The following is a 454042-nucleotide window of genomic DNA, read 5'->3' as shown; positions in this document are numbered from 1 at the left end:
TGGCCCGCAGCACGTCGCGGTAGTCGCGATCGGACATCCACCGGTCGCTGGGCAGCACCCGGTTGAACCACGCGGAAAGTCGTCCGGGCAGCCGCGCGGTCGGGAACGCCGCCGCCAGCACCACGCCGGCCAGCTCGGCGCCGTCGGCCTGGAGCCGCTGCGCCAGCGCGACCGCCGTCGCGGTGCCGACACAGTGCCCGTACACCACCACCGGCCCGGTGACCCGCTCTGCGACCTCGGCGGCCACCCGGTCGACGAGCCGCGGCAGCGGCAGCAGCGGCTCGTCGGGGCGGGCCGGGTCGTGCCCGGGCAGCTCGATCGCGTACGTCGCCACGCGCGGGCCGAGCGCCATCGCCAGCGGCCGGTACGCCGCCGCCGACCCGCCGCCGTACGGGACGCACACGACGGTGACCTCGGCCGCGCCGGCCGTTGCGCCGAGCCGGTGCAGCAGCCCGGCCGGTTCGCCGGACCGCCGGTCGAGGAACGCCGCGAGGTCGCGCACCGTCGGGTGGTTGAACAGGTCGATGACCCGCAGGTCCGGATCGGCCGCGCGGGCGGCCTGCACCGCCTGGAAGGAGTCGCCGCCGAGGGCGAAGAAGTCGTCGGTGGCACCGACCCGCTCGACGTCGAGCACCTGCGCGTAGGCGGCGGCGACCCGGTGCTCGGTCGCCGTGGCCGGCTCGACGTAGGCGGCCGGCGCCGCCTCGGCCGGTGCGGGCAGCCGCGCGCGGTCGACCTTGCCGTTGGCGGTCAGCGGCAGGGCGTCCAGGCCGGTGATGGTGGTCGGCACCGCGTACTCGGGCAGGTCCTGCCGCAGGCGCCGGCGCACCTGGTCCACGTCGGCCGTCCCGGTGATCCAGGCGGCGAGCCTGCGCTGGTGGCCCTCGCCGACCGGGAGCACGACGGCCTCCCGGACGCCGGGCAGGCGGCGCAGCACCGCGACGATCTCACCGGGCTCGACCCGGTACCCCCGGATCTTGACCTGGTCGTCGGCCCGGCCCCGGAACTCGAGCTGGCCGTCGGGCCGCAGGCGCACCAGGTCGCCGGAGCGGTAGCAGCGGCGGGTGGGGTCCAGCGGGTCGGCCGGGAAGCGTTCGGCGGTCAGGTCGGGACGGCCGAGGTAGCCCCGGCTGACCGTCGGGCCGCCGATCCACAGCTCGCCGGGGATGCCGGCCGGCTGCGGCCGCCCGGCGGCGTCGGTGACGTAGAAGTCCACATCGGACAGTGGCGGGCCCAGCGGCACCGTGGACCCGGTGCGCGGCACCGCGTCCACGTCGCACATCGACACCGCGACGGTGGTCTCCGACGGCCCGTACGAGTTGAGGACCGTGAGGTCGGGCCGTGCCGCGCGGACGCGGTCGACGAGGTCCCACAGCAGCGGTTCACCGGCCAGGATCAGCACCCGGCGGGGCAGCACCCGGCCCAGGTCGCCGTGCGCGGCCAGCAGTTCCAGGTGGCTCGGCACGCACTTGAGGACGTCGACCCGCTCGCGCTCCTGGTACGCGGCGAACGCCTCCGGGTCGGTGGCGGTCTGCCGGTCGACCAGGTGCAGCGTGGCACCGGTTGTCAGCGCGCCGAACAGGTTCGTCATGCCCAGGTCGGCCGCGTGGGTGGAGACCAGCGCGTAGCTCGCGCGGGGGGCCGCGCCGAGGTACGCGAGCGCCGCCGCCAGGTAGTGGGTGATGTGCCGGTGCTCCACGGCCACGCCCTTGGGCGCGCCGGTGGAGCCTGACGTGAAGATGACGTAGGCCAGCCGGTCCGGGCGTACCCCGGCGTCGGGCCGGTGGGTGGGCAGGCCGGCCCAGGTGGCGTCGTCGTCGAGGATCGCGACGGTCCCCTCGGCGTGGCCGGTGAACTCGCGTTCGGCGAGCGTGGCGACCGCGCCGGCGCCGCGCAGCACCGTCCGCACCCGCTCCGGCGGGTAGCCCGCGTCGACGGGCAGGTACGCCGCGCCGGCCTTGAGGACGCCGAGCAGCGCGACCGCGAGGTGGCTCGTGCGCTCGGTGAGCACCGCGACCGGCTGGTCGGCGCGCACCCCGCGGTCGAGGAGCCAGTGTGCGACGCGGTTGGCCCGCCGGTCGAGTTCGGCGTAGGTGAGCGTCGCGTCGGCGGCCACCACCGCCGGCGCGTCGGGGGTGGCGTCGGCCCACCGCTCGATGAGCGGATGCAGAACGCCGTCCTCGTGCGGCAGGGGCGGGCCGGCCAGCGCCGGGCCGTCGACGGGCGCCAGCGGGATCGCGCCCAGCGCAACGTCCGCAGTGGACAGCAGGCCGTCGAGCAGCGTGATGTACCAGGAGACCAGCCGCCGCGCGGTCGGCTCGTAGAACAGCGCCGACCGGTACGTCAGGCTGCCGCGCAGTGCCGTGCCGTCGACGGCGACGTGCCACGACAGGTCGGACTTCGCCTCGGTCTCCGGCACCGGCACGACCGTCGCCGGCAACCCGGGGCCGAACTCCACCACCGCTGGGCCGGCATCGTGCACGTTGAGGCTCACCTGGAACAGCGGGCCGGTGCCGTCCTCGCGGTCCGGGCGCAGCCGCTGCACCACCCGGTCGAACGGCACGTCGGCGTGGGCGAACGCGGCGAGCGCCGCCGCCCGGGCCGCGTCGAGCAGGTGCCCCGCGGTCGCCGCCGCGTCGACCTCAGCGCGGACGACCAGCGTGTTGACGAAGCAGCCGACGACATCCTCGGTGCCCGGGCCGTGCCGGCCGCTCTCCGGCACGCCGACCGCGATGTCGCTCGCACCGGTGAGCCGGGCGAGCAGCGCCTGGAGGCCGGCCAGCAGCACCATGAACGGCGTCATGCCGCGGCTGCCGGCCAGCGCCCGGATCCGGCCGGCCAGCGCGTCGGGCACCTCGAACGGCACGGCGGCGCCGGCGGTGCCCGCGGCGAACGCCCCGCCCGCGGCGGGCGGCCGGTCCGTCGGCAGGTCGAGCCGGGACAGCCCGGCCAGCTGCCGCTCCCACCAGTCCAGCGCCGGACCGTCCGGTTCGGCGCGCAGCGCGGTCGCGTGGTCGGCGTACTGCGGCGCGGGCGGGGGCAGCAGACCGACGCCGGTGCGGTACCGGTACAGCGCCACGAGGTCGGCCAGGATCAGCCCGCGGCTCCAGGCGTCGGTCGCCACGTGGTGCAAGACGATCGCCAGGTGGTCGGCCCCGTCGGCGACCCGCAGCAGCACGGCGCGCATCGCCGGGCGCCGCTGGAGGTCGAACGGGTGCGCCACCTCGGCGGCCAGCACGCGGTCGAGGTCGGCGGCGGGCACCGACCGCTCGCGGACCGGCACGTCGGCGGCCCGGCCGATCCGGCCGCACGGCTGCCCGTCGACCGTGGTCACGGTGGTGCGCAGGACCTCGTGCCGGTCGGCGAGCAACCGGACCGCGTCCAGCAGCGCCGTGCCGTCGATGCCGGCCGGCAGGCGCAGGACGATCGGCACGTGGTAGGTCGGGCTGGCCGGGTCGAGGCTGGCCAGGAACCACAGCCGGGCCTGGGCCGCCGACAACGGCACCACGGTCCCGGGCCCGCGTCGGCCGGCCGCCGACGCCACGCCGTTCGCGGGTGGTGCGGTGCGGTCCAGGGCGGCGGCGAAGTCGCGCAGCACCGGGTGGCGGAACGTGAGCCGGGCGGGCACGTCATGGCCGGTGGTCGTGCGCAGCAGCGCCGCGACCCGGGTGGCGGCGAAGGAATGCCCGCCGAGGGCGAAGAAGTCGTCGTCCGGGCGGATGGTACCGGTGGCCGGCGCGCCGGGCCGGCCGTCCAGGACCTGGCGCCACGCCGCGGCGACCGCCTCCTCGGTGGGGCTCAACGACACCGGGCCGGTATCGACGGCCGTCACCGGTTCGGGCAGCCGGGCCCGGTCGACCTTGCCGTTCGGGGTCAGCGGCAGGGCGTCGAGCCGCACGATCGACGCCGGGACCATCCAGCGCGGAAGCCGCCGGCGCAGTTCGTCGCGCAGCCGTGTCTCGTCGGGTCCGCCACCCTCGGTGCCGGTGAACCACGCCACCAGCCGGCGCCCGCCGGGCGGCCCCACCGGCAGCACGACCGCCGCGTCCACGCCGCCGAGCCGGCGCAGCGCCGCGGCCACCTCGCCGGGCTCCACCCGGTACCCCTGAATCTTGACCTGGTCGTCGGTGCGGCCGAGGAAGTCGAGGTGGCCGTCGGCGCGGAGGCGGACCCGGTCACCGGTGCGGTACCAGCGGACCCTGGACTCCGTGACGAACCGCCGCGCGGTCAGCCGGTCGTCGTGCAGGTAGCCGCGGGCGAGGCTCGGGCCGGCCAGCCACAGCTCACCCGGCAGGCCGGCGGGCAGCGGCGCGCCGGCGCGGTCGGCCACCCGGCACCGCACGCCCGGCAGCGGCCCGCCCAGCGGCACCACGTCGGCGCCGGCCCGGTCGGTCACCGTCGACACGTCGAGGGCCAGGACGGCGACGGTCGTCTCGGTCGGGCCGTAGTGCACCTGGACGGCGAGGTCGGGCCGGGCGGCCCGGACCCGGTCGACCAGCTCCCACGGGCACGCCTCGCCGGCCAGGATCAGCAGCCGGCGCGGAAGCACGTCGGCGAGGTCCGCGCCGGTCTCCGCGGCCAGCAGGTGCAGGTGGCTGGGGACGAGTTTGAGCACGTCGACCGGGTGGCGGGCCAGGTAGCCGGCGAACGCGGCGGCGTCGGTGGCCGTTGCGACGTCGACGAGGTGAGCGGCCGCGCCGGTGGTCAGCGCGCCGAGCAACATGGTCAGCCCGAGGTCGGCTGCCTGCGTCGAGACCAGGGCGAACGACGCGGCACCGGCCGGCAGCCGGTCGCCGATCCCGCAGAGGTAGCGGGTGATCGCCCGGTGCTCCACCGCCACACCCTTCGGCGTGCCGGTGGACCCCGAGGTGAAGATGACGTACGCCAGCCGGCCGGGGTCGCACTCCACGCCCGGGTCCCCGTCCGGGCCCACCGGGAAGGTCTCCGGATCGTCCAAGTGGCGCACGGCGACCGGCAGGTCGGCGTCGGCGAGTCCGTCGGCCAGCGCCTCGTCCAGCCCGTCGGCGACGAGCACCGTGGCGGCGCCCGCGGCCCGCAGGAGGGCGGCCAGCCGCGCGGGCGGGTACGTCGGGTCGACGGGCAGGTACGCCGCTGCGGCCTTGAGGATGCCGAGCAGCGCCACCGGCAGGTGGGTGCTGCGTTCGGTGAGCACCGCCACCGGCTCGTCCGGCGCCACGCCGTCGGCCAGCAGGCGCCGGGCGACCCGGTTCGCCCGGCGGTCCAGTTCGGCGTAGGTGAGGGTGCCGTCGGCGGCGACCACGGCCGTCGCGTCCGGGGTGGCCGCCGCCCACCGGGTGACCATCGGGTGCAGGGTGCCGGTCGGCGCGTCCACCGGTGCACCGGCCACGGCCGGGTCCACGGTGCCCGGCAGCGGCACCGTCCGAATGAGACCGTCCACATCGGATACCAGGCTGGCGAGCTGCGTCAGGAACCACCCGGCGATCCGGTGCGCGGCCGCCGCGTCGCAGTCGCGCAGCCGGTACTCCACCACGCCGTCGAGCGGGCCGTCGCCGGCGTCGGCGAGCCGCACCGTCAGGTCGGCCCGGACCCGGTCGGTGCCGCCGACGGTGACCGTCGCGGCCAGCCCCGGGAACGTGGCCGGGTGCGGGTCGGCGGGGACCACGTTGAGCAGGACCCGGAACAGCGGCGTCGAGCCGTCGTCGCGGCGCGGGTTGACGCGCTCGACGATCCGGGGGAGCGGCACGTCGGCGTGGCTCAGCGCGTCGAGGGCCGCCTCGCGGGCGCGGGAGAGCACGTCGCGTCCGGTGGGATCGCCGGACAGGTCGGTGCGGACCACGACGGTGTTGACGAAGCAGCCGATCGCCGACCCGCTGCCGGGCTCCCGGCGCCCCGCCTCGGGAACGCCGACGGCGACGTCGGGGTCGTCGCCGGTGCGCGCCAGCATCGCCTGGAGCGCCGCCAGCAGGACCATGAACGGCGTCATGCCGTGCGCGGCCGCGACGGCGCGGACCCGGTCGGCGAGCGCGGCCGGCACGGTCAACGGCACCTGTGCCCCGGCATCGTCGGGCGTGCGGTCGGGCTCGCCGGCGGGCGCGTTCACCCGGCCGACCGGCAACGGCGCGGGCGTGAGCCCGGCCAGCCGCCTTGTCCACCACCGCAGATCCTCCTCGTCGGGCTCCGGCGCCCGCCGGCGCCCCCGAACCGGCCAGACCGGCGCGGGCGGGCCGTCGCCCGCGTGGTGGCCGGCGTAGCGCTGCGCCAGCTCGGCGACCAGCAGCGTGATCGACGCGTCGTCCATGGCGACGTGGTGCGCGGTCAGCGCCAGGTGGTGCTCGCCGGTGCCGACCGCGAACAGCGTCACGCGCAGCGGCGGCTCCGCGGCGAGCCGGAACGGCCGCCGGGCGTGGTCGGACAGTGCGGCGGCGAGCGTGTCCGGGGTGACCGCACGCTCGTCGACGGGCACCGCGTCGGCCGGCCCGGCCACGGCGACGGGCGTGCCGTCGTCGACCGTGATCGTGCTGCGCAGGGCCGGATGCCGCCCGATCACGTCGCGCACGGCGGCGAGCAGCGCCGGCCGATCGAGCGGGCCGACGAGCCGCACGACGATCGGGACGTGGTAGGCCGGGCTGTCCGGGTCGAGCTGGGAGGCGAGCCACATCGCCCGCTCCGCGCCGGTGAGCGGCAACGTCGACTGTGGATGGTCGTCGGGATCCGCCGCCGGCTCGGCGGGTGTGAACGCGGCGAGCCGCGCCTCCAGGAGCGCGCGCAGCGCAGCCCGATCCTGCATCTGTTCCGTCATCGATCCGCCCCCCGTGGACGTTGCCCGGGCCCGGTCAGGCCTCGCGGGCGAGTTCTGTCAGCGCCAGCTCCTCGACCGCCGCGGCGAAGTCGGCCAGCACCGGATGGTCGAACAGCAGGCGGACCGGCACGGCGAAGCCCAGGGCCGGCCGCAGCAGCGCCACGACGCGGGCCGCCGTCAGCGACTGCCCGCCCAGCCGGATGAACTGATCGTCGACGCCGATCGTCTCCGCAGCGACGCCGAGCGCGGCGGCCCAGACGCCGGCCATGAACCGCTCGACGGGCGTGCGCGGCGGCGTCGGGACCCGGGCGGGGTCGGCCGGCACCGGCAGCGCCGACCGGTCGACCTTGCCGGTCGGCCCGAGCGGGAACTCGTCGAGCACCACGATCCGGCTCGGCACCAGGTGGGCCGGTAGCCGGCGGCTCAGGTCGTCGTGCAACCGGTTCGCGTCGATCGGCTCCGGGCCGGTGCCCTGGACGTACCCGACCAGCCGCCGGTCACCGCCGGCGTCGGCCGGCGCGGTCACCACCGCGTGCTGGACGCCCGGGCAGGTGGCCAGGAACGCCTCGACCTCGCCGAGCTCGACCCGGATGCCGCGGATCTTGACCTGGTGGTCGCTGCGGCCGAGGTAGTGGTAGACGCCGTCGACCCGGCGCACCAGGTCGCCCGTGCGGTACGCCCGCCGGGCCGGGTCGTCGGGATCGGGCGGGAACCGTAGCGCGGTCAGCTCGGGGCGGTGGAGATATCCGGAGCTCACGACGGGCCCGGCGATCCACAGCTCACCGATCGCGCCGTCGGGCACCGGCCGCCCCTCCTCGTCGCGCACGCTCGCCACCGCCCCGGCGATGGGTGCGCCGATCGGCGGCTCGTGCGCGGCGTCCAGGTCGGCGCGCGTCACCTCGGCGACGAGGCAGTAGGTGGTGCACTCGGTCGGGCCGTAGCAGTTGACCAGCCGGGTGACGCCGGGGTTGGCGTAGATCCGCCGGGCCAGCGCCCGGGTCAGCGCCTCGCCGGCCGGGCTCACCGTGCGTACGGACGGCGGCAGCGGCGAGCTCAGCAGGACGGCGAGCACCGACGGCACCCCGTTGAGGAACGTGACCTCGTCGCGGGCGGGCAGGTCGCCGAGGGCGAGCAGCGAGTCGGCGAGGATGACCGTGCCGCCGCTGAGCAACGGCGCGAACATTTCCACGACCGACACGTCGAAGCACACCGACGTGGAGGCGAGCGTGCCGCGCAGCTCGTCGGCCGAGTACGTCTGCACCGCCCACCGGACGAGGTTGAGCGTCTGCCCGTGGTCGATGACGACGCCCTTGGGCTTTCCGGTCGACCCCGAGGTGTAGATCAGGTAGGCCGGGCCGTCCCCGCCGGCCGGGTCGCCGGCGTCGGCGTCGTGCGGCGAGGCGACCGGGCCGTCGCCCGGCACCATCGGGCGGGCGCCACCCAGCCACGCCGCATCGACCTGCCGCTTGTCCACCAGGACGTGCCGCAGCCGCGCGTCGCCGATGACGAAGGCCTGTCGTTCGGCGGGATGGGCCGGGTCCATCGGCACGTAGGCCGCGCCCGCCCGGAGCACGCCGAGCAGCGCCGGGATCAGCCACTCCTCGCGGTCGAGGCAGACGCCCACGTACTCGTTGCGGCCCACGCCCTGGCTGCGCAGCTGGACGGCGACCGCGTCGGCGCGCGCATCGACGTCGCGGTAGGTGAACCGGCGGGTACCGACCACCAGCGCGTCGGCGTCCGGCGTCCGGCGCACCTGCCGGGCGAACGCCACCTCGATGCGGTCGGGCATGCGGAGTCTCCCTTCCCAGGGCCCGGATCCGCGTCACACGTCCGTAGGCGCAGCGAGCCGAGACCGTCAAGCGGCCGCCAACCTACCGAACACCGCTAACCGAACCCTACGTTTCGCCTACTCCAAACCTCTCTGCCGAGGTCACGCGGATGGTGGTCCGGCCGGGCTGAGCACGGGGATGCCGCTGCTTGCGGTGGTCGCAGGCAGCGGCATCCCGGGCGGCTCATCCGACGTTGAGCCATACCCTGGTAGCACCGGTGCGGGGGTCGACGTCGAGGTACTCGTCTCGTCCGTCGGCATTGAGGTCGGCGAACTGGATCTGGCTGCCGGGAGCGCCGACACCGCTGGCCACTTCACCGCCGGGGAACCAGAGGTAACCGCTGGTGCCGGGTCCGCCGTTCTGCCAGACCTTGACCGAGCCGTTGTCGCCCAGGACCAGGAAGTCGGCGCTCGCGGTGCCGTACAGGTGGGCGAACCGGATCTGGCTGCCGGGAACACCCACACCTGTGGCTACGGTGTCCTGAGGGAACCACAGCCAGTTCGCGCCGCCGGGTCCACCGTTCAGCCAGGCTTTGACGGAGCTGTCCGGGTTCACCGCCAGGTAGTCGTCCCGCATGTCGCCGTTGATGTCGGCGAACCGGATCTGACTGCCCGGGACACCGACGCCGGTGGCCACTGTGCCTTGCGGATACCAGAGCCAGTTCGCCCCGCCGGGTCCGCCGTTGATCCAAGCCTGGACGGAACTGTCCGGGTTCACGACGAGGTAATCGTCCCGGGAGTCGCCGTTGATGTCCGCGAACCGGACGTCGACGCCGGGCTTGCCGACGCCACTCGCGACGGTTCCCCGCGGATACCACGGCCAGGTGGTCGGGTTCTGGCCGCCATTCGTCCAGGCCTGGACGGAGCCGTCCGCGTTCACCTGCAGGTAGTCCGCCCGGTGGTCGCCGTCGAGATCGGCGTAGACGACGCGGTCAGGATTTCCCGTGGTGATCGAGCCTTGCGGGAGCCACATGTAGCCGCTGCCGCCCGGGCCGCCGTTGCGCCACATCTGAGTATCGCCAGTTGCCGGGTCGACGACGAGATAGTCGGCTCTCCGGTCACCGTCGACGTCGGCGAACCTGATCAGGCTGCCGGCGGAGCCGATGCCGGTGGCGATCACGCCGAGCGGCTGCCAGAGATAACCGCTGCCGCCAGGCCCGCCGTTGAGCCAGGCCTTCACCGAGCTGTCCGGGTTGACGACGAGGTAGTCGGCGCGACGATCGCCGTTGATGTCGGCGAACCGGATCTGGCTGCCCGGGACACCGACGCCGGTGGCCACCAGCTTGCGCGGCGCGAACTCACGTCCGGCGTTCTCGTTCGACTCGAACTGCACCGAACTGTCGTCGGCCACGTCAAGGAGGTCGGCGTCGCCGTCGCCGTCGAGGTCGGCCCAGTTCATGTTCCGTCCCATCCGGTCGTACGACCCGAAGAAGACGAACTCGCCGTCGCCGTCGTAGCCCCGCACGATCCCGAAGGCCGGGTCGGCGTCGGGATCCTGCTGGAGCAGCTCGGCCCGGCCGTCGCCGGTCACGTCGGCGAACTCCCAGTCGTCATCGTGGGCGGGGAGGGCGATCGTGCGGTGCCCCACCCAGGTGACCGGGTCCGTGCCGGCGTTGTTCCAGACATCGACCTTGCCGCTCGTGTGCGTGACCAGGTAGTCGGCCCGGCCGTCCCCGGTGATGTCGGTCAGTTGCACCTGGTCGCCGCTGCCCAGCGAAAGGCCGCCGGGGTAGGAGCCCGCGCCCATCGTTCCGGAGGCAACGACACCTTGCGGCGCCCAGCCTCGCACGGGACCGCCGGCCGAGGCACCGCCGGAAGGAGCCGGCGCCACCCAGCCGGCGTCGCGCGCCTTGAGGATTCCTTGGTAGAAGTTCGCCGCCATCTTCTGGTAGCCGCGATCGTTCGGGTGCAGCCAGTCCGCCAGATCCGGCGGTGTCACGGCGTTCATGCTGACCAGCTGCACGTGCTTGCCGGCCGAGCGGCGGCTGGCCACCACCTCGGGGATCGCCGCGTTGAAGGCGCTGATCCGCGCCTGCGTGGCCGCGATGGTCGCCGGGACGATGGTCGAGACCACGACCGTGACCCCGGGCTGGTCGCGGAAGATCCGGTCGATCAGGCTGCCGAGCCGCCCTGGGGCACCCGCCGGGTCGACGTTGTTGTTCATGTCATTGGTGCCGAGGTGCAGCAGCACCACGTTCGGTTTGTAGGTGGACAGCGCGCCGTCGATGATGTTGGCAACGTCGTTGATCAACCAGCCGGGATGGCCCTCATGGGCGTCGGGCGACGGCCCGGAGTGCAGGGAGCCGACCAACTCGACGCCGGCGCCGTGCTGCGTCAACAAGCCGTAGAGCGCCTGCCGATAGCCCGCGCTGTTGGAGCTCCCCGTACCGTAGGTGATCGAGTCGCCCAGGGGCATGATCTTCAGGCGCACGTCGGCCGTCGAGACGCCGCGGGCCAAGCGTTCGAGGTAGTTGTAGACCAACACGCCCCAACCGTCGTTGCTCCACACGCCCGCGATGAGGGGGAGCGGGTTCGACCAGGAGCCCCACCGGGTGATGATGTTGCGCATGCTCTGCTGGGCAGCACCGATCGAGGTGTTCAACCCGTTGGCGGCGAACTCGACCAGCTTGCCGACGGCGGCCCCGGCCACGCCGCTGAGCAACGCGATGGCGACCGCTTCGGCCCAGACGTCGCCGTCACCCAGGGACCTGCCGTCGAAATAGGCGTTCATCAGCTCGCCGACCAGGCCCGACAAGGCCCCGCTGACGGCACCGCAGATGGGTGCGGCCAGGGGTGCACCGACATTGAACGCGACCATGCAGAGCGCCGCGGACACGACGAGCACGGCGGTGCCGACGATGAAGGCCAGTGACTTCTGCCACCAGTTGGCGGTGGCGCTGACCTCTCCCGCCGGGATGACCATGACGAGGCTGTTGCCGACGACCTGGATGCTGCCGTTGAACCGGACGCCGGCCTCCTGCTGGTAGATGCCCACCGCGTTGCGCCGCGCCTGCTGGGCGAGGGACTCGCTGAGCGTCAGTCCCCGCCCCTGGTCGGCATGGGTGGTGTCGACCACCCCGCGCATCAGCTGCTGCCACTGGTCAGGTCGCTCCGTGATGTTGAAGTCGACAACACTCACCATGTCGTTGTCGCCGGCGGCCAGCGACCGCAGGCTGCCGGCGTCCCTGGCGCAGCCCATGCGCAGCGCGGCAGTGTTCGGCGCGATGGGCTGTGGGGCGAAGTTCGAGCCGGCCGTGCCGCAGGCCGCGTCAGCGGCGACGGCCGGTTCCGCGGAGCCGGCCACGACCAACACCACGCAAAGTGCGGCCGCGATCAGAGCGCCGACGATCGTCCGTGGTCTTCCGGTGATCGCCCTTTCGGATAGGGTCCTGTCCACGTCTCGCCTCTCCCGATGTGCCGCCGGTCCGGGCGCCGGCCGACTGTCACGGATGCAGATTATAGACATAGATGAATTATTCTCATCTATCGGGACGGGTTCCTCGAGACATCGCTGTGCGACAACTGCCCCAGCACGCACGCTCAGGCGGCGGCGCGGTCGCCGGTACGGCGGCGGCGCAGGTCGGTCTGGGCGAGTGCGGGCGGCGTGCAGGCGATGTCGAGGGTGGTGCCGTCACCCGTGCACCTCGCGCAAGTTCGGCGGCAACGGCGACCTGGCCGGGTACCGCAACGACGACGGCCCGGTGCCGGAGGAGACCGGCGAGCACTATGCCCGGCAGCTGCACGACCTGGCCGCCGCGTTCGCCGCGTGGGACGACCCGGCCGTGGTCACCCTCACCGACGACGCCAAGCGGGTGCGGCCCGAGGCGGCGAACCGGATCGAGCGGCAGCTACGGCCCGGCGAGGCTGCGGGGAGAAGCGGGCGAATGGTCCTCGGCCCCCACGGCGGTCAGGACCCGCGGGCGACCACCTGATCGCCACGTCGCCGGCGTCTCGGCCGGTTTCGGCGCCCATCGCCGGCCGGTGTCCGGTAGGCGCACGAGAGGCTGCGTAGGCGGCGGGATAGGCGATGTTCACCGACGCGGGCGGTAGGCCGGCCCTGGGAGCGTAGCGGCACCGGGCGACATGGACGGCCCGTTCGGGAGGAGGCCGCTCGTGACGACGATCCAGCCCATGCGTGACCGCGTCGCCGATAGCCGTGCGCCGGGCGGTGCGCTCATCGTGCTGGCGACCGCCCAGTTTCTGGTGGTGCTGACCACGTCGATCGTCAACGTGGCGCTGCCCGCGATCGGGGCCGGGCTCGGCCTGTCGTCGGCGGGTCTGGCCTGGACGGTCAACGCCTACGTGCTGGCGTTCGGGTCGTTGCTGCTGCTCGGCGGGCGGCTCGGCGACGTATTCGGCCGGCGGCGGATGTTCCTGGCCGGCACGGCGGTGTTCGCGGCCGGCTCGGCGGCGGCCGCGGCCGCCACGACCCCGCCGTTGCTCATCGCGGCCCGCGCGGTGCAGGGCGTCGGCGCCGCGTTGCTGGCCCCGGCGGCGCTCGGCCTGGTGTTTGCGCTGTTCCCGCCAGGTGCCGGCCGAGCCCGCGCGCTCGGCGTCTGGGGGGCTGTCACCGGCGCGGGCGGGGCGGCCGGCGTGCTGCTCAGCGGCGTGCTCACCGACGTGTTCGGCTGGCGGGCGGTGTTCGCCGCCGGGGTCGTGGTGGCGGTACCCATCATGGTCGCCACCCGGCCGCTGGTGCCCCAGGACCGGCCGGGCGGTGGCCGGATTGACGTCGTCGGTGCGGTCTCGGTGACCGGGGGCCTGATCGCCGTGACGCTGGCGCTGTCCGGCGCGGGGCAGCACGGCTGGTCGTCGCCGCGGACCGTCGGCGTGCTGGCGCTCGGGATCGGTCTGCTCGCCGCCTTCGTCGCCGCGCAGCGCAGGGTCGCGCAGCCGCTGGTGCGGCTCGGCGTGCTGCGCACCGGCGCGGTCGGGCCGGCCAACCTGCTGATGGCGCTGCTCGGCGCCGCCTGGCTGGCGCTGTTCTTCTTCCTGCCGCTGTACCAGCAGCGGGTGCTGGGCTACTCGCCGGTGCGGGCCGGGCTCACCCAGCTGCCACTCGCCTTCGCCGTGACGGCGGCCTCAACGGCCACGCCACCCCTGGCCCGTCGAGCGAGCCGCCGCCTGCTGCTGCCCGCGGCGCTGGCCGCCGTGGCGGGAGGGCTCGCCTGGCTGGCGCGCACACCGCTCCACGGCGCGTTCCTGACCGCCGTCGCCGGCCCGTCGGTGCTCATCGGTCTGGGCCTCGGCACGGCATTCGTGTTGCTGACCGACCTGTCCGCCGACGGCGTGCCAGCCGCCGACGCCGGCCTGGCCGGCGGGCTGATCAACACCACCCGGCAGATCGGCGGCGCCGTCGGCCTGGCGGTGCTGAGCACCCTCGCCGCATCGGCCGGCTCGGCCGACCCCGCCGCACCCCCGGCGGTGCTTGCCGCCGGCTACCGCGCGGCACTGATCGGCGCGGCGGCGCTGACGGCCGCCACCGCCGTGCTCTCCCTCGTGCTGCACCCGCAGCCGCCCACCCGAAAGGACGCCTCGTGAACCCCTTGCCCAAGCCGTACCTCAGCGGTCACTACACGCCCGTCACGGACGAGGCGTCGGCGACCGACCTGCCGGTACGCGGCACGATCCCGCCGGAGCTGGAGGGCCGATACATCCGCAACGGCCACAACCCGAAGCCGGGCGTCGTTCCCACCCACTGGTTCCGCGGCAGCGGCATGCTCCACGGCGTGCGGCTGAGCGGCGGCCGGGCCGAGTGGTACCGCAACCGCTGGGTCCACACGCCGGCCTTCACCGACGACGCCCCGCTGTTCCGGGCCGACGGGTCGATGGACCTGGCCGCGAGCGCCGCGGCCACGCACATCATCGAGTTCGGCGGCCGGCTGCTGGCCCTGCAGGAGGTGAACCTGCCCTGGCAGGTCACCCCGGAGCTCGACACCGTCGGGGCGTTCGACTTCCACGGCGGCCTCAAGACGCCGATGACGGCGCACACCAAGGAGGACCCGATCACCGGCGAGCTGCACTTCCTGTGCTACTCGCCGTTCCCGCCGCACCTGATCTACTACACGGCCTCGCCGGCCGGGCACATCACCCGGGCCGAGGTCGTCAACGGCGCCGGCCCGTCGCTCATGCACGACTTCGCGATCACCACCGACCACGTCATCTTCTTCGACCTGCCGGTGACGTTCAACCCGGCCGAGCAGTCCGGCATCCCGTACCGGTGGAACGACGACTACCCCGCGCGGATGGGTGTCATGCCGCGCACCGGGCCCGCCGAGGTCCAGTGGTTCGACGTCGAGCCCGGCGCGCTGCTGCACAGCACGAACGCGCACATCGACGCCGGCGGCCGCGTCGTCGTGGACGGCCCCCGCTACGACCGCACCGCGTGGGAGTCCACCTGGAAGTGGTGGGTCGGCGCGCCCGGCTACGCCACGGTTCCGGGCACCGGCATGACGGCCTACCGCTGGACCCTCGATCCCGCCACCGGCAAGGCGTCCGAGGAAATCACCGACGACCTCGTCACCGAGTTCCCGACGATCGACAACCGGCTCGTCGGGCTGCCCAACCGGCACGCCTACGCGCTGGCGTTCCCGGGCAGCGGCCGCGCCGACTGGGGCATCGTCAAGTACGACAACGGCACCGGCGCCCGGAAGGTCTTCGACCTGGGCCGCGACCGGCTGCCCGGCGAGCCGTACTTCGTGCCCGCCGAGGGCGGCACCGCCGACGATCACGGCTACCTCATGTCCGTCGTGAGTGACCTCGGCTCCGACTCCTCCGAGCTGCTCATCCTCGACGCCTCCGAACTGCGGGAGGTGGCCGCGGTGCAGCTGCCGCGGCGGGTGCCGGCCGGCATCCACGGCTCCTGGATCCCCGACGCCGACCTCGCCTGAACGAATGGAGTACGCAATGACCCACCCCACCGGCATCGACGAGCACGCCACCGTCGTCGTCCACCGCGACATAGTCATCGACGCCCCGGCCGACGTGGTCTGGCGGCTGCACGCCGACGTCGACGGCTGGCCGCGCTGGCAGACCGACATCGACACCGCCCACGCCGACGGGCCCTTGCACGTCGGCGACACCTTCCACTGGAGCACCGCCGGGCTGTCCATCGCATCGACCGTCTACGCGCTCGATGCGCCGCACCGCATCCTCTGGGGCGGCCCGGCACACGGCATCACCGGCGTGCACGAGTGGACCTTCACCGCGGACGGCGACCGCACGCTCGTGCGGACCGCGGAGTCCTGGGAAGGCGACCCCGTGCGGGCCGACGCGGACAACCTGCGCGCGGCGCTGGACGCCTCGCTCGCCGGATGGCTCGACCGCCTCCGCGGCGCCGCCGAGGCCGCCGCCCGGACCGAATAGGAGATCGCCATGACCGACACCCACACCGCGCCGCCGGTGCCCGAAGCGCCGCCGCACGGCCGCAAACCGCGCCGGCGGACCCAGCGGCGCATCGCCAAGGCACTGCTGTGGTTCGCGCTGCTCTTCGCCGCGGTCGCGGTGCTGGCCGAGCCGTGGCTGCTCGTGCCGGTCGTCGCGGTCGCCGCGGCGCTGATCCTCTGGGACTGACCCGACCCGCCCGGGGCTGGCGGCCACCCGGCCTTACCCGCCCCGGGCAACCCCGGGCGCTCACCCCCGGCCGCCGGCGCCGTCCAGGCCACCCGCGAACAGGAGCGACACGCCATGCACCTGCAGCTCGATCAGCTCGTCGACACCGTCGGCACCCTGCTGGACCTCGCCGGGGTCGCCGTGATCGCCGTGGGAGTCCTGCTCGGGGCCGCACCGGCCCTGCTCGCCGCGCGTCGCGGCGGTCAGCGCGAGACCTACGACCGCCTCCGCCGCACCATCGGCCGGTCCACCCTGCTCGGCCTGGAGATTCTGGTCGCCGCGGACATCGTGGAGACCGTCGCGGTCCTGCCCACCCTGCCCCGCATCGCGCTGCTCGCCGCCGTCGTCGCGGTGCGGACCCTGCTGAGCCTGTCGCTGCAGGTCGAGCTCGACGGTCGATGGCCGTGGCGCCCGGCGCCGCCGGTGGTGCCCGGCGCGGCGGGAGCAACCCGATGACGCCGACACCGGCCGACGGGGCACCGCGCGAGCACTTCGACACCGTCGTGGTCGGCAGCGGCTTCGGCGGCGCCGTCGCCGCCTGCCGCCTGGCCCAGGCCGGCGTCGACGTCGCCGTCCTCGAGCGCGGCCGGCGATGGCCGGCCGGCAGCTTCCCGCGCGAGCTCAGCGACCCCGACCAGGGCTGGCTGTGGGCGCACGAACAGGGCCTGTACGACATCCGGCCGTACCCGCACATGCTGACGGTCACCGCGGCGGGCTACGGCGGCGGATCGCTCGTCTACGCCAACGTGGCCATGCGCGCACCCGCCGAGGTGTTCACCGAGCACTGGCCCGCGCCTTACCGTCGCGACACGCTTGACCCGTACTACGACCTCGCCGCCGACATGCTCGCGATCCGGCCGGTGCCGCCGGACCCGCGCACCGGTCAGCTGCCGCCGAAGACCCGGCTGCTCGCCGCGGGCGGCGCCGACCACGGCGTGTTCCTGCCAAACCTCGCCGTCACCTTCGGGCCGCCGGGCCTGCCGGTGCGCAACCGGTTCGGCGCCACCCAGGCCGGCTGCGTGTACTGCGGGGAGTGCGACATCGGCTGCAATGTCGGCGCCAAGAACTCCCTCGACCTGACCTACCTCTCGCTCGCCGAGCTGCACGGCGCCACGGTGTCGACCCGCTGCGAGGTCGTCCACCTGGAACACTCGCCTGGCGGCCGGTACCGCATCCACCTGCGCGACCACGGGCGCCGCGCCAGGCGCACCATCACGGCGGAGCGGGTCGTGCTGGCCGCCGGCGCGCTGGGCAGCACCGCGATCCTGCTTCGCAGCCGCGACCAGTACCGCACCCTGCCCGACCTGCCGCCGATGCTGGGCCACGGCTACTCGGGCAACGGCGACTTCCTGGCCTTCGGCCATGGGACCACCGTGCCCGTGTACCCCGACCGTGGCCCGACGATCACCACCGCCCGGCTTGTCGACGCCGGGCCGAGGGCCGATCGGCCAGCGTGGTTTCTCGTCGAGGACGGCGGCTACTCCGCGCACCTGGCCCGGCTCATCCTGGCGCTGTCGCCGGGACGGCTGGCCGCGCTCGGACTGACGACCGTCGCCCGCGCGCTGCGCGAGGGGCGCCACCCCGGGCCGGTCGTCGCGGCCGCCGCGCGGGAGGCCACCGACCACACCGTGGTGCTGCTGTCCATGGGGCGCGACCACGCCGAGGGCCGCCTCAGCCTGCGCGGCGGCCACCTGCACGTCGACTGGGACGCCGCCGGTGACCGGCTCCTGTACGCGGCCGAGAACGACATGGCGGCCGATATCGCACGCTCGTTGGGCGGGCGGCTGGCGCTGCCGCCGACCTGGCGGTACCTCGGTCAGCCCGTCTCCGTCCACAGCCTCGGCGGCTGCCGGATCGGTACCGGACCGCACGACGGTGTGGTCGACGTGGACGGCGAGGTGTTCGGCCACCCGGGCCTGTACGTGTTCGACGGCGCCATCCTGCCGGCCGCCACCGGGGCCAACCCCTCCCACACCATCACCGCGGTCGCCGAGCGGTGCGTCGAGATCCTCATCCGCCGGATCACCGGCGACGCGGCCTGGACCGCGCCGGGCAAGGCCACGGTGGTGCGGCCGCCCCTGCCGGAGGACACCGTCGTCGCGGTGCGCCCCGTCCCGCCCCGGCCCGCGGTCCAGTTCACCGAGGCGATGCGTGGCACCGTGTCGTTCGACGGCGCGGCCCACGCGGTCACGGCCACGGTCACGGTCGCCGTCGCCGACATGGACGCGTTCCTGCGCGACCCCCGCCACCCCGCTCAGGCCGTCGGGCGCGTGCGCGTGGCCGGCCTGACCGGCTCGTCCGGCGTCGCCGTCGAGCGCGGCACCGTGCGCATGCTGACCCGCACCGGGGCCGGCGCCGGCCGGGCGCGGCGGATGGAGTACGAGCTGTCGTTGCTCATCGCGGGCCGGCGATGGGAGCTGCGCGGCCGCAAGGTCGTCCAGCCCGGCGACCTGTGGCGGCTGTGGGCGGCGACCACCACCCTGCACGTCGTCGTCGCCGGGCCCGGCGGCGGTGGAGCGGGCGTGTTACGCCTGAGCGCAGCCGGTTTTCTGAGCCAACTGGGCACCTTCCGTGGCTCGCCTCGCGCGCTGGCCCGCTACGCCTCGTTCTTCGCCCGGCGCGTCACCGCGGCGGCCTGGCCGATCCGCCCTGCGGCGGCCCCCCACCGAGAGGAGTTCCCATGACCGAATCCGAGCTGCACGCCTGGAGCGAGTTCGCCCTCGCCCAGGCCGGCGCGGCCGCCGTCCTCACCGGCCTGGTGTTCGTCGCCGTCAGTATCAACATCACCGCCATCCTGCGCCACCACGAGCTGCCCGGCCGCGCCGGTGAGGGTGTCGTCATCTTCGTCAGCGTCCTGTGCCAGTCGGTGGTCCTGCTCGTCCCGCACCAGGGTCCCCGCGCTGCCGGGGCCCAGCTGCTGCTCATCGCCGGCGGCACGCTGGCGCTGCTGCTCGGCATCTTCCTGCCCGGCCTGGGCCGGCCCAGCCGGCAGCCGATCACCTGGCGGGTGACCCGGCTGCTGCTCATCCTCACCAGCACCGGGCCCTCCCTCGCCGCCGGTGCCGGGCTGCTCGGGTGGGTCGGGGCCGACCTGCGCTGGTATGCCTTCGGCACCGTCTGGGCCATGGTCGCGGCCATGACCAACGCCTGGGTCCTGCTCGTCGAAGTGGTCAGAGACCAGCGGTATGCGCCGGTCGCAACCACCGACCCGGGCGACGACGACCCGGCGGCGCGCCCATGACGGCCAGGCGCCCGACCCGGCCGCGACGGGCGGCCGCCCGGGCGCACGCGGAGTTCCGTGAGACGCTCACCGCTGCGCAGCGCTCGGCCCTGGTCGCCTGCGTGACCTTCGCGCTGACCGAGGTCGTCACCAGGGCCGTGACCGGCAGCATCCGGTGCCGCCGCGGCGAGCCCGCAGCGCGCCGACCGGCCGTGCTGCGCGACGTCACCGTGGCCGGCGTCCACATCCACCATTACGTCCCCGGCGTGGTACTGCTCGCCGCGACCGGTGCGCTCGCCGTGCGCGGCACCGACCGCGTCGGCGTGCACTGCCTGATCGGCGCCGGCTACGGCGCCGGCACCGCGCTCGTCGTCGACGAGGCGCCGCTGCTGCTCAACCTCCGCGACGTCTACTGGAGCCCCGAGGGCCGCTGGGCCACCGGGCTCGCGTTCGCCATCACCGCAGCAGCCGGCGCCTACTTCACCGCCCTGCCGCTCTGGCACGCCATCGCCGCCGAGCTGCGCGACCACGGAGATCCCCATGGCTGAACCACTTTTCATCATCGACCTGTTACTGGCCGCGTGCGCCGCCGCCTGCTCGCCGTCCGGGCCGCCCGCTCCAGCACCGAAGCACGCCGGCTACGCCGGCCCCTCGCGGTGACGGGAGGGTTCGTCGCCGCTCGCGTCGCCGTCGCCGCGCTGCTGTGACCGGTGGCTGGGCGCTCGTCGACGACCGCGTCACGATCGGCCTGCCGGTCGCGGTTGGCCCGCTCACCCTCGCCGCCCTGACCGCTGTGCGCGGCCGGGCCGGCGCGGTCGCCGGCCAACTCGCCGCGGCCGGAGTGCTCACCTCAGCGTGGCTGGCGTGGGTGCCGCAGCATCCGTCCGACGCCCCGGCCGTCGCCGCGGCCGTCACCGTCGCCCTCGCCACGGTCGCCGCCTGGGCAGCCCTGCGCCGGCGCGGGCACCGCACCGGCACGCCGGCGCTGGTCGTTGTCGGTGCCCTGCTCATCGTGCCGGCCGCCGCCGTGCTCTTCCTGCCCGGACGCCCCACACAGCCGGCCGACTGGGGCGGTGGTCCACGCACTGCCCGCGCGCCGCACGCCGCCGACATCGACCGGCTCACCGGGGCCCGCTGCGCGTGCGCACCGGGCAGCTCGTCGACGTGGTACGACATCACCTTCCGCGCCGACAACCCCGGCGTGTGGATGGACCACTGCCACAACTTCGAACACGCCGCCGAAGGCATGACCTGGCACCTGGCCTGCATCGGCGTGACGGCACCGCACCACCACACCGGCGCGGCCACCGAATGACGACCGGTCGTCAACCGGTGTGGGACGACGGACCGTCCAGCCGTACCGTGCGCAGCTCCCGGCGCGACCTGATGCCGAGCTTGCGGAAAATGTTCCGCAGATGAGCGTCGACGGTGCGAGGGCTCAGGAACACCGCGGCGGCCGTCTCCTTCGTCGTCATGCCCTCGGCGACCATGCGGGCGATGCGCAACTCCTGCGCGGTCAGCTGGTCCGCCGAGGAGCCGGCGTGCCGGGCGGCGCGTTCGCCGGTGGCCAGCAGCTCCGCCGCCGTCCGGGCCGCGAACCCCTCGGCACCCATGGTCACGAACGCATTATGGGCCCGACGCAGCTCGGCGCGGGCGTCCATCCGCCGGCCCTCGCGGCGCAGCCACTGCCCGTACAGCAGCCGCATCCGTGCCGTATCGCAGTCTGTGCCGGCCGCGGTCAGGCTGTCGATCGCCGCCCGGTACTCCTCGTCCGCCGCGGCGCCCGTGGCAACGAGCGCCGCGCAGCCCAGTTCGATGCCGCGCGCCCACGCGGTGCCGGACCTACCTGTGCGCTCCCGCAGCGCGGCGAGGGCATCGACGGCGGTGTCGAGGTCACCCAGGTGGACCGCCGCCTCGACGAGCTCTCGCAGAGCCAAGCCGACGAACACCATGTCGAGGCGGTCGACGGCCTCCCGCGCGGCGGCGCGCGCGCCGGCGTAGTCGGCCAGACCGTTGCGCAGCAGCGCCCGTGTAAATGACGCGTACGCCACCAGGAGCCCCTCCCCGCGAACGGTGGCGTCGGCGGTCACCTGATCGATGAGCCGGTCGGCGGTATCCGCGTCGCCGCGTACCGCCAGCACGTGCAGCCGGGGATAGACCAGCGGCGCGGTGCCGGCGGCCTCGGCCAGCCGATCGCCCTCGTCGAGCAGCATCTCCGCGGTGCGCAGATCGCCGTACGGAATGAAGGCGCCGGCCAGGGTGCCCAAGGCCTGCGGCAGGGCGGTCAGCGCGCCGATCTGCCGCGCATCCCGCACGACCTTCTGCAGGATCTCCCGGTACGCCTCGAGGTCCCACAGCTCCAGGCAGGCCGCGACCAGCGACGGCCGGCGTGCCCACACCTCGTCCGTGCGATCAGCCACGGCGCGGTCGAGCAACGCCGCCCCGTCGGCGGACTGGCCCAGCAGCATCGAGGCCATACCGTCCAGCAGCAGGTCTGCCGTCTCCGCGGACCGCTCGGCCCGACGGCGAGCCAGGGCGTCGGTGGCCACGACGCGCAGATCCCCGCCGAGGAAGCCGACGATGAGCGACGCGTGCAATGCGTCGATGTAGGCGTCGCGGGCCGCGCGGGCATCCAGTGTCTCCAGCCGCCGGGCAGCCCGACGGAGGAGGGCCGGCGCGTCCACACCCCGCTGTAGCGCGAACGCGATCTCGCCCCGCAACAGGTCCGCGGTTGCCTGCTCCCGCGCCGTCAGGCCCGCCGGGTCTGCCGCCCCCAGCACGTCCAGGGCTTGCTGAGGCGATCCGGCGCGCAGTGTCAGCGCGGCCGCCTGCAGTGTGCGCACGTTGCGACGGCTCGGGTCCGGGGTCAGCTCGGCCGCCCGAGTCAGAAACGCCGCCGCTGCGGCGAGGCCACCCCTGGCCCGCGCCTGCTCGGCCGAGGCCACGAGCGCCCCCGCGACGTTCTCGTCGAGCGCGACCGTCGCCTGCGCGCGGTGCCACACCTGCCGGTCCGGGTCGCGGGCTGTGTCAGTGACCGCCGCCAGCGCCGCGTGGGCCATACGCCGGACCGCCGGCTCGGCCGCACCGTGCACCGCCGAGCGGACCAGCGGATGCCGGAACCGGACCCGCGCGTCCACGCTGATCAGTCCGGCCGTCACCGCCGGATCGAGCGCATTGGGGGCCACGCCCAGATGCTGCGCCGCCCGCCACAGCATGCCGGGGTCGCCCAGCGGTTCGGCGGCGGCGACGGCCAGCAAGGTCCGGGTCGCCTCCGGCAGCGTCGCGAGCCGCTCGACGTACAGCGCCTCGGTGGCATGACCCGACAGGGCCGGCACAGCGAAGCCACCGGCGTGCTGGGTCGGCGCGGCCGTCCTGGCCAGCTCGACGATCGCCAGCGGGTTCCCGCGCGCCTCGGCCAGCACGCGTTCCCGCACCCGAGCGTCGACCGGCGCCCGGAGCACCTGCCCGAGCAGCTCGCGGGCCTGGCGGCCGGGCAGCGGGCCGACCGCCACCGCAGGCAACCCCTCCAGGTCCGGCGACGGCATCTGGTCGCGGACGGCGAACAGCAGCGCGAGCCCTTCCTCGCCCACCCGGCGGGCGACGAACGCGAGGGCCTGCGCCGAGGCCCGGTCCAGCCATTGCGCGTCGTCGACCACGCACACCAGTGGATCCGCCTCGGCGGACTGTGACAGCAGGGTCAGTACCGCCATGCCGACGAGGAAGCGGTCCGGCGCCACGGCCCCTCCCTCGATTCCGAACGCCACCCGGAGTGCGGCGCGCTGCCCATCCGGCAGCCGCGAGACGTCGTCCAGCAGCGGCGCGATGAGCTGATGCAGCCCCGCGAACGGCAGCTCCGACTCGAATTGGACGCCCGTTGAGCGCAGTGCCCGGACCTGCGGCACCCGGGCGAGAGCCTGCTCGAGCAGCCACGTCTTGCCGATCCCGGCCGCACCGCGGACCACCAAGGCACCACCGCCACCCTGCCGGGTGCGCCCCAGCAGGTCCATCAGGACGGCCAATTCGGCCCGATCAGACGTCACCGCAGCAGTATCGCGCCTGCTCAGCGTCGTATGACTGTTAGGTCAGCCACGCCGTGACGCTCCGTACGGGCGCTTGGACCCTCTGCCGCATACCGCCGCAACGGCATTGCAAGGCATGGTCCGGCGGGTGGAGCAGGCTCCGTGGCTCCCGACCGACGTGGCAGCCTCCGGGAGGGCCCTGCGTGACGGGAGCGCTGCCCACAGAATCTCGGACGCCCCGTGCGGCCGGCCTGAACGGGACGCCATTGTTGCCCTTCACCGGATTCGTTGGGCGATCCTCAGCTCAGTCAGGTAGCGCTTGACAATTTGACCCCCGTAGTCCACGTCGATCAGCCGCGCGATGGAGTTCAGCAGCGCGCTCCGCTGCACCTCCGGCAAGGCGCGGTGTCCGGAGTAGGTCAACAGCAGATCCAGGTAGTCAGCTGTCGAGTACGGCAGCTCCCACTCGTACCGGTAGAACTTCGCAGGCCCGAATCGCCCCGACGAGGTGAGCTCCCGATCGTCTTCGGCGATGTCACGAGCGGTCTCGAGACGCAGGCCCGGTGGGGTCGACGGATCGAAGCGCTCGTAGCACTGCTGGATCTCGGCGAAGAATGCCTCGGTCCAGGTGCCGCCAGCGATGTGGCGGGTTCCCACGGTGGCCAGCAGGCCACCGAGACGCAAAGCGTCAGCGGACTTCGACACCCGCACCGCGGGGTCGATCCAGTGAAACGCGGTAGCGGAGAACACCACGTCGAACGGTTCACCGGGCAAGGGCCATTCCTCGAACGCCGCCGTAACGACCTCCACCGCGTCGAACGCGGCAAGATTTCGCCGAGCCACAGCCGCCATGTCCGCGCCCAACTCGACAGCCACGATGCGGTAGCCCCGCTCGGCCAACGGCACGGTCGCCTGCCCAGTGCCACAGCCGATTTCCAGCACGCTTGCCCCGGGCGCTACCCCGGCCGCGGCGAGATCATCAAACATCCGCACCGGGTATCGGGGGCGGGCACGGTCATACCGTGCGGCGTCTTCATTGAAGGTCTCTCGCAGCCTCACGTAGTCATTGCTCTCGCTCACCAACAAAGAGTACGAGCGCAGCTCTCACGGCAGGCACCCGATTCTCGATGCCGGGCACGGCAGGGGCCAGTCGCTCGTTCGATGGCAAAGAACAGCCGGCAGCGTCGGAGCGGCCCAGGCGTCCGTCATGTCAGACGATCGGCCTGGCCCTCGCGCGCCGGGGGCAATCGCTACCGCGACTACCGGCGGATGAGTCGGAGTGCTCGCCGTCGTCGTCGCCGTACGCATGTCATCTCCGCTGAGCCTGTCTCCGCAAGTCGAGCTGGATGGCCACTGGCCATGGCAGCCGCCGGTGGGCCGCTCTCAGGAACCGCCGAATCTCCGCCGAGGAAGCGCACCTACCTATCCGCGCTCGCGCCGCACGTGTAGGTGACTTCTACCGACGCGCCGTCGCGCCGTCCGCTGGGACTGTGAGGTCGGCGAGCAGACCGGTGCGGCTGCTCGTCACCGATTGCTTCGCAGACCCATCACTTCGAAATGAGGAACTCGCCATGGAAGTCACCACGCGACGACGGTGGACTATCGGCTCGACTGCCCTGTCCGCAGTGATCGCCGGACTGCTCGGCACGCAGCAGGCCGCGGACGCGGCACCTGCCGCTCGGCATGGCGGCCACATGGTGCAGCGAACCCCGGACGTTGGCATCGATCCGAACGCGCCCGTCATCACCCGGGAAGACATCGTGATCAAAGCCCCGCTGAGCCGGATCTGGCAGATCCAGACAGACATCGACAACTGGCCGTCCTGGCAGCCCGGCGTCGTCTCGGCCACCGTGCAAACGCCGGGCTGCCTGCGCGTCGGATCGGTGTTCCATTGGCTGGTCGAGGGCCTCGACGTGACCTCCACGGTCAAGCAGATCCGTCCCCTGCGCCGCATCGTGTGGGGAGGACCGGGCAACGGCATCACCGCCACGCACGTCTGGACGTTCACACCGGGACCTGATGGCATCCACGTGCACACCGAAGAGTCGTGGGCCGGAGCACCCGTCGACGCAAACGTCGAATACGCGCAGGCGGCGCTGGACGCGTCCCTCGACGCCTGGGTGCATAACCTCAAGAAGGCGGCCGAACAGCCGGCCGTGCGCAAGGCAAAGGGCCATTGAACCGAACTTCTGATGGGCTTGGACAATCAATGTAAATCTAGGAATGGCGCAAACTTCGGTGGTGCCGCCCGTGGGATGCTTGGCCGCCACCGGGGCGCCGGTGTGGCAGCGGACCGGCTACGTGCCGGTGGTCCACGGCTGCGCGGACGGGGTCGTGGTCTCCGAGCTGTACCCACGGGGCGGCGAAGCGGAGTCTGAGCGGCAGCGGTCGACCCCGTACCTGGCCGGCATCGACCTGCGCACCGGCGCCGTGCGCTGGTCGCTGGTCACGGCGCCCGGCGGCATCAGTACGGTCGTGTTCCGGTCCGACCGGCGCGTCCAGGTCGCGGCACTCGACGCCGACGGCACGTTGCGGCTGCACAGCGGCGAGACCGCCGAGGTGGTGCGGACCGTCAGGCTGGAGGACCCCGGCACGGTCGACGGGCTCGAACTGTCCGGCAACCGGCTGCTGGCCTACCGGGCCGAGCAGCGGAACATCCTCGAGGGCGCGGTCTGGCGGCCCGGCTCCTGAGCCGCTGAACTGGGGCCCGTGGGCAACCGCTCTACCGCCGCTTTCGGCGATCCTCGACCGGGTTCCGTGATCCTTACCTGCGCACCGCCTCGACACCCGCACGGAGGGGGAGCGATGCGAGCACCTCCACAGGAGCAGCATCCGGCGCGCGGTCGCTCAGGAGCGTTCGAGGCGGCGCGCCAGATGGCGTCCGGTCGCGCTGTCCCCGGCCTCGGCGATCGTGGCGGGAGGGCCGGTCGCGACGACCCGGCCGCCCGCGTCCCCACCGCCCGGGCCGAGGTCGATGACCCAGTCGGCGCCGGCGATCGTGTCCAGGTCGTGCTCGACCAGGACGACGGTGTTGCCGGCGTCGACCAGCCGGTGCAGTTGCCGCAGCAGCAGCGCGATGTCCGCGGGGTGCAGCCCCGCGGTCGGCTCGTCGAGCAGGTAGAGGGCGTGGCCGCGGCGGGCCCGCTGCAACTCGGTGGCGAGCTTGATGCGCTGGGCCTCGCCACCGCTGAGCTCGGTCGCCGGCTGGCCCAGCCGTAGGTAGCCCAGCCCCACCTCCCGGAGCGTCTCGAGGCTCCGGGAGACGGCCGGGACGTCGGCGAGGAACTTGGCGGCGTCGTCGACGGACATCGCCAGCACGTCCGCGATGTTCTTGCCGCGGTATGTCACCTCCAGCGTCTCCGGGCGGTACCGCGCGCCATGGCAGGTCGGGCACGGCGCGTAGGTCCCGGGCAGGAACAGCAGTTCGACCGCGACGAACCCCTCGCCCTGGCAGGTCTCGCACCGCCCCTCCGCGACATTGAAGGAGAACCGCCCGGCCGTGTACCCGCGCGCCTGCGCCTCGTCCGTCGCCGCGTACAGCTTGCGCACCGCGTCGAACATCCCGGTGTAGGTGGCCAGATTGGACCGGGGCGTGCGGCCGATGGGCCGCTGGTCGACCCGGACCAGCCGGTCGAACGATTCGAGCCCCGCCGCGTCCCGCACGTCGACGTCGAGTTCCGCTTCGTCGGGCTCGTCGCTCGCCAGCCCGAGGTGGCCGCGCACGACCTCGGCGAGCACCTGCGTGATCAGCGTCGACTTCCCGGAACCGGACACCCCGGTCACCGCGGTCAACACCCGCAGCGGTATGTCGACGGACACACCGTGCAGGTTGTGGCGGGAGACGCCGCGCAGGTGCAGCCAGCCCTGGGGCGTACGCGGGCGATGGTCGAGCGGCTCGGCACGGCCGAACAGGTACCGGCTGGTGGCCGACTCCTTGACCTGTTCGAGGCCGGGGACCGGACCGCTGTACAGCACGCGTCCGCCGCTCTCGCCCGCGCCGGGGCCGATGTCGACCACCCAGTCCGCCCGCCGGACCACGTCCAGGTCGTGCTCCACGACGAACAGCGAGTTGCCCGCGGCCTTCAGCCGGTCCAGCACCTCCAGCAGCGGCTCCGCGTCGGCCGGGTGCAGGCCCGCGGAGGGCTCGTCGAGCACGTAGACGACCCCGAACAGCCCCGAACGCAACTGGGTGGCGATGCGCAGGCGCTGCGCCTCGCCGGCCGACAGCGTCGTCGAGCGGCGCCCGAGGCTGAGGTACCCCAGGCCGAGGTCGAGCAGCACCTCGATGCGCGCGACCAGGTCGGCGCAGAGCCGGACCGCGACCTCGGTCGTCTCCCCGGACCGGGCGGTCGGCGTGGCAGCCCCGGCCCCGGACAACCCCGCGGCGGGCCGCAGGAGTGCCACGACGGCGGCGAGGGGCATCGCGTTGACGTCGGCGATGGTACGTCCGGCGAAGGTCACCGCGAGCGCCTCCGCGCGCAGGCCGCTGCCGTGGCACACCGGGCAGGGCACGCTCCGGACGAACCGCATCGCCCGCTCGCGCATCCGGTCACTCTTGGAGTCGGCGAGCACGTGCATGACGTGCCGACGGGCGCTCCAGAACTTCCCGTAGTAGCCGCTGTCGATGCGGTCACGCTCGGGCGCGACGAGGACGGACGGCTGCTCGTCGGTGTAGAGCAGCCAATCTCGGTCCTTCTTCCTGAGCTTGCGCCACGGTTTGTCGATGTCGATCCCCAGGCCGCTCACGACGCTGCGTAGGTTGGCGCCCTGCCAGGCGCCCGGCCAGGCCGCGATGGCGCCGTCGCGGATGCTCAGCGACGGGTCCGGGACGAGCAGGTCCTCGGCGACGTCGTGCACGACGCCCAGTCCGTGACACCGTGGGCAGGCGCCGGCCGCGGTGTTGGGGGAGAACGCCTCGGCCTCCAATCGAGGGGCGTTCGGCGGGTAGGTCCCGGCGCGCGAGTAGAGCATCCGCAGCAGGTTGGACAGCGTGGTGATGGTGCCGACCGTTGACCGCGAACTGGGTGCTCCGCGACGCTGTTGCAGGGCCACGGCCGGGGGCAGGCCGGTGATCTCCTGCACGTGCGGCGCACCGACCTGCTGCAACAGCCGGCGGGCGTACGGCGCGACGGACTCGAAATAACGACGCTGCGCCTCGGCGTAGAGCGTGCCGAAGGCCAGCGAGGACTTGCCCGAGCCGGAAACGCCGGTGAAGGCGACCATGGCATCGCGGGGAATGTCGACGTCGACGTTCCGAAGGTTGTGCTCGGCGGCGCCCCGGACTCGCACGAACCGGTCAGTAACGTCGTTTTTCACCAGTTCTGCTTACCCTGTTCGGCGGCGCCGAATCACCGCCAGGAACGCTCCCACCACCTCGGCGCCGGATTTGCGGCATGAAGATCCGGTCCTGCGGGACCTTGGACCACCGGCCCGATCAGCTTGTAGGCGAGCGGTCGGACCGCGCTCATTTCGGCATTGTGCGGGTAATCAAAGAATGCGGGTAATCAAAGATTACGTGTGCCCTGGCGGACCGCATCATCGGGGGCATGCGTCCGGATCTCCGGTCCGGGCTCGAGTTGGCCGTCGCTGCGGTCGAGCGTGTTGGGGATGACAGCGCGGAGCTGGAGGAAGTCGTCGAGGAGCACCGCTGTACCGGCCCTGGCACAGGCCGCCGCACCTGCGGCCGAGGACCCGCGCGCCGCGCCCGGCCGGCATCGTGGTGCGGCCCGGGACACGCTCTGGGGCCTGGCGCACCGCAACGGCACGACCGTCGCGGACCTGCCGGAGCAGCGTGAGCGCTGAACCGCTTGGTGGCGCCCGGCAGCCGACGGGCTGCGCCGGCTGTCACCGCCGCTGCGCCGGCTCGCCGGAATGGCCGCCGCCGGGGAGTATCTCGGGCTGGTGGCCGGCCGTGACCCGGAGCAATGGCCGGCCGCATCGATGAAGTGTGACCGATCGGCCGGTCCGTGCCGCCGCGGCCGTCGCCGTCGCTCAGTGCGGCCCCGAGATCGGCGCCGTGAAGCAGCCGCCGACCCGGGCGGTCGTGTGTCGCCGGATCAGCCGCAGCCGGATCAGGGTCTGCCAGGTGCGGGCGATGTCCGTGGTGGCGAGGACCCAGGCGCGGGCGCGGGCCTCGGCCAGCGTCGTGGGCTCGGAGAAGAGGTTGAGGTACAACTTCGTGCTCTTCGGCAGCAGGAAGATCGGCCCGTCGTCGCGGCGGAACGCGAGACGGCCCGCGGGGAAGGCGCTGCGCGGGACGGCGTACAGGTCGCAGTACCGGGAAAGGACCGCCGGATCCGGCTGCGGGATGAACCGGCCGTTGACGACGAACGGGGTGTCCTCGTCCTCGGGGCCCATCTCACGGTCGCGCTCGAGGCGCCTGCGCACCGCGGTGCCGTAGCGGTCGTGGTAGAAGAACGTGTGCGGGGTGTCGACGGCGCCGAGCCACGGCCGGTCGTAGTGCCCGGCGCCGAGGCGCCGCTTGGCCTCGGTGACGTCGTCCTTCGCGGCCTCGGAGATCGGCTCGTCGTACATGAGCGCCGGGGCGATGTCGCCGCCGGGCGGCCGGCGGATGTTGGTGATGCCGAAGCGCTCCGGCTGCTTGGCGACGATCGCGCCGGGGGTGAGCACGAAGTCGCCGAGGCCGCCGAAGGTCCAGAGGTCGCGGTGCTCCAGAAGGAAGTCGATGGAGTCCATCGCCTCCTCGCGGGTCTCCGTCGGGAAGCCCGTGAAGCCCATCATCTGCACGCCGATGCCCGCCCCCGACACGAAGGTGACGCGTAACCGTGTGGGATGGCTTGTCGTCATCGCAGAGCATACGGCCTGGCTGGAAGCCGATAAGCGGTGGCGCAAGATGCGGGGCGCTGGGAAGACTGAAGCGCGGTGGGCTCGTGAAGCTCGCCCGCTCGAACAGGGTCCTGCCCACCTCGCGGAGGCCAACAGCTGGGACCAATGGCCGCGTGACGTGACGATCAACGGTCGGCGGATCTAGCCAGTGCCTTGACCGCGAACGTTCACCGGCTCGACGACACACCGGGCCGCGTCCGCTGGTAGTCGCCGGTGCAGGGGGCATTGCCTGGCACAAGAGCGCTGGGAGGGCCATCAAATCCCGTCCTCCGGCCTGATGGAACCGGTTTGGAGGCTGTCCGGGTTGAGGATGCGGTCGAGGAGGCGAAGCCGGAACGCGGCGGTGAGCGCCGCGAACCATACGACCAGTGCCGGGATCACTGTGGTGAAGACGGCAGGGCCCGGTCCGGTCAGTCCGAAGTAGCTCGACAGTGCCGGCACGAACAGCACGGCGGCGAAGACGACGAGGAGTACGGCGACCAGCAGCGTCGGGCGACGGTCCGGGGTGGGCGGGGTCCAAGCGGCGAAGAACCGGGCGGGCGGGGCAAGGAACAGCAGGAGGACGAATGAGGCCAGGCAGAAGAACGTGGACAGGCCGGTCTGCGCCCCGATCGCCGCTGACGCCGCGACGAAGTCGGCGCCTTGGCCGGCGGCCAGACCGGTGTAGGTCTCGAAGTCGGTGACGACATCGGCCGGTGCGCGGCCTGAGGTGAGGAACTTGGTGAGCGACTCGTAGAGGATCGCGTAGACGGCGGTGCCGATGCCGGCCGTGGTCAGGGCGGCCGGGATGACGAAACGGGCGAGGTTGGTCAGCGGGCGTGGGTCGGGTGGCGTGGCCGGTGCCCAGCGGGTCAGGAAGTACGTGGGCACGCCGACCGTGAGCAGTGTCAGGCCCACTTGCGCGGGGGCGTAGGGGAAGCCGAGGCCGAGCATGGTCACGGCGAGGATCACCAGCGCCTGCGAGGCGACCCGGGCTAGGAAGACGTACATCGAGGTGGTGATGCCGTTGACGATGCGGCGGCCTTCGTGCTGGGCGGGCAGCAGGGCGGCGAAGGAGTCCTCGAGCAGGACGATGTCGGCGACGTCGCGGGTGACCGCGCTGCCGCTGCGCATCGCCACGCCGACCTGGGCGCTTTTGAGGGCGCGGGCGTCGTTGACGCCGTCGCCGATCATGGCGACGTAGTGGCCCTGCCGGCGCAGTGACCGCACGATGCGTTCCTTCTGCTCGGGGGCGACCCGGCCGAACACCGAGGTGGCGGCTACGACCCGGTCGAGGGCGGCGTCGTCGAGCCCGTCCAGGGTCGGGCCGGCCATCGACGCGCCGCCGTCGAGGCCGGCTTGCGCCGCAAGGGCGGCGACGGTGCGCGGGTTGTCGCCGGAGAGGACTTTCAGCGCCACGCCGTCGGCGTGGAAGCGGCTGACGCTTTCGGTGACCTCGGGGCGCAGCTCGTCGGCGAGGGCGACCAAGCCGGCCGGCGTCAGCGGCGGCAGGGCGGGCCGTCCGTCCGCGTCGCGGAGTGCGGCGTGCGGATCGATGGGACGGGCCAGCAGTAACACCCGCAGACCACCGGCCGTGTGCTCGGCGACGACGGCTTGGGGCGGCGGCGTGTCGAGGTGGGCGGCGAGGGCGTCGGGGGCGCCGAGGACCCAGGTGCCGCCGTCGCCGGCGACGGCGGACCAGCGCAGCGAGGAGGTGAACGGCACCTCGTCGCGGACGGTCCAGGCCGTGCCGGGCAGGCTCGCCGCGAGCGCGGCGGTGGTGAGATTGGGGGTCGTGGCGCTGCGGGCCAGCCGGCCTAGCGTCGCCTCGACGTCGCCGGTGTCGTGCCCGGCGAGCGGCACGACGTGGGCGACGGTGAGCCGTCCGGTGGTCAGCGTGCCGGTCTTGTCGGTGCAGACCACGTCGACGTTGCTGACCGACTCGACAGCGTTGACCTGCTGGACCAATGCCCCCCGCTTGGCGATCGCGGCGGCGCCGCCGGTGTAGGCGACGGCGATGAGCAGGAACAGCCCGTACGGGATCAGCCCGGACAGCACGGCGGTGATCTGCACGGTGCGCAGCAGGCTCAGGCCCGCGATGGCGGCTTGGCCGAGGATGGCACCGCTCATCAGCACGGTCAGGGCGATGACCAGGCGGACGATGAACTCGATCCGCCGCTGCAGCGGAGTCTTGTCCGTGCTGGACCGCCGGGCCTGAGCGGTCAGCCGCCCGGCGTAGCTGCGCGCGCCGACATCGCGGGCGAGCTGATGGCATTCGCCGGCCACGCAGAAACTCCCCGAGCGCAGGTCGTCGCCGGGCTCTTTCGCCACCGGCTCCGACTCGCCGGTGAGCAGCGACTCGTCCGCCTCCGCCCGGCCGCCGTCGAGCACCGGGCCGTCGACGACGATCTGGTCGCCGGCCCGCACCCGCACCACGTCCCCGCGAACGACGGCGTCCGGTGCAACCTCGACCTCGCGACCGTCACGGACGACTCGCACCGCCGCCCGGTCGAGCAGTTGCAGCCGGTCGAGCTTGCGCTTTGCGCGGATCTCCTGCACCGCGCTGATGACGGCGTTGATCAGGCCGAGACCGACGCTGATCAGCGCGTCGCTGTAGCGGCCAAGCGCGAGCAATGCCACGCCGATGACGAACAGGACCGTGTTGAAGAAGGAGAAGACGTTGGCTCGCAGGATGGCCGCATAGCTGCGGGTCGCGGCGCCGGCGGCGGTGTTGGCCTCGCCGCTCCTGCGGCGTGCCTCGGCCTCCCGGCTCGTCAGACCGAGCCGGGCCTGGTCGGGTCGTACGTCCACCTGCGATGCCACCTTTGCACGTTGAGTAGCGCAAAGGTGACCCTACGTCATCTTCTCGGGCGGGGCGGCTCGGCACGCGCTGGGAAGGCCCAGCCCGCACCGTCGGAGCGGGACGGGTGGCGACGCCCTGGCGGAGCGGGAGCGTGCACGGCGTTCATCGGCGGCCGAAGCCCGTGCCGGCCGGGGCCTGACCTGCGGTGACGGTGGCGACTGCCGCGCCCGAGCCAAGGGTGCCGGACTGCGCGAGGCCGCCGATGCTGGTACCGGTGGCGGTGCCGCCGGTGTAGATCTTGTACTGGCTGCCGGTGGTGATGTTCGGGCCGGAGTAGACGATGTTCTGGACGGTCTTGGTGGTGACGAAGGTGGCCAGGACGGTGCCGTCGGCGGCGGTGATGTGGATGGTGGTGCCGGCGGCGACGGTGCTGGTGAGGGTCGCGGACAGCCAGCCCTGGGCGGAGTCGGTGCCGGGGGCGACGGCCATGCCGGCGCTGCCGGCGGCGAGCAGGACGCCACCGCTGATGGTGAAGCTGCCGTTGACGTCGAGGGCGCCGTTGCCGCGCGTGACGGGGCCGTTGACGACGACGGTGCCGCCGGTGATCTCGGCGGTGCCGTTGGAGTCGAAGCCGTCGCCCTCGGCGTTGATGGTCAGGGTGCCGCCGGAGATGGTCGCCTTGTACGGGCCGACCTGCTCGCCGCCGCCACCGCCGCCGCGCTGGTTCTGCCCGCCGGTGTTCGCGGTGGTGCTGCCGGAGGCGTTGAGGCCGTCGTCGCTGGACACGATGCTTGTCGTGCCGCCGGCGATGGTGATGTTCGCCGACTCGATGCCCTCGTTGGAGCGGGTGACGTCGACCGTACCGGCGTCGATGAGCAGGGCGGTCTCGGCGTGCACGCCGTCGTCGCCGGCGGCGATGGCGCCGGTCAGCGCGTTCCCGGCGGCGCCCGCCGGCGTCCGGCCCGGGCCGGCCGCCGCCGCGCCCCGTCCCTCCGTGATCATCGGGCCCGGTGTGACGATCCAGGGCAACGTGGCCATCTACGGCGACGACTCCCTCATGCCGCGCGACGATCCGGAGCACGACGATCCGGCCCCGGCACCGCCGCGGTCCGCCCGGCCGCGCCGGCGGGGCGGGTTCGGGCTGCTGCGGCGCCTGCGGTTCGCGGCGCTGCCGCTGCTGCCCGTGGCGCTCGTCATGGTCCTGACCCCGTGGGGCCGCGGCCTGCTCGCCGACGGCCGGGCCAGGGCCGAGTCGCTGTTCGGTGCCGGGCCGAGCCCGAGCGCCTCGTCCCCGGCGAGCGAACCCGCCCCGCCGGCTTCGGCGTCCTCGGCGCCGGCCACCGCGCCCGCGACCGTGCAGCTCCAGCCGAGCTCGGGCAAGGCCGGAGTGGCGGTGCAGCTGACCGCACACGGATTCGCGGCGGGGGAGAAGATCGAGGCCCGGGCCGGCACGAAGCTGCTCACGACCCTCACCGCGGACGCCGGGGGCACGGCGGAGGCGAGCGTGACGGCGGCCCGGGCGGGCACGAAGGCCGGGGCGGTCGTCGTCCAGCTCGTGGGCCGGACGAGCCGGAAGTCCGCCAAGGCCACATACCGCGTCGCCTGACCGGCCGGGTGCGCGGGGCCGCTCCCGCGAGCAGCCCGGCGCTCCTGCCGAGGCGTCCGGCAGTCCTGCCGGGCGGCGGCGGCGCACGGCCGAGCGGCGGCGCTCCTGCCGGGGCGTCCGGCACTTTGCCGAGCGGCGGCGGCGCTCTTGCCGGGCGGCGGCGCATTGCCGAGTGGCTCGGCGCCACTGGCGAGCGTCGCGGCGCTACTGTCGAGCGGCCCGGCACGAACGGCGGACGATGTCGGGCGATGCGCCGATGGCATCCGCACACGACGTACGGTTCGCTCTGACTACATGTGGCAGTGTGCGGTCTGCGGCATCAGCAACGGTGCCGACGTTGCGGCCTGCGGGTCGTGCGGTGCCCGGCGCCCGGCTTCGAGCGCACCCAGCGGCCCGGTCCCGAGCGGACCCGGCCCGGTTCCGAGCGTGTTCGGTCCGGCTTCGAGCGTGGCCGGCCCGGTTCCGAGTGTGTCCGGTCCGGCTCCGAGTGCGCCCGGCCCGGCCGCCGAGGGGCTCGGGGCGTGGCCGCCGCCCGGCACGCTGGCCGCCGATCCGCCCGTCGCGTGGCCCGCATCCGCGTCGGCCGACGCGTTCGGGTCGTGGTCGCCCGCGAGCGCGCCGCCGAGCGCCGGTGGCGAAGGAGCCCCGGCCTCGGGGCCGCCCGCGCCGAACTGGCCGGCCTCGGGGCAGCCCGCGCCTGACTGGTCTTCCGCAGGGCAGCCGGCGACGAACTGGCCTGGCTCCGGCGCGCCGGTGGAGTCTGGCGATCTCGCGGCGGAGAACTGGCCCGGCGCCGGGCCAGGGCTCGGGCAGACGCCCCCGCCGTGGGTCACCAGCGCGCAGCCTCAGCCGCCGTGGGCCGCCGGGACGCAGCCTCAGCCGCCGGGGGCGGATGGCGCGCCGCCTCAGCCGTGGGCCGCCGGGACGCAGCCTCAGCCGCCGGGGGCGGATGGCGCGCCGCCTCAGCCGTGGGCCGCCAGGACGCAGCCTCAGCCGCCTCAGCCGCCGTGGGCCGTCAGCGCGCCGCCTCAGCCGTGGGCCGATGGGACGCAGGCTCAGCCGCCTCAGCCGCCTCAGCCGCCTCAGCCGCCGTGGGTGACCAGCGCGCCGCCTCAGCCGTGGGCCGATGGGACGCAGCCTCAGCCGCCGTGGGGCGCCGGGGGGCCGGCCCGGAGCCGGCCGATCTGGATCTTCCCGGCGATCGTGGCGGTGGTGTTGCTGCTGGCGGGCGGTACCGTCGCGTTCGTCCTGCGTGACCGCTGGCTCCCCGGCTCCGGGGGCGGGGCGAGCCCGACCACGGGTCCGACGGGCACCGCGAACCCGATCGTCCCGACGGCGACCGGCACCGCCGGGCCCACGACGGCGGCGCCGACCACCGCCGCACCCACGACCGCGGGGCCGACGCTGCCGGCGAGCGTGGGCGCGGTACGGCTGGATCCGAGTCTCGACCCCGCGCAGGCGCCGGCCGTGGCCGCGGTCTTCGACAAGTACTTCGCCGCCGTGAACGCCCGCGACGCGAGCGCCGCGCTCGCCGTCATGGACCCCGGCGGCTCGATCAAGCAGGGTGACGCGAGCGCCGTGCAGCGCTTCACCGACGGCATCTCCACGAGCACCGACGACGACATCCTGCTGCTGAGCCTCGGCTCGGACCCGACCGGCAAGGGCATCCTGCAGGCCCATGTCACGTTCCGCAGCCGGCAGCAGGCCGGCAAGGGCCCGAAGGGCCGCGAGTCGGAGACGTGCACGCGCTGGGACGTGACGTACTCGATCACCCAGCCCGGCGGCGAGTACCGCATCTGGGGCAGCACCAACGCGGGCAGCCGCCCCTGCTGAGGCCGCCGCGGGCGTGAGCCGTGCCGCGGGGCGGCCGCGGCCGGGCCGTGCGGGATAGCATCCGCGGCGTGCTGGAGTCGACCCGAGCCGTGCGCGTCGCCGCCGTCCTGACCGTCGTCCTCGCGATCGGCGTGGCCTTCGGCATCCGGGCACTCGCCGGCGGCACGCTGTTGAGCAACGGCCCGCTGCAGCAGAACACCGGCACGGCGCTCTACGCGTCGGCCGTCTACGCCGGCGTGGTCTTCCTCGCCCCGAGATGTAGCCCGCTGACCGCCGGTGCGTACGCACTGGCCTGGTGCTGGGGCACCGAGACGTTCCAGCTGACGGGGATTCCGCACGAGATGAGCCGGTACAGTCTCGCGTTGCGTCTGATCTTCGGCGATGCCTTCGACTGGCTCGACATCGCCTGGTATCCCGCGGGAATCGTGCCCCTCGTCCTGCTGGAGCTCCTGGTGAGGCCGCGGCGCCGGGCCGTGTGACCGGGCGCCGCGGGGGCGGGATCAGGTGGCGGTGATCGCGCCGGTCGCCAGCAGGGCGACGAGGATGCCGCCGACGGCGACGCGGTAGTACACGAACGCGGCGAAGGTGTGCCCGGCGACGTACTTGAGCAGCCACGCGATGCTGATGTAGGCCACGATGAAGCTGATCACCGTGCCGACGCCGGTCTGCACCCAGCCGACCGTGGCGGCGATCTCGTCGGCCCGGGTGACGGCCTCGAGCAGGCCGCCGCCGGCCAGCGCCGGGATGCCCAGGAAGAACGACAGGCGGGTCGCGGTCACCCGGTCGAGCCCGCGGAACAGCGACGCGCTGATGGTGGCGCCGGAGCGCGAGACGCCCGGGACGACCGCGATGCACTGCGCGAGGCCGATGATGAGCGAGTCCTTCCACGTCACGTCGCCCTCGGCGCGCTTCTGCTTGCCCAGGTGGTCACCGAGCGTCATGACGACGCTCCACACCACCAGGCCCGCGGCCACGAACCACATGCTGCGCAGGACGCCCTCGATGGCGTCCTTGAACAGCAGGCCGACGATGACGATCGGGATCGAGCCGACGATGACGTTGATCGCCATCCGCCAGTCCTCGTGCCGGCGCGCCTCGGCGTTGAACAGGCCCCGGAACAGCCCGGTGACGAACCGGATGATGTCCTTGCGGAAGTAGATGACCGCCGCGAGGATCGCGCCGACCTGGATGACCGCGGTGAACGCCGTGACGCCCTTGTCGTCGATCGGGATGCCCATCAGCTTCTCGGTGATGGTCAGGTGTCCGGTCGAGGACACCGGGAGGAACTCCGTCACGCCCTCCACGACGCCCAGCACGATCGCTTCCCAGATCTGCAACGCCGTTTCCTCCTCGCCGCGCCGACTCGCCGCAGAGGAACTTACCGGACGCGGCTGAGAAGACTTTCAGTCGCGGTGGTGCTGGTTGGCGTGCCCGGCGGCGAGCTCCTCCCGCAGCTCGCTCAGGTGCTCGGTGTCCTGCGGCAGGTCGAGCCGCTCGAGCAGCTCGAGCGCGGGCGCGATCTCCAGCGAGCCATAGACGTCATGGAAGCTGTACAGCACGCCGCTGAACACGGCCCGCCGCAGCCGCTCGTGTTCGGCGGCCGCGGTGTAGACCGGATACTTGAGCTTCCACGGAACCGGGCCGCTCACCTTCAGCACCGCGCCGGCGCGCCGCTGCAACCCCTCGTCGTCCTCGCCGAGCCGGTTCACGTCGCGGGCCAGCACCTCGGTGAACGCGCGCTCGACGGTCTCGATGTCCTCGAACCAGTCGACCCACAGCGAGTACAGCACCGCCTCGCTGGGCCGCGGCTGTTCGAGGTGCTCGCGGATCGCCTGCCAGTGCGTGGCCCAGAGCTGCTCGTCGTCGGCGGCGTTGACGAACCAGCGCAGCTCGACGGTCACCCAGTAGGCGTCGAGGATCTCGAGCAGCCCGAGGCCGATCTCCAGCTTCTCGGCGTTCGAGAGCGCCTCGTCGCCGCGGATCTCCGGCATCAGATCACGAGCGGCATCGTTGGGGTCACCGTCCGTGTCGAGCTCGTGCGCGGCCAGCCAGGCGCGTGTGCGGTTGCTGCGTGCAGTCTCCACGATCGACAAGTATCACCGGTCGAGCGCGTTCCCGCGCTACCGCGGATCCGGACCGTGACCTGCGCCCCACAAGATCGACCGATCGCGACGGCGGCCCGCCCGGCTCCGCGGGCGTCAGGCGGCGGATCCGAGGTTCCGGTCGAGTTCTCCCATCGCCCGCAGGGCGGTGCGCAGTTCGCGGCGCGCGGCCTCGAGGTCGATGTGCACCGCGGCCGCGAGGGCAGCGTTGCGGATGTAGGTCGACAGCGGCTGCCCGGCCGCGGCCGCCGCCGCGGCGATGGAGTCGAGCTCGCCGCGGCTGAACCGGACCGACACCACCGAGCGGATCTCCGGGGCGGGCTCGCTCGCGACCTCCTCGCCCGCCGCCAGGTCGCGGTGCTCGTACAGGTCATCGGCCGCGGCCTGCATCTCGGCCACACTCAGTCCGGTGACCCCGTCGATCTCGTCGCTCATGACTGCTCCCATGCGGTGATCGGGTATGCCGTGTTCGTCTCCGCGAGGTAGATGAACGCCACCGCCAGCTTCCGGCCCGCGTCGGTCACCCCGAACGCGAGGTGCGTCGCCACCCGGCCGCGCAGGTTGCGCCGGACGATCGGCCGACCGGCGAACACCTCTTCGATCTCGGTGCGCGTCGCACGCTTGGTGGCGTAGGTGGTGTTGATGTCCCACTGGACCAGCAGGACCTTCACCGGAGGCATGCGTCGACCCCTCCTCAGGGTAATACACGGCGACGGCCGAGGTAATACGCGGCAGGCAAATGGCCACATGGCCATATCAGAGCGGGAGGACGCCGAGGGGGAGGGGGCGGTTCGCCACGTGGTCGAGCAGGGTCGCGCGCAGGGCCTGGGCCGCGTGGGGCAGCACCGACCCGCGCCGCTGGGCCAGGGCGATCGTGCGGTGCACGCCCGGCGCGACCAGCGGCGCCGCGTGCAGCAGCGGCCGGTTCACCAGCGCCATGCTCGGCACCAGCGCCACCCCGAGCCCGGCCTCGACGAAGGCCAGCACCGCGTCCATCTCGCCGCCCTCCACGGCGTACCGCGGCGTGAACCCCGCCCGCCGGCACGCCTCGAGCGTCGTGTCGCGCAGGTCGTACCCGGTGCGGAACATGACCAGCGGGGTGTCGCGCAGCTCGGTGAGCGCGATGCGCGGCGCGGACAGGGGCGCGACCGAGGCGACGACGAGGCTCTCGCGCAGCACCGGCACGGTCGACAGGGCCGGGTCGGTGCCGCGCGCGGGCTCGACGATCAGGGCCAGGTCCAAGCCGTGCGCGACGAGCGCGGCGACGAGGTCCTGGGAGCCGCCCTCGTCGACGTGCAGCTCGATGTCCGGGTACCGCTCGTGGAACTCGCGCAGCACCAGCGGTACCAGTGACGTGCACAGACTCGGCGTCGCGCCCAGCCGCACCCGTCCGCGCCGCAGGCCGACCACCTCCTGCACGGCGTCCCGGGCGCCGTCGGCGTCGGCGACGACCCGGCGCGCGAGCGGCAGCAGGGTCTCGCCCGCGGTCGTGAGGGCCACGCCGCCCCGCGAGCGTTCGAACAGCGGGGCGCCCAGCGCCGACTCCAGGGTGTGAATTTGTTTACTCAGTGTCGGCTGGCTCACACCGAGTTGCTCCGCCGCGCGGGTGAAATGTCGTACTTCGGCGACGGTCACGAAGTATCGGAGCTGCTGCAGCTGCACCTTCATAGCGTACGGCTATCGTGACTGCGACCGTCATGCATTGGACGAATCGCGAAGCCCGCCCCTAGCGTCGGCGGAGTGGCGGTAATGACGGCAGAACGGACGAACCGGGTCAAGCCCCGGCGCAAGACCTCGTCCGTCGCGCTGAAGATCCTGATGGCGGGCACGGGCCTGCTGCTCGTGCTGTTCCTGTTCGCGCACATGGCCGGCAACCTGAAGATCTTCGTCGGGGCCGAGGCGTTCGACCACTACGCGCACTGGCTGCGCGACCTGGGCGCCCCGCTGCTGCCGCACACCGGGTTCCTGTGGCTGCAGCGCGCCGGGCTCACCGTCGCCGTGCTCGCCCACATCGCCGCGGCCGTCGTGCTGGCCCGCCGGGCCCGCGCCGCCCGCCCGGTCCGCTACGCCCACCGGCCCAAGGTGCAGGGCAGCTACGCGGCCCGGACCATGCGCTGGGGCGGCGTGATCATCCTGCTGTTCGTGGTCTTCCACATCCTGGACCTGACCACCGGCACCGTGAACCCCGTCGGCGACCACGACCACCCGCACGCCAACGTGGTCGCGGACTTCGCGCCCGGCCGCTGGTACGTGACGCTGTTCTACACGCTCGCGATCGTCGCGGTCGGCTTCCACCTGCGCCACGGGATCTTCTCCGCGCTGCGCACCCTCGGCCAGCGCTCCGCGCGCGGGGAGCGCATCACCCGGGCGATCGCCCTGGTGGTGTCGCTCGTGCTGGTCGTGGGCTACCTCTGCGTACCGTTTGCCGTTCTGACCGGGCTGGTGAAATGAGCATGAACCTCTGGAGCGAGGGCGACCCGATCGCCGACGCGGCCGCCCCCGACGGGCCGATCGAGACCCGCTGGGAGCGGCGGCAGTTCGCCGCGAAGCTCGTCAACCCGGCCAACAAGCGCAAGCTCACGATCATCGTGGTCGGCACCGGGCTGGCCGGCGGCTCCGCGGCGGCGACCCTGGCCGAGGCCGGATACAAGGTCCGCTCGTACTGCTACCAGGACAGCCCCCGCCGCGCGCACTCGATCGCGGCCCAGGGCGGGATCAACGCCGCCAAGAACTACCGCAACGACGGCGACTCCGTGTACCGGCTGTTCTACGACACGGTCAAGGGCGGCGACTTCCGGGCGCGGGAGTCCAACGTGTACCGCCTCGCCCAGGTCTCGGTGAACATCATCGACCAGTGCGTGGCCCAGGGCGTGCCCTTCGCCCGCGAGTACGGCGGCCTGCTCGACAACCGCTCCTTCGGCGGCACCCAGGTCTCGCGCACCTTCTACGCCCGCGGCCAGACCGGCCAGCAGCTGCTGCTCGGCGCCTACCAGGCCCTGGAGCGCCAGATCGCGGCCGGCAACGTCGAGATGCACGCGCGCCACGAGATGCTCGAGCTCGTCGTGGTCGACGGCCGGGCCCGGGGCATCGTCGTGCGCGACCTCGTGACCGGCGAGATCACCACCGACCTCGCCGACGCCGTGGTGCTCGCCTCGGGCGGCTACGGCAACGTGTTCTTCCTGTCCACGAACGCGAAGGGCTGCAACGTCACCGCGTCGTGGCGCGCGCACCGGCAGGGCGCCCTGTTCGCCAACCCGTGCTACACGCAGATCCACCCGACGTGCATCCCCGAGTCCGGCACGCACCAGAGCAAGCTCACGCTGATGAGCGAGTCGCTGCGCAACGACGGCCGCGTCTGGGTGCCGGTGCGGGGCGGCGACGACCGCGCCCCGGCCGACATCCCCGAGGACGAGCGCGACTACTACCTGGAGCGGATCTACCCGTCGTTCGGCAACCTGGTGCCGCGGGACATCGCCTCCCGGGCCGCCAAGAACGTCTGCGACGAGGGCCGGGGCGTCGGCCCCGGTGGGCTCGGGGTGTACCTCGACTTCGCCGACGCCATCGCCCGGCTGGGCCGGCCCGCGGTCGAGGCCAAGTACGGCAACCTCTTCGAGATGTACGAGCGCATCACCGGCGACGACCCGTACGTCACCCCGATGCGCATCTACCCGGCCGTGCACTACACGATGGGCGGGCTCTGGGTCGACTACGACCTGCAGTCCAACCTCCCGGGCCTGTTCGTGGTGGGCGAGGCGAACTTCTCCGACCACGGCGCCAACCGCCTCGGCGCGTCCGCGCTGATGCAGGGGCTGGCCGACGGGTACTTCGTGCTGCCCAACACCATCAACGACTACCTCGCCGCCGGCCCCTTCCCCAAGGTCGCCGAGTCCGACGCGGCCGTGGTCGCGGCCCGGGCCGCCGTGCAGGAGCGCATCGCGAGGCTCCTGGCCGTCGACGGGGACCGCACCGTGGACTCGTTCCACCGCGAGCTCGGCCACATCATGTGGGAGTACTGCGGCATGGAACGCACCGAGGAGGGCCTGACGAAGGCGATCAGCCTGATCCGGGCCCTGCGCGAGGAGTTCTGGACCCGCGTCAAGGTGCCCGGCACCGGCGAGCAGCTCAACCAGAACCTCGAGCGCGCCGGGCGCGTCGCGGACTTCTTCGAGCTCGCCGAGCTGATGTGCGTCGACGCCCTGCACCGCGCCGAGTCGTGCGGCGGGCACTTCCGCGCCGAGAGCCAGACCCCGGACGGGGAGGCCATGCGCCACGACGAGCAGTTCTCCTACGTCGCCGCCTGGGAGTTCGCCGGTACCGGTGAGCCGCCCGTGCTGCACAAGGAGGCGCTCGACTTCGAGTACGTCCACCCGAGCCAGCGGAGCTACAAGTAATGGACATCAAGCTGCGTGTGTGGCGCCAGAGCGGGCCCCAGGACCGGGGCCGCATGGTGACGTACGAGGTGCGGGACATCTCGCCGGACGCCTCCTTCCTGGAGATGCTCGACGTGCTCAACGAGCGGCTCATCGTCGAGGGCGAGGAGCCGATCGCCTTCGACCACGACTGCCGCGAGGGCATCTGCGGCATGTGCGGCATGATGATCAACGGCGTCGCGCACGGCCCGCTCAAGGCCACGACGACGTGCCAGCTGCACATGCGCCACTTCAAGGACGGCGAGACGATCGACGTGGAGCCGTGGCGGGCGGCGGCCTTCCCGGTCGTGCGCGACCTCGTCGTGGACCGCAGCGCGTTCGACTCGATCATCCAGGCGGGCGGATACATCACCGCCCCGACCGGCGCCGCCCCCGACGCCCACGCCACCCCGGTGCCCAAGGCCGACGCCGACGCCGCGTTCGAGGCGGCCACGTGCATCGGCTGCGGCGCCTGCGTGGCCGCGTGCCCGAACGGCTCGGCGATGCTCTTCACCGCGGCCAAGGTCGGCCACCTCGGCCTCCTGCCGCAGGGCCAGCCGGAGCGCGACACCCGCGTGCTGGGCATGGTCGCCGCGCAGGACGAGGCCGGCTTCGGCGGCTGCACCAACGCGGGGGAGTGCACCACCGTGTGCCCCAAGGGCATCCCGCTCACCCTGATCGGCCGGCTCAACAGCGACTACCGCAAGGCGGCCACCGGACGGCGCGGATAAGCTTCCGACTCATGCAGTTGTCGGAGCTCGCCGGGCGGCGGGTGGCGGTCTGGGGCACCGGCCGGGAGGGCATCGCCGCGATCGAGGCGATCGCCCCGGTCGGGCCCGCGTCCCTCGTCGCCGTGCAGGACAAGACCACGTTCCTGGCCGCCTCGCGGTGGGACGGGGCCGTGCCGCTGTTCGAGGGTGAGGCGATGGGCCCGGCCCTGGACGGGGTCGAGGTCCTCGTGCGGTCCCCGGGCGTCGGCGAGTCCAACCCGTGGATCCAGCGGCTGCGCCGGCGCGGGGTCGTCATCACCGGCGGTACCGCCCTGTGGATGGCCGGGCACGCCGGGCAGACGATCGGCGTGACCGGCTCCAAGGGCAAGAGCACCACCACCACGCTGATCTCGCACCTGCTCACCGCGACCGGCCGCCCGAACGAGCTGGGCGGCAACATCGGCGTCGCGGTGCTGTCGCTGCCGCCGGCCGAGCGGTACGTGCTGGAGCTGTCGATGTACCAGTGCGCGGATCTTCAGGACTCGCCCCGCGTCTCGGTGATCACGTCGCTGTTCGAGGAGCACCTGGACTGGACCCGCGACGGGCTGCCGTCGCAGTACTACGCGCACAAGCTCAACATCGCCATGCACGGGCCGGAGGCGGTCGTCTACAACGCGACCGACCCGACGCTGCGCGCCGAGCTGGCCGCGCGCCCCGGGCTGCCGCTGGTCCCCGTCGAGCCATGGGAGGCCGACGGCTGGATCGTGCGCCACGGCGAGCGGCTCTTCCCGCGCGACGCCTTCCCCCTGCGCGGGACCCACAACACCGGCAACCTCAGCGTGGCCCTCGCCGCGCTGGAGGCCGCCGGCGTCGACGTCGCCGGTGAGCGGGCCGCGATCGAGGCGGGGCTGCGCTCGTACACCCCGCTGCCGCACCGCCTCACCCCGATCGCGGACCCCTCCGGCGTCGAGTTCGTCAACGACTCGCTGTCCACCGCGCCGCAGACGACGATCCACGCCATCGAGGCGTACGCCGGGCGCCCGCTCGTGGTGCTCGTCGGCGGCCAGGACCGCGGCATCGACTACACGCCGCTGCGCGACTACCTGCGCGACAAGGCCGTACCGCTGACGCTGGTGGCGATCCCGGACAGCGGCGAGCACATCCTCGACGTCGTCGGCGAGCTGCCGAACGTCCGCCGGGAGGTGGCCGAGGACCTGCCCGCCGCCGTCGCGCTGGCCCGCGGGCTGGTCCCGGCGGGCGGCGTGGTGCTGCTGTCCCCGGCCGCCCCCAGCTACGGCCGCTACGACAACTACGAGGCGCGGGCGAAGGCGTTCATCGCCGCGATCGAGTCGACCCGGGGCGTGTAGCGGCGGGACGGTTGCCCGCCGTGGGAGCCCGGGCCACGACGCTCGCGTTCTTCGGCGGGGATCTGCCCGTGCCGCGGACGCCGAAGGGCCGGGAAGCGGTATCCCCGGCCCCGGTGCGCGGCACGAAGCGTCAGAGGCCACGGCGAGCGCGAGGCCCGGCAGGGTCGTCGCGGTGACCCCGGCGGTCGCGCACGGCTCAGCCCAGCCAGGACGCCTCGGCCAGGGCCCGGGCCGCGGCGTCGGCGTAGGTCGCGGCGGCCAGCCAGGCCTGCGCGAACGCGGTGCCGTCGTCGTCGCCGAGGCGGCCGAACGCGTTGCGCGGGCGGTCGTTCGCGGCATCGAGGAGCCGGTCGAGCAGCGCCGCGCCGGCGTCGAGCCGGGCCCGCCGCAGCCGGCTCGCGTCCGACGGGCCCCGGCCCGCCGGGAACGTGAGCATGACCCGGCCGCCGTTGACCGTGCGCTCGACCTGCGCGCTCAGCAGCTGCAGCGCCGGATCGCGCACGGCCGGGCGCCACACCTCCTCGGCGGCGGCCCCGGCCGCGGCCGGGCGGGCCGCCGGCACCTCCTCGCGCAGGTGCTCCTGCGGCAGCTGGCTGCCGTGGAGCCGGTCGAACGCGAGGTCGGCGTGGCCGTCGACCCGCCACCGCTCGCCCTCGACCGGCGCGACGGCCAGCGGGAGCACCGTGCCGGGCCGCCCGGGGTCGGGCCGCGCGATCAGCAGCATCCGCAGGCCGGGCGCCCGGCCGAGCACCCGCAGGTTCTCCCGGTAGCCGAGGGCCGGATGGTCCACGGCGACCCGCAGCGTGAGCGGGGTGCCGTCGGCGTGCTCGGCCTGGATCGCGTCCCCGTCCGTACCGCGGATCGTCACCGTCAGGAACAGCAGATCGGCCCCCGCGACCCGCTCGGTGACCGGCACCGCGAGCGCCGCGAACGCCCGGTGCACCTGCGCGGCGACCGGCTCCGCCCACAGCCCGGCCAGCGGCTCCTCGTGCCAGGCGGCCCCGGAGGCGGTGACCGCCCGCACCCCCCGCCCGGCCCCGAGCCGGCCGCCGCCGGCCGCGGTCGCGCCGGTGACCACGAGCCCCGCCCGGGTGAACCCGCGGTGCGTCAGCGCCGTCTCGCCCATCGCCAGGGTCGCGTCCCCGCCGCGGGCCGCGCGCCTCGCGTCGCCGGGCATCACGTCGGCGACCATCCACAGGCGGCCGTCGCGATCCGCCGCGTACGTCACGACCCCCGCGTGCCCCGTCCCGGCCAGCACCGCCGTGGAGCACAGGCCGTACAGGCGCAGGCTCCCCTCGACGTGGTACTGCCGCCGCGCCGTGCCCAGCTCGGTGCTCGCCCCGGTCCGCAGCGCGTGCGTGACGAGCAGCAGCTCCCGCATCGCCTCGCTGAGATCCGCGAGCCGGTAGTGCGGGTCGTCGCCGCGGGCCGCCTGCAGCAGCGTGGCCACGACCCGGGCCGCGGCCGCCGGCTTGTAGACCTTCGTCGCCTGCGCCTCGTGGGCCGCCCGCAGCAGCGCCGCCCGCGCCACGGTCCCCGACCCGCTGACCCCGTCGCCGAGCACCGCCACGGCCGCCCGCCAGACATGCTCGACGGCCGCCCGCTGGGCCACCCCGAGCTCGTCACCCGGCTCCTCGGCCGCCTTGGCCTCGACCGCGGCACCGGGCTCGACCGCGGCACCGGGCTCGACCGCGGCACCGGGCTCGACCTCGGCCCCGGGCTCGACCTCGGCCCCGGCTTCGGTCTCGGCCCCGGTCGTCGCTTCCGGCGCCGCGGCGGCGTCCCAGACCGGCGCGTTGGACAGCACGCCCGCGCGGTGCAGGCAGTTCGGCGCCAGCAGGCAGGTGCACGTCACCTCCGCGGCCGTGCGCACCACGCCGCCCGGCGCCAGCAGCGTGACGGTCGTGGCGTCGTCGATCGCCACCGTGTACCGCTCCCCGTCGGCCACCACCGCCAGCCCCGCGAACCGCCCCGCGGCGTCGTCGAGCTTCTTGCGCAGCCGGGCCGGCAGCCCGTCGACCGCCTCCACCAGGACCGGCGGGTCGATCGGGGGCAGCGATGCGTTCACGGTTTCACCTTCTCCGCGACCCAGCGGGCCAGCTCCAGGGGGCTCAGCGCGGCCACCGGCATCCCGGCCGCGACGAGCTGTGCGGCGACGGACACCGAGTACCGCGGGCGCCCCGCGTCGTCCAGGCTCGCGCAGCCGAGCACGGTGACGCCCGACTCGGCGAGCGCCCGCGTCTCGGCCAGCAGCCCGCCCAGCGGGTAGCCCTCCTCGAAGTCGCTGACGAGGACCACGAGGGTCCGCGACGGTACGGTCACGAGGCTCCGCGCGTGCCGCAGCCCCTTCGCGATGTGCGTCCCGCCGCCGACCCGCACCTCCAGCAGCAGGCCGAGCGGATCGCTGACCCGCTCGGTCAGGTCCACGACCTCGGTGGAGAAGGCGACGAAGTGCGTCGTGAGCGCCGGCACCCCGGCCAGGATCGCCCCGGTCAGCGCCGACCAGATGATCGAGGCCTCCATCGACCCGGACACGTCCACGACGAGCACGAGCCGCCAGTCGACCCCGCGGCGCGCCCGGGTCCTGAACACCGGCCGCTGCGGGATGACCCGCACGCGCCCGTCCTCGCCACGCCGGGTGGTGGCCAGGTTCGCCCGCAGCGTGCGCGGCAGGTCCAGCGGCCCGCCCGGCCGGTACGTCGGCCGCGGTGTGCTGATCCCCGCGAGCGCCGGCCGCAGCCGGGTCGCGAGCCGCCGCGTGAGCTCGTCGACGATCCGGGCCACGAGCGGCCGCAGCCGGGCCAGGGAGCTCTCGGGCATGCCGCCGGCGAGCGACAGCACGGTCTGCAGCAGCTCGACCGAGGGGTTGACGGCCTCGGGTTCGAGCAGCATGACGGCGTCGCGCCGCCCGCCCTCGGCCGCCCGGGCGAGCACCTCCTCGCGGATGCCGGGCCCGAACAGCGCCGAGAGCTCCTCGGCCCATTCCCGCACGCCGGGGAACGGCGCCTCCCGCCCGGCCCGTCCGGCCGCGTCGGCCGCGGAGCCCTCGCCGCGGCCCCGCCCGTACAGCTCGTCGAGCGCGGTGGCGTATCGCCGGGCGGAGGCACCCAGCTGCTGGTCCTCCCGCCCGAGCAGCAGCCGCCACCGGTCGACGACGGCCAGGCTCCGCCCGGCCCGGTCGGCTGTGGTCGCGGCGGGTTCGGTCGTGTCCGTTGTGGTCGCGGCGGGTTCGGTGGTGTTCGGTGTGGTTGCGGCGGGCTGGGTGGTGTTCGGTGTGGTTGCGGCGGGCTGGGTGGTGTCCGGTGTGGTCGCGGCGGACGGGGCGGGGTCCGGTGCCGTCGCGGGTGGCATCAGGCCCAGCGACTCCACGGCGGCGCGTCCCGCCCGGTCCGCGAGCAGGCGCCGCAGCAGGGCCGACGGGTCCACGTCGGCGACGTCGGCCGGGGTGGTGTCGCCGAGGCGGTCGCGCACGACCGTCAGCAGCCGGTCCCGCCCCGCCGGGCTCACCGCCTGGAACCCGCCCCGCAGCGCCGGCAGCCGGGCCAGGAACGCGTCGTCGGGCAGCGTCGCGACCCGGTCGAGCAGCCCGTCCAGCGCATCGGGGCCGGACTGCAGCAGCGGTTCCGCGGCGGCCAGCAGCCCCCGCAGGTGCCCGAGCAGCCGCCGCCGGGCGTCGTCACCGGCCGCCGCGTCCACCCAGGACGCGACGCGCGCGCCGAGCACGGCCGGCTCCGCGAGCCCGAGCAGCACCTCGACCGCGCCGGCCGCGGCCGCCATGGTCGGCGTGCCGTTAGCGGCCAGCCGGCGCAGCGCGTCGGCGAGCCGCAGCCCCACCCCGGCGGCGTCGGCGCGCCGGCCCAGCGCCACGAGCGCGTGCACGTCGGCGAGGTCGTCGGAGCCGGTGAGGCCGTCGACCTGCCGTACCGCCGCCGCCTCCAGCGCATCGCCCAGCGCCCCGAGGTCGGCCAGACCCGCCGCGACCGCGGCCGGCATCCCCGGGACGTGCCCGTGGCGCAGCCGGTCGAGCAGGCCCAGGGCGGCCATCAGCTCCTCGAGGGTGGCGCTCGCCGGGACGTGCTCGGCGACCTCGGCGAGCCGCTCGGCCGCCAGCCCCGCCAGCCCGCACTCGGCCGCCGCCGCCAGCCCGCCGATGATCTGCGCCGCGGTCGCGCCCTCCGCGCCCTCCTCGCGCCGCCGCCGCTCCCGCAGCGCCCCCTCGGCGGCCTGGGCCAGCGTCACCCCGCGCACCCCGGCGACGTCGAGCATCGCCTCGGTCCCCGGCGTCCACTCCACGCTCCACCGCGTGGTGAGCGCGTCGACCCCGGCCGTGCCCTCCACCCCGGTGGGCTCGGCGTAGGGGATCCGGCACGCCGCGAGCTGGCGCAGGGCCACGTCCCGGCGCCGGTCGAGCTCGGAGCGCAGCGGGTCGAGCCGCAGATCCTTCACCGCCGCACCGGCCACGGGCAGCCGCAGCTGTTCGAGCAGCGCGGTCACCGCCGGGCGCAGTCCCGACCGCGGCGCCCCCGCCGCCAGCGAGCCGCGCACGTCGCCGACGAGCACCGCCTCCATCGCGTTCGCGACGACGCGCCCGCGCCCGAGCACCTCCCCGTGCGCGAGCACGCTCTGCAGCGCCTCGACGAGCTCCCCCCGCCCGGGCGCGGGCAGCCCGCGCAGGCGGGCGAGATCGCCGGCCAGCCGCACGACCTCCCGGGCCTCGGCGGGCCCGGCGGGGTGCCCGCCGGCCCGCACCCGCGCACAGACCTCGACGACGGAGGCGAGCGCGGCCGCTTCCACGCCGTCGGCCCGCCCGGCGGCGTCGAGCACGGCCTGCTGCCACCGCGGGTCCCGAATCCCGGCCGGGTACCCGGACCGCGAGTCGAGCAGCGCGAAGCTGTACGGCACCAGCGACGTGACCACGTCCGGCTCCGCCGCGCCCCGCTCGCTCGCGAACGCCTCTTTCGACCCGGGCCCGGCGACCTTCGCGCCGGGTCCCGTGTCCTTCGAGCCGGGTTCGGTGTTCTTCGCGCCGGGTTCGGTGTTCTTCGCGCCAGGTTCGGTGTTCTTCGAGCCGGAGCCGGAGCCGGCATCGGAGGCGGCGCTGGCGTCGGCGTCGGGGGCGGTCGGGTCGGTGAGCAGCGCGGCGGCGTGGAACGAGCCGACGACGGCCGCCACCCGCCGGTCCCCGGCCGCGGCCAGGCACCGGCGCATCCAGGCCTCGCGGCGCAGGTCCAGCTCGGACACGCCCGGCCCGGTGGCCGCGTCGGTCCGCATGGCCCACCCGACGAGCAGCGCCGCCCGCCGCACCGCCTCGGGGTCCGACCCGGGCGCGCGGGCCTCGACGACCCGGTCCCACATGTCCTCGTCGGGCCGCCCGCTGGCCGCCCGCCGCAGCGCGTCGCCGAACGCCGAACCCGGTCCCGACCCCGGCGCCGAACCCGGCGTCGGCCCCGGCCCCGGCGCCGAACCCGGCCCCGGCGAGTCCACGACCGGGGGCGACGCCGACGCGGGATCGTGCCAGACGCGGGACGCGAGCGGCAGATCGCACGGTACGACCTCGACCCCGTGCTTCGCCGCCCACCGCACGGCCACGAGCTCCGGCGAGAAGTCCGCGAACGGGTAGAACGCCGGGCTCCCGTCGGCCCCGCGCACCCCCGCGAGCGCGACCGGCGCGGCGGTGCCCGGGTCGGCCAGCCAGGGCAGCCAGGAGGCGAACTCGGCCGGCAGCTCGAGCAGCAGCACCTCGGGCCGGAACCGGTCGAGTAGCTCCGCGATCACCACCGACAGCGCGGGGGAGTGGTGCCGCACCCCGATGAGGAACGGCGCCGTGGCCCCCGCCAGGGTCGCGAGCGCCTCGTCCGGATCGACCCCGGCGAGCCCGGGGAGCCCGCCCTCGCCGACCGCACCCCCGGCCCCGCTCACGCGCGGCGGAGGTGCGCCGTGCCCGTGGGGCGGAGGTGCGCTGTCTCCGTGGGGCGGAGGTGCGCTGTCTCCGTGGGGCGGAGGTGCGCTGTCTCCGTGGGGCGACGGCGCGCTGCCCGCAAGCGGCGTGCCGTCGCCGGCTGCGTCACGGCTTGAGGACATCGCGCAGTTCCCACAGCCGGCTCCACAGGCGGGCGCCCTCCTCGGCGCGGCGGCGCACCGCGCCGTCCCAGTAGCCCAGCAGCTTCGCGCCGTCGGCCGGGTCGTCCTTGCACACGACGCCCTGCAGGTGGGCGGGGAGCAGGGACAGGACGTCGCGGTCGCCCGGGAAGTAGGCGGCGGCGAGGCCCAGCGAGGTCGCCACCGCGACCGCCTCCGCCGTGCTCATCACCGTCGACGGGCGCTCGACCTCCCAGCCCTCGACCGACCGCCCGGCCCGCAGGTCGCGGAACGCGGTCACCAACGCCTCGAGGACCGCCTCGTCCACCTCGAACGGCGTGCGGACCCGGTCCAGGGCCGCCCGCGCCTGCCGGCCGACCAGCGCCGTCTCCTGCGCCAGGTCGGGGATCGGGCCCACGGTCTCGAAGTTGAAGCGGCGCTTGAGGGCCGCCGACATCTCCGACACGCCCCGGTCGCGCAGGTTCGCGGTGGCGATGAGCGTGAAGCCCGGCGCGGCGTGCACGGTCGCGCCGGCGGTGCCGGACAGCTCCGGCACCGCGATGCGCCGGTCGGACAGGATCGACACCATCGCGTCCTGCACCTCCGGCAGGCACCGCGTGATCTCCTCGATCCGCGCCACCTGCCCGGCCCGCATCGCGGTCAGCACCGGCGACGGCACGAGCGCCTCCGGGCTGGGGCCGTGCGCGAGCAGCAGCGCGTAGTTCCAGCCGTATCGCAGCTGGTCCTCCGTCGTGCCGGCGGTGCCCTGCACCACCAGCTCGCTCGTGCCGCACACGGCCGCCGCCAGCAGCTCCGACAGCATCGACTTGGCGGTGCCGGGCTCGCCGACGAGCAGCAGCCCGCGCTCCCCGGCGAGGGTGACCACACACCGCTCGACGAGGGCGCGGTCGCCGACGAACTTCCGGGCGATCTCCAGCTTCGCCGGCACGCCCTCGGGCCGCGTGCCCTTGGGCAGGGCCAGCTCCCCGTCGCTGCCGACGATGAACGTGACGACGGCGCGCGGGGTCAGCCGCCACCCGGGCGGGCGCGCCCCGCCGTCGAACGCGGCGAGGAACGCGAGCTCGGTCGCGTGCGCGTGCTCGGCGGGATCGACCTGCCGGGGAGCGGTCACAGTGGCGGTCATGAACGGCCCTTCCAGACTGACGCGGACAACGAAACAGCAATCATCGACGGCCCCGCGTCTGCAGCTGCTCGAAGCGCGGCGTGTCGCCGGACGTGATCCGCTCCCACGCGATCGCGAACAGCTGCGGCGCCGGCGCGACCGGGACCACGGCCCCGAGCGCGGTGCCGTCCTCGCCCGCCCCGATGAGCAGCGGCAGCTTCCACCGCTCCAGCGGCGGCAGCGGCGCCTTCCACGCCATCCACCCGCCGGGCAGGAACAGCGACCGGCCCGCGCGCGGCCGCTTGGCCTCCACGACGAGGTCGGTGCCGAGCAGCTCGGCGCGGGCGGCCTTGAGCCGGGCCGGCTTCCACCCGGTCCACCCGGCCACGTTGCGGTCGGTGGGGTCGGGCAGGGCCAGCAGCTGCAGGTAGAGCGTGGCGGCGTCGGCGCCGAGCCCGTGGCGGGCGGCGACCTCGGCGACGAGCTGCGGCGCGGAGCGCGACGGGTCGTGCGGCGCCTCGACGTCGGGCGCGTCGAGCCAGCGCGCGATGTCGTCGCCGAGGATCGCCCGCAGCGCCACGATGCCCTGCGGCGCGCCGTCGAGGGCCGCGATGAACGCGTCGACCCGCCGGTCGCCGGGGCCGTCCATGCGGGCCGTGCGGACCCGGGCCCGCCGCCAGTAGCCCTGGGCGGAGATCACGAACAGCCCGGCGTCGAGCTCGTGCTCGCCGCGCTCGACGTCCAGCCCCAGCTGGGCGAGGGCCTTCTCCATCGCGGTCTCGTCGGCGCCGGCGACGGCCACCTCGAAGGCCGGGTCCCGGGTGAGCCGGCGCACGGACTCCAGCACGCCGGGCAGGTTGGCCCGGATCGGGTCGCCGGCCGGGAGGCGGCGCACCAGCCAGGGCAGGCCGCGGGCGACGGAGAGGAGCAGCTCGGCGCCGTCGACGCCCTGGCCGGGCGCCTGCAGCCACCTGCACGTGCCCGGGTTGGCCACGCCGTGCAGGAACGACGACGGGCTCAGGGCGGACTGGCTGGCGGCCCGGCGGAGCTCGGTGATGAGCTCGTCGCTCACCGGGGTGCGGGCGCCGACCTGCCCGGTCCGCCAGGCGCCGAACCGCGCCGGGTCGGGCCCGGTGGTCCACAGCCGTGCCGGGTCGGCGGGGATCAGCGCCGCGTGGGCGCCGCTGATCGTCGGGGCCAGCGTCGGGTCCCGCCGCAGGTGCTCGATCGCGGTCTCGATGGCGTAGGCGGTGACCGTCGGGTCGGCGGGCTCCCAGCCCTCCTTGACGGCCGACCACTGCCGCGCGTCGGCCGCGCCGGACAGCAGCACCGTGGCCTCGGCGAGGCTGATCCCGCCCGCGGCCGACAGCGCCCGGACCGTGTCCGGGTGCAGCAGCGCCGTGGACCCGCCGCCACCGCCGGCGGCGAAGGCGCGGCCGGCCGCGACGAACCGCAGCACGCCGTCGCGGTCGAGGCCGTGGCGGTCGTAGTCGCGCGCGAAGCGGATCTCGTGTCCCTGCACCGCCCCGAACCGGCCGTCGGCCGAGTGCTCAACGCCGATGGCCGTGCCGTCGTGCGGCGAGACCTGGAACGGCAGGAACGTGCGGCCGGGGCCGGACTCGTAGGGCTGCCCGACCGTCGTCGCGGGCCGCCCGTTGTCCGGGGCGATCCCGACCCGGCGGGTGCGCCCGGCGCCGTCGAGCAGCCCGGAGCCGGCGATCACCTCGAGCGCGTCCAGCAGCGCGGCGCGGTGCTCCGGCTTCGTGGCCGGGGACGCCGCCCGCAGGACGACCGAGGGCAGCACGCCGAGCGTGTCCCACCAGTCGAGGTCGCCGCTGCGGCACCAGGCATCGAGCGGGGTGCGGGGCTCGCCGCCGGTGAGCGCGGCGCCGCCGTCCATGAAGTGCCTGACCCACTCGCGGCCGTGGTCGTAGCAGCTGGGGATGAGGCCCGAGAGGGCGTCGTTGAGCACGCCGTCCGCGGCCAGATGGGCGTCGGGGTCCCGCAGCGCGGCGGCCGCGGGGCCGCCGGCCAGGATCTCCTCGGTGACGCCGGTGAGCCGGGCCAGCCGCAGCGCCGAGCGGGCCGCGTGCCGCACCACCCCGCCGACGCCGGCGAGCAGCGCCGGGTGGCTCAGCTGCGGCAGCGCCGCCCGGACCGCGTCGCGGACGGCCTCGTCGGTGATGGTGGCCCGGTCGGCCTCGGCGCCGGCCAGCGCCGCGACCGCCTGCATCAGCGCGCCGGCCGCGTCGTCGCCGAACGCCCGCAGCGCGCGCGAACCGGCCTCGTCGCGGGGGCGCAGCTGGTGCCAGAACGCCACGTGCGGCACCAGCGCGGTGGCCTCCGCGAACGGGCCGCTCTCGCCGGTGGTGCTGGTCCGGGCGAAGCAGAACCCGTCGGGCGTGTAGAGCTGCACGACCACGGCCCGCCAGGCGCGCTCGACGTAGAGGCCGTGCACCGTGTCGGAGCCGGGGAAGCGGATGCCGCCGCTGAGCACGCCGACGTTGCCCGAGCGGGACGCGGGCGGGTCGGCCATCGCGAACGCGCGGCCGTCGACGCCCTCGCCGGCCTGTCCGCCGCCGGTGCGCCGCACCCGCCAGCCGACGAGCCCGTCGTGGGCGCCGAGCGGGCTCTGCGCCATGCGCGGCGAGGCCGGCCGGATGCCGCAGTTGGCGGCGTCGAGCTGCTGGCCGTCCCTCGCGCCGTCCTCGAAGAAGCGCGGCAGCGAGGCGCGGCCGCGTTCGCCGGTGGCGGCGTCGTACTCGTACCACCGCGACGCGGCGTCGGGCTCGTGCCGCAGCACCCAGTGGTGCCGCCCGTCGCTCACGACCGCGCCGAGCTCCTGCGCCTTGCGGTCACCCGCCCGCAGCGGCCGCCCGCCCGCGGTGCGCCCGCCCCCGGGCAGCGCGAGGGAGTGCTCGCCGAGGTCGTTGAGCCCGTCCTCGGCGGCGGTGAACACGTCGTCGGGGGCGCCGCTCCAGTAGCCGGCCCGCTCCCCGCCGCGGTTCCAGCCCACCAGCAGCTGCCCGTCGACGTAGCGGACCGCGACGTGCCACGAGTAGCGCAGCTCCTCGGCCGGGACCCGCAGCGTGTGGTCGAGCTCGACGCCCTCGTCGCCGATCACGAGCACCCGGTCGTTGCGCCGCAGCACCAGCGCCGGCCACTGCGGGGTGATGAACAGGTTCTCGGTCAGCGCGCCGCGGTCCAGGCCGCCGAGCATCCCGGCGGCGGCCTCCAGCGCGGGCCACCCGAGCTCGTCGAGGACCCCGGCCCGCAGCGTCCGGCCGAGCACCGGGCCGAGGTCGAACGCGGTGATCCGGGCGATCGCCTCCGGGTTGACCGCGAGCCCGTCCGGGGAGGCGACGAGGGTGAGCCGGTCGAGCTCGTGCCCGATCGTGGTCAGGCCCTGCGCCTCGACCCGGTCGGCGAGGCGGTCCAGCCACCAGTGCAGCGCGATGCGCAGGCCGGGCACCGCGACCACCTGGGTGACCTTGGCCGCGTCGACCTTGGCCTCCTGCGAGCGGTACCACGTGTGGAGGTGACCCTCGATGCTCGCGGCGACCAGCGCGCGCAGGCGCTCGTGGCCGGCCACGGCGCTGAGGTCGCGACGGCCCTCGCCGTCGTCGCCGAGCCAGACCCCGACGTCGCACCGGGCGTGCTCGTGGGGCTCGGCCACCGGCACGTCCAGGCTCAGCGCGAGGTCGGCCAGGTCCAGGTCGACGCGGCCGTGCGAGGTGGCCAGCTCCAGCGGCGTGCCGTCGGCGATGAGCCGCGGCGCCATCCGCTCGGCGAGCGCGAGGTAGCGCGCGCTGCGCCGCTTGCGCCAGCCCCGGCTGCGGTCGGCGCGCACGAGCCAGCCCGCGGGCCCGTCCGGCGACTCCGCGGCCGGGTCGACGGTGCCGGCCGCGCCGGTGAGCGCGTCGGTGGCCCCGGTCTCCTCCAGGATCTCCAGCCACGTCTCGAACGGGCAGTCCTGCGGGAACATGCCGAGCAGCTGGCCGCGGACCTTCGGGTCGCGCCGGGCGATGCGCAGCAGGGCCGGCCGGTACGCCTTCCAGAAGCCGCCCGGCGCCCGCAGCAGCGACGGCGCCGCGAGCAGCTCGGTCAGCAGCGCCTCGTCCTCCTGCGGGCCGAGCTTGGCCGCCTTGGCCAGCCGCCCGAGGTCGACGTGCATCTGCGCGTAGGGCGGCATCCCGCCCAGCGTCCGCTCCAGGCACAGCCGCCGGAACCGCTCGTAGGCGACCGCGGGCGTGCACCGCCCGGCGAGGTCGCGGGCGTGCTGGGCGAGGGACTTGGCGGTCAGGGCGCCCGCGAGGGCGAACTCGAGGAAGACGGTGTGCTGCCGCTCCTCGTCGATCTCCAGCGCGTAGGTGCGCTCGGCCTCGCGGGCCTTGCCGAACATGCTCGCCGCGTAGGTCTGGCTGTCGGCGGCCAGGAACGCGCGGGCCGCCTCCTCGTAGAACGTCGGCAGGAAGTGCGGCACCGCGCGGGCCAGCCGGTCGCCGAGCTCGTTGAAGCCGTCGCGGGCCGGGCCGATGCGGGACTTCGCGACCCGCACGAGCCGCTCGATGTCCTTCACCAGGGCCAGCGCGTGGTGGCCGTTGGCGGGGTCGTGCACGAGCGCCCAGGCGGGGAAGCCCAGCGCCTGCTGGCGGACCACGCCGACCTCGGCGACGGTCTGCGGCGCGGCGAAGCCCAGGAACTCCATCGTGAGGTCCTCGGCCTGCCCGAGCGTGCCCGGCACGAGCCGGACCACCGTGCGCTCGCCGAGCACCGGGTGCGAGTACGCACGAGTCGTGAGCGTGTCGACGGTGTCCTGCCCGACGGAGGACCCGAGCGGCAGCACCGCCCCCGCATCCAGCAACGCCTCGCTCATGCCGCGACCTCCGCTTCGCTCCGGCCGCGCCATGACGACCCCTGTGCTGCCTGGTGAGCGGCCACTCCGCTTCGCTCCGTACCGCTCACGCGTCCTCCTCCTTCGACTCCTCGACGACCCGGCCGGCGTAGAGCGCCGCGGCCATGCGCATGCCTTCGGACCACGCGACCGGCCCCACCTCGGCGAGCGGGATCGACTTGCCGTCGGGGTGGACGAACACCAGGTCGCCGGTCTCGGCCTCCGTGTAGGGATCGTCGGCCCCGACCCAGCTGCGGGCCTCCAGGCCGCGCCCGTCCTCGAACACGCGGCAGACCGCGTAGCCGCCCCGCACCGGATAGCCCAGCGCACCGGCCCGGGCGAGCAGGTGCCGCAGCTCGGCGAAGCGGCCGCCGGCGTAGTCGCGCACGCTCGCCGCGCCCGGCTCCAGCTGCGCCGGGCGGGCCCAGGTCTGGCGGAAGAGCTGGTCGACGGATTGCTTGACGCCGAGGTCGGCGGCGAACTCGCGCAGATCCTCCAGGTCCGGCAGGCGCGTCGGGTGCGGCACCGCGACCCGCTCGGCCGGGAGCCGGACCGTCTCGCCGTCGAGGTTCACCACGCCGATGCCGTCGGCGGTGGCGTCGCGCAGGAACCCGGCCTCGTCGGGGTCGAACGAGCCGTCCTCGTCGAGCACCGCCACCACGAGGTCGGTCAGCGCCGCGCGCCACGTCTCGTCGGGCCAGACCCGGGCCAGCAGCTCGGCCGGCACCGGCAGGGAACGGATCATCCACAGGTCGACCTGCTCGCGGACCTCGGCCTCGTGCCGGCCCAGCCACTCGGTCAGCTGCCGCAGCCCGGCCACCACCGGGTCGTCGCGCAGCGCCGGGGGCAACGCCCTGAGCACTTTGCCCTTCTGATTACGGCACGCTATGCGCCCTGCATCCAGGGTCACCTCATAGCCGCCGCCGGCCGCGAGCCACGCCATGCGGGTTGCCTCCGTTCCCTCGCCCATCGGATGCCCGGCACACTAGCGAGGGGGTGCGACATTTTTCCGCGAGGTGGCATCGTGGACGGCATGTGCAGGAACATTCGCGTGCTGAACAACTTCGAGCCACCCGCGACCGAGGATGAGATCGAGGCCGCCGCGCTGCAGTACGTGCGCAAGGTCGCCGGCATGACCCGCCCGGCCGCGGTGAACCAGGAGGCGTTCGACGCCGCCGTGCGCGCGGTCACCGAGGCGACCCGGACACTGCTGGACAACCTGGTGACCCGCACCCCGCCGCGCGACCGCGAGGTCGAGGCCGCCCGGGCCCGGGCGCGCGCCGAGCAGCGCTACGGTCCGCGCGACCCGCAGTAGCCGTGCGGTTGCCGCCGGCCCTCGGGCCGGACCGGGAGGCCGGCCGGCGCGGGCACGAACGCGCGGGACATCGGGCCACCGATGTGGACGAGTTGCCGCAATAATGTCGTTGCACCGCTCCCGCCTGTGCCGCACTGGGGGCACGCCGAGGGGGCGGGGGCGTGCCGGCCGTGTCACCTCGAGGTCCGCCCTGGGAGGCCCCCTGGTGACACGGCCGGAGCATGACCCCGACTCCGGCTGGACACGGAATGGATGGGCCGACGCGCCGATGCCCGCCGATGGCGGAGACGGGCACGATAGGCGTCGATGGGGTTGACGGAGCGGGTGCGGGCCGCGCTGGACTGGTCGCGGATCCCGGACGAGTCCGGCGAGGAGATCGTCCGGGCCAACGAGCAGCGCCTGGCCCGCATGGTCGCCTACGTCCGGCTGGCGACGGTGCCGTTCCTGGCCGTACCGCTGGTGCAGTGGCGCGACCTCCCGAGACCCTGGATCGTGCTGCTGGCCCTGCTCGCCGCGGCCGCCTGGGCCCTGTTCGTCCTGCGCCGCGTCCGGCGCAACGACGGCCTGCGCGACGACCAGCTCCTGGCCTTCGCCGACGTCGCGTTCTGCGTCGCGCTCATGGCCGCCGGCTCCCGGGCCGCCCTGCCCGAGCAGCGCAACGCCGTGCTCACCGAGCTCGTCCCGGTCAGCCTCGTCAGCCCCGTCGTGCTCGCCTTCGCCGTCGGGTTGCGGTGGCGGGCGGCCGCGGCCGTCGCGCTGCTCGGCGCCACCTGGGCGGCCTCGGTCTGGCCCGACGTCTCCCAGAAGCTGGGCTCCGACCTGCTCGGGTTCGTGGTCTGGTACATCGCCGGACTTGCCGTCGCGACCCTCATGCGCGGCATGGCGGCGCAGACGGCCGCGGCCGTGGCCCATGCCCGCCGCCTCGACCTCGCCCTGCACCGGGAGGGCTTCCGGCGCTCCCTGCACGACGGCGTGCTGCCGATCTTCGACGGGATCGCCCTGGACGAGCGCGTCGGGCGCGACACCCGCCGGGCCGCGCGCCGCGGCGCGATCCGGGCCCGGGCGCTGCTGTCCGCCGACGCGCCCGCCGGCGGCTTCGAGGCCCGCGTCTTCGACCTCGCGGCCACCTTCGCCGATCTCGGGCTGCTGCTGTTCCCGCGGGTGTACGTCCACGAGGAGCCCCCGCCCGAGGTCGCCGCCGCCCTGCTCTCCGCCGCGCACGAGGCCCTCGCGAACGCGCTGAAGTACGCCGGCCCCGACGCCGAGGTCGTCCTCTTCGCCGAGGCGACCGCGGACGGGGTGGAGATCTCGGTGCTCGACAGCGGCGCCGGCTTCGACCCCGCCAGCACCCCGCGCGGGCGCGGCTACACCTCGTCGCTGCCGGCCGTCACCGCGGCCGGCGCCGGCTGGGACGTCAGCTCGGCGCCCGGCCAGGGGACCAAGGTGGTGCTGCGGTGGCCGGCCCCGTAGTCGTGGTCGACGACCACCGCCTGGTCGCCGACCCGCTCGTCACCGTGCTCACCCCGCTGCTGGCCGGGCACGGCTTCACCCTGCGGCCCCTCGCGACGAGCGTCGCGGCGTGCCTCGCGTCCGGGCCGCCGGGCCTCGCCGTCTGCGACGTGATCCTCGAGACCGGGCTGTCGGGGGCGGAGGCGGTCAAGGCGCTCGTCGCGCACCGGTGGCGGGTGCTGCTCATCTCCGGGTACGCGCCCGAGGAGCAGACGCTGGACGCCATCGCCGCCGGGGCCGCCGGCTACGTGGAGAAGTCCGAGGACGCGGCCGGCCTCGTCGCCGCCGTGCGCGCCGTGGACGCCGACGGGCTGCACCTGTCCGCGGCCCTGGCCGCGATGTTCTACGCCGACCTGCGCCGCCGCCCCCTGCCGTCCGGCGCCGAGCTGGCCGCCGGCGACCTGCGGGTGCTGCGCGCGTGCGTGCAGGGCGAGCCGCTCGAGCGCGCCGCGCGGGGCTGCGGGCTGACCCCCGAGCAGGGCCGGGAGGCCGTGGCGCGGATCTTCGCCGCGGCCGTGGCCCGGCGCCAGCAGCACCAGCTGACCCCGCGCGAGCTGGAGGTGGTGCGGCTGGTCGGCTGCGAGCACCTGTCGACGGCGGCCGCGGCCCGGCGCCTGTTCGTCTCGATCGACACCGCGAACACCCACCTGCGCTCGATCCGCCGCAAGTACCACCTCGTGCACCCCGAGGCCCCGCGGAACCTGCCCCAGCGCACGGCCGCCCAGCTCTGGGCGCGGGAGCTGAACCTCTGCTGACCCCGCTCACCAGGACTGGGGAGTGCGACCCCTCCCCCCGAACCGGGAGAATCGAGGACACGGCGCGGTGGTCGCGCGGGGGGTGTGACCACCGCCCGGTTAGACTCGCCCGTGACCCGCCGGGCCGATCTTCTCGCCGTCGCGAGCTACGTGCTCGGCGCCGCCGTGATCTGCGGGCGGCTGCTCGCCCATCCCGGGCGGCGGCTGCCGTACACGCCCGGCGACCGCATCCAGGCCGAATGGCACCTCGCGCTGGCCGCCCGGCTGCTCGGGCGCGGCGGGAACCCGCTGCTCATCGACCGGATGAACGCGCCCGCCGGGGTCAACGCGATGGCGAACACGACGCAGTACGGCCTCGGGGTGCCCATGGCCCCGATCACCTGGCTGTTCGGCCCCGGTGTCGCGTTCGACGTGCTGATCGTGCTCGCCCTGAGCGGTACCGCGGCCGCCTGGTTCTGGCTCCTGTCCCGGCACGTCGTGGACTCCCGGCCCGCCGCCTGGGCCGGCGGCCTGGTCGGCGGGTTCGCGCCCAGCGTCGTCGGCCACGCCACCTTCCACCCCAACCTGGCCGCCCAGTTCCTCGTGCCCGTCATCGCGTGGCGGGTCGTGCGGATGCTCGATTCGCGGCGGCGGCTGCGCGACGGCCTCGTGCTCGCCGCGCTGATCGTGTGGCAGGTCTTCATCAACGAGGAGACGCTGTTCATCACGGCCCTCGCGCTCGGCGTGTTCCTGCTGCTGTGGCGCGGCGTGCGCTGGCGTCCCCTGCTGCCGGGCCTCGCCGTCGCGGCCGGGGCGTCGACCGCCGTGCTCGCGTACCCGCTCTGGTTCCAGTTCTTCGGCACCGGCGCCTACCACGGCGGCGAGCGCCAGATGACCGCCTTCCACACCGACCTGCTCGGCGTGACCTCGTTCTCCCGCACCTCGGTCGCGGTGCGCTGGAGCGAGTTCCCGCCCGCGCCCGGCTTCTCGGCCGAGCAGCACGCGCACCTGGGCTGGCCGATCATGCTGGCCGCGCTCGCGTTCGTGCTCTGGCAGCGGCGCGACCGCCTCACCCGCTCGCTCGCGATCACCGGCGCGGTCTTCCTCGCCCTCTCGCTCGGCACCGACCTGACCGTCGGCGGCCACCCGATCGGCATCCCCGGCCCCTACGCCCCGCTGGCGCGCCTGCCGCTCTTCGACACCCTGCTGCCGACCCGGCTCGGCGAGGTCCTGACCTGGTGCCTCGCCCCGATCACGGCCCTGGCCGCGGCGCGCTGCCGCCTGCCGTCCCGCCTGCTCACGGTCGGGCTGGCCGCCGCGCTGCTCGTCCCGGCCGCCCCCACGCCCACCCCGGTCGAGCACCGCCCGGCCGTCCCGTCGTTCATCACCGACGGCGCCTGGCGCGGCTACGTCGATGCCGATCATTCGGTACTGGTCGTGCCCCTCGCCGGCTTCGAGCACTGGACGGCGCTGTCCTGGTCGACCGCGACCGGCCTCGACCTGCGCCTCTCGCACGGCTACTTCCTCGGCCCCGAGGGCGGCGTCACCGGCCACCACGCGATCGTCGGCCCGCCGCCGCGCCCGCTGGACCGGCTGCTGCGCGATCCCCGGCCGGTCACCGACGCCGACCGCGCCGCGGCCCGGGCCGACCTCGCCTACTGGCGCACCGCCATCGTCCTGGCCCCGCCCGACCCCGCGTACGCGGCCCAGCGCCGGCTCCTCGACGACCTGTTCGGCCCCGGCCGGCTGATCGGTGGCGTCTGGCTGTGGGACGTGCGCGGGGTGCGGTAGGAACCCCCGGGCACGGCGTACGCGACACTGATCGCATGACAAGCCCGCTCGCCCGCCGAGTGTACGAGACCTGCCACCTCACCGGCTCCTTCCGCCTCCGGTCGGGGCAGGTGAGCGGCGAGTACTTCGACAAGTACCTGTTCGAGGCCGAGCCCGCCCTGCTGCGCGAGGTCGCCGAGGCGATGGTCGCGCTGCTGCCCGAGTGCGACGCCCTCGCCGGGATGGAGATGGGCGGCATCCCCATCGCGACCGTGATGTCGCAGCTCACCGGGTTGCCGACGGCCTTCGTGCGCAAGGAGGCGAAGGCGTACGGCACCGAGAAGGCGGCCGAGGGCTTCCCCGTCGCCGGCCGCCGGATCGCGGTGATCGAGGACGTGGTGACCACCGGCGGCGCGCTGCTGGCCTCGTGCCGGGCGCTGCGGGCCGAGGGCGCCGAGATCGTCGCGGTCGTCTGCGCGATCGACCGCGAGCAGGGCGGCCGCGCCAACCTGGCCGCCGAGGACCTGCAGCTGCGGCCCGCGCTCACCCGGGCCGATCTGGAGGCGGCGGTCCGGGCGCAGTGATGAGCCCCGTCGCCGGACGCCTCCTGGCTCCTTTTAGCGCACCGCAAATTCCCGTTATGCCTTCCTTCGCGGGCCGCTGCGGCCCCTGACCCGGCAGTACGGTCGGGGCCGTAGCCGTCGAGGTTGCCGCACGGGCCCCGGCCACGCCGATGCCCGTGTTCTGCCAGGACAAGGAGCACGGCGTGTTCGACCAACGCCCGGCCGCCCGGCCGGGTCATCGCAGTTCGGGGTCCGAGCCCACCGGTCTTCGCCGGTGGCTGGCCCGGCCACTGCTGAGTATCGGCGTCCCCGCGCTGATCGCCGCCGTCGGCGGCGTCGCGCTCACGTCCCAGGCCGCCCTCGCCGGCCAGGACGCGCCCGAGGTCACGTGCACGCTCACCGTGCCGGCCGACCCGCTGAGCGCGAAGGGCCTGGCGACCCCGTACCGCCTCGGGGCGCCCTGCCACGAGGCCGACGCCGGCTCGGCCGCCTTCGTCCAGGCCACGATCGTCGACCCGGCGACCGGCGCCATGTCGGTCTACAACCCGCTGGTCGTCGACGCCGGCGCCCGCCCCGCCGTGCCGCCGGCCCCGCCGAAGCTGCCCGCCGGCGCGGTCGTGGGCCTGTGGTTCGGCTTCAACGGCGACCAGCTGCGCCTCGCCGGCGACCAGGGCAGCCTCGCGGCCGGCCGGTGCGTCAACGGCGCGGGGGACTCGATCTTCGGCCAGTTCGCGTACTGCAACGCCCCCGCCCTGTTCACCGCGGCCCGCACCGCGATCGCCGCCGGCAGGCTCGAGGTGCCGGGGCTCGGCACCGCCGCCGACGGCCGCCCGTGCCCGTCGACGCGCGACTTCGGCCTGGTCGACATGGACCAGAGCGACAACGTCACCACCACCTACCTGGTGCTCGCCGACGGCACGACCGCGCAGAACACCGCGGCGAACCGTGCCGCCCTGGCCCGGCGCGGCGCCCGGGTCGCGGTCAACGGCAGCGACAACGCCCTGCTCGACGCGCACGTCTTCCCGGCGCTGGGGTGCACGCCGTACCGCGCGCCGGACCTCGCCGACGCCGGCGCCCCGGCCACGTCGCTCGCCCTGAACGAGCTGCAGGCCGCCGCGCACCAGGCCGCCCCGGTGGCGCTGGTGCCGACCTCGGACCCGATGACGAAGGTCGCCGGCAAGGCGAGCGTCGCCAAGACCAACCTGTACCGCGCCGGCGTCGGCCAGCCCGCCGTCGACGCCGCGGCCGAGACGCCCAAGGCCTACTGCGCCGACCTGCTGCGGGTCGGCACCGACCGCATCGAGCTCGACCGCAGCCTGACCGTCCGGGCCGCGTCGCCGGACCCGGCGGCGGCCAACAGCCTGTTTACGTTCCTGGCCCAGCGCTTCCGCGGCGCGTACGACGCGCTGGACTGCCCGCGGCTGCTGCACACGAAGAACCCGGTCGCGGTGACCACCGACGCGAAGGGCGTCGTGGTGAGCGCCCGCTTCGCCGGCCTGCCCCAGCCCTCCGCCTCCCCGCCGGCCCCCGCCACCACCCGGCCGGTCCCCGCCTCGTCGCCGGCCCGCGCCTCGTCACCGGCCCGCGCCTCGTCACCGGCCCGCGCCTCGTCACCGGCCCGCGCCTCGTCGTCGGCCCCCGCCTCCGCGCCGGTCCCCGCCACCACCCGGCCGGCGGCGGCCGCGGGGCAGCCCGAGCACGGCCGGGCGTCGGCGCCCGCGACGACCGAGCCGCCGCAGACGGCGGTCCGCACCACCGAGCCGCCGCAGACGACGGTCCAGACCACCCGGCCGCCGCAGCCGGTGCGCACGACCACGCAGGCGGCGCACCCCGTCCAGACCGCGCAGGCCGCACCGCCGGCCGCCACCCAGCCGGCGAGCACGGCGACGACGTCGGCCCCGCCGCCGGCCGCGGACGCAGCGGGCGACGACGCCCCACCGGCCGCCGACGCGGGCCTGCCGGACCTGGCCGTCGACGCGATGCGGCTGAAGGCCCCGGGCCCCAAGGCGAGCGTGACGGGCACCTCGTTCGCGAGCACCATGGTCGGCGTGGTCCTGCTCGTCGGCGGCACCATCGGCTGCACCGCGGCGATCGTGCGCGCGTACCGCCGCAACCGCGGCAAGTACTTCCCCGAGCCGGCCGCGCCGTAGACCCGCCGTGTCCCACGGCCACTACGCAGCCTGCACAGCCAGGCTCGGCGCCGTCATCACCAGGGCAACGAGCGGCCCGAGCACCGGGGAGACGACGTGATCCGCCAGTACACCTCCGCCGGGGCGATCGTCGTGACCACGGACCTGCACCGGCCCCGCACCCTCCTGCTGGACCAGGTGCGCGCCACCGGCGAACGGCAGACGGTCGCGGCGAAGGGCCGGCTGGAGCCGGGCGAGGCACCGCTGGCCGCCGCGCTGCGCGAGGTCGCCGAGGAGACCGGCCTCCGCCGCACCCGCTACGCCGGCTACCTCGGCCAGCAGGCGTACCACTTCACCGACGACGACGGCACCCCCGCCGCGAAAACCGTCGACTGGTTCCTCTTCGCCGCCGACGACACCAGCACCCTCGCCCGCCGCGAAGAAGGATTCAGCGCCGCCCGCTGGGTCGAGCTCGAAGCCGCCGGCCGCGAGGCCAGCCACGCCGGGTTCGGCGAATACCTGCACCGCGCCTCCGACATCATCGCCTGGCGGCAACACCGGCCGTCGCCGTTCAGCGCCCTGCTCGACCGGGTGATCCGGGACGTCGCCGACCGGGCCGCGGTGCTCCTCGCCGACCGGCCGGAGGCCGGCATCGGCGTGTGCGGCTCAGCCGCCCGCGGCGACTACGTCGAAGGCTGGAGCGACATCGACCTCATCGGCTGGGGCCTCCCCGCCGGTTCACCGGTCACCGCCGCGCTGACCGACATGGTCAACGAGATCGGCGCCCGCCACAGCACGAGCGTCTCGCTCCACCTCGCCGACGAGCGCGGGCACGACATCCGGTCCGCGGGGGCGGTGTACGACTTGAGACTGCCAGCCGCGCTGCGCCGTCTCGGCATCGACCTGCCCGTGATCGCCGGTGCGGCCCCCGCGATCGCCCCCGAGCCTGTCGACCTGCGCCGCGGCCTGCTCCTGCTGCACCACCTCGCCACCCACGGCGACGCCCGGTCGAGCAGCGCCCGGCGCCGGCTGTCCCTCGCGTGCAGCACGGCCCGGGCCATCGTCACCAACCACGATCCGCGCGGTTCGCTGCGCCTGCCGGACGTCGTGCGAACCCTCGACCAACGCTGGCCGGGCAGCCGGCTCGGCGCCTTACTCAACGACTACGACGCCTTCCGGCGCGCCGGCGCCGAACCGGCCAGCACCGCCGCCGACCTCGCCACCCGAGTCCCGGACGCCCTCACCGAAATGCTCGGCCTTGCCGGCTCCGGCACCGCCGCCACCACGTCACCGACCGGTTGAGCACCCGATGCCGGTCGTCTGCACCGCTACCCGGGTCCGCTCGCCGGGGGCCGGGCGTTAGGCTGACGTATGTCGATGCTCGAGACCCTGGGCGTGCTCGCGCACCGCGGCGGCCTGATCGTCGAGCACCCCGAGCTGTCCGTCGGCGTGGTCCGCGCGATCTCCCGGCCGACCGGCCTGCAGCTCGAACTGCTCGCCCGCCGCCCGATCGACCGGCGCGGCGCCCGGCAGCGCCAGGCCGACATCAGCGCCGGCCGCACCGGCCCGCCGCCGGCCCCGAGGCGCCTGCTGCCCGCGTTCGACGAGGGCATCGACCTGCGCGTGGGCTGGCTCGACGACACCGGCCGGGCCCACTGGGAGTTCGGCTCGTGGGAGGCCGGCGGCGACTACGACGGGTTCCGCCTGCGCACCCGGCTGCAGTTTCCGCCACGGTACTCGCACGTGTCCGTCGCCCTCGCCTGGCCCGAGATCGGCTTCCCCGAGACCGTCGTGGACCTCGCGCTGCCGGACCGCGCGACGGTCGAGCGCGGCAACGTGTCGATCTGGGACGCCCCGCTGGACACCGCGATCCCGCCGTCGCCGCTGCACCACCGCGCGGACGAGACGATGCTCGGCGAGCCGCGCGTCGAGGCGGGCCGGATCGTCGCCGAGCCGCGGGTCCTGCACCGCGCCGAGGACGCCGCCGTCGTCCTGACCCGGCTGACCGCCGTCGCCGGGGTGCTGTCCCTGGAGATCGTGAGCATCGCCCACGGCGAACGGGCGCGGGCCGCCACCGCCGCCGACTTCCCGCCGGGCGCGGCGCACCCGGAGACCGGCGCGTCCCTCGCGACCCTCGACGGCCACGCGGCGACCCGGGTCCGGCCCTACGCGGCGTCGTCGTCGGGCGGCGCGACGGCCTTGCAGTCGCGGGCCGAGTTCGCGGTGCCCGCACCCGCCGGCGACACCCTGACGCTGCTCGTCGCCTGGCCGGCCGCCGGGCTCGCCGGCGCCGTCGCCGCCGTGCCGGTGCACGGGGCCTGACGCGGGCCACGGCGCGGTAGCATGCCGCCGTGACGACGGAAGCCGCCCTCGCCGAGCCGGTCCTCGCCGAGCCCGGGCCGCCGCCGAGACGGTTCACCGGCGACCGGCCGGCGCTGAGCGGGCTGCTCGCGCTCTGCGCCGTGCCGATGACGATCTCGGCCCTCGTCCATCGGTACACCCGCATCCCCGACGGCGACGAGCCGCACTATCTGGTCATCAACGAGTCGCTGCGGCGCTACGGGTCGATCCACGTCAAGCGCGTCTACGACAACTGGGAGTTCAAGGCGTTCCACCCCGGCCCGCTCGACGCGCACCTGGCCGCCGCGCCGCACCAGACGCTGCCGTGGCACGGGATCGGCGGGCCGCTGCTGTGGCACGTGCCGTACCTGCTCGGCGGCCGCCTCGGCGTGCTGCTGTTCATGGTCGCGGTGTCGCTGCTGACCGTCGCGAACGTCTTCTGGCTCGTGCGCGGGCTCGGCCTCGGCCGGCCCGTCGCGTTCCTCACCGGCCTGGGCATCGGGCTCGGCTCGACCGTGCTGACCTACACCGCCAAGGCGTTCGTGGAGCCGCTGGCGGCGCTGGCGGTGCTGTACGGATTCCGCGTCCTGACGAAGGAGACACTGCGCGACCGCGATCTCGCCCTCGCCTCGGCCGCGCTCGGCACACTGCCCTGGGTGCACAGCCGCTTCATCCCGCTGGAGGTCCCGCTCGCGCTCCTGCTCGCCTGGCGAATCCGCCGCGACGGCGCCCGGCGCTGGGCCGCCCTCCTGGCACCGCTGGGCGCGCTGACCGCGGGCCTGTTCACCTACCTGTGGCTCGTCTGGCACAGCCTGAACCCGTCGATCAACCAGGCCGGCGACACGTCGCTGCTCTTCGGGGCCGACCCGGCCACCAACCTCGTCGGCGTGCTGCTGGACCAGGAGCACGGCGTGCTGTTCTCCTACCCGATCCTCCTCTTCGCGATCCCGGGCCTGATCCTGGGCTGCGCGGGCGAGCACCGCCGCCTGCACCTGCGCCTGCTCGCGATCATCGGGCCGTACTGCCTGATCCTGCTGACCTCGCCGGGCTGGTGGGGCGGCTGGGCGCCACCGGCGCGCCTGTGGGCCGCGGTGCTGCCCATGTTCGCCTTCCCGATCGCCTACGCGCTGCACCGCGCCGCCCACTGGACGAGCAGGACCTGGGCGATCGTGTGCGTGCTCGTCAGCGTCGGCCTGGACACGCTGTGCCGCTTCAGCCCGAGCAACGGCTTCTCCGCGGACTTCGGCTACCTGGTGCCGCTGCGGGTGCTGGAGGACTGGACGGGCTGGTCGCTCACGGCGCTCCTCCCGGCCTGGCAGACCCGCGACGCGGCGCCGTGGCCCTTCGCGTGGTGGGGCCTGGCCGCGCTCGCCTTCACCACGGCCGTCGTCCTCGCCGCCCGCTCGCCCGGACCGGCACCTGCCCCGGTTCGCGCGCGGGTCTCCTGACCGCCGACCGGCGGGACCGCACACGCCTCGGCGATCTCACGACCGGACCGGGGGCGGGGCGGGCTCCTCCCAGGGGACCGGGGCGTCGCACGGGGCGGGGCGGCCCGCTCGCCGGGCCGCGGCGCGCAGGCGGGTGCGGGACGTGTCCCACGCCGGCAGGCGGCCGGTGTACGCGCGCAGGCGGGAGCCGTCCGGGTCGGTGGCGTCGTAGCGCTGCCACTGGCCGGTCAGGAACAGGAAGGCCGGGACGTCGCGGCGGTCCTTCGGGGTGTGGCCGGCCGCCGTCACGATCCGGGTCGCGTCCGGGTCGCCGTGGATCGCGAGGGTGCACAGGTACTCGCGCGCCTGGGCCTTCGCCTGGTGCAGGGCCTCCGTCGCGGCGGTGCGGGCCGCGGCCGGGGCGTGCTCGTCCAGGCGCAGCAGCACGTCGACGGTTCGCCGGGCGCGGTCGGGGCGGGCGAAGGCGGTCGCGTGGCAGTACGCGTACAGCCGGCGCCCCTGCGGGTCGAATGCCGTGAACTCCTGCCACTGCCGGGTCGCCAGGAGGAAGAAGGCGGCCTCGTCGGGGTGTTCGGGGCGCAGGCCGGTGGTGACGACGGCGGCGAGGGCGGCCGGGTCCTCGTCCAGGGCGCGCTCGCACAGGGCCTCGCGCGCCGGGCCGGGCGGGAGCGAGGCCAGGACCTGGTCGCACGCGGCTCGCACGGGCGGCGGCCACGGGTGCAGCAGGGTGTCGAGCAGGCGCGGCGGGTCGATGTCGTGCGGGCGGCCGGCGAGGACGAGCAGCACCGCCCGGTGGGGCGGGCCCTCGGCGGCGGCGCGGGCCGCGTGCGGGTTGGCCAGGGCCAGGTCGACGTCGAGCGTGTCGGCGCCGTGGCGCAGGAGCGTCTCGACGAGGCCCGGGTCGTCGGTCTCGCGCAGGAAGGCGGCCAGCTCGGGGCGGGTGACGAGCTCGGCCGCGGCCGGGGCGGCGGCGACGGACAGGCCGGTCAGCAGCCGGGCGGGCGCGGCGTCGTCGGGGGCCAGGAGGAAGTCGAGCGCGGCGGGCGGCAGCGGGGACTCGGCCCAGATGGCGTGCCAGACCGGCTCCGGGTCGGCGCGCCACAGCTCCGCCAGCGTCGCCGTCGCCGCCGCGGCCCGCCGGCGGCGCGGGGACGTCATGAGCCGCAGCAGGTCCGGCACCGACGCGGCGGCCGTTCGCGGCACCATCCCGAACATGCGTAGATGGTGCCGCAACCGGCCGCCTCGGCGCAGGCCCGTTCAGCCCAGGTCGACGCTCGGGTAGAGCGGGAACGGGGCCAGCAGCTCGGTGGCCTGCTTGCTCACGCGGTCGGCGAGGGCGGGGTCGAGCTGGTACTTGGCCTTGGAGCCCTCGGCGGGGGAGGTGCCGGTGAGCACGGTGTGGATCAGCTCGGCGATCTGGTCCATCTCGGCCGTGCCCAGGCCCCGGCTGGTCAGCGCCGGGGTGCCGATGCGGATGCCGGAGGTGTACCAGGCGCCGTTCGGGTCGCTGGGGATGGCGTTGCGGTTGGTGACCACGCCGGAGTCCAGCAGGGCCTGCTCGGCCTGGCGGCCGGTGAGCCCGAACGGGTGGACGTCGATGAGCACGAGGTGGTTGTCGGTGCCGCCCGAGACCAGGTGCACGCCTCGCGACAGCAGCCCCTCGGCCAACGCGTGAGCATTGTCGACGATCTGCTGCGCGTAGGCGGCGAAGGACGGCTGCCGGGCCTCGGCGAACGCGATCGCCTTCGCGGCCATGACGTGCGACAGCGGGCCGCCCAGGACCATCGGGCAGCCGCGGTCGACCTGGTCGGCCAGCTCCGGCTGGGCCAGCACGGCGCCGCCGCGGGGGCCGCGGAGGCTCTTGTGCGTGGTCGTGGTGACGATGTGGGCGTGCGGGACCGGGTTGAAGTCGCCGGTGAAGACCTTCCCCGCGACGAGGCCGGCGAAGTGCGCCATGTCGACCATCAGCGTGGCGCCGACCTCGTCGGCGATCTCGCGCAAGGTGGCGAAGTTGACCTTCCGCGGATACGCCGAGTAACCCCCGACGATCACCAGCGGCTTGAACTCGCGGGCGGTCTCGCGCAGGGCGGCGTAGTCGATCAGGCCGGTGGCCGGGTCGACGCCGTAGCTGCGCTGGTCGAACATCTTGCCGGAGATGTTCGGCCGGAAGCCGTGGGTGAGGTGGCCGCCGGCGTCGAGGGACATGCCGAGCATCCGCTGGTTGCCGAACGCGGCCCGAAGCTGCGCCCACTCGGCGTCGGTGAGGTCGTTGACCTGCCGCTTGCCGAACGTCGCCAGGGTGGGCACCTCGACCCGGTCGGCGAGGATGGCCCAGTAGGCGACCAGGTTCGCGTCGATGCCCGAGTGCGGCTGGACGTAGGCGTAGGGGGCGTCGAACAGGGCCTTGGCGTGCTCGACGGCCACGGCCTCGACCGTGTCGACGTTCTGGCAGCCGGCGTAGAAGCGCCGGCCGATGGTGCCTTCCGCATACTTGTCCGACAGCCAGTTGCCCATGGCCAGCAGGACCGCGGGCGAGGCGTAGTTCTCGCTCGCGATCAGCTTCAGCGACTCGCGCTGGTCGGTGAGCTCCTTCGCGATCGCATCGGCGATCCGCGGCTCGACGGCGCGGACGGTCTCCAACGCGGCACGGAATGCAGTCGACTCGGCGTTCAAGAAAACTCCAATGAGCGGGGCACCGGGGCGGTCAGCTCCATCGTACCGACCGCCCCGGATCAGGGATTACGAGGAGAAGGACCAGCGCCCTGCTCACTCCGAGCCGCTCACCCCCGTTGCCGATCACCGGCCGGCGGCGGCTACTCGATCGGCTGGGCGATGTCGCAGCACAGGTCGTCGGGGCCGGCGGCCGTGAAGTCGGCGAAGTAGACCTCGCGCGGGGAGCCGAGCGGGACCGCGCCCTCCCGCTCGGTCCACGCCTGCACGGCGTCGTAGGCGGAGAGGATCTGCGGGAAGGCGACCTGGGCCTTCGTGATGCGGGTGTACGCCTCCCGGTGCGCGGGCTCGACCCGCGTCGCGGCCTCGACCGCGCCGCCGCCGGGCGCGATGGGCAGGCAGATCTCGACCGGCCCGTCGGACTCCTCGTTCACCGCGCCGTGGTAGACGATGAAGCACGGCCCCGCCATGCCGTCGCCGTGGCCGGCGGCCGCCTTCAGCAGCCGCCCGGTGCCCTCGTCGATCCACGCGGGCAGCTCCTGCACGCGGACGTGCCGCTGCTCCGTCAGGACCAGCTGCTCGGGCACGTCCCGCACCTGGATGTCGTACATCGACAGATCCCCTTCCTCGCCGAGTAACCGGATACGCAGGTGGTGCACGAGCTCGCGCCGGGCCGCGACCCGGTGCTCCTCGTCGCTCCAGAAGGCGTCGAGGAGCGCGACGGCCTCAGCCGAGTTCCCGGTCGGGTTCCCGGCCGAGTTTCCGGCCGGGTTCCGGCTCGAGGCCGCCGCCACGATCGCGGTGATGCGCGCCAGCGGCATGTCGAGCCGGCGCAGGCGCGCCACCAGCCGGGCGGTGCCGAGCTGCTCGGGGCGGTACCAGCGGTACCCCGTCCGCGCGTCGACCAGCGCCGGCACCAGGAGGCCCTGCTGCTCGTACAGCCGCAGCGCCCGCGGCGAGAGCCAGCTGCGCCGCGCGAAGACCCCGATGCTCAGCAGGTCGCTCGTGTCCACCCCGACACCATGCGCCTTGACCCGGGGTGAAGGTCAAACGCGCAGGCTCGCCGCCACCCCGTAGTGGTCGGAGAGGTACACCGAGCGGCCGTCCGGCAGCGTGATCGCGTCGTCGGTGAGGACCAGCTCGCAGGAGGCGGTGACCGGGCCGCGCAGCAGCACGTGGTCGAACGCGGGCGGGTCGGGCCACCGCGGCGTGGGCCGGTAGGTCGGGCGCTCGTCGCCGGCCATGGCGTCGCGGAGCCCGGCCGCGGCGCAGAACCGGGCGAGGGCCTCGGCGTCGCGGGGCAGGTTCAGATCGCCGGTGACCACGGCCGGTACCGACGCCGGAATCGCGGCCAGGGCACCCGCGAGCGTCGCCAGCTCCGCGCGGGCCACGGCGCTGAAGCGGTTCCCCGGCGACCAGTCGTCGTCGCGGTTGGCCGACAGGTGCGTGTTGAGCACCGCGAACGGCCCGGCCGCGGTGTGCAGGAGCGCGACCTGGGCGCCCTTGCGCATCAGCAGCTCCGGGCGCAGCGGGCGGGTGAACGGGTAACGCACGAACCGCCGCTCGGCGATGGGCCGGCGCGACAGCAGGACCAGCCCGCCCTTGACGAGGGTTCCGCCGGTGTACTGCCGGTGCGGGAACGACCGCGCCAGCCGCGCGAGCAGTCGCGCCATGCCGGGCGCCATGACCTCCTGGAGGCACACGACGTCGTAGTCCGAGCGCTCCAGCAGCGCCCCGATGGCCTCCATGCGGGGCCGCACGTCGCCCTTGAACAGCGCGTTGAAGGTGAGCAGCCGCAGTTGCACGTCACGACCCGTCGCGTGGGGCAAGGTTCACGGGCCCCACGCTAGTGTGCCGCGCCACAAGTTCGCCTTATAAATAGGTGTAGGGTGATGGGATGCCGAGGACCGGGCGTCCCACCCCGCCGCTGGTGTTGTCCGACGAGGAGCGCGCGACGTTGGTCCGCTGGTCGCGGCGGGCGAAGTCGGCGCAGGTCCTGGCGATGCGGGCGAAGATCATTCTGGCGTGCGCCGAGGGCACGTCGAACACTGATGTGGCCACGGCTTTGGGTGTGCATCTGTCCACTGTGGGCAAGTGGCGGCGGCGGTTCCTGGCCGAGCGTCTGGACGGGCTGATCGACGAGCAGCGGCCGGGCCGGCCGCCGTCGATCAGCCTGGACCGGGTGGAAGAGGTGGTGGTGGCCACCCTGGAACAGACGCCGCGCAACGCTACCCACTGGTCGCGCACGTCGATGGCGCAGCGGTCGGGGCTGTCGAAGTCCACGATCGGACGGATCTGGCGGGACTTCGGGCTGAAACCGCACCGGGCGGACACGTTCAAACTGTCGACCGACCCGCTGTTCATCGAGAAGGTCGTTGACGTGGTCGGGCTCTATCACAACCCACCGGAACGGGCGGTGGTGCTCTGCGTTGACGAGAAGTCCCAGATCCAAGCGTTGGACCGTTCGCAGCCGGTGCTGCCGATGATGCCGGGCATGCCCGAGCGGCGTACCCACGACTACGCCCGTAACGGGATCACCAGCCTGTTCGCCGCGTTCAACGTGGCTGACGGCACTGTGATCAGCCAGCTGCACCGCCAGCACCGTGCCGCCGAGTTCCAGAAGTTCCTGGTCGCGATCGACAAGACCGTGCCGGCGGAACTGGATGTGCATCTGATCTGCGACAACTACGGCACCCATAAGACCCCGGCCATCCGGGCCTGGCTGGCCCGCCACCCCCGCTTCCACATGCACTTCACCCCGACCGGCTCGTCCTGGATCAACCAGGTCGAACGCTGGTTCGGGTTCCTCAGCGAGCAGAAGATCCGCCGCGGCGTCCACAAGAGCGTCCAAGCCCTGGAAGCGGACATCCGGGCGTGGATCGCTGACTGGAACAGCAACCCACGCCCGTTCATCTGGACCAAGACCGCCGAGGAGATCCTGGAGTCACTCGCTCGATTTTGTAGGCGAATTTCTGACGCAGGACACTAGCGGCCCGGCGGCTACGGTACGCCCACGACCTTGCCGGGATTGAAGAGGTTCAGCGGGTCCAGGGTGCGCTTCACGGCCTCCTGCATCGCGAGCACCGCGGGCGAAAGCTCCTGCCGCATCCCGCCGCGCTTGAGCAGCCCGACGCCGTGCTCGCCGGTGACCGTACCGCCGAGCGAGATCGCCGCCGAGAGGATGTCCTCGAACGCCGCCTGGGCCGCGGCCCGCGCCGCGTCGTCGCCGGTCGGGGCCAGGATCAGCGGGTGCAGGTTGCCGTCGCCGGCGTGCGCGATCGTGGCGATCGTGGTGCCGTGCCGGGCCGCGATCCGCTCGATCGACGTCAGCATCTGCGGCACCCGCGACCGCGGCACGCACACGTCCTCGGTGAGCACCGGGCCGAGCCGCTCCAGCGCCGGATACGCCAGCCGGCGCGCCGAGAACAGCGCCTCCGCCTCGAACTCGTCCGTCGACTGCTCCGCCCACTGCGCCCCGGCGTCGCGGAACACCCCCGCGACCGCCCCGGCCTCCTCGTCGCCGGCCCGCCCCGGCGTGTCGATCTGGGCGAGCAGCAGCGCCGCCGCGTCGGCCGCGATGCCGAGGTGCTTCCACTCCTCGACGGCCCGCAGACAGGTGCGGTCCAGCAGCTCCAGCGCGGCCGGGAGCAGCCCCGCCCGCGTGACGGCCGCGACCGCCGCGCCCGCGGCGACGACCGAGTCGAACGCGCCGACCACGGTGCGCGGCGCCTCCCGGCGGGCCGGGCGCAGGCGCAGGGTGACCTCGGTGATGACGCCGAAGGTGCCCTCGGAGCCGGTGAAGAGCCCGGCGAGGTCGTAGCCGCTGACGCCCTTGGTCGTGCGCCGCCCGAGCCGCACGACGGTGCCGTAGTCCCCGGCCGGCCCGCCCACGACGGCCTCCAGCCCCAGCACGTAGTCGCGGGTCACGCCGTACTTGAGGCAGCACAGCCCGCCCGCGTTGGTCGACACGTTCCCGCCGATCGTGGACCACGGGGCGCTGGCGGGGTCGGGCGGGTACCACAGCCCGTGCTCGGCCACCGCCCGCTTGAGGTCGTCGTTGACCACGCCGGGCTGCACGACCGCGACCATGTTCTCGGCGTCGATCTCCACGACGCGGTTCATCTTCGACAGGTCCAGGATCAGCCCGCCGTCCACCGCGTTGGCCCCGCCCGACAGGCCGGTCCCGGCGCCGCGGGGCACGATCGGGACCCCGCGCTCGGCGCAGGCGGCGACGATCCGGCTCACGTCGGCGGTGCTGCGGGGGCGGACGGCCGCGACCGCCTTCCCCGCGGGCGCCCACTCGGCGTCGTCGCGCGAGAGGCTGGCGAGCACATCCGGGTCCTCGATCACGTCGAGGCCGCCGAGCAGGTCTTTCATCCCAGGAACTCCAAGATCGCGGCGTTGGTGGCGTCGGGCTGGTCGAGGTTGGCGGCGTGACCGCAGTCCTCCAGCGTCACGACCGACGCGAGGGGGTTGGCGGCCGCGGCGGCGCTCGCGTGCTCGCAGGGCCAGAGCTGGCTGTCGCGGCCCGCGATGAACAGGCTCGGGACCTCCATGCGCGCGATGACGTCGCGCCAGTCCTGCTCGGCGTGGCTCTGCAGCAGCGCCCGGCGCTCGGGCGTGCGCGGGTCGGCGAACGCGGGCAGGCCCCCGAGCGCCTCGGCGACCTTCGCGATCCCGGCGGTGCGCGGCTCGCGCCGGCCGCGCCCGGTGTCGGGGATGCCGGCGGCGAAGAACGTGCCCACGTTCGCCGTCGTGAGGCCGTAGAAGCCGTGCTCCCAGCCGTCGCCGTTGATCATCCGGGGCGTCTGGTCGATCGTCACCACGGCGCCGACGCGGTCGGGGCCGAAGAGGTCGTAGCAGGCCCAGATCGCGCTCGCGCCCTGCGACCCGCCGACGAGCACAGCGTCGTCGAGGTCCAGCGTGACCAGCAGCTCGTGCAGGTCGGCGCCGTGGCGGGACAACCGCTGGCCGTGCGCGGGGGACTCCGAGCGGCCGTGCGAGCGCCGGTCGAAGCCGACGGTGCGCAACCCGGCCGCGGCCAGGGCGCGCCGCTGCAGCTCCCAGCTCTGCAGGGGCGCGCAGAATCCGGCGACCAGCACCACCGGCCGCCCGGTCCCCTCGTCCTCGTAGTGCAGGCGGACCCCGTCGGTGGTGGTGAAGGTCGGCATGATCCCGAATCTACAGACGTCCGGCGCGAAGCGACCGGGGGGCGGACGATGGACGATCTTGCGCCGGCCGGGGCTTCGCCGCCGGGGGCTTCGCCGCCGGGGACCTCGCCGCGACGCGGGCCACCGGCGCCGGCTGTCGCGTCCATCGCTAGTGGGCGGTGAAGCCGCCGTCGACCGGCAGCGTCACGCCCGTGATGTAGGCGCCGGCGTCGGAGACGAGCAGCAGCAGGGCCCCGGCCACGTCCTGCTCCCGGGCGAGGCGGCCCAGGGGCGTGCGGGCCTCGTACCGCCGCACGAACGATGCCGGCTGCGTGCCGTCGGCGAGGCCGCCCGGCGCCAGGCAGTTGACCCGGATGCCGTGCGGGCCCAGCTGGCACGCCAGGTGGCGGGTCAGGCCCGACATGCCCGCCTTGTCGTAGGCGTAGAACAGCGGCATGGTCATCGCGGTGCCCTCGTACAGGCCGAAGTCGGGCCCCGTGATGCCGTAGATCGAGCCGATGTTCAGGATCGCGCCGCCCGAGCCGCGCTCGACCATCCGCCGGGCCACGGCCTGGGTCGCCAGGAACAGGCCGCGGGAGTTCGCGGCCGAGGTCGCGTCCCAGTCGGCGGCGGTGGTGCCGAAGAGGTCGCCGCCCTGCCGGTGCACGGCGTTGTTCACGAGGACGTCGGCGTCGACGCCGCCGAGGCCGGCGATCGACTCCGGGTCGGTGAGGTCGAGCGCCAGGCCGGAGGCGGCGAGCCCGTCGGCCCGCAGCGCCGCGGCGGCCGCGTCGGCCCGGTCCCGGTCGCGCGAGGTGACCACGACGTGCGCGCCGGCCTCGGCCAGGGTGCGGGCGATCGGGGTGCCGTAGAGGCCGGTGCCCCCGGTGACGACCGCCGTGCGCCCGGCCATCGAGAACGCGTCCAAGACGGTCATGCCACCTCCTCGCTTCGCTCGTCGGCGGCCTGACCGCCGAGCTGCGTTTCCTGATGCCCGGCCCCTCCGCTTCGCTCCGGACCGGTCATGCCACCTCCTCGCTTCGCTCGTCGGCGGCCTGACCGCCGAGCTGCGTTTCCTGATGCCCGGCCCCTCCGCTTCGCTCCGGACCGGTCATGCCACCTCCTCGCTTCGCTCGTCGGCGGCCTGACCGCCGAGCTGCGTTTCCTGATGCCCGGCCCCTCCGCTTCGCTCCGGACCGGTCATGCCACCTCCTCGCTTCGCTCGTCGGCGGCCTGACCGCCGAGCTGCGTTTCCTGATGCCCGGCCCCTCCGCTTCGCTCCGGACCGGTCATGCGAGCAGCTCCTCCAGATCGGCGGCGCCGTGCGGCAGGGGGCCGGGGCCGGCCAGCGACGACAGGGCGTGCACGTCCTTCCAGCCGGCGCCGGTGGCCACGAGCACGACCCGCGCCCCGGCGGGCAGGCGGCCCGCGTCGGCGTCGTCGAGGAGCCCGGCGAGGGCGGTCGCCCCGGCCGGCTCGACCGACACGCCGAGGCGGACCAGGCGGGCGTGCGCGGCCGCGACCCGCTCGTCGGTGACCTCGGTGAGGTGCCCGCCGGAGCCGGCGACGGCGGCCGGCACGTCGTCGTCGAAGAGGGTGGCGACCTGCAGGCCGGAGATGCCGGTGGTGCTCGGCTCGGCGAGGACGCCGGGGCCGCCGGCGAGGGCGTCGCGGACCGTCGGGCAGCCGCTTGGCTGGACGGCGACCAGCCGCGGCACCGCGCCGCCGAGGTCGCGGTAGCCGCGCCACAGGGAGGCGTAGAGGCCGCCCCCGCCGATCGGCGCGTAGACGTGCGTGGCGTCCGGCGCCTGCTCGGCCAGCTCGTAGGCGATGGTGCGGGCGCCGTACATGATCTCCGGGGCGTACCGGCCGCCGGTCAGCAGCGCCAGCCACCCGTGGCGCCCGGCGGCGGCCCGCACCTGCTCCGCCACCCGCAGCGTGGTGTGGGGGTCGTGGCCGAGGCCGTCGGTGAGGTGCACCCGCGCCCCGGCGGAGCGGATCTGCACCAGCTTCTCGGGCGGGGCGGTGGCCAGGGCGAGCAGGACGACCGGCCGGCCGGCCCGGGCCCCGTAGGCGGCCGCGGCCGCGCCCCCGTTGCCCGACGAGGTGCCGACGACGCCGCGCAGCGACCGCTCCCGCACCAGCGACAGGGCGACGGCGGCGATGCGGTCCTTGAACGAGCCGGTCGGGTTGAGGTGCTCGGCCTTCACGTGCACCGTGACGCCGGCCGGCAGGCCGAGCGCGTCGGTGACGTCGAGCAGCGGGGTGCCGCCCTCGCCGAGGCTCACCGCGTGGCGCGGGTCGGCCAGGGGAAGCCGGTCGGCGAAGCGCCAGATGCCGGGCGGGATCACGCGACGACCCGGGCCGGGGCCGTGGTGCGCGGCAGTGTCGTCACGTCGACCGGGCAGACGCCGGGCGTGGCGACCTCGATCGCGTGGGCCGCGTCGGGGAACGCCGAGCGCCACGCGACCGCGCCCTTGGCGACGATGACCGCCACCGTGGCCGGGTCGATGCCGACCGACGTGAGGTGCTCGCGGTGAAACGGCGGGGTCGCGCGCTCGGTGACGACGATGCGCAGGCCGCCGGTGCGCAGCACGACCGTCGTGCCCATCTGGAACGTCTGGCCGGTCATCCACGACCCGGCCGTCGTGTAGGCGCCGTCGGTGACGCCGACGATCCGCGCGGTCAGCTCCACGGGGCTGCCGTGCCGGGCGTCCGCCTTCGCCCCCAGCGCCGTGGTGATCGTCCCGCCCACGCCGACGCCGGCCGCGGCCCGCGCGACCTCGGCGTCGGCGATCACGACCACCGCGTCCGGGGCGCCCTGGGCGAGCAGCTCGGCCAGCAGGGCCGTGCCGTCGCCGGGGCTCCCGCCGCCGATGTTGTCGGCCACGTCGGCGAGCACGACCGGTCCCGGCGTCGCGAGCGCCTCGCGCACGGCGGCCCCGACGCCGGGGCGTCGCACGGTGAAGTCCTGCGCCTCGACGTCGGCGACCGTCTCGTTGGCGACCCGGGCGGCCGCGGCGGCGAGGTGCGCGTCGGCGACGACGAGCACCCCGATGCCGGCCCGCTCCACGTCGCTGTACGCGAACCCGGGCGTCAGGCAGATCCGGGCGCACCCGGCCGCCGCGGCCCGCGCGCGGGCGCGTTCGAGCAGCCCCCGCATCGGCTCGGCGTCGGTGGACTGGGCCAGCGGGCAGGTGAGCAGCGGCGCCTTGGCCAGGGTCGTGCGCAGCGCCCGGCCGCCCAGGACCTCGGCCAGCAGGGTGGCCGCCTCCCGCCCGCGCTCCCACATGTCGACGTGCGGGTACGTGTCGTAGGCGAGCACGACCTGGCACGCGCCGACGAACTCGGGGGAGGGGTTGGCGTGCAGGTCGAGCACGGCGGCGACGGGCACGTCGCCGACGATCGCGCGGACGCGCCGCAGCAGCAGCGCCTCCACGTCCGGGGTGCCCTCGGCGACCATCGCCCCGTGCAGGTTCAGCAGCACCCCGGCGAAGGGCGCGTCGGCGGCGTCGGCGGCGAGCGCGGCGGTGAGCCGGTCCAGCAGCGTGGCGAGGGTCGCGGCCGGGGCGGGGCCGCAGGGCCAGGCGCCGGCGGAGTAGACCGGCACCGGGTCGAGCTCGGTCGCGGCCAGGAAGCCGCTGATGACGGAGCGGTCGCCGTGGTGGTGGCGGCGCACGTCCTCGCCGTCGACGAGCTCGAAGGCCTCGAACGCGGCCAGGTCGGCCGGGTTGGGCCCGTACGTGTTGGTCTCGTGCCACAGCCCCAGCACCGCGACCCGGGGCGGGGTCATCCGGCCTCGTTGCGCAGGGCGCGCTCGAAGCGGGCCAGGGCGTCGGCGAGCTCCGGCTCGCCGTGGGCGGCGGAGACGTACCAGATGCCGCGCCCGGCGACCCAGATCCCGTGCTCGGCGAGGACCTTGCCGAAGCGGGTGTACCGCGCCAGGTCCAGCGACTGCAGCGAGGCGTGGTCGACCACGGTGGTGTCCGGCCGGTCCCCGGCCCGGAAGGAGACGTGGAACGCGGCCGGGAGCCCCTGGACGTGCAGCGGCACGCCGTGGCGCTCGCCGATCGCGCGCAGCCCGGTCATGAGCGCGGTGCCGTGCTCCTCGACGGTGACGTACGGCGTGCCCCGCCCCAGCACGTCCATGGTCGCCGACACCGCGGCCGCGGCCATGACGGAGGCGTTGAAGGTGCCCGAGTGGTTGACCCGGCCGTCGCCGAACAGCTCCAGCAGCTCCCGGCGCCCGGCGATGGCCGCGACCGGCCAGCCGCCGGCCACCGCCTTGCCGTAGATGGCGAGGTCCGGGGTGACGCCGAAGCGCTGGGCGGCGCCGCCGAAGGCGAGCCGGAAGCCGGTGACGACCTCGTCGAAGATGAGCACGGCGCCGTGCTCGGTGCACAGCTCCCGCAGCCGCTGCAGGAAGCCGGGCCGCGGCGCGATCGCCCCGCTGTTGCACATCATCGGCTCGAGGATGACCGCGGCGATCTGGCCCGGGTGCGCCTCGAACCTCGCCCGCAGCGCCTCGGCGTCGTTGAACGGGGTGACGACCCAGTCGGCGAGATACTGCGGGGGCTGGCCGAGCGAGCCGGGGCCGGACCCGTCCGGGCCGTGCGCCATGAGCACCGTGTCGAGCCAGCCGTGGTACTGCCCGGCGAACCCGATCACCTTCCGGCGCCCGGTCGCGGCGCGGGCCAGCCGCAGCGCGCCCTGCACCGCCTCGGTGCCGGAGACGCCGAGGCGCGCCATGTCGGCCCAGCCCACGGCGGCGAGGAGCTTCTCGACCGCCTCGACCTCCAGGGCGTGCTGGGCGCCGTAGACCATGCCGCGCGTGACGGCCTCGGCCACGGCCGCGTTGACCTCGGGGTGCGCGTGGCCCAGGAAGGCGGGTCCCTGGCCGAGCAGGTAGTCGACGTACTCCTTGCCGCCGACGTCCCACAGCCGCGGGCCGTTGCCGCGCGCGAAGAAGGTCTGGGCGGTGGGGAGCCGGACGTTGGAGTTCACCCCGCCGGGCAGGACGGCCGCGGCGCGCTTGGCGAGGTCGGCGCTCATCGCGCGTCCTCGCCGGCGGGCGGGATCCACAGCACGGCGTCGACCTCGATGTCGAAGCCGGGCAGGGCGACGGGGACGGTGGTGCGGGCCGGCAGCGGGGCGCTGAGGCGCTCGGCGCAGATCGCGTTCCACTCGGCGAAATGGTCCAGGGTGCTCAGGAAGCAGCCGAGCCGCACGGTGTGGGCGAGGCTGGTGCCGGCGGCCTCGGCGAGGGCGGCGATGTGGTCGAGCACGGTGCCGGCCTGGTCGCGGAAGGCGGGGCCGGCCATGGTCCCGTCGGGCCGGAACGGCCCCTGTCCGGAGACGAACAGCAGGTCGCCCACGCGCACCGCGGGGCTGTAGGGCCCGGCCACGGGACCGATGGCGGGACTTGTCACGGGCGTTGGGTACCGCACGAACACCACCGTTTCACTAGCTGCAATTGATGTTCCGTTTCGACACCCTGCCGCCCCGCCCCGCCTCCCGTCAACCCCTCGGCCCGCGAAAGATGATCTCGTCTCGTGGGTCCCGCCTGGCGCTTCGCGGCTCGCCGCCGCCGGTCGCCGCCCCGGCGCGCGGCCGGCCGGGCGTCAGCGGGGCACGGCGCGGGCCGCGTCGGCCAGGGCGGTCATCTGCTTCCTGAGCAGGTGCGCGATGCGCTGGGCGTCCTCCGAGGCGAACCGCGAGGCGGGCGCGCTGAGGCTCAGCGCCGCCGGCACCGCGAGGCCGTCGACCGGCACCGCGACGCAGCGGCCGTCGGGCTGGTTCTCGCAGTCGTCGAGGCCCCAGCCCCGCTCCGCGGTGAGCTTGACCTCGTTGAGGAACACGTCGATCGACGTGATCGTGTCGGCGGTGAACACGGGCATGCCGGTCTGCTCCAGGATGGCGCGCAGCCGTGTTTCCGGGATCTGCCCGGCCATCACCTTGCCCGTCGCGGTCGAGTGCAGGCAGGCCCGCTCGCCCCGGCTGGCCGCCAGGCGCACCCGTCGCTCGCTCTCGACCACCTCGACGTGCACGACCTCGATGCCGTCGAGCACCGCGAAGTTCATCGTCTCCTCGAACCGGTCCCGCAGCTTGACCAGGGGTGGCAGGACCGCGTCGCGCAGGGCGGCGAGGTAGTCGAAGCGCTGCGGCCGGAACGCCAGGCCGAGCCGGTAGCCGCCGTCGTCGAGGTCGCGCTCGACGTAGCTGCGGGCCTCCAGCGCGGAGAGGTACCGCAGCGTGGAGCTCTTCGGCAGCGACACCGCCTCCGCCAGCGCGGCCAGTGACATCCCCGTCGCCGGCTGTTGCTGCAGGGCGTCGAGCAGGTCGCACACCCGGTCGACGGCGCGGATCGAGTACGCCGCCCCGCCGCCCTGGCCTGCGGCGTCGTCGTCTTGCATGGCTTGCCTCCCCTGTTGACGGTCCGCTCATTGTGCGCTGCCCATCGTGTACCAAGCCTGTTTCGAGCATTGACATGATCCACGCGGACGACTAGAAGGTATACCACGTGCTAGAACGACAGTTTCATTCTCTTCGCTACATTGCCGGCGCGGAAGGGAGCCCCCAGTGCCCGAGGTCGTCCCGCCCCTAATCACTCCGCTCACGGCCGCCGGTGCGCCGGACCTGCCGTCCCTGGACCGGCTCGTCCGCCACGTGGTCGCCGAGGGCGCCGACGGCGTGCTCGTGCTCGGCTCCACCGGCGAGGGCGGCCACCTGCTGCCGGCCGAGCAGGAGGCCGTCGTGGCCACCGCCGCCGCGACGGGGCACGAGGTCATGGCCGGTGTCCCGGCCCTCAACACCCGCCAGGCCGCGCAGCTGGCCGCGCGGTTCGCCGCCGCGGGCGCGCACACCCTGCTGGTCCCGCCGCCGTCGATGTTCCCGCTCGCCCCGGCCGAGCTGGCGGCCCACTTCGCCACCGTGGCCGAGGCGGGCGGACGTCCGGTGATCGCCTACCACGTGCCCTCGCGCGTCCCGAGCCCCGTCGGCCCCGCCCTGCTGGCGGACCTGGTCGCGAAGGGCGTCCTGGCCGGCGTCAAGGACAGCTCGGGCGACCTCGGCGGCCATCGGGCGGCGGTCCTGGCGGTCGGCCGCGACACGCCGGGCGTCCGGCTGCTCACCGGCTCCGAGACCTGCGTCGACGCCGCGCTCCAGCTCGGCTTCACCGGCGCCGTGCCCGGACTCGCGAACGTGTTCACCGCCCTGCACCGGGCGCTGGCCGACGCCGCCGGGCGGGGCGAGTGGGCCGAGGCACGCCGGCGGCAGGACCGGCTGGCGTACCTGCACCGCATCTACGAGGGCCCGCACGGCGAGGCCTCCTTCACCGCCGGCGCGATCGGCGCGCTCAAGACGGCCCTGGTCGAGCTCGGCGTGATCGAGACCGCGACCCTGAGCGCACCCTTCGTCCAGGTGGGCGCGGAGGCGGCCGGGCACGTCCGCGCCGTGCTGCGCGAGGCCCGCGAGGAGCCGCGGTGAGCTGGCCGGCCCCGGTCCGGCTCACGCCGCGGGTCACCCTCGTCGGCAGCGGCACCCTCGGCTTCGGGCTCACCGACGCGCACGACTCGCACGTGTACCTCCTCGACGGCGGCACCGACGCGGTGCTGCTCGACGCCGGCTGCGGGCTGGCCGCCGACCGGATCGCGGCGAACGTGCGGGCCGTGCTGGGCGCGCGGCCGGTGTCGCGCATCCTGCTCACCCACGCCCACGCCGACCACGCCGGCGGGGCCGCCGAGCTGGCCCGGCTGCTCGGCGCGACCGTGCATGCGCTCGCCCCGGCCGCGGCCATCGTCGCGGCCGCCGACGAGGACGCCTCCGGCCTGCGCACCGCCCGGCGGGCCGGGGTCTACCCGCCCCACCTGCACCCGCCCGCGGTCCCGGTCCACCCGCTGGACGCTCCCCGGCTCGGCGTCGGGGCGCTCACCGTCGAGGTGCACCCGACGCCCGGGCACGCCGCCGGCCACGCCTGCTTCTCCTACCGCGACGCGGGCGCCCGGGCGCTGTTCAGCGGCGACCTGGTGTTCGCCCGGGGCCGGGTCGCCGTCCTGGCCACGCCCGACACCGACCTCGGCGAGCTCGCCGCGAGCCTGCGGGCCGTGCGGGACCTGGCCGCGGACGTGCTCCTGCCCGGCCACGGCGCCCCGGTGCTGCGCGACGCCCACACCCACCTGGACGCGGCGGTCGGGCACCTCGACCGGGGTGCGCTCCCGCCGGGGCTGCTGCCGTGAGCGCCCTGGCCGGCAAGGTCGCGCTCGTCACGGGCGGGGCGACGGGCATCGGGGCCGGGATCGTCGCGCGGCTGGCCGACGACGGGGCGCAGGTCGTGCTCGGCGCGCTGGACCAGGCCGGGGCCGAGGACGCGGCGCGGCGGCTGGCGGCCGACGGGCGCACGATCCATCCGGCCGGGGCCGACCTCGCCACGGCGCAAGGGTGCCGGGCGCTCATCGACGCGGCGCTGCGGTACCGGGGCCGGATCGACATCCTCGTCAACAACGCCGGGATCACCGGCCCCGCCGCCTCCGCACCGTTCGAGGAATACGGCGACGACCGGCTCGACGCCGTCATCGACGTCAACCTCAAGGCGCCCTTCCGGTGTGCCCGTGACGCGGTACCGCACATGCCCCCCGGCTCCGTGATCGTCAACATCACCAGCGTGGCGGCGTACGCCGCGCAGGCCGACGCCTCCGCCTACGTCGCGGCGAAGGCGGGCCTGGCCGGGCTCACCCGCGCGCTGGGCTTCGAGCTGGCCGGGCGCGGCATCCGGGCCGTGCACGTCGCGCCCGGCGACATCGTGGTGCGCCCCGGCGGCCCGGCCCCCGGCGACGGCCCGTTCGACCGGCGCACCCCGCTCGGGCGCCGCGGCGACCCGGCCGACATCGCCGCCGCCGTCGCCTGGCTGTGCACCCCGGAGGCGTCCTACGTCACCGGCACCGGGCTGGTCGTCGACGGCGGCTGGACGGCCTACTGATGCGGAGGACGACACGATGCTCATCGGCGTGAGCGGGCTCGGATCGATCGGCCGGCAGCACCTCGCGGCCTTCGCGCAGCTGCCCGGGGTCCGGCTCGTCGCGTTCGACCCCGATCCCGGCCGGCGCGCCGCGGCCGAGGCGCACCCGGCGGTCGAGCGCGCCGTGGCCGGCTACGCGGACCTGCTCGACGCCGGCCCGGCCGCGGTGGTCATCGCCGGCCCCGACCACGTCCACGTGCCGCAGCTGCGCGCCGCCGCCGACGCGGGCGCGGCGCTGCTGGTCGAGAAGCCGGTCGCGGCCACCCTCGCCGAGGCCCGGGACGCGGCCGAGCACGTCGGGCGGGCCGGGACGGCCGCGCTGGTGGGGTACGTGCTGCGCCACCGGCTCGTCGTCCAGCGCACCCGGGAGCTGCTGGCCGCCGGCGAGGTCGGCGAGCCCGTCGCGGTCCACGTCATGCTGGGCGCCTACGGCACCATCGAGGCCGCCGTGGACCGGTTCGCCACCCCCGAGCCCGACCGCCTCTATCGCGACTACTCCCACGAGTGGGACTACCTGCGCTGGTGCTTCGGCCCGATCACGCGCGCCTTCGCGGCGGCGCGCACGGTCGAGGCGGTGCCGCACGTCGAGCGCCCGAACTGCGTCGACGGGCTGCTGGAGTTCGCCTCGGGCCTGCGCGCCACGTTCCACCTCGACTACCTCGAGCCCGTCGGCACCCGGACCGTGCAGGTGCTCGGCACCGGCGGCGGCCTGCTCGCCGACTTCGGCCGCGGCACCATCACCACCCGGACCACCACCCGGACCACAACTCAGACGGGGACCCGCACCGAGCTGCACGAGCTGCCCGAGCCGCCGGCCGCCGCGCTCGGCCGCCAGGCCGCCCATCTCGTCGCCGTCGCGCGGGGCGAGGCCGAGCCCGTGGTGACCCTCGCCGACGGCGTCGCCGCGCTCGCCGCGTCCGAGGCCGTCCGCGCGGCCGTTGCGACCCAGCGGTGGCACCAGCTGTCGTTGCCGGATTGAAACGCGCGTGCCGCATGACTCCCGCGCTCCGATCTTGACCCCGATACCACCACGGTCTACATTCCCAAAAAATAAAACGCACGATTCACTAGATGAAACGCTGGAGGCTCGGGTGACGCAGTTCCAGATCGCCGGCGTCGGCGTGGTCGTCGACGCGGTCCCCGCGATGTTCCCGGGGCTCACGCGCACCGCCGGCGGCGAGCTCGTCGCGTCGTTCTCGACGGTGCCGGACGGCTGGCCCGGCGGCACGGTCGGCGTGGTGCGCTCCGGCGACGAGGGCCGCACCTGGTCCGCGCCGCAGATCGTGGCCACCCCCGGCGACGGGCAGGACGCGGTCCTCAACGCGGTCGCCATCACGACCCTGCGCGACGGGACGCTGCTGCTGCCGTACAACGGCGTGCGCTGGACCCCGGGGCTCGGCGTGGCCGGGCGGGTCATCTCGGCCCACCTGCTGCGCTCGTGCGACGGCGGCCGCAGCTGGACCGGCGGCGAGCCGATCGACCTGGACTTCCACAGCCCGGCCGTCTACGGCGAGATCGTCGAGCCGGCCGACGGGCGGCTGCTGTGGCCGATCTGGGGCCAGCGCACGGCGGCGGAGCGGTGGCGCTCGGCGCTGCTGGTCTCCACCGACGCCGGGGCGTCCTGGAGCGTCGGCCCGACGATCGCGTTCGACCCCGACGCCCGGCTCGCGGGCGCGTACGCCTCGCCGGAGGTCTCCGGGCTCGGCGCCGACGGCAACCCCGACGTCTCGGTCACCACGGACCCCGCGTTCCGGCCGCACAGCCCGATCGACGGGTTCAACGAGACCTCGGTGCTCGACCTCGGCGCCGGGCGCCTGCTCGCGATCGTGCGCCAGCAGGGCATCGGCGGCGACACCACGATGCGGCTGTACCGCGCCGAGTCCGCGGACGCCGGCGAGACGTGGAGCCCGTACGTCCCCCTGGGCTTCACCGGCATGTCCCCCCTGCTGCACCGGGCCGAGGACGGCAGCCTGCTGCTGGCCACCCGCCGGTGCGCACCGGAAGGCGGCGACGACACCCCCGGTGTCGAGGTGCGCCGCAGCCACGACGAGGGCCGGTCGTTCGGCGACCCGCTCCCGCTGGCCGACCCGCACGGGTACCGGTACACCGCCGAGTACCAGTGCGGCTACCCCGCCATGGCGAACCTGCCCGGCGGCGACGTCCTGGTCATCTTCTACAGCTTCGCTCCCGACCGGGGCCGCTACGTCGCGTGGAACCAGCTCCGGCTCGCGTAGAGCCCCCGTTGACCAGGCGGTACCCCGTTGACCAGTCGTTTTTGACTCCTGGAAGGCTCATGATCATGCGACGACACACCCGCGCCCTGCTGGCCGGCCTCGCCGTGCTGGCCCTGGCGCTGGCCGGCTGCTCCGGCCCCAGCGGTGGCGACGCCGGCGGCAGCCGTGATGCGACCGTCCAGCTCTACCAGGCCCCGCGCGGGTTCAACCCGCTGCTGGCCTCGATCGGCCCCGACCACCTGATGGAGCAGCTGCACTGGGACTCCCTGGTCTCGGCGGCCGGCGACAGCACCTACGGCGCCCGGCTCGCCGAGCGCTCCGAGGTCAGCGCGGACGGCAAGACCTGGACCTTCCACCTCGTGCAGGGCGTGAAGTGGAGCGACGGGACGCCGTTCACCGCGAAGGACGTCGTGTTCACCTACAACCTCTACGCCAACCCGAAGAGCGGCAGCGGCTACGCCGGCAAGTTCGCGAACGTCAACGGGGCCAAGGCGGTCAAGGACGGCACGGCGACGAGCGTGGCCGGCTTCCAGGCGCCCGACGACAACACCTTCGTCATCCAGCTCGACCAGCCCAACGTCGCGTTCCTCGACGAGCTCGTCCAGCCGATCATGTTCATCCTGCCCGAGCACGTCGTCGGCAAGCTCCCGGTCGACGGGCTGACCAACAACCCGTTCTGGCGCAACCCGACCGTCGGCCTCGGCCCGTACGTCTTCTCCCGGTGGGTCACCGCCGACCAGGTCGAGTTCAAGGCCAACCCGAACTACCGCAAGAAGCTCGGCCTCGACCGGGTCTTCGCGCAGTACCTCACCACCGACGCCGCCATGGCCCAGCTGCAGACCGGCAAGCTGGACTACGCCCAGGTGGCCGCGCCCGACGCCAAGCGCGTCGAGGGGCTCAAGGGCGTGAAGCTGCAGCGGGCCGACGGCCCCGGCATCTTCGCCCTGCACACCGCGGTCGACTCCGGCAAGCTCGCCAACCCGCTGGTGCGCCAGGCGATCATGTACGCCATCGACCGCGACGCCCTCGTCAAGCAGGTGCTCAACGGCGAGGGCAAGGTCGTCGACACGCTCGTGCACGGCCCGTCGTGGGCGGTGCCGTCCGGGCTCACGCACTACGGCTACGACCCGGCGAAGGCCAAGGCGCTGCTGGCGCAGGCGGGCTGGAACCCGGCGACCGAGGTGCGCATCGAGCTCACGCCCGGCCAGCGCGACCGCGACACCGCCGCGACCATCATCGCGGCGCAGCTCAAGGAGGCCGGCATCAACGCCAAGGTGCAGAACTACCAGGCGGCCGAGCTGTCCCAGGCGATCGGCAAGCGGGACTTCGACCTGCTGATCTCCTCCTACGGCCTGTTCACCATCGACCCGGCCTCGATGAACGCCCGGCTGTCGTGCGCGGCGGTCGGCGGCACGAACATCACCGCGTACTGCAACAAGGAACTCGACGCGCTGCTGAACCAGGGCATCGCGACGAAGGACCAGGCCCAGCGCCAGCAGATCTACGCGCAGGCGCAGAAGATCGTCAACGAGCAGATGCCGATCCTCGTGATGTACGTGCCGAACACCATCGCCGCGACCAGCGACCGGCTCAAGGGCTTCCAGCTCAACCCGTCGGTCGTGGACGCGTTCTGGAACGCCGCGGACTGGTCGGTGAGCTGACCCCGCCCCCGACGGCCGCGTCTCGAGAGGAGAGTGAGCATGTGATCGCGTTTCTCGTCCGGCGCCTGCTGGTGTCCGCGGTGGTGCTGGTCGGCATCAGCGTGCTGCTGTTCGTCCTGCTGCAGCTCATGCCGGGCGATCCGGCCGAGATGATGATCGATCCGATGTCGTTCTCCGGCGACCGGGACGCGGCCGTCGCCTTGCGCCGCCACGAGCTCGGGCTCGACGCGTCGCTGCCGGTGCAGTACCTGCACTGGGTCGCCGAGCTGCTGCGCGGCAACCTCGGCTTCTCGTTCAGCAGCGGCCAGCCGGTCACGCAGGTGATGGCCGAGCGGCTCGGCCCGACGGTGTCGCTCATGGGCACCGCCCTGCTGATCTCGCTGCTGGCCGGCATCCCGATGGGGATCGTGGCCGCGCTGCGGCGCAACAGCGCCGTGGACTACGGCACGACCGTGGTGAGCCTGCTGGCCATCTCGGTGCCGAGCTTCTTCGGCGCGCTGCTGGGCATCTACGTCTTCGGCCTCAAGCTCGGCTGGGTGCCCACCAGCGGGATGCACTCGATCGGCGGCGGCGGCTTGCTCGACTCGCTGCACCACCTGGTGCTGCCCGCCTGCATCCTGGGCTTCGCCCTCGCCGGGCCCTACGTGCGCTACGCCCGGGCCGGCATGCTCGAGGTGCTCGGCCAGGACTTCCTGACCACGGCCCGCTCCAAGGGCCTGACGAGACGACGGGTCATCGGCCGCCACGCCCTGCACAACGCCCTCATTCCGCTCGTCACCGTCGTGGCGATCCAGATCCCGACGCTGTTCGCCGGGGCGGTCGTCGTCGAGCAGATCTTCGCCTGGCCCGGCATGGGCCGCATGGCGCTGGACGCCGTGCTCGCCCGCGACTACCCGATCCTGCTGGGCTTCGTGATGGCGGTGGCGGTGCTGGTCCTGCTGTGCAACCTGCTGGCCGACGTCGCCTACGCGCTCATCGATCCCCGAATCCGGCTGTAGGAGGCCCCCGATGACTGTCACGGACGTCCCGGCCCCCGCGGCCGCCCCGCCCTCGGGCGCCGGGCACGCCTCGCCCGGCCGGCTCGCGGCCCGCCGCTTCTTCCGCCACCGCCTCGCCCTCGCCGGGCTGATCATGCTCGGCCTGTTCGCGCTGGCCGCGATCGTGCTGCCCTGGATCCTCGGCACCGACCCGAACCAGGTCATCCCGACCGCGATCCGGCAGCCGCCCGGGGCCGGGCACCCGCTCGGCACCGACTCGGCCGGCCGCGACGTGCTGGCCCGGCTGCTCGTCGGCGGCCGGATCTCGCTGCTGGTCGGGCTCAGCTCCGCGCTCGTGGCCACGCTCATCGGGCTCGTGCTCGGCGCCGTCGCCGGCTACTTCGGCGGGTGGGTCGACGGCGTGCTGAGCCGCTTCGCCGACGTGGTGCTCGCCTTCCCGAGCCTCATCGTCATCATCGTGGTGGCCGCGTTCGTCGGGCCGAGCCTGCCGACGCTCATCCTGTCCATCGGGCTGTTCGGCTGGCCGACGCCGTTTCGCATCGTGCGCGGCCTGACGCTGTCGCTGCGCGAGCAGGACGCGCTCGTCGCGGTCGCCGGGCTCGGCGCCGGACCGCTGCGCATCCTGCGCCGGCACGTCGTCCCCGTCGTCGTCGCCCCGCTGACCGTCGTGGCGACCCTGGCCGTGGCCCAGGCGATCCTGCTCGAGGCGACCGTGTCCTTCCTCGGCCTCGGCGTGCCGCCCCCGACCGCCAGCTGGGGCAACATGCTCAACGACGCCCAGTCGCTGACCATCCTCGAGACGATGCCGTGGCTGTGGCTGCCGCCGGGCATCGCGATCGCCCTGACGATCCTCGCCGTGAACTTCATCGGCGACGGGCTGCGCGACGCCGCCGACCCGAGGAGGGGCCGATGAGCGGGGCGCCGCTGCTGTCGGTGACCGGCCTCGTCACCGAGTTCGGGGTGCACGGCGGTGTCGTGCCCGCGGTCAACGGGGTCTCCTTCGACGTGTACCCGGGCGAGACCGTCGGCATCGTCGGCGAGTCGGGCTCGGGCAAGAGCGTCACCGTCATGTCCGCCCTCGGGCTGCTGCCGTCCACCGGGCGGGTCGTCGCCGGCCGGGCCGACTTCGGCGGCCGGGACCTGCTGGCCCTGCGCGAGCAGGACCTGCAGCACGTGCGCGGCAAGGAGATCGGGCTGGTGTTCCAGGACCCGATGACCGCGCTCAACCCGGTGATGACCGTCGGCGCCCAGGTCGCCGAGGGGCTGCGCCGCCACCAGGAGGGCCTGACCCGCCGGGCGGCCGCGGCCCGGACGGTCGAGCTGCTGGCCGAGGTCGGCATCCCGGACCCGAAGCGCCGGGCGCGGCAGTATCCGCACGAGTTCTCCGGCGGCATGCGCCAGCGCGCGATGATCGCGATCGCGATGGCGAACCGGCCGCGGCTCATCATCGCCGACGAGCCCACCACCGCGCTGGACGTCACCATCCAGGCCCAGATCCTCGACCTGCTGCGCCGCGTGCAGGCCGAGACCGGGGCCGCGCTCATGATGATCACCCACGATCTCGGGGTCATCGCGGAGATGACGCGGCGGGTCATCGTCATGTACGCCGGCCGCGTCGTGGAGACCGCGGACGTCGACGCCACCTTCCACGCCGCCCGGCACCCGTACACGCGGGCCCTGCTGCAGAGCCTGCCGAAGCTGTACCACCGCGTCGACGAGCTCCCCGCGATCGGCGGGCAGCCGCCGGACCCGCAGCACCTGCCGGACGGGTGCGCCTTCCGGCCCCGGTGCACCCGCAGCAACGGCCGCGAGGCCTGCCTGACCCGTCCCGAGCTGTTCGAGACCGGCCCCGGGCACCGGGCCGCGTGCCACTTCCACGCCGAGGCCGTCGAGGAGGAGGTGTCGGCATGAGCGAGCCGTTGCTGCGCGTCGACAATCTTGTGAAGCACTTCCCGATCCGGGGCGGGGTGCTGCAGCGGCGGCAGGGCTGGGTGCACGCGGTCAACGGGGTGTCCTTCGACGTCGAGGCCGGGCAGACGCTCGCGCTCGTCGGCGAGTCCGGCTGCGGCAAGTCGACCGTCGGGCGCACCATCATGCGCTTCCACGCGCCGAGCGCCGGGCGCGTGCTGTTCGACGGGCGCGACCTCGGCACGCTGCCGACGAAGGCGCTGCGGGGGGTGCGGCGCGATCTGCAGTACGTCTTCCAGGACCCGTACGCCTCCCTGCCCGCCCGGATGCCCGTCGGGGACATCGTCGCCGAGCCGCTCGCCATCCACGGCATCGGCGACCGCGCCGGGCGCCGGGACCGCGTCCGGGAGCTCTTCGAGCTCGTCGGGCTGCCGGCCGAGGCGGTCGGGCGCTACCCGCACGAGTTCTCCGGCGGCCAGCGCCAGCGCGTCGGCATCGCCCGCGCCCTCGCGCTGGAGCCGAAGCTGCTCATCCTCGACGAGCCCGTCTCCGCGCTGGACGTGTCGATCCAGGCCCAGGTGGTGAACCTGCTGGCCCGGCTGCAGCGCGAGCTCGGCGTCGCCTACCTGTTCATCGCGCACGACCTGGCCGTGGTGCGCCATCTCGCGCACCGGGTGGCCGTGATGTACCTCGGCCACGTCGTCGAGTACGGCGACGCCGGCACGGTCTTCACCACGCCGTCGCACCCGTACACGCAGGCGCTGCTGTCCGCGGTGCCGGTGCCGGACCCGCGGCTGCGCGACCCGGACCGGCGGCGGCTGCTCACCGGCGACGTGCCCAACCCGGCCGACCCCCCGTCCGGCTGCCCGTTCCGCACCCGGTGCTGGAAGGCCCAGGACCGCTGCGCGACCGAGCGCCCGCTGCTGCAGGTGCGCACCCCGTCCGGCGCCGAGTCGGCGTGCCATTTCTCCGAGGAGGAAGCGATGGCGGCCCCGTGAACTGGCGCCAGGAGAGGATCTCCGCCGGCGGCGACGGTCCGGGGGTCACGGTCCACGAGCTGGACAGCGGGCACGACGGGCCGACCGTCGTGGTGCTCGGCGGCGTGCACGGCAACGAGGTCGGCGGGATCGTCGGGGCGGGGCGGCTCACCACGCGCCCGCTCGGCCTGCGGGCCGGTCGGCTGCGGGTGGTACCGGTGACGCACGAGGCGGCGTTCGAGGCGGACTCGCGCACCGGGCCGGCCGACGGGGGCAACCTGGCCCGGTCCTTCCCCGGCGACGAGCACGGCACCCCGACCCAGCGCCTCGCCGACCTCGTCGCGCGGCGGCTCATCCGCGGCGCCGACGTGCTCGTCGACCTGCACACCTCCACCCCGGCCACGGACATGCCGTTCTTCGCGGGCGGCCTCGACGACGGCGGGGACGCGGCGAGCACGGGCGTCGAACTGGCGGTCGCGTTCGGCGCCGGCCTGGTCTGGACCCACGGCAGCCTCGGCCCCGGCCGCACCCTGACCCTGGCGCGCGACCTCGGCATCCCGGCGATCTACGTCGAGTCGCCCGGCGGCGGCGTCCTCGACCCCGCGCTGCTGGACGGCTACACCGGCGGCGTCGTCAACGTGCTCGCCCACCTCGGGATGGTGCCGCAGCCGGCGACGCCGCCGCGGCCGCCCGCGCTGTGGCTGCACGGCGACGGCGACACCGACAGCTTCACCGTCGCCCCCGCCGGCGGGCTGTTCCTGCCCGGGGTGCGCCTGCTGGACCGGGTCGAGCGCGGGCAGGCGGTGGGCCGGGTGCTCGACCCGCGCGGCCGCGAGCTCGCCGTCGTCGCGGCGCCCGAGTCCGGCCACGTGGCCACGCTCCAGCGGTTCGCGGCGGTCGCGGCGGGCACCCCGGTCGTCGGCGTCGCCCCCGCCCGCCCGGCGTCGCTCGGCCTGCCCTCGGACCGCATCCACGCGCGGGCGGTGGCCCGGTGATCGGCGTGGCGCTGCTCGGCTCGGGCGCGATCGCCCGCGAGCACGCGGCCGCGTTCGCGCGCGTCGACGGCGTGCGGGTGACGCACGTGGTCGGCACCGATCTCGCGCGGGCGCGGCGGATCGCCGCGCTCGCGCCGGGGTGCCGGGCCACGACCGACCCGGCGGAGGCGCTGACGGACCCGGCCGTCACCGGCGTCGTGGTCTGCGGGCGCACCGGGGACCACATCGACCGGGCCCTCGCCGCCGTCGCCGCGGGCCGGCACGTCGTCATCGAGAAGCCCCCGGCCCGCACCCTCGCCGCGTTCGAGACGCTCGTGGCCGCGGCGCGGGCGGCCGGGGTCCGCCTCATGGTCGGGCAGACCACGAGGTTCCAGCCGGCGGTGCGCACCCTCGCGGCGGCGGCCGCGGCCGGCGAGGCCGGCACCCCGCGGCTGCTGCACCTGGCCTGGTACGTCGGGCACGTCTGGCCCGGCGGCTGGAACAGCTGGCAGCTGGACCCGGACGCGTCCGGCGGCCACCTGGTGCACAACGGCATGCACCCCCTCGACCTCGCCGTCGCGCTGCTGGGCGGCCGCCCCGTGCGGGTCTTCGCCCGCGGCTGGTGCACCCACGCGCCCGGGATGGCGACGCCGGACAGCTTCCACGTCACCGTCCGCTTCGACACCGGCGCGCTGGCCCTGGCCGAGCTCTCCTACGGCCTGCGGACGCCCGGGGCGATGCTGCGCCGCATGGTGCTGACCGGCGACGCGGGCGCGCTCACCCACCACACCGGCGGCGACCCGGTCCTCGGCGCCGCCCCGCCCGCGTCGGTCGCCGACGCCCTCTACCACCAGGCCGTGCACACCGCCGACGTCTTCGCCGGCCGGGCCGAGCCGATCGTCACGCTGGAGCAGTCCCGCGCGGCCCTCGCCGGGGCCCTGGCCGCCCAGCGCTCCCTGCACAGCGGCCGGCCGGAGCCGTGCGATGCCTGAGCGCGTGCGGGCGTGGGTGGAGGCCGGGGGGCTCGGCCTCCCGCGCAGCGTCAACGTCGAGTGCCACGACCTCGCCACCGCCGTCGGCCTGGCCCGGACGCTGACCGGATGCGAGCCGGTCGAGGTCTTCGCGGAGGCCGGCGGCGCCGTCCTCGTCGCCTCGATGCTCATGACGCACGGCGTGGTCGCCTCGCTCGTCGTCGGCCCGGTGCCGGGCACGGGCTCGGCCCGGCTCATCGGCTCCCACGGCCACACCGAGATCGACCTGGACGAGCCTTCGGTGCGCCACCACGGCCCGCACGGGGTGCGCCGGATCCCCATCGAACCTCCAATCGTCCACAGTGGATCAGCGGTCGTCGCCGAGGCGGTCGAGCGCTCCCTCGCGTCCGGGCGGCCGGAAGCGGTACACCCATGACCGACCTCGTGAACCTCGCCGACTACGAGGCCCGGGCGCGGGAGCTGCTCGACCCGGCCGCGTACGACTACATCGCCGGGGGCGCCGACGCCGAGGTGAGCCTCGCGCTGCCCCGCCGGGCGCTCGACGCCATCCGGCTGCGGCCCCGCGTCATGGTCGACGTCACCGTGTGCGACCTGGCCACGACCGTGCTCGGCACGCCCGTGCCCGCCCCGATCCTCGTCGCACCCTCCGGCGACCACGGCATCGCGCACCCCGACGGCGAGCTCGCCACCGCCCGCGGGGCCGCCGCCACCGGCACCCTCCTGGTCGTCAGCTCCGGCGCCACCCACCCGCTGGAGGACATCGCCGCGGCGGCGGACGGGCCGCGCTGGCTGCACGTGCCGCTCCTGCGCGACCGCGCGGCGGCGCTGGACCTCGTGCGGCGGGGCGAGGCGGCCGGGTACACGGCCGTCTGCCTGACCGTCGACCACAAGGTGATGGCCAAGCGCGAGCGCAACATCCGCAACCGCTGGACCACCCCGCCCGCCGCGAACCTCAGCGGCGTGGCGGCGGCCGGGTGGGACGTCGACGGCACCGCGATGCGGCGGCGGTTCGACGCCGTCCTGGACCGCTCGGCGACGTGGTCCTATGTGGACTGGCTGGCCGCGCGGACGCCGCTGCCGATCCTCGCCAAGGGGATCCTGGCCGGCGCGGACGCGGACCTGGCGGTGCGGGCGGGGGCCGCGGCCGTCGTCGTGTCCGACCACGGCGGGCGGCAGCTCGACACCGCGATCGCGCCGATCGAGGCGCTGCCCGAGGTCGTCGCCGCCGTCGGCGGGCGGGCCGAGGTCTACGTCGACGGCGGGTTCCGGCGCGGCACCGACGTGCTCAAGGCGCTCGCGCTCGGCGCCCGCGCGGTGCTGCTCGGCCGCCCGGTCATCTGGGGCCTCGCGGCCGGGGGCGCCGACGGGGTCGCGGCCGTGCTGCTCATGGTGCGCGACGAGCTCGAGCGCGCGATGGCCATGTGCGGGTTGCCGTCGCTCGCCGCGATCTCGCCGGAGGTGGTGCAGGTGCCATGACGATCAGGCAGGGCATCGGGGACGACATCGGTGTCGGCATCGTCGGGTCCGGGTTCATGGGCCGCACCTGGGCCGCCGTCGCCGACGGGCTCCCCGGCGCGCGGGTGGCCGCGGTCGCGGGCGGGCGCCGGGCGCCCGGGCTCGCGGCCGAGTTCGGCGCCCGGCTGCACGCCGGCGTGCCCGAGCTGCTGGCCGACCCGGACGTCGCCGTGGTCGTGCTCGCGAGCCCGCCGGCCGTCCACCGCGAGCAGGCGGTGGCCGCCGCGCGGGCGGGCCGGCACCTGCTCGTGGAGAAGCCGATGGCGCAGACGCCGGACGAGTGCGCGGCGATGGTCGCGGCGTGCTCGGCCGCCGGGGTGCGCCTCGCGGTCGTGTCGCAGCAGCGGTACCGCACCATCCCCGCGGCGGCGAAGCGCCTCATCGACGAGGGCGCGATCGGCCGCGTGACGATGGTCCGCGCGATCGGCCCCGAGGTCGGCTTCTGGGACACGGCCGTGACCCGCGACGAGTGGAAGCTCGACCCGCGGCAGCAGACGGCGTTCGCCTCCTGGGGCGCGCACGCCTGCGACCTGCTGCGCTGGTTCACCGGGGCCGAGGCCGAGGTGGTCTTCGCGCTCTTCGGCGCCTACGCCCCGGACCCGCCGCCGCTGCGCAGCGCCATGGTGACCTACGGGCTCACCGGCGGGGCGATGGCCCAGCTGTGGATGAGCTACGACGTGCCGCGGCCCGGCCTCGGCAGCGGGCTGCAGTTCCACGTCACCGGCACCGAGGGGATGCTCGAGCTCGACGCCTACGGGGCGCTGCGGCTCGGGCGCGGCGAGGGCTGGACGGAGGCGGCGCGCCAGCCCGCCTTCGACGCCGCGGACCCGCGGGACCCGGTGCGGCTGGGCGCCTACTCGGCCCAGCTCGCCGACCTCCTCGACGCCGTCGCGGCCGGCCGCGACCCGCACGTGACGGGCCGCGACGGCCTGCTGACGACGGCGATGCTGCACGGCGCCGAGCGCTCGGCTCAGCTCGGCGCGAGCGTCCGGCTGAGGAACGACAGCGTCTCCGCCTCCTGGTAGACCTCGCCGCCCTCGTGCCCGTTGTAGGGCCAGACGCAGATCTCCTTCGGCCCCGCGTAGTGGTTGTACGCGGCGTACACCGTCGAGGGCGGGCACACGTCGTCCATGAGCCCGGCCCCGAACTGGGCCGGGGCGCTCGCGCGGGCGGCGAAGTTGACGCCGTCGAAGTACGACAGCGTCCGGAACACCGTGTCCACCATGGTGCGCCGCGCCTTGAGGTACTGCGCGATCTCGCAGTACGGCGCCTTGTCCGTGATCTCGGTGGCCCGCCGGTAGTGGCACAGGAACGGCACGTCGGGCACGATCGCGGCCACGTCCGGGACGAGCGCCCCGGCGGCGAGGGCGAGCCCGCCGCCCTGGCTGCGCCCGTAGACGGCGACGCGGCGCGGGTCGACCGCCGGGTGGGCACGGACCGCCTCGACCGCGCGGGCGGCGTCGGTCATGATGCGGCGGTAGTAGTACCGGTCCGGGTGGTCGATGCCGCGGGTCATGAAGCCCGGGTACTGCCCCGTGCGCGGATCCGGGTCGGGGTCGGGCGTCACGCCGGGCCGCCACGCCGAGCCCTGCCCGCGCGAGTCCATCACCAGGTGCGCGAAGCCGGCCGCGCTCATGAACAGCCGCTGGTGGGCGAGGCTGCGGCCACTGCCGTAGCCGACGTACTCGACCACCGCCGGCAGCGGCCCGGTGCGGTGGCGGGGCAGCAGCAGCCAGGCCGCGACCCGCTCGCCGTTCCAGCCGCGGAACCGCACGTCGAGGACCTCGACGGTGCTCAGGTCCGGCTCGCCGGGGGTGAACTCGGGGGCCAGGTCGTGCTCGCGGGCGGCGGCGAGGGTCCGCGCCCAGAAGTCGTCGAAGTCGGCGGGCTCGGTGCGCTCCGGCCGGTACGCGCGCAGCTCCTCCAGCGGCTTGTCGAACATGACCATCGGCCAACCTCGTTCCACTGATTGAAACGCTCTTTCCATTCCCGGTCCCGATCTTGCCGCCCCGCCTCCGCATGCGTCAAGGTCGGCGCCTGCGGCCCCGGGCTCGGCGGGGACCGTAGGCTGGGGCGCATGGCTGACGCTGACGACGTGCGGCGCATCGCACTCGGGCTGCCGGGCGTGGTCGAGATCGACAGCGACGGCTTCGACTTCCGCGTGGCGAACAAGGGCTTCGTCTGGTCCTATCCCGAGCGGCGGCCCGGCAAGCCGCGGGTGATCCGCACCGACATCGCGGTGCTCTACGTCGGCGACGAGGCGGAGAAGCAGGCCCTGCTGCTCGGCGAGCCCGCGCGGTTCTTCACGAATCCCGGGTACGACGGCCTGCCCCTGGTCATGCTCCGCCTGGAGACCGTCGACGAGGCGCGGCTGGAGGAGCTGATCACCGACGCCTGGCGGATGCGGGCGCCCGACCCCGGCGTTGAGGGCGACCGCGTGGTGCGCGGCTGACCCCTTGACGCAACCGATGGGTTGCAATAGCGCGAGTAGCAACCGAAGAGTTGCTACTCACTGGAGGTCGTCATGGGGTTCCCCGATCGCATCGAGCGGACCGTCGAGCTGACGCAGCCGCCGACCCGGGTCTGGGCCGCGCTCACCACCGCCGAGGGGCTCGGCACCTGGTTCGGCAACAGCGCCACCGTCGACCTGCGCGAGGGCGGCGAGGCCAAACTCAGCTGGGACAGCGGCGACCAGGCCACCCTGCACATCGAGCGGGTCGACGAGCCGGCCGTGTTCGCGTTCACCTGGGGCATCAACGGCCTCGCGGCCGAGGATCCCCGCCGCACCTACGTCGAGTTCACGCTCGAGCCCGCCGGCGCCGGCACGCGGCTGCGCATGGTCGAGTCCGGCTTCGCGCAGCTGCCCGAGGATGCGTACCGTAAGGCGTTCGAGAGCAACACCGGGGGCTGGACGCACGAGCTGGGTGAGTTGGTCGAATACCTGCATGCCGCCTGAGAGTCAGATGCCGCCCGACATCGAGGCGGTCGCCGAGCAGGTCTTCGTCGCCCTGGCCGACCCGTCGCGGCGCGGCATCCTCGCCGCGCTCGCGCAGGGCGGCCCGGCCACGGCGACGGACCTGGCCGATCGCCTGCCCATCACCCGGCAGGCGATCGCCAAGCACCTGGCCCTGCTGTCGGAGACCGGCCTGGTGGCGGCCGAGCCGGGGGAGCGCCGCCGCGTGCGGTACCGCCTGAGCTCCGCCCCCATGCGCGTGGCGCAGCAGTTCCTGGCCGCCCTCGCGCGCGACTGGGACGGCCGCCTGGACGCGCTCACCGAGCACCTCAACCGCGAGGACCCGTGAGCGCCGGGCCGGCGGGGTCCCGTCCGCGGTGACCGGCCTCAGCCGCCGAGGGACTCCGCGGTGCCGACCTTGCGGGCGGCGAGCCCCTGCACGATCAGGGCGGTCTCGTCGTACCCGAGGATCAGCACGCCGTTGGGGGAGTTCTGGCGGACGCGGGCGGCGATGCCGGAGTAGTCCTCGGTCGTCGTCGGATACGAGATCAGGTCCACGTCCTCGTCCGTCATGCCCGCGGTCAGCAGGTCGGCCTTGACGTTCTTCTGCAGCCCGAGGCCGTAGGCGTCCTCGCGGGCCACGATCGTCACCCGGTGCGGGCCGTCGCGCATGATGACGTCGGCCAGGGCGCGGGCCTGCAGGGTGTCGGGCGGCGCGGTGCGGAAGAACAGGCCGTTGTCGGCGACGGTCGACAGCTCGTCCGAAGTGGACGACGGCGAGATGAGCATCCGGTTCGCCGCGGCGATCCTCGGGATCATCGCCTTGGTCACGCTCGACGAGGACGCGCCGATGATGACCTGCACGCCGAGGCCGATGAACCGGTCGACCGTCGCCGCGGCCACCTTCTCGTCGGTGCCGTCGTCGCCGTCGACCCACTCCACCGGCTGCTCGATCACGCCCCCGGCCGCGTTGAGCTCGGCCACCGCGAGCCGGGCGCCGGCGAAGCGGGGCGCGCTGCGGAAGGCCAGGCGCCCCGTGTGCGGCATGAGCCCGCCGACCTTCAGCGGCGGGATCCGCTTCTTCGCGCTGCCGGTCGGGTACGCGGTGTAGGGCGGCGGCTCGGCCGTCGAGGCGCCGGCGGGATCGCCGGCGCCGATGTACTCGGTCAGGTTGTCGTTGATGGTGTTGCCGCGGCTGAAGTGCAGCGCGCCGTAGGAGGCCGAGGACGGCTCGCCCGCGTCGGTGAAGCCGCTGCGGCGCATCGACACCCCGCGGTAGGCGAAGTCCTTGCCCGCCTTGGCCAGCGCCAGGCACGCGGCCGCGCTGTCGCAGACGGTGCCGGAGGTCGAGGCGCCCACCATGTACTTCGAGATCGCCGTCGCGTCCGTCGAGCGCGCCGACTCGGCGGCCAGCCCGGCCAGCAGCACCGCGTCGTAGGCCTCCGCGGCGTAGCCGTAGTCGGCCAGCGAGGAGTCCACGCCGCGCAGCCGCTCCTTGAACGACTCCGGCAGGTCCAGCAGCGGCGCCGTGCCGACCATGCCCGACAGGATCCCCGGGCTGTCCTTGAGCTTGTCCTTGAGCGAGTTGCTCATGTTCGCGTCGGAGCCGTAGAGGTGCACGACCATCGGCTTGCCGTCGTCGCCACCGCCGGCCGGCGTCGTCCCGCATCCCCCGGCGATGAGCGCCACTCCCACGAGTGTGGCGAGCATCGATGCCTTGCGTCCCACGAACCCTGCCCTTCGCATATCGGCCCCGGCGACCGTAATCGGCGCACACCGGGCGGGCACAGCTCGCGATCCGGACCTTGAGGAAACCTTGAACAGCGGTGATGGAACGGGATGCAACGCATCACACTTCGTCGCCAGGCGCAGCAGGGGAGTCTTCGGTCGTGGCATGAATCCGGGATTTGGCCGGGCCGGGCACGGGACACGCTGAGGCACATGGCGTACGCATACCAGCCGCAGCAGGCGTGGCACCCGCACCCGGTCCGCACCACCGCCCCGATCTCCCTGCACATCGTGGCGATCTTCCAGTACCTGGGCGGCGTGCTCATGCTCGGCGCGGCCGCCCTCCTCGCGCTCGCGGCGGCCCGCATCGCCCCGGCGTGGGACCTGCGGATCGGCGGGGACACCTTCACGGCCCGCCCCGAGGTGCTCACGGCCGCGACGTACACGGTCATCGGCACCGCCGCCCTGATGGGCCTCATCGCGATCGTGCTCGGCCGCAAGCTGCAGCACGGGCGCAACTGGGTCCGCGTGCTGCTCACCCTGCTCAACGGCCTGAGCGTGCTCGGCGGCGTCTACCAGGGCTACGTGACGGGCGCGCCGTACGCCGCGACCCTCATGTCGGTCGCGTTCCCGCTGCTCTTCGTGATGCTGCTCAACACTCGCGCCGCGCGCGGCTGGTGCCGGTACCGGACCTACTGAGCGTCGCCCAGGCGCGGTGACCTGGCATCCTGGATGCCGTGAGCACGGATCCCCGCCTGCGTGAACTGGCTCTGCTGCGGCGCGTGCGCGACCGGATCGACCGGGAGTACGCCCAGCCGCTCGACGTCGAGGCGCTCGCCCGCGGGGCGCACGTCTCGGCCGGGCACCTGAGCCGGGCGTTCCGGGCCGCGTACGGGGAGTCGCCGTACAGCTACCTCATGACCCGCCGCATCGAGCGCGCCATGACCCTGCTGCGCCGCGGCGACCTCTCCGTCACCGACGTCTGCTTCGCGGTGGGATGCTCCTCGCTGGGCACGTTCAGCACCCGCTTCTCCGAGCTCGTCGGCATGTCGCCGAGCATCTACCGGCGCAAGGCCGCCGAGGACGCCCGGGGCATTCCGCACTGCGTCGCCAAGCAGGTCATGCGGCCGATCAGGAATCGAGAAGTCGCGCCCGCGCGGGGCGTCTAACGTGGGCGCATGAGCGTCATCATTCAGCACACGTTCCTGCCGGCCGACGACCACGAGGCCTCGATCGCGTTCTACCGCGACGCGCTCGGCTTCGAGGTCCGCAACGACGTCGGCTACGGCACCATGCGCTGGGTCACGGTCGGCCCGAAGGAGCAGCCGCAGACCTCGATCGTGCTCTGCCCGCCCGCGGTCGACCCCGGCCTCACCGACGACGAGCGGCGGACCATCGTCGAGATGATGGCCAAGGGCAGCTACGCCACGATCGTGCTCGCCTCCGACGACCTGGCCGAGACCTTCGACCGCGTGCAGGCCACCGGCGCCGACGTGGTGCAGGAGCCGATCGACCAGGACTACGGCGTGCGCGACTGCGCCTTCCGCGACCCGGCCGGGAACCTGGTGCGGATCAACCAGCGCTGAGCGACTCGTAGTACGGCTTCATCGACGGGTAGTAGTCCTCGAACGGCTTCGCCGGTGTGCCCTCGCGGGCGGCCACGAGCGCGTCGAGGTAGAACTCCCAGCCCGGGCCGACCTCGCCGATCTGGCTCACGTCGACGCCGCGGTGCACGAGCCGCAGCTCGGTGGTGCCGTCCCGCTCGGTCAGCAGCACCTCCATCCGCCAGTTCCCGGCGTCGCCGGAGGAAGACACGGCCAGCCGGTGGGGCGGCTCGCACGCGTCGATGCGCAGGTCCATGACGGGCTCGCCCTCCTCCTGGACCATGCGCACCGTGATCGTGCCGCCCGTGCCGCCCTGGCCCTCCCACGGCCCGAACCACCGCGCGCTGCGCTCCGGCTCGGTCACGCTGGCCCACACGTCCTCGATGCCGGCCCGGAACGTCCGGACCAGCACGAGGTCGTGCCCGCCGTCCCCCGGGATCAACTGCCCGCTCATGCGCTCTCGCTCTCCGCTCGATGCTGGTCCGGTTGCCGTCTGCGGTCGCGGCGGGTGCGGTACACCTCGGTCTCCAGGGCGTCGAGCCGCCGGGCCCAGGCCGGGCCGGGGCCGGTGAGGGGGCTGGTGAGCCGGTCGATCCACCCCCGCAGCCCGGCGAGCGCGGCCGGGTCGAGCTCGTAGCGCCGCTCCCGGCCCACCACGCGGTCGCGCACGAGCCCGCTCTCGCGCAGCACGCGCAGGTGCCGGCTGACCGCGGGCCGGCTGATCGGGAACGCCTCGGCGATGCGCCCGGCCGCGATCGGCCCGTCGCGCAGCGCCTCGAGAATCTGCCGTCGCACGGGATCGGCAATGGCCGCGGCCACCTCGTCCACCCGTGAAGCGTAACCGATGTGTTACACGTTGGCCAGCCGCCACCCGGCCGATAGACTGGAGCAAGTGACCCTTTCGCATCTGGAGCTCTTCCAGCGGTACATGCACGCCGGTCCCATCACCCGCAGCGCCACGGCCTACGCGAACCTGTTCACCGAGGACGGCGTCTATGAGGCGCCCCTCGAAGGGCTCCGGCTCGCGGGGCGGGACGCGATCGAGCGGGGCATCGGCGCCGTGCAGGAGCGGCCCGCGCCGCAGGGCGCGATGAACCCCGGCGCCTCGCGGTTCACGCTGCACGACACCGCTGACCCCGACGTGTTCGTCACCGAGATCGACGCCGTCTACGACGGGCCGGACGGGTCCACCACCGTGTCGCTCGTGCAGATCTTCCGGCGCAGCGGCGACAGCGTCCGCGAGCTGCGCGACTACTTCGGGCCCTGAACCGTTCGCGCCGGCCCGGCCGCCGCCGAGCCGGACGGGGCGTCCGGGCCCGGCGGCGGCGACTCGGGTGGGCTAGACGACCGCCTCGATGGCGCCGCGCAGGAAGTACACGACGAAGAGCGCGGCGACGCCGTACAGCAGCGGATGCACCTCGCGCGCCTTGCCGCTCACCAGCTTGATCACCACGTAGGAGATGACCCCGGCGCCGATGCCGTTGGAGATCGAGTAGGTGAAGGGCATCAGCACGATGGTGAGGAACGCGGGCAGCGCGATGTCGAAGTCGGCCCAGTCGATCGTCCGCACCGCGGTCATCATGAGGAAGCCGACGACCACGAGGGCGACCGAGGCCGCCTCGAACGGTACGACCGTCACCAGCGGCGCGAAGAACATCGCCAGCAGGAACAGCACGCCGGTGACGAGGCTCGCGACGCCCGTGCGGGCGCCCTCGGCCACGCCCGAGGCGCTCTCGATGTAGCTGGTGTTGCTCGACGTGCTGGCCGCACCGCCCGCGGCCGCGGCGAGGGAGTCCACGAGCAGGATCTCGCGGGTGCGCGGCGGCATGTTGTTCTCGTCGAGCATCCCGCCCTCCTGCGCCACCGCGACCATCGTGCCCATGGTGTCGAAGAAGTCGGTGATGAGCAGGGTGAAGACGAACATCAGCGGCACCAGCACCCCGGCCGTCTGCCAGGAGTGCAGCACGTTGAAGTGCCCGAGCAGGGACAGGTCGGGCCGGTCCACGATCTTGTCCGGCAGGGTGGGCACGTTGAGGCTCCAGCCCTTCGGGTTCGGCTTGCCGTTGACGAACGACGGCCCGGCCTTGGCGATCGCCTCGATGACGATCGCGAGCACCGTGGAGGCGAGGATGCCGATGAGGATCGCGCCGCGCACCCGGCGCACGACCAGCACCACGGTGAGCAGCAGCCCGATGCCGAAGGCGAGCGCGGGCCAGCTGACGAGCTTGCCGCCGATGCCCAGCCCGACCGGCACCGTCGTGCCGGCCGCGTCCGGGACCCGGCGCACGAAGCCCGAGTCCACGAAGCCGATCAGCGCCAGGAACAGCCCGATGCCGACCCCGATCGCCGTCTTGAGCTGCGTCGGTACCGCCCGGAAGACCGCCGTGCGCAGCCCCGTCAGCACCAGGACGGTGATGAGCACGCCCTCGATGAAGACGAGCCCCATCGCGTCGGCCCACGTCATCTGCGGCGCGATCTCGAACGCCACGAGCGCGTTGACGCCCAGGCCCGCGGCGAGCGCGAGCGGGAACCGGGCCACGACGCCCATGAGGATCGTCATCACGCCCGCGACGAGGGCGGTGCCCGAGGCCAGCGCCGTGATCGCGAGCTTGCCGCCGCTCTTGTCGATGCCGCTGTTGAGGATGAGCGGGTTGAGCACCACGATGTACGCCATCGTGAAGAACGTCGCGAGGCCGCCGCGGATCTCCCGGCTCAACGTCGAACCGCGCCTGCTGATCTCGAAGTACCGATCGACACGGCTCTGTGTCGCGACGGTTTGCCCGGCCATGGAACCTCCAGGTGGACCTATGGTTACGCGCGCATGATGTCATCTGCGGTGTCACCGGCCCAGACCTGCGGTGATACGAAGTGGTAAAGCCCTCAGCGCTGGCCCGTCCCCGGGGGATCCCCGGGGACGGGCCAGCGCTCGACGATCGCGCGCAGCGGGGCGAAGTCGACGTGATGGAACTTGTACCGCCCGCTGCGCTCGGCCCGCACGAACCCGGCCTCGGCGAGGATGTCGAGGTGCTGCGAGATGGCCTGGCGCGAGGAGGCGACGCCGTGCCTGGTCGCGAGCCGGGCGCAGATCTCGAACAGCGTCTGCCCGTCGCGCTCGGCCAGCTCGTCGAGGATCGCGCGCCGCGTGGCGTCGGCGATCGCGGCGAAGACGTCGCTCACGCCGTTCAGGATAGGCAAGCCGCGACTTGCCTGCCTACGGCGGGGCCGCTTGGCGTCTGCGGCGGGGCCGCCCGGCTGTCTGCGATGGGGCTGTCTGCCGGTCTGTGGCGGGGCCGCGCCCGAGTCGTGCCCGATGCCACAATGGGCGGCCGTGAACCGTGATCATCAGACCTGCCCGCGCTGCTCGGCGGGGCTGGCCGGCCACCCGCCCGAGCCGCCGTGGTGCCCGGCCTGCGAGTGGAACCTGGCCCGCTACGACCGCTTCGCGGTGGCGTCCGAGTGGGGCAACCGGCAGCTGGACCGGCTCGCGCACCGGGTGGCGTTCGGGCTCGACGGGCTCACCTTCCGGCGCCTGAGCGGCGCGCCCGACGCGCGGCGGGGCGGCCGGGCCGGCCGCGGCCTGCTGCTGGTGCTCTGCGCGCTGGTGGCCGCGCTCGGCCCCGCGGCGCTGCTCGGGGGCGGATGGCTCATCGCCGCCGGGCCGGGTGCCACCCCGTACCTCGGCCTCGCGCTCGTGCTGCTCGCCGTGGTCCTGCGGCCCCGGCTGCGGCGCGGGCGGCCCGACTGGTTCTGGGAGGTGCCGCGGGAGGCCGCCCCCGCGTTCTACGCCCTGCTGGAGCGCACCGCGGCCGCGACCGGCGCGCCGATGCCCGCCGTCGTCGGCTTCTCCGCGACCGTCAACGCCTCGGCCGGGCACTGGGGACGGTACCGCTACCTGGACATCGGCCTGCCGCTGTGGGCCGCGCTGCCCGCCCAGCCGCGTGTCGCCCTGCTCGCCCACGAGTTCGGCCACTTCGTCAACCACGACGTGCGCGACCGGCGTCTGGTCGCCACCGCCCGGCGTACGCTCGCCACGCTCGCCGACACGGTGGGCCGCACCCTGCTGCGCGTCTTCGGCCCGTTCGCGCTCCCGGTCGTGCTGCCGCTGAACGCGGCCCTCGCGCTGCTGCTGGTCCTCGGGCAGCGCGACGGACAGCGCGCCGAATACCTGGCCGACCGTCTCGCCGCCGACGCCGCCGGCGGCCCCGCCGTCGGGGCGCTGCTCACCCTGCTGCTCGTCGGCGAGGAGCTGATCCCCGCCCTGCGGGCGATCCGCGGCCGTGCCGCCCGGCCGGAGGACTGGCGCACCGCCGGCGTCCAGGCCCTGCGCAACGGCGGCGACCTGCGGCTGCGCGAACAGCGCTCGCTGCGCACGGAGGCGTCGCTGCTGGCCACCCACCCGCCGGTCGGCCGCCGGCTCCGGATGGCCGCCGCGCACCCCGCGGGCCGGGCCCCGGCCGTGGTGCTCGGCGAGGCCGAGGCCGAACGCATCGACGCCGAGCTGGCCCCGTGGTACGACCGCCTGCGCGCCCGGGCCGCCGAGGCCGCGTACATCTGACCCCGCATCCGCGCCGGCGACCCGGGGTGACGCCAGAACCTCCCCGCGCACGCGCGGCGGCAGTAGCGTCGGTGGCGTACATCCGCACCGAGGAGGACCAAACCAATGGACAAGCGCACGCTCGGCAACGGCCTCGAGGTCTCGGCCCTCGGGCTGGGGTGCATGGGCATCAGCCACGGGCTCGGGCCCGCCTCCGACCGCGCCGACGGGGTCGCCGTCATCCGGGCCGCCGTCGAGGCCGGGGTCACGTTCTTCGACACCGCGGAGGCGTACGGCCCCTACGTCAACGAGGAGGTCGTGGGGGAGGCGCTCGCGCCGTACCGTGACCAGGTCGTCATCGCCACCAAGTTCGGCTTCGCGTTCGACGGCGGGCGGCAGAGCGGGCTCGACAGCCGGCCCGAGCACATCCGCCAGGTCGCCGACGCGTCGCTCAAGCGCCTCGGGGTCGAGACGATCGACCTGCTGTACCAGCACCGCGTGGACCCCGACGTGCCCATCGAGGACGTGGCCGGCACGGTGCGGGAGCTCATCGAGGCCGGCAAGGTGCGCCACTTCGGGCTCTCCGAGGCCGGCGTCGCCGTCATCCGCCGCGCGCACGCGGTGCAGCCGGTGACCGCCCTGCAGAGCGAGTACTCCCTGTGGTGGCGCGAGCCCGAGGCCGAGATCCTGCCCGTCCTGCAGGAACTGGGCATCGGCTTCGTCCCGTTCAGCCCGCTCGGCCGCGGCTTCCTCACCGGCAAGATCGACGCGAGCACCACCTTCGGCCAGGGCGACCTGCGCGGGACGCTGCCCCGGTTCAGCGTCGAGGCGCGCGAGGCCAACCAGGCCCTGGTCGAGCTCGTCCGCACCGTGGCCGAGCGCCACGGGGCACTGCCCGGCCAGGTCGCGCTGGCGTGGATTCTCGCCCAGCAGCCGTGGATCGTGCCCATCCCCGGCACGCGCAACATCGGCCGGCTCACCGAGAACGTGGCCGCAGCGCGGCTCGAACTGACCGCGGACGACCTGTCGGAGCTCGACGGCGCCGCCCAGCGCATCGCCATCCAGGGCGACCGCTACCCCGAGCACATGCAGCGGATGATCAACCGCTGACCCGTCCCGGGCGCGGCGGACGGCCTGCGTGCCCGCCGCGCCCGGGACCGGGCGCGGCTGGCCGCCACTGCGTACGGGCAGCGCATCGCCGTCGCGGGCATCAGGCAGCCGAAGGGCTGATCCGGCGCCGCATCCGCACCGAGTGCAGGGGGCCCGCCGCGATCCACGACCAGGCGCTGCGGCTGCTGCGCCCGGAGCCCCGGGCCCGGCCGGTTGACGCACCGGGCTCACCGGCGGGCGCACGCAGTGGGCGCTGCCGGCCGAGCACGAGAGCGACCGGCTGCACGGCCGCCATCGGCACCGCGGTGAGATCGTCCGCGCCGGGTCACGCGCGGGCGCGGTTCACGGCCGCGGTGCCGGTGTGGCGAGGGCGGCGTGCAGGCCTTCAACTCCGCGCCGTCGCTGCCGCAGGCGCCACCGCCGTAGGCGATCCGGGCCGCTGCTCGACCGTCTGCACGCTCCAGAACACGGCGAACAGCAGCGCGACCGCGATCTCCAGCCAGAACAGGGAGATCGCGCCGGACGCCCACAGCGGGATGCCGAGCGCCGCGACGGCGATGAGGGCCCAGGCGACCAGACCGTACCGGTCCGGCCTCGCCTGGGCCTGCCCTGTGGCGCGGTGCCGGCGGCGGTTCACCAGCGCCACGGCGATGATGCACAGCAGCAGGCCGATCGCCGCGGCGAAGTGGGCGTGGTCGATGAACCAGTCCAGCGACGCCAGGAACGTGCCCAGCGCCGCGGCGTAGAGCAGCGCCGCCGCGCCGATTCCGGCCCACTGCGCGTGCCCGTCGCGCAGCGCGAGGGCGACCGTGACGGCGATGCCGAGCCCGCCGAGCATCAGCAGGGCGGCCATGTTGTTCTGCACGTTGGCGCGCGTCGCGTCGGCCAGGGCCTGCACGGTCGGGCAGTCGAGCCCGTTCGGCAGCGGGCCGCCGCCCGCCCGGCACGCGCGGACCGCGGCCTCGTAGTCGTCCCCGCGGGCGGTCGGGACCACGGCCACGACGGGCGCGAGCATGCCGCCGAGGTTGAGCAGGACGTCCTCGAGATCGGTCGTGCCGCGCAACGCGATCATGCTCGCGCCCAGGCCGACCAGGGAACCGATGAAGATGCCCTGGGCCGGGGTGTAGTAGTACGCACTCACGGACGACAGCGGTGTGCCGCCCTGGTGCCAGGTCTGCAGGCCCACCGCCGCGCCGAGCGCGACCAGCAGGCCGACCATCGCGATGCGGACATACAGGTATGACCGCAGCCACGTCTCGCTCGGCTCCACGTGCATAGCCGTCACCGTGCGCCTTGACGCTCCGTGACGTCCAGCGTGCAGTCGGCTACGCGATAGCCGCGGGTGTCAGGCGACCCGGCGGTGGTGCTGCCGGCGCTGCACCCGACGCCGGGCCGCCGCGACCGCGGCGGCCCGGGAACGCTCAGCACCGTGCGGTCACCGAGCCGAGCAGCTGATGTTCGTGACCGCGAAGTTCGGCCCGCTGAAGACCAGGCCCCAGCTGGTGCTCGCATTCGCCCCGACGGTGCCGTTGTACGAGGCGTTCGAGGCGGTCACGGCCTGCCCCGACACCGACAGCGTCACATTCCACGAGCTGGCGACCGTGACCCCCGCCGGCAGCGTGAACTTCACCGTCCACGCCGAGGTGGGCGCCGTGCCGGTGTTGGTCACCTTCACCTCGGCCTGCCCGCCGCCCGACCACGACCCCGTGGTGGTGACGGCGGCCGAGCAGCCACCGGCGGGCGCCGGCGACGAGGACGCCGACCGGCTCGGCGAGGCTGAGCTCGACGCCGACACCGATGCCGACACCGACACCGACGCGCTGGGCGAGGCCGAGGCCGACCGGGACGGTGACGGGCTCGTGGAGGTGCTCGTGGTCGTGTAGGTCGCCTGGGTGTACGCCTGGCCGCACTGCGACGAGCAGGCGGCCGGGAACGAGAAGGCGTACTCGCGCCCGTTGAACAGCAGCGCGTCGTTCGCGTCGCGGACCCGGATGCGGAAGTCGGTGCCGCCGGACGTGGTGGCGCCGATGATGTACGACTGGCCCATGTCCCCGTTCATCGTCGCGGCCTTCCAGGCGCCGTCGGCGAAGTACTCGATGCCGTGCACCCCGTTGGGCAGCTTCGAGACCGCGATCGCGGGCCACCAGCGCTGCGCCCCGCTCAGGAACCCGATCTTGATGTCGCCGGAGTACGCCGGGGCCGGGATGAACTGCCAGGACACGTGGCGGTTGTTCCAGTGCGACGGGTACAGGTCCGTCATCGGCGCGCCGTTCTTCACGAACCTGTTCAGCGAGTCCTTCGACAGGTCCAGGTGGTACTTGTCGTCGCGGCACCACGCGTTGGAGTCGCCGCAGCTGTCCGCGACGATCATGTCGAGGGTGCCGCCGTTGTACGCGTCCGCACTCCATGCCCCGCTGCGGCAGAACGCCTGCCCGAGCGCGCCGTCGTTGACGCCGGTGCAGTAGTCGCCGATGCTCACCCGCACCCAGCGGCCGCAGTTGTGGCCGTTGTTCCAGATGCCCATCTTGTCGGCGTCGGCCGAGGACAGCGGGCGCGGGTAGAACGTGCCGCTGCCGGGGGTGTCGAAGACGTTGAGCGCGACGAAGTTCTGCGTCTCGAGCTCCGCCTGGGGCAGGCCGCAGCCGCCGTAGGGTGCGCCGAGGCCGTCGAAGTAGGTCGCGTTGCCCGTGACCGGGGCCGTGGGCTCCGGCACCGTGGCCCGCGCCGAGGGCTGCAGGGCCAGCACGATGAGGGCGGCACCGGCCGCGGCGATGACCGGGATGGCCAGCCGGACCCACCAGATTCCACGATGCATGGTGAGCAACGTCCGCGCCGGGCCTCGGGGGCGTCAACCACCGTCGCCCCGGGACGGCTGCCACCTGCGCTGATCCACGAAAGTTACAGCTGGTCGTCGTACCGCGGCCACGGGGACATGATGCGCGACCAGGTGCTCAGCGCGGTCGAATCGCTCGAAACGCGCGGCTGGCACCTGGTCGCCCACCTCAGGAAGTGAGGCTTACGCCGGCAGGCTGAACTTCTGCGCGCCGGAGCCGTTGCAGTCCCAGATCTGCACCTGGGTGCCGGGCGTGGTCGACCCGTTCGGGTCGTCCATGCACTTGTTGGCCTGCGGGTTGTAGTAGGTGTTGTCGGTGCGGTGGATGAACACCTGCGCCGCGGTGCTGTTGCAGTCCCACAGCTGCAGCTTCGCGCCGTTGGCCGTGGAGCCGTTCGGGATGTCCAGGCACTTGCCGAACGCCCGCAGCGTGCTGCCCGCCTCGACGTAGGTCCACTGCTGCGCGCCGGTGCCGTTGCAGGTGTAGAGCTGCACCGGGGTGCCGTTGGCGCTGTTGCTCGAGCGCACGTCGAGGCAGAGGCCGCCGGGGCCCTTGACCGCCTTGCCGCTGGTGGGAGGCGGCGTCGTGGTGCCACCGCCGCCACCGCCCGCGGTGTAGGCCGCGACGTAGTCGACGAGCATGGGCACGCCCGACACGGTGTTGCCGTTGGGGCCGCCGCCGAACGCGTCCGGGAAGCCGCCGCCGATGGCCACGTTGAGGATCATGAAGAACCCGTGGTGCGTGGCGTTGTTCCAGGTGGTGGCGTCGACCTGGTTCGCGTTGATCGTGAAGAAGTTGTTGCCGTCGAGGTACCAGCGGATCTGCTCCGGCGAGGTGCTGCGGTCCTGCTCCACGGCGTAGGTGTGGAAGCCGGTCTGGCAGCCGCCGCAGGCGCGCTCGCCGCTGCCGATGCCCGTGGTCTCACCGCACGGGCCGCCCGGCGAGGTCCCGCAGTGCAGGGTGCCGAACTCGGAGCTGCGGCCGTTGATGTCCTCCATGATGTCGATCTCGCCGATGCCCGGCCAGCCCGACGCACCGGTGCCGCGCGCCGCCGCGCCCAGCGCCCAGAACGCGGGCCAGTAGCCGGCGCCGTTGCTGGTGTTGACGTTCGGCTGCTGGAGGCGGGCCTCGAGGCGCAGCTTGCCACCCGCCGGTGCGGCGAGGTCGGTGCGCTGGGTCTCGACGCGGCCGCTGGTCCAGTTGCCGGCGCCGTCGCGGATCGGCTTGATCGCCAGGTTGCCGTTGCCGTCCTGGTAGACGTTCGCCGTGCTGTTGGTCATGTTCTCGATCTCGCCGGTACCCCAGTTGCCGGCGCCGCCCGGGTAGCCGTGGCCGAGGTCGTAGAGCCAGTTCGCGGTGTTGAGGCCGGTGCCGGCGGCGCCGGTGAAGTCATCGGCGAAGATCCGCGTCCAGCCGGCCGGGGTGCTGGGCAGCGAGGCGGACGCGTCGGGCAGGGCGGCGAACGTCGCCGCGGCCAGCACGGCGACGCCGCTGCCGGCCAGGAGCGCGAGGCGACCGCGCCTGCGTCCCTTGGGTTTCTGTTGGCTTTCCACAGCGATGGTGTGCCCTTCTCAAGATGGGGGCGGGGGAGGGGCAATTCCTGTTCAGCCCTCACCTGGCGGACGTGAGAGCGCTCTCAGGGCATGTTCGCTGACTGAAAAGATTGCTGTCAATAGGCGATGGGCCGATGTGCGAATCTGTCGCCACCGGCCCACCGGCTGTTGCTCGTCCGGGGTCACCATGACGACGCGGCGCCGCCGGGCGATCACGAAGAGCACCGCACCGCGGCGACGAGCGCGGCGCCGAGGCCCGCGCAGAGGCCGTGCGGTCAACCGGGTCTGTGGGAGGGACCGGCGGAGCCTGGCGGCTGCCGCCGGTCCCTCGCAGCCCCGCTCAGGTCGCCGGCATGTCCCGCCGGCGCAGGCCCGCGAGGCCGGCCGCGCCGAGTGCGAGGGCGACCACGGTGAGCCACACGACCGGCGTCGCGGTGAACGCCGCGCCGGGCAGCTTCGGCACGTGCGCGAACGGGGTGACGTCGAGCAGGTGCTGATTGAGCCCGAACAACGCCCCCAGCTCGACCAGCAGCACCGACACGACGAGGGCGGCCCAGGTCAGGGCGCTCAGCCGCGGCGCGAACCCGATCAGCGCGGTGCCGAGCCCGGCCAGCACCAGCGCGGCCGGCAGCTGCACCATGGCGGCGCCGAGCAGCCGGGCGATCTGGCCGCCGGTGTCGTGCACCTGCGCGCCGTAGACGAGCCCGCCCGCCACCCCGGCCACGGCCAGCAGCAGGGCCGTGCCGAGCACCGCGAACACCAGGTGGCTCGCGGCCCAGCGCAGGCGCCCGACCCGGGTCGCCAGCAGCGCCTCGACGCGGCCGCTGCTCTCCTCCTGGCGCAGCCGCAGCGTCGCCTGGATCGTGTACGCCGCGGTGAGCTGGCCGATGAGGCCGTAAACCGCGCCGAGGAACGCGTCGGTGAGCCCGCTGCGCCCGCCCATCCGCGTCAGCACGTCGGTGAGCTGCTGGTTGGGCGCGTCGAGGGTGCCGATGCCCACCGCGGCGCCGCCCATCACGGCCCCGGCGGCGGCCAGCGCGACCACCCACGCCAGCAGCAGGCCCCGGTGCAGGCGCCAGGCCAGGCCGAGCGGGCTGCGCAGGGCGGGGGCGGCCCCGGCCGGGCCCGGGCGCTCGGCCAGCAGACCGGCGCCCACGTCGCGGCGGTCGGCCAGGACGTACGCGACGGCGGCGAACAGGACCGCGAACCCGACGAACAGCAGCGCGATCCACCAGCGCTCGCCCGCGAAGGGGCGCATGCGCAGGGCCCAGCCGGTCGGCGACAGCCAGCTCAGCGCGGCCGGGCCGGTGTCGCCGACGGCGCGCAGGAGATAGGTGCCGCCGAGCACGGCCCCGGCGATCCCGGTCGCGGCCCGGGCGCCCCGGGTGAGCTGGGCGGCCGCGGCGGCGATGGCCGCGAACAGCACCCCGAACAGGGCGGTCGCGAGCCCGAAGGCGAAGGCGCCGGCCGGGTCCAGCCCGACGGCGACGAGCCCGAGCGCGCCGAGCAGCCCGATCGCGAGGTCGGCGGCGACGGTGACCGCCAGGGCGGCGCTCAGCGGCGCGTACCGCCCGATCACGGTGGCCCGCAGCAGCTCCAGGCGGCCGGTCTCCTCCTCGGTGCGGGTGTGCCGCACGACCGTCAGCACGCTCATCAGCCCGATGAGGATGAGCTGCGACACCCCGATCTTCCACACCGTGAGCCCGCCGATGGACACGCCGAACAGCGGGCCGCTCAGCGCGACCAGGGACGGGTTGGACAGCACGCCGCTGACGGCCTGGAGGTCGGCGTCGGTGGGGTACAGCTTCTGGTAGTTGGCTGCGGTGCCCATCGGCATCAGCGCGAGGCCGAGCACCCACACGGTGAGCCGGACCCGGTCGAGGCGCAGGGCCAGCCGCGCGAGCGCGCCGGTGCCGGTCATCGCGCGGCCCCCGAGCGCTGCCTGGCCCCGTCGGCCGCGGCGCGGTCGTAGTGGCGCAGGAACAGCTCCTCCAGCGTCGGCGGCGTGCTCGTCAGGCCCCGCACGCCGGCCGCGGTGAGCCGGCGCAGGACGGTGTCCAGCTCGGCGTTGTCGACGCTGAACCGGACGCTGCCGTTGTGCGCCTGCAGGTCGTGCACGCCCGCCAGCTCGCCGAGACCGTCGACCGGCCCGGCCAGCTCGGCCTGGATCGACGTGCGGGTCAGGTGCCGCAGGCTCTGCAGCGTGCCCGTCTCCACCGCGCGGCCGTCGCGGATGATGGTGACCCGGTCGCACAGCGCCTCGACCTCGGCCAGGATGTGGCTGGACAGCAGCACCGTGCGGTCGCCGCGGCGCTGCTCCTCGCGGATCACCTCGCGGAAGACCTCCTCCATGAGCGGGTCGAGGCCGGAGGTCGGCTCGTCGAGCACGATGAGCTCGACGTCCGAGGCGAGCGCGGCCACGAGCGCGACCTTCTGGCGGTTGCCCTTGGAGTAGGTGCGGCCCTTCTTCGTCGGGTCGAGGTCGAAGCGCTCCAGCAGCTCCGTGCGGCGCGCGGGGTCGAGCCCGCCGCGCAGCCGGCCGAGCAGGTCGATGACCTCGCCGCCGGAGAGGTTCGGCCAGAGGGTGACGTCGCCGGGCACGTAGGCGAGCCGCCGGTGCAGCTCGGCCGCGTCCTTCCACGGGTCCCGGCCGAGCAGCCTCGCCTCGCCCGAGTCGGCGTGCAGCAGCCCGAGCAGCACCCGGATGGTGGTCGACTTCCCGGCGCCGTTGGGCCCGAGGAAACCGTGCACCTCCCCGGTCAGCACGGACAGATCGAGCCCGTCGAGCGCGCGGGTGCGCCCGAACGTTTTGACCAGTGCGTCAACGCGGATCGCCTCGGTCATGGTCGCTCATTGCTCCTTCTGGTTTCCCCTGTGGTTGTCTCGCAGCGCCTGCATGGCCCGGTGGGCGTCGGCGGCGAGCGTGGGATCGAGCAAAGTGCTGGAGTGGAAGTCGACCATCGCCTCGACCAGGCGCGTGTGACCCTCCATGGCGAAGATGTCGGCGCCGAGGTTGCGGGAGACGTGGTCGTGCATGGCGAGCAGCCCGGACTGCATGCCGACGAGCACCGCCGCGAAGCCGCGCCGGTCCTGGGTGATGTCCGGCGCGAACGTGTCGATCCACTGCTCGGCGATGAGCACCATGTCGTCGAACATCGCCGCGGCGGCGGGCGAGCCGTCGAGCAGGGCCCGGGTGACGTAGCGGTACATGAGCATGACCGTCGGGTGCACGGAGGGCATGAACCCGGGGCTGTCCATCTTCCCGTCGATGACGATCTCCGCCTTGATCTTCATCGACAGGTCGAGCACGTGCTGGTCGCACGCCTCGCGCAGGCCCTCCTTCGAGCCGAAGTGGTGGCGCAGCAGCCCGGGCGAGACCCCGGCGGCCTGCGCGATGTCGCGCACGGTGGTGCCGTCCATGCCCCGCTCCGCGAACAGGCGGATGGCGGCGTCCCGAATCCGGGCACGGGCCGTGAGGTCCTCGGACGCGGGATCGGTCATGCTCGGTCACCCCTTGCTATACGTGCGTACAGCCGACTATACGCGCGTATAGCCGGCTGGCAAGGGGGCGGTGAGGGGGGTTGCGGGGCGCCGGTCAGCCCCCGGCGGGGTCGAGCCGGTAGCCGGCCCCGCGCACGGTCTTGATCGCGCTCCGGCCGTACGGATGATCGATCTTCTTGCGCAGGTAGCCGACGTAGACCTCGACGATGTTGGGGTCCCCGTCGAAGTGCGCGTCCCACACGTTCTCGATGATCGCCGTGCGGCTCAGCACGTCACCGGGGTGCCGGAGCATGAACTCCAGCAGCGCGAACTCTCTCGCCGTGACGGCGATCTCATCGCTACCGCGGGTGACGCGCCGCTGCACCGGGTCGAGGTGCAGATCGCCAGCGCTGAGCACGACCGGCCGCTGCGGCGCCCCGCGCCGGATGAGCGCCCGCAGCCGGGCCACCAGCACCACGAACGAGAACGGCTTGGTGAGATAGTCGTCGGCCCCGAGATCGAAGGCGTCGGCCTGGTCGTACTCCCCGTCCTTCGCGGTGAGCATCAGCACCGGGGTCCACACCTGCCGCTGCCGCAGCTGCCGGCACACCTCGTAGCCGGACAGCCCCGGCAGCATGATGTCGAGCATGATCGCGTCATAGGCACCGTGCGGCGTCTCGGTCGCGGCCCACAGCCCGTCCACGCCGGTGTGCACGAGGTCGACCGTGAACCCCTCGCCGCTGAGGCCGTCCCGGATCGTCTCGGCCAGGTTCACCTCGTCCTCGACCACCAGCACTCGCACAACGCCCACCTCTCCCAGCGCGAACCTCCAGACTCACACTGTGATCCTGAACCAATCCTGAACAGCACGGGCGCCTCGGCCGGTTTTCGGCGGACCCCGGTCGTCAGCGCGGCGTCGCGGCGGTCGGGGTGAAGGCCGGCCCGTGCCCGGGCACCACGAGCGCGGCGAGGGCCAGCACCCGCTCGCGGCCGGCGTGCAGGGCGTCCAGGTCCGTCGCGTACGGGTCGCCGGCCGACGTCGCCGTGGTCCACAGGTGCGTGAAGGCGACGAGGCCGTCCGCGGTGTCGGCGAGGGTCGTGATGTCCTGCGGAGTGTGGCCGGGGGTGCGGATGAGCCGCACGGACGGGCTCAGCTCGAATCCCTCGGCGTCCCGGTCCTCCCACACGTCGCCGTGGTAGATCGCCCAATGGTCGTGGAAGCGCGCGGCCGGGAACAGGGCCGCGTTGAGCGTGTGGTCGGGATGGTGGTGGCTGAACACCACGTCGGTCACGTCCTGCGGCCGCACGCCGAGCGCGCGCAGGGGATCGAGGATCAGGGCACGGTCGCGCACCATGCCGGGGTCGGTGACGATCAGCCGCGAGCCGTCGCGGATGAAGCCGACGGTGCTCGCCACGGCGCCGCCGAGGTAGCCGGTGTGCAGCAGGGAAACGGTCGCACTCATACCAGCGAGCATCCGCGCCGTGGCGCCGCGCCGCGAGCGGTCCGGCCGCCCAAGTGCGCAGGATCGCCAACAGGATCGCCGCCGTGTTCACCACCGCCCCGGCCGCCGTCGACGTCGCCGCGACGTTTCCGCGGCTCGTGCCGTTTCCTGATCACAGCCTGGCGAAGGCCCGCGTGCGGCGGGCCTTCGCCAGGCAGCGGGCCCTCGTCGGGCCGATGCCGCCGACCGGGATGCCCGGCGCCGCGCTGATCTCCCGGTAGGGCACGGCCGGGTCGCTGAGGACCCCGTCGGCGGCTCAAGCTGTATGCGCCGGTGGCTCGCGGAACTCGGCCGTCACCCGCCAGCCCCGCTCGGCCGGGCCGTAGGTGAGGGTGCCGCCGACCGCCGCCACGTCCTGCGCCAGGCTCGCGAGGCCGAACCCGCCGCCGCCCGGCTCCCTCGCCCGGCGCCCCGACGACCCCGGCGTGCTGGTGAGCGCCAGCCGGACCGTCTCGCCCGCGCGGGTCACGGTCGCGTCGAGGCGGGCGCCGGGGCCGTCGTGCCGCAGGGCGTTCGTGGCCGCCTCGCCGACGAGCCGGAGCGCCACCTCGCGCACGGCGGCCGGCAGGGTGTCGAGGCCGGTGACGTCGTCCGCCTCGAGGCCCGCCTCGCGCAGGGCGGCCAGGCGGCCGTCGAGCGTGGCGGCGGCGTCGCGCTGGGCCTCCTCGGCCAGGGCCAGGCGGACCTCGGCGAGGGCGGCGCGGCCGGCTCCCAGGACGACATCCAGGCGCTGCTCGTCGGCGCTCGTCAGCCTCGCCGTCGCCCGCAGGGCCTCGCCCTGCACGAGCATGACGGTCATCGTGTGGGCGAGCCCGTCGTGCAGGCGCCGGGCCAGCCGCTCCCGGGAGCTCGCGGTCGCCGCGGCCCGGTCGGCGAGGTGCCGTTCGAGGCGCAGCTGCGCGACCAGGGCCCGTTCGCGCAGCAGCACGCCCCGCTCGGCGCCGAACAGCCAGGTGACGGTGAGCGCGCCGGCCGCGAGCAGCCCGCCCTCGACCGGGCCGTGGCGGATCGCGCCCGTCACCGTGACGAGCACGACCGCGCCGCCGCACACGCCCCACCGCACCCACGGCGAGCGGTGCGTGGCGGCGCCGTAGAGCGCGAGGGCGGCCGGCAGGTAGCCGACCGCGCGCGCCATCCCGAGCAGCGAGTGCGCCGCGGTGGCCGCGGCGATGACCGCGAGCGCGGCGCCCGGAAACCGGCGGCGGACCAGCAGCGGCAGCAGCTGCACGACCGCGAGCGGCACCGAGACGACCGAGTCCGAGAGCGCGAACAGCACGACGACCAGCGCGAAGAGGGCGAGGTCGAACGCGAGCGGCCTGCGCACCCGGGCTCCCCCTTACGATCGGACGGTGATCCGGCTCGTGATCGTCGACGACCAGGCCCTCGTGCGGGAGGGCCTGAGCCTGATCCTGGGCAGCCAGCCCGACATCGAGGTCGTCGCCGAGCTCGCCGACGGCGAGGCGCTGCTGAAGGCCGCCCCGGACCTGGCCGCCGACGTCATTCTCCTGGACCTCCACCTGCCCGGCCTCGACGGGGTGGCGGTGCTGCGCGCGCGCACGTTCGACGCGAAGGTGCTCGTGCTGACCGCGGTCGGCAGCGCGGCCGACGTGCAGCGGGCCCTCGCGGCCGGGGCGGCCGGGTTCGTGCTCAAGGACGCGACCGGGGCCGAGCTCGCCGCGGCCGTGCGCGGGGCCCACGCCGGGGTGCGGCCGCTGAGCGCGTCCGCCGCCGAGCTGCTGTGGCCGAGCGCCGCGCCCGCCCCCGCCGCCGCGGACCTGAGTGTGCTCACGCCCCGGGAGCGGGAGGTGCTGCGGCTGCTGGGCCGGAGCAACCGCGAGATCGCGCGCTCGCTCGGCCTGGCCGAGCGCACGGTCAAGACGCACGTGAGCAACATCCTGGCGAAGCTGGCGGTGGGCAGTCGCACCCAGGCGGCGCTGCTCGCCCAGGGACTGCGCGACTGAGGGACCAAGGGACTAGACCGGCTGCGTCCTTCGCCGCTTCCGGCCCGGTTGCGGCCCTGGCAGGGTTGCGGCGGTGCGACGGCGTTGGATCATCCTGGCGGTGGTGGTGCTGTGTGCGGCCGCCCTGGATCTCGGCAACCGATCGGCGACCGGCCCGCGGGACGGCCGGCCGTTCCTGCTCGCCCATCGGGGCCTGGCGCAGACGTTCGACCTGCACGGCGTCGAGGCGGACACGTGCACGGCGACGCGGATCTTCCCCCCGCAGGTGCCGTACATCGAGAACACCCTGCCGTCGCTGCGGGCCGCGTTCGACGCCGGCGCCGACGCCGCCGAGATCGACGTGCAGCTCACGAGCGACGGGCAGCTCGCGGTCTTCCACGACGCCCTGCTGGAGTGCCGCACCGACGGCACCGGCCCGGTCGGCGCGCACACCCTCGCCGAGCTGCGCGCGCTGGACGTCGGCTACGGGTACGCGGTGCACGGCACGTTCCCCTTCCGGGGCAAGGGTGTCGGGCTGCTGCCGACGGTGCCGGAGGTCTTCGCGGCGTTCCCCGGCCGCGAGCTGAAGCTGGACCTGAAGCGCGACCGGGCGGCCGACGGCGAGGCGGTGGCCGCGTTCCTGGCCACCCTGCCCCCGGCGCGCCTGTCCGCCGTGACGGTGACCGGCGGCGACACGGCCGTGGCCGCGGTGGCGAGCCGCCTGCCCCAGGTCCGGACGTCGTCGAAGGCCATCATCAAGAGCTGTCTGCTGCGGTACGCCGGGGAAGGCTGGACGGGCCACGTCCCGTCCTCGTGCCGCCACCGGGAGCTGATCGTGCCGATCGAGTACGGCACGTGGCTCTGGGGCTGGCCGAACCTGTTCGTCTCCCGCATGCGCGCGGCCGGCACGCGCGTGGTGCTCGTGCGCTACGTCGGGGACTGGTCGGCCGGCTTCGACACCGCCGCCGACGTGGCCGAGCTGCCGGAGGGCTGGACCGGCGCGGTCTGGTCCAACCGCGTCGACGTCGTCGCCCCCCTCCTGCGCCGCTGACCTGCCCGTCCCGTCAGGACCGGGCGGCGGGCCGCAGCACCTCGGTGCACCACTGGCGAAACGTCGTCGGCGTGCTCCACCGCGCGGTGCGCTCGACGCCGTTGTCGAGGCCCTCGTCCTTGGCCACGGCCATGTCCAGCATGGCCTGCGCCATCGGCTCGCAGAGCCCGCGGCCGACCAGGTCCGCCCGGAACGTCTCGCCCGGGGTCCGCTGGTAGCGCACCGGGCGCCCGAGCACCTCCGCGATCGTCGCGGCCATCTCGTCGTAGGTGATGTCCTGCGGGCCGAGCACCGGCACCTCCTCGAAGCCGCTCCAGGCGTCGTCGAGCAGCAGCCGGGCCGCGACCGCGGCGATGTCGCGGGTCGCGACGGACGGGGCCGGGAGGTCCGGGCGCGACGGGCCGGACAGGACGCCCTGCGCCGCGATCGGCTGGAGCTGCCGCAGCGTGTTGTCCATGAAGGAGGGCATGGTCAGCGCGCGGTACGGCACGCCGGTCGCCGCGATCAGGTCGTCCATGGCGAGCGTCGCGGTGACGTGCCCGGCCCGGCCCGCGACCGGCGTGCCGCGGCCGAGCGCGGAGACGCCGACCACGCGGCCGGCCGCCCCCGCCGCGAACGCCTCGACGGCGGGGCGGGCGAAGCCGGAGTACGCCTCGTCGACGGAGCTCGCGCGCGGGTCGGCCGGCACGAGCCAGAAGACCGCGTCGGCGCCCGCGAACGCCTCGGCCACGACGGCCGGGTCGGCGTGGGAGCCGCGGACGACCTCGGCCCGTTCGGCGACCCCGGGGGCGAGGCGCGCCGGGTCGCGGGCCACGACGCGCACGGGCGCGCCGGCGTCGAGGAGGTGCCGGACGAGCTGCCGGCCGATGTTGGCGGTGGGTGCGGTGACCACGATCATGCGTGCAGTCAACGCCGATCCGTCGCGCGGCTGAAGGACCGATCCCGTCTCGATTGATACCCTGGCGATATGAGTGAGCTCGAGACGCGGCAGCTGCGGTACTTCGTCGCGGTGGCCGAGGAGCGGCACTTCGGGCGCGCGGCCGAGCGGCTCGGGATGGCGCAGCCGCCGCTGTCGCGGGCCATTCGCGAGCTCGAGCGGCAACTGGGAGTACAGCTGCTGGAACGCACGACGCGGCACGTCGCGCTGACCGCGGCGGGGGCGGCGCTGCTGGACGACGCCCGGGTGGCGCTCGACGCCGTCGCGACGGCGCAGCGACGGGCGCGCCGGGCCGGGCAGGCGGTCCAGTCGCTGCGGCTCGCGCTCAAGGCCGACTACGACGCCGGGCTCCTGCCGCGGGTGCTCGACGCCTTCGACGCGATGCCGGTCGAGCTGCTGCTGGGCGGGCACGGCGAGCAGGTGCCGGCACTGCACGACGGGCGGGCCGACGTGGCGCTGCTGCCGACGCCGTTCGACGCGCGCGGCCTGGACACCGAGCCGCTGATCACGAGCCCGTGCGTGGTGGCCCTGGCGGTCGCGGATCCGTTGGCGGCGCGCACCTCGCTGCGCCTTGCGGACCTGGCCGGGCGTCGCCTGCCGGACGGCTCCCCGGCCGAGCGCGGCCGCATGGCGCCGGTGCCGGGGCGGTCGTTCGACCTGTCGCAGATCTTCAACCTGGTCGAGGTGAGCGGGGTCGTGTGGTTCCTGCCCGAGTTCGTGGCGGCACGGTTTCCGCGGCCGGGCACGGCCTTCCGGCCGATGGTGGACCTGGAGCCGGTGACGCTGACCGTGACGTGGCCGTCGGCCTCGCGCTCGCCGGCGGTGGCGGCGTTCGTGCGGGTCGCGCAGGCGGCGGTGTCCGAGGCTCAGCCGGTGATGTAGCCGACGAGCGGGGCGTCCTGGGTCGCGCAGGCGGTGGGGGTGAGGGGCTCGGAGGGGGTGGTGCCGTCGGTGCCGGTGCGGAAGGTGCCGGGGGTGCCGGTGCAGGAGGTGGCGGTGTAGGTGATGCGCACGCCGCTGGGGTCCCAGGTGGGGTCGGTGCCGGTGCGGTCGCTGATCTGGTGCTGGTCGGTGCCGTCGGTGTGCATGACCCAGATGGTGTCGTTGTGGACGTAGGCGATCTGGGTGTGGTCGGGGGAGAGGGTGGGCTGGCGGCTGACGTCGTCGGTGGTGAGGCGGGTGGTGTGGCCGGCGTGCTTGAGGTAGATGGCGCCGTGGCTGGCGTAGACGGTAGGGGTGGTCGCGGCGGTGGTGGTGCTCGCGGCGGCGGTGGTGGTGCCGGCGAAGGTGGCCGCGGCGGCGGCGATGCCGGCGAGGACGAGCGTGTGCTTGATGGTGGTGCGGTGCATCCCTGCCTCCGGTGTGTGTCGCGTCCGTGTGACGCAGGGACCATCGGCGCAACCGTCCGGCACCTGAAGGAAACCGTCCGCGAACCCGGTGTGACGGATGCGTGCCGCTCGGCGGTGCGCCTCACAGCCGCGTCGCGGCGCGCACGAGGTCGGCGACGGCGCGGGAGCGGCTGTGCGGGGGCCAGGCGATCAGCGTGGTGATCTCCGGGGCGTCCAGCAGGGGCACGGCGACCAGGTCGCGGCGCAGGTGGGTGCGGGCCGAGTCAGGGAGCACGGCGCAGGCGCGGCCGAGCGCGATCAGCTGGTACAGCTGCGAATTGCCCCGCACCTCGGGACCCCGTCCCGGCCTGTAGCTGCCGTCCGGCTCGGGCCAGCGGGGCAGCGGCAGGTCCGGCAGGTCGGCGACGTCGGCCATGCGCAGGCTGGGCGCGGTCGTGAGCGGGTGCCCGGCCGGCAGCACCACGACCTGGCGCTCCACCGTGAGGACCTCGGTGTCGAAGCCGGCGGGCTCGTCGTAGGGCAGGTGCAGCAGCGCCACGTCCGCGCGCCCGTCGCGCAGGAGGCGTTCCTGCTCGCCGATGCCGCACAGCTGGACGTCGACGGGGACGGCACCGGGCTCGGCGGCGTACGCGTCCAGGAGCTTGGCCAGCAGCTCGCCGGAGGCGCCGGCCTTGGTCACGAGCACGATGCCGGGCTCGGGCGCCGCCGCGCGCCGGGTGCGCCGGGCCGCCGCCTCGACGGCCGCGAGCGCCGCGCGCGCCTCGCGCAGCAGCACGCCGCCGGCCTCGGTCAGGGCCACGCTGCGGCTGGTGCGCTCCAGCAGCGTCACCCCCAGCCGCCGCTCGAGCTGCCCGATCGCGCGCGACAGCGGCGGCTGCGCGATGCCGAGACGGGCGGCGGCGCGGCCGAAGTGCAGCTCCTCGGCGACGGCGACGAAGTACCGCAGCTCCCGGGTCTCCAGATCGATACCGCCAGGGTATCGCGGGCGACCGTATCGGTGTTGGCGCCCGGTTCCGGCCCCGGCCAGGCTCGACCCATGAGCGAAACGAAGGTCGCGCTGGTGACGGGCGCGAACAAGGGCATCGGGTACGAGATCGCCGCCGGGCTGGGCGCGCTCGGCTTCCGCGTGGGCGTGGGCGCCCGCGACACCGCGCGCCTCGCGGACGCGCTGGCCAAGCTGGAGGCGGCCGGCGCCGACGTGTTCGGCGTGCCCCTGGACGTGGCCTCCGACGAGAGCGTGGCGGCCGCGGCGGCGTCGCTGACCCGGCTCGACGTGCTGGTGAACAACGCGGGGGTGACGGGCGGGATGCCGCAGCAGCCGACCCTGGTCGACCTGGACGCCATCCGGCGCGCGGTGGACACGAACGTGCTCGGCGTCGTGCGCGTGACGAACGCGTTCCTGCCGCTGCTGCTGCGCTCCCCGGCGCCGCGGATCGTGAACATGTCGAGCTCGGTGGGCTCGCTGACGCGGCAGTCGGCGGGCGAGGTGGGCCCGCTGTCGGCCGCCTACGCGCCGTCGAAGACCTTCCTCAACGCGGTGACGCTGCAGTACGCCAAGGAGCTGCGCGACACGAAGGTCCTCATCAACCTGGGCTGCCCCGGCTACTGCGCCACCGACCTGAACGGCTTCCGCGGCGTGCGCACCGCGGCCCAGGGCGCGGCGATCGCGATCCGGCTCGCGACCCTGCCGGACGACGGCCCGACCGGCGCCTTCTTCGACGACGAGGGCGTCGTGCCCTGGTGAGGCCGCCTAGCCGGCCAGGAACCGTGCGATCTTCGCGTCGAACTGCCCGGCGATGCGCGAGAACCGCCCGGCGTCGAGGCCCGGCTCCCGGTAGCACATCTTGACCGTGTACGAGCCGTACCGGGCCCAGTAGACCCATCCCGCGCAGGAGTCCCGCCGCCCCGGCTGCGGGATCCCGCGGCAGTAGATCAGGGCCTGGTCGGCTTCCACACCCACCGCGAGCGGCGCGTCGTGCACGTTCTCGTCGCCGAAGTCCTCGCGGTCGTTGATGCGCGGGTCGCTCGCGGAGAAGCCGTAGAGCGCCGCGTACCCCGAGCGGTGCACGGTGATCGACTGCTCGAGCTCATCGCGCGGCCGCTCGACCTTCTGCCAGCGCCGCACGGCGAGCGGACCGTGGTCGAACGAGCGGCCGTTCTCCCACCGCTGGTCCGCGAGCGCTTCGATGCCGGCCGGCGGCACGAACAGGCCCTCGGCGGGCCGGCCGGGGCCGCTGCGGATGCGGTTGGCGGTGATGGCGGCGAGGGCGGCGAGGGCGGCCAACACCGCCACCGCCAACGCCGTCCAGCGGACCCAGCCGGGAACTCGAACCACACCGGCGGTCATGCGGGCGGCTTGCCGGTCGCGGCCGTGGCGTCGGCCTCGGCCTGGCGCAGCGCCTCGGTGGCGATCGTCAGTCTCCGGGCGGCCTGGGCGGCGGCCGGCGGCTCGGTCGCCGCGGCGGCCCGCAGCTGCCGCAGTGCCTGCTGCACGTGCTGGACCGCCTGCCGCTGCACGGCCTCGAGCTCCTGCTCCATGCGGGCGAGCGCCTCGGGCGCCAGCGGCGTGGACGCGTCGTAGACGAACGACCGCTCGAGCTCGCGGCGCCACGTCAGGAGGCGCTCGGTGAGCTTCGGCCCGAAGCTCGGGACCCCGGCGACCCGCGCGGCGACGACGTCCAGGGCGGTGTCGATGCCGTACGCGGACAGCATCGCGATCCGGCCCGCGGCGATGCCGGGAATGGCGGCCCGCTCGATGGGCCGGCCGGCCAGGAACTGCTCGAGCTGCGACTGCCGCTTGTTCCTCATGAGCTCGCGGGTCTTCGCCTCCCGTAGCCGCGGAACCGACTCCCAGCCCGCCTTGGCCCGCTCCACGGCCGCGTACGCCGCGGCGTGCATCGGGAACCGGTTCGCCCGATCGAGGTCGCCGGCGGCCGCCGCGTGCTGGTCGCGCACCTGCCGGTACCGCTCGGTCCATACCTTGCGGCGCGCGCCGGTCCGGTTCCACGCGATGCCGATCGTGACGACCCCGCCGAGCAGGAGCAGCAGCCCGACGGGCATCAGCGGCAGCCCCGCGAGGACGAACAGCACGCCGCACGTGTAGGCGATCCATGCCCAGGGCGGAGTCCTGCGCGCCTGTACGGCATCCGGGCTCGCCGGCACCGGGGCGTTGCTCGGGGCCGGCCGGGCCGGGGCGGGCCTCGGGACCTCGGCGACGAGGCGCAGCACGTGCCGGTACTCCGCCTCGAACCGGCTCACCGACGCCGGCGCCGCGACGCCGAACAGCAGCACGCTGGTGTTCTGCTCGAAGGTGCACCACGGGCAGGACGGCGCCTCCCGCGCGTACTGATGGGTGGCGTTGGCCCCGCACTGGGCCAGGTTCGCGGCCATCGCACCGAGCGCCTGCACCCAGCTGCTCGCGGCGGGCCGGGGCACTCGCCCGGCGGTCGGCGCGAACGCGGCCTCGAACAGCGCGCCGACCGCCGGGGAGAGGATCTCCATGCCGACGGTGTTGGGCGGGCGCTGCATCTCCAGCCTGGCGGCCCCGCTGCCGTAGGCGAACCGGTGCTCGGCGATCGCCCGCTCGATCGGCATCTCACCCGAGCCGAGGTACCGCCCGGCGTACGGGTGCCGGCCGAGCATCAGCAGCTGGAACAGGGTGACGGCGAGGCCGAAGGCGTCGTGGTCGGTCGTGCGGACCGTCGAGCTCAGGGACGCCCCGTGCAGCTCCGGCGGCAGGAACAGGGCGACGGCGACGGTGCACAGCAGCGGCGCGGCGCCCGGCACCGGGACCTGGAAGCTGTCGACGTCGATCAGCCGTACGGTGCCGTCGGCGAGCACCAGGATGGAGCCCGGGTTGACGTCGCCGATCACCAGCCCCTGGTCGTGGACGGTGGCGAAGGCCCGGGCAATGTTCGTGCTCACGTGCAGCAGGAAGCGCCAGTTGGCGCTCGGGAAGTGCTGCCGCCGGCTGCTGGGCGTGTAGAGGTGGTGCACGTCCCGGCCGCCCTTGACGGCGGGCAGCAGCAGACCGCGCGGCCGCCGGTGCTCGTCCAGCACGAGGCCGGACGGCCAGGCGGCGAACCGGTCGACCGCCTGACGGTTCCACTGCGACAGGATGCTGATCTTCCGTGCCCGCTCCGCCGTCAGCGGGGCCGTGTAGACCTTGACCGCCAGCGCCTCGTGGCCGGCCAGCCGGTACACGGCTCCCTCGCCGCCCTCGCCGAGCTTGTCGCCGAGCCGCAGGACCCGGCCCTGCTCGTCAATGAGTCGGGGCAAGGTCCGCCGGCTCCGTGACCCGGCTCGCCAGCACGAGCGTGAGATCGTCGTCGGTGCGCGAGGCGACGGGCGGCGAGCCCAGGTACGCCTCGAGGCCCGTGCTGAGCGTGTGGTCCTCGCCCCGCGCGGAGGAGTGGCGAACGGGACCGAGGATGCGGTCGAAGAACGGGTCGTGCACCCGCTGGGCGCCGTAGTCGAGTACGAGGTGCTGCAGCCCGTCGGTGAACAGCGCCACCTCGTCCTGGCCGTGCGGGAGCGAGTCGGCCTCGAGCCGCTCGAGGGCCGCGGGGTCGGTCAGGAAGGAGGTGGTGTTGGCGTACTCGCCCCGCTGCGGCCAGAACATCCAGGCCCACGCCCCGGTGCCCAGCTCGGGCGTGACGATCGCCCCGTCGCCGATCTGCGCGAACGCCGACCAGTCCGGGGCGAGCACCGCGCAGAGCAGCGTCGCGGCCAGCTCCCGCGGCGGCAGGCCCAGGCGCTCGGCCTCGGCGAACAGCCGCTCGCGCACCGCGGCGACGCAGGCCCGCAGCCAGTCGGTCCCGGCGGGCACCCCGTCCGCGAGCCGGCAGCGGATCTCGTCGAGCAGCTCGGCGCAGATCAGCTCGGCGCCGCGCGCACTCTCCGCCGCACTGCCGGCCCCGTCGGAGACGACGGCGACCAGGACCGGGCCCTGCGTCGAGGGCACGACCTGGCAGGCGTACCGGTCCTGGCAGGGCAGCCCCTCGCGGACGTGCCCGGTGCCCGGCCTGGCCGCCGCAGCGAACCGCCACGCGGCGACGCCCGTCATACTACGGCCCAGCCCTGCGGCGTGGCCGGGTTGACCAGGGGAACCTCCTCGTGGGTCTGCGATCGCGAGACCGAGCCCATCGAACTCGACAACCAGGTGAACAGGCCGGCGAAGTCCAGGCCGCGCAGCCGTAGCGGCTGCCGGCTGGTGATCTGGCCGAGCACGTTCATGTCCGCGCCCTCGATGCCCACGGCGAAGAAGCTGAACGCCTTGCGCTCCTCCCCTTCGGCGACCAGGGCGGCGGCGGGTCGCCAGTCGTCGGTCGGGGCGCCGTCGGTGATGAGGAAGACCCAGGGGCGGTAGTACGAGATGCCCTGCTCCCGATAGATGCGCTTGCGCGTCTCGACCAGCTCGAGCCCCTGCGTGATCGCCGCGCCCATCGGGGTGGCGCCCTCGGCCCGCAGCACCGGGGCGGTGAAGTGCGCGGCCGTGGTGAACTCCGTCTGGAGGCGCACCGGCCCGAACGACATCACGGCCACCTCGACGCGCTTGGCCGCCAGCCCGTCGCTCAGCAGCTGGCCGGCGAACGTCTGCAGCCCCGCATTGAGCTCCTCGATCGGCCGGCCCGCCATCGACCCGGAGGTGTCGAGCAGCAGCAGGCACGGGCAGCGAGGCTCGGGGTTGTCGACGAACTCGCTCGCATCGAACGGAATCTGGTCGTAGCTCATCAGGCGGTCCTTCATCGGCGGCGGGAACCGAGCCAGGTTACGCGCGGCCGCACCGCTTGCGCCTCGGGCCTTCGGGCCGATGTGCCCCGCCCGGTGGGGGACGCCTTCTGCGACGGGCGGCCCGGATGGTGACACTGGGTAATGCGGCGCGCCGCTGCGTCGAGGCCGGGAACGACCTGCTGACCGGGGTCGCCGGGGCGCACCCGCACCATCCGGTCGTCCTGGACCTGAAGGCGATCGTCCCCGGGGGCGTCAAGCAGGTCATCGCGCCGTGGCTGGTGCCCCGCCTCAGGAACGTGGCGACGACGGGCGCTCCCTGCAAGCAACCTTTCCCGGCGGTACGGTGTCCTTGGATCATGCCGAGCTGGGACGCCCCGCCCTCGTTCGAGGACTACGTGCGGGACCGACACCGTGAGCTGCTGCGATTCGCCTGCCTGCTGAGCGGCGACGCGCACCTCGCGGCCGACCTCGTGCAGGACGCGCTCGAGCGGACCGGCATGGCCTGGCGGCGCGTGCGCAAGCACGAGGACCCGGGCGGGTACGTGCGGCGGGTCATCGTCAACCGGTACCTCAACCGGGTGCGTGCCCTGCGCCGCGAGCGGCTCACCGACACCGCCCCCGAGGTCGTGCACGTCGACGCCGAGCCGCCGGACGAGCAGCTGTGGCGGGCGATCGTGGCGCTGCCGAGACAACAGCGCGCGGTCCTGGTGCTGCGGTACTACGACGACCTGTCCGAGCAGCAGATCGCGGCCGTCCTCGGCTGCTCGGCCGGCACGGTGAAGAGCAACGCCTCGCGCGCACTGGCCAAGCTCAGGACGGCCCTGGCCGCCCGTGACCTCGACGGGAGCGATCTGTGACGGACCTCGAGCAGCTGATCCGCCGGGAGCTCGCGGACGAGCGCCACGCACCGCAGGGGTGGACCGAGCCGGTCCGGCGCATTCGCAGGGGCATCCGGCGCCGCCGCATCCGCCGGTACGGCACGATCGCCGCCGCCGTCACCGCGCTCGCGTTCGCGGGCACCCTGCTCAGCCCGCCCGAGCCGGCGCCGGCCCCGGGACCGGGCGGCATCGCCTGGGCCGACACCCCGGCCACCCTGCCGAGCCTGGCCCGCACCAGCCCCCGCCCGGACGCGTCCCCCTGCGCCGGGTCCGGCTTCACCGCCCCGCCCTGGCTCGACGGCACGACGACGGGGGCGGACGGCACCAGGACGTACACGATGCTCGTCCCCAGCCGGCACTCCGGCCGCTGCACCCTGAGCGGCACCCCGCCCCTCATCGCCGACGGCACCGCCGTGCCCGCCGGCGCGCTGGTGCCCCGCGCCGACGGCTCCCGGCAGCCGGCGACGGTCGACCCGGGCGAGCCGGTGCGCGTGGACATCGCGGTGACCCCCTGCCCCGCCGGGCAGCCGCCGCCGGGCCGCGCGCTCGCCGTGACCATCGGCACGGCCCGGGTCGCGGTGCCGGGCATCATCGAGCCGGGCTGCGGTTTCGCGGTGAGTCCGTGGTACTACCAGGCGCCGCTGCGCAACGCCCCGCTCACGGTGACGATGACCGCCCCGGCGACCGTCCGGCGCGGCACCACCCTCGTCTACCGGGTGACGATCAGCAACGCGTTTCCACAGGCCTTCGGGCTCGACCCGTGCCCCGTCTACCGCCAGTCCCTCGGCGAGGCCCGCGGCACGTATCGCCTCAACTGCACCACGAAGACCATTCCCCGGCACAGCAGCCAGACGTACGAGATGCGCCTCGACGTCCCCGCGAGCACGCCCCCGGGCCCGGCGAGACTGTCGTGGATGGCCGCGACGCCGGACGGCACCGTGGCCATCGCGGACCTCGCCACCGGCGGCGTGACCGTGCAGGTCCAGCAGTGACGGCGGTTCGCAAGGTGACCGTGGCCGGTCGTGGAGCCGGTCGGCCACAACAACCCCCAGATCGGGCAGTGACAACTGCTCGACAACGTCGGACCTGCTGGTCGTCGGGCACGCGCGGCAGACGCCGAGCGGTCCGGTCCGGCCGATCCCGCGTCAGGAGAACGTGATCGACCGTGTCTCCTGCTGGTAGGACTCGTCAGTCTTCTCCGTGATGAGACGCTCGGCAACGGCCGGCTCGAGGTCTTCACGCGACAACAGCCATACGGTCGCCCGAATCTCCCGGTCGAAGTTGACGGCGACCTCCATGCCGAAAATCTCGGGCTGCGATGGAATCGGATGCTGCAGCCGGATGTAGGACTCCTCGTCGTGTCCCACTCCGTGCATCAGGCAGGCCAGGTGGCCAGAATCGATCGACTTCAGGTGGCCGGAGTACGAGAGCTCGCCTACGCCCGGATCGGTAGCCGTGACGACGAGCCGGCCCCGCCGGTCCAGCCGGACGTTCCACACCTCACGCCGCAAGATAGCAACGTTTCGAACCCGGCTGAAATGAAAGGCGTACCACACGCCGATCAGCGCGGCATTCGGACCGCCTTGGACCCGACGCCTCGATGCCATCCCCGCGAAAAACTTCACGATCGCTGTCAGGATATAAGGCGCCACGATGCCGACGATGGCAAAAACTATTTCAGACTGGTACTTTTGCAGCAACCCGCCCAACATTCGCCCTTTTCGCCCGAAGCGTTACCTGGCTTCATGGTATCGCGTCGTATCAATGGGCGCCGTAGTCGCTGACCGCCGGACCCGCTCGACGGCTATCCGCGGCGGCTCTCCACGAGGTAGAACTCCGATGCGTGGCGGTAGGGACCACCGTCGTAGTCGCCGTACTCGGCCTCGATCGTCAGTCCGGCCGCCTCGAGCAGCAATCGCCACTCACTGGGAGCGACGAAGCGATTCACCCAGCGGACGGTCCGGACCCGGACGCCGCCGGTCTCGTCCTGTCGGCGGTACCGTCGCAACTGCACGGCGAGACCGGACGCGGCATCGAACGAGTACTGGCAGCTCATCGATGTTGTCGATCCGTCCTTCGTCCGGGACTTCACGAGGTGATCCCGCCCGTCGTTGGCCAGCCACGCCGGCCAGGTCGACCACGCCAGCGCCTCGAAGACGAACCTGCCACCCGGCCGCAGTACTCGTCGGACCTCCCGCAGTACCGATCGAACCTCGGCCTGCGTGAGGCAGTAGTTCAGTGCACCGAAAGGGCAGATGATGAGTTCGAGTGACGTGGACGCCAATGGAATCGCATGCATGCTGGCGCACACCGTCGACACCCGAAGGTCATTCTCGATGGACCGCTGGGCGAGCGCCCGCAGCATGTTGGGTGATCTGTCCAAACCTATGATGCGGGCGCCGAACGCGGCGAGGGGCAGTGCAACGCGTCCGGATCCGACGCCAAGTTCCAACGCCCGTTCTCGGCCCACAATGCTCGACCAGTAACCAAGGTCTTCCGTGTAGTCCTCATAGGTCCAGTCATAAAGGTCTGGATGGTCCTCGACCGACTCGACGTCGACGTCGGCGTCGAGTCGGGGACAGTCACTGATCACGATTCACTCGGACCGGTGTAGAGGGCAACTCTGAACCCGAGATCGACGTATGCATTCTGGGGTGGATCGAAGGAGCGAAACTGCACCTCACGTGAGAGGGGCTCGCGAGAGAACCAGGAACCGCCGCGGACCACCCGGTCAGCATCGCCCTGCAGGTCGTGCCGCCCCGGTTCTTCCGCACCGTAGCTGACCGCTTTTGACCGGGTCCATTCCCAGACGTTCCCGACCAGGTCCAACGGTCCACCTGACCACGTCGACCACGGGAACAGGCCGACCGGGACGGCGTACTGCAGCCAGTCGCCGTGCTCCCGGCGCACGTGCGCCATATCGTCCGACCATGCTCCGGCCCATGGATGAGCGCGACCATCGGGCACGTCCATGCAGGCACGCTCCCATTCGAACTCGGTCGGCAGGTCGAACCGGTCGGCCGGTCCGATCCGGTCGGCCCGGCGCATGACGTTCGTGAGCCATCGACAGTACGCCAGCGCCTCCCACCAGTTGACACCGACAACCGGCTGTGCGGGACCGTTGTACCGCGGGTCCCACCAGTACAGCGGTACGTTGCGCATGAGCAGTTGGTCGACGAATTCCTCGATGAAGTCATGGTCGACGATGCCCTCGGAGAGTTCCTTGCGAAAGTGCAGCCGCTGCGATCGAATGAACGATTCGCGCGGGCCATGCTCCCCATCGATGAAATCGGCGTCCTGGGCGGCCCATCGTCTTGCCGGTCCCACGGGCCAGAGGTCGGCGTTGCTGTAGCCCGCAGCACTGATGAAATGGCTGTATTCGCGATTGGTCACCGGGTAGGTCGCGATCGCGAACCGGTCGAAGGTCTCGCGACGCGCCGGGCGCCATGCGATGTACTCCGCCTGGTACTTCTCCTCGGCTGACCCGCCCGGCAGGTGTCGGCCGATCGGGAAGGACCCTGCCGGCAGCCAGACCAGAGCCGGCATCTGCGGCTGATCCTGCTCGCCGGCGGCCAATGCCGCGGACATTGTCGCGGCGCGGTCCCTCATCCTCAACGGGGTGCCCCGATCGCCGACCAGCTGCGCCGCGACAGCCAGGATGTCCGACTTCAGGGCGGAGGATCGACCGGTGGGCGTCTCGGCCGCGACCGAAGCAAGGACCTCGCCGGCCAGCACTGCCAGCGCCGGGGAGTCGGCCTCGTACAGCTCGTTGGCGATCTGGCGGGCCGATCGACGACCAGCCATGTCACCCTGCGCGCTGGCCCACAGCCGCAGCGGAGCATGCCAGACCTCGTCTCTGCAGAGCTCGATGAGGAGCGCGGAGTCCCGCCGGACGAGCGCACAGCCGGCGAAGTAGTCCCGAAACATCGTTTGGCGGAACGTGAAGTGCGACGATGGCACGGCCGTCAAGAGCCCGTACCCGTCGCGGAGGTAGTGTATGTAGTCGAGCGTCACGGGAAAGACGTCCAGGAAGTCCTCACCCTCGTCCGCCGCCAAGGCACGGGAGATCGGCTCGTTGATCATCCGAACCGAAATCGAGGTCGCGGACCGATCACCGGCGGCGGAACTGACGATGTCGAACGCGATCTCTTCCAGAATCGAGTGGATCTCCGAGTTGTAGTTCGGACGACGGAAGCATGCCGGTCCACCGTTGGCAAAGCGCCGGCGCGGACGGTCGAGGAGAAACTCGTCGATCGCATACTTGCAAAACCGCCCGATCGACGTCGGAACGAAGCCCTTCTGCTCGACCGAAGCGACAAGAAGGTGCAGGAGGTAGGGAACCCGCGCGGCTGCGGCCAGCGACCGGTCCGCGCGGACGGCCGCGATCAACTGGTCGGCCAGGTTCCTTCTTGGATAGTTCACTGATGCAGCCACCCTCGGATGTACGCCTCGACATCTCGTTGCCTGGGTGCGCGGAGCTGATACGCCTGCAGCGACGGAAGTTTGGCACACGTCGAGGAGAACCAGGCCGCCTCGCTGATCGTGACGACCATGCGCAACGCGGGGAACTGGCCTTCCAGACGTACGATCGTCGCGGCGAACTGAGCGGGCGACCATTCGGCCGCCGTGTGCGCGGCGGAATCGTGCTGATCCGGGCCAGGGTTGGCGATCTCCTCGACCCCGTCCACGAAGAGAAGGCCGTACTCGAGCGCATCACGTACGGCGTCGCGAGCCTTCGGCGGATCGGCGCGCAGACCGGCCGACCGCACCGCCGCGCTCGCCACCGCGTCGGCGATCTCCTGGTCAGTACTCTCGGCGAGAAAACGTCCATACGTGAGGATGGGGACGGGCTGAACGGCGCGGCCGCTGACGAGCTCGCGCGCCAAGTTCGCGGCGTAGTAGCGACACAACGACGTGCGCCCCGTTCCCGGCGCTCCGACGAAGACGGCGGAGCGCTGGTTGCCATGCAGGACGATTCCGTCCAGCGGCAGTCCGGGGTCGTCCTCGTCGTCAGCGGAGGCGCGTCCGAGATTGTCCAGTTCCCGGGCGCCGAGTGGCATCCAGACGTCGGACAGCGATCGTCCGTCGTGGTTCACGCCCTCTTCGGGAACCGGCACGAAATTCGCAAGCATGCCAAGGTACTCCCGGAGATCGGGCGAAAGGGTCCGCCCGGTCGCCGGCGTCTCCTCGTCACGCACATCTGCCGGCCGGGGCGGCCGGGGCACGGCGCCGTGCCGAGGGCTCTCCGGATTGATCCTGCGCGGGATCGAGGTGTCATTCGACATCACTGGATTCCTTCACGGACGTCGAGGGCATTCGGCAAGCGACCGGCGTCTTCACCGGGGCGAGGCGACCCAGGCTGTCCCGCTCCCACGTTCGGCCGTCGAAGTCGACGAATCGCAGGACGAGCGGCGAGGCCAGTGACTGGTCGCACGGCCGGTCGATGGTGAGCTCGTATGTGGTCTTGCCGGGTATCAGCAGACCGTGATGGAGGTGGCAGAGGTGGACTGCCCCATCGGCGCTGTCCGCGGTCCACTGGAACAGCGGTAGTCGGGTCGCATTCTCGAACTGGACGGCCCAGTACGGCTGCGCGTTGTCCTGAAACACAGCCATCCACGCGCCGACGGCCGTCTTCACCTGCATCCGGCTCAGTCGTTCGGTGCGCAGGACGGTCACGACTGCGGTGATGACAGCTGCGAGCTGACCGATGCCGGTTACCCAGTCACCCCATGTGCCGGCCGAGTCGTGGTCGAAGTGCTTGCCGTATGGGCGTAGTCCCCACAGCGGCAGCGCCAGAACCATGACCAGTACGACGAGGAGCGTCCAGCGTGTCCCGGCACTGCGCCAGGTCCATTTCACGATCTCGGCCAGCCGCATGGATCACCCGGACATCAACCGTGACGGATCGGTAGTACGGAGGATCTTCTGGGTCTCCTCCGACAGCGGCTCGTCGGACAGCAGCGCGGCCACCAGTTGCCCGGTGACGGGCGCCAGTGTGATACCGACTCCGAAGTGCCCCGTCGCAATCACGAGCCGACGTTGCGAGTTGTCCACGTAGCCCACAAGTGGGCACCCGTCGACGGTCGCCGGTCGAATGCCGGCCCACTCCGACAGGGGCTCCCATCCGCTCGCGGAAGGGACCAACGCCAGCAGGCTCTTGATGATCACGGAGCTGCTCTCGGCCGTTGGCTCCTCGTCCCAGCGCTGCTCGTCGTAGGTGACGCCGGCGATCACGCGTCCGTCGCTGCGCGGAACGATGTATGCCGAGTGGCTGACCTCTTCCAGTTTGGCCTTCGCATAGACGTGGTGCCGAAACGGATATGTCACGGCGCCGGGAACTCTGAACTCGGCGGCTTGACCACGAACGGGAAAGACCGCCTCGCTGATCCCTGGCACGAGATCGGCTGACCACGCCCCGGCCGACACCACGCACTTGTCGGCAGTGATCTGCTCCTGGCCCAGCCGCACGATGACACCGGTAGCAGTTGGGCGCACCTCGTCGACGCGCTGGCCGGTGCGCACCGTGATGGTGGAAGTCCGGTCGATTGCCGCGCCCAGAGCCCGCATGAGGACGCGCGGCTCGAGAGCCCCCTCCGAAGGCAACCGGAAGGCGCACACGACCTCGGGCGAGAGCAGCGGCTCGTCGCGCCTGAGATCGGCCAGATCGACGTCCTCCACCGTGAAGCCCTGAGCACGCCACTCGGGCACAAGCCCTTCACGCAGCCGCATCTCCTCCGTCACGGAGAGCGCGACCTGCAGCAGGCCGGTGTCGAGATAAGGCACCGTCACGCCCGAAAGGCTTTCGATGTCATCGAGCCACCCTCGATACATCGCCCGGCTGGCCTCGGCCACGATGCGCAGGGGGCCTCGACAGAAGTCGTCACTCTGCGGCGTGATGCCGCCGATTGCCGCGCCGCTCGCGGCCAACCCGAGATCGGCCCGCTGCTCGACGATCACGATCTCGGCGAACTGCTCGCGGGCGGCAAGGGCGACCGCACACCCGATCACCCCACCGCCGACGACGACGAGTCGGCCGGCCGTCAATGCACAGCCCCTAAGCCATTGACCACGTTCGGGTCGGGGCGTCCGGCCGCGAGATTCACGAGGGAGGTCACGCACATCTCGGCCATGGCGTCCCGAGCGTCATGCGTGAGGGATCCGAGGTGCGGCGTGATCAGGAGACGTGACTGCGGATACTCCAGCAGCGCGGCGAGCTCCGGCACGTCGGCGCCGTAGAAATTGTCGAACGCGGCCGACTCGATTTTGCCGTTGCCGAGGCCCTCCAGTAGGGCGGCTGGTTCAACGATCGACGGCCGTGCGGTGTTGACGAGCACCACTCCGGCGTCATCGAACAGCCGGACCTCCTCGGACCCGATCATGCCTCGGGTCTCAGCGCTCTCCGAGACCATGACCACCACGGCCTCGGACCAGGCCAGAAGGTCAGGCAAGGGTCGATATGTCAGGCCGAGCCGCTCTTCCGTCTCGGGCTTGCGAGTGCGGGAGTAGTAGGAAACCTCGGCACCGAACGCCACTCGCGCGATCTCCGCGATGCGGGAGCCGATCGCGCCGAGTCCGACGACCGCCAGGCGGTGCCCACCGATGTCGCGCTGCTTGTCGGGATTTGCGTGACCACTGCGGAAGTCGGCCGCGTAGGCGGGGATCTGCCGGCGCTGCGCGAGAAGCATCCCGATCGTGAACTCGGCGACGGTGTTGGTCAGCGTGCCCGGCGTGTTGGTGACCGCGATGCCGAGGTCCCGCGCCGCATCGGCGTCCACGAACGAGGAGTAGCCGACACCGAGGAACCCAACCACCTTGAGCGACTTCGCCCGGGCGAGCGCAGCGCGGGACGCGAACTCGTCTCCGCCGAGAAGATAGGCCGTGCAGGGCTCCAGAGCCTTTCCCAGCCGCTCTTCATCCAGCAGCTCGGGCACGAGGTTCACGGTGAACCCGGCTGATCTCAGTTTGTCGAGGTACCGATCGTCGACGCTCGAACCGGTAACCAGGATTTGACCCAACTCGGCTGCCATCTGCGCTCCAATCAGTGTGCGGTTCGCGATTCATAGAGGGATGTGAGCTCGTCATAGTAACGCATTCGCGCATCGACGCCGGACTTCGCGCCCGAGGAGTACTGAGACGCCGTTTCAGGCTGCATCGATATCATGGTCGACGCAATGCGTGAAATGATTGCCGAGTGCTCGGTGTCTTCTTCGATGTTTGCCCGTAGAAATGCGCGGTGTCCCGCATCGGGCCACGCCTGGTCGAACGCCTTCTCTACGGCCGAGTACTCCGGCACCAGCATGCGTTCGTTACCGACTCCGAGACTGCCCAACGCCGACAGCGTCGACGTCATTGATCTTGCGATGGCTTCGAGGAAGCGCTGCGTGGGCGGCGCGAGTCTCATGTCGTCCTCAACGATGCCCATGCTCTCGCGCAAGTTGTGCAGCAGCGTGGGATGGGCGAACTTCGCCTCATCCCGCGTTGTCGGCCCGTGCTCACCGTGCACGACTACATTGAACATGGCCCGCAGATGGACGTTGACGATGGTGCTGGCCGTGAGGCTCAGGAGCTGCGCAAAAACCCCTGTGACAAAAACTTCCTGCTCCACCCACAACGCGAGCGCGTCCCGAGAGCGCCCGGCGATCGTGAAGAAGCGATGGTGCTCCACCCCGCACCTGTCGACCAGGGCATCTGCTTCGATCACCGCCGGGTGAAGATCCGGAAACTCGACGCGCCTGAATCGGCTGTCGTAGTCCCAGTCCCTCGCGTTTGCGTCGACCAGTGCATCAGCTGCACCGACGTGCCATGGCGTGTAGAGACTTCGACCCTCCAGGGTCATGCGCTCCCCGCCTCCCCCTACCAGGATTACGGACGAACAAGCCGTATGAGTCGCCCCACATTACGAAATTCGATGAACCGTCAGATCAGCCATATGTACGATCTCGGATGTCGAGCTGGCTCGGGACCGACCCATATCGTTCGATGTGCGGCACTGGGCGGCGCGACCGTCGGCACCGTTGAAGATCCTATGGGACACTGTCGACTCCCGTACAGCCTCCGCACGGTCGACCGGCCTGGCCGCTCGGCTGGCAGATTCCGCATCCGCCCGGGGGATGGAGCGTCGCTCGCTTACCTTGTCGCGGCCGCCGCCGAGCTACCGCGACAATGATCGTCATGGTTACCCCGAGCGCGCCGAGATAGGTTGCGAAGCCCGCCTCGGCCAGCGACCACCGATCCACCGTAAGGAGCGTGATTCCCGCGCTGGTCGCCACACAGGCATAGATCATCAAAGATTCACTGTGCGGATCTTTCCACGCCTTACGAAACGTCGGCACGGCCGCGAGCAAATCCGCTGTCACCGCAAGCATGACGGACGCGCCGGCGTCCCGGAACGTGACCCAGGCGACCAGCGCGATCAGGGCGAGCCCACCGCAGAGGACGTCCAGGCCGGAGACCGACCATCGCACATCACGGTCGCGAAGCAGAACGGCGAAGACCACAGCCGGATTGGCGGCGACCACCAGCGTGAGGATCGATTGCAGGCCGACCGAGGAGCCGACCTGGACCACAAACGCCACGCCTGGTGCAACCGCCCAGACCAGCCATGTGACAGGGTGCGGCCGGACCGTGTTGCGGATGGCGCCGCGCACGTACCAGGCCGTGCCGAAGATGTTGAACGCAACGGCGCAGAGTACGAACCTGGGATCGAGCATGTGCTGCCCCGGCCGCCGTGGACTAGCGATCTGTGTCGGGCGCGATGGGACGCGCAGGCTCGACCGAGGGCTGCAGGGTCAGCGGCGTCGCGAGATTCATCAGACGTAGATATATGCGTCGCATCTTGTCGAGGTCGGACCGGAGCATGGTCACCTGCCCTCTCGCACGCCCCTCGGGGTCGAAGAGATCCTCGAGGCCGACCTGCCCGTTGAATTCGATGAAGCCCTCGCCGATGTCGGTCAGGACGCCCCTGTCGGCCCGTTCCAGGTAGTCGCGGGAGATGTAATAGCCGCTGAGGCCCGTGGCCGCCTCGACGGTGTGTGCCTTGATCGGCGGTAACTGGATGAACTTCGCAAGCCGGTGCTCCTCGACGATGAATATTCGGGCGACTGTCGCGCCCCGCCCGGCCGCCTCGAGGTTCTTCGCGAGGAAGTTCTTCTCCAGTTGGGAGTCGTTCCATTCCTCGTCCGAGGATAAGGACACGGCATGGGCGTACTGCCCCGGCCGTAGCGCGTCGAACTGACGGAACAACCACTCGTAGTAGTCCGTGGTCTGCAATGAATCCGAACGCTTTTCCACCGCGATCCGGCGAAGCTTCTCGGTCGCGTCGATGACGATCTGCTCCTTGACCGCACGGAACTCGATCTCCGTGACACTGAGGTACCGCTGCAACAGCCCGTCGACGAGATCAACGTTGGACTCCGCCTGGAGATCAACGATCTCCGCGAGCTTTCGGACCGGCTGCAGCTCCTCCGAGATGGCCTGCTGCAAGGCGAACCGCAGGATTGCCAGCAGCAGGCCGACGATGGCCACTATCAGTGCGAGCTGCGATCCGGCGGGGCTGTGGTTGAAGTAGAAGTAGTTGGCCGCTTCGGCTCCAACGGCGATAACGAAGCCGACGACCGCTTCGCGATACTGGGAGAAAAACCCGCCACGGCGAGCGGTGCCGGAAACAGTCATGAAGGAACGGTGCCGCCTCACCTGAGACCACCCTCAAGGTGCCGACCGAGCGTCATGGGCTTCACTCCTCGCATCTTCGCGCACGGCCGCAAACTGAAGCGCGATGATCAGATTGCGCGCGTCTGCTCCGGCGCGTTCACCCGGCGCCGCCACGATCGACCGGTGCGCTGGTTCCCCGGGCTTCGGTCACCGGTCCCGAGCGCGGATCGTTTACTGCGATCGGCGTGGTGGTGAGGCCGAGTGGCTGGATGCCGCGCTGAAGATGTCGCCCAACGGGGATTTGCCGCGGTCGTGGCCGGGCGCGGTGAACCATTCGCGGCCGCAGACGGCGCGGAACAGCGGGCCCGGCAACCGCGAGAGCAGCGCCAGGGTGCGAATGCCGCTCCCGCCCTCCGACTGGGACACGTGCGCCCGCATGGCCGCGCGCTTCTGGTGCTCGTAGGCCTTCACGTCCACCACGTGCGTGATGTCCTCGCGCGCGGTGAAGACCCGGGACGGGTCGCCGAAAGGCAGCGACGGCAGGAAGCGGCCGGCCACCCGGAGCACGGCCAGCAGCGCGCGCAGCGACGCGCGGTCCACCGTAGCCTCGAGCAACGGCGTGCCCGTCAGGGCCGAGGCCGCCCGCGCCACCCGATGGACCTGCACGTGGTCCGGGTGGCCGTAGCCGCCGTTCGCGTCGTAGCCCGTCAGCACGTCCGCCCGCTCCGAGGTCAGGATCGCCGCCAGCCGGGCGGCCGCCTCGTCCACGGGCACGGACGCGAAGCCGGCGCCGCCGGCCAGGCCCGAGTCGGCGTACCCCAGCGTCTCGACCCGCGCGCAGCCGAGCGCCGACGCGGCCGCCATCAGCTCCGCGTGGCGGCGGGAGCCCAGGCCGGCACTCGAGGAGGCCAGGCCCGCCTCGCCCAGCGTGGCCGTCACGAGCACGACCCGGTGGCCCTCCGCCGCCGCGCGGGCCAGGGTGCCGCCCGTCAGCAGGGACTCGTCGTCGGGGTGGGCGTGGAACGAGACGATCGTGTGCTTAGGCATGCGCCCGTCGGTCCAGGAACGCCGCGGCGCGCGCGTAGAGCTCGTCCGCCGCGTCCAGCACGGTGTCCCATCGCACGCACGGTGCCACCGCCCGGTTGTGGGCGGAGACCGCGGCGACCCGTGACGGATCGTCCAGCAGCGACGACAGGGTGTTCTGCAGCTCGACGTCCGAGTGGACCAGCCAGCCCTCGACGCCGTGCTGGATGAAGTCGGCCACGCCGCTGCCGGCCCTCGCCACCACCGGCAGGCCCGCGCTGCGCGCCTCCAGGGCCGCGATGCCGAACGACTCGCGGGGGGCCGGGGCGATGTAGACGTCGGCCGAGGCGAGCAGCGAGCGGATCGAGGTGCGGTTGAGTGCCCCGGTGAAGGTGATCTCGGGGCAGACGGGTGTGGCGCGCCGCAGGCGGGGCAGGAGCGGGCCGTCGCCGACGAGGATCGCGCGGAAGTTCGGGTTCGTCTCGCGCAGGGCGAGCAGGGTGCGCAGCAGGGCTCGGGGGCGCTTGCGGCGCACCATGCGCATCACCGAGATGAACGTCGGGATCGCCGAGGCCGGGGGAGTGGGCGGCAGCAGCCAGGCGGCCGGGTCGATGCCGTTGGGCAGCACGGCGACCGGGGTGCCGTCCAGGGCCTCGCGCACGGCCTCGGCGGCGGCGCTGGAGACCGCGGCCCACTGCACCGGCCACGAGGCGGCGTCGAGCGTGCGGGCGAAGCGTCGTACCAGTGGCAGGATGTCGTGCCACATCGAGTGCACCGACACGACCGTCGGCAGGCCGGTCGTCGCCGCCGAGCGGGCCGCCGTCCAGGCCAGCGGGGAAAAGGCGGAGACGTGGGCGTGGACCGCCTCGATGCCGTGCGCCCGCAGCGTGGAGCCGAGCGCCTCGCCACCGAAGCGGCGGTAGGGGCCGGCGCCGACGCCCGTGATGCGCAGCGTCGGCACGTCGTCCTGGAACATGGCGGCGGCCGTCGTCGTCAGGACCATCGTCGAGTGGCCCAGGCGCGACTGGCGTAAGGCCAGGTCGTGCACCTGCAGCTCGACGCCGCCCAGGCGGGGGAGGTAGACGTCGGTCACGTGGGCTATGCGCATCTACGGCAAGTCTTTCGTCAAAGGGGGGCTACGCGGTGCGCCGGCCGAGCAGCCACAGCGCGGTGGCGATGCCGCCGACGGGGATCTCGGCTACGAAGACGAACGCGCGGTACAGCAGCACCCCGGCCAGGGCCCCGGTGGGGTCGGCGCCGAGGGCGATGATGACCGCGATGGTGCCCGCCTCGACCAGTCCCGCGCCGCCCGGGGTGATGGCGGCGAGGGTCAGGAGGCGCTCCGCGACGAGCCCGGCGAGGATGACGGGCCACGGGAGGTACACGTGAATGGCGACGAAACTGAGCCACAGCAGCGCCCCCTGCAGCGCCCAGTAGCCGGCCATGCCCCAGCTCAGCTCCGCCCAGCGGCGGCGCACGAGGCTGTCGGTGCCGTCGAGCAGCTCGGTGGTCGCCGACGTCCAGCCGGGGGTCCTGCCGGATTTCGCGAACCTCCCGAACACGCGCTCCGACCACGCGACCAGGCGCAGCAGGGGAGCGGCCCGGCCCAGCAGGGCGGCCGTGACCAGCACGCCGGCGAGCGCGCAGGTCAGCGCGCACAGCACCCAGAGCGCGCCGTGGCCGACGGGGGTCGTGTCGGCGGCCAGGAGCACCCCCACGGCCACCAGCGGCATGAAGAGCTTGGCGATGAGGTCCCACGCCTTGGAGACCACGACGAACCGGGCGAACTCGAGGCCGGTGTGCCCCCAGCCGCGGACCATCCCGAGGTTGAGCACGGTGCCGGCCACCCCGCCCAGCGGCAGGACGTTCGACACGGCGCTGCCGGACAGGTTCAGCGTCAGCGCGCGGCGGTGCGACAGGCCGGGCAGCGACGCGGTGAGCACCGACGTGTGCACCACCAGGCCCAACAGCCACACACCGCCCAGGAACACCGGCCAGCGCCAGCCGAGGTGTGCGATCATCCGCCACGCCTGCGACCACGAGGCACCGAGCTCGCCCAGGTGCACGGCCGACCACGCCACGAACCCGACCGCGCCGGCCAGCAGCAGCGACCGGCGCGCTTTCACCGCCATGCGGTCCCTCCCCCGTGCGGCCCAATCCAAGTCGCTCAAGGTCGCAGACGGAACCTGAAGAAATGCTGAACGGAAGCCTACGTCTAGATTGTGACAGCTGTTGCGGTGCTTTCGCGCACGATCAGCTCCGTGGCGAGCTCAATGCGTGGCGATTCGATCCGCTCGCCGTTCACGATGCGTAGCAGCGTGCGTGCGGCGGCCACGCCCATCTCGTGCAGCGGCTGGCGCACGGTCGTCAGCGGCGGCGCGGTCCACTGGGCGAAGTTCAGGTCGTCGAACCCGACCACGCTGACGTCGCCGGGGATGGTGCGCCCGGCCCGGCGGACCGCCTCGTAGACCCCGGTCGCCTGCTGGTCCGAGCCGGCGAACACGGCGGTCGGCGGGTCCGGCAGGGCGAGCAGGGACTCGGCCGCGCGCAGCCCGCCGTCGTGGTGGAAGTCGCCGTACCGCACCAGCTGCCGGTCCACCGGCAACCCGGCGGACTCCAGCGCCGCGCGATATCCGGCGATGCGCGCCCGGGTGCACTGGAACTGCTCGGGGCCGCCGATCGCGGCGATGCGCCGGTGCCCGAGCGACGCCAGGTGCTCGGCCGCCGCGTAGCCGCCCGCGAAGTTCGTCGCGCCGATCGACGGCGTGTCCGGCGGCGGCTGGTTGACGGCGTCGATGATGACGAACGGCAGATTGCGCCGGCGCAGGTCCTCGTGCTGGCGTTCGGCCATCTCGGACAGGACGAGGATGGCGCCCCCGGAGCCGCGCGCGAGCAGCGACTCGACCCAGCGGCGGGTCAGCGACTGCCGGTTGTGCACGGCCGAGACGACCAGGCTCAGCCCGGCCTCCTCGACGACCTCCTCGACGCCGGTGAGGATCGACAGCCCCCACACGCTGTCGAGCTCGTTGATGACGAGGTCGATGAGGTCGGTGCGGCGCCGCCGCCCGTTCCTGGCCGCGCGGGGCCGCTGGTAGCCGCGCTCGGCCAGCAGCCGCTCCACGGTCTGGCGGGTCTTCGCCGAAACATCCGTGTGCCCGTTGAGGACCTTCGAAACCGTCGAGACGGCGACCCGCGCCTCCCGCGCGATCTCCGCCATCGTGGGCCTGCCGTGCAGCGTCATGACCTCACCCGAGTTTCGAAAGCTGTTGCCGGGGTGCTTGGTGATCGGCACCGTACACCCCGCAGCCCGCTTTCGAAACGTTCCCGAAAGGGCGGACGGCGGCGACCGGCAAGCCGCGGCGACCCATGACCTAGTTTCCTAGGACGCGCAACATGCTGTGACGGTGGCCGCTGGGCCGGCCGCGGCTACCGGGAGTGCCCGACGAGCTCGATGCGGGGGACGGTGTCGTGCGGGAGGCCCGCGTAGTCCCAGCTGACGATGACGTCGAGCTCGCCGCCGAGCGCCCGGTTGAGCAGCTCCTGCAGCAGCACGCCGTCGGGGTCGTGGACGGTGTCGACGGTGTCGTAGCCGCTGCGGTCGGCGTGGTCGTTGCACGCGTCGACGTACCGCATCTCGCGCAGATAGATCACGGCCCGCAGGGGTGGCAGGTTGGTGTCCATGTACTGTGCATCGCGGCCCGGCGCCGGTTCGCAACAATTCGGGTCAGGGCAGGATCGCATCGACATATCCGCCGTCGACGCGCACCGCGCCGCCGGTGGTCGCCGAGGCGAGGGGTGAGCTGAGGTACACCACCAGGTTCGCGATCTCCTCGGGCTCGATGAGCCGTTGCAGCAGCGACTGCGGCCGGTGCCGGCGCATGAACTCGCGCTGGGCCTCCTCCCAGGGCAGATTGCGGTCGACGAGCTGGTAGACGAAGTCCTCCACGCCGCTCGTGTGGGTGGGCCCGGCGATCACCGAGTTGACGGTGACCCCGCTGCCGGCGGCCGCCTTGGCGAAGCCGCGGGCGACGCCGAGCAGCGCCGTCTTCGACACCCCGTAATGGATCATCTCGGCCGGGATCGCGACGGCGGAGTCGCTGGCGATGTACTGCACCCGCCCCCACCCGGCCGCGATCATCCCGGGAAGGTAGGCGCGGGTGAGGCGTACGGCGGACAGGACGTTGGTCTCGAAGTAGCGCCGCCACTCGTCGTCGGTGATCTCGAGCGGCTCGCGGGCCCCGTAGATCCCCAGGTTGTTGACGAGGATGTCGACGGCGGGGAGCGCCCGCAGCACCCGCTGGGTGCCCTCGTCGGTGGCGACGTCACCCGGCGCGGCGACGAAGTCCCCGTCGCCGAGCCGGTCGAGGGCCGCGGCGACCGACTCGTCGCCGCGGCCGTTGACGCCGACGCGGGCGCCGGCCCGCGCGAGCCCGGCGGCGATCGCGGCGCCGATGCCGCGGGTGGATCCGGTGACGAGCGCGGTGCGCCCGGTCAGGTCGATCTCCATCTGACCAATCGTGCCACCGGCTCGCCGTGTCAGTGGAAGACCTTGAGGCCGATGACGCCGGCGACGACCAGGAGCAGGCACAGCACGCGCGGCACGCCGGCCGGCTCGCCGAGCAGGATCATGCCGGACAGGGCGGTGCCGGCCGCGCCGATGCCGACCCACACGGCGTAGCCCGTGCCGACCGGGATCGTGCGCAGGGCGTAGCCGAGGCCGAGCATGCTCAGCGCGAGGGCGACGGCGAAGACGACGCTGGGGACGAGCCGGGAGAAGCCCGCCGAGCGGCTCAGGGCGATCGCCCACACGGACTCGAACAGGCCGGAGACGACGAGAACAAGCCAGGCCATGACCACCACACCATGCTTTCGGGCGGTCGTCTTTGCAGGCCGGGTACGACTCCACTCGTCCGGGAGCACCGCGAGTGCGGCGTCACGGTGAGTGTAGCTGCGACAACGATGTTCGCCGCCGGCGGGACCGGCGTGCGCGCCCGGAGCCCGCGAGCCGGGGCGATCGTCCCGGCGCGGTGTGATCGCTAGGCTGGACGGCATGCAGGTGCGCACCGCCCGCCAGACGCCGCGGCCGGAGGCCGGGCGTTTCGCGGAGCCGCCGAGCCCGCGCGTGGAGGACCGGCTCGTCGCGGGCCACCGGCCCGCCCGCTGATAGCGTGCTGGCGTGCAGATCCGATTCGACGTGCCGGCCGATCCCGGCTACCCGGGCCGTGTCGCCGCGGTGCTCAGCGCGGCCCGGCTGCGCCGGTTCACCGTGATCGGCGCGTGGCTGCTCGGGCTGGGCGTCGTCGGGGTCGCGCTGGAGCGGACGGCGGACTGGGGCCGGTCGCTGCACTCGCTCTATCTCGCCCTGATCATCGGCGGGATCCTGTCGATGCTCTATGCGCCGTGGGTCCGCTTCCAGGCCAAGCGCCGCTCGGGGCAGTATGCGGTCGAGGGCGGCTACGACATCACCGACGACAACATCATGATGCGCAGCGGCTCCGAGGAGGGCGGCATCGCGTGGGACGGCGTCTCGCGGGTGACCGAGACGCCGGAGTTCTGGATCGTGTACGTCGGGCGTATCCCCGCCACGGTGATCCCGAAGGCGTTCATGAGCGCGGAGGACGCCGAGACCCTCCGCGCGTTCATGGTCCGCAGCAGCCTGCTCGCGGGCTAGCCCCGGCGCGCCCGGTGCTCGGCGCGGGCGGGGGCGCCGACCTCGTGCAGGAAGGCGAGGGCCTGCCGGTAGGACGCGACGAGCCCGGTCTTGGCGTAGGGCAGCCCGATCTGCGCGCAGTAGGCCTCGACGATCGGCTGGGCCCGGCGCAGGTTGGCCGACGGCATGCCGGGGAACAGGTGGTGCTCGATCTGGTAGTTCAGGCCGCCCATCGCGTGGTCGGCGATCCAGCCCCCGCGCACGTTGCGTGAGGTGAGCACCTGCTTGCGCAGGAAGTCCTCGTCGCCGGTCGGGTGCGGCATCCCCTTGTGGTTGGGGGCGAAGGTCATGCCGAGGTACACCCCGAAGATCGCCTGGTGCACGAGCAGGAACGCGAGCGCCTGCAGCGGGGAGAGCACGAGCAGCAGCGCGCCGACGAACGCGACGGCGTGCACGACCAGCAGCGCGGTCTCCAGGCCGCGGCGCTTGACGGTGCCGTTGCGCAGGGCCTTGACGCTGGACACCTTCAGGTCGATCGCGAGCAGCGTGAGCAGCGGGAAGAACAGGCCCGCCTGGTGGCGGGTGATGAAGCCCTTCAGCCCGCGCCGCCCGATCGCCGACTCCGTCGCCCAGATGAGCACCTCGGGGGTGACGTCCGGGTCGAGGTCGTCGTGGTTGGGGTTGTTGTGGTGGCGGGTGTGCTTGTCCATCCACCAGCCGTAGCTCATGCCGATGCCGAGGTTGCCGGCGACGAGCCCGGCCACCTCGCTGGGGCGCTTGGTGCGGAACACCTGCCGGTGGGCGAGGTCGTGAGCGACGAGGGCCAGCTGGGTGAACGCCACCGCGAGGACCGCCGCGGTGGCCAGCTGCCACCAGGACGAGCCGATGAGGGCGAACGCGGCCCAGCCGCCGGCGTACAGGAGTGCGACCACGCCGATGCGGACCGCGTAGAAGGCGGGCCGGCGCTGCATCAGCCCCTCCGCGTTGATCCGGCGGGCCAGAGCGGCGAAGTCGCTGCCGGTCGTCGGCCGCGAAATGGTGGCAGTCATGGCTCCATCACAGCGGCGCCGGGGCGTCGCGTCAGGAGCGCTATGTCGTGCGCGGGGGTGGTGCTAGCACCACTGTCAGGTTCGCCGGGCACTATATGACGTGTGGATGTGGCGGCGACCGGTGTGTGGGTGGGCCGGCTGGCCCGGCGCGGCGTGAGCGCCGTGCTGGCCGGTCTGGCCTCGGTCGGCCTGGCCTTGACCAATCTGCTGCTGCTGGTGATGGCGCTCGTGGCGCTGATGCTGGCGCCGGTGCCGTTCCTCGGCCTGGCGCTCGTGCCGTGGGCGATGGCCCTCGTTCGGATGCGAACGGACCTGGAGCGGCGGCGGGCCTGCCGGGCCCGGGTGGTCGTGGCCCGCCCGTATCATCCGCCGCCGCCGGGGGCCGTCGCCGGCAGCTGGCCGTATTTCCGGTGGACCGTGACCGACCCGGCCACGTGGCGGGACCTCGCGTGGCTCGTCCCCGGGGCGATCGTCGGCGCCGGGCTCGGGTGCGTCGCGGTGCTCATCCCGCTGTACGGGCTGGCCGGCCTGACGCTGGCGCCGGTGTGGATCTGGCTCGGCACCGGCTGGTACGGCTACGGCGCCGTGTGGCACCTGCGGGCCCCGGCCGAGGTGCTGATGTGCCTGCCGCAGGGCGCGTTCGTCCTGGTGGCCGGCCTCGGCGTGGCGCCCTGGCTGCGCCGGGTCGACGCGCTGTTCGCCCGGCTGTTCCTCGCCCCGACGAGGGCCGCCGAGCTGCGGTTGCGGGTCGCCCAGCTGACGGTCACCCGGGCCGACACGGTCGACGCCCAGGCCGCCGAGCTGCGGCGTATCGAACGCGACCTGCACGACGGTGTCCAGGCCCGGCTCGTCTCCCTGAGCATGATCATCGGCCTGGCCGACACGCTGCTGGACCGTGACCCGGCCCAGGCGCACAAACTGCTCGCCGAGGCCCGGGAGGCCAGCGGCACGGCCCTGGACGAGCTGCGGCACCTCGTGCGCGGCATCCATCCGCCGGTGCTCGCCGAGCGTGGTCTCGCCGGCGCGATCCGGGCCCTGGCGATCAGCCTGCCGCTGCCGATCGCGGTCGTCATCGACCTGCCGGGCCGGCCGGACACGCCGGTGGAGTCCGCGGCGTACTTCGCCGTCGCCGAGGCGCTGACCAACATGATCCGGCACAGCCGGGCCCGCAGCGGATCGGTGTCGATCCAGCACGCCGGCGGCGGCCTGACCATGGTCGTCACCGACGACGGCAACGGCGGCGCGGATCCCGCCTGCGGCACCGGTCTGCGCGGGATCGAGCGCCGCCTCGCCGCCTTCGACGGCACCATCGCGCTGTCGAGTCCGTCCGGGGGACCCACCGTCATCACCATGGAGTTGCCGTGCGCGTTGTCATCGCCGAGGACCATGCCCTCCTACGGGACGGGTTGACCCGGCTCCTGCAGGCCTTCGACTTCGAGGTCGTCGCCGCGGTCGACAACGGCCCGGCGCTGCTGCCCGCGCTCGCCGAGCACCGCCCGGACGTCGCCGTGATCGACGTGCGCCTGCCCCCGACGTTCACCGACGAGGGCCTGCAGGCCGCCATCGCCGCCCGTGCGGCGATGCCCGGCCTGCCCGTGCTCGTGCTGTCCCAGCACGTGGAGCCGCTCTACGCCCGTGAGCTGCTGAGCACCCCCGACGGCGGCGTCGGCTATCTGCTCAAGGACCGGGTCTCCAACGTCGACGAGTTCGTCGGCGCCGTGCGCCGCGTGGCCGGCGGCGGCACCGCCATGGACCACGAGGTGATCACGCAGATGCTGGCCCGCCGGGAGCCGCTGGCCGTGCTCACGGCCCGCGAGCGGGAGGTGCTGGGGGAGATGGCCGAGGGCCGTTCCAACGCCGCGATCGCCGCCAAGCTGGGCATCACGGAGAAGGCGGTCAGCAAGCACATCAACAACATCCTCACCAAGCTCGACCTGCCGCCGTCCGACGACGACAACCGGCGCGTCCTGGCGGTGCTGGCCTATTTGAACGCGTGAGGGGCCGGCGCCCGCGCGTCTGCTGCGTCGAACCGGAAATGTGCGCTCCGGCCGATGGGTTGCGCCGAACATGACGACGATCGGACTCATCGGCAGCGGCAACATTTCGGGCGCCCGGCGGGCGCCGCGGACCGGCCCGCGCTGCCGATCCTCGGCGACGACGCCGCCGCGAAGCGGGCCGTGACGCAGTTCCTCGACGCGATCGGCTGGGACGCCGTCGACGGCGGGGACCTGGCGGAGAGCTGGCGCTCCCAGCCGGACACGCCGGTCTACGGCACGCCGTACCGCGAGGGCCCCGCCGACGCCCCCGCGATCCGGGCGCTGCTGGACAAGGCCGAGCGCTAACGCGTCTGGCGCACCGACCCGTCGGCGGAGATGCGGATCTCCGCCTGCGGGGTCGGGTCCGCGCACGACGGCCCCGCGTCCGGGCAGGCTCCCCGCGGCCGCACGGTGACCGACGCGGCGACGGCCAGCGGCGCGCCCGGCGGCGTCGACACGTCCACGGTGACCGCCTCCAGCGTCAGTTCGGGGATCGGCGCGTAGCCGTAGCCGGGCGCCGGCCCCGGCTGGCGCACCGCCCCGCACACGGCCGCGGGGTCGCCGGTCGACGGGCACGGCAGCGCGCTCAACGTCGCCGACACCGGCAGCGGCACGTCCAGCTCGCGGCAGCCCCACGACCCGCACACCCGCAGGTGCACCAGCGGCACCCGCTGCGCCACCGCCTCGTCGACCGAGACCCCGAAGCCGCGCATCAGGGCCGCCGAGCCGGCCTGGGAGTGGACCGGCCCGGCGGGCGCGCACCCGCTCAGCAACACCGCGGCCAGGGCCGCGAGCAGCAGTCGTCTCACACGGACACAGACGCCGCCGGCGGCTCGGCGGTTCCCGCCGCGCGCAGCAGTGGCAGCAGCCCGCGGCCCTGGCGCTCGACCTCGGCCAGGTAGGGCGTGTCCGAGAGCACGAAGTGGGTGACGCCGAGCTCGCGGTAGCGGCGCAGCGCCCGTGCGACGTCCGCCGCGGAGCCGACCAGCCACGTGGTGCCGGCCCCGGCGCCGCCGACCCGGCCCGGCGCCGTGAAGAGGCACTCGTCGAGCACGTCGCCGCGCGCGGCGAGGGCCCGCAGGCGCTCCTGCCCGGTGGCGGCGTCCCAGTTCGCGTCCCGCGCGACGCCGGCCGCGCCCATGCGGGCGACCCGAGCCTCGGCCTCGGCCCAGGCCTCCGCGGCGGTGTCGCGGACCAGTGTGGTGATCCGCAGGCCGAACTCCAGCGGCGGCAGGTCGCGCCCGTGCCGCGCGCCGAGTGCGCGCAGCCGCTCGATCCGCTCGCGGACCCCGTCGAGGGGTTCGCCCCAGAACAGCTGCACGTCCGCCTCGGCCGCCGCGACCCGCTCGGCGGCCTCGGAGGCGCCGCCGAAGTACAGCCGCGGGTGCCGTCCCCGCACCGCGAGGGTGGACTGCTCGACGCTGAAGAACTCGCCGCGGTACGTGACCCGCTCCTGCGTCCACAGTCGCCGCACGACCTGCAGGAACTCGCGTGTGCGGTCGTAGCGGCGGCCCGTGTCGGCCTCGGCGTCGCCGTATTCGGCGAGGGAGTCGCGGCCGGAGACGACGTTGGCGAGCACCCGGCCGCCGCTGAGGTGGTCGAGCGTGGCGGCCGCGGCGGCGAAGCGGGCCGGATGCCAGTAGCCGGGCCGGATCGCGATCAGCGGCCGGAACGTGGTCGTGCGCGCCGCGAGTGCCGTGGCGACGGTGAACGTGTCGGGCCGAGCCCATCCGGCGCCGATGAGCGCCCCGCCCCAGCCGTGCGCCTCGACCGCGAGGGCCTGCGCGGTGAGCGTGTCGAGGCTGTTGTGCCCCTCGACCACGTCGTCGCCGCGGTGGCCCGGCCGCACCTCGTTCGGGATGTACCACAGATATTCGCTCGCCGCGTCTTCGCCCGCCATGGCCAAATCATATGAAGCAGATCGGAAAATCCGCTAGGCGTCGGGGTCGGGTCCGGCGTCGACGCCCTGCGCCGCGTGCTGGAGTGGAAGGGTCTGCGGGTGCGCCAGGTCGTCAACATCACCGACGTCGGGCTCACGGTCGTCGCGAGCGACCTCGGCGAGGACAAGGTCGAGGCCGCCGCGCGCCGCGGCACTTCGACATCCACACCGGCGGCGTCGAGCACCGCGAGATCCACCACGTCAACGAGATCGCGCAGTCCGAGGCGTACCTCGGCGAGGACCGCCCCTGGGTGCCGCTGTGGCTGCACAACGACCTCAACACCCCGCGGGCGCTGGCCGACCTCGACACCGTCGTGCGCGGCGACGACCTGCCCGACACCGGCCTCGCGGCGCTGCCGGCCGCGGCCGACACGGTGCTCGGCCTGAGCCTGGGCGAGCTGAACCCGGCCGACCTCGACGGCCGCGCCGACGTGTCCCCACGGTGGACGACGAGCTGCGCGCGCTGCTGGCCCGGCGCCAGGACGCGCGGCAGCGCCGCGACTGGCCCGAGTCCGACCGCGTCCGCGGCGAGATCGCCGACGCCGGCCGGCGCGTGGTCGACACCCCCGAGGGCCCGGTGCTGGAGCCGCTGCGGTAGCTCACGTCAGGGGCGTCGCGACGAGCAGGCCCTCCTGGGTGACCGTGGCGCACAGCTCGCCGGCCGCGGCCCTGCGCGACGGCTGGCCGCACACCGGCGACGTCGGCCGCGTCGACCGGGCCGGGTACGTCCACCTCCGCGCGACGCCGTCCAGAAGGTCCCCAAGCCCCCGCCTGCGGGAGCTGCACGCCGAGCAGCGCCAGGCGGCCCACTGCCCCGGCATCCTGAGGAAGAGGCGGACCGAGCATCGGCTCGACCGCCGGCCCGCACGCCGTCGCCGCGGGGCTCAGGCCGGCTGGGAGAGGGCCCACTCCACCGTGACGGTCACGGTCAGCCGCTGCCGCCCCGGTTCGATCGGCATCGGTGCGCCCGCCCCGGCCCTGGAGTCCCGGCCACCCGGCGTCACGTCGCCGGCCGGCACCTCGCTCACCCGGATGACCCGCCCCAGGGGCCGGCCGGCCGCACGGGCGTACAGGTCGGCCTTCGCCCGGGCGTCGGCGAAGGCCTGCTTGCGCGCCTCGGCGAGCAGCGCCGTGTCGTCCTCGACGGCGTACCACACGCCGTTCAGCCGGGCGGCGTCCCCGCCCGCCGCGATGGCCTCGGAGATGACGGTCCCGGCCCGCGGCAGGTCCCGGATCGTCGCGGTGATCCCCTGGCTGACGGTGTAGCCGGTGATCGTGCCGTTGTCGTTGTCGCGCTGCGAGCCGATGGTGACGTTCGACGTCTGGAGGTCGGCTTTTGTCAGCCCGGCACGCACCAGCGCGTCGCGCATCCGGGTGGCCGCGGTGTTCGCGCGGTCCAGGGCTTGGTCCACCGCGGTCGCGCTGGTCTCGACGGCAAGGTCGGCGGTGAGCGTGTCGGGCTCACCGGAGACTTCGCCGGTACCGGTGACCAGCACACTGTCCGCGGCCTGCTCGGCAAACGCCGGCCGCCCGCCCAGCAGCGACGAGGAGAGCACAACGAGGCTCGTCAGCGCGACGAGCACAGGCACACTGGCACGTGATCGGGACATTCTTCACCTTTGGGTCGTTTGCCCCTATTCAAGCGGACTGCGTTGCGCCGCGCCGGACGATCGGCGAAACCGGCTCTCAGCGCCGCCCGACGCGTGCCGCGCGCACCAGGCGCGTGACCGTGACGGTGAGGACGGCCGCCCCGGCGAGGGCCAAGCCCGTCCATCCGAGCGCGGCGGCCGCACCCGGAGGGCGAAACGCCTGGTCGGGCGCCCACGGGTACATGACGGCCGGGACGGTCACGCCCTCCTCGTCGACGCCGTCGATGGTGACCGGCCGCGGTGCGCCACCACCGTCAGGGACGAAGTCCCCCCAGCACGTCGGACCGTGACGCGGCAGTCCGGTGCCGCATTCCGTCGTGCCGACCCGGCCGCTGACGCCGACGCCGGGCACGAACGCGAGCAGCCACAGCACCCCGAGCCCCAGCAAGGCCGACCCGACGATGAGACTCGCCACGGTCGCGACGCGCTGACGCATGGACGCCACCATAGGCGCCGCGATCAGGAACGCTGCTGCGAGTCGACGGCCACGTACGGGTTCAGGGCGGCGGCCAGCAGCTCGCGGTCGTTCTTGTCCAGCGACTCCCCGGTCCAGGTCTCGGCCAGCTCCAGGACGTCGCCACTGTGCATGGTCAGGCGCACCTTGATCGGCACGTTCTTGAGGATCTCGGCGGAGCGGACGTCCTCGTAGGCCACGAACCGGTGCTGCCGGGCCAGCTGCGCGACCGGCGCCGACCGCAGGATCTGCACGAGCCGCTGCTTGCCGTCGTCGGTGGACTTCGGGCCCGGCACGAGCAGCAGGCCGTTGGTCAGCAGCAGCACGTCGAAGTGCAGCTTGCCGGGCGCGTTCATGTTCGCGATGCCGCCGATGACCTCGGCCCCGTCCGCGGTGGCGACGGCCGAGCGCTGCCGGACCGCGGCCACGTCGACGCCGAACTCGGCCAGCCGCCGGCGGGCCTCGGCCACCGTCTCCGGGGCGGTGGCGAGCCGGGAGATCTCCATCGTCGGCACCTCGGTGCCGTCGGGGCGGGCGAAGGTGGCGCCGCTGGTCCACGAGTGCTTCCAGCGCCCCAGGCCCCCGGCGCGGGCGGCGAGCCCGATCGCGGAGTCGATTCGGTCGACGAGGATCTCGTGCTGCTCCCGCGGGCTGCCGTGCGGCTCGACGGCCCGGCCGAGGTCGCCCGCGCCGCCGCGCTCGAGGATGTGCAGCACCAGCGCGAGGTCGCCCTGCGGCGCGCCGCCCATCCGGGCCGCGGCGCGGAACAGCGTGTCGACGTCGCGCTGCGCGCGGGCCGCGATGGCCGCGTCGGTGAGCTCGTCCCACGGCAGCAGCGTCTTGTCCTCGATGTTGAGCGCGGCCCGCTGGAGCCGCTGGGCGAGCGTGGCCGGGTCGGCGAGCAGCACCGCGGCGGGGCGATCGTCGGTGGCGACCCCGGGGTCGGGCATGGCCTGCATGGCGTTGATGCGGTCGGCGATCGGCGGGTGGGAGTCCCAGCGCGACTTCTCCTGCGGCGGGGCGGAGTCGCGCAGCTTGGCCAGCTCGCCGGAGCGCCCCTGCAGCAGCTGGGCGAATCCGCCGAAGACGTCGCGGGGGGCGAGCTTGGCGTCCCAGCCGATGGTGACGTACCGCCCGACGAAGAAGTTCCACGCCGCGTCCACGACCGCGAGGTCGCGCATCGAGCTCACGGCGGCCGCCCGGCCCGCGATCCGCACGGAGAACTCGTCGGCCTCGTACTCCATGCGCCGGCTCACCGCCTGCTCGACGAGGATGTAGAGCCGCGCGTAGGCGCGGAACACGAACCCGGCGAGGCTGCTGGGCCCAACCTGCGCGATGGTCTGCACGATCGCCATCCGGCCCCGGTGGGCCAGGGCGCCGAGCTTGGTGTGGCTGCCGGAGTAGTGGCCCAGCTCGTGCGCGAGGACCGAGCGCAGCTGGGCGACGGTGAAGGCCTGCAGCAGCGGCAGGCCGACGTACATGATCCGGCGGCCCCCGGCCAGTCCGAGCAGGCGCGTCTGCTCGGCCACCGCGGCGTTGACGTCGGGGATGAGCCGGATCTCGTCGGGCGCCCGGGTGCCGACCTGGTGCGCGAGCTCGTGCGCGGTGTCCCAGAGCCCGCGCGCCTCGTGCGGCGCGAGCGGCAGCCCCTCGGGCTCGCCGGGCTTGGCGGTCAGGATCTTCCAGAACGCGACCACGAGCCCGGCCGCGACCGCGATGGTGAGGAACGCGAGCTTGCCGGCGGCGGCGCCGGGGTGCTCGGTCCACAGCCAGACGGTGGCCCAGCCCAGCCCGCCGATGAGCGCGACGGCCAGCAGGTAGAACCCGGCGAGCAGCACCACGGAGATGGCGGCCCGGATCGTTGTCTTCATCGCTTCGTCCCCCGTATGTGTGAGCGGCTCACATTATGCAGGCCGCCTTCGGGATGCGTCAGGCCCGACGGATGGCCGCCAATTGTCAAGTATTGACAGATCTCCATGGGATGCGAGAACCTTCATGAGCGTCGATTCGGCGGTCGGCGGCCCCTCGCCGGTGCATCGATCGGAGCGACGTGAGAAGGCTGCTCTGCAACGTCCTGGCCGCGGCATGCGCCGCCGCCGTCACCGTGACCGCCCTCGGCGCGCCCGCCCGGGCCGCCGTACCCGCCGACCTCACTGGTCTCGTGAACCCGCTGATCGGGACGCAGCAGGAGGGCAACACGTTCCCCGGTGCGGCGCTGCCGTTCGGGATGGTGCAGGTGAGCCCCGACACCGGGTGGGGGACCGGCTACAACTACGACCACACGAAGGTCTGGGGCTTCTCCCAGACGCACCTGTCCGGCGTCGGCTGCGGCGTCGCCGGTGAGGTGCCGCTCATGCCGACCGTGGGCGCGGTGAACAGCAACGACCCGAACACCTACGGTCAGGGGCTCAACCACGGCCAGGAGCAGGCGACCGCGGGCTACTACAAGCTCGGGATGCCCAACGGGGTCACCGCGGAGCTGAGCGCGACGCTGCGCACGGGCTGGCAGCGCTACACGTTCCCGGCCGGCACCGAGTCCAACGTGCTGTTCAACACGGCCCAGGCGCGCGGCCAGACGCAGGGGGCGAGCACCTCGAGCGTGTCCATCGTGGGCAGCGACACCGTCGAGGGATCCGTGACCGTGGGCGGGTTCTGCGGCTCGTCGCCGGCCCACACGGTCTTCTTCACCGCCCAGTTCTCGCGGCCGTTCGCGTCGTTCGGCACCTGGTCGGGCTCCACGTTCACGGGCGGCTCCCGGGCCTCGTCGGGCAGCGGTGCCAAGGGCGGCTGGGTGCGCTTCGACACCAGCTCCGACCGCTCGGTCACGGTGAAGGTCGGGCTCTCCTACACCGGCCTGCCCGGCGCGCGGGCCAACCTGAGCGCGGAGACCTCCGCGGCGGGGTTCAACTTCGACACGGTACGGCAGGCCGCCCACGACACCTGGAACGCCAAGCTGCACAAGGCCGAGGTCGACGGCGGGACGACGGACCGGCAGGTCGCCTTCTACACCTCGCTGTACCACGCCCTGCTGCACCCGAATCTGGCCGGCGACGTCGACGGCGGCTACCGCGGCTTCGACAACGCCGTGCACACCGCGTCCGGCTACACGCCGTACCAGACGTTCTCGCTGTGGGACACCTACCGCGCCCAGAACCAGCTCGTGGCGCTGCTGGAGCCGCAGGTGGCCCGCGACTCGGCGCTGTCGCTGCTCGCCGTCGACCGCGAGCTCGGCTGGCTGCCCCGGTGGGCGCTGGACAACACCGAGACGAACACGATGACCGGCGACCCGGTCACCCCGTTCCTCGTCGACCTGTGGTCGCGCGGGCTGCTGTCCGGCTACGAGGAGCAGTTCTACACGGCGCTGCGCAAGAACGCGTTCGGCACCCCGCCCGCGGCGAGCGGGCTCAACGGCCGCAACGGCAACCCGTACTACACCGCGCTCGGCTACGTCCCGACCGGCGTCACGTGCAACCCGACCAACTCCTTCGACCACGACTGCCAGTACCCGAGCTCGTCCACATTGGAATACGCCGCGGCCGACTCGGCACTGTCCATCATGGCCCGGGCCCTCGGGCACACCGCCGACGCGGACGTGCTCGCCGCGCGGGGCCAGCACTACCGCAACCTCTTCGACCCGTCGATCGGGTTCTTCCGGCCCCGCAACGCCAATGGGGTCTTCGCGGCCACCTACTCGCCGACCGACGGCGCGCACACGTTCCACGAGGCCGGGGCGTACCAGTACCAGTGGCTGGTCCCGCAGGACCCCGACGGCCTGGTGGGCCTGCTCGGCGGCAAGGCGGCGGCGAACACGCGGCTCGACCAGTTCTTCGCCTACGACAGCCTGCTGAGCGACCCGTCCGGCACCGCGCACAACACCTGGGTCAACGGCGCCTACGACTACTACAGCTTCACGACCTACAACCCGAACAACGAGCCGGACCTCCTGGCGCCCTTCACCTACCTGTGGACCGGCCAGCCGTACAAGACGGCGACGGTCCTGCGGGCCGCGTACACGCTGTTCGCCAACGGGCCCAACGGCGTCACCGGCAACGACGACCTCGGCACCATGTCGGCCTGGTACGTCTTCGCCTCGCTGGGCCTCTACCCGCTCATGAACGGCGCGAACTTCTACGGCGTCAGCACCCCGCAGTTCCCGTCGGCCAAGGTGACCGTGGGCACGCTCGGCTCCCAGCAGGGCGGCACGATCACCATCGCCGCGCCCGGCGTGAGCGACGCCAACCGCTACATCGGCACCGCGACGCTCAACGGCGCCGCGTTCACCCGCACCTGGCTGTCCCAGGTCGACATCGCCCACGGCGCTTCCCTCAGCTACAGCGTCAGCGCTACCCCGGGTGCCTGGGGGACCGGCGCGGGCGACACGCCGCCGTCGGCGAACCACACCACCCCGCCGGCCACGCAGCCGAACCTGGCCCAGGGCAAGGCCGCGACCGGCTCGGCCGCGTGCGCGCCGGCGGAGGGCCCGGACAAAGCCGTCAACGGCAGCGTGACCGCGGGCAACGCCGACAAGTTCTGCTCCGGCGGCGGCTCGGCGTGGCTGCAGGTCGACCTCGGCTCCCCGCAGACGCTGAACCGCTTCGTGGTCAAGCACGCGGGCGCGGGCGGCGAGCAGGCGGCGTACAACACCAGGGCCTTCACCATCCAGACGTCGACGGACGCCGCCACCTGGTCGACCCCGGTGACGGTCACGAGCAACGCGGATCCCGTGACGACGCACCAGATCCCGGCCACGACCGCCCGCTACGTCCGGCTCAACGTGACGACCCCGACCCAGACGTCGGACACCGCCACGCGCATCTACGAGCTCGAGGCCTACGGCCCGGTGCTGACCAACTGGGCCCTCAACCGCCCGGCGACCGGCTCGGCCCCGTGCGCGGCGACGGAGGGCCCGGAGAAGGCGGTCAACGGCACCGTCAACGGCGGCAACGGCGACAAGTACTGCTCGGTGTCCGCGAACGCGACGCTGCAGGTCGACCTCGGCGCGACGCGGTCGATCAGCCGCTTCGAGGTGGCCCACGCCCAGGCCGGCGGCGAGTCGGCGGACTGGAACACGAAGGCGTTCACGATCGACGTGTCGGCGGACGGCACGACGTGGACGAGGGCCGTGACGGTCACGAACAACACGGCCGCGAACACCGCGCACCCCGTGGCGGTGCCGGGCCGCTACGTCCGCCTGACGGTCGGCACGCCGACGCAGACCACGGACGCCGCGACGCGCATCTACGAGTTCCGCGCGCTCGGCTGAGCGACACGGGTGAGGAGCCGGGTGATTCGTCTGCTCACCCGGCTCGAACAGGATCGGCGAGGGCCGATGGGGCTTACGTTCCTTGCATGCCTCCGGCCCTCGTTCGCCCGTACGTACGGGTCATCCCCATCGCCCATATCCCGCCCGCCCCGCCGCGGCGATCGACGGTGCCGCCGCGGCCCGCCCAACCCACGTATCACCCGCGCCACATCAACCTCAACCCACCGCAGCAGCCGCCCCGGCGACGACACGCCCGTCGCCGCCGGGCCCCGGCTCTGGCCTGGGGCGCGCTGCTGATCACGCTCACCGGCGGCGCGATCGCCCTCAAGGGCGGCGACGACCTGATGACCCAGGCCCAGGCCGCCGAGTCCTCCCACCTGGAGACCGCGCTCGTGCCGGCGCCCCTGGACGTCGTGATGCTGACGCCCGCCCGGAGCCGCCCGGACGCTCCCACCCGGGTCCGGCATTGAGCTGCGGCTTCACCCATGAGCCGCGGGTTCGAGCCTGCCTCCGGTGACCGACCCGTCGGCCCCGGTCACCGGCTGATCCGCCCCGCCGGTCGCCTCCGCGCCGGCGGTCACCTAGGGCGGCGCCTCGAGGCGGCGGGCGGCCAGCAGGAACGGCAGCGCCAGGAGCTGCAGCAGGCCCGCGAGGACGAACGAGTGCGGGTAGCCCCACGCGTCCGCCGCGCGGCCGAGCGCCGGCTGCAGCGCGGCCCCGCCGCTGGAGGCGATCAGCGAGTCGAACGACAGCACGGTGGCGCGCCGGTCGCTCGGGACGAGCCCGTTGAGGTACCCCTGCCGCGAGGGCAGCACGCCCGCGGTGACGAGGCTGTAGGCGGCGAGCAGGGCCAGCGCGAGGGGCACCCCGGTGACCATCCCGAACGCGGCCAGGACCGCCGCGTTGAGCAGTGCCCCGGCGAGGAGCACCGGCACGCGCCGCCGGAAGAGCGCGCGCAGCAGCGGCGACAGCAGCCCACCGGCGGTCTGCGCGACGGCCTGCAGCGCCGCCGCGACCCCGAGCAGGCCGTAGGCGCGCTTGTCGGCGTCGAGCTGCAGCAGGTACGGCTTCATCGTGAACGCCACGTAGTAGCCGACCCCGGCCGCGGACCAGGCGCCGAGCATCACCCAGCGGACGGCCGGGCGCCGCCAGCCGTAGCGCAGCGACGCCGACACGACCGTGCGCATCCGGGCCAGGGGGCGCCCGGCCCGGCTCGGGGTGAAGCCGATGTCGTGCATGAGCCGCCAGGCCACGGCGGTGAGGGTGAGCAGGAGCGCGGCGCGCACGAGGAAGGGCACGCCGACGTCGGTGGCCTGGGCGATGAACGCGCCGCCGAGGGAGCCGGCGAGGGAGCCGAGGCCGTTGCAGACCTGGGCCTGGGCGAACACCGGCTCCAGCGCGCCGTCGTAGCCCAGGAACCGCAGCGCGTCGACCAGCCAGGCGTCGGTCGCGCCGGAGAAGAAGGCGAACCCGAGGGCGAGCAGGACGGAGACCGCCGCCCAGACCGCGAAGCCCGCGTGCAGGCGCCAGGCGAGCCAGTACAGCAGCGTCATGACCGTCAGCGTCCCGCCGCCGAGCAGGTAGGACACGCGGCGGCCCCGGGTGTCGGCGATGGTGCCGGTCGGCACCTCGAAGAGGGCGAAGCCGAGCGTGAAGCAGGCGTTGGCGGCCAGGGCGGCGGTGTTGGACAGCCCGGCCTGGAACAGCAGCAGCGAGTTGACGCCCCAGATCGAGGAGACGGCGAGGGCGTTGAGCAGGACGAGCGTCAGATAGGTGCGCCGGACCGGTCCCATCCGCGCTTCGGGCCGCTCACGTCTCGGGCCGGCCGGCGACCAGGCGGACGGTGAACCGGCCGTGCTCCTGGCGCAGGTCGACGTAGGCGCAGGTCTGGTGCGCGATCCACAGGCCGAGGCCGCCGGTCGCCGAGCGGACCGGGCGCAGGCCGACGAGCGGGTCGCGCGGGCCCGGGCCGGCGTCGCTGACCTGGACCAGGATGCGCCGCTCGGCGGTCCACACCCGCACCTCGACCGGCGGGACGCCGTGCACGATCGCGTTCGTGACGACCTCGGTCACGGCCAGCATCAGCCCGCGCACGTCGGCCGGGGCGACGCGGCCGTGCGCGCCCGCGGCGTCGATGGCGGCGCGGACCTCGGCCGGCATCGGGTCGGTGAGCAGGAGCCGGGGCGCGGTGCGCTCCAGCGGGTCGCGCCAGGCCGAGGGGTGGTCGCGCACGAAGTCCGCGGGGTCGGCGAAGTCCGGGTTCGGGTGGTGCCCGGCGGCGGTGGCGAGGAAGGGGTGCGTGCGCCGCACCTGCTCGAGCGCGTGCGGCGGGGTGAGGCGCACGTCGTACATGCACAGCCCCCACATCGGGAAGTCGTCGTACGCCTGGTTGCTCGCCGCCTCGTAACGGCCCCACCAGTCCCAGGGCCCCGCGACGCCCAGGTCCGGGATCTCCCCGGCGACGCGGATCTGGGCGGCCCCGGCGGCCACGTGCTCGGCGAGCAGCTCGCGGTACCGGCGGATCGCCGTCGCCGGCCGCGAGTACTGCTCCTCGCCGGCCATGAAGGCCACCGCCCCGCCGGCCTCGTCGAGGCGGTCGCGCAGCAGGTCCTGGCGGCGGGGCCCGAACGCCACGATCACCGGCTCGCCCGCGGCCAGGCCCTCCTCGACGAACGGCGCGACGATCGCGAGGAACTCCTCGTCGGAGTGGTAGAAGGCGGCCTCGTGGAAGAGCCCGCGGTGCCCGGCCGGGGCGCCGGCCCTCACGCGTCCGCCTGCCGGACGAGGTCGAGCAGCCCGGCCAGCCGCCGGCTCGCGCCGGTGAGCCGCAGGCCGGGGACGCGGCGGGCGGTGCGCACGAGCGCGGCGGCCGCGGCGACGTCGGCGAACTCCAGGCCCGACAGGTCGATGGTGAGCGGGTCGTCGCCGGGCAGGTCGTCCCGCAGCCCGTCGAGGACGGCGGCGAGCGCGGCCCGGTTCGCGATGTCGGCCTCGCCGGTGAGGGCCAGGCCGCGGGGGTCGGTCGTGTGCCGCATCCGCAGCTGGGGCGGCTGGGGATCGCCGGGCTCGACGGTGCCGGGGTGGGTGGCGATGTACCGCCGCAGCCGCGCCGGCGGGAACGCGCCCCGGTCGTACAGGCAGACCGCGCGGGCGAAGCCGCCGGCGAAGACGCGGTTCACCTCGGCCTCGTACCAGGGCAGGCGATCGGTGCCGGGCAGCGCGCCGGTGGCCCAGCTCATGTCGGCGATGATCCGCAGGCCCGGGTGGCCCTCGTCGCGGGCCCGGTCGATCACGCCGCGCCAGTCGGCCGCGGTCCGCTCGGCGTCGAAGTGCCCGGCGGCCAGGTAGCTCTCCGCGGCGCTGCCGATCATGAGCTGCCCCCGGGCGAGCGCGTCGCAGATCCGCGGGTCCTGGCCCGCGAGCGCGGCGGCGAGCTCGTGCGGGTCGTCCTGGACGGTGCGGCAGATGACCTTGTCACCCTCGTCGAGGGCGCCGCGGATGAAGCTCTCCATGATCCCGGTGCGCACGCCGGAGCCGCTGAACGGGACGCAGACGTGGTCGCCGGCCTGCAGCCCGGCCAGGGTCGCGGTGCCCGCCACGTCGTCACCTCACTCGCAGTGCCCAGATCATCACACGATACCGCGAACGGTGACCATGACCGATGGCCGGGCGCGGGTTCCATCCCCGGGGGCTCCACTACCCGGCCGAACGGCGTCACCCGATCAGCCGTCCCGCCGGTGGTCGAGCACCCGCCGGACGAACTGCTCGAACTCCGCGACCGAGTCGCCGGTCCACACCATCCCGTGCTCGCGGATGATGAACCACTCCGTCGACTTCGCGCGCAGCTCGGCGAAGAACCGCCGCCCCGCCTCGAAGCGTCCACACTCGACGATGTCGGCCGTGACCAGCTCGCGGTAGCGGGACCCCCGGGTCAGCTCGCGGTGGTGGAAGTGCACGATGAGCCGCGGCCGGCGCCCGTGCGCGCTCAGCAGCGTGCTCAGCACGAGGTATTCGGGCGCGTCCGAGCTCGGCAGCCGCGGCCCGGCGTAGGTCAGCGCCCGCCGCCCCTCGTCGTAGGAGGTGACGAGGTCGAAGTCGGCCGCGGTCATGAGGGTCTTGTCGGTGAACGTCTGCGAGACGAACCAGTGCCCGTCGTGCGCGAACAGGATCGACCCGTCCGTCCACGGCTTGCGCTGCCAGAGCCGGTGCTCCCGGTGCACCCGCGCCAGCTGCGCGATCTCCCCGGCGTGCCCGGCGCCCAGCCGCTCCCGCATCGCGGTGTCGGCGGGTTCGAGACTGCGCGTCGGGGTGTACTTCACCCGGATCGTCTCGCCGATGACGTTGACGTACACGTCCTGCCAGGTGTTCGTCCGGATCCCGCGCCGCCGGTCGAGCTCGTCGGGGTAGATGGCGTTGACGTCGAGCTCGTCGCACAGCTCGGGCACGGCGGTGCGGGCCAGCTCATAGCCGGGCCGGTCCTGCCCGTCGGCGGTCAGCTCGTAGGCCGAGAGCACGTTCGTGCGCACGCCGGCGGCGGCGAGCGCGGCGAGGTACGCCTTCTCGTCCTCGCCCATGCCGAGCGGATCGGTGGGCCCGTAGACGAGGTAGGTGATGAGGCCCGGCCGCGGCGAGGGCATCTCGCCGAACGCGAGCGGCTCGGCGGTGAGCCCGTATTCGGCCCGCAGCGCGCGGAACGCCGGCCGGACGACCTCCCGCAGCGCCCAGCCCCCGTGCGGCGAGCGCGGATTGATCACGTAGAAGCAGCGGACCTCGGCCGGGCCGCGTTTGCGGCAATAGTCGGATGCCTGGGCATTCCCCGACGTCAGCGCCGCAGTGACCACGCGGTCACTCTACCTTGACCGGCCATTCTCGCACGTCGAGCGAGTGCGGTCGGCAAGGCGCGCGGGATTCGTGCGCGATCGTGTCGTCGCCGGGCCGCGCCGGGCGTCGTGGTGCGGATCGGGAACTGAAAAATCGAATACTTGACGCGTCAGCTCCGAGAGTGTTTTCTGCAAATACTTGCGTACGCCGCTACGTGCGCGGGTTCCAGAGAGGACACCTCATGCCACGAGCATCGATGCGTGCGGCGCGGCGGGCGGTGGCGCCCCTCGCCGTCGCCGCCCTGGTCGGCACCGCGCTCGCCGTCGCCTCCACCCCCGCCCAGGCCGCCACCGCCGGGGCCACGACACCGTTCACCAGCTACGAGGCCGAGGCCGGGACCCTCGGCGGCGGCGCGACGACGGTCGGGCTGACCGCGGCGCCGACCACGCAGTACTCCAGCGCGGCCCTGGAGGCGTCCGGCCACGCGTACGCGCACCTCGCCGCCACCGGCCAGAAGGTGCAGTGGACGAACACGACCGGCCGGCCGATCAGCGCGATCGTGGTGCGCGCCAGCATCCCCGACGCGCCCGGCGGCGGCGGGATCACCGCCTCGCTGAACCTGTACGTCGACGGCGCCTACCGCCAGGCGCTCACCCTGACGTCGAAGCAGTCGTGGGTCTACGAGGGCAACAACCACTACAACGACAGCGCCGACCAGAACCCGGCCGACGGCAACCCGCGGGTGTTCTTCGACGAGGCCCGGACCTTCGTCACCGGCGCGCCCATCGCGCCCGGCGGGACCTTCGCGCTGCAGCGCGACGCGGCGAACACGGCCGCCTTCTACGACATCGACGTCGTCGACGTCGAGAACCCGGCCCCGATCGCCCAGCCGGTGAACTCGATCTCGATCACCTCGTGCGGCGCGGCCGCGGACAACCCGGGCGTGGACAGCACCGGGCCGATCCAGACCTGCATCAACCAGGCGCAGTCGCAGGGCCGGACGCTGTGGATCCCGGCCGGGACCTTCTACCTCAAGGGGACCAGCGGCCTGCACGCGACCGGCATCACGATCGCGGGCGCGGGGCCCTGGTACAGCACGATCTACCGGGCCGTACCGCTGCCCAACCCGCAGCCCCTGGGCGCCGTGTTCGACCTCACGTCGTGCACGGTGAAGGACTTCCACATCGACTCCAACGCCACCAGCCGGGCCTCGGTGGACGGCGCCGGCGGCGCGATGGACACCACCGGCACCAACTGGGTCGCGGACGACATCTGGACCCAGCACACGCTGTCCGGCTTCTGGGCCTCCGGCACCGGCGGCCAGGTCCGCAACAGCCGGCTCACCACCATCTGGGCCGACGGCATCAACCTCAACAACGTGTCGCTGAACAACTCGGTCGGCAACAACCTCAGCGCCACCAACAACTTCGTCCGGGGGACCGGCGACGACGGCATGGCGATCAACTCGGTGAACTACAACACCGACGCCAACGGCAACCGCACGTACTACACCCCGATGGCGAACGTCTCGTTCACCCACAACACGATCGTCGCGCCGTGGGGCGGCAAGGGCATCGGGATCTACGGCGGCGGCGGGCACGACGTGCAGTACAACGCGATCAGCGACACCGCCCGCTACATCGGCCTCGGCGCCGGCCGCTTCGGCGTCAACGGCAGCGACCTGCTCGGCGCGACCGTCTCCAACAACGTCGTGACCCGCTCGGGCGGCAACGGCTACAGCCAGGGCCAGCCGGCGCTGCAGATCGGCAACGGCGGCGACGGGCAGAACGTCGGCGCCGTCGACCGCGTCACGGCGGCGAACAACACCGTCGTGAGCTCGCTGTACGACGGCATCGGCTTCTCCCAGTCGACGAACACGCTGCTGCAGAACAACACCGTCACCAACCCCGGCCGCAACGGCGTCGTCGTCGCGCCGCCGTTCTACCCGGCCCCGAGCGGCTCGGCGAGCATCACCGGCAACACGGTGACCGGGCTCAAGAGCGGTTCCACGGCGTACCTCAACAACTCCGCCGGCTTCACGGCCACCCTGAGCGGCAACAGCTGGCAGGGCGGGGGCGGCCCCGTCGAGGCCCCGTTCGGCGGCACCCCCGCGGCGGTCCCGGGCACCGTGCAGGCCGAGAACTACGACACCGGCGGCCAGGGGCTCGCGTACAGCGTGAATTCGGTCAACGGCACCGCCAACGGCTACCGCGCGGACGGCGTCGACCTGGAGTCCACATCGGACACCGGCGGCGGCTACAACCTCGGCTGGACCGGCGCCGGGCAGTGGTTCCGGTACACGGTGAACGTCGCCGCGGCCGGCCAGTACACGCTCACGGCCCGGGTCGCGGCCCCGAGCGCGGTGACCGGCGCCCTGCACATCGCGAACGCGGCCGGGGCCAACCTGACCGGCGCGGTGAACCTGCCGGCGACCGGCGACTGGCAGGCGTGGGGGAGCGCCACCGCGACGCTCACGCTCCCGGCCGGCCAGCAGGTGCTCACGCTCGTGCAGGACACCGGCGGCTGGAACCTCAACAGCCTGCAGTTCACGACGGGCGGCGGCACGCCCACCCCGGTGAACCTCGCGGCCGGGCGGGCCACTTCCGAGTCGTCGCACAACCAGGTGTACGGCTCCGGCAACGTCACCGACTCGAACCAGGGCACCTACTGGGAGAGCGCGAACAACGCGTTCCCGCAGTGGGTGCAGGTCGACCTCGGCTCGGCCCGGTCGGCCACGAAGGTCGTGCTGCAGCTGCCGGCGTCGTGGGGCGCGCGCAACCAGACCCTGACGCTGAGCGCGTCCGGCGACGGCACCTCGTTCACCACCGTCGCCTCGGGGACCTACACCTTCAACCCGTCCGTGACGCTCACGTTTCCCGCGACGACGCAGCGGTACTGGCGCGTGACGATCACCGCGAACACCGGCTGGCCCGCCGCGCAGGTGAGCGAGTTCCAGGTCTGGAACATGTAGATCCCGGGCTCGGAGAGCGCTCTCTCAAGTTTGGCTTACGACCCGCTTAAGTCGGTTCGTTCCGCTTGACGAGGTCGCGCGGCATGGACGAGCTTAAGTCCCGCCAAGGTTCGCGAATCATCGAGGAGTGCCATGCGGCTCGGCCGAAAACCCCTGATCGCTCTGCTCGCCGCCGCCGTGGTGGGCGTCGGGATGGTCGGGCTCACCAACGCCCTGGCCGACACCGGCGCGCCGATCACCGGCATCGCGGGCAAGTGCGTCGACGTCGCCGCGTCGAACACCGCCAACGGCACGGCCGTGCAACTGTGGGGCTGCAACGGCACCGCCGCCCAGCAGTGGACGGTCACCGCCTCCGACGCGAGCATCCGCGCGCTCGGCAAGTGCCTCGACGTGACCGGCGCCTCGAGCGCGGACGGCGCGAAGGTCCAGCTCTACGACTGCAACGGCACCGGCGCGCAGCAGTGGGCGGCGGGCGCCGGCAACCGGCTCGTGAACACCGGCTCCGGCAAGTGCCTCGACGCCAGCGGCAACAGCTCCGCCGACGGCACCCGGCTGCAGATCTGGACCTGCACCGGCAACGCCAACCAGCAGTGGAAGCTCCCGGGCGCCACCGGCTCGCCGACGGCGACGGCCACCCGGACGGCGTCGCCGGCGCCGAGCGCGACCCGCACCACCGGCCCGGTGGCCAAGAAGAAGGGCGTCAGCACCTGGCAGTTCACCGGCCTGTCGGACGCGGTGCGCAACGTGGGCGCGGGCTGGTACTACAACTGGTCCACGAACAACGACTCGATGCCCGCGAACGCCGAGTTCGTCCCCATGATCTGGGGCGCCGGCGCGGTCACCGACGCCGACCTGGCCAAGGTCAGGAGCGAGGGCACGGTGCTGCTGGGCTTCAACGAGCCCGACCTCAAGGAGCAGTCGAACATGACCGTGGAGCAGGCGCTCAGCCTGTGGCCGCGGCTCGAGGCGACCGGCATGCGGCTCGGCAGCCCGGCCGTCGCCTACGGCGGGGACACGCCCGGCGGCTGGCTCGACCGGTTCATGACCGGCGCGCGGCAGCAGAACCGGCGGGTCGACTTCATCACGCTGCACTGGTACGGCTCCGACTTCTCCGACGCCGCGGTGGGCCAGTTCCTCGGCTACGTGCAGCGGGTGCACGACCGGTACAACCTGCCGATCTGGATCACCGAGTACGGCCTGATGAACTTCAGCGGCACCCCGAAGTTCCCGAACACGGCCCAGATCACCTCGTTCATCACCCGCACGACGACGCAGATGCAGGCCACCTCCTACATCGAGCGTTACGCCTGGTTCTCGCTCCCGGCCGTCGGCGACTCGCTGCCCTACGGCCTCTACAAGGACGGCTCCACCCCGACCCCGGCCGGCGAGGCGTACCGAGCCGCGGGCTGACCGCCCGGCCCGGACCGGGGCCACCCGGAAGGACATGCCGCCCGTACGCTGGCGGCATGTCCTTCCCGTCCGCAGTCGCACCGCCGCCGGCCCGGCGCGTCCCGATGTGGTTCTGGCTGGTGCTCGCGCTCGTCGTGGTCCTGCTCCTCGCGGCCGCCGTCACGGCCGCGGTCGTGCTCGTCCGGCGCTTCGGCGGCGGCCCGGTCAAGGGCGACGTCGCCTACACGCTGCGGGTGACCGCCAAGGACGGCGCCGCGGCCGATGCCGGCGCGGTGGAGCGGACGCGGACGCTGCTGCTGGACCGGCTGCGCAAGCTCGGCGTCGGCCGGCCGAACGTCACCGCGGTGGGCCCGGACACCCTGAAGGTGACCGCCGCGCACGAGGACGCCGAGCGGGTCAGGTCGGTGCTCTCGCCCGGCAACCTCACGTTCCGCCTGGCGACGGCCCGGACCGCGGATACGCCCGGCGGCGGCTGCAAGGGCGGCGCGCAGGCCCCGGCGAGCGCGGACGGCCCGCTGGCCTCGGCCCGGCAGAAGCTCGGCGAGTCCGTCTACCAGGCCGCGGCCGCGCTCGCCGGCCCGGACGACCCGAAGGCGGCCCAGCTGCAGGGCTTCGACCGGCTCAGCTGCGCCGAGATCGCGGCGCTGCCCCCGGCCATGCAGTTCGCCGTGCCCGCGATCACCTGCGCGATGCTCAACCAGCGCCCGGCCGACGCGCTGCCGAACGACGCCGGGGTGACCGCGTGCGGCGACTCGGTGAAGTACCGGCTCGACGCGGCCAAGGCCACCGGCGCCGACGTCGAGAACGCCGAGGCGGCGCTGAAGAAGGACATCGGCCGGTGGACGGTCATCATCCGCTTCACGCCGTCCGGCCAGGACCGGTGGGCGGCGCTGACCAAGGAGGCGCTGCACCAGCAGGTCGCCATCCTGGTCGACGACGAGGTGGTGTCCGCCCCGACGATCCGGGCCGTCATCACCGGCGACGCGGAGATCGCCGGCGACGGCCTGGACACGAAGGACGCCGCCTCGGCGCTCGCGGTCACGCTGGGCTCCGGTGCGCTCCCGGCCCAGGTCACCATCACGGCGACGGACACCGTCGGGTGACGGCCGAGCGCATCGCGATCGCGCGGCGGCGGCTGAGCGGGCCGGGCCGGTTCCCGCGGGCGTTCTGGCTCGCCGCGACTCTCGTCGGCGGGGTCGCGCTCCTGCTGCGCCTGATCGACCTCGGGCATCCGCCGCAGGTCATGTTCGACGAGACGTACTACGCGAACGAGGCCCAGGACCTCCTGCAGCACGGCGTGGAGTGGGACCCGGAGACCATGCAGCCCGAGTACGTGGTGCATCCGCCGCTCGGCAAGTGGATGATCGCGCTCGGCGAGCAGCTCTTCGGGTACAACGCCTTCGGCTGGCGCATCATGGCGGTGCTCTTCGGCGTCGCCGCGATCGTGCTCGTCATGACGGCGACCTGGCGGCTGCTGCGCTCCACGGTGCTGGCCGCGACCGCGGGGCTGCTCATGGCGCTGGACGGCATGCACTTCGTGATGTCACGGGCCGCGCTGCTGGACATCTTCCTGCTGTTCTGGATCGTCGTGGCCTTCAACCTGCTGGTCCTGGACCGCGAGCAGCGCCGCGCGCGGTGGCTGGCCGCGGTGGAGGCCGGCGGCGGGAAGGTCCGCGCGAGGCTCGGGATCCCCTGGTACCGCATCGCCTGCGCGGTCGCGCTCGGGCTCGCCTGCGGCGTCAAGTGGAGCGGGCTGTGGTACCTGATCCTGTTCGCCGTCGCCGCCGTGGTCTTCGACATGAGCGCCCGGCGCAGCGCCGGCGTGCGGCACTGGATCTCCGAGAGCATCCCGCCCGCGGTGGGGTGGACCCTCGCGATCGGCGGCATCGCGCTGTTCGCCTACGTCAACGTCTGGTGGGGCTGGTTCCTGTCCGACGACGGCTACTTCCGGCACTGGTACGCCGCGACGCACAACCTGCCGCACGACCGCCTCATCGACCCGCTGGTCAACCTGGCCCACTACCACGACACCGCGTACGCGTTCCACACGACGCTGGACAAGCCGCACCGCTACCAGTCGTGGCCGTGGCAGTGGCTGCTGCTCGGCCGCCCGGTCCCGTTCTTCTGGGACCCCAACGTCTCCTGCGGCGCGCCCGACTGCACCGCCGAGATCCTGCTGCTGGGCACCCCGGTGCTGTGGTGGTCGTTCACGCCCGCGCTGGCGGCGCTCGGCTGGCTCGCCGTCGCCCGCCGCGACGGGCGCGCGTGGCTCGTGCTCGCCGCGGCCCTGGCCGGGATCGTGCCCTGGTTCCAGTCGATGCCGCAGCACCGCACGATGTTCTTCTTCTACGCGCTGCCGGCCGAGCCGTTCCTGGTCCTCGCGGTCGTCTACGTGCTCGGCGCGATCATCGGCGCGCCCCACAGCGCGCGGCGCCGGTCCGGGGCCGTGATCGCGGGGGCCTACGTGCTCGCGGTCGCGCTGTGCTTCGCGTACTTCTACCCGATCTTCGCGGGCGTGCCGATCCCGTACCGCGACTGGCTCGACCGTCTGTGGCTCGGCAACCGCTGGGTGTAGCCACCCCAGCGCGCGGATCGTGTGGCGGGCGGCCCCGGGCATCGCTGTGCCGGCCCCGGCGGCGGACGCGTTGAGCCCGATGCCGCTCCTGCCGCCGCGCGTGAACCCGTCGTCGTGCGCTAGAAGCCGCTGCCGAACGGGTACAGGACGGTGCCGCCGTCCGGGGTGCGGATCGTGACCGGGAGCCGGCCCGGGCTGCCCGCGCGGCCGGTGAGCGTGTCGGCCAGGGCGGTCACCGACACCGGCTGGTAGTCGTAGGCGGCCAGGTAGGCGGGGGCCTGCGGGAAGGACGCGATGTCGTAGGGGCCGCCGACCGACGCCACGACGACCGGCCGGCCGGTGGCGAGCAGAGCCTCGACCAGCGCCACCTGGGTCGGGTCCGACCACACGTTGTTCGTCGTCACCACCGTCGCGTCGGCGGCCCCGGCCGCGGCCACCGCCTGGGCGACGACGGCCGGCGACGGGGAGCCGGTCCACAGCCGGGTCGCGGCCACCCCGCGCGCGTTGAGCCCGTCGGTGAGGTTCTGCGTGGTGCTCACGCCCCAGCCGGTGACGAGCACGTGCGCGCCGGGCGCGAGGGGAAGCCCGGCGCCGCGCAGCCGCGTGATCGAGCGGGCGGCGATCGTGGACATGGTCCGCAGGTGCTCGGGGGTGCCGACGACGGGCGCCGGCACGTCGCCCCGCCCGAAGAGCCCGAGCTCGCGCTTCATGCGCAGGATCCGGCGCACCGACTGGTCGATCCGCGCCGTCGACAGCGTCCCGGCCGCGACGGCGTCGAGCACCGCCTGGATGGCCGCGGGAGGGTCGGCCGGCATGAGGAGCTGGTCGACGCCCGCGTCGATCGCGTCGAGCACGATCCGGTCCGGCGGGATGTCCGCGAGGGCGGCGGCGTCGAGCGCGTCGGTGATGACCACGCCGTCGTAGTGCAGCTGTTCGCGCAGCAGACCGGTGACGATCGGGCGGGACAGGCTGGCCGGGGCGCCGGACGGGTCGAGCGCGGGCGCCACGATGTGCGCGGCCATGATGCTCGGCACCCCGGCGGCGATGGCGGCGCGGAACGGCGGGACGTGCGTCGCCATGATCTGGGCCCGGGACTCGTCGGTCACCGCGACGCCGTTGTCGGTGTTGACGGTCGTGTCGCCGAGCCCGGGGAAGTGCTTGGCCTGGGCGCCGATCCCGGCGAGCCGGTAGCCCGCGACGGCCGCGGCGCCGAAGAGCGCGACCTGGGCGGTGCGGTCGCCGAACGCGCGCGGCCCGTCGGCGGCGTTGCGCGGGTTGGTGTTGACGTCCACGACGGGCGCGTCGACCACGTTGATGCCGAGCGCGAGCAGCTCCTGGCCGCTGACCCGGGCCGCCTGGAGCGCGGCGGCCGGGTCCTGGGTGGCGCCGATGGCCATGTTGCCCGGCGACACGGCCAGCGGCGCGCCGATCCGGGTGACGATCCCGCCCTCCTGGTCGGTGCTGATCTGCAGCGGAATGCCGGTATCGGCGCGGGCGGCCGCCTGCAGCTGGTTGGAGAGCGTGGCCACCTGGGCCGGCGCGGCGAGGTTGTGGCTCCAGCTGAAGTAGATGACGCCGCCGAGGTGGTAGCGCCGCAGCACCTCGGCCCCGGTCCCGACGCCGTAGCGGGCCGTGTTCGCGGCGACGTCGGCCGGGGCGGGCGCGGTGGCGTTGTCGCCGTAGACGTACCCGACGAACATCTGCCCGACCTTCTCCGGCAGCGTCATCCCCGCGAGGAGCCGCTCCACCTGGTCAGCGGGTGCGGCCGAGGCCGCCGCGGGCAGACCCGCGAGCGAGAGGGCCACCACGGAACAGACCACCACCGACCGTCGCAACATACGTCAATCTCACCCTTGTGGATGTCTCGGGTCAAGTGGCGCCGTCCGGGTTCGGCTCATAGCGCACGTCCGCCCCGTTGGCCTTCCGCGCGACCTGCCGCAGCGGATCGAGCGGCTACCGGGCCAGGCCCGAGGGCGCTTCCCGCGGCAGCCGCAGCTCCATTGCCCCGCCGTCCTCGGAGGTCGCCATCCGCAGCGTCCCGCCGTGGCGCGCGACGACCGCCCGGGCGAGCATGAGCGCCGTGGACGTGCGCGCCCCGCCCGTGGCCGTGAAGAGGCGGTTGCTGGTGAGCTGTTCGTGCAGCGGTACCCGCACGAGCCACCCGTCCGCCGAGGACTCCGCGCTCACGTGCACCGCCGCGTCCCCGGCCGAGGCCACGGCGACCGACAGCAGCCGCTCCACCAGCGCGTCGAGCCAGACCGGATCGGCCGTGATCGTGAGCCGGCCCGGGTCGGTGACCCCGACGGTGACCGGCGCCGCCGGGCCCTGCCGCGCGTTCCAGGCCGCCACCGCGCCGCGCAGCAGCGCCCCGAGGTCCACCGGGCGCACGTCGAGCCCGACCGACCCCTGCTCCAGCGCGTTGAGCGTGGACAGCTCGTCGACGACGTCGCCGATGCGGGCGGCGTTGCGGCGGACCACGTCGAGCAGTTCACTCAGGTCCGGCTGCGCCGAGGTGTCCGGCAGCAGCTCGAGCACCGTGTTCGTCGACGTGAGCGGCGTGCGCAGCTCGTGGCACAGCGCGGCGACGAGCTCGGTCTTCTCCGCCACCTTCTCGGCCAGCGCCCGGTTGTGCTCGCGCAGCCGCTGGCGCATCTGGGCCTGCAGCGTCACGTCCCGCACCACGAGCACCCACCCGGACTCCAGCCGGTGCCAGGCCGCCTGCACGCTGCGCCCGCCGTCCAGCCGGAGCTGCCGCGGGTGCGTGACCGGCGGCCAGGCCAGCGCCGCGGCCACGGTGTGCGCGCCCCGCGCGCGGAGGTCCCCGGCGAGCGCGGATACGGCCCGGCCGGGCGCCACGTCGGCCGCGCGGAGCCCGAGCAGCCCGGGCAGCGCCCCGTTGACCCGCACCAGCCGCCCGCCGGGCCCGGCCACGGCGACGCCGACGTCGAGGACGTCGAGCACCTCGGCCACGGTGCCACCGACCGCGATGCCCATCTCAGGACCGCGCCGACGGCTGACGCACGAGCCGTTCGTTCAAGCAGGTATCCACCCGGGCCGGCGGGTCGCCGGCGCCGGACGGCCTCACCACGCAGCCGGTGGCCCCGGCGCTGAACCCGTCGGCCACCTCGCCGTGCGGGCCGCGCGCGGTCACCGGCAGCCCCGGCGTGCGGCCGGTCGCGGACTGCTCCAGGCCGCTCTGCTCGGGCAGGCTGACGTCGAGCACCGCGATGCCGGGCCGGTGGGCGTCGGCGAGCCGCAGCGCCTCGTCGCCGCCGCACGCGAGAACGGCGTGCCCGGCGCCCGCGAGCATGCGCTCCTCGCGCACGCGGCAGTCGTCCTCCGCCAGCAGCACCGTCGCCATCCCTGTCCCAGGCCCCTCCGGGTCGGTTGCGTTCTGTCCGACGGTACCGAAGAAGCCATGATCCAAATGCGACGTTCGGCAGGATCCAGCCGACATGACGAGGCGGCCGACCGGCCGCGCGGGCGCGCTCACCGAGCAGCAGCGGCGCATGGCCGGGCTCATCGACCTGGGCGCCGGGAAGGACGAGCGCCGCCTCGTGTGCGCCCGGGCCCGGCCGATCGCGAGGCGCCGGGCTCGCCCTCGCCGTGGTGCACCTGCCCTGCTGACGGCCTTGCGAACCCGCCCGCGCGGCCCGGCTCGGGCCGGCCGCGCGGGCGGGTTCCGCCGGTCAGGTCGCCGGGGTCGGGCGTGTGCACCAGGCGCGAAAAGTGCGGGTGCGCCAAGCGCGAATCCGGGCGCTCAGCTGCTCATCGACGAGCCCAGGGAGGCGAAGAAGTCGCCGAACCCGTTGGCGATGTCGAGCAGCCCGCCGCCGATGGAGGTCACCACGTTGGCCGCCGACTGCGGGCGATACGCAACGAAGAACACCAGGAACGCCAGGCCACCCCATCTGAGGATCTTCTTGACCATGGTCGCCTTTTCCTCCCGATCAAGGACGCCGAGCATTCAGCGTAGCCGTTGAATGACGCTCAGTGAAGTTGCCCGATGTCATTGAACGACCCGCAGAACGATAGCAACACACGAACCTCGCATTCACGATCGTTCACTCACCGCCCGCCGCCCCGCGGGGCCCGTCGCCGCTGCTGTCCCGGCTCCCGGCCAGGCCCGTGTCCCCGGTTGGAACGCCCCTGCGGTGTCCATCGACCGACGGGGAGTTGCCAATGTCATACCCCGGACACCCGCCCGCCGCCGCGACCCCGGCCGCGACCATGGCCCTGGACGTGTTCGCGTGGCTGCTGGCGACGATCGACCTGATGTTCCTCCCGCCGTCCGACGCATACGCCGGGGCGCGCGGACAGGGGGCCGTAGCATGAGCTGATGGCGTACGACGAGGTGCTCGCCGAGCGGCTGCGCGAACGGCTCCCGGCCGCGGCGCGGCGGCGCCTGTTCGGCGGGCCGGCCGTTCTGGCCCGCGGCAACGTGACCGCCGGCGTGAACCGCGACGACCTGCTCGTCCGCCTGAGCCCCGAGGACGCCGCCGCCGCGCTGGAGCGTCCCGGCGTGCGGCCGTTCGACGTGACCGGGCGCCCGATGCGCGGCTGGGTCCTCGTGGCCGGCGAGCACCTCGACGACGCCGACCTCGACCAGTGGGTCGCGACCGCCTCCGCGTTCGTGGCCACGCTCCCCCCGCAGTAGGGTGCAGCGGATGGGCCACGTGCGCACGGCGTTCTTCCTCGACTTCGACAACGTGTTCAGCGGGCTGTTCAAGCTCGATCCCGAGGTCGCCGTGCAGTTCGCCAGCGAGCCCGGGGTATGGCTGCAGCGGCTGGCCACCACCCTGACCGCCGAGGCGCCCCGGCGCTGGCTGATCCTGCGCTGTTACCTGAACCCGGCGGGCTGGGTGAACACGCGCGACGCGGCGGGGGAGCCCAACCGGCTGTACTTCTCCCGCTTCCGCCCCAGCTTCGTGCGCGCCGGCTTCGAGGTCATCGACTGCCCGCGGTACAACGCCACGAAGAACGCGGCCGACATCCGCATCGTCGTGGACGCCGTCGACGCGCTGGCCGACGAGACCCGCTACGAGGAGTTCGTCATCGCGTCCGGGGACTCGGACATGACCCCGCTCCTGCAGCGCCTGCGCCGCGCCGACCGCCGCACGATGATCGTCTCCCCGGCCGACGCCGCCGAGGCCTTCACCTCGATCGCCGACCAGCTCCTCGACAGCCAGCAGCTCCTCGCGCTCATCCAGGGCGAGCCGGTCGACCTCGACGACTTCGACGGCGGCCCCGAGGCCGGCGCCGACTTCGTGCCCGAGGAGGCCTACGAGCAGTTCCGCACCATCGTCACCGCCGAGTACGAGGCCGCCGAGGCGCCCCTGAACATGGCGGCGCTCGCGTACCGGCTGCGCACCGAGGTCGGCCCGGTCGTCGGCAGCACCAACTGGTTCGGCTTCGGCTCCTTCGCCCGCGCGCTGGAGACGCTGGAACTGCCCAACCTGCACCTGTCCCAGCACCTGCTGTGGGACGAGAGCCGGCACGAGGCCCCGGAGCCCACCGCCCCCGGGGCGCCCCGCACCGTCCTGCCCGAGCCGGTCGAGCGCCTCGCCGACCAGCTGAGCCTGCCCCGCCTCCCGCAGGCGTGGTGGCCGTCCATCTACGAGACGCTCTCGGCCTACGCGCGCGAGCACCGGTTCAACCTGACCCAGTGCACGAGCTGGTCGCGCGACCGGCTGCGCGACAACGGGGTGCCGGTCAGCCGGGGCGCGGTGGCGTTCGTGGTGCGGGGGACGTCCTTCGGCGGCTACCCGCTGCACCGCCAGCCCCCGCCCACGCCCGCCGAGATCGCGTCGGCCTTCGTGAACAACGTGCTCTCCCGCGCGGAGGCGGCGCAGATCCCCTTCACGGACGAGGAGGCCGCCGCGGTGCGCTCCTGGCTCGGCGAATCGGCCTGACGACAAGTCGGGCGCTGCGCACCTGGGCTGCGCGATCAGTCGGCTTGGCGCGAAGTCGGCGCTGCGCACCTGGGCTGCGCGATAAGTCGGGCGCTCCGCGCCGCGACTGACCGGAAAATGACCTGGACCACGACGGACTGTGGGTGTGCGGCAGCGGCCTGTGGCGGGGCTTGCGCGCTGCAGGCTGGTGCGGGGTGTGGTTCAGGCGGTGGGTTGCAGGGTGACGGTGTGGCCGAGGGCTTCGAGTTGCCGGATGAGGTTGCGGATTTTGCGGTCGGTGTTGACGCGGGTGGTGTGGTAGTCAGGGCCGAGGTCGTGGAAGCGGGTGGTGGGGTCGTTGAGTAGGTGCCAGACGATGACGAGGATGGAACGGGCGACAGCGACGAGGGCTTTGAGTTTGCCGCGGCGTTTCACGATGCGCCGGTAGCGTTCGCCGAGGAAGGTGCTGGTTTTGGCGGCTGCGGCGGCGGCCTCACCGAGGATGCCTTTGAGGTAGGGGTTGCCCTTGCCGGTCTTGCCGGCCCGGTTGGTGGCCCCGGACTGGATGGTGCGGGGACACAGCTTGCTCCAGGACGTCAGGTGGGCGGCGGTGGGGAACCTGGTCATGTCCAGGCCGATCTCGGCCAGGATGATCTGCGCGCCGCGCAGGCCGATGCCGGGGATCTCGGCCAGCCGGTCCAGCGCGGGCAGTCCAGCCTGGGATGGGATGCCCGGGCCGGGTTCGTCGTGGCCGCTGGGGCCGGTGGTGGGTGCTGCCGCGGCCGGGATCGCGGCGATCAGCTGCTCGATGCGGGTGGTGAGGATGTCGACCTGCCGGTCCAGCCCGTCGATCTGGTCCAGCAGCATCCGGGCCAGTTCGGCGTGGTGGTCGTCGAACCGGCCGGTCAGCGCCTCGACCAGAGCGGCGTGTTTGGCTCGCATCTTGCCGCGGGCCAGGCCGGCCAGCACCCGCGGGTCGCGTTCGCCGCGGATCAGCGCCTCGATCATGTCCCGGGTGGACAGGGTGTCCAGTTTGCTGGCCACCGACGACACCTTGATCAGTGAGTCTTCGAGGAGCTTTTCCAGCCGCTGCCAGTGCCGGGTGCGTTCCCGGGTCAGATCGGTGCGCATCCGGGTGTAGTCGCGCAGCACCCGGATCTGCGCCGGCGGCACGAACGAGGGCCGCAACAGACCCTTCTCGGTCAGCTTGGCCAGCCACACCGCGTCAAGCTTGTCAGTCTTGGGCCGGCCCGGCACGTTCTTGACGTCCCGGGCATTGACCAGCTGCACATCCAGCCCAGCCGCCTCGAACAGGTAGAACCAGATCCGCCAGTAATCCGACGTCGACTCGACGGTGACCTTCGCAATCCCCAGCCCGACCAGCTGGTCGGCGAGCTCAGCAACGGCCCGGGCCGTGGCCGGCACATCCCACACCCGGCTCACCCGCCGCCCCGGCGCAGCCGGCCGGGGCAGGCGAGTGCACACCTTGCCCGACTCCTTGGCCACATCGACCGCGCAGACCCGCTCGAAGAGCTGCTCATACGCAGCATCGGCGATCTCCTCGGGCTCACTGATCACTACGGCCGGTCCTCCATCACCTGTACTCGGCACAGACATGGCGGGATGCCCGGGGGCCACGGTCGGGAACCGAAATGCTGACCGGCGTGCTCAAGGCAACAGTGCGTGACCCGTCAGGGCCAGGCCCCGACGTCAAACTTATCGACGGGCTCCTACGTCCCAGGTAACGGACCGACGTCGGCGGGCAACCCGGCCCAATTTTCACGCCTGCGAGGCGTTACCGGAAGGGATGGGAAAACTTATCGGACTTATCGCCCGTCGGCGTATATGTCGGTTCTCAGGCGTTCTGCAGCACCCGCGACCGCGTGATCGGCTCGGCGCGGCCGCGCACGGCCAGCGCCAGGCCCGCGAGCACCACGACGGCGAGCCCACCCGCCGCGAGCAGCGTCAGCGCGTCCGGCTCCAGCAGCGGCTGCCCCCGCAGCGCCTGCCACGTCAGCAGTGCGACCAGCCCCGCGTAGCCCGCCGCCGCCACCCGCACGACCCGCAGCCGCGTGCGCACCGCCCCGAACGGGGCCGGGTACCGCGCGGCCAGCAGCGCCAGCACCAGGGCCAGCAGCGGCAGCGCCTGCAGCGCGTGAATCCCGGCGAAGTGCGGGATGCGCAGGTCCCCGCCGGTGGTCGACCAGCCGGTCAGCGGCATGGAGGGCCCGCCGTCGGCGACGCCCACGCTGTGCGCGCCGATCATCGCGGGCGCGCCGCCGTTGTCCAGCTCGGTGCGCTGCGCGTCCGTCGGCTGCGTCATGAGGAAGCCGAGCATCATCCCGGCGAGCGAGAGCGCGAACCCGAGCCGGGCCGCGGAGCGCACCACCGGATCGGTGTCGCGCTGCACCGCCACCACGATCGCCACCACGAGGCTCGCGGTCCAGAGCACCATCACCGTGGCGCCCATGAGACTCCAGACCATCGCGTCGAACGGGGTGGCGACGTCGAAGTGGCTCGCCCGGCCGCGCACCGCCTGCACCACGATGGCGACCATCTCGCCGGCGGACGCGAGCGCGACGACGGTCGCGGCCCACCAGCCCGTGCGGCGCCAGCGGTGCGCGAACCGGAGGAGCCAGGCCAGCGTCAGGGCGTACAACCCCAGGGAAACGGCGAACTTGCACGGCTTGAGCCAGGCGGGGCTGCCGCCGATGCTGCGGTCGTCGAGCGCCAGGCCGACGAGCGCCACGATGGTGAGCACGCCCATGACGGCGGCCAGCCCGACCAGCGGCCGGTGCCAGCGGGCGGCGGTGACGGGGGAGTTCGACATGCCTCGACCATCCCGTTCGCGGCGGGCCGAAGCAGCCCCGCGCACCCCCGAATCGATGCTGAGGCTGTCCCTACCATCGATTACCGTCGGCGAATGACCAACACCTATGCGAACGCCGCCGGCCTGGACGGCACGGCGTGCATCGTCACCGGGGCGGCCCAGGGCATCGGGCGGGGCATCGTCCAGGCGCTGACCGAGCGGGGCGCCGCCGTGCTGCTCGTCGACCACAACGCCGAGACGCTCGAGGCCACCGTCAAGGGCCTGGAGGGCCGGCGGGTCGCGTCGCTGCTGTCGGACATTCGCCGGGCCGGCGAGGCGGAGCGGATCGTGGCCGCGGCGGTGGAGGCGTTCGGGCGGCTCGACGTGCTCGTGAACAACGCGATCGCCACCCGGGCGGCCGGGCCGTTCACGCAGCACAGCGACGACGACTACGACCTGGTCTTCGAGACCGGGCCGCGGGCGACGTTCCGGCTCATGAAGGCGGCCTTCCCGCACCTGGCCGCGAGCGGCCGCGGGTCGGTGGTCAACCTCGGGTCGAGCGCGGGGACCGAGGGGCAGGCGGGCTGGGCGACCTACGCGGCGGCCAAGGAGGCCGTCCGGGGTCTGTCCAAGGTGGCCGCGACCGAGTGGGGCGCGGCGAACGTGCGCGTGAACGTGGTGTGCCCGTTCGCGAACTCGGAGGGGGCGCAGCTGTGGGAGCGATTCGACCCCGACGGCTTCAACGCCGCGCTCGCCAAGGTGCCCATGCGGCGCATCGGCGACACGCGCAGCGACATCGGGGCGCTGGTGGCCTTCCTGGCCGGTGATGACGCGACGTACATCACCGGCCAGACCATCATGATCGACGGCGGCTGGGGCATGCACCGGATCTAGACGGCACCGTTTTTGGGGGGCCGGTTGCTGGGTAGTGATGCTTTGACGCGATTTCGCCGGTTCGAGGGAGATGTGATGAGTGTTGCCGCGGATCCAGCCACCGTCGACAAGTGCCTCCGGGTGGGTGCCGGGTTCTCGCAGGGCGACCGCAACTGGATCGCCGAGCAGTTCGCGACGCTCGACGCCCGGCTCGCCGCCTTCCGCTCCGACGCGACCGAGCTCGAGGTGTCGGTGAAGGACCGTGAGGCGCCTGGCCAGAAGGTGACGCTGGAGTGCTGGATCGCCGGTCGGCAGAAGATCGTGACGACCTCCGGCGAGGAGGAGCTGCTGGCCGCCCTCCACGATGTGCGCGACGACCTGCGCCGCCGGCTCAACGACGCCAAGACCCGCGAGGAGCCGCGCAACAACCGCCACCTGCGCGAGCGGGCGGAGGCGGAGGACTACTCCGAGCTGCAGTGACCGTGGCGGTCGCCCCGCCTACCGGCGCCCGGTGGTAGGCGGGGCGGTCGACTCGCGAACCACCAGGTGGGTCGCCAGCTGGACGTGCATCGAGTCGGGCGTGCCGCCGCGGGCGATGGTGTGCAGGGTCCGCACCGCCACCCGGCCCATGTCCGCGATCGGCTGGTGCACGGTGGTCAGCGGCGGCGAGGAGAGCTTCGCCGGCTCGATGTCGTCGAAGCCCACGATCGACAGGTCCTGCGGCACCCGGCGGCCGAGGCGGCGCGCGGCCTCGAAGACGCCGAGGGCGGCCCCGTCGCAGGCGGCGAAGATGGCCGTCGGCGGGTCGGGCCGGGTCAGCAGCTCGATCGCCATGCGGCAGCCGGCCTCCGCGGTGAAGCCGCCGTGCACGACGAGCGCCGGGTCGGCCTCGATGCCGGCGAGCTCGAGGGCGTTGCGGTAGCCGTGCAGCCGCTCCCGCGAGGCGGCGATCTCCGCGGGCAGCCCCGCGAAGCCGATGCGGCGATGGCCGAGCGCGACGAGATGCTCGGTGGCCTGGGTGCCGCCGGCGAAGTTGGTCGCCGCGACGCTGGCCAGCCCCGTGCCGAAGGCCCCGGTGAGGTCCACGGAGACCAGCGGCAGGCCGAGCTCGTCGACGGTGCGGACCTGTTCGGCGGTGAGCGCGAGGGACACGACGATGACGCCGAGGCGGCGGCGGGCGGTGGCGCGGATCAGCCACGCGTCGCTGAGCGGGAGCCCGGGGCGGCCCTCACGGTCGAGCACGTCGACGGCGATCTCGACGCCGAGCTCGCGGGCGGCGGTCAGGATGCCGCCGAGGACCTGCAGGGAGTACATGCTGACCATCGAGTCGAAGACCACGTCCACGACGGTCTCGGCCTGCGGCTCGCGCGGGCCGGTGCTGGGCACGTAGCCGAGCGCGGTGATCGTCTCCTCGACCTTCGCGCGGGTCCGGGGATCGACGTTGGGCCGCTTGTTCAGCACCTTCGACGCGGTCGCCTTGGACACCCCGGCGGCCTGCGCCACGTCCTCGAGGGTGATGCGCACGGGCGGTTCACTCATGCACCCTCCCAAATCGATAGAGCGCTCCCCGAAACTGTTTCATCGCGTTGACAGCAGAGTAGGTTACCCATACCGTCGATACAACACGAAACTCCACGAAAAAGTTTCTGCCTATGACGACCTAAGAGGACGACGGATCGTGACGACTGTGACCGAGAGACTCCCGTACCAGGACGCATCACTGCCGGTCGCGGAGCGGGTCGAGGATCTCGTCGGGCGCATGACCCTCGCCGAGAAGGTCGGACAGATGCTGCAGCTGGACGCGCGGCTCGACCTCACCGAGGCGGTGCTGACCAAGACGGCGGGCTCGCTGCTGCACGCCTCGCCCGCGCGCATCCGCGAGTCGATGGCGATGGTCGCCGAGACCCGGCTGCGCATCCCGCTGCTGATGGCCGACGACTGCATCCACGGCCACGCGTTCTGGCCGGGCGCGACGGTGTTCCCGACCCAGCTGAGCATGGCCTGCAGCTGGGACCCGGCGCTGATCGAGCGCTCGGCGCGGGTGACCGCGACCGAGATCTCCACGACCGGCGTGCACTGGACCTTCTCGCCGGTGCTGTGCGTTGCCCGGGACCTGCGCTGGGGCCGGGTGGACGAGACGTTCGGCGAGGACCCGTTCCTGATCGGGGAGCTCGGGGCGGCCATGATCAGTGGGTACCAGGGCGGTGGTCTCGGCGACACGACCGCGGTCCTCGCGACGGCCAAGCACTTCGCCGGCTACTCCGAGACCCAGGGCGGCCGCGACGCCAGCGAGGCCGACCTCACCCCGCGCAAGCTGCGCTCCTGGTTCCTCCCGCCGTTCCAGCGGGCGGTCGAGGCGGGCTGCGCCGTGTTCATGCTCGGCTACCAGTCGATCGACGGCGTGCCCGTCACCGCCAACCGCTGGCTGCTCGACGGCGTGCTGAAGACCGAGTGGGGCTTCCCCGGCACCCTCGTCACCGACTGGGACAACGTCGGGCGGATGGTGTGGGAGCAGAAGGTCTGCGCCGACGACGTGGAGGCCGCCGTCATCGCGGTCGAGTCCGGCAACGACCTCATCATGACCACGCCCGCCTTCTTCGAGGCGGCGCAGGCGGCCGTCGCGCAGGGGCGCCTGGCCGAGTCGAAGATCGACGATGCCGTACGCCGCATCCTCCGCCTGAAGTTCGAGCTGGGCCTGTTCGAGGACCCCCGCGGCGCCGACGCCGAGCGCCAGGCCGCGGTCATCGGCTCGGCCCCGCACACCGCGCTCAACCTCGAGGTCGCCCGCCGCTCGCTGGTGCTGCTGCGCAACGACGGCACCCTGCCGCTGGCCGGGCCGGTGCGCCGCATCGCGCTCGTCGGACCCAACGCCGACGACCCGCACGCCCAGCTCGGCGACTGGGCCGGCGCCTCCGGCCAGGTCGATTGGATGCCGGACGGGCACCCGCGCGAGACGGTCATCACCGTGCGCGACGGCCTGCTGGCCGCGCTGCCGGACGGCTGGGAGCTCAGCTACTGCGAAGGCGCCCGGATCGGCAGCCTCGAGCCCGACCCCGAGGGCACCCACTTCCCCGACGGCCAGCCGCGCCCGCCCCTGTTCCAGGCGGCCCCGGCCGACCCGGCGGCGATCGCCGAGGCCGTGGCCCTGGCCGAGGCCAGCGACGTCGTCGTGGCCGTGCTCGGCGACAACGTGGCCCTGACCGGCGAGGGCAAGTCGACCGCGACCCTCGACCTGCAGGGCGGCCAGTCCGCGCTGCTCGACGCGCTCGTGGCCACCGGCAAGCCGGTCGTCGTGGTGCTCGTGCAGGGCAAGCCCTCGACGCTGCCCGCCTCGGCCGAGCGCGCCGCCGCCGTCATCGCCGCCTTCAACCCGGGCATGCAGGGCGGCCGGGCCGTCGCCGAGCTGATCCTCGGCGAGATCGAGCCGAGCGGGCGCCTGCCGATCTCCTTCGCGCGCCACGCCGGGCAGCTTCCGGTGTACTACAACCAGCTGCGCGGCCAGCACGGCAACCGCTACGCCGACCTGACCCAGGAGCCGCTCTTCGCGTTCGGCGAGGGCCTGTCCTACTCGACGGTCGACTACTCGGACCTGCGCATCGCCGACGCGGTCGTCCCGGCCGACGGCGTCATCCGGGCGAGCGTCACGATCGCGAACACCGGCACGCGCCCGTCGCTGGAGACGGTCCAGGTGTACGTGAGCGACCTCGTCACGAGCGTCACGTGGGCCGAGCGCGAGCTGAAGGCCTTCACCCAGGTGACGGTCGCCCCGGGCACGACGCGGACGGTGGAGCTGGAGCTGCCGGCGTCGTCCTGCTCCCTGGTCACGGCCGACGGCCGCCGGGTCGTCGAGCCCGGGCACTTCGAGCTCCAGGTGGGCCGCAGCTCCAAGTCCGCGGACCTCCTGCGCGCCCCCTTCGAGATCCGCTAGCCCGCCGGTCCCGGTCTCGCTCCCGGCTGGCCGGAACCGGCCTGCACCCGCGCCACTTCGCGGCGCCTGCTCGGCATCGTCCACCGCAACGCCACCGCGGAGCCCGGGGGCGCCCGCGCGTCCGGTGATCCCATAGGCCGCCGTCATGGCCGGCACCCCGCGGCAACAATGCCGGGCGCGGCGGCGACCTTACAGGTAGACGTCCAGCCGGCCGGAGAACAGCGCGGTCGTCTGCATCCGCTGCTGCTGGATGGCGTCGAAGTTGGCCCGCGCCTCCTGCGCCCGCTGCCGGAGCTGGTCCTCGAGCGCCTGCTGCTGCTGGATGCGCTGCTGGTCGTCGAGGCGCTGCTGCTCCGCCGTGCGCTGCTCGGCGAGGCGCTGGTCGGCCAGGCGCTGCTGCTGCAGCTGGTACTGCTGGTCGCCGGCCTGCTGCACGTCCCGCGCCCGCTGGTCCTGCTGCCGGACGAGCTGCTGGCGGTCGGCGGCCTGCGCGGCGTCGGCCCGCTGCTGCTGCAGCCGCTGGTCGTCGAGGCGCTGCTGCTGCAGCCGCTCCTGCTGGAGGCGGTCCTGCTGCAGGTTCTGCTGCATGTCTCGCGAGGTCGGCGTGCCCGTCGCGTTGGCCGTGGCGGCGCTGGTCGCGGTCGCCGAGGTCAGCGTGGTCTGTGTGGCGGGCGCAATCGGTGTGATCGACATGGCAACCTCATTACTCCTTGCAAGATCCCGATAACTCAAAGTACCACGATCGGGTGATGTCAAACGCCTCGCTCGGCGGGTTCGGCCGGGCCGGCCCGGGCGGCCCTCGGCCGGGCCGCGAGGAACCCGGCCCGGAACCGCTCGACGGTGCGCGGCCCCAGCGCGGTGGCCGGCGTGATGCCGAGCCGGTCGTCCCATGGCCTCCGGCCTACTGACTAGGCTTGGCGGAGGCCGTGCAGAGACGCCGGTCACGTTCCGGAATCGTTGCTGCCCGCGTCGGTTGGCTCGTAATGTCACGGCGGCAGTCCGACGGAGAGGCACACCCCATGTCCAGCGAGACGGTCCTGCAGGAATCCGACAACCGGCACGCCCCGCCGGCCACGGTGGTGATCTTCGGTGCGTCCGGCGACCTCACCCGGCGCAAGCTGATCCCGGCCATCGAGAGCCTCGCCCGCCACAATCGGCTGACCGAGCGGTTCGCGGTCGTGGGCGTGGCCCGCACGCCGATGGACGACCAGCAGTTCATCCACAACGTGCTCGGCGACCGCGGGGTGTCGGGCATGCCGCAGCTGGCCGGCGCCGTGCGGTACATCGCCGGCGGTTACGACGACCCGGAGACCTACAAGAACCTCAGCGCCCTGCTCTACGAGCTCGACGAGCAGCGCGGCACGGGCGGCAACCGCATCTTCTACCTCTCCACCCCGGCCGAGGCGTTCCCGCTGGTCATCAACGGCCTGGCCGGCGCCGGGCTGAACGAGGCCCCGGAAGGCTCCTTCGCCCGCCTGGTCATCGAGAAGCCCTACGGCCACGACGAGCGCAGCGCGAAGGCCCTCGACCAGACGGTGCACGCGTCCTTCGACGAGTCGCAGGTCTTCCGCATCGACCACTACCTGGGCAAGGACACCGTCCAGAACGTGCTCGCGCTGCGCTTCGCCAACTCCATCTTCCAGCCCATCTGGAACCGCACCTGGGTCGACCACGTGCAGATCACCGTGGCCGAGACGCTCGGCGTCGGCACCCGCGGCTCCTTCTACGAGCACGCCGGTGCGGTGCGCGACATCCTGCAGAACCACGTGCTGCAGGTGCTGGCCCTGGCCCTCATGGAGCCGCCGGCGTCGTTCGCGGCCGAGGCGGTGCGCAACGAGAAGGTGAAGCTGCTGCAGGCCATCCGCCTGCCCCGCGGCCGGGACATCGACGACATCGCGGTCCGCGGCCAGTACACCCGCGGCGGCACCCGCGAGGAGCTCATGCCCGGCTACCGCGAGGAGCCGGGTGTCGATCCGCTCTCGCGCACCGAGACCTACGCCGCCCTGCGGCTCGACGTGGACAACTGGCGCTGGGCCGGCGTCCCGTTCTACGTGCGCACGGGAAAGCGGTTGCCCAGCCGCGTGACCGAGGTCGCGCTGCAGTTCCAGCGCCCGCCGCACCTGCCGATCCCCGACTCGCAGCTCACCGAGCTGCAGCCCGACGCGCTGATCCTGCGCATCCAGCCCGACGAGGGCATCGCCCTGCGCTTCGGCGCCAAGGTGCCGGGGCACTCGTTCCGGGTCCGCTCGGCCAGCATGGACTTCTCCTACGACAAGACCTTCCGGGAGGAGTCTCCGGAGGCGTACGAGCGGCTGCTCCTCGACGCCCTGATCGGCGACACCACGCTGTTCATCCGCTCCGACGAGGTCGAGCAGTGCTGGCGGATCGTCGACCCGATCATCGAGCGCTGGGCCCAGGACACCAGCCCGATCCCGACCTACGAGGCCGCGTCCTGGGGCCCGGCGGACGCGAACCGCCTGATCGAGCGCAGCGGGCGGGCCTGGCGCAACACCGTCGCCTGACGACGACTCCGCGACAAGGCCCGGGCGAGGTCTCGCCCGGGCCTCTGCGTATGCGCCGTCACCGTGCTTCGCGCCCGAGCGCGATCGCCGGCCAACTGGTGGCGCCCACGGCGTCGGGTGCTACTTCGACGCCGCCTCCAGCCGCGGCAGCAGCTGCAGCGCCGTCCGGCGGGCGACGGACAGGTTCGCCGGGTCGCTGGACTCCGAGGAGACGTACACGTCCACGTCCCGCCCGTCCTGCCACACGTAGAGGTGCCCGGCGAGGGAGTACGCGGTGGTGCCGACGCCGATCACCGGCTGGGCCTGCTTGTTGCGGATGTCGAAGTTCTCCCGCGTCTCCAGGCTCACGGTGATCGTGAGCTGGCCCTGCGAGAGCTGCCACTGGCAGTAGCGGCTGGTGGAGCTGGAGCCGCCGTCGTCGGTCATGAGGGTCACCGACTCGCCGGTCAGCGTCTGCACCTCCGCCTTGGACATGAGCTTGCAGATGTCGGGCACCGCGCCGGCCTCCTTGGTGCCGGTCGACGGCCTGGCCGAGCCGCTCGCCTTCGCCGAGGGCTTCGCGGAGGCCGAGGCCGGGGCGGAGGCGACGGCCTCGGCCGAGGCCGGGGTGGACGGCTTGGCGGTGGTGGTGCCGGCGTCCTGCTGGCAGCCGGCGAGCCCGAGCGCCCCGAGGGCGGCCGCGGCGAGAACGATGATGCGACGAGTCACGGTGCGCTCCTCAGATCGGTTTGGTACGACCAAAGGTGCGCGATGGCCGCCCCGCCGCACGCATGGACGGTGCGACCTGGCACGTTTTCGTGACCCGTTCAGTCCCAGCGGGTCGCGTTGGCCTCGGACAGGGTGCCCGGAGCGTCCAGTACCACGCAGAACGGCAGCCCGGCCGGGTCCCGCATCACCTGCCAGTTCCCGGCCCGCTCGACCCGCGTGGCGCCGAGCGCCTCGAGCCGGGCGACCTCCGCGTCGAGGTCGTCGGTGTGGAAGTCGAGGTGCATCCGGGCCTCGCCGTCGCCGAGCCGCTGGGCGAGCAGCAGCATGTCGTGGTTCGGCAGCCGGGCGCCGTTGAACTCGGGGTATCGGCCGACGACCGGCATCTCGGCGCCGGCCGCACCGGACCAGAACGCCACGGTGGCGTCGTGGTCGTGCGCGGGCACGTCGACGCAGATCGCGTAGAGCCTACTGAAGTGAGCCACGCCCAGCAGTATGCTCGCGCGACATCGCTGCCCCGGCCGCTCCCGGCGCCGGCCGCCGGCGGGATGCTGAACACGCCCGCGTCGGCCGCCCTCTATGGTGTGGATCCCGCGGCCGTCGAACGGGCCGGGCTCGCCGCCGCCGAGGCTCATGAGGAGCTCGGCGCTCGACGGAGAGATCGACGGCCTCATCCTTCTCTAGCCAGCGACGCCTCCGCGATCAGCCCTCTCTGGCCAGCGACGCCTCCGCGATCAGCCCTCCCTGACCAGTGACGCCTCCGCGATCAGGGTGACCAGGCGGTCCAGCACGCCGGGGGCCAGGTGGTGCGACATGCCAGCGATCTCCACGTGCCGCGCGCCCGGGATCGCCGCGGCCGTGGCGCGCCCGCCGCTCGGGTGCACCATGCGGTCCACGTCGCCGTGGATGACCAGCGTCGGGGCCGTGATCCCGCGCAGGGCGGCGGTGCGGTCGCCCGAGGCCTGGATGGCGCCGATCTGCCGGGCGACCCCCGCCGCGCGGGCCGGTCCGCCGCCCCGGTCCCACACCTCGGCCGCCCAGGCCCGCTCCGCCGGCTCGTCGTACGGGTAGGTCCGCGACCCGATGTGATCGAGCATCCGCAGGTGCCGCCCCACCCACTCCTCGCGGGTGCGGGCGGCGCGGCGGGCCATGCGCAGCAGCGTCGAGCGGGCCGGCTGCCCGATGCCCCGCGCGCCGGTGGTCGAGAAGATCGACGTGAGGCTGGCGACGCGGTCCGGGTGGGTCGCGGCCAGCGCCTGCCCGATCATTCCGCCCATCGACATGCCGACCACGTGGGCCCGCTCGATGCCGAGGTGCCCGAGCAGCCCGGCGGCGTCGCCGGCCATGTCCTCGAGGCGGTACGCGCCGGGCAGCGGCCGGGCGACGAGCTGGCGCAGCTTGCCCGGCGGCCGGGCGTCGACGCGGGTCGAGCGCCCGGCGTCGCGGTTGTCGAAGCGGACGAGCCGGAAGCCGCGCGCGGTCAGGCCGTCGAGCAGCGGGCGGGGCCATGAGGTCAGGTCGAGGCCGAGGCCGGCGATGAGCAGGAGCGGTACTGCCTGCGGATCCCCCTCGGTGCGGTAGCACACCCGCACGCCGCTCGGCAGGTCGCAGAACTCGTCGTCGATCACGTCCGTCAGTCTCGCGCCTTTTCGCAGCCGGCCCAAGGTGCCGCCCGGGATGGTTCGGGTCCGCACGAGAGGTGAATTCGAACGTGTGTTCGAGTATCGTGAGGGGTGGTTCGGTCGTTGCCTCAACAGGGTGAGGGGTGGTGGCGATGACGTCGGACGATGACCAGGGCTGGGCGGTGCGCCTCGATTGGCCGGTCGCGCGCCGGGATGGGGTGCGGCACGAGTTCACGCAGTTCACGCCGAGCCTGCGGCGGGCTCTGCGCCGGGCGGTCGGCACCAGGCGCTACTGGGCCACAGGGCCGGTGCGCCCGCTCGCGGTGACCGTGGTGCCGATCGGCCGGGCGGAGTATGACGCGCACGGCCGCGAGTGCGCCTCGCTCACGTGCCCGACCATGGCCCCGCTCCTGGGCATGGCCGCCGTTGCCCCGGCTCCGTTGCCGTGACCGCCGTGACTGCTGTGGCCCCGGCTCCGTTGCTGTGACCGTGGTGAGTGCTGTGGCTCTGGCTTTGTTGCCGTGACCGCGGTGAGTGCTGTGGCTCCGGCTCCGTTGCTGTGACCGTGGTGAATGCTGAGGCCCCGGTCTCGTTGCCGTGACCTCCGTGACTGCTGTGGCCCCGGCTCCGTTGCCGTGACCGCCGTGCACGACGGCTCGTCGCGGCGGGTTGGGTCCGGCGGAGGTGATCGGGCACGTTGGCGTGGGTGGCCACCCATCGGCCGGCCGCCTTCGAGTGCCTCCCGCCGTGCAATCGACCTTTGCGCCCCACGCGTGAACGGTTCGCGAGGTGTCGTTTGCTTCTGGACCGCTCTGCCGTGGGACTGGCCATCCGCGATTCGGCCGGAACCGTGTCGACTTCTTCGGCCGGCAGGATGGTGAGCGACGTTTTCGGGGCCCGAGAATGGGGTGAAGAATTGGTGTTCTGGATGTGCGCCATCTGACATTATGCCGTTCGGGGCGGTGATTCTCGCTGGGCCCTGGGATAATGGAGAATATGGGGCAGCTGCAATTGTTTACCAAGGACGAATTGGCTGCCATGCGTGACCGGACCAGGTCGCGTCGTTATTCTCCGGCGAATGAGCAGTTCCGTCGGGAACATGCTCGGCATCGAGTTTGGGGTCTGGCTCAACGGCACGCCGAAAAGCTGCGCCGCGCACACGTTGACACCCCGCCTTCCGTCGGCGAACGCTCGGGCGGATTGGGCTCGGACGGATTGGGCTCGGACGGATTGGGCTCGGACGGATTGGGCTCGGGCGGATTGTCGCCGTCGCCGTCGCCGTCGCCGTCGCCGTCGCCGTCGCCGTCGCCGTCGCCGTCGCCGTCGCCGTCGCCGTCGCCGTCGCCTGAGCAGCCTGAGCAGCCTGAGCAGCCTGAGCAGCCTGAGCAGCCTGAGCAGGTTGAACGGGTTGAACGTCCTGCGGGTGGCAGCGTGGCGCACGCCGGTGATCCCACGCAGGGCGAGCCCGGTCGGACCGCGCAGCCCGGCCCCACGCCGAAACGTCGCGACACCCGCGCGCCAAGGGCGCTCCGGCCCGCTGGTGCCGTAACACGCGCAACAGCGACCCGCACCACGCGGCCGGCGCCGCGCCCGCGTCGCCACCCGGCAAGACCGCCCGCGACATCAGTCGACGGCAATCCACACAAGCCGCCAGTGGCCCCGCGCGACCTGGTGCCCCGAGTACACCGCCGGCTCACTGCCGCGCTTCGCGCTAGTGCGGGCAGGCACGACCGGGCTGCCACACTCCTGGACACGGAACCGGAACCACACCCCTGGACGCGGACCGGAAGCGAGACGTCGAGCGCACGTCGGAGCCGCGGGGGCTTCGGTAGGTTTGGCTGGTGAGCGTCGAGGATGCGAGCGCCAGGTTGCGGCGGTCCCTGCCGGTCAACGTCACCTACGTGCGACAGGTCGATGGGTACGAGGTGTTCACGTCCTCGGGCGTGCGGTTCACGATCGGGGCCGGGCAGAGCGAGGACGGGCTGGAGCTGGCTCGGGCGGCCGTGCGTGAGCGCCTCGGTGAGACGCCGGTCGGGGCGGAATACGTCGACCCCGGCCTCGATCTCGTCGAGTGGCGGGGGCTGTGGTTCGAGCCGTATGCCGACCGGTATGGGCTCGACGATCCGACGCCCGCGCAGCGGCAGCGGCTGGAGGCGTGCGCCGAGGCGTATCGCGGCGGGTCGGCAACGGTCGACGTGTCGGCCAACGTCGTGCGGGTGGTGCCGGCCACGCGGGAGCAGTTCCTGGCGGCGCGGGCGGTGCCGGTTCCCGACGGGTTCGTGCGGGTGGCCAAGGAGCTGACCGGCCTGGACGACGCGGTGGGGGTCATCCACCTCGTGCTCAAGGAGCGCTGGGAGCTCGATCGCCCGGACTGAGGCGTCGGCGGGGTCGTTTCGTGCTCGCGGGGCGCTGGGAGCTCGATCGCCCGGACCGAGTGCCCGCGGGTGGCTAGCGGCGTCGGCGGGGTCGTTTCGTGCTCGCGGGGCGCTGGGAGCTCGGCCGCCCGGACCGAGGTGCCCGCGGGTGGCTCGGTTGTTGGGGCTTCGGCTGCTCCGTGCCGGTCAGTGTGCGGTACGCCCCGAAGTATCCGAGCAGGGCCGCGGCCGGCCCCGGCACCAGCATGCCGATCGTCAGGCCGGCCAGGCCCAGCGCCTGCGAAGATGACGGCGGTGCGGCGCTGCCCGGGGGCCAGGTCACCGATCCGGCGCATGGTCAGCCCCGTGAGCGCGCCGGCGTCCGGCGCGGGGTGGGGTCGTGCGGCGGGTAGCAGAGCGTGACGGCGATGTCCGGCAGGCCCAGGTCGCCGCGCACGACCTCGATGAACCGCTCGGCGGCGTGCTCGGCCGGGGACCGGGCGACCCGCCACTCCTCCCACGTGTAGCGCTTGAGCCGCGCCACGGTCGCCAGCTTGTTGACCTCGAGGTCGACCTCGTGCACCGCGGCGGCGACGGACGGCGAGCCGTGGAACCACACGGCGACCACGGACTGGTTGAAGCCGACGCCCAGGTCGAGCGCGCGGGCCAGCGCCTCGTGCGACTCCGGCGAGTTCGGCTCCAGCAGCGCGAGGGCCCGGTACGCCTCGCGGGAGGCGTAGTACGCGCCGATGAACTGCTCGTAGACGCGCATCCGCTGGTCTCGCTGCCAGCGACGCACCTCGACGCGGCCGTCCCAGAAACGGCCGACGATCAGGCCGAGCAGGGCGGTGACGGCGGCGATGATCGCAGACTGCATGAGAAGCCTCCTCTGCCGGCTTCACAGTGTCGCAACGACCCGCAACGGCCGCCGATGTCCCGGGTCAGGGGCGGGCGGCCTGCACGGTCCAGGAGTCGCGGCGCGGGTGGTGCCCCAGCGCGATCCGGCCCGTCGCCCACAGCAGGGCCCGGCCCGCGTCGGGGTCCACCGACGGCGGGATGCCCGGGAACAGCCGGGTCAGCACCGCCGCCGCCAGGTCCGGGGGAGGGGTCCAGCTCAGGCCGAGGCCCTGGGCGATGTCCCAGGTGTGCACGAGGATCTCGTTCACGCCCAACGCCGCGAAGCCCGTGCGGTCCGTCGGGCCCCAGTGCCAGGCGGTCGCGTCCGGGCCCGCCGCGTCGAGCTCCAGGATCAGCAGGCGGGCGCACGAGGCCACGATCCGCAGGACCGTGCGCGGGTCGGTGCCGGGGCGGACGACCAGGTCCAGTGGGAGGTAGGCGGAGTCGGCCCGGGCCGCGAGCTGAGTCGCGTACGCGGTCAGGTCGTGCGCGATGTGCTCGGCCGTGGCCAGGCACGTCCACTCGACCACGCCCGCCGGGGCCGACCAGGCCGCCGGCGTCGTGGCGGGCTCGCGCAGCAGGGTCAGGGACTCGTCGAGGGCGCGCCGGACGTCTGCGCTGTCCATGAGGGCACGGTACCGGCGGCCGGTAGCGGGCGCACCTCGTCCGCGGTCAGCGGGATCGGGCCGCGCAACTGGCGGGCCACCGCCGTGAACCAGCCCAGATGGATCTCGTCCCGGTCGGCCACGAACGCGGCGCGCAGCTCGTGCCAGCGCAGGCCGGGGTGGCGGTGGTGCACGTTGTGCAGGTTGAACGCGAGCACGAAGTACTCCAGGGCCCGCGGCAGGGCCAGGTTCATCGCGTCGAGGGGGCGCTCCAGGCGGGTGCGGTAGTGGTACGCGTTGTCGGCCAGCGACACGATCAGGGCCCGGGCGCCGACCGCGCTCCACAGCATCCAGCAGTGCCGGCCCCAGGCCAGGGACGAGCCGGTGTACGTCACGATGACCGCGATCGCCTCCACGCGGAACTTGCGCAGGTTGTCGCGGCGCGCGACGCGCTCGAAGAGCAGGCCGGTCACCGAGTCCAGGGAGTCGGTGAGGCGCACCAGCAGCCGCCAGCCCGGGCGCGGCAGGAGGACCAGCAGCACGGACAGGAGCTCGAGCACGTACAGGCCGCCGAGCAGCCGCGGGTAGTACGTCCGCGCCGCCGTCAGCCACGAGGACCTCGCCGGGTCGTAGACCTCGGTGCGCTCGCGCTGGGTGCGGCTGTATCGGTGGTGCAGCAGATGGCCGGCCTTGAGCAGCGTGAACGGGCCGCCGTAGCCGGCCGCGAGCAGGCGGCCGAGGCGGTCGTTCCAGGCCCGGTTCCGCAGCAGCGTGCCATGGATGGCCTCGTGGATGAGCGACCACAGCGGGACCGTGGTGAGCGCGAGCGGGACGAGCAGCCAGGCCCAGCGCGGTCCGAGCGGCAGGAGGACCAGGGGGAGCACGGCGAGTTGCAGCAGCAGGGCGGCGAGCGCTGCCCCCACCAGCGCGATCGCCAGCACAGACTGACGGCGAACCATGTTCGCACGCTAACTCGGCCGAGGAAACGGCCGAGTGTCCGCCTCGCGAAGACTTGGGTGGCACCATGGCCGGGTGCTGCTGGAGATCATCGCCCTGGACGCCGCCGATGCCCGGGCCGCCCAGGAGGGCGGGGCGGACCGGGTCGAGCTGGTCAGCGACATGGCCGCGGACGGGCTCAGCCCCGCCCCGGCGACGGTCGAGGCGGTGCGGGCCGCGGTGTCGATCCCCGTCCGGGTGATGCTGCGCACGACGCCGGGGTTCGCGGCCGACGTACCGTCGCTGCGCACCACCCTCCGGCGGCTGCGCGCGGCCGGGGCGACCGAGTTCGTGCTCGGCTTCCTCGACGCCCGCGGGGCGGTGGACCGGGCGGCGCTCGACGCGCTGCTGGACGGCTTTGCGTGGACGTTTCACCGGGCCATCGACCACGCCGCCGACCGGGCCGCGGCCTGGCGCGCGCTGGAGGGCCTGCCCGGCCTGACCTCGGTGCTGACGGCCGGTGGGCCGGACGGGATGGACGCGGGGCTGCCCGGCCTGCTGGCCGACGCGCCGATCCGTCGAAGCCTGCTGCTGGCCGGGGGCGGCCTGCGGGCGGCGCACATCCCCGCGCTTCGGCACGCCGGAGTCCGCGCGTTCCACTCGGGCACCGCGGTGCGGCCCGGCGGCCGCTGGGACGCCCCCGTCTCGCCGCGACTCGTCGAGCGGCTGCTTCAGGCGCTGGGCCCGGCGACGCCGAGCACGTTGCCCTCCGGGTCCTGAAAGTGCCCGACGGTGAACGGCCCCGAGGCCGGCTCCGGCCCCATGAGCCGCTTGCCGCCGAGGCTCTCGGCCCGGGCCAGGGCCTGCTCGACGTCGGGCACCCCGACGTAGAGCAGGACGCGCCGCGGGTACCCGTCGCCGCCGCAGACCCCGCCGTTGATCCCGGCCGAGTCCTCCCCGACGAAGTGGTAGTCGCCGTCCGGCGAGACGGTCGTGGTGGCCGCGTTCCCGGGCGGGTCGAAGCGCCACTCGAACAGCCCGGCGTAGTAGTCGCGCAGCTTGCCGGGCTCGATGCCGCTGATCTCGAAGTGCACCACGGGCAGACCCATGTCGAGCTCCTCTCCTCGGTGCTCTGACTATCACGGTCACGTGACGAAGAGAGGAGCTCGAACCGGACACGTCACCGCCGAGGTCAGAGGGACCAGTTCTGGTTGGCGCCGCCGCCGCAGGTCCAGATCTGCAGCCGGGTGCCGTTGGCCGAGCTGGGGCCGGTCGCGTCCAGGCACTTGCCCGAGCCCACGTTGACCAGCGTCTGGCCCGTGCGCGTCCACTTCTGGGCGTTGCTGCCGTTGCAGTCGTACAGCTGCACCTTCGTCCCGTTCGCGGTGCCCGCCGCCGTCACGTCCATGCACTTGCCGAGCGCCCGCAGGGTGCCGTCCGAGGCGCGGGTCCACTTCTGGGCGCTCGTGCCGTTGCAGTCGTAGAGCTGCACCGCCGTACCGTTGGCGGAGCTCGCACCGGCGACGTCCACGCACTTGCCGCCGTAGCCGACGATCTGGCCCGCGGCGCCCGTCGGGCCCGTGGTCGGCGTCGTCGGGCCGCCGGTCGGCGAGGTGCCCAGCCACGCGTTCGCGGCCGAGGAGCCGGTGCTGTCGATCGCGGTGTTGCTCTCCACGGGGCTGGGCACCGAGGACGGGAAGACGATGAACGTCACCGGGCCGGCGGTGCCGCCGGTGGCCGGGTTCGGGTCGATGCCGAGCGCGGTGGCCAGGGCGTAGGAGCCCTCGCCGATGATGGTGTCCGGGCCCTCGTCGGCGAAGACGGCGTAGGCGACCTGGTTGTTGTAGACGACCGCGGCCACGGCCCCGGGCCGGATGCCGTTCGCGCCGTAGTCGAAGCGCGGGCTCGGCAGCGGGATCACGTAGTAGCGCGTGACGTCCGAGGTGAAGTACGAGCCGTTCGACGTGGTGAACGAGGTCTGGGCCTGGTACCACGGGTCGGTCGAGGCGTTGCAGTGCGACGTGCCGATGCCGTCGCAGTCGATGTCCATGTCGGCGGTCCAGAAGTAGGCCGAGCCGCTCTTGCAGATCGCGACCGTGGCCGCGCCGCCGTCGTCGGTGGCGTACTTGCCGTTGGACACCTGGTTGCAGGTCTGGGTGCGGGCCAGCAGCTGGCTCGCGGTCGGGCCGGCGGCGAGCGCGGCCCTGTTCGTCTGGGCGAGGGCGTACGCGGTCGTCGCGGTGCACGAGAGCACGACGGCCGCGAGGGCGATGAGGGGCAGGCGGTACCGCTTCACGAGCAGGCTCCTAGGAAGACTGAGGGGTCTCCCAACGGCACGTTGCGGACGTGTTGGTGAGCCGAAGGTTGCGGATAGGAAACCTTATTGACAGATGTGTGTCAATGCTCGGGCGGCAGGAGGGCGGCTTGATTCACGTCATGCGATCGCGCCGGAACGGGCCCGTGCACCGGCCGGCGGCCACGGCGGCCGACGCGATCGCGGCGTCGTAGACCTGGTAGACGGTGATCGCCGCCGGGGAGTACACCGCCCGGATCTGCCGCGCCGGGGTCACGGCCGGGCCTCCCGGGCGGCGATGGCGGCCTGGATGCGGCGCAGCGTGCGCAGGGCCTTCTTCGCCGCGGCCCGCACCTCGCCGTCGAACACGGTGGTGCCCCGATCCTCGGCCTGCAGCCGCTGCAGGGTCGCCGCGACCCGCTCGTCGCCGGTGGAGCCCAGCGCCACCGCGGCCCAGTAGCGGCGGTTCGGGTCCGGGTCGTCCGCGGCCGCGATCAGCCGCGGGACGACCTGCGGGGCGAAGGCGGCCAGCGCGCTGGCGATGTGGCCGATCCGCGGGAAGCGGCGGTGCTCGAACTCGTGCCACAGCGCGTCGAGGGCCTCCGGGCCGCCGATGTCCGCGAGCGCCTCCGCGGCCCGCAGCCGCACCCAGTCGACGCCGTCGCCGAGCAGCGGGCGCAGCGCGGGCACGGTGGACGCGTCGCCGAGCCGGCCCAGGGCCCGCAGCGCCTCCTCCACGACCTTCCACTGCGGGTGGCCGAGCAGGCCGACCAGCTCCGGCACGGCCTCGTGTACCCCCATCGCCGCGCAGCCCATGGCCGCCCAGGCCTGGCAGTTGTACCGGGTGTCGCGCAGCGCCGCGAGCAGCGGCTCCCGCAGCGCGCCGGGCGGGGTGTGCGCGGCGATCACGTCGGCGTGGTTCATGGCCCGGGTGTAGAGCGAGCGGTGGTAGTCGGCGTAGTCGCGCACGAGCGCCTGCAGCGCGGCGACCGCGGCCGGGTCGCCGAAGTCGTGCGCGCGCTCCAGGAGCCGGTAGAGGTGCTCCTCACGCGTGTCGAGGTCACCATCGCGCAGGACATTCGCCGTCATTCGAGCGATCCTAGGCGGCGAGGCGCTCGAGCGCCGGGCGCGGGAGCTGCGGCATGCTGTGCGGTGTGGACAACACCCGCCCCTTCACCCTCTCGCAGCTGCCGGCCGTCGCCGGCGACGTCGCCGCGCGCCTGATCGACGCCGGGTTCACCGAGGCGCCGCACCTGCGCCAGGCCCTTGCGCTCGCCGAGGAGGCCGGCGAGTTCGTCGGCGCCGTCCGGCGGCACTACGGGATGGCCCGCCGCACCGGCTCCCGCGAGGACGTCGAGGCCGAGCTCGCGGACGTGGTCATCACCGCCTTCGTGACCGCGCACACGATGGGCATCGACCTCGAGCGGGCGGTGGGGCGCAAGCTCGGCGTGGTGTACACCCGCGGCTGGCGGGAGGAGCGGTGAACTGGCTGGAGATCGTCGGCTGGGCGGGCTCGGCCCTGCTCGTGTGGTCCCTGCTGCAGCGGCGCCTGCTGCGGCTGCGGCTGTTCAACCTGGTCGGCTCGCTGGTCCTGGTCGGCTACAACGCCGGGGTCCGGGTGTGGCCGATGGTCGGCCTGAACCTCACGCTCGCGGTGATCAACGTCTGGCAGCTGTACTCCCTGCTGCGCACCCGCCACGACGAGCGCACCTACCAGGTGGTGCAGGTCGCGACCGACGACAACTTCCTGGCCCACGTGCTGCGCGTGCACTGGGCCGACATCGCCCGCTTCAACCCCGACTTCCGCTTCGACGACGACGGGCGCCGCCTCGCCTTCCTCACCCTCAACGCCGACGAGATCGTCGGGGTCCTCATGCTCCGCCCGTCGCCGCAGGACCCGCAGGTCGCGCAGGTCGAGCTGGACTACGTGACGCGGCGGTACCGCGACCTGTCGCCGGGCGAGTTCGTCTTCCGGCAGAGCGGGCAGCTCACCGCGCACGGCTTCCGGCGCGTGCTCACCCCGCCCGGGATGGTCGCCCCGTACTACTCCCGCCTCGGGTTCGAGCGCACCGGCGACCGGTACGAGCTCGACCTGACCCGGAGTTTCGATTAGCTCTGCTAACGAGGTATATTGCCAGGGTGGATCACGAAGGGCTGGCCGATGCGCTGGCGTCGCAGCTCAACGGCGTGCGCCGGGTGCTGCGCCGCCGCCTGCGGGCCGGCCTCGCGGTCCCCGCGCTGACCGGCAGCCAGGTCGAGCTGCTGCGGCTGGTCGAGTCCGCGCCGGGCACCGGCGTCTCGGCCGCGGCCGCGCAGCTGCACCTCGCCGGCAACTCGGTCAGCACCCAGGTCAACCACCTCACCGAGGCCGGGCTGCTGCGCCGCGAGCAGGACCCCGCCGACCGCCGCTCGGTGCGGCTCTTCCTCACCGAGGCCGCGGCCGAGCGGCTCGACGCCTGGCGCGAGGCGCGGATCTCGCTGCTCGCCACGGCGCTGGACTCCCTCGACGAGGACGAGCGGCTGGCCCTGGCCGCGGCGGTCGGGGCCCTGGGCCGCCTGGCGTCCGTCCTCGCCGAGCAGGGGGAGTCCGCATGAACCCGGCCGTTGAGATCGCGGGACTGCGGCACCGCTTCAAGGAGACCCTGGCCGTCGACGACCTCTCGCTGAGCGTCCAGCCGGGCGAGATCTTCGGGCTCCTGGGCCCCAACGGCGCCGGCAAGACGACCACGATCCGGGTGCTCACCACGCTGCTGCCCCCGCAGGCCGGCCGCGCCGAGGTCTTCGGGCTCGACGTGCGCCGCAACCGGATGGCGGTGCGGCGGCTCATCGGCTACGTCCCGCAGGCGCTCTCGGCCGATGCGGCGCTCAGCGGGCGCGAGAACGTCGCCCTGTTCGCGCGGCTGTTCGACGTGCCGCGGGCCGAGCGCCGGGCCCGCGCCGACGCCGTGATCGAGGCGATGGGCCTGGCCGAGGCCGCGGACCGCCCGGCCGGCACCTACTCCGGCGGCATGATCCGCCGCCTCGAGCTCGCCCAGGCCCTCGTCAGCGCGCCGCGGCTGCTCGTGCTCGACGAGCCCACGATCGGCCTCGACCCCGTCGCCCGGGCCGGGGTGTGGGAGCGCATCACCGAGGTGCGGGCCGAGACCGGCATGACCGTGCTCGTGACCACGCACTACATGGAGGAGGCCGAGGAGCACTGCGACCGGGTCGCGCTCATGCACCGCGGCCGGATCCGGGCGCTGGGCTCGCCCGCGCAGCTCATCGCCTCCGCCGGCGGGGACTCGCTGGACGACGTTTTCCGGCAGTACACCGGGGATGATCTGGACGCAGGGGGGTTCAGCGATGTCCGTGCGACTCGCCGCACCGCACGCCGTCTCGGCTGACGCCGGGCGCACGGGGCCGGTGCGGGTCCTCGCGACCCGGATCGCCGCGATGTGCCTGGTCGAGCTGCAGAAGCTGCGCCGCGACCGCACCGAGGTGATCACCCGGGCCATCCAGCCCGCCCTGTGGCTGATCATCTTCGGCCAGACGTTCACCCACCTGCGGGCCATCCCCACGGGCGGGCTGCCGTATCTCGACTTCCTCGCCCCGGGCATCCTGGCCCAGTCGGCGCTGTTCGTGTCGATCTTCTACGGCATCCACATCATCTGGGAGCGCGACGCCGGCGTCCTGGCCAAGCTCATGGTGACCCCGACGCCGCGGGCCGCCCTGGTCACGGGCAAGGCGTTCGCGGCCGGGGTCCGCGCGCTCGTGCAGGCCGTGGTGGTGCTCGTGCTGGCCGCGATCCTGGGCGTGTCCCTGACCGGCAACCCGCTGAAGCTGCTCGCGACCGCGGTGGTGCTGCTGCTCGGCTCGGCGTTCTTCTGCTGCCTGTCGATCATCCTGGCGGGCCTGGTCCTGAAGCGGGACCGGATGATGGGCATCGGCCAGGCGATCATGATGCCCCTGTTCTTCGCGTCGAACGCGCTCTACCCGGTCTCGGTGATGCCCGGCTGGCTGCGGGTGCTCAACCACGTCAACCCGCTGAGCTACGAGGTCGACGCGCTGCGGGGCCTGCTCATCGGCACTCCCGCGCGCCTCCTGCTGGACTTCGGCGTGCTGGTCGGCGCGGTGGCGGTCGCGGTGTTCGCGGCCTCGGCGATCCTCGGGCGCCTGACTCGCTGACAGGTGCCCCCGAGTCATACAGAGGTGATCTCGACGCGCTGTCACCGCGAGCCGGTGATGGCCTACGATGCGTACTCATGGCAGATGGCGTCGGCGACGAGCAGGCCGGCTGGTCGGGCCGGATCGACACGACCACGGCACACCCCGCCCGGCGGTACAACTACTGGCTGGGCGGCAAGGACAACTTCGCCGCCGACCGCGAGTCCGGCGACGCGATCGCGCGGGTCTACCCGGCGATCCGCACCACCGCCCTGGAGAACCGCGCCTTCCTGCAGCGCGCGGTGCGCTACCTGGCCGGCGAGGCGAACATCCGCCAGTTCCTCGACATCGGCACCGGCATCCCGACCGCGAACAACACCCACGAGGTCGCGCAGAGCGTCGCCCCGGACTCGCGGATCATCTACGTCGACAACGACCCGATCGTGCTGACGCATGCCCGGGCGCTGCTGACGAGCACGCCGGAGGGGCGCACGGCCTACATCGACGCCGACCTGCGCGACCCGGGCACCATTCTCGAGGACGAGAACCTGCGCAAGACCCTCGACTTCGGCCGGCCGGTCGCCCTGATGCTGATCGCGATCGTGCACTTCCTGTTCGACGAGGACAAGCCGTACGAGATCGTGCGGTCCCTGGTCGACGCGCTGCCGTCGGGCAGCTACGTGGTGATGACCCACGGCACCGCGGACCTCAACGAACCGGCCGCGCGCGACTACGCGCTGCGTGAGATCAAGGCGGGCCGCCTGAAGGTCGACGCCATGCCGCGCAGCCTGGACGAGGTGGCCCGGTTCTTCACGGGCCTGCAGATCGTGGAGCCGGGCATCGTGCCGGTGACGGCCTGGCGCAACCCCGTCCCGGAGGAGGACCGCCCCCCGCTGGTCGACACGGCCATGTACGGCGTGGTCGCCCGCAAGCCGTAGCCCCGACGGACGCGAGCCGCCGCCGCCGGCCCCGCACGGCGGGCCCGACGGGTGCTACGCCTTGACGGCGGCCGGGCCCGTCGAGCCGCGCACGGTCAGGTGGACCGGCAGCATGACCTGCTGGCGAGTGGTCGGTGAAGGGGCCGAGGTCCGGTCGAGCCGGGACAGCAGCATCGACACCGCCACCCGCCCGGCCTGCTCGATCGGCGCCGTCAGGGTGGTCAGCGGCGGATGGCAGAAGTCCGCGCCGAAGATGTCGTCGCAGCCGACCACGCTGAGGTCCTCGGGCACGCGCACGTGCCGCTCGCGCAGGCGCTGCAGGATGCCGATCGCCAGCAGGTCGTTGAAGACGATGCACGCCGTCGCGCCGGTGTTCAGGACCGCGTCCGCCGCGGCCGGCCCCGAGCCGCGGCCCGACGGGAACGGGCCCACCCGCGTGAAGGTCAGGCGGTGGCGCGCCGCCACCTCGCGCATGGCGTGCCAGCGGGCCTCGTTGGGCCAGGAGCGCTGCGGGCCCGAGACGTAGGCGATGTCCCGGTGGCCCAGGGAGAGCAGGTGCTCCGCCGCCTGGCCGATCCCGGCCGGGGTGTCGATGATCGCGCTCGGGACGCCGCGCACGTTGCGGTTGATCGTCACCAGCGGGATCTCGCCGGCCAGGCGGGCCAGCTCGCGGTCCGGCAGGCGCGACGCGGCCAGGATCGCGCCGTCGAGCGAGCGGCGCATCTTGTGCAGCATCTCGGCCTCCAGCTCGCCGGAGTCCTCGGTGTCGATCAGCAGCTGGGCGTAGCCGGCCGCCTTGAGCTGCTGCTGGGTGCCCCGGATCACGCCGAAGTAGAACGGGTTGGTCACATCGGAGACGAGCACCGCGATGGCGCGCGTCCGGCCCGAGGACAGGGCGCGCGCGGGGGAGCTGGGGACGTAGCGCAGCTCGCGGGCCGCGGCCTCGATGCGCTCCCGCGTCACGGCGTTCACCCGGCCCGGGTTGTTGAGGGCGCGCGAGACCGTGGACGCGGCGACCCCCGCCGCCGCGGCGATGTCGTTGATCGTCACGGGGCGGTCGCGGCCGGAGGGGCGGGGCATGCCCGACAGCGAAGCAGATTTGGCAAAAGATGGCAAACGATTGCCACGCCTTCAGCAGCGTTGATAGCGTCCGCAACCATCGATCCGCCACTCGAACCAACGCCCCCATAGCAAGCGACGAGGAGTGGACACCCCCCATGAATCGCATGAAGCTCATGTCCGCCGGACTGGCCGCGGCCGTCCTGCTCGCGGCGTGCGGCAACGACAGCAAGGACACCGCGACCGGCGACGGCAAGCTGGACGGCGCCGGCAAGACGATCAACGTGCTGGTGCAGGCCAACACCATCTACCCGCAGCAGCAGAAGCAGTGGTTCACCGACACCAGCGCCGCGTTCAAGGCCCAGACCGGCGCCGAGGTCAAGTTCGAGACGTTCGCCTCCGCCAACGACGAGCTCACGAAGATCCAGACGAGCGTCGTCTCCGGTCAGGGCCCCGATGTGTACTCCCTGGGCACGACCTTCACCCCGACGGCCTACGCGACCGGGGCGTTCCTCGAGCTCACCGACGCCGACTGGCAGAAGGTCGGCGGCAAGGACGCCTTCGTCCCGGCGTCGCTGGGGATCTCCGGCCCGGACGCGCAGCACCAGGTCGGCATCCCGTTCACGAGCCGCCCGTTCGTGATGGCGTACAACACCGAGCTGCTCAAGGCCGCCGGCATCGACAAGCCCGCCGACAGCTGGGACGGGCTGCGCGAGCAGGCGAAGAAGCTCACGAGCGGCGGCACCTACGGCATGGCGGTCGCCTACGCCGACGGCTTCGACCCGTGGAAGTTCATCTGGGCGATGTCCGTGCAGGCCGGCAACCCGCTCGTGGCCGGCAAGAAGGCGTCGCTGGACGACCCGGCGACGGTCAAGGCCTACCAGACCTACCTCGGCTGGCTCGCCGCCGACAAGGTCGTCGACCCGGCCGCCGTCGGCTGGAAGAACGCCCAGGCCATCGCCGAGTTCGGCGCGGGCAAGGCCGCGTTCCTGCCGATGGTCTCGGCCACGTCCAAGGTGACGCTGGACAAGTCGCAGGTCGCGGGCAAGTACGCGTACGCCGTCATGCCCACGATCCCGCCCGGCGCCACGGCCAAGCCCGGCAACGGCGTGGCCGCGACCAGCATCCTCTCCGGCGACAACCTGGTCGTGGCGAAGTACTCCAAGAACAAGGACCTCGCCCTCGCCCTGGTCAAGCTGCTCACCAGCGCCGAGCAGCAGAAGACGTACTACAAGACCTTCGGCGAGCTGCCCACGAACGCGGCCGCGGCCAAGGAGCTGCAGGCGGACCCGGCCCTCGCGGCGATCGTGGACTCGTCGTCGAAGTCGGCCGGCACGCCGTTCAACGGCGGCTGGAGCAAGGTGCAGCTGGCCCTGCTCAACGTCGTCGTGCAGTCCATCCCCGACCTCAAGGCCGGCAAGGTGGACGACGGCAAGCTGAAGTCCCTCGTCACCGCGGCCCAGAAGGATGCCCAGAGCGCCGTGGACGAAGCAAAGTGAGCAAGGCCGTCTCCCGGCGTCAGCGTCCACTGTGGATGCTGGCGCCGGGCGGCGTGCTCATGGTCCTGGTCATCCTGGTGCCGCTGGCGGTCGCGCTGCTGGTGTCCACCCTGGACCTGAACCAGTACACGCTGCGGCAGTGGACGGACGCGCCGAACATCTGGCTGGACAACTACCGCGAGGCCTGGAGCGAGACGGCCCTGCCGCACGCGATCTGGGTCACGGTGGGCTACGCGGTCATCGTGACGATCGCCGCCGTGCCGCTGGGCCTGGCCGCCGCCCTGGCCACCCAGCAGCGCTTCCCGGGCCGGGCGCTGGTCCGCTCCGCCTTCCTGATCCCGTACGTGCTGCCCGCCTTCGTCGTCGGCACGGTGTGGCGCACCATCCTGCAGCCCAACGGCCCCGCGGGGAACCTGCTGGGCGCCGACTACCTGTGGCTCAACGGCCCGCGCAGCTACTGGGCGCTCGTGCTGGTGCAGATCTGGACCTCGTGGCCGCTGCTGTACCTGCTGGCGCTGTCCGGCCTGCAGGGCATCCCCGACGACGTGCACGAGGCCGCGGCGCTGGACGGCGCCGGCTACCGGGCGAAGCTGACGAGGATCGTGCTGCCGCAGCTGCGGGGCGTGCTCGGGCTCGGCATGGTGATCGAGTTCCTGCACACGCTCAACAGCTTCACCCTGCCGTACGTCCTCTTCGGCGTCCCCGCCCCGCACGACGTCGAGGTGCTGCCCGTGCTCACCTACGTGGAGAGCTTCCAGAACTTCAAGTTCGGCCTCAGCGCGGCGATGGCGGTGCTGTCCCTGGTGCTCGTGGCCATCCCGCTGTCGGTGTACCTGCGAGCGGTGAGGCTGAACCGCGATGAAGACTGACGTGCAACGGCTCCTGCCCCGCTGGCTGCAGATCCTGGTCATCGCCGGGCTCCTCGCCGCGACGCTGACCCCGGTGCTCTACATGCTCTTCGCCAGCGTCAACGACGACCTCGCCGTCGCCCGCGGCGACTTCTGGCCCAGCGCCTTCCACCCCGGCAACTACGCCGAGATCTGGGACACCGTCGAGCTCGGCGACGGCCTGCTCAACAGCGTCCTCGTGGCCGGCTCCGTCGCGGTCGTCTCGGCCCTCGTGTCGGTCGCGACCGCCTACGTGCTCGTGCGCTTCACGTTCTTCGGCCGCGGGCTGATCCTGCGCGGGCTGCTCGCCCTGCAGAGCATCCCGGGCACGCTGATGCTGCTGCCGGTGTTCGTGCTCTTCGCGAACCTGGCCCGCATCCTCAGCATCGACGTCATCGGCACCCGCTGGGCGCTGTTCGTCACCTACCTCACGTTCGCGCTGCCCTTCTCCACCTGGGTCATGGTGACCTACCTGCGCGGCCTGCCGCACGAGCTGGACGAGGCGGCCCGGCTCGACGGCGCCTCCTCCTGGCGGATCCTGCGCTCGATCGTGATCCCGCTCAGCTGGCCGGGGCTCGTCGTCTCGGCCATCTTCGCGTTCCTGCTCGGCTGGAACGACGTGCTGTTCGCCTCCGTCATCACCAACGCCGACACCCGCACCGCCGCGGTCGCGCTGCAGGTGTTCGGGGCGACCCAGGAGGGCGGGGCGATCCCGCTGTACGGGCAGCTGATGGCCTCCGCGCTGGTGTGCGCGCTGCCCGTGGTCGTGTTGTATCTCGCGTTCCAACGGTTCCTGGTAGGCGGCCTCACGGCCGGGGGAGTGAAATGACACAGTTGAATGTGGCGATCGTCGGCAGCGGCATCATCGGCGCCAACCACGCCGAGGCGATCGCCCGCCATCCGCGGCTCACCGTGGCCGCCCTGGTCGACGCGCGGATCGAGGCCGCCGAGGCCCTGGCCGCGAAGCTCGACCCGCACCCGTCGGTCCACCTGACGCTCGCCGAGGCCCTGGCCGCCCACGACATCGACCTCGTCTCCATCTGTACCCCCAGTGGCCTGCACATCGCCGCCGCCGAGGAGACCCTGGCGGCCGGCGCGCACCTGCTCGTCGAGAAGCCCCTCGACACCGACCTGGCCAAGGCGCGCGCGTTCGCGAAGGTGGCCGAGGCCGCGGCCGGCCGCGGGCTGGTCGCCTCCGTGGTCAGCCAGCACCGCTTCGACCCCGCGACCGCCGCGCTGCTCGGCGCCGTGCGGGCCGGCCGGCTGGGCCGGATCACCTCCGCCGTCGTGTCCATGCCCTGGTGGCGCGACCAGGCGTACTACGACTCCGCCGACTGGCGCGGCACGTGGGCGTTCGACGGCGGCGGGGCCCTGGCCAACCAGGGCATCCACCTCGTCGACCAGATGCTGGCCCTGCTCGGGCGCCCCGCCGAGGTCTACGCGCAGACGGCCCTCGTCTGCCACGAGCGCATCGAGGTCGAGGACCTCGCCGCGGCCACGATCCGCTTCGCCTCCGGGGCGCTCGCGGTCCTGCACGCGACCACCGGCGCCTGGCCGGGGCTGCCCGTCCGCCTCGCGCTGCACGGCACCGAGGGCTCCGCGGTCCTGCACGACGACCAGCTCGAGTCCTTCCACACCGCGGGCGATCCCGGGCTGGGGGCCGCCGATCTGGTCCCCGCGGCCGACCTCTACGGCGCCGCGAAGGCCCCGGACGGCTTCGTGACCGGGCACCTGCGCCAGTACCAGGACATCGTCGAGGCCATCGAGACCGGCCGCGACCCGGGAGTACGGATTCAGGACGGGCTGCTCGCCCTCGGCCTGGTGCGGGCCGTCTACGTCTCCGCCGCCCTGGGCCGGCCCGTGTCCTTCGACGAGGTCCTCGACGGCGCCCACGACGACGTCCGGCCCGACACCAAGGGAGCACACCAGTGAAGTTCTCGGTCTTCACCGCCTCGACGCCCGACTGGACCCCGCAGGAGGCCGCGGCCGAGCTGGCCGCGCAGGGCTGGGACGGCATCGAGTGGCGGATCACCGACCAGGAGGAGACCGACGAGCCCGGCTTCTGGGCCGGCAACCGGGCCACCTGGCCGCTCACCGGGCTCGAGGAGCGCCTCGCCGACATCCAGGCCGTCACGCGCGGCGCCGGCCTGGCGTACTCGGGCCTCGGCGGCTACGCGCGCAGCTTCGAACGCGACGACGTGACCCGGCTCCTCGCGGCCACCGCCACGCTCGGCGCCGGCCGCGTCCGGGTCACCATGCCGCTGCTGAAGACCGGCGACTACCCGGACCTGTTCGCCGGGGCCCGCAAGGACCTCGAGTGGGCGACCGCGGAGGCGGCCCGGCTCGGCGTCACCGTGCTCGTCGAGCTGCACCACGAGACGATCGCCGCGTCCGCCTCGGCCGCGCTGCGGCTCGTCGACGGGCTCGACCCGGCCGCCGTCGGCGTCATCCACGACCTCGGCAACCTCGTCATCGAGGGCCACGAGGACCACCGGGCCGCGTTCCAGCTGCTCGGCCCCTACCTGCAGCACGTGCACGTGAAGAACGTCGCCTGGCGGGCGGTGTCGAGCGCGCCCGACGGCACCGTCACGTGGAAGGCGGACTGGGCCACCCTCCGCGAGGGCCAGGCCGACGTCGGCGCCTACCTGCGGGCCCTGCGCGAGCACGGGTACGACGGCTGGGTCACCCTCGAGGACTTCTCCACCGCCGTACCCCTGCGCGAGCGCACCCGCGACAACCTCGCCTACCTGAGGTCCCTCATCTAGGTGTTGCGCAGGTGGGTGACGGCGCTGTCGTGGTTGCGCACCAGGCCGGCGTCGAGCCCGTGGGCGGCCAGGAACGCGGCCGGGTAGCGGGCGCCGGTGTCGGCGTCCTGCCACACCCCGGCGGCCAGGAACGGCAGCCGGGCCGGCGGGGCGGGCTCGCCGTAGCGGTGCCCGTCGAGGAACTGGAACACGGCCGCCTCGTCGCCCGCCTCGGACACGTAGGCCAGGGCGGGGGCGTCGCTGTCGCGGGGCGAGCGGATGCGGTGCAGCCGCCCGTGCTGCACGATCGGGCGGATCCGCTTGTACTGCCCGATGAGCTCCGCCGCGAGCCGCCGCTCCTCGGCGCTCCACCGCGGCAGGTCCCCGCCGACGCCGAGGACGCCGGCCATGGCCACGTGGAAGCGGAACCGCAGCGGCACCCGGTTGCCGGTGAGGAAGTTGGGGGCGTCGGTCACCCAGGCGGTCATCGCTTGCGCCGGGTACAGCTGGCTGAAGCCCTCCTGGATGTGCAGCCGGTCGCTCGCGTCGGTGTTGTCGCTGGGCCATACCTGGTCGGTGCGGGCCAGGATGCCGAGGTCGACGCGGCCGCCGCCGGAGGCGCACGACTCGAACCGGACCCCGGGGTGGTCCCGGCGCAGCCGGTCCAGCACCGCGTAGAGGTTGCGCGCGTGCCGGGTGGACCACTGCAGGCCGCGGTACGGGCCGGGGTCGGTCACGGGCCGGTTCATGTCCCACTTCACGAACGCGATGTCGTGCTCGGCGAGCAGCGTGTCGAGCCAGTCGTGCAGCCAGGCCGCCACCTCCGGCCGGCCGAGGTCGAGGACGAGCTGGTTGCGCAGCTCGTGCCGCGGGTAGCCGGCGGAGGCGTAGACCCAGTCGGGGTGGGCGCGGTACAGGTCGCTGTCGGGGTTGACCATCTCGGGCTCGACCCAGATGCCGAACGCCATGCCGAGCTCGCGCACGCGCGCGATCAGCGGCCCGAGGCCGTGGGGGAAGCGGGCCGAGTTGGGCCGCCAGTCGCCGAGGCCGGCGTTGTCGGCGACGCGGGCGCCGAACCAGCCGTCGTCCATCACGAACAGCTCGCAGCCCAGCGCCGCGGCCCGCTCCGCGAGCGCCAGCTGGTTGGCCTCGTCGAGCAGGAAGCCGGTCGCCTCCCACGAGTTGTAGAGCACCGGGCGCAGCTCGCCGCCGTGCGGGAGGACCTCGCCGCGCACGTAGGCGTGCCAGGCCCGGCTGGCCCCGCCGAAGCCCTCGCCGCTGTAGAGGCCGCAGCTCTTCGGCGTCTCGTAGCGGCCGCCCGCGTCGAGCCGGGCGACGGGCGGCTCGTGCCCGGCGCCGGCGTTGACGACGACCCGGCCGACCGGCAGCCGCTGCACGTCGACGCGCCAGGTGCCGGACCAGGCCAGGGCCGCGGTCCACACCTCGCCGTGGGTCTCGGTCGCGGTGCCGTCGTCGAGCGCCACCCACGGGTTGTGCATCGGGCTGGTGGTGGTGCGGCGGCTGCCGAGCCGGACGGTCCCGGCGGGCAGGTCGGTGCGCTCGACGCGGGAGTCGGCGCCCCAGCGGCCGTGCAGGCACGACAGGCGCGCACCGTCGCGGGCGGGCAGGCACCAGGCGGCGCTGTCGGCCCGCACGAGCTCCACCGGCACGTCGGTGTCCAGCTCGGCCCAGCGCTCGACGACGTCATGGCCGGGGGAGACCCGGTAGTGCAGGGTGAGGCGGACGGGGCGGGTCAGCTCGCGGTACCGCAGCCGCAGATGCCCGCCGTCGGCCTCGGCCCGCGCGAGGACCCAGCGCACGGCCCGGCTGTCGTCGCCGAAGCGCAGGGCGAGGGCGGGCTCGGTGAAGCGCAGGCCGGTGTCCGACGGATACTCCTCCCGCCCGTCGAGGGGGCTCTCCCAGCTGCCCCGCGCCGCGTCGTGCGGCACCCCGGCCAGCGCGACCGCGGCCTCGTCGTCGACCGGCCCGCCCCAGTGCGCGGCGAGCGGGACGTCCTCACCGCCGCCGGTATCGAGGACGTAGGCGCTGTTGGGCGTGCGCAGCAGCCAGACACCGGGTGCGACTTCGGAGACCGGGGGCGGTAAGGGCATGCGACGTTCGTAGCACCTGACCGCCGGGTTTGTCAGGACCCGGCGTAGGCGGCCCCGAGCAGGGCCGAGCGTTCGGTGTCGGCGACCGGGCGGGCCGGCACGGGCAGGTGCAGCGCCGGCTCGATGAGGTCCCAGGCGCCGGTCATCGAGCCGCCCACGACCACGACCTCGGCGCCGAAGCGGTCCAGCCACTCGGTGAGCAGCCGGCCGAGGATGCCGAACGCGGTGCCGACGACCTCGCGGGCGTCCTCGTCGCCGCCGCGGGCCAGCGCCGCCAGGCCCCGCATGCCGTCCACGGTCACGCCGGTGCGGGCCAGGTAGCCGCGCACGAGCGCCCGGTCGGAGACGAGGTCCTCGATGTTCACGCCGTCGACGTCGCAGAAGTGGATCTCGCCGTCCTTGGGCACGTCCGGCCCGTCGCTGACCACGGCCCCGTCGGCGAGCCAGGACGAGCCGATGCCGGTGCCGAGGGTGATCGCGACGCAGCGGCGGGTCCCGGTCGCGGCCCCGTCGACCCACTCGCCGAGCAGGAACGCGTCGGCGTCGTTGACGAACGTGAACGCCGCCGGCTCGGCCGGGATCGCCGCGGCCAGGGCCTCGCGCAGGTTCACGCCGTGCAGCTGGTCGAACTTGCTCACGCCCTCGTGCAGCGCCACCCCGGCGGCGTAGTCGAACGGGCCCGGGAACGCCACCGCCCAGCGGTCGCCGGGGCCGGGCAGCAGCCGCTTCGCCGCGTCCGCCAGCGCGCCGACGATCGTGAGCGCGTCCTGGGCGGGGTCGAGCGGGTGCCGCTGCCGATCGAGGATGCGGTGCCGGGCGACCTCGACGCTACCGGCGGTCACATGGCTCCCACCGATCTCGAGAACCCGCACGGGAGGGGAAGGGGAGTCGGTGTCCTGCACGGCGTAAACGTTATCGCACCCGGTTGGCGATGATCGGCTCCGCGTACGGGTACGGCGTGTGCTTCGAGACCCCCACGAGCCCGGCGAAGAACGTGTTCATCGCCGCGGCGGTCCCGGCGTGGCGCAGGATCACCGCCCGGCTCTCGCGGGGCGCGTCGTCCAGCTCCGCCGGGAGCGTGCCGGTGGCGGCCTGCGCGATCAGCTCCTGCGCCCGGTTCCAGTCGCCGCCGCCGTGCGCGTACGCCAGCCAGGTGGCCAGGTGTCCGGCGTTGTAGCGGCGGTCGTAGGCGGCGTGCGCGCGGAAGAACGCGGACTCCTCGGGCGTGCGGGCGAACGAGGCGTGCAGGGCGAGGCCGAAGTCGGTGAGGTACACCAGCCGCCCGTCGGTGAGCAGGTTGCCCATGTGCGCGTCGAAGTGCAACAGCCCGCCGGCGTTCATCGCGCAGACGGCGGCGGCGAGCCGGGCGGCCACCTCGACGCCGGCGTGCTGGTCGCCGCCGTCGATGCGCTCGCGCAGCCACGGGCCGAGCTCGTGCGGGATGTGCTCCAGGAACAGCGTGACCGTGGCCGGGGCCGCGCTGAGCTCCTCCAGCCGGCGGCGCACCGCGGGGCTGCCGTCCCAGTAGGCGGTGAGCTCTTCGATGTCGGCGTCGGCGTCGGCGGGCCCGCGACCGGGACGGGGCAGGACGCGCCAGTGGTACAGCAGCGGGAAGTTCGGCTGCCGCCCCGAGCGCACCCACGCGGTGGTGAGCCGGTGCGCGGTCAGCTCCCGCCAGGCCCCGAAGCCGGCCGAGCCCACGCCGTACTGGTAGAAGCCCGGCAGCCCGAAGAGGTTCCCGGTGTCGTGCGGCGCGGCCAGCTCGGTCGCGGTGAGCGGCACCTGCTTCACGAAGACCGGGACGCCGTCGACGTCCAGCCCGGCGGTCCGCCCCCCGATCCCGGCGCCGTGCGGCACGGCGCTCCCGAGCACCCTCGCGAGCGCGTCGTCGCCGAGCGCGGCGAGTGCGGGCGCGACCCGGTCGAAGCGCGCGGCGCGGTCATCGAGCATGGTCGCAGTGTGCCACGCGCGCGAAAGGCGCGACCGGCGTTTGCCGGCCGCGCCCCCTTGCGGATGCTCCTACCTGTGCTTGCCCATCGCCACGAGGGCGATGATGATCGCGATCACCGCGAGCGCGCCGATGATGGCGAGGGCGATCTTGCCGGCACTGTACGGCCGCTCGCCCGCGATCTCGCCCGTCACGCCGTTGACCTGGATGTTGTAGGTCTTGCCGCCGTAGAGGTAGCAGGCGATCCACACCGGCAGCAGCATGAGCTTGAAGGTGACGTCGTTGTACTGCGTGTGCATCTGCTCGACGCGCTGCTCGTCGCCGCCGATGTCCTCGCGGCAGTCCTGCTCCAGGATCGGGCGCATCTTGTTCTTGGCGTGCTCGAGGCCCTGCTCCGGCTCGACGTCGTAGCGCAGGGTCTCGTGCCCGGCGAGGTACTCGGGTCGGTACGGCTGCGCGTTCGGCAGCGGCCACGGCTCCAGCGCGTCCAGGTGCTTCTGGCTCACCTTGGTCGTGCCGGTCACCAGCACGTCGTCGAAGTCACGGAAGACCCGCCCGCTGGCGTGGTACCACCGCGTCTTCTGCACCTGCCGGGTCTTCGTCTCACCGTTCTCGGTGTAGGTCTCGGTGACGTAGTAGTGCTCGCCCCGCTGGCCCTGGTAGTCCGTGATCGTGCGGGAGTCGTAGGTCCAGTGCGGCAGGTACGTGCTCTTGGCCGTCTCGGCCTCGGACACCTTCTTCAGGCCCGACGGGGCGAACCAGCGCGACGACGCCCACTTGCCCAGCGCCTCGCGCAGCGCCCGCTTGTCGACCCCGAAGGGCACCACGGCCTCGGGCACCACCAGGTCCTGCGGGCTCAGCTCGGCCACCACCGGCGCGTTGCAGAACCGGCAGCGGTCCGAGATCGAGTCGCTCTCGGTCTGCGCGCCGCAGTTGCGGCACACGAACACGTGCTTCGCCAGCGTCGCGATCGGCTTGCGGGGCAGGCTGGTGAAGGAGAGGTAGTCGTGCTCGCGAACCCGTGCGCCCGTGGTCTGCAGCACCGTCTCGTGGCCGCAGTACGGGCACTTGAGCACGTTGGTGCCCGGTGCGAACTCGACGTTGGCGCCGCAGCCGGCGCACGGGTACTGGTTCTGTGACATGTCCTGGTCAGCCCATCGGGGGGAGCGGCGGGGGAACGGAGTTGAAGATGCCCGCCAGCTCCGGGATCTGCTCGGCGGGGGTCCAGGCGGCCATGCCGTTCTTCCACAGCAGCGTGGAGCGGCTGATCGCCCCGGCCTGCACCTGCTGGGCCAGCGCGTTCGGGTCGAACGGGCCGGCCTGGGCGCCGTTGATCGCGGCGAACCAGGTGGCCTGCTGCGGCACCGGCGGGGGCCCGGCCGGCGGCGCCGACTGCGGCGCGCCCTGCGGGGCGTACCCGGGCTGCTGCTGCGGGTAACCCTGCTGCGGGTAGCCCGGCTGCTGGGGCTGCGTGGGCCGGTTCAGCGACTGGGCCACCTGCTGGGCGGCCGCCATGCCCAGGCCGAGACCGAAGCCCTCGCCGGCGCCGCCCTGGTTGTTGGCGGCGGCCTCCATGGCGTTGGCGGCCTGGAACTTCGAATACTGGTCCAGATTGCCCAGCACGCCCATCGAGGTGCGCTTGTCCAGCGCCTCCTCGACCTCCGGCGGCAGGGAGATGTTCTCGATGATGAACTTGGGGATCTGAATGCCGTACTCGGCCAGCTCCTGGGTCAGCACCCCGGCGAGCTTCTGGCCGATGAGCAGCTGCTGGGAGACGAGGTCGAGCACCGGCACCTGCGCGGCGGCCAGGGCCGGGCCGAGGTGGCCGACGATGAGCTGGCGCAGGAACTCCGAGACCTCTTCGGTGCGGAACTGGGGGTCGGTGCCGACGAGCTGCTTGAGCAGGTTCTCCGGGTGCACCACGCGCAGCGAGTAGGCGCCGAAGGCCCGGATGCGCACCATGCCGAACTCGGCGTCGCGCATCATGATGGGGTTCTGCGTGCCCCACTTGAAGTCGGTGAACTGCCGGGTGTTGACGTAGTAGACCTCGGCCTTCCACGGCGAGTCGAACCCGTATTTCCAGCCCTTGAGGGTGGACAGGATCGGCAGGTTCTGCGTCTGCAGCGTGTAGGTGCCCGGGACGAAGACGTCGGCGATCTGGCCCTCGTTGACGAAGACCGCCACCTGCGACTCGCGGACGACGAGCTTGGCGCCCATCTTGATCTCGTTCTGGTAGCGCGGGAACCGCCAGACGATCGTGTCCCGGCTGTCGTCGAGCCACTCGATGATATCGATGAACTCGCCCTTGACCTTGTCCCACAGTCCCACGTCGGTCCCCCTTGCCTTCGGATCATCGAGCGTCGCCGACCCTAGCAACCGTTTCTGGGATTCGGGAGTTGCTGTCGGGAAGCCGCTCCGGCCAGTTCACCGTAAAATCGCCGCCGCGTCAGTCAGGAACCGGGCATATGCCGATCCGCCGCCGGCGCCGAATGCGCGTACATCGGGTAGTTGTGCACAAGTCCGGCCGCGACGCGCGGCGCGACGGGGACGCCGGCGCCCCGCAGCGGCTCGGCCACGCGGTCCTCGACGGTCATCGGCGGCCCGCAGGGCGGCGCGATCCCGCCGTCGGGCGGCGGGCGGCACGGCGCGATCCCGCCGTCGGGCGGCGGGCGGCACGGCGCGATCCCGCCGTCGGGCGGCGGGCGGCACGGCGCGATCCCGCCGTCGGGCGGCGGGCGGCACGGCGCGATCCCGCCGTCGGGCGGCGGGCGGCACGGCGCGATCCCGCCGTCGGGCGGCGGGCGGCACGGCGCGATCCCGCCGTCGGGCGGCGGGCGGCACGGCGCGATCCCGCCGTCGGGCGGCGGGCGGCACGGCGCGATCCCGCCGTCGGGCGGCGGGCGGCACGGCGCGATCCCGCCGTCGGGCGGCGGGCGGCACGGCGCGATCCCGCCGTCGGGCGGCGGGCGGCACGGCGCCATCCCGCCGTCGGGCGGCGGGCGGCACGGCGCCATCCCGCTGCCGCGCGGCGGACGGCTTCGACCCCGGCGAGCCCGGCCGAGCGCGAACCGCTTCACGGCCTCGTCGTTTGGTCCCGAAAAATCCGGCGCTTCGCTAGCCGGATTTTTCGGACTTATCAGCATATTGTCGCCCGCTGTTCGACCTCAGGGGCCAGCACTGCGGGGCCGGGGACTGCTGACACTGGCGCGCCGGCTTCGCTGCGTCCCTGCCCTCGCGCTGCTCGCGGTGTTCGCCGTGGCCGCGGCGGCGCTGGTGCTCGGGGGCTCGGGATCTCGATGCGCATGGTGGCGGCTACCTCGGCGGTGACGGGAGTGGCGCGATTGCGGCATGCGGAGCGGCGCGGTTGCGGCGTGCGGAGTGGCGCGGTTGCGGCGTGCGGAGTGGCGCGGTTGCGGCGTGCGGAGTGGCGCGGTTGCGGCATCCGGATTCGCCACGCGTGGCCGAAGCCGAAATAAGCGGTCGGATTTTTGCAGAGATCCGTGTTAGTTTTCCCGCCTCACGTAATCGGATGACGGGGGCTGGGTATGGGGACCGAGGTGCTCGTCGAAGCTGCGGGGCTGGAGAAAGTGCACGGCGCGGGTGGTGTCCGGGCCGTCGGCGGGGTCACGTTCGCCATCGAGCGGGGCGAGGCGTTCGGGTTTCTCGGGCCCAACGGCGCCGGGAAGTCGACCACCATGCGGATGATCGCGTGCGTCTCGCCGCCGACCGGTGGGCGGCTCACGGTCCTCGGCCGCGACCCGGTCCGCGACGGCTCCGCGATCCGGGCGCGCATCGGGGTCGTGCCGCAGGACGACGCCCTCGACGCCGAGCTGACGGTCGAGGAGAACCTGCTCATCTACGGGCGCTACTTCGGGCTGTCCCGGCGGCAGGCGCGCGACAAGGCGGTACAGCTGCTGGATTTCGCGCAGTTGACCGACAAGGCGGGCGCCAAGGTGGCCGCGTTGTCCGGTGGGATGCGCCGGCGCCTGACCATCGCCCGGTCGCTCGTGAACGATCCGGAGATCCTGCTGCTCGACGAGCCCACCACCGGCCTGGACCCGCAGGCCCGGCACGTGCTCTGGGACCGGCTCTTCCGGCTCAAGCAGGACGGCGTCACGCTCATCCTCACCACGCACTACATGGACGAGGCCGAACAGCTCTGCGACCGGCTCGTGGTCATGGACAAGGGCGCGATCGCGGCCGAGGGCTCGCCGCGGGAGCTCATCGAGCGGTACGTGACGCGCGAGGTCCTCGAGCTGCGCCTGCCGCCCGGCGCGCCGGTGCCGAAGGACGAGCGCGTCGAGCGGGTGGAGGAACTGCCGGACCGGGTCCTGCTCTACGCCGAGGACGGCGAGGCGGTGCTGGCCCGGCTCGAGACCGAGCCGATCGCGGCCCTGGTGCGCCGGGCCACGCTCGAGGACGTCTTCCTGCGCCTCACCGGAAGGTCGCTGGTCGAATGAGCGTCCTGGCGCTGCGCGAGTTCTCGTACTGGATGCTGCGCTACCGCAGCACCTGGCGCTCCACGATCGTCGTGTCGGTCCTCAACCCGCTGCTGTTCCTGCTCGCCATGGGCGCGGGACTGGGCCGGCTCGTGGACCGCAACACCGCCCCCGACACCCTGCACGGCGTCGTGTTCCTCGCCTTCTTCGCCCCCGGCCTGCTCGCCGCGGCCACCATGCAGACCGCGGTCATCGAGGCGACGCGCCCGGTGTTCCTGGGCGTGCGCCCGGGCGGCAGCTACCGCAGCGCCGTCGCCGGCCCCCTGGGCCCGTCCGACGTGCTCGCCGGGCACCTGCTCTACATCGCGTTGCGGATCGCCACCTCGGCGCTGTGCTTCGTCGCCGTGCTGCTGTGCTTCCCGCCGCTGCGCACGACGGCGCTGCTCTGGCTGACCCCGGCCGCGCTGCTGACCGGGCTGGCGTTCGCCACGCCGTGCATGGCCTGGGCCGCGACGCTGGAGACCGGGCAGCCGATGTCGACCCTGTTCCGCTTCGTGATCATGCCGATGTACATGTTCTCCGGGGTGTTCTTCCCGGTCGAGCAGATCCCGGCGGCGCTGCGCTACGTCGTCTACTGCACGCCGCTGTGGCACGGCACCGAGCTGTGCCGCGGCGAGCGGCCCGTCCTGCACGCCGCGTACCTCGGCGCGCTCACCCTCGCGGGCCTGCTGCTGGCCCGCCGCACCTACCGCAGGCGGTTGTTCGCATGACCCGTGCCCTGCTGCTCGTCGAGCGCAATCTCATGATCTACCGGCACACCTGGGCGATGCTCGCCGCCGAGGTGCTCGAGCCGCTGCTGTACCTGCTGTCGATCGGCGTCGGCGTCGGCGCGCTCGTGGGCGCGGTCCCCGGCGTCGGCCCGGGCATCAGCTACGCCCAGTTCGTCGCGCCCGCCCTGCTGGCCACCGCGGCCATGAACGGCGCCCTGAACGAGACGGCGTTCGGCCTGTACTTCAAGCTCCGCCACGAGCGCACCTACGACACGATGGTCACGACCCCGCTGACGGTGCGCGACATCGCCCTGGGCGAGACGGCCTGGGCCCTGCTGCGCGGCGCCATCGCCAGCGGCGGGTTCCTCGCGGTCGTGGCCGTGCTCGGGTACGCCCGCTCGCCCTGGATCCTCCTCGCCGTGCCCGGGGCCGCGGTCGTCGGCTTCGCGTTCGCGGCCGCGGGGCTGGCCGTGGCCACCTTCCTGCGCGGGCCCGGCGACTTCCAGCTGATCCAGCTCGTGATGCTGCCGATGTTCCTGTTCGCGACCACGTTCTTCCCCGTGACCGTCTATCCGCGGCCGGTGCAGTGGTTCGTGGAGGTTCTGCCGCTGTACCACGCCATCCAGCTCCTGCGCGAACCCGCCCTCGGCCACGTCGGGCCCGCGCTGCTGCCGTCGCTGGTCTACCTGCTCGCCTTCGGCGCCCTGTCGCTGGCGGTCGCCCTGCCCCGCCTGCGCCGCGCTCTCCTGGCCTAGTCGCTTGGAGAGGTGACCCCACCGGTCACCGAGGTTCCCCAGCACCGTCCGGGGGACGTGCCATCCGCGGATGACGATTCACGAATACCCTCGTGGACGATGCGCATCGCGAGCTACAACGTCGAGAACCTGTTCAACCGGGCCAAGGCGCTTGACCAGCGGACCTGGGCGGACGGGCGGCCGGTGCTGGAGGCGTTCGCGCGCGCCGGTGAGCTGCTCGAGGAGCCCGTCTACACCGACGGGATCAAGCACGAGATCCTGCGCGAGCTCACGAAGCTGGGGCTGCGGGGCGGCGACCTGGCGAAGTTCGCGCGGCTGCGGCAGAACCGGGGCCGGCTGCTGCGCCGGGCCCGCGACGGCCGGGTCGAGGTCGTCGCCGGCGGCCGCGGCGACTGGATCGGCTGGGTCGAGCTGACCACCGACCGCTGCGACGAGCAGGCGCTGCTCAACACCGCCCGGGTGATCCTCGACGTGCGCGCCGACGTGCTCGGCGTGATCGAGGCCGAGAGCCGTCACGCGCTCAAGCGGTTCACCGAGGGCGGGCTGGGCGGGTTGTACCGCCACATTCAGGTCATGGACGGCAACGACGAGCGCGGCATCGACGTCGGCATCATGTCCACCGCGGGGTTCCCGATCGCCGGGCAGCGCACCCACGTCGACGACACCGACGAGCGGGGCCGGGTGTTCAGCCGGGACTGCCCGGAGTACCACGTCGTGCTCCCCGGCCGCGCCGAGCCCCTGGTCGTGCTCGTCAACCACCTCAAGAGCAAGGGCTACGGCGGGAAGCTCGCCTCCGACGCGACCCGCCGGCGCCAGGCCGTCCGCGTCGCCGCGATCTACCGCGCCCAGGCCACCCCGTTCGTCGCCGTCGTCGGGGACCTCAACGACACCCCGGACAGCGAGCCTCTCGCGCCGCTGCTGCACGACACCGACCTGCGTGACGTGTCCGCGCATCCGGCGTTCGACGACAACGGCCGGCCCGGCACCTACGGCTCCTGCACCGCGCGGAACAAGCTCGACTACGTGCTGCTGTCCCCGGCGCTGTGGGCGGCGACGACCGGCGGCGGCATCCTGCGCAAGGGCGTGTGGGGCGGGCGCAACGGGGTGCTGTGGCCCATCTACGACACCATGACGAAGGCGGTGCACGCCGGCTCGGACCACGCGGCCATCTACGCCGATATCGACCTCGACAAATTGTGATGACATATTCGGTGAAATCTCTGCCCAAGGTAGCGGAGACATTGCTGCGCGTGACAATCTTGGGATCGGAGCAGGACGTCATTCGGGGGTCGGATGCGGAGGGGAGATGACGGCTACTGCGGCGTCGACGAGCCTCGCCTCCGGCGAGCCCCCCATCAACTTCGCCGCCCACCAGCTGCGGGCCGGCAACCTCGCCGGTGCTCGTGACGACTTCGAGCAGATGCTCGCCATGCTGCTTGCCGCGATCCACCCGGGTGCGCGGGCGATCAGCGCCAACCCCGGCGACTGGGGCATCGACATCCTGCTCGGCGAGCTGTCCGGGCTGGTGGTGATCTGGCAGTCGAAGTACTTCTGGCCGATCGTGACCCGCTCGCACCAGGGCCAGATCCGGGAGTCGTTCGACTCCGCGGTCGCCGCGGCGGCGCGCCACGGCTACCGGCTCGCGCAGTGGGTGCTGTGCGTGCCCGCGAGCATGGACGCGCCCACCGCCCAGTGGTGGGACAACTGGCGGGCGCGGCGGCAGCGCGAGACCGGGGTGCAGATCGAGCTGTGGCACGAGAACGTGCTGCGCAACCTGCTCGTCAAGCCCGACTGCGCGCACGTGCGCCGGCACTTCTACGACCCCTACGCCGCGCCTTCGGGGCCGGTGGCGCCACCACGGGTACCGCTGCACGATCTGGATCCCGAGCACGCCTCGGCGCTGGAGGGCGCGCTCTTCGTGCGCCAGCTGCGGGCCGCCGGGCACACCGAGGTCGGCGCGGCCAAGCGGGAGTACTTCAACGCCGACCTGCTCGCCCGGGAGATCCTCGACAAGCGGGTGCCCGCGGAGCTCGACGCGCTCGACGAGGCCGACGGTCTCGTGCACGGCATCTGGGAAGGGCAGTTCAACTCCTTCGTCGTGCGGTGGCCCCGCGACGCGGCGCTGCCGGGGCTGCACGCCTCGGTGATGCGCGAGATCCGCTCGACCGGCGGGTTCCCCCTGGCGCTCAACGCCGTCCACCGGTGCGGTCTCATGCACCGGGTGGTCGAGCAGCGGCGGGCGGGCTGGGTCCGGCACTGGCGGGAGCTGCTGTGAACCCCGACGAGTTCGCGGTGTTCCGCCGGGCGCGGCTCCTGCTGGTGCTGCTCGCGGCCGGGGAGCCGCTCGACGCCGAGCGGCTCGGCGCCTACGAGTTCCTCGCCGGGCAGCCGCTGCTGGTCGCGCGCGCCGAGGACGACCCGGACCGCACCGCGCTGCGCCTGGCCGGGTTCGACGACCGCACGGTCGCCTACGCCAGCCCCGCCCAGCGGTACGTCACCGCGCAGCTCGGCCTCGGCAAGGATCTCGCCGCGCTCGTCGCGCAGGGGCTCGTCGCGGTGACGGCCGCCGGGCGGGTCACCTATCGCCTGACGGAAGAGGGAGCGACCATGGCCGGGCGATTCACGGCGATGTATGCTCAGTCATACATCACAGCGGTACGTATCGTCATCCGCCGCCTGCGGCGCCTGAGTGGTCGTAAGCTTCGAGAGAACCTGCGGCAGTGGCTTCTCCCCGTCCCAGTCAAGGACGTGCCATGATCGGCTTGCGCAGCCAGGGCATCCGGATCAGGCGACTGCGCCTGCACGGCGACGACCGCGACTACGACGTCGACTTCCGCGCCTCCGACGACACCCCGCGGCCGCTGTCGGTCCTCGCGGGCGCGTTCAGCACCGGCAAGACCACGATCCTGGAGTTCGTCGACTACTGCCTCGGCGCCAACGACCATCCCCGGCACCCGGAGATCACGCCGAAGGTCAAGTCCGCGACGCTGGAGGTCGAGCTCTCCGGTTCGCCGTACCTCATCGAGCGCGCCGTCGGCGAGCCCTCGATGTTCGCCTACGTGCGCGCGGGCCGCCTCGACGAGCCCGGCGCCGCCCCGCGCGTGCGCCACACCCTGCGCCCCGCCGGCCACCCCGGCAGCCTGTCGAGCCTGCTGCTCTCGCACTGCAAGCTCCAGGGCGTGCGCCTCTCCCTCGACACCGCGACCGAGCCGCACGACCCGCTGAGCTTCCGCGACCTGATGTGGCTGTGCTTCCTGCCCAACGAGCGCCTCGACGGCAAGGACCTGCTCTTCGAGAGCGTGCCGGTCAAGCACCTCAAGCTGCGCCAGGTCGTCGACGTGGTCTTCGACGTGCACGACGACCACACCGTCGAGATCGGCCGGCGCATCCGCGCCGTCGAGACCGAGCTGGCCGCGGCCCGCACCGCCTACCGGGCCGCCGAGCAGCTCGTCGAGGACCAGCACGTCGGCTCCCGCCGCGACCTGGAGGCCCTGGAACAGTCGGCCAAGGACGAGCTGGCCGCGTGCGCCCAGGCGCTGGCGGCCCTGGACGCCCGGGCGAGGGCCGCGACCGCCTTCGCCGCCGAGCTGCGCGAACGCCACCGCGACGCCGCCCGGGCCGCGCTGGCCGCCGCCGAGGAGCTGCGCGACCGCGAGACCCAGCTCCAGCGCATGATCCCGCTGCGCGGCAGCTACGCCGACGACGTGTCGAAGTGGACGATGCTCGCCGAGGCCGACCGCCTCTTCGAGACCGGCGCGGGAGCGTGTGCCTCCTGCGGCGCCGCGCTCGTCGCGGCCGACGAGCGCTGCCCCGCCTGCCGCTTCCCGGTCGGCCCCGTCGACGTCTCGGCCGAGCTGCGCTCGGCCAAGACCCGCCTCGCCGAGCTGACCCGGCACATCGAGGACCTGGAGCGGGAGATCCCCGGGCTGCGCGCGGCCGCGTCGCGCGCCCAGGACGCCGAGTCGCGGGCCGCCGCCGAGGTGGACGCGGCGACGTCGCACGCCGTGACCCCGTTGCTGGCCGAGCGCGACGCGATCGCCCACCGCCGCGAGGAGGCGGCCGCGGTGCGGCAACGCGCGGCCGACGGTCTGCGGCTGGTGCAGAGCCTGGAGCGGCGGGCGAACGCCATCCTGCAGATGATGGACCAGCTGGAGGCGGACCGCGAGGAGCTGGGCGCGGCCGGCACCCAGGCCCGGCGCGCGGACCGCTCGGCCGTGGTGCGCCGGGTGAGCGAGCGCTACCGGACGATCCTCGCCGAGTTCCGCTACCCGAAGCTCGCCGACGCCTACCTCGCCGAGGACCTGACGCCCTACGTGCGCGGCGAGCCGTACACGACCGCGTCCTCGGGCGGCCGCGTGCTCATCACCCTGGCCTGGCAGCTGGCGATGTTCGAGACGGCGTGGGAGACCCGCTCGTCGCACCCCGGGTTCCTGCTGCTGGACAGCCCGCAGAAGAACCTCGGCGCGCTGGGCGACCTGGAGGACGGCCGGACCATCGAGCGGATCTACAGCCACCTCGAGGCCTGGCTGGCGGGCCGGGGCGTGGGCGCGCAGATCGTGGTGGCGGACAACGCACCGCCCCCGACGGCGGCCGCCGACGTGATCGTGCGCTACTCCCGCCGGCCCGACCAGCCGCCGTACGGCCTCATCGACGACGACTTCTGAGCCGGCCGGTCAGGCGCCCTTGCGGGTCGCGACGATCACGGTGCCGACGCGCTCGACGCCGTCGTGCTTGATCACGTCGTACCGCTCGATCGCCGAGGCCTCGTCCACGCCCGCCCACAGCACCTGCACCCGCAGCGTCTGACCCTTGACGGTCGTGTACGTGCACGTGGTGTCGTCGTCGCGGTGGGCGGTCGCCGGCCGCTTGCCCAGGCGCTCGGCGACGCCGGCGGCGGGGAGCACCGCGCACGGGTCGGGCCGGTCGACGGCGCCGCCGAGGGGGCCGGGCGGCTGCTCGACGGGGCGGATGCGGTACCACGCCAGGCCCTCCCCGTCCGCGACGAGCACCGCCGAGCCGCGCTGGGGCACCGCGTCGGCCGGGAGCATGGTCGCGAAGGGCGCGGAGACGCCGTGCTCGCCGACGCCCGACACCGCCGTGAACGGGGCCGGCTGCGGGGCGGGGCCGACCGCGTAGAGCCGGCCGCCCTCGCGCACCAGCGCCCGCGTGGTCCGGTCCGCGCGCCAGCGCTCGTGCCCGTCGGCCAGCGCGAACGCCTCGAGCGCGCCGTCGGTGCGGTCGGTGCTGCCCCCGGACTGCGCGACGATCGCCACGCCGCCCTCGACGGCCAGGTCGCAGAACTCGGCGCAGCCGTCGCCGTCGCGCTGGACGAGCCGCGTGCCGTCCGGGCCGAAGAGCTGGAACGTCCGCGCCCCCCGCACCAGCGTCGCGCCGTCGCGGACCAGCAGGCCCAGCCCGCCGTCGTCGGCGTCCGGGTCGATCGTGGTCCGCGAGCGCAACGCCCCCGTGCGCGCGTCGCGGATCTCGAGGCGGTCCTCGAGCCGGTCGTCCTCGGTGCAGGCCAGCCGCAGCGCGGTCGTGCGGCCGTCGCCCGCCGTGGCGCGCAGGTCGCAGCCCTCGGGCAGCTCGGCGCTCCACAGCCGCCCGCCGTCGCCGGCCGCGACCGCGTTGATCGTGCCCGCGCCGGGCGCGCCGCGGGTCGCGACCGTGGCGGAGTCCTCGTCGGTGTGCCCGACGCGGGAGCGGCCCACGTCCCCGGTCTGCTGGTCCCCGGTCTTCTGGTCCCCGGTCTGCTGGCCGGCTGCCTTCGTGCCGCGGTCGTCGGGGGTCGGCTGGGCGTTGCCGTGCATGGTGCGGGCCGCGGCGCTCGGCTCCGGCGTCTTCGCCGCGGACTTGGAGGCCTTCGGCTTCGGCGTCGCGGTCGCGGCCGGAGACTTGGCGGCGTGCGGGCCCCACGTCGCCTCCGGGGTCGCGCCCCGGCGTGACGCACCGGGAGCCGCGGACCTGCCGGTCTTCGGCGCGTCGCGGCTGTCGGCCCACCGCGTCGGCGACGCATGCTCGGCCGGCTCGCCGACCAGCAGGGCCGGGCCGGCGGCCATGGCCTCGGTCCGGGCGGTCAGCGGCATGCGCCAGCGCACCGTGCCCGTGCGGGTGGCGAGGGCCATCAGCTCGGCCTTCTTCGTGTCGCGGTGGTAGGTGTTGACCAGCACCGAACCCGCGCCGAGGTCGCTTTGGGACCACAGCACCGTGCCGTACTCGGCGGACGTGTCCAGCTTGCGGCGCCAGCGCACCGTGCCGGTGTGGGCGTCGATGCCGGTCAGCTCCGTGCCGGCGTCCGCCTGGGTCACGATGATGTCGGCGGTCGGGTCGTACCCCACCAGGTCGCGGGCGGTCGTCGCGAACGTGGCCCCGCGCACCAGGTCGCCGGCGCGCAGGTCGGCGCGGCTCGTCGTCGCGGTCTCGAACGAGGGGGAGACGGGCGGCTCGGGATGGGCGGCGACGCTGGCGGTCAGCACCGCCGCCGGTACGACCAGCAAACCCGCCGCGGCATACGGCCTCACGACATCCCCCGCTCTTCGACATGCGCCTCAAAGACGCTAAATGCGGATATTTCCGGACATGGGTAGCGACGCGGCGGGTTCACCGCTCGCGGTACTTTCCCGACATGTCATGATTTAGCACCGCAAAGGCCGTCACTGGCGAAAATGCGAATCGTTCGATGCGCCCGGCCTCGCTTTTGCGTCCTGCCCGCGCTGCCCGCTGGCTGCGTGGCCTGCCCGCGCTGCCCGCGCTGGCTGCGCTGGCTGCGCTGGCTGCGCTGGCTGCGCTGGCTGCCTTGCCCCGGTCGCGCTGCCGGCGGTGCGTGCGCATGCTGCCGTGCTGCCCGCGCGTGGCGTGCCTGCTGCGCGCTGCCCGCGGTGCGTGCGCTGCTCGCTGCTCGCGGGTCGCGTCCGCGCTGCCCGTGGTGCGTGCGCTGCTCGCGGGTCGCGTCCGCGCTGCCCGTGGTGCGTGCGCTGCTCGCGGGTCGCGTCCGCGCTGCCCGTGGTGCGTGCGCTGCTCGCGGGTCGCGTCCGCGCTGCCCGTGGTGCGTGCGCTGCTCGCGGGTCGCGTCCGCGCTGCCCGTGGTGCGTGCGCTGCTCGCGGGTCGCGTCCGCGCTGCCCGTGGTGCGTGCGCTGCTCGCGGGTCGCGTCCGCGCTGCCCGTGGTGCGTGCGCTGCTCGCGGGTCGCGTCCGCGCTGCCCGTGGTGCGTGCGCTGCTCGCGGGTCGCGTCCGCGCTGCCCGTGGTGCGTGCGCTGCTCGCGGGTCGCGTCCGCGCTGCCCGTGGTGCGTGCGCTGCTCGCGGGTCGCGTCCGCGCTGCCCGTGGTGCGTGCGCTGCTCGTGGGTCGCGTCCGCGCTGCCCGTGGTGCGTGCGCTGCTCGTGGGTCGCGTCCGCGCTGCCCGTGGTGCGTGCGCTGCTCGTGGGTCGCGTCCGCGCTGCCCGTGGTGCGTGCGCTGCTCGTGGGTCGCGTCCGCGCTGCCCGTGGTGCGTGCGCTGCTCGCGGGTCGCGTCCGCGCTGCCCGTGGTGCGTGCGCTGCTCGCGGGTCGCGTCCGCGCTGCCCGCGGTGCGTGCGCTGCTCGCGGGTCGCGTCCGCGCTGCCCGCGGTGCGTGCGCTGCTCGCGGGTCGCGTCCGCGCTGCCCGCGGTGCGTGCGCTGCTCGCGGGTCGCGTCCGCGCTGCCCGCGGTGCGTGCGCTGCTCGCGGGTCGCGTCCGCGCTGCCCGTGCTGCCCGTATGCGCTGCCCGCTGCCCGCTGCCCGCGGCGGGTGCGTGCGGGTCGCGTCCGCGCTGCCTATGCCGCCGTGCTGCCCGTGCTGCCGGGCGCCTGCTGCCCGTGGTGCGTGCGCTGCCTGCGCTGCCCATGCCGCCGTGCTACCCGCATGCGCTGCCCGCTGCCGCCCGGCGTGCGTTGCCCGCGCGTGGCGTGCCCCGCTGCCCGCGTGCGCTTCCGGTGCGCGACGGCCGAGTTCGACGGCGGCCCCAGCGCCCGCGTGTTCCGGCCGAAGGCCTTCGCGCGACGCCTGCGCGAGCTGCTCCCGCCCGCGTTGAGCCTCGGCCCGCCACGCGTGCTGGGCCCGATTCCGTGACGCGTGGCTGGGCCCGATTCCGTCACATGTACAGGTCGACGCCCTTGCCGTCGGTCACGTTGGCCGCGACCTGCACGTTGTGCTTGGTGCCCATCAGCTGGCTCAGCGTGTCGGCCTGGGCGTTGACCTGGGCCTGGCGGGTCGCCGGGTCGACCGGGGTGCCCGCGGCGGGCATGCTGAACGTGATCGCGTCGCCGATGCGCATGCGGTGTCCTCCGTGACGTGAACGAGCACTGGTCCCCCTGCCATCGGCCGGGAGGCCAGCGCTCGTGAGGATTTTCAGCGCGCGGGGGCCTGATCGGCGACGGCGCGGTCGGCGCGCTCGAGCCGCAGCTGGGCCGCGAGGGCCACGAGGGCGGCCAGGATGATCGCGCCGCCGTAGAGCAGCACCGTGGTGAGCAGGCCCAGGGGCGCCACCAGCTGGCCGGCGACGATCGCGGGGACACCGAAGCTGAGGTACGCCACCAGGAACACGGCCGCGAAGAGCGCCGCGCGCTGGTGCGCCCCGGCGAGGGGGCCGACCGCCCGCAGCGCGCCCGAGAACGTGGCGCCGAAGCCCGCGCCGCCGATCAGGCCGCCGACCCACAGCAGGGGCAGCGTGCCCGTCGCGATGCCGGCGAGCACGATCGCGGTGCCGGCCAGCACGGCGACGGTGCCGGTGCGCACGACGCGGCGGGCCGGGCGGCGGCTGAGCACGTACGCGGCCGTGGCGGCGCTCGCCGGCGGGATGAACGCGGTGACGCCGTTGAGCAGGCCGCTGGAGTGGTGGAACACGTCGCGCAGGATGCTCGGCGACAGGCCCATGAACAGGCCCGCGAGCATCCAGGAGGCCAGGTGTGCCGGGGCGGCGGCCAGGAAGTCGGGCCGGGCGGCCCGCGGCACCGAGACGTGCGGCCTCAGCGCGGCCAGGGCGCCCGGGCGGCGGCTGACGGTCTCGGCGGACAGCAGCGCGGTCAGGGTGCCCACGGCCATGATGACGGTGAGGCTGCTGAACACGATGAGGTTCGCCCGGTGCGTGAACTGCACGGCGGCGCCGGTGAGCAGCGCGCCGAGGCCCAGCCCGCCCGCGGGGGCGACGGCGCCGAGGGTGCCGCCGAGCCGCTTGTGCCGCTCGGGGGCCAGCTCGACCAGGGCCGCCGTGAACGCGCTGCTGGCCGCGCCGGTCGCGACGCCCTGCACGACGCGGGCGGCGATCACCCAGCCGATGTTCGGGGCGAAGACGAACATGAGCATCGCCGCGACCTCGACGGCCAGGGCGGCGACGAGCACCGGGCGGCGGCCGACGTGGTCGGACAGGGAGCCGACCACGACGAGCGAGGCGAGCAGGCCGAACGCGTAGGCCGCGAAGGCGACCGTGAGCACCCACGGGGCGAAGCCCCACTCGCGCTCGAAGAGCACGAGCAGCGGGGTCGGGGCACCGGCGGCGAGGTACAGGGACGCGAAGGCCAGGGCGGCGCCGGTGAAGGCCACGGCCGGCGGAAGGGTGCGCCGGGCGGGCGTGACGGCCGGGCGGGCGAGTGTTGCGGTAGACATCGCGCGACTCCTAAAGCAAAGGTCTTTGCGTTACGCTGAAAGTACGCCCGAAGCGCCCAGTTAAAGCAAAGAACTTTGCATTAGTAAGGAGGGTCACACCGTGTCCGCTCCCGTGCGCCGCACCGGTGGGCGCAGCGCCGCCGTGCTGGCCTCGATCCGCCACGCCGTCGAGGAGCTCGTCCGCGAGCGCGGCGCCGAGAAGGTGACGATTCCCCTCGTGGCCGAGCGCGCCGGGGTCAACCCGACGAGCGTGTACCGCCGCTGGGGCGACGCCGCCGCGCTGCTCAACGACATCGCGACCTATCGCCTGGACCCCGACCGGGAGCTCCCGCGCTCCGGCGACCTGCGCGCCGACCTCATCGCCTGGGCCCGCGAGGTCGTCGAGCACTACCGCAAGCCGATCAACGCCGCCCTCCTGCGCGGGGGCAGCGCGTCGGCCGGCGAGCAGGAGACCGAGTGCCTGCGCAACCGCCGCGCCGAGGCCCTCGTCATCATGGGCGAGCCCGCGGCGCTGGACGCCGACGAGATCATCGACGGGATCGTCGCGCCCATCGTGTACCGCGCGATCTACCTCCCGTGGACGCTGGACGATGATCTGCCGGTCCGCCTGGTCGACAAGGTCCTCCCGGCCTAGCGTGGGTGGCATGAGTCGCCCACACCTGATCCCCGGCCCCGACCACCCGATCACCGTCACGCCCGCCGACGTGCGGGTCGTCGTCCGCTCCGGCGAGCACGTCATCGCCGACACCACCAACGCCCTGGCCCTGCAGGAGTCGACCTACCCCGTGGCCTACTACGTGCCGCTCGACGACGTCGACCAGCGGTTCCTCCAGCGCACGGACCACAGCACCTACTGCCCGTTCAAGGGCGACGCCTCCTACTACTCGGTCGTCACGCCCGAGGGCACCGTGGACAACGCGGTCTGGAGCTACGAGACGCCCTACGAGGCCGTCGCGCCGATCGCCAAGCGTGTCGCCTTCTACACGGACCGTCTCGAGGTCACGGTCGTGTCGGGTTCCTGACGTAAACCCGCCAGCCCTCCGTGTACGTCTATCCCTCGGGAACGCGCCCGGACATTGCGGGCAATACCGTTCGGGGGTTTTGCAGTCCGGCCCCCGGTCGGTACCGTTCGCGAACGGGGAGGGCACAACACATGTGGAGTCGTCGCAAGATGCTGGCCGCGGGCGCGGGAGTGGCCGCGGCCGCCGCGCTCGCCGCGTGCAATGACGGGAACAAGGGCAAGGCCGCCTGGAGCGGTGGCGGCGGCGCCTCACCCGGCACGGAGGCCGGCGGCGGGGGAGGCGGGGGCGCCCCCGCGACGCTCACCATCACGCCCGCGGCCGACACCAAGGACGTGTCGCCGACGAGCCAGGTGACGGTCGCCATCGACAACGGCACGCTGAACACGGTCACCGTCGCGGCCGGGAACAAGAACCTCGACGGCAAGCTCTCCGAGGACAAGAGGACCTGGACGTCGAGCGGCACCCTGGCCTACGGGCAGACCTACACGGTCACCGTCGCCGGGGCCGGCGCGGACGGCAAGGACGTCAGCCAGACCGCGAGCTTCACCACGCTGCAGCCCAAGGCCGTCGCGAACATCACGTTCCAGGCCAACCCGATGGCCGCGCTAAAGAACGGCGGCACCTACGGCGTCGGGCAGCCCGTGATCGTCTTCTTCAACAAGGCCGTCAAGAACCAGGACGCCGCCGAGCAGGCGATGAAGGTCACCACCTCGCCGCCGGTCGAGGGCAAGTGGCACTGGGTGACCAACCAGAGCGCGCACTGGCGGCCGGAGAAGTACTGGGCCAAGGGCACCACGGTCAAGGTCAGCGTCAACCTGCTCGGCGTCGACCTCGGCAACGGCACCTTCGGCGGCGGCAACGCCAGCGCCAATTTCTCCATCGGGCCGTCGCGCATCGCGATCGCGGACTCCAACACGCACCAGATGGAGTGCTACATCGACGGGCAGATGGTCAAGAAGATCCCGATCAGCATGGGCAAGGGCGGCACGACCACCGGCTCCAAGGGCGAGACCATCGACTTCTTCACCCGCTCCGGCGTGCACGTGCTGATGACGAAGGAGCCGATCGTCACGATGAGCTCCGCCAGCTACGGCATCACGGACAAGAAGAACCCGAACTACTACGAGGAGCAGATCAAGCTCGCGTGCCGGATCTCGCTCTCGGGTGAATACGTGCACTCGGCCGACTGGAACATCCCGTCGCAGGGCAAGGCGAACACCTCGCACGGGTGCGTGAACGTGGCGCCGGCCAACGCGCAGTGGTTCTACGACACCTTCGACACGGGCGACGTCGTCGAGGTGCGCAACACGCCCAAGAACCTGCCCCTGACCGACGGCATCGGCGACTGGAACGTGCCCTGGCACCAGTGGTGACCGCGTCCCGTCACAGGCCGGCGGCGACGGGACCGGTGGTGGCCGCGTCCCGTCACCAGCCGCCGGCGACGCGCAGCGTCCTGCCCGTCGCGTAGGAACGTGCCGCCGGGCTACCGGTCCGCGGGGGCCGTGGGCGGCGTGCCGGCGCCGAACGGGCGCCCGCCGAGGCGGTCGCGGCCATGCGGCTCCTGCCAGCCGCTCAGGTCGGGGCCCAGCGGCACGACGCCGCTCGGGTTGATGTCGCGGTGGACCTCGTAGTAGTGGCGCTTGATGTGCTCGAAGTTCACCGTGTCGCCGAAGCCGGGGGTCTGGAACAGGTCCCGCGCGTAGGCCCACAGCACCGGCATCTCGCTGAGCTTCTGCCGGTTGCACTTGAAGTGGCCGTGGTAGACGGGGTCGAACCGGACCAGGGTGGTGAACAGGCGCACGTCGGCCTCGGTGATCGTGTCGCCGACGAGGTACCGCTGCCCCCGCAGCCGCTCCGAGAGCCAGTCGAGGCGCGCGAACAGGCGCTCGTACGCGGCCTCGTAGGCCTCCTGGGAACCGGCGAAGCCCGCGCGGTACACCCCGTTGTTGACGTCCTTGAACACGAGCTCCATGACCTCGTCGAGCTCGTCGCGCAGCGGCTCGGGGTAGAGGTCGGGCGCGCCCTCGCGGTGGTAGGCCCGCCACTGCGTCGACAGGTCCAGCGTCAGCGGCGCGTAGTCGTTGGTGACGACCTGGCCGGAGGGGACGTCGACGATCGCGGGCACGGTGATGCCGCGCTCGTAGCCGGGGAAGCGCTTGAAGTACGCCTCCTGGATCCGCTCGATGCCGAGCACCGGGTCGCGGCCGCCGGGGTCGAGGTCGAAGGTCCAGCTGCGGGCGTCGTGCGTGGGTCCGCACACGCCCATGGACAGCACGTCCTCGAGCCCCAGCAGCCGGCGCACGATGATGGCCCGGCTGGCCCACGGGCACGCGCGGCTCACGACGAGCCGGTAGCGCCCCGGCTCGACCGGCCACCCGTCCCGCCCGTCGGCGGTGATGCGGTCGCCGATGTACCGCGAGTCGCGCTTGAACTCCCCGTCCGCCCGGTATGCGTTCACCGTCCCATTAGACCAGCTGCGGGTAGAGCGCCGCCGGGTCGGCGGACAGGCCGCGCTTGACGGTGCGCGTGATCTCGTCGGCGAGCACCTCGAACGCGCCCTCCTCGACGCCGTCGAGCGCCTGCCGCGCGACGTCCTGGGCGGTGACCTTGGGCCCGTCGATGTCCGCGGTCATGTCGGTGTCGATGTACCCCACGTGCAGCCCCGTCACCGTCGTGCCCTGCGGCGCCAGCTCGAGGCGGAACGCGTTGGTCGCCTGCCAGACGGCCGCCTTGCTGGCGCTGTACGAGGTGCCCTGGGAGATCCAGCTCAGCACCGAATGCACGTCGAGCACGTGGCCGCCGCCGTTGGCCGCGAGCACCGGGGCGAACGCGCGGGTCACGTTGATCGTGCCGTAGAAGTTCGTCTCGAACTCGCGGCGGATGTCGTCGAGGTCGCCGTGCAGCACGCTGGCCCGGGTCGAGATGCCGGCGTTGTTGACGAGCACGGTCACGTCGGAGGCCTCGGCCGCGGCGCGCCGTACCGAATCCGGATCCGTGACGTCGAGGGCCAGCGGCACGGCGCCGGGGATGCTCACCGACCTCGGGTCGCGGGCCGCCGCGTAGACCTTGCTCGCGCCCCGGGCCAGGGCCTCCTCCACGAATGCCCGCCCCAGCCCCCGGTTGCCGCCCGTGACCAGCACGACCTCGTTGCGCATCGCCGTACCCCTTCGCCGTTGCGGAAACCGATCGGTTTCCGATGTGGCCCCTACGGTAGAACGATCGGTTTCCGGATGGGTAGACTGTGTCGTGTGACCTCCATCGCCTCCCCCCGTGAGCGGCTGCTGCGGGCCGCGGCCGAGCTGTTCTACGCCGAGGGCGCGGCCACGGTCGGCGTCGAGCGGCTGTGCAAGGCCGCGGGCGTGTCGAAGCGGTCGATGTACCAGCTGTTCGCCACCAAGGACGAGGTGATCGCCGAGAGCCTGCGCGAGTACGGGCCGGCGACCGTCGCGGGGTACTTCCCCGATCCCGCCGCCGACATGCCGCCGCGCGAGCGCATCCTGCACGTCTTCGCCCGGCTGGAGGAGCGCTCCGGCACCGGGTCCTTCCACGGGTGCCCGTTCGTGAACACTGCCGTGGAGCTGCACGACCCGGCGCACGCGGCGGCCCTCGTGGCGCTGTCCTGCAAAGAACGCCTGGAGTCGTACTTCCAGCAGCACGCGACCGCCCTCGGCGCGAGCGACCCGCAGTTGCTGGCCGCCCAGCTCACGATGCTCTTCGACGGCGCCTCGGTGCGGGCCGTCATGCGCGGCGAGCCCCTGGGCGGGCTGGCCCTGCGCGCGGCCGCGCAGCTGCTCGACGCGGCCACATGACCTCGGAGGTCATCGACACGATGACGCCCGGCCGGTCATGATCGGGGGCATGAACGGATACGCGATGGCCCACCTGCACGGCCACAGCAGCCACGACGACGTGCTGGAATACCTCGAGCGCATCCAGGGCACCCTGGACCCCTTCGGCGGCCGGTTCCTCGTGCACGGCCCCCCGGTCGAGGTCCGCGAGGGCGAGTGGCCCGGCACCGTGGTCATCATCGAGTTCCCGACCCTGGACGCGGCCCGGTCCTGGTACGACTCCCCGGCCTACCAGGAGATCCTGCACCTGCGCACGGACCACATCGCCGGGTCGGCGATCCTCTTCGAGGGCGTGCGCGACGGCCACGACCCGGCGAAGATGGCCGCCGCGATCCGCGCCGCCCGCTGAGGCCACGCCCTGCCGCTGCACAAGCTTCCGGGGAGCAAGGCGCGGGTCAGGCGTTCCCCGCCTTCGGGTCCCCCAGGAGCACGGGCTGCGGGATGTCGGCGCGGGCGGTGCCCAGCGCGGCCCCCATGAACTGGCGGTAGACGGCCGCGGGCAGGGTCGCGCCGGTGACGGGCGCCCCGGACCGGTCGAGCAGCGGCCGCTCCTCGGCCTTGTTGCCGACCCACACCGCGACCGCGACCTGCGGCGCGAAGCCGGCCGCGGTGGCGTGCGCGGTCTTGCTCAGGTCGCCGTTGAAGGGCCAGTCGCCGACCGCGAGCGACGTCTGCCGCCCGTCGGCGAGCCGCCCGGCCGGCTGCTGGGCGAGGGACCACGCCACGTTGCGCGCGATCGCCTCGTCCACGCCGGCGTCGGCGAGCTCGGTGGCCCGGTAGGTGGTCTTGCTGCCGCTGGTCACCGCCGCGATGAGGTGCGCCTTGGCCCGCTTGCCGTCACCGGCGAGCGTCGCCATGACGTTCGCCTGGTCGCTCAGCGTCATCGGGTACTGCCCGTAGCCGAGCTCGGTGGCGAAGTACTTGGGCGACAGCGCGTCCCCGGGCCCGTCGAGCCGGATCGCCGCGGCCTTGCCGTCCACGGTGGCCCAGAGGGTGCCCGCCCCGAGCGCCCGGGCCATGTCGAGGACCTTGCCCGCCCCGACCTTCTCGGTCACCCCGAACAGGGGCACCCGCAGCCCGTCGCGCTGGGCCTCCAGCAGCGTGCACGACGCCTTGCCGCCCGGGCACCGGTGCACGTCGCGCACCGGGTTGCCACGCTTGGCCGTGCGGCCCGACGCCGGGTAGTCCATCTCCGCCGGCGCCTGCCACCGCGACTGCAGCGAGATCCCGGCCTTGAGCGCCGCGGCCACCGTGATCGGCGCGAAGACGTTGCCCGGCGGGTGCGCGCCGGCGTAGTCGGTCGCGGCCGCGCGGTCGTTGCCGTAGTAGGCCAGGACCCGCCCGGTGAGCGGCTGGACCGCGACCGCGCCGGCCGCCAGCGTGGCGGGCTGGCCGCTCATCGCCGCGCCGACGGCGCCGAGCAGCGACCCCTGCAGCCGGCGGTCGATGGTGGTGGAGATCCGGGCGCCGGCGGCGTTCAGCCCGAGCGTCGCGAACTCGTCGAGCACGCGCTGCTCGACGAGGCCCTCGCTGCCGTCCGGGCGCAGCGCCTTGTGCCGCTTGGTCGCGTCCTCGGCGGTGCGGGTGGTGCCCTCGGGGAAGACGACCCCGGCCCCGCCGCCGCTCATGCGCCCGCGGATCTCCTCGAACCGCCTGCGGGCCGCGTCGGCGTGCACGGTCGGGTCGTAGGCGCCGTCGCCGGGCGAGTCCAGCTGCGCGGCGAGCACGACGGCCTCGCCGGGGGAGAGGGTCGCGGCCGGCTTGTCGTAGTAGGCCTGCGCGGCCGCCTCGATGCCGTAGGCGAGGCGCCCGAAGTACATCGTGTTGAGGTAGCGGTCGAGGATGACGTCGCGGCCGTGCTGCCGCTCGAGCCGGCTCGCGACCGCCAGGAGCCGCGCCGTGCCGATCCGGGGATCGTCGAGAACCTTCCGGGTGTACTGCACGCTGAGGTCCGTTGGCCGGCCGAACCAGTGCCCGTCCCGGAAGCCGGGGTCCTGGGCGGCGATGACGGCTTCGGGGACGTACTGCGGCAGCCGCGCGGTGTCGATCGGCACCTGGTCGTCCTTGCCGGTGCGGGCCATGAGCGTGCCGTCGGAGTACAGGATCTCCGTCGACCCGCCCGGCTCCGGCAGCGGCGGCACCGCGACACTGCCGGTGTAGATCCCGGCGGCCGCGGCGGCCCCGCCGAGCAGCACCACGACGATCGCGGCCCCGGCGAGCATCCGTCTTCTATTCATCTGCGTCAGTCCTCCCCATGGACGGACGCATCGTACGCGGTCGTTCTAGGACAGACAGCTCTCCATGGCGTCATACAAGGCGTTGCCGCGGTCGTGCCCGGCCAGGTGCCGTGTCACGTAGGCCATCCGGTAGCCGTCCGGGTCGGCGAGGCGCCCGCCGCCCGAGGAGCCGCCGATGCCGCCCATGCCGATCCAGTCCCCGTCGCGGCGCAAGCCCAGCGTCCAGGTCGCGTCCTCCTCCAGCAGCCGGTCGACGCCCTCGGCCTGCGGCGCGAGCATCTCGGCCAGCACCTCGGCGGGCAGCAGCCGGGGGAGGGCCTGGTAGAGGCCGGCCAGCCCGCGGGCGGTCGCGTGCAGGTTCACGGCCGGCAGCTCGCCGCCGCGCCAGGCGTCGCCGTTGAGCACCGCGGTGTCGAGCAGCCCCGCGGGGTTGCCGAGCGCGCGGGCCCACAGGTCGCCGTGGCCGTGCACCGACGCCTCTGGCCAGCCCGGGTCGCCGAACTCCATGTCGGCGCAGCGGCCCCGCTCGGCCGCCGGCACCCCGAAGTGCACGTCGTGCCCGAAGCCGCGGACCACCTCGCCGACCGTCTCGCCGGTCGCGCCGCGCAGGATCGCGCCGAGAATGTTGCCGTACGTCAGCGCGTGCTCGCCCGCCGCCGTGCCCGGCTCCCACTCCAGCGGCGCGGCGAAGATCGCCGCGGTGCAGCGGTCCCAGTCCAGCCCCTCGTCGGCGGTCAGCGGCTCGGCGATGGCCGGCAGCCCGAGCTGGTGCGCGAGGGCGTGCCGCACGGTGCCGCGCTCGTGCCCGAACGCCGGCCAGTAGCGCGCGACCGGCTCGTCCAGCCCGATCCGCCCGTCGGCGACCCGGGCGAGCACGGCGAGGGCCGCGACCGGCTTGCCGGCCGAGAACACCGTGGCCAGGGTGCCGGCCCGCCAGGGGCGCGTGCGGGCGGCGTCGGCCCAGCCGCCCCACAGGTCGACGACGAGCTCGCCGCGGGCGTAGGCGGCGACGGAGGCGCCGGTCTCCGCGCCGGACTCGAGCAGATGCCGGAAGACGTCGGCGACGGGCTCGAAGCCCTCGGCGACGCTACCGCTGAGCAGTTCATCCACGGACGCGGACGGTACCGCGCCGCGGCTCGTCGCACCGCTGATTTCCACCGCGCCCGGCTTCTGCTCGCCCGCTGGCGCGCTGCCCGCTGCCCGGTGTCGGTTCGCTGTTCGGCTTCGGCGCGTTGCCCGGCTTCGGCGCGTTGTTCGGTGTCGGTTCGCTATTCGGTGTCGGCGCGCTACTCGGTGTCCGTTTTGTGGGCTTTAGTCGCTGGCCGACGTGATCGAGATGACGCGGGTGAGCGCCGCGTGCAGCTGCAGGAGCTCGTCGACCGGCATGCCAAGCTGCTTGATGATGGCCGGCGGGATCTGCTCGGCCTCGGCTCGAAGCGCCCGCCCGGTCGCGGTGAGCGTGACCTCGAGCATCCGCTCGTCGCGCTCGGCCCGCCGCCGGTGGATGAGCCCCCCGGTTTCGAGCCGCTTGAGCAGCGGCGACAGTGTGCCCGGGTCGAGCTGCAACAGTTGGCTGAGCTCTTTGACGGACAGCGGCGAGCGCTGCCACAGCGCGAGCATCACCAGGTACTGCGGGTGCGTCAGCCCCATCGGCTCCAGCAGCGGCCGGTAGAGCGCAATCACATTCCGCGAGGCGACGGCCAGCGCGAAGCAGACCTGATGCTCCAGCGCGAGCGGATCGCCCACCCTTGCGTCCTCAGTCACGTGTCCCAGCCCTTCCCGCCAAACCCCGGCGGCTGCCATACTAGCGGTACACTAACAATTGGTACCCCAACCATTAGCACGCCAAGGGAGCGTCCGACGTGTTTGGCTTGAAGCGCCGCGACCCCGCCGAGAAGAAGGACCGGCTGGGAACCTTCTTCTTCCGAATCTTCGGCCCCGCGACGGTGGAGGGCGCCATCCAGGGCTGGAGTCCTCAGGCGCGGGACCAGTACAAGAAGATGCGCGAAAACCAGCGCAGGGCAGCAGCCGAACGACGCGCAGCGGAGGACTCTGCCGCCTGACGGGCGGGTCTTTCGCGGCCACGCCCATTCCACACGGGCGACCGGCTCACCCGCCCTCGCGCCACCGATCACGCACCCGGCGGCCACGACATGTCGTCGGACCGACCGCGTAGAGGTTGCGCGCGTGCCGGATTGCCGCCGCACGGACGTCCAACGCGGCCGGCTCACCCACACCGGCGCCGCTGATCACGTAGTCGGCGGTCACAGCGGGGTGTCGGACGGGACTTCTTCGCCGGTCTCCGCCGTCTCCCATCGGCGCCGCCACCGAACCGCCGCCTGCGTCGTGTTGCTGCCTCTGCGCCTGTTGCGGTCTTCGCCGAGTCGCCGTCGCTATGGTGTGTGCCGCGTTGCTCAGGTCCGTGCTGTCGCCGTCGTTGTGGTGTCGTCGCACAGTCGCGGACGCGGCCGCTGTTGCTGTCTCGCGTTGCTCAGGTCCGTGCTGTCGCCGTCGTTGTGGCGCTGTCGCTTGTTGCCCAGCCTGATCGCCGTCGCCATCCCTGCCGACGCGCTCGGCCTGGACACATGCGCGGTGCTCGCCGCCGCCCTCGCCGCCGTAGCCGTCGCCCTCGGCGCCGCTGTCGCCGCCCCTACCGACGCGCTCGGCCTGGACACGTTCGCGATGCTCGTCGCCGTCGCCGTCGCCGCCCCTGCCGACGCGTTCGGCCTGGACACATGCGCGGTGCTCGCCGTCGTAGCCGTCGCCCTCGCCGCCGCTGTCGCCGCCCCTGGCGACGCGCTCGGCCTGGAGACGTTCGCGATGCTCGTCGCCGTCGCCGTCGCCGTCGCCGTCGCCGTGGCGTCGCGTTGCGCCCGTCCACGCCGCCGCTGCGTCGTCGTCAGGGCCAGGCTCGCGACGCTGTAGTCCCGGTCAGGCGTCAGTCCCGGTCAGGCGTCGCGTTACGCCGTCCGTGCTGTCGCGTCGGCCTTTCGCCCCGCCGTCCTCCTCCGCCGCCCGGGCTCAGCGCAACCTTCGCCGGCTGGCCTCCTGCAGCAGCGCCAGCCGAATCGCTCCGACGGCCACGACCGCCAGCGCCGTACGCCACACCACCAACCCGAACTCCACCGTCGTCACATGCCCGGCCCCGAACTTCCCCGCGACTCCGTCGAGCCCCGGCACGCTGACGATCAGGGTCATCACCGCCACGCCGGCCATCGTCGGCGCGACCCAGATCGCCCGGGGCCGCTCGAACGTCGTCCAGGCCGTCCCGACGAGCACGACCGTGGCCGTGATGAGCAGCATCGCCATCGCCACCGTGACCGGCCGGTGCCCGTCGAGCCGGCTGGCGCCGTGCAGCGCCCACCCGCTCCACTGGTCGCCGCCCGGCTGGAGCAACGTGGCGGTCCCGAAGTTCGTCTCCACGGAGACCGTGTTGTCCTCCCGAGCCCACGGCAACGCCAGCGCGAGCAGCGCCCCGATCGCCCCGATGAGCGCGACGACTCTGCTGCCAAACCCGGCAGGCGTAGGCCCCGGCGACGGCGCGACGTCGGCCGAACCAACACCGACCTCGTCAGGTGAGCTCATGCCCGTAGACCGTAGTGGCCCAGCGCCAGCCAAGTCACGGCTCCTGCCGATGCTTCCCGATCCACCCTGTGTGTGACCGCCTCGTTCACCTCTCCTTCTCGCGTCGCCACCACGACCACGAACCCGGGAATCCCGCACTGTGTCCTGCCGGCCGCACCGGGCAGAACCTCGCGCGGCTCCGGCAGCCACCGCAGCTCGCGGCCGAGGTGCGTATCCGGCTTGACCCGTGCGCCTTCGCGGATGGCGCCGATTCGCGGAAGTCCCGGATGCGACTCGAGTCCTGGTGTGGGCCGAGTTCTATGGCGACTGCAATGGCGACGGCCGCGGACGGCGTCGCTACGGAATTCGGAACCGCCGCCCGCGTGCCGTCACGTGGCCGGGGTGACAGGTTTTCGGCGCCCGGTCGCTTGGCGGTGGCCCGGATGCACTCCCGGCGTCAGGCCCTGCTGATCCGCGATCTTCTGCAACAGGCCGGTCAACTGCTCACGCTCCTCCGGCTCGAGTGCGGTGAGCATTTCGTCGTCGTGCTCGGTGGCGATGGATCGCATGTCCATCATGACCCGCTCCCCGTCGACGGTCAGATACAGCTCGTGATGTCGCCGGTCGTTGCTCCCGGTGCGTCGCTCGACCAGGCCCTTGTGGCCGAGGTTGTCGATGAGCACCACCACGCGGCTGGGCACCACGCCGAGGTCGACGGCGACCGACTGCTGGCTTCGTCCTGGCTGGCCGTTGATCATCCGCAGCAGTCCGACCTCGGTCGGTGAGAGTCCGAGTTGCTGCACGCGATCCGCGAACCGCTCCGACGCGTGTGCTCCGAGCTGCGCCAGAAGGAAGGCCGCCCCTCGTGGCCTCGTGGGTTGCCTGCCGTCCGTCATAGGGCTACCGTACACCATGAAGAACGATTCACTCAACTGAACGATTCAGTCCGGAGAAGGGAGTGCGTCATGGCTTTCACCGGTCATCCGGATCTGGCCGGCAAAGTTGCCCTGGTCGCTGGCGGGTCCCGGGGCATCGGCGCGCCACGCGCCGGACGCTCGCGGCCGATGGGGTCAGCGTCGCCGTCAACGGCCGCGACTCGTCCGCCGTCCAAAGCCGGGTCGACCCAGCCGTCCGGGCGCACAATGGGCGCCCGGCGGATCCATCGGGGCGTGATCGGCCTGGTCCTGCAGGCCGTCAGCGCGATCCTGAGCCTCGGTGTCGTGCGCGGCGGGGTCAGGTCGGGACCTCGCCTGCGAATGGCGGCCGGGTGCGCGAACGGGTCGGTGCGGTTGTCACGGACTCGTTGGGGGCAGGGCGCGCAGGAGCGGCGGGTAGAGGACCGTTGCCGAGCCCCGGGTGAAGAGCTGAGCCGGGCGGCCCCGGTCGCCGGCGGTGGAGCGGCCGGTGGGGACCACGAAGCCCGGGGTCGACGTGGCCTTGCGGTGGAAGTTCCTCGGGTCCAGCTTGGTGTTCCACACGGCCTCGTAGACCTGGCGGAGTTCGGCGATGGTGAACTCCGGCGGGCAGAAGGCGGCGGCGAGCGGGGAGTACTCGAGCTTGGCCCGGGCCCGTTCCACGCCGTCCCGCAGGATCGTCGCGTGGTCGAAAGCCAGCGCAGGCAGGCTCTCGACCGGCAGCCAGGCGGCCTCGGCGGCGTCGCTGCCCGCCGTCGGCGCCGGGGCCTCGGGGAGCAGGGCCAGATAGGCGACCGTCACCACTCTCGCGCGGGGGTCGCGGCCGGGAGAGCCGTACGTGGCCAGTTGCTCCAGGTGCGACGCCGGGTGCTGGACGCCGGTCTCCTCCGACAGTTCGCGGATGGCCGCATCCGTCAGGTCCTCGGTGTCCAGGACGAAGCCGCCCGGGAGGGCGTAGGAGCCCTCGTGCGGGGGGATGGCGCGGCGCACGAGCAGTACGCACAGGGCGTTCGCCCGGACCGTGAGCATGACCAGGTCGACCGTGACGGCGAATGACATGTATTTATCACCACGTTGACGAGAAAACCGCTGAACTTATATCGTCGCTCTGACGATAACTGAGCAGTGTAGGTGCTCCAGAGCTGGGCCGGGCGGGTGACCGTGCTGCTACTCGTTCGGTGGCGAGAGCCGGATGCTGCCGCGGGTCACCCGCGGCATGGCCCGGTGCGCTCGAGCCGATGACGCTGAGTCAGGGGAGGGAGAGGCGCCATGGCCGATGTGACACGGCGGTTGTTCTGGCGGCACCTGCGCGGGGCCCCCACCAGCTGGGTGCGGCATCACGTCAACGGGGTGGTGCGGCACGAAGGCGTGGGGCAGTCGTTCTGGTACCGGCCGTTGACCGCGGTGCTGTCGGAAGTACCCGTGGACGATCGGGAGCTGCCGTTGCTCTTTCATGCTCGTACCAGTGACTTCGCCGACGTCACCGTCCAAGCCACGGTCACCTATCGGATCAGCGTGCCGGCCACGGCGGCTGAGCGGCTGGACTTCTCCGTGGACCCCAAGGGCGGCCAGTGGCGGGCCCAGCCGCTCGACCAGGTCGCCACGCTGCTGGCGGAGCTGGCTCAGCAGCCGGCGCTCGATCTGCTCGCCCGGCTGCCGCTGACCGAGGCGCTCACGTCCGGGATCGCGCCCGTTCGGGAGGCGGTGTCGGCGGCGCTCGGGAGCGATCCGCGGCTGACCGATACCGGGGTCAGTGTCGTGTCGGCTCGGGTCGTGGCCATTCGGCCCGAGCCCGATCTCGAGCGGGCGCTGCAGACGCCCACTCGGGAGGCGGTGCAGCAGGAGGCGGACCGGGCGACGTACGCGCGGCGTGCTCGAGCCGTTGAGCAGGAGCGGGCCATCGCCGAGAACGAGCTGCAGAACAAGATCGAGCTTGCCCGGCGGGAGCAGCAGCTGGTCGAGCAGCACGGGGCGAATACGCAGCGGCAGGCCGAGCTCGATGCGGCCGCGGCGCTCGTGGCCGCGCAGGCCGAGGCGGAGCGATCGCGAGTGGCGGCGGCGGCCGAGGCGCAGGCGGACCGGCTGCGGACGCAGGCTCGTGCCGATGGGGTGCGCGCCGTCGGGTTGGCCGAGGGGGAGGCCGAGGCGGCTCGGGTGGCGGCGTATCGGGATCTGCCGCCCGCGGTGCTACAGGCGCTCGCCCTCCGGGAGCTGGCCGGGCAGCTGCCGGAGATCGGGCAGCTCACGGTCACGCCGGATGTGGTGACCGGGCTGCTCAACCGGCTCGGCAAGTAGAGGGGGTGACGGGATCGCTGCGGGGCCGAGTGAGGGGCGGCCTCGCAGCGATCGCGACGGCGGGCGAGGCGCGTGGACGAGCCGGGCCGCGCGGAACGTGGGGCCGTGCGAGAGGTGGGGCCGTGCGGGAGGTGGGGCCGTGCGGGAGGTGGGCCGCGCGGAGGGTGAGGCGGTGCGGGCGAGCGGCTGGTGCCGAAGTCCTTCGCGGCTCGGCGCCCGCCTCCCGACCGGCGAGGTCCTCCGCCACCCGGTGTGCGGACATGGAGAGGGCGGTTGACGCGAGTGGGTGACGTGGAGGGGATGGCCGACAGAGGCGGGTGACATGGAGGGAGAGGTCACGCGGGGTGGGTGACATGAAGGGGGAGGAGTCCGCGCGGAAGTCGGCTCAGGCTGGTCAGGCGGCGGGGGCCGTTGATTACGGGGAAGGGGGAAGCATGAGCACGCTCGCGCCTCGGGTGGTGATGGTGTCTCGGCGCAGTGAGCTTGACGAGTTGCTCGGCCGGCATGGGACCCGGGCCGCCGCCGACTACTACCTGCGGCAGCGGGGGCGGGATCTCGGCGAGGTCGCGGCGCGGCACGAGGCGCTGCAGGCCGCGATGACCGCGGTCGGGGCCGCGATTCCGGCCGACTGGCGGCGGGGGCACATCGACCGGGAGGATCTGCCGCGGTTCCTGTTCGGGCCCGAGGACGTTGTCATCGCCGTCGGGCAGGATGGGCTTGTCGCGAATGTGGCCAAGTACCTCGATGGGCAGCCGGTGATCGGGGTCGATCCGGAGCCGGGGCGTAATCCGGGGGTGCTCGTGCGCCATGAGGCCCGGGCGGTCGGGCGGGTGCTCAAGAGCCGTGATATCGAGCGGCGCACCATGGTGTCGGCACGGCTCGATGACGGACAGGAGTTTGCTGGGGCTCAACGAGGTGTACTTCGGGCATGTGAGTCACCAGTCCGCGCGGTACACCTTGACGACGCCGAACGGGGAGCGCGAACGGCAGTCGTCGTCCGGGGTGGTGGTCGGCAGCGGGACCGGGGCCACCGGGTGGTGCTCGTCGATCGCGCTGGAGCGGGCCGATCCGCCGGTGCTGCCGCGGCCGCAGGCGGCCGAGGTGTGCTGGTTCGTGCGGGAGGCCTGGCCGTCGCCGGCCACGGGGGCGACGCTCACCGATGGGCGGCTGGGGCCCGATGAGCGGCTGGAGCTGGCGTGTGAGGGGGAGCGGCTCGTCGTGTTCGCCGATGGGCTGGAGTCGGACCGGCTCGAACTGTCGTGGGGGCAGCGGGTGAGCATCGGCGTGGCAGAGCGGCGCCTCAACCTGGTCGTGTGAGTGCCCGGACGGCACACGGTGGTCGGGTGAGTGACCACAAGACAAGCCCGATCACAAGACGAGCCAGACCGCAGGACGAGCCAGGCCGCAAGGCGAGCCCGGCTGCGAGGCGAGCCCGGCTGCGAGGCGAGCCCGGCTGCGAGGCGAGCCCGGCTGCGAGGCGAGCCCGGCTGCGAGGCGAGCCCGGCTGCGAGGCGAGCCCGGCCGCCAAGGCGAGCGCCGTGGACGAGACCGCGGTGGTCGTGTGCGTGGCCGGTAGGCGAGCGCCGCAGGCGGCGTGTGGAAGATTAGGAGCGTGAAGACCTTCCCGCTGGGCCGGCGTAACGTCCACCGCGTCGGGTTCGGCGCCATGCAGCTGCCCGGGCGGGGTGCCTTCGGGCCGCCGCGCGATCGGGCCGAGGCGCTCGCGGTGGTGCGCCGGGCCGTGGACCTCGGCGTCGACCATATCGACACCGCGCAGTACTACGGGCCCGATGTGGCCAACGAGATTCTGCGCAGCGCGCTGTACCCGTATCCGGAGAACCTCGCCCTGGTGAGCAAGGTCGGCGCGAAGCGGGACGACAAGGGGGGCTGGCTGGCCGCGGACCGGCCGGAGGAGCTGCGCGCGGGAGTGCAGGAGAACCTGCGGGCGCTCGGCGTCGAGCGGCTGGCCGCCGTCAACCTGCGGCTGCACGCCAAGGGCGATCCCAAGGTGCTCGACGAGCAGCTCGACGCCATGATCGCGATGCGCGACGAGGGGCTGATCGAGGGCATCGGCATGAGCAACGTGGACGAGGAGCAGTTGCGGCAGGCGCTCGCGCGGACCGAGATCGTCTGCGTGCAGAACCCGTTCAACCTCGTCGATCAGCAGTCGCGGCCGGTGCTGGACCTGTGCGTCGAGCGCGGGATCGCGTTCGTGCCGTTCTTCCCGCTCGGCGCGGCCTTCGGGCGCGAGCGGGTCCTGGGGCACCCGGCGGTGAAGGCGGTCGCCGCCCGGCTCGACGCCGCCCCGGCGCAGGTCGCGCTCGCGTGGGTGCTCGCCGTCGCGCCGAACACGCTGCTGATCCCGGGCACGGCGTCGCTGGAGCACCTGGAGCAGAACATGGCCGCCGGGCTCCTGCGGCTCGACGAGGACGACCTGGCCGCGCTGGGCGCAGGCGGTACACCCGCATGAAACGAAGGCAGGTCGGGAACCTCCTCGGGCTGGCGGTGCTGAGCTATCTGAGCCGGGCGCCGATGCACCCCTACGAGCTGTCCAAGACGCTGCGTAACCACGGCGACGCGCGCAGTATCAAGTTCAACCACGGCTCGCTGTACATGGTGGTGCAGCAGCTCGCCAAGGCCGGCTTCGTGGCCGAGCAGGAGGTCAGCCGCGAGGGCGCGCGGCCGGAGCGGACCGTGTACCAGATCACCGACGCCGGCCGCGCCGAGCTGCGCGACTGGCTGCGCGAGCTGGTGGGGGAGCCGCAGCACGAGTACCCGGCGTTCGTGAGCGCGCTGTCGATGATCGCGGCGCTGAGCCCGAACGAGGTCGTGCCGCTGCTCGGCAGGCGGCTGGACGGGCTCGCGGCGCAGCGCGCCGAGGCCAGGCAGGAGATCGAGCAGGCCGAGCGGCAGGGCGTCCCCCCGTTGTTCCTCACCGAGGAGGTGTACCGCCTGAGCCTCATCGACGCCGAGGTCGCCTACGTGCGCGACCTGCTGGCCCGGATCGACGAGTGGGGGCCGATGTGGGCCGAGGCGCACGGCGAGGAGTTCAAGCCCGAATAGTTGACACTGACTAGTCGTCCATGGATAGTTGGCATCAACTATTCCAGGGGATGGGGGCTGGTCATGGCCGGGATCGGCAGCGCGGTGGTCATCGGGGGCGGGATCGGCGGGCCGGTCGCGGCGATGGCGCTGCGGAAGGTCGGCATCGAGGCGACGGTCTACGAGGCGTACGACGGGCCGGCGACCGGCGTCGGCGGGGCGCTCGCCATCGCGCCCAACGGGCGGCAGGCCCTCGCCGCGATCGGGGCCGACGAGCAGGTCGCCGCGGCCGGGCGGCCGATGCGCTCGATGGTCATGCAGAGCTGGACGGGCAAGCGCCTGGCCGAGTTCGCGGCCCCGCCGCGGCTGCCCGAGCAGCTGCTGATCTGGCGCTTCGAGCTGTACCGCGCGCTCTACGAGGAGGCCGCCCGGCGCGGGATCCGCATCGAGCACGGCAAGCGGCTGGTCTCCCTCGACGGTCCGGTCGCCCGGTTCGCCGACGGCAGCACCGCCGCCGGGGACATCCTCGTCGGCGCCGACGGCATCCGCTCCACGGTCCGGCGCGCGATCGACCCGGGCGCCCCGTCCCCGCGCTACGCCGGGCTGCTCGGCTTCGGCGCCCGGTGCGCCGGCGACGGGCTGGAGCCGACCGGCCCGAGGATGCACATGCTCTTCGGCAAGCGGGCCTTCTTCGGGTACCAGATCGAGCCCGACGAGGCCGGCTGGTTCGCGAACCTGCCCCACCCGACGCCGATGACCACCGCCCAGGCCCGCGCGATCGGTGCCGAGGAGTGGCTGCGGCGCATCGCCGACGCGGCGCGCGACGATCGCGGCCCCGTGCTGGAGATGGTCCGGCGCACGCGCCCCGACGAGCTCGTCATCACCGGCGCCCTCGAGGACATTCCGAGCGTCCCCGTGTGGCATCGGGATCATGTCGTACTGGTGGGAGACGCCGCCCACCCCACGTCCCCGAGCTCGGGCCAGGGCGTGTCGCTCGCCGTCGAGAGCGCCGTGCAGCTGGCCCGGTGCCTGCGCGACCTGCCCGTCGAGCGCGCCTTCGCCGAATACGAGCGGATGCGCCGCGAGCGCGTCGAGCGGATCATCAGGATGGCGGCGCGCACCAACGCCGGCAAGGCGGCCGGCCCGATCGCCCGGGTGCTGCGCGACGTGCTCATGCCGATCGCGATGAAGGCGTTCGGCGACCCGGAGCGGTTCGCCTGGCAGTTCGACCACCCGATCGACTTCGACGCCCCCGTGGCGCCGGCCGCGGCGGTCGCCGGCACCGCGCGCTGACGGCTGGTCCACGGTCTCCCGGGCCCGGCTATCCGTCGTATGCCCCGGCGAGGTATAAATCCGATATGTCGCGGCGCGGAGCGCCCGACATATCGCGTCCGAGCGCGGCACCGGGCCCGTAGCATCGGCGCCATGGACGACGAGCTCGACACGCTGCCGAAGATCGGGGCGCCGGCGACCCGCGCGCTGCACAACGCCGGGTACACGAGCCTGCGCCGGCTCGACGGGGTCGCGCGGGCCGAGCTCGCGAAGCTGCACGGCATGGGCCCGAAGGCGCTCGGCATCCTCGACGAGGCACTGCGCCGCAACGGGCTCGCGCTGCGCTGACCGGGCTGCGCGCCGCCGGCCTGGCTCAGGTGCGCAGGTGGGTCAGGACGGCCAGGACGCGCCGGTTGGTGTCCGGCAGGGCGGGCAGGCCCAGCTTCACGAAGATGCTGCGGATGTGGGCCTCGACGGTGCGCTCGGCCAGGAACAGCCGCTCGGACACGGCCACATTGGACAGTCCCTCGGCCATGAGGGCCAGGATCTCGCGCTCGCGGTCGGACAGGGCGCCGAGGCCCTCGTCGTCGCGGCGGCGGGGGCGGCGCATGACCCGCTCCACGACGAGCGGGTCGATCGCCGTGCCGCCCGCGAGCACCCGGCGCACGTCGGACAGGAAGCGGTCGATGTCGGTGATGCGGTCCTTGAGCAGGTAGCCGACGCCGGCCTCGCCCTGCTCCAGGATCGTGACCACGTCGCGGGTCTCGATGTACTGCGACAGCAGCAGGATCGCCAGCCCCGGCTCGTCGCGGCGCAGGCGCAGGGCCGCCCGCAGCCCCTCGTCGGTGAAGCTCGGCGGCATGCGGATGTCCACGATGACGGCGTCGGGGCGCTCCCGCGCGACCAGCCGCAGCAGCTCCTCCGCGTCGCCGGCCGAGCCGACGACGTCGAAGCCCTCGGCGGCCAGGAGCCGCTCGAGCCCGACGCGCAGCAGCAGCGAGTCGTCGGCGAGGACGAGCCGGTCGGTCATGGTGCCGCCTCCGTGACGTCCGCCGCGGTCATCGGGAGCCTCGCGGTGAGCCGGGTTCCGCCGCCGGGCGGGCTGTGCAGCAGCAGGCGCCCCCCGCACGCCTCGACCCGGTCGCGCAGCCCCTCCAGGCCGCCGCCGGGGACGAACGCGGCCCCGCCGCGGCCCGTGTCGCGCACGAGGACGACGAGGTCGCCGTCGACCGCGGTGAGCCGCAGCTCCACGTCGCCGGAGCCGCCGTGCTTCTCGGCGTTGGTGACCGCCTCGAGGGCGACGTAGTACGCGGTCGCGGCGGTCTCGTCGCCGAGGGCCGCGCCGCCGGCCCGGTCGTCGACGCGCACCGCGACGCGGGAGCGCTCGGCCAGGCTCTCCAGGGCCCCGGCCAGGCCGTGCAGGACGAGCGCGGGCGGGTTCATGCCCCGGGCGATCTCGCGCAGCTCCGCCACGGCGGTGTCGAGCTCGGACAAGCCCTGGTCCAGCAGCGCGGAGGAGCCGGCGGCCCGCTGGGCGCGGCGCAGCAGCAGGGCGGCGGCGATGAGCCGCTGCTGCACGCCGTCGTGGATGTTGCGCTCGATGCGGCGCCGCTCGGCGTCGGCGGCCTCGACGATCCGGCGCCGGGAGCGGCGGACCTCGTCGAGGCGGAGCTGGTTGTCGAGGACCAGGGCGGCCATGCGCAGCACCGCGTGCAGGACGTCGGGGGCCGCGGCCAGGGCGGGATCGTGCGCGAGGGCGCCGACCTCGCGGCCGCCGACCCGCAGCGGGGTCAGGGCGGCGCGCGGGTGGTCGTGGGCGTGCGCGGCGATCTCGTCGAGGGCGAGGACCTCGAGCGTGGGGTCGCCGAGGCCGGTGCGCAGCGCGTCGCGCAGGGCGGCCGGGGCGGGCTGCTCGGCGCCGAGGGCGGCGACGAGCGAGCGGATGGCCGGCGGGGGCGGCTGGCTGCGGGCCAGGCTGAGCCAGGCGCCGACCGGGATCGCGGCGCTGCCGGCGTAGTAGGCGATCTGGGGGCCGGAGCCCGGGACGTACCAGTCGGCGCTGACGATCGCGGTCGCGGCGACGTTGAGCAGGTTGGCGATCCAGAACGGGGTGTAGGCGGCACGGTACAGCGGGGTCGCCGCACGGTACCGGTGCAGCAGGAAGAGCAGCAGGAACACGCCGACGGCCGGATAGGTCGCGGCCCGCACCTGCAGCAGGCCCGCGATCCCCGGCGGGTGCCCCGGCGTCAGCCACCACGCGAGCAGGGCGGCCGGCCAGAACAGGTAGCCGGCCAGGGCGGTGGCGTGGTCGAGCCGGCCGCGCAGCCGCCCGACCGGGATGACCAGCGCGCAGTGCAGCACCAGCGGCTGGTACACCATGCCCAGCATGAGGTCGTCGCGGAACAGCCCCGGCAGCGCCACGCGGCCGGCCCCGTCGGCGAGCCAGCACAGGCCGGCGGCGAGCATGAGCGGGCCCATCCGCGAGTCGGGCCGTTCGCGCCACATCCGCAGGCCGACCTCGGTGTGCAGCAGCCCGGCGGCGACGAAACAGGCCAACTCCCACGCGCCGAACTCGCCCCGGCCCAGCACGGCGACGGCGACCGCCGCGGCCGCCGCCAGGCTCCGCAGGGCCGTGCGCACCCTCGTATCGTCGGGCACCCGACGCATCAGGGGAATACGTGCTGGCACTGATGTCGGGGATCCGGGCCGATCCCTACCTTGAGCCGCATGCGAACCCTCATCATCCCGGCCGCGGCGCTGCTGATGCTCGCGGCCTGTGCCAGCCCCAAGCCGGCGCCCACGGTCGCCGCCCCCGCCGCGACCAGTGCCGCCGCCCCGACCAGTGCCGCCGCCCCGACCAGCGCCGCGGCCGCGCCGGCCCCGGGCAAGCTCACCCTCGCGCTCGTCAAGCAGCAGGTCGAGCCGGCGTTCGCCAAGGACCCCGACTGCCCGAAGGGGGAGTGGGTGACGGACCCGGCGAACATCGACGCCAAGTACCGGGCGAACGTGTCGGCGTTCGCGGAGTACGACTGCCACCTGACGGACGGCGAGATGGTGCCGCACCGCGTCGCGCAGGCGATCTTCGTGACGTTCAAGGACCCGCACGCGCTCGACGACTACGACCAGAACGAGCTGGGCATGGTCCCCTCGCTCGTCGACGGCACCACTGTCGTGGTGATCGGGGCGGGGCTCAAGACCGTGGACATGCGCCAGACGCTGCGCGCCATCGAGAAGGCGTGCGAGTGCGGCCACGTCACCTGAGCCGTGGCCGCGTGGCACGATCGAAGGCATGACACTGGCAGTCCTGGGCACCGGAATCATGGGCGCGGCGATCGCCCGCAACTGGCTCAAGGCCGGGCAGGAGGTGCGGGTGTGGAACCGCACCCGCGGCAACGCCGAGCCGCTCGCCGCCGACGGCGCGATCGTGGCCGGCAGCCCGGCCGAGGCCGTCTCCGGCGCGGACACGGTCGTGACGGTGCTGTTCGACGCGGCCTCGGTCGCCGAGGTCATGCGGGCCGCGGCGCCGGGGCTGGCCAAGGGCACGCTGTGGCTGCAAATGAGCACCGTCGGGGCGGCCGGCGCCGACGAGCTGGCCGGGCTCGCCGACGAGCTGGGACTCGTGTACGTCGACGCGCCGGTGCTGGGCACCCGCGGGCCGGCCGAGCAGGGCAAGCTCAACGTGCTCGCGTCCGGCCCCGCGTCGGCGCGGGCGCGGGTCGAGGAGCTCTGCGCGCCGATCTCGGCCAAGGTGACCTGGCTGGGCGAGGCGGGGCAGGGCAGCCGGACCAAGCTCGTCGTGAACAGCTGGGTGGTGACCGCGACCGCCGCGTTCGCGCAGAGCGCCGCGCTGGCCGACGCGCTCGGGGTCGACTTCCTGCCGCTGATCGAGGGTGGGTCGCTGGACTGGCCGTATGCGCACCTCAAGGGCCCGCTCATGCGCGAGCGCGAGTATCCGGTGGCGTTCCCGGCCGAGGGGGCGGCCAAGGACGCCCGGCTCGTGGGGGAGCTGGCGGCGGCGGTCGGCGTCGACTCGTCGGTCGTGGACACGGCGCGGGAGCTGCTCGAGGAGGCGGTGGCGCGCGGGTGCGGGGAGGACGACATGGCGGCCGTCTACGAGGCCATCCGGTCGCCCCGGTGACGCTGAGCCGGCGGCGGCTGCTCGGCCTCGGGGCCGCCGCCGTGCTGACCGGGTGCGGCGCGCCGTCCAGGGTCGCGCAGGCCCCGGCGGTCACCCGCTACGAGGCCGGGCTGCGCGCCGCGGCCGGGCGGTATCTCACGGCCACGCCGGAGAACCCGCGGTTCCCGCTCTACCCCGGCGCCGTCGTGCTCGCGGCCGTCGGCGGGCGCGTGGCCGCGCACTTCGCGGTCGGGGACGCGGTGCGCTACGCGGCCGACAAGACCGAGCTGCCCGTCGCCGAGCGGGTCGCGGCCCGCGCCGGCACCGTCTACGACCTGGCGTCGCTGACCAAGACGTTCACCGCCGTGCTCGCCCTGCGCCTGGCCGAGCAGGGGCGGCTCGACCTCGACGCGCCGGCGATGCGCTACCTGCCGTCCTTCGGCGCCAAGCCCGGCATCACGGTCCGGATGCTGTTCACGCACACGTCGGGCCTGTCCAAGGACACGCCGCTGTCCGGTGACACCCCCGGCGAGCGGCTCGCGTTCATCCTCGGCCAGCCGCCGGTCGCGCCGCCCGGCAGCGGCTTTCTCTACGCCGACCAGAACTTCATCGCCCTGGGTGCGATCGTCACCGCTCTGCGCGGCGAGCGCCTCGACACCCTCGTGCGCCGGGAGATCGCGGAGCCGCTGGGAATGGCCGACACCGGGTACCTCCCGCCGCCGGCCCTGCTCCCGCGCGTCGCCGCGACCGAGGGCGGCATCCGCGGCACCGTCCACGACCCGTCCGCGGCCGCGCTGGGCGGGGTGGCCGGGCACGCGGGCATCTTCGCCACCGCCGCGGACCTCGCGCTGTTCGGCCAGGCGCTGCTCGACGGCGGCGGGCCGCTGCTCAAGCCGTCCACGGTGGAGCGGATGCGGACCGACGCCAACGCCCGCTTCGGCCCGGCGGCCGCGCACGGGCTCGGGTTCGACGTCGACCAGAGCTGGTACATGGGGCGGCTGTCCGGCCACGGCGCCTTCGGCCACACCGGGTTCACGGGCACGTCGATGGTGCTGGACCCGCACCGCCGCGCGCTGCTGCTGCTGACCAACCGCGTCCACCCCGACGCGACGCGGGGCAGCGTGAACCCGGCCCGCAAGGCCGCCGCGAACGTCCTCGCCGACGCCTAACCGGCTCGTGCGACCGGTACGGCACCCGCTCAGTCCTCGCCCACGGCCGGGGTCATCACGACCGTCCACGTGCGCACGGTGACCGCGAGCAGCCCCGAGCGCACGGCCTCGTCGTCCTGCTCGGCCAGGCGCACCGCGTCCTCCAGGCTCGCCGCGGCCAGCACGGTCATGGCCTCGTCCACCGAGCCGTCCGTGTCGTCGAAGGGGCCCGCGGCCACTAACGTCCCGTCCTCCGCGCGCCGGCTGAGAAACGCCAGGTGCTCCCGGAAGCCTGGCTGGTCGGTGACCCGCACGGCCGGGTCGGCGGCCGGGCCGGGGCGGTGCTGCAGGACGAACCAGATGCGCGGCGTCATGCCCACCAGGATCGCACCTCGTCAGGCGAGAGGTGGCGGGGCGGTCGATGAACGCACGACGAGTTCCGTGGCCAGCTCCACGTGCAGGGCGTCGAGCTCGTGCTGCTCCAGCAGCCGGACCAGCAGCGACACCGCCATGCGGCCCATCTCCGGCAGTGGCTGGCGCACCGTGGTCAGGCCGGTGGCCTGGGCCAGGTCGAGATCATCGAAGCCGGTGATCGAGAGGTCCTGCGGCACCCGCAGGCCGCGCTCGGCCGCGGCCCGCAGCGCGCCGACGGCGGCCTTGTCGTTGAAGCAGACCAGCGCGGTCGGGCGGCCGGGCTGGTCGAGCAGCTCGCCGGCGGCGCGGTGGCCGCGCTCGGTGGTCGGCTCGACGCTGCGCAGCAGCTCCCCGGACGGCAGCACGCCGACGTCGGCCAGGGCCGCGTTGTGCCCGGCGAGCCGCGCGTCGCTGGCCAGCCACTCGGTCGGGCCGCCGATGACGCCGATGCGCCGGTGCCCGAGCTCGACCAGGTGGCCGGTGAGGCGGCGGGCGCCGGCGAAGTGCGCGGCCGAGACCGAGACGATGTCGCGGGGCAGCGTCGTGCGCGGGTCGACGACCACGAACGGCATCCGGCGCCGCTGCAGCTCGACGAGGTCGTCGCCGGGCTCGGGGGGCAGGATCACGATCACGCCGGTGACGCCCTCGCGGCCGTCGAGGTCGGCCAGCAGCGGGGTGCGCTGGGCCGCCTCGCCCGCGGTGAGCACGAGCTGGCGGCCGTGCAGGGTCAGCGTCTCGGCGATCGAGGAGACGATCAGGCCGAAGTAGTCGGTGAGCACGTACGGGCAGCGCACGAAGACCGTCCCGCCCTTGGGCTTGCCGCTCACCCCGATGCGGGCCCGCAGCCGCTCGGCCGCCTCGTGCACCAGCGCCCGGGTCGCGGGCGTGACCGCGTGGTGGTCGTTGAGCGCGCGAGAGACGGTCGCGATCGACATCCCGGTCTCGGCCGCGATGTCGCGCACGGTCACCCGTCGACGGCCCGCCATCGTCGCCTCTTTCTCTTAAGAGTCTTGACAGTCAATCCTCGCAGCGGTTTGCTGATGCCCAGCGATGTTACAGGACGTTTCATTCCGTTACATCGCCGTCGGCGTCCGCACCGCCTTCACCCTGGCCTAGGAGGCCACATGAGACTTCGCTACGGGATCGCCGCGCTCGCGGCGGCCGCCCTTGGCGCGGTTGGTTTCGTCGCCGCGCCGCACGCGCTCGCGGCCGGCGAGTCCGTGAACGTCTGGCTCACCACCACCAGCGACGCCGGCGGCCGCACCGTCACCCGCGGCCTGGCCCAGCAGACCGCCGTCGGGTTCAGCTCCGGCACCGGCGGCAGCGGGCAGAACATCACCGTCAACGACGCCACCCGCTACCAGACCTTCACCGGCGGCGGGGCATCGTTCACCGACACCGCGGCCTGGCTCATGAACAGCTCCGGCGCGCTGTCGGCGAGCACCCGCACGGCCGTGATGCAGAAGCTCTTCGACCCGGTCAACGGCATCGGCCTGAGCTTCCTGCGCAACCCCATGGGCGCCTCGGACCTGGCCCGCACCGGGTACTCCTACGACGACCGCCCCGCCGGCCAGACCGACCCGAGCCTGACCGGCTTCAGCATCGCCCACGACCTCGCCGACGTGCTCCCGCTGACCAAGCAGGCCCAGCAGCTCAACCCGAAGCTGACCACGATGGCGAGCCCGTGGACGGCACCGGGCTGGATGAAGGACAGCGGCAGCCTCAACGGTGGCTGGCTGCAGGCCCAGTACTACGCGGCCTACGCCCAGTACTTCGTGAAGTACGTCCAGGCCTACCAGGCGCAGGGCGTGAAGGTCGACTTCGTGACCCCGCAGAACGAGCCCACCTGCTGCGCCGGATACCCGTCGATGAGCTGGAACGCCAACGGCCTGGACTACTTCGTCGGCTCGAACCTGCTGCCGGCCTTCCACGCGGCGGGCCTGTCGACGAAGGTGCTCGTGCACGACTGGAACTGGGACGTGTACGACTCCTACGCGGCCCAGTCCGTCAACGACGCCGCGATCCGCAACGACTCCCTCTTCGGCGGCATCGCCTGGCACGGCTACGGCGGCGACGTCACCAAGCAGACGTCGGTGCACAACCAGTACCCGAGCCTCGACGCGTACAGCACCGAGCACTCCGGCGGCACCTGGATCGCCAACCAGCAGCAGGAGGACATGCTCAACCTGATCGACTACGGCCGGAACTGGTCCAAGAGCTTCACGAAGTGGAGCCTGGCCGTGGACCAGAACATGGGCCCGCACTACGGCGGCTGCGGGACCTGCACCGGCCTGATCACCGTCCACAACGGGGACTCGCGCTCCGGCCAGGTCGACTACACCATCGAGTACTACACGATGGGCCACCTGACCAAGTTCGTGCAGCCCGGCGCCTGGCGCGTGGACTCCACGGCGAACGCGAGCGTGCCGAACATCGCGTACCTCAACACCGACGGCACCCGCGCGCTCATCGCGTACAACAACACCGGCAGCACCCAGGCGGTGACCGTCAACTGGAACGGCCAGCACTTCACCTACAGCCTGCCGACCAAGACCTCGGCGACGTTCACGTGGAAGGCCGGGACCACGACCACGCCGTCGCGGACGGGGCAGATCACCGGCCTCGGCGGCAAGTGCGTCGACGTCGCCGGGGCGAGTTCCGCGAACGGCACGGCGGTGCAGCTCTACACCTGCAACGGCACCGGCGCGCAGCAGTGGACGGTCGGCACCGACGGCACCATCCGCGCGCTGGGCAAGTGCCTCGACGTGACCTCGGCCAGCTCCGCGGACGGGACGAAGATCCAGCTGTACGACTGCAACGGCTCGGCCGCGCAGAGCTGGACGGCGAACGCGGACGGGACGCTGCGCGCGCTGGGCAAGTGCCTCGACGTCACCGACAACTCGACGGCCGACGGCGCGCGGCTGCAGATCTGGACGTGTTTCGCGGGCGCGAACCAGCGCTGGACGCTGCCCGCATAGAAAACGCCCGGGTCCCGGACGGCGACGGTGGGGTGGTCGTCCGGGACCCGGTCGCTATGGTCGCGGCCATGCTGGTCATGGTGATCGGGACCTTCCGCGGCGGGCAGCCCCGGCCGGAGTACGAGCGGGCCCGGGACGCCGGTTAACCCGGGTGAAACGCCCCGGGCGGAGCATGGTGGGCATGGTCGACGAACGCGCGCAGCTCGAGGTCGCCCGGCTCGGCGAGAGCCGGATCGACTCGCCGCTCTCGGCGCTGCTGCGCCGGCAGGGCACCACGCGGCACTACGTGGACGAGGCGGACCGGGTGCTGCTGGACGACACCGTCGCGCTCGTCGCCGCCCGCGGGGTCCCGGTGGCGGAGCTGCCGGGGTTCGAGCCCGGCGGCCCGCGCTCGAAGATCTACTTCGACCCGTCCAAGACGCGGGTCGGCATCGTCACCTGCGGCGGCCTCTGCCCGGGGCTCAACGACGTCATCCGGGCCCTGGTGCTGGAGCTCACCAACCACTACGGGGTGCGCCGGATCGTGGGCTTCCGCAACGGCTACCAGGGGATGACCGCGCGCTACGGCCGGCCGGTCGTGGACCTGAGCCCCGACGTGGTCGCGGGCATCAACGAGTACGGCGGCACCATCCTCGGCACGTCCCGCGGCAACCAGGACCCGGACGAGATCGTGGACTGCCTGGAGCAGCTCAGCATCAACGTGCTGTTCGTGATCGGCGGCGACGGATCGATGCGCGGCGCGCTGCGCATCGCCGAGACGGTCGCGGAGCGGGGCCTGCGCATCGCCGTCGTCGGCGTGCCCAAGACCATCGACAACGACATCCCCTACATCGAGCGCTCCTTCGGCTTCCAGACCGCGTTCGGCAAGGCGACGGAGGCGATCCGCGCCGCGCACGTCGAGGCGACCGCGTTCCCCAACGGCATCGGGCTGGTGCAGCTCATGGGCCGGCACTCGGGGTTCATCGCCTGCTACGCGGCCCTCGCCAACAACGACGCCGACTACGTGCTCATCCCCGAGGTGCCGTTCGCGCTCGACGGGCCGGGCGGCTTCCTCGAGCACCTGCGCCGCCGCGTCGTGGACCGCGGGCACGCGATGGTGGTCGTGGCCGAGGGGGCGGGGCAGGAGTACCTGTCCGCGAAGGGGCGCGACGCCTCGGGCAACGTGCGGCTGGAGGACTTCGGGCGGTATCTGCGCGGGCGCATCGCCGAGCACTTCGCCGCCGCCGGGGTCGAGGCCAACCTCAAGTACATCGACCCGAGCTACACCATCCGCAGCGTGCCGGCCGATCCGTACGACAGCGTGTACTGCATCCGCCTGGCCCACGCCGCCGTGCACGCGGCGATGGCGGGGCGCACCGAGATGGTGGTCGGCCGCTGGCGGGGCCGGTTCGTCCACGTGCCGATCGCGCTGGCCATCAGCTCGCGCAACCTCGTCGACCCCGACGGCGACCTGTGGCTGTCCGTGCTCGAGGCGACCGGACAGCCACCGGTCTTCGCCTGAGCGCTCAGCCGGCCCGGCGGGCGCGGACGGCCGCGGCCAGCTCGTCCAGCAGCGCCTCCGTCGTGTCCCAGGACATGCACGCGTCCGTGACGCTCTGGCCGTAGGTCAGCGCGCCCCCGAGATCCTGCCGCCCGGCGACGAGGAAGCTCTCGAGCATCACCCCGGCGATCCCGTCCTGACCGGCCGCCACCTGCTCGGCGACCTCCCGGGTCACCGTCGCCTGCCGCACGTGGTCCTTGCCGCTGTTGCCGTGGCTCGCGTCCACCACGAGCCGGCGCGGCATCTGCGCCTTCTCCAGGCGGGCGAGCGCGTCGGCGACGTCGCCCGGCCCGTAGTTCGGGCCGGTCCGCGCGCCCCGCAGGATGATGTGGCAGTCGGGGTTGCCGGCGGTGGACACGACCGCGGCCCGCCCGTCCTCGTCCACGCCGAAGAACACGTGCCGGCTCGCGGCGGTCCGGCACCCGTCGATCGCCACCTGCACGTCGCCGTCGGTGCCGTTCTTGAAGCCGACCGGCATCGACAGGCCCGACGCGAGCTGGCGGTGCACCTGGCTCTCCGGCGTCCGGGCGCCGATCGCGCCCCACGAGACGGCGTCGGCGATGTACTGCGGGCTGGTCGGCTCCAGGAACTCGCACCCGACGGGCAGGCCGAGCGCGAGCACGTCGAGCAGGAGCTCGCGGGCCAGGCGCAGGCCGCGGGGCACGTCGAAGGTCTCGTCCAGGCCGGGGTCGTTGATGAGGCCCTTCCAGCCGACGGTGGTGCGGGGCTTCTCGAAGTACACCCGCATGACCACGGCGAGATCGGCGGACAGGCGTCCGGCCGCGGCGGCCAGGCGCCGCGCGTAGTCCACCGCCGCCACGGGGTCGTGCACCGAGCAGGGCCCGACGACCACGAGGAGCCGGTCGTCGGCGCCGGTCACGATGCGGTGCACGGCGTCGCGGCCGCGCTGCACGACCGCGGCCCGCTCGTCGTCCATCGGTAACTCGGCGGTGAGCTCCCGCGGCGAGAACAGCGGGCGGTAGCCGGTCACGCGGAGATTGCTGGTTTCCATGCCCGTCTCGGTTCCTTCCAAGGGAGGCGGGCCCGGTGACACCCAGCGCCCGCCGTCTGACACGACGAAGGGCAGAGACGACGACGTCTCTGCCCTTGCTGGCTCCGGGTGAACTAGGTCAGCGCGAACAGCCGCCGGCTCCACCCGGAGCCACGGTAAACGCGCGATAACCCAGCATCACGCGGCCACTGTACCGCACGGGCGGGCCCTTCGGCCCTGCCGCCCCGGTCCGGCCCCGGCCTACGGTCGGCTCAGATGCGAAGGAGGACCGCCATGAGCCGGTGGAATGTCGCGGATGTCATGACCTTCGGGGCGGTGTCGGTGACCGAGGACACCCCGTTCAAGCAGATCGTGGACCTGCTCGAGGCGCACGGCGTGAACGCGGTACCGGTCGTCGACGACGCCGACCGCGTGATCGGCGTGGTGTCCTCGGCCGATCTGCTGCCCAAGATCGAGCGCGCGGGCGCCAAGCGGCACGCGACCGCGGCCGGCGAGCTCATGACCGCCCCGGCGATCACGGTCTCCGGCACCGCCGCGCTGCCCGGGGCCGCCCGGGTCATGGAGGCGGCCGGGCTCAAGCGCCTCCCCGTGGTCGACGCGACCGGCCGGCTGCTCGGCATGGTGACCCGCCGCGACCTGCTCAAGGTCTTCCTGCGCAGCGACGAGGAGATCCGCCGCGAGGTCGCCGGGCTCTGCGCGCGCACCGGCGTGCGGGCCGAGGTCGCCGACGGCGTCGTGACCCTGCTCGGCCAGGTCGGGCGCGAGGCCGCGATCCCGATGTTCGTCCGCCGGGTCGAGCGGGTCGACGGCGTGGTCGACGTCGTCAGCCTGCTGGGTTAGCCGCCGGTCAGCACCTGGTCCAGCTCGTGCCTGATCCGGCCGCCGGCCGCCGCCAGCACCGCGACCGTGCCCTCGTCGTACTGCCCGCTCAGCCGGTGCAGCGCGCAGTGGGTGCCGATGGTGTGCCCGTCGTCGGTCGCGATCGGCACCCCCGCGTAGGAGTGCAGGCCGGCCGCCGCGAGCCGGCGGCCGTCGACGTCCCCGCCGGTGTCCAGGGCCACGTCGGCGATCACCTGGGGCCGGCCCTCGACGACCACCCGGCTGCAGAAGGACCACTCGGCGGGGGCCCCGCCGACCGCGGCGGTCATGCTGCGCGCCGCGCCGTGCGTGGCCAGGGTCAGCACCGCCCGGTCGAGCAGGATGTTCACGGCGGTGAGGGAGCCGGGCAGGCGCTGCGCCGTCTCCGCCGTGATGACCCCGAGGGCGTGGCGCAGCGCGGGGTCGTCGAGGTCGTACCGCGTGATCGCACGCAGCCGGGCGAGGTCGCTGAGGTGTTCGGTCACTGGACGACCCCGGTGTCGAGTTCGGACCGCACGAGTGCCCATCGGCGCCGCGGCAGCCCGGTTGAGCAGAATGCAACGTGCACGAAGGACCACCGACGAGAGGATGTCCGCGTGGCTGAGGAGAACGCCTGGCTGCGGCGCAAGGCCGAGGAGCCCGGGCACACCGGCTGGTATGTCCAGCGCTTCCGGGACCTGGCCGCCAGGGGGGAGGACCTGGCCGGGGAGGCGCGGTTCATCGACGCGATGGTGCCCCGCCGGGCCCGGATCCTCGACGCCGGCAGCGGCACCGGGCGGGTCGGTGCGTTCCTGCACGCCGCCGGCCACGAGGTCGTCGGCGTCGACCTCGACCCCGAGCTGGTGGCCGTGGCCGAGCAGGACCACCCGGGCCCGTCGTGGCTGGTCGGCGACCTCGCCGAGCTCGACCTGCCGGCGCCGGGCTTCGACGCCGTCGTCTGCGCCGGCAACGTCATGGCCTTCGTCGCGCCCTCGACCCGGGTGGAGATCCTGCGCCGGTTCAAGGCGCACCTGCGCGAGGGCGGGCGGGTGGTGGTCGGCTTCGGCGCCGGGCGCGGCTACGCCTTCGAGGACTTCCTCGCCGACGCGGCCGCCGCCGGACTGTCCCGGGACGTGCTGCTGTCGACCTGGCAGCTGCACCCGTTCACGCCGGAGTCGGAGTTTCTGGTGGCCGTTCTGCGCTGAAGAGGCGCTAGTGTCTGGGCGATGCTGGGGCTGGTGTTCGGGGCGCTGCGGGCTCGGCGGGTGCAGGCACTGGTGATGCTGGCGCTCGCGGCGGTGACCGTGGTCGCGGCCGGGGCCGCCGCCCGCGTCGCCGGGACCGCCGCGCAGGACGCCGCGCGGGCCCGGGTCGCGGCCGCCACCGTCGCCGAGCGCACCCTGCACGTGCGCGGCACCGTGGCCCCCGGCGACCGGCCGGAGGACACGCTGCGGCGGATGGGCGACCTCGTCCACGTGCCCGTGGACGAGCGCTCCGGCGGCCTGCGCCTCGCCGGTGACCTCGTCGGCCCGGCCGGCGTCCGGCGGCAGAGCGCCGAGCTGCGCTCCGCCGAGCGGCTGTGCGCGAACCTGACGCTCAGGCAGGGCCGGTGCGTGCACGCCGACGGCGAGGTGGTGCTCCCGCAGGAGCTGGCCCGGCTGCTCGGCGCCGGTGTCGGCGCGAAGCTGGTGCACGAGACCGGGCTGACCGCGACGCCCGTGCCCCTGCAGGTCGTCGGCATCTACGCCCCGGCGGACCCGGCGGGCTGGTTCTGGGCCGGCCAGGACGGGGCGGCCGCCTACACCACCGCGCCGACGGTCACCGCGGCCGGGGCGACCGTCACCGCCACCTACGACGCGGTGCTGGAGCCGGCGGCGTTCGACGACGCCGCCGAGCTGCGCACGGTGCTCGACCGGCTGCGGACGGCCCGCCTCGAGGTCACCTCCGGCGCGGCCGCCCTCGCCGACGCCGTGGCCGCCGACCGCCGATCGGTGCGCCGCGGGATCGGCCTCGCCGAGGCGCAGATCCTGCTCTTCGGCGGCCTGGCCGTCGCGGTCGCGGCCGCCTACGCCGCCCAGGAGCGCCGCGGCGACGCCGCCCGGCTGGCCGTGCGCGGCCTGCCCCGCTGGCGCATCCGGGCCGCGAGCGCCGGGCAGAGCCTGGCGCCGCTCGCGCTCGGCTCGATCTGGTCGCCGCGGCTGTTCGCGGCCGGGGTCGTCATCGTCGCCGCCGCCGATTGGAGTGCCACCCGCGGCGGGGTCACCGAGCTCATGCGCGACGTGCGCCCGCGCCGCCCCCTCGCGGCCGCCACCGCCGAGGTCTGCGCGCTCGGCCTGGCCGCCGCGGCCCTCTTCCAGCTCGTCGCCGCGCCCGCCGCCGACGTGCGCCGCGACACCGGCTTCGGGCTGGCGCAGGTCGCCCCGATCCTCGTCGCGGCCGGCCTCGGGGTGCTCGGGACCCGGCTGCTGCTGGCCGGCGCGGGCCTCTACGGGCGCCACGCCCTCGCCGTGGGCCGGCTGAGCGGGGCGCTGGCGGGGCTGACGCTGGGGCGCCGGCGCACCGCCTTGCGCATCATTCCCCTGCTCGCCGCGGCCACCTGCGTGCTCGCGCTGGCCGCCCAGGACTGGCAGGGCGGCGACTCCGCCCGGGCCGGGCGGGCGCGGGTGGAGCTGGGCGCCGACCGGGTCCTGCGCGTCGCCCCGGTCGCCCGGGAGCGGCTGCTCGCCGCCGTCCGCGCCGCCGACCCGGGCGGGCGCGAGGCGATGGCCGTGGTCGTCACCGGCGCCTCCGCCGCCTCGCCGGTCGTCGCCGTCGACGCCGCGCGCCTGCGCGCGGTCGCCGGGGTCGACGGTGCCGCGCTGCACCCGGGCGCCCCCGCGCCGCTGCGGTTCACCGGCACCGACCTGACCCTGCGCGCGAGCGGCGACGGGGACCGGGTGCGGTTCCTGCTGGCCGCCGAGGGCACCGGCGAGCAGACCGTGGCCGAGTTCGGGCCGCTGTCGGCGGGGGCCGGGCCCCTCACCGCCGTCGTCCCGGCCTGCGAGCGCGGCTGCCGCGTGGAGGCGGTCGAGGCCGGCGGCGCGCTCAAGGCCCCCGTCGAGCTGCGCGAGCTCAGCGCGGGCGGCACGACCGTCATCGCCGGGGACGTCTTCGCCGACCCGGCCCGCTGGCGCACCACCGTGGCCCAGGCGAGCGCCGGCATCCAGATCGCGCAGACCGGCGGGGTGCTGCGCATCGGCGAGGCGCAGGCGCGCACCCGGCGGCCGGTGGACAGCCGGTTGTACGTCATCGACGCCCCGGTGCCGCTGCCCGCCCTGGCCGCCGGGGGCGCCGCGGACAACGACCGCCACGACCAGCCCGCGGGGAGCGTCTTCGGGGTCACGGTACCGCTGGCGCCCCGCCCGGCCGCCCTCGTCCCGCGCGGCGGCGGCTCCGGCATCGTCGTCGACCTGGAGTACGCGGCGCGGATCGCGGCCGTGGCCGTCGGCGCCGTCCCGTCCGCCGAGCGGCCCGAGGTGTGGCTGGCCGCGGGGGCCGGCGACGCCGTCATCGGGCGCCTGCGCGCGGCCGGCCTCGACGTCACCGGCAGCGACAGCGCCGCCGCGGCCACGGACCGGGCCGGCCGGCTCGCCCCGGCCGTGGCCGCGCTCGGCGACGTGGCCGGGGCCGGGATCGTGCTGCTGCTCGCCGCGGTGGCCGCGTTCGTGGTCGCCGCCGTCGACCGCCGCGACCGCGACGCGCAGACGGCGGCCCTGCGCCGGCAGGGCGTGCCGCGCGGGCTGCTGGCGCGGGTCGAGCGGCGCGCCGCGCTGGCTCCCGTGCTCGTGGCGGTGGTGCTGGGCGTCGTGTCGGCGGTACTGCTGCGGGCCCTGGCTCCTCCACCCGTGCGGGCCTTCACGGACCCGTGGCCGGTGCGGCCGCCCGCGATCCAGCCCCTGGCGCTGCTGCTCGCCGGGCTGGCCGCGCTGGTGGTCTTCGGCGCCGTCGCGCTGCTGCGGGCGGGGCGCCGATGACCGCGCTCGTGCTCGGGATGCTGCGCTCGCGCCCCGGCCGGGCCCTGACCGTCGCGCTGCTGACCGCGCTGGCGACGGTCGCGGCCGTGGCCGCGCCCGTCTACGTCGAGCGCACCGACCGGCGCATCGTGGACGCCGCGGTCGCGCAGGCCTCCGTCCGGGAGCGCGACATCCTCGTCAGCGGCACCGTGGAGTCCGGCAACGACGGCACGATGCCGAACACGTTCGAGCGGCTCGGCTCGGGCTGGCTCGACGCGCCCGGCTACGCGTCGGTCTTCTCCTCGCAGTTCGCCGCCCAGCCGGCCGAGGTCCCGGTGGCCGACCCGGAGCAGCTGTCCCGGGTGGTGTACCGCGAAGGCCTCTGCGAGCACGTGGTCGTCATCGCCGGGCGGTGCCTGATGGGGACCGGTGACGCGGTGCTCGGCGTGCGCGCGGCCGATCGGCTGCACCTGCGCCCGGGCGACGCGGTCGCGCTGACCGGCTCGATGTTCGACTCCACGCAGAACCGCTACCTCGCGGCCGGCCCGGCCACGCCGCTCACCGTCGTCGGCATCGTGCGCGCGGCCGACGGCACCGACCCGTACTGGGGCGGCGGCGGCGCCCTGACGGACGCGGGCGGCCCGGCCTTCGCGGTCGACCGGCGCACCCTGGCCACCTTCGCGCGCCCGGCGGACCTGCAGACGTTCGACGCGTACCCGACGCCGGGCGCGATCAGCGTGCCCCACCTCGGCGAGCTGCGCGAGTGGGTGGAGGCGTCGCAGCGGCGCGCCAACAGCGGCGCGCGGCTCACCACCGACCTCGGCGGCCTGCTGGACCGCATCGACGAGCGCCGGGCCGAGGTGCGCCGCACGGTGCCGTTCGCCGTCGCCCCGGTGCTGGTGCTCGCGTGGGCGGTCATCATCCTCGCCGTGGCCGCCGCGACCCGGGCCCGCCGCTTCGAGCACGGCGTGATCGCCCTGCGCGGCGTGTCCCGCCCCGGCCGCTGGTGGCTGGCGACGGGCGAGACGCTGGTGCCGATGCTGCTCGGCGCCCTGGCCGGCTTCACCGCGATCGGCGGGTGGGGCACCCCGGGGGCGTTGCTCTACGCGGCCGTGGCCGTGCTCGGGGCGCTGCTGGCGGGGCTGGCGGCCGGCATCCGGACCGTCTCCGGCCCGGTCACCGCCCTGCTGCGCCGCATCGATGTCCGAAGTGGACGGTGGGGCGCCCGGCTGGCCGCGTTCGCCGCCGTGGCCGCGGCCGTCGCGACGGTGCAGGTCCGCGGCTCCAGCGGCGGGGTGGCCGCCCTCGCGCCCGCCCTGGTCCTGCTCGCCGCCGCGCTGCTGGCCGCCGTCGCCGCGCCCGCCCTCGCGGCCGTCCTGGGCCGCGCGGCCCTGCGCCGCGGGCGGCTCACGGGCGCGCTGGCCGGGCTGTGGCTGGCCCGCCGCCCGTCGTCGGCGCGCCTGCTCGCCGTCCTGGTGGTCGCCCTGTCCTCGCTGGCGTTCGCGGCCGCGGCCACCACCACGGCCGAGCGGCGCCGCGCGGAGCAGGCCGAGCGGGAGTTGGGGGCGGCAACGGTACTGTCCGTCGGCGCCCCGAGCCGCCGGGCGCTGCTCGACGCCGTGCGCGCCGCCGACCCGGACGGGCGCTACGCCATGGCGGTCGTCCCCTTCCCGGGCGGCCTGGCCGTCACGTCGCCGTTCGTGGGCTTCGGCCCCGGCCACGCCGCGCGGCTGCACCCGTCCGGCCTGCGGGAGCGCACGGTGGTGCGGGGAACGTCGCTCAGCCTCGACCTCGACGTCACCCGCCTCGACCGCACCGACGACGCCTTCTCGGCGGTGCTCGCCCCGCTCGACGGCCGCCCCAACGCGACGGTCGAGTTCGGCGCCGTCCTGCCCGGCCGCCACACGTACACGGCCCCGGCCGCCTGCGCCGGCGGCTGCGTCCTGCTGCAGGTGGCGTTCCGCCTGGCGCCGTACGCGGGCCCGGCGCTGGAGCTGACCTGGCACGACCCCCCGTCCACGGCCTGGCGGCCCCCGCCCGGCGGCACGGCCACGGCCCAGGGCGGCGACCTGCTGCTGCGGGTGCCGCCCGGCCCGGGCCCGGCCACCGGCGTGCTGCGCCCGGACGACGGCCCGGCCACGCTCCCGGTGGTCTCGACGGGACCACTGCCGCCGGACGGCGGGCTGACCGTCTTCGACCGCCAGCGCCCGCTGACGGCCGAGGTGGCCGCGACCGTCCCGCGCCTGCCGCGGCTGGGCACGAGCGGGTTGCTGGTGGATCTCGAGTACGCGGACCGGCTCAGCGTGGACAGCACCGCGACGGGGGCGGAGGTCTGGCTCGCGGCGGACGCGCCCGCGTCGGTGACCGACGCGATCGCGGCCGCGGGCGTGACGGTGGACGAGCGGCGCACGATCGCCGGCGCACGGGCCGCCCTGGCGGGGGAGGGCGCGGCCCTGGGCCTGCGCTTCTACCTCGTGGCGGGCGTGCTGGCGGTGGTGCTCGCGGCCGCGGCGCTGCTGAGCGGGGCGGTCGAGGGCTCGTCGGGTGATCTGCGGGCGCTGCGGGCCCAGGGGCTGTCCGGCCGCCGCGCCCGCGCCGTCGAGCCGCTCGCGGGCGTGCTGCTGGTGGTGTTCGCGGGGTTGGCGGCGGTGCCGGCGACGGCGGCAGCCTGGGCCGCGGGCGCGCCGCCGCAGCTGCGCGGCTGGCCGCCGCTGGGCCCGCCCGCCTCGGCACTGGCGGCGGCGCTGGCGGTGCTGGCCGTCGTCGCGGTCCTCACCACCACGGGTCAGGCGCGGCGGCGGATGAAGGCGTGAATGCGGGCCGCGATCTCGGGCAGGCCCTCGGAGCCGTCCACCACCAGGTCGGCGAGCTGGCGGCCGGGCGCCACGGTCCGCGCGTGGGCCTCGCGGCCGCCGCCGAGATAGGCGCGCAGCACCGGGCGCGGGTCGTCCTGGCTCAGCGCGCGGCGGGCCAGGCTCAGGTCCAGGGGCGTGTCCACGTAGACGGTCCAGCGCGCGGCCCAGCGGATCGGGGGCAGGGCCAGGGCGTACACCCCCTCGACGACGACGAGCGGGGCCTCGTCGTGCTCGTCGAGGCGCTGCTGCAGCGACGGCAGGTCCACGCTGTGCTGGTCCGGCCCGGCGCTGTCGGCCAGGCCCACCACCTTGGCGTCGACCAGCTCGGCCACGGCGCCGGCGATGCTGCTCTTGCCCGCCCCCGCCGGGCCGCCGATGACGAGCAGGGGCGGCAGCACGCGCATCACGAGGCGTGACCCTACCGTGCGGGGCGCCCCGCGCACGAACTCGTCAGCGGGCCCGTCCGAGTGGCACGACGGTCGATGCGTCGTGCGCGCGCAGCACCTTGCCCAGCGCGGCGGCCACGGACTGGGCCTCGGCGCGGGTCATCCGGCCGGTGAAGTGGCGCTCGATGCCGGCCAGGTAGGTCGGTGCGGCGGCCTTCAGCCGGGCGCGGCCGGCCGGGGTGAGCTTGGCGAAGGCCGAGCGCTTGTCGTCCGGGTTGGCGACGCGCTCGACCAGGCCCGCCCGCACGAGCTCGTCGACGACGCGGCTCACCCGGCTGCGGCTGACCACCGCGGCGGCGCCCAGGGCGGACATGGTGAGCCGGCGGCCGGGGGCGGCGTCGAGCTCGAGCAGCACGTCGTACCACGTCAGCGGCAGCCCGTGCGCGGCCTGCAGCTCCTGGTCGAGCACGGGCGTCAGCGCCGCGTGCACGCGCAGCAGCGCCGCCCAGGCCGCCGTGGAGTCCATGGTCACACCGTAGCAGTCTTGTGCGCGCGCACGCACTTTGGCTACGTTCCTCCCATCGGCAAGTGCGTGCGCACGCACACGAATGAGGAGGACGGCATGTCCAAGCTGCTGCACATCTCGGCGTCGCCGCGGGGCGAGCGGTCGGAGTCGCTCGCGCTGGCGGGCACCTTCCTGGAGACGTACCGCCGGCGGCACCCCGACGACGAGGTCGGCGAGTGGGACCTGTGGGACGGCGCCCTGCCCGAGTTCGGCCCCGCCGCCGCGGCCGCGAAGATGGACGTGTTCGCGGGCCGGGAGCCCGCCGGCCCGGGCGCCGAGGCGTGGCGCCGGGCCCGGGCTGCCTTCGAGCGGTTCGCGGCCGCCGACCGGTACCTGTTCTCGGTCCCGATGTGGAACGCCGGCGTTCCGTACATCCTGAAGCAGTTCATCGACGTGGTCAGCCAGCCCGGGCTGGTCTTCGGCTTCGACGGCGAGCTCGGGTACCGCGGCCTCGTCACCGGGCGCAAGGCCGCCGTCATCTACACCAGCGCGGTCTACGGCGACGGGCGCGGCCCGGCGTTCGGCGCGGACCATCAGGCCCCGTTCTTCGAGGGCTGGCTGCGCTGGGTCGGCATCACGGACATCGCGGCGGTGCAGTTCCGCCCCAACCTGGCCGCCGCGGACGTCGACGTTCGCCGCGCCCGTGCCCGGGCGGATGTCGTCGAGGTCGCGAAGCACTTCTGACGCGGCCCGGCCGGGTCCGGCCCGGGCCCGGCCGGCGGCGATCGCCCCCTGACCGCTGCCGCTGCCGCGGACGCCCGTCTCGCGCACGTCCAGGCGGCGGGATAGAAAAGTGTGTGAGCCGTGTAGTCGTTCCGCCCGCGCCGATGCGTTGAGGTGCCTCGACGTTCGAGGAGTTCGTGACGGCCCGGCTCGCGGCGCTGGTGCGCTACGCGTCGGTCGTCACCTGGGACGCCGACCTGGCCGAGGACATCGTGCAGAACGTGCTGGTCCGGGCCCAGGCGCGCTGGGAGCGCATCCGGCGGCTGGACGCGCCGGAGCGCTACTTCTACGAGAGCCCCTCCGTGCTGGAGGTCGACCAGCGCCTCGCCGGCAACGACCTCGCGCTGACGGTCCGGTTCCGTCAGGGCGGTGCCCGGACGCTGACACGCGAGGAGTTCCTGGCCGCCGCCGAAGCCATCGAGCTGCGTGGCTGATACGGTATCGCGCGTACCGTCCTGATCACGTCGGGTGAGGATGGATTCAGTTGCCGCGCGGACCTGCGTCGAAGCCGCTGCTCGTCGCGGCCGCCTCGGTGGCCGTCGTCGTCGGGCTGGGCGGCTCGGGCCTGCTCTCGCCGTGGTGGTCGCAGTTCGTCGACGACCTCGGCCAGTTCGGCGCCGGGCTCGCGGCGACCCTCGCCTGCTGGCTCGGCGCGCGCCGGCACACCGGCGCCCAGCGGCGCTGGCGGCTCTGGATGGGCGCGGCCGCCTGCGGCTGGACCATCGGCCAGTTCATCTGGAGCTTCTACCAGCTGTTCGGCGACAATGCCCTGCCCTCGCCGTCGCTCGCCGACGCCGGCTACCTGACCCTGCCCGTCTTCGCGCTGCCGGCCGTCGTCTCGCTCGCGGCCGCCCGCCCGCCCGCCGACGCCCCGCGGCGGCGCCCCGGCCAGCTGGTGATGGTGCTCGACGGGCTCATCGTGGTCGGCGCGCTCTTCGTGCTCACCTGGGCGACCACGCTCGGCTCGGTGGCGCGCGCGGGCGCGGCGACCCCGTTCGCGTACTCCGTCGCCATCGCCTACCCGGTCACCGACCTCGTGCTGACCGTCATCGTCATCCTGCTGCTGGCCGCGTCCGCGCCGGCCGGCCGCGGCCAGCTGACGATCCTCGGCGCCGGGCTGCTGAGCCTGGCCGTCTCCGACAGCGTCTTCGCCTACCTCGTCTCCAAGGGTGCCGACAGCATGCCGCCGCTGGCCGACGCCGGGTTCGTCGCCGGCATGGCCCTCGTCGCCGTCGCCGCGCTCACCGAGGCCCGCCCGGACACGGCCCGCCCGGCCGCCCGGCACGCCCGCTGGGCCCACCTCATGCTGCCCTACGTCCCCGTCGCCGGCACCGGTGTGCTGCTCATCGTCCAGCTCGTGCGCGGCATCAGCATGGACGGCGTCGAGATCGCCGTGGAGACCGCGGTCATCTCGCTGCTCATCATCCGCCAGGCGGTGACGCTCATCGAGAACGCGATGCTGCTCGACCGGGTCTCCGACAGCCAGGCGAGGCTGACGTACCAGGCCTTCCACGACGCGCTCACCGGCCTGTCGAACCGGGTGCTGTTCCACGACCGGCTCGAGCACGCGCTGGCCCTGCACCACCGCGACGGCCGCCCGCTGGCCGTGCTCTTCTGCGACCTCGACGACTTCAAGGCCGTCAACGACCGCTTCGGCCACCACACCGGGGACCGGCTGCTGCGCCACGCCGCCCGGCGGCTGCGGGCGGCCGTGCGCGACTCCGACACCGTGGCCCGGGTCGGCGGCGACGAGTTCGCGGTGCTGCTCGAGGGCGGCGGCGACCCCGGCGAGACGGCCGAGCGCATCATGGACGCCATCGGCCGGCCCTTCGACCTCGACGGCGAGAGCGTCTCCGTGGGCGTGAGCGTCGGGCTGGTGCAGGCGGGCGAGCACGGCACCGTGGCGAGCGCCGACGCGCTGCTGCGCCGGGCCGACGCCGCCATGTACGCGGGCAAGCGCCAGGGGAAGGGGACGCTGGTGCGGTACCGCGTCGACCTCCCGGACGGCCGGGGCAGCTCGGACCTGGCCGAGGCGCTCGCCGCCACCCTGCGCGACGGGCACGGCCTCGACGTGCACTACCAGCCGATCGTCCGGCTCGCCGACGCCACCGTCGTCGCCGTCGAGGCGCTCGCCCGCTGGACCCACCCGAGCCTCGGCCCGGTCCCGGCCGACGTGTTCATCGCCACCGCCGAGGAGATCGGCCTCATCCGGCTCGTCGACGACTTCGTGCTCGACCGGGCCTGCCGCGACGCCGCCGCCTTCCGCGGCCCGTGGGCCGGGCTCGCCGTGCACGTCAACGCCTCGGCCGCGCGCCTGGGCCGCCCCGAGCACGAGGACACCGTGCGCGAGGCCGTGCTGCGGCACGGCCTCGCCCCGCACCGGCTGGTGCTGGAGCTGACCGAGACCGCGCCGCTGCCCGACCTCGCCGAGGCCGCGCAGGCCGTGCACCGCCTGGGCCGCTTCGGGGTGCGCTTCGCGCTCGACGACTTCGGCACCGGATACAACGCCCTCGCCCAGCTGCACGCCATGCCCGTCGACGAGGTCAAGCTCGACCGCACGTTCACCGTCGGCGGGGGCCGCAGCGAGGCCATCTGCCGCTCGATCGTGCAGATCTGCACGGGGATGGGCGTCACGGTGGTGGCCGAGGGCGTGGAGACGGACGAGCAGGCCTCGGCGATGGCCGCGCTCGGCTGCGGATACGGCCAGGGGCACCGCTTCGGGGCGTCGGGCCCGTTGGCCTCGATCGCTCCGGCGGACGCCTTGGATGTGGCTACGGTACGGCCAGACGCTCCATTTCCCGCATGATGTCCTCGGCCGACCTGGGTTCGAGGTGGGCCGCGTCCAGGTAGAGGCTCAGGCGCAGCGTGCCCGGCACATCGTCCACGTGCACGAACAGCGGCTCGAACGGCGGCGCGTCCTGGGCCGCGACCCAGCGCAACGCGGACTCGCCGGGCTCGATCGGCTCGTCGCGGGACGGGCCGCGGCGGTCATTGCAGTAGCAGCCGAGCTCGACGTCGTACCGGTCGATGAGCGCCTGCATGCCGGCGTGATGGAAGTACGCGTACTTGTACGCCGCCGTCGTCACCCGCCGCGCCCGCGCGAGCAGCTCGGCGAAGTCCGTCGCGGCGCACGACCGCCATGCGCAGCGGTCACTCGGTGGCGAAGTCGAGCTGCTTGCCCCGCCACGCGTCGCAGAGCTCCTCGGCGACGCGCTGGGCGTCGGCCTCGCCCGCGTCGACGATCTCGAGGTCGATCTCGCCGCTGCGGTACACCACCTGCGTCGGCGTGCCGTCGGGCGCGAACCGCAGCAGGGTGCGCATCGGCTCGTAGCGGCTCATGAGGTATCGCAGCTCGCCGGCCACGTCGTCGACGGTGGTGCCGGGGGCCAGCGGTTTCAGCCCGCCCAACGGTAGCCACGTGCCCTGTTTCACGATCGCGGACCAGTTCTCCAGCTGACCCCACGACAGCGGGCCCTCGCCCGCCGAATAACCCTCGAACCCGACGCCGACCCGTTCCGGCGCAGCAGGCATCCCGCCGGCCCTCCCATCGTTGTAGACGGCAGTGCGCGGCCTCCCGAACCCGTCCGGCCACGACGCGCGGCGGGCTGAGGCGCACTGCACAAGGTGGCGGGTCGCAGCAGCACGCATCGGCGTCGGGTCGTAGCGCACGGTGCTCGGGTGACGCTTGACCAGGTGTCGTCGTCGTGGACGGCGCCGCCCCGGTAGGTGCCGCGGGCCCGGGCACCCGCGTCGATCGCGGCGAGCCGCTGCTGGAGCGCGGCCTGGGTCCGGCCGGCGAAGGTGCGTGAGGTGCGGTCGCTCGCCGGCCGGGTCTGCGCCGCGCGCCGCACGGCCTTGCGGGTCGCCTGGGCCCGGCTCATGACCGTGATCGCAACGACGTGCTGTTTGTTCACCCAGACGACCACCGGCGCCATTGCGTGAGTACCTCGCGCGTCATGGCCGAAGCGTGCGCGCCTCCGGTTGCCGCCGCGGCGCCGGGCTGGGGTAGAAAGGTCTCGCGTGTTCTGCCGTTGCACGACCGATGCCCGTGCCGCCGCCGGGGTTCCGGGTTGAGGTAGAGAGGTCCTTCGTGTTCTCCCGTTTCACGACCGATGCCCGCGCCGTGATCGCCCGGCTGCCGTCGTTCGCCACCGCCGACGGCCGCACCACGATCTCCCCGATGGACCTGGCCCAGGCCCTGCACGCCCACCGCGCCGGCAACGCGGCCGCGATCTGGACCGACCCGTGGCCCGCCGCCGACCTGCCGCCGTCCAGCACGGAGACCCCGTTCGACCCGGCGACCAAGGCGGTGCTGGAGCAGTCGTTGCGCGTGGCCCTGGAGTCGGGCGCCGAGCACATCGGCACCGAACACCTCCTGGCCTCCCTGGTCCGCACCTCCTCGGCCGCCGGCTGGCTCGCCGAGCGCGGCGCGACGCGGGAGGCGGTGGACGAGCTGCTGACTCGCCTGGCCGGGGGCACGCACCTGGAGAAGCCGGCGGAGACCCCGTCGGCGAGGGACCGCCGCGACTGGAAGGCGGCGCGGGCCAACCTGACGGGCGGCAAGCAGCCGGGACTGCCCCCGGCCTACACGATCGCGATCGCCGTCGTCGCGATCGCCGTGGTGCTGGCCCTGTGCATCTGGAGCGGCCCGTAGTCCCAACCTCCTGCTCCTGCTCCTGCCGCTCCTGCTCCTGCTCCTGCTCCTGCTCCTGCTCCTCCTTGCTCCTCCTTGCTCCTGCTGCTTAATGCGATCGACGGTCCCGCGCCCGTCGTGTGATGCTGCCCAGGTGATCGACGGTGTGAGGCAACGGCCGCTCAGCCCATGAGGCGGCCCGTCGGCGGGCTGCTGCGGACGCGGAACTTCGCCCTGCTGTGGGTCGGGCAGTCCACCAGCGCGGTCGGCTCCGCGATCTCGACGGTGGCGCTCCCGCTGGTGGCCGTCTCGACCCTGCACGCCGGTCCGGCCATGGTCGCCCTGCTCACCGCCGCCACCTGGTTGCCGTGGCTGCTGATCGGGCTGCCGGTCGGCGTCTGGGTCGACCGCTGGCCGCGCCGCCGCACGCTGCTGGTCGCGGACGTCGCATCGGCGGCGGTGCTCGTCGCCGTACCGCTCGCGACCTGGGCCGGCGTGCTGAGCACGACGATGCTGGTGGTGGCCGCGCTGCTCGCCGGGGCCGCCGGTGTCTTCGCCAACGTGGCGTTCAACGCGTTCCTGCCGAGTCTCGTCGGCGCCGGGGACCTCATGGAGGGCAACGCCCGGCTGCAGACCAGCGCGTCGGTCGCACTGGTCGTCGGCCCGGGCCTCGGCGGGCTGCTGGCCGAGGCGGCCGGCGCGGTCAGCGGAGTCCTGGTCGACGCCGTCACCTTCCTGGTGTCGGCGGCCTGTCTGCTCGGCCTGCGGCCCGGTCCGGAGCCGCGCCCGCTCGCCAGCGATCAGCCGCACGCGTCCGCGGGTGGTCAGCCTCGCGCGTCTGTGAGCGATCAGCCTCGCGCGTCCGCGGGTGGTCAGCCTTCCGCGTCTGTGGGTGATCAGTCGCGCGCGCCCGGAGACGATCAGCCTTTCCTGTCCGTGGGTGGTCGGCTGCGCGCTTCTTCGAATGGTCGCCTGCGTGCGTCTGTGCGCGGTCACCTGCGTGCGTCTGCGGGTGGTCTGCTGCGTGCGTCAGTGCGTGGTCGGCTGCGCGCGTCTTCGGGTGGTCGGCTGCGTGCGTCTTCGGGTGGTCAGCCGCGCGCGTCCGCGGGTGACCGGCCGGGCATGCTGCGCCAGGTCGCCGAGGGCATCGGCTTCATCCTGCGCGGGCGCCTGCTGCAGGCCATGCTCGTGGTGGCAGCGGTGACCAACTTCGCGATGCTGGGCATCACCGCCCTGCGCGTCGTCTTCCTGGTCCGTGCCGAGGGGACCGCGCCGGGTACCGCGGGCCTGGTGATCGGCGTGGGCAGCCTCGGCGCCATCCTCGGGGCCGCACTCGCCTCGCCCGTGTCCCGCCGCTTCGGCAGCGCCCGCACCTACCTGGCGGCGAACGTCGCGGCCGCCCCGTTCGTGCTGTTGCTGCCGCTCGGCGGTCACGGCTGGCGCCTGACGCTGTTCGCGGCGGGCTCCTTCCTCGCGCTGGCCGGAGCCACGATGTCGAACGTGATGACCATGACGTTCCGTGGCAGCTTCGTGCCCGCACACCTGCTCGGCCGGGTCACCGCGGCATCGCGGATCTTCGTGTTCGGCGCCATCCCGTTCGGCGCGGCGACCGCCGGCCTGCTGGCCTCGACGCTGGGCATCCGGCCGGCCATGTGGGTGCTCGCCGTCCTCTACGTCATCGCCCCCCTTCCCCTGCTGGCCACCGAGGCCCGCACGCTGCGCGACTTCCCGGCCCAGGACGCCGCGAACGCCGCTCGGTGACGCACCGCGCTCGCCGGACGTGATCGCAGACCTGGCGTTCAGGCCTGGCGTTCAGTTGTCGATGACGGTGTGCCTCCCGTCCTCGGTGCGTCTCGTGGCACCCCGCCGGTGCAGGAACTCCAGCAGCGGCACCGCCACGCGCCGGGTCGTGCCCAGGCTCTGCCGCGCCTCGCTCAGCGTGAACGGCTGCGGCAGGGTCGCGAGGCGCTCCAGGGCCGTCGACGGGCCGTCCGGCAGCAGTACGATGCCGTCCGCGATGCGCAGCAGCAGGCCCGCCTTCGCCGCGGCCCCGAGCTCCTTCGCGCCGAGCCCGAGCGACGTCAGGCGGTCGGCCTCCGGGGCGGCGAACGGGTTCGCGGCCAGATCCGCGCGGACGGCGTCCACGGCCCGGGCCAATTTCGCCGGCAGCCCCGCCCCGGTGCCGATCCGGCCGTCGCGAATCGTCAGGGGTGGCGACAGGAGCCGTTCCACGAGGGAGCGGTCGGGCAGTCCCAGGCGGCGGCGTACGACGTCCACCGGCGGATCCGGCTCGACGGGGTGCTGCTCGGCGTACGCCCGGACCTCCGAGATCAACCCGGCCCGCAGCTCGGACTCGTAGTCCGGGTCGATCAGCCAGCCGCTGCCCGGGTCGGAAACACCCATCCGCAGCAGGGTGTCGGCGTCGACGATGCGGCGGCGCCGGAGTTCGCCGGCGAGGGAGGCGCGGCCGTCCATCGTGGACAGCTCCCGGGCGCGCGCGGCCGCGGCGCCGCGGCGGGTGAGCGAGGGAGGGGCGACATCCAGGACCGTCACGCCACCCGGCACCCGGTGCAGGCCCGGGTCGCGTAGCAGCGCCCGGTCGCCCAGGCGCAACGGCAGCAGCCGGGCCAGGCGCAGCCGGGCGGTGTCGGGACCGATCGGGCGGACCCGGGCCGCGACCGCCGCCGACCCGATGTGGAGCACGACCGAGGCCGGCAGCTCGGCCACCGGGTCGCCGTGGACGCGCACGTCGATCAGGTCGGTGAAGACGAACCGGCCGGGTGAGACGAGCGCGTCGCCGCGGGCGATCGCCGTGCGCTCGACGCCGCGCAGATTCACGGCGACGCGAGCCACGGCGTCCACCGTGGACACGGGGGAGCCGAGGGACTGCAGGGCTCGTACCCGTACCGACGCCGAATGCAGCTCCAGATCGGCGTCCGTGGTCAGGCGCCCCGCCCCCAGGGTGCCCGTGACCACGGTGCCGCTGCCGCGGATGGTGAACGCGCGGTCGATCCACAGCCGCACGGGCGCGTCGAGGTCGGGCGGCGGGAGGGCGGAGCCGAGCCGATCCAGCGCGGCGCGCAGCTCGTCGAGGCCGGCCCCGGTGACCGCACTGACCGCGACCGCCTCGACCGTGCCGCGCGCGTGGGTTCCGGTGCCCGCGCCCGCCTCGACCGTGCCGCGCTCGTGGGTTCCGGTGCCCGCGACCGCCTTGCCGGCGCCGGAGGCCGCCAGTTGGTCGAGGGCCTGCCGCGTCGCCGGGCCGGGATCGGCGAGGTCCGCGCGGCTGATGACCAGGAGCAGGTGCCGGACGCCGAGCGCCTCCAGCGCCGCCAGATGCTCGGCCGTCTGCGGCTTCCACCCCTCGTCGGCGGCGACGACGAGCATGGCGGCCGGCACCGGCCCGACGCCGGCGAGCATGTTGGGCACGAACCGCTCGTGCCCGGGCACGTCCACGAACGCGACCGTCTGCCCGGACGGCAGCCGCGCCCAGGCGAAGCCGAGGTCGATGGTCATCCCGCGGCGGCGCTCCTCGGCCCAGCGGTCGGGCTCCATCCCGGTCAGCGCCCGCACGAGCGTGGACTTGCCGTGGTCGACGTGCCCGGCGGTGGCGACGACCCACATGATCAGCGACCCGCCGCTCGGAGCACCGCCGCCGCCACGACCTTGTCCTCCGACTCGGGCACGCAGCGCAGGTCGAGCAGCAGGCGGTCCCGCTCGACCCGGCCGAGCACGGGCGGGTCACCGAGCCGCAGCGGCCCCGCCAGCTCGGCCGGCAGCGCCAGCGCCGCCGACGCCAGCTCGACCGCGGGCGCCCCGCCGCCGCCCACCACCGCCACACAGTCCACGACCTCGGCGTCGAGGCCGCCGAGCTCCTGCTGGACCGCCTCCGCCCGCTGCCGGAGCCGGTCGACGTCCGCGCGCAGCCCGCGCCATGTGGGCGTCTCCGGCCCCAGCAGCGTCGCCTCCAGCGCGGCGAGGGTGAGCTTGTCGACGCGCAGCGCCCGGGCGAGCGGGTGCCGCCGGAGCCGTTCGACCAGGTCGGCCCGCCCGAGCAGCAGCCCCGCCTGCGGCCCGCCGAGCAGCTTGTCCCCGCTGGCCGTCACCAGGTCGGCCCCGTCGCGCAGCACCGAGGCGGCGTCGGGCTCCTCGGGCAGCAGCGGCTCCGGCCGTAGCAGCCCGGAGCCGATGTCCACGACGAGTGGGGCGTCGAGGGTTGCGAGTGCGTCGACCGGTACCGATGCGACGAACCCGCGCTGGAAGAAGTTCGACGGGTGAACCTTGAGGATGAAACCGGTCTGCGGCCCCAGCGCCGCGCGATAGTCCTCCAGCGACGTGCGGTTGGTCGTGCCCACCTCCCGCAGCCGCGCGCCCGTCGACACGAGCAGATCCGGCAGCCGGAACCCGTCGCCGATCTCGACGAGCTCGCCGCGGCTGACGACGATCTCGCGTCCCTGCGCCAACCCGGTGGCCGCCAGCACCAGCGCGGCGGCACCGTTGTTCAGCAGGTGTACGCCCTGTGCTCCCGGAACCGCCTCCGCCAGCGCGTCCAGGGCCCCCCGCCCGCGCCGCGCCCGCCGGCCGGTCTCCAGGTCGAGCTCCACGTCGGTGGGCCCGGCGGCGTCGACGATCGCCCGCACCGCCCCCGGCGACAGCGCGGCCCGCCCCAGGTTGGTGTGCAGCACCACGCCGGTCGCGTTGAGCACGGCCCGCATGCTGTGCGTGCGGCGCAGTCGCCGCTCGGCCGCCCCGACCACCTCGGCCGCCTCGAGCTCACCCCGGCGGACGCGCTCGAGCTCCTCGCGCACGACCGCTCGGGCCCGGTCGCGCGGGAACCCGGCCAGGCGCGGGTCATCGAGCACCGTGTCGGTCCTGGGCACCGCCCTGCGCGGATCCACGTCAGCCCCCACTTTCCGGAAGTTTCCGTTGGTCAACGCGTCATTTGTAGCCGAGTCAACGCTACAGCGCGGAGTTATCCACAGGCCGCGACCGAATCTGGCGCGGGTTCGGTGACGGCCTGCATGCTGCATGTGACATCGACGAGAGTTGGGCGCCGACGTCACGGCCCTGGCCGCCGGGTTCCTGGGCACGGCGGCGGCGTGCTGCTGGCTGTGCCGCCGGCTCGGTGGGGAGCAGCGCGCGTAGCAGTACGGCTCGTCTGTTGTCATCCGGAATCCACAGCCGACGCCAAGACGTCGGCGTGGCTGACACGCCTGCGCGCAAGGAGGACTCGCTGTGCCGAAGGGCCATGGTTTCGACAAGATCCGGCTGCGCTACCCGAACGCGTACCGCTCGTGGAGCAAGGCCGACGACGAGCGCCTGAAACGGCGGCACCGGGACGGCGCCCCGGTGCAGGACCTGGTGAAGGAGTTCGGCCGCACGCGCGGGGGCATCTGGGCGCGCCTGGAACGGCTGGGCCTGGTCACCCTGCCCGGCTCACCCCGTCGCGAGGACACGTGACCGTGCACGCGGCGGCCGGGCTGGTGCCGGTTGGCGGAGACGGACGGGCCCGGATTCCGGACCACACCAGTTTGAAGACAGGACGGCGTACCTCGTACTACCTGCGGAAACGGCCTCCCATCGGACACCGTTGCCATGGATTCGCCGCAGCCTGCGTGTGGGTCAAGATCGAATGATCGCATCGTCCGTCGGCCCGGACATTCGCGGCGCTCGGCCAGGCGTACCGCGACCGCTTCAAACCCGGCTTCATTCGTGGACGCGGCCTCGCGGATCAGGTCGGCGAAGCCATCGGCGTTGTCGCTGCCGTATGCCTTAAGCAGGATCGCGGAGGTTTTGAACCTAGGCCGAGGCTCACACCGTGGGTCAGGCTTGGAGCCTTCTCCTTCATGGGATGGCCGTTATCCACGGGAAGGTATCTAACCCTGTCGAGGCTTCGGCTGCTAGCTTTCTTGGTGTGGACTGGTTTAAAGTGCTGGCGCCCGTGATTGTTGGCGCCTTGATCGGCTTTCTCCCCACCTTCATCAACGAAACGGTAAAGGAACGCAAATCGCGCGCTACTCGGTGGGATGCGTCGCTATATACAGTCGTGTCCGAGTTTGTGGACAGCGCGCGACGGCTACGTCATTTGTCTGAGCGTTATGACCGCGCAGTAGATCCTGGCGCAGATGCGCAGGCTCTAGACGACGAGCATCAACGACTGCGCGGGCTGATGCAAAAAATTCGCATCCTTGGAACGGGCGAAGTGCAGGAATCCGCTCGCCTGGTCATACATCATGCCTACTCGGTGCGGTTGGTCGGTGAGGGGAAGGAAGATCCCCACAAAGACAATCCGGAGTATGGAGGGCTGAAGCCGCGTGTGCGACTAGCCCGAGCGCAGCGAGATCTGTTTGTTGCAGTGCGTCGCCAACTCGGGGTCAAAAATGCTGAAGACGTTCCTTATGACCCTCACGAGGAACGAGACCGAGATCGGGGGGCAGGCCCGGGCGGCGAGCCGGCTTAACGCACAAAGCATCTCCGACGGGCGCCCAGCCCGGAAGCCCTTAGCTCCAGGACGGCTGGCGATAGGTTCCTACACGCCAAGCACCTTGTGCCGACAGGCGATGCGTGGCCGGGAGGTCGATCGTGCGGGCTTGTGCACGGAGTGTGGCCCGTTTGTCCCGCAGCGATCCCAGGGCTGGGGCTGCTGATCTCCTCGATGCGAACTACCCGCCGGACTGATCGGCATGGCTCCGTGCGTTGCTAGGTGGCCTCTGCCGTCCTGGTTCGGTCTGGCTAGGCCGCGTCGGTTGCTGTACTTCGGTGCTGTATACCGGCGGTTTCTTGGAGGTACGCCGGACAGTGGACATGGAGTGTCGGCATTTGCCGGTGCCGCGATCTGCAAAACCGGGTGACTGCCAAGTCCGACATCATCGGTTGGATCGCCGCCGGTCGGCTGCGGCACGACCGCATGACCCCGGTCACCTGGTGCACGCCGGCGGCGCAATCGTTTCTGACGGTGCGTAAGACCAGCGCCGGCACCTGGGAGGGCAGCCCTTACGTCGCCGATGAATGGATCACCGAGGTCTACGTCCGGACAGGCGAAGGCTGGCGCTGCGCACTGAGCCAGAAGACGCCGGTCCGCTCCGAGGGATAGTCGAAACTGGACGATCCATAAAGATCTTTGCCGCGCGCAGTGAGCACGCCCCGGTGCCGGTGAGATCGAGTGAGACGAGTGTCCAGGCCGGTCAGCGGCCCCCGATGATCTCCATTTGGCGAGTTCATCGGGGGCTTGATGATGCAAGAGCTGGTTGGCGGAGACGGACGGGAATCGAACCCGCCTGGCCCGGATTCCGGACCACACCAGTTTTGAAGACTGGGAGGGGCACCAGCCGCCCGCACGCCTCCGTCGCCCACTGTAGCCGTCCGAGCGGCACCACGCCTCAGAGACGCGTGAGCCACGGATGTCCCGGATGCACGCGGGACAGCAGCTCGGCCAAGGCCCCGCGCTGGGCCGGGGTCATGTGCGGGACGGTCTCGTCGAAGTCCGACTGGTCCTTGGGGCGGGCGTGTTTGGCCTTGAAGAGCAGGACCAGCTCGGGCCTGAGGTACGGGATGCCGTCCCGGGTGTGCAGGACGATGTCACGGTACGGCAGCCGGATCTTCTCGTCGCGTCGGCAGATCCACGTGTCGTCGTCGTGCGGCTCGCGGAACACGTCGAGCAGGTAGTTGCCGGTGGCCGGGTCGCGCAGCCAGGTCTGGTGCGTCGCCGCCAGCACGTCCGGTGTGGCGTTCTGCCAGATTCGGCCGCTGGACACCGCGTCGAAGACGTATCCGGCGAAGCGGTCGCGGACCTCGGGGAAGCCGGCGGCGGGGATCGCGATCTCGATATCCCCGTGCTCGCGTGTCTGCCTGCCGAGGAACAGGTCCAGCGCCCAGCCCGCGGCCACGCACCAGGGCGTGACGGTGCCGGCCAGGTGGTGCGCGACCTCGGCCGGGGTCCAGCACGAGGACCACCTGGCGGGCAAGGCGTCGATCTCGGCCGCTGACAACTGGATGCCACCGGCGGGCGGTTGGTCGTACACCTGCAAATGATGGCATATATCGATCAGCCAGGTAGCATTTTGCATTGCGGCGCGGCTGGCTGTCCATGCCTTGGCTTATGGTTCGAATGTCGCTCATGGCGATTGGTGAACATTCACCTATATCGCGCTGTGTCCGGAAGTGCCGGTAAATCACCGGGCAGGCCTCTTGATCGATTTGCCCGTTGTTGCCCGAACCGCCGAAGGAAGTTTCCCCGTTAGGCGGAACTGTCGCGTTCCCGTCCATTGTGGACCCGCATTCGCGCAGCCTGGTGTGCCTGCGCCGAGCCGTGATAGGCCCTATGAGATCCACTTGGCGCCCCCCTGGAAGCAACACGCGCCCCCATCGAACAAGAGGAGAACCGATCGTGCGCAAATCTGGGTTGAACCCCAGGCGCTGGCGGGGCAGGACGCTAGCCGCGTTCGCTGCCGCCGCCGTCGTGGCGACGAGCGCGGTGACCGCCGCGCCTGCCGCCGCCGATCCCAAGCCGAACCCCGGAAAAGCCCATGACGTCGAGGGGCACGGCCCGCGTGACGTCGACAACCGCCGCGGCGGCAAGGCGCCGACCGCGAAGCAGCAGGCGGCCGCCGACCGGGTCGGTGCCGCGAAGGTCCGCTGGAACTCCCTTGGCGAGCCCGAGGCCGTCGGCCCGGACCAGGCCCTGGCCAGCGGCCTGACCGGCGACCCGGTCGCCGCGGCCCGCAAGTATCTGCTCGACAACCAGGAGCTGTACGCGCTCGACGCCCCGGCCGTCGACGCGATGCAGCCGGTCCTCGTCCAGGCGCTCGGCACCGGCACCGTCGTGCAGCTGCAGCAGCGCTTCGGCAACCTGCCGGCCGGTCACGACGGGCTCGTGTCGATCCTGCTCAACAAGGGCAACGTCGTCTGGGTCACGTCTTCGCTCTCGCGCGACACCACCGCGCCCGAGCCGGCGACGCTGTCGGCGTCCGACGCGGTCGCCGCAGCCCTGGCCGACGCCGGGCTCACGGCCGGTCAGATCGGCGCGCCCGACGTGATCGAGGTCGCCGTGCCCACCCCGGACGGCGGGCCCCGCGCCGCGTACCAGATCAGCCTGGTCTCGAACGACGCCGACAACCCCACCGCGTACTCGACCTTCGTCGACGCGCGGACCGGCGAGATCCTCATCCGTGAGGACATGGTCGACTTCGACTCCGACAACCCGACCTGGGCCGTCTTCCCGACGACCGCGCCGCAGACGGTCACGGCGGGCACCGACTCGCGCGTGACCTGGTGCTTCACGCCGGCGGTCAACTGTGTCAAGACCGTGCGGGACGCCGCCTCGGGCAAGGCCTGGGACGTCAACCAGCTCACCGGTCAGCCGACCTTCACCTCGTCGGGCAACTCGGCCAACAACCTGGTGTCGTGGGGCGGTGGCGTGGCGGCCTTCCCGGCGGCCGCCCGGACGGACCGCAACTACAACTACGCGTTCACCGACCAGTGGCACGAGTCCAAGTGCAACCCAGAGGTGTTCACCTCGGCGACGCGCAACGACGCGGACGCGGCGGTGTCGAACCTGTTCGGCATGCACAACGCGATGCACGACTTCAGCTACCGCCTGGGCTTCACCGAGGCCGCGTGGAACATGCAGGTCGTGAACACCCAGCCCGGCGGCCTGGGGAACGACCCGGAGCAGGGTCGCGCGCAGTCCGGCGCCCTGAGCGGCAGCCGGAACAACGCCAACCAGAGCACGGGCCGCGACGGTGCGACGTCGACGACCAACATGTACCTGTGGCAGCCGGTGGCCGGCTCGGCGTACCCGCCGTGCGTTGACGGCGACTACGACATGACCGTCATCGGGCACGAGTACACCCACGCGATCACCAACCGCATGATCGCCGGCCCGAACAGCGGCATCTCCGGCTCGCAGGGCGGCTCGATGGGCGAGGCGTGGAGTGACCTCGTCGCCGCCGAGTACCTGTTCGAGAACGGCCTGCGCGCCCCCGGCGACACCGAGTTCGTCACGGGCGCCTACGTCACGGGCAACGTGCACGAGGGCATCCGCGACTACGACGCCAGCAAGAGCCCGCTGAACTACTCGGACTTCGGCTTCGACCTGGTCGGCCCCGAGGTCCACGCCGACGGCGAGATCTGGGTCGCCACGAACCTGCGCGTGCGGAAGGAGTTCGTCAGCCGCTACGGCCTCGGCACCCCCGAGCTGCAGCAGAAGTGCGCCGACGGCGCCGCCGACGTGGCGTCCTGCCCGGGCAACCGGCGCTGGATCCAGCTGATGTTCGACTCGTTCCTGCTGCAGGCGGCCAGTGGCGCCACCATGACCAGCATGCGCGACAACATGCTGGCCGCCGACCTGGTCCGCTTCAACGGGGCCAACCAGGACATCATCTGGAAGGGCTTCGCCGAGTCCGGCCTGGGTGAGGGTGCGACGGGCGCTCCGTCGGACACCGACCCGACGCCGAGCTTCCACTCGCCGTACGCCCAGAACGCGACCGTGACCCTGCGGCCGATGGCCGGTTCCGCCGGCGCGAACGTCACGCTGTACGTCGGCGACTACGAGGCCCGGGCGACCCCCGTGGCCGACACCGACCCGTCGACGCCGCTGCCGGAGACGTTCCAGATCCTGCCCAACACCGAGTTCCACTTCCTGGTCAACGGCAAGGGCTTCGGCAGCCAGAAGTTCACCGCTTCCTTCAAGCCCGGCAAGTCGCAGGACCTGAAGCTGAAGCTGCCGCAGAACGTGGCCTCCTCGGCGCTGGGCGCGGTGGCGACCGGTGACGGCGTCAACCTGTCCAAGATCAACGACGAGACCGAAGGCACCAACTGGGCGTCGGTCAACGGCGTGGCCGGCAAGCAGGTCACGATCGACCTGGCCGGCGACAAGCCGGTCAACATCCACTCGCTCAACGTCAGCGCCCTGCTGCGCCCGGCCCTGCGGGGCGACGTCGACGCCAGCACGCAGAACCAGAACCGGTTCAGCGCTCTGCGCTCGTTCGCGGTGCTCACCTGCGACGCCACGAAGGCCGACTGCAGCAAGGATGCGAATTTCAAGGAGGCGTACCGCAGCAATGACGACGCCTTCCCGGGTGGCGCCTGGCGTCCGGTGGCGCCGCAGCTGAACCTGCGCACCTTCGACATCCACCCGACGCTGGCCACGCACGTGCGTGTGGTCGTGCTGTCCAGCCAGTGCACCGGCAACCCGCTGTACGCCGGCGAGCAGGACAACGACCCGCGGGCGAACACGGACTGTGCTGCCAACAGCCAGTTCCGCGACGAGGTCCGCATCGCCGAGGTGCAGGTCTTCGGCTCCAGCGGCAAGATCACGCCGGAGCAGTAGGCAACACCGTTGCGGGCCCCGCCGGCACACGCCGGCGGGGCCCGCTCGTGTTGAGCCGTTTTCTGTCGTACCCCACGAGTAGGGTCCGGCCCATGAAGCACAACATCCGTCCCCGCACCGGTGCTCGCCGCTCGTCCGGCAGCGTGGCGGGGACACTCGGGGATAGGTTCGGCGCATGACGTATGCCGAGGTGAACGGGGTCTCGCTGTGGTACGAGGAGCACGGCTCGGGTGAGCCGCTCGTGCTGCTGCACGGCGGGTTCTGGACCATCGAGATGTTCGGGACGTTCCTGCCCGCCCTGGCGCAGCGACGGCGGGTCGTCGCCGTCGAGTTGCAGGGGCACGGGCACACACCCGCGACCGAACGGCCACTTCGGTACGAGACCTGCGCCGACGACGTCGCCGCGCTGATCTCGCATCTCGGACTCGGCCGCACCGACGTGCTCGGATACTCCCTCGGCGCCGGCACCGCGATCCGCATCGCGATACAGCACCCCGACGTCGTGCGGCGGCTGATCGCGATCTCGTCGCCGGTGCGGCGCTCGGGCTGGTTCCCCGAGGTGCTGGCCGGGATGGCGCAGCTCGGGCCGGAGGCGGCGGAGGGGATGAAGGCGTCGCCGTTGTACGCGGCCTATGCCCGGGTCGCGCCGCGGGTCGAGGACTGGCCGGTGCTCGGGACGCGGATCGGCGAACTGCTGCGGCGCGACTACGACTGGTCCCCGGAGGCGGCCCGGATTCAGGCGCGGACCATGCTCGTCTACGCCGACGCCGACTCGATTGCGCCCGCCCACGCGGCTGAGTTCTACGCGCTGCTCGGCGGCGGCCTGCGCGACGCGGACTGGGACGCCTCGAAGCGGGTCGCGTCGCGGCTGGCGATCATCCCGGGGCGCACGCACTACGACATCACGGAGGCGCCATCGCTGCCCGGCCTGGTGGAGGAGTTCCTGAGCGAACCGGACTGACGCCGCTGTGCGCGGGCGCGCTGGCCGTGGCGAGCCGGGCTGGTTGCCGGGTCTCTGGGGATCGGAGTGCGCCCTCGTTGTAGCGAGCCGGACTGGCGCCGTTGTGCGCGGGCGCGCTGGCCGTGGCGAGCCGGAGCGATCCCGGTCGCTGGGGATCGGAGTGCGTCGCTGTTCACGGCCGGCTTGACCGCGGGCTGCCCGGACGCGCGCGAGCCGGTCCTTGCCGCGCGAGGCCTGGCGCCTTTGCGCGGCGGAGCTGGCTGATCACCGGCACCGGCACCGGCGTCGACCGATGGCGCTGAGTTTGTCGCCGGCGGCGCTGGGCAGTCGCCGTCTGTACTGCGCCGACTGCCTGTTTGGCATGGCCGGGCGCGAGCCGGCCACTGCCACGCGCAGCCGGGCGGCTTCGCGTGGCAGGGCAGCACCGGTGTCGGCGTCGACGTCGCTGAGCCGCCGCCGTCTGCGCCGCGCCGTCTGCCAACTCGGCGTGGCAGAGCGCGAGCCCGTTGACGACGGCGAGCGGGGTGAGGGTCGCTGCGCCGATCGCCGGCGCGGCGCCGCCGTCGCCTGGCTCCACCGCCCCCGTTTGCCCTGCGTTGCGCCGCTGTCGCGACAGCGCTCCGCTGCGTCGGTCGCCAGGGCGGCGTCGCCGTCGTCTGGCTCCACGCGCCCGTTTGCGCTGCGTTGCGCCGGTGTCGCGACAGCACTCCGTTGCGCCGATCGTCAGCGCGGCGTCGCCGTCGTCTGGCTCCACGCGCCCGTTTTTGCGCCGCTGTCGCGACAGCACTTCGCTGCGTCGGTCGCCAGGGCGGTGCCGCCGTCGTCTGGCTCCACCGCCCCCGTTTGTGCTCCGTTGCGCCGCTGCCGCGACAGCGTGGCCTATCCGCTATCCTCGCGGAAGCGACGATCGGTGGGCGAATCGTGAGGCGAGGACCGGAGCCCTCACCGTGCGGGGGCCCTGCCGTGATCAGCCGTCGATGCGGTGGGTCGTCCAGAACGAGGACAGGCTCGTCGAGCCGGCCGCCGCCTGGGCTGCCGCCTTGAAGTCGGGCACCGTCGAGACGCCGTACCAGTGTGACTGCGCGTAATTGAACATCAGGTTGGTCATGGCCGTCGTGCCGAGGGTGCGGCGCAGGTCGTGCAGTGCGCACTTGCCGTATCCGTAGATGACGGTGGAGTAGCGGGACGAGTGCGCGTCCCAGTAGGCCATGGAGCTGGTCAGCCGTTCGCTCGAGGACTGCCACGTCACCGAGTTCCAGCAGTTGGTGCCGGTCTTGTTGAAGTACAGGTCCGTCGCGTAGTCGGTGAACGCCTCGTCGAGCCACGGTGTCGTGTATTCGTCGTCGCCCACGATGCCGTAGAACCACTGGTGCGCGAGCTCGTGCGCGAGGGCGTTGCTCGACACCACGTCGAGCACGAAGCCCGGGTACTCCATCCCGCCGAACCAGAAGTTGTTGTCCAGCACCACATCGGCCTCGCCGTACGGGTACGCCCCGAAGCGCTGCGAGTGCGCGTCGAGCGCGCCCATCGCCGTGCTGAGCATCGAACTGGCGCTGGAGGCGCTGATCGCGCTGGTGCGGTACACGTTCACGCGATATCCACCCGGGGACACGCCGGTGGTCTTCGTGAACGGACCCGCCGCCCAGGCGAAATCGCGCACGTTCGCCGCCGAAGCGTGCGTGATCGTGCGTCCGCTCGTGCCCGGCGTGTCCGTCGACGTGCCGGTCGCGGGCACCGAGATGGACGTCGGGTGATCGAGTGTGACGTCGAAGTCGCTGATGAGGCTGTAGAACGACTCGCCGTTGTTCGTGTACGGCGAGAGGTGCCAGCCGGCCCCGTCGCGCACCGCGAGCACCGGAAGCGCGTTGCCGATGAAGTTGTACGCCCCGTCGCGCCCGAATCGATCAGCCCCCGCGGGCACCACGATTGCGAGGTCGAACGCGATCGTCGCGGTCGCGTTCTGTGCGAGCGGGGTGGGCAGCGTGATCTTCAGAGCCGTACACCCGACGCTGAGCGAACCTGCAGAGCCTCCGGTCACGTTGGTCACGGTGATCGGCGTGTTGGACGGGCACGTGCCGTGGTAGTTGTCCCACAACCGCAGGTACACCTCGGGCAGTGTCGTTGGCGAGGTGTTCGTGAACGTGACGGACTCGTGACCGCTCCACGAGGCGCCGGTGGTGTCGCTCGTGAGCGTGACGGTGTAGTCGGCCAGGCCCGGGGTCCGGGTCGTGTCGACCGCGGCGAACGCGGCCGGGGCGGTGATCCCGACGGCGACGGCGGTGGCGGTGGTGACCGCGACGGTGAGCGCGGTCAGAAGCCGGATGGTCATGCGGCCAGCGTGGGAGCAGTGAGTGATGACTGTCAATATCTATGAACCTGAGTCGCAACCCTCTTGACGTCGTACCGTGCGGCAGGAGTAGCGTGCCGGTTGAGAGAGCGCTCTCTAGTCCCCGCCAGGATCCCAAGGAGAGCCATGCGCACTCGAACACACCGTCGCGCCCGGCGCTGGGCCGCGGGCGTCACCGCCGCCGCGGCGCTCGCCCTGGTCGCCGTCACCGCCGTGGCGCAGGCCGGCACGTCGAACAACGCCCAGCTCGCGGCCGCCGCCGCGCCCGCACCGCCGCCCGGCTTCACGCTGACGTGGAGCGACGAGTTCAACGGTGCCGCGGGCACCGGGGTGAACACGGGCACGTGGAAGTACGACACCGGTCCGGGCAGCAGTTTCGGCACCGGCGAGATCGAGACCATGACGAACAGCACCGCCAACGTCTTCCAGGACGGCAACGGGCACCTGGTGCTGCGGGCCCTGCATTCGGGCACGGATCCGCGGGCCGGCTGGACGTCCGGCCGCATCGAGACCCAGGCCGCGACGTTCGGCGCCGACGCCGGCGACGTGGTGCGCATGGAGTCCTCGATCCAGCAGCCGAATGTGACGACCGCGAACGGTGCCGGCTACTGGCCCGCGTTCTGGATGCTCGGATCGACACTGCGGACCGGCACTTCGTGGCCGACCAGCGGCGAAATCGACATCCTCGAAGACATCAACGGCCGCAGCTCCGTCTTCGGCACCCTGCACTGCGGCGTGAACCCCGGCGGCCCGTGCAACGAGTCGACGGGCCTCGGCAGCGGCGAGCGCGCGTGCGCCGGGTGCCAGACCGGCTACCACACGTACGCGGTGGAGATCGACCGGTCCAAGTCGCCGGAGGAGATCCGCTGGTACCTCGACGGCGCGAACTACTTCACGCTGCCGGCCACCCGCGTGGACGCCACGACGTGGAACAACGCCGTGCACCACCCGTTCTTCATCATCTACGACCTGGCCATGGGCGGCGGCTTCCCCGACGCCTTCGGTGGGGGCCCGAACGCGAGCACCGTCTCCGGTGCGCAGATGAACATCGACTGGGTGGCCGTCTACAACAAGAAGGGCGGCGGCACGACCAGCCCGCCCCCGACCGGCACCAACATCGCGCAGGGCAAGCCGACGACCGCCTCCTCGACCGAGAACGCCGGGACGCCCGCGTCCGCCGCGACTGACGGAAACGCCACTACTCGGTGGTCGAGTGCGTTCAGCGATCCGCAGTGGCTGCAGGTCGACCTCGGCCAGACGTACAACCTCACGAGCGTGAACCTGAACTGGGAGGCGGCGTACGCGAAGGCCTTCCAGATCCAGACCTCCAACGACGGCACGAACTGGACGTCGATCTACAGCACCACGACGGGTGCGGGTGGCAACCAGACGCTGAACGTCACTGGGTCGGGTCGATATGTGCGCGTGTACGGCACGCAGCGCGCGACCGCGTACGGGTACTCGCTGTACGAGTTCGGCCTGACCGGAACGCCCGGCGGCTCGACCGGCACGGTGATCTCCCAGGGCCGGCCGACCACCGCGTCGTCGACGGAGAACGCGGGCACGCCGGCGTCGGCCGCGACCGACGGTAACACCGGAACCCGCTGGTCGAGCGCGTTCAGTGACCCGCAGTGGCTGCAGGTGGACCTCGGGGCGACGCGGGCCGTCAGCAAGGTGAACCTGAACTGGGAGGCGGCGTACGCCAAGGCCTTCCAGATCCAGACCTCCAACGACGGCACGAACTGGACGTCGATCTACAGCACCACGACGGGCGCGGGTGGCAACCAGACGCTGAACGTCACTGGGTCGGGTCGCTATGTGCGCGTCTACGGTACGCAGCGCGCGACTGCCTACGGCTACTCGCTGTGGGAGTTCCAGGTCTTCGGCTGATTGCTGCTGACGGGGCTCCAGGATTCGCTCTGTCCTGGAGCCCCGCCAAGCACGCTGCGCGTCTCGCGCACTGCGCGTCTCGCGCACTGCGCGTTCGTGCAGTCCGCGATTCGTGCATTGCGCGTTTGCGCGGCGAGCGAGTCGTGCACTGAGCGTTCGTGCAGTGAACGTTCTTGCAGTGCGCGTTTGGGCGGCGAGCAGCTCGTGCGGTGTGCGTTTGGGCGGCGAGCGAGTCGTGCAATGAGCGTTCGTGCGGCGCGGATCGTCTGAGTGCGCGATCGCCCAAGTGCGCGTCCGTCCGAGTGCGCGTTCGTCAAAGTTCGCGGCCTGAAAGCGTCAGCGCGTGGAGACGGCGTCGACTCGCGCGGCCGCGCGGGGCGTGCGGAATGGGCGGCTGGAGTTGTGGCGCTGGTGGTGAGGCGAGGACCGTCAGACCGCTGCCGCCCACTCGGTGCGCAGCAGTCCGAAGATCGCGCAGTCGTGGAAGTGGCCGTCAGGTTCCAGGGAGTGCTGGCGCAGCGTTCCCTCGCGGGTGAAGCCCAGGGACGTCAGCAGCCGGACCGAGCGATCGTTGCCCGCGATGGTCTGGGCGTGCACACGTCGCAGCCGCATCGTGGTGAAGCCGTGGCGCAGGATCGCTCGCGCCGCCTCGGTGGCGTAGCCGCGGCCCCAGTGTTCCTTCGCGAGGTCGTACCCGAGCTCGGCTCGCCGGTGGGCGGGCTGCCAGCTGTGCAGTCCCATGAGGCCGATCACCCGGCCGCCGAGTTCCAGGGCCCAGTGCCGGCGTAGGTCCGCGGCGGACTCGGCCAGCAGGTATTCGACGAATGCCTCGGTCTCCGCGAGTGTGCGCATCGGGTCGTCGTTGAAGCGCTGGACCTCTGGGTCGCCGCGGAACACGTGCACGTCTGCGGCGTCGGTGACGGCCGGCTCGCGCAGGACGAGCCGGGCCGTGCGGATCGGCGGCAGGGCCACGAACCGCACCCTATCGGGGACGTGGCCGCCCCCGTCGCGGGCCTCCCGTCCGGCGCGCAGATCGGGAGAAGAGCGCGCAGATCGAGAGGAGAGCGCGCAGATCGGGAGAAGAGGGAGCAGATCGGGAGAAGAGCGCGCAGATCGCTAAGAGAACGCGCAGATCGAGAGAAAGCACGCAGATCGAGAGGAGAACGCGCGGATCGAGAGAAGAGCGCGCAGATCGACAACCCCGACGCGCGACTCGGGCACGGCACGCCCCCAAGGGCCTGACGAAGCTCGACGACAGGCGGTGTGAACCCGGGCCCGCGAGCGCACGGTCAAAGAGAGCACAATCATCAGCGTGCGAATCGGGCTGCTAGGACCCCTCGAGGTCGCCGACGGGGACGGGGTGCCCCTCGAAGTCGGCGGGTCGCGGCTGCGTGTGCTCGTCACGCTCCTCGCGCTCGAGCCCGGCCGCGTCGTCACCGCCGCGCGGCTCACCGACGGGGTGTGGGGTGAGCATCCGCCCGCCGGCGCCGGCAACGCGCTGCAGTCGCTCGTCTCGCGGCTGCGCCGGGTGCTGCCCGACGGTGTGCTGCAGGCGCGCCCGACCGGTTATCTGCTCGACATCGACGCGCAGGACGTCGACCACCTGCGGTTCGAGGCGCTCGTCGGGCGGGCCCGGGCCGCGGGCGACCCCGGCGCGGCCGTCGCGCTGTTCCGGCGGGCCGAGGGGCTGTGGCGCGGGCCGGCGCTCGCCGACGCCGGGGAGGCCGCGTTCGCCCGGCCGTGGCGGGCCCGCCTCGACGAGCTGCGCCTGGCCGCGATCGAGGACCGTATCGAGGCTGAGCTCGCCATTGAAGACGGGATCGAGGCCGAGGTCGGTATCGGGGACCGTATCGAGGCCGAGCTCGCCATGAAAGACCGTACCGACGTCGAGGTCGGTATCGGCAAGCGGCTCGTCGCCGAGCTCGAGGCGCTCGTCGCCGCGCATCCGCTGCGGGAACGGCTCGTCGCGCTGCTGATGCGCGCGCTCGCCGCGGCCGGGCGCGGGGCCGAGGCGCTGGCGGTGTTCGAGCGGTGCCGGGACCGGCTCGCCGAGGAGCTGGGCGCTGATCCGTCGGCGGGGCTGATGGCGGTACACCTGCGGGTCCTGCGTGGTGAACAGCAGCGGCCCGCCGAGGGTAACCTGCGCGCGGCGCTCACGAGCTTCGTCGGGCGCGACGCGGACCTGGCCGCGGTGCGCCGGCTCGTCACCGGCGGGCGGCTCGTCACGCTCGTCGGGCCCGGGGGTGCCGGCAAGACGCGGCTGTCCGTCGAGACCGGGCGGGCGCTGGCCGGGCAGATCCCGGACGGCGTCTGGCTCGTCGAGCTCGCGCCGCTCACCGACCCCGGCGACGTGATCCAGGCCGTCTGGGGCGCGCTCGGCCTGCGGGACCCGGCCGGCAAGCCCGCCGCGCCCGGCCGCCGGCTCGACACCGACGACGCGCCCCGGCGCCTGGCCACCGCTCTGGCCCACCGGCGCCTGCTGCTGATCCTCGACAACTGCGAGCACGTCGTCGCGGCCGCGGCCGAGCTCGCCGAGCGGCTGCTGGGGGAGTGCCCGCACCTGCGGGTGCTGGCCACGAGCCGGGAGCCGCTCGGCATCACCGGCGAGGTGCTCTTCGGGGTGGAGCCGCTCGCGGAGGACTCGGCGGCGCGGCTGTTCGCGGACCGGGCCGCGGCCGTGCGGCCGGGGCTGGCGGGGCCGGCGGGGCTCGCGCAGGACCCCGGCGCCGTCGCCCGGATCTGCCGTGCGCTGGACGGGATGCCGCTGGCGATCGAGCTCGCCGCGGCCCGCTGCCGCTCGCTCACCCCGGCGCACATCGCCGATCGGCTCGACGACCGGTTCCGGCTGCTCAGCCGGGGCAGCCGCACCGCCCGGCCCCGCCATCAGACCCTGCGCGCGGTCGTGGACTGGAGCTGGGACCTGCTGGCCGAGCCCGAGCGCGCGATGCTGCGCCGGCTGGCGATCTTCCCCGGCGGGGCGACCGTCGCCGCCGCGGCCGCCGTCTGCGATCCCGGCGGGCGCCTGGGCGACCCGGACGAGCTGCTGACCACCCTGGTGGAGAAGTCGCTGCTGGTGGTCGGCGACGATCTGCGGTACCGCATGCTCGAAACGATCCGCGCATATGGCCTGGAACGCCTGGACGACGCCGGCGAGACGGACGAGGTGCGCCGCCGCCACGGCGCCTGGTTCCTGGCCCTGGCCCAGCGGCTCGAGCCCGCGCTGCGGGGCACCGGCCAGCTGGAGGCCCTCGCCGAGCTCGGCGCCGAGCACGACAACCTGCACGGGGCGCTGCGGCGGGCGATCGCGGCCGGGGACAGCGATCTCGCCGTCCGGCTCGTCGCCGTGGCCGGCTGGTACTGGTGGCTCGGCGGCCACCGGGTCGAGGGCGCGGCCCTGGCCTCGGCCGCGCTGTCGCTGCCGGGCCCGTCCGACCCCGACGCCCGGGCGATGGCCTGCGGGGTGGCCGCGGTCAACGGGTTCGACGGGCTCGGCGACACCGAGATGCTCGACGGCTGGTTCTCGGAGGCGGTGCGGTACGAGGGCGAACACCCGCTGTTCCGGCTCTTCCAGGCGGTCGCGGGCCTGTATCGGCAGGGCCCGGTCGGGGTCGTGCTCGAGCGCATCGCGGCGCTGTCCGGCGACCCCGACCCCTGGATCGCCGGGCTCGGCCGCCTGCTCGTCGGGCACACGCTGCTCAACACCGGCGCCCGCGCGGCCGAGTCACGCGCCGCGTTCGAGTCGTCGCTGGAGGCGTTCCAGGGCATCGGCGAGCGCTGGGGCATGTCGTTCGCGCTCGCCGCGCTCGCCGAGGCCAAGGCCCACGAGGGCCGCCACCGCGAGGCGATCGCGCACTACGAGGAGGCGCTGACCTACCTGCGGCTGCTCGGCTCGACCGAGGACCGGCCGGTCACCGAGGTGCGATTGGCGCAGTTGTACTACCTCAGCGGCGACGACTCGCGCGCGGACGCGGTCCTCGCCGAGGCCGAGTGGACCGCCCGGCGCTCGGGGGTGCCCGACAGCATCGCCTTCGTCGAGTACGCCTACGCCCACCGGGACCTGCGCACGGGCCGGTTCGACGCGGCCCGCGACCGCTTCGCCCGCGCCCTCGACCTCGTCGGCGACCACCGGGTCTCGCCGCAGATGCTCGCCCTGCTGCACTCCGGCCGCGCGGTGCTGCTGGCCCGCGACGGCGAGCACGCCGCGGCGGGCGCCGCGCTCCGGTTCGCCGTCGAACAGGGCCGTGCCGCGTTCGACGCGTACGCGGTCGCCAACGCGGTCGACGACGCCGCCGAGGCCGCGCTGCTGGGCGGGGACGCGGCGCGCGCGGTGACGCTGCTGGCCGCGGCGCGGGCGGTCCGCGGCACGCACGACGCCACCCGGCCGTGGACCGCGGACGTGGACGCGCGGGCCCGCGCCGCGCTCGGTGCCGAGGCCGTGCCCGGGGCGGTCGAGCGGGGCCGCGCCGCGACGCTCGGCAATGTCCTGGACTACTTCCCCGCGAGTAAATGCGTTGAGCGGTCCCCGGCTCCCGAGGCAGGCTGAAGGCACCGCAGCCAGCACCCCGGGGGCCCCACCATGCGTCTGATCCGTGATCTCTGGGCCACGTCGCCGCGAAGAACCGTGGCCGTGGCCCTGCTCATCGTGCTCGGCGCGGCCGGGCAGGCCGCGGCGTCCGCGGTCGGCGGATCCGTGCTCATTCATCGATCTTGGGCGATGTTCGGTGTGCTCGCGGCCGCCCTCGCGGCCGCCGTGCTCACCGATCTCGCCGTCGGGCTCATCATGGCCCGGCTCACCGCCGACTGGTGCGCCGACGTGCGCCGCCGCCTGTGCCGGGTCGCGTTCGGCCAGGACCTGCCGACGCTGGAGACGACGCCGGTCGGCGAGCTGCTCGACCGGATCGACAACGACGTCTACCAGGTCGGCGGCGAAATGCGCAACGCCGGCGTCCGCATCGCGCAGTCCGCCTGCTACACGGTGCTGTCCATCGGCACGGCGCTGTTCGTGTGGTGGCCGGCCGGGGTCGCGATGATCGTGATCGTCGTCGGGCTCACCATCGGCCTGCGCAAGCCCACCTCGAAGATCGCCGCCAGCCGGATGGGCGAGGAGGAGGCCTGGAGCGACCTCGCCGCCGTCATGGAGGAGAGCATCCACGGCCAGGACGACGTGCGCACCTCGCTGGCGCGCCCGTACGTGCTGCGCCTCTTCGCGCGCCGGGCCGCCGCCGTGCTCGAGCGCGGGCGCCGGGTCTGGGTGCGCTCGGCCGCCGTCACGTCCGTCGCCTCGGGCTTCGTGCGGCTCACCATCGCGCTCATCGTCCTCGGCGGCGTGTGGGCGCTCGCGACCGACCGCATCGACGTGGCCCGGCTCAGCGCGATCTGGCTGCTGGCGCTGGGCTTCGGCGGGACCGTCGAGCAGACCAGCCGGATGGTGCCCGACCTGCAGTACGCGCTCGGCGCGTGGGCCCGGGTACAACTCCTGCGTGACGCCGCACAGGAGCCCATAGGCGGCGCGATGCCCGCGGCCGGGGACCTCGAGGTGCGCGAGCTGACCTTCCGGTACTCCGAGACGGCCCGCAAACCGGCCCTGCGCGACGTGACGCTCACGTTCGCCCGGGGCCGTTCCTATGCGCTCATCGGGCGCACCGGCTCCGGCAAGTCGACGCTGGCCAAGGTCCTCACCCGGGCCGTGGACATCCCGCGCGGCTCGGTCTACCTGGGCGGCACCGACCTGCTCGAGCTCGATCTGGAGCACCTGCGCCGGTGGATCGCCGTCGTACCGCAGCGCACCGAGATCCTCGCCGGCACCCTGGCCGAGAACATCGCGCTGTTCGACCCCGGCCTGCTCGGCGCGGCCGCGCGGGCGGTGGACGAGCTCGGCCTGACCGGCTGGGTCGCCGAGCTGCCCGAGGGCCTCGACACCCGCCTCGGCGACGGTGGCCACATGCTCTCGGCCGGCCAGGAGCAGCTCGTCGCGTTCGCGCGCATCGTGGTCCGCGACCCGCAGGTGGTCATCCTCGACGAGGCGACCGCGCGGCTCGACCCGGTGACCGAGGCGCAGGTGCAGCGGGCCACCGCGCGGCTGCTGGCCGGGCGCATCGGCATCATCGTGGCCCACCGGCTCTCCTCGGTGCAGCAGTGCGACGAGGTCGTCGTGCTCGCCGACGGCGCCGTGGTCGAGGCCGGCCCGCTCGCCTCCTCGGAGCGCTTCGCCGCGCTGCTGGCGGCCTCGACCTTCGAGCGACCCGCCTCGTCCGCGGGCGCGGGCGCGGTGGTCGTCAGCAGCGCGGGGATCAAGGCCGACCCGCCGCCGCTGCCGTCGGTGCCGCGGGCGCGCACCCTGTGGAACATCTTCAGGCTGACCATGAACGACCGGCGCTTCGGGCTCGTCTCCGTGGTCGTCTTCGCGCTCATGATGCTCGTCGCGCTCGACGGCTCGGTGCTGCCGTGGCTGTGGGCGGACCTCGTCGACGGCATCGGCGACGCGCTGTGGCCGGCGCTCGGGATCACGGCGGCGCTGCTGGTGCCGATGGCGCTGCCGTACTACACCGGCAAATGGTTCCCCGAGTGGTGGGTCCGCCAGCTGCTGCGCATCAGCCTGCGCCTGGTGCACGGGCAGACCGGCGCCCGGCGGGTCAGCAAGCACACCCCGGCCGAGGTCGTCGCCCAGGGCGGCGACACCGAGCGGGTGGTCATGCTCGCCGACCACCTCATCGACCAGTGGATCTGCCTGTGGGCGATCGTCACGATGACGATCGTGGCGGGCTCGTTCGTCCCGGCCGGGTTCATGGCCGCGACGATCGTGCTCTCCGGGCTCGCCGCCGCGCTGTTCGGGCCGGCGCTGAAGCGCTCGGCGCAGCGGACGGTCGCGGCGCGGGCCGCGTTCGCCACGGCGCTCGTGTCGTCGCTGTCGGCCGCCCGCACCGTGAAGCTCGCCGGCGCCACCGTCCCGGTGCTCGAGCACCTGGCGAAGCTGGACCGCGTGCGCAGCCTCCGGGTGCGGCGGGAGATCGCCGTGCAGATCTGGGCCCGCTCGACCCCGGCCCTGGCCAGCGGGCTGCTGCCGATCGGGGCCTGGGCGCTGCTGCTGTCGGGCCGGCTCTCCGCGGGCGCGACGCTCGTGGCCGTGTCGACGCTGGGCTCGGCCCGCTGGTTCGCCTGGACGACGGCGTCGCTGGTCTCGCAGCTGCCCTCGGCGCGGGTCTGGACGCGGCGGACCGTCGAGATGGTGGGCAATGGGGAGTACGCCGCCGCCGTCCCCGGCGTCGATCTGTCCGCCGGCACCGCGCCCGCCCCGCCGACGGCCCCGCGGCATCCGCTGCGGCGGCTGGAGCTCGCCGGGTTCGCGGCCGTGCACGAGGACGGCACCGTGGCCGTGCGCGACCTTGACCTGGCCGTCGAGCGCGGCCAGCTCGTGCTCGTCGTCGGGCCCGTCGGCTCCGGCAAGTCCTCGCTGCTGCGGGCCCTGGCCGGGATCGTGCACCACACGGGGAAGCTGCGCTGGAACGGCGAGGCGGTGACCGAGCCCGAGATGTTCCTGCGGCCCAACCAGATCGGCTACGTCGCGCAGCTGCCCCGCGTCCTGTCCGGCACGATCGCGGACAACATCGCGCTGGGCCACGAGGTCGACGCGGACAGCGCCGTGTCGACCGCGCAGCTGGAGCACGACCTGGCGGCCGCGGGCTCGGGCCTGGGCCTGCTCATCGGGCACAAGGGCACCCGCCTGTCCGGCGGGCAGCTCCAGCGCCTCGCGCTGGCGCGCGCCCTGGCCCCGCGCACGGAGCTGCTCATCGCCGACGACGTGTCCTCGGCGCTGGACGTGACGACCGAGCTGGCGCTGTGGCAGGCGCTGCGCGAGCACGGCGTGACGGTCATCGGCTCCACGTCCAAGCGCGCCGCCCTGACCCAGGCCGACCGCGTCGTCGTCCTCAAGGACGGCACCGCGGCGGCCCAGGGCACCTGGCGCGAGCTCGAACCGGACTGGGGCCACCTGGCCGGCTAGAGCGTCTGGACTAGAGCGTCTGGATCAGGCCGCCGTCGATGGCGAAGTCGGCCCCGGTGACGTTGCCCGCGCGGCCGCCGGCGAGGAGGAGGACCAGGTCGGCCACCTCCTCGGGCTCGGTGAACCGGCCGGTCACCGAGTCGCCGGCGGCCTTGCGGGCCACGTCCTCGGGCGCGGCGCCGGCGGCCTTGGCCACGGTCACGGCGACGCCGTCGGCGCCGAGCCACAGCCCGGTGCTCACCGGCCCCGGGCTGACCGTGTTCACCCGGATGCCGTGCGCCGCGACCTCCTTCGACAGCGCCTTGGAGAAGCTCGCCAGGGCCGCCTTGGCCGCGCTGTAGTCGATCACGAGCGGGTCGGGGAGGCGGGCGTTGACCGAGTTGACGGTCACGATCGCCCCGCCTCCGCGCGCGATCAGGTGCGGCAGCGCGGCCCGGGTGGTGCGCACTGCGGCCAGGAAGTTGATCGTCAGCGTGGCGAGCCAGTCGTCGTCGGTGACGGAGGCGAACCCACCCGGGCGCGGCCGCACCGCGCCCACGTTGTTGACCAGGATGTCGAGGCCCCCGTGCGCGGCCAGCGCCGCCTCGACGAGCCGCGCAGGGCCGTCCGGCGTGCTCAGGTCCACCGCGACCGGCGTGACCGCCTCCCGCGCGGCGAGGTCGGACAGCTCCGTGGTGACGCCGCGCGCCCCGGCCACGACCGCGGCCCCCTCGGCGGCCAGGGCGCGGGCGATGGCGAGCCCGATGCCCTTGCTCGCCCCGGTGACGACCGCGGTCCGGCCCTTCAGCTGCAGGTCCATCGCGCCTACAGGCCGTGCTGGCGCAGCCAGCCGAGGGCGACGTCGGCGACCTCGCGCCAGCCGTGGTCGATGGTCAGCGAGTGCGCCCGGTCCGGGAACTCGTGGATGTCGGTGACCGCCTCCGAGTGCCGGTACTGCTTGAGCGTCGCCCGGGTGACCGCCTCCGGCACCGTGTGGTCGCGGCCGCCCATCATGAGCAGCAGCGGCCCGCGCCGGTCGTTGCCGACGGCGACCTTGGCCGGCGAGTGCGGGTCGAAGTTGGCCGCGGCCGCCTCGAACAGCGGCTTGCCGGGCGCCGGGATCGCCCACCGCTCGAAGAGCTCGTCGGACTCCTGCTCGCTGATGGCGTTGCCGAAGGCGTAGCGGAACTGCTCGGCGGTGAGGGAGACGGCCCGGTGCCGGTTGGCCGGGTTCTTGAACACGGGGAAGGTGACCCGCAGCGACGACAGGGGCAGGGGCAGGACACCCTTGATCTGCGCGGCGTCGATGGCCACCGCGGCCGCGGCGAGGTCCTGGCCGAGCAGCTTCTGGGCGATCATGCCGCCGAACGAGTGCCCGACGAGGATCGGCTTCGCGTCCAGCCCGTCGATGATCTTCGCGTAGTGGGCGACGACGTCGTCGATGCCGTGGTCGGCGATCGCCTCCGGCTCGGCGCGGGCGCCTTCGACGGTGTCGGGTTCGCCCGGCCAGCCGGGGGCCGCGGTCCGGTAGCCCGCGTCGGTGAACAGCTCGGTCCAGGGAGCCCACGAGGTGGCGTGCAGCCAGAGGCCGTGGATGAAGAGCACCGGCGTCTCGGTAGTCATGCGCGGACCGTACGGCGCGGGGGTCCGGCTTCGCTTGCGTCACATGACGGTCATCGCGGCGCGCGGCTGGGCTCGCGACGTGATGCCGAGCTTCGGCAAGACGCAGCCCGGCCCGGGCCCGGTCGCCCCAGGGGATCGTGCCCGGCGCGTCGAGCGGTCTCGGTGAGCAGCGCCGACGTCCTGATGCCGGCCTCTCCCCGAACGACGACTGCGGAACCTTCGTCCCGGGCGCGCTCGACACCGCAGCACTGCAGCAACCGCCGGCCCGCCGCCGCGCTCTCCGCTCTCCGCTCTCCGCTCTCCGCTCTCCGCTCTCCGCTCTCCGCTCTCCGCTCTCCGCTCTCCGCTCTGCGCTCCGCGTCTGGGCAGGCACGGTCAGACGGTGACGAGGCCCGACTCATAGGCGAACACGACCAGCTGCGCCCGGTCGCGCGCCCGCAGCTTCGTCATCGCCCGGCTCACGTGCGTCTTGGCCGTGGCCAGGCTGATCACCATCCGCTGGGCGATCTCATCGTTGGACAGTCCCCGGGCGGCGAGCGCGACCACCTCACGCTCCCGGTTCGTGAGCGTGCTCACCGCCCCGTGCAACGGCCCCCGCGGCGGCCGAGCCACGTACTCACCGATCAACCGCCGCGTGATCGCCGGCGACAGCAGCGCGTCCCCCCGGGCCGCGACCCGCACCCCGTGGAGCAGGTCGGCCGGCTCGGTGTCCTTGACCATGAACCCGGCGGCCCCGGCCCGCAGCGCCGCGTAGACGTATTCGTCCAGCCCATAGTTCGTCAGCATCACCACGTGCACCCCCGCGAGGGCGGGGTCGCCCGCGATCCGCCGGGTAGCCTCGATCCCGTCGACCCCGGGCATCTGAATGTCGACGAGTGCCACGTCGGGCAGATGCTGCGAGGCCAGCGCGACCGCCTGCTCCCCGTCCACCCCTTCGGCCACGACCTCGATGTCGTCCTCGGCCGCGAGCAGCGCCCGGAACCCGGCCCGGATGAGCGCCTGATCGTCCACGAGCAGCACCCGGATCATGAAGCCACCGCCGCCGCGCCGCCCCGGACGACGTCCCCGCGCCTCATGCCGCACCGCCTGATTCCATCGCGCGGCGGTTGCGGAAGTTCCGCTCGACGGCCGTTTCGCGGCTCACGTCCGGACCGTCCGGGGCTCGTCGCGCGGCGCGGTGGCGGTCAGCGTGACGTCGGACGCCGAAGCCATGTCGCGGACCGTGACGTCCGGCGCCGGATCGGGCCGGCCCGGATCGTCCTGCGCCGGTGGAGCCGAGGTCGCGGGGACGGGTGGCGCTGCGACGGGCGATGGGGCGGGTGGGGTGGTCAGCGGGAGACGGGCCTCGACGGTGAAGCCGCCCGCCGGGCGTGGGCCCGTGCGCAGTGAGCCGCCCAGGGCCGTCACCCGCTCGCGCATCCCCGTCAGGCCCACGCCCGGTGCCGGAGCCGTGGTCGTGCCGCGGCCGTCGTCGTCGACGCGGATGGTCAGCGTGGTCGCGGCGAACTCCACGCACACCGTCGCCTCCGCCGTGCCCGCGTGCCGAGCGGCGTTGGTCAGGGCCTCCTGGACGATGCGGTAGGCGGTCTCGTCCACGGCCGGCGGCACGTCGCGGTGCGGCCCGGTCGTGTGCACGGTCACCGGCAGGCCGGACCGTCGCGCGCCCTCGGCCAGACGCTCCAGGTGCGCCAGGCCGTTGTCGCTGCCGTTGCCGTTGCCGTTGCCGTCCGTGGCGAGCGGGTCCGGGGCGGTGCGCAGGACCTCCAGGGTGTTGCGCAGCTCGCGCATGGCGTCGGTGCTCGCGTGCTGGATGGCGAGCAGGGCCTCCGGCACCGGCTCGTCGTGCTTGCGGGCCAGGTGCACGGCCACGCCGGCCTGGATCTTGATGATGGAGATGCTGTGCGTCAGGGAGTCGTGCAGCTCGCGGGCGATGCGCAGGCGCTCCTCCACGGCTCGGCGCCGGGCCGTCTCCTCCCTGGTGCGCTCGGCCTCCTCGGCCCGGCGTTCGACCTGCTCCAGGTAGGCGCGGTGCTGCCGGGTCACCTCGGCCATCACGCTCGAGGCGACCATCCAGCCGATGATGAGGAACCAGCGCTGGAACACCTCCGCCGGGCGGGCGCCGGAGCCGATGGCGTCGCCGACGATGCCGACCACGAGGATCCCGGCGATCGTGGCGCGGGCGGTCTTGCCGTGGCCGCGGTGCACCGTCGTGTAGAGCGCGACGAGCACCGGCAGCGCCGGCCCCACGCCCGGATAGCCGAGCACCAGGTAGGCGAGCAGGCTCGCGGCCGCGACCGCCAGCACGGACCGCGGACAGCGCCGCCGGGCGACCAGTGCGAGCCCGGCCACGATGAGCAGCAGCACGCCCGTCGCGTCGAGGTCGGTGCGGCCGGCCGGAGACGTGACGGCCCCGCCGACGGCCAGCACCGCCGCCCCGGTGGCCAACGCCAGATCGCGCCAGACGTGTCGCATGGGCCTGACGTTAGGCGGTCGCAGGCGGATGCGCGTCGGCCCAGGGTGGTATCCGAGCTGTCATCTCAGGGTGGTACAAGATCTAGACCGTGGTCTGACGACTTGATCTCCGGTCCGCGGCAGCATCTGCGGCCATGAACGCACGAACGGTCCACATGGCGCTGCGGGGGACCAGCGCCGCGCTCGCAGTCCTCGCCGCGGTTCAGGTGCTGCTGGCCGGAAGCTTTCTCAGCGGGCACTACGCGGTGCTGCGCTGGCACATGCTCGGCGGCTTCTCGATGGTGGTCGTCGCGCTGCTGCAGGCGGTCCTGGTGTTCCTGCCCGGGCGCCGCGAACGGCCGTCGTCACTGCCGCGCGAAGGCGTCATGATCCCGCTGCTGCTGGCGACGCAGGGCATCCTGGGGGTGTATCGCATCCTCGAGCTGCACGTGCCGATCGGCGTGCTCATGGCGATCGGCACCGTCCACGGGGCGACGTGGGCGTGGAAGACGCCGCTGCCGAGCGCCCGCGAGCAGGCCGGGGCGGTGCCGGCATGAGAAGGCGCGCGCTGCTCGGGGCCGGTGCCGCCGCGCTCGGGGCCGCCGGGCTCGGATGGTCGCTGCTCACGCCGAAACGGCCGGGGAAGCTCCTGCGCAGCCGGGCCGAGCTGCCGAAGCCGTTCGAGGCGCGGCTCACCATCCCGCCCGTGCACACCGGCGGCGAGATCGTGCAGCGGGAGGCCGATCTGCACATCCTGCCGGGGCTGACGACGCGCGCGTGGACGTACGACGGAAGCTTCCCGGGGCCGACGGTCATCACGCGCTCGGGGCGGCCCGCGGCCCTCACGCACCGCAACCGGCTGCCCGAGCCCGTGGTGGTGCACCTGCACGGCGGGCACACGCCGGCCGGCAGCGACGGCTACCCGATCGACGAGATCATGCCCGAGCGCGGCGCGGCGAGCACCACCACGCACCACGACATGGCCGCGATGCGCGGGGACGTGACCGTGGGCAGCCGGACGTACCGCTATCCGATGACCCAGCGCGCGGCGACCCTCTGGTATCACGACCATCGCATGGGCTTCACCGGCCCGGCGCTCTACCGCGGGCTGGCCGGATTCCACCTCGTGCGCGACGACGAGGAGGACGCGCTGGCGCTGCCCCGCGGGGAACGGGAGCTGCCGCTGATGCTCACCGACCGCGCGTTCGAGGCCGACGGCTCGTTGCGCTACCCGACCGGCGACCCGGCCTTCATGAACGGCGTGCTCGGCGACGTCGTGCTCGTCAACGGGCTGCCGTGGCCGGTGCACGAGGTCGACCCGGCCCGCTACCGGCTGCGGCTGCTCAACGCGTCCAACGCGCGGCGGTACCGTCTCGAGCTCGACCCGCAGCCGCCGGGCGGAGCCGCGTTCACGCAGATCGGCAGCGACGGCGGGCTGCTGCGACGGCCGATCGGGCACGACTCGCTGCGGATCGCGCCCGCCGAGCGGTTCGACGTGGTCGTCGACTTCGGTCGCTACAAACCCGGCACGCGCGTGCGGCTCGTCGACCGCGACGGCGGGAACGTGATGCGGTTCGACGTGACAGGTTCCCGCCGCGATGACGATGCAGCGGTGGGGCCACTGCTCAGCCGAACCGCCGAACCCCTCCCGCCCCCGGCCCGCACGCGCACGTTCGCCTTCAACCAGGGACCCGACGGCACCTGGCGGATCAACGACCTGGAGTACCGGCCCGGCCGCGCGGTGGCCCGGCCGCGGCTCGGGGAGGTGGAGCACTGGCGGTTCGTGTCCGACTTCCATCACCCGGTTCACCTGCACCTCAACCACTTCCAGGTGGTCTCGCGCAACGCGGGCGAGCTCGGGGCGTACGACCACGGGTGGAAGGACACCGTGGACCTGCGGGCCTCGGAGGCGGTCGAGGTCGCCGTGCGGTTCACCGACTACACCGGCACGTTCATGCTGCACTGCCACAACCTGGAGCACGAGGACATGGCGATGATGGCGGACTTCGTGGTCGAGGCCTGACAGCCCGCCCACGGCGGCGAGGCACGCAACGCGGAGCGCGCGGGCGCCGGCCCCGGAATTGGGTCCCCGGCTTGGGTCTTTGGGCCCAGGGATCCGGCCGTACGGTGTGCGGGCCCTCGCCATCGTTCGTGCACGTCGCAAGCAGTTAGGAGAATCCTCGTGCCAAACGTCAGGGGCCTCATCGCCGCCGCCGGGGCCGCGGCCGCCGCCCTCCTCGTCGTCACCGCCGCCATGGTGACGTCCGCCGATGCCGCCACGGCGGTGACCGTGCAGGCGGAGGCGTTCAGCGCGCAGTCCGGGGCGCAGGTGGAGAACACCGTCGACACCGGTGGTGGACAGGCCGTCGGCTACCTCGCCGACGGTGACTGGCTGCGCTACGACGGCGTCGACCTCGGCGCCGCCGGGGCGCTGAGCATCGCCGCTCGCGTCGCCTCCGCCGGCACCGGCGGGACGGGCGCCATCGAGCTGCGGACCGGCTCGCTCACCGGGCCGGTGCTGGCCACCGTCACCGTCGCGCCGACCGGCGGCTGGCAGGCCTGGACCACGCTCACCGCCACGGCCGCGAGCCACCCGGCCGGGGCGCAGACCGTGTTCGCGGTCATGCGCAACGCGACCGGCGGCCGCGACTTCGTCAACATCAACTGGTTCTCGTTCACGAACGGGGCCTCCGCCACCCCGAGTGCGAGCGCGAGCACGAGCGCGGGGTGGGTCAACGTGGACCCGGCGCGGTGGAACGCGCAGCTCGCCGAGTTCAACGCGATGGCCATGGACCCGGCGCCGGCGAACGCCGTGCGAGTGTCGGAGTTCAACGCGTCGTGCACGTACAGCCACTCGATCAAGGACGACCCGATCGTCTTCCCGGGGCTGCCGGGCGCGTCGCACATGCACAGCTTCCTGGGCAACCACAGCACCAACGCGTTCTCGACGGGCGACACCCTGCTCGCCAACGCCGGCACGAGCTGCGCGCCGGCGCCGGATCTGTCGGCGTACTGGGTGCCGACGCTCTACGAGCACGGCGTCGCGGTCGAGCCGAAGGGCGTCGTCGTGTACTACGGCTCGCGCCTGACCAGCCCGGCGGCGACGGTGCCGTTCCCGCAGGGCTTCCGGATGATCGCCGGGGACGCGAAGCTGCAGCAGGCGACGCCGGCTGGCTCGGTCAACCAGTTCTACTGCGCCGGGCCGGGCGGGGAGATCGGGCGGAGCGCGGACGGCAACTGGCCCTTGTGCGCGCCCGGCGCCACGCTGATGTTCCAGCTCGTCTTCCCGGACTGCTGGGACGGCGTGCACCTGGACAGCCCGGACCACAAGGCGCACGTGGCGTACGCGTACACGGGCACGTGCGGCGGGGCGTACCCGGTCGCGATCCCGTCGCTGTCGTTCGTGCTCGCGTACCCGGCGAGCGGCACGGCGGACGGGTTCACGCTCTCGTCGGGCATGGCGTCCTCGTTCCACGGCGACGCGTTCCTCGCCTGGGACAACGCGGCGCAGGGGCACCGGGTGAAGAACTGCATCGTCCAGAAGGCGAAGTGCAACACGGCCGGCACGTTCTGACGGGCCGCCCCCGGCATCGACGACATCAGCGCAGCTCGATGCGGTTGATGTCGGGGGCATCCCCGTCGTCGTTGTAGAAGCGGATCCAGGTGCCGCCGGCGGGCAGGTACACGGGGAGGGAGGTGCGGGCGGGAAGGCGATAGTCACCGGCGCCGGCGAGCTTCAGGGTGTGCACGGGTCCGTCGGCCACGGCCACCTTGAGGGTGCGCAGGGACTCGGTCTCGTAGACGATGACCAGGGTCCGCTCGCCGGCGGCGGGGACCTCGGGAATGCGGACGGCGAGGGTGTTGGGGCCGCCGATGTAGCCGACGCGGCGGCCGCCGTCGCACGTGGGGCACTCGATGACGCGGGCGCCCTTGCGCAGGTTGGCCGCGTCGGCGGCATGCACGGAGACGGGCGCGAAGGCCGGCGACCCCGCGGCGGAGACCGACGCCGGAGCAGGGGACGGCGGCGGAGGGGACGGCGGCGGAGGGGACGGCGGCGGAGGGGAGAACGGGGACGGGGCAGCGGTAGGAGGGGCAGGAGGGGAAGGCAGCACCAGCGGGGGCACGACCACGACCACGGCCGCCACCGCCAGGGCGAGTGACGTCCAGCCCCAGCGGTTCATGAGCGGCCGGTCCAGCGCAGCAGGGCCTCGGTGCGGTTGGTCACGCGGAGCTTGGCGTACGCGCGGTGCAGGTGGTTCTTCACCGTCTTCTCGGTCAGCAGCAGCCGGTGCGCGATGGCCGCGTTCGACAACCCCTCCGCCAGCAGGTCGAGGACATCCTGCTCGCGGCGGGTCAGGCCGTAGCGCGGCCGGGGGCGGGCGGCCGGCCGGGAGCGCATCGAGGCCGTCGCGACCGCCGCCGCGGCCGGGGACAGCCAGCCGTAGCCGGCGGCCACGGCGACCACGGCGCGATGCAGCTCGCCGGGCGTGAAGGCGCCGTGGATGAGGTACCCCCGGGCGCCCCCGTGCAGCATCTGCGCGATGAGGGCCGGGTCCGGGTCGCTGGTCAGCACGAGGATCGAGGTCAGCCGGGCCAGGTCGGGCAGCACCGACAGCCCGTCGGCGACCGGCATGCGGTGGTCCAGCAGCGTCACGGCGGGGCCGGTGCGGCGCGCCTCGGCCAGGGCCTCGACCCCGTCGGCGGCCTCCCCGGCCACGACCACGTCCGGGGCGCCCTCGAGGTAGCCGCGCAGCGCCGCCCGGACGATCGGGTTGTCGTCGACGATGAGCACGCTGATCATGCCGGGACGGCGGCTTCCACGCAGGTGCCGCCGCCGGGGCTCGACCGGACCCGCAGGGCGCCCCCGGAGAGCCGGGCGCGCTCGGACATGCCCAGGATGCCGTAGCGGTTGCCGGTGCGCAGCTCCGCGAGGCTCGGCGGCACCGGGAAGCCGCGCCCGTTGTCGGTCACGGTGAGCACCAGGCGACCATCCAGCGGGGCGAGCCGGACCGTCACCGCGGTCGCGGCGGCGTGGGCCGCGGTGTTGCGCAGCGCCTCCTGCAGGATGCGCAGCAGCTCGTAGCGGACCGGCAGGGGCGGATCGGCCGCGGCCAGGTCGAGGCGGACCGCGATGCCGGTCGAGCGCTGCCAGGCCGCGCACCGGTCGGCCACGACCGTGGCGAAGTCCCGGGTCGGCTCGTCGCAGCGCAGGCCGTCGAGCAGGTCGCGGGCCTCCCGGGCGGCGGCCGCGGCGCCCTCGGAGACGGTGCCCGCGAGGCGCTCGGCGAGGCCGGGGTGGCGGCGCAGGCTCTGCGGGAGGGCGAGGGCGGCGAACGAGACGCCGCGGAGGGTCTTGGCCACCGAGTCGTGCAGCTCGCGGGCGAGCCGGGCGCGCTCGTCGGCGGCCGCGGCGCGCTGGGCCGAGGCGACCACCCGGACCGAGAGCTCCACGTGGCGGCGCAGGGCCGTGGTGGCCACCGCGGCGCCCGTGGCGGCCAGGACGCACGCGATCGGGTAGGCGAGCACGAACTCGGCGTGCGCGGGGCTGCCGGCCAGCACGTGCGCGGCGACGGCGTACCCGAGCGCGGCGTGTCCCGCGGCGAGCCAGAGGGCCCGCATCCCCGCCACGACCCCGGCGAGGGCGGAGGCGCCCGCGGCGGCGCAGAAGTACGCGATGCCCGGGTCGGCCGCGAGCACCACCAGGGTGAGCAGGGTGTCGGCGGCCAGCAGCGGCACCGGGTGGCGCACCACGTAGGGGTTGCGGGCCAGCACGACGAGCCCGGCGACGCTCACCAGCAGGAACACCGCTGCGGCCAGCAGCAGCGGGCGGGGGTCGGGCACGAGGCGCAGCCCGGTCCCCGCCGCGGTGAGCGTGGCGGCGCCCCGGCCGAGCAGCACGGCTCGACCGAGGGCGGCGGGAGCCACCGCCCGATCGACGGTCATGCACGAAATGTACCGGGTTTCGCGACTGTTGAAATGACCCGGCATCTGGCCGCCACGGATGGTAGCGATCACACTCAGCCGCGTGCCCGCCCTGCCGATAGTGGCCTCGTGCGGGAAAAGCGGTGGCTGTGGTGGCTCCTCGCCGGATCGGCGACGGTCGGCGGCTACTTCGCGCTGCCCACCGCCTCCGTCGCGCAGGCGTGCGTCTACAGCGGCATCGGCACCGTCGCCGCCCTGGTGATGCTGGCCGGGGCCCGCCGCACCGACCGCGTGCGGCGGGCCGCCTGGCTGCTGAGCGCCGCCGGCACCGCCCTGTGGTCCATCGGCGACTGGATCTACGCCTACTTCGAGCACGTCGCGCACGAGGAGCCGTTCCCGTCCCCGGCCGACGTGTTCTACCTCTGCGCCTACCCGTTCCTGTTCGGCGGCCTGTTCCTGCTCGGCCGCCGCCGCACGCGGGGGCCGAGCTGGACGGCGATGGTCGACGCGCTCGTCTTCGCCACCGGCACCGGCCTGGTGCTGTGGACGTTCGTCATGCAGCCCATCGCCAACGACGCCACCTCGCCCGTGACGACCCGGGTCATCGCGCTGGCCTACCCGGCCGCGGACGTGCTGCTGCTCGCGCTCGTGGCCCGGCTCGTGGTCGGTAGCGCCCGGCGCGACACCAGCACGCGGCTGCTCGTGGCGGCGCTGGGGCTGCTGCTGGCCGCCGACATCGCGTTCTCGATCGTCAACTCCTACACCGCCTACGTGGGCGGCGTGTTCGACGCCGGCTGGATGCTGTCCTACGTCTTCTGGGCCGCGGCCGCCCTGCACCCCTCGGTGCGCGGGGCCGACGTCGCCGCTCGCGACGCCGGCGAGGTGCCCGACGGCCGGGCGCGGCTGGCCGTGATGGCGGCCTCGTCCCTGCTGGCGCCGGCGGTGCTGGTGGTGCAGGGCTTTCGCGACCCGCGGCACATCGATTGGCTCGCGGTCGGCATCTGCGCCGCCGTGCTGTTCCTGCTGTCCGTGCTGCGCATGGCCGGCCTCGTCAACCAGGTGCGCACCCTCGCCATGCGCGACGAGCTCACCGGCCTGGCCAACCGCCGGGCGCTGGAGGCGCGCATCCGCGCCGAGCTCGGCACCGGCGCGCGCTCGCACGTGGCCCTCATCGACCTGGACGACTTCAAGGCCGTCAACGACCGCCTCGGCCACACCGTCGGCGACCGGCTGCTCGGGGCGGTGGCCGAGCGCCTCACCGGCCTCGTGCGCCCCGGTGACACCGTGGCCCGCCTCGGCGGCGACGAGTTCGCCGTGCACCTGCCCCGCACCTCGGCCGGGGTCGCGGACCGGATCGTGGCCGGGATCGTCGCCTCGCTGCACCAGCCGCTGACCGCCGGGCCGCACCGGCTGCTCATGCGGGCCAGCATCGGGGTCGCCGACGACGAGGACACCGCCGACCCGTTCGAGCCGCTGCGCCGGGCCGACGTCGCCATGTACGCGGCCAAGGTCACCGGCGGGCGCCACCTGCGCTACGACCCGCTGCTGGACGAGGGCGCCACCGAGCACGCGCAGCTGGGCGCCGAGCTGCGCACCGCGCTCGACGAGGGGCAGTTCTTCCTGGTGTACCAGCCGATCGTGGCCCTGCCCGAGGGGCGCGTGGCCGCGGTGGAGGCCCTGGTGCGCTGGCGGCACCCGCGGCGCGGCCTGGTCAACCCGGTCGTCTTCGTCCCGGTCGCCGAGCACAACGGCCTGATCGTCGAGCTGGGCGGCTGGATCCTGCGTACCGCGCTCGAGCGCATGCACGCCTGGCGGCGCGAGCTGGGCGCGGCGGCCCCCGGATACGTGTCGGTGAACGTCTCGGCCCGGCAGCTGTCGGAGCCCGGTTTTCCCGCCTTCGTGGCCTCGGTACTGCACGACACCGCCCTGCCCGCCTCCTGCCTCACCGTCGAGGTCACCGAGACCGCCGTCTTCGACAGCTCGACGGCCCTGGACGCGCTGCGGGCGATCAAGGCCCTCGGCGTCCGCATCGCCCTGGACGACTTCGGCACCGGCCACTCCTCGCTCGGCCTGCTGCGCACCGCCCCGGTCGACGTGCTCAAGGTCGACAAGTCCTTCGTCGACGACCTCGCCGGTGGCGGGCACTCGGTGATCGCCACGGCGCTCGTCGACGTGTCGGCGCACCTGGGCCTGACCGCGATCGCCGAGGGCGTGGAGTCGGCCGACCAGGCCGAGGCGCTGTTCCGGATGGGCTACCGCTACGCCCAGGGCTACCTCTTCGGCCGGCCCGAGGAGTCCCCGGACTTCACGCGGGCGGCGCAGCTCAGCTCCGCCCGATGAATCCGTCCCGGTCCTCGTCCGCGATGCCGTGTTCCCAGGCCCAGGCGGCGATCTCGACCCGGTTGCGCAGCCCGAGCTTGGCCTGGATCGCCGAGACGTGGCTCTTCACGGTGCTCAGCGAGATGAAGAGCGCCGCCCCGAGTTCCTGTTTGGTCCGCCCGCGCGCGATGAGCCGCACGACCTCGGTCTCCCGCTGCGACAGCCTCGACGCCGCCAGCGCCGCCCGGGCCGGGCGTTTCAGGTGCCGCAGCAGCCGTACGGTGATCGAGGGCGACACCAGCGCATCCCCCGCGTGCGCGGCCCGCACCGCCTCGACCAGCAGCGCCGGCCCGGCGTCCTTGAGGATGAACCCGACCGCCCCGCCGTGCAGCGCGCCGTACACATACTCGTCCAGGTCGAACGTGGTGACCACGATGACGCGCAGCGGCTCGGCCACGGCCGGCCCCGCGAGCGCCCGGGTCACCTCGAGCCCGTCGAGCCGGGGCATCCGGATGTCGACGAGGCACACGTCGGGCCGCAGCCGCCGGGCGGCGGCGATCGCCTCGACCCCGTCGGCCGCCTCGGCCACGACCTCGATGTCGTCCTGGTCCTCGAGGATGAGCCGCAGCCCGCCCCGCACCATGGCCTGATCGTCGGCGATGAGCACCCGAATCGTCACCGCCGCACCCCGCCTGATCCCGGCCCGCTCACCGCGGCCGTCCCGCGCCGTCAGGCCGCGCCCCGCGTCGTCCCGGCACGCTCACCGCGGTCGTCCCGCGCCGTCATGCCGCACCCCGCGTCGTCCCGGCTCGCTCACCGGGATCGTCCCGCCGGTATCGGCGTCGGTGCGAGCCGCGGCAGTTGCGCCGTCACCGCCCAGCCGTGCGGGGAGCGCGGGCCGGCCTCGAACGAACCGCCCAGCGCCTCGACGCGCTCCCGCATCCCGATCAGCCCGAACCCGCCCGCGCGCGGCCCGCGCCCGGTCCGGGCCGGGGGCGGCGCGTCGTCGGTCACCGACACCGTCACGCCGGCCGGGGACTGCACCACGCTCACGTCGACGGTCGCGGCCTGGGCCGCGTGCCGGGCCACGTTGGTGAGGGACTCCTGCACGATGCGGTACACGGTGCTTGTGAGCTCCGGCGGCCAGGCGGAGGCGGTGTCGGGGAGGCGGAGCCGTACCGAACGGGTGTCGCCGTCCTCGAAGCGCCGCACGAGGGCCTCCAGCCGCTCCGGCTCCCCGCTGGCGGGCGCCGCGTCCCCGGCGTCGCGCAGCAGCGACACGATCCGCCGCATCGCCGCCAGGGCCTCCGAGCCGGCCTGCTCGATCCCGGCGATCGAGCCCTCCAGGCGCTGCGGGTGCCGGCCCGCCACGACCCGCGCGGCCTGGGCCTGCACGACGATCCCGGTGACGTGATGGGCGACGACGTCGTGCAGTTCGCGGGCGAGGGCGAGGCGCTCCTCCCGCCGTACGGCTTCCGCCAGTTCCTGTCGCCGGCGCCCCGCCAGCCGCAGCCAGAGCCCGCCGCCCACGCCCGCGACCCAGACGAGCACGTCGGCGACGGCGACCACGGTGGCCCCGCCGGACGAGGCGCGCGCGGAGAGCAGGGGACCGGCGGCCAGCACGAGCAGCGCCCCGCCCGCGGCCCCGGCGGCGGCCCGCGGCTCGAACCGGCGCACCGCGGCGCCGGCCAGCACGGCGAGCCCGAGCGCCAGGCCGGGCTGCGGCTCGACCGGCAGCCCCGCGACCCGGGCCGCGACCACGGCCGCGACCGCCACGGCGAGCCCGGCGCCCGCGGACGCGACCGGTGCCCGGCGGCGCAGCAGCGCGGCGACGATGACGGCCGCCCCGGCGATCAGCCCCGGCACCCAGGAGGCCCCGCCCCAGCTGGCCGCGAGCGCCAGTGCGGCGGCGGCGAGCAGCATGCCCCCGCCCGCCACGAGCGCTGCGTCCACCAAGCGATTCCAGGCCGTCACGCGCTCCAGGCTACGAACGACCGACGGTTTGCGTACCGGTCAAAAGTACGGTTGGGCCGCGCTGACTCCGGTGTATACCGGGGGCCCTCACGCTGCGGTCCCACCCCCAGCGGCCAAGTGCTCGGCGTGCACGACCGGGACGACACGCTGCCGGTCGCCCGGGCGTACCGCCGCGGCGCGGTCTTCCTCACGGCGAGCGTGGACAGCCCGGGCCCGCGCGAGTGCAGCGCGAGGTCCTTGCCGCGGAAGCAGCGCTTCGACCGGCTCGGGCCGCAGCTCACGCTCGTCGACCTGACCGGCGACGCGCAGGGCCGGGCCCCTCGCGGGCGTGGCGCGCACGCGCGGCCTGCCGGTGGCGCACCTGCCCGTCTTCGACCCGGCGGTGCGCGCGTGCTGGGGCCGCCGGCTCGTGCTCGTGCGCCCCGACCAGCACGTGGCCTGGCGCGCCGACACGGTGCCGGAGGACTGCAACGCGATCCTGGACCACGTCTGCGGCCGGCGGGAGTGCCCGTAAGCCCGGCACTATCCCCGATATCCGTCTTTTCCGGACATGTGAGTTTTTGTCCGGTACGGTCACGTCGGCGGTGGGGTCCCACCGCCGGGGTCGTACGGACGGGGGATGCTGCGTGTTCAGGTGGTTCAGACGGCGTTCGGGGCGGCGCGGGTCGCCGTGGCCGAACATCGCGCTCGGCCTGCTGGTGCTCGGCGCGTTCACGGTGGCCACCGCGGCGCCGCCGCCGGAGCGGGGGACCGCCGCCTCGCGGCTCGCCAGCGTCTCCACCCAGCCGGTGGTGGCGACGGTCAGCCCGGCCACGGGCACGGCCGCCGGCGGTACGACGGTCACGATCACCGGCACCGGGTTCACCGGCGCGACGGCCGTGACCTTCAACGGCTCGGACGCCACGTCGTTCACCGTCGACAGCCCGACCCAGATCACCGCCGTGACGCCCGCGGGCCCGGCCGGCCCCGCGACCGTGCAGGTCGCCGTCGGCTCGTGTGTCTCGTCGGTCAGCGACGGCACCTTCACCTACACGCCGGTCATCCCGCCCGTCGTGACCCCGCCGGTCGTGCCGCCCGTCGTGCCGCCCGTCGTGCCGCCCGTTGTGACCCCGCCGATCGTGATCCCGCCCCTGCCCCTGGCTCCGGTCGCGTCGTCGGTGACGCCGGGGAGCGGGCCCGCGGCGGGCGGCACCGCCGTGACGATCACCGGGACCTACCTGACCGGCGCGAGCGGCGTGACGTTCGACGGCGCCGCGGCCACGATCACGGCCAACAGCGCCACGTCGATCACCGCGACCACGCCCGCCCACGCGGCCGGCGCCGTCGACGTGGCGGTCTCGACGCCCTTCGGCACGTCCACCGTGACCGGCGGCTTCACCTACACGGCACCCGGCCCGACGATCACGTCGTTCATGCCGGACTGGGACAACGTCGCGGGCGGTGCCACCATCACCGTCACGGGCACCAACTTGACCGGCACCACCGCGGTGACCTTCGGTGGCGTCCCGGGCACCCACCTCACCGTGCTCGACTCCACCACGGTCGCCGTGACGGCGCCGGCGCACTCGATCGGGTTCGTGGACCTGGCCCTGACGACCTCGCAGGGCACGGTCACGGCGGCGAACCAGTTCGGGTACGACGATCTCGCGGGGCCCGACAACGCGGGCAACGCCAAGAAGGCCGACAGGGCTGACAAGGCCGGCAAGGCTGGTAAGCAGGCCGCTCGGGCCGGCAAGGCGCCCGCCCTGAAGAAGGTCTTCTTCTTCCCGCCGCCGATCCCGGCCTGCCCGGCCCCGCCCGACGCGCCGAGCCCGGTCACGGCCACCGCCGGCACGTCCTCGATCACCGTGACCTGGACGGCGGCCACGCCGCACGTCGCGCCGGTCACCGGGTACACCGTCACCGCCTCGCCCGGCCCGGCGACCTGCACCACCCTGGTCACCGACCCGAACCCGCTCAGCTGCGTGCTGGGCGCGACGGCGGGGCAGCAGTACACGGTGTCGGTCGTGGCCGACTCGGCCCAGGGCGCCTCGCAGCCGGCGACGAGTGAGCCGGTCATCCCGTCCGCACCGGTCCCGCCGACCGCGCCGCCGGACACCCCGCTGACCCTGACCACGGACAAGGGCGCCATCAGCACCGCCGCGCCGGGTCAGGACATCGTGGTGATCGGCACCGGGTTCGCCGCCCACTCGACGGCGACGATCACGCTGTACTCCACGCCGCTGACCCTCGGCACCGTCGTCGCCGACGGCAACGGCGACTTCAGCAAGCCGGTCACCGTGCCGGCCTCCCTCGGCTCCGGCGTGCACACGCTGGTCGCCCAGGGCGTCGCGCCGTCGGGCAACCCGCGCGCGATGAAGCTGACCGTCACCGTGGCGCCCCGGGCGGCCGCGTCGAGCGGCGGCCTGGCCGTCACCGGCGCGCCCGCGGGCCCGATGGCCCTGGCCGGCCTGGCCATGCTGCTGACCGGCGCCGTGCTCGTCCGCCCGCGCGTGCGGTTCGGCCGCGCGGTGCGGTAGTCCGCGCGCCGCGCGAGCATGCCCGTCGCGCCCCGGAGCGAGGTTCGCCTCAGCTCCGGGGCGCCCGGGTCGATCGGGCAGATGTGCAGCGCGCGGAGCCGTTCGTCGACGCCCGGCCGATGCGCTCGCCCGACGGGCACCCCGGCGCCATCTGCACCGCGTTCGACGTCACCGCGCTGCGCGACCGGGAGGCGGAGCCGGCCGCCCTCGCCGGCGTCGTCGCGCACGACCTGAAGAACCCGCCGGCATCATCGGCTTCACCGAGATGGCCGCCGACCTGCTGGCCGGCTCGGACGCGGCCGACCGGGCGGCGGCGAGCGCCGCGAGCTACGCGGGCCGGGCCCGGGGCAACGCCCGGCACATGGACCAGCTCATCGACGACCTGCTCGCCTTCGCCACCGCGCGCGACGCGCCGCTGCGCCCGGAGTGGGCCGGCCTCGCCGCGATGGTCGAGCACATCGTCACGGTGCGCACGGGCCATCTGCCGGAGCCGGACCGGCCCGCCATCGCGACCGGGGACCTGCGCGCGGTGTGGGCGGACCCCGGCATGCTGCGGCAGGTGCTCGACAATCTCGTCGGCAACGCGGTGAAGGGCATCGCGCCGAGGTCAGCGTCGCCGCCGGGCGCCGCGGCGGGACGGCCCGCATCACGGTCGCCGACCGCGGCATCGGCATCCCGGCCGACCAGCGCCGCCAGGTGCTCTCCTCGTTCCATCGCGCCCACACCGGCCAGGGCTACGCCGGGATTGGGCTGGGCCTGGCGATCGTCCAGCGCGTGGTGGACCGGCACGGCGGGACGATCGGGATCGGGAGAACCCCGGCGGCACCGTCGTGACGATCAGCCTGCCGCAACCGGACTGAGCACCGGCCGGCCGCCCGCGACCCGGGACCGGCCGAGCACCCGCCAGCCGGCGAAGCCCATCGCGGCGAGCATCGGCAGGGTGCCCACGGCGGGCAGGATCGGGGTGTCGTACGGCATGAAGAGCATCCCCGCGTAGCCCACGACCACGGCGGGCACCGCCCACCAGCCCACCACCCCGGCCCCGGCCAGCCCGATGAACGTCACCAGCAGCGCGAGGGACACCAGCGGCCCCGGGTTGAAGGCGAGCTGCTCCGCCGGGTGGGCGAGCACCTTGTCGGAGACGAGCACCGCCTGCTCGATCGGCAGGTTGCGCCCGATCTCCATGTGGAACCAGTCCGACAGCAGCGCGCCGGACATCTGCAGCAGTCCGAGCGCGCCCGCCAGCGCCCCGGCGACCGTGAGCACCGCGCCGCGGCGCCCGCGCACCAGCAGCGGCACGGCGAGCAGGCCGGCGCCCATCAGCAGGTTGCCGTAGTGCAGCAGCAGCGCCGACAGCTGGGTGGTGAACGGGTCGGCGGCGAGCGAGCGCAGGTAGGAGGCCTTCGTCTCGTCCACCTCGGGCGGGGACGTGGCGAGGCCGGCGAAGAAGCAGGCGGCGCCCGCGAGCAGGGCGGCACCGGCGGCGATCAGCATGACCCGGCGAGCGGGAGAGGTTTCGTTCGTCATGCCCAGCAACGCTAGGGAGATTCGGCGCCGTGCTCTGCCCGCGCGCGTCTCGACTCCTGTCCGCCCCGCGGCGGACGCGGAGCCGTCACCGTGTCCGTCGTACGGCCGACCCGGCGGTTGACCAGCGGCGTCTAGGCTCGCCGCATGAACGCCAAGCTCGTGCCCGGGGGCCTGGCCGCGGCCCTCGCGGTGATCGGCGCGGCCGAGATCCTGCTCGACGAGCAGTTCTCCGCCGCGCCGGCCGCGCCCGCCGCCGCCCTCGCCGCGGTCGCCGGCGGGATGGCGCTGGGCGCGTGGCGGCCCATCGGCGGGTCGGCGCTGGTCGGCCTGGCGTTCCCGATCGCCGTGCTGGGCGGGCTGCACGGGCCGACCGGCGCCGCGGTCCTGGGCTTCGTGGCCGCGCCGGGCTGGGCCGGCTTCCGCGCCGCCCGCTGGTCCTGGCGCGCCCCGCTCGCGCTGCACCTGCTCGCGAGCGCCGGCACGTGGGTGGCGGGGCGGGCGGCCGGCTCCACCGTCTCCGGGCTCGGCGCCCAGGCCTGGGAGAACCTCTTCTTCGGCCTGCTGGCCTGGGGCGCGTGGGGCGGCGGGCTCGTCGCGCGGCGGCTGCGCGACCGCGCGGAGCTGCTCGCCCGGCTCAACGCGGCGCTGGACGCCGAGCGGGAGGCCCGCGCCCACGCGGCCGTCGCCGAGGAGCGCCAGCGCATCGCCCGCGACATGCACGACGCCGTCGCGCACTCGATCAGCGTGATGGTGCTGCAGCTCGGCGCCGTGCGCAGCACCCTGCCGGCGGGCACGCCCCAGGCGGAGATGCTCGCGGGGGCCGAGCGGCTCGGCCGGGAGTCGGTGCGGGAGATGCGCGCCCTGGTCGGCCTCCTGCGCGACCCGGCCGCGCCGGAGCCGACCCTCGCCCGCGCCGAGGAGCTCGTCGGCGAGGTCCGCGCGGCCGGGCTGCCGGTCACCCTGACGGTCGAGGGCGACCTGGCCGGGCTGCCGAGGACCCTCGACATCTCGGCCTACCGGGTGCTGCAGGAGGCGCTGACCAACGTCCTGCGCCACGCCGGGCCGGTGCCGACCACGGTGCTGCTGCGCCGGGAGCCGGAGCGGGTCTCGCTCCTCGTCGACAACGAAGCCGGGCACGGTGCCGCCGAGGCCTCCTGCGGCTTCGGGCTGCTCGGCATGCGGGAGCGGGTCGCGGCGTCCTCGGGCACGCTGCGCGCGGGGGAGCGGCCGGGCGGCTTCACCGTCGAGGCCGAGTTCCCCCTGGTGCTCGCGTGATCCGCGTCGTGGTCGCCGACGACGAGGCGATGATCCGGGCCGGGCTGCGCATGCTGCTCGACCACCAGCCCGACATCGAGGTCGTCGGGGAGGCCGCGGACGGCCCGGCCGCGCGGGCCGAGGTGCGCCGCAGCGCCCCCGACGTGGTGCTGCTGGACGTGCGCATGCCCAAGGGCGACGGCATCGAGGCCGCCCGGCACATCCTCGCCGAGTCGGCCGCGCGGGTCATCATCCTCACCACGTTCGACGAGGACGAGGCGGTGCGGGCGGCCCTGCGCGCCGGGGTGAGCGGCTTCCTGCTCAAGGTCGCCCCGCCCGAGCAGCTGGTACACGCCGTGCGCACGGTCGCCGCGGGGCAGGCGCTGCTCGATCCCGCGGTCACGCTGCGGGTCATCGAGTCCTACGCCGGGGCGCCGGTGGCCGATCCGCGCGCGGCCGCCCGGCTGGCCGAGCTCACCGAGCGCGAGGCCGACGTGCTGCGGCTGGTCGCCCGCGGGCAGTCCAACGCCGAGATCGCCGCGACCCTCTTCCTGGGCGAGGCGACCGTGAAGACGTACGTCTCGCGCATGCTGACCAAGCTGGGCCTGCGCGATCGGGTGCAGGCGGTTGCATTCGCGTATGAGAGCGGGCTCATTCGCCCCGGCGGCGGCTGATTGCTTGACTGCCCGGCCCGCGCGCCGATGTCGGGGCATGGCCGAGACCCTGGTCGACCCCGCGGACCGCGACGCGGTGCTCGAGGCGACGATCGCGCAACACCCCGGCGCGTTCATCGGCGCCGTCGGGCCCACCGGGCTGTTCGTCGACCTGCCCGACGAGCTGCGCGACGCCGGGCTGCGCCCGATCGACGGGCCGTCCTCGGCGCTCGGGCTCGCCCTGCCCGAGGACCACACCACCATCATCGACACCTGGCACCGGCTGCTCGGCCAGGGCGTCGCCAACTGCCGGTTCCGTCCGCGGTCCCAGCCCGATCGCCCGGCCCGGCTCCATCTGGTCGACGTCTCCCACCGGTACGGCGTCATCGTGCTGATGATCACGGACCTCAACGACGTCAGCGTGCTCGAGCACGAGGACGTCCGCCCGCGGCTGGTCACCGTGCGCAAGGACCCGACCGCCGTCATCCTCGACGCGGACCCGCAGATCCATCGGGTGCTCGGCTGGAGCGCGGCCGAGCTGGCCGGGCGCCGCTCGATCGACCTCGTGCACCCCGACGACCGTCAGCGGGCCATCGCCGGCTGGATGGACCTGCTCGCGGCCCCGGCCGGGCAGGTGCGGCGGATCCGGCTGCGGCACCTGCACCGCGACGGGCGGGTCATCTGGTTCGAGATCACCAACCACAGCCTGCTGCACGAGGCCGAGCCGTGCGTGCTCGCCGAGATGCTCGACATCACCGACGAGATGGCCGCCGAGGAGGCGCTGCGGGCCAGCGAGCAGCTGCTGCGCCGGCTCACCGAGGCGCTGCCCATGAGCGTGGTGCAGATCGACGCGCAACGGCGGGTGGTGTACCAGAACGCGCGGGGCGCCCGCATGGTGGGCACCGAGATCGGGGGCGAGTTCGGCGCGGCCGCCCTGGACCCGGTGATCCCCGCGGACCGGCCCATGGTCGGCGAGGCGCTCGTGCGCGTGCTGCGCGACGGCACCGACGCCGACGTCGAGTACGGCTACCGCGACCCCCGCCTCGGCCTGCGCCGGGCCAGCGCGAAGGCCCGCGCGCTCACCACCGCCGACGGGCGCGTCGCGGGCGCGGTCATCTGCCTCGCCGACGTCACCGAGGAGGTACGCCTGCGCGAGGAGCTGCAGCGGCGCGCCGCCTTCGACGAGCTGACCGGCTGCCGCAACCGGGCCGCGACCCTCACGGCGCTCTGCGACGCCCTCGCCACCGCCGAGCGCGGCACGGCCGCCGTGTTCGTGGACCTCAACGACTTCAAGCTCGTCAACGACCGCTACGGCCACGCCGCCGGCGACCGCATGCTCGCCCACGTCGCCCACGTGCTGCGCGGCGCGGTCCGCGACGTGGACGTGGTCGGGCGCCTCGGCGGCGACGAGTTCGTGGTGGTGTGCCGCGACGTGCCGTGCCTGGAGCAGGCCCAGGACCTCGCCCTGGCCCTCGGGGCGGCGCTGGAGTCGGCGCCGCTGGACATGCGGGGCGCGATCCTGCGGCCGCGGGCCAGCATCGGGGTGGCCTGGACGCGCCCGGCCGGCCTGGACGCCGACGCCCTCATCGCGCACGCGGACAAGAAGATGTACGAGGCGAAGCACGGCCTCCAGCCGCTGCCGCGCGTCCGCCCGACGGTGTTTCCCTAAGCTTCGGTGCGGGCGGTGAGGCGTTCGTAGCGTTGCCGGGCCGCCTGCGGGCTGCCGAGGCCGAGACTGAGCGCGATGTCCTGCCAGGTCATGCCGCGGTCCCGGGCGGTCTGCAGCAGGTACACCTCCGTGACGTCCATCTCCGCGCGCACGTCCGGCAGCAACGTCAGCGCCGCGACCAGGTCGGACTCGTCCAGTGCCGGCTCCCCGGGCGCGGGCGGCACCGACCCGGCCGCCATGGCCGCCGCGATGCGCACCACCTCGTGCGGCGCGGCCACCTCCGCATGCACGTGCCGCGCCCGCAACTGCGGCGATCCCGCGTGCCGGGACGTCAGGTGGGCAAGCGCCGAATACACCCGCTCGGCCCGCCGTGCCCCCGGGTCCGGCCGCTCCAGCAGTTCGCTCATGCCGCCAGCCTAACAACGAACTGTTTTCAACACAATGTTCAATGGTAGACCGGGCGGTATGCGGATCGCGGCGCGGTACAACGGCCCACCCGGCTCGGGCAACGGCGGCTACAGCGCGGGCCTGCTCGCCACCCGGCTCGGCCTCGCCCCCGCGGAGGTGACCCTGCGCCGGCCGCCGCCGCTCGAGACCGACCTGACGCTCGCCGACGGCCGCGCGACGCACGGCGACGAGCTCATCGCCGAGGCCCGCCCCGCACCGGGGGAGAAGCCGGATGCCGTACGGCCGGTGTCGCTCGACGAGGCCGCCGAGGCGACGAAGCGGTACGGCGGGCTCAGCGGTCACCCGTTCCCGACGTGCTACGTGTGCGGCACCGAGCGCGCCGACGGCCTCGGCCTGCTGCCCGGCCCCGTCTCCGGTGACCGCACCGCCACCCCGTGGCACGTGCCCGCCGACGTCGCCGAGGTCACCATGTGGGCCGCGCTGGACTGCCCCGGCGGCTGGTCGGTGATCGCCGAGGGCCGCCCGTACGTCCTGGGCCGCCTCGCCGTCTGGATCGACGCCGTCGCCGAGCCCGGCGACACCTGCGTCGTCATGGGGCAGTACCTGGGCGGCGAGGGGCGCAAGGCCCAGGCACTGTCCACTGTGTACGACTCGTCCGGCGCCCCGCTCGCCGTGGCCCGGGCCACCTGGATCGCCCTATAGCGGCCGCTGCCACGACCCGTGCAGCGCCGTGAACGCCAGCGGCCGCCCGTCCAGCGCGAGCAGGTACGCGGCCGTCTCCACCGGCGCCGGCTCCCGCAGCCGCGCCGCGATGTCCGGGAAGACGTCCGCCGTCTCCTGCGACAGCCAGTGCCCCGGCAGGGCCCGCACCCGCCGCACGAACGCGCCGCGGGCCGGCTCCGGCACGTAGCCGACGACCGCCGTGTGCAGCACCACCAGCGTCGCCCCGGCGGGCGCCTCGGCCGCGAGCGCGCCGAGCCGCTCGTTCAGGTCGCCTCGGTGCACCGTGGGCGGATCCCGCCGGGCGATCCGCACGGCCGCGTCGAGCCGCGCCAGCCGGTCGGTCTGCTCCGGCCACACGAGCATCCGCAGCCACCGCACGTCCTCGTCATCGGTGACGTCCAGCGGGTTGAGGTCGAGCCCGGCCCGCCACGCCACCGTGATCGGGGCCACGGACGGCGCCGGCCCGTCGACGCGGCAGCGCAGCACCAGCTCCGCGTCCGGGGCGCCGCCCCGCGTCACGGCGCCGTCGTGCCCGGTGTACTCGTAGCCGTACCGGTCCGCCAGCAGGCACAGCCCCGCCGAGGCGCCCACCTCCAGCAGGGCCAGCGGCTGCGGCAGCGAGGCCAGCGCCGGGTAGAGCCCCGCACACCGCCCGGCCTCGTTCGTCTGCGTCCGCCGGGCCAGCATCACCGCGAAGACCTCGTCGCGCCGGTCGAACACGACCGCGCGCAGCCGCTCGTACCCGTCCGGCGTCCCCGCGACCAGCCGCACCGCCGCGAGCAGCAGGTTGGGCTGGCGCTTGGCCGGCGGCAGCGCCTCCAGCGCCTCCAGCATCTCCCGGTCCTCCGCGACGGCCAGCCCCAGCCGCTCGTAGAGCGGCGAGCTCCCGCGCGCCATGGCGGTCGCGAAGTACCGGTACTGCTCGGCCGTACCCTCCAGGCTCATGCCTGCGAGGCTAGACCAGCCACCGCCGCGCATTTAATCCATTGCCGGGCTCCCATTCCCCGCGTACTGTTGTCTACGTCGAACCGCACCGGACAATGTCGCCGAAGGAGGAGCCCGAGATGCACACCCGACACGTGATTGTCACCCCGGCTCCCCGACCGCACATCATTGCGGCGATCCGCCCCACGGGCCGGTGGCGAGGGTAGGCAGACCAGCCTCCACCTCGGCCGCCCGCCCCGCACAGGGATCCGGGCGGTTTTTTCTTGCGCAATTTTCTCGCCCTTTTCCGGGGGCGTGCACGCAGTATTCGGAAACGACCGGCGCGGTGACCGGGCCTGGCCTGGGACCAGGACGTGCGGGGTTCGACTCCCCGGTTTCCGACGATGCCCATTTCGGCTCCATCCCGTCGCGGCCTGCGTGGTAGAGGCGCCTCGCTGATAACGAGGAGACAGTTGGTTCGACTCCAACCGACGGGACTTCGCCCCGGTAGCTCAGCGGAGAGAGCAGCGGCCTACGAAGCCGCGTGCCGCAGGTTCGAATCCTGCTCGGGGTGCGGTGACCATGGTGTACGGGTCCGTGCACACCAGATTGTGGCTCTGGAGGTCCGGGTTCGACTCCCGGTGGTCACCCTCATGCCCTCGTAGCTCAGTTGGACGAGAGCGCCGGCATGCGGGGCCGGAGGTCGCAGGTTCGAACCCTGCCGGGGGCACCGATCTCGCAAAAGATCAACACACAGGGGTTCTGAGCAGCGGAAACGCAGCCCTCGCCGGGGTTCGTGCATCGCGGCCGCCTGGTGGACCGACCTTCGGGCAGGCGGCTGACCTGGGGTTTGGGGTTCGTATCCGGTTGGGTCGGGACCACTTCTGTCGCTACCGATCAGGCAGGCGGTGCTCCAGGCCAGTCGCACTGCGCGAATAGGTCCAGCACCTCGTGGACGAACCCGGCGTTCCCCGAGAGGGTACGGCGCACCGTCTCGCCGATCCGCACTGCACTGCTGACGAAGCCACCCGGCAGCTCGATCTCCGAGACCCCGCCATCCTGACCGGCCACCGCCCGTCCAGCCAGCGCAATAAGCGTCGTGGGCGAGGCGGGACGCTTCTGCATCCAGTCACGGATCGTGCTGGCACAACTGGCCGTCCGCCGGGGAATCCGAACCGGCCGCTGACATCCCGGGCGGGACTACTAGGTGATGAAGCGGTGGATGGCCTCGTTGGCGTGGTCTTGGAAGGACGGATTGGCCAGATCGGGGAAGATGTCCGCTTGGTTGACCAGGGGGCCGGTGAGCTTGTTGGCGGCGCTGGCGTAGAACACGCCGCTGGACAGGGTCGGGTCGGTGACACCGTCGACCAGTCGCTTCGCGCCCGCCTCAAGGTTGTGGGAGAGCCCGAGGGCGGGCAGGACGTATTTGGACGCTACGCGCAATGGCAGGGCAAGGCCGCTGGAGGCTTGGGTGCCGGTGGTGGCGCCGGGGCTCACGGTGATGAATCGACGGTCGGGGTGTTGGCGCGCCAGGTAGGCCATCCAGAGGGCTCCGATGTACTTGGCCTGTCCGAAGGCCAGGTTGAAGTCGCCCTTTCCCGCGGCGAAGTAGCTGCCGTCGATGACGGTGGCGAGTTCATCGGCGGACGTTGAGGCAAAGGACGGTCGTTTCATCCGCAAGATCGGAAGTCCACGGGCTGCTTCACTTCCGGCGAGGACCGCCACTTCGCCCAGCCGGCCCTCGGCCAGGAGCCCTTCGAGGAGGACGACGTGGCCAAGGACGTTCGTCGCGAACACGTTAGTGACCCCATCTGCGGTCAGGTCCATCGACTGCGGCCCGATGACACCGGCGTTCATGACCAGTGCGTCGACGGTTCCGTCGATGGCCGCAACGCCGGCGCGGACCGAACCCAGATTGGCGACATCCATGACGAGGATGTCGAAGATGCGCCGGCCGGTGGCGGCTTCGAGTTCGGTCTTCGCCGCTGTCGCCCGGTCTTGGTTGCGGCACGCCAGGTAGATGCGGGCCATCTCGGGACGTAACGCCAGTTGCCGGGCCACGTCTTTGCCGATCCCGACGTTGGCGCCCGTGATCAGGACTGTCTTTCCTGGGAGTGTGCTCATCGTGATTCCTCTTCGTGTTCCGTAGGCCCGGCCCGGCGCGGCGCAGGGATGGTCAGGACGGCTTCAATGTCCACGACGCCCGCCCACGACAATGGATTGGTCTATCCAGTCTGCGCGTGGCATGATTGGATTGTCAAATCCAATCCGAGGAGGCGGACCATGACGTCGACCCACACCGGGACTGCGCCCACGCCCAGCACCAAGAAGGGACGCGCCACCCGTGAGCGCATCATCGCCGCTGCCGCCGACCTCATGTACCGGCACGGCGTCGCGGGCACGAGCACCCCATCCGTCCGCGACGCCGCCGGGGTCAGCTCGTCGCAGATCTACCACTACTTCGGCGACAAAGACGACCTCACCAAAGCAGTCATCGCCTACCAAACCGACCTGATGCTCGCACTGCACACCCAGCTCCTCGCCCGCGTCGAAAACCTCGACGCACTCGACGAGTGGCGCAACTTCCTCGTCGAGTCCACCCGCCAGCAAAGCGGCATGGGCGGCTGCCCGCTTGGCAGCCTCGCCAACGAACTCGCCGACGACCACCCCTGGGCCCGCCAAGCATTAGCCACCTCGTTCGACCGCTGGCTGACCGCAATCCGCACCGCCCTAGCCACCCTGGTCGACAACCGCACACTGCACAGCGACACCGACATCGACCAACTCGCACTAGCACTGCTCGCAGCCATCCAAGGCGGCCTCGTCCTCGCCCAAGCCCACCGAAACACCACCGCCCTCGAAGCCGGTCTCGACACCGCGCTCGCCACGGTCCGCTCACACGCCACCGACACGGAGGCGGCCAGACCCAGCACCCGTCAGGCCAACAGCAGCCTGCCCAGACCCTGACCCTTGGGTACGGCGGCACCTCGCGTGGTCCCGGTGGCGACGAACCCACCAAGCCCGCGTCCGCACAGCCACCACCGCACCCAAGGCGACATCAGCCATCGTTCAACGTCTACGTACGTTCCCGGGCTGGACTACTAACCCGTTGACGCTCGCCGCCGGTACCCGCTCTCGACCTCGGCCCCTGGGTATCTCCTCGGCGTAGGTGCTACGCCTTCGGAAACGGTCTGCGGTATCCGTCGCGTCGAACCTTGGCGTGAGTCGCGGCCACCGCCACCTCCGGCCCAGCTACCACGGGTTCGGGGTTCGTATGCTGACGGGCTGGGTGCGCGTCACAGAACTGCAAAAGCGTCCAGCGAAGAAGGCCCTGGACCTCAGTCCAGGGCCTGTCCTGCGTCAGCTTCTCGGGTCTCCGGGGTGATCTTTCAGGTCAGTGGCCTGCTGCGGGATGAACGATGGTCAAGCGGTGCGACCGGCCCGTCGATACGCGAGGACGCCGGCGACGAGGCCGGCAAGGCCGAGGACGAGGCCGGCGATGCCCAGGCTGATGGCGGTGCCGTTGTTGTTGCTGGTGCTGTCCTTCGTGGTGGCGGCGGCGTCCTGGGCGGCGGTGCTCGCGGTGGTGTTGTCGGGGGCGCCGGCCTTGGCGAGTTTCAGGGTCGGCGCGGGGTGGTCGGGCTCGGTGCCGCCGGTGGGTTCGTCGATCCAGCGGACGACCTCGCCGTCGGAGTAGGTCTGGAGAGCTTTGAAGACCAGTTGATCAGTCTCGGGCAGCGGGCCGAGGGAGACGTCGAACTCCTGGAATTCGTGGGGTTTGATCGCGGCGCTGGGGTCGGCGGTCCAGGTGATCTTCGAGACGGCTTCGGTGACCTCGCCGTCGTCGCTCTTGATCGGGGTGGCGAGTTTCGAGGTTTCCATCGCGGCGGTCCAGCCGGGGACGGGTTTGAGGCCGACGGAGGCGATCGGCTTGTCGGTGGGGATCGCGACCTCGAGTTTGGTGGTGGTGCCGGTGTCCTTCTCGTTGGGCACCCGGAAGGTGATCTTCGTGTAGCCGCCCTGCACGGCGGAGGCCGAGCTGACCGTGACGTGCGCCGACGCGGCAGTAGGGAACGCGAGGGCGGCGGCCGCGGCGGCAAGGGCCGCCGCACCGGCGCGCAGCAGAGCGGTTCGACGCATCATGAGTCCGTTTCACGAGGTGAGGAGGGCAACGTCGTGGGGTAGTCGTCCGTCACCAGGCTCCGGTTCCCGGCCCGTCCGCCGGAATTGCCGGGAACCATCGGCGGGCGCCGGTCGACCATCTGGGTGATGTTCACAGGAGCACGCTCATATGCCACTCTTCGCCGCTGTCTGAGGGCGCAGTGACCGCGCGGCGCCTCGCCCTCGGCACGGGCGCGGCCGTCGTGCTGGTGGCGACCCTGGTCGTGGCGTTGCGGTGGGGCGGCGGGGTGACCGGCCGGATTCCGGGCCTGCCCGACGCGGGCGCGGCCACGCGGTGGGGCCTGCCGACGGCGCGAGCGGCGGTCGACGTCGGCTGTGTGGTCACGGTGGGCTGGTGTGTGGTGGCGGCGTTCCTGCTGCCCGGCACCGACCCCGGCGACCCCGCAGGCGCCGGGGCGAACCGGCATGGCCAGTTGCTCGGCCCGGCCGGCTACCGGTTGCTGCGGCGGGCGTCGTGGTGGGCCGCCGGATGGGCGGTGGCCAGTCTGGCGATCCTGCCGTTGACGCTGTCCGACCTGCTGGGTCAGCCGGTGTCGACGGTGACCTTCGCGGGCGTGCGGAGCTTGGCGTGGTCGGTGGCGCAGGGCCAGTCGGCGCTCGCGCAGGCGGTGCTCGCCGCCGTCGTGGCGGTGGCCTGCCGCGTGGTCCTCACCCGCACCGGCGCGGGTGTGGTCGCGGTCGTGGCGTGTGTGGCGGCGGTGCCGCCGGCGCTGACCGGACACGCCGCCGGTGCCGGGAACCATCAGCTGGCGGTCACCAGTCTCGCCGCGCACATCCTTGCTGCGGCGGTCTGGGTCGGCGGCCTTGCCGCGCTGCTGACGCTGCGCTCCGACCGGGTCCTCGGCGTCGCCGCGCACGGCTACACCCGCCTGGCGCTGGGCTGCTGGGCAGTCGTGGCGGTGAGTGGACTCGCCAACGCGGCCGTGCGGCTCGGTACCGTCGCTGAGCTGTGGCAGTCGCGGTACGGGCTGCTGGTCCTGGGCAAGGCAGCGGCGCTCACCGCGGTCGGGGTCATCGGTGCCGTCCACCGCAGCCGGACCCTGCCGGGGTTGCGGGCCGGTACGCCGGGGGCGTTCCGGCGGCTCGCGGCCGGTGAGCTGCTGGTCTTCGCCGCGACGCTCGGGCTGGCGGTGGCATTGTCGCGGACACCGACACCGGTGCCGACCAATCCGGTCGACACCGACCCGGTGACCGACCTGCTCGGGTTCGCCGCTCCGCCACCGTTGACCGCGGCACGGGTGTTCTGGCCGCCGCTGCTGGACGCGTTCTTCCTGACCGTCGTCGCCCTCGGGGTGGCCGGCTACCTGGCCGGGGTGTGGCGGCTCTATCGGGCGGGGCATCGGTGGCCGGTGAGCCGGACTGTGAGCTGGCTCGGCGGGATGGTGCTGCTGGCGGGGTTCACGGTGACCGGGTTCGCCCGGTACGCCTACGTGTTGTTCTCGGCGCACATGGCGCAGCACATGGTCCTCGGCATGCTGGTGCCGATCCTGCTGGTCGGCGGTGCCCCGGTCACCCTTGCCCTGCGCACGCTGCGCAAACCGGCCGACCCGGGGGTGCGCGGTGCCCGGGACTGGCTGCTGCTCGTCCTGCACAGCCGGGTCCTGCGGCTGCTGTCCCATCCGCTCGTCGCACTCGCCCTGTATGTGGTCAGCCTCTACGCGCTGTACTTCAGCAACCTGCTCGGCGTGCTGATGCGCTACCACCTGGGGCATCTGGCGATGCTCACGCACTTCGTGGTCGTCGGGTTCCTGTTCTACTGGGTGCTCATCGGCGTCGACCCGGGCCGCCGGCCGGTACCGCCGCCGCTGCTCGTGCTGATCCACTTCGCCGGGATGGCGTTCCACGCGTTCCTCGGCGTCGCGCTGATGCAGTCGCGCACCGTGATCGCGCCGGACTGGTACGGCAGCGTCCACCCGGCCTGGGCGAGCAGTCTCCTTGCCGACCAGCACCTCGGCGCCGGGCTGGCGTGGAGTTTCGGCGAGATCCCCGCCGCGATCATCCTGATCCTGCTCGTGGCGCGGTGGATCCGCGCCGACGAACGCGAACAGCGCCGCCTCGACCGGGCCGCGGACCGCGCCGAGGCCACTGGCGAGGACGACGAACTGGCCCGCTACAACGACTTCCTGCGCCGCGCCGCCGAGGCCGAACGCCGCTGACCGGCCAGCGACACCCCACCGGGTGCCCTCCACGGTCGCTGGGAACTCGGCCCGCGACCGCAGCGACTACCTCCCGGACGCCGCAATCCATCGGCGCCCACCGATAGCGCACGCCCGCTCCCGCCCTGTTCCTGTCGTCCGGAGGTCACCGCCATGTCCATCGCCACCGACGTCTCACCGCCGACCGGCGATCCCGCCGACGACCCGGCCGAGCAGCGGCCAGCCCCGGCCGGGGCACCGGCGCGGTCGTGGTCGATCGTGCCGCTGCTGACCCGGCTGCACTTCTACGCCGGCATCCTCGTCGCGCCGCTGCTCGTCGTGGCGGCGGTGACCGGGCTGTTGTTCGCGTTCAGCCCCCAACTCGACGGCCTCGTCTATGACAAGGAGTTGCACGCCGCTCAGGTCGGGCCGGGGCTACCGAAGCCACTGTCGCAGCAGGTCGCCGCCGCGGTCGCCGCGCACCCGTCCGGCACCCTGGCGTCGGTGCTGCCGGCCGCGGCTCCGGACGCCACGACGCGAGTGGTGTTCAGCCTGCCGGAACTCGGGGAGAAGCAGCACACCGTGTACGTCGACCCGTACACCACACAGATTCGCGGGCAGCTGACCACCTGGTACGGCGAGACCCCGCTCATGACGTGGCTCGACGACCTGCACCGCAACCTGCACCTGTACGACCTGGGCCGGGTCTACTCCGAGACCGCCGCCAGCTGGCTGTGGGTGCTCGTCCTGGGCGGGCTGATCCTGTGGTGCAACCGCCAATGGCGCACCCGCGGCGACCGCCGCCGCAGCCGCACCGACGCCACCCTGCTCTACGACCTCACCGCCGCGAAGGGCGTGCGCCGCACCCGAAGCCTGCACGCCGCCACCGGCATCTGGCTCGTCATCGGCCTGCTGTTCCTGTCCGCGACCGGCCTGACCTGGTCACGGTGGGCCGGCGGCAACTTCACCGCGGCGCTCGACGCCATGCACGCACACAGCCCGGACCTCGACACCACCCTCACCGGCACCCCCGGCGGCACGACAGGCGGCGGGCACCACAGCGCCACCGGCCCAGCGATGGCGGCCGGTGACCCGGCGCAGATCGACACCGTCCTGCACATCGCCCGCGGCGCGGGAATCACCGGCCCGATGGAGATCACCCTGCCCGCCGAGCCGGGCACGGCGTGGACGGTGGCGAACACCGACGTCGTCTGGCCGGTCGGGCTGGACCGGGTCGCCGTCGACCCGTCCACCGGCACCGTCACGGCCCGGTCGGACTTCGCCGACTGGCCGCTGCTGGCACAGCTGTCGAAACTCGGCGTCCAGGCCCACATGGGCTACCTGTTCGGCCTGGCCAACCAGCTCCTGCTCGCCGCCCTCGCGCTCGGCCTGCTGTGCGTGATCGTGTGGGGCTACCGGATGTGGTGGCAGCGCCGCCCCACCCGGACCGAGCGCCGTGCGGTACTTGGCAGCCCACCGGCCCGCGGCGCGTGGCGGCGGCTGCGCCTGCCCCTGCTCGTCAGCGGCGTCCTGGTCACCGCGGCCGTCGGCTGGGCGCTGCCGGCGTTCGGCGTCACCCTTGTCGCGTTCCTGGTCCTCGACGGCATCGCTGGGCTGCTCCGACGGCGCGGACACGGCGCGCCGGCGCCGCCGGCGCCCGCCCCAGCCGGGGCCTGACCGGAGCTCGGGGCGTACCGGGCGGGTACCAGCAGCCTGGCCCGCTCGGTACGCTGCTGCCACATCGGGCCTGTACCGGCTCATCGCCGTCGCCGTCGCGGTCGTCGCCGTCGCCGCGGTTGTCGCCGCCGTCCTGCTGACCGGCGGCACCGGCACAGGCCGCCGTGGAGCGCACGGACGGGTCAGGTGCCGCCGGCCGTCGGGCGGCGCCACCACAGCCAGCCCCCGACCAACACCACCAGCAGCAGCGCACCGCCGATGGCCGCCCAACCTGCACCGCTCAAGCCCGACGACGTGCCGGCCTGCGATGCGACCGGCGTGGCGGTGCTCGCTGCCGTCGACGGCACCGATGCGGCAGCCGGGGCGGCGTACGTGAACGCGAACTGGCCCTCGACCGGGTGACCATCGGCGGAGACCACTCGCCACGCCACCGTGACCTTCCCGGCCGGGAGCGCCTTGACCGACTGGGTGAGGTTCCGGTCGACCGAGCGGGGCGTGCCGTCGCTGTGGGAGAGCCCGTCGGCGCCGGTGACGACCACGGTACTGAACTGCTGCTTCACCATCTCGTTGAACGTCAACGTCACCGCCGTGACCGGCGTACTGACGGTGGTGTTGGCCGCCGGGTCGGTCCTGACCAGCTGCGAGTGCGCGAACGCCGGCTGTGCCGGCACCAGCACCACCACCAACGCGGCGGCGAACGCAGTCGCCGATGAGGCCAGCACACCGCGGACACTCCGAGGCAGTCGCATCCCCCGATCCTGGACCACCCGCCCGGCGGGGCGGTCGGCGGTGGGGAGTGCGGTGGCGTTGGCAACTCGACGGAACTCGACCCGACTGAGCAGCGACTACCTTCCGCAGATCCGCAATCCATCGGCCTTGCGTCAGCCTTGGCCGCCGCCGTACGTGACCCAGCGGTCTTCGACCTTGGCCAGACGCCAGTAACCGATTGCGGCGGCCCACACGACGACGAACAGCCCGACGATGACGAAGCCGACGTTGCCCAGATCGACCGAGGCGACCCAGCCGGTGACCGGGTCGGTCAGGTGCAACTTGTCGTGCAGCACGGAGACGAGCTCGATCGTGCCGATCACCAGGGCGACCGCCACGGACAGGCCGGTGATCGCCAGGTTGTAGTACACCTTGCGGATCGGGTTGGCGAACGCCCACCGGTACGCCACCGCCATGAACGCCCCGTCGAGGGTGTCGAATAGGCTCATCCCGGCAGCGAACAGCAGCGGCAGGACCAGCACCGCATACCACGGCAGCCCGGACGCGGCACCGGACCCGGCCAGCACGAGCAGCGTCACCTCGGTGGCGGTGTCGAAACCCAGCCCGAACAGCAACCCGATCGGGAACATCTGCCCCGGCCGGGTGATCGATCGGGTCAACCGCCGCACCAACCCGCTCAGCAGCCCGCGGGCCGCGACCGCGGTGTCCAACCCGGCCGCGTCGACCTCGCCGCGGCGCAGCCGGGCGAACAACCGCACCACCCCGGCCAACGCGACCAGGTTCAGTACCCCGATCAGGTACAGGAACAGCCCCGAGACGCTGGTACCGACCACGCCGAGGATCTGATGCACGCGCGAGTCGTGGTCGAGCAGGGCGGTGCTGGCGGTCCGCGCACCGGCGGCGATCAGCGACGCCAGCACCACCACCACGCTGGAATGACCGAGCGCGAACCAGAACCCCGCCGACACCGGCCGCTTCCCGTCGACCATCAACTTGCGGGTGGTGTTGTCGATCGCCGCGATGTGGTCCACGTCGAATGCGTGCCGCACACCGAGCACGTACGCGGTGACCCCGAGGCCGAGCCCGAACACGGTGCTGCCGACCTGGAAGTGGTGTGGCAGCACCGCCACGGTCAGCACACCCCACGCGGCCACGTGCAGCACCGCGATCACCCCGAGCAGACCCGCCGTGCGCCACCAATCCCGCCCGGTCCACGGCCGCAACCCGGTGCCGGGCGCCCCGGTATCCGGCGAGGCCGGTCCATCCAACCGATCCCCGGCAGCGAGCCGCTGCTGCGACGGCATTCCGGTCACGCCACCACCTCCGGACAACAGCCATGAACCATCGACGGTACGCAGGCCACGCCGGTCCGCACGGGCCGCACGGCCTGGTTGAGATATCCGCCATCGTGGTGCACCGAGTCCGGCCGCGTGCCAACCGGTTCATGCGGGATGAAACCGCGCGGCGCGTGGCGGTTGCGGCAATTGCGGTGTTGCACGGTTCCGCAACCACGCTGATCGTCAGGAATCCCCCCGGCGTGAAGGAAGCGTGCGCGCGGGGGTGAGCCGGTTTCAGGCGACCATTCCGTGGTAGGAGCGTCCGGCCCAGTATCCGATATCGAAAGGATCGCCATGCCGCAGACCCGGGAACTCCTTGACACGTTCGCCGTGAGTATCCGACCCCAGGTGAGCAGCGAGCCCCTGGCGGCGGCGATTGATGCGATGCTGGAGTGCGAGGAGGCCGTCACGGCCTGCGCGGCCGCGATGGTCACCGAGGACGACGTCCGGGCGCTGCAGGACGCGATCATCCGGGATCTGAACTGCGCGGACGTGCTGGCGGCGACCCGCCGGGTGGTCAGCCGCGGCAGCGACGCCGCGCTGCTCAGCTCGCAGCTGGAGGCATGCGTGCTGGCCTGCGAGCACAGCGCCGAGCTGTGCGCGCAGCACGCTGGCCACCACGAGCACTGTCGGATGTGCTCGAACGCGACCGTGCGGTGCGCCGAGGCGTGTCGGCAGGTCCTGCGGGGCCTGCACGGCTAGCCGGGCGGTGGATCGAGCCGTGGATCTGGCCGCGGTATTGCTCGTCGGTCTGACCGCAGGCGGCACGTCGTGCACGGTGGTGCAGGGTGGTCTGCTCGCCGGGGTCGCCACCCGCGCTGCGGGATGCACGGCGCCGTGCGACCCCGGCCCGGGGACGGACGGTCCGGCTTCCCGCGCGGCGGCGCTGCGGTCCGACGCCGTACCGGTGACCGCGTTTCTGGTCGGAAAGTTGGCGTCGCACACGGTGCTCGGGGCGATCCTCGGCCTGGCCGGCGCCACCCTGCCCCTCGGGGCGTCCGCGCGCGGCACGGTGCAGCTGACCGTGGGCGCGCTGGTGCTCGTGCTCGGTCTGAGGCAGCTGGGCATGCCGTGGCTCCAGCGCCGGGCGGGCGGACTCCTCGGCCGCCGCGACCGAGGCGACGCTCGGGTCCCGGCCGGGGTGGCCGGCACCGCCGGCGCGGGTTTCGCGACCGTCCTGATGCCTTGTGGCGTCACGCTGGCGGTGGAGGCTCTCGCCGCGACGTCCGGGTCGGCGGCGGCCGGCGCGGCGGTCATGGCCGTATTCGTCGTCGGCACCTGGCCGATGTTCGGGCTGTTGGGGCTGGTCGCCCTCCGCACGGCGACGTCGTGGCACGGCCGGCTCCGTCGGGTCACCGGCGCGGCGCTCGTGGCGGCCGGCGTATGGACGGCGGTCGGCGGTCTGGCCACGGCTGGTGTTGCGGTACCGCCGGCGACCGCCGTCAGGTCATTCACCGCGGCCAGCGGGGTGGTGGCGGTCGCGGACGGGCGCCAGACGGTCACGGTGACGGTACGGTCCAACGGCTTCGACCCCGCCGACGCCACCATCCGTGCGGGCTTGCCCACCACACTCGTGCTGCGCGCCCGGCACGCCAGCGGCTGCATCCGCACGGTAGTGATCGCCGGCCGTCCCGGCGAGTGGGTGCTGCCGGCCGACGGCGATGTCCACGTCGACCTCGGCGTCTCCGTCCCCGGCGTGGTGCGCTACTCCTGCGTGATGGGCATGTACACCGCACGGCTCAGCGTCGGGTAACCGCCCCACGGTGCGGACGCGAGCACCGCGGCGCCGGGCGCGGCGGCCACGATGACCGGCGATGGCCTTGTCGGCCTCACCGTCGCCGGCCACCACGCCAATCGTCGCTGCCACGGCAGCCGGCGCGGCAGGCCGAGCAGCACCCGCCGCGCCCGGTCGGAGTCCTCAACCGGGCCAACGCAGCGAACGGATGCAGCGCACGCGTCCAGCTCCCGACCAGCCCGCACGACAGCGGCACCACGATCCACAGCGCCATCCAGAACGCAAGATCGTATGACACGCCGCCATGCTGCTACCGGCCATCGACGCCACCCGCCCCTGCCGCTGCGCGACAGCGGCCCGAGATCCGGGCACTCGAAGCGGATCTCCGAGGCAGAACGGCGGCGCAACCTCGGCTCGTATGGGTTCGGGCCCACCCGTTCGTTTCGGGAATCGGGTGCCGGTTCAGCTTCGGGGCACTCCGAGCTCGACAGGACCGAGGTTGGGAGGGAGCTGGGAAACAGCCAACGACACCGCCTCCTGCGCCGTGGAGCTCTCGGAAAGAACCTCACCCATGTACTGAGCGCTGACGGTGTACCGGTTGTCCTGGTGTGCATCCAGGCACACCGGGACGGGGGAAAGGTTGGGACGGGTGGTGATGGCGAACCTCAGTGTCGAGTGGCTGGTGAACGGGTAAAGCCGTCGCAGCGCCGGTTCGTGGTATGCCGCCTCGACCATCGCCTGGTACTGCGGCCAGTGCATCTCGTTCGCCTCCGTGCGCGAGTCGAGCGCGGCATTGAGGCAATGCGCGCGATGTTGGAGCGCCGGTCGGTCTGACCAGCCGGCCCGTGCTCCACGTCGGCGGAGATCTGCGTCGCGTCGACGCCGTCGGTGGTGTACGGGTGCACCCGATGCACGCGGGGTCACCCGCGACCAGGCAGGAGTCCGCACCCGCGGCGTGCACGGGTGAACGTGATCCCGCAGGCCTCGACGGCCGCCCCGGCGCCACGATCCGCCGGCACAACTGGTCGATGCGGGCACGGTACGAGGACTACCCGACCGACGTGGCCCAGCACGCCCCCAGCGCGGCGGCCGCAGGGGGGTGCCCGGACTCACCGCAGAACGCTGAACCCGCTCAGCCCCTCGGCCGGCTCGTCATGGACCTCGACGCCGCTCACGTGCGCGTCCGGTGGGCCCTCGCCGGCCCAGGCGACCATCGCCGCGACCGGCTCCTCGTCGCCCTCGAACACCGCCTCGACTCGCCCGTCGGGGAGGTTGCGCACCCACCCGGCCACCCCGCGCTGCTGCGCGACCTGACGGGCGGTCTCGCGGAAGAAGACGCCCTGCACGCGGCCCGAGACCAGCACCCGTTTTCGGATCACCTCCCGACCGTACCCGGGGGCGGCCGGGCCGGCCGGCCGAAGCGATCAGCGCAGGGCGGCGAGGTCCAGAGCGCGCAGCCGGTCCGGGTCGGCGAGGACGTCGACGGCGACGATCCGCCCGCCCGCGACCGTGAACGCCATCACGAACAGCGGACGGTCCGGGCTCGCCGCCACCACGACGCCCGCGGCGCCGTTGACGAGGGCCGGGTACACGAACGGCGACAGCCGCGCCGACGCCAGGGCCTGCGTGGCCACCTGCTCGGGGCCGTGCAGCGTGAAGGTGAGCCGCGGCCGGGCCGGGCCGCCGTCGCAGCGCAGGATCACGCCCGGGTCGAGCACCTCGACCAGGGCGGCGAAGTCCCCCTCGCGCGAGGCGGCGAAGAACGCGTCGACCACCGCGCGCTGGCGGCTCACGTCCGGGTCGGGCGCGGTCGGGCGGCCCTGGACCCGGCGCCGGGCGCGGCTGGCGAGCTGCCGGGCGGCGGCCGGCGAGCGGTCGAGCATGGGCGCGATCTCCTCGAACGGCACCGCGAACATGTCGTGCAGCACGAACGCGAGCCGCTCGGCCGGGGTGAGCGTCTCCAGCACGACGAGCAGGGCCAGGCCCACCGAGTCGGCGAGCAGCGCCTCGTGCTCGGGGTCGACGCCGGCCACGGGGCTGACGATCGGGTCGGGCACGTGCACCTCGAGCGGGTCCTCGCGGCGCTGGTTGCGGGCGCGGAGCTGGTTGAGGCACACCCGGGCCACGATGGTGGTGAGCCAGGCGGCGAGGTTGTCCACGCCCGCCGCCCCGGCCCGGTCGACCCGCAGCCAGGCGTCCTGGACGGCGTCGTCGGCCTCCGCGGCCGAACCCAGCATCCGGAACGCCACCGCCCGCAGCCGGGCCCGGTGCCGCTCGAACTGCCCGCTCAGCCACTCGCGCTCGTCCACCGCTGTTCCTCTCCCGAGTTCGATCCTCTCCCGGTCGACCCCGCGGAAGGCGAAGATGTGACGGATTCAGTACCCCGAGAGCTCGCCCCGGTGGCGGATGTCACGGTGTCACATCCGGGGCGTCGCGCGGGTCGAGGGGGCATGGACACCACACCGATCCTCGTCACCGGCGGCACCGGCACGCTCGGACGCCTGCTCCTGCCGCACCTGCGCGCCGCGGGCCGCCCGATCCGGGTGCTTGCCCGGCGGCGCCCGGACCGGCCGCTCGACGGCGTCGAATATGTCGAGGGCGACCTGACGACCGGCGAGCACGTCGAGCGGGCCGCCGGCGACGCGGCCGTCGTCGTGCACTGCGCCGGCTCGGCCAAGGGCGACGACGTCAAGGCCGCGAACCTGCTGCGCGCGGCGGCGCGTGCCAGGCACGTCGTCTACATCTCGGTCGTCGGGGCCGACCGCGTCCCGGTGACGAGCGCCGTGGACCGCATGGCGTTCGGCTACTTCGGGGCCAAGCGCGCCGCCGAGGTCCTCGTCGCCGGCTCCGGCATCCCGTGGACGACCCTGCGGGCGAGCCAGTTCCACGAGCTGACCCTCGCCACGGTCCGGCAGCTGGCCGGGCTGCCCGTCGTCCCGGTCCCGGCGGGCGTGCGCTTCCAGCCGGTCGACGGGGCCGAGGTCGCGGCCCGGCTCGCGGAGCTGGCGCTCGGCGAGCCGGCCGGGCTCGTGCCGGACGTCGCCGGCCCGCGGGCCTACGGCTTCGACGAGCTCGTCCGCTCCTACCTGCGCGCGGCCGGCCGCAGGCGCCCGGTCGTGCGGATGCCCATGGGCGGCGGCGCCTACCGCGCGATCCGGGCCGGAGCCAACCTGGCCCCGGACCGCGCGGTAGGCCGGCGCACGTGGGAGGAGTTCCTAGCCGCGAACCTGTGACGCGGGCTGGCCCGCCATGCGGTCGACGAGGATCGCGAACGTCAGGAAGTTCGGGATGTCGCGGATCTTCCGGCCGCCGAGGATCGCCCGGCCGTCGGGCCGGCACAGCCGCAGCCCGCCGTTGTCGATCTTCACGCCGCCGATCTCGGACCAGGGCGCGCTCTTGGCGCCGTTGGTCACGCCGGCCGCGGTCAGCACGTACGCCCCGAACGGGATCGCCCGCCCGGCGTGCAGGTACTGCAGCGCCCGCGGCACCTGCACCCGGGCCACCCGCTCCTGCAGGATCGGCCCGAGCACCTTCATGTCCGCCGAGAAGTTGTTCAGGCTCAGCACCCGCCCGTCGACGAACTCGAGCACGTAGGAGTAGTTGGTGTTCGTCGTCGCGCCGTACACCTGCTGCCGGATGATCGACTGGTAGATCGTGGCGATCTGGTCCCATCGGTAGGCCTGCACGCCGGCCGCGGTCGCCCGCACGAACCCGTGCGCGAACAGGTGGAAGCCGAGCTGGCGGGCCTTCTTCGACACCAGCGGCGAGCGCACCAGCACGGCCACGAACGCGCCGAGGCACAGCAGCGCGACCAGCCCGAAGACGAGCAGCGCGACCCCGCCCTGCGCGGCGCCGAGCCCGAACAGGAAGATCCCGATGATCGCGAGGAGGGCGAGGTACACCAGCGCCGCCGAGCGCTTGCCCGGCTGCATCGAGGCCACGTACCCGCCCAGCTGGGCCTGCCACGCGGCCTGGATCGCGTCCGCGGGGATCGTCGGCGGCGGGTTCGTGGAGGCGTCCGGGTCCGGCGGCATCGCAATGCTCAGCAGCTCGCGGGTGGCCTGCCCGGCGGCGGCCGACTCGCGCTCGCGCCGGCGCCCGGCCAGCGCCTGCTGCGTGCCCAGGCCGAGGAAGACGACGCCGAGGATGCCGCCGGCCAGCCCGCCGCCGACCCGCTGCGAGGACGCCTCCTCCTCGTAGGAGTTCACGGTCCGGGCGCCGGTCTTGGTGGAGATGTGGACGCACTGGTCGCCGGGCGACATCGTGTTGCCGTCGCACGTGACGTCGGAGGAGGTGGCCAGGAACCCGGCGAGGCCGAGGCCGAGCACACCGATGACGGCGCCGACGATGGCGCCGCGGTACTGCGGGATCATGGGTCCCCCGTGGATGAAGCCGGGTCAGGCGTCTTCGTAGAGCGCTGCGTACCGCTCGTAGAGCACGTCGGCGTGCTCGCCGAGCCGGTGCCGCGAGATGATGTCATGCGCCAGCCCGAGATGGGACGGCAGGGTATCGAGGGTCAGCGAGGCCCCGGCCGCGCGCGCGAGCCGCTCGGGCAGCTCGAACGCCAGCTTGCCGTCCACCGTCGTGTCACCCGGGGCGAGCACGGCCGCGACCCGGGCCGGTCCGTTGGCGGGGAAGGCGCGGGGCAGGGCGGACGCGATGCGCAGATACTGGGCGACGGCGCGGTAGGAGTACCCCCGCGAGCTGCGCCGATCGGGAAGCAACCGGCGGCCGTGGAGGACCCGCAGGGCGACCCGGGCCGCGGGCGGGACCTGCGAGGGGTGCGGGGCGTAGAGCGGGGCCAGCACCACGAGCCGCCGCACGGTCTCCGGGCGGCGCACGGCCAGCCAGGTGGCGAGCACCCCGCCGCCGGAGACGCCGAGCACGCCGGTCTCGGCGCCGAGGGCGGCCGCGGTGTCGAGGGCCTCGGCGGCGTACGCGCGCAGCCCCGCGGCCGTGACGGTGGCGTGGCCGTCGGGGTCGACGAGGCCGTGGCCGGGGGCGCGCGGGACGACGACGTTGTAGCCGCGGGCGAAGAACAGCGCCGCGAGCGGGTCGAGCTGGGCGGGGGAGTGGGTGTACCCGTGCAGCAGCAGCACCGACCGGGCCCGGCGGCGGCCGTGGGACAGCACGCGGGTGTCGTGCCCGTCCGCGATCACGTCACGTCCCCGGGCAGCTGCAGCCGGTAGCCGATCCCGGGCTCGGTCACGAAGTAGCGCGGGCGCGACGGGTCCGGCTCCAGCTTCCGGCGCAGGTTCGCGAAGTGCACCCGCAGATAGTTGGTCTCGGTCTCGTACCGCGGCCCCCACACCTCGCGCAGGAGCCGCTTGTGCTCGACGAGCTTGCCCTCGTGCCGGGCCAGCACCTCGACCAGGTGCCACTCGGTCGGCGTGAGCCGGATGACCCCGCCGTCCGGCCCGGTCGCCTGCTTCGCCGACAGGTCCAGCCGGAACGCCGGGGTCCGCAGCACGGGGGCGGCCGCCGCCGGCGCGGCCCGGCGCAGGGCCGCGCGCATGCGCGCCAGCAGCTCGTCCATCCCGAACGGCTTGGTCACGTAGTCGTCCGCGCCCGCGTCCAGGGCCGCGACCTTGGTGGGGCCGGTGTGCCGGGCGGAGAGCACGATGATGGGCACGTCGCTGTACCCCCGGATGCCCGCCACCACGTCGAGCCCGTCGAGATCGGGCAGGCCGAGGTCGACGATCACGAGGTCGGGCGGGTGGTCCGCGGCGGCCGCGAGCCCCGCGGCCCCGGTGCCGGCGGTGTGCACCCGGTAGCCGCGCGCGGCGAAGTTGAGCCGCAGCGCGCGCAGCAGCGGCTCGTCGTCGTCGATGATGAGCACGGCGCTCATGCCCGCGGCACCTCCACCGTCATCGTCAGGCCGCCGCCGGGCGTCTCCGACGGGGTGACCGTGCCGCCCATGGCCTCGGTGAACCCGCGCACGATGGCCAGCCCGAGCCCCAGCCCGGCCCCGCCGCGGTCCCCGAGCCGCTGGAACGGCTCGAACAGCGCGGCCCGCTGGGCCGCGGGCACCCCCGGCCCGTCGTCGGCGACGATGAGCCGGACCCGCGCCCCGTCCGCCGCGCCGGTGACGGTCACGTGCGGCGCGGCCGCGAGCGAGTTCGCGACGAGATTGGCCAGCACGGTGCTCAGCAGGCCCGGGTCGGCCAGCGCGAGCAGGTCCTCGGGCACGTCCACCGCCACCCGGTCGCGCGTGTGCTCGGGGTCGGGCAGGTGCAGCACCACCTCCGCCGCCACCGCGTCGAGGGCCGTCGGCTCCAGGACCGCCGAGAGCACCCCGGCCCGCAGCCGGCTCAGCGAGAGCAGGTTCTCCACCAGCGCCGTCATCCGGTCCGTCGCGTGCTCGACGGTGGCCAGCAGCTCGGCCCGGTCCGCGTCGGTGAACGCCAGGTCCGGGCTGCGCAGGCTCGACGCGGCGGCCTTGATCCCGGCCAGCGGGGTGCGCAGGTCGTGGCTGACCGCGTCGAGCAGCGCCGTGCGCAGCCGGTCGACCTCGGCCAGCTCCCGGGCCCGCCCGACCGCGGCCCGCTGGCGCCGCACGACGTCCATGGCCACCGCGACCGCCGCCGCGACGAGCACGTAGACCAGCAGCGTGATCGCGTTGTCGGCGCTCGCGACGCTCAGCGTGTGCAGCGGCGGCACGAAGAGGAAGTTCAGCAGCAGGTCCGCGGCCACGGCGGCGCCGAGCGCCGGCCAGAGCCCGCCCGCCGCGGCCGCCCCGGCCACCGGCACCAGGTAGAGCAGCGTGACCGAGGCCAGCGACAGGTGCCCGCGCAGCGGATCCAGGATCGCGGTCGCCGCGGCCAGCCCGGCGGCCGCGACCGCGATGCCCCGCGTCCGGCCGCTGCTCACCCCACCATCCTGCCAGTGCCCGGATCGGCTTTTCGGAGGTGGGGCTGCGGCGTGCGGGGGTGCGAGAATGCCCGCCGTGATGTCTGATCGCCGCCTCGGCCGGCGCGCCGTGCTCGGGGCCGGCCTCGCCGCGTCCGTCGCCGCACTCGGTGGCTGCGGGGACGACCCCGCCCGGCCCGGCGGAGCCGACCCCTCCGGCTCGGCCTCCGGGGCTGCGGCCGACGCCGTGCCGGCCGACCTCGCCGCCGCGGACGGGGTGGCCGGGCTGTCGGCGCCGGGCTCGGCGAGCGCGGCGCCGGCCGGGCAGGTGCTCTCGGCGCCGTACAGCGGCAAGCTCGTCGACGTCCTGAAGCGGTACCTCGTGCCGACGCCGGACAACCCGAAGCACCCCGGCTACGCGGGCGCGGTCGTGCTCGTCAACATCGGCGGGAAGGTGACCACGCACGCCGCGGTCGGCGACGCGCTGCGCTACGGCGCCGGGCCGGTCGAGCTGCCGGCGAAGTCCCGCGTGGCGATGCGCCCCGACTCCGTCTTCGACGTGGCGTCGGTGACGAAGGTCTACACCACGATCCTCGCCCTGCAGCAGGTCGACCGGGGCAAGCTCGACCTGGCCGCGCCCGTCGCGCAGTACCTGCCCGCGTTCGACGGCCCCGGCAAGTCCGCGGTCACCGTGCAGATGCTGCTGACCCACACCAGCGGCCTGCCGGTCGGCCCGTCGATCCCGGAGACGTCGAAGAAGCCGGACGTCGCGGCGCGCTGGGAGTACATCGTCTCGACCCCGCTCGCCGACGGGGTCGCGCCCGGGACGCTGTTCCGCTACACCAGCCTCGGCCTGCTGCTCACCCAGCAGATCCTCGAGAAGCTCACCGGCAAGCCGCTCGATCAGCAGGTGAAGAACGAGATCACCGGCCCGCTGGGGCTGCGCGACACCGGCTTCAAGCCGAAGAACTGGCTCAGCGCCGCCGACCAGGCCAACCGCCTCGCCGCCACCGACGCCCGAACGTCTCGCGGCCTGCTGCGCGGCACCGTGCACGACGACATCTGCAACGTCCTCGGCGGCGTGGCCGGCTCGGCGGGCATCTTCACCACGGCGGCCGACCTGTCGGTGCTGGGGCTCATGTTCCTCGGCGGCGGGCAGGTCAACGGCAAGCGCATCCTGTCCGAGGCGACGGTGCGCAACATGCTCACCAACAAGAACTCGGGCCTGCCGGCCACCGACGTCGACCGGCCGAACCGCACCTCGACGCACGGGATCGGGCTCGAGCTCGACCAGTCGTGGTTCATGGGGCGGCTGGCGGGGTCGGGAGGCTACGGTCACACCGGCTTCACGGGCTGTGAGATCGTCGTCGAGCCGAGGCGCAAGCTCGTCCTGGTGCTGCTGACGAACCGGGCCCACCCGAACTGGAGCTGGGCCAACCCCGACCCGACCCGCGTGGCCGTCGCCAACATCCTGGCCGACGCGATCTGAGCCGGACCCGGCCGGCCCACGCGGTCACCCGGGCGCGCCACCGCCGGTGATGCGGGCCACGGCGGCCGTGCACGCGTCGCGCCACAGATCGTCGTCGTGGCCCCAGGTGTCGTGGTTGAACGGCCGCCGGTCGGGTGCCGCGATCGCCGCCTCGAGGACCGCGACGGCCTCGGCCGCCGCGGGCCCGATCTCGGCCAGGCAGCGGACGGCCTCCAAACCGCGCGGGCTGTGCGTGGCGTGGCGCACCAGGACCGGGACGACCGGGGCCGGGTCGCCGGTGGCGTGCCAGTAGGCGACCGCGGCCCGCATCGACTGCCACTCGTCCTCGTCGGTGAACAGCGCGCGCAGGTCGGGGGCCAGGCCCGCGGCCGCACGGCCCGCGGCCGGGAGGGCGAACAGGGCCTCGGTGCGCTGCCAGGCGCGCGGCGCGGCGAGGGCCGCCGCGGCCTCGGCGAGCAGCGGGGCCGGGTCGCCGGTGAGCCGGGCCAGGGCCGCCGCGGCCGGGAGGCGGACGGTCAGCTCGGCGTGCCCGAGCAGGGCGGTCAGCTCCGGCACCGCCGCCGCGGCGGCCGGGCCGAGCGCGCCGAGCGCCTCGATGGCGGCGGTCGAGGGGTTCTGCTCGCCGAGGCAGCCCCGCAGCGCCGGCACGAGCGGCGCGGCCGAGGCGGGGGCCGGGTGCAGGCGCGCGGCCGTCGCGATCAGCAGGTCCCGCTCGAAGCCGGGCCGGGCCCGGGCGATCGCGGGCAGCAGGGCGGCGCGCGTCGCCGTGGCCCAGGCGCCGAGGCGGGGCAGGGCCGGCTGCAGCGGCCTCAGGTCGAACACGAGCGACGGCACCGGCCGGGTCGCGTCGGCCATCTGCTCGCGCAGCGCCCGGTTGCGGCCCACCGCCGGGTCCCGCTCGCCGGCCGCGGCGATGAACGCGCTGAGCCGCTCGTGGCCCGTCAGCGCCGCCGGCGGGGGAGCGGCCGGGGCGGACAGGACGCGGGCGATGTGGGCATCGGCGCGCGGGTCCTCCAGGGCGACGAGGGCCGTCAGGGCCCGCGCGGCGGTCGCGTCCAGGCCCGGGGCGCGATCGACCACCGCCCACAGCGCGTCGGCGCCGGTCGCGGCGCGGCCGGCGGCGGCCAGGTGGGACGCGGCCCAGAACCGGACGGCGGGGTCCGGGTCGTCCAGGCGCGCGGCCAGGAGCGGGGCCAGTGCCGCGGCCGCGGCGCGCCAGGTGCGCATGGGGTCCTCGGCGGCGTACACCGCGCCCGCGCGCACCATCGGGTCCGGGTGTGCCAGCCAGGCGGACAGGACGCGCACCTGGGTGGGCCAGTCCCGCTCGGCCGCGCTGAGCACCCACGCCAGCGGGTCGTCGCTGTCCCACGGCAGCCGCCCGACCGCGCGCAGGACCGCCGGGCCGTCGGCGGCGAGGATCCCGGCCGGGGCGGGGTCGCCCGCCAGGAGGTGCGCCATGGCGGCGACGACCCGCGGCAGGGGCTCGGGATCGGCCAGGGCACGCGGGTCGAGCACGCCGCGGGCGCGCAGGGCCAGGATCGCCGCGGCGCGCACGAGCGGGCTCGGGTCGGTCGCGGCCCGCTCGCGCAGCGCGGCCGTGTCGGCGCCGGCCGTGCCGGTATGAGACGTGCCGGTATGGGCCGTGCCGGCGTGGGCCGTGCCGAGGGCGGCGAGCGTGTAGGCGGCCGCCGCGCGGGTGTCCTCGGACGGCGCGGCGGACAGCAGGCGCACGTAGACCGGGCGGCCCGCGGCGACCGCGGACCGGGCGGCCGCGACCCATGCCAGCTCCTCGGCCAGCTCCTCGGCCAGCTCCTCGGCCAGCTCCCCGCCCGAGCCGCGCTCGTGCACCGCCAGGAACGACGAGCCCTCCGCGATCGAGGCCAGCAGGTGCAGCACGCCGGCGGCGTCGGCGCCGGGCGCGTCCAGGACCTCGATGAGGAACGGCACGGCCGGGGCGGTCGCCTCGTAGACGGTGCCCTGGTGCCAGATGCTGCCGTAGAGGGCGTGCAGCGCCTCCTCGTCACCGGTGGCCAGGCGGCGCAACAGGTCGGGAACGTCGTCGGCCTCGCCGTAGGCGTGGGTCAGCTGCGGCCATGCCACCGCATCCAGCTCCGTCAACATGCCCGGCACGGTACCGGGTGCGTCGCGGCCGGTCCCGCGCGACCTGCGGGCCATCGCGGCGGCGCGAATCCGGGTAGTCTCGGCGACCGTGCGAGCGATCCGGTGCACCCGGTTCGGCGGCCCCGAGGCCGGGCGCGGTCAGGACGGGCCGGTGCCGAGCCCTCGCAGCCCCGCCTCCCACCGCGCGCGGCGCTCCGCCGGCGTCTGTTCCCACCACGGCGTTCCCCGTTCGCCGAGCGCCACCTTCGCCGCCTGCACCCGGGCGCGCGCCGGGGCCGGGTCCTGCCCCGACCGCAGCGCCCGGCCGACGTCCCGCCGCGCGGCCATGAGGGCCCGGCGCAGTGCCGCGGCCACGTCCCCGGGCACGGCCGGGTCGGTCGCGCGCCAGCGCCGGCCGGAGATCACGACGTAGCGGCCCTCCTCGGTGTGCTCCATCGCTACCTCGCCATGAGTGCCAGCTGGATCGCCAGGCGCTCGTCCGGGTCGTCGAGCCGGTCGCCGAACAGCTCGCGCAGGCGGCGCAGGCGGTACCGGATGGTCTGCGGATGCGTGTGCAGCTCCCGCGCGGCCGGGACCACCTGGCCCTGGCCGCGCAGCCAGGCGTGCAGCGTCTCGGTCAGCGGGCGGCGGGCGGCCGGGCTCAGCGCCGCCAGCGGGGCCAGCGCGCGCGAGGCGAGGCGGTCGGCGACCCCCGGCTCCCAGCCCAGCAGCAGCGGCACCAGGTGCTCGTCGCAGGCCAGGACGCCCTCGGGCAGCCGGCCCGCCTGCTGCAGTGCGAGGGCCTTGCGCGAGATGCGGTACGACTGGCGCGCCTCCCGCACCGCCACCCCCGGCCCGATCGCCGCCCGCCGCCCGGCCAGGGAGCGCTCCAGCGCGTGCGGCGAAGGGGCCAGCAGCCGCGTCGCGCCGTCGATGACGGTCGCGATCGCGCCGCCGCCCACGGCCCGTGCCAGGTGCTCGGCGTCGGTGCCCTCGACGCTGACCGCGCACACGGACGCGGGCAGCGGCCAGTTCGCCGCCTCGGCGGCGGCCAGCAGGGCCGCCTCGGCCGGCGGGTCGGGCTGCACGAGCAGCGTGATGAGCCGGCGCCGCAGCTGCGCCCAGTCCCGCGCCGCGTCGCGCTGCTCGTCCAGGTAGCCCTCCGCGGCCGCGCCGGCCAGGGCGTCGACGTAGCCGAACAGGGCGGCGGCGGTGGCGTACAGCTGCGGCGGTTCCAGCGGCCCCGGGCGCTGCACGAGCGTGGCCCAGAACGTCTGCGCGCCGAGCGTGAGGATCGAGCGCAGCGCGTCGACGCGGTGGCCCTCGCGGTATTCGGTCCGGCCGAGCTCGGCGAACAGCGACAGGGTCGGGGCGAGGTCGGCGCCCGAGATGAAGGTGGCCACGGCGGTCTCGACGCCCAGGGTGAGCCCGTGGCCCTGGCCGCCGGTGAGCGAGCGGCCCTGCTCGCGCATCGCGGCGCGGACCGCGGCCAGCACCGCGTTTGTCACCGGGGTGACAAACTCCGGCGGAAAATGTGTTTCGGGCACCAACGATTTTGGCACGCGGATGCCTAGCCTGGTCGGGTGGATGCGGATGTGATCGTGATCGGTGCCGGGCTGGCCGGGCTGGTGGCGGCGGCCGAGGTGGCCGACGCGGGCAAGCGCGTGATCCTGCTCGACCAGGAGGGCGAGCAGAGCATCGGCGGGCAGGCCTTCTGGTCGTTCGGCGGGCTGTTCCTCGTGGACTCGCCGGAGCAGCGGCGGATGGGCATCAAGGACTCCGCCGAACTCGCCTGGCAGGACTGGCTCGGCAGCGCCCAGTTCGACCGGGCCGAGGACGAGTGGCCGCGGCGCTGGGCCGAGGCCTACGTCCACTTCGCCGCCGGGGAGAAGCGCGCCTGGCTGCGCTCCATGGGCCACCGCCTCTTCCCGGTCGTGGGCTGGGCCGAGCGCGGCGGCGGGCCGGCCGACGGGCACGGCAACTCGGTCCCGCGCTTCCACATCACCTGGGGCACCGGCCCGGGCGTCGTCGAACCGTTCGAGCGGCGGGTCCGCGCCGGCGACCGGGTGGACCTGCGCTTCCGGCACCGCGTCGACGAGCTGCTCCCGGGCGGGGTGGTGCGCGGCACGATCCTGGAGCCGACGACCGTCGCGCGTGGACAGTCGAGCTCCCGCACCGCGGTCGGGGAGTTCGAGCTGTCGGCGTCGGCGGTCATCGTGACGTCGGGCGGCATCGGCGGCGACCACGACCTCGTGCGCAAGGCGTGGCCGGCGCGGCTGGGCGCCCCGCCGCGCCGGATGGTCGCGGGCGTGCCCGCGCACGTCGACGGGCGGATGCTCGGCATCACCGAGGCGGCCGGCGGGCACGTCATCAACCCCGACCGGATGTGGCACTACACCGAGGGCCTGCGCAACTGGGACCCGATCTGGCCCGACCACGGCATCCGGATCCTGCCCGGCCCGTCGTCGCTGTGGCTGGACGCGACGGGCCGGCGGCTGCCGGCGCCGTGCTTCCCGGGCTTCGACACGCTGAGCACCCTGCGGCACATCACGGCGACGGGGTACGACCACAGCTGGTTCATCCTCACCCAGAAGATCATCGAGAAGGAGTTCGCGCTCTCGGGCTCCGAGCAGAACCCCGATCTCACCAACCGCAGCGTGCGCCAGGTCCTGCAGCGGGTGAAGAAGGGCGCGCCGGGCCCGGTCGAGGCGTTCAAGCAGCACGGCGCCGACTTCGTCGTGGCCTCCACGCTCGACGAGCTCATCGCCGGGATGCGCCGCCTCGAGCCGGACGCGCCGCTCGACGCCGCGGCCGTCAAGGCCACCGTCGAGGCCCGCGACCGCGCGATGACCAACACGTTCACGAAGGACGCGCAGATCACGGCCCTGCGCGGCGCCCGTTCGTACCGCGGCGACAAGCTCATCCGCGTCGCCTCCCCGCACCGCCTGCTCGACCCGAAGGCCGGGCCGCTCATCGCGGTGCGCCTGAACATCCTCACCCGCAAGACCCTCGGCGGGCTGGAGACCGACCTCTCCGGCCGCGTGCTGCGCGCCGACGGCACCCCGCTCCCCGGCGTGTACGCGGCCGGCGAGGTGGCCGGCTTCGGCGGCGGCGGCATGCACGGCTACAACTCGCTGGAGGGCACGTTCCTGGGCGGCTGCCTGTTCTCGGGCCGCACGGCGGGCCGGGCCGCGTCCCAAGCGGTCTGACCGCGGCACCAGTAGCATCAGGTCGCATGCGACGACCGCCCCTCTCGGGCCTGCTGGCACTCGCGGCGACCGTCCCCGGCGTGGTGGTCGCGCTCGCGGGCGCCGAGGTCCCGGCGCCCGTGGCCGCGCTCGTCTTCGGCGGCGCGATCGTCGGCGCCGCGTTCGTGCTGGCCTGGGCGGCCGAGGCGGCCCAGGTCGACGTGTCCGCCGGCCTGGCGGTCGCGGTCCTGGCCCTGATCGCGGTGCTCCCCGAGTATTCGGTCGACTTCGTCTTCGCCTGGCGGGGCGGCGAGGCGGCGCGGCAGTGGGGCGCCGACTGCCAGCCGCCCGGCGGCGACGGCACCCCCGCGTGCTCGCTGGCGCTGGCCAACATGACGGGCGCCAACCGGATCCTGGTCGGCATCGGCTGGGTCGTCGTGGTGCTCATCGCGTGGCGGCGCTCGAAGGAGCGCGGCATCACCCTCGGCCGCGCCGACGCCGTCCCGCTCGCGTTCCTCACGATCGCGTCGCTGTACTGCCTGATCCTGCCCTTCAAACGGACCCTCACGCTCTGGGACACCGTCGTGCTCGTGGCGGTCTTCGTCGCCTACAGCTGGCGGGTGTCACGGGCCCCGGCCGGGGAGCCGGAGCTGATCGGGCCCTCGGCGTGGGTCGGCAACCTGGCCAAGGTCCCGCGCCGCACCACGGTGATCGCCCTGTTCCTGGTCTCGGCCGCGGTCATCCTGCTCGCCGCCGAACCGTTCGCGCAGAGCCTGGTCGACACCGGCCGGCAGCTCGGCATCAGCCAGTTCCTGCTCGTGCAGTGGGTGGCGCCGCTGGCCTCGGAGGCGCCCGAGCTGCTGGTGGCCGGGTTGTACGCCTACCGCCTGCACACCACCGAGGCCCTCGGCGCGCTGGTGTCCTCGAAGGTCAACCAGTGGACGCTGCTGGTCGGCACGCTGCCGGTGGTCTTCGCCGCCTCCAGCCGCGGCTGGTCGGGGCTGCCGATCGAGCCGGCCCAGCGCGGCGAGCTGCTGCTCACCGCGGCGCAGTCGCTGCTCGCCATCGCGTTGCTGCTCGGGCTGACGCTGAGCCTGCGGGCCGCGCTGGTGCTGCTCGGGCTGTTCCTGGTCCAGTTCGTGCTCGCCGCCGTGCTGCCGCGCGAGCACCACGGCCGCGAGCTGGTCGCCCTCAGCGTCGTGTATCTCGCCCTGGCCGTCGTCGCCGTGGTCCGCAAGCGCGCCTGCCTCGTGCCGATGCTGCGCGACGGGCTGCTCACGCGCTACTCGGACCTCGGCGGCGAGATGCACTGCACCACGACGGGCGGCGGGCGGCTGCGGCTGCGGACCCGCCTGCGCGCCGCCATGTCGGTGCATCCCAACGGCTGATCACCGTGGCGCGCGACCGGCTCGCACCTGCCGTACGCTGCCACGCGTGACGGATCGACGGCGGCTCACCAGCCAACGGATCTTCGCGCTGACGATCGGCGCGCTGACCCTGCTCATCGTGCTCGGCTCGTGGGCCGGATACGCCTCGCTGGCCGACACCACGCGGGTCTCCGACCGGCTGCAGCAGCGCATCTCCCCGGCCGCCACGGCCGTCGTCGAGATCGGCGCGGCCCTCGTCGACCAGGAGACCGCCGTGCGCGGGTTCGTCCTGGCCCGCGAGCCGGACTTCCTCGCGCCGTACCACGAGGGCGTCGCCACCGAGCACCGTGTCGCCGACCGGCTGCGGACCCTGCTCGCCGACGAGCCGCACGCGCTGGAGCGCCTGGAGGCCATCGAGCGGGCGGCCGCCGGGTGGCGCACGGCGTACGCCGAGGCCCTCATCGCCGCCCCGAACCCCGACTCGCCGCTGGTCGTGTCGAGCAAGGCGGCGTTCGACGCGCTGCGCAACGACGTGAGCGTGCTGCAGCAGCGGGTCGACGAGGCCCGGGCGGCCGGGCGGCGGGCGCTGGACACCTCCCGCCACCGCCGCGACATCATCTTCGGCATCATCGCCGGCGGGCTGCTGCTCGGCCTGTTCGCGATCTCGCTCATGCTGCAGCGGCTGGTGCTGCGCCCGCTCGAGCAGCTGCAGACGTCGGTGCGCCGGGTCGCCGACGGGGACTTCGAGCACCACGTGCCGGCCGGCGGCCCGCCGGACCTAGCCGAGCTGGGCTCCGACGTGGAGGCGATGCGGGAGCGGATCGTGACCGCGCTGGCCGAGAGCCGGGGGCAGGAGGAGCGGCTGCGGCGCTCGAACTCCGACCTGGAGCAGTTCGCCTACGTCGCCAGCCACGACCTGCAGGAGCCGCTGCGCAAGATCGCGTCCTTCTGCCAGATGCTGCAGCGCCGGTACGCCGAGCAGCTCGACGACCGCGCCCGGCAGTACATCGCCTTCGCCGTCGACGGGGCGACCCGCATGCAGGCGCTCATCAACGACCTGCTCGCGTTCTCCCGGGTCGGCCGCGTCTACGACAACGTCACCGAGGTCGACCTGTCCGCGACGATGCGCCGGGTGCGCTCGGATCTCGAGGCTCGCATGCTCGACACCGACACCGTCCTGGAGTGCCCGGAGGACCTGCCGGTGGTCCAGGGCGACCCGACGCTGCTGGCGATGCTCTGGCAGAACCTCATCAGCAACGCCATCAAGTTCCGCAAGCCCGACACCCCGCCGCACATCGTCGTCGACCGGCAGGACGAGGACGGGTTCCACCGGTTCTCGGTGCAGGACAACGGCATCGGCATCGAGGCGCAGTTCGAGGACAAGATCTTCGTGATCTTCCAGCGGCTGCATCCGCGCGACGTGTACCCGGGCACGGGCATCGGCCTGGCGATCTGCAAGCGGATCGTCGAGCACCACGGCGGCCGGATCTGGCTCGACGCGACCTACACCGGCGGCGCCCGCCTCTGCTTCACGCTGCCGGTCCCCGCCGCGGACGAGTCCTAGCGGCACACCCCGTCCAGCAACAGCGCGATCGAGCGTTCGGCGTCGGCGGGGGCGCCGGACAGCATCGCGACGAGCAGGGCCAGGTCGTCCGGCACGAGGTCGGGCCGCACCCGGCCCTGTTGCTGCGCGCGGCGCAGCGCGGGGGCCAGCGCCGCGGCCAGCCGCCGGTCGAGGCCGTCGGGGGCGGCGAGCAGCGGGCGCACGACCGCGTAGAGGCGCAGGGCCGAGGCGAGCAGGTCCCGGAAGGCGCACGCGTCGTCGGCCTCGAGGCGGGCGAGCTGGTCGGCCACCACCGCGTCGACGAGGGTGGGGCGGTCGCGGAAGTGGCGGTACAGCGTCGCCTGCCCGACCCCGGCGCGCCGCGCGACCTCGGGCATCAGCACCCCGGCCCGGCTCAGCATCAGCTCGCTGGCCGCGCGCACGATCGCCGAGCGGTTGCGCTGCGCGTCGCGCCGCCGCGGCGTCGGGACCCCGTAGAGCACCAGAGTATGTTACCGACCGGTAATGATAATGTCACGGACTTCTCATTCTCGGAACGGGCTCCTAGGCTCCCGCCACCACGAAGCGCTACCCCGCCAGGAGCGTGCGCATGACCCGTTCCCGCCAGACCATCGTCCTCGCCGCCGCCGCCGTCCTCGCCGCGGTCATCCTCCAGGCGCCGCCCGCCGCCGCGGCCGCGCCCACCACGAAGTTCGTCGACATCGCCGGGGCCGGCGGCGTCACCCTCAAGGCCAACGTCGTCGCCCCCGCCGACACCGCGAAGCACCCCGCGATCGTGTTCCCGTCCAGCTGGGGGCTCAACGACCTCGAATACCTCGCCCAGGCCAAGACGCTGGCCGGGCGCGGGTACGTCGTCGTGTCCTACACCCCGCGCGGCTGGTGGGCCTCCGGCGGCGAGATCGACACCGCCGGGCCGCAGGACCTCGCCGACCTGTCGAAGATCGTCGACTGGACGATCGCGAACACCGCGGCCGACCCGGCCCGCATCGGCGCGGCCGGCGTCAGCTACGGCGCCGGGATCAGCCTGCTCGGATCCGCGTTCGACAAGCGCATCCGCGCGGTCGTCATGATGAGCGGCTGGACCGACCTCGTCTACAGCCTCTACGGCGACAACACCCGCCACCAGCAGTCCGCCGGGCTGCTGAGCCTCGCCGCGAGCCTGCTCGGCCACCCGGGCACCGACCTGAGCGGCAAGCTCGCCGACTTCAACGCCGACCGCAACGTCGAGGCGGTGCAGGCCTGGGCCCGGGTGCGCTCGGCGGCCACGTACCTCGACGCCATCAACGCGAACCAACCGGCCGTGATGATCGCGAACGCGTGGGGCGACTCCTTCTTCCCGCCCGACCAGCTCGTGGACTTCTTCGGCCGGCTGCAGACCCCGAAGCGGCTCGAGCTGCGCCCCGGGGACCACGCGATCGCCGAGTTCACCGGCATCCTGGGGCTGCCCAACGGCGCCTGGACGAGTCTGTACCGCTGGTTCGACCAGTACCTCGCGGGCGTGGACACGGGCATCGGCGCCGAAGCGCCGGTCCAGCTGCAACCGCTGAACGCGGGGGCCGAGCAGTACGCGTCGTGGTCGGCGCTGAACACCTCGGTCCGGCGCTACGGGCTCGGCCCGGTCCGCTGGCTCGACGGCACCGGCCTGCTCGGCGGCGCCCCGAGCACCGGCTGGAGCAAGACGCTGCCGGGCGACCTCGACACCGTCGCGGGCGGCGGCGTGGTGCTGCTGACCAACGGCGTCGGCGCGTTCACCGGCCAGCAGCCGCAGATCTGGCTGCCCGCGGTGGACCGCCTGCGGGCGGGCGTGTGGGCGTCGCAGCGGCCGGCCTCGGCGCTGCGCATCCGCGGCATCCCGCGGGTGCACCTGAACCTGACCGGCACCGCGGCGCAGGGGACGCTCATCGCGTACCTCTACGACCTCGACAGCCTCGGCAACGCGAAGCTCATCACGCACGCCCCGGTCTCCTGGCTCGGCACCGCGACCGGCAGCCGCTCGGTCGACGTGGCGCTCTCGGCGACCGCGTACGACGTCCCGGCCGGCCACTCGCTCACCCTGGTCGTGGACACCACCGATCCGCTCTACTACGACGCGAACACCCTGGGCGGCACCGTCACCGTCGCGGGCGGATCATATGCGGACGTGCCGATCCGGTAGAACGGCTGCATGAACATCATCCGCACCGACCACGTCCTGGAGGTGCCGCTCGACCACGACGACCCCGCGGGCGAGACCATCGCCGTCTACGCCCGCGAGGTCGTCGCCCCCGGCGGCGAGGACAAGCCGTGGCTGGTGTTCCTGCAGGGCGGCCCCGGCAGCGCCTCGCCGCGCCCGCTCGGCCGCGAGTCCTGGGTGGGGCGGGCCCTCGACGACTACCGGGTGCTGCTGCTCGACCAGCGCGGCACCGGCCGCTCGGCCCGCGTCAGCCGCCACAGCGTCACGCGGCGCGGCGGCCCGCAGGCGCAGGCCGACTACCTGTCGCACTTCCGCGCCGACAGCATCGTCCGCGACGCCGAGTGCTTCCGCCGCCACCTGCTCGGCGAGGCCCGGTGGACGGTGCTGGGCCAGAGCTTCGGCGGCTTCTGCGCCGTCACCTACCTGTCGTTCGCCCCCGAAGGACTGCGCGAGGTGCTCATCACCGGCGGGCTGCCCGGCCTGCACGCGCGGGCCGAGGACGTCTACCGGCACACCTATCCGCGCGTCGCGGCGCGCAACGCGGCCCACTACGCGCGCTACCCGAACGACGTCGAGGCCGTGCGCGCCATCGCCGAGCACCTGCGCGCCCACGACGTCCGGCTCCCCGACGGCGCCCCGCTGACCGTCGAGGCCTTCCAGACGCTGGGCGTCGCGCTGGGCTCCAGCACCGGCTCCCACGAGCTGCACTATCTGACCGAGGACGCCTTCGAGGCCCCCGGTGTGCTGTCCGACGCCTTCCTCGCCGAGGTCCACCACCGCCTGAGCTACGCGACGCGGCCGGTCTTCCCGCTGCTGCACGAGGCCATCTACGGCCAGGGCCCCGGCGCCACCGCCTGGGCCGCGCAGCGCCTGCGCGCGGACCACCCCGAGTTCGACGCCCTGGCCACGGACGCCCCGGTCTACTTCACCGGCGAGATGACCTATCCGTGGCAGTTCGAGAACGACCCGGCGCTGGCCCCGCTGCGCGAGGCGGCCGAGCTCCTCGCGGCCCGCGACTCGTGGCCCCGCCTCTACGACCCGCAGGCCCTGGCGCGCAACGAGATCCCGGTCGCGGCCGCGGTGTACTACGACGACATGTACGTCGAGCGCGAGCTCTCCCTGGCCACCGCCGGCGCGATCCGGGGCGCCCGCGTCTGGGTCACCAACGAGCACGAGCACGACGCCCTGCGGGTCAGCTCCGGCCCGGTGCTCGACCGCCTCCTCGCCCTCGTCCGCGACGTGGACGTCCACCGGCCCTGAGCCGGCCGCGAACCCCGTCGGGCGGCGGCCCCGGCGCCTCGACCGGCCCGGGCGGCCCGTGACGGCGACCGTCAGCGGTGCGCGGCCACCGGCTCGTGGTGGGCGGCCCGGTCGGGCCCGTCCGGCTCGGCGTGCACGGCGGCGGCGGTGAGCCGCGGCACGGCGTGGATCAGCCGGTGCTCGGCGTCGTGGGCGATCGCGTGGGCCTGCACGACGGTGGCGGTCGCGGCGACGGCGATCTGGCACTCGGCGCGCAGCTGGTGGCCGATCCAGCGCAGCCGGACCTCGCCGACCTCGCGCACCTCGGGCGTGTCGCGCAGGGTGGACTCGACCCGGTCGACGAGCTGCGGGTCGACCGCGTCCATGAGCCGCCGGTACACCTCCCGTGCCGCGTCCTTGAGCACGAACAGGATCGCGACGGTGATGAGCAGGCCGACGACGGGGTCGGCCCAGCGCCAGCCGATCGCCACCCCGCCAGCACCGGCGAGGACGGCGAGCGAGGTGAACCCGTCGGTGCGGGCGTGCAGGCCGTCGGCGACGAGGGCGGCCGAGCCGATGCGCCGGCCCACGGCGATGCGGTGCCGGGCGACGACCTCGTTGCCGAGGAAGCCGATGAGCCCGGCGGCGGCGACGTAGCCGAGGTGCCGCACGTCCGCGGGATGCCGGAGCCGCTGGACCGCCTCGTAGCCGGCCAGCACGCAGGACGCGGCGACGCACAGCACGATGACGATGCCGGCGAGGTCCTCGGCCCGGCCGTAGCCGTAGGTGTACCGGCGGGTGGCGACCCGGCGGCCGATGACGAACGCGATGCCCAGGGGGACGGCGGTCAGCGCGTCGGCGACGTTGTGCAGCGTGTCGCCGAGCAGGGCCACCGACTGCGAGAACACCACGACGACCGCCTGGAGCACGGACGTGGCCCCGAGCACCGCGAGGGAGATCCACAGGGCGCGGATACCCTCGCGGGAGGCCTCCATCGCCGGGTCGACCTTGTCCGTGGCGTCGTGCGAATGCGGCGTGACGGCGTGGCCGATCCGGCGCCACCAGCGCTTCGGCTCATGATCATGGTGGTGATCCGGCGGCGCCGTGTCCTGCGTGTGCGCGTGGCCTTGCTCGGCGGTCATGGTCGAACTCCGTCAGGTCGCGGTCCGGTCGCGTCCTCTCGACTGTATGTGCCCGTGTACGCACATGACAACGGTCGGGCCGGCTCCGCATGCGGGAGCATCCGGCCGGGCCGTGACCGCCGGATGGCAGACTTGCTCCCATGCGTGGACGCGACAGTGCGGCAACTGCCGGCGATCTGCAACAGCCGCCGACGGCGGCGCAGGTCGACGTGGCGGTCACGGCGCTGCGCATGCTGGCCGACCCGACCCGGCTGCGCCTGCTGTGGGAGCTGCGCGACGGCGAGCACGACGTCACCACGCTGACCGCCGCGGTCGGCGCCGCCCGGCCGGCCGTGTCGCAGCACCTCGGCAAGTTGCTGCTGGCCGGGCTGGTCAGCACCCGCCGGGACGGCCGCCGGGTGCTCTACCGGGCGCGCGGCGGCCACGTCCGCCGCCTCGTTCGCGAGGCCCTCGACACCGCGGCCCACCACCTCACCGGTGAACCCGAGCACGACTGACGGAGCCCACACCGGGCCGCCCGCACCGGGCCGCCCGCACCGGGCCGCCCACACCGGCCACCGCCCGCCCGCGCAGCCCCGCGGCGCTCGTCAGAGACGCCCGGGGCGGGCGCCGGTCGGGCGCCCGCCCCGTCTCCTGATCCCCAGGAGTCTCAGTGCCGCGGCTTCTGCGTCACCCGCGGCCGCACGAGCGGCGGGCCCGCCGCGGCCAGGTCGCCCTGGACGGTGCGCAGCGCCTTCTTCGGCTGGTAGTTCGCGTCCCACAGGCAGCCGGAGCCCTCCGGCGGGTTCTTGAACCAGCCCGGGATCCACGAGTGCTTGTCGGTGAAGCCCCACACCGTGAACGACAGGCAGTGGGGGTTCATGAGGCACGCCTGGAGCAGGACGTGGTAGTTGTACGCCGCGGCCTGGTCGCGGGCGTTGAGGTCGGCGCCCGCCGCGTCCAGCGCCGGGTCGGACGCGTTCTTCGTCAGGCTGCGCGCGTCGGCCTCGGTGAAGGCGACGGCCAGGCCGAGGTCGGTGAACTTCTGCAGCGCGTCGGCCACGGCGAAGACGTCGTAGTTGCCGTACTGGGTGCTGAGGTGGCCCTGGCTGCCGACGCCGTCGATCGGCACGCCCTGGGCGCGCAGCTTGCGGACCATGTCGTAGACGAACCGGGTCTTGTCGCCGGGGCCGCCGTCGCCGAACGCCTCGATGTTGTAGTCGTTGTAGAACAGCAGCGCCTTCGGGTCGGCGGCGCGGGCCCAGCGGAAGGCGTCGGCGAGGTAGTCCGGGCCGAGCAGGTCGGCGAACCGCTGCTTCAGCGAGCCGGTGTCGCCGCCGAGGTGGATCGCCGACGGGGTCTCCCACGGGTCGGAGACGGCCTCGTTGACCACGTCCCACTGCCAGATCCGCCCGCGGTAGCGGCTCACCACGTCGGTGATGTGCCGCTTGAGCAGGGCGCGCAGCTGCGGGCCGTCGATCGTGCCGTCCTGGATGCCGGTGCTGAGCCAGCCGGGCAGCTGGCTGTACCAGGCCAGGACGTGGCCGCGTACCTGCTGGTGGTTGCGCTCGGCGGCGGCGACGAAGGCGTCGGCGGCGGCCCAGTCGTAGGTGCCGCGGGTGGGCTCCAGGCTCTCCCACTTCATCGCGTTCTCGGCGGTGACGGTGGAGAACTGTCCGTCCACCATGGACCGGTACTGCGGGTCGGCCGCGTCGGCGTAGGCGGCCGCGTCCACGGCGGTGCCGAACGCCAGGCCGTTGCGGGCCGCGAGCCCGCGCAGGCTCTGGTCCTGCGTCGCCGGCGGGCGGGGACCGCCGGCGGACGCCGCGACACCGCCGAGCGTGGCCGCGACCACGGCCGCCAGAAGGCCGGCCGTGGCCATGGTGCGTAATGTCATGAGGGTGGCTCCCGATTGTTTCGAAACAATTCCGGATTCGCCTTGAGACATCGACGCTATTGCCCACACAAAGACGAGTCAACAAGCCGCCGTTATCGAAACATCTATTGGCGCGACACCCGCTTGCTGATGATGTCGAAGGCGACCGCGGCAATCAGCACGAGGCCCTTGATGGCCTGCTGCCAGGCCGCGTCCACGCCCAGAATCGACAGGCCCATGTTCAGCACGCCCATGATGAGCGCGCCGATCACGGCCCCGGTGACCTTGCCGATTCCGCCGGTCACGGCCGTGCCGCCGATGAACGCGGCCGCGATCGCGTCCAATTCGTAGTTGGTGCCCGCGCCCGCGACACCGGCGCCGGCGCGCGAGGTGGTGACGACCGCGGCGACACCGGCCAGAATGCCCATGTTGACGAAGATGAGGAAAGTTACACGCTTCGTCTTCACGCCCGAAAGTTTCGCTGCGGCGAGATTTCCGCCCATCGCGTAGATGTGCCGGCCGAATACCGTGTTGCCCATGATGTACGTGTACAGCATGACGAGCGCGCCGACGATGACGAGCACGTTGGGGGTGCCGTCGGTGCTCTCGGCGAGCAGGTAGGTGATGTAGCCGATGAGGGCCGTGAACACCACGAGCTTGCCGACGAACGCGGCCTGCGGTTCGAGGCGCAGGTCGTAGCGGATCAGCTCGCGGCGGGTGCGCAGCTGGAAGAAGGCCAGGCCGCCGATCGCCACGAGACCCACGAGCAGCGTCATGCCGTCGAGGTTGCCCACGAAGCCCAGCGCGTTGGGCAGCGACTTGGCCGCGATGGCGCCGAAGCCCTTGTCCTGCACCGGCACCGTCTGACTGACCGCGAGCACGGCCAGGCCCCGGAAGAGCAGCATGCCGCCCAGCGTCACGATGAAGGCGGGGATGCCGACGTACGCGATCCAGAAGCCCTGCCAGCATCCGACGACGACGCCGATGACGATGGACGCGGCCACCGCCAGGGGCCACGGCCAGCCCCAGTGGGTGATCATCAGGGCGCAGACGCCGCCGATGAAGGCCACGATGGACCCGACCGACAGGTCGATGTGCTGGGCGACGATGACCATCACCATGCCGATCGCCAGGATCAGCACGTAGGCGTTCTGCTGCACCAGCGCGGCGACGTTGTCGGGGTAGAGCAGGCGCCCGTCGGTCAGCACCTGGAACGTGACGACGATGGCGATCAGCACCGTCAGCATGCCGTACTGCCACAGGTTCTGCCCGAGATAGCCGCGCAGCGAGGACGCCTCGGTGGGCTTCGTCTCCGGCGGCACGGTCTCGACTGCGCTCACGCCGCCACCTCCGCAAGCTCCGGCGCCGGCGCGAGGCAACTGCGCATCCGGTGAGCGGCCCCTTCGCTCCGCTGCGGGCCGCTCATCGCGACACCCCGCTCCGGTCCATCGTCATGTATCGCATCAGGCCCTCCTGGGTCGCCTCGGCGCGGTCCATCTCGCCGGTGATCCGGCCCTGGCTCATCGCGTAGATCCGGTCGCAGATCCCGAGCAGCTCCGGCAGCTCGGATGAGATGACCACGACCGCCTTGCCGGCATCCGCCAGCGCGTTGATGATTTCGTAGATCTCGTACTTCGCCCCGACGTCGATCCCGCGGGTCGGCTCGTCGAGGATGAGCACCTCCGGCTCGGTGAAGAGCCACTTGCTCAGCACGACCTTCTGCTGGTTGCCGCCGGAGAGCTTGCCGGTGAGCACCGCGACGGAGTCGGCCTTGACCCGCATCTCCCGGCGCAGCCGCTCGGCCCGGTGGACCTCCTCGGCGTTGTTGACGATGCCGAGGCGCGCGACGGCCGCGAGCTTGGCCGCGGTGATGTTGCGCTTGATGTCCTCGATGAGGTTGAGGCCGTAGCGCTTGCGGTCCTCCGTCGCGTAGGCGATCCCGTGCCCGATGGCCTCGTCGACGCTGCGCACCCGGACCTCCCGGCCGTGCAGGGAGATCCGGCCGGAGATGCCGGTGCCGTAGCTGTGGCCGAACACGCTCATCGCCAGTTCGGTGCGGCCGGCGCCCATCAGCCCCGCGATGCCCACGATCTCCCCGCCGCGCACGTGCAGCGCCGCGTTGTCGACCACGACCCGGCCGCGGTCGATCGGGTGGTGCACGGTCCAGTCCTCGATGCGCAGCACCTCCTCGCCGATGCGCGGGGTGCGCTCGGGGAACCGGTGCGCGAGGTCGCGCCCGACCATGGCCCGGATGATGGCGTCCTCCGACACCGGTTCAGCACCGTGCATGTCGAACGTGGCCACCGTGCGGCCGTCGCGGATCACGGTCGTGGTGTCGGCGATCGCGGCGATCTCGTTGAGCTTGTGGGAGATGATGATCGACGTGATCCCCTGGCCCTTGAGCTGGCGGATCAGGCCGAGCAGGTGCTCGGAGTCGGCGTCGTTGAGCGCCGCGGTCGGCTCGTCGAGGATGAGCAGCCGCACCCGCTTCGACAGCGCCTTGGCGATCTCGACCAGCTGCTGCTTGCCGACGCCGATGTCGAGGATCCTCGTGTCCGGCTGCTCGCGCAGCCCGACCCGGTCCAGCAGCTCGGCGGCGCGGCGGTTGGTCTGCGGCCAGTTGACGATGCCGCGGCGGGCCTGCTCGTTGCCGAGGAAGATGTTCTCGGCGATGGACAGGAACGGGCTGAGCGCGAGCTCCTGGTGGATGATGACGATCCCGCGGTGCTCCGAGTCGCGGACGGACTTGAAGTGGCACGGCTCGCCGTCGAAGACGATGTCGCCGTCGTAGGAGCCGTGCGCGTACACACCGCTCAAAATCTTCATCAGGGTGGACTTTCCGGCACCGTTCTCACCGCAGATCGCGTGGACCTCGCCCTCGGCGACGCTGATGGTGACGTCCCGCAGGGCCTGCACGCCGGGGAACGATTTGCTGATGCCGTGCATTTCGAGCAGTGAGGGCATGGGGCCTCCCGCGACAGTGGGCCGGGCCCGCGGCTGCGGACCCGGCCCGGTACGGCTGATCGGTTACAACCCCAGGTCCGAGGCTTTGAAGAAGCCGGAGTCGACGAGCTTCGACTTCACGTCGTCCTTCGTGACCACGACCGGCGGGAGGAGGTAGGAGGGTACGACCTTCACGCCGTTGTTGTACGTCTTGGTGTCGTTCGTCTCCACCCCGGTGCCCTTGGAGATCGCGTCGACCATCTTCGCGACCTGGTCGCCGAGGGTCCGGGTGTCCTTCCAGACCGTCATCGACTGCTTGCCGGCCAGGATGTTCTTGGTGTTGGCGAGGTCGGCGTCCTGACCGGTGAGCACCGGCCAGTCCCCGCCGGGCTTGTAGCCGTGCGAGTCCAGCGACTGCGCGATGCCCAGCGCGAGCGAGTCGTTCGGGGACAGCACGACGTCGACCTTCTTGCCGCCGGTGTAGAACGAGTTCAGGCGGTTGTCCATCTCGGCCTGCGCGCCCTCGGTCTTCCAGCCGTTGATCGAGACCGTCTTCCAGTCGTCGTTGCTGGCCAGCTTCTTGCCCGACGGAATGACCAGCTTGCCGCTGTCCACGTACTGCTTGAGCACGTCCCAGGCGCCGGCGAAGAAGAACTTCGCGTTGTTGTCGTCCGAGGAGCCGGCGAACGGCTCGAGGTTGAACGGGCCCTTGCCCGTGTCGAGGCCGAGCTTGGAGACGATGAACTGGCCCTGCAGCTGGCCGACCTTGTAGTTGTCGAAGGTCGCGTAGTAGTCGACGTTGGGGCTGGAGTTGATCAGGCGGTCGTAGGCGATGACCTTGACCTTCTTGTCCGCCGCCTGCTGCAGCACCGGGGCCAGGGCCGTGCCGTCGATCGAGGCGATGACCAGGATCTTCGCCTTGTCGTTGATCATGTTCTGGAGCTGGGTGATCTGCTGGTCGACCTTGTTGTCGGCGTACTGCAGCGAGGTCTTGTATCCGGCCTTCTTGAGCAGGTCCTCGAGGTGGGCGCCGTCGTTGTTCCAGCGCTCCAGGCTGCGGGTCGGCATGGCGATGCCGACCAGCGCCGGGCCGCTGTCGCCGCCGCCCCCGGCGTTGTCGTCGGAGCGGGTCTTGCTGCACGCCGACGTGGTGGCGAGCATGGCGGCCAAAGCGGTGGCGGCCAGGATCCGGAAAGTCTTACCCATCCCTGACGCCTCCTTTCGAATCGGGAGGAGAGGGTGTGCGCGCAGGGTGCGGGGGTTTGTTATGGCCGCGAACATACCCCCCCGGACCGGTGATCAGAGGTAACAGATCGATAACACCATGGTCAACTCCGTTACCTGCCAACATGTTTCGAAACATATTCCTTTAGCGCTAATCTAATTACTGCTAATGTACTTCCCGTGAGCGTAGATCTTCGGCAGGTCTTCGACGACCTGGTGCGGTTCGAGACCGATCTCTGGAACGGCGTCGACGCGCGCCTGCGGCAGGCCGGGGCCGTCCCCCTCGGGAGCCTCAACGTGCTGCAGGTGGTGGCCCGGACGCCCGGCTGCCGCGTGAACGACATCGCCGACGCGCTGTCGATCACCATCGGCGGCGCGAGCCAGGCGGTCGACCGTCTGGTGACGCGCGAGCTGCTGGCCCGCCGGCCGAACCCGGCCGACCGGCGGTCCTCCATCGTGGAGCTCACCGGCTCCGGCTCGGCCGCCCTGGAGGCCGCCGAGGAGATCTTCGACGCGGAGCTGGCCGAGTGGTTCGGCGGCGCGCTGACGGGTAGCGCCCTGCGCGGTTTCGCCCGCTCACTGTCCACCCTGCGCACCTGGAGGAAGCATGCCTGAGGCGCGAGCCGTCCGATTCGACACCTTCGGCGGCCCCGAGGTGCTCTACGTGACCGGAATCCCGATGCCGTCACCCGGGCCGGGCGAGGTGGTCGTCGCCGTGCGCGCGGCCGGCATCAACCCGGGCGAGAGCGGGATTCGCAGCGGGGCGCTGGAGTTCAAGTACCCCACCCGCCTGCCCTGCGGCGAGGGGAGCGACCTGGCGGGCGTGGTGACCGCGACCGGTCCGGGGGTGACCGGCTTCGCGCCCGGCGACGAGGTGCTGGGCTTCTCCTGGACCCGCTCCAGCCACGCCACCCACACCGCCGTGCCGGTCACCCAGCTCATCCCCAAGCCGGCCGAGCTGTCGTGGGGGGTGGCCGGCGCCCTGTACGTGGTGGCCTGCACCGCCTACGCGGCCGTGCGCGCCGTCGGCGCCGGGGAGGGCGAGACGATCGCCGTGTCGGCCGCGGCCGGCGGCGTCGGCACCGTGACCGTCCAGTTGCTGCGCCACCTCGGCGCGCGGGTCCTGGCCATCGCCTCGCCCGCCAACGCGGACTGGCTCGCGGCCCGCGGGGCCACCCCGGTCCCCTACGGCGACGGCCTCGCGCAGCGGCTGCGCGCGGCGGCGCCCGAGGGGATCGACGCCTTCATCGACCTGTTCGGGCCGCAGTACGTCGACCTGGCCCTCGAGCTGGGCGTCCCGAAGGACCGGATCAACACCGTCATCGCCTTCGAGGCCGCGGCGCGCCTGGGCGTGCGGGCGGAGGGCAGCGAGGACGCGTCGACCGCGGACGTGCTGACGTACATGGCCGGACTCGTGGCGGACGGCACCCTGGAGATCCCGATCGCCGGCACGTACGCGCTCGACGACGTGGCGAAGGCCTTCGAGGAGCTGGACCGCCGCCACACCCGCGGCAAGATAGTCCTGCTGCCGTGATCTCGGCGCTGACCCTGCCGATCGAGCGCTACCGCGTGATGGCACACATCGACGGCGACATCGTGGCGCCGGGCGACGGCGGCATCGACGTGTTCGAGACGCTGCTGCCGGTGAACCGCTTCCTCGCGGGGCCGGCGCCCTCGACGGTGCCGATCGCGTCCTGCCCGTGCTGCGGTTTCGAGGACTGGCACGACGACGCCACGATCGTGCGCGACGGCGACCTGGTGCGCCGGACCTTCCGGGAGCGCGAGTTCACCTTCGCCGCCGACGCCTACGACGCCGAGGTGCGCCGGGCCGCCGAGGAGCCGTCACCGGCGCACGAGCGGCTGATCCTCAACGACCTGGCGCTGCCGCACGGGCTGTTCGCGGCCCGTCCCTGGTCCCGGCCCCGCGACGGCCGGCGTCCATGGGGGACGCGCTGTGGAAGTTCGGCAGTACTGCTACTTCTGGCTGGCCAGTGAGGCGGTCACTGCTGGGCGGATCACGGAACTTCTCGGGTTGGAACCGGATCGAATCGCCGTCATGGGAAGTCGGCGGACGTCGCCTCGGGTGGTCCCTGCCGCCCATCGGTGGGAGATCAGCTGCCGGACGCACGGACGGATCGATGAACAAGTGTCCACCGTTCTCGCTCGCATCGCGCCCGCCGCCGACCGGGTGCGAGCCCTCGTCGATGGTGGCGATGTCGATGCGGGCCTCATGATGGTCCGCTGGTTCGACGATCCCGACGGCGTGTACGGCGCGATGGGCTGGTGGCTGACTCGCGAACAGATCCAACTCCTCGCACGGATGGGCGCGACCGTCGAATCAGACGAGTACGCAGGAGACTTCACGGCGCATTCGCCCCGGTGACGCACTCATCTGGCCCGCCAGAAGACCGGGTCGCCGAGGCGGGCTTGCAATTCGGCAGGCAGCGGCACGCGCTGCAGCATAGACGCCTGGGCCCTGACCGAGGTCACGGTCGGCGGCAACGCGCACCGTCATGGGCTGGGTGGTGGTTCGAATACGCGGAACGTTCGTCGCTCGTCGGCCCCGGCCGCCGCGCGCTCAGGCCGCGGCTCGAGCGTCTGCCGGCGACCGGTCGCAACGCCCTGGCGGCTGGTAGAGCGGTGGTGACTACGCGGCCGGGGTGCAGGACGAAGCTGTCGAGATAACCATCCAACGGATGGTCGGCTGGGCGTCGCTTGGCCGCCGCCGTGTGGGCGTTACCTGGGCGTGGTGGGGGAGTCCAGCCAGGTGTTGATGAGGGACGTGAAGTCCTTGCCGGTGTGCTGGTTCACGAATGCGATGAACGAGGTCCGGTCCTGGGCCGTGCCGCGGTTCTTGTGCGCCCAGTCGGTCGCCAGCGAGAAGAACGCGGCGTCGCCGAGCTGCTTGTGGATCTGGTGGAGCATCAGCGCCGGGCAGATGTAGACGTTGCTCTCCGCGAAGCTGTCGGCCCTGGGCTTGCCGGGCGGGCCGACGGTCTTGCGCAGCTGGGCGTCGACGCCGCGGGCCCAGACCTCCCACTGCTGCATGGTGACCTTGTCACGCTCATTGGTGTACAGGTGCTGGGCGTAGCTGGCCCAGCCCTCGTTGAGCCACAGGTCGTTCCAGGTCGTCGGCGTGACAGCGTCGCCGAACCACTGGTGGGCGTACTCGTGTAGCAGGTCGGCGTCCAAGCTGCTCTTCAAGGTGGGCAGCCCCATAGTGATCATCTGCTGGGTCTCCATGCCCGCGGCCGAGGACACCATGAGCACGCCCGCGCTGCCAAACGGATACGGGCCGAAGCGCTGCTCCAGCCAGGCCAGGTACTGCGGCGACTTGCGCAGGTACGGCAAGGCCTTGTCGTCGCGGCCCGGGCGGTACCAGTAGGTGAGCGGGATCCCGTACGGACCGCTCGCCGTCTCCTTCTTGTACTGCCCGACGGCCAGGGTGGTCAGGTAGCTCGCCACCGGTTCCGCCGAGGTGTACGTGAACGTGTTGCCGTCCTGGCTCTTCAGCGCGCCGTTCGCGATCGCCGACCAGCCGTCCGGCACGGTCACCGCGATGTCATACAGCGCCTTGTCCGACGGCTGGTCGTTGACCGGATACCAGGTGCTCGCGCCGTACGGCTCCTGCATCGTCCACAGTTCGCCGCCGCCGGTCACGGTGAGCCCGAGCGGCTCCACGTCGGTGCGGTGCGACGGCATCGGCACCGTCGTCGGCGTGCCGTGGTACTTGACGACGAGGGTCGCGAACGCGTCCTTGGCGACCGCTGCGGCAACTGTGAGCTTCGTGCCCGTGACGGCACCGGTGGCGGCCGCCCCGTTCAGCGTGATGCCGTCGAGCGTGTACGCCTTGGAGAAGTCGAGCTTCACCTCGCTCAGCTCGGCCGCGGCTCGCAGTCGCAGCGTCGCCGTGCCGGTCAGCGTCTTCGTCTGCGGCTGCCAGGCGAGGTCGAGCCCGTAGTGCAGCACGTCGACACCGGGGTTGCCATATGTGGGGTACATCGGATCGGCGACCGGCGTCGAGCGACCCGCCGCCCACACGCTGTAGTCGGGGCCGGCCGGGCTGGCCGAGACGCCGGCCGCCGCGCCGCCGGCGGTCTGCGGCTTCGGGTTGCTCTCGGTGCACGCGGCGGTGAGCAGGGCCGTGGAGAGGACGACCGGGAGCCATGACCGACGCACGGCGCCGACCCTACGGCACCGCGACGCACCGCGATGCCCGGTGCCAACGAAGCCAGTCGATACCCGGTGGCGGCTCCTCCCCGCCGGTGCTCATGCGGGTCGGCTTACCACCGATGGTGCACCCGCAGTCCGCATCCTCGACCTGCTCTCCACCGGCCAGTGGATCGTACTCGTCGGTGCATCCCCCGGCCGGCGTCGACGTCGTTCTCGCGCTAGTCGGGCTGCTTGGCGCAGAACTCGTTGCCTTCCGGATCAGCCAGGACCCGCCAGCCGTCATGCTCGGACACCACCGTGGCACCAAGCCGCATGAGCTCGTCCAGGTGGTCCTGGTCTCGTAGCCGGATGTCGACGTGCATGCGGTTCTTCACCGTTTTGGGTTCGGGAACTTCTTGGACGAAGAAGACCAGCGATCCGTCCGGCGAGTCAATGGCCACCGTGGGATCGGACTCCGGTGTCAGACCCAGCGCCGCGAGTCGGGCGACCTCCGCCTCATCGTAGGGCCGGATCTGCCAGCCAAGCGCGGCGGCCCAGAATCTTGCGAGCTCGGACGCGTGACGGCAGTCCAGCACGATCTCCACAAGGTGGCTCACCCCATGGACGCTACCCGTCGCGTCATGCCGGACGTGCACATCGGGCGTCGTTCGCCGGTGGGACGGCCCGCGACGAGCTCATGGGGGCCGTGTCCGAGGCGTTCGAGCTGCCCGCGCCGCCCGGCATCAGCGTGGCCACCGGAAGGGCTGACCTCAGCCGGCTTCGTGACGAAAGTACGGCCGCCGGATTTCTCGCTCTTCGAGTGTCGATTCGTAGAAGTGCAGCATGTCGGCCAATTCCCGGACGGCGTGGTCGAGATCGTCCAGCGCGTCGCTGTCGCCACTGGCGCTGCGCAACCGCCTGGCCACATCGGCGATCTGTCCCTGGACTCCGGCGAAGGTGTCGCCCTGCACGTGCAGTCCCGGAAAGGCGCGACCGTCCAGCCAAGTCACCGCGAGATTCCCGCTGCGGGCGAGGACACGCGCCTGCTCATGCGTCATGCATCGATGCTCGCATCGCGACTTCCTCGGCGATCAGCCGGCACCCGGACATGTCGCGAGCCGAGCGCAGCTGGTCATGCGATGAGCGGCCCCTCTCTGTCAGGTTGGAAAGCGCGGGAAACTGTTCGACTGTACAGGCGACCGGCTGTCACGATCGAATGATGATCGCCAACGGCGACGCCGCGACTCGGTCGTTGCACGGCACGGCGCTGGGGGATGCGTTCGGCGAGACGTGGTTCTTCCGGCCCGCCGAGCAGATGCTGTGGCTGATCGATGACCGTCTGGTGCCGCGGGGGCCGTGGCCGTGGACCGATGACACCGCGATGGCTATCACGCTGTTCCGGCGGCCGCGCTCGCGGTCCGGCAGGTGCCGGCCGAGGAACTGCTGCCGACGGTGGCCGCGCGCACGCCGAACGGCGAGGTGGCCGCTCGGCTGCGTCTGCTCTGCCACCGGCCTCTGACTCGGCAGCCGGGGTGGGTCGCCGGCGAGCTGCGCCATCGTCGGCGGTATCGTCGCCGCCCGCACCGGACTGTCCGAAGTACCCGACGAATGGCTCAGAGCTCGCGAACCGCTCCCACCGCTGTAGGCGGGACGTTCAGTCGCATGCCGGTAGACATGCGGCGATCGCCTCTGCACCTTGATCGGGTGCACGCCCATGCTGCGGCGGGAGCACGGCAACCGGCCGGCGCTCGTCACCGACGGTGAGTAGCCGGCCGGCGAAGCCGGAGCTTCCCGTCATTGCCAGAAGCGTGCGCCGGCCAGCCAGGGGTTGGTCTCGTCGGTTACGGTGACACCTCGGTCGGCGCACGGAGGGGCGACCTCGCCGTGTGGGAAGGCGACCGTCCAGACGAGCCGGACGCCGCCGCGACCTTCGCCGCCCTCTATGACCGGTACATCGGAGGAGACGACCCGAGGCGGATTCCGCCGACGCCGGCGATCAGGGCCTATGTGGAGTCGCTCCTCGATCGGTGGTACGAGATGGGCGACCCGCGCGACATCGATGACACGAGCCCGTGGTCGGATGCGCCACTGATGAACAACGCACACGGCCCGATCATCTACTTCGCGATGCGGTACAGCATGGCCGACGAGGTCTCCGCCGCCTGCGCTCAGATGGCCGCCGAACGCGGACTCGTCTGCTTCGACGTCCAATGGAACCAGCTCCGCCCGACCGCCGAAGAGCACCTGCCCGCTTGATCACGTTCCGGATCTGCCGCGATTCGCTCACTACGCAACGTCATGACTTGAGGATCGTCCGGCTCACTGACATGCCGATGAGCGCGCACCCGACCACCCGCCGACCGTAGTCAACCGACTGATCAGGAGCAGTCGAATCGGTAGTCGAACGGCCGGTCGGGACAGCTCAAGCAGACGAACAAGTAAATGCCGCCGACGTCGCCGAGCATCAAACCGGCCGGGTTCTGGATACGTCGCCATGGATGATGATCAGGGGCATCGAAGCCCCATCCGTCCATCGCCGGGCGGTCCTGCAGGGGGATCCAACGCTTCTCATCGCCCCGACTGAACTCCCAGCTGGCCACCGTGATGAGATGCTCCATGGGCACGCCACAGCCGCATGTCGGCCAGTCCGGCACCTGGGTCCAACCAGGATAGCCGCCCACCTTCGTACCGGATGCGACGGCCAAGTCAGTCTCATACTGCCAGCCGGTCTCCCGCTCGATCCGCGCGACGTTGTCCCTGATTTGCAACCAGACAACCTCGGGCAGATCGCGGCTCGGGTACTCGGTGACGCGTTCCGGGTCCAAGACGCACGGGTCGGGCACGTACTGGGCGTCCGCCTCCTCGTCGGGCTCGGGCAACTCCTGCAGCCTGGCGCCGATATCAGCGCGGCGGCGCCACCTCAGTGCAGGTCGAGGCGAACTCCACGGTTGGTGATCGAACGGACACCACAGCACCTGCAGCATGTCCGTGCCGGCGGGAAACGGAAGCTCGGGAAGGTCTTCAGCCAACAACTGCAACACCGGGACGAGCGGCACCTCGGCCTCAGACGGCTGGCGGTCGAGGTGGTCGTACGGTTCCGGCCCATCGCATATCGGCCAAGGCTCCTGCACCGGCCACAGCAGCGGACCCCCCATCGAACTCTGCTCGACGGTCGGTGCTCCAAGCCTGGGATGCAGCCTTACGGCTGTCATGGCGAAAGGCACGACCTGCGGGAAACACCTCAGGGATGTCGATCGGGCTGGAAGCCGTGGTGCGCACGGCGATGATCATATGGCGATCCTTGGAGCCTGTGGCAACGCTTTCCCGACCCGCGTTGGCGCTCGGGCCATACTCGAATTCCTGCCCCGGCCCAACACCCCTTCACGAGGTTAGGCCGGCCTGAAGGCGGACCGGGCGACCGCGCGGCGGACGGCCTGCAGGGACTCCTCGACGTCGGCCTCGTCCGTCGACCAGTTGCTCACCGACACGCGCAGGATCGCGCGGCCGCGCCACGTCGAGCCCGACATCCAGGCGCGGCCGTCCTCCAGCAGGGCGCGGGTCACCGCGGCGGTGCGCTCGTCGTCGCCGAACGCGGCGCACACCTGCGTGAACACGACGTCGTTGAGCACCTCGGCGCCGTCGATGGCGGCGATGCCCTCGGCCAGCCCGCGGGCGTTGCGCGCGAACCCGTCGACCATCTCCGCGACCCCGCGCCGGCCCAGCGAGCGCAGCGCGGCCCACACCGGCACCCCGCGGGCGCGCCGGGACAGCTCGGGCACCTTCTCGAAGGGGTCGGCCGGCCCGCCGGGCCCCGCGGGCTCGATGAGATAGCTGGCCCGCACGCCCATCGCGGCGCGCAGGGCCGAGGGGTCCGCGACGATCGAGATGCCGCAGTCGTACGGCACGTTCAGCGTCTTGTGCCCGTCCGTCGCCCACGAGTCGGCGCGCTCGAGACCGGGCACGAGGTGGCGCAGCCGGGGCGACGCGGCGGCCCACAGCCCGAAGGCGCCGTCGACGTGCACCCAGGCGCCGTGGCGGTGCGCGAGCTCGGCCGCCTCGCCGATCGGGTCGAACGATCCACTGTGGACGTTCCCGGCCTGCAGGCACACGATGGTGGGCTCGTCCCCGCCGGTGCGCAGCGCCTCGGCCAGGGCGTCCAGCCGGATGCGGCCCTGCTCGTCGGCGGCCACGGGCGTCGGGGCGCCCAGGCCCAGGTACCTCAGCGCCAGATCGAGCGTGTCGTGCCGCTCCTCGCCGGCCAGCACGCGGATGCGCGGCGCCCCGAACAGCCCGTCGGAGTCGAGGTCCCAGCCCCGGCGCGCGAGCACGTGGCGGCGCGCGGCGGCCAGGCCGGTGAAGTTGGCCATCGTGGCGCCGGTGACGAACCCGACGTCGGCCCCGGCGGGCAGCCCGAGCAGGTCGAGCACCCAGCCGCCGGCCGCCTCCTCCAGCGCCGCGGTCGCGGGCGTCGGGTACCGCATCGCGGCGTTCTGGTCCCAGGCGCTCACCAGCCAGTCGGCCCCGAGCGCGGCCGGGAGCGTGCCGCCGATCACCCAGCCGTAGAACCGGCCGGACGGCATCGCCATCAGCCCCGGCTCGGCCGACCGCGCCAGCAGGTCCACGACCTCGGCCGGATCGGACGGCTCCTCGGGCAGCGCCCCGCCGACGGCCGGCGCGAGCTGGTCGGCGTCGGCGCGCGGGGGCACGGACCGCTCGGCGAGCGAGGCCAGCCAGGCCCGGGCGTGCGCGTCGGCCGCGGCGAGGGCGGCGTCGTAGGCGTCCTTGTTCGCACTCATACGTCCACTGTGCGCCCGGCGACGCCCGCCGTGTCGAGATCCACCCGCACTCCCGTGGACCGTTTAGGATGGGTCGCAGCGTCGCGGTGTACCCGGCAAGCAGACCGCCGAGGGCATGGAGGCGCGCAACCCTCCGAGGTCACCCCTTGTCCGAGTTCACCCCGCCGCGCGTCGCGGCCCTGGGGCACCAGCTCATCGAGATCCACCAGCACCTGCGGTCCCTGCTGGACGACATCGCCCGGCTCCCCGACTTCTCCCGCGAGCTGCGCGTGCACTGCCTCGCGTTCTGCGGCGCGCTCGAGCGGCACCACACCGGCGAGGAGCGCGGCATGTTCCAGGTGCTCGCCGAGCGCCACCCCGGCCTGCGCGCCGTCCTCGCCGAGCTGCGCCACGACCACGAGCAGATCGCCGCGCTCATCCGCCGCGCCGAGGCGAACCCCACCCGGGCCGAGCTCGCCGGGCTGGCCGCGGTGATGGAGTCGCACTTCACCTTCGAGGAGAAGCGCCTGACATCGGTACTGAACGAGCTGACACCGTGAACCGGGAAGTCTCCTGGGCGGTCGCCGGTCGCGGTGGCTAGGCCGTGTAGTCCCGCAGTGTCTGCCGCTGGCGGCCGAGCCCCTCGATCTCCAGCTCCATCACGTCGCCGGCGCGCAGATACGGCTGACCGGGCAGGCCCATCGCGACTCCCGCGGGCGTGCCGGTGTTGATGACGTCGCCCGGGTGCAGGACCATGAACTGGCTGACGTACCACACCAGGTGCGCGACGTCGAAGATCATGTCGGCCGCGACCTCGTCCTGCCGCGCCTCCCCGTTGACCCAGGAGCGCAGCCGCAGCGCCGGCACGTCGAGGCCGTCCGCGGTCACCAGCCAGGGGCCGAGCGGGTTGAACGTCTCGCAGTTCTTGCCCTTGTCCCACTGGCCGAGGCGCTCGAGCTGGAACTCGCGCTCGGAGACGTCGTTGCTCACGGCGTAGCCCGCGATGTGCGCGCCGGCGTCGGCGGGGCTGCCGAGGTACCGCGCCGCCGTCCCGATGACGACCGCGAGCTCGACCTCGTAGTCGGTCTTGACGCTGGCCTTCGGGATGCGTACGTCATCGTCCGGCCCGACCACGGTGTCGGCCGCCTTCAGGAACACGATCGGCTCGGTGGGCGGCTCGGCCCCCGACTCGGCGGCGTGCCGGGCGTAGTTCTGCCCGATGCACACGACCTTGCCGATGCTCGCCACCGGCGCCCCGATCCGGGTGCCGGCGGGGACGTCGAGGCGGGGGAGGGTGCCGAGCGCGGCGCGGGCGCGGTCGAGGCCGCCGCCGGCCAGGAAGGCGCCGTCGATGTCGCCGGTGACGGCCGACAGGTCCAGGTAGGTCCCGTCGTCGGCGACCACCACGGGCCGCTCCGCACCGGCGTTGCCGATCCGCGCAAGTCTCATGCCGGTCAAGCTATGCCCGGGATGGTCAAGTGGTCAAGCCAATCGTCGTGACCCCGGCGGCGGCCGCGATGCGCCGCAGATGCTCGGTCATCGCGGCGCGGGCGGCGTCGGGGTCGCGGCGGTCGATGGCGTCCACGATCGCCGCGTGCTCGGCCGCGGTGCGGCGCAGCACGCCCGGGCGGGTGGCGGTCACGGCCCGGCTCGCCCGGCCCAGCGCCGAGAGCGTCTGCAGCATCGTGGCGAGCAGCGCGTTGCCGGCCGCCTCCGCGACCAGGCGGTGCAGCGCCACGTCGGCGGCCACCCGGTCCGGCTCGGCCAGTGCCGCCCGCATCGCCGCGACCTGGCCCGCGTCCGCGCGCGAGGCGGCGAGCGCGGCCAGGGCGGGCTCGATCAGCAGCCGCGCCTCGAACAGCTCGTCGAGCGTGCGGCCGCTGAGCGACATCACGAACTCCAGCGGCTCCAGCAGGGCCGCGGTGTCCAGGGCCGCCACGTAGGTCCCGGACCCGTGCCGGCTCTCCAGGATGTTCAGGCTGACCAGGGACCGGATCGTCTCGCGCAGCGTTGGCCGGCTGATGCGCAGCATCTCGCTGAGCTCGCGCTCGGCGGGCAGCCGCTGCCCGGGCGCGAGCCGCCCGTCGACAATCATCTCCTGGATGAGCCGCACGGCCTCGGCGGCGGCGGAGGAGCGGTGGACCGGGGTGAACTCGGCGGTCACGGGTTTCTCCCAGATGACTTGGTGGCCTGGCCAGTTTAGGCGTATCGGCAATTTGGCACCGGCCTCTGTCGTGACCGCATGGAGCTGCCCGGCGGCCGTCTGCCGGAGTCGTTCGGCGCGCCGGCGTTCCCGGAGCCGAGGCCGTTCGAGATCCGGTCACGCCGCCCGGCCGGTCGCCCCGCCGCCGGCCGGTCACGCCGCCCGGCCGGTCGCCCCGCCGCCGCCCGGTCGCCCCGCCCGGCCGGTCGCGCCGACCGAGACTCCCGCCGCGCCCGCGATGCCGTCAACGCCGGCCGCGCCGCGCGGGAGGCGGCCCGCAGGCCCGCGGGCATGGGGGCGGTCAAGCGGCCGCCCGCGGTCCCCGCGCCGCAGCCGCCGCCGAAGCCCGCGGCGCGCAGGGCCGGCCCGGTGGCCGTCGCCCTCGTCGTGTTCGCCGTCGCCGCCGTGGCCGTCTGCCGCGCGGTGGCGCGCAACACCGGCGACGACGACGCCGCGGGCGGTGCGCCCGGCGCGGCCGCGACCACGGCTGCGGCCCGGGCGGCGGAGGCGGGGGCGCCGTCCGAGGTCGCGGGCCCCTGCCCGGCGATCGGGTTCCTCGGCGCCGACGGGCGCGGCCCGGACGCGCTGGACGCGCGGCGCGCGGTGCAGCCGGCGGTCAGCCGGCACAACGAGACCGGCTCCCCGGCGTGCCCGGTCCGGCTGGTCGGGGGCCGACACCGGGCACGGCGGCCCGGGGGAGGCTTGCCCCGCGCTCGCCCGGCTCGGCGACGACGTCATCGGGGTCGTCGGGCCGCTGCGTGACGCCGACGTGTCGCTGCGGGGCCGCGACTTCGAGCGGCGGGGCCTTCGTCACGCCGTGGTCGGGCGACCCGGCCTCCTCGGCGCTGGGCCTGACGGCGTTCCATCGCCTGTACCCGACCGACCTCGGCGCCGCCGCACGGCTGCTCAGGACCAGCCTCAAGGCCCGCAGGCTGTTCGTGATCCGCCACAACGCCGTCGGCGACCAGCACATCGCCGACCGGCTCCCGCGCAGCGCCGACGTGTCCGTCGCGGCCACCGTCCAGGTCGAGGCCGCCGCGAAGGACGACCGGGCCCTCGCCGAGCGGGTCCGCGCCTCCGGCCCGGGGCGCGCCGGACGAGGTGGCCTACCTGACCATCGCCCTGCGCGCGGCCGGCCTCGGCGGGCCGGTCCTCGGCGGCGAGGCCCTGCTCGATCCCGTCTACGCCCAGCTGGCCGCCCGGGCCGGCGCCGGCACGTTCGCGCTGGGCGGCTGCGCGGACGCGACCGGCGAGCCGTTCCTGGCCGCGTTCCGGCGCACGTTCGGCGCGGCGCCGGGCCGGCCCGCGGCCGCCGCGTTCGACCCGGCCACGCTGCTGCTCGACGCGATCACCGCCCGGGCCGGCTCGCGCGCGGACGTGCGGGCGGCCCTCGGCCGCGGCCCGTTCAAGCTCCCGCAGGGCACGTTCGCGTTCACCGCCGGCGCACGGCCATCTTCGCGTAGCCGGTGTCGTTGGGGTGCGGGGTCGTGAGCTTGGTCGGCCACTGACCACAACCCGTCCGTTCACGCCCGGTTCATGCGGCCGCGAGCTGATGTTCATCGATGTGATCGTGACGTGCGCCGCATTGTCGAGCCGCGGGTGCTCGGGGTCGCGGGCGGTCGTGCGGCACGTGCTAACGTCCGGCGACAGGTACCCCGACTCGACGCGGCACGCCGCCCTGACCTGCTGTGATGGGCCTAGATGACGACCGTTCGACCATTGTTGGTGGTCAGCGTCCACGACGTGGCGCCCGCGACCGCCGACGAGACCGCGCGCTGGTGCGCCGACGCCGACGCGCTCGGCATCCCGGTCTCGCTGCTGGTGATCCCCGGGCCGTGGCGCGGGATGGCGCTGGCCGAGCACGGCGACTACGCGGCGGTGCTGCGCGAGCGCGCCGCCCGCGGCGACGAGCTCGTGCTGCACGGCTGGTGCCACCGGGCCGGGCCGGAGGGGCGCCCCGTGCGCCGCGCCGTCGGCCGGGCCGTGGCCCGCGGCGCCGCCGAGTTCGCCGCGCTCGACGAGCGGCAGGCCGCCCGCCGCCTCGGCGACGCCAAGGGGGTGCTCGACCGCCTCGGGCTGCGCACCGCCGGCTTCACCCCGCCGGGCTGGCTCGCCTCGCCGGCCGCCGAGCGGGCGCTGGCGGGGGCCGGGTTCCGGTACACCACCGACCACTTCGGCGTGAAGGACCTCCGCGGCGCCGGCCCCACCCGTGCCCGGCGCGGATTCGCGCTCTCGCATCGCCCCGGGGGCACCGGGGAGCGGCTCGGCTCGGCCGTCCTGCGCGGCGGCGCGGCCTGGGCCACCCGCCGCCGCGGCCTGGTGCGCGTCGCGCTGCACCCCGACGACCTGCACCGGCCGCGCCTGCGCGACGACACGCTGCGGGCGATCGAGGGCGCGCTGAAGGCCGGCGCCCGCGCCACCACCTATGGCGCCGTCCTCGACGCGGCGGCGTCGTGAGGATCGTCCAGCTCGCGAACTTCTACACGCCGGTCTCCGGGGGCTTGCGCACGTGCGTGGAGCAGACCGGGCGCGGCTACATCGCGGCCGGTCACGAGCGCGTCACGCTGGTGCCCGGCCCCGAGGATCGCGACGTCACGCTGCCCGACGGCCGCCACCTCACCGTGCGCAGCCCGCTGCTGCCCGGCACCGGCGGCTATCGCGTGCTCACCGCCCGCCGCCGCGTGTGCGCGCTGCTGGACCGGGTCGAGCCCGATGTGCTGGAGGCCAACGACAAGCTCAGCATCTCCTGGCTCGCCCCGTGGGCGCATTCCCGGGGTGTACCGCTGGTGCTGGTCTCGCACGAGCGCATCAACGCCATCCTGCGCACCCGGGTGCCGCGCTGGTTCCCGCTGGACTCCGCCGCCACCGCGGCCAACCGCCGCCTGCACCGGCTCGTCGACCACATCGTGCTCACGTCGGCCTTCTCCGCCGCCGAGTTCGAGGTCTTCGGCCGGGAGAAGATCCACCGCGTCCCGCTCGGCGTGGACCTCGACACCTTCCGTCCGGTCGAGCGCGAGCCCGGCGTGCGCCTCGTGACCGTCAGCCGCCTGTCCGCGGAGAAGCACCCGGAGCTGTCCATCGAGGCCCTGCGCGAGCTGCGCCGCCGCGGCGTGCCCGCCACCCTCGACGTGATCGGCACCGGCCCGCTGCAGCGCCGCCTGACCCGCCTCGCCGTGGGGCTGCCGGTGCGCTTCCTCGGTCACGTGGCCGAGCGGGGCCGCCTCGCCGAGCTCGTGGCCGGCGCGGACATCTCGCTGTCGCCGTCCCCGGCCGAGACCTTCGGCCTGGCCACGCTGGAGTCTCTCGCGTGCGGCGTGCCGGTCGTGGTGCCGTCGAAGGGGGCCGCGGGCGAGCTGATCCTGCGGCCGGAGTCGGGCCGGGTCACCGACGGCACCGCGCACGCCCTGGCCGACGGCGTCGAGTCGCTGCTCAGCGCGCCGCCGCAGCGCCGTCGCTCGGACGCGCGAGCGGTGGCGGAGCAGTTTCCGTGGTCGGCGACGGTCGGCGGTCTGCTGGAGGTGTTCGCCCGGGCGGCGGGGCGCCAGCGCGTCCGGTAGCGAGCAGCGCCACGCCGGCGACGAGCAGCGCCGCGACGACGACCTGGCTCCAGGGCCACCACAGGGCGCCGCGCGGGCCCGCGTGGAAGACGGTCGCGTCGAACAGGGCGCTGGCGAGCGGGTCGGCGACGCTGATCGCGGTCAGCGCGGTCGGCAGCGAGCCGGCGGCGAACGCGTCCTGGGTGAGCAGGGCGCTCGCCGTGGTCGAGGCGGCCAGGGCCAGGATCGACCAGTCGTGGGCCAGGCCCCGGACGCCGTCGCGGGCCAGGGTGTCGGTGACGAGCACGACGAACACCGCGGTCAGGCACGTGCACACGCCGGCGGCGGCCCCGGCGAGCGCGCCGCGCAGGCGCGCCTCGGTGCGGGCCGGGAGCAGGTGCGCGACGACGATGCACGCGACCGTCACGGCCGCGGCGAGCCCCACCGCCGGGGGCACGTCGGTTCGCACGAGATCATGCGGCACCGCCGGGCGGGCCACGACCAGCAGCGCCAACCCGGCACACACGGCGACGGTGCCGAGCCAGGCCGTGGCCCGTGGCCGGCGGACGGTCAGCAGCGCGAACAGCAGCTGTGACACCAGCAACGCCTGCACGATCGTGAGCGATCCGAGGTGCAGCGCGAGCGCATGCGCGGCGAAGGCGAACAGGTTGAGCACCCAGCCCGCCAGCCACCAGCGATCCCGTACGAGCGCCCGGATGAGCAGGAACACCCGCACGGGCAGCGCACGATCGTGCACATCCGGCGCGCCCCGGCGGGCCGCGCGCTGCTGCATGGCCGCCGAGAAGGCGAACATGGCGGCAGCCAGAACCGACAGCACGACAGCGGACATGATCAGGGGTTGTACCGCAACCGCACGACCACCCGGCGACCGGCACATGGCCACGCGGTGTGCACAGGGGTCGGGTTCACGTTCATGACGCAGCTCATGCGCATCCACTCATGCGCATCCACTCATGCGCATCCATGGCGGGCAGCTGTGCGGGTGCGCCCTTGCCGGCCCGGCCCGCTTCCGACCTACCAGGACGGGATGGTCCACTACGCCTTCGATCTGGCGGTCGTGCCGTTCGCACCGGTGACCGTCCGACCCGCCGCGGCCGCCCGGTCGATCGCCGCCCCGACCGCGCCGACCCGGTCCGCGAGCAGCCCGACCGCGCCGACGGCCCGGCTCATCGGGTCGTCCCCGGCCCCGCCGAGCGCCTGCGCCCGGCGGTGGGCCGCCTTGACCTCCTCCCACCGCGCCGCCTGCCCGGGGGTGAGGCGGCCGCGCAGCTCGGCCAGCTTGAGCAGGTTCGCCTCGGCGCCGGTGGTGAGCGTCTGCGCCTCGCCGGCGTAGTGGTCGTCGATGGCCGCCTCCAGCTCGGCGTCGTTCATGACCGGCACGACCCGCTCGGCGAGCTTGTTCATGTTGCGGTACGAGCCCTGCAGCAGGAACGGCGGCTCGGTGCGCGACGCGTCGGCCTGGGCCGCGGAGGCGATGTACGCGCGGTTGGCCGCCAGCACCACCTCCTGCACCCGCAGCAGCTTGCGCAGCACGGCGAGCATCCGGTCCACCTCGACCGCCGGGTACGGGTGGGCGAGCTGGTCCGGCCGCACGGTGCCGTCGCCGCGGGCCAGCCGCACCAGCAGCTCGACGTCGCCGCGGTCCCGCGCCGACAGCGGGGCGAGGACGGCGTTGGAGGTCAGGGCGTTCTCGATGTAGCTCAGCGCGAACACCTCGTCCCGGCCGGTCAGCACGTCGCCGAGGTTCCACACGTCGGCGCGGTTGGCCAGCATGTCGGGGATCCGGAAGCGCCGCCCCGACTCGGTGTACGGGTTGGCGGCCATGCACACGGCGAACCGCTTGCCCCGCAGGTCGTATGTGCGCGTCCGGCCGTTCCAGACGCCCTCCATGCGCCGCTGGGCGTCGCACAGGGAGATGAACTTCTGCAGCAGCTCCGGCGAGGTGTGCTGGATGTCGTCGAGGTACAGCAGGACGTTGTTGCCCATCTCCAGCGCGAAGTTGACCTTCTCGATCTCCAGCCGGGCGGTGGCGTTCGGCGCCTCCGCCGGGTCCAGCGACGTCACGTGGTGCCCGAGCGCCGGCCCGTTCACCTTGACGAACGCGAGCCCCAGGCGGCTGGCCACGTACTCCATGAGCGTCGTCTTGCCGTAGCCGGGCGGCGAGATGAGCAGCAGCAGGCCCATCTGGTCGGCCCGCTTCGCCTCGCCCGCCGCGCCCAGCTGCCGGGCCAGGTTGTCGCCGATCAGCGGCAGGTACACCTCGTCGAGCAGCCGGTTGCGCACGAAGGCGCTCATCACCTTCGGCCGGCAGTCCTCCAGCCGCAGCCGCTCCCGCTCGCGCGCGGCCAGCTCGTTGCGGCGGCGCTGGTAGGCCCGGAAGGCCGGCACGCGTTCGAGCCGGAACCGCCGGGTGCGGTCGAGCACCTCGTCCAGCCGCAGCTCCATGCGGCGCCCCTCGATGCGTGGATGGGTGCCGAGCAGCCCCTCCACGGTCGCGGTGAGCTCGGCCGCCGACTCGCGCCGCGGCAGCCGGGGACCGCAGAGCACGATGGCGGCGGCCTCCTGCCGGTCCGGGCTGTCCGGGGCGAACGAGGTGAGCCACGCCGACACGAGCTGGCGGCGGGCGGCCAGGTCGCCCTCGAGGGCCCGCAGGTCCTCCGCGAGCTCGTCGGACGGCACGGCCCGCCGGAACCGGTCCAGCAATGCCCGCGCGCCCGCGCCGGTGACGAACCCGAAATCCGGCAGGGTCAATTCCTCGAACAGGTATGCGGCAGCCGACGAGGACGAGCCCATGGCCGACTGCAGCTGCGCGCACAGCTCGCCGATCGCGTCCGAGGGCCCGAACGCCGCCCGGGCCCGGGCCAGCGACCGCGCCCGCCGGGTCCAGGCCGCTTTCGCCTCGTCGCCGGCGCTGAAAGCCCAGAACAGCTGCGCCTCGGCGCGATCCGCCCCCGGATGGCGCAGGAGCCCGGCACCGGCGTCCAGCCGCCGCAGGACCTCGAGGATCAGCGCCGCGTCGTGGTCGTGCACGCCGCGCTCGTAGCCCTCGTCGTAGCGCTCGTCAGCCAGGCGCCGCACGGCCTGCAGGGATCCGCCTTCGGACGCGACCTCCAGGGCCAGGGCGGCCAGGTGCTCGGCGCGGTACACCTCGGGCGACTCGGAGGCGACGAGCTGCCCCCAGAACGGGCGCGCCGCGGCGATCTGCGGGTCGTCCACCGGTGCGCGGTAGTCGGTCGCGGTCACGGTGAACGCCAGCCCGTCGCCGTGCGGCACGAGCGTGAGGTCGATCGCCTGAGTGTTGACGGCGAACCGGTGGCGGCCGAGCCGGATGAGGCCGGCCGAGCCGTCGAAGAGGTCGACCCGGTCCCGCAGCAGCCGGCCGGCCTCGAGCCGGGCCCGCTGGACCCGCCCGTCCAGCTCCTCGGCGCGGACCTGGTCGCCCAGCTCGCGCAGCTCGCCGGCCAGGCGGCGGACCCGCGCGACCATCGGGTCGGTCGTGAAATACGTGTTGACCTCGTCGGCCGACGTCATGGCGGCGACCCGGCGCCCGATGCCGGCGAGGATCCGCTCGGCGGACTCGGCGAGCCGGTCGGCGCGGCGGGCCCGCTCGTCCAGCAGCGCCTGCCGGCGGGCCGAGAACGCCTCGTAGACGTCGGTGCGCTGGTCCGCGAGCCGGGCCAGGAAGTCGTCGGACTCGCCGAAGCGCGACTCCAGGTGCTCCAGCCGCAGCATGAGCCGGCCGAGCTGCTCGTCGCAGCGCTCGGGGGTGCCGGCGGCCGCGAGCGCGCCGGTGACGGCCTGCCCGAGCAGCGCGAACTCGGCCGCGAACTCGGCCCGCCCCTCGACGGCGAGCAGCTCGCGGCGGCGGGCGTCGAGGGTGGCCCGGGCCCGGTTGACGCCGCCGAGCACCTCGCCGATGCGGGCCAGGATGCCGACCCGGACGGTGGCGTCGGCGATCTCGAGGGAGCCGACCACCTCCGTGACGATCTGCAGCGCCTCCGCCTGCGCGGCCAGCCGCTCGCCGACCGGCCCCGCGTCGGCCACGGTCCGGATCGCCTCGGCGTCGGCGACCAGGCGCTCGACGCCGGTGTGGTAGGCGGCGAAGGCGTCCTCGTGCTGCAGGAACCGCACCGCCCGCCGGCCGGCCGCCGTGAGCTCCGCGCCGAGCCGGGCCTGCAGCGCGGCGACCCGCTCGGTGTCGACGTGGCGCAGCTCGGCCAGCGGCACCAGCGAGCCCTGGGCGCGGCGCAGGTCGGCCAGGCGCCGCACCCAGGCGTCGGTGTCGGCGGGCGTCTCGCCCTGGGAGCGGCGGATCAGCGACTCGATCCGCTCGCCCTGCGCGCCGAGGGCGGCGGCCGCCTCCTCGGTGAGCGCCTGCACCCGCTCGAACTCGCCGAGCACCTGCTCGGCGGTGTCGCGCAGCTCGGTGAGCGGGTGGCGCAGGTCGCCGAGGTCGGCCTCGCCGAGCCAGTGGTAGTGGTCGAAGGCGCGCCGGCACGCGGCGATGATCGCCTCGAAGACCGCCGCGGACGGGGCCATCTCGGCGACCATCCGGGCCACCGACAGGGCGTCGGAGATGCCGCGGACGAGGTCGGCGTTGCCCACCCGGTCCAGCGGCCCGGTCCCGATCGGCTGGGCGGCGGCGTACGTGTCCGACTGGTACGGCGTCTGCCAGACCTGCATGGTGTGGACCCGGGCCGGCTCCTCGGACTCGGCGCGGAAGACCACGAGGGTCCCGTCGTCGAACAGCGAGTAGCCGTGGCACACGATCGGGTTCTCGACCGCCTTGCGGATGACGTTGTACGGCAGCAGCAGCGACCGGCCGTCGGCCCGGGCGTGGAAGACGTAGAGCACGTCCTCGCCGTTGACGGACCGGATCACGCGCTCGAACTCGAGCTCGGCCACGTCGGTGTCGAAGGTGCGGGCGACGCCGGTGGCCAGGTAGTACCCGCCGGGGAAGATCAGGCCCTGGTCCTCCGGCAGGCGCTGGCAGCCCTGGCCGATCCCGTCGAGCCGCACGACCGCCCGGGTCCTCGTGTTGAAGACCAGAAAGCGATGGGCGTTCTCCTTGTACGGCCTGATGCGCAGCAGCACCAGGGCGCCGACGCGCGCGTAGCTCACGTCGGCGTCGGCGAGGCTCTGCAGCGGCTCGTCGACCGGCTCCCGGTAGATGCCCTCGCCGGTCTCGGTGTTGTTCTCCACCTTGACGGTCAGGTCCCCGCCGACGGTCTCGACGAACACCACGTCCTCGATGGAGATGTGCGGGTGCCGGCCCAGCACGTGCCGCTCGCGGCCGACCGGCGTCCACTCGAAGTCGTGCGACGGCGGGAACACGTGGTCGCGCTCGCCCCGGTTGTCCACATAGGACACGGTGCCGTCCGGGCCGACGGTCCAGCGCAGCACCTTGATGTCGTCGGTGCGCGGCCCGGTCTGGAAGACGGCGAGGAGCTTGCCGTCGAGCCGGCGCAGCTGCAGCAGCCGGGTGTCGCGGTAGTACTTGTAGACCTCGCCGAAGTCGCGCAGCAGCCGCGGGTCGCGCAGCAGCGCGTCGTCGTCGTCGCCGGTCGGCCGGTCGAAGCGGAACGCGTCGCCGTCGCGGGCGAAGCGGTGCACCGAGAACACGTCGTCGACCGTCGTCTCGGGCTTGAGGCCGATGAAGACGTTGTAGCCGAACAGCATCAGGCCGCCGACCGACACGATGTCGCGCGGGACGCAGTTGTGCTCGGTGCGGATGCGCTCGGTGCCCAGCAGCCGCAGCTGCGCGCCCCCGAACATCTCGGTCCGCCGCGCGTTGAGGGCCTCGGCCCGGCGCGTCAGCTCGGCCGCCTGGGCGGCGAGCCGGTCGCGCAGCACCTCGTAGGTGCCGGCGTCCAGGCTCGCCGCCGGGGCCGCTGCGGTCTTGTCGCTCACCGCCGCGGTCGCCGCGCTCACCGCTGGGCCGCGGCCAGGGCCGCGACCGGCTTGTCGGCGATGCCGAGCCGGTGGGCCGTGTCGAGCAGGTCGCGCAGCTTGTCGCCGTCGGCGCCGCCGCGCTGGATCTGCTGGGCCAGGAACGCCGACAGCGTCAGGTTGGACACGTCCGCGGTGCTCATCGAGCCGAGCACCCGCCCGAGGTCGCCGACCAGGTCGCCGTTGCCGTTGAGGTAGGCCGCGCCGACGCCCTGCACCACGTCGGAGTGCTGCACGAGCCCGTCGATGCTCTTGCCGAGCGTGATCGAGCCGAGCAGCTTGTCGAAGAAGACGCTGTCGCCGCCGACGATGTCGATGTTCGCCTTCTCCAGCCCCGCGGCCAGCACGAGCGCCTGCTGCTCGGCCACCTGCCGGTGCACGTCGATGCCGGCCAGGCGGATCTCCTTCTCCATCTCCAGGCGCAGGCGGTACTCCTCGTGCCCGCGGGACGCGGCGTCCATCGCGGCGATCGCGGCCGCCTTGTCGGTGAGCCCCTCGGCCTCGCCCTTGAGCTTGTCGCGCAGCGCGTCGGCGAGCGCGGACGCCTTCTCCCGCTCGACCGCGGCCTCGGCCAGGCCGGCCTTCTCGATCGTCTCGGCGCTCGCGACCGCCTTCTCGCGCTCGACCGCGGCCTCCGCCCGGCCGACCTTCTCGATCGCCTCGGCGTTGCGCTCGCGCACCTGCACGTCGGCCAGGCCGGCCGCGGCCGCCTCGGCCTGCACGCCCTCGGCGAGGCGGATCTTGGCCCGGGCCTCCAGCTCCGCGGTCTGCTGGCGGGCCTCGGCCAGCACCAGCTCCTCGCGGGCCTTGAACTTCGCCGCCTGCTCCGCCGCCTCGGCCGCCTTGATGCCCTTGACCAGGTTCTCCTGCGCCTCGGCCTCGGCCGCGATGATGACCGCCTGGCGGGTGCGCTCGGCCTCCTCGACCACGCGCAGCCGCTTGATGTGCTCCTCCTGCTCGGCGACGGTCCGCTCGACCGCGATGCGCTCCCGCACGACCTCGGCGATGGCCCGCTTCTCGGCCTCGACCTCCTTGTCCTTGGCGATCGTGCTCAGCTCGGTCTCCCGCTGCCGGGCGATGACCTCGAGCATCCGGTCCTTCTCGATGCGCTCCGACTCGATCGCGATGACCCGCTCGCGGTTCTTCTCGGCCACGGCGATCTCGCGCGACTTGTTCTCGTGCTGGATGCCGACCTGCTCGTCGGTGCGGATCTCCGCGGTCTGCGACTTGAGGCGCTCCTCGGCCCGGACCCGGGCGGTCTCGGCGTCCTCGCGGGCCCGCAGGGTGTCGACCTCGCGCCGCTGCTTGATCTCCGCCTCGGCCTGCCGCCGCTCGAGCTCGAGGATCGCCTCGCGCGCGTCGACGTCCTGGCGCTTGATCTCCTTCTCCTCGGTGCGCCGGTACTCGTTCGTGCGTACGTGCTCGATCGCGGTCAGCTCGGTGATCTTCCGGATGCCCTGCGCGTCGAGGATGTTGGAGCCGTCGAGGCTCGACAGCGGCGTCTGCTCGAGGAAGTCGATGGCCGCGTCCTCGAGGCTGTAGCCGTTGAGGTCGGTGCCGATGACCCGGACGATCTGGTCGCGGAACTCGTCGCGCTTGGTGTAGAGGTCGACGAAGTCCAGCTGCTTGCCGACGGTCTTGAGCGCCTCGGAGAACTTCGCGTTGAACAGCTCCTGCAGGGTCTCCTGGTCGCTGGCGCGGACGGTGCCGATCGCCTGGGCGACCTTGATGACGTCCTCGACGGTCTTGTTGACCCGCACGAAGAACGAGATGCGGATGTCGGCCCGGATGTTGTCGCGGCAGATCAGCCCCTCCCGGCCGGTCCGCTCGATCTCGATCGTCTTCACCGAGATGTCCATGACCTCGGCCTTGTGCAGGACCGGCAGCACGACCGCGCCGGTGAACGTGACGTCGACCTTGCTGACCTTCGAGATGATCAGCGCCTTGCCCTGCTCGATCTTGCGGAACAGCCGGCTGATGGCGATGAGCACGCCGATCGCGGCGAGCACGACCACGCCGAGCACGACGAGGAAGCCGGTGGTGAGCACGGTCATGAGAGCTCCCTGTGTCCGGGGGTGGGTCCAGTTGGAGCGGGTCCGTCCGGGCCGGGTCCGAGTCCGTCCGGGGCGGGGACGACCCAGAAGAACTCGCCGTCCCGGTCGTATTCGTAGATCACCGCGAGGCTGCCCGCGGCAAAGCGGTCGGCGCCGGTCTGGCGGACCTGGACGATCGCGCTGGAGCCGTCGCCGGCGGTGACCTCGGCCTGGCCGAACGACTCGGTCACGGTCCCGGTGCGAATCACGCACGAGCGCCCGACGAACGCGGTGCGGGAGTCGCCGCCCGTCGCCGGGGTGAGCCGCCGCAGCGGGATCGCGGCCAGCCGCGCCGCGAGCCACCCGGCCGCCAGCGCGACCAGCAGCACGGCCACGCGCGGCAAGGCGCCGTGGACGACGACCGAGCCGGCCAGGCTGACGAACCAGGCGACCGGCACCAGCACCGAGAGCCCGACCGCGATCGGCGCCCCGAGCAGCCCGGGCCCGGCGTCGAGCAGGTCGGTGTCGGCGCCGCCGAGGAGCACGACGAGCCAATAGGCGATGACGACGACGAGCAGGACGGTGAACAGGACGGTCGGGAAGCCGAGGATCGCGTCGAGAAACTCCATCGGCCCGTCCCGTCCCCCTTCGCTCGTGTGTCCGCATGGTGACAGGCCGCGTCAAGACCACCATCGCGATGGCGTGCGGGCATGAACGCCGCAATTCGGGCAATCTTTCGCTGTGTTCAGCGAAAGTTATCGACATCCGGACGGAAGTCCCCTAGCGTGTCGTGACATATCGACGGTCGTCGGTTCCGCCAGTGCCGACGAACGCCCCGATGACCCGTGCCCGTCTTCGGCGAGCGCGCGCGGGAGTCCGTGACCGGCTCCTACCCCTTGGAGCGTTCCGTGAAGCGATGGACGACCCTCTTCGCCGTGCTGCTCGCGGGCGCCGGCCTGCTGCCGGCGATCCCCTCCGCGGCCGCGGTGGCACCGCAAGAGCCCGGCGTCACCCTGCGGGTCTTCGACCTGCAGACCCCGCAGAGCTCCATCTGCGTGCTCAAGTCCGGGCAGACGCCCAACGTCGACAAGCTCATGCCGACCGTCAACTGGACCACCGCCGCCGACTTCGGCGGGCTCGAGGACTACTTCCAGGCCCAGGTCATCGGCAACGTCAACATCCCCGGCGCCGGCACCTACGCGTTCCGGCTCACCAGCGACGACGGCTCTCGCCTGGCCATCGACGGCGCGAACGTCATCAGCAACGACGGCCTGCACGGCGCGACCGCGGTCGAGGGCAGCGTCGCCCTCACGGCCGGCTACCACGCGCTGCGCATCGACTTCTTCGAGCGCACCGGCGGCCAGCAACTGACCCTCGAGTGGCGCCCGCCGGGCTCGAGCGCCTACACGCTCGTGCCGAACTCGGTGCTGAGCACCGATGCCGGGGTCGTGCGCGTCACCGCCCCCGGGCGCAAGGAGTGCGAGGGATCCGCCGACTCGCCCGGCGACGGGCTGCCGCTGACGTCGGTGCACCCGGGCTACACCCTGACGAACCTGCGCCCGAACGGCTTCAACCCGCAGGTGAGCGCGATGGACTGGTTCCCCGACGGGCGTCTGGCCATCGCGACCTGGGGCGGGAGCCTCAACACCACGGGCGAGGTCTACATCCTGCGCAACGTGACGGGCGCGACCTCGCCGTCGCAGGTGCAGTACACCCGGATCGCCTCCGGGCTGAAGGAGCCCATGGGACTCAAGATCGTCGACGGCGTCATCTTCGTGTCCCAGAAGCACGAGCTGACCGAGCTCACCGACACCGACGGCGACGGGCAGATCGACCGCTACCGCACGGTCGCGACCTGGCCGTTCGACGGGAACTTCCACGAGTTCGGCTTCGGGCTGCTCTACCAGGACGGGTACTTCTACCTGAACCTGTCCGTCTCCATCAACCAGGGCGGCGCGACCACCGACCCGCAGGGCTCGCCGAACCGGGGCACCAGCCTGAGGATCAACCGCTCGACCGGCGCCGTGCAGTACGTCGCCGGCGGCCTGCGCACCCCCGACGGCATCGGCTGGGGACCCGCCGGGGAGCTGTTCGTGACCGACAACCAGGGCGGCTGGCTGCCCGCGTCGAAGCTGGTGCAGATCAAGCAGGACCGCTTCTTCGGCCACTACACCAACCCCGACGGCCCGTTCGACGGCCAGCCGGTCACCCAGCCCGTGCTGTGGCTGCCGCAGAACGAGATCGCCAACTCGCCGAGCACCCCGCTGGTGCTCCACAATGGACCGTACGCCGGGCAGCTGGCGTTCGGCGACGTGACGTACGGCGGCATCCAGCGCGCCTCGCTGGAGCAGGTCAACGGCGAGTACCAGGGCGCGGTCTTCCGCATGACGCAGGGGCTCGAGATGGGCGTGCTGCGCATCAGCGAGGGCCCCGACGGCGCGCTCTACGCGGGCGGCCTCGGCGCCGGGGGCAACTGGGGCCAGGAGGGCAAGCTCACCTACGGCCTGCAGAAGATCACCCCGAACGGCACGAACGTCTTCGACTTCAAGGCGATGCGCGTCAAGCCCGGCGGCTTCGAGCTGGAGTACACCCAGCCGGTGTCGGCCGAGACGGCGGCGCAGCTGGCCTCGCGCTACACGTTCCAGCAGTGGCGGTACGTCCCCACGCCGGCCTACGGCGGCCCGAAGGTCGACGAGGAGTCGCTCCAGGTCACCTCGGCGACGCTCTCGGCCGACCGGCTGAAGGTCACCGTCCAGGTCGCGGGCCTCAAGCCGGGCCGGGTCGTCCACGTGCGCTCGCCGCGGCCGTTCACCTCGACCACGGGCCAGTCGCTGTGGAGCACCGAGGCCTGGTACACCCTCAACGCCCTCGCCGACGGCACGCTGCCGCCGACCGGCCAGCAGGAGGCCGAGTACTCGGGCCTGAGCGGCAGCGCGGGCGTCGCGACCGACCACAGTGGATACACCGGCACCGGCTTCGTGGCCGGGTTCGGCAACGCGGGCGCCGCGGCCACGTTCAGCGTCGCCGCGCCCAGCGCCGGCGCCTACACCGTGGCGCTGCGGTTCAGCAACGGGCCCAATCCCTCCGCGGGGACGAAGACCGTCAGCCTGTACCTCAACGGCGCCAAGGTGCGGCAGCTGTCCCTCGCGGACACGGGCAACTGGGACACCTGGGCGACGGCCACCGAGACGCTCCAGCTGCGCGCGGGCGGCAACGCGATCGCCTACCGCGTGGACGGCGGCGACATCGGCCACGTCAACCTCGACAACATCACCGTCGCGCCGGCCGGCGGCGGGGGAGCGGCGGACCACACCGGCACCATCACCGGCATCGGCGGCAAGTGCGTCGACGTCAGCAACGCCGGCACCGCCAACGGCACGAAGATCCAGCTGTGGACCTGCAACGGTTCCACCGCGCAGAGCTGGACCCGCACCGGCGACACGCTGCGCGCGCTGGGCAAGTGCCTGGACGTCGACAACGGCGGCACCGCAAACGGGACCAAGGTGCAGCTGTACGACTGCAACGGCTCGGCCGCCCAGGTGTGGCAGGCCGGGGCGAACGGCACCCTGCGCAACCCGCAGTCCGGCCGGGTGCTCGACGCGGCCGGGGGCGCCTCCGCCGACGGCACCGAGCTGCAGATCTGGGACGCGGCCGGGGTCGCGCAGCAGAGCTGGGTCCACAATGGAGCCTCGCGGGTGACCCTGTTCGACGGCGGCAGCCTCAACGCGTTCGCCAACGCCGACGGCACCGCCCCGACCTGGCCCGTCTCCGGCGGCTCGGCGGAGGTGCTGGGCGGGGACATCCGCACGAAGCAGGCGTACGGCGACTTCAAGCTCCACGCCGAGTTCTGGCTGCCGAACCTCCCGGCCGACGTCACCGGCCAGGCCCGCGCGAACTCCGGCATCTACCTGCAGGACCGCTACGAGGTCCAGGTGCTCGACAGCCACGGCAAGACCCCGCCGGCGAACAACGACTGCGGCTCCATCTACCTCAAGCGGGCGCCCGGCAGCAATCCGGCAACGGCGCCGGAGACCTGGCAGACCTTCGACGTGACGTTCCGCGCGGCCCGCTGGAACGGCACCACGAAGACCGAGAACGCCCGGGTCACCCTCGTGTGGAACGGCGTCACGGTGCACAACGACGTGGCCGTCGACGGGCCGACGGGCGCGGGCGCGGCCGAGAGCCCGGCGGCGCTGCCGATCCGCCTGCAGGACCACGGCGATCCCGGCGCGAACGTGCGCTACCGCAACATCTGGATCGAGCCCGTGTGAGGGTTCAGGGGGCCAGGCGCTCGCTGAGCCAGGCCAGTGCGAGCGGGTAGCGGTACTCGATACCGCCGTGGCCGGCGTCGAACAGCTCGAAGTACACCTGCGGCTGTTTGACGCCGGCCGCGAGCACCCGGTCCAGGAACGCGGAGGCGCCGAGGTCGAGGAAGTACTCGTCGCGGCGGCCGGCGTCGATCCAGATGCCGCGCATCGAGCGCAGGGCCTCGGCGTACTGCGGCTTGGCGGCCATCACCACCGGGTCGCGGTCGAGCCACCGCTGCCAGACCGGCGCGATCAGGGCGCCGTTGGCGTCGAACGGCATGCGGACCGTGCCGTCCTCGTCGGCCGAGTAGGCCGCGGCGTACGCGTAGAGCTCCAGCAGCTCGATGTCGCCGTCGCGCGGGATGCTGCGCTCGCGGAACTCCCGCAGGAACGTGTCGTAGGAGCCGCCGTACTGGTCGCGCAGCTGCCGCGCCAGCCGCGGGAAGGCGAGCTGGTTGCTCACCTCGAACAGCGCGTCGCCGGCGTGGGTCGCGAGGGCGCCGAAGAGGTCGGGGCGCAGCATCGCGGTCACGATCGCGCCGTAGCCGCCGCTGGACTTGCCGCTGATGCCGCGGTGGTCGCGGTCGGCGAGGGTCCGGAACCGGCCGTCCACGAAGGGCACGACCTCCTCGCAGAGGTACGTGTGGTAGCGCCCGGTCGCCGGCGAGTCGAGGAACTGGCTGCCCCCGAGCGCCGTCCAGGCGTCGAAGAACACCACGATCGCGGGCGGCGCCTCCCCGCGGGCGAACATGGCGTCCATGAGCTCCGGGTAGGGCTGCCGGAACGCGGGACGGTTCCACCACATGCCGAGATGCCCGGTGTACCCCTGGCCCACGTAGACCGCGGGGTAGCGCCGCGACTCGTCCTCGTCGTAGCCGGGCGGCAGGTACACGAGCAGGGGCCGCTCGTGCGGATCCCCGAGCGGGTTGCCGCGCAGGACGGCGCTGTCGAGGACGAGCTCCTCGAAGCGCCCGGCCGGCTCGGATTTCCAGGGCAGCATGCGTACCTCCAGGGCCTCGCAGATCCCGGCGGCGCCCGGAGGGCGGCGCGACCCGCGCGGTGCCGGGCGCCTTCACCCTACGTCGCCCGGGAGGTGCCGCGACCCCACCCCGACCCCGTCCCGGGTGGCGTGGGGCTTGCCGGTCTCGTGCTCGGGGTGGCGAGGCGGCTCCCTGGCCTCGTGCTCGGGGTGGCGTGGGGTTTGCCGGTCTCGGCTCGGGGTGGCGTGGCGGCTTTCTGGGCTCGTGCTCGGGGTGGCGTGGCGGCTCCCTGGCCTTGTCCGTGGCGGACCGTGGCCGGCGCTTGCCGCGGTGGCCGGGCCGTCAGGCCGCGCCGAATGCCGCCCAGTCGACGAGCCGGCCGTCGAAGGTGCCGCCGTCGCGCAGGATGTTCGCCACGCCGTCGCGCAGCGGGACGCTCATCTCGCGCAGCTGGTTCGCGACCAGCGGCTCGAACATCGCCGGCCGCAGGTGCCACCACCAGGCCACCAGGTGCTCCGGCCCGTAGCTGGACGGGTCGGCGAGCAGGTCGCGCCACTCGGCCCGCAGCGTCGGATACTCCCGCGGCAGCCGCTCCAGCACCCCGAACCAGTTTCCCCAGCTCACGACCATGAACAGCCGCAGCCGATCGCGGGCCCAGCGCAGCGCGGCATCGTTCCCGGCCGCGCCGGCGTCGCGCAGGACGCCGGCCAGGTACTCCTCGACGACCGCGGCCGCACCGCTCACGTCGATCGTCCCGCGGTGGCGGATGGCGTCACGCAGCACGGCGAGTTCGGGATCGGGCACGGCGCCATTGTGCGCAGGCGTGCACCCGGCATTGCATCGCCGTTCGGCCACGGCATTCCGGGATCGCCGGCGATGCTCAGCTCCGGCGTTCGCGGCCCTGTCTCCTCGGCCCCCTCTCTGCCGTCCCCGTCTCCGGCCTCCGCGCTTTCTCGAGTCCTGGTGGCTCGCCGCAACGCGCGGTGCCTGCTCCTGTCGCTCGTGGCGTGCGTGGTGCCTGCGTGTTCGTGTCGCTCGTTGCCGTGCGCGGTGCGTGTTCGTGTCGCTCGTTGCCGTGCGCGGTGCGTGTTCGTGTCGCTCGTTGCCGTGCGCGGTGCGTGTTCGTGTCGCTCGTTGCCGTGCGCGGTGCGTGTTCGTGTCGCTCGTTGCCGTGCGCGGTGCGTGTTCGTGTCGCTCGTTGCCGTGCGCGGTGCGTGTTCGTGTCGCTCGTTGCCGTGCGCGGTGCCTGCTCCTGCCGCTCGTCGCAATGCCCGGCTTTACCGCGAAATGTCGAAGCGGTTCGAGATGAATATTTCAGTCTTTGTGCTCCATGAACCCGCAGGTCGGAGCCCTTGTCACGGGACATGCCGCCGCGCCGCGTTTGAGCGGGTCGGCGGCGGTGCGTGACGATCCCGGTCCCGGGCGAGCGAGCCGCCCGGCTCGACCCGTACCCGGAGGAACATCGACATGAGCCTGCTCAAACGTCTGCCGCGCGGTCGCACCCTCGGGGTGGCCGGCGCCGTCGGGGCCCTCGTGGCCGGCGGCCTGATCCTGGCGCCGATGGTCAACGCGTCCGCCGCGTCGGGCTGCCGCGTCGCCTACACCACCAACCAGTGGCCCGGTGGCTTCACCGCGAACATCGCGATCACCAACCTCGGCGACCCGATCAGCGCGTGGACCCTCGGCTGGACGTTCGGCGACGCCGGGCAGAAGGTCGGCCAGGGCTGGTCGGCGACGTACACGCAGAGTGGTACCGCCGTCACCGCCAAGAGCCTGGACTACAACGGCAACCTCGGCACCGGCGGCTCGACGAGCATCGGGTTCAACGGGACGTGGACGGGCGCCAACCCGAATCCGGCCACGTTCACGCTCAACGGTGTCGCCTGCACCGGCTCGGTCGGCACGCCGCCGCCGACGACCGCCTCGCCGAGCCCGTCCAGGAGCGTGAGCCCCAGCCCGAGCCGCAGCGTCAGCCCGAGCCCGAGCACCCCGCCTCCGCCGCAGGGGACCACGCCGCTGGCCATCAACGGGCAGTTGCACGTGTGCGGCGTGAATCTGTGCAACCAGTACAACAAGGCCATCCAGCTGCGCGGCATGAGCACGCACGGCATCCAGTGGTTCGCGTCGTGCCTCAACAACGCCTCGCTGGACGTGCTCGCCAACGACTGGAAGGCCGACCTGCTGCGCATCGCCATGTACGTGCAGGAGCAGGGCTACGAGACGAACCCGTCGGGCTTCACCGCGCAGGTGAACAACTACGTGGACATGGCCGAGGCGCGCGGCATGTACGCGATCATCGACTTCCACACGCTGACCCCCGGTGACCCGAACTACAACCTGGACCGGGCCAAGACCTTCTTCGCCTCCGTCGCCCAGCGCAACGCGAACAAGAAGAACGTCATCTACGAGATCGCCAACGAGCCCAACGGCGTGAGCTGGCAGGGCATCAAGAGCTACGCCGAGACGGTCATCCCGGTCATCCGCGCGGCCGACCCGGACGCGGTCGTGATCGTGGGCACCCGCGGCTGGTCGTCGCTGGGCGTCTCCGACGGCTCGAACGAGTCCGAGATCGTGAACAACCCGGTGAACGCGACGAACATCATGTACACGTTCCACTTCTATGCGGCCTCGCACAAGGATGACTACCGCGCCGTCGTGGCGCGGGCGGCCCGCTCGCTGCCGCTGTTCGTGACCGAGTTCGGCAGCGTCACCTACACCGGCGGCGGCACGGTGGACCTCGCGAGCACCGGCACCTGGCTGGACCTGCTCGACCAGAACAAGATCAGCTACGCGAACTGGACGTACTCGGACGCGAACGAGAGCAGCGCGGCGTTCAAGTCCGGCACGTGCGCGGCGGGTTCGTACGCGAACGCGAACTCGCTGAGCGAGTCGGGCACGTACCTGCGCAACCGCATCCGCACCGCGGACAACTTCCCGACGAGCTGAACCGGGCGACCACGCACGACCCCGGGCGAGCCGCGCTCGCCCGGGGCGAACCACGCACGACCTCGGGTGGACCGTGCGCGACCTCGGATGGACCGCATGCGAACCCGGGCGAGCCGTTCACGACCTCGGGCGGGCCCCTGCGCGACCCCGGGGTGAACCACGCACGACCCCGAACGAGCCGCGCACGACCCCGAACGAACCACGCACGCCGTCGGGCGAGCCGCGCTCGACCGGGGTGAGCGAATGGACAGCCGTGCCGGGCGGAGTGAGCAATGCGGCCCGGCCCGGCTGATCGAACGAGTCCTTGCACGCTTCGGTGAGCGCATGCGCGTCTGGGCGGGCGGTCCTGGGCCGGGCCGTGGGCGTGCACGGCCTTTTGTGCGCGAATGGACGGCCGTGCTGGGCGGAGTGAGCAATGCCGCGCGGCCCGGCTGATCGGACAAGTCCTTGCACGCGCGATGAGCGAATGGCGGCCGACCCGAACCGGCGGCCCGGACGCTCAGGCGGGCTCCAGCGTCGGTGCCGCCGACCGGCGCTGGGGCCGCTCGCGGCGCGAGATGCGCAGCCAGACGGCAAAGCCCCACAGCACGAATCCCGCGTAGACGGCGTAGAGCACGGCCGACGGGTAGTACCGGAAGTGCAGCAGCTCCGGGACGCCCACCAGGTCGACCGCGATCCAGCACAGCCAGAAGTCCACGAATCCGCGCGCCATCGCGTAGGTCGCGGCGATCGAGCCGACGAAGATCCAGGAGTCGGCGAGGTAGTACCACCAGGGCACGGGGAAGCCCGCGCCGACGGCCCGGAACACGTAGAAGCATGCGACCACGGCGACCGCCGACCCGGCCAGGAGCGCGAGCCGTTCGCCGCCCGAGGCCCATCGCGGATGCACGGCGGGGCCACCGCCGGATGAGCGATTGTGTTTCCAGCGCCACCAGCCGTACACGCTGGTGAGCACGAAGAACACCTGGCGCGACGCCTGGCCGTACAGCGGCGTGGTCGCCCCCTCCGCGCCGGCCGCCTGCCCGACGAAGACGGTGAACAGCAGCACGTTGCCCACGATTCCCACGGGCCAGGCCCACACGCTGCGGCGCAGCCCGAAGAGCGCCGACGCGAGCCCGAATGCGTTGCCCACGATCTCGCGGTAGCTGATCGACTGTCCGGTGGTGACCTGCCAGTGGGCGTCGTAGAAGCGATCGATCAAGTCGGCGAACCAGTGCACCAGCCGCACGGTACAACTGCCACGTTTCGTGCGTCGACCCCCGTGGCCAGTCACTTTTGCCCTATTTATGCGTTTTATGCGGTGTGTGGTCTCTGCGCCTCGCCGCCGCGCTCGTCCTGCCCGCCCTCGCCACGCCGCTCGCCACGCCGGTTTTCGCCGCCGGACGCCCAGATACGATCACCCGATTCGCCGGTACCGCCGGCCTCGCGCAACTGGCCGCAGACGCCCGAGGTGGCCTGGTCGCGGCGGATCCGAGCGGTGATCGAGTCGTGCGCATCGCGCCCGACGGCGCCGTGACGGTCGTGGCCGGCGGCCCGGAGGCGGGCCTCGACGCGCCCGAGGGCGTCGCGGTCAGGGCCGATGGCGCGGTGTACGTCAGCGACGCCCGTCACCGTGTCACGATGATCACGCCGGATGGACGAACGCGCACCGTGGCCGGCAGCGGTGTGGCCGGCGCCCCGGTACCCGGCCCGGCGCTCTCCTCCCCGCTGAGTGCCCCGGCCGGCCTCGCCGTGGACCGCGCGGGCAACCTGTTCATCGCCGACGAGCACGCGGTGCTGCGCGTTTCGCCCTCCGGCACGCTGTCCATCGCCGCCGAGCCGACAGACTCGCGCACCGTCGCTGTCGACTCGCTCGGCAACCTGTACGTCTCGGTTCCCGACTGCGGCGTCGAGCGCATCGCAGCGGACGGTGTGCGGGTTGCGTACGCGGGCACGGGCTGCGGCCACCCGACGCCCGGCCCGGCGCGTGAGTCGCGACTGGACGCGTTCGAGCACTTGAGCGTGGACGATCGTGACAATTTGGTGCTCGCCACGGACGACGGGGTCGCGATCGTCGCGCCGGACGGCACGCTCAGCCTGCGCGGCGAGGATGTTGGGGGCGTGCGTGACGTGCGCGGCGAGGGTGCGGGCGGTGTGCGCGGCGAGGGTGTTGGGCGCGCGCGTGATCTGCGCGGCGAGGGCGCGGGTGGTGTGCGTGACGTGCGCGGCGAGGATGTTGACGGCGTGCGTGACGTGCGCGGCGAGGGTGCGGGCGGTGTGCGTGACGTGCGCGGCCAGGGTGCGGGCGGTGTGCGTGACGTGCACGGCGACGGTGCGGGCGGTGTGCGTGACGTGCGCGGCCAGGGTGCGGGCGGCATGCGTGACGTGCGCGGCGAGGATGTTGACGGTGTGCGTGACGTGCGCGGCGAGGGTGTAGAGGGCGTGCGTGACGTGCGCGGCGAAGGTGCGGGCGATGTCCGCGGCGAGCGTGTGCGCGGGCGGTCCGCAGTCGCGAGCTCGACCGGGGCGGTCTTCGTCGGGGGTGTCGGCGGCGTGGCCCGGATCGGCCCGGCCACGCCGAGCGCGCCGCAGGATCTGCGCATCACACCGCGCGATCGCTCACTCGAATTGTCGTTCCGCGCACCGCTGGACGCGGGCGCCGATCCGGTCGCCGGCTATCAGGTCAGTCTCGACGGCTCCCAGACGTGGCGGCCGCTGGCGACCGAGGTCGACGGGGATCGGCTGACGGGTTCGGTCGCGGGGCTGGACAACGGTGTGCAGTATGCGGTGCTCGTATCTGCGCGAAATGCCGCTGGGGCGTCGCCGGGCAGCGTCATTCTGCCGGCCGTGCCGGGCGCGTCGTTCCTGGCGGTGACCGGTACCGATGTGGCGGTGTTTGCGTGGACCGGGTTGTTCGCGGTGTTGGTCGGCATTGGGCTGGTGGTGGCCGGGGCGGTCGACCCGGACTGTCTGCCGACCCGGACGCGGCGTTCCTGACGGTCGGGTAGTTGGTGAGCCCGACGGTGAGGGCGGGCTCGCTCGGAGCAGAGCAGAGCGGGTCCTGTGTGGCGGCGCCGGCCGAGTGCGGCTGGGAAGTTGGGTGACTGCCGTGCGGCTGGTGGAACGGGATGGAACGCGGATGTAGCGGAGTCCGGTCAACCCCCTGACCCGGCACGGCGGCCCGCGTGCATGTCTACCGCCTCGATTGCCGGGCGGGACCGAACCTGGCCGGTGGACCGTCCGGGTCGATTTGTCCAGGGCCACCGACCGGGCGGCCATCGCCGTGCCCGTGGGCTGTCCCATCAGGGGGCCCGTGGGCTGTCCCGGGCGGGGCTGGCCCATGGGCTGTCCACCCGGGCGGGGCTGGCCCATGGGCTGTCCACCCGGGCGGGGCTGAAGGTAGCCCGGCGGAACCGTCGGTCGCCTGGGCGGTCGTTGGAGCACCGACCGTAGCGACCGGTTTGCCGGTTTTAGCCGCCTTGGTGGCGACCGGGGCCGACAATCGACGGGTGGAGCAACTGGATGGTGGTGGCGGTACGACCGCGCATGTCGGGCGGCAGCCGATCTACGACCGGGACGGGGCCGTTGTCGCGTATGAGCTGCTGTTCCGGGCCGGCACCGATGCTTTGAGCGCTGCGCGCATGGACGATCACGCGACTGCGCGCGTTCTTGTCGCGGCGTTCACCGAGTTCGGTCTCGAAGAGCTTACCGGCGGCAAGGTTTGCTTCCTCAACGTCACCAAGTCGTTCCTGACCGGGATGTTGCCGCTGCCGTTCGACTACAGCCAGGCCGTGCTCGAGGTGCTCGCCAGCGTCGAGGTCGACGAGCAGCTCGTGGCCGGGCTGACGGTACTGTCCGAACGTGGCTTTACGCTCGCGATCGATCACTTCGTGTGCGGCGGGCCGCGCGAGGTGTTGCTGCCGCTCGTCAGCTACGTGAAGGTCGACATGCTCGCGGCCGACGAGGCCGGGGTGCGTGCGTGTGTGGAGCTTTGCCGGCGGTACCCCCACCTGCAGCTCGTCGCGGTGCGCCTCGAGAGCGCGGAGTCCCTGCGGCTCGCCTTCGAGCTCGGGTTCGACCTGTTTCAGGGGCACATTCTCGGCCGGCCGCATGTCGGCACGACCGCCGCGCTGGCTCCGGGCAGGCTCGCGCGGCTGCGGCTGCTCGCCGCGCTCGCTGCGGACGACGTGGACCTCGACGAGGTCGTGGCGCTCGTCGGCCAGGATGCCGGTTTGAGCATGCGCGTGTTGCGCGCGACGAACGCGGCCACGTTCGGACTCAACCGGACGGTCACGTCGGTGCGCGAGGCGATCGTCGCGATGGGGCTCAACCGGCTGCGCCAGTGGGTCACGCTCATGCTCGTCTCCGACCTCACCACCGCCGACCACGAACAGCTCGCGCGCATCCTGGTCCGGGCGCGGCTGTGCCAGCTGCTCGTGGACTCCTCCGAGTTCCCGGGGGCCGAGGGGCAGGGGGACGCGGCGTACCTGGGCGGGCTGCTCTCCGCCGTCGCCGACCACTTCGCCGTCCCCGTGGAGGAGATCGTGGACGGTCTGCCGCTGGGGCCGGAGCTGGGCGGGGCGCTGCGGGCGGGGGAGGGCCCGCTGGGGGCGATCCTGTGCGCGGCGCGCGCCTACACCGACCCGGACCCGGACAACGACCACGGCGAACCGGGCGCGATCGTCGCCGCGTACCTGTCGGCCCTGCGCTGGACCAACGGCGTGCTCGGTGAGCTGAGCCAGGAGATCCCGGACCGCGCCGAGGAGCGCCTGGACGCCCTCGCCGGTTGAGTGTTCGCGCGGTTGACCGCCTGCCCGGCTGGGCCAACGGGGTGCGCGGTGAGCTGAGCCAAGGGATCCCGGACCGCGCCGAGGAGCGCCTGGACGCCCTCGCCGGTTGAGTGTTCGCGCGGTTGACCGCCTGCCCGGCTGGGCCAACGGGGTGCTCGGTGAGCTGAGCCAGGAGATCCCGGACCGCGCCGACTCGCCGGTTGACGCAGCCGAGCCACGACGGCGAAGGCGAGCCGGTCAGTGCGCGTAGCGGTCGCCCGCGTACTGCTCCAAGGCCTCCTTCACCAGCTCGTCCCCGAAGCCGCTGGTGCTCGTCAGGAAGAACACGCTGTAGGGCCGGGACCAGAAGCGCGCGGTGCCGTGGTCGCTGCCGAGCGCGGTATTGCTCGCGGGCGTGCAGACCAGCCAGCGACTGCCGCGGTACGGCCGGATGTAGACCGTCGCCATCAGTGACCACGGGAACGTGGTGTCGTGGCCGCCCTTCGTCACCGTGATGCCCGTCGCGTCGATGCGGATCGGGCGGGTGTGCCGCGCGCTCACCGCCCACTGGAACAGCTTCCACACCAGGCCCACGCCGCCGCCCAGGATCAGCAGCCAGCTCAGCAGCGTGAACAGGACGCCGTCGAAGAGGCCCAGGACGATGCCGGCCACGAACACCGCGGCGAAGCGGACCGTCGCCCGGCCGTGATGGCGGTACGGGTTCGGGATCAGCTTGCGCTTGTCCTGCTGCGGCGTGCCGTACGGTGCCGGCTGCTGCGGCGGCGTGCCGTAGGGCGGTGGGGCCGCCGCGGGCTGCGGCGGCATCTTCACGGTGACCGACTCGCGACGGGTCGGCGGCGTGACCGGCGGCGGCCCGGCCACGACCGGCTCCCGCAGCGTGCCACCGTCCTGCGCCGGCGAGCTGGGCGGGCCGCCCAGGGTGGCGGTGCCGGCCAGGGTGGCGGCGTCGGCCAGGGTGCCGCCCCGCCACGGGGCGAGCGGGGGCGGCGCGGAGACCGGCACGCCGACGGGGGCCGCGGGCAGCGGCGTCGTGCGGTTGCGGGGCGGCGGCTCGTTCGCCCGCATCGCGAGGTACCGCAGCGCCCCCTCGGCCACGACCAGCTCAGGATGCTCCACCCGGCGCGGCGAGCGGCCCGTCGCCTGGCCCAGCAGCGTCCCGACGAGCGGGGTGCGGGTCGCCCCGCCGACGAGGAACAGCTCGGCCCGGTCGTCCCGGCCGATCTTCGCGCGGCGCAGCACCTGCTCGGTCATCGCGACCGTGCGCTGCAGCAGCGCCCGGGCGTCGCGCTCGAAGTCGCCGCGCGTCACCGACACGTCCTCGTCGATGAGCGGCACCTGCACGCGCGCGACGCGCTCGGTGCTGAGCCGCTCCTTCGCGCCGCGGCAGTCGTCCCACAGCAGCCGGGCCGACCACCGGTCCGTGCCCTCAGGGCCCTCGGGCTCCATGAGCCGGGCCCACTCGTCGGGGTGGCGGTCGCCGACCGCGCGGCCCACGCGGCGCTGGACGACCTCGTCCAGGTCGAGGCCGCCCACGTCGTCCAGGCCGGCCTTGGCCAGCTGCTGGAACTCGCGGCCGGTGCGCAGCACGGCGGTCACGTCGCAGGTGCCGGCGCCGAGGTCGTAGACGACCAGGGGGTCCCCGTCGGCGACCGTCGCGCCCGACGCGATGAGCTGGGCCGCGGCCGCCTCGGGCTCGCTGACCAGCGTCGGCTGGTGCAGCCCGGCGTGCCCGGCCGCGGCGCGCAGCACGCCCTGGCGGTCGGCGGACCACGCCGCCGGATGGGTGAGGATCACCGTGAGGAGGTCGGTGCCGGCGCGGCGGACGGCCTCGGCGTACACCTGGGCCAGCGTCGCCCCGATCAGCTGGGCGACGTCGAACTCGTCGCCGCCGAGCAGCACCCGCTGCTCGCCGATGCGCCGCTTCGGGTTGGGCTCGTAGCGGCCGGGGTCGAGGCGGGCCGAGCGCACGGCGGCGTTGCCGGTGACGAGCGAGCGGTGCTCGTCGGCCCACACGGCGGAGGGCAGCAGCGGCCGGCCGTCGAACTGCAGCGCGAACGGGGCCTCGCCCGGCGGCTGCAGGTAGGCCACCGTGTTCGTGGTGCCGTAGTCGATGCTGAGCCGGAACTCGCTCACTTGGCTCCCCCCTGCATGGCGAAGATGACGACCGCGACGAGGGCCACCACGACGAGCGCGGCGCCGCCCACCATCAGCAGCAGCCGCGGATTGACGCGCGGGGCGCGCTCGGCCGCGGGCACGGCCGCCGAGCGGGTCACGGTGCCGGACGGCACGGCGCGCTGGCGAAGCGTCGTGCGCCGCTCGGCGAGCAGCAGCTCGGCGCGCTCCGGCCAGATGTCCTGCAGCCCGGCGGCGAGATAGAAGTCCCGCGCGGCGAGCTGGTCGACCCGCGCCTTGCCGACGAGGCTCGCCGGGAACCTGCGAAGGGCATAGGCCAGCGCCGGCGGTACCTCCGGAGCGTCCTCCCGCGCGAGGAACTTCAGCACGTCGTGCAGCTCGCGGCCCTGCTCGGCGCCGAGCTGCGGGCCGAACACGGCCAGCAGCAGCCGGTACCACCGGTCCTGCGCGACCGGCGCGTCGCCGGGCAGGAACGGGATGCAGTAGATGAGGAAGTCGGTGCGCTCCAGCGCGGTGTGGGCCTGGTCGACGGCCGCGGGGTCGAACCGGCGGCTCTCGGCGGCGCTGAGCAGCAGCTCGGTCATCTGCACGTCGGAGCCGGTGTGCCGGTTGGCCAGCTCGATGAGGTCGGCGAGCGCGATGCGGTCCATGAGCGCCTTGACGCCGGGCGACTGCAGCGCGGGCGGCACCCCGAAGGACGCGGCGAGCTGGGCCAGCTCGACGATCGCGGCCGGGCTGGCGCTCGCGTTGCGGCCGTGGCCGGCCCAGGCGCGCAGGTGGGCGTCGACGAGGCCCGGGTCGAACGCGGAGCGGCGCAGCGTCTCGCGCAGGGTCTTGCTGGCCCCGGCCCGCATCGCCCGCTGCACGACGAGCCGGGTGACGACCTGACTCGCGCCCGGGTGGCGGGCGGCGAGGGCCCCGCCGGGCTGCCAGGCCTGGTACACCCCCGCGAGGTCCCCGTCGTTGAGCTTGGCCGCCTCGCCCTCGATCTGGCGCTGCCCGGCCTCGGTGCGCAGCAACTCCAGGTGCTCGGGCGCGGCCCGGCCCGAGGTGACCGCCTCCAGCAGCGTGGTCTGCAGGATGCGGCCGCCGACGAGCACGTCGCTCTGCCACTGCCGCACGTCCGCGGCGCCGGCGATGCTGCGCCCGCCGCGCAGCGGGGCGAGCTCGGCCGCGCCGCCGCGCCGCCACATGTCGGCGAGCTGCTGGGCGAAGCCGTCGACGTGACCGCCCCCGGGACTGTTGCCGGTGCCCGGGTACAGCCGCTCGCGGGTGGCCGCGTAGCCGCTGCCGCCGGTGACCGCGTCGAGGAAGACCAGCCGGGGCAGGTCCGGGTCGGTGTCGTCGTCCTCGTTGGCGGCGAAGGTCAGGTCGCGCACGTCGCCGAGCACGTCGACGAGGCCGCGCACGAGGGCGGTCGCGGGCGCGTCGGGCAGGACCACGGTGAGCGGGGCGGCCGGGTTGGCCAGCACCCGGTCGAGCAGCTCGTCGAAGACCGGGCCGGGGTCGGTGACCGGCTGGGCGTTGGCGGCGTCGGCGTGCTCGCGCAGGGCCGCGTAGGGCACGGCGCCGAGGCGGCCGGGCGGGTAGGCGCCCGGGTCGTTGCGCCCGGCCCAGCGCGGCCAGTGCTCCAGGCCGAGGGCGAGCTGCACGGTGACGAGCTCGGCCGGGCCGATGAGGGCGTGCGCGATCGCGGCGCCGGGGCGGTTCTTGTCGTCGCGGGCCGGCACCTTGTGCAGGATCACGCCGTGGCCCTCGACGCGCAGGTAGGCCAGCGACGGGCGCTCGTTGCGGCCGGGGGCGCGGGTGATGCGCAGGGCCAGCCGCTCGTCCCACCACGCGACGGCGGACTCGGGCAGCGAGGTGGCGTCGGGGCCGACGCCGTCGTTGCCGGCGGCCGCGGACCGGGCCCGCCAGCGGAACACGATCTGCTCGATGCGTCCCGTTGCCTGTGTCATCGGACTCCTCAGTCGCCGAGGATGGAACGGTCTAGGACGCCGGTCATGGCGAACAGGGACAGCAGCGGGCGCAGCACCCGGCGGGGGCCGAAGCCGTCGGCCGGGAAGTGCCCGTCGACGGGGGCGACCCCGGCCGCGGAGGCGTAGTGCAGGCTCACGTCGCTGACCCGGTTGACCGGCGGCAGGAAGCGCTCGGCGCCGTTGGTGGCGAGGAACTCGTACACCTCCTCGCTCTCCTCGGCGACCGTGTGCAGGCGCGTGTTGTCGTCGCGGCCGAGCCAGCGGGCCACCTCGGGCCGGCGCGCGGCGAGCAGGTCGGACTTGGCCACCACCATCGCGGCCGGGATCGGCAGGAACTGGGTGCCGGACTCGCCGCGCACCTCGACCAGCCGGTCCATGACCGCGTTGAAGGCCGGGTCGCCGTAGACGGTCGCGGGCTCGCCGAGCGCGGCCGGCAGCGCCTTCTCCGGGTCGACCACGAAAATGAGCGCGTTGACGGCGGACAGGAACGACGTGTCGAGGAACCGGTCGCCGGAGCGGCGCCGGCGCAGCTGCTCGCCGGCCACGTCGAAGAACGCGACGGCGAAGTCGCGGCGGGCGTGGGCGCTGTAGACCTTCGCCACATAGCTGAACGCGATCGGGCTGATCTGGGTCAGCGGCAGCTGCTCGCGCCGGTGGCAGAACGGCTCCACGAACCGGGTCATGTAGTTGTGCTCGATGGCCTCGTCGAGCCGCTCGACGCGCAGGCCGAGGTCGGCGAGCTCCAGGTTGTTGCGCAGCGCCTCGACCATCGCGGCCAGCAGCAGCGTCTTGCCGGCCGCGCGGTGCCCGACGAGGCCGATGACGATCGGGTCGCCGTAGTCGCCGTAGCGGTCCGGCAGGTAGTGGGTGGTGGCCATGCCGTCGCGCATGAGCGTGCAGGAGCGCTGGGCGCCCAGCCGCCGCTCGGCGAAGGCCTCCTTGGTCTCGTCGGCGCCGCGGGGGCGGAACGGCCGGTGCTGCTGGGTCTCCACGTCGACCTCGACCCGCTGCGCCTTGCTCCAGTGGATCCACTGCAGGCAGATCGGGCAGAGCACGCGGCCGAGCAGGCGGCTCGGGCTCGCGAGGTTCACTTGGACCCTCCCAGGTTCGTGGCGATGAGGACGATCAGCAGCAGGGGCACGCCCACGACGACGAGCGCGATGACCCCCATGATGATCCGGCTGCTCAACTCGTCGCGGCTGTACCACAGCACGTCGGCGAGGCCGCGGGCGAAGCGCCATGCGACCTGCTGGGGCGCGTCGCGCCGCTCGCGGTACTGCCGCTTCGCCGCCACCAGCCGCCGGAACTCGTCGCGAGCGGGGCTGAGCGGCACGGCGGCCCGGGCCACGGCGGGGACGGTGACCGCCGGCGCGGGGGAGTACTGCTGCGGGATCTTGATCGTCGCCGTGGTGGCGTCGGACGGGTCCGAGCTCTGCCAGACCGGCTCGTAGCGGGCGTCCTCGACCCGCCGCAGCAGCTCGTGGGTGTCGGGGCGGTCCCGCGGGTCGTCGGCGAAGACGCCCTCGAGCAGCGCCGACAGGGCCGAGCCGCCGCCCCGCCCGAGCTCCTCCCGCACGGCCGGGGCCGTGTCCGGCCCGCGCTGCAGGGCGATGCAGAACACGACCATCCCGGCCTGGTACACGTCGTGCGCCTCGGTCGCCAGCCGCAGCCCGTCCGGTCCCGGCGGCGGCTGCCACCGCGGGTCGAGGGCGGAGCGGGCCGGCTCGCCGACCGCGACCGTCTCGCCGAGGTTGACGAGCTGGGCGTGGGTGCCGTCCCACAGCACGAACTCGGGCGTGATCGCGCCGTGCGTGAGCCCGGCCTTGGCCAGGGTCTGGATCGCCACCAGCAGGTCGCCGAAGATCGTCAGCAGCGTCTCGGGCAGCGGCGCGCCGGGCTGCCCGGCCACGGGCACGCCGCGGTACGTGCTGGTGACGTACGGCTGCGGCCCGCTCAGGTCCGACTCGACCACGCGGCACACCTGCGGCGGATACGTGGTGGCGGGCAGCGCGTCGAGCTGCCGTCCGGCGTGGACCTCGGCGTGGACGAGCCGCTGGGCGTCGGCGTTGCGGGCGGTCCGGCGCAGCACCCGCTCGCCGGTGTCCGCCAGGCGGCCCCACTGCAGCTCGAACTGGTCCGTGAAGCGGCGGTCCGATTCGAACTCGATGTGCACCGTCATGTGGGCAGTCGCTCCCCGTCGTCGGCGTTGATGGCGAACAAGGTGTATCCGTTGTCGACGTACAGCACCCCGTCGCCGACGACCGGCGCGCGGGTGACCACGATGTCCGGCGCGGACCAGCGCGGGGTGCCGTCGTGGCGCGAGTAGGCGTGCAGGACCCCGGCGTCGACCACGTAGACCAGTGTCCGGGTCGCGTGCACGCCCGGCCACACGGCGACGCCGGGCACCTTCCAGCGGATCTCGCCGTCGGGGCCGAGCGCGGTCAGCCCGGCCGGCTCCGCGACGAAGACCGCGCCCGGGACCGCGTGCGGCACCCCGTCGCCGGGCCGCCGCCAGCGCAGCGCCCCGTCGGCCGGGTCGAGGCCGAGCAGCTCGCCGCCCGCGGGCTGCACCACGATCTCGGCGGTGGCGGCGGGCGCGAGGCGGGGCGGCAGGCCGGTGCGGCGGAAGCGGGGCACCCCGTCGTGGGCGCCGAGGCCGAGCAGCTCGTCGCCGGCCCGCACCAGCACCAGGTCCCCGGCGGTGGCCAGGGACGCGGCCGGGGCGGGCAGCTCGCCGTGGGACCAGCCCGTGCTGCCGTCGCCGCGCCGCTGCCGGACCGTGCGCCCCTGGACGATGGCGACGCCGCCCGGCACCGGCACGGGCCGCATCGCCGAGGCCGCGGTGCGCCACACCTCGGCCCCGGTCCCGGCGTCGACGGCGAAGAGGTTGCGCTTGCCCGGGCCGAGCACGTGGACCTGCCCGTGCGCGTAGACCGGCTCGCCGTGCGCCGCGACCGGGAGCTGCCACCGCTGCGCCCCGGTGCGCAGGTCGAGCGCGACGGTCCTCGTCGGCGCCGGGCTGATCAGCGTGTCGCCGGCGAACACGGGACGGTATCCCGGGGTCGTGGGCTCGGGGTGCCGCCAGCGCACGCTGCCGTCGGCGGCCTCGAGCGCGTGGATGCCGTCGTCGGCGCTCACCACGACGGTGCCGCCGCCGGTCACGACCTCGCTGCGCGCCATGGCGTGACCGGCTCGCCACGGACGGCTCCGGCCGGGCCTGAGCAGCGCGTTCGCGGCGGCGTGGCGGGCGTCGACCGCGGCCAGGACCGGCGCGGGCAGCCACGGCCCGGCGTGCTCGGCGAGGCCGGCGGCGAGACGCTCGCGGACCTGCCGCGCCGTGGGCCGGTCCTCGGGCGCCGCCTCGAGGCACTTGCGCAGCGTCCAGGTCATGCCCGTGGGCACCCCGACGAGGTTGGGGGCGCAGTAGTGCACGGCGTAGAGGTACTCGGCCATGGTGCGGCCCTCGAAGGGCAGCCGCCCGGTCGCGGCGCGCACCAGCACCGCGGCGAGCGCGAACACGTCCGAGGCGGGGGTGCCCGCCTTGCCCGCGAACCGCTCGGGTGCGATGTAGCCGACGGTACCGTGGAAATACTGCGACGCCGTGAGCCGGGCGGCATCGTCGGGCCGCGCGATCCCGAAGTCGATGATCTTGATCTGGTCGCGCAGCACGAGCACGTTGCTCGGCTTGAGGTCGCGGTGCACGACGCGCGCGTTGTGGATCGCGGCCAGCCCGCCGGCCAGCGCCGCGCCGAGCCGCCGGACGAGCTCCTCGGGCAGCGCCCCGGTGAGCTCCTCCACCTCCGCGAGGGTGATGCCGGGGAGGTACTCGGTCGCGAGCCACGGCGGCGCCCCGGCGGGGTCGGCGTCGAGCAGCCGCGCGGTGTGCTCGGACTCGATCTTCGCCGCGAGCTCGACCTCGCGCCGGAACCGCTCGGCGAGCTCGTCGTCGTAGCCGGCGCCGAGGTGCAGCGTCTTGACGGCGGCGGCGGCCCCGGCCGCGTCCCGGCCCAGGAAGACCTGGCCCATGCCGCCGGCACCGAGCCGCCCGAGCAACCGGTACGGCCCGAGGCGGCGCGGGTCCTCACCCCGTAACGGGTCAACCACCGCTGCTCACGACGTCCATGGTGCCTGCCCGGCGCAACCCACCCCGGCCGCACCCAGCGTGACGGCGCCGCCACGCAACGGTCCGCTCATCGACCCGATATGCCCGCTGCCGCCCCGAACCGCACCCGCTGCGAAGGTGAACCGTCAGGTTCGCGCGCGCTGCCGGAGCTCGCGCTGGCGGGTCAGCCACTCGGCGTCGCGGGACTCGTCGCTGAAGGCGACGTGGCCGGGGCGGTGCTTCGCGCGGTACATGGCCTCGTCGGCCAGCTGCACGAGGCGCTCCGGCTCGATCGCGGTCTCCTCCGCGGAATCGACCACCGCCACGCCGATCGACGTCGCCACCGCGACCGTCTCGCCCGAGGACAGCTTGACCGGCTCGGCCACCGACTCCAGGATGCGCTCCAGCACCGCGGGGATGCGGTCCGCGGCGCCGATCATCTCCAGCAGGACCACGAACTCGTCGCCGCCGACCCGGGCCACGAAGTCGGTGCCGCGGACCGTGGCCGTCAGCCGGTGCGCGACCGCCACCAGCAGCTCATCGCCCGCCGCGTGGCCGTAGCGGTCGTTCACCGGCTTGAAGCCGTTCAGGTCGAGAAACAGCACCGCCATCGGGCCGCCGCCGCGGTGGACCCGGCCCGCGGCGTCGTGGATGCGGTTGACCAGGCGGCGGCGGTTGGCCAGGCCGGTCAGGGCGTCGTGGGAGGCCGCGTGCTCCTGGAGGCGCTGCTCGGTGACGTCGCGGTTGACGTACACGAAACCCGTCCCCAGGCCGTCGGGGCCGGTGAGCGTCGAAACGGACGACAGGACGGTCAGCGGGGCCCCGTCGAAGCGGCGTTCGCGCAGCTCGCCGCTCCACCGCCCGAAGGCCGCCAGGTCCTGCAGGACCTGGCGGGGGCCGACCTCGACGCCGTCGTCCGTCGAGCAGGTGGTGGCCAGCAGGGCGAAGAGGTCACAGCCGATCGCCTCGCCGGCCGGGTAGCCGTACAGCCGCTCGGCGCCCGCGTTCCACGAGTCGATGACGTTGTCGGCGGTGCAGGAGATCACGGCGTCGGAGATGGCGTCGAGGAGATGGGTCTGGCGCCGGGCGTCGTCGAGCAGGGCCAGCGCGGCGCCCAGGGCCCGGCCGTGCTCCAGGGCCGCCGAGGCCACGGCCGCGACCGCCGCCACGAACTCGGCCTCGTCGGGCGGCAGCTCCCCGTCGACACAGACGGCGCCGACCGCGCGGCCGTGCAGCACGAGCGGCGCGGTGAAGCCCCCGGACGCGCCCGGCCGCAGGGCCGCGGACACGGTGTGGTCCGGCAGCTCGGTGGCGAGCGCCGTCGTGAGGTACCGCAGCATGCGCTCCTCATCGAGTGCGGCGTCGAGCAGCCGCGCACCGATGCTCGCGACGACACCGAACCGGGACACGCATCTCCATCGGCACACGACGGCCGGAGCTGAACCAATGTACGATGGCGCCATCTTGGCGCCACGGGAGGACCGCGGGAGGACCGCACATGCCGACCACGTTCGACACGGCCGGGCCGGTCGCGGTGAAGGTCGTCCTCGACACCGGCCGGGTGCGGGTGGTCGCGACCGAGCGCCGCGACGCGGCCGTCGCCGTGCTGCCGGCCGGGACGAGCGCGTCGGCGGTGAGCGCGGCCGAGCAGACGACGGTCGAGCACGCCGCGGGCGCCCTCACGGTGAAGGCCCCGCACCGGGCGATCCTGCGCCCCGGCGGCGGCATCGACGTGCTGCTCGAGGTGCCGGCCGGCTCGAGCCTGGAGGTGCAGACCGTCCGGGCCGACATCACCGCGCAGGGGCGGCTGGGCGACTGCCGGTTCGGTACCGTCTCCGGACCGATCCATCTCGAGCACGTCGGCGCGCTGAAGGTCTCCACGTCCGGCTCCGACGTCGCGGCGGGCCGCGTGGACGGGGTCGCCGACGTGCAGGGGGCGACGTCGAGCGTGCGGCTGCAGGACTGCGGCGCGGACGTCGAGGTGGCCACCGCGAACGGGGGCATCACGATCGTGCGCGCGGCGGGCAGCGTGAGCGCGAAGACCGCCAACGGCTCCATCCGCGTCGGCGAGGTGTCCCGCGGGAAGATCCTGCTGAGCACCGCGCGGGGGTCGATCGAGGTGGGCATCGCCGCCGGCACGGCCGCGCTCGTGGACGCCCGCTCGACGCTCGGCAGCGTGCACAACCTCATGGCGGTGCGCGGCGGCCCGGAGGGGTTCGCCGAGCGGGCCGAGATCCACGCGCGGACGTGGTACGGCCAGATCACCCTCCAGCGCGCCATGCCCTGAGGGCGCGTAACTCGGTTGCCGCGGCGCCGCCCGGGCGCGAGACTCGGGGGCATGACGTCCTGACGGACCACCCCAGCCCCCCTCCTCCGTCCGTGCCGTCCTGCCGAAGGAACTCTCCTGTTGTCTGCCAGCGTTTCCCTGTTCGCCTCCGAGAACAGCTGGATCGAGTCCGACGCCGTCGCGCAGTGCCACCAGGTCGCCGCGCTCGACGGCATGGCGCACGTGGCCGGGATGCCCGACCTGCACCCCGGCAAGGGCGCGCCGATCGGCGCCGCCATGCGCTCGTGCGTGCTCTACCCGTTCCTCGTCGGCTCCGACATCGGCTGCGGCATCGCCGTGTTCCCGATCGCGCTCAAGAAGCCGTCGCCGCAGCGGCTCGCGGCCCGCTTCCCGGATCTCGACGTGCCGCTCGCGCCCGACCCCGACGACCCCGCGTGGGCGTTCGCGTCCGGCGGCCGGCCGGTTCCGGCCGGGTACACCGAGAGCCTCGGCACCGTCGGCCGCGGCAACCACTTCGTCGAGCTCGCCCGCGTCGAGTCCCTCGCGGACCCCGCGCACGCGCAGCGGCTCGGCCTCGGCGCCGGCGACCTCGTGCTCATCGTGCACAGCGGGTCGCGCGGCCTCGGCGAGCGGATCCTGCGCGCGCACACCGAGGCGCACGGCGCCGGCCCCGCCGCCGACCCGCCCGCGTACCTCGCCGCGCACGACGACGCCGTGCGCTGGGGCTCGCTCAACCGGCGGCTGCTCGCGGCCCGGGTCGCGCTCGCGCTCGGCGCCGAGCCCACCGAGCCGATCGTCGAGCAGTGCCACAACCTCGTCGAGCTCCGCGACGGGGACTACCTGCACCGCAAGGGCGCCGCGCCCGGCGACGGCCGCGACGTGCTCGTCGCCGGCACCCGCGGCACGCCGTCCTACGTGGTGGCCGCGCACGCCGGGGCCGACGCGGGCTGGTCGGTCGCGCACGGCGCCGGGCGCAAGATGTCCCGCGCCGACGCCCTGCGCCGCGGCCGGGCCAAGCACACCGTGGAGGAGCTGCGCCGCACCCCGGTCGGGTCCTACGTGGTCTGCGGCGACCGGCAGCTGCTGTTCGAGGAGGCGCCGAGCGCGTACAAGCGCATCGAGCAGGTGATCGCCGACCTCGTCGCGCACGAGCTGGCCACGCCGGTCGCGGTGACGGTGCCGATGGTCACCTACAAGACCGCGGAGCCGGAGCCGGCCCGCCGGGACAAGCGGCGCTCCTGGACCCGGTCATGACGGTGTACCTGATGCTGTCCGCCGGCCGCGGCCCGCTGGAGTGCTCGTGGGCCGTGGCCGAGCTGGCCGCGCGCCTGGAGTCCGACGCGGCCCGGCGGGCGGTGCGCGTGCGCCGCGCCGAGAGCGTGCCCGGCGAGCGGCCGGGCACGCTGCGCTCGGTGGTGCTGGAGCTGGACGGCCCCGGCGCGCCGGCGTGCGCGGCGGCGTGGACGGGCACGCTGTGCTGGCAGGCCTCCAGCCCGTACCGGCCGCATCACGGGCGCAAGAACTGGTACGTGATCGCCCAGCGCTGCTCGCTCGACGCCCCGCACACCGCGTTCGACGAGTCCGACGTGGACGTGGTGCCCTGCCGCACCGGCGGCCCCGGCGGCCAGCACCGCAACAAGGTCAGCACCGCGGTGCGGGCCACCCACCGCCCGACCGGCACCGTGGTCGTGGCCGACACCGAGCGCCAGTTCGGCCTGAACCGCCGCCTGGCCATGCGGCAGCTGCGCGAACGCCTCGAACGCGGCGACCGCGCCGCGGCCCGGGCCCTGACCACGGCCCGCTGGCACGTCCACGACGGGCTGATCCGCGGCGACCCGGTCCGCACCGAGCGCCCCTGAAGACGCACGGCGGTCGTGCTGCGCACGAGGTCCGGCTCGGATTCCGCACCGCCTGTCCGATCTCACTAAACCCGGGGCGACGACGGCCGATGGGGCGGACATCCGCTGCATTCAGATAGGACGGCCACCGTGAGCTCCTCGCCGATCGAGGTGAACGTCCGGCGCAACGCACTCGCCGGATGGATCGCCGACAGGCCCGTGAAGGTCAAGAATCTCATCGGCGTGACCGTGGTGGCACTCGTCGCCGTCGGCGTCGGTGTGCTGTCCATCGTGAGCCTGAGCCGGATCAACGACCGGCTCGAGCGTCTGCAGTCCGAGCACCTCGAGAGCGTGGCGCAGCTGGTGGTGATCCGGCAGGGCGTCGCCGAGAACTACCGGGCCCAGTCGCTGTTCGCGTGGGCCGCCTACGATCCGACGCTCGGCCCCCGCGCCCAGCAGGCTCGCAGCAACGGGGATACGCTCATCGGCAATGCGCTGCAGAAGTACCGGACGCTGACCGTCGCGTCCGCGCCGCGCGCCGCGGCCGTGGAGAAGTTCGCGACCGCCTGGGCCGACTACTCGAACCTGCGCAACGTGGTGGTGTTCCAGGAGCAGCCCAAGGCCGGCACGACGGTCACGAGCGACGCGGCCGAGCGCACCCGGCTGTGGCAGGGCCTCGAGGCGCAGATGAACGACTCCCTCGCGCAGCTGCAGCAGCTGGAGAACTCGGAGGCGTCGAGCGAGGCGGCCTCGGCGCTCAGCGCCTACCACACCTCGCGCAACTGGACGATCGGCTCGCTCGTCGCCGGGCTCGTCGTCGCCTTCGCGATCGCCGGGCTCATCGGCCGGGGCATGAACCGCCAGCTGCACTCGGTCTCCGCCACGCTGCGGGCCGCGGCCGACGGTGACCTCACGAAGCGCGCCGAGGTGCACTCCCGCGACGAGCTCGGGGCCATGGCGGTGGCCGTGAACCAGGCGAATGAGGGCATCGGCCGTACCGTCGACACGCTCGCGACCGCCGCGCGCACCCTGGGCGCGAGCACCCAGCGGCTCACCGGCGTCACCGCGCGCATCGGCGACAGCGCGCAGGCGGCCGCGTCCCGGGCCAACGTCGTGGCCGGCGACGCGGGCACCGTGTCGCACAACGTGCAGACCCTCGCCGCGGGCTCGCAGGAGATGGGTGCCTCGATCCGCGAGATCGCCCAGAACGCCAACGACGCCGCCCGCGTCGCCTCCGAGGCGGTGGGCGTGGCCGAGACGACCAACCAGACCGTGTCGAAGCTCGGCGACTCCAGCACCGAGATCGGCAACGTCGTCAAGGTGATCACCTCGATCGCCGAGCAGACGAACCTCCTCGCGCTCAACGCCACCATCGAGGCGGCCCGCGCGGGCGCGGCCGGCAAGGGGTTCGCGGTCGTCGCGAGCGAGGTGAAGGACCTGGCGCAGGAGACGGCCCGGGCGACCGAGGACATCTCCCGCCGCGTCGAGGCGATCCAGTCCGACACCGCCAACGCCGTCGACGCGATCGGCGAGATCAGCCGGATCATCGCGCGGATCAACGACTACCAGCTCACCATCGCCTCGGCGGTGGAGGAGCAGACCGCGACGACGGGCGAGATGAGCCGCAGCGTCGGCGACGCGGCGCACGGCGCGACGAACATCGCGGGCAACATCGCCGGCGTGGCCGAGGCGGCCCAGTCGACCACGTCGACACTGTCCGAAGTGGACCAGACGGTGGCCGAGCTGAACCGGGTCGCGAGCGATCTGCAGGCGGCGGTCGGCCGGTTCCGGGTCTGATCCCCGGCCGGTCGACACGGTCGTTCGTCGCGGTCCACGCTCCTGCCCCCACGTCCTACGACATCTCGGTCGCGGGTCCGCCGTCGGTGTACGTCACCTGAGCCTCCGATCGGGACGCTGCTCGAGGGCAGGCGGCTCAGATGAGCTTCTGGGCCTCCCACATCGCCATCAGCAGGCCGAAGCCGCGCGTGTCGCCCGCGCCCGCGAGCCGGTTCGGCACATACGTGAACGTGGTCCGGGCGTCGAGGTCCGCGAGGGCGATCGACCCGCCGAGGCCGCCCCAGTAGAGCGTGTTCGGGTTCGGCATCATCCCGCCGACGGCGAAGCCGAGCCCGAACCGCACCGGCATCGCCAGCACCAGGTCCGTGCCCTCGACCTGGACCTCGAGCGCCCGGCGGGCCCCGGCCTCGGACAGCAGGCGCCGGCCCCCGGCCTCGCCGCCGCACGCGAGCACGGCGAGGACGCCGGCGACCGCGCGGGCGTTGCCGGTGCCGTTGCCGGCCGGGATCTGCGCCGCCCGCCACGCCCGGCTGTTGGCGGCGTCCACCCCGAGGTCGGGGACGGCCGCGTTGGCCTGCAGCGGCGTCGGGTCGGCGAACGGCATCGTGCTGCCGCCGACCGGCGCGACGAGCTCGGCCACGCGGGGCTCCTCGGACTCGGGCAGCCCGATGTGGAAGTCGGCGTGCAGCGGTACCGCCACCTCTTCGCGAAACAGCGTGCCCAGCGAGCGCCCGGTGATCCGGCGGAGGACCTCGCCGACGAGGAAGCCCTGCGTGATCACGTGGTAGCCGCTGGCCGTGCCCGGCGCCCAGAAGGGCTCCTGCGCGGCGAGCAGCCCCGTCACCTTGCCCCAGTCGTAGAGGTCCTCGACGGTGACCGGCTCGGCCCACCCGGACAGGCCCGACGAGTGGCTCAGCAGATGCGCGACGGTGACCGCGTCCTTGCCGGCGGCCGCGAACTCGGGCCAGTACCGCGACACCGGCGCGGTCACGTCGAGCTCCCCGCGATCGGCGACCAGCAGCGCCGTCAGCGCCGTCATGGTCTTCGTGACCGAGTACACGTTGAGGATGGTGTCCCGCTGCCACGGACGCGTCCGGGCCGCGTCGGCGTGCCCGCCCCACAGATCGACCACCGTCTCGCCGTCGACGGTGATGCACACCGACGCGCCGAGCTCGGCATCGCTCGCGAGACCCTGTTCGAACACCGCGCCCACGGGCGCGAACCGCTCATCCACGAATCCCTGCACGGCGCGGAGTATCCGGCCGTGGGCCGTGCCCCCGCCACCGAATATCACGCTCCGACGGCGTTGATCACGCTGGGCAACCCTAGCCTCGGGCCGTCGCCGCCAGCCGCCCGGTCCGCGCCGCCCACGCGATCAGCACCAGCGCCGGGATCGTGATGACCACCAGCGTCACGACGCTCGCCTCCGGCCCGAACTCCCCGCCGGTGAGCCACCGCGGCCCGGCCAGCGTGGTCCGGAACAACGCGTGCGTCGCGTCCTCGCCCGAGGAGTGCACGCCGAAGACCCCGGCCTGCACCGTGTTCCAGGCGAAGTGGAACCCGATCGTGAGCCACAGCGAGCGGGTGACGAGGTACAGGGCGCCGAAGAGCAGCCCGCCGGTGAGCACGATGCTGAGGACTGCCGGGACGGTGGCGTTGGCGTTGACGAGGTGCATGGCGCCGAAGAGCAGCGACGAGACGACCAGCGCCACCCAGCCGCCGAACCGCTCGGCCAGCATCCTCGTCAGCACACCCCGGAACACGATCTCCTCGTTGACGGCGACGACGGCCATGACGCCGGCGGTGATCGCCAGGCCCTGGGCGCAGCCGCGGGCCTGCGCGTCCCAGCCGCCGAGCAGCCGGATGGCGAGCATGACGAGCCCGAACGCGGCGGCGCCGAGCAGGAGGCCGGGCAGCAGCCAGCGCGCCGCGTTCGCCGGCGACACCTCCTCGACGCTCGGGCGGCGCTCGATCCAGCGGCTGAGCAGGGCGTAGCCGACGACGGCGGCGATCGCGCCCGTGAAGCCCGCGGAGACGACCCAGGTGAGGTCGTCGGCCCGGGCGGCGGTGACGCCCTCGGTCGCGGCGAGGAGCACGAGGGTGCCGATGAGCATGAGCGGGAGTCGCACTGCGAACTTGGACATGACGAGCAAGATAGGGATCGATCAGGCCGCAAACGTCCCTCCGGTGGGGACATTCGGTGTGGCTCGCGCGGGGGACAACGGCGCGGTCACGCTGCGCGACGAGCGCCCCGGTCCGCCGCCTGCTCTCCGCCGCTTACCCGCCGCTCACCCTCCTCCGCCGCCCGCTCACCGTCCCGCCCGGCGCGCGGCCCAACGGCCCGGCCCCGCGGCACGGTTCGCCACAGCTGCGCTGGATGCCCGAACGCGCGATTATGTCCGGGCGCGGTCGATGGTGCGTGCTAGGCCCGTTGTCGCCCTCGCGCAGGGAGCGAACCATGCTCTGCAGGAGCCGGAACGCGTCCGCCTGCTCGGTCCCGGTCATGCCGGCCAGCATCCTGACCTCGACGGACCGCACCGCCAGGGTCGCCTTCTCCAGGCTGCGACGGCCGTGCTGGTGAGCGCAGGCGTGCCGTGGGCCGTCGGGCGCGGCCCTGCATGTGCCGCCTTTCCGGGCGGCTCGGCACTGCGGAACTGCGGCGCGGCGGCGTGGCGGCGTGGCGGCCTGGCGCGGTGGCGTGGCGGCCTGGCGTGGCGGCGTGGCGGCCTGGCGTGGCGGCGTGGCGGCCTAGCGTGGCGGCGTGGCGGCCTAGCGCGTCGATCTGGCGTGGAGGCCTAGCGCGGCGGCCTGGTGTGGCGGCCTGGTGTGGCGATGGGGCAGAGGACGGGCTGCCGGTCACGCTTCGGGGCGGACAAGTCCGGTCTGGAACGCGTAGACGACGGCGTGCACGCGGTCGCGGAGGTCAAGCTTCATGAGGATCCGGGAGACGTACGTCTTCACGGTCTCCTGACTCAGCATCAGCTCGGCCGCGATTTCGGCGTTGTTCATCCCGCGCGCGATGAGCGTCAGCACCTCGGTCTCGCGCGGCGCGAGCGCGGCGGCCGGCCCGGGCGCGCTCTCGGCCGGCCGAATCCGCGAGCCGAAGTGACCGATCAGCCGCCGAGTGACGGCGGGGGAGACGAGCGCTTCCCCGCCCGCGACGGTGCGCACCCCGGCGATCAACTCGGCCGGCTGCGCGTCCTTGAGCAGGAACCCGGCCGCCCCCGCGCGCAGAGCCCGGTACACGTATTCGTCCAGATTGAACGTCGTGACCACGAGCACCTTGAGCGGTTCGGCGACATCGGGCCCCGCGAGTCGCCGGGTAGCCTCGATCCCGTCGAGTACGGGCATGCGGATGTCCATGAGCACGACATCGGGCCGCAGCTCCCGGGCGAGACGGACGGCCTGCTCCCCGTCCGCGGCGACCCCGGCGACGGCGAAACCGGCCTGGAGGCCGAAGATCGTGGCGTACGCCGTGCGAATCAACGCCTGATCATCACAGACAAGAATGCGCACCGGCGCTCCGCTCAGGCGCGCACCCTCCCGCCCGTCCAGGTGCGTGTTCGCTTCACTCACATGCATGCCGTCCGTTCGCTGGTCAAAGTCCCCGCGCGCATCGCACCCGCCTGTCCGTTCGCTCGTCCCCGTGCTGTCCGTTCGCTCGCCCGCGTGTTTGTCCGTTCGCTCGTCCCCGTGCTGTCCGTTCGCTCGCCCGCGTGTTTGTCCGTTCGCTCGTCCTCGCGCTGTCCGTTCGCTCGCCCGCGTGTTTGTCCGTTCGCTCGTCCTCGCGCTGTCCGTTCGCTCGCCCGCGTGCTTGTCCGTTCGCTCATCCCCGCGTGTGTGTCGCCGCTCGCCCGCGGCTGTTCATTCGCTCAACCGTGTGTTGCTCACTCGCTCATCCGCGGGAGCGGCGCCGGCCCCACCGGTCACCGCGTCCCGCCCGGCGCTGGAGCGTGTCGCTGGCTCGTCCAGGTGGTGTTCATTCGCCCACTCGTGCGCGTTCCAACTGCTCATGTGCGCACGCTCGTCCAAGTGGCGTTCATTCGCGCACTCGTGCGCGTTCCGTCTGCTCATGTGCGCACGCCGATCGGGATGGACGCGCGGGTCAGGAAGCCGCCCGCGGGCGTCGGCCCCGCCTCGAAGTCGCCCCCGAACACGCTCACCCGTTCTTGAAGGCCGGCCAGGCCGCGACCCGTTCGCGTCGCGCCGCCGTCCGCGACCGTGGAGCCGTCCGTGTGCACCTCCACTGCGACTCGGTCGTCCGAGTGCGCGATTCGCACGCGAGTGGGCCGGCCGTGCGCATACTTCACCGCGTTGGTGAGCGATTCCTGCACCACCCGGTACACGGTGAGACCGACCCCGCCACCGGCCGGGCGAGCGATGCCCTCCTCGTGCCAGTCGACGGGCTGGCCGAGTGTGCGCGTTCGCTCAACCAGGTCCGCGATCCGTCCGACAACCGGGCGGGTGCTCGGGTCGTTCTCATCGGCGTCGAGTACGCGCAGCAGGTGCCGCAGCTCGACGAGCGCCTGGCGTCCGGTGCCGGCCACCGCGGCCAGGCTGTCGCCGACGAGTGCCAGCCCGTCGTGGGTCAACGACGGGCCGTCTTTGCCGAGCGCCGGGTCGTCGTTGGCGAGCGTGCGGCCGCCGTTGGTGGATGCCGGGTCGTCGTCAGCGAGCGTCGGGCCGGTGCCGGCCACTGCGGCCAGGCTGTCGCCGGCGAGTGCCAGCCCGTCGTGGGTCAACGACGGGCCGTCTTTGCCGAGCGCCGGGTCGTTGTTGGCGAGCGTGCGGCCGCCGTCGGCGGGTGCCGTCGCTGCCGTGCCGGTGTCGAGGGCCAGAGCTGCCGCGTCGGCCTGGAGGACCATGGCGGTCACGTGGTGTGTCACGACGTCGTGGAGCTCGCGGGCGATCACCGACCGTTCCGCCGCGGCCGCGAGCGCCATGCTGTCCCGGCGGTGCCGCTCCGCCGCGGCGCGCTGGCGGCGCATCCAGCGTCCGGCCAGCCAGAACGCGGCCAGCAGGGCACCGAACTCCGCGTACTGCACGACGTTCTGACCCGAGCCCATCCGGTGCAGGAGCACCGCGAGCGCGGCGTAGGCGACGGTGAGGACGACCGGCAGCACGGCGCGGCGGCGGGATTGGTGGGCGCCCAGGGCGTACAGGGCGAATGGAAAGCCGAGCGTCGCCGCCGAGTGGGCGTAGCCGAGGCACTGGTAGAGGCCGAAGGGTACCGCCGTGAGCACCGTGCACGCGGCCGGCCAGCGCCGCCGGACCGCCAGCGGGGCGCAGAGGGCGACGACCAGGAACCAGCCGAGCGCGTCCAGGGGCCGGTCGGGGAACTCCGGAAGGTCGGCGCCGATGCCGGACATCCCGGGCACGAGCGCCACCACGAGCAGGCCGCCGGCGCCGACCGGGTCTTGCAGCCGCTCCCACCAACGGGTCATGGCCGGAGCATAGCCAGCCGTCGAGGTGCGGCCGCCCGCTGACGTCCGAGATCCATGCCGCGCTGAGTGGCGGCCCGCGCTGAGTGGCGGCCCGCGCTGAGCGGCGGCCCGCGCTGAGCGGCGGCCCGCGCTGAGCGGCGGCCCGCGCTGAGCGGCGGCCCGCGCCGAGTGTTGCATCGCGTCAGGTGGCGCCTCGCGCCGAGCGGCGGGACGCGCCGACGCGATCCCGCAGTGTCCGAGCGGTCGATGCGGGCCGTCGCGGTATGGCCTGGACGGTATGCAACCGGCTCTTGATCGAACATATTCAAATATGCGAATGTGCACGCCATGCTACCCAGACCCGCGGCGCTGACACTGATCGTGTCCGCCTCCCTCCTGCTGGCCGGTGCCGGCCTGGCCATCCCGGCCGCCGCCGCGCCCCCGGTGACCCTCACGCCCGCCCTCGCCGCGGCGCCCGACATCGCCGTCGCCAACGTGCAGGCCCACCTGACCCAGCTCAACACGATCGCGTCGAGCAACGGCGGCACGCGCCGCTCGGGCACCGCCGGCTACACCGCGTCGGTCGCCTACATCAAGGGCAAGCTGCAGGCCGTCGGCTACACGGTCGCCGAGCAGACGTGCACCAGCTGCACGTACCGTGCGAACAACCTCATCGCCGACTGGCCGGGCGGGCCGTCGGACCAGATCACCATGCTCGGCGCGCATCTCGACAGCGTGGCCGCCGGGCCGGGGATCAACGACAACGGCTCGGGCTCCGCGACGCTGCTGGAGAACGCGCTGGTCCTGGCGCAGCAGAACCCCACGATGAGCCGCCACGTCCGGTTCGCCTGGTGGGCGGGGGAGGAGCAGGGCCTGCAGGGCTCCGCGTTCTACGCCAACGCGCTGAGCACCACCCAGCGCAGCCAGATCAAGGCGTACTACAACTTCGACATGGTCGGCTCGCCCAACGGCGGCTACTTCATCAACCACATCACGTCGACGGCGGCCGCGCCGATGAAGGCATACTGGGACTCGCTGGGCCTGCAGCCGGAGGAGAACACCGAGGGCGCCGGGCGCTCCGACGACTACTCCTTCGAGCGCGTGGGCATCCCGACGTCGGGCTACGCCGCGGGCGCCAGCGCCAGGAAGACCTCCGCGCAGGCCTCGAAGTGGGGCGGCACCGCCAACAGCGCCTACGACTCCTGCTACCACCAGGCCTGCGACACGACGGCCAACATCAACGCCACCCTGCTCAACCGCGCCGCCGACGGGGTCGCGTCGACGATCTGGGCCACCTCGGTAGGCGGCACCACGACGCCGCCGCCGACCGGCTGCACCGGGTCACAGCTGCTGACCAACCCCGGCTTCGAGTCGGGCGCGACGGGCTGGACGGGCACGACGGGCGCGATCGGGCAGTGGTCCTCGCAGGGCCAGGCCGCGCACGGCGGGACCTACAGCGCGTGGCTGCTCGGGTACGGCTCCACGCACACCGAGAGCATCTCGCAGTCGGTGACCATCCCGGCCGGCTGCTCGGCGACGCTGACGTTCTGGGTGCACGTCGACTCCGCGGAGACCACGACCACGACGGCCTACGACAAGCTGACCGTCACCGCGGGCTCCACCACCCTGGCCACCCTGTCGAACCTGAACAAGGCGACCGGGTACACCCAGAAGTCCTACAGCCTGTCGGCCTTCGCGGGGCAGAGCGTCACGCTCACGTGGAGCGGCACCGAGGACTCCTCGCTGCAGACCTCGTTCGTCCTCGACGACGCCGCCGTCACGGTGAGCTGACCCCCGACCGGCGGGCGGGACCGGTCCCGGACCGGTCCCGCCCGCCTCCGGCTGAGATCGGTCGGCGTCCTCGTCGCTGCCTGACCTCAGAGCAGGCCGGCGAGCGCGTCGGCGACCGCCCGCATGCCGAGCGCGTTCGGGTGGAACGGCACCGGGCGCATCGACAGGCTGAAGCCGGTCACCCACGGCTGCGCCGAGCCGAGCGCGTGGCCGGCGCTGAGGCCGGACGCCCGCAGCAGTCCGGCGCCGGTGCGCTCGGCCGCCGTCGCGAACGCGCCCGCCAGGCGCTCCGCGATGCGCCGGAAGGCCGCGACCTGTTCGGGCTCGAACGGTGTCGCGGGCGTCCACCGGGTGTCGGGTCCGAGCAGCGCGAGGTAGTCCACGAACACGACCCGGCACCGGGGCGCCCGCTCGCGCGCGACCGTCGCGACGCGGGCCAGGCCGGCCGCGACCCGCTCGACGTCCGCGTCGGTGACCGCCGGCACGGCGTCGCGGGCCAGCCGGCGGCCGAGCGGCCGGGTGACCCGGTGCGCGCGGAGGCGGCCACGCACGGCCGTGCGCACCAGGCCGCCGACGTACCCGAGGTCGTTGCCGCCGGCCGTGATCGTCACCAGGTCCGCGTCGGGCGGCACCCGGTCCACGAGGAGCGAGCCGGTGGTGGCGCCGGAGACGGACAGGTCGGTCAGGCGGGCGTCCAGCCGGGCCGCGAGCAGCCGGGCATAGTTCCGGCCCGAACGACCCGTTTCGCGGTCCAGCACCGGTTCGATGCCCGGGCCGGCGGCGAACGAACTGCCCAGCGCCACGATGTGCATCCGGTCAGCCCCGCCGCCCGGCCCGCACCGCGGGGGGATTGACGAGCACCGTCATAGCACCGAGGCTAGCAGGGTGCACGCGGTGGTCCGGCCCCCGAAGGCCCGCCCGGGTGACCGCATCGCGGTGCTGTCGCCGTCGTTCGCCGCGCCCGGGCTCTTCCCGGCCGTGCACGAGCAGGCGATGCGCCGGCTCGCCGAGGTCACCGGGCTCGTGCCGGTGGAGTACCCGACCACGCGCCGGGTCGGCGCCTCACCGCGGGAGCGGGCGGCCGACGTCAACGCGGCGTTCGCGGACCCGTCGGTCCGCGCCATCATCGCGACGGTGGGCGGCGAGGACCAGATCACCGTCGTACCGCACCTCGACCCCGCCCTCGCCCGCGCCGACCCGAAGCCGTTCCTCGGCACCAGCGACAACACCAACCTGCACCACTGGCTGTGGGCCAACGGCATCGCGAGCTTCTACGGCGGCTCCACCCAGGTGCACCTCGGCCCCGGGCCGGCCGTCGACGACGTGCACGCCCGCTCGCTACGCGCGGCCCTGCTGACCGGCGGACGCCTGGAGATCACCGACCCGGGCTCGTCCGAGGACGTCGGCGTCGACTGGAGCGACCCGCGGGCGCTGACGTCGTACGGCGACCGCGTCCCCACCGAACCCTGGAGCTGGCACGGCCCGGCGCGGACGGTGACCGGCCGCACCTGGGGCGGCTGCCTGGAGGTGATCGAGTGGGTGCTCACCGCGGGCCGGTTCCCGTTCCCGCCCGCCGCCCTCGACGGCGGCGTCATGCTCCTGGAGACCTCCGAGGAGCTGCTCCCGGCCCGCAACGTGGCCTGGATCGTGCGCGCCCTCGGGGAGCGGGGCCTGCTCGCGGCGGTCTCGGCGGTCCTGCTGGCCCGCCCGCCGGTCTCGGACCTCACCCGCCGTCCGGCGCCGGCCGAACGGGACCGCCTGCGAGCCGCCCAGCGCGACGCGGTCCTGGCCGAGGTGGCCCGCTACAACCCGGAGGCGGTCTTCGTGTCCGGCATCCCGTTCGGCCACACGAGGCCGCAATGGATCCTCCCGCACGGCGGCGACGTCACGGTCGACGGCGCCGGGCGGCGCGTGTACGCCGACTTCGGTCAGGAGCGCGGCCCGTGAACGCAAGCGAACGTGACCGGGGTAACGAGCGGGAAGAAGGCGGAGTCCGTACGCCTTGTCACCAGTCGTGGCCGAGACCCTGACGACGACCCGATCCGACGACCGCACGACACCCGGCGAACTGCTGCCTGCCGGGCGCCGGTTCCGCCTGGTGCTGCTGCTCGGATTCCTGACCGCCCTCGGGCCGCTCACGATCGACATGTACCTCCCGTCGCTGCCGACGATCACCACCGACCTGCACGCGTCCGCCGCCGCGGTGCAGCTCACGCTCACCGGCACCCTCGCCGGGCTGGCGATCGGGCAGCTGATCGCCGGGCCGCTGTCCGACGCGCTCGGGCGGCGGCTGCCGCTGCTCGCCGGGATCGGCGTGCACGTGGTCGCGTCGGTGCTGTGCGTGTTCGCGCCCGACCTGGCCGTGCTCGGCACCCTCCGCGTGCTGCAGGGCCTCGGCGCCGCGGCCGCGTCCGTGGTCGCCATGGCCATCGTGCGCGACCTGTTCAACGGCCTCGCGGCGGCGCGGCTGCTGTCGCGGCTCATGCTCGTCGTCGGCGTCGCGCCGATCCTGGCCCCCACGGTCGGCGGCCTGGTCCTGAGGCTCACCCAGTGGCGGGGCGTGTTCGTGGTGCTGGCCGTCGCCGGTCTCGCGATCCTCGCCGCCACCGCGTTCGCGCTGCCCGAGACCCTCCCGCGCGAGCGGCGGCGCGGCGGCGGCATCGGCGGCACCCTGCGCGACTACGGGCGGCTGTTCGCCGACCGTGTGTACGTCGGGCTGGTCGTCCTCGCCGGCCTGTCGATGGCGGCGCTGATCGCGTACGTGGGCGGTTCGAGCTTCGTGTTCCAGGACCAGTACGGCATGAGCGAGCAGCAGTTCGCGTTCGTCTTCGCGGGCGGGGCGGTCGGCCTCATCGGCGCGACCCAGCTCAACGTGCGGCTGCTGCGCCGCTGGTCGCCCCAGCGCATCCTCGCCGCCGCGCTCGTCATCGGGGTCGCGTCCGGCGCCGCGCTGCTCGCGCTGGCCGCGACCGGCGCGGGCGGCCTGCTCGGTGTGCTCGTGCCGCTGTGGGCGGTGCTCGCGATGGTCGGCCTGGCCATGCCCAACGCGCCCGCCCTGGCCCTGTCCCGCCACGGCGAGGCGGCCGGCACCGCCGCCGCGCTGCTCGGCGCCGTCCAGTTCGGCGTCGGCGCGACGGCCGCCCCGCTGGTCGGGGTCCTGGGCGCGGACTCGCTGGCCATGGCGGTCGTGGTCTTCGGCGGCATGACCGCGGCGTTGCTGGTGCTGTGGCTGGTGGTGCGCCCGGACCTCCGAGGCGAGCGCATGCGCTAGCACCAGCCTCCGCCGGAGCGTTTCGGGTGGTCATGGCTCGGGCTCGTCGTGGTGCGGACCGTTGCTCCCGCCAGGCACCGCTCGGCGCTGCGCGCCGACGCTGTCAGGTCCGCCGTGGGCGCGCTCTTCTCCTGTCAGCCCGACGGCTCCCGCGGACTCCGGCGCCGTGGCCCCCGCGTTCAGACGGTGATGACGACCTTGGCGCGGGCGTGGTCGATCTCCAGGTAGCGCACGGCCTCCGCGGCGCGGGTCAGGGGAAAGGTGCGGTCGAGGACAGGGGTGATCCCGCCCGACTCCAGGTGCCCGCGCAGCGTGGCCAGGGCGGCCGGGCTCGGGGGCACGTTCGGCATCGGGTGCACGCGCTTGTCGCCGAAGCGGGCCGACAGCTGGGCCCGGATCACCAGGGCCATGGGGCCGAAGACGCGCGGGCGGCCGCCGGCCGAGGTGCCGCCGCCCGCGGTCACCAGGCGGCCGCCCGGGGTCAGGGGGCGTAGCAGGTCGCGCAGGGTGTGGTTGGCGACCAGGTCGAGGATGACGTCGTAGCGCCGGGCCGCGCGCGTGAAGTCCTCGCGCGTGTAGTCGATCGCCTCGTCGGCGCCCAGTTCCATGACGAGGCCCGCGTTGCGCGGGCTGCAGACGCCGGTGACGTGGGCGCCGAAGGCCTTGGCGAGCTGGACGGCGAAGGTGCCGACGCCGCCGGAGGCGCCGTTGACGAGCACCGTCTCGCCCGGGCGGACCCCGGCGACGTCCCGGAGGGCGACGAGGGCCGTGGTGCCCGCGAGCGGTACCGCCGCCGCCTGCTCGAACGTGAGACCGGCCGGCTTGCGCTCGAGGCAGCCGAGGGGGACCCGGGCCAGCTCGGCGAAGGCGCCGTCGTCCTCGCGCAGGTCGCCGTAGACCTCGTCGCCCGGCTCGAAGCGCGTCACGCCCGGGCCGACGGCCTCGACCACGCCCGCGAAGTCGCTGCCGCGCACCGCTCGCCGCGGGCCGCGCGGGCCGAAGTGGGACGGCATCAGGACGCGGGCCAGGTAGGGGTCGCCGCGCATGACGTGCCAGTCGCGGGCGTTGACCGCCGCGGCCCGCACGCGGACGAGGACCTCGCCCTCGCCGGGCACGGGCGCGTCGACGTCGATGAGCCGCAGCTCCTCCGCGGAGCCGTACCGTTGCTGCACAATCGCCTTCATGCCGTCGATGGTGGCCGTGGGAGCCGCGGCGTTCATCGGCACATGGGCCTCGGCTTCGCCGTACTTTCGGCGGAGCCCGGTACGAGCTCGCGACGCCGCACGGGCCCGGGCCTCGTCGCGAAGCCGGGCGTCCGCGTGGTGCCGGGTTGGGCCTCAGGCGCGGGGGAGTGTCCGCGTGGTCGGGGGAGCGTCCGCGTGGCCTGGGACGCAGCGGAGCGGGTCTCAGGCGCGGGGGAGGACCGCGGTCACCATCCAGCCGCGGGTCGGGGCCGGGCCGGCCGAGCACGTGCCGCCGACCAGGCCGGCCCGCTCCGCCATGCCCAGCAGGCCGAAGCCGGCCGGCGCGGGTGTGCGGGCCGCCGGGGCGTCGCCGTCGTCGGTGACCCGCAGGCGTACGGAGGCGTCGTCGGCCTCCACGTGCACCTCGATGCGCGTGGCGTTGCGGGCGTGGCGGCGGGCGTTGGTCACCGACTCCTGGGCGAGGCGGAACAGGGCCGTGCCGATCGGGGCCGGCAGGTCGTCGAGGTCGCCGGTGACCGCCACGTCGACGGCGGGGCCCGCGCGGTGGGCGCCGGCGAGGCCGTGCAGGTCGGCCAGGCCCGGCGTGGGGGCCAGGTCGGCGGGCTCGTCGGTGCGCAGGACCCGCACGATGCCGCGCATCTCGGCCAGGGCGCGGGTCGCCTCCGACTCGATGAGGCGCAGCGCGTCGGTGGCGGCGTCGGGGTTGAACGGGGCCGTGGCCAGGCCGGCCTGGGCGCGGATGACCATCGCCGAGACGTGATGGGCGACGGTGTCGTGCAGGTCGCGGGCGAGCCGCTCGCGCTCGAGGAGCTTCACCTGGTCCAGTTCGCGGTGCCGGGCGCGGGTGCGGTAGCGCACCGCGGCCCCCAGGGCCGTCACGGCGAACAGCATGCCGACGCCGCCAAGGGTGTCGTTCGGCCCCGAATGACCCGCGAGCAGCCCGACCGCCAGCTTCGCGAGGATGATCGCGGTGCCCAGGACCGTCTGGCGGCCCGAGCCCCAGCGGGTCAGGGCGTAGCCGAGCAGGAGCACGAACACGAAGGTGTTCAGCCCCAGGTCGAGCCCGGTGACGAAGGGCGCGGTCCCGCACGCGCCGAACGCGATCGCCACCGCGGCCAGGGGCCGGGTGCGGCGGATCAGCAGCGTCGGCAGCACCGCGAGGCCGACGGCGCCCGCGAACCAGCGGAAGGGCAACTCGGGCCGCAGCAGCACCTCGAGCACCATCGCGACCACGAACCCGGCGAACAGCACCCAGTCCCGCCACACCCGCACGGGGGCGTCGGCGGGGCCGGGTTCGTCCCAGAGGGAGCGCAGTCGAGCGGGCATCTCCCTCATGGTAGGGGCGGGGTCGGCGGGGCGGATCGGACCAAAGTACGACCTCGCGGGATGCCGGATTTGTCCGCTGTACCGCACGACCGTCCGATTGCCGGGCAACGTACGCATCCGTCCTCGCCGTTCTGTGGCCTTTGACCCGCTTTGGTCGTATTAACTGGTACGCGTGGGGGGCTACCACCTGGGGATCGACTTCGGCACCGCACGCACCACCGCGGTGCTGGCCAGGCCGGACGGACGGCGCGAGCTGCTGCTGCTCGAGCCGTCCGCGGTGTGCCTGGACAACGCGCCCCACTTCGTGGCCGGCAGCGCCGCCTGGACGGCCGGCGAGGCGAACCCGGACCGCTTCGAGCCGTTCCCGCGCCGCAGCATCGACAAGGGATCCGTCGTGCTCGGCGGCGTCGAGTGCCCGGTCCGCAGCCTCTTCGCGGCCGTGCTCACGCACATCGCGGCCGTCGCGCGCAAGGTCGTCGGCGGGCCGGTCGCGAGCGTGGCGATCACGCACCCGGCGCACTGGCACCGGCCCCAGACGCAGGTGCTGGAGAAGGCGGCGGCGCTGGTCGGCCTGCGGCCGCTGCGGCTGGTGCCGGAGCCGGCCGCGGCGGCGCTGCACGCCGACGAGGCCGGGTTGCTGGCGTTGCCGGACGGTACCGCCGCCGTGGTCCTGGATCTCGGTGCCGGCTCCGCCGATGCCGCCGTCGTCCAGCGCACCGGCCGGACCGTGTCCGTGCTCTCCTCGGCCACCATCCCGGAGGCGGGCGGTCTGGCCCTCGACGCCGCGATCCTCACGCACCTCGGCTCGACCTTCGCCCGGCGCAAGGTGTGGCGCTGGCAGCCCGACCGGGCACTGCTGGAGGGCGCGCGCGAGGGCCGCGAGGAGCTGAGCGCGGTCAAGGCGGCCACGATCCCGGTGCCGTGGTCCGCCTCCGGCACGGCCCTCACCCGCACCGAGTTCGAGAACCTGGCCCGGCCCGCGTTCGAGCGCGCCGTGCACGCCGCGGCGTCGCTGGTCGCGGGCGCCGGGGTGGCGGAGCTGGCCGGCGTGCTGCTCACCGGCGGCCTGGCGCACACCCCGCTCGTGACCGAGATGCTGGTCGAGACGCTGGGGGTGCTGCCGGTACTCCTCGACGGCCCCGTCCTCGCCGAGGGCGCCCTGCTCGCCGAGCCCTCGCCCGTCCCGCGCCGCCCGCGCCCGGCCCCGCCCGCCGCGGCCCCGGCCTCGACGCCCCCGGCCCCCGCCGGCGGCCCTCGTGTGGACCCGAACGAGATCTGGGCCGCGCTGCAGCGCCAGCCCGGCGACCGCCGTGCCCCGCGTCCCGCCGCGCCGCCGGCAAGCCCGGGCGGCCCGGCCAGTGTGGGCGGCCCGACCGGCGTGGGCGGCCCGGTGTGGGCGGCCTCGGCCCAGGCGGGCGCGCAGGCCGCATCCGACTGGGCAGCCGCCGCGCCCGCCGGTCCCCCCGAGGACCCTTGGGCGGCCCTGAAGCGGGAGAGCGCCGCGGGCGCGCCCCCGTCGGCGCCCTGGCGCACCGGCGCGGCCTCGGCTCCCCGCAAGACGGGCCGCGTGCTCTACGACGCCCGTGCCGCCGCGGCCCCCGCGCCCGCCCCGGTGGCGCCGCCGCCGGTCCAGCCCGCTCCGGCGGTCGCCGCCGCCCCGCCCGAGCCGGTCGCGGCCAAGCCGAAGCAGCTGGAGCCCTGGGAGATCCGGGCCGAGCTGTGGGCGCTGGAGCAGGACAAGCCCTGGCGGTTCGAGCGGGAGCTCAAGGCCATCCGGGCCGAGTGCCGGGCGGCGGAGATCGAGGCCCGCACGGTGCGGGCCGACCTCGTCTCCATCGCCAACGAGGTCATGCAGCTGCGCAGCGAGATGGACCTGGCCGACACGGACCTGCACGCGGCGGGGATCGGGCTGCGGGCGGCCGGTGCGGAGCTGGACGTCTTCGAGGCCGAGCTCGACCTGATGGTGACGAAGTTCCGGACCCTGCGCGAGTCGGAGGAGGCCGCCGCCCCGCCCGCGAAGCCGGCACCCGAGCCGGTGCCGCAGGATCCCGAACCAGAGCCAGAACCCGAACCAGAGCCGGAACCCGAGCCAGAACCCGAACCAGAGCCGGAACCTGAGCCAGAGCCGGAACCTGAGCCCGAGCCGGAACCTGAGCCCGAGCCGGAACCTGAGCCCGAGCCGGAACCTGAGCCAGAGCCGGAACCTGAGCCCGAGCCGGAACCTGAGCCCGAGCCCGAGCCCGAGCCGGAACCTGAGCCAGAGCCCGAGCCCGAGCCCGAGCCCGAGCCGGAACCTGAGCCTGAACCCGAGGAAGAGGAACAGGGACAGGAAGAGGCGTCCGAGTTCGTGCCGTGGGCGTCCGTCTCCGGCAGCGAGGCGGTCGAGGAGCCCGGCCTCCTGGCCACGCTGCGGGCCATCAGCGACCCCCAGGAACAGCGGCCCGCGGAGTACGACATCGACGCGCTGCTCGCCCAGCTCCGGTCGAACCCCGCCGCCCCGGACGAGGACGCCGAGGACGGGAACACCGAGGGCGAGGACGCCGAGGACGGGAACACCGAGGACGGGAACACCGAGGACGGGAACACCGAGGGCGAGGACGCCGAGGACGAGGACGAGGACCAGGGCGCCGAGCAGCCCGATGAGGCCCGCCCGGTGGCCGGGCGGGTGGACGGCCCCGCCGCGGCCGGCACGATCACGAAGGTCGAGGCCGAGGCGGACGTCGAGGACTTCGGGGCGCTCGTCCGGGTGGTCCGCCGCTACATGCAGTCGACCCGCCGCGGCTCGCTCGCCGACCCCATGGACGCCGGCGCCGACCGGGGCCCCGACGCCGAGCCGCCGCTGTCCGACGTCGCCGTCTCGCCCGCGCCGCGCTTCCCCGCGCCGAAGCTCACCCTCGCCGACCGTTCGCGCCAGGAGGCCCGCACCCGAGCGTTCCACTGGCGCTGGGCCAAGGCACAGCCCGGCGCCAAGGCACAGTCCGGCGCGACACGCAAGGAGGAGGGGCAGACCCGGCCGCGGCAGCATCGGCGGAGGCGGTTGAGCCCGCCGGTCAGCGCCGCGCTCACGCTGTTCGTGGCGCTGGTGGCGCTCGGCTCCGGTACCGTCGTCGCCCTGAACATGACCGGCTCCCTGCCGGAGCGGCGGTTCCAGGTGGGGCAGTGCGTGGCCCAGACCGCCGACCGCGCGACCGTCGTCGACTGCGACGCCCGCGGCGCCTTCGAGATCACCAAGCAGATCCCGAAGGCCGAGCGCTGCCCGGACGTGAACCAGCCCTTCGTCATCAAGGACGACGCGCAGTTCTGCCTGGTGCCGGTCGGCCGCCGATAAGGCCTGTCGCCGACCTGGGGCGCGGCTGCGGCGGGCCCGGATCCCGCCCGCGCGCACCCCGCGAAGGCCGGGTTGCGACACCGGTGGCGGGGCCTGCGAGCCGGGCGTTCGCGGGCGCTAGGGGACGGTGCGCTCGATCGCGGCCGGCCCCAGCTCGTCGAGCTCCGCCTGGGCCCGGCGCACGTTGCCGGGCGTCGGGTCGCGCCCTTCGGCCACCGCCAGGTCCGCGGCCGTCCACTCCTGGTCCGCCCCGGTGCGGGCGACGTGCTCCCCGGACCCGTCGACCGTGCGCGCCGCGGCCGGAATTCCCGAGATGATCGGTGTGTTGTCGTCCATCCTCACGCAGTACCCGCCCGAGCCGGTGCTAAGCCCTGGGGCACGCCGGGCGCCAATGGCGACGTTGGCGCTGATCCCGGGCGGCCGGGCGCATCTCACCCGTTCGGCGGTGCACCTGGACACGTCCTGGAGCCGTCGCCGGGAGTACCATCGCAGCGCACCGCATCGATGACGTTCGGTAACCGAGGGTGAGGGTGATGACCGACCGCGAGCCGGAGGAGCCGTCGCCGTGGGCCCGGCCGGCCGAGCCGTCGCCGTTCGCCGCGCCCTCGCCGTGGTCCTCCCCGCCCCGGTGGTCCGAGCCGCAAGAGGCGCCAACCGGGCAAGCCCCGGATGCCCCGGATGCCCCGGACCTCCAGGACGTCCCGGAGGTCCCGGCGGCCCCGGACGCCCCGCAAGCCCCGGTGCCGGCGAGGCGGCCGCGGGGCGCGCTCATCGCCGCCGGGGTGGTGCTCGCCGTCGCGGTCGCGGCGGTCGCCGGGCTCGTCGTGCTGCGGCCGCCGGCGAACAGGTCCGCGACCGACGCGGTCGCGGGCGCGGTGGCGGCCATCGCGGCATCGGGCGGTACGACGGCCGCATTGACCTTCGGCGATCGCAACGGCACGCTCGTCGACGCCGAGTTCACCGTCACCGCGGCCGGGCTCGGCGCCGGCATCGTCACCGACCCGGGCGGCGGCCGCGCCGAGGTGCGCACCAACGGCACCCGGACCGTCGTGCGCGCCGACGCGGACTGGTGGTCGCGCCGCGCCCCGGGGCAGGCGTCCGCGCTCGCCGACAAGTGGATCCTGCCCCGGGACGGGCTGATCCTGCCGATCGACATCACCCGCGCGCTGACGCCGAAGGGGATCGCCGAGTCGGTGCGCTTCGCCGCGTCCGGGCACCCGAAGGCGGCCGGCACCGTGCCGTGGCGGGGCCGTGACGCCGACCTGATCGACAACACCGACTGGCTGCTGCTGCTCACGCGGGCCGAGCCGCGCTCGGTCGTCTGGTTCGGCGGCCACCTGACCGGCTTCGGCCCCCTGCAGCCGGCCGCGCTGCATCGCGGCGGCGGGCCGGGGCCGCACTTCGTGCCCGCCTACCAGCCGAACAACGTCCCGCCGTACGTCGGCGTCACACTGTCCACTCCGGACGGTGCCGTGCTCGCCGAGGTCGCCGAGCAGGTCGGGCAGGTGCTCCCGCCGCCGGAGCGGGCCGCGGCCGCCGGTGCGCCCGAGCCGCCGCTCACGCAGGCGACGGTGGCGCTCACCGCGCCGCGGTTCGTGACCCAGCCCGACGACGAGGGCTGCGGCGGCGGGCAGTGCGCGTGGACGGTGAAGGTGACGAACACCGGCACCGCCCCCTGCGACGCGACCCTCATCGCGACCGTGAACCCCGGCATGGAGCCGCGCGGCACGCACCTGGGGGTGCTGGCACCGGGCGAGTCCCGCACGACGCCGCCGATGACGTTCCGGGAGCAGGCCTCCCGGGCCCTTTACAACGCGCAGGTGTACTGCCCCGCGCTCGACGGTCTCGACCCCGCCCCCCGGCAGCGGGTCGCCGCGCTGCAGCTCGACCCGTCGCAGTCGCCGAGGGTCAAGGAGCTCGACCCCGCCCTGCAGACGGTGCTGCTCGGCGCCGCCGACGCGATGGTCCGCGGCCGCCCGAGCCTGACGGCGGCGGACCGGCAGCGGGTGCTCGCCGCGCTCGACCTCGTCATCGCCGGGCAGCTGATCCCCGAGGTGCGGATGATCACCGGGTCGGGCCGCGTCGAGAACCCGGACGCGCTGCCCGAGATCCTGCGCAACGCGTCCGGCGCCGCCCCGGCCGAGCGGCAGCTGCCGTTCCGCCGGGAGCTGGAGCTGGCCGCGAACCTGCTCCGCAACGACCCGGCGGCGCGCCTGCGGCTGGACGACCGGACCCCCTCGCTCACGGACACGGCGACCGGGAAGGTGTACCGGCTCGCGGCCGTCACCGGGGACCGTCTGCTGCCGGACCGGCCGGCGCCCGCCGACAAGCTGGTCCTGATGGTGTACCTCGAGCCGACCCGCCCCGAGCACGACCTCGACCGCCCCGGGTTCGCGAGCCTGCTGCGCCGGCCGCGCGACCGAGCCGCGGCGGCGGACACGCTCTGCCCCGGCGGCCGGCCCGCGGTGGCCGAGCTGGTGCTGGTCAACCGGCACGGCGAGGAGCGCTGGAGCGCCGCCCAGCTGCGCGAGCTGGTCGACGGCTGCGCCTGAGCGCCGGGCCGGCCGCCGGTCGGGACGGACGGCCCGGGGCGCATCGGCCCGGCGCCATCGAGTGCCCGGCCTCGGTGTGCGAGCTCAACGGCTGAGCCGCTCGAGCCCCGCGGTCACCCGACCGCGGGCAGCAGGTGCTCGCGCAGGAGCGGGGCGAGTTCGACGCCGGCGGGGCGGGCCGGGTCGAGCCAGTAGAGCTCCTCGATCTCCGCCAGCGCCTCGACCGGCCCGGACAGCGGGGCGGTGTAGACGTCCGCGTCGACGGTGAAGCCGGCCTCGTTGGCCGCCGGGGCCTCGAAGCGGCCGATGTGGCCGAGCGCGGACGGGTCCACGTGCAGGCCCAGCTCCTCGGCCAGCTCGCGCACCAGGGCGTCCGCGGCGGCCTCGCCCGGCTCCAGCTTGCCGCCCGGCTGCATGAAGACGCTCGTGCCGCGCTTGCGCACGAGCAGCCAGCGGCCCTCGGGATCGCGGAGCACGGCGGCGACGATGCGGAGCACTGGCACGCGACGAGACTAACCGCCCGGGCCGCGGCCAGGCCGGGCGGCTCACCGGGAACACGTCGGCCGCGACCGCGGGCGGGGATGCGCAGCCGATGCCGTCCGGGTCCGAACAGCTCGGCGACGGCAGCCCTGGTGGCGGCCGGTGACGCCTCGCCCATGCGGAGGCATCGCGGGTGCCCGCGCGCCGTGGGTCAAGTCTTGACAGAACGGCGGCTCCGATTCCATCGATGACGCTTGACTCGTCCGTTGAGTTGTGTGCATCTTTGACGGAACCTGAGCGTTTCCTTCCAGCATCGGAGCCGCCACCGATGAACCGACGCCTGCTCGCCGGCCTCGCCGCCGCCGGGCTCCTCGCAGTGCTCGCGCCCGCGGCCCCCGCCGCGGCCGCGATCACCGACTCCACCACCGCCGAGGCCGGGAACCCCTTCGCCGACGGCTGGTACGCCGACCCCGACATCGCCGTGTACGACAACACGTACTGGGTCTTCCCGACCACGTCGAAAAGCTACGCGGAGCAGACGTACCTCGACGCCTTCTCCAGCACCGACCTCGTCACGTGGACGAAGCACAGCAACGTGCTCACCACCGCGAACGTCTCGTGGGCGTCCTACGCGATGTGGGCCCCGGCCCCGATCGCGCGCAACGGCAGGTACTACCTCTACTTCGCCGCCAACGACATCCAGACCAACGCGGCCCTGGGCGGCATCGGCGTCGCCGTGGCCGACAACCCGGCCGGCCCCTACCGCGACGCCCTGGGCAAGCCGCTCATCGGGCAGTACTACAACGGCGCCCAGCCCATCGACCAGGACGTCTTCATCGACGACGACGGGCAGGCCTACATCTACTACGGCGGCCACGGCCACGCCAACGTCGCCCGGCTGGGCGCCGACATGACGAGCATCGGCACCTTCCCCGACGGCAGCACCTACAAGGAGATCACGCCGTCCGGGTACACCGAGGGCCCGCAGATGTTCAAGCGCAACGGCAAGTACTACCTGATGTGGTCCGAGGGCGGCTGGACCGGCCCGGACTACTCGGTGTCCTACGCCATGTCGAGCTCGCCGACCGGCCCGTTCACGAAGCTGGACAAGGTCCTCGCGCAGGACCCGGCGGTCGCGAAGGGCTCCGGGCACAACTCGGTCGTCAACGTGCCGGGCACCGACACCTGGTACATCTTCTACCACCGCCGCCCGCTGAGCGAGACCGACGGCAACCACCGCCAGCTCGCCTACGACCGGATGACCTTCAACGCCGACGGCACCATCCAGCGCGTCGTCATGCGGGTGAAGGACAACTTCGCCGACGGCAACGCGTACGGCTGGAAGACCTACGGCGGCAGCTTCGCCGCGGTCAACGGCCGCTACGAGGCCGGCAGCTCGCTGGGCGGCAAGGCGTTGCTGGACACCAGCTTCGGCGACTTCACCTACGACGCCGACGTCACCGTCACGTCCGGCTCCGGCGACGCGGGCCTGGTGTTCCGGGCCACCGGCGCGGCGAACGGCACCGACGCGTACCACGGCTACTACGCCGGGATCAGCCCCGCCGGCCGGGTGGTGCTGGGCCGGGCGGCCAACAGCTGGACCCAGCTCGCCACGGCGAACCTCGCCGTGGCCGCCGGCACGACCTATCACCTGCGGGTGACCGCGATCGGATCGTCGATCACGGTGTACGTCGACGACATGGCCGATCCGAGGATCTCCGTCACCGACGCGACCTACGCCTCCGGCGCCGACGGCGTGCGGGTCTTCAACGCCGCGGCCGCCTTCGACAACGTGGCCGTCGGCGCGCCGACCGGCCCCGGGACGAACCTGGCCCAGGGCCGCCCCGCGACCGGCTCGACGCCGTGCGCGGCGTCGGAGGGCCCGGAGAAGGCGGTCAACGGCAGCGTCTCCGGCGGCAACTCGGACAAGTTCTGCTCGTCGGTCGCGGGCCCCTGGCTGCAGGTCGACCTCGGCGCGACGAAGAGCATCACCCGCTTCGAGGTCGCGCACGCCCAGGCCGGCGGGGAGGCGGCGGCGTACAACACGAAGGCGTTCACCGTCGCGGTCTCGGGCGACGGCACGACGTGGACCCAGGCCGTGAACGTCACGAACAACACGGCCGCGACCACCACGCACCCGGTCAGCGGGGTCTCCGGGCGGTACGTGCGCCTGACCGCCGGCACCCCGACCCAGGGTGCCGGCGGCGCGGCGCGCATCTACGAGCTGCGCGTGTTCTAGCGCGGCCGGCGGTGCACGGCGTGGACGCCGGCGGGGCTCGTGGGCAGGCCGTCGAGGAGGTTCTCGAGGCGCTTGACCATCGGGTCGTCGGCGTCCGCGTCGTAGTCGTCGGGGCGGGTGCGGTCGCGGCCGGGGCGCACCCGGGCGGCGCGCAGCAGCAGGGTGCCGGCCACGGCGACGGCGAGGTTCAGGAGCAGGGCGACGATCCCGACGTACACCGGCCAGCCGCCGATCGTGGTGATCGAGCCGCCGAAGTGCGCCTTGACGATCGTGCCGCCGGGGCCGGGCTGCGGGATGCGGTACAGCATGACCACGCCGGCCCCGAGCCCCACCGCGAGCCCCGCGATCAGCGCCAGGCGGTGGAACCAGTTGGTCAGCAGGCCGATGAAGCCGGCCGGGATCGTCTGCAGGATGATGACCCCGCCGATGAGCTGCAGGTCGACGGAGAACGCCGGGTCGAGCAGCAGGATGCAGCTGACCGCGCCGATCTTCACCACGAGCGACGTCCAGCGGCTGACCCGCGCCTCCTCCGCCGGGGCGGCGGCCGGGCGCAGGTAGGCGCGGTAGATCGAGCGGGTGAACGCGTTCGCGGCGGCGATGGACATGACCGCGGCCGGGATGAGCGCGGCGATGCCGAACGCGGCCAGCGCGATGCCCGAGGACCACGGCGGGAAGAGGCCGTGGAACAGCTGCGGCATCACGGTGTTCAGGTCGCGGCCGACCGGCAGCACGCCCTGCGAGAGCGCGAAGAAGCCGAGCATCGCCATGAGCCCGAGCACCAGGCAGTAGATCGGCAGGGCGGCGGTGTTGCGCTGCACCGTCGAGCGGTCCTTGGCGGCGAGCATGGTGGTGAGCGCGTGCGGGTACACGAAGATCGACAGCGCGGAGCCGATGACCATGGTGAGGTACGCGCTCTGCCCGGCCGACCCGCCCAGCAGCAGCCCGTCCGACGGGTTCGGGGTCGCGGCGAAGTGCGCGCCGGCCCGCTTGAACGACTCGCCCCAGCCGCCGTTCATGGCCACGATGAGCAGCGCGGCGACGACGACCCAGCCCAGCAGCACGTCCTTGGCGATCGACAGCAGCGCGGGCGCGCGCAGGCCCGAGCGGAACGTGCACAGCGCCACGACGGTGACCGCGGCCAGCAGCGGCCACTCGCCAGCCAGCCCGACCGTCTGCAGCACCGCCTGCAACGCGCTGAGCTGCACCGCGATGTAGGGCATGGTGGCCGCGATCCCGGTCAGCGCGACGGCCGCGCCGAGCCCGCGGGAGCCGAACCGCGCCGCGGTGAACTCCCCGGGGGTCACGAACCCGTGCCGGTGCGCCACCGACCAGGCCCGCGTGGTGAAGATGAACGACAGCGGGGTGGTGATCGTCGCAAACGGGATGGCGAAGAAGCCCATCGCGCCGACGCCGTAGGTGAGGGCGGGGACGGCGACGAACGTGTACGCGCTGTACATGCTCCCGCCGAGCAGGAACCACGTCGTCCAGTTGCCGAACGCGCGCCCGCCGACGCCCCACTCCTCGAGGTTGTGGATGTCGCGCGGGCGCCGCCAGCGGGCCGCGACGATGCCGAGCAGCAGCATCGCGCCCATGAGCCCGGCGAAGACGACGGACTCGACCCCGCCGTTCATCGGTCGAACTCCCGGCGGCGGTTGCGCAGGTGCACGGTGGCGAGGATCAGCATGGCCAGCAGGACGCAGGCCATCTGGTACCAGTAGAAGAACGGCACGCCCCACAGCATCGGGGTGGCCCGGTCGTAGAGGGGTGTGAGCAGCGGCGCGACCGTCGGTATGGCCAGTAACCAGTAGCCGGAACGGCGGCGGGCGGGCGGGGCCATCGAGCCTCCTTGCAAGGACGGATCCCGGGGTGTGGCGCGATGGTACTGGCAAGTAACTTCGCGCGACACCCCCGTCCGTCTCACCGGCGCAACGCCCGCCCCGCCCCCGCGATCACCGTCGTCGCCAGGACCCACCCCGCGGCCATGATCGCCACCGCGACCGCCTTGTCCGGGCCGGTCGGGTTCCAGGCGTGCTCGTGCCCGAGATCCACCAGCGGCACCAGCAGGTCGAGGGTGTAGAGCAGCGGATCCCAGGTCGGCCCCTCGCCCGGCTTGACCGGCGCCAGGGGGCCGCTGTGCGCGAACCACGCCGCGCCGCCGCCGAGCACCGCCAGCAGCCACAGCAGGGCGCGCGCCGGACGGTAGCCGAAGCCGATGGTCGCGTCCTGCACCGCGCCCCACACCGCCCCGAGGCGCCCCATCGCCCGGTGCCGCAGCCGCTCCCGTTCCCGCAGCACCTGCCGCGCCTCCTGCTCCCGGCCGTCGCGGCGCAGGGCCGCCGCCAGCTGGTCGTAGGGGCCGGGCGCGAACGACGGGTCGTAGCGGGCCATCCAGGCCAGCCGCTCGCGCGCGGTCCAGGCCGTCGCGTCGTTCGAGCGGCGGCTGATCCGCTCGTACGTCAGCCCGGCGAGCTCGATCGCGCACGCCTGCGGCCAGCCGGCCGGGTCGTCGACGAGCCGGCCCACGTGCGCGTCGCGCAGCACGACGGTCCCGGCCGACGACGGGGCCGGGCGCAGCGTCAGCATCGCCGTCTGGGCCTCGATGAGCAGCAGCGCGTCTCCGTCCGGCGCCCGCAGCTGCGTGCGCTGCAACGTGATCGCCGCGGCCGCGCGCAGCCCGATCAGCATCACGGTGCCCTCGGCGACCAGCTCGTGGGCCCACAGGCCGCCGCCGATGACCGCCCCGCTCGCCGCGATCGCCGTGCCGCCCGGCTTCGGCGCGTGCGCGGTGCACTGGGCGAGGTTGAGGTCGCCCGCGATGCGCGCGCCGTCGAGGCGGACGCCGCACGCGTACGACGACCCGTGCCCGAGCCGCGCGTCGCCCTCGACCACGGCCCGCTGCAGGTTGACCGCGCCGCCGAAGGACGTGCCGGACAGGTCCAGCGCCCCGTCGACGCGCACGTGGTGCAGCCAGGCCTCGCCCGCCACGCGCGCGCCGCGCATCCCGAACCAGCGCCGGACCCGCAGCGACTCGGCGTCGAGCGACGGCAGCGTCGCGCCGTCGAGGTTCACCGACCCCAGCTCGGCGTGATCGAGCGCGATCGGCTGCTCGAACGTGCAGCCGCGCAGCCGCAGCGGCGCGTCGACGCGCGCCCCGGTCAGATCCAGCCGCCCGGTGACGCGCGCACCGGACAGGTCGACCCGGGCCGTGCGCCCGGCGCGGGCCGGCGGCCCGTCGAGCAGCAGCCCGGCGATGAGCGCGGCCGGCACCGCGGCACCGCGGGCGTCGAAGGGCAGCCCGGCGCGGAAGGCGGCGCGAACGAGACGGCCCACGCTCACGAGGCAGCCGGACCGCTCTGGTCGGCGATGCGGCCGCCCGGGCCGCGGCGACAGCATCGACGCATGCCCAAGACAATACTGACGATCGCCGCGTGCAACGTCGTCGTCGGGCTCGGCCTCGGGTTCGGCGGCGGGTTCGGGATGCTCGCCGCCGTCGTGCGTTCGCCTGCCCACGCCCCGCGACCGCCGACTTCGCGCGGCGGGTGCGTCAGGTGCCCGGGGTGCCCACAGTGGATGTCGTACCGGTGCCGGCCGGCGTCAGCGTCGTGCGTGCGACCCCGGTGCGCCAGCCGTGGACCGGCCCGTTCACCCGCTCGGTGCCGCTGCTGGGCCGGGCGAACCGGTGGCCGTCACGGACGCCGGGCTCGTCCCTCCACAGTGGACCGCGAGCCCGGCGGTAGCATTGCCCGGGTGATCGACCTGGACCACAATGCGCCCCGAAGGCCGGTGCCACGGCGCCGGTCTTTCCCGCGGCTGGCAATCGTGGCCGCGGCCCCGGCGCGCTCGGCGGCGCCCGCGGCCCCGGCGCGCTCGGCGGCGCCCGCGGCCCCGGCGCGCTCGGCGGCGCTCGCCCGCACCGTGGCGCACCTCTGTGCGGTCGACCCCTACCACGTCTTCGGCACCTGCCGATCCTGACCGACGGCGGGGGCGTGCAAGTCGTCGGCATCGCCCAGGGTCGCGACATGGAGGTGGTCGGCGTACGTCATCATGGCCGGGCGGGGAGCCGAAGACCCGGCCTGAGTGCCGGTCTGCGCGCCGGGGTCTATATCAGGCCGTAGCGGCGGGCGATCGCCTCGACGTCGTCCTTGGCCTCCTTCAGGCCGACGCCGGTCGCCTCCCGGTACGCCTTGATCGCCTGGATCTTGCGGCCCTGCTGCAGCTCCTGCAGCACCATCGGGTGCGCGTCCGGCACCGGCTCCTGGATGCCCAGGTTCTCCATGATCAGGTCCAGCTTGCGCTCGATCGCGGCCAGGCGCCGCGCCGCGGACGGGTCGGGGCCGCCTCGGCGCAGGGTCAGGCCGAGCAGCAGGACCACGAAGAAGGCCACCGGCACGATCCACACCATCCCGTCCATCCCGCTATTCAACCCCACCGCCGCTATTTCAGGCTTGACTTATATAAGCGGCCGGTGACACTCTGGGGGCCGTGCACGCGTTCGACGTCCTGGGCGACCCGGTCCGCCGGCGGATTCTGGAGCTGCTCGCCGCCGGTGAACAGCCCGCCGGGGCGGTCAGCGAGACCGTCCGGGCGGAGTTCGGCATCTCCCAGCCCGCCGTCTCCCAGCACCTCAAGGTGCTGCGCGAGTCGGGCTTCGCCACCGTGCGCGCGGACGGCACCCGCCGCCTGTACGCCGTGGACGCCGCCCCGCTGCAGGAGGTCGACGCCTGGCTGGAGCAGTTCCGCGGCTTCTGGAGCCAGCGCCTCGACGCCCTGGCCACAGAGCTGGCCCGCGGCAAACGACAACGCGACCGAGACGAGGAGCATCCGTGATCGACCTTGTGCACCAGATCAACGCCACCCACCGCGAGCTCGGCACCGCCGGGTTGTCCGGCGGCGGCGCCGGGCGTTCGCTGCTGCTGCGCCGCACCTACGACGCGGCCGTCGAGGACGTCTGGGACGCCTGCACCGACCCGGCGCGCCTGGCCCGCTGGCTCGCGCCGGTGGAGGGCGACCTGCGCCTCGGCGGCAAGTACCAGCTGCAGGGCAACGCCGGAGGCGAGATCCTGCGCTGCGAGGCGCCGAGCCTGCTGCGCGTCACGTGGGCGATGGGCGAGGGCATGGCGACCGAGGTGGAGCTGCGCCTGAGCCCGGCGGACGGCGAGCGGACGCTGCTCGAGCTCGAGCACGCTTCGCCGGGCGAGATCGTCGACGAGCTGGTGCGCCAGTACGGGCCGGGCATGACCATCGGCATCGGCGAGGGCTGGGACCTGGCGCTCGTCGGGCTCCACCTGCACCTCGCCGGCGCCGAGTACGACCCGGCGGCGTGGGCGGACCGCCCCGAGCTGCGGGCGTTCGCGGCGCGCAGCTGCGAGGCGTGGGGCGCGGCGGTCCAGTCCGCGTGGGGGACGAGCGACGACGACCTGGCCGCGGCGGTGGCGTTCGCGAAGGGCACCCTCGCGCCGCAGGGCTAGCCTCGGGCTAGCCTACCCAGTCGCGGATCGCGTCGAAGTCCGCCGGCGTCAGCCCCGACCGGCCGTCGACGCGGTGCAGCAGGGCCGGGCCCGCGTGATGCCGGGCGACCCAGCGCCGGTCGGCGGCGGTGATCTCGTCGTCGACCCAGACGAACGGGCGCCCGGCCGCCCAGGCGAGCAGGTCGTCCGTCTTCCAGTGCCGGTCGTCGCCGGGGGCCGCCGACGACTCCGACCACGCGACGACGGGCAGCGGCGGCAGGCCGAGCAGCGGCGCGACGACCTCGTTGGCGTCCTGCGCCCAGGTGGTCGCCCAGACGAGCTCGCCGCCGAGCGCGAGCAGCCGCGGCCCGTCGCCGGGGTCGACCCGTTCGAGCAGCGGGTTGCCGTAGCGCTCGGCCGCCGCCCCGGCGGCCGGGTGCGGGGCGCCGGTGCGCCGGGCCAGGGGGACGAGCGGCCCGTCGACGTCGAGGAACACCAGGGGCCGGGCGCGCCCGGCCCCTGGGTGCTGCGTGCCGCCGGGGATCAAGGCCGCCGCCGTTCGGCGGCGGCGCCGAGCGCGGCGAGGCGCATGGTCTCGTCGCGGCGGCGCGCCCACCGGGCGCCGGTGAGGAACACGAGCGGCGGCACCAGGACGAGCGCGGCCCACTGCCCGGCAACGAGCGGGATGTTGTGTCCCATGTGGACGGTCGACACCGCCCAGCCGTTGAAGGTGAAGTTCACGAGCGCCGCCATGGCCAGGACCGGCGCGGCGGCCACGAGCAGGCGGCGCCGGATCGGCCCGGGCAGCCGCACCGCCGCGACGAACCCGGCGAGCAGGGCGACCGCGATCGCGAGCAGCATGAGGTCCAGCTCGGCGGCGGTGGGCGCCTCGAGGCCGGTGTAGTCGGTCACGTACGTCTCGGGGCGGAACAGGTCCTCGAGGTAGAACGCGCTGAAGCCGGCGTCCTCGGCGACGAGCATCCCGGAGCCGAGGACCCCGACCGCGCCGACGACGAGCGGCGCGGCCACGAGCACGGCGAAGCGGCGCGACCCGGCCGCGGCCCACGGGCGGCGCGGGCCGGCGGCCGTGAGCGCCACGGCGGCGACGAGCGCGAGGACGGACCACCACAGGCCGTACACCACCGGCACCGGATCGGACGTGAACTGCCGCACGGGCGGCGCCACCTCGGCGAGCAGCGCGACCCAGCCGAGCACGGCCGCGCCGCGGCGCAGTCCGGCGAACGCGGCCACGGCCACGAGCGCCCAGGCGGCCGTCTGCAGCAGCGGCGCGGAGCCGGGGTGCGGCCCGCGCAGCACGGAGGTGAGCCGGAAGGTGAGCAGCATGACCACGGCGAGGGGGCCGATCAGCGCGCACGCGTCGGCCCAGCCCCCGCCGAGCAGCCCGCCGCCGGGGCGCCGCGACAGCCGCAGCCGCAGGCCGTGCCGCACGATGTCGAAGGCGTCGCCGGGCCGCGGCCAGCGCTGCCCGTCCCCGGCGTCGGCGAGCATCGTGGTGAGCATGTCCTCGCCGTGCGCCCGGCGGAAGGCGGCCGGGTACACCCGCAGCAGCCGCTCGTAGCGGCCCTCGAGCGGCGTCGTCATGCCGCACCTCCGCCGGCGAGCAGGCCGCTGGTGCGCAGCCGGCGCCCCGCGGTGTCGGCCGCGGCGCGGCGCCGGTCGGCCTCGGCGGCGAGCTGCCGTGCCCCGGGCGCCGTGAGCCGGTAGTTGCGCCGCAGCCGCGACTGCACGACCTCCTCGCTGTCGATCTCGATGAGGCCGCCGTCGACCAGCTCGGCGAGGACCGCGTAGAGGGTGCCGGGGCGCAGCCGCACCGCCCCGCCGGACTGCTGCTCGACGTCTTTCATGATCCCGTAGCCGTGCGTGGGCTCGGCCGCGAGGGCCGAGAGGATGAGGAACGCCGACTCCTTGAGAGGCATGCCTCGAGCATATAACGAAATCCGTTATATGCCTAGGTTGGCCGAAGCTCCGGCGGCCTGTCGAACCGGGGCTGCCCGGCTCCGACCGACCGACGGCTTCATCGACGGGCCGCAGGGCGAGTTCGACCGGCCCTCGATGGGCCCGCAGCTCTCGGCGGACTCGGAGGGGCTCGGCGAACGCGTCGGCATCCTGCTGTACGGCCGGCCGGTCGGGGACATGATGGTCGGCCTGCCGGGCGAGATCGCGGCGCTCAAGGCCGAGGACGGCGGCGACATCCTGCTGACCGGCGGGGCGGCGCTGGCCGCGGCGCTGACCGAGGCCGGGCTCGTCGACGAGTACCACATCGCGGTGCACCCCGTGGTGCTCGGCGGCGGGCGCCCGCTCTTCGGCCGTCCACCCCGGCGGCTCGACCTGCGCACCGAGGAGTCCCGCACGCTCGACCGCGGGGTGGTGGTGACCCGCTACCGGCTCGTCGGCGGGCGCTGAACGGAGCACGGTCAGGGAGTTCGCCAACTCCCTGACCGTGCGTCGAACCGGGTCAGCGCGTGTCGCCCACCTTGTCCACGATGAGGGCCTGGGTGTAGATCACCTGGCGGAAGAGCGCCCCCGCCGGCGTGAAGTCGTCGTCGCCGTGCTCGTCGGTGTTGTGATGGTCGGCGATGGCGACCTCGCGCTCGCCGATCAGCCGGTACGTGTCCGGGTCGAACAGCAGCTCCTGCGCGAGGTACCCCTCCTTGACCCGCCCGAGCCCGATCGCTCGCCGCCCGTCGAGGTTCACCGCGTCCGGGTTGAGCCGCACCCCCTCGCCCTTCGCGAGCGCGCCGTAGAAGGCGGCCTCGACCCGCGGCGGGAGCACGTACTGCCCGATCAGCCGGTCCAGGTCGATGCCGAAGTTCTTCGGCGCCCGGTCCCAGGCGATCACCTTGTCGGGCGTGTCCAGCCGCTTGAGCTGGTCGTAGTCGAGCTGCCCCCAGGTGACCTGGCCGCCCTGCTCGTAGACCTTGAGCCGGCCGTCCTCCACGGTGCCCATCACCTTCGCGTCGACGCGCTTCCACTCCTGCACCGTGATGGTGCGGGTGTGGCCGGGCACGATCGGGTCGTTCGGGTGCTGCTGCTCGTAGGCGCGCTCGTTGCGCAGCTCGCGGCTCTCGTTGTACATGAACTGGTCCGGGCGCGGGTCGGTCCACGGCTTGCGCGTCGCGGCCCAGGCCGCGTTCGTGAGCACCTCGGCGGCGCTCGCGGGCCGGGGGAAGGGCAGGCCCGTGGTGCTGGAGCCGGTGCCGCTGTCGTCCACGGTGCCGATGTTCTCCACCGCCACGACGCCGATCACCGCCGCGGCCGCGGCCGCCGCCGTGAGCGCCACGCGCAGCGGCCACCGGCGCCACGCGCGGGACGCGGCCGGGGCGGCCACGGCGGCCGGCTCCGGCGCGCGCTCCATGTGCCGCAGCAGGGCCGCGCGGGCCCGGTCGCGCGTGTGCGGGTCGGTCTGCGGGTCGGGCCCGAACGCCTCCCGCAGCGCGGTCATCTCATCCATCACGACGGCTCCTCCGCATCGGTTTCCAGGGCCTTGCGCATCTCCTGCCGGGCCCGGTGCAGCCGGGAGCGCGCGGTGCCGGGCGGGATGCCCAGGGCCACGGCCGCCTCCTGCTGGGTGAGCCCGGCCCACGCGACGAGCAGCAGCACGTCGCGGTCGGCCAGGGACAGCCGGTTGAGGGCGGCGGCGAGCCGGTGCCGCACCCCGCCCGCGTCGACCCGGCCCGGCACCAGCTCGGCCTCGTCCGGCCCCGCGTCCGGCTCGGCGCTGCGGGCAAGGGCCTTGTAGCGGCGCGCCTCCGCCCGCGAGTGGCGCATGATCAGGTTGGATGCGATGCCGTACAGCCACGGGCGCACCTCGCCGCGCGCCGGATCGAACCCGGCCCGCCGGTCGTAGGCGACCAGGAACGTCTCCGATGCCACGTCCTCGGCGAGATCGGGGCCGAGCCGGCGCGCGGCGTAGGCGTAGATGTGCTCGTAGTGGCGGTCGAAGACCTCCGCGAACCGGTCCTGGATCAGATCGGCGTCGGTCTCCGGCGGTGCCAAGTCCGTCTCCCTCACACCACAGGTTCGCCGGAGCCGGCGAAAGTGTTCACGCGGGAGCGCCGGCCTTTCCCCCGCCCGATCGTCGCGACCCGCGCTTCGCGGTGGTGGCACGTTTCCGGGATTCGACGGCCGCGGGGACTCCGTAGCGTATTGCTCAACAGCGACAACGACTTCCAGGGGAGAGCACGATGAGCGACTACGACATGGGCGACACGGGTTACGGCGACAGCGGGCACGACGTGGACTTCGGCCACTACGAGGCGGGTCAGGAGCAGGGCTCGCTGGACCAGATGCACCACGCCGCGGGCTCGGAGGCCGACGCCAGCAGCCAGTTCGGCGTGTACGAGGAGGGCCACCACGACACGGACTCGACGGACTTCTCGCAGGGTCACCACGTCGAGTACGACGCGCCGGCGGCCGTGCACTACGAGTCGGACGACTACACGAACTACTCGCACGACGCGACCTCCGACGACCACGTCTTCGCGGCCGAGGGCAGCGAGAACGCCCACCAGGCCCAGTTCAGCGAGCTCGACCAGCTGGAGCAGAGCTTCGGCAAGTCGTTCGTCGACGGCACCGAGTTCCACTCGGCGGGTGGCGGCCAGTTCGGCGTCGCGGCCAACTGAGCACGACGAGGGCTACCCCTGGCTCAAGGCCGGTCACCGTTCGCGGTGGCCGGCCTTCGCCGTCAGCTGGGCACGCCGCCGGGTCACCGCTTCATGCCCGCCACGGACTTCGTGAACGTCGCCCTCGCGGCGGAGATGATCCGGTCGCGGACGTCGCTCTTCTCCTGCTGCGTCCAGGCCGCCCCGTCGCCGCGGCTGCCGATGAAGTACACCTGGAGGCGCACGTTGCTGTCGCGCATGCCGAGGGTCATCGTCAACCGGCTCACCTGGTCGCCCGCGCCCGGGGTCTCGTAGAAGATCGCCTCCTCGCCGAGGTCCGGGACCGCCGAGTTCGGCCCGGCGAGCCGCGCCGTGGAGGTCTCCTGGTGCTGCATGTTCTGCGCGAGGGCGACGTCGTCGGCCGCGAAGACGGTGAACGAGATGCTCGCCGTGCGCTGCTGCCGGGCGTCGGTGAGGGCGTGCACGCGGGTGTAGCCGCAGGTGCTGGAGTTGATCGTCGCGTTCGGGTTGCGGCTGGGCGTCGGCTTGGACAGCTCGGCCTCGAACAGGTCGTCGAACATGCTCGCGTCCGACGCCTTGCACTCGTCCTCGGGCACGTTGCCGAGGCTGTACCGGCCGGGGCCGCTCCCGGCCTTGGCCGCGCCCGGCGTGGCACCCGCGCCCGTGGAGCCCGCGGCCGCCGGCCCGTTGCCGCCCGGCTTGTCCCTCGTGAGGTACGCCGCGCCGGCGACGCCGCCGCCGACGAGCAGGACGGCGGCGAGCACGATCGCGACGACGGCCGCGGGCGACAGGCCGCGCCGGGCCGGGGCCGGCGGGCTCATCCGGGGCGGCGCCGGCACCGGCTGGTGCGGCATGACCGGCGGCTGCGGATAGCCCTGGACCGCCGGGGACACGGGCGCGGTGGCGAACGCGGGGACCGAGACCTGGCCGGCCGCGAACGCGCCGGTCTGCTGCTGGTAGGGCATCCCGGACGACGGCACGGCCGAGACCGGGGCGGTCACGCTCGCCGTCGCGGGCGCCGAGTTTGGCGTCCGGTGCACGTACAACGACCCCTCGGCCACCACCAGCTCCGGCTGCTCGGCCACGACGGGCGCGATGCCGAGGGCCTCGTGCAGCATCGTGGCGACGAGCGGGATGCGGCTGGAGCCGCCGACCAGGAACAGGCCCGCGATCGCGGCGGTGCCGACGCCCGACTCGTTGACCAGCGCGCGGGTCATCGAGATCGTGGAGCGCAGCACCGGCCGGGCCAGCCCCTCCAGCTGCTCGCGGCCGAGCGGCACCTCGCGGCCCAGCGCGGGCACGCCGATGACGGTGCCGCTGGCGCGCGAGAGCATCTCCTTGGCCGTGCGCACGTCGTCCCACTGCTGGCGCCGCTGGGCCGGGTCCCTCCACAGCTCGCCGTAGGTCGCCTGCAGGAACGCGATGACCGCGGCGTCGACGTCGAGGCCGCCGACGTCGTTGAGCCCGTCGGAGGCGACCTGCTCGAAGCCGGTCGGCGTGCGCCGCAGGAGCGTGACGTCGCAGGTGCCGGCGCCGAGGTCGTACACGAGCAGGCACGCGCCGGGCGGGAGCCCGCTGCCGCGGGTCTGCGCGAAGTAGGTGGCCGCCGCGGTGGGCTCGCCGACCAGCTCGATGTGCACGAACCCGGCCTGGCGGGCGGCGTCGAGCAGCATCGCGCGCCGGTTCTGCCCCCAGTTCGCCGGGTGGGTCAGCACCACGTCCCGCACCGGCCCGGCGACCCGCGCGGCCTCCCGCGCCACCCGGCCGAGCACCGCGACGATCAGGTCGCGCACGCCCACCTCGCGGTCGCCGAGCAGCACCGCGGTGTCGTCGATGCGGCGCTTCGGGTTCGGCTCCAGCCGCTCGGGCGCGCTGCGGGCCAGATGGGCGGCGTCGCGGCCGGTGTGCAGCTGGCCGTCGGGGCCGAGCAGGACGGCGGAGGACAGCAGCGGCGAACCGTCGAAGAGCAGCGGCTGCACGTGGGCGTCGGCCCGTTGGAGCATCGCGATGGTGGTGGAGGTGCCGAAGTCGACTCCGAGGCGCGGGCGCGCAGCTGTCATGGTCGGCGAGGATAACAGTCCGTCACCTGGCTGATGGCCAGGAATCGGCCGCTGCCCGCGCCGAAGGAGCAACACCTCCGGTACCGTCCCCAGAGCCCGCCCGGATCGATGGCGCCGCGCGCTAGCGTGGCCTGATGCGTGTCGTGTCGCTGCTGCCGTCGGCCACCGAGATCGTCTACGCCCTCGGCCTCGAGTCCCAGCTCGTCGGCGTCACCTTCGAGTGCGACGAGCCGCCGTCGGCCCGCATCGACAAGACCGTCGTGGTCGGCGGCCGCGACACGTCGGACCTGACCCCCGGCGAGATCGACGCGTACGTGCGGGCCCAGTTCGCGGCCGGCGCCGACCTCTACACCCTGCACGCGGGCGCCCTGGCGGCGCTCGCCCCCGACCTCATCCTGACCCAGGACCTCTGCCGGGTCTGCGCCCTGCCGTCCGGCCACGTCGAGGAAGCCCTGGACCACCTGGGCTGCCGGGCCGACGTGCTGTCGCTGGACCCGCACACGCTCGATGACGTGCTCGCCACGATCCTCACGGTCGGCGAGCGCGCCGGGGTGCCGTCCCGCGCCGCCGGCCTCGTGGCGGCCCTGCGCGCGCGGCTCGGCGCCGTGGCCGACCGGGTCGCGGGCCGTGCCCGCCCCCGGGTCGCCGTCGTCGAGTGGGTCGACCCGCCGTTCACGGCCGGGCACTGGGTGCCGGACCTCGTCACGGCGGCGGGCGGCGAACCGGTGGCCGCCCGGCCCGGCCTGCGCTCGGTCCAGGTCGGCTGGCCGGAGCTGACCGCCGCCGAGCCGGACATCGTGGTGGTCTCCCCGTGCGGCTACCACCTCGAGGGCGCCGCCGAGCAGGCGGCGCTCGTGGCCCCGAAGTTCCCGGAAGCGCAGGTGTGGGCGATCGACGCGGACGGCATCGTGGTGCGCCCCGGCCCGCGCCTGGTCGACGGCGTGGAGGCCCTGGCCGCGATCCTGCACCCCGGTGCGGCCGCCCCGGCCCGGCCCGGCGCCGTCCGCCGGGTCGACCAATGATGCTCGGTGGGGGTCGACGGTGGCTGCGGGTCGGCCGACCATATGCATGGTGAAGGCGAATCGGAGTATGCCGGCCGCCGTGGCGCTCGCGGTCGGCGTCGGCGCGCTGGCGCTCGACCTTGCCGTGCAGTTCCAGGCGCACGCCGGGCCGTGGCACGTGGTCGCGCTCGTGCCGCTGGAGCGGCTGTCCCGGGCGGTGCTGCTCTTCGCCGCCGGGCTGGTGCTGATCGCCGCAGCGACCTGGCGGGTGCTGGACGGGCGTACCGCAGCGCGGGTGCTGGCCGTGTTCGCTGGGGTGCTTGCGCCGTTCGCCCTTGTAGCGGCGGCCGCTGTGAACGTCTTCGAGACAGGCTTCGAGGAGTCCCCGTCCTATCGTGTGGCGGTCGCGCCGGACGGCCGGCATGCGCTGTACGCCCGGTCGGTGTACGGCTCGGGCTACAAGAGCTGTTACCGGCTGCGCACCACCGGCCACCTCGTGCGCGAGAGCCGGGTCGACGTTGCCTGCCTGACCGATGTCCACATCGGCTTCGCAGACGACAGTCACCTCCGGATAGGCACCCGAACGATCGCCTTCTCCGGTGTGGCGACGGCCGAGACCGTCTATGACTAGCGCTTCCGGAGTCGGCCAACATGCTCGGACGGCGCTCGACCCGGGACCCGGATCGGGTGCGTGACCATCGGCATGTTCGCTCACCCGATCATGGTTCTTGGCCCCTGGAGGAGCGTCGTTGCAGCCGATGTGGCGCGCGTCGGACGCGAGTCGCCCACGGATCGCGGCGATGAGTGTGCACCCGCCGGGCGCGTCTCCGATACGGTTGCGGGATGCGGCGGGTCACCGATGAAGCGGTTCTGGCAGTCGGCAGGCTGACGCTGGCCGCGACCGAGCTCGAGTATGTCCTGGCGTGGATCGGAGCTGATCAGGCGGGCGGCGACCAGGCCGCGGTGTTCGCTGTTGCCGGGGAGCCGTTGCGCGCCGCGCGCGGGTCGGTCCAGTTCGCGCCGCCGCGGAACAGGGACGAGTTCATCGGACTGGTCGACGCCGCGGGATCGTACTTGGCGCAGAGTCAGGCCGCGGTGCGGGCGATGTGGTTCGACAACAGCACGGTCAACGCGGCGACCTTCGATGAGATCACCGGGCTGTTGCTGCGCTGCCGGGATCGGCTGCAGCTGCTCCTCGACGACGCGGGGCGCGCATCCACCCTGTAGGTCATGGCACGGCAACCCGGTCGGGCCGCCGCGCCTCGCAGGCGCACGGACATCGGCATGTCCGCAGGTTCGACATGGGGTAGGGGTGACGGTTCGTGTGCGCACCCGGCCCCGGAGCATGACCACGTCGGCCGGGTTCCGGCCGGATGTCGGTCCGGTCCGGAGCCGGCCGACCCGCACCGCTTGTCGCGGTGCCACCGGCCCGTGAGCAACACCGACAGCGGCCACCACGGCGACGAGCGTGCGAGGACTCGCCGAAGGCCGCCCAGAATTTCCCGGCGCCCGAGCCGCACCGCGGCAACGCCCCGAACACGAGCGCCGCAGAACGCCGACCCGGGCGCGGCCGGTCATACCCCGTGCCGCGCCCTCGTGGTCGCTTCGGGCCGCGCCGGGCTCACGGCAGGGCGCCGGCCAGCCGCCGGGCCTCCGTGACCAGGCGAGACGATCCCTTCCGGGCGGCCAGCTCGCGCAGGCCCTCGATCTGCGCGGTCGCATCCGCAGCCGCGGCCGCCGTCTCCGCGGCCAGCGTCAGCAGGTCCGGTGTCCCGCGCGGCGGAGGCTCGGCCGCCAGCAGCGCCGGCAGGGCCGCGGCCAGGAGCCGGAACACGGTGCGCGGCGCCCCGGCGGCGGCCGCGTCGCGCAGCGGCTGGATGGTCCGGTTCACGGTCACCGCGCCGCCGGCCGCCAGCAGCCCGAGGTGGTGCCCGGCCGTCTCGGCGTCGAAGGCGTCGCCGGCGGCCAGCAGCAGCAGGGCGTCCACGGCGGCCAGACGGTCGGGCTCGTGCCGGGCGGCGAGGGCGTAGGCGACGGCGATCGCGAGCGCCGGCCCGCCGTCGCCCTCGGTCTCGGCCAGCAGGGGCAGGATCATGCCGCCGCCGCGCTCGTCCATGTCGGCGGCCGCGGCCGTGGCCGGCAGGGCGAAGGCGGCGACGAGGCCCCGGTGGCGGGGCAGGACGCCGGGCCAGAGCACGGGCCAGCCGTGGCGGCCGGGCAGGAACGCGGGCGGCGGCGCGCCGAGCAGGCCGAACGTCTCGTCGCCGCCGTCCGACCCGGCCGGCGACGTCGTGACCTCGACGCGCAGGGCGGGGAACCCGTCGTGGGAGTGGTCGTACTTGTGCTTCTGGGGCGGCCGGGGCCGCACGTCGACCCGCCACTGCGGGGCCGGCAGGCCGCCGCCGCGCAGCCACGCCGCGAGGCGTGCGCCGGACGCGGTGCCGAGCGCCTCGGCCCGGGCGGCCGCGGCCGGGTCGGGGCCGGGTGGCAGGCGCAGCATCGCCTGGGCGAGGTCCCAGGGCCACGGGTCGCGGCCGGGGGACTCCCGGTCCGGCGGCTCGTGGGCGGCGCGGGCGGCGAGGCGGTCGATGAGCACGGCGGTGTCCAGGGCGCCGCTCGTCCACCCCGGGGCGCTCAGCAGGCCGTCGCCCGGGAGGGTCCCCGCGTGGAGGTGCAGGCCGATCTCGGCCAGCCGGGCGCGCAGGAGGCGCTGCGGGGGCGAGACGCGGCGGTCCGGTGCCGCCTCGCCCAGCGACAGGAACCGGCGGGCGGCGGTCAGGGTCGCGGCCCAGCCGCTGCGGGGGGCCGGCTGCCCGTGCGGGTCGACGGCGGCCTGGAGGACCCCGGTGAAGGCACCGCACAGGCAGTTGGGGTCCCAGCGGTGCTCGCCCATGCCCTCGCGGTGGCGCTCCAGCACCGGCCGCAGGGCGGCGGCGAGGGCCGGGCGGCCGGCGGCGGCCAGCCGGACGGTGCCGTCGAGGATGCGCTCCATGGGCAGCAGCGCGCTGAACGGGCGGCCGCTGCAGAAGGCGGCCACCTCCTCGGCCAGTTCGTCGGGGTCGGTGATGGGCGGCGGGGCGGGGACCGGCGGTGGGGGCGGCGGGAGGTCGTCGCCCCGGGCGGGCGGGGCGGCCGGGATGGGCGACGCGGCCGGGGCCGCCGCCGGGGCGTGCTTGGCCAGCAGCGCGGCGGCGCGCTCGCGCAGCTCGATCGCCGGGTGGTCGAGCGCCTCGGTCAGGGCCGCGGCGATGTCGGCCCTGCGGTCCGGGTGGCGGCGGATCAGCTGCTCCAGCCACGTGAGCTGGGCGCGGACCAGGGCCTTGTCGGGGCGGCGCAGGACGGCCCGGGAGGACTCCAGGACCGCGTCCAGGTCGAGGTCGCCGACGGTGCGCAGGGACTTCTGGGCGGCCGTCGCCACCGGGGCCGGGGCGTCGGAGAGCAGGCGCAGGTAGTCCCCGGCGCGGCCGGCCACCTCCGCCGGGGCCGGGGCCAGGGCGGTCAGCAGGGCCAGGTAGGCGCGGGTGGCCGGGCGGCGGTCGGTGCCGCGCAGGAGCCGCGAGAGCGTCGCCATCAGCACGACGGCGCGGTCCAGGCGGCCCTCCGACGCCAGTTCGGCCAGGGCCTCGACGAGCGCGAGGGCGCCGCCGGGCCGGCCGTGCACCTCCCACACCAGCAGGCGCTCGCCGGCGCCGTCGGTGGTGAACAGGCGCGGGACGATGTCGTCCAGGAAGGGGTCGGCGCGCAGGCGCTCGGCGATCGGGACCGAGCGCAGGCGGTCCTTGCGCGGGTAGCCCACGTCCAGCAGCCAGCCGAGCACGAACCAGTCGTCGGGCGGGGCGGGGGCGCCGGTGGCGGTCAGCAGCGCGGCGACGAAGTCCCACGTGCCGTCCCACAGGTCCTCGTCGGCGCGGTTGCTCAGCCGGGCGGCGAGATCGGGCAGCCAGGTGATGCCGCGGGCGCGGGCCGTGGCCACGACCGCGGCGGCGGTGGTCGGGACGGGGGAGAAGTCGCGGCGGCGCAGGATGCGGGCGGCGGCCGCGGCCGACGGGGCGGTGCCGACCGTGGCGACGGCCACGGCGGTGTGCGCGGCGCCGCGCCAGGGGGCGCCCGAGCGGCGCTTGACGTGCGCCTCCAGGGCCTTGAACGCGGCGGAGCGGCCGGCCTCGTCCAGCGCCGCGACGGCCGCGGCCACCTCGTCGGCCTTGCCGCCGGCGATCAGGTCGAGGTCGATCACGCCCTGCTCCCGGTGCCGCTCCCGGCGATGGTGACGGCGAGGGCGTGCTTGCAGGGGCCGCGGGTGCCGCGGTGCCTGCCCCACCAGGGGCAGGTGCAGGTCGTGGTGCCGTCGCCCAGGACCCGGACGCGGTAGGTCTCGGTGCCGCTGCGCACCGTCGCGGCCGTGACGCCCTCGGCGGAAGCCGGGTTGTCGAAGGTGACGGCGCCGGACTCGGCCAGCGTGCGGGCGCCGACCAGGCGCGGGTTGTCGCGCTCGGCCCGGGCCGCGTCGTAGGGCATCACGCGGTGGAAATACGCGGCCTCGGCGACGTCGTAACCGACCCGGCCCGCGGTGCCGAGCTGGGCCAGGGCGGCCCGGACGCGGCGGGGGTCCAGCGCGGCAGCATCAGCCAGGGCGGCCACGTCGATGGCCGGGTCCCAGCCGAGGAGGGCGCCGACGAGCTCGGCGTCGTCGGTGACCTCGTCGGCGGCCAGGGACGTCAGGGCGGCGCCCTCGCCGGAGAAGCCGCGGTGGACCTCCGGCGAGAGGGTCAGGGTCAGGCGCAGTGCGCTCGTGCGCAGCTCCCAGGCGCTGGCCACGGGCGGGGAGCCGGCCGCGACCGGCGGGCCGTAGACGCGGAGGCTGTCACCGTGGCGCAGCAGCGGCCGCAGCGCGGCGAGCCGTCCGGCGCCGGCCAGGCAGACCGCGCCCGGGGCCGGGCGGGAGGTCAGGCGCAGCGAGCGTCCGGCCGGGACCGCCCACAGGGCCGAGCGGTCGCCGGCGCCGGGCAGGCGGCGCAGGAACGCGCCCGCCTCGGCCGCGGGCAGCTCGGCGCGCAGGTCGAAGCCGGCGCAGAGCACCTGGACCTCGGCGAAGCCGCGCAGCCAGCGGGCCGGGAGCGGCACCTTCTTCTCCACGATGGTGCCGCCGAGGGTCGAGGCGGTGAGGGCGTCGGGGCCGACGGACAGGTGCAGCGGGTCGAGGCCGGCGATGCGGGCGAGGGCCTCGCGCAGCGGCGGGTTGACGTCGACGTTGGTGGTGCCGTGGCCGAGGACCTCGCCGTCGAGGCCGGGCGGGAGGATGTCGAGGCGGGCGTAGACGCCGCAGCAGCCGGAGAACGACTCGAAGCGCAGCCGGTCGGCGCTGCCGGTGACGACCGGGTCGAGGCTGGCCGGGTCCCGGGGCTGGTGGTAGCGGGTGCGGGCGACGTCGGCGACGGCGAGCAGGCCGGCGGCGGCCGCGGGCGGCGTGGTCAGGAAGCCGGAGAAGAAGCGCGGGTTGGCGCAGGGCCCGCCGCTGGTCTGCAGCGCCACCCCCGCGGCGCCCGCGGTCGAGGGGGCGAGATACCGGAACTCCTGAACGACGCTCACGTGGCCGACCCTAGCCGCCGGGTACGACAATTCTCCCGATGACCGACTTCGGATGCTTGCGTGACAGCCTGGACGGGCTGAGTGTGGGGGACGCCCTCGGGGCGCAGTTCTTCGTTCCCGGTACGACCTTCGACGACCTCCTCGACGGCACGGCCCCCGCGGGATCGTGGCCGTGGACCGACGACACCGAGATGGCGAGCGTGCTCGCGGCGCAGCTGATCCAGGGCGGCGCCGTCGACCAGGACCGCCTGGCGCGGGCCTTCGCCGAGCGGTTCGAGCCCTACCGCGGCTACGGCGGCGGCGCCGTGGTGATCCTGCGCCGCATCCGCGAGGGCGAGCCGTGGCGGGACGTGGCCCGGGACGCGTTCGGCGGCCAGGGCTCGATGGGCAACGGGGCGGCGATGCGGGTCGCGCCGCTCGGGGCGCTGCACGCCGGGGACGCGCGCACGGCGGCGCTGGAGGCGATGCGCTCGGCCGAGGTCACGCACGCGCACGCCGAGGGGATCCTCGGCGCGGTCGCCGTCGCCGTCGCGGCCGCCGAGGCGGGATGGGCCCGGCTCGTGCGCAACCGGCCCGAGCCGCGGGAGCTGCTCGACGCCGTGGCCGGGTACCTCGTCGACGGCGGCGTCCTCACCGGCGTGCGCCGGGCGCGGCGGCTGCTCGGGGCGAGCGTCGCCGAGGCGGCCTACGAGCTCGGCAACGGCTCGCAGGTGCTCGCGCAGGACACGGTGCCGTTCGCGCTGTGGGTGGCCGCGACCCGGCTCGACGACTATCCGGCGGCGATCCGGGCGTGTGTCGAGGCCGGCGGCGACGTCGACACCACGGGCGCGATCGTGGGCGGGATCGTGGCCGCGTACACGGGCCGGGCCGGGATTCCGCCGCTGTGGCTGGCCCAGCGCGAGCCGTTGCCGCAGATCGAGAACGCGCCCTGACCCCGTCAGACCCCCGACGCGACCCTGGTGCCGCTGCTACGACCCGGCCTGTCCGACAGCACAGGCAGGTCACGCGTGCCGGCCGCGCGGGCGATCTGCGCCGCCGCGCGAGCCGCCATCTGCGGTCCGGCGGGATGACGAACGGACCCACCCGCCGCGTTGCCCGCTCCGCCTGCGCAGAGTAGTCGTAGGACGCCATCGACCTGGTCGAATAGGTTGGGTTGACTCACGGAATGTAATGATGCCGTTCGTCTATTGAAACGAATATCGCTGGATCGTATATTCCTTGCGGTTACATACGGTCGACAAACGGGGAGTCGCCGATGCCGCACGCCGTTCTGTGGCGCTTTGCGTATTCGCTTGTTCCATAACGCCTTCTGACGCATCCGCCTGCCTTCAGGTTCATCAGGCCTTGCCTTGGAGCGTGACGCTCCGTAGGCCCGGCTTGCGCTGCCGCGTGCCCTCATTTCCTCAGCTGTGAGGTGGCTTATGCCCATGTCCCGGGTTCGGCGTGCCCTGCGCGTCACCCTCTGTTTTCTAGTACCCGCCATCACCGCGTCCACCGCACTCGTCGGGCCGGCCTTCGCCGGGCCGCCCGGACGGCCGGACAAGCCCGGAGGGATGGCGGCGACGCCGGTCCGCGCCGCAGCCGCGCGCCCGGCGAAGGCGGACACCGTCCCGGCCGTCACCGCCGCACCGGCCGTGGCCTGGCCGGCCGCCGGTACCCTGCGCCTCGACGTGCCCGCCGCGGGGGCGGGCATCGCCTGGGCCAGGAACGCCGCGGTGGGTGTGCGGCCCGGCCCGGGCATCGGGCGGGAGAACCGGCTGGCCGGTGAGGGCGCCGCGGCGTCGCCGGCGAGCGTGCACGTGTCGGTGCTCGACCGCGCGGTCGCGCGGCGCGGCGGGCGGGACGTGCTGCTCGAGGTGAGCCGGGCCGACGGGTCGGCGGCGCCGGGCGCGGTGTCGCTGTCCGTCGGCTACAAGGGCTTCAAGGACGCCTACGGCGCCGACTGGTTCCGCCGGCTGCGGCTGGAGCAGGTGCCGGCCTGTGGCGTCAGTACCCCGGACGCGCCGGGCTGCGCAGCCACCCCGCTCGAATACACCAACGACACCGCGAGCCTGACCATCACCGCGACCGTGCCCGCCGCCGGCACGCCGGTCGCGCGGACCGCGTCGACGTCGGAGTTCGCGCCGCAGGCGGGCCAGGGCACCTTCGTCGCGCTCGCGGCCGGGGCGTCCTCCGACGGCGGCGACTACCGGGCCACCGACCTCAAGGCGTCCGACAGCTGGAGCGCGGGCGGCAGCACCGGCGACTTCGCCTGGTCCTACCCCGTCTCGTTGCCGCCGAGTCTCGGCGGTCCGGCGCCGAAGGTGACACTCGGCTACTCGGCGCAGGGCGTGGACGGCTTCACCGCCGCCGCCAACAGCCAGCCGTCCTGGGTCGGGGAGGGCTTCGGCTACCAGCCGGGCTCGATCGAGCGCGGCTACCGCGGCTGCGCCGACGACGGCCAGTCCTCGCTGCTCGGCGACCTGTGCTGGGCCGGTGACAACGCCACCCTGTCGCTCAACGGCCGCTCCAGCACGCTGGTGTACGACTCGGGCTCGCAGACCTGGCGGCCGCAGGACGACGACGGTTCGAAGGTCGAACGCCTCAACGACATGTCGAGGAACAACGGCGACAACGACGGCGAGTACTGGCGGGTCACCACCACCGACGGCACCGAGTACTACTTCGGCCTCAACCGGCTGCCCGGCTGGCAGAGCGGCAACCCCGAGACCCAGTCGGTGTTCTACGAGCCGGTCTACGGCAACAACACCGGCGAGCCGTGCAACTCCGCCGCCGGGTTCGCGGCATCGGTCTGCGCGCAGCAGGCGTACCGGTGGAACCTCGACTACGTCGTCGATCCGCACGGCAACTCGTCGTCGTACTTCTACGCGCGTGAGATGAACCAGTACGCCAAGAACCGCACCAACAGTGACGTCGTGAGCTACGTCCGCGGCGGGTACGTCACCGAGATCGACTACGGCACCCGCCGGGTCAACGGCGTGGACAACGTCTTCGCCGGCACCGCACCGGCCCGGGTGCTGTTCGGGACGGCCGAGCGCTGCATCACGCCCGGCGCCACCTGCACCCTCACGACCGCGAACGCGGCCAACTGGCCCGACGTGCCGGTCGACCGGATCTGCACCGGCAGCGGCTGCGCGGGCATGTACGCGCCGACGTTCTTCACCACGAAGAAGCTCACCAGCATCACCACCCAGGTCGCCTCCGGCGCCAAGACGTGGCGGCGGGTGCAGCAGGTTCAGCTCACCCACGAGTACAAGAACCCGGGTGACGGCAACCAGAAGATCCTCTGGCTGAACTCGCTGCGGGTCTGCGCCGCGGACGACAACCTCTGCCGGCCGGCCACCACCTTCAGCCCGACCCAGCTGTCCAACCGGGTCGACATGACCGGTACGACCAACGGCATCATCCGGTACCGCATCGGCTCGCTCGTCAACGAGTCCGGCGGGCAGCTCTCGCTCACCTACAGCGCGCCGCAGTGCGTCAAGAACGTGACCATGCCGGCCGCCCCGGACACGAACACGCTGCGCTGCTACCCGGTCAACTGGAAGACCTCCGACTCCCCGACGGTCAAGCTCGAGTACTTCCACAAGTACCGCGTGGAGGCGGTGGCCAGCGCGGACCTCGTCGGCGGCGAGGAGCGCGACGAGGTCACCAGCTACCAGTACCTCGGCGACCCGGCCTGGCACTACAACCCGAACCCGCTCACCCCGGCGAACCTGCGCACCTGGAACGTGTGGCGCGGCTACCAGACCGTCCGCACGATCCGCGGCGCGTCCGACGCCACCCGCTCGCAGTCCGACACGACGTTCTTCCGCGGGATGAACGGCGACAAGACCGCGACCGGCACCCGGACGGCGAACGTCATCGACTCCGACGGCGGCACCTGGGCCGACGAGGAGTGGCTGGCCGGCATGGCCCGCGAGCAGGTCACCTACCTCGGCACGAGCACGGCGGTGGTGAGCAAGACCAAGACCGACCCGTACGTCTTCGGGCCGACGGCCACCCAGGCGTTCAACGACGTGACGCTCACCGCCCGGCTCACCGGCACCGCCGTCACGACGACGACCACGACGCTGGACGGCAGCCGCGCGCCCCGGGTCACCCGCACCACGAACACGTACGTCAACGACCGCTCCGGGCGCATCGCCGCCGTCGACGACGCGGGCGACGTGTCGACCACCGCCGACGACCGCTGCACCCGCACCACCTTCGCCACCTCGGCGAGCGGGCTGCTGCAGTCCTACCCCGCCCGGGTCGAGGTGGTGTCGGTGCGCTGCGCCGCGACCCCGAGCCGCCCGGCCGACGTACTCTCCGACACCCGGACGTTCTACGACGGCGCCGCGACCTTCAACGGGGTCGTCAGCAAGGGCGACGCCACCCGGGTCGAGCAGGTCGCGTCGTGGACCGGCACCACCCCGAACTATCAGCAGATGAACGTGAGCACCTACGACGAGCACGGCCGGGTGCTCACCAGCGCGGACGCCCTGAACCACACCACCACCACGGCGTACACCCCGGCCCTGGACGCCGGTGTGACGCACAGCGAGGTCAGCGACCCGAAATCGTTCGTCACCAAACGGGACGTCGACCCGGCCTACGGGGTGCCGACCGCGGTCATCGATCCCAACGGCAAACGCACCGACGTCACCTACGACGGCTTCGGGCGGATGACCGCGGTCTGGCTGCCCGGGCGCGTCAAGGGCTCCGCGGCGGCGGACCTGACGTTCGCATACCAGGTGCGCAACACCGGCGGGCCGAGCTCGATCACCACGTCCCGGCTCGACAACGCCGGCAACGGCTACATCGCCACGATCGACCTGTATGACGGCTGGCTGCGCCGACGGCAGACGCAGACGCCGGCCAACGGCGGCGGGCGGCTCATCACCGAGTCGCTGTACGACACCCGCGGCCTGGCCTACAAGACCCGCGACGCCTACTACGACCCGTCCGCGCCGTCG

Annotated in this window: 398 protein-coding genes, 5 tRNA genes, 2 pseudogenes and 1 riboswitch (2 of these 406 running past the window's edge); of the genes and pseudogenes, 199 read left to right on the top strand and 206 right to left on the bottom strand. The window is 73.6% G+C overall.

Going from position 1 to position 454042, the window contains the following annotated elements; genetic code table 11:
* The 3 genes from ACQP2P_RS34620 to ACQP2P_RS34610 form a co-directional block, all read right to left on the bottom strand.
* On the bottom strand, positions 1-6769 hold the 5' portion of the coding sequence (locus ACQP2P_RS34620) for an amino acid adenylation domain-containing protein (protein ID WP_433608129.1). Its footprint begins 1679 nt before the window's first position; the window shows 6769 of its 8448 coding nt (coding positions 1-6769); its start codon is at positions 6767-6769; its stop codon lies off the left edge, out of view.
* Positions 6770-6815: 46 nt separating this feature from the next.
* Positions 6816-8570, bottom strand: a complete 1755-nt coding sequence (locus ACQP2P_RS34615) for a non-ribosomal peptide synthetase (protein WP_433608127.1) — start codon at positions 8568-8570, stop codon at positions 6816-6818.
* Between the two features lie 223 nt (positions 8571-8793).
* Complete coding sequence (locus ACQP2P_RS34610) at positions 8794-12006, bottom strand: FG-GAP-like repeat-containing protein (RefSeq protein WP_433608125.1); 3213 nt, start codon at positions 12004-12006, stop codon at positions 8794-8796.
* A gap of 196 nt (positions 12007-12202) precedes the next feature.
* Here ACQP2P_RS34610 and ACQP2P_RS34605 point away from each other — a divergent pair, with 196 nt between their 5' ends.
* The 10 genes from ACQP2P_RS34605 to ACQP2P_RS34560 all read left to right on the top strand — a co-directional run bounded on the left by ACQP2P_RS34605 (position 12203) and on the right by ACQP2P_RS34560 (position 20755).
* Positions 12203-12541: a DUF3987 domain-containing protein gene (locus ACQP2P_RS34605; protein WP_433608123.1), complete on the top strand. Its 339-nt coding sequence runs from the start codon at positions 12203-12205 to the stop codon at positions 12539-12541.
* Between the two features lie 199 nt (positions 12542-12740).
* Positions 12741-14150, top strand: a complete 1410-nt coding sequence (locus tag ACQP2P_RS34600) for an MFS transporter (protein WP_433608121.1) — start codon at positions 12741-12743, stop codon at positions 14148-14150.
* Positions 14147-15499 carry a carotenoid oxygenase family protein gene (locus ACQP2P_RS34595; RefSeq protein WP_433608119.1) on the top strand — a complete coding sequence of 451 codons (1353 nt, stop codon included), beginning with the start codon at positions 14147-14149 and terminating at the stop codon, positions 15497-15499. The genes ACQP2P_RS34600 and ACQP2P_RS34595 overlap by 4 nt, the downstream gene beginning before the upstream one ends.
* 16 nt (positions 15500-15515) lie before the next feature.
* Positions 15516-15974, top strand: a complete 459-nt coding sequence (locus ACQP2P_RS34590; RefSeq protein WP_433608117.1) for an SRPBCC family protein — start codon at positions 15516-15518, stop codon at positions 15972-15974.
* A 9-nt stretch (positions 15975-15983) separates the two neighbouring features.
* A complete protein-coding gene (locus tag ACQP2P_RS34585; protein WP_433608115.1) occupies positions 15984-16181 on the top strand; it encodes a hypothetical protein in 198 nt (65 codons plus the stop codon).
* 114 nt (positions 16182-16295) lie between these two features.
* A complete protein-coding gene (locus ACQP2P_RS34580; RefSeq protein WP_433608113.1) occupies positions 16296-16676 on the top strand; it encodes a DUF1622 domain-containing protein in 381 nt (126 codons plus the stop codon).
* Positions 16673-18904 carry a GMC oxidoreductase gene (locus ACQP2P_RS34575; RefSeq protein ID WP_433608111.1) on the top strand — a complete coding sequence of 744 codons (2232 nt, stop codon included), beginning with the start codon at positions 16673-16675 and terminating at the stop codon, positions 18902-18904. Before ACQP2P_RS34580 ends, ACQP2P_RS34575 begins: the two co-directional genes overlap by 4 nt.
* Positions 18901-19461 (top strand): hypothetical protein, encoded by a 561-nt coding sequence (locus ACQP2P_RS34570; RefSeq protein ID WP_433608109.1) that lies wholly within the window; start codon positions 18901-18903, stop codon positions 19459-19461. Before ACQP2P_RS34575 ends, ACQP2P_RS34570 begins: the two co-directional genes overlap by 4 nt.
* Positions 19458-19988 (top strand): hypothetical protein, encoded by a 531-nt coding sequence (locus ACQP2P_RS34565; protein ID WP_433608107.1) that lies wholly within the window; start codon positions 19458-19460, stop codon positions 19986-19988. The genes ACQP2P_RS34570 and ACQP2P_RS34565 overlap by 4 nt, the downstream gene beginning before the upstream one ends.
* A gap of 155 nt (positions 19989-20143) precedes the next feature.
* Positions 20144-20755: a multicopper oxidase domain-containing protein gene (locus ACQP2P_RS34560; RefSeq protein ID WP_433608105.1), complete on the top strand. Its 612-nt coding sequence runs from the start codon at positions 20144-20146 to the stop codon at positions 20753-20755.
* 10 nt (positions 20756-20765) lie between these two features.
* Here ACQP2P_RS34560 and ACQP2P_RS34555 read toward each other — a convergent pair whose 3' ends face one another.
* Together ACQP2P_RS34555 and ACQP2P_RS34550 are read right to left on the bottom strand one after the other, a co-directional pair.
* Positions 20766-23480: an AAA family ATPase gene (locus ACQP2P_RS34555; RefSeq protein WP_433608103.1), complete on the bottom strand. Its 2715-nt coding sequence runs from the start codon at positions 23478-23480 to the stop codon at positions 20766-20768.
* A gap of 255 nt (positions 23481-23735) precedes the next feature.
* A complete protein-coding gene (locus ACQP2P_RS34550) occupies positions 23736-24539 on the bottom strand; it encodes a class I SAM-dependent methyltransferase (protein ID WP_433608101.1) in 804 nt (267 codons plus the stop codon).
* A gap of 431 nt (positions 24540-24970) precedes the next feature.
* Between ACQP2P_RS34550 and ACQP2P_RS34545 the strand changes: the two genes are divergently transcribed.
* Both ACQP2P_RS34545 and ACQP2P_RS34540 read left to right on the top strand, forming a co-directional pair.
* Complete coding sequence (locus ACQP2P_RS34545) at positions 24971-25639, top strand: SRPBCC family protein (protein WP_433608099.1); 669 nt, start codon at positions 24971-24973, stop codon at positions 25637-25639.
* Between the two features lie 70 nt (positions 25640-25709).
* Positions 25710-26150 carry a hypothetical protein gene (locus ACQP2P_RS34540; RefSeq protein WP_433608097.1) on the top strand — a complete coding sequence of 147 codons (441 nt, stop codon included), beginning with the start codon at positions 25710-25712 and terminating at the stop codon, positions 26148-26150.
* Between the two features lie 156 nt (positions 26151-26306).
* Here ACQP2P_RS34540 and uvrA read toward each other — a convergent pair whose 3' ends face one another.
* Complete coding sequence (gene uvrA / locus ACQP2P_RS34535; RefSeq protein WP_433608095.1) at positions 26307-28775, bottom strand: excinuclease ABC subunit UvrA; 2469 nt, start codon at positions 28773-28775, stop codon at positions 26307-26309.
* Positions 28776-29066: 291 nt separating this feature from the next.
* Between uvrA and ACQP2P_RS34530 the strand changes: the two genes are divergently transcribed.
* Positions 29067-29261 carry a hypothetical protein gene (locus tag ACQP2P_RS34530; RefSeq protein WP_433608093.1) on the top strand — a complete coding sequence of 65 codons (195 nt, stop codon included), beginning with the start codon at positions 29067-29069 and terminating at the stop codon, positions 29259-29261.
* A gap of 189 nt (positions 29262-29450) precedes the next feature.
* Here the strand turns inward: ACQP2P_RS34530 and ACQP2P_RS34525 are convergent, their stop codons facing one another.
* The 3 genes from ACQP2P_RS34525 to ACQP2P_RS34515 form a co-directional block, all read right to left on the bottom strand.
* Positions 29451-30266, bottom strand: a complete 816-nt coding sequence (locus ACQP2P_RS34525; RefSeq protein WP_433608091.1) for a hypothetical protein — start codon at positions 30264-30266, stop codon at positions 29451-29453.
* Between the two features lie 294 nt (positions 30267-30560).
* A complete protein-coding gene (locus ACQP2P_RS34520; protein WP_433608089.1) occupies positions 30561-33095 on the bottom strand; it encodes an HAD-IC family P-type ATPase in 2535 nt (844 codons plus the stop codon).
* Between the two features lie 154 nt (positions 33096-33249).
* Positions 33250-34089, bottom strand: a complete 840-nt coding sequence (locus tag ACQP2P_RS34515; RefSeq protein ID WP_433608087.1) for a carbohydrate-binding domain-containing protein — start codon at positions 34087-34089, stop codon at positions 33250-33252.
* Between ACQP2P_RS34515 and ACQP2P_RS34510 the strand changes: the two genes are divergently transcribed.
* From ACQP2P_RS34510 to ACQP2P_RS34500, 3 genes are all read left to right on the top strand, one after another.
* On the top strand, positions 34082-34693 hold the full coding sequence (locus ACQP2P_RS34510) for a hypothetical protein (RefSeq protein WP_433608085.1): 612 nt from the start codon (positions 34082-34084) through the stop codon (positions 34691-34693). The two genes, ACQP2P_RS34515 and ACQP2P_RS34510, sit on opposite strands and share 8 nt — an antisense overlap.
* A 1203-nt stretch (positions 34694-35896) precedes the next feature.
* On the top strand, positions 35897-36526 hold the full coding sequence (locus ACQP2P_RS34505; protein WP_433608083.1) for a hypothetical protein: 630 nt from the start codon (positions 35897-35899) through the stop codon (positions 36524-36526).
* A gap of 68 nt (positions 36527-36594) precedes the next feature.
* A complete protein-coding gene (locus ACQP2P_RS34500; RefSeq protein WP_433608081.1) occupies positions 36595-37005 on the top strand; it encodes a DUF2809 domain-containing protein in 411 nt (136 codons plus the stop codon).
* Positions 37006-37026: 21 nt separating this feature from the next.
* Here the strand turns inward: ACQP2P_RS34500 and ACQP2P_RS34495 are convergent, their stop codons facing one another.
* The 5 genes from ACQP2P_RS34495 to ACQP2P_RS34475 all read right to left on the bottom strand — a co-directional run bounded on the left by ACQP2P_RS34495 (position 37027) and on the right by ACQP2P_RS34475 (position 40296).
* A complete protein-coding gene (locus tag ACQP2P_RS34495; RefSeq protein ID WP_433608079.1) occupies positions 37027-37863 on the bottom strand; it encodes an undecaprenyl-diphosphate phosphatase in 837 nt (278 codons plus the stop codon).
* Between the two features lie 66 nt (positions 37864-37929).
* Positions 37930-38610 (bottom strand): hypothetical protein, encoded by a 681-nt coding sequence (locus ACQP2P_RS34490; RefSeq protein WP_433608077.1) that lies wholly within the window; start codon positions 38608-38610, stop codon positions 37930-37932.
* A 114-nt stretch (positions 38611-38724) separates the two neighbouring features.
* The gene (locus ACQP2P_RS34485; RefSeq protein WP_433608075.1) at positions 38725-39063 is read right to left on the bottom strand and encodes a plasmid mobilization protein; all 339 of its coding nucleotides are present in this window, start codon (positions 39061-39063) and stop codon (positions 38725-38727) included.
* On the bottom strand, positions 39060-39308 hold the full coding sequence (locus tag ACQP2P_RS34480) for a hypothetical protein (RefSeq protein WP_433608073.1): 249 nt from the start codon (positions 39306-39308) through the stop codon (positions 39060-39062). Before ACQP2P_RS34480 ends, ACQP2P_RS34485 begins: the two co-directional genes overlap by 4 nt.
* Before the next feature lie 76 nt (positions 39309-39384).
* The gene (locus ACQP2P_RS34475; RefSeq protein WP_433608071.1) at positions 39385-40296 is read right to left on the bottom strand and encodes a LysR family transcriptional regulator; all 912 of its coding nucleotides are present in this window, start codon (positions 40294-40296) and stop codon (positions 39385-39387) included.
* Positions 40297-40446: 150 nt separating this feature from the next.
* Between ACQP2P_RS34475 and ACQP2P_RS34470 the strand changes: the two genes are divergently transcribed.
* From ACQP2P_RS34470 to murD, 4 genes are read left to right on the top strand one after another with little or no spacing between them, the layout of a single operon-like run.
* On the top strand, positions 40447-41079 hold the full coding sequence (locus ACQP2P_RS34470; protein WP_433619375.1) for a succinate dehydrogenase cytochrome b subunit: 633 nt from the start codon (positions 40447-40449) through the stop codon (positions 41077-41079).
* 2 nt (positions 41080-41081) lie between these two features.
* Positions 41082-43019, top strand: a complete 1938-nt coding sequence (locus ACQP2P_RS34465; RefSeq protein ID WP_433619373.1) for a fumarate reductase/succinate dehydrogenase flavoprotein subunit — start codon at positions 41082-41084, stop codon at positions 43017-43019.
* A complete protein-coding gene (locus ACQP2P_RS34460; RefSeq protein ID WP_433608069.1) occupies positions 43019-43768 on the top strand; it encodes a succinate dehydrogenase/fumarate reductase iron-sulfur subunit in 750 nt (249 codons plus the stop codon). Before ACQP2P_RS34465 ends, ACQP2P_RS34460 begins: the two co-directional genes overlap by 1 nt.
* Before the next feature lie 11 nt (positions 43769-43779).
* Entirely contained in the window at positions 43780-45114 is a 1335-nt protein-coding gene (gene murD / locus ACQP2P_RS34455) for a UDP-N-acetylmuramoyl-L-alanine--D-glutamate ligase (RefSeq protein ID WP_433608067.1), read from the top strand.
* Positions 45115-45310: 196 nt separating this feature from the next.
* On the opposite strand, the gene ACQP2P_RS34450 is transcribed toward murD, so the two are convergent.
* From ACQP2P_RS34450 to ACQP2P_RS34430, 5 genes are all read right to left on the bottom strand, one after another.
* On the bottom strand, positions 45311-47182 hold the full coding sequence (locus ACQP2P_RS34450) for a hypothetical protein (protein ID WP_433608065.1): 1872 nt from the start codon (positions 47180-47182) through the stop codon (positions 45311-45313).
* Positions 47179-51033: a DUF5682 family protein gene (locus ACQP2P_RS34445; protein ID WP_433608063.1), complete on the bottom strand. Its 3855-nt coding sequence runs from the start codon at positions 51031-51033 to the stop codon at positions 47179-47181. Before ACQP2P_RS34445 ends, ACQP2P_RS34450 begins: the two co-directional genes overlap by 4 nt.
* A 145-nt stretch (positions 51034-51178) precedes the next feature.
* A complete protein-coding gene (locus ACQP2P_RS34440) occupies positions 51179-52336 on the bottom strand; it encodes an ATP-binding protein (protein WP_433608061.1) in 1158 nt (385 codons plus the stop codon).
* A gap of 40 nt (positions 52337-52376) precedes the next feature.
* Positions 52377-57191, bottom strand: coding sequence for a hypothetical protein (locus ACQP2P_RS34435; RefSeq protein ID WP_433608059.1), 4815 nt, complete (start codon positions 57189-57191; stop codon positions 52377-52379).
* Positions 57192-57276: 85 nt separating this feature from the next.
* A complete protein-coding gene (locus ACQP2P_RS34430) occupies positions 57277-58071 on the bottom strand; it encodes a DUF4132 domain-containing protein (protein WP_433608057.1) in 795 nt (264 codons plus the stop codon).
* Positions 58072-58242: 171 nt separating this feature from the next.
* Between ACQP2P_RS34430 and ACQP2P_RS34425 the strand changes: the two genes are divergently transcribed.
* The 9 genes from ACQP2P_RS34425 to ACQP2P_RS34385 all read left to right on the top strand — a co-directional run bounded on the left by ACQP2P_RS34425 (position 58243) and on the right by ACQP2P_RS34385 (position 69017).
* Positions 58243-58524 carry a DUF2277 domain-containing protein gene (locus ACQP2P_RS34425; protein WP_433608055.1) on the top strand — a complete coding sequence of 94 codons (282 nt, stop codon included), beginning with the start codon at positions 58243-58245 and terminating at the stop codon, positions 58522-58524.
* A 306-nt stretch (positions 58525-58830) separates the two neighbouring features.
* Positions 58831-59994 carry an ATP-binding protein gene (locus tag ACQP2P_RS34420; RefSeq protein ID WP_433608053.1) on the top strand — a complete coding sequence of 388 codons (1164 nt, stop codon included), beginning with the start codon at positions 58831-58833 and terminating at the stop codon, positions 59992-59994.
* The gene (locus tag ACQP2P_RS34415; RefSeq protein ID WP_433608051.1) at positions 59979-60788 is read left to right on the top strand and encodes a response regulator transcription factor; all 810 of its coding nucleotides are present in this window, start codon (positions 59979-59981) and stop codon (positions 60786-60788) included. Before ACQP2P_RS34420 ends, ACQP2P_RS34415 begins: the two co-directional genes overlap by 16 nt.
* A gap of 111 nt (positions 60789-60899) precedes the next feature.
* Entirely contained in the window at positions 60900-62558 is a 1659-nt protein-coding gene (locus tag ACQP2P_RS34410; RefSeq protein WP_433608049.1) for a hypothetical protein, read from the top strand.
* 35 nt (positions 62559-62593) lie between these two features.
* Positions 62594-63121 carry an orotate phosphoribosyltransferase gene (pyrE, locus tag ACQP2P_RS34405; RefSeq protein WP_433608047.1) on the top strand — a complete coding sequence of 176 codons (528 nt, stop codon included), beginning with the start codon at positions 62594-62596 and terminating at the stop codon, positions 63119-63121.
* A gap of 182 nt (positions 63122-63303) precedes the next feature.
* Complete coding sequence (locus ACQP2P_RS34400) at positions 63304-65250, top strand: hypothetical protein (RefSeq protein ID WP_433608045.1); 1947 nt, start codon at positions 63304-63306, stop codon at positions 65248-65250.
* Positions 65251-65346: 96 nt separating this feature from the next.
* The gene (locus ACQP2P_RS34395; RefSeq protein WP_433608043.1) at positions 65347-66531 is read left to right on the top strand and encodes an NUDIX domain-containing protein; all 1185 of its coding nucleotides are present in this window, start codon (positions 65347-65349) and stop codon (positions 66529-66531) included.
* A 75-nt stretch (positions 66532-66606) separates the two neighbouring features.
* Entirely contained in the window at positions 66607-67551 is a 945-nt protein-coding gene (locus ACQP2P_RS34390; protein ID WP_433608041.1) for a hypothetical protein, read from the top strand.
* 29 nt (positions 67552-67580) lie between these two features.
* Positions 67581-69017, top strand: a complete 1437-nt coding sequence (locus ACQP2P_RS34385; RefSeq protein WP_433608039.1) for a hypothetical protein — start codon at positions 67581-67583, stop codon at positions 69015-69017.
* A gap of 36 nt (positions 69018-69053) precedes the next feature.
* Here ACQP2P_RS34385 and ACQP2P_RS34380 read toward each other — a convergent pair whose 3' ends face one another.
* The 4 genes from ACQP2P_RS34380 to ACQP2P_RS34365 form a co-directional block, all read right to left on the bottom strand.
* A complete protein-coding gene (locus ACQP2P_RS34380; RefSeq protein WP_433608037.1) occupies positions 69054-70232 on the bottom strand; it encodes a hypothetical protein in 1179 nt (392 codons plus the stop codon).
* Between the two features lie 42 nt (positions 70233-70274).
* Entirely contained in the window at positions 70275-71702 is a 1428-nt protein-coding gene (locus tag ACQP2P_RS34375) for a glycine hydroxymethyltransferase (RefSeq protein ID WP_433619371.1), read from the bottom strand.
* A 128-nt stretch (positions 71703-71830) separates the two neighbouring features.
* On the bottom strand, positions 71831-72700 hold the full coding sequence (locus ACQP2P_RS34370; RefSeq protein ID WP_433608035.1) for a MerR family transcriptional regulator: 870 nt from the start codon (positions 72698-72700) through the stop codon (positions 71831-71833).
* Positions 72701-72733: 33 nt separating this feature from the next.
* Entirely contained in the window at positions 72734-73492 is a 759-nt protein-coding gene (locus tag ACQP2P_RS34365; protein WP_433608033.1) for an endonuclease/exonuclease/phosphatase family protein, read from the bottom strand.
* 92 nt (positions 73493-73584) lie between these two features.
* On the opposite strand from ACQP2P_RS34365, the gene ACQP2P_RS34360 reads away from it, so the two are divergent.
* Positions 73585-74676 (top strand): IS630 family transposase, encoded by a 1092-nt coding sequence (locus ACQP2P_RS34360; RefSeq protein ID WP_433608031.1) that lies wholly within the window; start codon positions 73585-73587, stop codon positions 74674-74676.
* A gap of 11 nt (positions 74677-74687) precedes the next feature.
* Here ACQP2P_RS34360 and ACQP2P_RS34355 read toward each other — a convergent pair whose 3' ends face one another.
* The 8 genes from ACQP2P_RS34355 to ACQP2P_RS34320 all read right to left on the bottom strand — a co-directional run bounded on the left by ACQP2P_RS34355 (position 74688) and on the right by ACQP2P_RS34320 (position 83250).
* Positions 74688-76064 (bottom strand): FAD-binding oxidoreductase, encoded by a 1377-nt coding sequence (locus ACQP2P_RS34355; protein ID WP_433608029.1) that lies wholly within the window; start codon positions 76062-76064, stop codon positions 74688-74690.
* Positions 76061-76858, bottom strand: a complete 798-nt coding sequence (locus ACQP2P_RS34350; RefSeq protein WP_433608027.1) for an alpha/beta fold hydrolase — start codon at positions 76856-76858, stop codon at positions 76061-76063. Before ACQP2P_RS34350 ends, ACQP2P_RS34355 begins: the two co-directional genes overlap by 4 nt.
* Before the next feature lie 148 nt (positions 76859-77006).
* Entirely contained in the window at positions 77007-77774 is a 768-nt protein-coding gene (locus ACQP2P_RS34345; protein ID WP_433608025.1) for an SDR family oxidoreductase, read from the bottom strand.
* Positions 77775-78126: 352 nt separating this feature from the next.
* Positions 78127-79188, bottom strand: coding sequence for a pyridoxal-phosphate dependent enzyme (locus ACQP2P_RS34340; protein WP_433608023.1), 1062 nt, complete (start codon positions 79186-79188; stop codon positions 78127-78129).
* Positions 79185-80630 (bottom strand): M81 family metallopeptidase, encoded by a 1446-nt coding sequence (locus tag ACQP2P_RS34335; protein WP_433608021.1) that lies wholly within the window; start codon positions 80628-80630, stop codon positions 79185-79187. The genes ACQP2P_RS34340 and ACQP2P_RS34335 overlap by 4 nt, the downstream gene beginning before the upstream one ends.
* Entirely contained in the window at positions 80627-81889 is a 1263-nt protein-coding gene (locus ACQP2P_RS34330; RefSeq protein ID WP_433608019.1) for an aspartate aminotransferase family protein, read from the bottom strand. The genes ACQP2P_RS34335 and ACQP2P_RS34330 overlap by 4 nt, the downstream gene beginning before the upstream one ends.
* Entirely contained in the window at positions 81886-82266 is a 381-nt protein-coding gene (locus ACQP2P_RS34325; RefSeq protein WP_433608017.1) for a RidA family protein, read from the bottom strand. The genes ACQP2P_RS34330 and ACQP2P_RS34325 overlap by 4 nt, the downstream gene beginning before the upstream one ends.
* A gap of 192 nt (positions 82267-82458) precedes the next feature.
* Positions 82459-83250: an IclR family transcriptional regulator gene (locus tag ACQP2P_RS34320; RefSeq protein WP_433608015.1), complete on the bottom strand. Its 792-nt coding sequence runs from the start codon at positions 83248-83250 to the stop codon at positions 82459-82461.
* A 166-nt stretch (positions 83251-83416) separates the two neighbouring features.
* Between ACQP2P_RS34320 and ACQP2P_RS34315 the strand changes: the two genes are divergently transcribed.
* From ACQP2P_RS34315 to ACQP2P_RS34245, 15 genes are all read left to right on the top strand, one after another.
* Entirely contained in the window at positions 83417-84322 is a 906-nt protein-coding gene (locus tag ACQP2P_RS34315) for a dihydrodipicolinate synthase family protein (protein WP_433608013.1), read from the top strand.
* The gene (locus ACQP2P_RS34310; RefSeq protein WP_433608011.1) at positions 84319-85071 is read left to right on the top strand and encodes an MBL fold metallo-hydrolase; all 753 of its coding nucleotides are present in this window, start codon (positions 84319-84321) and stop codon (positions 85069-85071) included. Before ACQP2P_RS34315 ends, ACQP2P_RS34310 begins: the two co-directional genes overlap by 4 nt.
* A complete protein-coding gene (locus ACQP2P_RS34305) occupies positions 85068-85811 on the top strand; it encodes an SDR family NAD(P)-dependent oxidoreductase (protein WP_433608009.1) in 744 nt (247 codons plus the stop codon). The genes ACQP2P_RS34310 and ACQP2P_RS34305 overlap by 4 nt, the downstream gene beginning before the upstream one ends.
* Before the next feature lie 28 nt (positions 85812-85839).
* Entirely contained in the window at positions 85840-86829 is a 990-nt protein-coding gene (locus ACQP2P_RS34300; RefSeq protein ID WP_433608007.1) for a Gfo/Idh/MocA family protein, read from the top strand.
* 112 nt (positions 86830-86941) lie between these two features.
* Positions 86942-88084: a sialidase family protein gene (locus ACQP2P_RS34295; RefSeq protein WP_433608005.1), complete on the top strand. Its 1143-nt coding sequence runs from the start codon at positions 86942-86944 to the stop codon at positions 88082-88084.
* A 65-nt stretch (positions 88085-88149) separates the two neighbouring features.
* Positions 88150-89745 carry an ABC transporter substrate-binding protein gene (locus tag ACQP2P_RS34290; RefSeq protein WP_433608003.1) on the top strand — a complete coding sequence of 532 codons (1596 nt, stop codon included), beginning with the start codon at positions 88150-88152 and terminating at the stop codon, positions 89743-89745.
* Between the two features lie 41 nt (positions 89746-89786).
* On the top strand, positions 89787-90743 hold the full coding sequence (locus tag ACQP2P_RS34285) for an ABC transporter permease (protein WP_433608001.1): 957 nt from the start codon (positions 89787-89789) through the stop codon (positions 90741-90743).
* A gap of 10 nt (positions 90744-90753) precedes the next feature.
* Positions 90754-91656 (top strand): ABC transporter permease, encoded by a 903-nt coding sequence (locus ACQP2P_RS34280; RefSeq protein ID WP_433607999.1) that lies wholly within the window; start codon positions 90754-90756, stop codon positions 91654-91656.
* On the top strand, positions 91653-92654 hold the full coding sequence (locus tag ACQP2P_RS34275; RefSeq protein ID WP_433607997.1) for an ABC transporter ATP-binding protein: 1002 nt from the start codon (positions 91653-91655) through the stop codon (positions 92652-92654). The genes ACQP2P_RS34280 and ACQP2P_RS34275 overlap by 4 nt, the downstream gene beginning before the upstream one ends.
* Positions 92651-93649 (top strand): ABC transporter ATP-binding protein, encoded by a 999-nt coding sequence (locus ACQP2P_RS34270; protein WP_433607995.1) that lies wholly within the window; start codon positions 92651-92653, stop codon positions 93647-93649. Before ACQP2P_RS34275 ends, ACQP2P_RS34270 begins: the two co-directional genes overlap by 4 nt.
* On the top strand, positions 93646-94623 hold the full coding sequence (locus ACQP2P_RS34265) for a succinylglutamate desuccinylase/aspartoacylase family protein (RefSeq protein ID WP_433607993.1): 978 nt from the start codon (positions 93646-93648) through the stop codon (positions 94621-94623). The genes ACQP2P_RS34270 and ACQP2P_RS34265 overlap by 4 nt, the downstream gene beginning before the upstream one ends.
* Positions 94620-95594 carry a Gfo/Idh/MocA family protein gene (locus ACQP2P_RS34260; protein ID WP_433607991.1) on the top strand — a complete coding sequence of 325 codons (975 nt, stop codon included), beginning with the start codon at positions 94620-94622 and terminating at the stop codon, positions 95592-95594. The genes ACQP2P_RS34265 and ACQP2P_RS34260 overlap by 4 nt, the downstream gene beginning before the upstream one ends.
* The gene (locus ACQP2P_RS34255) at positions 95587-96009 is read left to right on the top strand and encodes a hypothetical protein (RefSeq protein ID WP_433607989.1); all 423 of its coding nucleotides are present in this window, start codon (positions 95587-95589) and stop codon (positions 96007-96009) included. The genes ACQP2P_RS34260 and ACQP2P_RS34255 overlap by 8 nt, the downstream gene beginning before the upstream one ends.
* Positions 96006-97070, top strand: a complete 1065-nt coding sequence (locus ACQP2P_RS34250) for an alpha-hydroxy acid oxidase (protein ID WP_433607987.1) — start codon at positions 96006-96008, stop codon at positions 97068-97070. Before ACQP2P_RS34255 ends, ACQP2P_RS34250 begins: the two co-directional genes overlap by 4 nt.
* Entirely contained in the window at positions 97067-98134 is a 1068-nt protein-coding gene (locus ACQP2P_RS34245) for a Gfo/Idh/MocA family protein (protein ID WP_433607985.1), read from the top strand. Before ACQP2P_RS34250 ends, ACQP2P_RS34245 begins: the two co-directional genes overlap by 4 nt.
* Here the strand turns inward: ACQP2P_RS34245 and ACQP2P_RS34240 are convergent.
* The gene (locus tag ACQP2P_RS34240; protein ID WP_433607983.1) at positions 98080-99057 is read right to left on the bottom strand and encodes an acetylxylan esterase; all 978 of its coding nucleotides are present in this window, start codon (positions 99055-99057) and stop codon (positions 98080-98082) included. The two genes, ACQP2P_RS34245 and ACQP2P_RS34240, sit on opposite strands and share 55 nt — an antisense overlap.
* A 129-nt stretch (positions 99058-99186) precedes the next feature.
* Here ACQP2P_RS34240 and ACQP2P_RS34235 point away from each other — a divergent pair, with 129 nt between their 5' ends.
* From ACQP2P_RS34235 to ACQP2P_RS34225, 3 genes are all read left to right on the top strand, one after another.
* Complete coding sequence (locus ACQP2P_RS34235) at positions 99187-99561, top strand: MmcQ/YjbR family DNA-binding protein (RefSeq protein WP_433607981.1); 375 nt, start codon at positions 99187-99189, stop codon at positions 99559-99561.
* Between the two features lie 72 nt (positions 99562-99633).
* Positions 99634-100065, top strand: coding sequence for an SRPBCC domain-containing protein (locus ACQP2P_RS34230; RefSeq protein ID WP_433607979.1), 432 nt, complete (start codon positions 99634-99636; stop codon positions 100063-100065).
* The gene (locus ACQP2P_RS34225; RefSeq protein ID WP_433086371.1) at positions 100055-100411 is read left to right on the top strand and encodes an ArsR/SmtB family transcription factor; all 357 of its coding nucleotides are present in this window, start codon (positions 100055-100057) and stop codon (positions 100409-100411) included. The genes ACQP2P_RS34230 and ACQP2P_RS34225 overlap by 11 nt, the downstream gene beginning before the upstream one ends.
* 38 nt (positions 100412-100449) lie before the next feature.
* On the opposite strand, the gene ACQP2P_RS34220 is transcribed toward ACQP2P_RS34225, so the two are convergent.
* Entirely contained in the window at positions 100450-101790 is a 1341-nt protein-coding gene (locus ACQP2P_RS34220) for an ABC transporter substrate-binding protein (protein WP_433607976.1), read from the bottom strand.
* A 213-nt stretch (positions 101791-102003) separates the two neighbouring features.
* Between ACQP2P_RS34220 and ACQP2P_RS34215 the strand changes: the two genes are divergently transcribed.
* Genes ACQP2P_RS34215 through ACQP2P_RS34205 form a run of 3 tightly spaced genes read left to right on the top strand, consistent with a single transcriptional unit; the run spans position 102004 to position 103376 of the window.
* Positions 102004-102489: a hypothetical protein gene (locus tag ACQP2P_RS34215; protein WP_433607974.1), complete on the top strand. Its 486-nt coding sequence runs from the start codon at positions 102004-102006 to the stop codon at positions 102487-102489.
* Positions 102490-102518: 29 nt separating this feature from the next.
* Positions 102519-102959: a helix-turn-helix transcriptional regulator gene (locus tag ACQP2P_RS34210; protein WP_433619369.1), complete on the top strand. Its 441-nt coding sequence runs from the start codon at positions 102519-102521 to the stop codon at positions 102957-102959.
* A 9-nt stretch (positions 102960-102968) separates the two neighbouring features.
* Positions 102969-103376, top strand: a complete 408-nt coding sequence (locus tag ACQP2P_RS34205; protein WP_433607972.1) for a VOC family protein — start codon at positions 102969-102971, stop codon at positions 103374-103376.
* Here the strand turns inward: ACQP2P_RS34205 and ACQP2P_RS34200 are convergent.
* Positions 103363-103848 carry an SRPBCC family protein gene (locus ACQP2P_RS34200; protein WP_433607970.1) on the bottom strand — a complete coding sequence of 162 codons (486 nt, stop codon included), beginning with the start codon at positions 103846-103848 and terminating at the stop codon, positions 103363-103365. The genes ACQP2P_RS34205 and ACQP2P_RS34200 overlap by 14 nt on opposite strands.
* On the bottom strand, positions 103845-104222 hold the full coding sequence (locus ACQP2P_RS34195) for an ArsR/SmtB family transcription factor (protein WP_433607968.1): 378 nt from the start codon (positions 104220-104222) through the stop codon (positions 103845-103847). Before ACQP2P_RS34195 ends, ACQP2P_RS34200 begins: the two co-directional genes overlap by 4 nt.
* Positions 104223-104286: 64 nt before the next feature.
* Between ACQP2P_RS34195 and ACQP2P_RS34190 the strand changes: the two genes are divergently transcribed.
* Positions 104287-104661 (top strand): hypothetical protein, encoded by a 375-nt coding sequence (locus ACQP2P_RS34190; RefSeq protein WP_433607966.1) that lies wholly within the window; start codon positions 104287-104289, stop codon positions 104659-104661.
* 72 nt (positions 104662-104733) lie between these two features.
* Here the strand turns inward: ACQP2P_RS34190 and ACQP2P_RS34185 are convergent, their stop codons facing one another.
* Both ACQP2P_RS34185 and ACQP2P_RS34180 read right to left on the bottom strand, forming a co-directional pair.
* Positions 104734-106182 carry an NCS2 family permease gene (locus tag ACQP2P_RS34185; protein WP_433607964.1) on the bottom strand — a complete coding sequence of 483 codons (1449 nt, stop codon included), beginning with the start codon at positions 106180-106182 and terminating at the stop codon, positions 104734-104736.
* A 92-nt stretch (positions 106183-106274) separates the two neighbouring features.
* Positions 106275-106571, bottom strand: coding sequence for an ArsR/SmtB family transcription factor (locus ACQP2P_RS34180; RefSeq protein WP_433607962.1), 297 nt, complete (start codon positions 106569-106571; stop codon positions 106275-106277).
* A gap of 151 nt (positions 106572-106722) precedes the next feature.
* On the opposite strand from ACQP2P_RS34180, the gene ACQP2P_RS34175 reads away from it, so the two are divergent.
* Positions 106723-107949, top strand: a complete 1227-nt coding sequence (locus tag ACQP2P_RS34175; protein ID WP_433607960.1) for a M48 family metallopeptidase — start codon at positions 106723-106725, stop codon at positions 107947-107949.
* Positions 107950-108054: 105 nt separating this feature from the next.
* Positions 108055-109038: an aldo/keto reductase gene (locus ACQP2P_RS34170; RefSeq protein ID WP_433607958.1), complete on the top strand. Its 984-nt coding sequence runs from the start codon at positions 108055-108057 to the stop codon at positions 109036-109038.
* A gap of 385 nt (positions 109039-109423) precedes the next feature.
* On the opposite strand, the gene ACQP2P_RS34165 is transcribed toward ACQP2P_RS34170, so the two are convergent.
* The 8 genes from ACQP2P_RS34165 to ACQP2P_RS34130 all read right to left on the bottom strand — a co-directional run bounded on the left by ACQP2P_RS34165 (position 109424) and on the right by ACQP2P_RS34130 (position 118368).
* Positions 109424-110314 (bottom strand): hypothetical protein, encoded by an 891-nt coding sequence (locus ACQP2P_RS34165; RefSeq protein WP_433607956.1) that lies wholly within the window; start codon positions 110312-110314, stop codon positions 109424-109426.
* A gap of 159 nt (positions 110315-110473) precedes the next feature.
* Positions 110474-111853: a cellulose binding domain-containing protein gene (locus ACQP2P_RS34160; RefSeq protein WP_433607954.1), complete on the bottom strand. Its 1380-nt coding sequence runs from the start codon at positions 111851-111853 to the stop codon at positions 110474-110476.
* Between the two features lie 201 nt (positions 111854-112054).
* Positions 112055-113425, bottom strand: a complete 1371-nt coding sequence (locus ACQP2P_RS34155) for a ricin-type beta-trefoil lectin domain protein (protein ID WP_433607952.1) — start codon at positions 113423-113425, stop codon at positions 112055-112057.
* Positions 113426-113765: 340 nt separating this feature from the next.
* Entirely contained in the window at positions 113766-115346 is a 1581-nt protein-coding gene (locus tag ACQP2P_RS34150; protein WP_433607950.1) for an ABC transporter permease, read from the bottom strand.
* A complete protein-coding gene (locus ACQP2P_RS34145; RefSeq protein ID WP_433607948.1) occupies positions 115343-116269 on the bottom strand; it encodes an ABC transporter ATP-binding protein in 927 nt (308 codons plus the stop codon). Before ACQP2P_RS34145 ends, ACQP2P_RS34150 begins: the two co-directional genes overlap by 4 nt.
* A 6-nt stretch (positions 116270-116275) precedes the next feature.
* Positions 116276-116926, bottom strand: a complete 651-nt coding sequence (locus tag ACQP2P_RS34140) for a helix-turn-helix domain-containing protein (RefSeq protein ID WP_433607946.1) — start codon at positions 116924-116926, stop codon at positions 116276-116278.
* A gap of 94 nt (positions 116927-117020) precedes the next feature.
* Positions 117021-117707, bottom strand: a complete 687-nt coding sequence (locus ACQP2P_RS34135) for a response regulator transcription factor (RefSeq protein ID WP_433607944.1) — start codon at positions 117705-117707, stop codon at positions 117021-117023.
* Between the two features lie 103 nt (positions 117708-117810).
* On the bottom strand, positions 117811-118368 hold the full coding sequence (locus ACQP2P_RS34130; RefSeq protein ID WP_433607942.1) for an MBL fold metallo-hydrolase: 558 nt from the start codon (positions 118366-118368) through the stop codon (positions 117811-117813).
* Positions 118369-118451: 83 nt separating this feature from the next.
* On the opposite strand from ACQP2P_RS34130, the gene ACQP2P_RS34125 reads away from it, so the two are divergent.
* Positions 118452-118628 carry a hypothetical protein gene (locus ACQP2P_RS34125; RefSeq protein ID WP_433607940.1) on the top strand — a complete coding sequence of 59 codons (177 nt, stop codon included), beginning with the start codon at positions 118452-118454 and terminating at the stop codon, positions 118626-118628.
* Between the two features lie 35 nt (positions 118629-118663).
* Here ACQP2P_RS34125 and ACQP2P_RS34120 read toward each other — a convergent pair whose 3' ends face one another.
* Positions 118664-119731, bottom strand: coding sequence for a sensor histidine kinase (locus ACQP2P_RS34120; RefSeq protein ID WP_433607938.1), 1068 nt, complete (start codon positions 119729-119731; stop codon positions 118664-118666).
* A gap of 25 nt (positions 119732-119756) precedes the next feature.
* On the opposite strand from ACQP2P_RS34120, the gene ACQP2P_RS34115 reads away from it, so the two are divergent.
* A complete protein-coding gene (locus ACQP2P_RS34115; protein WP_433607936.1) occupies positions 119757-120368 on the top strand; it encodes a response regulator in 612 nt (203 codons plus the stop codon).
* 73 nt (positions 120369-120441) lie between these two features.
* Entirely contained in the window at positions 120442-121398 is a 957-nt protein-coding gene (locus ACQP2P_RS34110) for a glycerophosphodiester phosphodiesterase family protein (RefSeq protein WP_433607934.1), read from the top strand.
* A gap of 13 nt (positions 121399-121411) precedes the next feature.
* On the opposite strand, the gene ACQP2P_RS34105 is transcribed toward ACQP2P_RS34110, so the two are convergent.
* A complete protein-coding gene (locus tag ACQP2P_RS34105; protein WP_433607932.1) occupies positions 121412-122308 on the bottom strand; it encodes an NAD(P)H-binding protein in 897 nt (298 codons plus the stop codon).
* 57 nt (positions 122309-122365) lie between these two features.
* On the opposite strand from ACQP2P_RS34105, the gene ACQP2P_RS34100 reads away from it, so the two are divergent.
* Positions 122366-123217 (top strand): LysR family transcriptional regulator, encoded by an 852-nt coding sequence (locus ACQP2P_RS34100; RefSeq protein ID WP_433607930.1) that lies wholly within the window; start codon positions 122366-122368, stop codon positions 123215-123217.
* On the opposite strand, the gene ACQP2P_RS34095 is transcribed toward ACQP2P_RS34100, so the two are convergent.
* The gene (locus tag ACQP2P_RS34095) at positions 123202-123684 is read right to left on the bottom strand and encodes a TolB family protein (protein WP_433607927.1); all 483 of its coding nucleotides are present in this window, start codon (positions 123682-123684) and stop codon (positions 123202-123204) included. The genes ACQP2P_RS34100 and ACQP2P_RS34095 overlap by 16 nt on opposite strands.
* A gap of 121 nt (positions 123685-123805) precedes the next feature.
* Positions 123806-124645: a LysR family transcriptional regulator gene (locus ACQP2P_RS34090; RefSeq protein WP_433619367.1), complete on the bottom strand. Its 840-nt coding sequence runs from the start codon at positions 124643-124645 to the stop codon at positions 123806-123808.
* Between the two features lie 75 nt (positions 124646-124720).
* Here ACQP2P_RS34090 and ACQP2P_RS34085 point away from each other — a divergent pair, with 75 nt between their 5' ends.
* Positions 124721-125428: an SDR family NAD(P)-dependent oxidoreductase gene (locus ACQP2P_RS34085; RefSeq protein WP_433607925.1), complete on the top strand. Its 708-nt coding sequence runs from the start codon at positions 124721-124723 to the stop codon at positions 125426-125428.
* A 6-nt stretch (positions 125429-125434) separates the two neighbouring features.
* Here ACQP2P_RS34085 and ACQP2P_RS34080 read toward each other — a convergent pair whose 3' ends face one another.
* The 4 genes from ACQP2P_RS34080 to ACQP2P_RS34065 are packed head-to-tail and all read right to left on the bottom strand — an operon-like array spanning position 125435 to position 129417.
* Entirely contained in the window at positions 125435-126031 is a 597-nt protein-coding gene (locus ACQP2P_RS34080) for a hypothetical protein (protein ID WP_433607923.1), read from the bottom strand.
* Positions 126028-127962 carry a helix-hairpin-helix domain-containing protein gene (locus tag ACQP2P_RS34075; protein WP_433607921.1) on the bottom strand — a complete coding sequence of 645 codons (1935 nt, stop codon included), beginning with the start codon at positions 127960-127962 and terminating at the stop codon, positions 126028-126030. The genes ACQP2P_RS34080 and ACQP2P_RS34075 overlap by 4 nt, the downstream gene beginning before the upstream one ends.
* Positions 127946-128749: a PP2C family serine/threonine-protein phosphatase gene (locus ACQP2P_RS34070; RefSeq protein WP_433607919.1), complete on the bottom strand. Its 804-nt coding sequence runs from the start codon at positions 128747-128749 to the stop codon at positions 127946-127948. The genes ACQP2P_RS34075 and ACQP2P_RS34070 overlap by 17 nt, the downstream gene beginning before the upstream one ends.
* On the bottom strand, positions 128746-129417 hold the full coding sequence (locus ACQP2P_RS34065; protein ID WP_433607917.1) for a vWA domain-containing protein: 672 nt from the start codon (positions 129415-129417) through the stop codon (positions 128746-128748). The genes ACQP2P_RS34070 and ACQP2P_RS34065 overlap by 4 nt, the downstream gene beginning before the upstream one ends.
* Positions 129418-129542: 125 nt before the next feature.
* Between ACQP2P_RS34065 and ACQP2P_RS34060 the strand changes: the two genes are divergently transcribed.
* Positions 129543-130274 (top strand): SigE family RNA polymerase sigma factor, encoded by a 732-nt coding sequence (locus tag ACQP2P_RS34060; protein WP_433607915.1) that lies wholly within the window; start codon positions 129543-129545, stop codon positions 130272-130274.
* Entirely contained in the window at positions 130271-131287 is a 1017-nt protein-coding gene (locus ACQP2P_RS34055) for a hypothetical protein (protein ID WP_433607913.1), read from the top strand. The genes ACQP2P_RS34060 and ACQP2P_RS34055 overlap by 4 nt, the downstream gene beginning before the upstream one ends.
* Before the next feature lie 153 nt (positions 131288-131440).
* On the opposite strand, the gene ACQP2P_RS34050 is transcribed toward ACQP2P_RS34055, so the two are convergent.
* The 17 genes from ACQP2P_RS34050 to ACQP2P_RS33970 all read right to left on the bottom strand — a co-directional run bounded on the left by ACQP2P_RS34050 (position 131441) and on the right by ACQP2P_RS33970 (position 146819).
* Positions 131441-131995, bottom strand: a complete 555-nt coding sequence (locus tag ACQP2P_RS34050; protein WP_433607911.1) for a hypothetical protein — start codon at positions 131993-131995, stop codon at positions 131441-131443.
* Positions 131996-132099: 104 nt separating this feature from the next.
* Positions 132100-132888, bottom strand: coding sequence for a class I SAM-dependent methyltransferase (locus tag ACQP2P_RS34045; RefSeq protein ID WP_433607909.1), 789 nt, complete (start codon positions 132886-132888; stop codon positions 132100-132102).
* Positions 132885-134717, bottom strand: a complete 1833-nt coding sequence (locus ACQP2P_RS34040; protein WP_433607907.1) for a formylglycine-generating enzyme family protein — start codon at positions 134715-134717, stop codon at positions 132885-132887. Before ACQP2P_RS34040 ends, ACQP2P_RS34045 begins: the two co-directional genes overlap by 4 nt.
* Positions 134714-135580, bottom strand: a complete 867-nt coding sequence (locus tag ACQP2P_RS34035) for a hypothetical protein (RefSeq protein WP_433607905.1) — start codon at positions 135578-135580, stop codon at positions 134714-134716. Before ACQP2P_RS34035 ends, ACQP2P_RS34040 begins: the two co-directional genes overlap by 4 nt.
* Positions 135570-136172 (bottom strand): hypothetical protein, encoded by a 603-nt coding sequence (locus ACQP2P_RS34030; protein WP_433607903.1) that lies wholly within the window; start codon positions 136170-136172, stop codon positions 135570-135572. Before ACQP2P_RS34030 ends, ACQP2P_RS34035 begins: the two co-directional genes overlap by 11 nt.
* A gap of 3 nt (positions 136173-136175) precedes the next feature.
* On the bottom strand, positions 136176-137339 hold the full coding sequence (locus ACQP2P_RS34025) for an NAD(P)/FAD-dependent oxidoreductase (RefSeq protein ID WP_433607901.1): 1164 nt from the start codon (positions 137337-137339) through the stop codon (positions 136176-136178).
* Positions 137336-138322 carry a 2-hydroxyacid dehydrogenase gene (locus tag ACQP2P_RS34020; RefSeq protein WP_433607899.1) on the bottom strand — a complete coding sequence of 329 codons (987 nt, stop codon included), beginning with the start codon at positions 138320-138322 and terminating at the stop codon, positions 137336-137338. The genes ACQP2P_RS34025 and ACQP2P_RS34020 overlap by 4 nt, the downstream gene beginning before the upstream one ends.
* 11 nt (positions 138323-138333) lie before the next feature.
* Positions 138334-139131 (bottom strand): iron-containing redox enzyme family protein, encoded by a 798-nt coding sequence (locus ACQP2P_RS34015; protein ID WP_433607897.1) that lies wholly within the window; start codon positions 139129-139131, stop codon positions 138334-138336.
* Between the two features lie 187 nt (positions 139132-139318).
* Positions 139319-140005: a hypothetical protein gene (locus ACQP2P_RS34010; protein ID WP_433607895.1), complete on the bottom strand. Its 687-nt coding sequence runs from the start codon at positions 140003-140005 to the stop codon at positions 139319-139321.
* 22 nt (positions 140006-140027) lie between these two features.
* Positions 140028-140966: a hypothetical protein gene (locus ACQP2P_RS34005; RefSeq protein ID WP_433607893.1), complete on the bottom strand. Its 939-nt coding sequence runs from the start codon at positions 140964-140966 to the stop codon at positions 140028-140030.
* Positions 140967-141176: 210 nt separating this feature from the next.
* Complete coding sequence (locus ACQP2P_RS34000) at positions 141177-141992, bottom strand: PIG-L family deacetylase (protein ID WP_433607891.1); 816 nt, start codon at positions 141990-141992, stop codon at positions 141177-141179.
* Positions 141985-143076, bottom strand: coding sequence for a glycosyltransferase family 4 protein (locus tag ACQP2P_RS33995; RefSeq protein ID WP_433607889.1), 1092 nt, complete (start codon positions 143074-143076; stop codon positions 141985-141987). Before ACQP2P_RS33995 ends, ACQP2P_RS34000 begins: the two co-directional genes overlap by 8 nt.
* A 28-nt stretch (positions 143077-143104) precedes the next feature.
* Positions 143105-144100 (bottom strand): lysylphosphatidylglycerol synthase transmembrane domain-containing protein, encoded by a 996-nt coding sequence (locus tag ACQP2P_RS33990; RefSeq protein WP_433607887.1) that lies wholly within the window; start codon positions 144098-144100, stop codon positions 143105-143107.
* 83 nt (positions 144101-144183) lie between these two features.
* The gene (locus ACQP2P_RS33985; RefSeq protein ID WP_433607885.1) at positions 144184-145209 is read right to left on the bottom strand and encodes a LacI family DNA-binding transcriptional regulator; all 1026 of its coding nucleotides are present in this window, start codon (positions 145207-145209) and stop codon (positions 144184-144186) included.
* A 185-nt stretch (positions 145210-145394) separates the two neighbouring features.
* Entirely contained in the window at positions 145395-145649 is a 255-nt protein-coding gene (locus tag ACQP2P_RS33980) for a hypothetical protein (RefSeq protein WP_433607883.1), read from the bottom strand.
* A 43-nt stretch (positions 145650-145692) separates the two neighbouring features.
* The gene (locus ACQP2P_RS33975) at positions 145693-146475 is read right to left on the bottom strand and encodes an SDR family NAD(P)-dependent oxidoreductase (RefSeq protein WP_433607881.1); all 783 of its coding nucleotides are present in this window, start codon (positions 146473-146475) and stop codon (positions 145693-145695) included.
* A gap of 29 nt (positions 146476-146504) precedes the next feature.
* Entirely contained in the window at positions 146505-146819 is a 315-nt protein-coding gene (locus ACQP2P_RS33970; protein ID WP_433607879.1) for a DMT family transporter, read from the bottom strand.
* A 21-nt stretch (positions 146820-146840) separates the two neighbouring features.
* Positions 146841-146902: riboswitch (guanidine-III (ykkC-III) riboswitch) on the bottom strand.
* Between the two features lie 242 nt (positions 146903-147144).
* On the opposite strand from ACQP2P_RS33970, the gene ACQP2P_RS33965 reads away from it, so the two are divergent.
* Positions 147145-147639, top strand: coding sequence for a YcxB family protein (locus ACQP2P_RS33965; RefSeq protein WP_433607877.1), 495 nt, complete (start codon positions 147145-147147; stop codon positions 147637-147639).
* Here the strand turns inward: ACQP2P_RS33965 and ACQP2P_RS33960 are convergent.
* A complete protein-coding gene (locus ACQP2P_RS33960) occupies positions 147636-148667 on the bottom strand; it encodes a fatty acid desaturase family protein (protein WP_433607875.1) in 1032 nt (343 codons plus the stop codon). The genes ACQP2P_RS33965 and ACQP2P_RS33960 overlap by 4 nt on opposite strands.
* Positions 148668-148769: 102 nt before the next feature.
* Between ACQP2P_RS33960 and ACQP2P_RS33955 the strand changes: the two genes are divergently transcribed.
* Genes ACQP2P_RS33955 through ACQP2P_RS33945 form a run of 3 tightly spaced genes read left to right on the top strand, consistent with a single transcriptional unit; the run spans position 148770 to position 151009 of the window.
* On the top strand, positions 148770-150077 hold the full coding sequence (locus ACQP2P_RS33955) for a sensor histidine kinase (protein ID WP_433607873.1): 1308 nt from the start codon (positions 148770-148772) through the stop codon (positions 150075-150077).
* A complete protein-coding gene (locus ACQP2P_RS33950) occupies positions 150029-150664 on the top strand; it encodes a response regulator transcription factor (RefSeq protein WP_433607871.1) in 636 nt (211 codons plus the stop codon). Before ACQP2P_RS33955 ends, ACQP2P_RS33950 begins: the two co-directional genes overlap by 49 nt.
* 54 nt (positions 150665-150718) lie before the next feature.
* A complete protein-coding gene (locus ACQP2P_RS33945) occupies positions 150719-151009 on the top strand; it encodes a hypothetical protein (protein WP_433607869.1) in 291 nt (96 codons plus the stop codon).
* On the opposite strand, the gene ACQP2P_RS33940 is transcribed toward ACQP2P_RS33945, so the two are convergent.
* Entirely contained in the window at positions 151006-151512 is a 507-nt protein-coding gene (locus ACQP2P_RS33940; RefSeq protein WP_433607867.1) for a hypothetical protein, read from the bottom strand. The genes ACQP2P_RS33945 and ACQP2P_RS33940 overlap by 4 nt on opposite strands.
* Positions 151509-152603 (bottom strand): LLM class flavin-dependent oxidoreductase, encoded by a 1095-nt coding sequence (locus ACQP2P_RS33935; protein WP_433607865.1) that lies wholly within the window; start codon positions 152601-152603, stop codon positions 151509-151511. Before ACQP2P_RS33935 ends, ACQP2P_RS33940 begins: the two co-directional genes overlap by 4 nt.
* Positions 152604-153084: 481 nt before the next feature.
* Between ACQP2P_RS33935 and ACQP2P_RS33930 the strand changes: the two genes are divergently transcribed.
* The gene (locus tag ACQP2P_RS33930) at positions 153085-153240 is read left to right on the top strand and encodes a CysS/YqeB C-terminal domain-containing protein (protein WP_433607863.1); all 156 of its coding nucleotides are present in this window, start codon (positions 153085-153087) and stop codon (positions 153238-153240) included.
* Between the two features lie 286 nt (positions 153241-153526).
* On the opposite strand, the gene ACQP2P_RS33925 is transcribed toward ACQP2P_RS33930, so the two are convergent.
* The 3 genes from ACQP2P_RS33925 to ACQP2P_RS33915 form a co-directional block, all read right to left on the bottom strand.
* On the bottom strand, positions 153527-154231 hold the full coding sequence (locus tag ACQP2P_RS33925; RefSeq protein WP_433607861.1) for an SIMPL domain-containing protein: 705 nt from the start codon (positions 154229-154231) through the stop codon (positions 153527-153529).
* Between the two features lie 97 nt (positions 154232-154328).
* On the bottom strand, positions 154329-154727 hold the full coding sequence (locus tag ACQP2P_RS33920) for a hypothetical protein (RefSeq protein WP_433607859.1): 399 nt from the start codon (positions 154725-154727) through the stop codon (positions 154329-154331).
* A 23-nt stretch (positions 154728-154750) separates the two neighbouring features.
* Positions 154751-156616, bottom strand: coding sequence for a M48 family metalloprotease (locus ACQP2P_RS33915; protein ID WP_433607857.1), 1866 nt, complete (start codon positions 156614-156616; stop codon positions 154751-154753).
* Between the two features lie 179 nt (positions 156617-156795).
* Here ACQP2P_RS33915 and ACQP2P_RS33910 point away from each other — a divergent pair, with 179 nt between their 5' ends.
* Together ACQP2P_RS33910 and ACQP2P_RS33905 are read left to right on the top strand one after the other, a co-directional pair.
* The gene (locus ACQP2P_RS33910; protein WP_433607855.1) at positions 156796-160008 is read left to right on the top strand and encodes a GH92 family glycosyl hydrolase; all 3213 of its coding nucleotides are present in this window, start codon (positions 156796-156798) and stop codon (positions 160006-160008) included.
* An 86-nt stretch (positions 160009-160094) separates the two neighbouring features.
* A complete protein-coding gene (locus ACQP2P_RS33905; RefSeq protein ID WP_433607853.1) occupies positions 160095-160478 on the top strand; it encodes a hypothetical protein in 384 nt (127 codons plus the stop codon).
* Between the two features lie 111 nt (positions 160479-160589).
* Here the strand turns inward: ACQP2P_RS33905 and ACQP2P_RS33900 are convergent, their stop codons facing one another.
* The 4 genes from ACQP2P_RS33900 to ACQP2P_RS33885 all read right to left on the bottom strand — a co-directional run bounded on the left by ACQP2P_RS33900 (position 160590) and on the right by ACQP2P_RS33885 (position 164849).
* Positions 160590-161801 (bottom strand): MFS transporter, encoded by a 1212-nt coding sequence (locus ACQP2P_RS33900; protein WP_433607851.1) that lies wholly within the window; start codon positions 161799-161801, stop codon positions 160590-160592.
* Positions 161802-161817: 16 nt separating this feature from the next.
* Positions 161818-162774: an anti-sigma factor RsbA family regulatory protein gene (locus tag ACQP2P_RS33895; protein WP_433607849.1), complete on the bottom strand. Its 957-nt coding sequence runs from the start codon at positions 162772-162774 to the stop codon at positions 161818-161820.
* A complete protein-coding gene (locus ACQP2P_RS33890; RefSeq protein ID WP_433607847.1) occupies positions 162771-163607 on the bottom strand; it encodes an MEDS domain-containing protein in 837 nt (278 codons plus the stop codon). Before ACQP2P_RS33890 ends, ACQP2P_RS33895 begins: the two co-directional genes overlap by 4 nt.
* Positions 163608-163730: 123 nt before the next feature.
* Positions 163731-164849: a hypothetical protein gene (locus tag ACQP2P_RS33885; RefSeq protein ID WP_433607845.1), complete on the bottom strand. Its 1119-nt coding sequence runs from the start codon at positions 164847-164849 to the stop codon at positions 163731-163733.
* 221 nt (positions 164850-165070) lie between these two features.
* Between ACQP2P_RS33885 and ACQP2P_RS33880 the strand changes: the two genes are divergently transcribed.
* The 4 genes from ACQP2P_RS33880 (at position 165071) to ACQP2P_RS33865 (ending at position 171785) form a co-directional block, all read left to right on the top strand.
* On the top strand, positions 165071-167800 hold the full coding sequence (locus ACQP2P_RS33880) for a carbohydrate-binding protein (RefSeq protein WP_433607843.1): 2730 nt from the start codon (positions 165071-165073) through the stop codon (positions 167798-167800).
* 132 nt (positions 167801-167932) lie between these two features.
* Positions 167933-169210 carry a glycoside hydrolase family protein gene (locus tag ACQP2P_RS33875; RefSeq protein WP_433607841.1) on the top strand — a complete coding sequence of 426 codons (1278 nt, stop codon included), beginning with the start codon at positions 167933-167935 and terminating at the stop codon, positions 169208-169210.
* Between the two features lie 56 nt (positions 169211-169266).
* A complete protein-coding gene (locus ACQP2P_RS33870; RefSeq protein ID WP_433607839.1) occupies positions 169267-170313 on the top strand; it encodes a SecDF P1 head subdomain-containing protein in 1047 nt (348 codons plus the stop codon).
* A complete protein-coding gene (locus ACQP2P_RS33865) occupies positions 170310-171785 on the top strand; it encodes a dolichyl-phosphate-mannose--protein mannosyltransferase (RefSeq protein WP_433607837.1) in 1476 nt (491 codons plus the stop codon). Before ACQP2P_RS33870 ends, ACQP2P_RS33865 begins: the two co-directional genes overlap by 4 nt.
* Before the next feature lie 119 nt (positions 171786-171904).
* On the opposite strand, the gene ACQP2P_RS33860 is transcribed toward ACQP2P_RS33865, so the two are convergent.
* The 4 genes from ACQP2P_RS33860 to ACQP2P_RS33845 all read right to left on the bottom strand — a co-directional run bounded on the left by ACQP2P_RS33860 (position 171905) and on the right by ACQP2P_RS33845 (position 175716).
* Positions 171905-173608, bottom strand: a complete 1704-nt coding sequence (locus tag ACQP2P_RS33860; protein ID WP_433607835.1) for a glycoside hydrolase family 3 protein — start codon at positions 173606-173608, stop codon at positions 171905-171907.
* 130 nt (positions 173609-173738) lie between these two features.
* Positions 173739-174779: a histidine kinase dimerization/phospho-acceptor domain-containing protein gene (locus ACQP2P_RS33855; RefSeq protein ID WP_433607833.1), complete on the bottom strand. Its 1041-nt coding sequence runs from the start codon at positions 174777-174779 to the stop codon at positions 173739-173741.
* Position 174780: 1 nt separating this feature from the next.
* On the bottom strand, positions 174781-175137 hold the full coding sequence (locus ACQP2P_RS33850) for a response regulator transcription factor (protein WP_433607831.1): 357 nt from the start codon (positions 175135-175137) through the stop codon (positions 174781-174783).
* A gap of 408 nt (positions 175138-175545) precedes the next feature.
* Positions 175546-175716, bottom strand: coding sequence for a hypothetical protein (locus tag ACQP2P_RS33845; RefSeq protein WP_433607829.1), 171 nt, complete (start codon positions 175714-175716; stop codon positions 175546-175548).
* Between the two features lie 251 nt (positions 175717-175967).
* Between ACQP2P_RS33845 and ACQP2P_RS33840 the strand changes: the two genes are divergently transcribed.
* Genes ACQP2P_RS33840 through ACQP2P_RS33830 form a run of 3 tightly spaced genes read left to right on the top strand, consistent with a single transcriptional unit; the run spans position 175968 to position 177697 of the window.
* Positions 175968-176120, top strand: a complete 153-nt coding sequence (locus ACQP2P_RS33840) for a hypothetical protein (protein ID WP_433607827.1) — start codon at positions 175968-175970, stop codon at positions 176118-176120.
* A gap of 4 nt (positions 176121-176124) precedes the next feature.
* Positions 176125-176442, top strand: a complete 318-nt coding sequence (locus ACQP2P_RS33835) for a TfoX/Sxy family protein (RefSeq protein WP_433607825.1) — start codon at positions 176125-176127, stop codon at positions 176440-176442.
* Positions 176443-176452: 10 nt separating this feature from the next.
* Positions 176453-177697 (top strand): NYN domain-containing protein, encoded by a 1245-nt coding sequence (locus tag ACQP2P_RS33830; RefSeq protein ID WP_433607823.1) that lies wholly within the window; start codon positions 176453-176455, stop codon positions 177695-177697.
* Between the two features lie 201 nt (positions 177698-177898).
* Here ACQP2P_RS33830 and ACQP2P_RS33825 read toward each other — a convergent pair whose 3' ends face one another.
* Both ACQP2P_RS33825 and ACQP2P_RS33820 read right to left on the bottom strand, forming a co-directional pair.
* Positions 177899-179254, bottom strand: coding sequence for an IS110 family transposase (locus tag ACQP2P_RS33825; RefSeq protein WP_433607821.1), 1356 nt, complete (start codon positions 179252-179254; stop codon positions 177899-177901).
* A gap of 277 nt (positions 179255-179531) precedes the next feature.
* On the bottom strand, positions 179532-180506 hold the full coding sequence (locus ACQP2P_RS33820; RefSeq protein WP_433607819.1) for a hypothetical protein: 975 nt from the start codon (positions 180504-180506) through the stop codon (positions 179532-179534).
* Between the two features lie 93 nt (positions 180507-180599).
* Here ACQP2P_RS33820 and ACQP2P_RS33815 point away from each other — a divergent pair, with 93 nt between their 5' ends.
* Both ACQP2P_RS33815 and ACQP2P_RS33810 read left to right on the top strand, forming a co-directional pair.
* Positions 180600-181379: an SDR family NAD(P)-dependent oxidoreductase gene (locus tag ACQP2P_RS33815; RefSeq protein WP_433607817.1), complete on the top strand. Its 780-nt coding sequence runs from the start codon at positions 180600-180602 to the stop codon at positions 181377-181379.
* Positions 181380-181454: 75 nt separating this feature from the next.
* Positions 181455-181838, top strand: coding sequence for an HPF/RaiA family ribosome-associated protein (locus ACQP2P_RS33810; RefSeq protein ID WP_433607815.1), 384 nt, complete (start codon positions 181455-181457; stop codon positions 181836-181838).
* 18 nt (positions 181839-181856) lie between these two features.
* On the opposite strand, the gene ACQP2P_RS33805 is transcribed toward ACQP2P_RS33810, so the two are convergent.
* The gene (locus tag ACQP2P_RS33805) at positions 181857-182897 is read right to left on the bottom strand and encodes a LacI family DNA-binding transcriptional regulator (RefSeq protein ID WP_433607813.1); all 1041 of its coding nucleotides are present in this window, start codon (positions 182895-182897) and stop codon (positions 181857-181859) included.
* Between the two features lie 148 nt (positions 182898-183045).
* Between ACQP2P_RS33805 and ACQP2P_RS33800 the strand changes: the two genes are divergently transcribed.
* Complete coding sequence (locus tag ACQP2P_RS33800; RefSeq protein ID WP_433607811.1) at positions 183046-185286, top strand: glycoside hydrolase family 3 N-terminal domain-containing protein; 2241 nt, start codon at positions 183046-183048, stop codon at positions 185284-185286.
* A gap of 189 nt (positions 185287-185475) precedes the next feature.
* Here the strand turns inward: ACQP2P_RS33800 and ACQP2P_RS33795 are convergent, their stop codons facing one another.
* Entirely contained in the window at positions 185476-185979 is a 504-nt protein-coding gene (locus tag ACQP2P_RS33795) for a hypothetical protein (protein ID WP_433607809.1), read from the bottom strand.
* A 326-nt stretch (positions 185980-186305) separates the two neighbouring features.
* Between ACQP2P_RS33795 and zwf the strand changes: the two genes are divergently transcribed.
* Positions 186306-187808: a glucose-6-phosphate dehydrogenase gene (gene zwf, locus ACQP2P_RS33790; RefSeq protein WP_433607807.1), complete on the top strand. Its 1503-nt coding sequence runs from the start codon at positions 186306-186308 to the stop codon at positions 187806-187808.
* Between the two features lie 120 nt (positions 187809-187928).
* On the opposite strand, the gene ACQP2P_RS33785 is transcribed toward zwf, so the two are convergent.
* The 3 genes from ACQP2P_RS33785 to ACQP2P_RS33775 all read right to left on the bottom strand — a co-directional run bounded on the left by ACQP2P_RS33785 (position 187929) and on the right by ACQP2P_RS33775 (position 190141).
* Positions 187929-188516 (bottom strand): DUF3558 family protein, encoded by a 588-nt coding sequence (locus tag ACQP2P_RS33785; RefSeq protein ID WP_433607805.1) that lies wholly within the window; start codon positions 188514-188516, stop codon positions 187929-187931.
* Positions 188517-188614: 98 nt separating this feature from the next.
* A complete protein-coding gene (locus tag ACQP2P_RS33780; RefSeq protein WP_433607803.1) occupies positions 188615-188998 on the bottom strand; it encodes a VOC family protein in 384 nt (127 codons plus the stop codon).
* 249 nt (positions 188999-189247) lie between these two features.
* Entirely contained in the window at positions 189248-190141 is an 894-nt protein-coding gene (locus ACQP2P_RS33775; RefSeq protein WP_433607801.1) for an alpha/beta fold hydrolase, read from the bottom strand.
* Between the two features lie 146 nt (positions 190142-190287).
* On the opposite strand from ACQP2P_RS33775, the gene ACQP2P_RS33770 reads away from it, so the two are divergent.
* Entirely contained in the window at positions 190288-190584 is a 297-nt protein-coding gene (locus tag ACQP2P_RS33770) for a hypothetical protein (RefSeq protein ID WP_433607800.1), read from the top strand.
* A gap of 1392 nt (positions 190585-191976) precedes the next feature.
* Positions 191977-192510 carry a hypothetical protein gene (locus ACQP2P_RS33765; protein WP_433607798.1) on the top strand — a complete coding sequence of 178 codons (534 nt, stop codon included), beginning with the start codon at positions 191977-191979 and terminating at the stop codon, positions 192508-192510.
* A 337-nt stretch (positions 192511-192847) separates the two neighbouring features.
* Here ACQP2P_RS33765 and ACQP2P_RS33760 read toward each other — a convergent pair whose 3' ends face one another.
* From ACQP2P_RS33760 to ACQP2P_RS33750, 3 genes are all read right to left on the bottom strand, one after another.
* The gene (locus ACQP2P_RS33760; protein ID WP_433607796.1) at positions 192848-193366 is read right to left on the bottom strand and encodes a hypothetical protein; all 519 of its coding nucleotides are present in this window, start codon (positions 193364-193366) and stop codon (positions 192848-192850) included.
* A 64-nt stretch (positions 193367-193430) separates the two neighbouring features.
* The gene (locus ACQP2P_RS33755; RefSeq protein WP_433607794.1) at positions 193431-194012 is read right to left on the bottom strand and encodes a maleylpyruvate isomerase N-terminal domain-containing protein; all 582 of its coding nucleotides are present in this window, start codon (positions 194010-194012) and stop codon (positions 193431-193433) included.
* Complete coding sequence (locus ACQP2P_RS33750) at positions 193970-194950, bottom strand: fatty acid desaturase (protein WP_433607792.1); 981 nt, start codon at positions 194948-194950, stop codon at positions 193970-193972. Before ACQP2P_RS33750 ends, ACQP2P_RS33755 begins: the two co-directional genes overlap by 43 nt.
* A gap of 73 nt (positions 194951-195023) precedes the next feature.
* Here ACQP2P_RS33750 and ACQP2P_RS33745 point away from each other — a divergent pair, with 73 nt between their 5' ends.
* Complete coding sequence (locus ACQP2P_RS33745) at positions 195024-195707, top strand: copper homeostasis protein CutC (RefSeq protein WP_433607790.1); 684 nt, start codon at positions 195024-195026, stop codon at positions 195705-195707.
* Here the strand turns inward: ACQP2P_RS33745 and ACQP2P_RS33740 are convergent.
* The 4 genes from ACQP2P_RS33740 to ACQP2P_RS33725 all read right to left on the bottom strand — a co-directional run bounded on the left by ACQP2P_RS33740 (position 195659) and on the right by ACQP2P_RS33725 (position 198309).
* Positions 195659-196036: a VOC family protein gene (locus tag ACQP2P_RS33740; RefSeq protein ID WP_433607788.1), complete on the bottom strand. Its 378-nt coding sequence runs from the start codon at positions 196034-196036 to the stop codon at positions 195659-195661. The genes ACQP2P_RS33745 and ACQP2P_RS33740 overlap by 49 nt on opposite strands.
* An 83-nt stretch (positions 196037-196119) precedes the next feature.
* Positions 196120-197223 carry a ricin-type beta-trefoil lectin domain protein gene (locus tag ACQP2P_RS33735; protein WP_433607786.1) on the bottom strand — a complete coding sequence of 368 codons (1104 nt, stop codon included), beginning with the start codon at positions 197221-197223 and terminating at the stop codon, positions 196120-196122.
* 133 nt (positions 197224-197356) lie between these two features.
* Complete coding sequence (locus tag ACQP2P_RS33730) at positions 197357-197497, bottom strand: DUF4291 family protein (RefSeq protein ID WP_433607784.1); 141 nt, start codon at positions 197495-197497, stop codon at positions 197357-197359.
* The gene (locus ACQP2P_RS33725; RefSeq protein ID WP_433607782.1) at positions 197494-198309 is read right to left on the bottom strand and encodes a HEAT repeat domain-containing protein; all 816 of its coding nucleotides are present in this window, start codon (positions 198307-198309) and stop codon (positions 197494-197496) included. Before ACQP2P_RS33725 ends, ACQP2P_RS33730 begins: the two co-directional genes overlap by 4 nt.
* Before the next feature lie 65 nt (positions 198310-198374).
* Between ACQP2P_RS33725 and ACQP2P_RS33720 the strand changes: the two genes are divergently transcribed.
* The 6 genes from ACQP2P_RS33720 (at position 198375) to ACQP2P_RS33695 (ending at position 202301) form a co-directional block, all read left to right on the top strand.
* The gene (locus ACQP2P_RS33720; protein WP_433607780.1) at positions 198375-198704 is read left to right on the top strand and encodes a MazG nucleotide pyrophosphohydrolase domain-containing protein; all 330 of its coding nucleotides are present in this window, start codon (positions 198375-198377) and stop codon (positions 198702-198704) included.
* On the top strand, positions 198701-199333 hold the full coding sequence (locus ACQP2P_RS33715; protein ID WP_433607778.1) for a hypothetical protein: 633 nt from the start codon (positions 198701-198703) through the stop codon (positions 199331-199333). Before ACQP2P_RS33720 ends, ACQP2P_RS33715 begins: the two co-directional genes overlap by 4 nt.
* Before the next feature lie 26 nt (positions 199334-199359).
* The gene (locus tag ACQP2P_RS33710) at positions 199360-199815 is read left to right on the top strand and encodes a MarR family winged helix-turn-helix transcriptional regulator (protein ID WP_433607776.1); all 456 of its coding nucleotides are present in this window, start codon (positions 199360-199362) and stop codon (positions 199813-199815) included.
* Entirely contained in the window at positions 199812-200603 is a 792-nt protein-coding gene (locus tag ACQP2P_RS33705; protein ID WP_433607774.1) for an ABC transporter ATP-binding protein, read from the top strand. Before ACQP2P_RS33710 ends, ACQP2P_RS33705 begins: the two co-directional genes overlap by 4 nt.
* Complete coding sequence (locus ACQP2P_RS33700; protein ID WP_433607772.1) at positions 200563-201384, top strand: ABC transporter permease; 822 nt, start codon at positions 200563-200565, stop codon at positions 201382-201384. The genes ACQP2P_RS33705 and ACQP2P_RS33700 overlap by 41 nt, the downstream gene beginning before the upstream one ends.
* A gap of 77 nt (positions 201385-201461) precedes the next feature.
* On the top strand, positions 201462-202301 hold the full coding sequence (locus ACQP2P_RS33695; RefSeq protein WP_433607770.1) for an SAM-dependent methyltransferase: 840 nt from the start codon (positions 201462-201464) through the stop codon (positions 202299-202301).
* Positions 202302-202355: 54 nt separating this feature from the next.
* Here ACQP2P_RS33695 and ACQP2P_RS33690 read toward each other — a convergent pair whose 3' ends face one another.
* Positions 202356-203381, bottom strand: a complete 1026-nt coding sequence (locus ACQP2P_RS33690) for a LacI family DNA-binding transcriptional regulator (protein ID WP_433607768.1) — start codon at positions 203379-203381, stop codon at positions 202356-202358.
* 137 nt (positions 203382-203518) lie between these two features.
* Between ACQP2P_RS33690 and ACQP2P_RS33685 the strand changes: the two genes are divergently transcribed.
* Genes ACQP2P_RS33685 through ACQP2P_RS33665 form a run of 5 tightly spaced genes read left to right on the top strand, consistent with a single transcriptional unit; the run spans position 203519 to position 208511 of the window.
* Entirely contained in the window at positions 203519-204859 is a 1341-nt protein-coding gene (locus ACQP2P_RS33685) for an ABC transporter substrate-binding protein (protein WP_433607766.1), read from the top strand.
* A complete protein-coding gene (locus ACQP2P_RS33680; protein WP_433607764.1) occupies positions 204856-205728 on the top strand; it encodes a carbohydrate ABC transporter permease in 873 nt (290 codons plus the stop codon). The genes ACQP2P_RS33685 and ACQP2P_RS33680 overlap by 4 nt, the downstream gene beginning before the upstream one ends.
* On the top strand, positions 205718-206575 hold the full coding sequence (locus tag ACQP2P_RS33675) for a carbohydrate ABC transporter permease (RefSeq protein ID WP_433607762.1): 858 nt from the start codon (positions 205718-205720) through the stop codon (positions 206573-206575). Before ACQP2P_RS33680 ends, ACQP2P_RS33675 begins: the two co-directional genes overlap by 11 nt.
* Positions 206572-207678: a Gfo/Idh/MocA family protein gene (locus tag ACQP2P_RS33670; RefSeq protein ID WP_433607760.1), complete on the top strand. Its 1107-nt coding sequence runs from the start codon at positions 206572-206574 to the stop codon at positions 207676-207678. The genes ACQP2P_RS33675 and ACQP2P_RS33670 overlap by 4 nt, the downstream gene beginning before the upstream one ends.
* Positions 207675-208511, top strand: coding sequence for a sugar phosphate isomerase/epimerase family protein (locus ACQP2P_RS33665; RefSeq protein WP_433607758.1), 837 nt, complete (start codon positions 207675-207677; stop codon positions 208509-208511). Before ACQP2P_RS33670 ends, ACQP2P_RS33665 begins: the two co-directional genes overlap by 4 nt.
* Here ACQP2P_RS33665 and ACQP2P_RS33660 read toward each other — a convergent pair.
* From ACQP2P_RS33660 to ACQP2P_RS33635, 6 genes are all read right to left on the bottom strand, one after another.
* Positions 208508-210601 (bottom strand): alpha-galactosidase, encoded by a 2094-nt coding sequence (locus tag ACQP2P_RS33660; RefSeq protein ID WP_433607756.1) that lies wholly within the window; start codon positions 210599-210601, stop codon positions 208508-208510. The genes ACQP2P_RS33665 and ACQP2P_RS33660 overlap by 4 nt on opposite strands.
* Positions 210602-210633: 32 nt before the next feature.
* Positions 210634-211443: an ROK family protein gene (locus ACQP2P_RS33655; protein WP_433607754.1), complete on the bottom strand. Its 810-nt coding sequence runs from the start codon at positions 211441-211443 to the stop codon at positions 210634-210636.
* Between the two features lie 70 nt (positions 211444-211513).
* Positions 211514-212551 carry a serine/threonine protein phosphatase gene (locus ACQP2P_RS33650; protein WP_433607752.1) on the bottom strand — a complete coding sequence of 346 codons (1038 nt, stop codon included), beginning with the start codon at positions 212549-212551 and terminating at the stop codon, positions 211514-211516.
* Between the two features lie 69 nt (positions 212552-212620).
* On the bottom strand, positions 212621-213691 hold the full coding sequence (locus ACQP2P_RS33645) for a hypothetical protein (RefSeq protein ID WP_433607750.1): 1071 nt from the start codon (positions 213689-213691) through the stop codon (positions 212621-212623).
* A 7-nt stretch (positions 213692-213698) separates the two neighbouring features.
* The gene (locus ACQP2P_RS33640; RefSeq protein ID WP_433086637.1) at positions 213699-214877 is read right to left on the bottom strand and encodes an SPFH domain-containing protein; all 1179 of its coding nucleotides are present in this window, start codon (positions 214875-214877) and stop codon (positions 213699-213701) included.
* A gap of 122 nt (positions 214878-214999) precedes the next feature.
* Complete coding sequence (locus ACQP2P_RS33635; RefSeq protein ID WP_433607748.1) at positions 215000-215626, bottom strand: hypothetical protein; 627 nt, start codon at positions 215624-215626, stop codon at positions 215000-215002.
* Positions 215627-216094: 468 nt separating this feature from the next.
* Between ACQP2P_RS33635 and ACQP2P_RS33630 the strand changes: the two genes are divergently transcribed.
* From ACQP2P_RS33630 to ACQP2P_RS33600, 7 genes are all read left to right on the top strand, one after another.
* Positions 216095-217009: an ATP-binding cassette domain-containing protein gene (locus ACQP2P_RS33630; protein WP_433607746.1), complete on the top strand. Its 915-nt coding sequence runs from the start codon at positions 216095-216097 to the stop codon at positions 217007-217009.
* Positions 217006-217758, top strand: a complete 753-nt coding sequence (locus tag ACQP2P_RS33625) for an ABC transporter permease (protein ID WP_433607744.1) — start codon at positions 217006-217008, stop codon at positions 217756-217758. The genes ACQP2P_RS33630 and ACQP2P_RS33625 overlap by 4 nt, the downstream gene beginning before the upstream one ends.
* Positions 217755-218513 carry an ABC transporter permease gene (locus tag ACQP2P_RS33620; protein WP_433607742.1) on the top strand — a complete coding sequence of 253 codons (759 nt, stop codon included), beginning with the start codon at positions 217755-217757 and terminating at the stop codon, positions 218511-218513. Before ACQP2P_RS33625 ends, ACQP2P_RS33620 begins: the two co-directional genes overlap by 4 nt.
* A gap of 99 nt (positions 218514-218612) precedes the next feature.
* The gene (locus tag ACQP2P_RS33615; RefSeq protein ID WP_433607740.1) at positions 218613-219713 is read left to right on the top strand and encodes an endonuclease/exonuclease/phosphatase family protein; all 1101 of its coding nucleotides are present in this window, start codon (positions 218613-218615) and stop codon (positions 219711-219713) included.
* A 106-nt stretch (positions 219714-219819) separates the two neighbouring features.
* Complete coding sequence (locus ACQP2P_RS33610; protein ID WP_433607738.1) at positions 219820-220788, top strand: hypothetical protein; 969 nt, start codon at positions 219820-219822, stop codon at positions 220786-220788.
* Complete coding sequence (locus ACQP2P_RS33605) at positions 220785-221270, top strand: hypothetical protein (RefSeq protein ID WP_433607736.1); 486 nt, start codon at positions 220785-220787, stop codon at positions 221268-221270. Before ACQP2P_RS33610 ends, ACQP2P_RS33605 begins: the two co-directional genes overlap by 4 nt.
* Positions 221267-223177 (top strand): DNA recombination protein RecN, encoded by a 1911-nt coding sequence (locus ACQP2P_RS33600; protein WP_433607734.1) that lies wholly within the window; start codon positions 221267-221269, stop codon positions 223175-223177. The genes ACQP2P_RS33605 and ACQP2P_RS33600 overlap by 4 nt, the downstream gene beginning before the upstream one ends.
* A gap of 9 nt (positions 223178-223186) precedes the next feature.
* Here the strand turns inward: ACQP2P_RS33600 and ACQP2P_RS33595 are convergent, their stop codons facing one another.
* The 3 genes from ACQP2P_RS33595 to ACQP2P_RS33585 all read right to left on the bottom strand — a co-directional run bounded on the left by ACQP2P_RS33595 (position 223187) and on the right by ACQP2P_RS33585 (position 228132).
* Positions 223187-225034, bottom strand: a complete 1848-nt coding sequence (locus ACQP2P_RS33595; RefSeq protein WP_433607732.1) for a PQQ-binding-like beta-propeller repeat protein — start codon at positions 225032-225034, stop codon at positions 223187-223189.
* Positions 225035-226621: 1587 nt separating this feature from the next.
* Entirely contained in the window at positions 226622-226804 is a 183-nt protein-coding gene (locus ACQP2P_RS33590; RefSeq protein ID WP_350625668.1) for a hypothetical protein, read from the bottom strand.
* Positions 226805-226878: 74 nt separating this feature from the next.
* Positions 226879-228132 (bottom strand): MFS transporter, encoded by a 1254-nt coding sequence (locus ACQP2P_RS33585; RefSeq protein ID WP_433607730.1) that lies wholly within the window; start codon positions 228130-228132, stop codon positions 226879-226881.
* Between the two features lie 100 nt (positions 228133-228232).
* Here ACQP2P_RS33585 and ACQP2P_RS33580 point away from each other — a divergent pair, with 100 nt between their 5' ends.
* The 3 genes from ACQP2P_RS33580 to ACQP2P_RS33570 all read left to right on the top strand — a co-directional run bounded on the left by ACQP2P_RS33580 (position 228233) and on the right by ACQP2P_RS33570 (position 230527).
* Complete coding sequence (locus tag ACQP2P_RS33580; RefSeq protein WP_433607728.1) at positions 228233-228766, top strand: TetR/AcrR family transcriptional regulator; 534 nt, start codon at positions 228233-228235, stop codon at positions 228764-228766.
* A gap of 10 nt (positions 228767-228776) precedes the next feature.
* A complete protein-coding gene (locus tag ACQP2P_RS33575) occupies positions 228777-229154 on the top strand; it encodes a DUF427 domain-containing protein (RefSeq protein ID WP_433607726.1) in 378 nt (125 codons plus the stop codon).
* A gap of 131 nt (positions 229155-229285) precedes the next feature.
* Positions 229286-230527 carry a L,D-transpeptidase gene (locus tag ACQP2P_RS33570; protein WP_433607724.1) on the top strand — a complete coding sequence of 414 codons (1242 nt, stop codon included), beginning with the start codon at positions 229286-229288 and terminating at the stop codon, positions 230525-230527.
* A 110-nt stretch (positions 230528-230637) separates the two neighbouring features.
* Here ACQP2P_RS33570 and ACQP2P_RS33565 read toward each other — a convergent pair whose 3' ends face one another.
* Both ACQP2P_RS33565 and ACQP2P_RS33560 read right to left on the bottom strand, forming a co-directional pair.
* On the bottom strand, positions 230638-231612 hold the full coding sequence (locus tag ACQP2P_RS33565; RefSeq protein ID WP_433607722.1) for a glutathione S-transferase family protein: 975 nt from the start codon (positions 231610-231612) through the stop codon (positions 230638-230640).
* Between the two features lie 7 nt (positions 231613-231619).
* Positions 231620-232309, bottom strand: a complete 690-nt coding sequence (locus ACQP2P_RS33560) for an SDR family oxidoreductase (RefSeq protein WP_433607720.1) — start codon at positions 232307-232309, stop codon at positions 231620-231622.
* 93 nt (positions 232310-232402) lie between these two features.
* On the opposite strand from ACQP2P_RS33560, the gene ACQP2P_RS33555 reads away from it, so the two are divergent.
* Together ACQP2P_RS33555 and ACQP2P_RS33550 are read left to right on the top strand one after the other, a co-directional pair.
* Positions 232403-232963: a TetR/AcrR family transcriptional regulator gene (locus tag ACQP2P_RS33555; protein ID WP_433607718.1), complete on the top strand. Its 561-nt coding sequence runs from the start codon at positions 232403-232405 to the stop codon at positions 232961-232963.
* A 49-nt stretch (positions 232964-233012) separates the two neighbouring features.
* A complete protein-coding gene (locus ACQP2P_RS33550) occupies positions 233013-233351 on the top strand; it encodes a DUF1330 domain-containing protein (protein WP_433607716.1) in 339 nt (112 codons plus the stop codon).
* Positions 233352-233397: 46 nt separating this feature from the next.
* On the opposite strand, the gene ACQP2P_RS33545 is transcribed toward ACQP2P_RS33550, so the two are convergent.
* The 3 genes from ACQP2P_RS33545 to ACQP2P_RS33535 form a co-directional block, all read right to left on the bottom strand.
* Positions 233398-235239 (bottom strand): transglycosylase domain-containing protein, encoded by a 1842-nt coding sequence (locus ACQP2P_RS33545; protein ID WP_433607714.1) that lies wholly within the window; start codon positions 235237-235239, stop codon positions 233398-233400.
* 45 nt (positions 235240-235284) lie between these two features.
* Complete coding sequence (locus ACQP2P_RS33540; RefSeq protein WP_433607712.1) at positions 235285-236349, bottom strand: serine hydrolase domain-containing protein; 1065 nt, start codon at positions 236347-236349, stop codon at positions 235285-235287.
* Positions 236350-236550: 201 nt separating this feature from the next.
* Entirely contained in the window at positions 236551-236985 is a 435-nt protein-coding gene (locus ACQP2P_RS33535) for a MarR family winged helix-turn-helix transcriptional regulator (protein WP_433607710.1), read from the bottom strand.
* Positions 236986-237101: 116 nt separating this feature from the next.
* Between ACQP2P_RS33535 and ACQP2P_RS33530 the strand changes: the two genes are divergently transcribed.
* The gene (locus ACQP2P_RS33530) at positions 237102-237302 is read left to right on the top strand and encodes a hypothetical protein (RefSeq protein ID WP_433607708.1); all 201 of its coding nucleotides are present in this window, start codon (positions 237102-237104) and stop codon (positions 237300-237302) included.
* A gap of 469 nt (positions 237303-237771) precedes the next feature.
* The gene (locus tag ACQP2P_RS33525; protein ID WP_433607706.1) at positions 237772-238164 is read left to right on the top strand and encodes a hypothetical protein; all 393 of its coding nucleotides are present in this window, start codon (positions 237772-237774) and stop codon (positions 238162-238164) included.
* 96 nt (positions 238165-238260) lie between these two features.
* Here the strand turns inward: ACQP2P_RS33525 and ACQP2P_RS33520 are convergent, their stop codons facing one another.
* The 3 genes from ACQP2P_RS33520 to ACQP2P_RS33510 all read right to left on the bottom strand — a co-directional run bounded on the left by ACQP2P_RS33520 (position 238261) and on the right by ACQP2P_RS33510 (position 240776).
* The gene (locus ACQP2P_RS33520) at positions 238261-238824 is read right to left on the bottom strand and encodes a hypothetical protein (protein WP_433607704.1); all 564 of its coding nucleotides are present in this window, start codon (positions 238822-238824) and stop codon (positions 238261-238263) included.
* A gap of 368 nt (positions 238825-239192) precedes the next feature.
* On the bottom strand, positions 239193-239699 hold the full coding sequence (locus tag ACQP2P_RS33515) for a MarR family winged helix-turn-helix transcriptional regulator (RefSeq protein WP_433607702.1): 507 nt from the start codon (positions 239697-239699) through the stop codon (positions 239193-239195).
* 396 nt (positions 239700-240095) lie between these two features.
* Positions 240096-240776: an NUDIX hydrolase gene (locus ACQP2P_RS33510; protein WP_433607700.1), complete on the bottom strand. Its 681-nt coding sequence runs from the start codon at positions 240774-240776 to the stop codon at positions 240096-240098.
* Positions 240777-241121: 345 nt separating this feature from the next.
* On the opposite strand from ACQP2P_RS33510, the gene ACQP2P_RS33505 reads away from it, so the two are divergent.
* The 6 genes from ACQP2P_RS33505 to ACQP2P_RS33480 all read left to right on the top strand — a co-directional run bounded on the left by ACQP2P_RS33505 (position 241122) and on the right by ACQP2P_RS33480 (position 246674).
* Positions 241122-242012 carry an SPFH domain-containing protein gene (locus ACQP2P_RS33505; protein ID WP_433619365.1) on the top strand — a complete coding sequence of 297 codons (891 nt, stop codon included), beginning with the start codon at positions 241122-241124 and terminating at the stop codon, positions 242010-242012.
* Between the two features lie 882 nt (positions 242013-242894).
* A complete protein-coding gene (locus ACQP2P_RS33500) occupies positions 242895-243329 on the top strand; it encodes a hypothetical protein (protein ID WP_433607698.1) in 435 nt (144 codons plus the stop codon).
* A 295-nt stretch (positions 243330-243624) separates the two neighbouring features.
* Entirely contained in the window at positions 243625-244482 is an 858-nt protein-coding gene (locus ACQP2P_RS33495) for an oxidoreductase (RefSeq protein ID WP_433607696.1), read from the top strand.
* The gene (locus ACQP2P_RS33490; RefSeq protein WP_433607694.1) at positions 244479-245075 is read left to right on the top strand and encodes a PadR family transcriptional regulator; all 597 of its coding nucleotides are present in this window, start codon (positions 244479-244481) and stop codon (positions 245073-245075) included. The genes ACQP2P_RS33495 and ACQP2P_RS33490 overlap by 4 nt, the downstream gene beginning before the upstream one ends.
* Before the next feature lie 63 nt (positions 245076-245138).
* Positions 245139-246347, top strand: coding sequence for an FAD-dependent oxidoreductase (locus ACQP2P_RS33485; protein WP_433607692.1), 1209 nt, complete (start codon positions 245139-245141; stop codon positions 246345-246347).
* 132 nt (positions 246348-246479) lie between these two features.
* Entirely contained in the window at positions 246480-246674 is a 195-nt protein-coding gene (locus tag ACQP2P_RS33480; RefSeq protein WP_433607690.1) for a DNA-binding protein, read from the top strand.
* 25 nt (positions 246675-246699) lie between these two features.
* Here the strand turns inward: ACQP2P_RS33480 and ACQP2P_RS33475 are convergent, their stop codons facing one another.
* Positions 246700-247356, bottom strand: a complete 657-nt coding sequence (locus ACQP2P_RS33475) for a response regulator transcription factor (RefSeq protein WP_433607688.1) — start codon at positions 247354-247356, stop codon at positions 246700-246702.
* Positions 247353-248966: a sensor histidine kinase gene (locus ACQP2P_RS33470; RefSeq protein ID WP_433607686.1), complete on the bottom strand. Its 1614-nt coding sequence runs from the start codon at positions 248964-248966 to the stop codon at positions 247353-247355. The genes ACQP2P_RS33475 and ACQP2P_RS33470 overlap by 4 nt, the downstream gene beginning before the upstream one ends.
* An 87-nt stretch (positions 248967-249053) precedes the next feature.
* Between ACQP2P_RS33470 and ACQP2P_RS33465 the strand changes: the two genes are divergently transcribed.
* From ACQP2P_RS33465 to ACQP2P_RS33450, 4 genes and pseudogenes are all read left to right on the top strand, one after another.
* Positions 249054-249587: a hypothetical protein gene (locus ACQP2P_RS33465; RefSeq protein ID WP_433607684.1), complete on the top strand. Its 534-nt coding sequence runs from the start codon at positions 249054-249056 to the stop codon at positions 249585-249587.
* A 7-nt stretch (positions 249588-249594) separates the two neighbouring features.
* A pseudogene (locus ACQP2P_RS33460) lies at positions 249595-250029 on the top strand (NAD(P)-dependent oxidoreductase); the annotation flags it as partial.
* Positions 250006-250464 (top strand): NAD-binding protein, encoded by a 459-nt coding sequence (locus tag ACQP2P_RS33455; RefSeq protein WP_433619363.1) that lies wholly within the window; start codon positions 250006-250008, stop codon positions 250462-250464. The pseudogene ACQP2P_RS33460 and the gene ACQP2P_RS33455, both read left to right, overlap by 24 nt.
* Positions 250461-251612, top strand: coding sequence for a serine hydrolase domain-containing protein (locus tag ACQP2P_RS33450; RefSeq protein ID WP_433607682.1), 1152 nt, complete (start codon positions 250461-250463; stop codon positions 251610-251612). The genes ACQP2P_RS33455 and ACQP2P_RS33450 overlap by 4 nt, the downstream gene beginning before the upstream one ends.
* A 29-nt stretch (positions 251613-251641) precedes the next feature.
* Here the strand turns inward: ACQP2P_RS33450 and ACQP2P_RS33445 are convergent, their stop codons facing one another.
* Positions 251642-251965, bottom strand: a complete 324-nt coding sequence (locus ACQP2P_RS33445) for a YciI family protein (RefSeq protein WP_433607680.1) — start codon at positions 251963-251965, stop codon at positions 251642-251644.
* Between the two features lie 21 nt (positions 251966-251986).
* On the bottom strand, positions 251987-252991 hold the full coding sequence (locus ACQP2P_RS33440) for a LacI family DNA-binding transcriptional regulator (RefSeq protein ID WP_433607678.1): 1005 nt from the start codon (positions 252989-252991) through the stop codon (positions 251987-251989).
* A gap of 138 nt (positions 252992-253129) precedes the next feature.
* Here ACQP2P_RS33440 and ACQP2P_RS33435 point away from each other — a divergent pair, with 138 nt between their 5' ends.
* Complete coding sequence (locus ACQP2P_RS33435; protein WP_433607676.1) at positions 253130-254983, top strand: ricin-type beta-trefoil lectin domain protein; 1854 nt, start codon at positions 253130-253132, stop codon at positions 254981-254983.
* Positions 254984-255164: 181 nt separating this feature from the next.
* Entirely contained in the window at positions 255165-256484 is a 1320-nt protein-coding gene (locus tag ACQP2P_RS33430; RefSeq protein ID WP_433607674.1) for an ATP-dependent 6-phosphofructokinase, read from the top strand.
* Positions 256485-256488: 4 nt separating this feature from the next.
* Here ACQP2P_RS33430 and ACQP2P_RS33425 read toward each other — a convergent pair whose 3' ends face one another.
* A complete protein-coding gene (locus tag ACQP2P_RS33425; protein WP_433607672.1) occupies positions 256489-257535 on the bottom strand; it encodes a 3-deoxy-7-phosphoheptulonate synthase in 1047 nt (348 codons plus the stop codon).
* 273 nt (positions 257536-257808) lie between these two features.
* On the opposite strand from ACQP2P_RS33425, the gene ACQP2P_RS33420 reads away from it, so the two are divergent.
* Entirely contained in the window at positions 257809-258375 is a 567-nt protein-coding gene (locus ACQP2P_RS33420) for a CBS domain-containing protein (protein WP_433607670.1), read from the top strand.
* On the opposite strand, the gene ACQP2P_RS33415 is transcribed toward ACQP2P_RS33420, so the two are convergent.
* Entirely contained in the window at positions 258372-258878 is a 507-nt protein-coding gene (locus ACQP2P_RS33415; RefSeq protein WP_433607668.1) for a GAF domain-containing protein, read from the bottom strand. The genes ACQP2P_RS33420 and ACQP2P_RS33415 overlap by 4 nt on opposite strands.
* Before the next feature lie 111 nt (positions 258879-258989).
* Here ACQP2P_RS33415 and ACQP2P_RS33410 point away from each other — a divergent pair, with 111 nt between their 5' ends.
* Genes ACQP2P_RS33410 through ACQP2P_RS33400 form a run of 3 tightly spaced genes read left to right on the top strand, consistent with a single transcriptional unit; the run spans position 258990 to position 265177 of the window.
* A complete protein-coding gene (locus tag ACQP2P_RS33410; protein WP_433607666.1) occupies positions 258990-259577 on the top strand; it encodes a class I SAM-dependent methyltransferase in 588 nt (195 codons plus the stop codon).
* Between the two features lie 21 nt (positions 259578-259598).
* Positions 259599-262385, top strand: coding sequence for a hypothetical protein (locus tag ACQP2P_RS33405; RefSeq protein ID WP_433607664.1), 2787 nt, complete (start codon positions 259599-259601; stop codon positions 262383-262385).
* Positions 262382-265177, top strand: coding sequence for a hypothetical protein (locus tag ACQP2P_RS33400; protein ID WP_433607662.1), 2796 nt, complete (start codon positions 262382-262384; stop codon positions 265175-265177). The genes ACQP2P_RS33405 and ACQP2P_RS33400 overlap by 4 nt, the downstream gene beginning before the upstream one ends.
* On the opposite strand, the gene ACQP2P_RS33395 is transcribed toward ACQP2P_RS33400, so the two are convergent.
* The gene (locus ACQP2P_RS33395; RefSeq protein ID WP_433607660.1) at positions 265150-265626 is read right to left on the bottom strand and encodes a hypothetical protein; all 477 of its coding nucleotides are present in this window, start codon (positions 265624-265626) and stop codon (positions 265150-265152) included. The two genes, ACQP2P_RS33400 and ACQP2P_RS33395, sit on opposite strands and share 28 nt — an antisense overlap.
* A gap of 43 nt (positions 265627-265669) precedes the next feature.
* Positions 265670-266131 (bottom strand): MarR family winged helix-turn-helix transcriptional regulator, encoded by a 462-nt coding sequence (locus ACQP2P_RS33390; RefSeq protein WP_433607658.1) that lies wholly within the window; start codon positions 266129-266131, stop codon positions 265670-265672.
* A gap of 96 nt (positions 266132-266227) precedes the next feature.
* On the opposite strand from ACQP2P_RS33390, the gene ACQP2P_RS33385 reads away from it, so the two are divergent.
* From ACQP2P_RS33385 to ACQP2P_RS33375, 3 genes are all read left to right on the top strand, one after another.
* Positions 266228-266854 carry an FMN-dependent NADH-azoreductase gene (locus tag ACQP2P_RS33385; RefSeq protein ID WP_433607656.1) on the top strand — a complete coding sequence of 209 codons (627 nt, stop codon included), beginning with the start codon at positions 266228-266230 and terminating at the stop codon, positions 266852-266854.
* Positions 266855-267030: 176 nt separating this feature from the next.
* Complete coding sequence (locus ACQP2P_RS33380) at positions 267031-267327, top strand: hypothetical protein (protein ID WP_433607654.1); 297 nt, start codon at positions 267031-267033, stop codon at positions 267325-267327.
* Between the two features lie 50 nt (positions 267328-267377).
* Entirely contained in the window at positions 267378-269699 is a 2322-nt protein-coding gene (locus ACQP2P_RS33375; protein WP_433607652.1) for a putative bifunctional diguanylate cyclase/phosphodiesterase, read from the top strand.
* On the opposite strand, the gene ACQP2P_RS33370 is transcribed toward ACQP2P_RS33375, so the two are convergent.
* Positions 269665-269979, bottom strand: a complete 315-nt coding sequence (locus tag ACQP2P_RS33370; protein WP_433607650.1) for a hypothetical protein — start codon at positions 269977-269979, stop codon at positions 269665-269667. The two genes, ACQP2P_RS33375 and ACQP2P_RS33370, sit on opposite strands and share 35 nt — an antisense overlap.
* 64 nt (positions 269980-270043) lie before the next feature.
* On the bottom strand, positions 270044-270424 hold the full coding sequence (locus tag ACQP2P_RS33365; protein ID WP_433607648.1) for a hypothetical protein: 381 nt from the start codon (positions 270422-270424) through the stop codon (positions 270044-270046).
* A gap of 279 nt (positions 270425-270703) precedes the next feature.
* On the opposite strand from ACQP2P_RS33365, the gene ACQP2P_RS33360 reads away from it, so the two are divergent.
* From ACQP2P_RS33360 to ACQP2P_RS33350, 3 genes are all read left to right on the top strand, one after another.
* Positions 270704-270835: a hypothetical protein gene (locus ACQP2P_RS33360; protein ID WP_433607646.1), complete on the top strand. Its 132-nt coding sequence runs from the start codon at positions 270704-270706 to the stop codon at positions 270833-270835.
* 148 nt (positions 270836-270983) lie between these two features.
* Positions 270984-271547, top strand: a complete 564-nt coding sequence (locus ACQP2P_RS33355) for a Clp protease N-terminal domain-containing protein (RefSeq protein WP_433607644.1) — start codon at positions 270984-270986, stop codon at positions 271545-271547.
* A 168-nt stretch (positions 271548-271715) separates the two neighbouring features.
* Positions 271716-273287: an MFS transporter gene (locus ACQP2P_RS33350; protein ID WP_433607642.1), complete on the top strand. Its 1572-nt coding sequence runs from the start codon at positions 271716-271718 to the stop codon at positions 273285-273287.
* 51 nt (positions 273288-273338) lie between these two features.
* Here ACQP2P_RS33350 and selB read toward each other — a convergent pair whose 3' ends face one another.
* Complete coding sequence (gene selB, locus ACQP2P_RS33345; RefSeq protein ID WP_433607640.1) at positions 273339-275150, bottom strand: selenocysteine-specific translation elongation factor; 1812 nt, start codon at positions 275148-275150, stop codon at positions 273339-273341.
* 2 nt (positions 275151-275152) lie between these two features.
* A complete protein-coding gene (gene selA, locus ACQP2P_RS33340) occupies positions 275153-276424 on the bottom strand; it encodes an L-seryl-tRNA(Sec) selenium transferase (RefSeq protein ID WP_433607638.1) in 1272 nt (423 codons plus the stop codon).
* 337 nt (positions 276425-276761) lie between these two features.
* On the opposite strand from selA, the gene ACQP2P_RS33335 reads away from it, so the two are divergent.
* The 3 genes from ACQP2P_RS33335 to ACQP2P_RS33325 all read left to right on the top strand — a co-directional run bounded on the left by ACQP2P_RS33335 (position 276762) and on the right by ACQP2P_RS33325 (position 278619).
* Entirely contained in the window at positions 276762-276986 is a 225-nt protein-coding gene (locus tag ACQP2P_RS33335; RefSeq protein ID WP_433607636.1) for a hypothetical protein, read from the top strand.
* A 454-nt stretch (positions 276987-277440) separates the two neighbouring features.
* A complete protein-coding gene (locus ACQP2P_RS33330; protein WP_433607635.1) occupies positions 277441-277986 on the top strand; it encodes a hypothetical protein in 546 nt (181 codons plus the stop codon).
* A 387-nt stretch (positions 277987-278373) separates the two neighbouring features.
* Positions 278374-278619, top strand: coding sequence for a hypothetical protein (locus tag ACQP2P_RS33325; protein ID WP_433607633.1), 246 nt, complete (start codon positions 278374-278376; stop codon positions 278617-278619).
* Positions 278620-278774: 155 nt separating this feature from the next.
* On the opposite strand, the gene ACQP2P_RS33320 is transcribed toward ACQP2P_RS33325, so the two are convergent.
* Both ACQP2P_RS33320 and ACQP2P_RS33315 read right to left on the bottom strand, forming a co-directional pair.
* Positions 278775-278870, bottom strand: a tRNA-Sec gene (locus ACQP2P_RS33320).
* Positions 278871-278905: 35 nt separating this feature from the next.
* Positions 278906-279547 carry a nucleotidyltransferase domain-containing protein gene (locus tag ACQP2P_RS33315; protein WP_433607631.1) on the bottom strand — a complete coding sequence of 214 codons (642 nt, stop codon included), beginning with the start codon at positions 279545-279547 and terminating at the stop codon, positions 278906-278908.
* A gap of 452 nt (positions 279548-279999) precedes the next feature.
* Between ACQP2P_RS33315 and ACQP2P_RS33310 the strand changes: the two genes are divergently transcribed.
* Both ACQP2P_RS33310 and ACQP2P_RS33305 read left to right on the top strand, forming a co-directional pair.
* Positions 280000-282855 (top strand): M36 family metallopeptidase, encoded by a 2856-nt coding sequence (locus ACQP2P_RS33310; RefSeq protein WP_433607629.1) that lies wholly within the window; start codon positions 280000-280002, stop codon positions 282853-282855.
* Between the two features lie 175 nt (positions 282856-283030).
* Entirely contained in the window at positions 283031-283816 is a 786-nt protein-coding gene (locus ACQP2P_RS33305; RefSeq protein WP_433607627.1) for an alpha/beta fold hydrolase, read from the top strand.
* Between the two features lie 967 nt (positions 283817-284783).
* On the opposite strand, the gene ACQP2P_RS33300 is transcribed toward ACQP2P_RS33305, so the two are convergent.
* Positions 284784-286145, bottom strand: coding sequence for a M1 family metallopeptidase (locus ACQP2P_RS33300; protein ID WP_433607625.1), 1362 nt, complete (start codon positions 286143-286145; stop codon positions 284784-284786).
* A gap of 144 nt (positions 286146-286289) precedes the next feature.
* On the opposite strand from ACQP2P_RS33300, the gene ACQP2P_RS33295 reads away from it, so the two are divergent.
* Positions 286290-288053: a discoidin domain-containing protein gene (locus ACQP2P_RS33295; RefSeq protein ID WP_433607623.1), complete on the top strand. Its 1764-nt coding sequence runs from the start codon at positions 286290-286292 to the stop codon at positions 288051-288053.
* A gap of 429 nt (positions 288054-288482) precedes the next feature.
* On the opposite strand, the gene ACQP2P_RS33290 is transcribed toward ACQP2P_RS33295, so the two are convergent.
* Positions 288483-289025 (bottom strand): GNAT family N-acetyltransferase, encoded by a 543-nt coding sequence (locus ACQP2P_RS33290; protein ID WP_433607621.1) that lies wholly within the window; start codon positions 289023-289025, stop codon positions 288483-288485.
* Positions 289026-289365: 340 nt separating this feature from the next.
* Between ACQP2P_RS33290 and ACQP2P_RS33285 the strand changes: the two genes are divergently transcribed.
* Together ACQP2P_RS33285 and ACQP2P_RS33280 are read left to right on the top strand one after the other, a co-directional pair.
* On the top strand, positions 289366-292596 hold the full coding sequence (locus ACQP2P_RS33285; protein ID WP_433607619.1) for a BTAD domain-containing putative transcriptional regulator: 3231 nt from the start codon (positions 289366-289368) through the stop codon (positions 292594-292596).
* 33 nt (positions 292597-292629) lie between these two features.
* Positions 292630-296052, top strand: a complete 3423-nt coding sequence (locus ACQP2P_RS33280) for an ATP-binding cassette domain-containing protein (RefSeq protein WP_433607617.1) — start codon at positions 292630-292632, stop codon at positions 296050-296052.
* Positions 296053-296062: 10 nt separating this feature from the next.
* Here the strand turns inward: ACQP2P_RS33280 and ACQP2P_RS33275 are convergent, their stop codons facing one another.
* From ACQP2P_RS33275 to ACQP2P_RS33260, 4 genes are all read right to left on the bottom strand, one after another.
* Entirely contained in the window at positions 296063-296851 is a 789-nt protein-coding gene (locus ACQP2P_RS33275; RefSeq protein WP_433607615.1) for an oxidoreductase, read from the bottom strand.
* 5 nt (positions 296852-296856) lie between these two features.
* A complete protein-coding gene (locus ACQP2P_RS33270; protein WP_433607613.1) occupies positions 296857-297654 on the bottom strand; it encodes an alpha/beta hydrolase in 798 nt (265 codons plus the stop codon).
* 375 nt (positions 297655-298029) lie between these two features.
* A complete protein-coding gene (locus tag ACQP2P_RS33265) occupies positions 298030-298683 on the bottom strand; it encodes a response regulator (protein ID WP_433607611.1) in 654 nt (217 codons plus the stop codon).
* 111 nt (positions 298684-298794) lie between these two features.
* Entirely contained in the window at positions 298795-300126 is a 1332-nt protein-coding gene (locus ACQP2P_RS33260; protein WP_433607609.1) for a sensor histidine kinase, read from the bottom strand.
* A gap of 134 nt (positions 300127-300260) precedes the next feature.
* Between ACQP2P_RS33260 and ACQP2P_RS33255 the strand changes: the two genes are divergently transcribed.
* The 3 genes from ACQP2P_RS33255 to ACQP2P_RS33245 all read left to right on the top strand — a co-directional run bounded on the left by ACQP2P_RS33255 (position 300261) and on the right by ACQP2P_RS33245 (position 303679).
* Positions 300261-300662, top strand: coding sequence for a hypothetical protein (locus tag ACQP2P_RS33255; protein WP_433607607.1), 402 nt, complete (start codon positions 300261-300263; stop codon positions 300660-300662).
* A complete protein-coding gene (locus ACQP2P_RS33250) occupies positions 300659-302128 on the top strand; it encodes a multicopper oxidase family protein (RefSeq protein ID WP_433607605.1) in 1470 nt (489 codons plus the stop codon). The genes ACQP2P_RS33255 and ACQP2P_RS33250 overlap by 4 nt, the downstream gene beginning before the upstream one ends.
* A 159-nt stretch (positions 302129-302287) precedes the next feature.
* Entirely contained in the window at positions 302288-303679 is a 1392-nt protein-coding gene (locus tag ACQP2P_RS33245) for a DUF1996 domain-containing protein (RefSeq protein WP_433607603.1), read from the top strand.
* 25 nt (positions 303680-303704) lie between these two features.
* Here the strand turns inward: ACQP2P_RS33245 and ACQP2P_RS33240 are convergent, their stop codons facing one another.
* The 3 genes from ACQP2P_RS33240 to ACQP2P_RS33230 form a co-directional block, all read right to left on the bottom strand.
* Positions 303705-304067 (bottom strand): hypothetical protein, encoded by a 363-nt coding sequence (locus tag ACQP2P_RS33240; RefSeq protein WP_433607601.1) that lies wholly within the window; start codon positions 304065-304067, stop codon positions 303705-303707.
* Positions 304068-304282: 215 nt separating this feature from the next.
* The gene (locus ACQP2P_RS33235) at positions 304283-304906 is read right to left on the bottom strand and encodes a LuxR C-terminal-related transcriptional regulator (RefSeq protein ID WP_433607599.1); all 624 of its coding nucleotides are present in this window, start codon (positions 304904-304906) and stop codon (positions 304283-304285) included.
* A complete protein-coding gene (locus ACQP2P_RS33230; RefSeq protein WP_433607597.1) occupies positions 304903-306048 on the bottom strand; it encodes a sensor histidine kinase in 1146 nt (381 codons plus the stop codon). The genes ACQP2P_RS33235 and ACQP2P_RS33230 overlap by 4 nt, the downstream gene beginning before the upstream one ends.
* Positions 306049-306156: 108 nt before the next feature.
* On the opposite strand from ACQP2P_RS33230, the gene ACQP2P_RS33225 reads away from it, so the two are divergent.
* On the top strand, positions 306157-308367 hold the full coding sequence (locus ACQP2P_RS33225; RefSeq protein ID WP_433607595.1) for a putative bifunctional diguanylate cyclase/phosphodiesterase: 2211 nt from the start codon (positions 306157-306159) through the stop codon (positions 308365-308367).
* Here the strand turns inward: ACQP2P_RS33225 and ACQP2P_RS33220 are convergent.
* Together ACQP2P_RS33220 and ACQP2P_RS33215 are read right to left on the bottom strand one after the other, a co-directional pair.
* Complete coding sequence (locus ACQP2P_RS33220; RefSeq protein ID WP_433607593.1) at positions 308351-309025, bottom strand: response regulator transcription factor; 675 nt, start codon at positions 309023-309025, stop codon at positions 308351-308353. The two genes, ACQP2P_RS33225 and ACQP2P_RS33220, sit on opposite strands and share 17 nt — an antisense overlap.
* A 134-nt stretch (positions 309026-309159) precedes the next feature.
* Complete coding sequence (locus tag ACQP2P_RS33215; protein WP_433607591.1) at positions 309160-310320, bottom strand: sensor histidine kinase; 1161 nt, start codon at positions 310318-310320, stop codon at positions 309160-309162.
* A 328-nt stretch (positions 310321-310648) separates the two neighbouring features.
* Here ACQP2P_RS33215 and ACQP2P_RS33210 point away from each other — a divergent pair, with 328 nt between their 5' ends.
* The 3 genes from ACQP2P_RS33210 (at position 310649) to ACQP2P_RS33200 (ending at position 313673) form a co-directional block, all read left to right on the top strand.
* Positions 310649-310834: a hypothetical protein gene (locus tag ACQP2P_RS33210; protein ID WP_433607589.1), complete on the top strand. Its 186-nt coding sequence runs from the start codon at positions 310649-310651 to the stop codon at positions 310832-310834.
* A 112-nt stretch (positions 310835-310946) separates the two neighbouring features.
* Entirely contained in the window at positions 310947-312839 is a 1893-nt protein-coding gene (locus tag ACQP2P_RS33205) for an IPT/TIG domain-containing protein (protein WP_433607587.1), read from the top strand.
* 426 nt (positions 312840-313265) lie between these two features.
* On the top strand, positions 313266-313673 hold the full coding sequence (locus ACQP2P_RS33200; RefSeq protein WP_433607585.1) for a sensor histidine kinase: 408 nt from the start codon (positions 313266-313268) through the stop codon (positions 313671-313673).
* 3 nt (positions 313674-313676) lie between these two features.
* Here ACQP2P_RS33200 and ACQP2P_RS33195 read toward each other — a convergent pair whose 3' ends face one another.
* Positions 313677-314366 (bottom strand): hypothetical protein, encoded by a 690-nt coding sequence (locus ACQP2P_RS33195; RefSeq protein ID WP_433607583.1) that lies wholly within the window; start codon positions 314364-314366, stop codon positions 313677-313679.
* A 144-nt stretch (positions 314367-314510) separates the two neighbouring features.
* Between ACQP2P_RS33195 and ACQP2P_RS33190 the strand changes: the two genes are divergently transcribed.
* From ACQP2P_RS33190 to ACQP2P_RS33180, 3 genes are read left to right on the top strand one after another with little or no spacing between them, the layout of a single operon-like run.
* Positions 314511-315641 (top strand): sensor histidine kinase, encoded by a 1131-nt coding sequence (locus ACQP2P_RS33190; RefSeq protein WP_433607581.1) that lies wholly within the window; start codon positions 314511-314513, stop codon positions 315639-315641.
* A 29-nt stretch (positions 315642-315670) separates the two neighbouring features.
* Complete coding sequence (locus ACQP2P_RS33185; RefSeq protein ID WP_433619361.1) at positions 315671-316294, top strand: response regulator; 624 nt, start codon at positions 315671-315673, stop codon at positions 316292-316294.
* A gap of 37 nt (positions 316295-316331) precedes the next feature.
* Positions 316332-317942, top strand: coding sequence for a sensor domain-containing diguanylate cyclase (locus ACQP2P_RS33180; RefSeq protein WP_433607579.1), 1611 nt, complete (start codon positions 316332-316334; stop codon positions 317940-317942).
* Here ACQP2P_RS33180 and ACQP2P_RS33175 read toward each other — a convergent pair.
* Positions 317939-318349 carry a DNA-binding protein gene (locus ACQP2P_RS33175; RefSeq protein WP_433607577.1) on the bottom strand — a complete coding sequence of 137 codons (411 nt, stop codon included), beginning with the start codon at positions 318347-318349 and terminating at the stop codon, positions 317939-317941. The two genes, ACQP2P_RS33180 and ACQP2P_RS33175, sit on opposite strands and share 4 nt — an antisense overlap.
* A gap of 58 nt (positions 318350-318407) precedes the next feature.
* Here ACQP2P_RS33175 and ACQP2P_RS33170 point away from each other — a divergent pair, with 58 nt between their 5' ends.
* The gene (locus tag ACQP2P_RS33170) at positions 318408-319052 is read left to right on the top strand and encodes a hypothetical protein (RefSeq protein WP_433607575.1); all 645 of its coding nucleotides are present in this window, start codon (positions 318408-318410) and stop codon (positions 319050-319052) included.
* On the opposite strand, the gene ACQP2P_RS33165 is transcribed toward ACQP2P_RS33170, so the two are convergent.
* Positions 319047-320018 carry a DUF2332 domain-containing protein gene (locus tag ACQP2P_RS33165; protein ID WP_433607573.1) on the bottom strand — a complete coding sequence of 324 codons (972 nt, stop codon included), beginning with the start codon at positions 320016-320018 and terminating at the stop codon, positions 319047-319049. The two genes, ACQP2P_RS33170 and ACQP2P_RS33165, sit on opposite strands and share 6 nt — an antisense overlap.
* Positions 320019-320420: 402 nt before the next feature.
* On the opposite strand from ACQP2P_RS33165, the gene ACQP2P_RS33160 reads away from it, so the two are divergent.
* The 4 genes from ACQP2P_RS33160 to ACQP2P_RS33145 all read left to right on the top strand — a co-directional run bounded on the left by ACQP2P_RS33160 (position 320421) and on the right by ACQP2P_RS33145 (position 320727).
* Positions 320421-320494: transfer RNA gene (locus ACQP2P_RS33160), tRNA-Ile, on the top strand.
* 4 nt (positions 320495-320498) lie between these two features.
* A tRNA-Arg gene (locus tag ACQP2P_RS33155) sits at positions 320499-320571 on the top strand.
* Positions 320572-320573: 2 nt separating this feature from the next.
* Positions 320574-320647 (top strand) — tRNA-His (locus ACQP2P_RS33150).
* A 5-nt stretch (positions 320648-320652) separates the two neighbouring features.
* Positions 320653-320727: transfer RNA gene (locus ACQP2P_RS33145), tRNA-Arg, on the top strand.
* Positions 320728-320894: 167 nt separating this feature from the next.
* On the opposite strand, the gene ACQP2P_RS33140 is transcribed toward ACQP2P_RS33145, so the two are convergent.
* Both ACQP2P_RS33140 and ACQP2P_RS33135 read right to left on the bottom strand, forming a co-directional pair.
* Entirely contained in the window at positions 320895-321122 is a 228-nt protein-coding gene (locus ACQP2P_RS33140) for a hypothetical protein (RefSeq protein WP_433607571.1), read from the bottom strand.
* A 78-nt stretch (positions 321123-321200) separates the two neighbouring features.
* Complete coding sequence (locus tag ACQP2P_RS33135; RefSeq protein ID WP_433607569.1) at positions 321201-322121, bottom strand: SDR family NAD(P)-dependent oxidoreductase; 921 nt, start codon at positions 322119-322121, stop codon at positions 321201-321203.
* Between the two features lie 159 nt (positions 322122-322280).
* On the opposite strand from ACQP2P_RS33135, the gene ACQP2P_RS33130 reads away from it, so the two are divergent.
* Positions 322281-322964, top strand: a complete 684-nt coding sequence (locus ACQP2P_RS33130; protein WP_433607567.1) for a TetR/AcrR family transcriptional regulator — start codon at positions 322281-322283, stop codon at positions 322962-322964.
* A gap of 456 nt (positions 322965-323420) precedes the next feature.
* Here the strand turns inward: ACQP2P_RS33130 and ACQP2P_RS33125 are convergent, their stop codons facing one another.
* Positions 323421-324140 carry a YcnI family protein gene (locus ACQP2P_RS33125; RefSeq protein WP_433607565.1) on the bottom strand — a complete coding sequence of 240 codons (720 nt, stop codon included), beginning with the start codon at positions 324138-324140 and terminating at the stop codon, positions 323421-323423.
* A gap of 179 nt (positions 324141-324319) precedes the next feature.
* Between ACQP2P_RS33125 and ACQP2P_RS33120 the strand changes: the two genes are divergently transcribed.
* Positions 324320-326335 (top strand): cytochrome c oxidase assembly protein, encoded by a 2016-nt coding sequence (locus tag ACQP2P_RS33120; RefSeq protein ID WP_433607564.1) that lies wholly within the window; start codon positions 324320-324322, stop codon positions 326333-326335.
* Between the two features lie 153 nt (positions 326336-326488).
* Positions 326489-327991: a PepSY-associated TM helix domain-containing protein gene (locus tag ACQP2P_RS33115; RefSeq protein WP_433607562.1), complete on the top strand. Its 1503-nt coding sequence runs from the start codon at positions 326489-326491 to the stop codon at positions 327989-327991.
* A 182-nt stretch (positions 327992-328173) separates the two neighbouring features.
* Here the strand turns inward: ACQP2P_RS33115 and ACQP2P_RS33110 are convergent, their stop codons facing one another.
* Positions 328174-328713, bottom strand: coding sequence for a copper resistance CopC family protein (locus ACQP2P_RS33110; protein ID WP_433607560.1), 540 nt, complete (start codon positions 328711-328713; stop codon positions 328174-328176).
* Positions 328714-328872: 159 nt separating this feature from the next.
* Positions 328873-330024, bottom strand: a complete 1152-nt coding sequence (locus ACQP2P_RS33105) for a HoxN/HupN/NixA family nickel/cobalt transporter (RefSeq protein ID WP_433619360.1) — start codon at positions 330022-330024, stop codon at positions 328873-328875.
* A 381-nt stretch (positions 330025-330405) separates the two neighbouring features.
* Between ACQP2P_RS33105 and ACQP2P_RS33100 the strand changes: the two genes are divergently transcribed.
* Entirely contained in the window at positions 330406-330759 is a 354-nt protein-coding gene (locus ACQP2P_RS33100) for a four-helix bundle copper-binding protein (protein ID WP_433607558.1), read from the top strand.
* A 7-nt stretch (positions 330760-330766) separates the two neighbouring features.
* On the top strand, positions 330767-331810 hold the full coding sequence (locus ACQP2P_RS33095) for an urease accessory protein UreH domain-containing protein (RefSeq protein ID WP_433607556.1): 1044 nt from the start codon (positions 330767-330769) through the stop codon (positions 331808-331810).
* Positions 331811-332254: 444 nt separating this feature from the next.
* Here the strand turns inward: ACQP2P_RS33095 and ACQP2P_RS33090 are convergent, their stop codons facing one another.
* The 3 genes from ACQP2P_RS33090 to ACQP2P_RS33080 form a co-directional block, all read right to left on the bottom strand.
* Positions 332255-332551: a DUF6193 family natural product biosynthesis protein gene (locus ACQP2P_RS33090; RefSeq protein ID WP_433607554.1), complete on the bottom strand. Its 297-nt coding sequence runs from the start codon at positions 332549-332551 to the stop codon at positions 332255-332257.
* A 350-nt stretch (positions 332552-332901) separates the two neighbouring features.
* A complete protein-coding gene (locus ACQP2P_RS33085; protein WP_433607552.1) occupies positions 332902-333171 on the bottom strand; it encodes an acylphosphatase in 270 nt (89 codons plus the stop codon).
* Positions 333172-333216: 45 nt separating this feature from the next.
* On the bottom strand, positions 333217-334101 hold the full coding sequence (locus ACQP2P_RS33080) for a sigma-70 family RNA polymerase sigma factor (protein ID WP_433607550.1): 885 nt from the start codon (positions 334099-334101) through the stop codon (positions 333217-333219).
* A 141-nt stretch (positions 334102-334242) separates the two neighbouring features.
* On the opposite strand from ACQP2P_RS33080, the gene ACQP2P_RS33075 reads away from it, so the two are divergent.
* The gene (locus ACQP2P_RS33075; RefSeq protein ID WP_433607548.1) at positions 334243-335025 is read left to right on the top strand and encodes an SDR family oxidoreductase; all 783 of its coding nucleotides are present in this window, start codon (positions 334243-334245) and stop codon (positions 335023-335025) included.
* Here ACQP2P_RS33075 and ACQP2P_RS33070 read toward each other — a convergent pair.
* The 4 genes from ACQP2P_RS33070 to ACQP2P_RS33055 are packed head-to-tail and all read right to left on the bottom strand — an operon-like array spanning position 335008 to position 338662.
* Positions 335008-336165: a DUF6585 family protein gene (locus ACQP2P_RS33070; protein ID WP_433607546.1), complete on the bottom strand. Its 1158-nt coding sequence runs from the start codon at positions 336163-336165 to the stop codon at positions 335008-335010. The two genes, ACQP2P_RS33075 and ACQP2P_RS33070, sit on opposite strands and share 18 nt — an antisense overlap.
* Positions 336166-336189: 24 nt before the next feature.
* Positions 336190-336951 carry an alpha/beta fold hydrolase gene (locus ACQP2P_RS33065; RefSeq protein WP_433607544.1) on the bottom strand — a complete coding sequence of 254 codons (762 nt, stop codon included), beginning with the start codon at positions 336949-336951 and terminating at the stop codon, positions 336190-336192.
* Positions 336948-337640 carry a response regulator gene (locus ACQP2P_RS33060; protein ID WP_433607542.1) on the bottom strand — a complete coding sequence of 231 codons (693 nt, stop codon included), beginning with the start codon at positions 337638-337640 and terminating at the stop codon, positions 336948-336950. Before ACQP2P_RS33060 ends, ACQP2P_RS33065 begins: the two co-directional genes overlap by 4 nt.
* Entirely contained in the window at positions 337637-338662 is a 1026-nt protein-coding gene (locus tag ACQP2P_RS33055) for a sensor histidine kinase (protein WP_433607540.1), read from the bottom strand. The genes ACQP2P_RS33060 and ACQP2P_RS33055 overlap by 4 nt, the downstream gene beginning before the upstream one ends.
* Before the next feature lie 79 nt (positions 338663-338741).
* On the opposite strand from ACQP2P_RS33055, the gene ACQP2P_RS33050 reads away from it, so the two are divergent.
* A complete protein-coding gene (locus tag ACQP2P_RS33050) occupies positions 338742-340130 on the top strand; it encodes a serine hydrolase domain-containing protein (protein WP_433619358.1) in 1389 nt (462 codons plus the stop codon).
* Positions 340131-340154: 24 nt separating this feature from the next.
* Here ACQP2P_RS33050 and ACQP2P_RS33045 read toward each other — a convergent pair whose 3' ends face one another.
* The 3 genes from ACQP2P_RS33045 to ACQP2P_RS33035 form a co-directional block, all read right to left on the bottom strand.
* Entirely contained in the window at positions 340155-342251 is a 2097-nt protein-coding gene (locus tag ACQP2P_RS33045; RefSeq protein ID WP_433607538.1) for a hypothetical protein, read from the bottom strand.
* Positions 342252-342389: 138 nt separating this feature from the next.
* Complete coding sequence (locus tag ACQP2P_RS33040; protein WP_433607536.1) at positions 342390-342686, bottom strand: hypothetical protein; 297 nt, start codon at positions 342684-342686, stop codon at positions 342390-342392.
* 2 nt (positions 342687-342688) lie between these two features.
* Entirely contained in the window at positions 342689-343738 is a 1050-nt protein-coding gene (locus ACQP2P_RS33035) for a helix-turn-helix domain-containing protein (RefSeq protein ID WP_433607534.1), read from the bottom strand.
* 75 nt (positions 343739-343813) lie between these two features.
* On the opposite strand from ACQP2P_RS33035, the gene ACQP2P_RS33030 reads away from it, so the two are divergent.
* Genes ACQP2P_RS33030 through ACQP2P_RS33020 form a run of 3 tightly spaced genes read left to right on the top strand, consistent with a single transcriptional unit; the run spans position 343814 to position 348349 of the window.
* Positions 343814-345439, top strand: coding sequence for an FAD-binding dehydrogenase (locus ACQP2P_RS33030; protein ID WP_433607532.1), 1626 nt, complete (start codon positions 343814-343816; stop codon positions 345437-345439).
* 26 nt (positions 345440-345465) lie between these two features.
* Positions 345466-346806 (top strand): sodium:proton exchanger, encoded by a 1341-nt coding sequence (locus ACQP2P_RS33025; RefSeq protein WP_433607530.1) that lies wholly within the window; start codon positions 345466-345468, stop codon positions 346804-346806.
* Positions 346807-346852: 46 nt separating this feature from the next.
* Positions 346853-348349, top strand: a complete 1497-nt coding sequence (locus tag ACQP2P_RS33020; RefSeq protein WP_433607528.1) for a sensor histidine kinase — start codon at positions 346853-346855, stop codon at positions 348347-348349.
* Here the strand turns inward: ACQP2P_RS33020 and ACQP2P_RS33015 are convergent.
* Entirely contained in the window at positions 348346-348831 is a 486-nt protein-coding gene (locus ACQP2P_RS33015) for a TetR/AcrR family transcriptional regulator (protein ID WP_433607526.1), read from the bottom strand. The genes ACQP2P_RS33020 and ACQP2P_RS33015 overlap by 4 nt on opposite strands.
* Positions 348832-348938: 107 nt before the next feature.
* Between ACQP2P_RS33015 and ACQP2P_RS33010 the strand changes: the two genes are divergently transcribed.
* Together ACQP2P_RS33010 and ACQP2P_RS33005 are read left to right on the top strand one after the other, a co-directional pair.
* Positions 348939-350504: a CocE/NonD family hydrolase gene (locus ACQP2P_RS33010; protein WP_433607524.1), complete on the top strand. Its 1566-nt coding sequence runs from the start codon at positions 348939-348941 to the stop codon at positions 350502-350504.
* 9 nt (positions 350505-350513) lie between these two features.
* Positions 350514-351782, top strand: a complete 1269-nt coding sequence (locus tag ACQP2P_RS33005; protein WP_433607522.1) for an alpha/beta fold hydrolase — start codon at positions 350514-350516, stop codon at positions 351780-351782.
* Positions 351783-351853: 71 nt separating this feature from the next.
* On the opposite strand, the gene ACQP2P_RS33000 is transcribed toward ACQP2P_RS33005, so the two are convergent.
* Positions 351854-352903, bottom strand: a complete 1050-nt coding sequence (locus ACQP2P_RS33000; protein ID WP_433607520.1) for a cation diffusion facilitator family transporter — start codon at positions 352901-352903, stop codon at positions 351854-351856.
* Between the two features lie 140 nt (positions 352904-353043).
* On the opposite strand from ACQP2P_RS33000, the gene ACQP2P_RS32995 reads away from it, so the two are divergent.
* Positions 353044-353400 carry an ArsR/SmtB family transcription factor gene (locus ACQP2P_RS32995; RefSeq protein ID WP_433607518.1) on the top strand — a complete coding sequence of 119 codons (357 nt, stop codon included), beginning with the start codon at positions 353044-353046 and terminating at the stop codon, positions 353398-353400.
* Between the two features lie 152 nt (positions 353401-353552).
* Here the strand turns inward: ACQP2P_RS32995 and ACQP2P_RS32990 are convergent, their stop codons facing one another.
* From ACQP2P_RS32990 to chvE, 4 genes are all read right to left on the bottom strand, one after another.
* Positions 353553-354779, bottom strand: a complete 1227-nt coding sequence (locus ACQP2P_RS32990; protein ID WP_433607515.1) for an endo-1,4-beta-xylanase — start codon at positions 354777-354779, stop codon at positions 353553-353555.
* A 104-nt stretch (positions 354780-354883) separates the two neighbouring features.
* The gene (gene mmsB, locus ACQP2P_RS32985) at positions 354884-356098 is read right to left on the bottom strand and encodes a multiple monosaccharide ABC transporter permease (protein ID WP_433607513.1); all 1215 of its coding nucleotides are present in this window, start codon (positions 356096-356098) and stop codon (positions 354884-354886) included.
* Between the two features lie 82 nt (positions 356099-356180).
* Positions 356181-357722: a multiple monosaccharide ABC transporter ATP-binding protein gene (gene mmsA, locus ACQP2P_RS32980; RefSeq protein WP_433607511.1), complete on the bottom strand. Its 1542-nt coding sequence runs from the start codon at positions 357720-357722 to the stop codon at positions 356181-356183.
* Between the two features lie 63 nt (positions 357723-357785).
* Positions 357786-358907 (bottom strand): multiple monosaccharide ABC transporter substrate-binding protein, encoded by a 1122-nt coding sequence (gene chvE, locus ACQP2P_RS32975; protein ID WP_433607509.1) that lies wholly within the window; start codon positions 358905-358907, stop codon positions 357786-357788.
* Between the two features lie 198 nt (positions 358908-359105).
* Between chvE and ACQP2P_RS32970 the strand changes: the two genes are divergently transcribed.
* The 4 genes from ACQP2P_RS32970 to ACQP2P_RS32955 are packed head-to-tail and all read left to right on the top strand — an operon-like array spanning position 359106 to position 361308.
* Positions 359106-359540, top strand: a complete 435-nt coding sequence (locus tag ACQP2P_RS32970) for a MarR family winged helix-turn-helix transcriptional regulator (protein WP_433607507.1) — start codon at positions 359106-359108, stop codon at positions 359538-359540.
* Entirely contained in the window at positions 359533-360459 is a 927-nt protein-coding gene (locus ACQP2P_RS32965; RefSeq protein ID WP_433607505.1) for an NADP-dependent oxidoreductase, read from the top strand. Before ACQP2P_RS32970 ends, ACQP2P_RS32965 begins: the two co-directional genes overlap by 8 nt.
* Entirely contained in the window at positions 360456-360920 is a 465-nt protein-coding gene (locus ACQP2P_RS32960; RefSeq protein WP_433607503.1) for a hypothetical protein, read from the top strand. Before ACQP2P_RS32965 ends, ACQP2P_RS32960 begins: the two co-directional genes overlap by 4 nt.
* On the top strand, positions 360880-361308 hold the full coding sequence (locus ACQP2P_RS32955) for a DUF4279 domain-containing protein (RefSeq protein WP_433607501.1): 429 nt from the start codon (positions 360880-360882) through the stop codon (positions 361306-361308). The genes ACQP2P_RS32960 and ACQP2P_RS32955 overlap by 41 nt, the downstream gene beginning before the upstream one ends.
* A 353-nt stretch (positions 361309-361661) precedes the next feature.
* Here ACQP2P_RS32955 and ACQP2P_RS32950 read toward each other — a convergent pair whose 3' ends face one another.
* From ACQP2P_RS32950 to ACQP2P_RS32940, 3 genes are all read right to left on the bottom strand, one after another.
* A complete protein-coding gene (locus tag ACQP2P_RS32950; RefSeq protein ID WP_433607499.1) occupies positions 361662-363104 on the bottom strand; it encodes a M1 family metallopeptidase in 1443 nt (480 codons plus the stop codon).
* A 212-nt stretch (positions 363105-363316) separates the two neighbouring features.
* Positions 363317-363694: a VOC family protein gene (locus ACQP2P_RS32945; RefSeq protein WP_433607497.1), complete on the bottom strand. Its 378-nt coding sequence runs from the start codon at positions 363692-363694 to the stop codon at positions 363317-363319.
* Between the two features lie 153 nt (positions 363695-363847).
* On the bottom strand, positions 363848-364135 hold the full coding sequence (locus ACQP2P_RS32940; RefSeq protein ID WP_433607495.1) for a DUF6959 family protein: 288 nt from the start codon (positions 364133-364135) through the stop codon (positions 363848-363850).
* An 826-nt stretch (positions 364136-364961) separates the two neighbouring features.
* Here ACQP2P_RS32940 and ACQP2P_RS32935 point away from each other — a divergent pair.
* The gene (locus ACQP2P_RS32935; RefSeq protein ID WP_433607493.1) at positions 364962-365333 is read left to right on the top strand and encodes a hypothetical protein; all 372 of its coding nucleotides are present in this window, start codon (positions 364962-364964) and stop codon (positions 365331-365333) included.
* A 122-nt stretch (positions 365334-365455) separates the two neighbouring features.
* Here ACQP2P_RS32935 and ACQP2P_RS32930 read toward each other — a convergent pair whose 3' ends face one another.
* Together ACQP2P_RS32930 and ACQP2P_RS32925 are read right to left on the bottom strand one after the other, a co-directional pair.
* Positions 365456-366232, bottom strand: a complete 777-nt coding sequence (locus ACQP2P_RS32930) for a hypothetical protein (protein WP_433607491.1) — start codon at positions 366230-366232, stop codon at positions 365456-365458.
* 234 nt (positions 366233-366466) lie between these two features.
* A complete protein-coding gene (locus ACQP2P_RS32925; protein ID WP_433607489.1) occupies positions 366467-367873 on the bottom strand; it encodes a pyridoxal phosphate-dependent decarboxylase family protein in 1407 nt (468 codons plus the stop codon).
* A 146-nt stretch (positions 367874-368019) separates the two neighbouring features.
* On the opposite strand from ACQP2P_RS32925, the gene ACQP2P_RS32920 reads away from it, so the two are divergent.
* Positions 368020-368412 (top strand): hemerythrin domain-containing protein, encoded by a 393-nt coding sequence (locus ACQP2P_RS32920; RefSeq protein WP_433607487.1) that lies wholly within the window; start codon positions 368020-368022, stop codon positions 368410-368412.
* A gap of 37 nt (positions 368413-368449) precedes the next feature.
* Here ACQP2P_RS32920 and ACQP2P_RS32915 read toward each other — a convergent pair whose 3' ends face one another.
* Both ACQP2P_RS32915 and ACQP2P_RS32910 read right to left on the bottom strand, forming a co-directional pair.
* Positions 368450-369301 (bottom strand): fumarylacetoacetate hydrolase family protein, encoded by an 852-nt coding sequence (locus tag ACQP2P_RS32915; protein ID WP_433607485.1) that lies wholly within the window; start codon positions 369299-369301, stop codon positions 368450-368452.
* A 25-nt stretch (positions 369302-369326) separates the two neighbouring features.
* Positions 369327-370016: a FadR/GntR family transcriptional regulator gene (locus ACQP2P_RS32910; protein ID WP_433607483.1), complete on the bottom strand. Its 690-nt coding sequence runs from the start codon at positions 370014-370016 to the stop codon at positions 369327-369329.
* A 78-nt stretch (positions 370017-370094) separates the two neighbouring features.
* Here ACQP2P_RS32910 and ACQP2P_RS32905 point away from each other — a divergent pair, with 78 nt between their 5' ends.
* The 4 genes and pseudogenes from ACQP2P_RS32905 to ACQP2P_RS32890 form a co-directional block, all read left to right on the top strand.
* A complete protein-coding gene (locus tag ACQP2P_RS32905; protein WP_433607481.1) occupies positions 370095-370817 on the top strand; it encodes a hypothetical protein in 723 nt (240 codons plus the stop codon).
* 339 nt (positions 370818-371156) lie between these two features.
* Positions 371157-371546 (top strand): hypothetical protein, encoded by a 390-nt coding sequence (locus tag ACQP2P_RS32900; RefSeq protein WP_433607479.1) that lies wholly within the window; start codon positions 371157-371159, stop codon positions 371544-371546.
* A 210-nt stretch (positions 371547-371756) separates the two neighbouring features.
* Entirely contained in the window at positions 371757-372512 is a 756-nt protein-coding gene (locus ACQP2P_RS32895) for a DUF2334 domain-containing protein (protein ID WP_433607477.1), read from the top strand.
* Positions 372509-373456: pseudogene (locus ACQP2P_RS32890) on the top strand (glycosyltransferase); the annotation flags it as partial. The gene ACQP2P_RS32895 and the pseudogene ACQP2P_RS32890, both read left to right, overlap by 4 nt.
* Before the next feature lie 28 nt (positions 373457-373484).
* Here the strand turns inward: ACQP2P_RS32890 and ACQP2P_RS32885 are convergent.
* The 4 genes from ACQP2P_RS32885 to ACQP2P_RS32870 form a co-directional block, all read right to left on the bottom strand.
* A complete protein-coding gene (locus ACQP2P_RS32885) occupies positions 373485-374441 on the bottom strand; it encodes a DMT family transporter (protein WP_433607475.1) in 957 nt (318 codons plus the stop codon).
* Positions 374442-374647: 206 nt separating this feature from the next.
* Complete coding sequence (locus ACQP2P_RS32880; RefSeq protein WP_433607473.1) at positions 374648-379522, bottom strand: DNA repair ATPase; 4875 nt, start codon at positions 379520-379522, stop codon at positions 374648-374650.
* 17 nt (positions 379523-379539) lie between these two features.
* A complete protein-coding gene (locus ACQP2P_RS32875) occupies positions 379540-381615 on the bottom strand; it encodes a flotillin family protein (RefSeq protein ID WP_433607471.1) in 2076 nt (691 codons plus the stop codon).
* Positions 381612-382223: a hypothetical protein gene (locus ACQP2P_RS32870; protein WP_433607469.1), complete on the bottom strand. Its 612-nt coding sequence runs from the start codon at positions 382221-382223 to the stop codon at positions 381612-381614. The genes ACQP2P_RS32875 and ACQP2P_RS32870 overlap by 4 nt, the downstream gene beginning before the upstream one ends.
* Positions 382224-382502: 279 nt before the next feature.
* Here ACQP2P_RS32870 and ACQP2P_RS32865 point away from each other — a divergent pair, with 279 nt between their 5' ends.
* Complete coding sequence (locus ACQP2P_RS32865; RefSeq protein ID WP_433607467.1) at positions 382503-385865, top strand: family 16 glycoside hydrolase; 3363 nt, start codon at positions 382503-382505, stop codon at positions 385863-385865.
* Between the two features lie 4 nt (positions 385866-385869).
* Here the strand turns inward: ACQP2P_RS32865 and ACQP2P_RS32860 are convergent, their stop codons facing one another.
* Both ACQP2P_RS32860 and ACQP2P_RS32855 read right to left on the bottom strand, forming a co-directional pair.
* Complete coding sequence (locus ACQP2P_RS32860) at positions 385870-386901, bottom strand: alpha/beta hydrolase (protein ID WP_433607465.1); 1032 nt, start codon at positions 386899-386901, stop codon at positions 385870-385872.
* Between the two features lie 322 nt (positions 386902-387223).
* The gene (locus ACQP2P_RS32855) at positions 387224-387685 is read right to left on the bottom strand and encodes a hypothetical protein (RefSeq protein WP_433607463.1); all 462 of its coding nucleotides are present in this window, start codon (positions 387683-387685) and stop codon (positions 387224-387226) included.
* A 663-nt stretch (positions 387686-388348) separates the two neighbouring features.
* Here ACQP2P_RS32855 and ACQP2P_RS32850 point away from each other — a divergent pair.
* Positions 388349-389827, top strand: coding sequence for a cellulase family glycosylhydrolase (locus ACQP2P_RS32850; RefSeq protein ID WP_433607461.1), 1479 nt, complete (start codon positions 388349-388351; stop codon positions 389825-389827).
* A gap of 499 nt (positions 389828-390326) precedes the next feature.
* On the opposite strand, the gene ACQP2P_RS32845 is transcribed toward ACQP2P_RS32850, so the two are convergent.
* Positions 390327-391046 carry a nicotinamide mononucleotide transporter family protein gene (locus ACQP2P_RS32845; RefSeq protein ID WP_433607459.1) on the bottom strand — a complete coding sequence of 240 codons (720 nt, stop codon included), beginning with the start codon at positions 391044-391046 and terminating at the stop codon, positions 390327-390329.
* 83 nt (positions 391047-391129) lie between these two features.
* Between ACQP2P_RS32845 and ACQP2P_RS32840 the strand changes: the two genes are divergently transcribed.
* Positions 391130-392803 (top strand): fibronectin type III domain-containing protein, encoded by a 1674-nt coding sequence (locus ACQP2P_RS32840; RefSeq protein WP_433607457.1) that lies wholly within the window; start codon positions 391130-391132, stop codon positions 392801-392803.
* Between the two features lie 512 nt (positions 392804-393315).
* The gene (locus ACQP2P_RS32835; RefSeq protein WP_433607455.1) at positions 393316-394596 is read left to right on the top strand and encodes an EAL and HDOD domain-containing protein; all 1281 of its coding nucleotides are present in this window, start codon (positions 393316-393318) and stop codon (positions 394594-394596) included.
* 237 nt (positions 394597-394833) lie between these two features.
* On the opposite strand, the gene ACQP2P_RS32830 is transcribed toward ACQP2P_RS32835, so the two are convergent.
* The 6 genes from ACQP2P_RS32830 to ACQP2P_RS32805 all read right to left on the bottom strand — a co-directional run bounded on the left by ACQP2P_RS32830 (position 394834) and on the right by ACQP2P_RS32805 (position 404219).
* Positions 394834-396729 (bottom strand): Hsp70 family protein, encoded by a 1896-nt coding sequence (locus ACQP2P_RS32830; RefSeq protein ID WP_433607453.1) that lies wholly within the window; start codon positions 396727-396729, stop codon positions 394834-394836.
* Positions 396726-398687, bottom strand: coding sequence for a hypothetical protein (locus ACQP2P_RS32825; RefSeq protein ID WP_433607451.1), 1962 nt, complete (start codon positions 398685-398687; stop codon positions 396726-396728). The genes ACQP2P_RS32830 and ACQP2P_RS32825 overlap by 4 nt, the downstream gene beginning before the upstream one ends.
* A gap of 8 nt (positions 398688-398695) precedes the next feature.
* Positions 398696-399799, bottom strand: coding sequence for a hypothetical protein (locus ACQP2P_RS32820; protein ID WP_433607449.1), 1104 nt, complete (start codon positions 399797-399799; stop codon positions 398696-398698).
* Positions 399796-400887 carry a hypothetical protein gene (locus ACQP2P_RS32815; protein ID WP_433607447.1) on the bottom strand — a complete coding sequence of 364 codons (1092 nt, stop codon included), beginning with the start codon at positions 400885-400887 and terminating at the stop codon, positions 399796-399798. The genes ACQP2P_RS32820 and ACQP2P_RS32815 overlap by 4 nt, the downstream gene beginning before the upstream one ends.
* Positions 400884-402812, bottom strand: coding sequence for a protein kinase domain-containing protein (locus ACQP2P_RS32810; protein WP_433607445.1), 1929 nt, complete (start codon positions 402810-402812; stop codon positions 400884-400886). The genes ACQP2P_RS32815 and ACQP2P_RS32810 overlap by 4 nt, the downstream gene beginning before the upstream one ends.
* A 144-nt stretch (positions 402813-402956) precedes the next feature.
* Entirely contained in the window at positions 402957-404219 is a 1263-nt protein-coding gene (locus ACQP2P_RS32805; RefSeq protein WP_433607443.1) for a diguanylate cyclase domain-containing protein, read from the bottom strand.
* Positions 404220-404308: 89 nt separating this feature from the next.
* Here ACQP2P_RS32805 and ACQP2P_RS32800 point away from each other — a divergent pair, with 89 nt between their 5' ends.
* From ACQP2P_RS32800 to ACQP2P_RS32785, 4 genes are all read left to right on the top strand, one after another.
* Positions 404309-405097, top strand: a complete 789-nt coding sequence (locus ACQP2P_RS32800; RefSeq protein ID WP_433607441.1) for a DUF4097 family beta strand repeat-containing protein — start codon at positions 404309-404311, stop codon at positions 405095-405097.
* A gap of 120 nt (positions 405098-405217) precedes the next feature.
* Positions 405218-406351 carry an RNA ligase RtcB family protein gene (locus ACQP2P_RS32795; protein ID WP_433607439.1) on the top strand — a complete coding sequence of 378 codons (1134 nt, stop codon included), beginning with the start codon at positions 405218-405220 and terminating at the stop codon, positions 406349-406351.
* On the top strand, positions 406348-406956 hold the full coding sequence (gene prfH, locus ACQP2P_RS32790) for a peptide chain release factor H (RefSeq protein ID WP_433607437.1): 609 nt from the start codon (positions 406348-406350) through the stop codon (positions 406954-406956). Before ACQP2P_RS32795 ends, prfH begins: the two co-directional genes overlap by 4 nt.
* A 129-nt stretch (positions 406957-407085) precedes the next feature.
* Positions 407086-408732, top strand: coding sequence for a methyl-accepting chemotaxis protein (locus ACQP2P_RS32785; RefSeq protein WP_433607435.1), 1647 nt, complete (start codon positions 407086-407088; stop codon positions 408730-408732).
* A 136-nt stretch (positions 408733-408868) separates the two neighbouring features.
* On the opposite strand, the gene ACQP2P_RS32780 is transcribed toward ACQP2P_RS32785, so the two are convergent.
* From ACQP2P_RS32780 to ACQP2P_RS32765, 4 genes are all read right to left on the bottom strand, one after another.
* Positions 408869-409978 carry a serine hydrolase domain-containing protein gene (locus ACQP2P_RS32780; protein ID WP_433607433.1) on the bottom strand — a complete coding sequence of 370 codons (1110 nt, stop codon included), beginning with the start codon at positions 409976-409978 and terminating at the stop codon, positions 408869-408871.
* Between the two features lie 79 nt (positions 409979-410057).
* Positions 410058-410876 carry a lysostaphin resistance A-like protein gene (locus ACQP2P_RS32775; RefSeq protein WP_433607431.1) on the bottom strand — a complete coding sequence of 273 codons (819 nt, stop codon included), beginning with the start codon at positions 410874-410876 and terminating at the stop codon, positions 410058-410060.
* 712 nt (positions 410877-411588) lie between these two features.
* The gene (locus tag ACQP2P_RS32770) at positions 411589-412314 is read right to left on the bottom strand and encodes a response regulator (protein ID WP_433607429.1); all 726 of its coding nucleotides are present in this window, start codon (positions 412312-412314) and stop codon (positions 411589-411591) included.
* A 488-nt stretch (positions 412315-412802) separates the two neighbouring features.
* Positions 412803-414176: a sensor histidine kinase gene (locus ACQP2P_RS32765; protein ID WP_433607427.1), complete on the bottom strand. Its 1374-nt coding sequence runs from the start codon at positions 414174-414176 to the stop codon at positions 412803-412805.
* Positions 414177-414503: 327 nt separating this feature from the next.
* On the opposite strand from ACQP2P_RS32765, the gene ACQP2P_RS32760 reads away from it, so the two are divergent.
* A complete protein-coding gene (locus tag ACQP2P_RS32760) occupies positions 414504-415946 on the top strand; it encodes a M28 family peptidase (protein ID WP_433607425.1) in 1443 nt (480 codons plus the stop codon).
* A gap of 86 nt (positions 415947-416032) precedes the next feature.
* Here ACQP2P_RS32760 and ACQP2P_RS32755 read toward each other — a convergent pair whose 3' ends face one another.
* The gene (locus ACQP2P_RS32755) at positions 416033-416758 is read right to left on the bottom strand and encodes an SGNH/GDSL hydrolase family protein (protein WP_433607423.1); all 726 of its coding nucleotides are present in this window, start codon (positions 416756-416758) and stop codon (positions 416033-416035) included.
* 127 nt (positions 416759-416885) lie between these two features.
* On the opposite strand from ACQP2P_RS32755, the gene ACQP2P_RS32750 reads away from it, so the two are divergent.
* Both ACQP2P_RS32750 and ACQP2P_RS32745 read left to right on the top strand, forming a co-directional pair.
* Positions 416886-417893, top strand: coding sequence for a S66 family peptidase (locus ACQP2P_RS32750; protein ID WP_433619356.1), 1008 nt, complete (start codon positions 416886-416888; stop codon positions 417891-417893).
* A gap of 55 nt (positions 417894-417948) precedes the next feature.
* Positions 417949-419217: a multidrug effflux MFS transporter gene (locus tag ACQP2P_RS32745; RefSeq protein ID WP_433607421.1), complete on the top strand. Its 1269-nt coding sequence runs from the start codon at positions 417949-417951 to the stop codon at positions 419215-419217.
* 179 nt (positions 419218-419396) lie between these two features.
* On the opposite strand, the gene ACQP2P_RS32740 is transcribed toward ACQP2P_RS32745, so the two are convergent.
* Together ACQP2P_RS32740 and ACQP2P_RS32735 are read right to left on the bottom strand one after the other, a co-directional pair.
* Positions 419397-420401 (bottom strand): NAD(P)-dependent alcohol dehydrogenase, encoded by a 1005-nt coding sequence (locus tag ACQP2P_RS32740; protein ID WP_433607419.1) that lies wholly within the window; start codon positions 420399-420401, stop codon positions 419397-419399.
* A 222-nt stretch (positions 420402-420623) separates the two neighbouring features.
* Positions 420624-421748: a sensor histidine kinase gene (locus ACQP2P_RS32735; RefSeq protein WP_433607417.1), complete on the bottom strand. Its 1125-nt coding sequence runs from the start codon at positions 421746-421748 to the stop codon at positions 420624-420626.
* Between the two features lie 172 nt (positions 421749-421920).
* On the opposite strand from ACQP2P_RS32735, the gene ACQP2P_RS32730 reads away from it, so the two are divergent.
* Positions 421921-425076: an Hsp70 family protein gene (locus ACQP2P_RS32730; protein WP_433607415.1), complete on the top strand. Its 3156-nt coding sequence runs from the start codon at positions 421921-421923 to the stop codon at positions 425074-425076.
* A 117-nt stretch (positions 425077-425193) separates the two neighbouring features.
* Here the strand turns inward: ACQP2P_RS32730 and ACQP2P_RS32725 are convergent, their stop codons facing one another.
* The gene (locus ACQP2P_RS32725; protein ID WP_433607413.1) at positions 425194-425412 is read right to left on the bottom strand and encodes a hypothetical protein; all 219 of its coding nucleotides are present in this window, start codon (positions 425410-425412) and stop codon (positions 425194-425196) included.
* 197 nt (positions 425413-425609) lie between these two features.
* Here ACQP2P_RS32725 and ACQP2P_RS32720 point away from each other — a divergent pair, with 197 nt between their 5' ends.
* Positions 425610-427628 (top strand): hypothetical protein, encoded by a 2019-nt coding sequence (locus ACQP2P_RS32720; protein WP_433607411.1) that lies wholly within the window; start codon positions 425610-425612, stop codon positions 427626-427628.
* Between the two features lie 113 nt (positions 427629-427741).
* Here ACQP2P_RS32720 and ACQP2P_RS32715 read toward each other — a convergent pair whose 3' ends face one another.
* A complete protein-coding gene (locus ACQP2P_RS32715) occupies positions 427742-428131 on the bottom strand; it encodes an NUDIX hydrolase (RefSeq protein WP_433607409.1) in 390 nt (129 codons plus the stop codon).
* Between the two features lie 305 nt (positions 428132-428436).
* On the opposite strand from ACQP2P_RS32715, the gene ACQP2P_RS32710 reads away from it, so the two are divergent.
* Positions 428437-430347, top strand: a complete 1911-nt coding sequence (locus ACQP2P_RS32710; protein ID WP_433607407.1) for a family 43 glycosylhydrolase — start codon at positions 428437-428439, stop codon at positions 430345-430347.
* Here the strand turns inward: ACQP2P_RS32710 and ACQP2P_RS32705 are convergent.
* The 3 genes from ACQP2P_RS32705 to ACQP2P_RS32695 form a co-directional block, all read right to left on the bottom strand.
* Complete coding sequence (locus tag ACQP2P_RS32705) at positions 430344-431978, bottom strand: sodium:solute symporter family protein (RefSeq protein WP_433607405.1); 1635 nt, start codon at positions 431976-431978, stop codon at positions 430344-430346. The genes ACQP2P_RS32710 and ACQP2P_RS32705 overlap by 4 nt on opposite strands.
* Entirely contained in the window at positions 431975-432184 is a 210-nt protein-coding gene (locus ACQP2P_RS32700) for a DUF3311 domain-containing protein (protein WP_433607403.1), read from the bottom strand. Before ACQP2P_RS32700 ends, ACQP2P_RS32705 begins: the two co-directional genes overlap by 4 nt.
* An 80-nt stretch (positions 432185-432264) precedes the next feature.
* On the bottom strand, positions 432265-433677 hold the full coding sequence (locus ACQP2P_RS32695; protein ID WP_433607401.1) for a hypothetical protein: 1413 nt from the start codon (positions 433675-433677) through the stop codon (positions 432265-432267).
* A 489-nt stretch (positions 433678-434166) separates the two neighbouring features.
* Between ACQP2P_RS32695 and ACQP2P_RS32690 the strand changes: the two genes are divergently transcribed.
* Entirely contained in the window at positions 434167-434319 is a 153-nt protein-coding gene (locus ACQP2P_RS32690) for a hypothetical protein (RefSeq protein ID WP_433607399.1), read from the top strand.
* Positions 434320-434446: 127 nt separating this feature from the next.
* Here the strand turns inward: ACQP2P_RS32690 and ACQP2P_RS32685 are convergent, their stop codons facing one another.
* A complete protein-coding gene (locus ACQP2P_RS32685) occupies positions 434447-434758 on the bottom strand; it encodes a ribosomal protein L7/L12 (protein WP_433607397.1) in 312 nt (103 codons plus the stop codon).
* A gap of 71 nt (positions 434759-434829) precedes the next feature.
* Between ACQP2P_RS32685 and ACQP2P_RS32680 the strand changes: the two genes are divergently transcribed.
* Together ACQP2P_RS32680 and ACQP2P_RS32675 are read left to right on the top strand one after the other, a co-directional pair.
* Positions 434830-435174, top strand: coding sequence for an ArsR/SmtB family transcription factor (locus ACQP2P_RS32680; RefSeq protein ID WP_433607395.1), 345 nt, complete (start codon positions 434830-434832; stop codon positions 435172-435174).
* Positions 435171-435815 carry an SRPBCC family protein gene (locus ACQP2P_RS32675; protein ID WP_433607393.1) on the top strand — a complete coding sequence of 215 codons (645 nt, stop codon included), beginning with the start codon at positions 435171-435173 and terminating at the stop codon, positions 435813-435815. The genes ACQP2P_RS32680 and ACQP2P_RS32675 overlap by 4 nt, the downstream gene beginning before the upstream one ends.
* Before the next feature lie 7 nt (positions 435816-435822).
* On the opposite strand, the gene ACQP2P_RS32670 is transcribed toward ACQP2P_RS32675, so the two are convergent.
* Genes ACQP2P_RS32670 through ACQP2P_RS32660 form a run of 3 tightly spaced genes read right to left on the bottom strand, consistent with a single transcriptional unit; the run spans position 435823 to position 437731 of the window.
* The gene (locus ACQP2P_RS32670; protein WP_433619354.1) at positions 435823-436293 is read right to left on the bottom strand and encodes an HAD domain-containing protein; all 471 of its coding nucleotides are present in this window, start codon (positions 436291-436293) and stop codon (positions 435823-435825) included.
* A 44-nt stretch (positions 436294-436337) separates the two neighbouring features.
* Positions 436338-437396, bottom strand: a complete 1059-nt coding sequence (locus tag ACQP2P_RS32665) for a hypothetical protein (protein ID WP_433607391.1) — start codon at positions 437394-437396, stop codon at positions 436338-436340.
* The gene (locus ACQP2P_RS32660) at positions 437393-437731 is read right to left on the bottom strand and encodes a PadR family transcriptional regulator (RefSeq protein WP_433607389.1); all 339 of its coding nucleotides are present in this window, start codon (positions 437729-437731) and stop codon (positions 437393-437395) included. The genes ACQP2P_RS32665 and ACQP2P_RS32660 overlap by 4 nt, the downstream gene beginning before the upstream one ends.
* Before the next feature lie 37 nt (positions 437732-437768).
* Between ACQP2P_RS32660 and ACQP2P_RS32655 the strand changes: the two genes are divergently transcribed.
* The gene (locus tag ACQP2P_RS32655) at positions 437769-438218 is read left to right on the top strand and encodes a dihydrofolate reductase family protein (RefSeq protein WP_433607387.1); all 450 of its coding nucleotides are present in this window, start codon (positions 437769-437771) and stop codon (positions 438216-438218) included.
* A gap of 52 nt (positions 438219-438270) precedes the next feature.
* Here the strand turns inward: ACQP2P_RS32655 and ACQP2P_RS32650 are convergent, their stop codons facing one another.
* A complete protein-coding gene (locus ACQP2P_RS32650) occupies positions 438271-439266 on the bottom strand; it encodes a CU044_5270 family protein (RefSeq protein WP_433619352.1) in 996 nt (331 codons plus the stop codon).
* Positions 439266-439811, bottom strand: coding sequence for an RNA polymerase sigma factor (locus ACQP2P_RS32645; RefSeq protein WP_433607385.1), 546 nt, complete (start codon positions 439809-439811; stop codon positions 439266-439268). The genes ACQP2P_RS32650 and ACQP2P_RS32645 overlap by 1 nt, the downstream gene beginning before the upstream one ends.
* A gap of 188 nt (positions 439812-439999) precedes the next feature.
* Here ACQP2P_RS32645 and ACQP2P_RS32640 point away from each other — a divergent pair, with 188 nt between their 5' ends.
* A complete protein-coding gene (locus tag ACQP2P_RS32640; RefSeq protein ID WP_433607383.1) occupies positions 440000-440437 on the top strand; it encodes a hypothetical protein in 438 nt (145 codons plus the stop codon).
* 83 nt (positions 440438-440520) lie between these two features.
* Here ACQP2P_RS32640 and ACQP2P_RS32635 read toward each other — a convergent pair whose 3' ends face one another.
* Positions 440521-442497: an Hsp70 family protein gene (locus ACQP2P_RS32635; RefSeq protein ID WP_433607381.1), complete on the bottom strand. Its 1977-nt coding sequence runs from the start codon at positions 442495-442497 to the stop codon at positions 440521-440523.
* 134 nt (positions 442498-442631) lie between these two features.
* On the opposite strand from ACQP2P_RS32635, the gene ACQP2P_RS32630 reads away from it, so the two are divergent.
* The 3 genes from ACQP2P_RS32630 (at position 442632) to ACQP2P_RS32620 (ending at position 444725) form a co-directional block, all read left to right on the top strand.
* Positions 442632-443519: an ABC transporter substrate-binding protein gene (locus tag ACQP2P_RS32630; protein ID WP_433607379.1), complete on the top strand. Its 888-nt coding sequence runs from the start codon at positions 442632-442634 to the stop codon at positions 443517-443519.
* A 79-nt stretch (positions 443520-443598) separates the two neighbouring features.
* Complete coding sequence (locus ACQP2P_RS32625) at positions 443599-444129, top strand: hypothetical protein (protein ID WP_433607377.1); 531 nt, start codon at positions 443599-443601, stop codon at positions 444127-444129.
* 212 nt (positions 444130-444341) lie between these two features.
* On the top strand, positions 444342-444725 hold the full coding sequence (locus ACQP2P_RS32620; RefSeq protein WP_433607375.1) for a hypothetical protein: 384 nt from the start codon (positions 444342-444344) through the stop codon (positions 444723-444725).
* Between the two features lie 394 nt (positions 444726-445119).
* Here ACQP2P_RS32620 and ACQP2P_RS32615 read toward each other — a convergent pair whose 3' ends face one another.
* Positions 445120-447732, bottom strand: coding sequence for a DUF6493 family protein (locus ACQP2P_RS32615; protein ID WP_433607373.1), 2613 nt, complete (start codon positions 447730-447732; stop codon positions 445120-445122).
* Positions 447729-449084, bottom strand: coding sequence for an SWIM zinc finger family protein (locus ACQP2P_RS32610; RefSeq protein WP_433607371.1), 1356 nt, complete (start codon positions 449082-449084; stop codon positions 447729-447731). Before ACQP2P_RS32610 ends, ACQP2P_RS32615 begins: the two co-directional genes overlap by 4 nt.
* A gap of 38 nt (positions 449085-449122) precedes the next feature.
* Between ACQP2P_RS32610 and ACQP2P_RS32605 the strand changes: the two genes are divergently transcribed.
* Positions 449123-450016 carry an ADP-ribosylglycohydrolase family protein gene (locus ACQP2P_RS32605; RefSeq protein ID WP_433607369.1) on the top strand — a complete coding sequence of 298 codons (894 nt, stop codon included), beginning with the start codon at positions 449123-449125 and terminating at the stop codon, positions 450014-450016.
* Between the two features lie 621 nt (positions 450017-450637).
* A protein-coding gene (locus ACQP2P_RS32600; protein ID WP_433607367.1) for an RHS repeat domain-containing protein crosses the window boundary here: on the top strand, positions 450638-454042 show its 5' portion. It continues 2865 nt past the right edge of the window; the window shows 3405 of its 6270 coding nt (coding positions 1-3405); it begins with the start codon at positions 450638-450640; its stop codon lies off the right edge, out of view.

Source organism: Dactylosporangium sp. CA-139114 (assembly GCF_050955725.1).
Lineage (GTDB): Bacteria > Actinomycetota > Actinomycetes > Mycobacteriales > Micromonosporaceae > Dactylosporangium.
The sequence above is the reverse complement of the archived record's forward strand: the minus strand, read 5'-3'. Positions and strand labels throughout refer to the sequence as shown.

What these genes read in the sequence shown, in the direction of transcription:
- ACQP2P_RS34080 (WP_433607923.1), bottom strand. Translation starts at nt 126,031, where the DNA reads ATGACCGCCGGTGTGGTTCGAGTTCCCGGCTGGGTCCGCTGGACGGCG.
- ACQP2P_RS34095 (WP_433607927.1), bottom strand. Translation starts at nt 123,684, where the DNA reads ATGCACCGCACCACCATCAAGCACACGCTCGTCCTCGCCGGCATCGCC.
- ACQP2P_RS32605 (WP_433607369.1), top strand. Translation starts at nt 449,123, where the DNA reads ATGACCGACTTCGGATGCTTGCGTGACAGCCTGGACGGGCTGAGTGTG.
- ACQP2P_RS32725 (WP_433607413.1), bottom strand. Translation starts at nt 425,412, where the DNA reads ATGGACGACAACACACCGATCATCTCGGGAATTCCGGCCGCGGCGCGC.
- ACQP2P_RS33420 (WP_433607670.1), top strand. Translation starts at nt 257,809, where the DNA reads ATGAGCCGGTGGAATGTCGCGGATGTCATGACCTTCGGGGCGGTGTCG.
- ACQP2P_RS33990 (WP_433607887.1), bottom strand. Translation starts at nt 144,100, where the DNA reads ATGGCGGTGAAAGCGCGCCGGTCGCTGCTGCTGGCCGGCGCGGTCGGG.
- ACQP2P_RS33180 (WP_433607579.1), top strand. Translation starts at nt 316,332, where the DNA reads ATGGCCGAGACCCTGGTCGACCCCGCGGACCGCGACGCGGTGCTCGAG.
- ACQP2P_RS33620 (WP_433607742.1), top strand. Translation starts at nt 217,755, where the DNA reads ATGACCCGTGCCCTGCTGCTCGTCGAGCGCAATCTCATGATCTACCGG.
- ACQP2P_RS33755 (WP_433607794.1), bottom strand. Translation starts at nt 194,012, where the DNA reads ATGGACAGCGCAGACGTCCGGCGCGCCCTCGACGAGTCCCTGACCCTG.
- ACQP2P_RS34390 (WP_433608041.1), top strand. Translation starts at nt 66,607, where the DNA reads ATGCTCGAGACCCTGGGCGTGCTCGCGCACCGCGGCGGCCTGATCGTC.
- ACQP2P_RS33550 (WP_433607716.1), top strand. Translation starts at nt 233,013, where the DNA reads ATGAACGGATACGCGATGGCCCACCTGCACGGCCACAGCAGCCACGAC.
- ACQP2P_RS34250 (WP_433607987.1), top strand. Translation starts at nt 96,006, where the DNA reads ATGACCGACCTCGTGAACCTCGCCGACTACGAGGCCCGGGCGCGGGAG.
- ACQP2P_RS32930 (WP_433607491.1), bottom strand. Translation starts at nt 366,232, where the DNA reads ATGGGGGGTCCGCTGCTGTGGCCGGTGCAGGAGCCTTGGCCGATATGC.
- ACQP2P_RS34030 (WP_433607903.1), bottom strand. Translation starts at nt 136,172, where the DNA reads ATGCGGCTGGCCGAGATCGTGAAATGGACCTGGCGCAGTGCCGGGACA.
- ACQP2P_RS33060 (WP_433607542.1), bottom strand. Translation starts at nt 337,640, where the DNA reads ATGAGCGCCGTGCTCATCATCGACGACGACGAGCCGCTGCTGCGCGCG.
- murD (WP_433608067.1), top strand. Translation starts at nt 43,780, where the DNA reads ATGCAGTTGTCGGAGCTCGCCGGGCGGCGGGTGGCGGTCTGGGGCACC.
- ACQP2P_RS33585 (WP_433607730.1), bottom strand. Translation starts at nt 228,132, where the DNA reads ATGTCTACCGCAACACTCGCCCGCCCGGCCGTCACGCCCGCCCGGCGC.
- ACQP2P_RS33440 (WP_433607678.1), bottom strand. Translation starts at nt 252,991, where the DNA reads ATGGCGGGCCGTCGACGGGTGACCGTGCGCGACATCGCGGCCGAGACC.
- ACQP2P_RS34000 (WP_433607891.1), bottom strand. Translation starts at nt 141,992, where the DNA reads ATGCCTAAGCACACGATCGTCTCGTTCCACGCCCACCCCGACGACGAG.
- ACQP2P_RS34205 (WP_433607972.1), top strand. Translation starts at nt 102,969, where the DNA reads ATGAGCGTCATCATTCAGCACACGTTCCTGCCGGCCGACGACCACGAG.
- ACQP2P_RS32775 (WP_433607431.1), bottom strand. Translation starts at nt 410,876, where the DNA reads ATGTCCAAGTTCGCAGTGCGACTCCCGCTCATGCTCATCGGCACCCTC.
- ACQP2P_RS32895 (WP_433607477.1), top strand. Translation starts at nt 371,757, where the DNA reads ATGACGACCGTTCGACCATTGTTGGTGGTCAGCGTCCACGACGTGGCG.
- chvE (WP_433607509.1), bottom strand. Translation starts at nt 358,907, where the DNA reads ATGGGTAAGACTTTCCGGATCCTGGCCGCCACCGCTTTGGCCGCCATG.
- ACQP2P_RS32860 (WP_433607465.1), bottom strand. Translation starts at nt 386,901, where the DNA reads ATGCTGCCCTGGAAATCCGAGCCGGCCGGGCGCTTCGAGGAGCTCGTC.
- ACQP2P_RS33105 (WP_433619360.1), bottom strand. Translation starts at nt 330,024, where the DNA reads ATGCCGTCGCAGCAGCGGCTCGCTGCCGGGGATCGGTTGGATGGACCG.
- ACQP2P_RS34150 (WP_433607950.1), bottom strand. Translation starts at nt 115,346, where the DNA reads ATGACCGGCACCGGCGCGCTCGCGCGGCTGGCCCTGCGCCTCGACCGG.
- ACQP2P_RS32735 (WP_433607417.1), bottom strand. Translation starts at nt 421,748, where the DNA reads ATGCCCGCTCGACTGCGCTCCCTCTGGGACGAACCCGGCCCCGCCGAC.
- pyrE (WP_433608047.1), top strand. Translation starts at nt 62,594, where the DNA reads ATGACAAGCCCGCTCGCCCGCCGAGTGTACGAGACCTGCCACCTCACC.
- ACQP2P_RS32740 (WP_433607419.1), bottom strand. Translation starts at nt 420,401, where the DNA reads ATGAAGGCGATTGTGCAGCAACGGTACGGCTCCGCGGAGGAGCTGCGG.
- ACQP2P_RS33295 (WP_433607623.1), top strand. Translation starts at nt 286,290, where the DNA reads ATGCGCACTCGAACACACCGTCGCGCCCGGCGCTGGGCCGCGGGCGTC.
- ACQP2P_RS34360 (WP_433608031.1), top strand. Translation starts at nt 73,585, where the DNA reads ATGCCGAGGACCGGGCGTCCCACCCCGCCGCTGGTGTTGTCCGACGAG.
- ACQP2P_RS33130 (WP_433607567.1), top strand. Translation starts at nt 322,281, where the DNA reads ATGACGTCGACCCACACCGGGACTGCGCCCACGCCCAGCACCAAGAAG.
- ACQP2P_RS34475 (WP_433608071.1), bottom strand. Translation starts at nt 40,296, where the DNA reads ATGAAGGTGCAGCTGCAGCAGCTCCGATACTTCGTGACCGTCGCCGAA.
- ACQP2P_RS33615 (WP_433607740.1), top strand. Translation starts at nt 218,613, where the DNA reads ATGCGCATCGCGAGCTACAACGTCGAGAACCTGTTCAACCGGGCCAAG.
- ACQP2P_RS33695 (WP_433607770.1), top strand. Translation starts at nt 201,462, where the DNA reads ATGGCAGATGGCGTCGGCGACGAGCAGGCCGGCTGGTCGGGCCGGATC.
- ACQP2P_RS33250 (WP_433607605.1), top strand. Translation starts at nt 300,659, where the DNA reads ATGAGAAGGCGCGCGCTGCTCGGGGCCGGTGCCGCCGCGCTCGGGGCC.
- ACQP2P_RS34440 (WP_433608061.1), bottom strand. Translation starts at nt 52,336, where the DNA reads ATGACCGCCACTGTGACCGCTCCCCGGCAGGTCGATCCCGCCGAGCAC.
- ACQP2P_RS33465 (WP_433607684.1), top strand. Translation starts at nt 249,054, where the DNA reads ATGCGAACCCTCATCATCCCGGCCGCGGCGCTGCTGATGCTCGCGGCC.
- ACQP2P_RS34270 (WP_433607995.1), top strand. Translation starts at nt 92,651, where the DNA reads ATGAGCGAGCCGTTGCTGCGCGTCGACAATCTTGTGAAGCACTTCCCG.
- ACQP2P_RS33430 (WP_433607674.1), top strand. Translation starts at nt 255,165, where the DNA reads ATGGTCGACGAACGCGCGCAGCTCGAGGTCGCCCGGCTCGGCGAGAGC.
- ACQP2P_RS33795 (WP_433607809.1), bottom strand. Translation starts at nt 185,979, where the DNA reads ATGTCGATCACACCGATTGCGCCCGCCACACAGACCACGCTGACCTCG.
- ACQP2P_RS34100 (WP_433607930.1), top strand. Translation starts at nt 122,366, where the DNA reads ATGAGTGAGCTCGAGACGCGGCAGCTGCGGTACTTCGTCGCGGTGGCC.
- ACQP2P_RS33405 (WP_433607664.1), top strand. Translation starts at nt 259,599, where the DNA reads ATGCTGGGGCTGGTGTTCGGGGCGCTGCGGGCTCGGCGGGTGCAGGCA.
- ACQP2P_RS33230 (WP_433607597.1), bottom strand. Translation starts at nt 306,048, where the DNA reads ATGACCGTCGATCGGGCGGTGGCTCCCGCCGCCCTCGGTCGAGCCGTG.
- ACQP2P_RS34140 (WP_433607946.1), bottom strand. Translation starts at nt 116,926, where the DNA reads ATGACCGATCCCGCGTCCGAGGACCTCACGGCCCGTGCCCGGATTCGG.
- ACQP2P_RS33650 (WP_433607752.1), bottom strand. Translation starts at nt 212,551, where the DNA reads ATGCTCGATGACCGCGCCGCGCGCTTCGACCGGGTCGCGCCCGCACTC.
- ACQP2P_RS32760 (WP_433607425.1), top strand. Translation starts at nt 414,504, where the DNA reads ATGCTACCCAGACCCGCGGCGCTGACACTGATCGTGTCCGCCTCCCTC.
- mmsA (WP_433607511.1), bottom strand. Translation starts at nt 357,722, where the DNA reads ATGCCCTCACTGCTCGAAATGCACGGCATCAGCAAATCGTTCCCCGGC.
- ACQP2P_RS33520 (WP_433607704.1), bottom strand. Translation starts at nt 238,824, where the DNA reads ATGAGCTCACCTGACGAGGTCGGTGTTGGTTCGGCCGACGTCGCGCCG.
- ACQP2P_RS33935 (WP_433607865.1), bottom strand. Translation starts at nt 152,603, where the DNA reads ATGGCGGGCGAAGACGCGGCGAGCGAATATCTGTGGTACATCCCGAAC.
- ACQP2P_RS33010 (WP_433607524.1), top strand. Translation starts at nt 348,939, where the DNA reads ATGACCCGTTCCCGCCAGACCATCGTCCTCGCCGCCGCCGCCGTCCTC.
- ACQP2P_RS34565 (WP_433608107.1), top strand. Translation starts at nt 19,458, where the DNA reads ATGACGGCCAGGCGCCCGACCCGGCCGCGACGGGCGGCCGCCCGGGCG.
- ACQP2P_RS33050 (WP_433619358.1), top strand. Translation starts at nt 338,742, where the DNA reads ATGTCTGATCGCCGCCTCGGCCGGCGCGCCGTGCTCGGGGCCGGCCTC.
- zwf (WP_433607807.1), top strand. Translation starts at nt 186,306, where the DNA reads ATGTCCAGCGAGACGGTCCTGCAGGAATCCGACAACCGGCACGCCCCG.
- ACQP2P_RS34355 (WP_433608029.1), bottom strand. Translation starts at nt 76,064, where the DNA reads ATGAAAGACCTGCTCGGCGGCCTCGACGTGATCGAGGACCCGGATGTG.
- ACQP2P_RS32815 (WP_433607447.1), bottom strand. Translation starts at nt 400,887, where the DNA reads ATGACGGTGCACATCGAGTTCGAATCGGACCGCCGCTTCACGGACCAG.
- ACQP2P_RS33185 (WP_433619361.1), top strand. Translation starts at nt 315,671, where the DNA reads ATGATCCGGGCCGGGCTGCGCATGCTGCTCGACCACCAGCCCGACATC.
- ACQP2P_RS34015 (WP_433607897.1), bottom strand. Translation starts at nt 139,131, where the DNA reads ATGACCCTGGAGGGTCGAAGTCTCTACACGCCATGGCACGTCGGTGCA.
- ACQP2P_RS33770 (WP_433607800.1), top strand. Translation starts at nt 190,288, where the DNA reads ATGACGTCGGACGATGACCAGGGCTGGGCGGTGCGCCTCGATTGGCCG.
- ACQP2P_RS34480 (WP_433608073.1), bottom strand. Translation starts at nt 39,308, where the DNA reads ATGCCTCCGGTGAAGGTCCTGCTGGTCCAGTGGGACATCAACACCACC.
- ACQP2P_RS32765 (WP_433607427.1), bottom strand. Translation starts at nt 414,176, where the DNA reads ATGACCCGTTGGTGGGAGCGGCTGCAAGACCCGGTCGGCGCCGGCGGC.
- ACQP2P_RS32705 (WP_433607405.1), bottom strand. Translation starts at nt 431,978, where the DNA reads ATGAACGGCGGGGTCGAGTCCGTCGTCTTCGCCGGGCTCATGGGCGCG.
- ACQP2P_RS34330 (WP_433608019.1), bottom strand. Translation starts at nt 81,889, where the DNA reads ATGAGCGCCGACCTCGCCAAGCGCGCCGCGGCCGTCCTGCCCGGCGGG.
- ACQP2P_RS33115 (WP_433607562.1), top strand. Translation starts at nt 326,489, where the DNA reads ATGTCCATCGCCACCGACGTCTCACCGCCGACCGGCGATCCCGCCGAC.
- ACQP2P_RS34185 (WP_433607964.1), bottom strand. Translation starts at nt 106,182, where the DNA reads ATGGCCGGGCAAACCGTCGCGACACAGAGCCGTGTCGATCGGTACTTC.
- ACQP2P_RS32770 (WP_433607429.1), bottom strand. Translation starts at nt 412,314, where the DNA reads ATGCATGTGAGTGAAGCGAACACGCACCTGGACGGGCGGGAGGGTGCG.
- ACQP2P_RS33125 (WP_433607565.1), bottom strand. Translation starts at nt 324,140, where the DNA reads ATGATGCGTCGAACCGCTCTGCTGCGCGCCGGTGCGGCGGCCCTTGCC.
- ACQP2P_RS33400 (WP_433607662.1), top strand. Translation starts at nt 262,382, where the DNA reads ATGACCGCGCTCGTGCTCGGGATGCTGCGCTCGCGCCCCGGCCGGGCC.
- ACQP2P_RS34255 (WP_433607989.1), top strand. Translation starts at nt 95,587, where the DNA reads ATGCCTGAGCGCGTGCGGGCGTGGGTGGAGGCCGGGGGGCTCGGCCTC.
- ACQP2P_RS34245 (WP_433607985.1), top strand. Translation starts at nt 97,067, where the DNA reads ATGACGATCAGGCAGGGCATCGGGGACGACATCGGTGTCGGCATCGTC.
- ACQP2P_RS32620 (WP_433607375.1), top strand. Translation starts at nt 444,342, where the DNA reads ATGCGGCGGGTCACCGATGAAGCGGTTCTGGCAGTCGGCAGGCTGACG.
- ACQP2P_RS33675 (WP_433607762.1), top strand. Translation starts at nt 205,718, where the DNA reads ATGAAGACTGACGTGCAACGGCTCCTGCCCCGCTGGCTGCAGATCCTG.
- ACQP2P_RS33700 (WP_433607772.1), top strand. Translation starts at nt 200,563, where the DNA reads ATGTCCGTGCGACTCGCCGCACCGCACGCCGTCTCGGCTGACGCCGGG.
- ACQP2P_RS33090 (WP_433607554.1), bottom strand. Translation starts at nt 332,551, where the DNA reads ATGCACTGGCCGCAGTACCAGGCGATGGTCGAGGCGGCATACCACGAA.
- ACQP2P_RS33830 (WP_433607823.1), top strand. Translation starts at nt 176,453, where the DNA reads ATGGGCCACGTGCGCACGGCGTTCTTCCTCGACTTCGACAACGTGTTC.
- ACQP2P_RS33610 (WP_433607738.1), top strand. Translation starts at nt 219,820, where the DNA reads ATGACGGCTACTGCGGCGTCGACGAGCCTCGCCTCCGGCGAGCCCCCC.
- ACQP2P_RS34130 (WP_433607942.1), bottom strand. Translation starts at nt 118,368, where the DNA reads ATGAGTGCGACCGTTTCCCTGCTGCACACCGGCTACCTCGGCGGCGCC.
- ACQP2P_RS32870 (WP_433607469.1), bottom strand. Translation starts at nt 382,223, where the DNA reads ATGGAGTTTCTCGACGCGATCCTCGGCTTCCCGACCGTCCTGTTCACC.
- ACQP2P_RS34215 (WP_433607974.1), top strand. Translation starts at nt 102,004, where the DNA reads ATGGCGTACGCATACCAGCCGCAGCAGGCGTGGCACCCGCACCCGGTC.
- ACQP2P_RS34485 (WP_433608075.1), bottom strand. Translation starts at nt 39,063, where the DNA reads ATGAGCGACGAGATCGACGGGGTCACCGGACTGAGTGTGGCCGAGATG.
- ACQP2P_RS33255 (WP_433607607.1), top strand. Translation starts at nt 300,261, where the DNA reads ATGAACGCACGAACGGTCCACATGGCGCTGCGGGGGACCAGCGCCGCG.
- ACQP2P_RS32940 (WP_433607495.1), bottom strand. Translation starts at nt 364,135, where the DNA reads ATGACGCATGAGCAGGCGCGTGTCCTCGCCCGCAGCGGGAATCTCGCG.
- ACQP2P_RS34350 (WP_433608027.1), bottom strand. Translation starts at nt 76,858, where the DNA reads ATGCCGACCTTCACCACCACCGACGGGGTCCGCCTGCACTACGAGGAC.
- ACQP2P_RS34590 (WP_433608117.1), top strand. Translation starts at nt 15,516, where the DNA reads ATGACCCACCCCACCGGCATCGACGAGCACGCCACCGTCGTCGTCCAC.
- ACQP2P_RS33385 (WP_433607656.1), top strand. Translation starts at nt 266,228, where the DNA reads ATGTCCAAGCTGCTGCACATCTCGGCGTCGCCGCGGGGCGAGCGGTCG.
- ACQP2P_RS33510 (WP_433607700.1), bottom strand. Translation starts at nt 240,776, where the DNA reads ATGTCATTCGCCGTCACGGTCGACCTGGTCATGCTCACGGTCCGGGCG.
- ACQP2P_RS33300 (WP_433607625.1), bottom strand. Translation starts at nt 286,145, where the DNA reads ATGACCATCCGGCTTCTGACCGCGCTCACCGTCGCGGTCACCACCGCC.
- ACQP2P_RS33810 (WP_433607815.1), top strand. Translation starts at nt 181,455, where the DNA reads ATGAGTGTTGCCGCGGATCCAGCCACCGTCGACAAGTGCCTCCGGGTG.
- ACQP2P_RS34435 (WP_433608059.1), bottom strand. Translation starts at nt 57,191, where the DNA reads ATGAGCGAGGCGTTGCTGGATGCGGGGGCGGTGCTGCCGCTCGGGTCC.
- ACQP2P_RS33545 (WP_433607714.1), bottom strand. Translation starts at nt 235,239, where the DNA reads ATGAATAGAAGACGGATGCTCGCCGGGGCCGCGATCGTCGTGGTGCTG.
- ACQP2P_RS34010 (WP_433607895.1), bottom strand. Translation starts at nt 140,005, where the DNA reads ATGCTCGATCCCAGGTTCGTACTCTGCGCCGTTGCGTTCAACATCTTC.
- ACQP2P_RS33025 (WP_433607530.1), top strand. Translation starts at nt 345,466, where the DNA reads ATGCGACGACCGCCCCTCTCGGGCCTGCTGGCACTCGCGGCGACCGTC.
- ACQP2P_RS33815 (WP_433607817.1), top strand. Translation starts at nt 180,600, where the DNA reads ATGACCAACACCTATGCGAACGCCGCCGGCCTGGACGGCACGGCGTGC.
- ACQP2P_RS33350 (WP_433607642.1), top strand. Translation starts at nt 271,716, where the DNA reads ATGAGGCGGCCCGTCGGCGGGCTGCTGCGGACGCGGAACTTCGCCCTG.
- ACQP2P_RS33365 (WP_433607648.1), bottom strand. Translation starts at nt 270,424, where the DNA reads ATGCCTGCTGCGCCGGAACGGGTCGGCGTCGGGTTCGAGGGTTATTCG.
- ACQP2P_RS32630 (WP_433607379.1), top strand. Translation starts at nt 442,632, where the DNA reads ATGCGTGTCGTGTCGCTGCTGCCGTCGGCCACCGAGATCGTCTACGCC.
- ACQP2P_RS33690 (WP_433607768.1), bottom strand. Translation starts at nt 203,381, where the DNA reads ATGCCCCGCCCCTCCGGCCGCGACCGCCCCGTGACGATCAACGACATC.
- ACQP2P_RS34035 (WP_433607905.1), bottom strand. Translation starts at nt 135,580, where the DNA reads ATGTCGAATGACACCTCGATCCCGCGCAGGATCAATCCGGAGAGCCCT.
- ACQP2P_RS33195 (WP_433607583.1), bottom strand. Translation starts at nt 314,366, where the DNA reads ATGACGAACGAAACCTCTCCCGCTCGCCGGGTCATGCTGATCGCCGCC.
- ACQP2P_RS34575 (WP_433608111.1), top strand. Translation starts at nt 16,673, where the DNA reads ATGACGCCGACACCGGCCGACGGGGCACCGCGCGAGCACTTCGACACC.
- ACQP2P_RS32905 (WP_433607481.1), top strand. Translation starts at nt 370,095, where the DNA reads ATGGAGCTGCCCGGCGGCCGTCTGCCGGAGTCGTTCGGCGCGCCGGCG.
- ACQP2P_RS34585 (WP_433608115.1), top strand. Translation starts at nt 15,984, where the DNA reads ATGACCGACACCCACACCGCGCCGCCGGTGCCCGAAGCGCCGCCGCAC.
- ACQP2P_RS33820 (WP_433607819.1), bottom strand. Translation starts at nt 180,506, where the DNA reads ATGTCGAACTCCCCCGTCACCGCCGCCCGCTGGCACCGGCCGCTGGTC.
- ACQP2P_RS34170 (WP_433607958.1), top strand. Translation starts at nt 108,055, where the DNA reads ATGGACAAGCGCACGCTCGGCAACGGCCTCGAGGTCTCGGCCCTCGGG.
- ACQP2P_RS33170 (WP_433607575.1), top strand. Translation starts at nt 318,408, where the DNA reads ATGCGGATCGCGGCGCGGTACAACGGCCCACCCGGCTCGGGCAACGGC.
- ACQP2P_RS33900 (WP_433607851.1), bottom strand. Translation starts at nt 161,801, where the DNA reads ATGGGACCGGTCCGGCGCACCTATCTGACGCTCGTCCTGCTCAACGCC.
- ACQP2P_RS32990 (WP_433607515.1), bottom strand. Translation starts at nt 354,779, where the DNA reads ATGACATTACGCACCATGGCCACGGCCGGCCTTCTGGCGGCCGTGGTC.
- ACQP2P_RS34320 (WP_433608015.1), bottom strand. Translation starts at nt 83,250, where the DNA reads ATGCAAGACGACGACGCCGCAGGCCAGGGCGGCGGGGCGGCGTACTCG.
- ACQP2P_RS34345 (WP_433608025.1), bottom strand. Translation starts at nt 77,774, where the DNA reads ATGACCGTCTTGGACGCGTTCTCGATGGCCGGGCGCACGGCGGTCGTC.
- ACQP2P_RS34290 (WP_433608003.1), top strand. Translation starts at nt 88,150, where the DNA reads ATGCGACGACACACCCGCGCCCTGCTGGCCGGCCTCGCCGTGCTGGCC.
- ACQP2P_RS32925 (WP_433607489.1), bottom strand. Translation starts at nt 367,873, where the DNA reads ATGAGTGCGAACAAGGACGCCTACGACGCCGCCCTCGCCGCGGCCGAC.
- ACQP2P_RS33980 (WP_433607883.1), bottom strand. Translation starts at nt 145,649, where the DNA reads ATGGACACCAACCTGCCACCCCTGCGGGCCGTGATCTATCTGCGCGAG.
- ACQP2P_RS33915 (WP_433607857.1), bottom strand. Translation starts at nt 156,616, where the DNA reads ATGAAGACAACGATCCGGGCCGCCATCTCCGTGGTGCTGCTCGCCGGG.
- ACQP2P_RS33845 (WP_433607829.1), bottom strand. Translation starts at nt 175,716, where the DNA reads ATGGTCAAGAAGATCCTCAGATGGGGTGGCCTGGCGTTCCTGGTGTTC.
- ACQP2P_RS33985 (WP_433607885.1), bottom strand. Translation starts at nt 145,209, where the DNA reads ATGACGCTGCACGGCAGGCCCACGATGGCGGAGATCGCGCGGGAGGCG.
- ACQP2P_RS33270 (WP_433607613.1), bottom strand. Translation starts at nt 297,654, where the DNA reads ATGACTACCGAGACGCCGGTGCTCTTCATCCACGGCCTCTGGCTGCAC.
- ACQP2P_RS33500 (WP_433607698.1), top strand. Translation starts at nt 242,895, where the DNA reads ATGACGGACAGGAGTTTGCTGGGGCTCAACGAGGTGTACTTCGGGCAT.
- ACQP2P_RS33515 (WP_433607702.1), bottom strand. Translation starts at nt 239,699, where the DNA reads ATGACGGACGGCAGGCAACCCACGAGGCCACGAGGGGCGGCCTTCCTT.
- ACQP2P_RS33280 (WP_433607617.1), top strand. Translation starts at nt 292,630, where the DNA reads ATGCGTCTGATCCGTGATCTCTGGGCCACGTCGCCGCGAAGAACCGTG.
- ACQP2P_RS33625 (WP_433607744.1), top strand. Translation starts at nt 217,006, where the DNA reads ATGAGCGTCCTGGCGCTGCGCGAGTTCTCGTACTGGATGCTGCGCTAC.
- ACQP2P_RS32850 (WP_433607461.1), top strand. Translation starts at nt 388,349, where the DNA reads ATGAGCCTGCTCAAACGTCTGCCGCGCGGTCGCACCCTCGGGGTGGCC.
- ACQP2P_RS33590 (WP_350625668.1), bottom strand. Translation starts at nt 226,804, where the DNA reads ATGCGCATCGGCGACGCGATCACGTTCAGCATGCCCGCCGCGGGCACC.
- ACQP2P_RS34615 (WP_433608127.1), bottom strand. Translation starts at nt 8,570, where the DNA reads ATGCCCGACCGCATCGAGGTGGCGTTCGCCCGGCAGGTGCGCCGGACG.
- ACQP2P_RS32875 (WP_433607471.1), bottom strand. Translation starts at nt 381,615, where the DNA reads ATGACCGTGCTCACCACCGGCTTCCTCGTCGTGCTCGGCGTGGTCGTG.
- ACQP2P_RS34225 (WP_433086371.1), top strand. Translation starts at nt 100,055, where the DNA reads ATGCCGCCTGAGAGTCAGATGCCGCCCGACATCGAGGCGGTCGCCGAG.
- ACQP2P_RS34460 (WP_433608069.1), top strand. Translation starts at nt 43,019, where the DNA reads ATGGACATCAAGCTGCGTGTGTGGCGCCAGAGCGGGCCCCAGGACCGG.
- ACQP2P_RS33140 (WP_433607571.1), bottom strand. Translation starts at nt 321,122, where the DNA reads ATGCAGAAGCGTCCCGCCTCGCCCACGACGCTTATTGCGCTGGCTGGA.
- ACQP2P_RS33740 (WP_433607788.1), bottom strand. Translation starts at nt 196,036, where the DNA reads ATGGGTCTGCCCGTGGTGCACTTCGAGATCAGCGGCATCGAGCCCGGC.
- ACQP2P_RS32640 (WP_433607383.1), top strand. Translation starts at nt 440,000, where the DNA reads ATGAGCGACTACGACATGGGCGACACGGGTTACGGCGACAGCGGGCAC.
- ACQP2P_RS33855 (WP_433607833.1), bottom strand. Translation starts at nt 174,779, where the DNA reads ATGGGCATCGCGGTCGGTGGCACCGTGGCCGAGGTGCTCGACGTCCTC.
- ACQP2P_RS32825 (WP_433607451.1), bottom strand. Translation starts at nt 398,687, where the DNA reads ATGACACAGGCAACGGGACGCATCGAGCAGATCGTGTTCCGCTGGCGG.
- ACQP2P_RS34420 (WP_433608053.1), top strand. Translation starts at nt 58,831, where the DNA reads ATGGGGTTGACGGAGCGGGTGCGGGCCGCGCTGGACTGGTCGCGGATC.
- ACQP2P_RS34065 (WP_433607917.1), bottom strand. Translation starts at nt 129,417, where the DNA reads ATGAGCTACGACCAGATTCCGTTCGATGCGAGCGAGTTCGTCGACAAC.
- ACQP2P_RS32700 (WP_433607403.1), bottom strand. Translation starts at nt 432,184, where the DNA reads ATGGCCCCGCCCGCCCGCCGCCGTTCCGGCTACTGGTTACTGGCCATA.
- ACQP2P_RS34280 (WP_433607999.1), top strand. Translation starts at nt 90,754, where the DNA reads ATGACTGTCACGGACGTCCCGGCCCCCGCGGCCGCCCCGCCCTCGGGC.
- ACQP2P_RS32660 (WP_433607389.1), bottom strand. Translation starts at nt 437,731, where the DNA reads ATGCCTCTCAAGGAGTCGGCGTTCCTCATCCTCTCGGCCCTCGCGGCC.
- ACQP2P_RS33600 (WP_433607734.1), top strand. Translation starts at nt 221,267, where the DNA reads ATGATCGGCTTGCGCAGCCAGGGCATCCGGATCAGGCGACTGCGCCTG.
- ACQP2P_RS33175 (WP_433607577.1), bottom strand. Translation starts at nt 318,349, where the DNA reads ATGAGCGAACTGCTGGAGCGGCCGGACCCGGGGGCACGGCGGGCCGAG.
- ACQP2P_RS33260 (WP_433607609.1), bottom strand. Translation starts at nt 300,126, where the DNA reads ATGCGACACGTCTGGCGCGATCTGGCGTTGGCCACCGGGGCGGCGGTG.
- ACQP2P_RS33920 (WP_433607859.1), bottom strand. Translation starts at nt 154,727, where the DNA reads ATGCGTCAGCGCGTCGCGACCGTGGCGAGTCTCATCGTCGGGTCGGCC.
- ACQP2P_RS34070 (WP_433607919.1), bottom strand. Translation starts at nt 128,749, where the DNA reads ATGACGGGCGTCGCCGCGTGGCGGTTCGCTGCGGCGGCCAGGCCGGGC.
- ACQP2P_RS33870 (WP_433607839.1), top strand. Translation starts at nt 169,267, where the DNA reads ATGTCCTTCCCGTCCGCAGTCGCACCGCCGCCGGCCCGGCGCGTCCCG.
- ACQP2P_RS33945 (WP_433607869.1), top strand. Translation starts at nt 150,719, where the DNA reads ATGGGTTGCGCCGAACATGACGACGATCGGACTCATCGGCAGCGGCAA.
- ACQP2P_RS33570 (WP_433607724.1), top strand. Translation starts at nt 229,286, where the DNA reads ATGTGGAGTCGTCGCAAGATGCTGGCCGCGGGCGCGGGAGTGGCCGCG.
- ACQP2P_RS33000 (WP_433607520.1), bottom strand. Translation starts at nt 352,903, where the DNA reads ATGACCGCCGAGCAAGGCCACGCGCACACGCAGGACACGGCGCCGCCG.
- ACQP2P_RS34240 (WP_433607983.1), bottom strand. Translation starts at nt 99,057, where the DNA reads ATGGTCATGTTCGACAAGCCGCTGGAGGAGCTGCGCGCGTACCGGCCG.
- ACQP2P_RS33705 (WP_433607774.1), top strand. Translation starts at nt 199,812, where the DNA reads ATGAACCCGGCCGTTGAGATCGCGGGACTGCGGCACCGCTTCAAGGAG.
- ACQP2P_RS33750 (WP_433607792.1), bottom strand. Translation starts at nt 194,950, where the DNA reads ATGGTTCGCCGTCAGTCTGTGCTGGCGATCGCGCTGGTGGGGGCAGCG.
- ACQP2P_RS33670 (WP_433607760.1), top strand. Translation starts at nt 206,572, where the DNA reads ATGACACAGTTGAATGTGGCGATCGTCGGCAGCGGCATCATCGGCGCC.
- ACQP2P_RS33875 (WP_433607841.1), top strand. Translation starts at nt 167,933, where the DNA reads ATGCGGCTCGGCCGAAAACCCCTGATCGCTCTGCTCGCCGCCGCCGTG.
- ACQP2P_RS32965 (WP_433607505.1), top strand. Translation starts at nt 359,533, where the DNA reads ATGCCTGAGGCGCGAGCCGTCCGATTCGACACCTTCGGCGGCCCCGAG.
- ACQP2P_RS33425 (WP_433607672.1), bottom strand. Translation starts at nt 257,535, where the DNA reads ATGGAAACCAGCAATCTCCGCGTGACCGGCTACCGCCCGCTGTTCTCG.
- ACQP2P_RS33165 (WP_433607573.1), bottom strand. Translation starts at nt 320,018, where the DNA reads ATGAGCCTGGAGGGTACGGCCGAGCAGTACCGGTACTTCGCGACCGCC.
- ACQP2P_RS33725 (WP_433607782.1), bottom strand. Translation starts at nt 198,309, where the DNA reads ATGACGGCGAATGTCCTGCGCGATGGTGACCTCGACACGCGTGAGGAG.
- ACQP2P_RS33905 (WP_433607853.1), top strand. Translation starts at nt 160,095, where the DNA reads ATGCCTCCGGCCCTCGTTCGCCCGTACGTACGGGTCATCCCCATCGCC.
- ACQP2P_RS32885 (WP_433607475.1), bottom strand. Translation starts at nt 374,441, where the DNA reads ATGTCCGCTGTCGTGCTGTCGGTTCTGGCTGCCGCCATGTTCGCCTTC.
- ACQP2P_RS32800 (WP_433607441.1), top strand. Translation starts at nt 404,309, where the DNA reads ATGCCGACCACGTTCGACACGGCCGGGCCGGTCGCGGTGAAGGTCGTC.
- ACQP2P_RS34275 (WP_433607997.1), top strand. Translation starts at nt 91,653, where the DNA reads ATGAGCGGGGCGCCGCTGCTGTCGGTGACCGGCCTCGTCACCGAGTTC.
- ACQP2P_RS33760 (WP_433607796.1), bottom strand. Translation starts at nt 193,366, where the DNA reads ATGCAGTCTGCGATCATCGCCGCCGTCACCGCCCTGCTCGGCCTGATC.
- ACQP2P_RS32755 (WP_433607423.1), bottom strand. Translation starts at nt 416,758, where the DNA reads ATGCACATCGTGGCGCTGGGCAGTTCGTTCGCCGCCGGCCCGGGCATC.
- ACQP2P_RS34230 (WP_433607979.1), top strand. Translation starts at nt 99,634, where the DNA reads ATGGGGTTCCCCGATCGCATCGAGCGGACCGTCGAGCTGACGCAGCCG.
- ACQP2P_RS33390 (WP_433607658.1), bottom strand. Translation starts at nt 266,131, where the DNA reads ATGGACTCCACGGCGGCCTGGGCGGCGCTGCTGCGCGTGCACGCGGCG.
- ACQP2P_RS34060 (WP_433607915.1), top strand. Translation starts at nt 129,543, where the DNA reads ATGGTGACACTGGGTAATGCGGCGCGCCGCTGCGTCGAGGCCGGGAAC.
- ACQP2P_RS33835 (WP_433607825.1), top strand. Translation starts at nt 176,125, where the DNA reads ATGGCGTACGACGAGGTGCTCGCCGAGCGGCTGCGCGAACGGCTCCCG.
- ACQP2P_RS33005 (WP_433607522.1), top strand. Translation starts at nt 350,514, where the DNA reads ATGAACATCATCCGCACCGACCACGTCCTGGAGGTGCCGCTCGACCAC.
- ACQP2P_RS32665 (WP_433607391.1), bottom strand. Translation starts at nt 437,396, where the DNA reads ATGACGACGCCGCTCGAGGGCCGCTACGAGCGGCTGCTGCGGGTGTAC.
- ACQP2P_RS33805 (WP_433607813.1), bottom strand. Translation starts at nt 182,897, where the DNA reads ATGAGTGAACCGCCCGTGCGCATCACCCTCGAGGACGTGGCGCAGGCC.
- ACQP2P_RS33265 (WP_433607611.1), bottom strand. Translation starts at nt 298,683, where the DNA reads ATGATCCGGGTGCTGCTCGTGGACGATCAGGCGCTCATCCGGGCCGGG.
- ACQP2P_RS32635 (WP_433607381.1), bottom strand. Translation starts at nt 442,497, where the DNA reads ATGACAGCTGCGCGCCCGCGCCTCGGAGTCGACTTCGGCACCTCCACC.
- ACQP2P_RS33660 (WP_433607756.1), bottom strand. Translation starts at nt 210,601, where the DNA reads ATGCCCTTACCGCCCCCGGTCTCCGAAGTCGCACCCGGTGTCTGGCTG.
- ACQP2P_RS33190 (WP_433607581.1), top strand. Translation starts at nt 314,511, where the DNA reads ATGAACGCCAAGCTCGTGCCCGGGGGCCTGGCCGCGGCCCTCGCGGTG.
- ACQP2P_RS34515 (WP_433608087.1), bottom strand. Translation starts at nt 34,089, where the DNA reads ATGATCACGGAGGGACGGGGCGCGGCGGCGGCCGGCCCGGGCCGGACG.
- ACQP2P_RS34235 (WP_433607981.1), top strand. Translation starts at nt 99,187, where the DNA reads ATGGCTGACGCTGACGACGTGCGGCGCATCGCACTCGGGCTGCCGGGC.
- ACQP2P_RS34005 (WP_433607893.1), bottom strand. Translation starts at nt 140,966, where the DNA reads ATGACTGTTTCCGGCACCGCTCGCCGTGGCGGGTTTTTCTCCCAGTAT.
- ACQP2P_RS33045 (WP_433607538.1), bottom strand. Translation starts at nt 342,251, where the DNA reads ATGTTGACGGAGCTGGATGCGGTGGCATGGCCGCAGCTGACCCACGCC.
- ACQP2P_RS33445 (WP_433607680.1), bottom strand. Translation starts at nt 251,965, where the DNA reads ATGACGCCGCGCATCTGGTTCGTCCTGCAGCACCGCCCCGGCCCGGCC.
- ACQP2P_RS33960 (WP_433607875.1), bottom strand. Translation starts at nt 148,667, where the DNA reads ATGACTGCCACCATTTCGCGGCCGACGACCGGCAGCGACTTCGCCGCT.
- ACQP2P_RS34465 (WP_433619373.1), top strand. Translation starts at nt 41,082, where the DNA reads ATGAACCTCTGGAGCGAGGGCGACCCGATCGCCGACGCGGCCGCCCCC.
- ACQP2P_RS34335 (WP_433608021.1), bottom strand. Translation starts at nt 80,630, where the DNA reads ATGACCCCGCCCCGGGTCGCGGTGCTGGGGCTGTGGCACGAGACCAAC.
- ACQP2P_RS33275 (WP_433607615.1), bottom strand. Translation starts at nt 296,851, where the DNA reads ATGGACCTGCAGCTGAAGGGCCGGACCGCGGTCGTCACCGGGGCGAGC.
- ACQP2P_RS33995 (WP_433607889.1), bottom strand. Translation starts at nt 143,076, where the DNA reads ATGCGCATAGCCCACGTGACCGACGTCTACCTCCCCCGCCTGGGCGGC.
- ACQP2P_RS33975 (WP_433607881.1), bottom strand. Translation starts at nt 146,475, where the DNA reads ATGGAGATCGACCTGACCGGGCGCACCGCGCTCGTCACCGGATCCACC.
- ACQP2P_RS33630 (WP_433607746.1), top strand. Translation starts at nt 216,095, where the DNA reads ATGGGGACCGAGGTGCTCGTCGAAGCTGCGGGGCTGGAGAAAGTGCAC.
- ACQP2P_RS34160 (WP_433607954.1), bottom strand. Translation starts at nt 111,853, where the DNA reads ATGCATCGTGGAATCTGGTGGGTCCGGCTGGCCATCCCGGTCATCGCC.
- ACQP2P_RS33970 (WP_433607879.1), bottom strand. Translation starts at nt 146,819, where the DNA reads ATGGCCTGGCTTGTTCTCGTCGTCTCCGGCCTGTTCGAGTCCGTGTGG.
- ACQP2P_RS33070 (WP_433607546.1), bottom strand. Translation starts at nt 336,165, where the DNA reads ATGATCCCGCAGTACCGCGGCGCCATCGTCGGCGCCGTCATCGGTGTG.
- ACQP2P_RS33075 (WP_433607548.1), top strand. Translation starts at nt 334,243, where the DNA reads ATGGACACCACACCGATCCTCGTCACCGGCGGCACCGGCACGCTCGGA.
- ACQP2P_RS32915 (WP_433607485.1), bottom strand. Translation starts at nt 369,301, where the DNA reads ATGAGACTTGCGCGGATCGGCAACGCCGGTGCGGAGCGGCCCGTGGTG.
- ACQP2P_RS33485 (WP_433607692.1), top strand. Translation starts at nt 245,139, where the DNA reads ATGGCCGGGATCGGCAGCGCGGTGGTCATCGGGGGCGGGATCGGCGGG.
- ACQP2P_RS33490 (WP_433607694.1), top strand. Translation starts at nt 244,479, where the DNA reads ATGAAACGAAGGCAGGTCGGGAACCTCCTCGGGCTGGCGGTGCTGAGC.
- ACQP2P_RS34470 (WP_433619375.1), top strand. Translation starts at nt 40,447, where the DNA reads ATGGCGGGCACGGGCCTGCTGCTCGTGCTGTTCCTGTTCGCGCACATG.
- ACQP2P_RS33480 (WP_433607690.1), top strand. Translation starts at nt 246,480, where the DNA reads ATGGACGACGAGCTCGACACGCTGCCGAAGATCGGGGCGCCGGCGACC.
- ACQP2P_RS33880 (WP_433607843.1), top strand. Translation starts at nt 165,071, where the DNA reads ATGCCACGAGCATCGATGCGTGCGGCGCGGCGGGCGGTGGCGCCCCTC.
- ACQP2P_RS33575 (WP_433607726.1), top strand. Translation starts at nt 228,777, where the DNA reads ATGAGTCGCCCACACCTGATCCCCGGCCCCGACCACCCGATCACCGTC.
- ACQP2P_RS32720 (WP_433607411.1), top strand. Translation starts at nt 425,610, where the DNA reads ATGACCGACCGCGAGCCGGAGGAGCCGTCGCCGTGGGCCCGGCCGGCC.
- ACQP2P_RS34600 (WP_433608121.1), top strand. Translation starts at nt 12,741, where the DNA reads ATGCGTGACCGCGTCGCCGATAGCCGTGCGCCGGGCGGTGCGCTCATC.
- ACQP2P_RS34525 (WP_433608091.1), bottom strand. Translation starts at nt 30,266, where the DNA reads ATGACGACAAGCCATCCCACACGGTTACGCGTCACCTTCGTGTCGGGG.
- ACQP2P_RS32710 (WP_433607407.1), top strand. Translation starts at nt 428,437, where the DNA reads ATGAACCGACGCCTGCTCGCCGGCCTCGCCGCCGCCGGGCTCCTCGCA.
- ACQP2P_RS34085 (WP_433607925.1), top strand. Translation starts at nt 124,721, where the DNA reads ATGAGCGAAACGAAGGTCGCGCTGGTGACGGGCGCGAACAAGGGCATC.
- ACQP2P_RS32650 (WP_433619352.1), bottom strand. Translation starts at nt 439,266, where the DNA reads ATGGATGAGATGACCGCGCTGCGGGAGGCGTTCGGGCCCGACCCGCAG.
- ACQP2P_RS34530 (WP_433608093.1), top strand. Translation starts at nt 29,067, where the DNA reads ATGACAGCGCGGAGCTGGAGGAAGTCGTCGAGGAGCACCGCTGTACCG.
- ACQP2P_RS33135 (WP_433607569.1), bottom strand. Translation starts at nt 322,121, where the DNA reads ATGAGCACACTCCCAGGAAAGACAGTCCTGATCACGGGCGCCAACGTC.
- ACQP2P_RS34570 (WP_433608109.1), top strand. Translation starts at nt 18,901, where the DNA reads ATGACCGAATCCGAGCTGCACGCCTGGAGCGAGTTCGCCCTCGCCCAG.
- ACQP2P_RS32995 (WP_433607518.1), top strand. Translation starts at nt 353,044, where the DNA reads ATGCGTGGACGCGACAGTGCGGCAACTGCCGGCGATCTGCAACAGCCG.
- ACQP2P_RS34145 (WP_433607948.1), bottom strand. Translation starts at nt 116,269, where the DNA reads ATGACCGAGGCGATCCGCGTTGACGCACTGGTCAAAACGTTCGGGCGC.
- ACQP2P_RS34580 (WP_433608113.1), top strand. Translation starts at nt 16,296, where the DNA reads ATGCACCTGCAGCTCGATCAGCTCGTCGACACCGTCGGCACCCTGCTG.
- ACQP2P_RS33645 (WP_433607750.1), bottom strand. Translation starts at nt 213,691, where the DNA reads ATGTCACAGAACCAGTACCCGTGCGCCGGCTGCGGCGCCAACGTCGAG.
- ACQP2P_RS33685 (WP_433607766.1), top strand. Translation starts at nt 203,519, where the DNA reads ATGAATCGCATGAAGCTCATGTCCGCCGGACTGGCCGCGGCCGTCCTG.
- ACQP2P_RS33560 (WP_433607720.1), bottom strand. Translation starts at nt 232,309, where the DNA reads ATGCGCAACGAGGTCGTGCTGGTCACGGGCGGCAACCGGGGGCTGGGG.
- ACQP2P_RS33475 (WP_433607688.1), bottom strand. Translation starts at nt 247,356, where the DNA reads ATGACCGACCGGCTCGTCCTCGCCGACGACTCGCTGCTGCTGCGCGTC.
- prfH (WP_433607437.1), top strand. Translation starts at nt 406,348, where the DNA reads ATGACGGTGTACCTGATGCTGTCCGCCGGCCGCGGCCCGCTGGAGTGC.
- ACQP2P_RS34425 (WP_433608055.1), top strand. Translation starts at nt 58,243, where the DNA reads ATGTGCAGGAACATTCGCGTGCTGAACAACTTCGAGCCACCCGCGACC.
- ACQP2P_RS34380 (WP_433608037.1), bottom strand. Translation starts at nt 70,232, where the DNA reads ATGTTCGGGATGGTGCCGCGAACGGCCGCCGCGTCGGTGCCGGACCTG.
- ACQP2P_RS33040 (WP_433607536.1), bottom strand. Translation starts at nt 342,686, where the DNA reads ATGGAGCACACCGAGGAGGGCCGCTACGTCGTGATCTCCGGCCGGCGC.
- selB (WP_433607640.1), bottom strand. Translation starts at nt 275,150, where the DNA reads ATGTGGGTCGTCGCCACCGCCGGGCACGTCGACCACGGCAAGTCCACG.
- ACQP2P_RS33435 (WP_433607676.1), top strand. Translation starts at nt 253,130, where the DNA reads ATGAGACTTCGCTACGGGATCGCCGCGCTCGCGGCGGCCGCCCTTGGC.
- ACQP2P_RS34020 (WP_433607899.1), bottom strand. Translation starts at nt 138,322, where the DNA reads ATGGCAGCCGAGTTGGGTCAAATCCTGGTTACCGGTTCGAGCGTCGAC.
- ACQP2P_RS32685 (WP_433607397.1), bottom strand. Translation starts at nt 434,758, where the DNA reads ATGGACGGGATGGTGTGGATCGTGCCGGTGGCCTTCTTCGTGGTCCTG.
- ACQP2P_RS33840 (WP_433607827.1), top strand. Translation starts at nt 175,968, where the DNA reads ATGTCATACCCCGGACACCCGCCCGCCGCCGCGACCCCGGCCGCGACC.
- ACQP2P_RS33235 (WP_433607599.1), bottom strand. Translation starts at nt 304,906, where the DNA reads ATGATCAGCGTGCTCATCGTCGACGACAACCCGATCGTCCGGGCGGCG.
- ACQP2P_RS34200 (WP_433607970.1), bottom strand. Translation starts at nt 103,848, where the DNA reads ATGAGCGGGCAGTTGATCCCGGGGGACGGCGGGCACGACCTCGTGCTG.
- ACQP2P_RS34165 (WP_433607956.1), bottom strand. Translation starts at nt 110,314, where the DNA reads ATGCACGTGGAGCCGAGCGAGACGTGGCTGCGGTCATACCTGTATGTC.
- ACQP2P_RS33305 (WP_433607627.1), top strand. Translation starts at nt 283,031, where the DNA reads ATGACGTATGCCGAGGTGAACGGGGTCTCGCTGTGGTACGAGGAGCAC.